Here is a 440,508-nt window from a genome sequence, read left to right as displayed (position 1 = left end):
TCAGGAACTGCACACCCAGTTTCTTGGCGGCGGCATCGCTGATCTCGACGATGATCGCCTCGACCAGGACCTGCTCCCGCCTCGTATCGAGTTGCCGGACGGTCTCACCAAGCATGCGCTGCACATCGCTATTGGCCGCTACGATGATCGCATTGGCCCCCTCATAGCGGGTAACGATTGCAGGCCCGCGCGTCGAAATGCCACCACCCGAAGAACCGGCCGAGTTCACCACCGCAGGCGCCGCCGCGACCGGAGCAGCGCCATTGGACGCCGGAACAGAGGACGTCACGGCAGAGCCGGTCGATTGCCCAACCAATTGCTGCAACACAGGCAGCAGCTTTTCGGCATCCGCATGTTCCAGCCAGTAGACGCGGATCTCCGTCCCGCTCGCCGCCTGCCGATCAAGATCGCGCGCCATCTGCGCCAGTCGCGTCACCGTCCCGGCATCTCCCCGGATCGCGACCGAATTGCTGCTGTCGATCGGCACGATAGTCGCCGCCCGCTGCGCGCCTTCGCCGCCGCTTTGCACCAGCGCCTGAAGCGACGTCGCGATTTCCCGCGCGCCAGCATTCCGCAGCATCACCGTCTGCGTCGCCGCCGTATCGCGATCGATTCGCGCAAGCACCTGGCGAATACGCCCGATATTGTCGGCATAGTCGGCAACAACCACGCTGTTCCCGGCGCGATTGGCGGTCACCGAACCGTCCTTGCTGACCAGCGGCCGCAAAGTCTCCAGCGCGCTCGCCGCATCGATCGAGCGCATGCGGAAGACCTCGGTCACGAACTGGTTGCGATTGCCCCCCCGTCCAACGACGCTAGGTTGCCCGGCCGCCCCGTCGGCAGGCTGAATGCGATAAGCACCGCCCGGCGCTGGCACGGCCACCAGCCCGTTCGCCCGCAAGGTCGACAGGAAAATCTCGAAATATTCCGACCGCGAGAGCGGCCGATCGGTCACAACCGAAACCTTACCCTGGACCCGATTATCGATGATGAAGGTCCGCCCCGTTACCCGCGCGGCGTCCTGTATAAAGGCGCGAATATCGGCGTCGCGCACATTCAGCGTCTGCTGTGCCATGACAGGCGACGTGACAGGCGTGGCCAGAGCGAGGGCGGTCGCGGCGGAAAGAAGGAATTTTCTGGTCATTGGCCTTGCAGAGTAAGGTTGATCGTCGAAAGGCTGGCGCCCCGCTCGACGGTCAGGGAAATGCGCGCGCCGGGCATGATTTTGCCTTGCAGCACCTGGAGATCGCTAGGCGAGCCGACCGGCTGCCCATCGACCTGGGTGACAATATCGCCGGGCTGAAACCCGGCATTCTGGAAAGTCGGCCCCTTGGCGGTCAGGATCAGTCCGGAGATGCGGCCATTCTGCATGCGCGGCGCGAAACCGATATCACGCTTCAGCCCGTCCGCCGTCGGATTGTCGATCCCGGCGACAGGGGCCGGAGCCGCTGCATCTCCCGGCGCGCCCGCAGGCGAGGCAGGCTGCGACTGGTCGAGGAATATCTGCTCTTCTGCCCCACCCCGGTCGATAGTGACATGATCGAACGCCACGCCCTTCAGCAGCACGCCCGGCAATATCTCATCACCCACGGCAAAGCTGTTCTGCACCCCATCGGGTCCAGCGATGATGGCCGATCCCAGCCCCGACCCTTCGTTCAACCGAATGCCGTAGACAGTCAGCGCCAGCGAAGTGACGACCCCACCGCCCGCCGCCTGCTGCGGCCCAGCCCGGTAAAAGGGGTCAAAACTGGAAAATAATGTCTGACGCGCCGCGAAATCCGGAAATTGCGCTTGCCGCCCTTCCCACGGTCCAAAGCTCCCGACCGGCGTCAGCACGGCCCAAACCAGCCTTGCACATTGCAGCGCCAGCAGGCCCAGCAACAGCTTCTCGGCAACCCGCGCCCAGTCGATCGGCGCGAGGCGGCTGCTAAGGTCCTGAAAGTTACTGCGAAACGCCACGCGCATGAACCTGGTAATCCCCCTTGATACCCGCGCTGCTAGGCAATTGTTTTTACTGCCGGATGACAGAAATGTGACCTATCCATGACAACGGCAATCCGCAAGCGATGACACTTGCATTTCGAGCGCCGAGCGATAGCAGAAAGGCTGCTTTCTCGCCCTAAAAGGCCGTCCATGCCTAACCAACCCATTGTGAAATCAGCCGATGCCGATCCGGCCTGGATCGCATCCCATCCACGCGTCCAGCGCGTGCCCAGCCGCGATCTGACGCTCTTCATCCAGCGCGATTTCCTGACAGCGGAAGAATGCGATGGCCTGATCACACGGATCGAGGCGCGCCGTCGCCCTTCCACCATCGCCGACGCCAATGGCGACACAGGCTTCCGCACCAGCGATACCTGCGATCTCGACAACACCGATCCCTTCATCGGGGCCATAGATGAAAAACTCGCCGCTTTCGCCGGGATCGACCCATGTTTCGGCGAACCGATACAGGGGCAACGTTACGCCGTGGGTCAGGAATTCAAGGCGCATACCGACTATTTCGATCCTGCTGGCCTCGACTTCGCCCGCTACTGCTCCGTCTCGGGCAACCGGACATGGACGCTGATGGTCTATCTCAACCAGCCCCCCGCAGGTGGCGCGACCCGCTTCGTGAAGATCGGTAAGACGGTCCAGCCCGAGCGCGGGAAGCTGCTCGCCTGGAACAATCGCCTTGAACCCGGACGCTATAATGGGGCCAGCCTGCACCACGGCATGAAGGTGCGCAGCGGCGTCAAACACATCATCACCAAATGGTATCGGGAAAAGCCCTGGACCTGAGCTTCAGCGCCAGAAACTCTTGGTATCCGCCAACTCATCATAGGCTTTGCCGGCCGCCGCCAGCAGCTTCTTCTTGCTCCGACCGCTCTTCACCAGATCGGCATCGACCGGCAGGCCATGCTGCGCCAACAAGGCGCGCACGTTGACCAGATCATTGAGCGCGCCCAGTTCGTCCTGCAACCCCTCCAGCGCATCGATGTAGCGCGCGTGCCGTCGCCGCTGTTTCTTGGCGTCGAATAGACCCCCGAAAAATTCGGCGGCGTAGCGCAGCTTCTTCGCCTTCTTGCGCACTTCGTGACGGTGCGCGTCATCCAGCTTCGCCAGATGCCGTGCATGCTTCATCTGCCAGCGATGAAAATGCTGCAAACGGCGTGCGGCAAACGCCTCCGCAGCCTCATCGCGCAACCTGCGGCCCTCAGCATCCGGCCCGCCCATGCCAAGCGTCAGCCATTCCACGATGTCGATCATCAAGCCCCGCGCCCGATCGGATTCCAGCGCATCGATCACCTTTGCATGGATCACCGAGCGAACAGCAGCTAGTTGCTCGTGCAGTTCGCCCGGCTTCATCCGTTCGATCAGCACATCCAGATCACGCGCCTCTCCCAGCAGCTGCGCCAGCCAGCGAAGCTCATCCTGAAATCGGGTCACGTCTTGCGCCGCCAGCATTGATATGAACAGCGTCAGCGCCGAACGCAGCCGCCGCACGGCTACGCGCGCCTGATGCACAGCCTGTGGATCATAATGGTCGAGTAGCAGATTTTCGTTCAGCCGGTATTGCCGCACACAGTTGCGCATAATGGCCTGAAACGCCGCCTGCGCACTGACATCGGGCTTCAGCGCCAGTCTCTCCGCCTTGAAACAGGCGGGCGCGGGAGCCAGCAGCCGATAGCCTCGTTCCGACTTTGCCGCGACGCCCAGCCGCACCGGCACCGCAGCCTCTATTCGCCTTGCGAGCGCAAACAGGGCGGCGGGCGCTCCTGCCTTCAGCTCCAGTTCGATTTCACAGATGGGCGACTGCCGCTCACTCGCGCGGACCCATCCCCTGTCGAGCACCAATTCGATCTCCGCCGCACCCTCGGCAATCTGCCATGTGCGCCGCTCGACCTCGACCTTGAACGCGGGTTCGATCATCTCCACTGCATCACCCAGAACGCCCGCAATGGGCGTGCGGCTGTCGATCACCGGCTCGTCCTGCCTGACCGGCATTTCCCATTCCGCCCGTGAGAACAGCGCTCCGCCCCGATCTTCACTACCGGCCTTGACGGTCTGGACGCGCTCCTCCCCTGATCGGCGGATGCGCAGCGTATATCCTCGCGCATCCAACTGCCTGTCGGGCGTATCGAAATAGACGGCCTGAAGTTGCGCCCGGCCTCCCTCAGCGGGCAGCAGCGCCAATTGCTCGAAGGCTTCCGCCGCCTGCTGCGACAGCTCCAGTTTCAGCTCGACTTCCTGCTTCACCGCCTGCCTCCGCTTCAGGCCAACCCCTAACACGGCGCAGGAAAAGGCGCGAATCACAGATGGCAAAACGGCCGATCCGCGCGAAGCGGATCGGCCGCCAAGCCTCATCAAAGAAAGTTAAATCAGAGCGCGACGGTCAGCGAAGCCGCGAAGGTCGTGCCGATCTTATAGCGATTGTAGAATACCTTGTTGCCGCCCAGTTCCTGGAACTCCTGGAACTTGCGCCCCGTGATGTTCCGCGCCTCGAACTTGAACTCGCTCTTCACCCCGCCCGGCAGGGTCACGCCCTGCCGCGCCACGAAGTCCAGAGTCAGGCCCGGCTTTTCCTTGATGTCGGGCTGAAGGTTGGGACCACGGCTCGTAACGCGCGGGCTGGCATAGGTCAGCAGCAGCGTCTGCTGCGACAGTCTGTCAGTGTCCTCAAGACCGAGTTGCAAATTGACCAGATGATCCGACTGGCCGGTCAGCGGCACGCCATCCTGGAAATAGTCGGACGCGGCGGGCAGCGGGCCAGCGGTATAGCTGTAGGGGATGGTCGTATCCCCTTCGCTCACTTTCAGCTTCGACTGGGTGTAGGTATAGTTGCCGATCAACACGATCCGCCGGGTCTGGAAGAACGGGCTGCTCATATTGTCGAGCGGCAGATATTTCTGCGCCTCGAACTCGACACCGTACAACGTTGCTTCGGGCGCATTGGCGAAGCTGGTCGTCACATCATATTTGTCGTTGATCGTCGTGTAGGTCTCGATCGGATTGTCGATCTTCTTCCAGAACGCCGCCGCCGTCAGCCGCTCGTCCCGGCCCATATACCATTCCGCGCGCAGGTCTGCGTTCCACAACTCGCTATCCTGCAGGAAGGGGTTGCCGCGATAGAAGCGGTTGGAATCGGTATCGATATAGGGCTGGGCGATCAGCTCGCGGAACTGCGGGCGTGCAATCGTCTTGGAACCGCTCATGCGGAACTGCAAACCCTTCGCCGCTTCGAAGGTGATGGTCGCGGCAGGCAGCCAATATTCCTTGTTGATGCCGTTCACCGGCTCAACGCCCGTATTATAGACGTCCACGCCGGTCACCGACTGGCGGCCCTTCTCATAGCGCACGCCCGCGTCCACGGTCACGCCCGCGAGAGGCTGCACCTTCAGCTGCGCATATCCGGCATGCGTGCGCAGCGCCGCATCATAGACCGGATAGTTGCCCGAAAAGTCCAGCAGCGACATGTCGAACAACTGGATCGACGCATCCGACAGCAGATAATCGGGCCGCAGCTGCTGCACGGCGATCGGCAGGTTGGTCGCGTCGAAATGCAGCTCATAGCGCGAAGACGTGCGCTTCGTATCGCTGAACGCATAGCCCACCGTCGCGGTCAGATCGGGCGAGAATTTGTAGCTCAAATCCCAACCCGCCGACCACAGGTCTTCGTTAAGGTCGCTGAAGGTGATCGACGCATCGCCCCGCTGGCGGTTCAGCGCGTTGACGAAACGGTCGCCGACCGGATCAACCGCCAGATCGCGATTAGTCCGCACATATTCAAACTCGCGCTCATAGGGTGCTTCCCGCTGCGAATTGGCATAGCCGCCGCGCAGGTCAAGGCTCAGGCTCTCCATCAGCTTGAACTCACCCACCATCTGAGTGTCGATCAGCTGCCGCTCATACCAGGCGGTATTCTGCTTCATATAATCCGCGCCCGCGATCGCGCCGTCATTCTGCCCCAGCGTCAGGGCACCGCGCTTCAGCGTGTCGCGAATATAGACGTTGGTCCAGCGGATCTTCTGATCGCCGAGTTCCAGGCCCAGCCCGAACAGGCTGTTGAACGTCACCTCATTATCCGTCGACACCTGAACGCCGTTCTTGCCCGGCGCCTGCTCAAGGTTGATCGACGCCTGCTGCAGCGAGGAGCGTGTCCGCCACTTATTGCTGTAGGATGCGGTAAACAGCACGCCCAACCGCCCATCACTACCCACGTCCATCGCCGTCCCGGCATTCAGCGATCCGGAAAAGTTGAAGGGCAGGCTGTTGGTCCGCTGGAGCACGGAAGTCTTCGCATTCAGGAACTGCATCGAAATCGCCTGCAGGTCGCCACGCGTCATGTTGGAGAATGGCACCCCGCTACCAAACGCCTGCGCCAGCAATGGCGGAACGTCGCGCGAACCATCGTCAAAGCCGGTCCAGTCAGACTTCGACCCATAATAGGTGTAGCCCATGTTACCCGACGTCTCGGTATTGGCGGAACTTCCGATCCCCAGCTCCAGATAGCTTTCCACCGGAATGGCCTTGGTCGTCAGGTTGATGACGCCGCCGCCAAACTCGCCAGGGAAGTTGGCCGAATAGCTTTTCTGCACCATCGTGGACGCGATGACGCTGGTCGGGAAGATGTCGAGCGGCACGACGCGCTTGAGCGGTTCCGGACTCGGCAAAGGCGATCCGTTGAGCAACGCCAGCGAATAGCGGTCGCCAAGGCCACGCACATAGACATATCCGCCCGATACGACCGAAAGGCCCGTCACGCGCTGGAGGGACCCGGCGATGTCGCCTTCGCCCGTGCGCTTGATGTCGGCGGCCGACAGGACAGTCACCACCTGCGGCGCTGCCTGCGACACATTGCTGGTGCGGCGGCCAGTCACGATGATGTCCGATCCGGGAACGGAAACGTCGACATTGCCGGTCTGCGCATCGGCCTCTTCGGATGCGCTCGGCACGCCTGACGTCGGCGCGCTATCGGTCGTGGTCTGCGCCATAGCCGCCGGAGCGGAAAGGGCGGTCGAAATCAGGAGCATGCGCGCCAGGCTGAGCGGCTTCGACATGGCTAGGAGTCCCCCTTGGGAAAATTCTTTGTAAAGAGGGCGGGGAAGCGGCTGATGCACGCTCCCCCGCCCCTGTTCAGGTGAGGTAGATCAGGTGGTCGGAATGGCGGTACAGTTGGTGCTGCTGCTGCCGAAGCTCGCCGTGACCGAGTTACAGGTCCAGCCCGCATACCAGGTGTCGTTGCTGTCCTTCACCGCGCCGATATAGTTGGTGGTGGTGAAGTTGCTGTCGATCGTCTTGGGGTCGATCGCGGTGCGGGCCGTTTCCGTCGCGCCGTTGATGAACAGGCTGGTCAACGACGGCGTATAGGCAAAGCTGCTGTTCGGATCGGTCGAGAAGATCGACTGGACCGTCGCCGCATCGACGCCGCCGGTGCCCTTGAACGGGGTAGCGTTGCACTGCATCACTACCGACAGGTAACGCGGCTTCCCCGCATCCTGCAGCCCCGCGTCAGCGTCACGTACCGTGGCGGCGCTGTTGATGCGCAGGCAGCTCTGATCAGGACTGACGATGATGCCGTTCACCATGGCAAGGTCAGCACCGCCCCGAAGCATCATGGTCGCGCCATCATCGCCGGTGTTCGACCGCTGGATGTGCGTGAAGTTCGCTACCTTCAGATATTGGCGAGGCAGCGCGTCTTCGGAGAAGCTCGTGCCGGTCGTCGAACCGTTCGAGTCCGTCTCGGTGAAGGTATCGCCGATATTGTTGTTCGCACGCTGCACCGAGATGACAAACTGGGCCGTGCCGCGGAAGCCGACGTCCGTATCCAAATTGTCGTCCTCGTTGCCGGTCAGCACCAGATATTTCATGTGGGTAGAACCACCGAAAGCCTCGATGCCGTCGTCCGAGCTGTTGTGAACCTGGATATGGTCGAGTTGCGTGCCGGTACCAACGCCCGAAGGGGTCAGGCCCTGTAGTTCCTTGCCATTCGCCAGCACGAAGCCGGAATAACGGATCTGGACATAGCTCATGCGGCCCGAATTGTCGGCGTCATTGTCGCCGCCATAGAGCGCGCCGGTCGTGCCTTCGGTGTCGCGCTGACACGCGGTGGTGCCCGGAGCCGCATTGGGCGCCTGATCGCAGTCGGTGATCTTGGCGCGGCCGAGCAACACGATGCCACCCCACTGGCCCGACGACTGATCGGTCGCCGACCCGGTGACATTCTCGCGGCTGGTGAAGACGATCGGCTGGGCCGCCGTACCCACGGCGTTGATCTTGTTGCCACGATTGACGGCCAGGAAGGCGCTACCGGTGCCGGCAAAGACCACCACACCCGGATCAATCGTTAGCGTCACATTGGAGCCAGTGCTTGCGGCACCCTGATCCGTGCCGACATCAACGCGGCCGGGCAGCGAATAGATGACGCCCGCCGTCTTGGCGATCGCGGTCGAGCTGTTGAAACGCGCGGGGAAGCCGCAATTACGCCATGTATTGGTGCCGTCGCTGATGGTGCCAAGGTTGGTCAGCTGGTCCGCACCCGAGATAGTCGGACAGTCGGCCGCAGCGGTCACATTGCCCGGCGTAGGAGTGGGCGTCGGCGTCGGACTCGGCGAAGGCGTCGGCGCGGGCAGGACGATCGTCCCCTCGCCTGGCGAAGCAATGTCATCGGCACCGCAGGCGCTCAGAGCAGCGCAAGCGCAACCCGCCATCAGGATGGTAGTGATACGATTAGTCTTGACCATGTCGTCTCCGCTCCGGCGATGCCGGTTTGTGTTAAGATGCGGAGCGAAGGGGATTCACGAATCGGACAACGCCCCCTGCCGCCCTCAGTCGCCGCAGCTAGGCGCGCCAGATGACAGAGACATTTTGCTTCCGTGACGGCAGAGTGACTTTAAAATGACAGTTCAGAGACTCTTGTTTCACTTTGATGATTGCGAAAGCCGTCCACGCAAAAAGAAAGGCGCCGTCCCACCGGACGACGCCCCACTGTTCAATGACTTAACGCGCCGAAGTCAGCGCATGGCGTAGCTCGCTTCAAGGCGGCCGAGCGCGCGGCGGGCAACATCCCGCGACGATGCTTCTTCGCCATTCGCGAGCAGCAATGTCGACTCCGGCGCGAAGCGGGCCGCGCCATAAGCCTCTCGCGCATCCTTCATCCTCCCCAGTCCCGCATAAGCGTTGCCAAGGTTGATCAACCGAGCCGGATCGTTCGCCCCGTCCGGCCACATAGGCGCAAGGCGGCGGGCGGCTCTTTCATAATCCTTCGCCACCAAGGCCGGAGCGGCCAATTGCCCATCGGGAACACCGACCACAACCACTTCATCGGATGCAGCCACGGCCGCGCCTGACATGCCCCCTGCCAGCATCAGCCCGACGATCGCCGCTACCTTCATCATCCAATTTCTCCCGAAAAAACTTTCTATAATAGCCGGGATTATTTCATCTTGATGACATCTAAACAAGCAGCGAACTGCACCCAAAAAAGGATTTTTACTTCCTATAATTCAATATGTTATAAATTTTTCTTCTAACTGTCATAAAACTGTAATTGAACCGTCTTGGTTCATGACATCCGATTCGCAGCTACAGATTCAGCCTGCCAGCCCATAGCAAGCGCCACCCGCCACGTAGGACGGCCCGCCAAAATCACTTAAATGAAGGAAGGTCCGGAGGATTCTGTTGCCCGGCTCCTCCGGAAGCCGCTGAATTCCCTTCTGTTGCCCGGTGGGTTCAACCGCGTTCTTTTTGGGTAATGTCAGGCCGTGAGGCCATCAATTACGCAGCAAGAGCAAGAGCCTCGTTATCGTTGGCACTTACGTGTTTTGAACATTTTTACGGCTTACTCAGGCCGGGTGAAGACATCGCCTTTCAACACACGTCGATCCTAGTTCGGCCCCGTCAGACACCCCGTACAAGCCGGGATATGTGGTGGAGCCGCCGGGTACTGCCCCCGGGTCCGCTGCGCCTATTACACGACACGATTTATCACCATAGCCGGGCGAACCCGGCAAAACCCATATGGGGCAGCGCTCCCCATTTATCAACCTTTTCGGTCAGGCCGGGAGCAGATGGACGGCCTTGGGCTTGGCGACCGGCAGTCCGCTGGCCTTCGCCTGCGCCATCAGCTCCTGCTTGCGCGCCATCATCCTGTCACGCAGCACGACCAGATCCACATCCGTCTTGCGGCACTGGGCGAACATGCCGTCAGACTGCCTTTCCTCTTCCTTCACATGATGCTTGATCTCTTCGGACAGCACCTTGACCTTGGCATCGTAGAAATCGTCGTCCGGCGATCCGGCCTCGATATCATTCACCAGCACCTTCGCGCCGTCATGCTCGACATAGGCTTCATCGAGCGTGTCGTCCTCAATCTTGCCACGAAAGGCGGGGTAGAAAATCTCCTCCTCGATCATCGTGTGGATCTTCAGCTCGGTGCAGATTTGATGCGCGATTTCCTGCTTCCGGTTCGCAGCCTTCGCCTTTTCGAACTGCTCGAACAGGTCCTCGACCTTGCGATGATCAGCTTTCAACAGGGCGATCGCATCGGTAAACTCAGCTTTGGCCATTTCCGTCCTCCTCACGAACACATATCGTCAAGAAGCGGCTGACAAGCCTCCGGGTTCCGTCCCGCTATCATTCATAGCCCAGATCATGGCCGTGCGGCTTCGCATGACCACCGGCGCGCAGATAACGGCTGTCTATTTCGTTGATCAACCGCTCGGCATCCTTGCCCCCCGCCATTTTCAGTAGTTCGTCGACCTTCACTTCCAACCGGTCGTCATTCTCCTTGGAGGCTGGAGATCCAACATAAAGAAAATATGCCAGGCCCACGACCTGCCAAATCAGCTGGAGAAATTCGGATTGCCAATTTTCGAACGTGTCCCGGCCCATTTCGATGGCATAGGCCGCCAGTTCAGGCACCTGCCCGTGCGTCTTTGCGTCATCCACATAGGCCCACCAGCCAAACACCCAATGACCCACGATCGACACCAGAAAGAACAGGGCCGTGATCCAACCATAGGCGTAGCGCTTCATACCATCCTCCCTCATGTCACTCCGGAAGGACAACGCAAAAGCATGTAGCCGGTTCAGCCAGCTACAAACGCCGATTCCGATTGGCCCGGCGCGCTTCGCTCTCTATAGCCATGGTCCCATGATCCTCGTCATCGACAATTATGACAGCTTCACCTGGAATCTGGTCCACTACCTCATGGAGTTGGGCGCAGAGGTGGAGGTTGTCCGCAACGATGCCATTTCGGCAGGCCAGGCCCTCTCCAGCGGCGCCAGCGCCTTCCTGCTTTCGCCCGGTCCCTGCACGCCCAATGAGGCGGGCGTCAGCCTTGACCTCGTCGCCGCCGCCGCTGACGCGGGCGCACCCTTGCTGGGCGTATGCCTCGGCCATCAGGCGATCGGCCAGCATTTCGGCGGGCAAGTCGTTCGGGGCGGCCTGATGCATGGCAAGACCTCCCCCGTCACTCATGACGGGACCGGCCTTTTTGCTGGCATTCCATCGCCCTTCACCGCGACCCGCTATCATTCGCTCATCGTCGATAACATTCCGCAGAGCCTCATCGTGAACGCGACCAGTGAGGACGGCTCAGTCATGGGCTTCCGCCATCAAAGCCTTCCGATCCACTCGGTCCAGTTCCATCCGGAAAGCATCGCGACCGAATACGGGCATGAGATGCTGGCGAACTTCATGCGGATCGCCGGGATTCCGGTAAAGGAGCGCGCAGCCGCCTGATTTCGGTTTCGCGGCCGGGCGAACGAAGCACAAGGCTTCGCCGTGCCATGTGCGAAAGACTTTCCCGCACCCTCCCCTCGACTCCGGCGCGGCGTCGTGATTAAGGCAAAGGCGATGACCCGCCTGCCCGATCCCGCAGCGCCATTGAGCGCAACCGAGGCCGCCGCCGCCTTCGACCTGTTGTTCGACGGCAACCTGCCAGAGGCAGAGATCGCCGCCTTCCTCGTCACCATGGCTCAGCGCGGCGAGTCTGCAACAGAGATCGCCGCCGCCGCCCGCGCCATGCGCGCGCGCATGATCCCCATCGCCGCCCCCGCAGGCGCAATCGACGTCTGCGGCACAGGCGGAGATGGCCACCACACGCTCAACGTCTCGACCGCCGTCAGCCTCGTGGTAGCCGCCGCCGGAGTGCCCGTCGCCAAGCATGGCAACCGCGCCGCTTCCTCCAAGGCCGGGGCCGCCGACACGCTCGAAGCGCTCGGCCTCGATCTTGATCGCGTCGCCGACACGGCAGAGGCAACGCTGGCCGATCTCGGCATCTGCTTCCTGTTCGCACAGAAACATCACCCCGCGCTCAAGCGCTTCGGCCCCATCCGCAAGGCTATCGGCCAGCGCACCATCTTCAACCTGATGGGTCCGCTCGCCAATCCGGCCGGTGTGCGCCGTCAGCTAGTCGGCATCGCCCGCCCCGCCTATGTTCCCATCTATGCCGAGGCGCTGGCGGAACTTGGCGTCGATCGCGCCATGATCGTGTCCGGGGATGAAGGCCTTGACGAACTGTCCCTCGCTGGCGGCAACGACGTCGCCGAAGTCACCGCACAGGGCATCGTCGCCATGCGCCGCCTCTCCCCTGCCGACGCCGGACTGCCTACGCACCCGGTTGAGGCGATACGCGGCGGTGACCCCGCTCATAACGCCGCCGCCCTGCGTGCCCTGCTTCAGGGTGAGCCGGGCGCCTATCGCGACGCCGTGCTGCTTAACGCAGCCGCTGCCCTTCTCGTAGCGGACGCCGTTACCGATCTGCGCGAAGGTGTCGAGGAAGCCGCCGAAACCATCGACCGTGGACTCGCCAACGCGCTGCTCAATTGCTGGATTGCCTATAAATGACGAACAAGCTGATCGAAATCTGCGACACGAAACGCGAGGAAGTGGCCCGCCGCAAGGCAGCGATCACCGTCTCGACGCTCCACGCCCGCGCCGCCGAGCAGACACCCCCGCGCGGTTTCCGCCAGGCGCTCGACAGTGCCGCCCGCTCGGGCTTTGGGCTCATAGCGGAAATCAAGAAGGCCAGCCCCTCCAAGGGCCTGATCCGCGAGAATTTCGACCCGCCCGCCCATGCGCAGGCCTATGCAGCCGCTGGCGCCGCCTGTCTCTCGGTCCTCACGGACGAACCCTATTTTCAAGGCCATGACGATTATCTCATGGCCGCCCGTTCCGCCTGCGCGTTGCCAGTCCTGCGCAAGGATTTCATGGTCGATCCCTGGCAGGTGCTGGAAAGCCGCTCGCTCGGAGCCGATGCCATCCTCATCATCGCTGCCGCGCTGGACGACAGCCAGATGGCCGAGATAGAAGACGCCGCCCTCGGCCTTGGCATGGATGCACTGATCGAAGTCCATGATGCTCATGAACTGGAACGCGCGCTCAAGCTCCGCTCGCGCCTCATCGGCGTCAACAACCGCGACCTGCGCGACTTCAGCGTCGATTTCGCCCGCACCTATGAATTGGTCGGCCAGGCCCCGGAAGGCTGCACCTTCGTCGCCGAGAGCGGCCTTGGCAGCCACGCCGACCTGATCACCATGTCCGAACATGGCGTCCGCTGCTTCCTGGTGGGCGAAAGCCTGATGCGTCAGCCCGATGTCGAAGCCGCTACCCACGCTCTACTGACCGGCGAATGAGCAAGCTCACCCATCTTGATGAGGATGGATCGGCCCATATGGTCGATGTTTCCGCCAAGACGGTGACCGCCCGTGAAGCCATCGCCACCGGCCACATCGGCATGAGCGCTGAAGCGGCGGCCGCCATCGCGCAAGGACTGGTGAAGAAAGGCGATGTCCTCGCGGTAGCGCGCGTGGCAGGCATCATGGCGGCAAAGCGTACCGCCGACCTCATCCCCCTCTGTCATCCCATCGCCCTGACCTCTGTTACGATCGACTTCGATCTGGAAACAGAGGGCGTCACCGTGACCGCTACCGCCAGAAGCGCGGGCCAAACCGGCGTTGAGATGGAAGCACTTACCGCGACCTCTGCCACGCTTCTGACCATCTACGACATGGCAAAGGCGCTCGATAAGGGCATGATCATCGGCAATGTCCGGTTGCTCGCAAAGTCGGGCGGCAAGTCGGGCGACTGGCGCGTCGCATGAGTTTGCTCCCGGTCGCGGAAGCCCAGGCGCGCCTGCTTGCGCTGGGTAGCCGCTTGCCGGAAGAGGATATCCCGGTTTCCAACTGTGCAGGCCGATGGCTCGCGCGCGACGTCGTCGCCCTCCGCGATCAGCCTTGGGCAGATCTATCGGCCATGGACGGTTACGCCATTTGTGCGGCAGAATGGCCTGGCCCTTGGCGCCTAACCGCTGAAAGCACGGCGGGCGGCTCCCTTCCCTCTGCTTTGGCTCCGGGGGAATGCTGCCGCATCTTCACCGGCGCTCCGCTGCCACCAGGCGCCGATACCGTCCTGATCCAGGAAGATGCGCAGCTGGACGGCCTGCTCGTGCATCCCCTTGGTTCTCCACTACCCACAGGACGAAATGTGCGCCCGGCGGCAAGCGACTTTGGCGCAAATCATCTATTGCTCTCTGCCGGTGCCGCATTGGGTCCCGCGCAGATTGCTCTCGCCGTTCTTGGGGGCCACGGAACCCTCCCGGTCGGTGCCCGTCCGCGCGTTGCCCTGATCTCTACCGGCAATGAACTCGTTCCCCCTGGAGCGCCCACGCCCTCTGGCCGCTTGCCATCCTCCAACGCGCCCATGCTGGCGGCCATGCTAGGTCAGGCAGGCGCGGAGGTGATCGACGTCGGCATCGTTCCCGACGATATGGACGCAATGGTCCGGTCGCTCAAAGAAGCCGCCGGGGCCGACATCATCGTCTCGACCGGAGGTGCCTCGGTCGGCGATCATGACTTGGTGAGGCCAGCTTTCCAGGCGGCAGGCGGCACTCTCGATTTCTGGAAAATTCGCATGCGCCCCGGTAAGCCGCTCATGGCAGGAAAGCTGGGCGACACCCTATTCCTCGGCCTCCCCGGCAACCCCGTGTCCGCCTTTGTGACAGCGACGCTGTTCCTGCTGCCGCTCGTCCGGCACATGGCCGGAGCCGCCAGCCCGCTCCCGCGTACAATGATCGCGGAACTCGCCGCCCCACTTCCTGCGACAGGAGAGCGCGACGACTATCTTCGCGCCTACCTCACTGGTGCTGGTTTGGTCTCCGTTACCTCGCAGGACAGCGCCGCTACCGCAGCCCTGGCTCAAGCGGAATGCCTGATCCTTCGACCGGCCGATTCACCCGCGGCTGCCGTAGGCGACAAAGTAATCATCGTTCCCCTCTGACAATGAGAAAGGGGCCGCAAAGCGGCCCCTCCCCGTGATCCAATCGAACGTAGATCAGCGCTGCTGCTTGCTGTGATCGCTCTTGTCCTTGCGGCTTTCGCCCATTTGACCCTGGCGATTTTCCTGCTGCTGCTGACGCCCGCCCTGGCTTGAGCGGTCACCACCTTGCTGGCGGCGCTGTTTGTCCTGATCGTTCTGGTTCGCCATCTTACTCTCCTATTCACCCTCTTTGGGAAGGCCGCTACTGAACGGCTGTGACGCAGGTCCGTTCCTTTCGTTACGCTTGGCGCAACCTGCTTGGTGATTATCCCCTTTGCATACGTAAGGAATTGCGCTATACAACGAGGCATGAGCAAGAAGCCCCAGACCATCGCGCAGTTCTTCAAGCAGTTTCCCGATGACGAAAGCTGCCTGAACCATCTGTTTGAAATCCGGTTTGGGCAGGGCTTCGAGTGTCCGTCCTGCGAGCGCCCCTCCAACTGGTATCGGATCAAAGCAGAGCGCGCCTATTCCTGCCAGTGGTGCGGCCACCATCTGCACCCGACCGTAGGCACTCCATTCGAGCAGACCCGGACGCCACTCCAGCTTTGGTTTTATGCCATCTATCTGTTCACCACGACCCGGAACGGCGTGGCAGCGAAGGAATTGGAGCGCCAGCTAGGCGTGACCTACAAGACGGCGTGGCGCATGGCGCACCTGATCCGCGAGCATATGGCAGCAGTGGACGGCGAAGACCCGATCGGCGGCGCGTTCAAGACCGTAGAGATTGACGAGACCTATATTGGCGGGGAAGCGACCGGCAAAGGCACCGGCTACAAGGGCAACAAGACCGCGATCATGGCGATGGTGGAGCGTGGCGGGGACGTTATCACGAAGGTTATCCCGAACCGCCGCAAGAGCACGATGGAAGGCCATATCTTCGCAAACGTGCGGCCCCATACGGAAATTCACACGGACGAATTTGCCAGCTACGGCGACATTGGGCATTTCAAGGGTTACTGGCACAAGACGATCAATCACTCGACCGGTGAATATGTGCGTGGCCATGTCACCACCAATGGCGTTGAAGGCTTCTGGTCGCAGCTAAAGCGGTCGATCAACGGCACCCACATTCACGTGAGCGGCAAGCACCTGTGGAAGTATGCCAAGGAAACGGAATACCGCTTCAATCGTCGGGATTGCTCTGAGGCGATGCTTTCGGAACTGCTTTCGACCTTCGGGCCATTGCCCGAACGGCGCGATTGAAGGCCTCCTGATCCCCTTGTGGGTCGGCCTCATGCTCCTTAATAAACTGGTCAATTTTGCCGCTTTCGCGAGCCTGTTTCAACGTTGCCATAACCGTAGACTCTTACAGCATTTTCAAGGAGAACCAAACCGGGGCAAATTTACAGCGGTGTTTCTAATACAATGTCTGGAATTAATCGGCACGTCATCCTTGCGCTTGTCGGATGGCTGATTCTAGCTGGCAGCAACCCAGTACATCAGCCCGACAAGAATACTCAGGCCAGCAATAAGGCTGAGGCGCCCTCGGAAAAGCCTTTTGTTCCGTATCCCATGCGTGATGCTGATGCCTGCTATAATGCCGCAGAACACGATCAGGCCGATTTGTGCGCCCAATGGCGCGCTGCTATCGCTTCGGAAAAAGCCGTTCGTGAGGCGAGTAGGGCTACGGATTGGGCTATCATCGCCACGTTGCTCAGCGCAATCGGTGTGGGCGGCCTGATCTACACGCTTTGGCAAACACATGGCGCGTTGAATGAGGCCCGGCGCGGCAATCGCATCGCTATGAAGGCCAATGCCCGCGCCACTCGCCAAGCTGTAGCTGCCGCTGAAGACACACGACTGGCCTTGCAAGCTGCCGAGAGGAATGCCGATGCCGCCGAACTGGCTGTTACTGAGACCGCCGCAATGGGGCGCGCTCAGGTCCGTGCCTACATAGCTATTTTGCCACCTACGATCACGATAGACGATGATGGAAATATTATAGTCCATGCTCGATGGGCGAATGCCGGAGCATCCCCCGCCCGACAAATTGTTGTCACGCTTGCTGCCTATTTGGATATATCTCCAAAGGTCGTTTCGTTTCAAAGCGTCCAAGCTTTCCCGCATGACACTGCGCCAAGCCAAGAGGTTTCCTGGCCGTTCGGGAGAAATTCGTGGAAAATAGACAGCGATCTTCTGCGGATCGTTACGACCGAAAACAGACACATTTTCCGGGTTCAGGGCGATTTGCGATATCAAGACGTTTTTGGGGAGCGGCAATCTGAGCCGATTGGGTATTTCTGCGCCCAAAAAATTCCAGTCGGCGAAGCTGTCGAATGCCCCCGCATTCCCTTCTTTGGGAACGGCTAAGCCAAATAACAGCGCCATAAGCGCGGGGAGGTGCCACATCATTTTAAGCCACCTCTCCAAGCCCCACCACGATTACGTATGCAAAGGGGATAATTACCACCTGCTTGACTTGCCTCCTTACGTTTCCTATGCGTTCTCCATCCGTTCCATGGAGGATAAGTCGGCATGCTGACGCCCAAGCAACAGGAATTGCTCAGCTTCATTCAAACTCGGCTCGAGGAAGGCGGGGTTTCGCCTTCGTTCGAGGAGATGAAAGAAGCGCTCGATCTGCGGTCGAAATCCGGGATTCACCGGTTGATTAATGCGCTGGAAGAACGCGGGTTCATCCGCCGCCTGCCGAACCGGGCGCGCGCGCTGGAGGTTTTGAAACTTCCTGAAGCGATGCATCGCGCACCCAAGGTTGCAGCGACACCCAAGCCGCAACTGTCGGCCAAGCCCCCGGTCGCAGCCAATGACGTTATAGACATCCCCCTTCACGGTCGGATTGCCGCAGGCGTTCCGATCGAAGCCATGGAAGGACAGAATATGCTGTCCGTTCCTGCGGCTCTATTGGGTGCCGGAGACCATTATGCTCTTGAGGTTTCGGGCGATTCGATGATCGATGCGGGCATCCTCGACGGCGACTTCGCACTGATCCAGCGCACTGAAGTCGCGCGCGAGGGGCAAATCGTGGTCGCACTGATCGAGGATAGCGAGGCGACACTGAAATATTATCATCGCCAGGGGCCTAAGGTCAGGCTCGATCCGGCCAACAATGCTTATGAGCCGCAAATCTACGATTCGCAGCAGGTGCGTATTCAAGGAAAGCTGGCTGGTCTGCTCCGGCGGTACAACTGATCGGATCGGCGGCGCGACGGTAAATAGAAAGGGCGGGCGACCCACGGATGTGCGTCGCCCGCTGTTTTCCCGGTTCGCACGGTTCCTCCATCAAGATCGATCGCCAGCCCGCCGGTATGTGCCAACAACCGGCGATCGGCTTTCAACCAGCGGGGCCGACACCATGACGGCAGGCGGCGGTCAGCGATAACGATGTCGGCGCGCGCGCAATCGCGTGCCAGGATGTCCTTGGGTACGACAACCCCGCTTCTCGTCACCAATAGCTGCCATATGCGCCCTCCTCCGGTTAGGGCCACCATGCAGAGGTCCATGGAACAACGCGCCTCGGGCAAGTCTGCAAGAGCGCCCAGCGGACCTCCATAGCCTGCACTCTCCGCGATCATATCGCGGACATAATCTCCGGCCCGTTCGCGCAGAATAGCCATGCCGCCGTCCTGCCCGCGAACGGCCACATGGCGCCCATCCGCCGTCACTAGAATGTCGGGGGACGAACTCATCATGATGATGGCCATCCCCAGCACCACGGGGGCCAGTCCCACCCAGCGCCAAGCGCTTCGCCACAGCAGGCACCAAAGGCCGCCTAGCACGATGATCCCGAAAATCGCGTTAGACACGGCAGGCGCGGTGACGATCGCCCATGGACTTGCCGCCACCCAATGCGCGATCAGCAGCAGCAGGTCGAGCGCGCGGGAGGTCAGCCACCAGGCAGGAGCCCCGAGACCGGCAACATCCAACATCAGGGCCAATGCCTCCAACGGCATGACGACAAAGGTCGTCAGGGGGATAGCGACGAGGTTTGCGAAAGCGCCAACCATCCCAGCCTTGTGAAAGTGGAACAACGCGATCGGCGCCAGAACCATTTCCACCGCAAAGCCGGAGAGAAGCAGGACGGCAAGGTGGCGACCCAGTCGCCGAAGCGCTGGCTCCTCACGGGATGCCGCGAACGCCCGAAAGCGGTGATGTTCGCCCAGGGCAACAAGGGCGATCACTGCGGCGAAGCTCATCTGGAAGCTTGGCCCCGACAGCGCCTCTGGCCATGCCAACAGGACCACCAGCGCCCCGGCGGCTATCAACCGCAAGGTGATGGCTTCGCGCCCAAGCGCAAGCCCGCCCAGCACCAGCAGTGCCGCGACGCAGGATCGAACCGTCGGCACTTCCGCGCCCGTCAGCAAAGTATATCCCAGGCCCGCCAGCGCACCACCGGCCGCAGCGATCAGCATCAATGGCCAGTCCAATGCCGCACGTCGGCTGAGTGCCATGATCCGCATCAGCAGGAAAATGACCGCGCCGATGAGGGCGGTGACGTGCAACCCGCTGATCGAGAGCAGATGGGCAAGACCGCTGCGGCGCATCGCGTCGGCGTCCGCCTCGCTGATCGCGCCCTGATCCCCCGTCGCCAGCGCTGCGGCGATCCCCGCTCCGTCGCCATTTGCATTCTTCAATATATGCGCGAAAAGACGATTGCGCAGAGGCGGCGCCTCCGTTGATGGTCGTAGCACGACGATGGGCTTGAGCGCGCGTCCTGTTGCCCCAATCCCCTGAAAATAAGCGCGACGCGAAAAATCATAGCTGCCGGGCAGGCTCGCTTCGGCAGGAGGCATCAACCGGGCGCGAAAGCGAATGATGGCACCTTTGCCAACCCCTTCGGGTAGGTCCGCCGCTGCTATGTTCACCCGGATCAGGGAAGGCAGCGCAGGCATGTCGATCGGACGGATCGATACGCGACTCATCTGCTGCGCGGGCACCGTGTCGGCTGACCTGACTTCGCCAGTCACTTCCACAAATGCGGCACGCGGCAATGGGGTCGTGCCGACAATCAGGGCTTTCCCCCATATCAACAGGCAACCTGACGCAGCAAGCAGACCGCCCAATATGATCGCATGGCGTATCCGGCCGCCCTCCGGCAACATCAGCCCGCCACTCGCAATCGCAATCGCGCAACAGCAAAAAGATAGCCATGTCAGCTGGTTAGGTAGAAAGAACCAAGCCGCTATGCCCAATCCAAGGCCCACCGGCACCCAAAGCGCAAGTTGCTCCCGCTCAGCCTCCAATGCCTGTTCCAAGCGCGCGAAAAGCTGATGGCCGCTGCGCCTTATTATCGGCGCAACGGACGTTTGTCGTGGCTCAAAAGCCATGCTAGGGGGCGTCGCGTTCATGAATGAGCAAGGCGGATGTCGAGGATTAAAGCGGTGAGTGCAACGGGTTTGAACAAGCAGGTGGTAACCCGTTTCGCGCCATCGCCCACGGGATTTCTTCACATCGGCGGCGCGCGCACCGCGTTGTTCAACTGGTTATTCGCCCGGCACCATGGCGGCAAGTTCCTGTTGCGCATTGAAGATACCGATCGCGCCCGTTCGACAGAGGAAGCTGTCGCCGCGATCTTCGACGGCCTTGAATGGCTCGGCCTTGCAGGCGACGAGCCCGCCGTCTTTCAGTTTGAGCGATCGCAGCGGCACGCAGAGGTCGCTAACCAGTTGCTCGCCGCTGGCCATGCGTATCGCTGCTACGCAACCCCCGAAGAACTGGCTGAACTGCGCGAACAGCAGCGCGCCGCAAAGCAGCCGATGCGTTATGATGGCCGCTGGCGGGACCGCGATCCTTCGGAAGCTCCGGCCGATGCCCCGTTCGTCATCCGGCTCAAGGCGCCACGCGAAGGCGAAACGGTCATCGACGACGCGGTCCAGGGCCGGGTAGTCGTGCAGAATGCGGAACTGGATGACATGATCCTGCTCCGCTCCGACGGAACGCCGACCTATATGCTCGCCGTGGTTGTCGATGATAACGACATGGGCGTCACACATGTGATCCGTGGCGACGATCATCTGAACAATGCGTTTCGCCAGCTCGGCATTATTAAGGCGATGGGCTGGGAAGAGCCAGTCTATGCCCATATTCCTTTGATCCACGGATCGGACGGCGCAAAGCTATCGAAGCGGCACGGAGCGCTGGGTGTCGATGCCTATCGCGACGAGATGGGCATGCTGCCCGAAGCCGTGCTCAATTATCTTCTGCGTCTCGGCTGGGGCTATGGCGACGAAGAAACCATCTCACGAGATCGCGCAATCGAGCTGTTCGACATAAGCGGCGTCGGCCGATCGCCCTCCCGCTTCGACATCAAGAAGCTTGAAAATCTCAATGCATTCTACCTGCGCGAGGCCGACGACCAGCGCCTGGCGGAACTGGTCATGCCGCGCGTGGCGCAACGGCTCGGCACGACCCCGTCGGTCGAGGCGATGGCGCTTCTTGCGCAAGCCATGCCTTCGCTCAAGCCACGCGCAAAGACACTTAACGAGATTGCCGAGGGCGCCGAGTTCCTGTTCAAGGCAAGCCCGCTGGATTTTGACGACAAGGCTATTGCTCTGCTAGACGACTCGGCGCGCGAGCTGCTTGGGAAGACCGCCGACGCTCTTGATTCCGTCCCATCCTGGACGGTCGAAGCGATCGAGGAAGCGATCCGCCGCGTGGCAGAGGAAGTCGGATTGGGGCTGGGCAAAGTCGCTCAACCTCTACGCGCGGCGCTAACCGGTCGCACGGTTTCGCCGGGGATATTTGATGTCCTTTTCCTTCTTGGAAAAGACAGGAGCTTGGAGCGGCTCGCGGATGCCAGGCAGGCATCGCGCGCTGTTGGCAATTAAGGAGAACGAGATGTCGGACAATAATGCCACTTTGACAGTCGGCGGCGATACCAAGGACTATGGTATCCTGAGCGGTTCCGTCGGCCCCAAGGTTATCGACGTTCGCAAGCTCTACGCCAACACCGGCATGTTCACCTATGATCCGGGCTTCACCTCTACGGCCAGCTGCGATTCCGGCCTGACCTATATCGATGGCGACGCCGGCATCCTGCTGCATCGCGGCTACCCCATCGATCAGCTGGCAGAACAATCCAGCTTTATGGAAGTCAGCTACCTCCTGCTGAATGGCGAACTGCCTTCGAAGGCGGATCTGGAAGATTTCACTCGCACGATCACGCGCCACACCATGGTGCACGAGCAGCTCACCACCTTCTATCGCGGTTTCCGCCGCGACGCGCACCCCATGGCCATCATGTGCGGCGTGGTCGGCGCTCTGTCCGCATTCTACCATGACTCGACGGACATCAATGATCCGGAACAGCGCAAGATCGCGAGCCACCGCCTGATCGCCAAGATGCCGACAATCGCGGCCATGGCGTACAAATATTCGGTGGGACAGCCTTTCGTCTATCCCCGCAACGACCTCAGCTACACCGCCAATTTCCTGCGGATGACCTTCTCGGTCCCCGCCGAGGAATATGAGCCCGATCCGGTCATCGTGGACGCGATGGACAAGATCTTCATCCTGCATGCTGACCATGAGCAGAACGCATCGACGTCGACCGTCCGTCTCGCTGGCTCGTCGGGCGCCAACCCCTTCGCTTGCATCGCCGCTGGCATCGCCTGCCTCTGGGGTCCGGCCCATGGCGGCGCGAACGAAGCCGCGCTCAACATGCTTCGCGAGATCGGCACGGTGGACCGCATTCCGGAATATATCGCCCGCGCCAAGAACAAGGATGATCCGTTCCGCCTGATGGGCTTTGGCCATCGCGTGTACAAGAACCACGATCCCCGCGCGACCGTCATGCAGAAGACGGCAAAGGACGTCCTGGCAAAGCTGGGCGTCAACGATCCCGTCTTTGACGTCGCCAAGGAACTGGAGCAGATCGCACTCAACGATCCTTACTTCATCGAAAAGAAGCTCTACCCGAATGTGGACTTCTATTCGGGCGTGATCCTGTCGGCGATCGGCTTCCCGACCGAGATGTTCACGGTGCTCTTCGCCCTCGCCCGCACGGTTGGCTGGGTCGCGCAGTGGAATGAAATGATTTCTGACCCAGCGCAGAAGATTGGCCGTCCCCGCCAGCTCTACACCGGCCCGGCAGAGCGCGACTATGTCCCGGTTAGCCAACGCTAATCGCGGTCGGCCGATAAAAAAGGAACGGCGCCAAATCGGCGCCGTTTTTTATTCTAGCTGCTTGCCGGTAGCGTCAGCGTAAATCGCGCACCCCCACCATGGGCATCGCCGATCTGAATGTCTCCACCCATGGCAAGCGCAAGGCGGCGAGAGATGTAGAGGCCAAGGCCGCTACCGCCAGGATCACTCCGGCCGAGCCGTTCGAACTTTTGGAAGATGCGCTCTCGACTATCTTCTGGGACACCTGCTCCTTGATCCATGACAGCGATCCAGGCTCGTCCGTCATCGACGCCAGTCTCTATCCGCACTTCGCTATCCTCAGGCGCGTAGCGCACGGCGTTGCCGACCAGGTTCATCAGGATTTGCAGTGCGCGCCGAAATTCTCCCGTCGCGACGGTCTTATGTTCCGATTCTGGTGGGAAAAGCTTGATCTTGCGGCTCATCGCCTTGACCACAAACAGCCCTGCGGCCCGTCGCCCAATATCGGCCAGGTCCACATCCTCGGTCGCAACGGTGAAGTCCAGCCTGTCGATCGCCTGCAAGTCCGCCAGATCATCGATCAACGCCATCAGATGACGTCCGGCTGCCGCGATGTCGGAAGCATAACCCGCATAGTCCGGGCGCAACGGCCCATCGAACTGCGCGTTGATCGAATCCGCATTGGCGATGATCCGGCCCAATGGCTGGCGCAGGGAACGATCGAGGCGCCGCCCGAACTCTGCAGGATATATGACAACGGCGGGCGCAGGCGGCACATGCGGGGCCAGAATGGCTCGGTCCAATGGAAATGCCTTGCCCCGGTAACCCAGGAGCTGCCCCGCCAGATCGAACATCGGGAAGCCCGAAAGCCGAAAACATTGCTCAGGTTCGGCAATCAAGGTCGCGATCTGGTCACGGAAGGCGCGACGCTGCGCAAATCCGCGCAGAATGGCGAGGTCACCCTCCTCATCCGGCCGCAATTCGAAATAGCTGGTCAGACGACTACCGGGTATCGGAGGCTGCTGGGGCAACGCACTTTCCGGCCCTGCTCCTTCCAAAACCATCTGGAACCGCAGTTGCGTGTCGATTTGCCAGGTCCAGCCTTCCGAGACGGCCGCAATGTCTGCTTCCCGACGCATCATGTCGACAGGAGCAGCCGTCGCTGGCCGCTCATTCCATTCGATCACGGATATCTGCACGCCGTCAGCTTCAGGCTTTGCCCGAACCCACATGTCGATATCGCCGCGCTCGGCCGCCGCTGTGACCGAGCGTGAAATGGTAACCGAAAGGCGCGACGCAAGCCGCGCTAGTGCTGCCAGTTGAGGGATAGCCAACACCGCGCCAAGATCGGAGCCCGCCTCACGCTGCAAGGCCAGCAAAGGCGCATCCGCGCTTAACAGCAATCCATTCGCCGCTACAGTCGCGCGGATAATGGCAGGATGCACCGGCATATTCATCAGACAGTGATCCGCCGCAGATGATCGATTTTCGCACGCAGTGCCCGAGGCGCGCGTAACGCGTTCACCAAACCGTCCGCCTGCGCCTCTGTCAACGCTTGATACCGCTCCGCCTCCACGATGATCGCAGCGTCCGTGAGCGAAGGCCGGACAGGCCGCAATGCCATCAGCAGATGACGATAGTCGGCATCCGATCCCCCTAACGATCGGCACAGCGCTGCCAGTTCAGAAACCGGCCCCATCACCAATATGTCGGCAACATGCGCGCTATCCATGCGCAATCGCCGAGCCGCGAGGGACGCAAATAGCAGGAATCGCCGCTGGCCCAGAGCAGCGCCCAGCAATTCGGGCATGTCGGCATGTTCGCCCAGGCGGCGCACCAACCTGTCTGCCGCTGCGATCGGACTCCGACTCTCGTCATGTTCAGCCAATAAGGCCCACCCAGCATTTTCGACCGCGGGCAGGATTTCTCCAGCATCCAATAACGACGTCCGCTGAACGACAGCCATCAGGCAAGCGGCGGCCGTCCATAGGAGTTCGGCATAATGTTCGGCAGGAATATCCGGCTGCATCGGCTCGTCTTCCCCGCCCAGCGTCAGCCAACGCCCCTCGGCCATGGCAAGGGCGGCAAGCGCTTCCGTCACGGCTGGATCATCGGTGGGAAAGATGATCTCTGCTTCCGTCTCGTCCAATCGATCATCGGGCTGACCAAATTGCCGCAGCAATAGCGTAACACCTGCACGCATCTGCATGTGAGAGAGCAACGCCGGGCCGAGCAATGTTGGCTGAGCGCAAATGGTCGGCCAGCAAATCGCTTCGGGCTGCTGCGCCAGCAGGCTCGTCACGTCTGGCCGGTCGAGAGCGAATCGCAGGGCATGTTCGATGCCAGCGACGCAGCCGCCCAGATGGCGCCGCGTTTCGGCCATCAGCGCATCGTGACGTTCCCGCCCTTCATTGGGAAAGAAAAATGCCAGATCAATGGCATGACCCACGGGCACGGCGGACATGCCGGCCAGGACGCGTGCCGCAGGCCAACTGTCCGCCGCCGTTGGTCCGGTAAGGAACGAAAAGGCACTCATGGCGGCCAACATAGCCGCACGTCCTTAAAATGCACTAAACCCTATGCGTGAAATATATCAGGCGGGTTTGCGCAGGATGATTGCACCTGCAGATGCTATGGCGGCCAGCATTGCGACTTGAAAACCCATCATCGCCGCGCCCAGCGAAGTCGTCAGTAACAGAAGGATCACCGCGCTTGCGGGCGTGAAGATCATCCAGGCCCTCGCTCCCCCCGTCCTGTTCCAGCGGTCAGCAAATTGAATGATGGCAAGCAGCAGCGCGAGGCATGTCGCAAGCACGCTCCCTCCTGCGAGGGATACACCGCCAACCGCGAAGAAGGGGACAACGAATGCGGTCCATCCAGCCGGTGGCGATCGGAGGGCCAGTTCATCCAGCCGATCCGCGATTTCCGCGAGCCCTAATGCCAGCAATAACAAAAGGAACCCCGTCGCGGGCCAAAGCAACTCTATCGGCACTAGGGCAATCGCACCCAAAGCCATGGCTGCAATGCGCACTTGTGCCGCCGGGACTTGGGTGCGCATCAGGGCGGGACTGAACAATCGAGCGGCCGGGCAAAGAATATAATGTTCAGCCAAGCCGCGCATTCTCTTCGCCGACGAACCGGCGGACATCACCGCTTGAGCGACCAGATCCGCCTGCGCCTGCCCATCGACCAGCGCTACGCGCCCCGTCAGCAGATCATCCTGCGGAACAGTGATTCGGCGAGCGCCATTTTGCACCGCCGCGCGAACAAGTGTCAGCGATAGGTCCCAGTCGCCGATCATGTCGAGCGTGCCGAAAAGCAGGTCTGGACTGATCCGAGCCAGGCCAGCCCATCGCTGACCTGCATCGATCCGTTCCAGCGGAGCGCTGGCATGACTGTCATCCGTGACCAGAAGGGCGTTGCCCTCGCGCTCGGCTATGGCATCGAAATGACCCTGTGCAATGACGACCCCGTCAGCAACCAGGACCACATCGGCATCACGCGGCGCGTCCCGGACCATGGACACCATATCGCGAACCAGGGCGACGGAAATCCCGTCGGCACTCAACCTGTCCACAGCCTGTGAAAGGGCGGGCGTTATGACACTCACGAGTATCATGATGCGATCCGCCCCAGCCCGGGCGGCCTGCCGCGCCTGATATTCAACCAGCGTCTGCCCCGCAAAATGCAGGCTGGCGCGGAGGGCCGCCGAAGAATCGCTGGACGCCCGGCTGGCGCTGAGAATGGCCGCAAAAGTCATGCTGAGATGGAACTGACCCGTTCTTGTGTGAACCTGCCTTTTCGCAAGGCTGCCGCCATCACGCAAGCATGCTGCGATTCAGGTCTGCTGAAGACGGTCAATCGCCATCCGCAATTGACGAAGAATGCGGGGATCGCCCCTTGCACAATCCGCTGCCTCATCAGCCAATGCCATGAGGTGCGTAACGCCAAAACTCGCCGCCAACCCCTTCAGCCGCCATGATGCGACTTCCCAGTTCGCGTCGGACTGCGCATTGCGGAGGAGGTCCAGCTGGCGTTCGGCGCTTTCCATGAAGGCCACACGAAGGTCCGCGATCAGCGTGAAATCTTCGCCGACAGCGGCAGCAAGAGCAGCATTCAGGGCACCAGGATCGTATGACATGGGCCGAACGCTATCGGGCTTGCGTTAAGTTTTGGTAACAGGGCATTTTGTTGCGCTGAAAAGATGGTAGGATGGGGTCATGACCGGGGGCAGCACCATCGTCGAATTTTGGCGAGACAAAAGCATCGCGACTTCTGACGAGTCGCGGAAGGACGATACACTGCTGTTGGAGCAGGTCGTCGATGACAGCGATGAAGACGTCGAGGCGGAGGAGCACGGCGATCCTTTCAGTCGCCGGACGCAGGCTATATTCGGCTTCGCAGCTTTGCTGTGGCTCGGCTTTGCTGGATGGGCGACAGTCTCGACGAACCAATGGCAGGCAGGCCCTGCTGCGTGGCCTGGCCTGATCACGACCATATTGCTGCCGGTCGTGGGGCTTGGCGTCTGCTATCTACTGCTCGCTCGCACCAGCCGAGCCGAGTCGCGCCGCTATCTCGACACGGCGCGCGCGCTACACGCGGAGGCGGAGCAGCTGGAAGCCCGGCTCAGCCGCATTAACAATCAGCTGGCTACCGCCCGCGAAGCCATGCAGGACCAGGCCGAACTGCTCGACAGCTATGGCGCGGCCGCCAGCAGCAATATGGAGGCCTCTGCCGAACTTATCGCCAGTCGCGCCCACAGCACGACCGAAAAGGCGGAAGCTGCCGAGCGCGCAGGAGCCGCCCTCGTTACGCGCATGGATGCCCTGATCTCTGCCATGCCGGAACTGGAGGATCGGGCCAGTCGCATGGCAGCGCAGATCATCGATAACGGCCATGCGCTGGCGGAACGGATCGACACGCTGGAGGCTCGGCTTCACGCTCTTGGCGAACTGTCCGACGATGCCCGCGCCCGCACACTGACCGCTACGAAGAGCCTGTCGAGCCAGCTCACCCAGTTGCAGGAGGCTACCCGCTCCGCGACCGAGGAAGTGAACGGCATGGCCGACATTGCGGCTGGGCGGATCGACGCCACAGCGCAAAGCGCCCGCCTGACGATGCAGGAAGGAGCAGCTGAACTGGATCGGCAGGCAAGCACCCTCGCCAGCCTGCTGGAACGCGCACGCGCTGGCATAACCAATAGTGCCGAAGCGACGATCGAATTGCTCACGCAAAACCTTGACCGGGTTGAAGGTGACGTTCGGCAGCGCCTTGAAACGACGGTGGCGCATGCACAGCAGAGCATGGCGGCGGCCGATCGTGATCTGGCAGCGCAAGCTGAGGCGCTCCGCGCCCTCGTTGAAACAGCACAGGCGGGCATTGCCGCAACGAGCCAGAACGCTCTCGCTGCTCTGTCACATGACTCCGAAGAGATCGAAACTCAACTTCGTGAACGCACTGAAGCCGCCTTCGCCCGCGCGAAGGAAGGCGTGACCTTCACTGAAGAGGGTCTGGCGCGACAGGCGGAGGCTCTCGACGCGCTGGTGACGCGCTCACGCGGCGATATCCAGAGCATCGGCGACGAAACCGTCTCGGCCATTTCCGATCACATGAGCGAGGTCGAAAGCCGCCTCCACCAGATCAATGATCTGGTCGAAGGGCAACGCGCACTCGTGTCCGGTCTGCATGACACGCTTGGCGAGGCCATCGAAAGCGCGCAGTCGCGATTTGCGGCGCTGGAAGAAAGCGCCTTGTCGCGCAACGATCGGCTTACCGAGGCACTTTCCCGCCTCACCGTTGAAACACAGCGGATCGATGACGCCCTCGCTGCCGGTGGGGTGACGGCGGAAAAGCTGATCAGCTGTGCGGAAACCCTACTTGTCGCCCTTGATTCTAGCGTCCGGGAGCTGGACGAAACCTTCCCCGCCGCATTGCAGCGCTTCGACACGCGTATTTCCACGAGCCGCGAACTGCTTGATAGCGCAGCACCGGAAATGGAACGGCTGGAGGCCATTTCCGAAGCGCTGGTCGGCCGCACCCAAGAGGCTGAGGAGCTGCTCCGCGGTCAGGGCCGCCGCCTTACCGAATGGCTGGAAAGCACGCAGAGCGGGGTGGAAGCCAACCGCGAACTGGTTGAGAAGCTGCGCACCGCACTTGATCACGCTCATCAGGACGCGACGCGGATCACCGAAGGCGCTGGCCCATTGCTGGTGACCGCATTGCTGCGCGTCAAGGATACCGCCGATCAAGCTGCCGAGCGCGCGCGCCAAGCACTAGGCCGTGCCATCCCGGACGCCGCGCAGTCTCTTGCTGAAGCCAGCGAGGCCGCCCTTCAGCAGGCAGTCGATGACAAGGTAACGGCGCAGATCGAAAAGCTCGCTCAGGTCGCGGAGGAGGCTGTTCGCGCTGCGCATCAGGCGTCCGATCGCCTTACGCGGCAGTTGCTGACGATTGCCGACACAAGTGCGAGCGTTCAATCCCGTATCGAGGAAGCGGAACGGGCCGCCGAAGACCGCGACCGCGATCATTTTGCGCGCCGATCGGCCCTGCTTATCGAATCGCTCAACAGCACCTCGATCGACGTCGCCAAAATTCTGTCAAACGACGTGACGGACTCCGCCTGGGCCTCCTATCTCAAGGGCGATCGCGGCGTCTTCACTCGCCGGGCGGTCAAGTTGCTGGATGCAGGGGAATCGCGTGAGATCGCCCTGCACTATGACAATGATGCCGAGTTCCAGGAGCATGTGAACCGCTACATCCACGACTTCGAATCGATGCTGCGGATCATCCTTTCCGCGCGGGACGGCAATGCGCTTGGGGTAGCGGTGCTATCTTCCGACATGGGCAAGCTTTATGTCGCACTTGCCCAGGCGATTGAACGGCTGCGTCAGTAAAATTCGCGGACAAAGACCGAGGAAGCCATCGCGAGGATGGAACCGGACCATGCCGGGCGTCAAAAGGGTGACGCCCTAGCTGCCATCGCAAGTCCGGCCCCTCACTCGATGAGGAGCGACGGAGGTCAAGAGCCCCTACCCGTTCCTATGATACTCATATTCAAACGCGCGGCCCTGTTGCTTGGTCAGCACGGCGCCAATGATGGCACCGCCCGCCCGACGCAAGCGGTCTACAGCCACTCTCAGGCCACCATGATGGTTGCGCCCCCACTCCACGATCAACACCGTCGCCTCCGCCTTAGACGCGAGTAGCGATGTATCCGGAACACCCAGGATCGGGGGCGCATCGATCAGCACCGTGTCATATCGGCCCTGAACGGCCGCGAGCAGCACGTCCAAAGCGGAAGTGGATAGCAGTTCAGCGGGATTGGGAGGAATCGCGCCGCTAGGCAGAAGGGATACGCCGGGAACCTCACTACCGACGATCACATCCTCCGCCGTCGCCTGTCCCGTCATGACTTCACTAAGGCCGCGTTCGGGCGTGACATGGAACAGGCCATGCTGTCGCGGCCGACGCATGTCAGCATCGATCACCAGCACCCGGCGATCCAGTTTCGCCAAGGCGAGAGCAAGTGCATGGACGGTCGAAGACTTCCCTTCGCCTTCCTGCGCACTGGTGATCAGGATGGAAGCAGGTAACCCCGCCGAAGATGCAAGCAACAGCGAGGATGCAATCGGCACATAGGTTTCCGCAGCCGGCTTGTCGGTAACCGGAACCGTCCCCAGCAGCGGCATGTTCGCACGCTCCGCCAGCGTATCGGCAGACGTCACGGCGTCATCGAACACATGGCGTCCCGCGACCATCAGCAAACCCAGCAACAGACCGCCAAGCGAAGCCATCAGCATCGTGATGCCGATATTCGGCGACGATGGCCGTGAAGGGACGGCGGCACGGTCCAACGGCTGTATGCGCCCCGCCTGAAAACCAGCTTGCGATGCCATGTCACGATAACGCTGAAGCAGGCTGTCATGCAGCAGCCGATATGTATCGACCGAGCGCTCCAGGATGCTCATCTGCACGCCCCGTCCACGCTCCGCCTGCGCCTGGCGCTCCACGCCTGCGATCTCAGCCTCGATCTGCTTCTCACCATGTACGGCAACTTCAAATTGCTCGCGCAACGAGGCGCGGATGCTGTTCGCCATCACAGTCGCCTGATCGTCCAGAGCAGCCAGCCGTGCCCGCGCCTCCCGCATTTCCGGATGGGCGTCCTTGCGAAACTGCCGCTCCTCCACCACCGCTGCCCGCGCTTGCGCCCGTTGCGTCATCAGCTGCTGCATCGCGCCGTTGTTCAGCACTTCGGGCAGCGTATCGACACTGGACAGGCGGGCGCTTTCCCAACGCTTCTGCGCTGCGATCCGATCTGCGGTCGCCTGAGCGCGAAAGGCATTCAACTGCGCAAGCCGCGTCGCGGTCGTACCGTTCGAGTCGGCGGACCTTTCGCCTCCATCCACATCCGTCGCTGAAGGCACCCCGGTCTGAGCGGCATAGGCGGCAAGGTCCCGTTCGGCGCGCTCCAGATCCCGTCTCGCACTGTCCAGCTCCCCCAACAGAAAACGTCGCGCCTGAACGCCGGATTCAAATCCGCGCTTCAGGTCCGCTCTGATCAGACTGTCGGCATAGCTGTTCGCGACCCGCGCCGATAATATGGGATCGGCACTTGTGAAGCTGATGCGGATGACGCGGCTCTTGCCGGGCAACTCCACTTCCAGGTTGTCGCGCAGAAGGCCGATAACGGCTTCAGTTTCGACCTGCCGCTGGCTGAGCGATCCGGACCCGCGCTCGGGGCGCCGCTCATCCATACCATCAAAAAAGGTTCGGCTGCCGACCAACGCCAACTCGCTAGCCACATCTTCGGCCAAGGCGCGGCTGCGCAGCACCTCCAACTCAGTCTGCATCAGCGCTTCATTGTCTGCTGGGGCGGCCGGTCGCTGGATTGCTCCCGCTCCCGCCGCGCCTGCGGGTACGTCCTCAACCTCGACCGAAGCTGTAGCGCGGTAATCAGGCGTCGAAAGAAGTATGAAGATGGTGCCCGCCAGGACGCAAAGCGCCATGGTGACCAAAAGAATGATACGATGACGCCATATCGCCGTCCAGGCAGCGCGGGCGGCCGTCACAGTGCGAGCGCTGCGTCCCTCTGATCCTAAAGGCGCATGGTCGTTATCGATGCGGATCGTACGACCTGCCATCAATGCTCTCCGTCGAGAGACACAAAAGCCGCCCCCAATAGAGGTAGCGCCAGCAACGTCCCGCCCAGGATGGCCTTCGCTCGTGATAGCCCAACTATGATCGTATCGCCCGGCAGAATTTCAGGGTCCAGCGCCTCGCCCCGGCGGATCGCGTTCAGGTCGAACATCGCTGCTTTCCGTTCGCCTTCCACCTGACGGACGACGACGATCTGCTTCAGGCTGGCTAGGCGGCTCGGCCCCCTCGCCAACGCGACAGCTTGCAGCAACCCGACGCGCCCTTCGACGGGATAAAGCCCTGGCTGCCTCACCTCGCCATCCACAGTGATGCGGCGACCGACGGCCTTTTTGACGAAGACGGTAACTTGAGGGGAAACCAGATAACGCTCGCCGAGCTTGCCAGCGATCACGTCTGAGGCCTCGCTGGCGGACAAGCCTGCGACCGGCACATCGCCAATCAACGGCAGACGCACCATACCTGCCGCCGTGACCGCCGCATCCTCCAGCGACAGGCCGGGTTCATGATATATCTGCACCCGCAGCACATCATCAGGAACGATGTGATAGTCCAGGCCGACAGCCTGCGGGGCGGGTATCACCGCATAGGCGGCCGCTTCTCGGGGGGCGTCTTCAACCGTTGCACAGCCGCCAAGCGAGGCAGAGGCCAGAATGATGGCCAGAGCCCGATGCTTCCTGTTGGTCGGCCAGCCCATTGGTGAAAATTCCCCACGCCTTTCAAACAGTCCGCCGAGGGGCGAAACGCTTGGGCGGGGTTAGCGAGGCTAAATGGCCATGGCAACTGCGGCCAAGGCACTCTGGGCCAAGCGGCTCTCGATCAACCCGCCATACGCCCCGGCTGATCGTGCGCTAGGCGGCGTGGCTGGTCCGGCCATACGCCGCGCGTATCGTAAACCGCCTTGCCGAAGCGCTCGTCCACCGGGACTGATTTGAACATATCATGATCAACCAGAATGACGAAAACGCCGCATTGTTCCAGGGCCGTATCGAGATCGATGAGTTCCGCCCCCGTGCCCGCAAACTCCATGGGCAAAGCCTGCGCGTAAGGCTCAACCAACTTGACACGGCGGCCGTAACGACGGGCCAGACGGCTCGCCACTTTCACGGCGGGACTTTCGCGGAAATCGTCGATATTTGCCTTGAAGGCCAGGCCGAGACAGGCGACATCCTCGCCCGGAAACTCGTCGATCAGGTCCGATACCTTGGCAACGACATGGTCGGTCTTAGCATCATTCACCTCGCGCGCGGCGCGTATCAGGCGGCTGTTCTCGGGATCGCCGTGAACGATGAACCAGGGGTCCACGGCGATGCAGTGCCCGCCTACACCTGGCCCTGGCTGAAGGATGTTCACGCGCGGATGACGGTTGGCGAGACGGATCACTTCCCACACGTCAATGTCCATGCCTTCTGCAATGACGGACAATTCGTTGGCGAAGGCGATATTGACGTCGCGGAAGCTGTTTTCGACGAGCTTCACCATCTCGGCGGCACGCGCGCTTGTCGTGATGCAGGCTCCCCGCACGAACTGACGATAAAAGGCCAACGCCTTGCGCGCGCATCGCGGCGTTATGCCGCCGATGCAACGGTCATTGTCGATCAATTCGACCAGAATGCGGCCCGGCAGAACGCGCTCCGGGCAATAAGCGATTGCGACGTCCCCGGCCGTGCCCGTCCCCGGCATTTTGAGGTCGGGACGAATCTTCGCGAAAAGGTCTCGCATCGCCTCGGTAGTGCCTACGGGCGATGTGGACTCCAATATTACCGTGTCGCCCGCTTTCAGTACCTCAGCAACGGTTCGCGCCGCGTTCAGCACATAGGAGATATCCGGCGCGCGATCTTCCGCTACCGGCGTGGGAACAGCGATGATGAAAACGTCGCTCGGTTCGACAGTCAGGCTAGCCCGCAGGTTCCCGCGCGCGACCACGCCCTGCACCAGGCCATCCAGATCGACTTCCTCTATATGCACTCGGCCCGAATTGACGGTTTCAACGACATGAGCGCTGACATCGACGCCCACGACATGCGCTCCGCCGCGGGCGATAAGGGCCGCAGTCGGCAGCCCGATATAACCCAGCCCGATGACGGAAACCTTCTGCTGCTTGTCGATAGGCATGCAATAATCCCGGAAAATCTATCAGTTGCCCCTGTTTTTGAAGGCAAATGCTGAAGATTCCGGTAACGAACGATCCCCGGACGATGAGGTCGAAAACTGTTGGCGAACGCAGGATCAGCAGACGGGCGCGGCCAAGCTATGCCGCCTCCTCCAGACCTTCCGCCTCGACGCTTCCCGACGCGATGACAGCCGCGATCCGCTGCGCCGCGCGGCCATCGCCGAAGGGATTATGCGCCCGTGCCATCGCCCGATAAGCCTCGTCATCGTCGAGCAACGCCAACACCTCACCAACAATGCGGGCACGGTCGGTGCCCACCAGCTTGGCCGTCCCGGCCTCCACGCCCTCAGGTCGCTCGGTTGTTCCGCGCATCACCAGCACCGGCTTGCCAAGCGAGGGCGCCTCCTCCTGCACGCCGCCGCTGTCGGTCAGGACCAGATGGCACATGTCGAGCAGACGCACGAAATGCGGATAGTCGAGCGGTTCGATCATCGCGACGTTCGGCAGCTTCCCAAGGACCGCCTCCATAATCGGGCGCACATTGGGATTGGGATGAACGGGGAAGATCACCGCCACATCCGGACGAGCCGCAATGTCGGCGATGGATCGGGCAATCGCTTCCATGCCCCCGCCGAAATTTTCCCGTCGATGGCTGGTGACGGCGATGATGCGCTTTCCTGAGAAGCGCGAAGCCAGTTCATCAAGGCCCGCCGCGAGGGCTGGCGTGCCCGCAATCCGCTCGCGCGTCGCAAGCAGCGCGTCGATCACCGTGTTGCCGGTGATGTGGATGCTGGCCGCATCGCGATTTTCCCGCATCAGGGCATCGGCCGCCGCGCCGGTGGGCGCAAAGTTCATGTCGGCCACGCAAGCGACGACGCGCCGGTTCACCTCTTCAGGCCAGGGATGATAAATATCCCCACTGCGCAATCCCGCTTCCACATGCGCGACCGGAATTTGCCGATAATATGCGGCAAGGCTCGCGACCATGGTCGTCAGCGTATCACCATGCACGACGATCCGATCCGGCTTCTCCGCATCGAACGCCTTGCCCAGATCGACGATCAGCTTCGCCGTAAGGCCATCCAGAGTCTGGTTCGGCGTCATCACGTCAAGGTCGATGTCCGGCTTGATACCCGCAATGTCGAGTACCTGATCCAGCAACCCTCTATGCTGCGCCGTGACGATCACGCGCACGTCGACATGATCCCGCGCGCGCAGCGCGTGAATGACGGGAAACAGCTTGATCGCTTCGGGGCGGGTCCCGAATACCACCGCAACTTTCATCTTTGCCCCCTGATGCAAGCCTTTAAGGCTACCCCCTGCCAGCAAATCGTAACCATCCCCTGAACAAGGGGTAATTCCGACGCGCGCTTTCGCAGGTGCGATGACCTATGCTAGGGCGCAGTCAATCCTTCATTTTTTCGGACGAGGCAGCGGGTAGTTTATGAAGATCACGATGATCGGCACGGGATATGTCGGCCTGGTATCGGGCGCCTGTTTCGCCGATTTCGGCCATGACGTCGTGTGCGTCGACAAGGACGCTGGCAAGATCGATGCGATCTTGTCCGGCCGTATGCCGATCTACGAACCCGGCCTTGATCAGCTCGTCGCCAACAATGCTGCGGCCGACCGACTGACCTTCACCACCGACCTCGCTGCGGGGGTCAAGGGCGCGGACGCGATCTTCATCGCCGTGGGTACGCCCTCACGCCGCGGCGATGGCCATGCGGACCTCAGCTACGTCTATGCCGCCGCACGCGAAATTGCCGAAGCCGTGGACGGCCCGACGGTCATCGTCACCAAATCGACCGTGCCAGTTGGCACGGGTGACGAGGTTGAGCGCATCGTCCAGGAAGTACGCCCGGACCTCGATATCCAGGTGGTCTCCAACCCGGAATTCCTTCGTGAAGGCGCCGCGATCAGCGATTTCAAGCGGCCGGATCGCGTCGTCGTGGGCACCACCGGCAACGAACGGGCCATGACCGTCATGGCGCAGATTTACCGGCCGCTGAACCTCAATCAGGCACCCGTCATGTTCACTGGACGGCGCACGGCAGAATTGATCAAATATGCCGCCAACGCCTTCCTCGCGACGAAGATCACCTTCATTAACGAGATGGCCGACTTGTGCGAAGCTGTCGGCGCCGAGGTGCAGGACGTATCGCGCGGCATTGGCCTCGACAACCGGATCGGCAGCAAATTCCTCCATGCAGGCCCCGGCTATGGCGGCTCCTGCTTCCCGAAGGACACGCTCGCGCTGGTGAAGACGGGGCAGGATTATGACACGCCGATCCGCATCGTGGAAACGGTGGTGCAGGTCAACGACCTGCGCAAGCGCGCGATGGGCCGCAAGATCGTGAAAGCGTTGGACGGCGAAGCGCGCGGCAAGACCGTTGCCCTGCTCGGCCTCACCTTCAAACCTAACACTGACGACATGCGCGATGCGCCCAGCCTCGCCATCGTACAGGCCCTGGAAGATGTGGGCGCCCGGATCGTCGCCTATGATCCCGAAGGCATGGATGTCGCCCGGCCAATGATGTCAGGCGTCACCATGGCGAAAGATGCCTACGAGGCCGCGACGGGCGCCGACGCGCTTGTGCTGGTCACGGAATGGGACATTTTCCGCGCGCTCGATCTCAAGCGTCTTGCCGCTTCGATGAACAAGCCTCTGCTCATCGACCTGCGCAACATCTATCCGCGCAGCGAAGCCGAAGCAGCAGGCTTTGCCCTCACCCGCGTGGGCGGCAAGGGCGTCATCTGATGAATGTTCAGCCGGAGGGGGGCCGGGATGACCTCGGCTTTCCCCGTCTCCATCATTGGCTGATCGCGGCAGGGGGCCTGTTCCTCATGACCCTGACCATTCCCGTGATAGCCGGGTTCATCTGATCCATTAACGCCGAGGCTAAATCAGGCTTTGAGCTTCCATCCACGCTTCAACAGCACATAGCACAGCAGTGCCAGAGCCACGTTGAGCACCAACAGCACGATGCTCCCCACGACAACATCCCCATCCGCCGCCGCGACGAAGCCATAACGAAAGCCCGATATCGCGTAGAAAAACGGATTTGCATGGCTGATTGCGCGGAACACGGGCGCCAGCCGGTCAATGGAATAGAAGGTGCCCGACAGCAGCGTCATCGGCCCAATCACGAAATTGGTGATCGCGGCGGCATGATCGAACTTTTCCGCCCAAATCGATGTCAGTACCCCGATAAACGCTGTCAATGCCGCCCCCATCAGCCCAAACCAGACGATCGCCCAGGGATGCGCCGGTGTTACATGGACGCCCGGCCACAGCGCCATCGCGCCCCATAACGCCAATCCCACACAAAACGCCCGCGTCACCGCCGCGCCTGCCAAAGCCAGCAGCAACTCGCTATTGGACAGCGGCGGCATCAGATAGTCGATCAGCGTACCCTGCATCTTGCCAGCGAGCAGCGAGAAGCTGCTGTTGGCAAAGGCATTATTCATCATGCCCATGATCATCAGCCCCGGCGCGATGAAGTCCGCGAAGGGGACGCCCAGCACCCGCCGGTTCGCCCCACCCAATGCGATCGAGAAAATGATGAGGAACATCAGGGTGGTAACAGCAGGCGCCCAGATAGTCTGGAGCTGCACCTTCATGAAGCGGCGCACCTCTTTCTGGTAGAGCGCTCGGGTGCCCGCCCAGTTGACGTTGCGAATGACAAGCTCACCCGGCTCATGAAAAGGAGGAGGCGAAGAGGCGGATACGGAAAATTGGGGCTGTTCGTTCATGCTTCGATCGACTATCGGCTGGTCTGTTGTGCCGCAAGGGCGTTGTGCATGGGCTTTAACCTGTGCAGGCGCGTCCCATATAGGGCGCTAGCCAGAGAATTTGAGGAGTCATTCATTGTCCTGGACCGACGAGCGTATCGACCAGCTCAAGGGAATGTGGGAAAAAGGCCTGACCGCCAGCCAGATCGCAGACGAACTGGGCGGTGTCAGCCGCAATGCCGTGATCGGCAAGGCGCATCGCCTTGGCCTGCAATCACGCCCTTCGCCCGTAAAGCCGAACGAGGCGCCCAAAAAGGCTGCCCCCGTCCGCAAGCCTGCACCTGAGGCCGAAGCGCCCAAACCTGCCGCGCCCGTGCAACATAGCGCGCCGGCGCCCGCACGCCCCGCGCCGTCGGTTGCGCCCGCGCCCGCACAGTCTGCCGCAGCTCCTGCCGCAGACGCTCCTGCACCCGCGCCGCAGCCACGCATCATATCGGTTGGTCCGGGCGGCTTCCTTCGCCAGGGTCCCGGCGACCAGCAGGCACCGATCCCACCTGCCCCTCCCCGCCGCCTGGTCCCTGCCAAGCCTAGCCCGGAAATCGCAGGCAAGACGTCGCTGCTCGATCTGACCGAACGTATCTGCAAGTGGCCGATGGGCCATCCGGGCGAACCGGACTTCCACTTCTGTGGTGAGACCGTGAACCCCGGCTTCCCTTATTGCGTGGAACATTGCGGCCGCGCCTATCAGGCTCAGCTGCCGCGCGGTACGCGCCGTCCGCCTCCGCCCCTGCCTTTCGGCGGTCCGCGCGTTCGCTGACCTGCATTCAGCTCTGAAATTTGAAGGGGCCGGTCGATGAGACCGGCCCCTTCTTCATAGCTCCTGCTTGCGCCCGCCGCCGACCCGCTTATAGCTTGTGCGCATGTCCGATCTGTTTGCGAGCCAGCCGCTTTCCTCCTCCGATTACGATGCATCCTCCATCGAAGTGCTCGAAGGCCTGGAGCCGGTTCGCCGCCGTCCGGGCATGTATATCGGCGGTACGGACGAGCGCGCGCTTCATCATCTCGCCAGCGAAGTGCTCGATAACAGCATGGACGAGGCGGTCGCGGGGCATGCCACCCGCATCGAGGTCACGCTGGAACCCGGCAATAAGCTGACCATCACCGACAATGGCCGCGGCATTCCCGTCGGCATGCACCCTAAATTTCCCGGCAAATCGGCGCTGGAGGTGATCCTCACCACGCTTCACTCCGGCGGCAAGTTCACCGACAAGGCTTATGCGACCTCCGGCGGCCTTCATGGCGTAGGCATCAGCGTGGTGAACGCGCTTTCGATCGTTACCGTGGTGGAAGTCGCGCTCAACAAGGAATTATTCCGCCAGAGCTTCGCGCAGGGCCTGCCCACCAGCGGCCTTCAGAAAGTCGGCGGCGCACCCAACCGGCGAGGCACATCGGTCAGCTTCATTCCCGATCAAGAGATTTTCGGCGAGCAGAAATTCAAGCCCGCCCGCCTTTACCGCCTCGCCCGTTCCAAGGCCTATCTGTTCGCAGGCGTCGAAATCCGCTGGAAATGCGCGCCCGAACTCATAAGCGACGACACGCCAGCCGAAGCCGTGTTCCAGTTCCCCGGTGGTCTTGCCGATCATCTGAAAGAACAGATCGGCTCGCGTGAATGCGCCACCAGCGCCTTCTTTTCAGGGAGCCAGGATTTTCCCGACACCGCAGGCCGCGTCGAATGGGCGATCGCCTGGCCGCTTTGGTCGGACGGCAGCTATAGCTGGTACTGCAACACCATCCCTACGCCCGACGGCGGCACGCACGAAACCGGGGTGCGCGCCGCGCTGGTCAAGGGTATCCGCGCCTTCGCCGAACTGATCGGCAACAAAAAGGCGAAGGACATTACCGCAGACGACATCGTGACCTCTTCGGAAATCATGCTGTCGGTCTTCATCCGCGATCCGCAATTCCAGAGCCAGACCAAGGATCGCCTCACCAGCCCGGAAGCCGCTCGCCTAGTCGAGAACGCGGTGCGCGATCATTTCGACCATTATCTGTCCGACCATATGGAGCGCGGCAAGGCGCTGCTCGCCTATGTCATCGATCGCATGGACGAGCGCCTGAAGCGCAAGGCGGAAAAGGAGGTCAAGCGCAAGACCGCGACCTCCGCCCGCAAGCTGCGATTGCCGGGCAAGCTTACCGATTGCTCGACCGACGATCCCGAAGGCACGGAAATCTTCCTGGTCGAAGGCGATTCGGCAGGCGGGTCGGCCAAACAGGCGCGCGACCGCAAGACGCAGGCGATCCTGCCCCTGCGCGGCAAGATCCTGAACGTCGCATCGGCCAACAATGCGAAGATCCTGGCGAACCAGGAAATCGCGGACATGATCCTGGCCTTCGGTTGCGGCACGCGGAAGGACTGCAATCCCGACAATCTGCGTTATGAGCGCGTCGTCATCATGACCGACGCTGACGTCGACGGCGCGCATATCGCGACGCTGCTCATGACCTTCTTCTTCCAGGAAATGCCGGAACTGGTGCGGCGCGGGCACCTCTATCTCGCCCAGCCGCCGCTTTATCGCCTCGTCGCCGGGGGCAAGAGCCTCTACGCTCGCGACGACGCCCATCGCGAAGAATTGCTGCGCACCGAGTTCAAGGGCAAGAAGGTCGAGGTCAGCCGCTTCAAGGGGCTTGGTGAAATGAATCCGGGCCAGCTGCGCGAAACCACCATGGATCCCAAGACCCGGAGCCTCATCCGCATCACCCTGCCCGATGACATCGAGGATCGCCAGCAGGTGCGCGAACTGGTCGAGCGCCTGATGGGAACCAACCCCGCCCACCGCTTCGCCTTTATCCAGGAAAATGCGGCGACGGTGGACGAAGAAGCAATCGACGCCTGACCCTCTCGCGGGCAAGCATCGCCGCGCGACAGTGCCCCCTCCGGATTTCGTGGCTACCGCAGCATTAACCACTGCGGGCGACGGGATGTTCAATCTTCCGCGCGATACGGGCAAGCATGTCAGGCTTCGCCCAGATCCTTCGCATCGCACCGCTTGCCGCACCGGCTCTGCTGCTGGCGGTTCAGAGCGGCACGGCGCTTGCGCAAACCCTTACGCCGACCGGCATCACCAGCGCCGCGTTGAAGGGCGCAGACTATGGACAGGCCGATCGCCTGTCGTCCACCCTGCTCGCAGGTGGCATGAGCCGCCTCGCCGCCATCAGCGCACAACAGGGCAGCACGTCATCCTTCAACTGGGCGCCCCCAGTCGCGGAACCGCAGGCTGTCATCAACGGCAGCCGCATTGACCGGACGCTTTCGCGAATGTCCGGATGGGAATTGCAAGGCATCCGTCTGACGCTCAACCAGCCTGCACTGAGCTATAAGCAACCCGACCTCGTGCCCACCTTCATGCGCGGCCTCATCACAGCGCCTGCGGCCACCTTCGCCATGCCCAAGCCCACCCCGCTGCCATCGGCTCCAGCGCGGCGCGCGGGACAGCCGGACATCTTTGGATCGGTGGCGATGGCAGTCAGCCGGACGCCGCTCGACGACAAATGGGCTGCCGCTGCCCGCTCGGCTCCGGCAACGGTCCTCTCGGCCAGCCTCTTGCGGTCGGCCCGCGCCGCCGCCGGACTACGGCAGGTGGAGATGGTGAATAGCTGGGTCAACAGCCGCCTACGCTTCGTTGACGATCGGCAGGGCCGCGACAGCTGGGCTTCAGCCAGCCAGTCGCTCCAACGCGGGGCTGGCGATTGCGAAGATTACGCCATCGCCAAGATGCAGCTTCTGGAAGCGGCTGGCTTCGACCGCCACGCCATGTTCCTCGTCATCGCACGCGATCTGGTGAGGCAGGCCGATCACGCGGTGCTGGCAGTGCGTGTCGGCAGCGACCTGATGGTCCTAGACAATATGACAGATCGGGTGCTGCCTTCTTCAGAGGTCAGCGACTATCGGCCTATCATGAGCTTCAACGCCTACGGCCGCTGGACCCACGGCTATCGCGTAACGAAGCCGCAGCCGGTCCAGTTCGCCGCTCGCTGAGCGCGCTCACTGTCTTACCGCTCCCGCAACGCCTCTGACCGCGCCTTCATGATGGGCTTGAGCAAATAGGCCAGGACCGACTTGCGGCCCGTCAATATCTCCACGTCGCACACCATGCCGGGCGTGATAGGCAGCTTGTGCGCGCCCGTGCCCAACCACGCGCGGTCGGTTTCCACGACCACCGTGAAATAGGCCTCCCGCGTCGCTTCATCATAAACGCTGTCGGCCGACACCTGCTGCACGGTGCCGCTCAGGCCCCCATAGATGGAAAAGTCATAGGCGGTGACCTTCACGACCGCGCGGTCGCCGGTCTTGATGAAGGCGATGTCGTTTGGCTTCACCCGCGCCTCCACCAGCAGCTTGTCGCCGATGGGGACGATCTGCATGATCTTCTGGCCCGCCGTCACGAAGCCGCCGATGGTCGTCACCTGCACATCGTTGACCACGCCATCGACGGGCGAACGAATTTCCGCGCGCTGTGCTCGGCCCTTCGCACCGCGCAGGGACTCGCTATTGACCGCAATCTTGGCCTCCAGCTGACTACGTTCGTTCAGCGCATCCTGCTTGAACTGAAAATTCGCCTCGGACAGTTGCGCCTGTGCCTCGCGAATCGCGGCCGATGCACGCGACGCCTGCTGCTGCGCCGCGTTGAGCCGCCCTTGCGCATCCACCAGCTCACGCCGGGCGTCGAGCAATTCGGTCTGCGGGACAATGGACTTGGCCGCAAGCGGCTCCAGCATCGCCACCCGCTGCCGCGCCAGCTGGACGCTGCCACCCAGGCTGTCGATCGTGGCCTGCGCCTCGCCCAGTTCGCGGCGGCGCTGCTCCACCTGGGCCGAAAGCCCATCCTGCTTGCTGCGAAGCGCCGATTGGCGGACTGCGGCTAGCGCCTGCTCCTGCTGACATTCGGGGCCGCCCGTGGCGCAGTTGGCGCCCGTACCGGTGCCTTCCTTCTCCAGCCGTCCCGCCCGCGCCGTCAGCGATCGCGTCTCCGCCTGCAACTGCCCCAGTTCGGACGCCAGCATCGCGTCGTCCAGACGCACCAGCAACTGGCCCTTGCTGACCTTCTGCCCCGACCGGACCAATATCTCCTCGATCGTGGTCGGCTCGGCGGACTGGATGACCTGCGCCTTGCTCGACGGGATCACCCGCCCCTGCCCGTGCGTCACCTCATCCACCGGAGCAAGACTGGCCCACAACAGGAACGCCAGCATGCCTCCGCCGCTATACAGGATGACCTGCTTGTTGCCCGGCTGCCCCCGCAGCCAGCTGATCCAGCGCCCCATCATGGTTTTGCCTCTCGCATTGCATGTTCATCGGCAGCGAGCGCCACCGCCTTCGCCTTTTCCTGCGCGGCCAACATGTTGGTGAGAGCGCCGCCCCCTTGCGAAGGATCAGGAATGGACAGCTTCCATCCCTTGGACGGGTCCATCCGCCCGCCCACATCATTGGCCGCCCGGCGTTCGGGCAGTGCCGCAACCGAAGGATAATCGATCTCCGGCTCTTTCATCCCCACCATCTGCGATGGATCGAAGGCAGGGATATATTCACCCCCGGCATAGCGCCCCGTAAAAGCACGCGGCAGCCCCCACGCGCCCGGCCAGCGATAAAAGATGTGGGCGCCAATCTTCACCAGCTTCGCCAGATGCGGCGCCCATCCAGGAAACACATAATCGGCATGATAATGGGTTGCCGTGCCAACGCTCGGTTCAACCTGTCCCGCCAGCGCCGCCGCCGCGATCCGCTGTGCCCTATTCCAGAGGACGGCCAAAGGCCGCCGCGCAAGTGACCCGTCACATACGAAACTGAACTGGCACACTGACGCGTTAAAGCGCTGATACACCACGCCGCACACCGTCTTGGCGAAGGCGGGATGACGTACACGGTTGAGAACGACCTGCGCCACCGCGCGCTGTCCGCTTTCCGGTTCGGCCGCTGCTTCATAATAGATCGCCTGTGTCAGGCATTGCAGCGCGCGGCTCCTGTCCTCGCCGGCGGATTGAAGCGCCCGGAAAGGCGATGCTGCGGCAATGGCTCCGGACGCAAACCGGAGCCTGCCATTCTGCACCGCCGCCTCCTGCCCAGTCGTCGAGGGCGTGGCTTCGCTCTCTGTGATCTCCACCAGCGCGCGATACTGACGGGGTATGGCGGGCGCACCGTCGATGATCCTCGTTTCGACCGCAGCCTTGGGAGCGTCGTTCCCGCGCCAGCCGACCGTTCCTGCTGCCAAGGCTACAACAAGCGCCCCCCCGAGGCCGAGCATGCAAGCCTCAGACGCTGGCAACCTCCATGTCCGCCCGATCATTGGACCGCTCCTTTTTGAAGCTGTCCGATAACCTCATCGCGCGGCCCGTCCGCCAGAACCACACCCTGGTCGATCACGATCAGCCGGTCCACGATCCGCAGCAAGGCATGGCGGTGCGTCGATACGATCAGCGTCTGTTCGGGCTCCAGCGCCTTTGCCAGATGGTCGACAAACAGATTTTCCGTCTGATTATCCATCGCGCCGGTCGGTTCATCGAGGAAGAGCAGCCTGGTCGGCTCCACTAACGCCCGCGCCAACACCAGGAAGCTCCGCTGCCCGCCCGACAGGCGACTGCCGCGCTCACCGATATGAAGGTCGAACCCGGCGGCATCCCGCCCGAAGAAGCGCGACGCGCCCGACCGCTCCAGCGCGTCCAACAACTTCTCATCGTCGGCGTCCCGCGCGCCCAGCAGCAGATTTTCCCGCACCGACCCGCTGAACAGCTCCGCATCCTGCCCGACATAACGGAAGGCAGCGCGCAGTTCGTGCGGATGATATTGGCGGCTATCCACATCATCGATGGTCAGCATGCCACCGCCTGGAGGATAAAGGCCGCACAGCACCCGCCCCAGCGTGGACTTGCCCGACGCCACGCGCCCAATGATACCGATCCGTTCGCCCGGTTCGATGCGCAGGTCGATGCCCTTCAGGCTTGGCTGCGACGCGCCCGGATAGCTGAACTCCAGCCCCTTGGCGACGATCGCGCCCTTGCGCACCTTCGGGATGATACCACGCGCTCCGTCCAGCCGCTCGTCCGGCTGATCGATTAGCGTCTGGAGGCTGCCTAAAGTCGTCATCGCCTGCCGTGCTCGCACGATGACGAAGGCCAGCTGTCCAACAGGCGCCAATGACCGGCCAGCCAGCATGACGATAGCGATGATCGCACCCATGGTGATCTCGCCCGCGGCGAACATGTAAAATCCGCCGATCACCAATGCGATGCTCGTGACCTGCTGGCATAGCGACGCGAGTGTCACGCTGGTCGAGCTTAGCCGCCGCAGTTTTTCCTGCGTGGATGCGCTCATCCTGGCGTAACGGCGCCACCGCTCCAGCATCCGCCCTTCGGCGCGGCATGCTTTCAGCGTTTCGATGCCCCCGATCGCTTCCACCAGCGCGGCGCTTTGCAGGCTCGAGTCCGCTTGCGCATCATGCGACAGGCTGGCCATGGAGCGCTGAAGGAAAAAGCCCGCTATGGCCATGATGCCGATCATGACGACGGGCACGACTGCCAGCCAACCGCCAAGCAGCGCGATGATGCCGACAAACAGAAAGAGGAAGCTGATATCCACTACCAGCACTACGGTGGTCGATGTGAAAAATTCCCGGACACTTTCGAATTCGGACACCCGCCGTGCCAGCGCCCCTGTGCTGCCCGCGCGGCTGGCGAGCGGCACGTTCATCACCTTCTCGAACAACCGCTGCGACAGCCGTTCGTCAATTTCCCGGCCAGCCTCGTCAACCAGCCGCGCCCGGGCGAGCCGCAAAGCAAAATCCAGCCCAAAGGCCAGCATGACGCCCGCGCCCAATACCCACAGGCTGGAAGCCGCCTTGTTCGGAATGATCCGGTCATAGACGTTCATCGTGAACAGCGGCAACGCGAAGGCGAGAAGGTTGATGATCCCCGCCGCCAGCATGACGTAGCCAAAGGACCCACGCGCCCGCCAGACTTCGCGCCAGAACCAATGCTGCCGCGCCCGCTCGTCCCACGGCCTTTCCTCGGCCCGTTCGCGGCCGTGATCGGCCATGACCGCCAGCGCCTCGCCGGTGAAATAGGATTCCAGGTCGGAAAGCCGCGCCCATACCGGCTCGCTCGCATGCGGCAATTGAACCAGTGCATCGCCCTGCTTGATGTCCAGCAGGAGGAGAAAGCGCTCGCCCCTTAGCGGCAGGATGGCTGGCAGGTTGGCGGGCCGCAATTTGTCCAGCCGCCCGCGGACATGGTCGCTCAGCAGGCCGATCTGATCCAGCGCGGATTCCGCCTGATGAAAGGGCAAACGCCCGGATTCATCAACGGCAAGACCCGCCCGCAGAGCCACGATCCCCGGCGATCGATCGAAATGCCGCGCCACATGGGCGATGCATTCGATCAGCTCGTCACCGGACGAACTCTGATGGTCCAGCCATTCGGCCAGACTTAATGTGCTTCGTTCCAACATTGTTTACCCCGCGCCACCCCGGCCGAAGCCGGGGTGACCCCAAAGATGGAAACTCAGCCCGGATAGCGCCGCCGCTGCAATTCGGCGGGCGGCAGATCCGGGACATCATATTTCTTGCGCGCATAGGGATTGGCGCCCGAAGGCTGGGCTATCCCCAGAGTGTCGAGCAACTGATTGGTCGCCGCCAAGATCTGATATTGCGCGAAGATTTCAGAGAAGCGGGCGGTTTCCGTCCGCACCTGCGTATTGAAGCGGGTATTCTGCGTATCCAGCACATCGAGCAGCGAACGGCGTCCGACGTTGAACTGCTCGCGATAGGACACCAGCAGGGAATCAGACACCGTGCCCTGACGCGACAAGTCGTTCAGCCGCTTCTTTTCGGTATCCCAACGGTTCCAGGCAGTACGGACATCATCTTCCGCCTCGCGCTGACGCTGGCTGAGCCGGAAACGCGCCTCGCTGGCGCGGCGGGTCATTTCCTGGACCTTCGCCCGGTTGATACCGCCATCGAACAGCTGCCAGCGCAGGACGACACGCCCCTGCACGTCATTGGTGCTGCCACGGAAGCCGTCCACATCCTCGCCGATGCGGCCACGCCCTTCCAGCACAACCTTGGGTCCAAGCTCGGACTCAGCCTCGTCGACGACTGCATGGGCAGCCTGGATGTCAGCCTCAGCTTCCCGGATCAGCGGGTTGTTGGCGCGCGCGCCCGCAATCGCTTCGTCCAGCGTCGGCGGTACAGCGCTCGTCACCGCATCGGGCATCGACACCTGATCGATCGAAAGACCGGTCAGCGTGCGAAAGCTGATCGCCGCGTTGGTCAGGTCCTGCTCAGCTTCGCTCTTGCGGACCAACGCGGATTGCAGCCGCTCTTCGGCCTGCTGCTGGTCGGCGATGCTGATCGATCCCTTCGACACGCCCTCGCCCAGATCGCCGAGCAGCTTGCGATGGAAAGCGATATTGTCCTCAGCCGCCGCGACGACCCGCTGTTGCAGCATATAATCCAGATACTGCCGCGTGACGTTCAGCGCGACGAACTGTGACCGTTCACCGACACGCAGCGCAGCTCCGTCGATCCGCGCGGCCTGACGCCGCTTTTCAGCACCGCGATACCCCGAATCGAACAGCGTTTCTTCGGCCAGCACACTTGCTTCCAGCGGGTAGAGCGTCTGGTCGCCAAGGCCAAGCGTCCGGCGCGTGTTATTCTCCAACCGACGAATGCCAGCCGATCCTTCCACGCTGACCCGGGGCAGATACAACCCCTTCGCCTGTTCGCGTTCGAACTCGATCGCTTCCTTGTTCTGGATCGCCTGGTTGATTTCCGGATGACTGTCGATCGCGGCCGCAATGGCGCTCTTCAGATCCGTGGTCTGTGCCCAACCGGTCGTTGCCATGGTCGCGGCGCACAGCGCCATCAGGCTGCCGCATGTCTTGCGCAGGATTGTCATGATTGCGCTCCCCTCAATTGGTGCTGGCAGTGACTTCGACCCGACGGTTCATCGGTTCGCGCACATTGTCGGCAGTTTCGATTTTCAGCTGGGTCTCGCCCAGCCCGCTGACGGTCATCGCGTCCATCGCGATGCCACCCTGGCTCATCAGCCCGGCGACATTTTGCGCCCGGCGCAGCGACAAGCCGTCATTATAGCCCTTGCCGCCCGACGTATCGGTGTAGCCGGTGACGCCGAACCGCGTCCAACCGCACTGGGCGGCCGATTGCGTGATCTGGTTGATCGTCGCCGCGCCCTCGGGCAGCGGCGTGTCCATGTTCCAGTCGAAGAAGATGGACACCGCCGGTGCCGTGCAGTCCAGCGCGGGTGGGGCTGAAGCTGCGGTCGGCACCGGCGGCGGTGGCGGCGCCGAAAGGCGTGCCACAAAGTCGTCGCACTTATTGATGCTGTCCGCATCCTTAGTGCCGGATTTCATGAAGCCCAGCGCAATGCCGCACTGGTTCTTGGCCTCTACGGCCCAAGTCCAGCGGCTGTCCTGCGCTGCCCGTAAGCTTGCGTCGCCCGCCGCCGCAACCGCCGTGTCATAACGGCTCTTGAGCGCGCCTTTGAGCTCCGAATTGCCCATCTGCATGAGGGGCGAAGCGGGTGCCGCCAAGGCCCCCGTCGACATCATCCCCGCCGCTAGGCCGAAGGAAGCGATGCTTCTCAACCTGTTCCGCATAATCATTCTCCCCCAATATTCCCGCGAGAAATCCAAACTATGGCGATCACCCGTGAGCGACCGCCATCGCTTCATGCGCGACCATCGCCGCATCGAAGACACTGGCCGCCATCGCCATCAGATGGCCTGCATCGGCAGCGTCGCCCGCAACAGAATTGAGCAGCACTGGCGCATGCTCGCCCCCCGGCAACGCGGCCAGCAGCGCATCGATGTTTGGCGTCCCCGCATGTCCCAAGGCCTCGGCTACCACCTGTGCTGCTTGAGCATTCGGAGCCGCCTCATGCGCCGCAACGAGCGCTGCCGCATTGCCGTCGAAGACCGGGAGATTGACCGCCTGGGCGAGCAAACCCTGATGATCGTCCAGCGCGGGCTGCGCTTGGCCATCATCATTGGCGGCATGAACCGGTGCATCATCGCCGCCCGAAAGCGTTGAATGATCTGGAGCCGAATCGTCGCTGCCGCTGTGGCTCGTCTGCTCGACCGGCTGATCCGCACCATGGCTATCCTGGCTTTCGCTCGACACCGATGTGCTTGCGTCGCCTTCGTTGGCAGGCTCGGACGCCGTGCTAGTTGTAGCCGTCGGTGCGGTATCCACCGTCGTCTCGGCCTGAGCGACGACCGGGGCAGGCGCCTGCTCCAACGTCTCGACAGTACCGGCCACCGCCACCAGGCTCGCCGCTATCAACGCCTGGTTGAAGCCGCTGGTGGTGCTTTCCGTCTTGGCGAGATCGACATCCTTGGAGGTGGCGAACACCACGTCACCGACAGTGCCCGTCGTGCCGTCAGTACGGTTGAAGGTCGCTTCCCCCAGCACTGTCACGTCGCCGCCAGCTGCCTGATAGCTCTGGCCATCAGAGGTCAGCTTGATCGATGCGATGCCCATATCGGCCAGCGACTTGAACTCACCGCCATCGACCACACTGTTGCTGTTCAGATCCTGCCAGACGCCGAATTCGGAGTAGGCGGCATCATGGGCGTCGAACACAGCGTCGCCATTGCCATCATAGGCAAGGCGCAGGCCCTCCAGATCGCTCTTCGCCCCCGGTGCATCGTCCGCAAAGACGATGTCGTAAGAACCGCCGATCGCATGAGCGAGCAGGCCGTCGTCGGACGAGACCCATGCCGTGCTGACCGTGCCGCTGCCATAATCGTGGGTGACACCCAGCGAACGATCGACAAATTCCAGACCGTCGCCGTCCAGATCTATCGCGACCGGCGGAACCGGCGCTCCGCCTTGGAACGTAACATCAATCGTGGTGGTGGGTGTCGTGCTGGTGACAATGTCGCCATCTGCGTCCTTCACCGTGACTGCGAACTGCAGCACCTGATCGTCAGGAATGACCTGCTGCGTTACGCTGAAATTTTCAACGCGCGCCGCTGGATTGCCGCTCTCGCTGTAATCGAAGCGGACAACCATGTGATCGAAATCGAGTGTCGGATCGATATCGACATGGGTGATCCCGTCAGCATCCTTCGTGACGAGGAAAGTCCCGGTTTGAAGTGGCAACGCACCAGCTGTCGGCGTGCCGCCCGCATAGGTCGCCCAGCTCACCGTCACCGTCGATGTGTTCGGCTGGAAATTAACGTCGAAGCTCAGGGACGAAGAGTCGTGATTACTGAACAGGAAGCCTTCATTGTCATTGATGAGGTTGTTCGCCACGCCAAAACCGTTGCCCGACGGATTGATCGTCGACCCATCGTTGGTGAAGGCTTGGGCGGTGGTCGTCCCGTTGGCGTAAGAAACGCCGTCGAACACCTGCCCGCCTGGCAGAGTAACCGTCGTGTAATTGCCAGGCGCGATGTTGCTGAAGCTGAGCGGCGTATCGACCACTGGTCGCGTAGTCAGCACGTCCACCGTATAATCGCCTGTCGCCTGATCAACGGATACCGTGAAATAGGGGTTGCCGTTCACGCTGGCCGTCAACGTTCCGGTGCCGTCGCCCGTGTAAACGATGCCCGCTATGTCAGTCAGGTGGGTGAGCGTGATGCTGCCCGCCTGATCGGCACCATAGGTGAAGCTGACGTCATTCCCGCTGTAGGTGTGAATGGAATTCGCCACCGACAAATCGGTAACGGAAGACAATGTCGGAACATCATCCACGATAGAGACGACGATGGATCCAGGCGTCGCATCGCTGTCGCCAGTGGCGTCGGTCACCGTCATGCTGATCGTGTCGGTCAGCGGGTTGATCTCGCCCTGGCCGCTGTGCGTCAACGCATGATCCAGCGTATAGCTGTAGCCATAGGTCACGACGCCGTTCACATCTGGCGCCGAGATCGAGGTGATCGTCAGCACGCCCTTGCTCGTGAACACCTGCTGCCCCACCGCCGTGATCGCCTGCGCTGGGTTGAGATCGCCATCGAGCGTCAGCGTGTAGCTCTCGCCATTGGCGTTGACCGTGAACTGGCCGGTCGTGTCGGTCTCGCTGGTCGCACCATGCTGCAAACCATCCGCCAAGCCATCCTCATAGACCGTGCTCGTGTCGCCCGTCACATCGGGCACGCGGCCATCCTGGTTCAGGCTGATCACCAGCTGGGCCAGGTCTGTGTCGCCGTCCCCATCCTTGATCTGGTAGGTGAAGGTCTCGCTCGTCACGCCCGCCGGGATCGACGCGGTCTTGAGCGTGTAGGTATAGCTGCCGTCCGACTTGATCAGCAGGTCGCCATAGGTGCCGCTGATCGTCGTGCCTGCCGCGCTCACCCCCGTCAACGCGCCGCCGCCTGCCTCCGTGCCGACCCGCGCCCCCGTCACCGCACCGCCAACCGCCGCGCCATCCGCGCCGATCGTGTCCGCCGTGCCATCGGTCGAATTAGCGTCCGTGCCGCCAACCCCAGTGAACACATTGCCGTCAGCCTTGTTGTCAAGACCCTCCGTCACGCTGTCGGCATCATTGACCGCATGCGGCGCATCATCGACGATCCGCACGACCAGCGTATCGCTGCCGCTGGTGCCGCTGACGCCGGTCACGCTCACCGTGACGCTGTCGTCAAACTCGGTGAGGGTCGCGCCCGTCTTGCTGTCATTGTCGATCGTCGCGAGCAGCGTGTAGCTGTAGCTTACCGCTCCGGTCGCCGCATTATAGCCGGTCAGCAGCAGCGTCCCCTCGCCCGTATTCACAACGCCATTGGTCGTGCCGAACGCCTGCATCTGCGCCAGGGTGAAGCTCGTGCCCCCCACCGTGATGCTCGCGATCCCGTCGGTCGCGCTCACCGTGAAGCTGCCGCTGGTCACATGGCTGCCGTCATGCGCCGTGCCGCTCGGCAGGCCCGCCTCATAGACGGTCGCGTCAGGGCCGTTCAGCGAGGCCGTCACCACGGTCGCGCTGTCGTCCGCGCCCTTCACCGTGATCGTCAGGGTCGCGGGCGACTGGTCGCCATCGGCATCCTGCATCGTGTAATGGAGCGTGAAGTCCTGGCTGAACCCGCTGCCCAGCGCCTGCGTCGCGGCCCGGCTGTTGTCCAGAACATAGCTCCAGCTGCCATCGCTGTTCTGTACCAGCGTGCCGTAGCTGTTGAGCTGCGCCACCACCGCTGCGTCCGCACCCCAGGCGACAAAGCTCTTGGGCGTGTCCGCGCCAGACACGTCGTTGGTCAGCACATTGCCAGACAGGCTCCCCGCCACATCCTCGGTCAGCGTGCCGCCCGCATCATTGACCGCATGCGGCGCATCATCGACGATCCGCACGATCAGCGTGTCGCTGCCGCTGGTGCCGCTGATGCCGGTCACGCTCACCGTGACGCTGTCGTCAAACTCGGTGAGGGTCGCGCCCGTCTTGCTGTCATTGTCGATCGTCGCGAGCAGCGTGTAGCTGTAGCTCACAGCCCCCGTCCCGGCATTGTAGCCGGTCAGCAGCAGCGTCCCCTCGCCCGTGTTCACAACGCCATTGGTCGCGGCGAACGCCTGCATCTGCGCCAGGGTGAAGCTCGTGCCCCCCACCGTGATGCTCGCGATCCCGTCGGTCGCAGACACCGTGAAGCTGCCGCTGGTCACATGGCTACCGTCATGCGCCGTGCCGCTCGGCAGGCCCGCCTCATAGACGGTCGCGTCAGGGCCGTTCAGCGAGGCCGTCACCACGGTCGCGCTGTCGTCCGCGCCCTTCACCGTGATCGTCAGGGTCGCGGGCGACTGGTCGCCGTCCGCGTCTTCCATGACGTAATTCAGCGTGAAGTCCTTGCTGAACCCGCTGCCCAGCGCCTGCGTCGCCGCCCGGCTGTTGTCCAGCACATAGCTCCAGCTGCCATCGCTGTTCTGCACCAGCGTGCCGTAGCTGTTGAGCTCCGCCACCGCCGCCGCGTCCGCGTCCCAGGCAACAAAGCTCTTGGGCGTGTCCGCGCCAGACACGTCGTTGGTCAGCACATTGCCAGACAGGCTACCCGCCACATCCTCGGTCAGCGTGCCGCCCGCGTCATTGACCGCAACCGGTGCATCATCGACGATCCGCACGACCAGCGTGTCGCTGCCGCTGGTGCCGCCGACGCCATGGACGTCGATCGTGACGCTGTCGTCAAACTCGGTGAGGGTCGCGCCCGTCTTGCTGTCATTGTCGATCGTCGCGAGCAGCGTGTAGCTGTAGCTTACCGCCCCGGTCGCGGCATCGTAGCCGGTCAGCAGCAGCGTCCCCTCGCCCGTATTCACAACGCCATTGGTCGTGCCGAACGCCTGCATCTGCGTCAGGGTGAAGCTCGTGCCCCCCACCGTGATGCTCGCGATCCCGTCGGTCGCGCTCACCGTGAAGCTGCCGCTCGTCACATGGCTGCCGTCATGCGCCGTCCCGCTCGGCAGGCCCGCCTCATAAACGGTCGCGTCAGGGCCGTTCAACGAAGCCGTCACCACGGTCGCGCTGTCGTCCGCGCCCTTCACCGTGATCGTCAGGGTCGCGGGCGACTGGTCGCCGTCCGCATCCTGCATCGTATAATGGAGCGTGAAGTCCTGGCTGAACCCGCTGCCCAGCGCCTGCGTCGCCGCCCGGCTGTTGTCGAGCACATAGCTCCAGCTGCCGTCGCTGTTCTGCACCAGCGTGCCGTAGCTGTTCAGCTCCGCCACCACCGCTGCATCCGCGCCCCAGGCAACAAAGCTCTTGGGCGTGTCCGCGCCAGACACATCGTTGCTCAGCACATTGCCCGACAGGCTGTTGGCAGCATCCTCGACGACAATATTGCCGACATCGTCAACCGCCTGCGGCTGATCATCGACGATGCCGATGGTCAGCGTCGTGCCTGCGGTGTCTCCATCGCTGTCGGTAATGGTGACGGCGAAGCTATCCTTGGTGTTGTCGCCCGAGGTGGCCGTTCCCAACGTGTAGCTATAGCTGTATCCGGACGCCGGGGACCCGGTCACGGTCAGGGTGCCGAAGCTGCCCTGGACGGTCCCGCCATTGGTCACATCCACATTATTGATGACCAGCGAGCCGACCGTGTCGTTTCCTGTCGTGACGATCAGAGTTCCGGCGGCGGTCTCCGCGGTGGAGTCAGCATTAGAACCATTGGGGTTGAGCGCAGACTCATCGACCAGCGTGTCCGATCCAGCCTGAACCTCAACGGTCGGCGTAGAATCGGGCTCCAGGGTGACAGTGACTGTCGCCTGTGAGGTATCGCCATCGCCATCCTGAATCTGGTAGACAAAGGTTGCCGTGCCTTCCTGCCCAGCCGCCGGAGTGAAGGTGAACAGCCCGGCCGCGGGGTCGTACGCCACCGCTCCTTCTGCTGGACCGCTGACAATCGTCACGCGCACGGCGGGATTATTGTCGATATCGACCCCATCTGCGCCGAACACATCGTTGGCAAAGGCGCTGATGACGACCGGCGCACCCTCTGTACCCTGGTGAGCCACGTCATCGTGCGCGGTAGGCACATCGTCGATAACGTTGACCACCAGCGTCTTGGTGACGCTGTCCCCGTCAGCATCGGTAACCGTTACCGTGAAATTGTCGGTCACGGTATCGCCCGAAGTATTGTCCGCTAATGTATAGCTGTATTCGATCGCACCTGGAGCAACACTGGTGATCGTCAGCGTGCCGTGGGCGCCGGTGATCGTTTGCCCCGGTCCAGTGACGACCTGGCCGTTGATGCTGATCGTTGCGGGTGTATCGACCGCGACATAGGTGATGGTGCCGGCTGTCGTCTCGACCGGGGCCGGTTCGTTCGAACCAGGAGATCCGCCGGGACGGTTTACCGTTCCCAGGCCGGACTCGTCCACGACCGTGCCAGGGCCGGAGGTGGGGACCTCCAGTTCAGGCACATGATCTTCCTCATTCGGCGCGATGGGGAGGATTTCACGCTGTTCAGGCTGCGTAAAGGCCAATTCGGTCGGCGGGAGCAGATCGCCCAGGCCGTGAGGATTTCCGACGTCGCCCTCGGCTGCCAGGAAATTGCCGCCAGAACTGCGAGCCGGACCAGCAGCGGGCTGCGGTTCCTCGCCGATCAACAGCGCCGCAAGGTTGACCGAAGGGATTTCCACGTCGCCGACAACGATGTGCGGCATTACGACCGCGCCGTCCAGGATCACCATCTGAGTGCCGTCCGGCAACGTGACGATCAGGTTGCGGCCATCGACCTCTATTTGATTGATGTCGGTTCCGGCAGGAAGGACGACAACGCCATCCGGGCCAGCGGCCACCGTGCGCATTGTGCCTGGCTGGATATGGTGCCCCTTCACCCGAGCAGCGAGTGCATCCAATACCGGGTCATGCGCTTGCTGACGGTCAGCGGCGGCATCGACATTCCATTCGCGCTCGAAATCCATCTTTCCATCCCACCTGTCATCATGGGACGGATCAAAGAAGTGCGCAGAAGATTGCTTCCTCAACGCGCATGCATCGAGAAATTCCATCTTCATCGACTCATGGCATTAGCGGATCAGCTATTGCCCATTGTCTGCGATCTTCCGTTGGCAAGGCCTTATTGGCCCTCCCCGCCCCGGATTAATACTATCGTCTTATGCTTCTGACCCGATGAGCGATCATATTAGGCGGGGATAAATAGAGTCACCTAAAATCAACTTTTGTTAACCATTTAAATACGATAGCGGCCGAAAAATAACCCATGCTCTATTACTACAGATATACGTATTTCACATGCAGTATATCGTTGGTCTTATACCCTGCATTTAATGCAGGCTAATGATCGGAGTGCTGTCCGGCAACGACTCGGAACGCACCGCTGAAGCTATAGAGCTACTTTCGGGTGTCCTGGTGGCCAGGGATGTCTCGGAAACGATAAGCGGACGGCCAGCCCTTCGGCCAGCCGCCCGCTCATTTTTGCGACCCAACGGAATTATGTTCGGTGCCAACGCCCACTCCCCCAACTCATGCCAATGCACGCACTGACCAGACATTTAGGGGGAAATGAACGTCGCCGTCCGATGGTGGAATGGGGATAGCAGCGGCGGATGGTTTAGCAATTCACCCTAAGGGCTATAATCATCGATATAGTCGGCGAATGGAGGCGGAAACGCGATCGTCAGTTCACCGGAATAACTGGATCGGGCTTGGGCATTTGCGCCGCTATTTTTTCCATACGCTGCGTGCGCTCGCTGGCGGTGCCTGTTGTCCGGCGAAAGAGATCCAATGCATAGCCCACCAACGGCCCAGCTGCGTCCATCCGTTTGCGCGCCAGATAGAAATCGATCAGGTTTTCCAGCGCCATCTGGCAATTGGGGTCATCTTCGCCCCGCGTGCGCAAATAGCTGTCGAATACTCGGCGGAGCAATTGTTCAGCCTCGCGATGATTGCCCATTCCTTCCAGTAATAGAGCCAGATCATTTGCGGAAATCAGCGTGCGCGGATCATCAGCCCCGAATAGTTCATCGGCCAGCGCCAACGCCTTGCGCGCAGCTTCTGTGCCTTCAGACAGTCGCCCGCCTGTGTAAGCGGTCTGCGCTTCCGCCACCAATGATCGCCATTGCTTCTCTCGCGCCTCGGTAACATCGGCAACATAGGGTGCTTGCCCCCATGCGGGAGGCGCCAGGCAAAGCAGCAGCAGCGCACATGCTCGCCCGCTATGGTTGAAGCCGCGAAAGGTCATCCTCCTACTCCTCGATGCGCACGACGGCCTCGCCCCAGCAAAAGGCCGGAAGCGAAAGCCTCGGTTCAGGAGAGAAGCGCCTCGATCAGCGCCTTCACCTTCTTCTGCCGCCATTGAGGCAGCGGCGCGATCAACCAATAGGCCAGCGTAGACGCCTCCGGCTCCCCCACTTGCCGCACCCTACCCGCCTCGATATCGGCTTGTGCGAGCAGCAGCGGCACGGTTGCTCGTCCAAAGCCGTTGATCGCGGCTTCGATGGCGAGCCCAGCGTCAGCAACCCGGATCGCCGCCGGTTCGCTTGCCGTGGGACAGCCCGGCCAATCGACGCGATGCGCCGGACTTCCCCCAGCCGCTTCGACCGTAACGAAACTCGCCTCGCCCAGCTTCACCCCTTCATGTTCGCCTGGCCCGTCGGCCAGCCGCAATGCGAGGTCCAGATTAGCCTCCGTGAAATCCAGCGTCTCGTCCGCTGCGACCAGAGCGAATTTGAGATCGGGCTGGCTCGCCGCATAGCTGGCGAGGCGCGGTTGCAGCCATTTTGCCGTGACGTCTCGCGGGGCTGCGATGGTCAGCGAAGAACTGGATTGTCCCGCCTGCATCGCTCGCACGGCTTCTTCAAACTCCAGAAAGCCCGCGCGCAAGGCTTCAAGGCCCGCTTCGGTTTCCGGGGTCAGTTCCAGACCCTTGGGCGTCCGGCGGAACAGGACAACGCCCAGCAAATCCTCCAGCGCCCGGATCTGCTGGCCAACGGCTGCCGGGGTCACCGCCAGCTCATCAGCAGCCCGAGTAAAGGAAAGGTGTCGCGCAGCCGCATCCAGCACGCGCAGACCGTTCAACGGCAAATGCGTACGCTTCATTCGGCAATCGCCGGAGCTACGAGCGCGAAATGAGGGATAGCGATGTCGAACGTCTCCCCGCTGGCGCCGATCATATGATAATGCCCGCGCATCGATCCTGTCGGCGTGTTGAGGGGGCAACCCGAAACATAGTCATAGCTTTTCCCCGGTTGCACCACCGGCTGCTCGCCCACGACGCCATCGCCATCCACCCGATGCTGTACGCCACGCCCGTCGGTGATCACCCAATGGCGCGTCAGCAATTGCACGGGCTGATCCCCGCTATTTTCGATACGGATATGGTAGGCCCAAAACCAGCGCCCCCGGTCAGGCTCTGACTGTTCCGGCAGGAACGTAACGGCAACATGCACGTTGATATCACGTGTGGTCGCATGAAAGGGAAAGAGCGCGTTCACGTTAAAAGAAATGCGCCTTTCCCCCTGCTTTCGTCAACGGCCTATCGACTTCAGAGCGCGATCAAGATCCTCGATCACATCATCCGCATCTTCAAGGCCGACATTCAGCCGCAGCATGTCTTCGGTGATGCCCACTTCCAGCCGCGCCTCTTCGGCCATGCCGAAATGCGTCGTCGAGGCGGGATGGGTCATCAGCGACCGGGAGTCCCCGATATTATTGCTGATATCGACCAGCTCCAGCCCGTTAAGCAGGCCATGGGCCTCTTTCCGTCCGCCACCGACATAGAGCGAGAAGATAGGCCCTGCCATCTCCATCTGCTTTGCCGCCAGAGCATATTGCGGATGGCTTTCCAGCCCCGGATAAAGGACCTTCGCCACCCGGCCCTCCAGAAACTTCGCTACCTTAAGGGCGTTCTCGCTCTGGCGGCGGATGCGCAGGTCCAGCGTCTCCAACCCCTTCAGCACCACCCAGGCGTTGAACGCGCTCAGCGTCGGCCCCGTATTGCGGTGGAACGGCAGCAGCGTATTGATGATGAAGTCTTCGGTGCCACAGATCGCACCGGCCAGGACACGGCCTTGCCCGTCCATCATCTTGGTCGCGCTATAGGCGACCACATCCGCCCCGAATTCCATCGGTCGCTGAAGCGCTGGCGTCGCGAAAGCATTGTCGACCACGCTGACGATGCCATGCTTCTTCGCGATGCCGCACACCGCCTCCAGGTCCACGACATCCATCGTGGGGTTGGCGGGCGTCTCGAAGAAGAACACCTTCGTGTTGGGCCGCACAGCCGCTTCCCAGGCAGCATTGTCCGTTGCATCGACGGTCGTCGTCTCTATCCCGAACTTCGGCAACAGCGTGTCCGTCAGCCAGCGGCATGACCCGAACAGCGCCTTGCCAGCAACCACATGGTCGCCCGCCGACAACTGACACAGCAGTGCCGCCGTCATCGCCGCCATGCCGGTGGCGGTAGCACGGCATGCTTCGGCGCCTTCCAGCAGCGCGATGCGCTTTTCCAGCATCTCGACCGTCGGGTTTTGCAGGCGGCTGTAGGTCATGCCCTGCTGCTCGCCCGCGAAGCGCGCCGCAGCGTCTTCGGCGCGATCGTAGCAATAGCCGCTGGTCAGAAATAGCGCTTCGGACGTTTCGCCCCATTCGCTGCGCGCGCTGCCGCCCCGCACCGCAAGCGTAGCGGGTCGCCAATTCTTGGTGATCGCCGGGTCCTGCCCGCTCCTGCGCTTCATCGCTTCTTCCTTACTTCAGAGCCGCCAGCACCGCGTCGCCCATCTCCACCGTAGTCATCTTTCCGCCAAGGTCAGGGCTGCGCGCGCCATTGGCAAGCGCCCTGGCAACCGCAGCCTCGATCCGGTCAGCCTGTTCCGGCATGCCCAGCGAGTAGCGCAGCATCATCCCCGCCGACAGGACCGTTGCCAGCGGATTGGCCTTGCCCTGCCCGGCGATGTCGGGAGCGGACCCATGGATCGGCTCGTACAGGCCCTGCTTGCTGTCGTTGAGGGTCGCTGATGCCAGCATGCCGATCGATCCGACGCACATGCTCGCCTGATCCGACAGGATATCGCCGAACATGTTGCCCGTAACGATCACATCGAATTGGCCCGGATCGCGCACCAGCTGCATCGCGGCATTATCGACATACATGTGGGACAGGGCAACGTCGGGATATTCAGCCGAAACCTCGATCATCACGTCACGCCACAGCTGGCTGGTTTCCAGAACATTGGCCTTGTCCACCGAGCAGAGCTTGCCCCGGCGTGCGCGCGCAGCCTGGAAGCCCTGATGCGCGATCTTGCGCACCTCCTCTTCATTATAGGACATGACGTCATAGCCTTCGCGCAAGCCGTTCGCGGTCTTGCGCATGCCCTTTTCACCGAAATAGACGTCGCCATTGGTTTCGCGCACGATCAACAGGTCGATGGCGCTCGCCACCTCCTTCTTCAGGGCAGACGCGTCCGCCAGTTCCGGAAAGACCTTCGCGGGCCGCAGGTTCGAAAACAGCCCCAGCGCCTTGCGCAGGCCAAGGATCGCCTGCTCGGGCCGCAAATGCCGCTCCAGCGAGTCGCAATCGGGATCGCCGACCGCGCCAAACAGGATGGCGTCCGCGCGGCGTGCGATATCCAGCGTCTCGGGCGGCAACGGGTGGCCCACGGCCTTGTAAGCAGCGCCGCCAACCAGCCCTTCCTCATAGGTCAGGCCATCAATCGCCAAGGCGTCGAGCACGCGCCGTGCCTGCGCAATGATCTCTGGGCCGATACCATCTCCGGGGAACAGGGCGATCAACATGGCGCGAAAACTCCTTCAATGTCGTGGCCGCCCCTTATGAAGCCGCCGCGCCTCACGCAACCGCTCTTTTCAACCTGTCGACCAGCCTTTCGCGCGCGGCCAGCGTGTCGGCCCTCCAATCGGTCAGTACCGACCGTTCCAGAAAGAAGCCGGTCAGCCGTAATCCGTCCAATATGCCAGGCCAGTCGCCGCTGCCTCCCTCCAGCAGAAAAGGCGGCAGCGGCAGCAACCGGCTCTCATATCCCTCAGCACCCGTCCTGCTGACCGCCGCCGCGCTGCGCGGGCTTACAAAGGCCAGATCTTCGGCACCACCTGTCGCTGCGCACCGGCCAAAATCGAGGCCAAAGCCCAGTTCTGCCAACAACAACAGTTCGTAGCGCACCAGAGCCGCCGCCCATCCCCGCGCGGCGGGCGCCGCGTCGATCGCGCCCAGCACGCCATCCAAAGCCTGATAGAGCATGGGATATGGCGTCCCTTCCGGCAGAGCCGCCGCCGTTAGCGCGCAGACCCAGTCGATCGCCGCGGCAGGCAAGGGCTCGGATAGCAAAGGTGCGCGGCTATGCTCCATTTCGACGGTCAGCCCGGCAAGCTGCTCTTCGGTCCGAGCCCGGAACTCCGCCTTCACGCTATTTCCCGGCAGCAGCACCGGCCGCAAGGCGCGAGATCGGCCTCCACGCACATAGCCCGCCAACAGTCCGTGATCCGGCGTCAGAAGGCGCGCAATGGCTCCATGTTCACCATGGGAACGGACCCCGCAAACCAGGGCAGGAGTGATCAGCACCGCCATGCGTCATCCTTAACCGTGCCGAGCCCTTGGCGCCACTGCTGGGCGCGCACCAGATGCCGGGGTCGATATAGGTTGTTTCTATTGCCTGCCTGTGGTGAAACATCCATGTGGGAGTCGGGGGACAAGCCACCATGTTGAATATGCCCAAGGCGTCATCTTCCGCGATGGATCGCCTGGTGCTCTGGTTGGGTCGATCACCGACGCTGGGTTTTGCCGTATCCCGCGTCGCTTTTGCCGTTGCCGCCACGTGGCAGATCGGCGCGATGTTCAACAACGAACCCGACTTCGCCCGCACCATCACACTTTTGCAGTGCGGCGTCTGGCTCTGGACCGTGTTCGGCATTGTGCAGCATATGCTGGCGCCGCCGCTTGGCTTGCTGCTCCGGCCCCTGTCACTGATCCTCGACGCGATCATCTTCCTGACGGTGATCGCCCTATGCCAGCCTTTGCAGATCGCAGCCCTCGCGTGCCTGTTTTTCGTTGCCTGGTCGGCGTCGGAGCGTTTCGGCCGTGGCTCGATAATCGTCCTTGCTCTTTGCCTCGTTCTCGCTTTCCTGGCGCGGGGTTCCTACGAAAGCTGGGCTGCCGAACGGCATGTGGCGGAGGTGGATCGAGCGATCGATGGGATCACGGTGATCATCGGCTGCACCATCGCCGCGGCGATGCTCAGCATGTCGATCCTGGAAAGGCGGCTTATCGATTGGTCGGAACGATTGCAGGCCGTCGGGCTGTCTTTCCAAAAATCTCTTCCGCGCTTCGTGGTGGAGCAGATATCGGAACTGATGGCGGCCCGCTATTGCGCTCTCGTCTGGCAGATGGACGATGGCCCCATCAACTGCGAGCTTATCAATGGCGACGGCGTCCATGCCATCAGCCTGCCGCAGCCGCAGGTAGAAGCATTGCTGGGCATCGCACCGCCGGAAGCGCCCTTTCTCTATTCCGGTCAATCAAGCCGCCTGTTGCTGCGCAACCGCCTCGGCATCACGCGCAATGAAAAGGCTTCTCACCTGACGGAAGCGATATCCGACCTGCTGGGCGCAGGGCAGGGTTTGAGCTTTCAGGTTCAGGCCGGTGAGCTGCGCGGCCGCATTTTCGTCGGCACGCGCCATGGCTGGTCGCCTGCCGCCCTGCTCCGCGCGCTCCGCATCCAGGAGGGGCTGGAACTCTTCCTCGAAAGGCATTTTTTCCTGCTCGCCTGGCGCGATCGAACCTTTGCCGAAGCGCGGCTCGCGCTGAGCCGCGATCTGCACGACAGCGTTCTTCAGACCCTTGCCGCCCTTCGCGTCCGCCTTGTGACCGCACAACATGGGCTTGCCGCTATCGAAGCCCCGCATCACCTGGCCGAATTACATGCGATGGAAGAACTCGTCACCGCCGAACAGGCTCATCTGCGCCGCCTGCTCAATGTGACCGGGAACAGCCCGGACGATGTCGATCTGGTCCGCGATGTCGAAAGCTGCTGCCGCTTCATTGCCCTGCAATGGGGAATTGAGTGTCGGCTGAACCCGGTAGACCATCCCATGATGGTCACATCTGAAACGGCAGCGGAAGTAGAGTTCCTACTCCGGGAGGCTACCGCCAACGCCGTAAAGCACGCCGCCGCCCAGCATATTACCGTCTCACTTGCTCAGGCCGATGATGAGATAATGATCGCGCTCAAGGACAATCCGGGCGACCGGGGGATCGAGCAGCAAAGCTATACTGGCGACTTCGAACTGCAATCGCAGTCCATCATGAAACGGTTGGGCAAGATCGGCGGCACCGCCTATTTCCACAACTTAAGCATGAATTCATTAATTTCGATTAGATTACCTTCATCCTTGCCGAGGTCCCCAATATGATGGCTCAGATTGCGATAGTCGACGACCACCCCATCTTCCTGGATGGCATGGCGCAGTTTCTGAGTTCGCACGGGCATAACGTCGTCTTCTGCGCGCGTTCTGTCAGTGAAGCCATCTCCCGCCTTCAGGATGATCAGCCGGACCTGCTGGTCCTGGATGTGAGCATGAAGGACGGTGGCGGCCTCGCGATCCTGTCTGCCATCCGCGACAGCGGTAGCAATGTTCCGGTTATCTTCATGACCGTCCACATCCGCCCTGATCAGACGCTGGAGGCGATTAAGCTCGGCGTGGATGGGGTGGTGTTGAAGGACAGCGATCCCAATGAACTGCTCTCCTGCATCACGCAGGTTCTGGGCGGCAACAAAAGCATTGCGCCCGCCGTGATGGAACAGGCGCTTGTGCACAGCATCTCGGCCCCGCCGAACGACAACAACGCGCTTTCCAGCCTAACCGACAGGGAAATGGAGATTGCCGGACTTATCCGGGCCGGCCTCCGCAATCGCGAAATCGCCGCTCGGTGCGGCCTGACCGAAGGAACGGTCAAGGTGCACCTGCACAGCATCTTTCAGAAGCTCGGCATCAAATCCCGGTCGGAATTGATCATCATGATGTTGTCGATGGACAGCGCTATACCGGCGGTCGGCCTGCACTGAACCGGTCAGCTACCGCCACCAGAGCATCAAGTGAGCTGTCCGGACAACTCATCCGTTCGGACTGCGCTTGCCAAAGCTCGCGACGGTCTCTGCACCAACGCTATCTTACGACCATCACGAAGGATGCGTCAGCCGCTCCAGCGTGACCCAGCCCTCGACATAATTGGCATAATATAGCCCGAACAACAGCGCCGACAGGGCCGTCGCACGTAACGCAACGACGCCCGGCCGGAAGTTGCTGGGCGCACTGTCAGCCTGCCCTTGCAGCATCACCTCACCCGTTTCGTCGGGCGTCCGGATGCCGAAAGGCAGAACGATGAACGCGCTGATCACCCAGAACAGCACATAAATAGCCAGGATTGCGTACCAGTTCATGATGCGGAGCCTTAGGCGCGAATGAGCAGGACGTCCACCACCGGCTTCTTGCCTGTCCAGCGCGTGGCCGTCCGCCGCACCGCCAGCCGTACCCGCTCGCGCAACGCCTCTTCCTCTAGCGGCCCCTTCGACACAGCCTGCGCCGCCTCGTCAGCCGCCTCCGCCAAGAACGCTGCCTTATCCTCTTCCACCGGCACGCCTTGGGTACGCAACGCGGGCTCACCCATCAGCTTGCCCTTACGGTCCAGCGCCACCGCCACGCTGATCTGCCCATGCAGCGCGACCTTGCGGCGCTCGTTCATCGTGGAACCGTCCGCGGGCAGGATCACATCGCCATCCAGAACGAGCCGCCCCGTGGCCTCATGCCCGATGATCTCGGGACCATTCGGCGCCAGCCTCAACATATCACCATTGGACTGCACGATGGCGCTGGGGACGCCACTTGTCAGACCAAGCCGCGCCTGCTCCGCCATGTGCCGCCGCTCGCCATGGACGGGCAGCAATATCTGCGGCCGGACCCAGCGATACATGGCTTCAAGTTCGGGTCGCCCCGGGTGGCCCGAAACATGGACCTCGGCCTGGCGATCCGTCACCATCAGCACGCCCTTGGTCGCCAAAGCATTTTGAATACGCCCAATCGCGATCTCGTTACCCGGTATCTGCTTGGACGAGAAAACAACGAGGTCCCCGGTGTCCAGCTTGATGGGATGACTGTCGAAAGCAACGCGAGACAGGGCCGCACGCGCTTCACCCTGCCCGCCCGTGGCGATGATCATCACCTCGTTACGGGGCAGCGCCATTGCGTCATCCCAATCGACCGTCGGCGGGAAATCCTTGAGATATCCTGCTGCCTTAGCGGTCGAGATGATCCGGTCCAGCGATCGCCCGGCGACGCACAGCTTGCGTCCGACTGCATTCGCCACTTCGCCAAGCGTCTGCAAACGCGCCGCGTTGGAGGCGAAAGTAGTAACCAGCACCCGCCCCTTCGCGCCGGTGATCGTCTGCATCAGCCCTTCGCGCACATCAGCTTCGGAGCCGCTCGCCTCGGAATTGAATACATTCGTACTGTCGCAAACAAGCGCCAGCACCCCCTCATCACCGATCGCGGTCAGCTCCTCGGGGGTCGAAGGCTGGCCCAGCAATGGCTTCTCGTCGATCTTCCAATCGCCCGTGTGGAAAACACGTCCGTGAGGCGTGTCGATCAGCACGGCATTACCCTCGGGGATTGAATGAGCCAGCGGCACATAGCGGAAGCCAAAAGGCCCCAGCGCGAAGCTGCCTTCATTGTCGATGACATTCAGCTTGACCTCTTTGGTCAGCCCTTCTTCCTCCAGCTTCAGCCTGATAAGGCCCGCCGTGAAGGGCGTCGCATAAAGCGGCACGCCAAGGTCAGCGGCCAGATAGGGGATGGCACCGATATGATCTTCATGCCCATGGGTGAGCACGATGCCGAGCAGGTCCTCACGCCGCTCCTCGATGAAGGACAGATCGGGCAGCACCAAATCAACGCCAGGATAAGCCGGGTCGGCGAAGGTCAGGCCAAGATCGACCATCACCCACTTGCCCTGGCAACCATATAGATTGACGTTCATGCCAATCTCTCCCGACCCGCCAAGGGCCAGGAAGAGCAGCTCGTCTTTAGGTATCATCAGTTCTTCAAACTCCGTTCGTGCAACAGCGCGAGACCCAAAATGGTCAGGTCCGGCGCGATTGCATCGAAAATTTCACTATTCTCATCAAACAGGACGGCCAGGCCGCCTGTCGAAATCACTTTGGCCGGGCGGCCAATCTCCGCCCGCGTCCGGGCTACTAGCCCTTCCATCATCGCGACATAGCCCCAGAAAACGCCGATATGCATCTGCGCTTCCGTCGTACGACCGATAACCGATCGGTTCTCCGGTGGCGCGATGGCAATCTTTGGAAGCTTGGCAGCGGCCGAGACCAATGCATCGAGCGACAGGTTGATCCCCGGCGCAATGATGCCGCCCTTGTAAGTCCCCTGATAATCGATGACGTCGAAGGTAGTCGCGGTTCCAAAATCGATGACGATCAAATCGCCTTCGTACAAATGGTGGGCGGCAATAGCGTTTACAACGCGGTCGGCACCCACGGACGCGGGCTCCGCCACGTCCAGTTCAATGCCCCACTCGACCGGCGCCTGCCCCGCAACCAGCGCGGCCGTCTTGAAATATTTCTCCGCCAGCACCTGAAGATTATGCAGCGCGCGTGGAACAACGGTGGCGATAATGACCGCATCGACATCCGCAAGGGCATAGCCTTCCAGCATCAGCAACTGGTTCAGCCACACGGCATATTCATCCGCCGTCCGTCGCGGGTCGGTCGCGATCCGCCAACGCGCGCGAATCTCCCGCCCGTCAAGCAGTGCGAAAACCACATTGGTATTGCCCGCGTCGATCGCGAGAAGCATGGCCCGTCCCCGGATATCAGATGAGAAGGATGTCGCCCGCATGAATGGCACGGGTATCGCCATTCGCCAAGCGGAGGATCAGCATCCCTTGCTGATCAAGCGTATCGAAACTGCCCTCGACGGTCTCGCCGTCAGGCTGAACGACCCGCATCGCCGTGCCGCTGGGATGCGCGTTCAGCAACCAATGCGCCCGCACCGGCTCCAGCCCTTGCGCGCGCCAGATGGCCAGCCAATGTTCGAATAATTCCGCCAATCTTTCCAGAAGCGGGCCAGCTTCTGCATCCTCGGCCCCCTGCGCCGCCAGACTGGTAACAGGCCGGTCCAGCCCAACCGGGTGGCCCACCACATTGATGCCGATCCCCACGACGATGGCATCTCCCGCACGTTCGAGCAGAATACCCGCGATCTTCGCGCCATCGACCAGAACGTCATTGGGCCATTTGATCCGCGCTTGCCCCTCGCACAATGGTGCAACCAGCGCATGCACCGCGTTTGCTGCGACCAGAGCCAGCAGATGGGCAGGCGGATCCCCCGCTCTCAGCCGAACCAGCGTGGAACAATAGAGATTGCCCGCAGGACTTTCCCAAGTCCGGCCCATGCGACCACGGCCACCCACTTGTCGTCCCGCGCGCAGCCACGTCCCTTCGGCCACGCCCTGCTCCGCCGACGCCAGCATGTCGGCGTTGGTGGAGCCAGTCTCTTCGACGAAGCGAATATCGCTCAGAATAGCGACGCCGCCGCTGCTGCGCTTGCCTTGTCCAGCACGGGGTTCAACAGATATCCGACCACGATCACAGCCGCGCAGGCAGTCAGGATGATATTCTCGACCGCCCCGCCCCGCGCTTCGTAAGCTGCGGCAGGCTCATCGAAATACATCGTCTTGATGATCTTCAGATAATAGAATGCGCCAATCACCGAAGCCGCGATGCCGAATGCGGCCAGCGCGGTCAGCCCCGCAGCCACCGCCGCATCGAACACCAGAAACTTCGCCCAGAAGCCGAACAGCGGCGGGATACCCGCCATGGAGAACATGAAGATCGCCAGCGCAGCAGCCAAGCCCTTACGCGACTGCGACAGACCCGCAAGGCTCGCGATGCTTTCCACCGGACGTCCTTCGGCGTCCCGCATCTGCAAGATACAGGCAAAGCCGCCGATCGTCATCACGACATAGATCGCCATATAGCTCATCGTCGCCGCCACGCCCGCAGGCGTCGCCGCGGCAAGGCCGATCAGCGCGAAGCCGACATTGTTGATCGACGAATAGGCCATCAGACGCTTGATGTTGGTCTGGCCGATGGCCGCCACCGCGCCGAAGATAATCGAAGCCAGCGCCACGAAGATCACGATCTGCTGCCAGTCGAGGCCGGCAGGACCAAGCGCCTCGATCGCAACACGTACCGTCAGCGCCATAGCAGCCACCTTGGGCGCGCTGCCGAAGAAGGTCGTAACCGGCGTCGGCGCACCTTCATAAACGTCGGGCGTCCACATATGGAACGGCACCGCGCTCATCTTGAAGGCAAGACCAGCCAGCAGGAACACCATGCCGAACAGCTCGCCCTTACCGACGCCATCGCCCAACGCGACGGCGATGCCATCAAAGCTCGTGCTGCCGGTAAAGCCATAAAGCAGCGCCGTGCCATAGAGCAGGATGCCACTCGCCAGCGACCCGAGCACGAAATATTTGAGACCCGCCTCAGAGGACCGCTCATCCTGACGCATGAAGCTCGCCAGCACATAGGCGGCCAGGCTCTGCATCTCCAACCCGACATATAGCGTCAGCAAATCACCGGCCGACACCATCATGCCCATGCCGATGCTGCTGAACAGGATCAGGACGGGATATTCCGGCCGCAACGCGCCATCGACGAGGAAGTAGCGCGGCGCCAACAAAATTGCGGCACCCGCCGAACCATAAATAAGTGCCTTGGCGAAAACCGAAAATGCATCGGCACGCACCAGCCCGTCAAAGGCGAGTGGCCCATGCGCCAGGGAAACCGGCAGCATCAAACCGGCGACGAGCAGCGTCAGCACCGACAGCCAGTTGACGGCGCGCGCCGTCCCGTCACCGCCAAAAGCGGCAATCAGCAGAAGGACCAGGCCACCCGCCGTAAGGACAAGCTCCGGCAAAACGGCAAGAAGGGAAGCGGAATCAATCATCAGTGCGCCTCCCCCGACGCTTTTTCATGGGACATTGCACTATGGTCTTCGCCCTGATGAGCCGCCGCCGGTGGGACAGCCGGACCCATCTTGATCCTGGAATCGCCCGCCGGAGCCGCAGAGGCAATGCGGGCTTCCAGCGCCCGAATGTCAGACCGCATCGGCGCCAGGAAGCTTTCGGGATAGATGCCCATCCACAGGACGGCAGCAGCGATCGGCGCCAGCAGCCACATTTCCCGCATCGACAGGTCGGGCATCGCTGCTGCATCGGCATTCTTCTGCTCGCCATAGGCAATGCGGCGGTAGAGATAGAGCATATAGGCCGCGCCCAGAATGATGCCTGTCGTGCAAACCAACGCGACCCAGCTCGAAGCCTGATAGATGCCCATCAGCGCCAGGAACTCACCCACGAAGTTGCTCGTACCCGGCAGGCCGACCGACGCCATGGTGAACAGCAGGAACAGCACCGCATATTTCGGCATGTTGATGCTAAGGCCGCCATAGCGCGAAATCTCGCGGGTATGCAGACGGTCATAGATGACGCCGACGCACAGGAACAGCGCGCCAGACACCAGGCCATGGCCCAGCATCACCATCATCGCGCCTTCGATGCCCGCCTGGTTGAAGGCGAACAGGCCGACCGTCACGATCGCCATATGCGCAACCGAGGAATAGGCGATCAGCTTCTTCATGTCGGTCTGCACCAGCGCGACGAGGCTGGTGTAAACCACCGCCACCATCGACAGGCCCCACACCAGCCACGCCAGCTGCGCCGAAGCTTCCGGGAACATGGGCAGCGAGAAGCGGATGAAGCCGTAGCCGCCCATCTTCAGCAGCACGCCCGCCAGAATGACCGAACCGGCCGTCGGCGCCTGAACGTGGGCGTCAGGCAGCCAGGTGTGGACCGGCCACATCGGCATCTTGACAGCAAAGCTCGCAAAGAAGGCCAAGAACAGCCAGACCTGCACATGCGGATCGAAATTATAGGCCATCAACGTCGGGATGTCGGTGGTGCCCGCGTCGTGGACCATCCACATCATCGCGATCAGCATCAGCACCGATCCGAGCAGCGTGTAGAGGAAGAATTTGTAGCTGGCGTAGATGCGATCCGCGCCGCCCCAGATGCCGATGATCAGATACATCGGGATCAGGCCGGCTTCAAACATTACGTAGAAGAGGTACAGGTCCTGCGCCGTGAAGACGCCGATCATCAGCACCTCCATGAACAGGAAGGCCGCCATATATTCGCCGACGCGCTTCTCGATCGCCTGCCAGCTCGCCCCGATGCAAATCGGCATCAGGAACACGGTCAGCATGATCAGCACCAACGCGATGCCGTCGATCCCCAGCGCCCAGGCAAAGCGGCCGAAAATCGGCGCATATTCCTGGAACTGCCACTGCGCCGCGCCGCCCGACTGGTCGAAATTCGCCCAGAGCAGGACGCCGAGCGCCAGATCGACCAGCGTCGCCAACAACGCGATCCAACGCGCCTGGTTCGCACCCGCATAGAGACAGGCGATGGCCCCCGCCATCGGCACTGCCATCATCAGGGAAAGGATGGGGAAGCCGTCCATTATCGTGTCATCGCCCAGGTTGCGGCCGCGGCGAGGCCGATCAGCATCACCAGCGCGTATGTGTAGAGGTAGCCGGACTGAAGCCGACGGGTGACTTTATTGCCCTGTACGACCAGCGCGGCGAGCCCGTTCGGCCCGAAGCGGTCGATGAAGCCGACGTCACCGAACTTCCAGAAGAAGCGGCCGATGGCAAAGGCAGGCTTGACGAACAGGAAGTGATACAGCTCGTCAAAATACCATTTGTTGAGCAGGAACTGGTACAGAACCCCGAACTCCGCCACGAAACGGCGCGGCCAATCGGTATTCTTGATGTAGCTGAGCCACGCGATGACGAAGCCGGTCAGCATCACCGTGAACGGCGCGAACTTGACCCAGTTGGGCACCTCATGGCTCGCATGCATCAGGTGACTGTCGAACGCCAGCGCCCCCTTCCAGAACTCGACGCCGCCTTCAGCCCCGATGAACTGGTCATGGAAGATGAAGCCCGCGAACACCGCGCCCAGGCTCAACAGCACCAGCGGCAGCAGCATGACCCAGGGGCTTTCATGCGGATGATAGCCCGCCGTGCCGGTCAACTCCGGCCCATGATGGCCATGATCGTCATGGGTTGTCTCTTCGTCCGGCGATTCATGGTGGCCCTGCACCGCATGCTGGATATGCTCTGAAGCGGCCCAGCGCGGCTTGCCGAAGAAGGTCAGGAACACCAGACGCCAGCTGTAGAAGCTGGTCAGCAGCGCCGCGAAGGTGCCGACAAGGAACGCCCCCACGCCATTGCCGCCCGCCGCGAAGGCCGATTCCAGAATCGCGTCCTTCGAATAGAAGCCTGCAAACCCATAACCAAGCAGCGGAATGCCCACACCCGTGATCGCCAGCGTACCCAATGTCATCGTCCAGAAGGTGATCGGGATCTCCTTCCTCAGGTTGCCATAATAACGCATGTCCTGCTCATGGTGCATCGCGTGGATGACTGAGCCCGCCCCCAGGAACAGCAGCGCCTTGAAGAAGGCGTGTGTGAACAGGTGGAACATCGCCGCGCCATAAGCGCCAACACCCGCCGCAAAGAACATGTAGCCCAGCTGCGAGCAGGTCGAATAGGCGATCACGCGCTTGATGTCATTCTGTACCGTGCCGACCGTCGCCGCGAACAAACAGGTCGCCGCGCCGATGAAGGTGACGAAGCCCAGCGCCGTCGGCGAGGTTTCGAACATCGGCGACAGGCGACACACCATGAACACGCCCGCCGTCACCATGGTCGCCGCGTGGATCAGCGCCGACACCGGCGTCGGGCCTTCCATCGCGTCCGGCAACCAGGTGTGGAGGCCAAGCTGCGCCGACTTGCCCATCGCGCCGATGAATAGCAGCAGGCAGAGCACGGTCATCGTGTCGAAGCGATATCCGAGGAACCCGATGGTCGAACCGGCCATGGACGGCGCGGCGGCGAGGATTTCCGGGATCGATATGGTGTTGAACACCAGATAGGTGCCGAAAATGCCCAGCATGAAGCCAAGGTCGCCGACGCGGTTGACGACGAATGCCTTGATCGCGGCAGCGTTCGCGCTCGGTTTACGGAACCAGAAGCCGATCAGCAGATAGGAGGCAAGGCCGACGCCTTCCCAGCCAAAAAACATCTGGAGCAGGTTGTTGGCCGTCACGAGCATCAGCATCGCGAAGGTGAAGAGCGACAGATAGGCGAAGAAGCGCGGCTGATCCGGCTCCTCCTCCATATAGCCCCAGCTATAGAGGTGGACGAGGCTCGACACGCTGGTGATCACCACCAGCATGACCGCCGTCATCGCGTCAACGCGCAGCGCCCATTGAGCATCAAAACTACCCGACTGAATCCAGGTAAAGGCAGGCGCCACATAAGGTTCCGCATGCCCGGTCAGGAAGGCGATGAAGATCGGCCAGCTAAGCGCGCAGGAAACGAACAGCGCGCCCGTAGTGATGATCTTCGCAGGCAGCTTGCCCAGCGCCTTGTTGCCAAGGCCCGCGATGACAGCCGCGATGAGCGGAAGAAGGACGATAAGCTGGATCATCGAGCTTTAGCCCTTCATCCGGTTGACATCATCGACGGCAATGGTGCCGCGACCACGGAAATAGATGACGAGGATGGCAAGACCGATGGCCGCCTCACCCGCCGCGACAGTCAGCACGAACATGCTGAACACCTGCCCCACCAGATCGCCCAGGAAGGCGCTAAAGGCGACGAGGTTGATGTTCACGCTCAGCAGGATCAGCTCGATCGCCATCAGGATGATGATGACATTCTTACGGTTGATGAAGATGCCCAGCACCCCCATCACGAACAGGATCGCGCTGACCACCATATAATGCTGAAGGCCGATCACAGCTTCACCCCCTGCCCCACGGGCTGATTGACGTTGCGCACGGCATCCTGCGGACGGCGGCGGTTCTGACGGGCGATATTCTGACCCTTCACGCCGCCGCGTGCACGATGGGTCAGCACGATCGCGCCGATCATCGCCACCAGCAGAACGATGCCCGCTGCTTCGAACAGGAAGATGTAGCGCGTGTAGAGCAGCGTCCCGATCGCCTGGATATTGGAAACCTCAGGGTTCATCGGGGCGGCGCGCTGCGCCAGCTCGATCGGCCCCGCGCTCCAGATGCCGATCCCCAGCACAATCTCGGCCAGCAAAACCAGGGCGACCAGCATGCCAAAGGGCAGATAATCGACGAACCCAGCCCGCAATTCCGCGAAGTCGATGTCGAGCATCATGACGACGAACAGGAACAACACGGCGACCGCTCCCACATAGACGATGATGAGCAGCATCGCGATGAACTCGGCACCCAGCAGCACCATCAGGCCCGCCGCGTTGAAGAACGCGAGGATCAGCCACAGCACCGAATGAACCGGATTGCGCGACAGGATCGTCAGCGCGCCGCTGCACACCACCAAAGTGGCGAACAGGTAAAAGGCAAGCACGTGAATCACAGGATCATATATCCTCTTCGATCGGGTCGCGGCTTAACGATAGGGTGCATCGGCGGCAAGGTTCGCGGCGAGTGCGCGTTCCCATTTGTCGCCATTTTCAAGAAGCTTCGCCTTGTCGTAGATGAGCTCCTCGCGCGTTTCCGTTGAAAACTCGAAGTTCGGACCTTCTACGATGGCATCTACCGGGCAGGCTTCCTGACAGAAGCCGCAATAGATGCACTTCGTCATGTCAATGTCGTAGCGCGTCGTGCGACGGCTGCCATCGTCACGTGGCTGCGCCTCGATCGTGATCGCCTGCGCCGGGCACACCGCCTCGCACAGCTTGCACGCGATGCAGCGCTCTTCACCATTGGGATAGCGGCGCAGCGCATGCTCCCCCCGGAACCGCGGCGAAATCGGGTTCTTTTCATAGGGGTAGTTGATCGTCGCCTTGGGCTTGAAGAAATATTTCAAGGTCAGGGCGTGCGCCTTCACAAACTCCCAGAGGGTGAAGGATTTGATATAGTAGCCAATCATTTTTGGGCACCATTCGTGAAAGCAGAAAGCGTCACATCGAGCATTACGTCACAGAGACCGCGGTAAGTTCTGACGGGAGTAATCTTACCCTCCTGCGAGCTTTGCGCTTTGGGATCGAAATGACTTATATCGGCGAGGACAAGCTTACCGTCGTTAGAACGACTAAAAATACTCAAGAGCGCCGCGGGAGCCCCACCTCTGCTGCTTGGTTCGAAATAATTAACAGTGAATCTATCGGGCCATTCATCTGACACCCAAAAGGTCATCCGATTGCCTTCTGCAATGCCACCCCGAACAAACAACTTAGCCGCATCAACGAACTGCGGCGTTTTGACGTTTGTCCGATCCAACTGCCCATACCACAACGTCAGCTTTTCAGAACTCGCTAAACCAGTTTGGAAGCTGCAGTTGAAACCCTGCCCAAGTTTTTCCGGCACGGCAGCGCCAAGCGGCTGAGCAATCAGAGCAAGCGTCAATGTCAGAAGCACACGACTATTCATCTCAGCCCCCATACCTCGTCAGCATGAGGAAGCCCGATACCAGGAAGACGAAGAAGAGCGACGTTGGCAGGAATACCTTCCAACCCAACCGCATCAGCTGATCATAGCGATAACGGGGCACCGTCGCCTTCACCCAGGAGAAGACGAAGAAGAAGAACAGGATCTTGGCAAACAGCCAGATGATCCCGGGTACATAGTAAAGCGGCGCCCAATCGATCGGGGGCAGATACCCGCCCCAGAACAGGATTGCGTTCAGCGCGCACATCAACAGCACGTTGGCATATTCGCCAAGCCAATAGAGCGCGAACGACATGGACGAATATTCGGTCTGATAACCGGCGACCAGCTCGCTTTCGGCTTCGGTCAGGTCGAACGGGGCACGGCCCGTTTCCGCCATCGCCGATATCAGGAACATGATCGCCATCGGGAACAGCAGCGGATTGAACGCATGGCCGTTGATGAAGCCATAATAGCCGCGCTGGCTTTCCACGATGGTCGTAAGGTTAAAGCTGCCCGCCCACAGCACGACGCAAACCAGGATGAAGCCGATCGATACTTCATAGCTGATCATCTGCGCGCTCGCGCGGATCGCGGAGTAGAAGGGATATTTGGAGTTTGACGCCCAGCCCGCGAGCACGATGCCATAGACGCCCAGCGAACTGATCGCGAGAATATAGAGCAGACCGACATTGATGTTGGCCAGCACCACGCCCGCCTGGAACGGGATCACCGCCCAGGCAATCAAGGCCACTGTGAACGTAATGATCGGCGCGATCAGGAACAGCGCACGGTTGGCGGCCGAAGGAATGATGGTTTCCTGCAGGAATACCTTCGCCCCGTCCGCAAAGGACTGGAGCAGGCCGAACGGACCTACAACGTTCGGCCCCCGGCGCAGCGCCATCGCCGCCCAGATCTTGCGATCGGCATAGATTATCATCGCCACCGCCAGCATCAGCGGCAGGGCAATCACCAAAATGCCGATGACCGTGGACAGCAGCCACGCGCCGTTGAAGGGCATGCCCATATTTTGGAAGAAAGCGGTCACTCTGCGGCCTCCGCGAAGCTCTCGCCGTGGATCAGCTCGGCCGAGCATTGCTGCATCGTCGGACTAGCGCGGCAGATGGCGTTGGTCAGATAGAAATCCTTGATCGGCGAACCGAACTCACCGCTGGCTCCGGTCGGCAGCGACGGTACAGACCAACCATAATCGGCGAGGCCTTCGACGCTCAGCGCCGGAACCGCCTTGGCCATTTCCGCCCGCAGCGCATCGAAGCTGTCGAACGGCAGAGTCGCGCCCAACACTTCGGACAAAGCACGCAGGATCGACCAATCCTCACGCGCATCGCCCGGTGCGAACACGGCCTTTTCGCCGCGCTGCACCCGACCTTCCAGATTGACGTAGGTGCCCGCCTTCTCGGCATAGCTCGCGCCCGGCAGGATCACGTCCGCCGCATGCGCACCCTTGTCGCCATGGTGGCCGACATAGACCTTGAAGCTGTCGTCAAAGGCCGAATAATCGACCTCGTCCGCACCCAGCGAGAAGAGCAGCTTCGGCTTGGCCGCAGCCACAGCCTTGATCCCGCCCTGCGTCGCATAGCCGAGCATCAGCCCGCCCATCCGCGCCGCCGCGAAGTGCAGGATATTATAGCCGTTCCAACCGTCCTTGATCAGACCCAGCATCTCGACCAGCGCCAGCGTGTCGCCATGCGCGCCGTCCTTCGCCAGCACGCCGCCGCCCACGATCATCGCCGGGCGCGCCGCCTTGCCGAACGCTTGCGTTACCGCTTCAGGCAGCTTTGCCAGCAACGACGCGTCATTGCCCAGCCACTCAACCTTATAGGTAAGATCGACCTGCGGGCCGAGCGCAAACACCTTCGCACCCCTCTTGATCGCCTTGCGAATGCGGGTGTTCACCAGCGGCGCTTCCCAGCGCAAATTGGTGCCGACCAGCAGGATCACGTCCGCCGTCTCAATGCCGTTCAACGTCGTGTTGAAGTTCACCGCCGACAGGCTCGACACGTCATAGGCGAGGCCGGTCTGACGCCCTTCCAGCATCGAGCCGCCGAGCTTCTCAACGAGCAGCTTGGCCGCAAACATGGTCTCGCAATCGAGCAGGTCGCCCGCCAACGCCGCGACCGATCCACCATGCTTCGCCGCCGCGATCGCTGCAAAAGCCTCATTCCAGGTCGCCGGAACCAGCTTGCCATCCTTGCGGACATAAGGCTTGTCGAGCCGCTTGCGCACCAGACCATCGACATTGTGCCGGGTCTTGTCGCTCGCCCACTCCTCGTTAACGTCATCGTTGATACGCGGTACGGCGCGCAGCACCTGACGGCCCCGGCTATCGAGGCGGATGTTGGTGCCGACCGCATCCATCACGTCGATCGCTGGAGTCTTGCGCAGCTCCCAGGGCCGCGCCTCGAACGCATAGGGCTTCGACGTCAGCGCGCCCACCGGGCAGAGATCGACCACATTGCCCGACAGCTCGCTTTTGGCGGCATGTTCGAGATAGGTGGTGATCTGCATATTCTCACCGCGATAAATGGCGCCGATTTCCGGCACACCCGCGACTTCCTCGGCAAAGCGCACGCAGCGGGTGCACTGGATGCAGCGGGTCATGACCGTCTTGACGATCGGACCCATATATTTCTCGGTGACCGCGCGCTTGTTTTCATCAAAGCGACTGCCGCCACGCCCGTAGGCGACCGACTGGTCCTGAAGGTCGCACTCACCGCCCTGGTCACAGATCGGGCAGTCGAGCGGATGGTTGATGAGGAGGAACTCCATCACCCCTTCCCGCGCCTTCTTGACCATCTCGGTCTGGGTGAAGATTTCCTGATTGTCCGCTGCCGGAAGCGCACAAGACGCCTGCGGCTTGGGCGGCCCGGGCTTCACCTCGACTAGGCACATGCGGCAATTGCCTGCAATGGACAGACGCTCATGATAGCAGAAACGCGGGATTTCCTTCCCCGCCATCTCGCACGCCTGCAGGACCGTCGCGCCCGCCGGAACTTCGAGTTCTACGCCGTCTACTTTGACCTTGGGCATGATTACTCCGCTGCCTCCATGACGGGGGCGCTACCCTTATTCTCATTGATCCGCCGCTCGATTTCGGGGCGGAAGTGGCGGATCAGGCCCTGGATCGGCCAAGCCGCCGCGTCGCCGAGCGCGCAGATGGTGTGGCCTTCGACCTGCTTGGTCACCTGCTGGAGCATGTCGATCTCGCCGATGTCCGCTTCGCCTGAACGCAGCCGTTCCATCACGCGCCACATCCAGCCGGTGCCTTCGCGGCAGGGCGTGCACTGACCGCAGCTCTCATGCTTGTAGAAGTAGGAGAGACGGCTGATCGCGCGTACGATGTCGGTCGACTTGTCCATGACGATGACCGCAGCGGTGCCAAGGCCGGAGCCCACCGCCTTGAGGCCATCAAAGTCCATCGGCGCGTCCATGATCTGCGCGGCGGGCACCAGCGGCACCGACGATCCGCCAGGAATCACAGCAAGCAGATTGTCCCAACCACCGCGAATGCCGCCGCAATGCCGGTCGATCAGCTCCTTGAAGCTGATGCCCATCGACTCTTCGACGACGCAGGGCTTGTTCACATGGCCGCTGATCTGGAACAGCTTGGTGCCCTTGTTCCCTTCGCGGCCGAAGCTGGAAAACCATTCGGACCCACGGCGCAGGATCGTCGGCGAAACCGCGATCGATTCCACATTGTTCACCGTTGTCGGGCAGCCATAAAGGCCCGCACCCGCCGGGAAAGGGGGCTTCAGGCGCGGCTGGCCCTTCTTGCCCTCCAGGCTCTCAATCTGCGCGGTTTCCTCACCGCAAATGTATGCGCCTGCGCCGCGATGGACAAAGACGTCGAAATCATAGCCCGACCCACAGGCATTTTTGCCAAGGAAGCCCTTTTCATAGGCCTGCTCAACGGCGGCAAAGAGAACCTTCGCCTCATAGATGAACTCGCCGCGAATATAGATGTATGCGGCGCGCGCCCGCATCGCGAAACCGGCGATCAGTGCGCCCTCGATCAGCTTGTGCGGATCGTGGCGAATGATCTCGCGGTCCTTGCACGATCCCGGCTCTGACTCATCCGCATTGATGACGAGGAAGCTCGGACGGCCATCCTTGCTTTCCTTGGGCATGAAGCTCCACTTCATGCCGGTCGGGAAGCCGGCGCCGCCACGACCGCGCAGACCGGACGCCTTGATCCGCTCGATGATCTCGTCCTGGCCGATCTCCAGCAGCTTCTTGGTATTATCCCAGTCGCCACGCTTCATCGCCGCGTCGATGCTCCAATCCTGGAAGCCATAGACGTTGGTGAAGATGCGATCCTTGTCGGCAAGGGGTGCGATGACGTCGCTCATGCGCGGCCTCCAGCATTCGTCATGCCAGCGAAAGCTGGCATCTCAGGCGTGCGCGCGCTGAGGATGGAGACCCCAGCTTCCGCTGGGGTGACGGAACAGGGATAAGCCATTACGCCCACTTCCCCCGATAATCGTGATTTTCCGAAACCATTTCCTTGAGCGTCGTCGGCCCGCCTTCGGGGCAGCTCGTCTGACGCTCAATCTGCGGCCCGATCTTGGGCTGCTTGCCAGCGGCGAGATCGTCAAGGATCGCGCTCATGCTGTCATAGGTCAGGTCTTCAAAATTATCGTCGTTGATCTGCACCATCGGCGCGTTGGCGCAGGCACCCAGACATTCGACTTCGCTCAGTGTGAACAGCCCGTCCGGCGTCGTCCCGCCCTTCACCAGACCCTTGTTCTTGCAGGCCGAAAACACATCGTCGGAACCGCGCAACATGCAGGGCGTCGTGCCGCAAACCTGCACATGATAGCGGCCGACCGGAGCCAGGTTGTACATGGTGTAGAAGGTCGCGACCTCGTAAACCCGCATGTACGGCATTTCCAGCTGATCGGCGATATATTCCATCACCGGCACCGGCAGCCAGCCATTGGTCTGTGTCTCCGCACCGACCTGCCGCTGGGCGAGATCGAGCAGCGGCATCACCGCCGACTGCTGACGACCGGCAGGATAGCGCGCGATGACCTTCTTCGCCTGCTCGGCATTCTCAGCGGTCCAGGCGAACGCGCCCCAGCGCGCGCGCGTTTCCGCTTCGTCAGGGATATGAACTGCGTCAGCCATTAGCGGTCACATTCTCCGAACACGATGTCCATCGCGCCAAGGACGGCGGTGGTGTCGGCCAGCATGTGGCCCTTCATCATGAAATCCATCGCCTGCAGGTGCGAGAAAGCCGTCGGGCGGATCTTGCAGCGATAGGGCGAGTTCGTCCCGTCGCTCACCAGATAGACGCCAAACTCACCCTTGGGGCTCTCGGTCGCCACATAGACCTCGCCCGCCGGAACGTGGAAGCCCTCAGTGTACAGCTTGAAGTGGTGGATCAGCGCTTCCATCGAGCGCTTCATCTCGCCCCGGCGCGGCGGCGCCACCTTGCGATCAAACGATATCACAGGGCCTTCCGGCATCTCATTCAGGCACTGCTTCATGATGCGTGCCGACTGGCGCACTTCCTCGACACGGACCATGAAACGGTCATAGCAGTCGAAATTGGTGCCGACCGGAATATCGAAGTCCATCCGGTCATAAACGTCATAAGGCTGCGACTTGCGCAAATCCCAGGGGATGCCTGAACCGCGCAGCATCGGGCCGGAAAAGCCCCATTTCAGCGCGTCTTCCTTGCTCACCACGGCAATATCGACGTTGCGCTGCTTGAAGATGCGGTTGTCCGCGACCAGCGAAATCGCGTCCTCGAACAGGCGCGGCAGGCGCGTGTCGAGCCAATCGGCGATGTCCGTCAGCAGCTTCAGCGGCACATCCTGATGGACCCCGCCCGGCCGGAAATAGGCCGCATGCATACGCGCGCCCGACGCCCGCTCATAGAAATTCATGCAATCTTCGCGCAGTTCGAACAGCCACAGGTTCGGCGTCATCGCGCCGACGTCCATGACGTGCGAACCTAGGTTCAGCATGTGGTTCTTGATGCGCGTCAGTTCCGCGAAGAACACACGCAGATATTGCGCGCGCAGCGGTACTTCCAGGTTCAGCAGCTTCTCGATCCCCAGCACATAGCTGTGCTCCATCCCCATCGGCGAGCAATAGTCCAGCCGGTCGAAATAGGGCAGAGCCTGAAGATAGGTCTTATATTCGATCAGCTTCTCGGTGCCGCGATGGAGCAGCCCGACATGCGGATCGCAGCGCTCCACGATTTCGCCGTCCAGTTCCATGACCAGGCGAAGCACGCCGTGCGCTGCCGGATGCTGGGGACCGAAGTTGATCGTGTAATTCTGGATCTCGGTATCGCCCAGCGTCGGATCGTCCGCACTGGTCTTATGGTCGAGTTCTTCGAGATAGGTGGACATCAGGCGTCACCCCCCTCATCCTTGGCGGGAGTTTTCGGCTTGCGCGGGCGCTTCGGCTTGGCGGTGTCCGCTTCCCCGGTTTCGGCCTTCGCGGCACGGGACCGGCGCACCGGCGTCGTCTGCGCGTCGTTGGCAAGCGACTTCTCATCGGTCGCCTTGGCGGCTTCCGTGTTCGCAGCTTCGCCCGCGCCGGTATGCTCCTTCTTTTCCGTCACCTTGGGCGTCTCGCTAGCAGGCGCCCCTTTGGGCGCTGCGGCGGGTGGCGGCGGAGCGGTGGCAGGCGTGGGCGCACCTGGAGCCTGCGGCGCCTTCTCATCGCCCGGCAGCACATATTGCGCGCCTTCCCATGGGCTCATGAAATCGAACTGGCGGAAATCCTGGGCCAGCTGCACCGGCTTGTAGACGACGCGCTTGTCTTCCTCGGAATACCACATCTCGACATAGCCGGTCAGCGGGAAGTCCTTGCGCAGCGGATGACCCTTGAAGCCGTAATCCGTCAGGATGCGACGCAGGTCGGCATTGCCCTCGAAGATCACGCCGTACATGTCGAACACCTCACGCTCCAGCCAGCCTGCGACAGGCCAGATGTGCGTGACGGTAGGAACCGGCTTATCCTCGTTGGTCGATACCTTGACGCGGATGCGATGGTTCTGCGTGACGGACAGCAGATGATAGCAGACTTCGAAGCGCTCGGCCCGCTCCGGATAATCGACGCCCGCAATCTCCATCAGCTGCTGATATTCGCCCTGTACGCGCAGCGCATCCAGCGCCTCGGCCAGCCGATCGCGCACGACGGTGAAGCTCAGCTCATCCGCGTGATCGACCGCTTCGATCAGCATCGGACCTAACAGCCCGGCAATCTTCTCCGCGAGCCCTTCCGGGTTCACGATCTTCGGTGCAGAATGACCCATATCAGCGCTCAATCGTCCCGATGCGGCGGATCTTCCGCTGCAACTGCATCACGCCATAAAGCAGCGCTTCGGCAGTCGGCGGACAGCCCGGCACATAGATGTCGACCGGCACGATCCGGTCACAGCCGCGCACGACCGAATAACTGTAATGATAATAGCCGCCGCCGTTCGCGCAGCTGCCCATCGAAATCACATATTTCGGATTGGACATCTGGTCGTAAACCTTGCGCAACGCCGGAGCCATCTTGTTACACAGCGTTCCCGCGACGATCATCACGTCCGACTGGCGCGGTGAGGCGCGCGGCGCAGCCCCGAAACGCTCCATGTCATAACGTGGCATGTTGACGTGGATCATCTCCACCGCGCAGCAGGCAAGGCCAAAGGTCATCCACCACAGCGAACCCGTGCGAGCCCATTGGAACAGCTCTTCGGTCGACGTGACGAGGAACCCCTTGTCACTGACCTCACTGTTCAGTGCGTTGAAGAAATTCTGGTCGGGCTGCGTCCCCGCGGGCAACATCGTGCCGGGCGCGGGACTGGTCAGTTCTACTCCCAATCTAGGGCTCCCTTCTTCCACGCATAAACGAGGCCCAGCACCAGCTCCGCTATGAAGATCATCATCGTCGCCCAGCCGGCCCAGCCGATCTGATCCAGGCTGACCGCCCAGGGATAGAGGAAGGCGGCTTCCAGATCGAAGATGATGAAGAGGATCGCGACCAGGTAGAAGCGCACGTCGAACTGACTGCGCGGTTCTTCGAACGCTGGAAAACCGCACTCATATTCCGACAGCTTCGCCGGATCGGGCTGATGCGCGCCGGTCAGGCGGCCGACAAGCATCGGCAGGAACACGAATGCCCCGGAAAGCAGCAACGCGATCCCGAGAAAGATAAGGATCGGCAGATATTGGGCTAGATCGACCAACGGAATCCCCTGGGCGAAAATGACTATGGGCGCGCTTTAGGCCTGCCGCATAAGCGAAGCAAGGCCCCGAGGCATGAGAATGATTCGCAACAGTCTGCTTCTCTTACGCAGAAACAAATGCCTGCCTCAGCGCAGCGCGCCCGCTACAAGCTTGTGCAATTTGCTGTGGATGGCATCATTGCCCGCGATCACTTCGCGGCGCTCGATCGGCTGATCGCCGCCTCTGAAATCGGTGGCGAACCCGCCCGCCTCACGTACCAGCAGCAATCCGGCCGCGACGTCCCAGGGCTGAAGCCCGCTTTCCCAGAAACCGTCATAACGACCGGACGCCACATGCGCCAAATCGAGCGAAGCCGCACCGAAGCGACGAATCCCCGCGACGGAGGGCGCGACCGCGCCGAAGATGCGAGTCCACTGCGCCATGTCGCCATGGCCCATGAAGGGAATGCCGGTCGCGATCAGGCAGTCGCCCAGGTCGCGGCGGGCCGATACCCGCAAACGCTGGTCATGCCGCCACGCGCCCCGGCTTTTTTCCGCCCAATAGCTTTCGTCAGTCGCCGGCTGGTAGATAAGGCCGGTCGTCACTTCCCGCTTGTTGCCGCCATAAAGCGGCTCTTCGACGGCGATGGAGATCGCGAAATGCGGGATGCCGTGGAGGAAGTTGCTGGTGCCGTCGAGCGGATCGATGATCCAGCGCGGCTTGCTGGGATCACCCTCGATCACCCCGCCCTCTTCCAGCAGGAAGCCCCAGTCCGGCCGTGCTTTTTGCAGCTCTTCGACCAAAGTGCGCTCGGCTTGCTGATCGGCCTTGGACACAAAGTCCGCCGGTCCCTTGCGCGACACTTGCAGATGCTCGACTTCACCAAAGTCACGACGCAGCTTCGCGCCAGCCTTGCGCGCGGCGCGTTCCATGACGGTGAGAAGGCCGGAATGGGATACCATTTACTCAATCTCCCCCCTCCCGCAAGCGGGAGGGGCCGGGGGTGGGCACGATTGCGCAGCAATCGCATGCAACGCTTTGAATGAGGCAAGGGCTCGCTGACGCTCGCGCCCACCCCTAATCCCTCCCGCCTGCGGGAGGGAACAATTAGCAGTTCATTCCGCCCGCTTCACATATTCCCGCTCATACACATCGACGATGATGCGTGTTCCGGTAACGATATGCGGCGGCACCATGACGCGCACGCCATTGTCCAGGATCGCGGGCTTGTAGCTCGCCGAAGCCGTCTGCCCCTTCACCACGGCGTCGGCCTCGACCACGGTCGCTTCGACCGTTTCGGGTAGCTGCACGGAAATCGGACGTTCCTCATACATTTCCAGCATAACCATCATGCCATCCTGCAGGAAGGCAGACGCCTCACCCACCAGATCCTGCGGCAAGTTGATCTGCTCATAGGTCTCTGTATCCATGAAGACGAGCATGTCGCCCTCGGCATAGAGATACTGGAAATCCTTGGTGTCGAGCCGGATGCGCTCAACCGTCTCGGCCGATCGGAAGCGGACGTTATTCTTGCGTCCGTCGATCAGGTTTTTGAGTTCCACCTGCATATAGGCGCCGCCCTTGCCGGGCTGCGTGTGCTGGATCTTGACGGCCCGCCACAGGCTTCCGTCATATTCGATATTGTTGCCGGGACGAATCTCGACGCCGCTGATCTTCATGGGAAGAGCCTGCCTATATGTCTGAAGGTGAAAAGAGCCGACCTGTTTAAAAGGCTGGGCGCGCCTCTACATCGTGCCGCCGCGAAGGGCAAGTAGGCTCATCGGATCGGCCGCGCCAGCAAGGGGTAGGGATTGATCGCTCGGCCCCCGTACCATGGCTCGCCCGGCGCAATCTCGTTCACGGCAAAATGCAGATGCGGCGCTGCCGGATCGGCATTGCCGGTGCTGCCGACCGTGGCGATCTTCTGGCCCCGCCGCACGCTCTGCCCCTCCGCCAGTCCTGCGGCATAGCGATCCAGATGCGCATAATAATAGATGCGCCGACCGTCGGGCGATCGCTCATAGATGGTGAGTCCGCCATCCGCGCTCGAGAACAGCTTCTCGATACGCCCGTCCGCAGCCGCCAGCACAGCCCGCCCCCGCGCCGCCATGATGTCGATCGCATCATGCGGCCGCGCGCCGCCTGCCCTCGCCTGCGTGAAAGTGTCGGTCAACGCGGTCGGTGGAACACCCTCTACCGGGATCAACAGCGACCCAGCCTCCGCCGCAGCCGGACGCTGAGGCGGCAAAGCCGTCCTTTCCGGGCCACCCGGAACGATCCGCACGCACATTTTCAGGAACAGGAGCAGCAGCAGGACGGCGACTATGATTCCCACCCATCCTCGCCGCCCTGGCCTCCTCATGCCTGGAATACCGCCTTGACCCCGCTCTTCACCATCTGCGCCAGCCTTGCTGCATCCCAGTTGGTCAGGCGGATGCAGCCATGGCTTTCGGTGCGCCCGATGGTCTGCGGTTCAGGCGTGCCATGAATACCATAATGCTGCTTGGACAGATCAATCCAAACGACGCCCACCGGACCATTAGGCCCCCGCTTCAACACCGCCTTCTCATCCTTGGCATCGGCATCCCAGAACAGGTCGGGATTATAATGGAAATCGGGATTCCGGCTGATGCCCTTGATCTCCCAATTGCCAAGCGGCAGCGGATCATGTTCCGATCCCATGGTCGCCGGGAATTGCGCGATCAGCTTGTTGGCCTTGTCAAAAACGCGCAGCACGCCTTCGGACTTGTCGACCACGATATGATCGGCCTGCGGCTGATCCTTGGCGACCGCCAGGCTGGCTAGCGTATTGCCCCAGCCGCGCTCATCGCCCTCAATCTGCGCCACCGGCTGATTGCCCACGGCTGGCACTCGCACCGTAGCCCCCGGCCCAAGCTTTGTATTGGGCGCATTCAACGCCACCAGCACTTCGGGCTTGGTATGGAACCGCTCGGCCAGCTTCTCGATCAAATTGCGATAGCCAAGCGCAGGCAGCTTCGCCTGATCAGCATATTCCTTGGGGATTGTAGTGAACGGACCACGGGCAAAGCCCTCAGGGATCGTCACCAGCCATGTCGCTGGCGGTGGCTTGTCGCCCAGCAGCGCCTTCGCAGTCGCCTCATCATATTTGCCGGTCTCCGGCAGCCCCTTAGCAGCCTGAAAACCCGTTAGTGCGGCGGTGAAGGACATGCCCTCCTTCCCGTCCAGCACGCCAGGAGAAAATCCCGCCCGGTCAAGCGCCACCTGCGCCTGCAAGATGGAGTCCGCGCGAGCAGGCGCACCGCCCGGCTCGGGCACTATGGAGAAGGCATAAGGATCGCCGACCGGCTTAACCGCCGCGCCCTGCGCTGCCTCCTTCTGATCCCCGGGAACCGTTGTCCCGCTTTCATTGGCGTCGGTGACGGCAACCTTGCAAGCCGAGCAGAGCAGCGTGAGCGCGAGCAGATATGTCTTCAAGGCGATACTCTCCCGTTATTCGGGAAGAGGAACGCGCAAAGCTCAGGAAAGCTGCCTCCCGCCATTAACTAGCATCCGGCGAGACCTATTTAGAGCACAATATGTTCGATCTAAATCACTACGTCCGTTCGGGCGAACGGCATCAGGAAGTGGCGCTGATCCATAAAGCCACGCTTCTCTAAGCCCCTCCCAGCACAGCCGAAAATGCCGCAACGCCCGCGCGCGGCCCGTCCGGATGCGCCCACACCGCGCTGCTCACCGCCAGAAAGTCCGCACCCGCCTCGACCAGCGGCGCGGCATTATCCGCCGTAATCCCCCCGATCGCCACGCAAGGCAGCTCGAACAGGGTCGTCCACCAGCCAAGGATCGACGGCTCCGGCCGGTGATGCGTTTCCTTGGTCGTCGTGGGATAGAAGGCCCCGAACGCGACATAGTCCGCCCCCGCCTCACCCGCTTCCATCGCAAGGTGACGGCTGTCATGGCAGGTCACGCCAATCTGCACCTTCGGCCCCAATATCTTGCGCGCCTCTCGCGGGTCGCCATCCCCCTGCCCCAAATGCACGCCATCCGCGCCCAGCCGCTTGGCCAGCGCTACGCTGTCGTTGATAATAAAGGCGACCTCCCGCTCCGCGCACAGCTTCTGCAACGGCTCGGCCGCTAGGGCGATCGCGTCCTCGTCCAGGTCCTTCAGCCGCAACTGGAAAGCCGCAACCTTGCCGCCATCCAGAGCCTCGGCCAACTGCGCCCCGAAACCCTCGTCGATCGCGGGCGGCGATATGAGGTAAAGCTGGCAGGCCGGGCGGAAGCCCTTGTCGAACTGGTCGGCAAAATGCGGATCGAGCGCCAGCTCTTCATCGGTAAAGTCGGTCATGCGCAGCCCTTAGCGCGTTTCGCCGCCCAAGGAAAAGAATGGAACTGCGTTCAGGCCCGGCCGACTTGTCCTGCCATGATTGGGAACCACTACTCGGGATGGGAGTATCGCCACTGGCAGGGTCGCCACTATCCGGATGTCGGAAGACGCTAGATTGGCGACCGTCCGGGATAAGCAGACGGTCGGACGCCGACCATTTTTAGCCGATCAAGTGGGTATTTGAGTTCTCAATGCCAGTCGCATGAAACGGTGCTGGTGAGTTAGTTACGCCACTTCGCATACGGCGCTTACAATCGGCCTTGAAGATAGTGATCGCTCGCGGTTTCGATTTTGACCCATTTGTGCATCGTTTGCTCCCAAACGGAGCGTACTGGTGGTGGAAAGTTGGGATCGGCGATGGCTCCCACGGGTATGCCTACCATGCCTGCATTTTTGTCGCCGTCCATATGCACTGTCGAACCGCAGTGAGGGCAGAAGTAGGTTCGAAATTGGCCTCCAGCCGCCGTCTGGCGAGCATACTGTTTCGAGATCCCGCTGATCTTGAGCATTTCGGCGGGATAATAAACGGCAGCCCCAAAGGGAGAGCCTGACCGTCGCTGACAATCGATGCAGTGGCATGCAACGATCGCAGGGCTGGGGCCTGGAAATTCAACTTTCAGTTGGCCGCATTGACATTGAGCTTCCATGTGACACCTCCCGATTTGCCAGATCATAGGGCGTCACCAGATGATCGCAATCATCTGCCATCGCTAAGACGGTCATGATCTCGATTTGGCGCTTGGTTTCGGAACTTCCGTTTACCACCCCGCGTCGCTGCTCCCGGGCCGTCAGTCGCGGTCCATGCCGATAAGCCGCTGTTCCAATTCAAGGCCGAGAAACTGCCCAGCGATAGACCATCAAAAGCCGTCTACCGGGAATTCTGCTTCGGAGAGCCTGTCATTCAGATCGCGCTCAACCTACGGATTGAGTTAAGAGCCCTTCGCTATTAGCACCATTGCGATGAGCCATTTTTGGAGCCAGTTTGTTCACGATCTCCAGCCGTATGTGCCGGGAGAGCAGCCTCCTATTCCGGGCTTGGTGAAGCTTAACACTAATGAATTGCCAATGGGACCGGCCCCTTCTTTACTGACGGCGATCAGGCAAGAAGCAACCTCTGCCCTCAGATTGTATCCTGACCCTCAATCATCAGCCTTGCGGGATGCGATTGCCGCCTATCATGATGTGGATGGTGACCAGGTTTTTGTAGGCAATGGCTCTGATGAGGTGCTGGCCCACACCTTTGCTGGCTTGCTCAAGCATGATGCGCCGATATTGTTCCCGGACATCACTTACAGCTTCTATCCCGTCTACTGTCGCCTGTACGGGATCGAGTATGAGACGGTGCCGCTGGACGTGAAATTCCACCTGCGCGTTGATGAGTATCGCTCCGGCAACGGCGGGATCATATTCCCCAATCCTAACGCGCCTACGGGCATCGCCGTCAGCCTTGCGGAGATTGCTCGTCTCCTGGAACGACATCCGAACGTGCCGGTGGTTATTGACGAGGCCTATGTCGATTTTGGCGGAGAGACGGCGATCCCGCTCATCGCCGATCATCCTAATCTTTTGGTCGTTCGCACCATGTCCAAGTCGCGTGGACTGGCTGGGCTTCGTGTCGGCTATGCGGTTGGCGATCGCGCCTTGATCGATGCGCTTGTGCGAGTGAAGGATAGCTTTAACTCATACCCGATCGATCGTTTGGCTCAAGTCGGCGCCATCGCCTCGCTGCGCGACGAAGCCTATTTCCAACTCTGCCGAAAGCAAATCATGCAGGCGCGCAATGTAATGGTCGATGGCCTCGAAGCGCTCGGATTTGAGGTGCTGCCATCGGCCGCCAATTGTATATTAGCATGCCATCCCCGGCACGATGGAGCTACGCTCGCGGGGCGGCTCCGCGAAGCGGCTATACTTGTGCGGCATTTCAATTTGCCTCGCATCAGCAACTATCTCCGCATTACGGTAGGAACCCGCGAGGAAATTCGTCTGCTGCTCGATTGTTTAGAACGACTAACGCTCCATCGTGACTAACCAATCAAGACATTCAACTCCGGCGCGGGAGGGGGTAGAGGCGGGCGCGAACGTAGCGAACTTCTGTGTTAGCCCTGACACATCGCGCTGACCTAACGCCCGCCCGTCAAACGAGCCACATGCCTCGTTTGAGCACCTGCGGGAGGTGAGGATGACAGCCCCCCACCTCATCCCGAACCTTTCCGCCTATATCCGCGTCCATGGCGGACAGGGCAACGAGGCCGCTATTTCAAAGCGCCGTACCTCAAATGACCCGACTTGATGCATCGAGGTCATCTCCGGCCACCTCCAAAAACAGGCGGCGCATCGCCAAAACTATGGGCAGACGCTCTCCGCTACAGCCCTCGCTGCTCTGTGTCCTCTTGGGTGGGTGGCCCATCCTTCGGTAGTGTCGCGAATGAGGGCTGCCCGGCGCATATCGCCAGCAGCCCTCATCTCACATCACGCCGCCTTCTTGGTCGAAGCGGTGTAGATTTCGTCGATCGCCTGACCCAGCGACCCGTTGAACTCATCCTCGCTCATCTGGTGGCGCAGGTCGTTCAGCAGCGCGCGGCTGAAGCTGGCGATGATGCCGCGATTCTTCGCCAGTTCGGCGCAAGCCTCGGCGCGCGAGAAGCCGCCCGACAGCGCGACGACGCGCAGCACCTTGGGATGGTCGACCAGCGCGTCGAACAGGCCAGCCTTTGCCGGGAGCGACAGCTTCAGCATCACCTTCTGGCCTTCCGGCAGCGCGTCCAGGCCCTTGAGCAATTCCTCAAGCAGAATCTGGTCGGCGTCGGCGCGTTCGGGGCTCTTGATGTTGATCTCGGGCTCCAGCATCGGCATCAGGCCGGCGGCGAGAACCTGCGCGCCTACCTCGAACTGCTGTTTGACGATCGCGGCAATGCCCTCGCGGTTGGCGAGGTTGATAACCGAACGCTCCTTGGTGCCGAACACGCCGAGCGACTTGGCCCGCTTCAGCAGCGCGTCGAGTTCCGGCATCGGCTTCATCATCTGAACGCCGTTCGCCTCGTCTTCCAGGCCCTTGTCGATCTTGATGAAAGGCACCACGCCACGCTCGATCAGCGCCTGCGGCACGGACTTGCCACCCGCCTGGCCATCCATCGTCCGCTCGAACAGGATCGCGCCGATCACCTTTTCGCCGCTGAAGCAGGGCGAGGTGATGATGCGGCTGCGCATGTCGTGGATGAGGCCGAACATTTCCTCATCATTGTTCCAGGCACCGTCTTCGATGCCATAGCCTTTGAGCGCCTTGGGCGTCGATCCACCGCTCTGGTCGAGCGCGGCAATAAAGCCGTTGCCGCCCGCAATCTTGTTCATCATATCCTGATCCAGCATCTGCACATACCTTCTCTGTTGGGTTTGCGCCGCCCATCGGCGGCTTCGAAATTTGAAAAAGGTCGCCATTTTTGGGGATGACGGCCACAAGTTCACACCATCAATGCGCTGACGCCCGGCAGGTCCTTGCCTTCCATCCATTCGAGGAAAGCGCCCCCTGCCGTGGAGACGAACGTAAAGTCGCTCGCCACGCCCGCATGGTTGAGCGCCGCGACGGTGTCGCCGCCGCCGGCCACGGACGTCAAGCCGCCTTCCTTGGTCAGCGCCGCCGCCGTCTTGGCGAGCGCCACGGTAGCCTTGTCGAACGGCGCGATTTCGAACGCGCCCAGCGGGCCATTCCATACTAGCGTGCGGCAATTTTTGAGTGCGTCACCCAGCGCCTCGACAGCGGCTGGGCCGACGTCCAGGATCATCTCGTCCGCCGCGACTTCATGCACGTTGCATGTGCGGACTGAGGGAGGATTCGCCGCAAACTCCTTCGCCACCACCACGTCATAGGGCAGGTGGATTGTGCAACCGGCGGCTTCCGCCTTGTCGAAGATCGCCTCGGCTGTCTCGGCAAGATCCTTCTCGCACAGCGACTTGCCGACATCGACGCCACGCGCGTGGAGGAAGGTGTTGGCCATGCCGCCGCCGATGATCAGATGATCGACCTTGGCGACGAGGTTGTTCAGCACATCGAGCTTGGTCGAAACCTTGGCCCCGCCGACGACCGCCGCGACAGGTTTTACCGGCTCGCCCAGCGCAGCCTGCAGCGCGTCCAGTTCCTTTTCCATGGAACGGCCCGCAAAGGCAGGCAGCTTGTGCGCCAGCCCTTCGGTCGAGGCATGGGCGCGATGCGCGGCAGAGAAAGCGTCGTTTACATAAAGGTCGCCGATTGCGGCCATGGCTTCCGCCAGCGCCGGATCATTTTTTTCCTCGCCGGGGTGGAAGCGGGTATTTTCCAGGATGGAAATGTCGCCGGGACGCATCACGGCGATGCCATCGACCGCTGCTTCGCCGCAGCAATCGGGAATGAACTGCACATCGCGGCCCAGCACTTGTGTCAGCGGACGGGTAATTTTGGAGAGCGAATATTCGGGGTTCTTTTGACCCTTGGGCCGTCCGAAATGCGCCAGGATCAATACCTTCGCGCCGCGATCCGCCAGTTCCAGAATCGTCGGCATCGCCGCCCGCAGGCGGGTGTCATCACTCACCGATCCGTCCTGCATCGGCACGTTCAGATCCTCACGCACCAGCACCACCTTGCCGGTGATGTCCCCCATGTCGTCGAGTGTCTTGAACGGCTTTGCCATGATGGGTCCCTGTCGCGCGCTGATTGGGTCAGTGAATGAAAACCCCGCCGGATGGTCCGGCGGGGCATGCGGGTCTTAGAGGAACTTCGCCACGACACCCGTTGTGTCGATCATGCGGTTCGAGAAGCCCCATTCATTGTCGTACCAGCTGAGCACGCGCACCAGATTACCGTCGATAACGGCGGTTTCCAGGCTGTCGACAGTCGAGCTGCGCGCATCGCCATTATAGTCGATCGACACCAGCGGCTCGTCCGAATAGCCCAGCACGCCCTTCAGCGGACCAGCTTCCGAAGCAGCCTTCAGCAGTTCGTTCACTTCATCCTTGGTCGTCCCACGCTTGGCGATGAACTTCAGGTCCACGACGGAGACGTTCGGGGTCGGCACGCGCACCGACGAACCGTCCAGCTTGCCCTTCAGCTCAGGCAGAACTTCACCCACTGCACGAGCAGCGCCCGTGGTGGTCGGGATCATCGACAGTGCAGCGGCGCGGGCGCGGCGCATGTCGCTGTGCAGCTGATCCAGCGTGTTCTGGTCATTGGTATAGCTGTGGATCGTCGTCATGAAGCCCTTTTCGATGCCGATGGCGTCGTGCAGGACCTTGGCGAGCGGCGCCAGGCAGTTGGTGGTGCAGCTGGCGTTCGAAATGACGATATCGTCAGCACCCAGCGCATCGTGGTTCACGCCGAACACGATGGTCTTGTCGACGCCGGTCGCGGGGGCGGAAATGATGACACGCTTGGCACCAGCGGTCAGATGCGCGCTCGCCTTTTCCTTGGACGCGAAGATGCCGGTGCATTCCAGGGCGATTTCGACACCCTGCGCCGCGTGCGGCAGCTTGGCGGGGTCGCGCTCGGCGGTGACGGCAATGCGCTTGCCGTTGATGATCAGCGCGTCGCCATCGACACTGACGTCGCCAGCCCAGTTGCCATGAACCGAGTCCCGCTTGAACAGCAGGGCGTTCGCCTTCGCATCGCCCAGATCGTTGATGCTGACCAGTTCCAGATCATGGTCGGTGCGCGACAATATGGCGCGCGCCACCAGGCGGCCGATACGTCCGAAACCGTTGATTGCTACCTTCGTTGCCACTGCACTAGCCTCCTGATTGGTAAATTATTCTCAATGATCGAGAGCGGCCGCAACCTGCGGCGCGATCTTGGCGGCCGTCAGGCCGAAATGGTCGTAAAGCGCGTCTGCTGGAGCCGAAGCGCCGAATGTGTCAATGCCGAACCGCAGGCCCGCGATGCCGACATAGCGTTCCCAGCCAAAGGTCGTCCCTGCCTCAATCGAGCAACGCAGCACATGGTGCGGAAGGAGATCATCCTTATACGCCTGCGGCTGCGCATCGAAATGCGCCCAGCTCGGCATGGACACGACGTCCGCGCCAATGCCCTGCGCTTCCAGCAGGTCGGCGGTCGCAACGGCGATCTCAACCTCGGAACCGGTAGCGATCAGCACCACCTTGCGGCTGCCGGTCGCGGCGCGCAGACGATAGGCGCCCTTCGCCGACAGATTTTCGCTCTTTTCCGTCCGCAGTTGCGGCAGGTTCTGGCGGGTCAGCGCCAGTACCGAAGGACCCTGTTGGTCCTTCAGCGCCAATTCCCAGCATTCCGCCGTCTCGACAATGTCCGCCGGGCGATAGACATCCAGATTGGGGATCATGCGCAGCGTCATGACATGTTCGATCGGCTGGTGGGTCGGACCATCCTCGCCAAGGCCAATGGAGTCATGGGTCAGCACATGGATAACGCGCTGCTCCTGAAGCGCGGCCAGACGGATGCCGCCACGCATATAGTCGGAGAAGACAAGGAAAGTGCCGCCATAGGGAATGACGCCGCCATGCAGCGCCATGCCGTTCATCGCACAGGCCATGCCGAACTCGCGAATGCCGTAATAGACATAGCGGCCGGAATAGTCGTCCTTCGTCAGCGGCCCCGTCGACTTGGTCTTGGTGTTGTTCGACCCGGTCAAATCCGCCGAACCACCCAGCGTCTCGGGCAGCAGATCATTGATCGCGCCCAGCGCCAGCTCGCTTGCCCGGCGGGTCGCGACCTTCTGCGGATTGGCGATCAACGTGTCGATATAGCTATTGAGCGAGAAGTCGGCGGGCAGTTCGCCTGCCATCCGGCGTTCAAATTCCACCTTCTGGCCATTGTCAGCCAGACGGCCTTCCCAGGCCGCGCGCACTTCGGCACCTTGCAAACCAATGCGACGCCACTCGGCGGCAATATCGTCAGGGATGACGAAGGGCTCGGTCGTCCAGCCCAGAAACTCGCGGGCCGCCGCGACTTCCGCTTCACCGAGTGCCGAACCGTGAACGCCCGACGTGCCTGCCTTGTTCGGCGCGCCATAGCCGATCTTTGTGGCGCAGGCGACCAGCGACGGGCGCGGATCAGCCAGAGCCTCGTCGATGGCGCGGCGCACATCGGCGACGTCATGGCCGTCGCAGGACACGACATGCCAGCCGGTTGCGACATAGCGCGCCCGCACATCCTCGCTGCTCGACAGGTCCACCGCGCCGTCGATGGTGATCTTGTTATCGTCCCATAGCACGATCAGACGGCTCAGGTTCAGATGCCCTGCAAGGCCGATCGCCTCATGGTTGATGCCTTCCATCAGGCACCCGTCGCCCGCGATCACCCAAGTGCGGTGATCGACCAGATCGTCGCCGAACTGCGCATTGAGGTGCCGCTCAGCAATCGCCATGCCGACTGCGGTGGCCAGGCCCGAACCCAGCGGCCCGGTGGTCGCCTCAACGCCCGCCAACTCGAAATTCTCGGGATGCCCCGCGCACGGGCTGCCCAACTGACGGAAATTGCGAATGTCCTCCATCGTCGGACGCGCATAGCCAGTGAGGTGCAGCAGCGAGTAGATCAGCATCGATCCATGGCCCGCCGACAGCACGAAGCGGTCGCGGTCGGCCCATTTGGGCTGGGTCGGATCGAACTTGATATAGTCCTTGAACAGCACCGTTGCGACGTCCGCCATGCCCATCGGCATGCCCGGATGGCCGCTGTTCGCCGCCTGCACTGCGTCCATGGAAAGCGCCCGGATGGCGCTGGCGAGCGACTTTTCGGATACGGTCATCTAGGCTGGCTTCTTTCCTGCTTGACTAAGCGGCCCCCTGCTGAGCCGACGAATCGAAATCCGGTCCCCTTTGTCGCGTTGCACCCAAAGCGTCAACCGTGGCAGGACCTCGGGACACGCCAAGCCGTCCAATCACGGCTTTTGCAAGGCGAAAACTTTGTTTATGCGTGGGTCATGGCAAGCGATCGCATGATGCAGGCTATCGGCGCATTGGAGCGCGCGGTAAGTCGGCTGGAACAGGATGTGCAGGATCTCGCGGTGGCGGGTCCGGCCTCTTCCGTCTCCCCCGGCATGGACCCGGCCGCCGCGCGCGCGGCGCTCCGCTCGCTCGATGAACTGATCGCCGATCTTAAAGGGGATTCGCGTGGCTGAAACGAACCTTCAGATCGCCGGGCGTCATTATGCGATCCGATGCCGCGATGGTGAGGAAGCCCATCTTGCCCATCTCGCCAGCCTGATCGAACGCAAGGCGCGCCTTGCGCAGCAGAACACGCCGGGCCTTACCGAAGTGCGCACCCTGCTGTTCGCGGCGCTCTTCCTCGCCGATGAACTCAACGACCTGAAGCGGGAAGCGATCGGCCGCCAGCAGAGCCTCGCTCTTGATGACGACGATGACGCGGCTGCCCGCGCGATCGAGGCGCTCGCTGCCCGGATAGAAAAGCTGAGCGACAGGCTTGCCGCACCGCTGCCGGACGCCTAGATAAGGGACGACGGGTACTGCCTCGTACGAGCTTTAGCGAACATCCCTGAGGCGATAATCACATCCAAGGGGGCTGTCCCTGGGCGGGTCCAGGCCCGATCTACATGGTCCCCACCTGACGTTGAGGCGTCAGAGGATATTCCAGCAAACGGCCAAGGCGGTCCCGTCACCCTCCTCGTTCCCTAAGCTCCGTTCGTTTCGAGCGCGGTCGAGAAACCGGTTTCCAGCCCCCTCCTGCGGGTCTAAACGCGGCCCCATGAGCGAAGACCTCGACAAGACCGCCCTGCGCACCCTCGCCCGGACACACCGCCGCGCCTTCGTGCAATCGCTCGATCCGCTGGCGCACCGGCTCGCCTTCAAGGCGCTCCCCTCGCCGCTCGCCCGCAGGCTGGATAATGTGCAGACGGTTGCGCTCTACATGGGCCTGGACGACGAAGCGCCCGCCCAGCGCCTCGCCCCGCAACTCGCAAGTCTGGGCAAGACCCTCGCCCTCCCCCGCGTCATCGACCGGCTCGGCAGCATGGAATTCCTCGCCTGGACGCCCGAGGATCAGCTTCATCCCGGCCTCTACGGCACGCACCATCCCGAACCCAGCGGCCCGCCCGTCGCGCCGGATGTCATCATCGCCCCGCTGCTCGGCTTCGACCGTGCGATGAACCGGCTGGGCCAGGGCGGCGGCTATTATGACCGCGCCTTCGCCCGCTACCCCGATGCGCTGCGGATCGGCCTCGCCTGGTCGGTGCAGGAACAGGACGCCCTGCCTGCCGACCCGTGGGACCTGCCGCTCCACATCATCCTCACCGAAGTCGAATTGATCGAAGGACCCGACGCGTGAACCGCCAGCCTGCACCCTACGAACCCAGCTGGCGCAAGCCCGTCGGCATGCTCGCCATCGTCGGGCTCATCACGCTTTGGGCAGTCCTCGTCGGCAGCCTGTCGGGGCTCATCGGTAGCCTGCCGATGATCGTGCAGGTGCCGGTTTATGTCTTCCTCGGCATCATCTGGATCTGGGTCCTGCCGCTGAAGCGCCTGCTCGCCTGGATGGAAACGGGCCGCTGGCGGCGCGGCTGACGCGCCATATTTTCGGCGCGGCCAAGGCATCCAACTCCGTCGTTAGTAGCGCCCACTTCGTCATCCCAGCGCAGGCTGGGATTTCGTGGGACGAGACCGCACGTAAAGACCTGAGATGCCAGCTTCCGCTAGCATGACGCTCATCAAATTATTGTGAAATCCCGGCCCTTAAGGACCATCCACTCTTCCAAAAGAGTGGCGCGAGTGACGGGGCTCGAACCCGCGACCTCCGGCGTGACAGGCCGGCGCTCTAACCAACTGAGCTACACCCGCGTTCGGTGTGGGCGGGCATCTATGCGGGACCGCCGGACCTGTCAACCGGCTCTTTCGCCACTTTCTTCTTTCTCGTCATTTTCTTCGCGCAGCGCCACCGTCAGCGTCCCCCGCTCAAACAGGAAACCCGCGATATCCGGGGTCCCAGCAGCCGCCACCACGGTCTGGATGATGATCAGCAAAGGCACGCCCAGCAGCGCGCCCGGCGTACCCCACACCCATCCCCAAAAGGTCAGTGACACCAGAATCAGCAGCGGGTTCATCGTCAACCGCCGCCCCAGCACCATCGGCGTGATCACATTCGCCTCCACCAGGTGAAAGCCGATCTGCGTGACCGCAGGCGCCAGCGCCCGCCACACATCGTCAAACACCATGAGGCCGCCCAGCGCCAACAAGGCCGCAGCCAGCATCGGCCCGAAATAGGGCACGAAATTCAGCAGCGCCACGATCCCGCCCCACATCAGCGGCGACGGCATGCCGATCAGCCACAGCGCAAACGCGACCGCCAGCCCAAGGCACAGGTTGATCGTCGCGATCGTCAGCACATAGGCGGATGTCGCATCGACCACATTCTGGATCACCCGCGCCACCGCCATCGCGCCGTCGAAGCTGCCCCGGCTGTTGATCGTCCGCCGCCGCAGCCGCGTCCAACCGGCGAGGAAAAAATAGATGATGAGCAGCGCGAACACCATCTGGATGATCGCGGAAGGCGCGGAGGTCGCGGCAAACTGCAACAGCGATCGCGGCGCATCCACCGCCGCCGTCTGGGCCGCAGCAACAGGCCCCGTCGCCAACATCTGCACCGTCTCGTCCACGAAATGCTGCAACTGGGAATAAAAGTCGATCAGCGGCGCCAGATTGTCCTGAATCTTGGGCAACCGCTGCGGCAGCAGCCTGAACCAGTCGGTCGCCGGCACCACGATCAGCACCAGCGCCGTATTCGCCACCACCAGAAACGCAATCACCGCCGCCAGCGCCGCCACGGCTGAAGGCACACCCCGCCGCTCCATCCACTCCAGGAACGGCACCAGCGCAATGGCGATCACGATCGCCGCCGTCAGTGGCAGGAAAAACTCCGCCCCCTCGCGCAAGGCAAAGGGCAAGGCAAGGAGCAGCCCAACGCCCGTCGTCAGCGCGATGGACGCCAGCAGCCGATCCCGCCGCCGGTTGATTTCCAGCTGTTCATGAGGTGTCACTGAATGATCGATCCTGCCCGCATGTCGACAATGTGTACCGGCCCGCCACAGCCCGTCAATTTCATTCATCGGCCCTGACATGACTAAGGCCCATTAACCAAATTTTCGCTCCCCTGTCCTAAGCAATAGCGAAACGGGGATCGGGGCTTTGAACGGATGATGCGTAAACTGGCGCTGCTGGGCATGGCTGGATGGGCGATGCTGCCCGCCACATCACTGGCCCGTACGGACCTGCGCATGGAAACCCAGATGTTTGTGGAGCGCGTCCATACCGACATCAACGGCCGCGCCCGCCGCACCCTCGCCAGCGCCACGCGCGCGGCGCCCGGCGACCAGCTGCTCTTCGTCGTCAACTGTCGAAACGAAGGGCGCGGACCAGTTCAGGGCATAGCCCTCACCAACGCCGTTCCCCGTGGCACCCTCCTCACGGCGCCCGATCCATCGATGCAAGTATCGGTGGACGGCGGCCAACGCTGGGGCCGCCTAGACGAGCTTTGGCTACCGACTCCACTAGGCGGCGTTCGCAGGGCCGTTCCCGCCGATATCACCCATATCCGCTGGATCAGCCCCACCCGCCTGTCGCCGGGCGAGACGGCGCGGCTGAGTTATAGGGCGACGATGCGGTGAACCAAAAAAAGCCCCTCCCTTTCAAGGGAGGGGACGGGGGTGGGTCGCCGCGCCAGCGGCGTTCTGCCTTTTCGATCGGTTGCTGGCTCGCTTCGCTCGCACCCACCCCAACCCCTCCCTTGAAAGGGAGGGGCATATATTCACTCACTCCGCAAACAACAAAACCGGCGTCTCCAGCAACCGCTTCACCGCCTGCACGAAATTCGCCGCATCCCATCCATCTACCACCCGATGATCGCAACTGATCGACAGGTTCATCAGCTTCGCCGCCACAACCTCCCGCCCACGAAACACCGGCCGCTCGATCACCCGATTTGGGCCAATAATCGCCACCTCCGGCCGATTGATCACCGGCGTCGTCGCTACCCCGCCCAGCGCACCCAACGACGTCAGCGTCAGAGTCGATCCGGAAAGCTCCTCTGCCTTCGCCTTGCCGGACCGCGCGGCCTCTGCCAGCCGCCCGATCTCGCTCGCCAATTGCCAGATATTCCGATCCTGCGCGTCCCGGATCACCGGCACCATCAATCCCGCGTCCGTCTGCGTCGCGATCCCCATATGCACCGCGCCAAAACGCGTCACGACACCCGCTTCGTCATCATAGCGGGCGTTCAGCATCGGAAAGTCCGGCAGCGCCCGGCAAATCGCCACGATCAACAACGGTAGCATGGTCAGCTTCGGCCGATCCCCACGCTCGTCATTCAACTGCGCGCGCATCCGCTCCAGCTCGGTGACGTCGATTTCCTCGACATAGGAAAAGTGCGGAATATGCCGCTTCGACGCAGCCATATTCTCCGCGATGCGACGGCGCAGGCCGATGACCTTCACCACCTCATCCCCCCGCCGCGCGCGCTGCCCGGCAGGCCGATAGCCCTGCCCCGCGCCGTAAAGGAGGAAAGCGTCGAGGTCCGAGTGGCGGATATGATCGCCGGTAGGCTTCACTTGGGACAGGTCTATCCCGAGTTCCTTGGCGCGAGCACGGACGGCGGGCGAGGCGAGCACCTTCTCCCTCTCCCCTTCCGGGACCGTTGGGAGGCATGGACCGCCCTGCTCCCTCTCCCCTTCAGGGGAGAGGGTTGGGGAGAGGGGGCTGCCCTGCGAACTGGGCAAATCCCTCTGATCCCCCACCCCAACCCCTCCCCTGAAGGGGAGGGGCTTTTCAGCTTTATCCTGCGAAGAGGATCCTTCCCCCGCAGCTTCAACCCGCTCAACCGACGAAACAATCCCGTTCACCGACGAACCCGCTACCTCACGTCCTCCCGGTGTCTCGGCTTCAATCACCTCTTCCGAAGGCATGGGAGCCTCCGCCCCGGAAGCGACCTCCCCCTCCCCCTCAACCTCAATCTCCACCAGCATGGCCCCGATCGCGACCTGCTCACCCGCCTCCCCGGCCAACCGCGTCACCACCCCCGCGACGGGGCTCTCCATCTCGACCGTAGCCTTGTCAGTCATCATGTCGGCGATAGGCTGGTCTTCCTCCACCCGGTCGCCGACCTTCACATGCCAGCCAACAATCTCCGCCTCGGAAATGCCTTCGCCAATGTCGGGTAGCCTGAACGTGAACAGGGGCATCGCTCAATCCCTCATGATCTTGTTGATCGCTTCCCTGATCCGCACCGGCCCAGGAAAATAGGCCCATTCCAAACTATGCGGATAGGGCGTGTCGAAACCCGTCACTCGTTCGATCGGCGCCTCCAGATGATAGAAGCACCGCTCCTGCACCAGTGCGCTCAACTCCGCGCCAAAGCCGCTGGTCCGCGTCGCCTCATGCACGATGAGGCAGCGGCCGGTCTTCTTCACCGACTGTTCGATCGCCTCGATATCCAGCGGCACCAGCGTACGCAGATCGATGATCTCCGCGTCCACGCCCATCTCCGTGACGGTGCTTTCGATCACATGCTCCATCGTACCATAGCAGAGGATGGTCAGCGCCTCGCCTGCCCGCACCGTGCGCGCCTGCCCCAGCGGCACCCGATAATAGCCCTCCGGCACCATCGCGCCGGGGTGCCCGGCCCAGCTTTTCGCAGGCCGGTCATAATGGCCATCGAACGGCCCATTATAGATGCGCTTAGGCTCAAAGAAGATCACCGGATCATTATCCTCGATCGCGGCGATCAGCAGCCCCTTGGCGTCATAGGGGGTCGACGGGATGACAGTCTTGATCCCCGACACATGGGTAAAGATGCCTTCGGGCGACTGACTATGCGTCTGCCCCCCGAAAATCCCCCCGCCAAAGGGCGACCGCACCGTCATCGGGGCGATAAACTCCCCCGCCGACCGATAACGCAGCCGCGCCGCCTCGCTCACCAACTGGTCGAGCGCGGGGTAGATATAGTCGGCGAACTGGATTTCCGGCACCGGCCGCAACCCATAGGCCCCCATCCCCACTGCGACGCCGATGATCCCGGTCTCAGTGATCGGCGTGTCGAACACCCGATTCTTGCCAAATTTCTTCTGCAACCCCGCCGTCGCCCGGAAAACGCCGCCAAAATAGCCGACATCCTCCCCCATGACGACGACATCGGGATCACGCTCCATCATCACGTCCAAGGCGCTGTTGATCGCCTGGATCATGCTCATCTGGCGGGTGTCAGTCATTCCCCTCGCCCCTTCAGGGGAGAGGGATGCGCAGACTTGGCGGCTCTGCCGCCTAGTCGAAGCTGGGAGAGGGGGAGAGCGACGCATCCCCCTCTCCAACCTCCGCTAGCTGGCAAGCCAGCAAGCTCCGTTATCTCGGCCAGAGTTACGTGCCTCTGGCCGACCCCTAAAGGGGCGAGGAAAAAGGACCATACCCCCCTCACAACCCAGCCGCCTTCGCTTCATCCAGCATCTGCCGCTGCTGCTCCCGCAAATGCCAGGGCATCTCCTCGAACACGTCTTCAAACATGCTCTCCATCGGCTGATGGAGCCCATGCCCCAAAATCCCGTTCTTCTCCGCTTCCTTCGCAGCCTCACGCACCTGCTCGGCCAGTTCCTTGTCCATCGCCGCCTGCCGTTCCTCGTCCCAGATGCCGATCGCGATGCAATGCTGCTTCAGCCGCGCGATCGGGTCGCCCAGCGGCCAGTGGCTCCCTTCGTCGGCCGACCGATATGCGCTCGGATCATCGGACGTGCTGTGCCCCTCGGTGCGATAGGTGAAATGCTCGATCAGCGTCGGCCCATGATTGGCCCGCGCCCGGTCCGCTGCCCAACGCGTCGCGGCATAGACCGCCAGCGCGTCATTGCCGTCGATCCGCAGGCCCGCAATGCCATAGCCGATCGCCCGCGCAGCAAAGGTCGTCGCCTCCGCCCCCGCAAAACCGGAAAAGCTGCTGATCGCCCACTGGTTGTTGACGACATTCAATATGACCGGCGCACGATACACGCTGGCAAAGGTGCAGGCGGAATGAAAATCCCCCTCCGCCGTCGATCCTTCCCCGCACCATGTCGCCGCGATCCGCGTGTCACCGCGCGCCGCGCTCGCCATGGCCCAGCCCACCGCCTGCGGATATTGGGTGGCAAGGTTGCCGGATATCGAGAAGAACCCCGCTTCCCGCGCTGAATACATGATCGGCAGCTGCCGCCCTTTCAGCCGGTCGCCCTTGTTCGAATAAATCTGGTTCATCATGTCGACCAGCGGCCAGCCGCGCGCGATCAATATCCCCTGCTGGCGATAGCTGGGGAAGCACATGTCATCGCTCGCCAGCGCCGCCGCCGCGCCGATCGACACCGCCTCCTCTCCAGTCGACTTCATGTAAAAACTGGTCTTGCCCTGCCGCTGCGCGCGGAACATGCGCCCATCGAAAGCGCGGGTCAGCGCCATACCGCGCAGCATGCGGAGCAGCATCTCGGGTGGCAGCTTCGGGTCCCACGGCCCCACCGCGCGCCCTTCCTCATCCAGCACGCGGACAAGGTCATAGGCCATTTCCCGCATCGTACCCGCGTCCGCGGCCTCATCGGGCCTGCGCGAGGTTCCGGCGGAGGGAATGTCGAAATGACTGAAATCTGCTTCATCGCCTGGCCGAAATTGAGGTTCCGGCACATGCAACCGCAACGGTGGCAGGTTTCGGCCGCCCGCCGAAAGCTGCTCTCCGGCATTCTTGCCGCCCTGAGTCCCGGCCTTTCCAGCGCCCGAACCGTTCCGGTCGCCCATCCTGCCTCCTACTCGCATTTGCAATATTATTGCTTGTAGCAATTATTATATTACAACGCTTGCGGAAAGCAAGAGTTCCGTTTTCCCGCTATTTCCTTCTTGAATTCAAACCGCCACCGGCGCTGCAATGTGACTCTGCGGCGCATAATCCACCACTTCGAAATCCTCGATCCGATAATCGAAAATGCTCTCCGGCCGCCTCTTTATCTTCAGCTTCGGGGCGCCTTCCGGCATACGGCTGATCTGCTCCTCAACCAGTTCGGCATGATTGAGGTAAAGATGCACGTCACCACCGTGCCAGACGACTTCCCCCGGCTCCAGATCACATTGCTGCGCCAACATCCGCGTGATCATCGACAGCCCGAAGATGTTGAACGCAAATCCAAGGCCAAGGTCACAACTGCGCTGGAACAGCAATCCATTCAGCCGCCCATTCGACACCTGGAACTGATAGGTCATATGACAAGGCGGCAGAGCCATCTGCGCCACTTCCGCAACATTCCACCCCGTAAAAAGCAAGCGCCGCGATCCCGGGTTGTTCCTGATCCCCTCGACCAGTTCAGCAATCTGGTTATGCCCCTTCTCCGCTCGCCGGAAGAGCCCGTCACCAACCGCTTCATAGCGCGGCCAGTTCACCCACTGCGCCCCATAGACCGGCCCCAGATCGCCCCACCGTCCCGCAAAGGCCGCATCCTCGATAATCCGCGCTTCAAAATCGTCCCGGCTAATGTCCTCGCCTGTAGCCTTGCGATAGGCATCCAGCGGCCAGTCCGTCCAGATATGCACCCCTTGACGCACAAGCTCACGGATATTGGTGTCGCCCGTCAGGAACCACAGCATCTCCCGCGCGGCCACTTTCCAGTAAACGCGCTTGGTCGTCAGCAACGGCACCGCATCATCAGCCAGCGAAAAACGCATGCTCGCGCCCAGCAGAGATCGCGTGCCCACTCCCGTCCGGTCGATCCGCTCGTCCCCCTCCGTCCAGATACGGCGCATCAGGTCCAGATATTGCTGTTCGTAATGCGCTTCGGCCGGAGTGACGGTACTGGTCAACGGGGGTTCTTTCCTGCTGCGACGATTCCAAACTCGCCGCCCCCGCTTTAGCCGAGCGAACAGCCGCTAGCCAATCTTGCTTTCGCTTCGGATCATTCTACCCGCCTTCCCCTCCACAGTGGAGACAGTTGGCAGTGATCACTGATCGGCCCGGCCGCATCCTGTCGTAATGACTATAACCGCAAGCATGCAATTCCTGGTCCTCGACGATGATTGGCGCCCCGTGCACCGCGTGGATAGCAATGAAGATTGGCGTTGTATCGTGCAGGAACTGTTGCTGCGCGGTAGCCACTGGCTGGCAATCGAACAGCATCGCCCCGACCAATGCTCCCCCTATCCATGTTGGAGCGACATTCGCCTGTCACGAACCATTGCTCGCCGCTTCCGGCCCATGGAGGTCAAGCTTGCCGATCATATAATCCGGGGCACCGCGAACCAGTTCAGCTTTCGCGCGGCAGGCCTATTATGACCATGTCAAAAAAAGCACCCCCAGCCGCTTGCCAGCCCGAAAAGCCCCCTCTATAGACCCCGCCTGCCCAGCGGCGTTGCAAGCAATGCCGCTATCGGTCGGGGAGTAGCTCAGCCTGGTAGAGCACTGTCTTCGGGAGGCAGGGGCCGGAGGTTCGAATCCTCTCTCCCCGACCATTTTCCTCAACAATAAAGCGTGGAATTCCTTGGGTTTCAAGGATTATCAGCTGCTGGGGAAGACAGGGCCTGAAGGTTCTGTTTGAACCTTCACTCGTTTTTTCGGCGCTGAGCAACCTTTTCTCCAACATGCGCGAGGAAGCCAGGCGAGAACCGGGCATAGTGCTTCTGTGTCGTCCGGTCGTCGTCGTGTCCCATGAACTGAGCCAGCTCAGCCATTGAGACTCCTGCTTCCGCAGCCCAGACTGCCCCTGTGTGCCGGAGCGTGTATGGCGTCGCTTTCACCCCGCTGCGCTCGCTGGCGGCCTGGAACGCTTTCTTGATGCTCTGTATCGGCTGAGCGCCCCGTTCGATGATCGCCGTCCCCTGCCGAGCAGCGTAGGCCGGTACTAAGGCGTCGTAGAGATCGGCGTTCATCGTGACGACAGGGCGTTTCTTCGAAGTCTGCTTCCGACCGGGTGGATTGAGCTGAATCTGACGTCGTTCAAAGTCAACCTGACGCCACTCGAGCTCAAGGATCGCACTCGGCCTGGCCATGGTGTAAAGGCCAAGAAGCACATATAGACGGGCATGGGGAGCTTTGACAGCTGCGAAGAACCTCTCGAACTGGTCACGCTCAAGATAGCGGATCTGGTATTCGTCCTTCCCCGGCAGCCAGATCTTAGGCTTCCTTGCGATGTAGCCCTTTGCGTCAGCCCAGTTTAGTGCCGTCGACAGCATCAGGAGTTCATACCTTGCCGTAGCGTCGGCGACCGGTCGTTCATCCCGATAATCCTGGCACATTTGGCGATCTATCAACGACGGATCGACGTTTTCCCAAAACGGTCTCATCGCCTTCCATGCATCTTTGCGACGCTGCAGCGAGGGTGGCTCGCTCAGTGCCAAATCCGCGATGTAGCCCTCGATGATCCGCCCGGTCGTCCATGGCGTGTCATTCGCCTGCTCCCACAGCTGTCGAGCCTCCGCCTCAGCGGTTGGGCGATCGGCAGAAGATAATTGGCGGCGATGACGCTTCTCGCCTTCATACCAGATGATAGCGTATCCGCCCCGAAATCTTTGGACCGTGTATGGTGTCAGCTGCGACATTCGAACCTCGCAACTTCTTCTGCGGGGATGCGGATGAGGTCGCCGATACGGAAATGGCTCAGCGTCCCATTTCGGATGAGGTTGCGCACAGCACCATCGGAGCACCCCCATCGGGCCGCAAGCGAGCGCACGGAGAACGGCGGTGCGCCGACCGGCAAGGCGGTATCGTCACCATATGTTTGGGCCTGCTCCGATCCAATCCTGCCGAGCGCTTCAACTCTGATGCCTGGAAGAAGATCTGCGGCTTCGGATGCTACAGCGCCGGCGGCAGCGGCTCGCTTGAGGTCATCCAGGGTTGCCTGCTTGGACTGACTGGGCGAAGCGGCTTTGATGCGCCCCTTCCTGCTTAATAACTTGTCGTGATAACTCAAATTTTCCTCCCTGGAGTGTCTTCACGACACCCCAGGAATTATTCCTCATCCCTCTTTTTGGCGTGTGGAGGCGCTCTCCACCGATCGGCATAGCGGGAGGTGTTGATCACCTCGGCGGTCGAAGTCCGATCGGGTCACTTCAGGCAGCCAACGCCAACGACGGAAGATTTATAACGGAGATTTTTCCGGTTCGTTGGACCTTGAGCGCTTGAGTTTTGGTGAGCGAGCCAATGGCGTGTGCGAGAGTCCCGCGTGTTGTGCGCTTTTTTTTAGACGCGTCGCCAATCATGCTCGCCAGTGCGGGAATTGAGGAAGATTTCTCTCGGAACTCGGCTTCGATTTGTTCGCGAGTGAAGGTCTCGCCGGTCTTGCCCCCATCGGTGATATTGCGGATGAGTTCCACAACGGCGTCCAGTTGGTCTCCATGTTCCGCCACCGTAGCAACGGGGGCCGTCGGATCCCAAGCAGCACAGACCCCCGGAACTTTTGTAGTCAGGTCTTCGAAAGCTCCCTCCGCCAGCCGCCGCAGTACCCTCGGCTTGAAGTCAGCGCTTTTGGAATTCGCCTTTACGACGTTCGCGATGACAATGTCGCGGCGCCGCAACTCTGGATATGCTCGGTGAACTTCGGAGAGATCTTCGGTGTCGCCTGCGAGCCGAAGCTCCACTGCCGTTCGAGGAGTGGTCGACCACATGGCCGAGCCCCGAAGTCGGTCCACGGCGCCATCGAGCGGATCGCCATCCTTGATCGCCGCACCCTTAGGTGTGTGCCCCACGATCGCCCAAAAAACACCTTGGCGGTGCGAGGTCCGATTCACGCGGAACAGGAAGTCCGTCGTCGCCTCGCTGTTGGCGAGTTCGAAACCGGCCATCGAAACAGCAGAATCCATAATGACGCCGACGATGCGATCATCATCTCCGACAGAGTCATTCCATTTTTGAATGAATTCTTCGATGCCTTCCAGGGTCGGAGAAGCATGAAGCCTGCTTCTGCGACCCTTGAATAGACTGGGGTTTGGCGCGGTGAATTCGTCCTCGTCGAGGCTCAGGAAGGGGATCACATGGATCCTGTTACAGAGCTCCTCACAATCGATGTTCGGATACTCAGCCTTCAGTGCCTTGGCGATACCGCTAAGACGAAGGAAGATGTGTTCGCGCAGATCCTCGGCAGATAAAACGAGAATTTGACCGCGCTTGTGGATTTTTGCGTCCAGCCAATGCGATGGCCCGCTGTCCTGCCGTGCAGCTATGTGCGCCGCCATCCAGAGAAGCAACTGGGTTTTCCCGGTCGATCCCGGACCGAACCATATGGATGCTCCGGTTTTAGGAAGAAGGCCCTCTATAGCATATTCCATGAAATGCGGCATGGTCGCAGCGGCGCCGGCTTTAAATGAGCCTGCGACAGCATTAGCGGTCCATGTTCCCGGGAATTTTTCCTTTTTCATCAATCACCTCCGCCGCGCGCAGTAGCGAGGGGGCATTAATGATTCCCTTAAGGTGCTGAAAAACCCAGCAAATCGCTACAGCTGATTTTATACACGGTTTGTCTAATTTATATTGCAAATCTGCTGAAGTTCTGAAGTGAGTGATTGCAATGCCTTTGGGCTGCTATGGGCTGCTAACGATAGCCTTGTTGGCGGTAACTGGCGTTTTTCTGGAATCAAACGACAGGACCGACAACAGGGTATCGGAGCGATGCAACCTCGATGGCTGCAGGACGATGCTCTGATGGAGCCTATGTGCGTGGTCCGACCTGACCGACATTATGGCATTGCCGCCCGCTACTCCGCTCTGATCCGAATACCAACTTAGGGCTCAGCGGGCGCCATTCACGACGCGGAATTCATCCAAATACAGGTCAACAAGTTGAACCAGAAACGTCTGCGGTCCAAAACTTCCAAGTTTTCGCCCGGTAATGAAATACGGCAAGCTGCGGGCCGAAAGATACCGAAAATGACAAAGGACTAAGCTCAAGAAGTTCAGGGTAGGAATTGACCCTGGAGGAAAAAGAATTGAGCCGAATTGCATATTTTCGCGTATCGACTGCCGATCAGTCGGTCGAAGCACAGCGCACCGCAATGCATGGTACTTTCGATCGGGAGTTTATAGACGTAGCGGTGAGCGGTGCCATCATGGCGCAAGATCGTCCCGGTTTTGCCGAAATGCTTCGGTACGTCCGTGAGGGCGACACACTGCACGTGTACGCGGTGGACAGACTCGGGCGTGACGCGATCGACGTGCAGGCCAATGTGCGCGCGCTCATCGACAAGGGCGTGACTGTCGATATCCATGGCCTCGGTCCGGTCCAGGGAACTGTAGGCCAACTGATAGTCGCTGTCTTGGCGCAGGTGGCTGCGATGGAGCGGGCGCGAATTCTGGACCGATGCAATGCCGGCAGGGCTGCAGCCAAAATCTCGCTCGCGGAGACTGGCTCTACACACCGCGGCAAACCCAGCCTCGGCCGCCTGCCAGTTCAGGATGCCGTCGTCGTCCGTAAATGGCGGACAGAAAACAAGGCGAGCATCAATGGAACAGCGAGGCAATTTGGCATTTCACCCTCTACGGTCAAACGCTATTGCCGCCACAATACTGATCGCGGTCAAACTACCGCAGATCGGCCGGAGAATTGAGCCGATGCCGCCCCCTTCAGGGACGACCATGACCAGGCGCCGCTCGCCAAGCGACCGGCTTCTCCTAGTCGGCAGGCGACTGTCCGGTCCGCAGCCAAGTCGCGGGAATAGCTGACGCTCGTTCGGAGTCGGCTGTCGACCACACTACGCAAGCGCCCGAAACCCTTCACAGAGCCGGTCGTCCCCCGCTTAAGGTTTGAACGGCAGTTTCGGACAGGACTTGCCAGTCGACGAACGCGGCGCCGCCTCGCAGCAACGCGCCCAAATAACAGGCGTTCGATACGCGATCGAAGCTTTCTGAAACCCGCCCTTCGTTCCGGAGAGGACAACAGGATGGGATCGAGTAGGAAGCAGTCTTTGACGCGTCACTCTGAGGTGCGCTCTGTCAAATGGTGTATCGTCGCCCAGAGGTTTGACGTCCATGCTGGCGAGAATGGCCCGATAGCCTCTCGAGCTCAGCTGTGAGCCGCGCATATCAGCTGGCGTTACCACCAGGAAAACAGGCTCGATTGCGGGTCGTAACCGCGTTAGACCACTGTAACTATTGAGACGAGAGGAGGGTCGGGGTCGTGGAACTTGCGGCTCCGAGAGTGAGGCTACTTGATGACGTTCGACGAGGCGATCGGGGACAGCAAGCAGTTCAGCAAGCGACACCTGCTGCTGGGCAATGGCTTTAGCATCGCCTGTCGGGCCGACATCTTCCACTACGGGTCACTATATGATCAGGCCGACTTCTCTGCGGCTCCCGAACTAGAGCAGGTGTTCGGGGCCTTGGGTACCAAGGACTTCGAGGCGGTGATCCGCACGCTGGAGAGCGCGGCGACCATCCTGCCGGCCTACGTGGCGGACGGCGGAGCGGCCCCGCAGAAGATGCTCGACCACGCGGCCATGCTGAAGGAGATTTTGGTCCAGACGATCGCCGGCAACCACCCGCATGTTCCGTCCGAGATCCCCGACGACAAGTTCGACGCCTGCCGCCGTTTCCTCTCCCACTTCCTGTCGGGCGACAGGGCAGGCTGCGTCTTCACTCTGAACTACGACCTGCTGCTGTACTGGACGCTGATGCACGACGATCCGTTCTTCGGAAACACCGCCGATCTCGCAAAGAACGACGGCTTCGGGAACGACGAAGACGAGCCTGATGCTGAATATGTCGTATGGCAGGGCGAGACGAACGCGCACAGCGCCAGCGTCATGTTCCTCCACGGCGCGCTGCACCTGTTCGATTCCGGCAAGGATCTGCTCAAGTACACATGGGTGCGCAGGGGTGTGCCCCTGATCGACCAAGCCCGCACTGCGCTGGCCGGAAACAAGTTCCCGTTGTTCGTGGCCGAGGGCACCAGCGCCCAAAAGAAGGCCAAGATCCGGCACAACGCCTATCTCTATCAGGGACTGAAGCAGTTCACCGCCAATGTGACCAAGGGAACGCATTGCTGGTTCATCTTCGGTCATTCGCTGGCGTCGAACGACGATCACATACTCACCCGCATTGGACGCGGCAGGTTCAAGAAGCTGTATGTCGGCCTCTATGGCGATCAGTTGGAACCGTGGAACCAGGACATCATCGCGCGCGCGAACTGGCTAAAGGGCCTGCGCCACGACAAGTGGCCGCTGGAGGTCGAGTTCTACGACGCCGAGTCTGCGCACGTATGGGGCTGATCGGGCCGCATATTTGCAGAGCGCGGCGGCGGCCGCATACGGGATCAGATCCATCGCTAGCGCAGCAGGCAGGCCGAGCGCGGACGCTTCCCGGCTGTGGCACGATCTCCATGCCTATCGTCGACTACCCCATGCCGAGTTTATTGGCGCGTGCAGGGCCTAGGCGTTCAATGTTGCATCGGGCCGGCGCGCGGTTGCGGCCTAAGCTTACACCTATCTGCTCCGGCAGCTAAAATATGATGATACGGACAAGGATCGCAATGTGGCGTCATTGGTCGGAGCCCGTGCCATGATGGCAACGACCTGACCAACGCTGCCGTCCATCGTCACGCGACTTCGCCCCGCTCTGCCTTGATCCTCTCAATATGATCGAGCGTCTCGTCCACCGCCAGGACGGCGCGGATTTTTGCTGCTTCCAAGCTGCTGCGCCAATGGGGAATGGAAGGGCTGTAGCCGTCCGGCCCCTCGGCCACATGGCGCGCATGGATTGACCAGCGGCCACGAGACTGAGGGTGAAGCGTCAGTAGTACACCCTGAATTTCCGCGGTCAGGCCCCCATTGTCGCGTTCGGTCCATTGTGTCGCCTGAGCGATGCGGCGCGCACGCGACTCATCGCGCTGGAGCAGGGTCAGGATGACATGCATCTCACCCGAGACCCGCGCATCGGCACTTGCCATCCGCTGGATGCTGCGCAGGATGGTCTTCAACTCACGCTTGTCGCCCAATTCGGACAACAAACCTGCGAAACTGCTCTGATTGAGTTCGAGGCCCTCGATCGCGGAGCGCAGCGCCTCGGCCTCGAGACCTGACGGGTCACAAGCTTCCATAGTTCATCCTTGAGATTTGTTGCCTGTTCCATATACGACAAAACGTCGGAATTTTCAAGTCCTAAGAACTTGCTTTACGGCCAAGGTGATCGGGCCGAGCTCGGATCGGTAGCCGTGGCAAGGTGAGCGCTGGCGGCCAATCCGCAGAGATGTCCACCCTAATTGGCATTTCTCCTGCCGACCAACTTACGTCATCCGGTAGAGAGTTTCTGAAGGACAGATTCAATACTGAAACCTGCCGCTCGCCTTCTAAGAGGTGGACAGTTCGCTGCGCGTCAATATGGCCCGTCCAGCCGACAAGGATTTCAGCCCGGCACCTGTTGTTCGTTCATTTATTTGACCGAAGCAGCGGCGAAAACATACGATCGAGTTCACTTACCGAACATATTCATGCAAATGTCGTCATCGAAGAAGCTACCTCGCCGCCACGAAGAGATGAGGCCCAGATCCTTTAACCATATTACGAATGTGACGTTAACTTTGCTGCCCTCGATCTTCAGCCTCGCGAAACCTGGCCTGATGTTGGAAAGAGAATCCGGCAGGGCGTGCAGAAGCGGAACTGGATAGACGGAGTCACCTGTCGCGAGGCTGGCCCCACCGTCTCGTAAAAATACTCGCTATCCGCTCTGCGGCCTTTCGATGAGGCTCGACATTCGTCCCGTCAAAGGCCTGAAGCTTGGTGTGACCCACTATGCATTCGATAACCGTCCGCGCAATGTCACCCGCCTCCTGTTCAGAGAGATCGCAATCGCCACAGGACTGAATGGATTCCGGCAAACCATAATGGCCTGCCGTTGTGACGACCTCATGATAAATAAGCGCGAGTTCGGGAAAGCGCCCTGCCTCCATAGCAAGAAGAAGGCCAATAGCGCTGATGTCATCGCGATCCATCGCTTCCAACATTGCGATTATGGCGACCTTCAGCACATCATATAGGGTTGATCCTGGAGGGGCGAAGCGCGGCGGATTGGTGACCTTCCAGAGAGCAGCCTTCCATTCGATGATCGCCCTGAAAAGATCTGCCTTGTCGGGATAGCGAGCATATAGCGTATTGGGCGCGACGCCCGCGACCTCGCCGATCCGCTTCATGGATGTCGCCCCGTACCCAAACTCAAGAAACAGCTGGAGTGCCGCGTCGAGGATCGAGACGGTTATCGCGCGTTCTCCGTCGCGAGACGGCCTTCCCCGCTTACCGGTCGGTCGAGCTACGATGGGCAATGCGACCAATTATCAACTCCTATCTGCCGCCTACTTCGGCCGTTTGCTCAGGCATGTAGTCGCGTACATGCTTTTTGCGACCGCCGCATAAATCAATGCCATGCCGTCTCGCGCAACACAACGCTTGCAATTTATAAAATAGAGAATACTAATCATTTTATCATGCAAAACTGTCCTTTAAGTGGCCGTTGGCGGGCATTTTTTGATCAGGGACGGGCGTTCAATACAGCGGCAAAAGCCGGCGATATGATTTTCAGGAGGGGCGCAGTGAGATATTCGGCGTGGCGCAACAATTATCTCATAAGCTTCGCTACCTCAGGGCTGCTGCTTGGCGGATGTCATATGTCGCCTGCGGAGGTCAGCGCAGGGGAGTGGTCCGATTATCTTGGGGGCCCTGACTCTGCGCAATATTCCCCTCTTGCCGATATCACCGTGGGCAATGTTTCCAGCCTGAAAGTGGCATGGACCTATCCCTTGCCCGGCAATGGCCAGTCGAATGGAAACCCCCTTATAGTCGACGGCCGGTTGTACGTGCCATGGAGTGGCGGCCTTTTGGCGCTTGACCCCAGCAGCGGGAAGGAAATCTGGCGCGTCGAAGCGCCGGGCGTACGGATGCGGGGGCTGAGTAGCTGGACGGACGGACGTGGTCGGCGGATCTTCTACAACTGCAACGATCGCATGTTCGCAATCGATGCAGTGACCGGCAAGCCGGTGGAAGACTTTGGCGAGAAGGGATCGATCGATCTCAAGCAGGGGCTCGATCGCGATCCGGCAGCGATCAAGCGCATTGAATCGCAATCTCCGGGCCGAATATTCAACGATCTTATCATCGTGGGAACCACTGGCGGGGACGAATGGAATGGTCCTCCAGGACATATCCGGGCGTTCGATGTCCGGACTGGCAAGCTTAGATGGACGTTCCATACCATTCCGCATCCCGGTGAGCCGGGGTATGAATCTTGGCCCAAGCAGGCATGGAAAGAGGTCGGTGGCGTCAACAACTGGAGCGAGATGACACTGGATATGGCCAACGGCATCTTGTTCGTGCCGCTCGCCTCGGCCGATTACAATTTTTACGGGGTCAACCGCGGCGGGGACAATCTCTACGCCAATTCGCTCGTGGCGCTCGATGTGCGGACGGGGCGACGGCTTTGGCATTTCCAGACTGTGCACCATGATCTGTGGGACTATGACCTTCCCCAAGCTCCAAAGCTGCTGACGCTCAACCGCAACGGTAAGCGAGTGGATGCCGTCGCAATCGCCACGAAGACAGGCTATATCTTCACCTTCGAACGACGCACGGGCCGTCCTGTTTTCCCGATCGAGGAACGGCCTGTTCCCAAAAGCGACATTCCGGGTGAGCAGGCGTCCCCCACACAGCCTTTTCCGACGGCGCCGGAGCCGTTCGCCCGCCAGCGGATGACCACCGTCGATCTTGCAGCCTATCTCGATCCGTCCGAACGGCAGCGGATCAAAGGCACGATCGCAGGACTGCGTAACGAGGGCATATTCACCCCACCCAGTGTGCAGGGCACGTTGCAGATGCCGGGCAGCTCTGGCGGCACCAACTGGGGTAACGGCGCGGTCGATCCGCGTACAGGTCGGTTCTTCGTCGTCTCCATCGAGGTGCCGGCCATTCTGCGCATGGAGCCGCCATCGGATAAGCCGCGCTCTTTCTTCACCGGCGCGGAGGCGGACAACCCTGGGGCGGCCGTCTACGCACAAAATTGTGCCGCCTGCCACAAGGATGACCGTGCAGGCCAGCCACCCGCCATCCCTGCACTGAAGGGCATCGCTTCCCGCCTGCCAGCCGCTGCGGTTCGGAACGTCATCAGCCGGGGGCGAGCAACGATGCCCAGCTTCATTCTGAAGCCGCAGGATATGAAGGATTTGCTCGCATTTCTGGGCTTCGCCAAGCTGGATGTGGATCGTGCGACCGCGTCTGCTCCGGCAGCCGGACCTGATGGCGCAGCTACGCCCGGTGCCCTCGCCAAAAGTGGACCGATCAAGCTCAAGACCGGCTATAATTTTCTGTTCAGCAAGCAGATGCTGCCGGCAAACGCCGCGCCTTGGTCGACCATGACGGCCTACGACATGAACACTGGCCGCAAGCTGTGGCAGGTACCCTTTGGCGAACTGCCCGGATTGCCCAATTCGGGAACCCTGTTCCCGCGTGGGACGCTGGCGGCGACTGGTGGTGGCCTGTTGTTTGCCGGGACGCAGGACCGGAAGCTGCGTGCCTGGGACATGAAGGACGGCAGGCTCCTGTGGCAGGGGCCTTTGCCCTCCGTGCCCGGCGGTGTTCCGGCCATCTATCGAGCGCATGGACGGCAATTCATCGCGCTTGCTGCGGCATCCTACGATCCCGCCATCGCCAAGATGACATCGGGTTCCATGATGGCCGAAGGACGCAACAGCATCGTGGCCTTTGCATTGCCAGAGAAGAAATGACGAGGGAGAGAAGCATATGACATTCAAGACAGCGTGGCTTGCCGCTACCATTTCCGTGACTGCCATAGCCTATGGCTCGAGCGCCATGTCCGCGCCCACGCAACAGACCGATCCGGCGCAAGCTGCCCGGCAAGTGACGATTGAGGGGCCGGTGACAGGCGGGACGAAGGGCTTCCCTTATGCCCAGTCGATCGTCGATCTGGCACCTTATGGCTATACCGAGGCGGAGTATTTCGTGTCGGGCATGGCGCATCCTTTCAAGCCAACCACGCCTGTGCTGAGCGATAACGGCCGCTGGCAGGTCACCCCGGGGGACGATCTATCCTACAAGACCCGCATTCTGGTGCGCAGGCCGCCCGCCGCCAAGTTCAATGGCACCATCGTCGTCGAATATATGCAGGAATATTTCGGCACCGAACGCGACACCAATTACCGGTGGAATGCGGAAACCCTTCTTCGCAGCGGCTTCGGCTGGGTCGGCATCTCCATGCATCATGAGGGGATTGACGACGCCAATCAGCCGACTTCGATTACCTATGCGGGTCGGACCTTCCCGATGGTGACGACGCTCGCACGGTGGGACGCGGCGCGTTACGGCACCCTGTCGGTGCCGTCGACCGACATGTCCTACGACATACTGACGCAGGTCGCACGGGCCCTCAAGACGCAGACATTTGAGGGGGGCGCAGACCCGTTCGCGGGGCTGAAGGTGCAGCGGATCATGGCCGCCGGGAACACCGTCGCGGGCGAACGGTTGGCGATCTACATAAATGCCGTCCAGCCCACCGCCAAAGTGTTCGATGGCTTCTTTCTCCAGGACCTGCACACGGGTGCGCATCTGAAGCTCTCGGGCGTCGCGACGCCGCCGCCGGTCGTGAGGACCGACGTTGCGGTGCCGGTCATCGTTCTCAATACCACTACAGCATCTGCCGAGCGGGGGGCGCGACCGGAGGGCAAGATGCTGCGTTTCTGGGCACCTGCAGGCAGTACCCATACGACCGGCCCTTATGCCATTCGCGTCGCCGCGGCCAGTCAACGGGATTTCGGCATGGCAACCGCCACTTGTCCGCCCGACTTCGCCAACAACCTGCCGGTGCAATATGTGTCCGGCGCTGCAATCGTCGCGATCGACAAATGGATCAGGACCGGCAAGGCCGCCCCAAGCTTCGCGCAGCTACCCGCCTTTACGGGACCAAAGACATTCGCGCTCGAACCGGCAGACTTTTTCGACGCCAACGGCAACGTGAAGGGGGGCCTGCGCACACCTTGGGTCGATGTTCCGGTTGCGCGTTATGACTGGCGCGGCGATTGTTTCGGCGGTTCTGGACGCACCTTCCCCTTCACGACCGAGCGGCTGAAACAACTCTACGGCACGCCCGAAGTCTATCATCAGCGTTTCGCGAAGTCGGCGCGCGATGCGGAAAAGCGGGGTGTCCTGCTCACCGCAGACGTGGACGCCGCCATCGAGACGGCTAACAAGGTGACATGGTAATTCCAGTCCTGACAAAAGGCATACCCACCATGACAGATGCAGAGAAGATCGCCGCTATTTTTGAGATTCACGCGCTCAAGGCGCGCTATTTCCGGACCATGGACAATAAGGATTGGGCGGGGCTGGAGGCAACTTTCGCACCCGATCTGATCGCAGATTTTCGGGATTCGACCAACCATCGGGATGAAAGTCTGCTGACGCATGGCGCCGCCGCCTATGTGTCTAAGCTCGCACCCATATTGCAGCATATCCAAACCGTCCATCACGGCCATATGCCCGAGATCATAATCGAGACCCCTGACAGCGCTACAGGCATCTGGGCGATGGAAGACAAGCTTTGGGTGCAGGAAGGCTCGGAACTGCCGTTCAAATGGTTGCACGGCTATGGCCACTATCACGAACGTTATGTCCGTATTGACGGCGCATGGCGCATCGCTGAAATCCGGCTGTCCCGCCTGCGTGTGGATGCGGGCTGACAGGGCGCTCCTGACGATTGCACCATGGGCAATACCAAGTCATTGCCCATGGTGCAGCGACCTATTTATCGCTTGCCTCGATCAACGAAACAGGTCCGATCAGGCCTGAGGATAGCAGCGGCGCGCGCGGGGAGTATGTTGGCGTCACGGTCCAACCGACCTTCGTCGCACCAGGTTGGGCATCACCGATCAGGCGATTGACCCACCGATTGGCAACCTTTACCTCGATCATATTGTTGCCGGCTTTCAATGCGTCAGTGACATCGACACGGTAAGGCGCCTTCCAGACAGTGCGGATGTTGCGGCCATTCACCCACACTTCGGCGACGTCATTGACCTCACCAAGGGACAAAAGTATCCGGCTGCCCCGCCCCGCGCGCGGGGCGCGGATCGTCTTGGCATAAGTCGCGACGCCCGAAAAATACCGAATGCCCGGATCGTCGCTCTGCGTCCATGATCCAGTGGACATGGGGACAGCGCCAGCAGGCGCGCCGCGATCCGGCTGGAACGACACGGACCAGTCACCCTCTACCGGTGCCAGCACGCGTTCTACCGGCGGTGCTACAGTGCGAGACAGGATAGTCGTGGGCTTGCGGAACAGGACCAGCGCCGATCCGCTGCCGTCCAGTTTTATGGGCACGATCGTGCGTCCCTGCTCGACGCGATAGGAGAGCGGACGGCTCGTTCCGGTATCGGCATCCCACAATTCAGGCTCCCGTCCCGTCACCCGAAAGGCGACATCAGCCGCGAAGGCCCCGGCTTTGGGATTGGCAACGAACCAGAGGTCGCCGTCATCCAATATGCGATGCAGAAAACGAACGGACGTATTCGCGACGCCCAACACTTCCTGATCTGGAGCGACGCCGATTCGGGCCAGCGCCGTTTCCGCCGATATACCCGCCATTACCCGACCTGCGCCGACGGGCGTATCTCCTGATCCTGCCCAAAGTCGATCCGCCAGCGCTTTGAAGGCTACGGGGTCGTCGGCCAGGCTGGGCGAGGACAACGGCTTGTCGCCCAGGATCGTCGCGCCCGCTTCTGCCAGTTCCGCGATGCGACGCAGTGTCGGCAGGGTCATGCGCTGTGATGATCCGCCCAGTTGCAGCAGGCGATAGCGCATGCCCGAAGGCGTCACGATTGCGCCGTCTTGCACCGACGTCAGCGACTGGAGCGCATCTGCGTTCACGAAGTCATAGCCATAATGGACCGGGAGGCTCTGCAGCTTGCCCTGCTCCGCCAGCGTCACGATGGGCGCTTCCTCGCCGTAGAAATAGGCGACATCCGCGCCATAGCGCCCTTGCGACAGCATCCAGGAGGTACGGGCGAGATAGTCGACCCAGGGACGAGCCTGCCCTGCCCAGCTTTCATGACGGTTGAACTGCTGGCCGAAGATCCAGAGGGTTATGCCCGGTGCCTTGTCGATCAGCGGCTGATGCACCGAACTGTGGATCGACAGGAGATTCACCCCCAGCGCGAATTCGGTATCAGCGACATGCTTGAGATCGCGTGGGCTGTAGGACCAATATTGGAACATGGACGACAGGGATTCCGCGCCGACATGCGGACGTCCGTAAAGATGTGCGGCCGACGCAGCGCCCTTGATATCGGCGACATGGGCGGGGTTCGGCTCCTTGTCGGCCCGGAACATCCACATCGCGCCCATCGGAATGTCGGCGTGCGCGCGCATGGCGAGATCGTCTCCCAATGACGGCCGGTTGCCCGCCTCCAGCGCCTCGCCATAAGCAATGAGGCCACGTTCCTTCACGACACCTGCGATCGTGCCATAATGCGCTTCGGCGAGCAGATCCATGAGCGTCCGGCGGAAATCATAAAGGAACGCGTCACTGGCTGCCGCGCTTTCGACTACCCGCCCGGTCAGCACCGGCAGCCAAGCCGCCGCGTCATAGCCGCGCCGCTTTGCGAACTGCTCCAATATGTCATCCGTCCAGTTCTGGTAGCCGGACTCGATGCTGTCGTTCACGGTCGCTTGCAGGCCGCGTTTGCCGAACAGGTCCGCGCCTAACACAGAACGATATTCATCCAGATACTGGTTCATATAGCTGCGCACGCGCGGCGCACTGAGTTTGTCGACCTCCAGGCCCGTGGCCTCGGCAGTGGTTGGGCTATTCATATGCCCGGTCAGCGAATAGCCGAGGCGTACCACGCGCCAACGGCCCTGCGGCGGCGTCCAGTCCAGCGTGCCATCGGCATGCATTCGGCCTGTCAGATCCAGGATGTCGGCTTTCTTAATGACAAGTTTCGGCGCCACATCGGGTGTCGGCACCGCATAATAGTCCGCCACCGAAGCAAAACCTGCCTTTTCCTCGAAACGATCAATCCGCGCTTCTGCGCCAAGCGCCATCTCGGAAATCGTCAGCTTGGGCGATGGGGCGCCCATTGGCAGCCCCGGCATGAAAAGCGCGCCCGGTGCCATGTCGATTGCGGGGAAGCCACCCGGAGGCGCGTTGAGGACCACGCGAAAGATACGGCCGGTAACAGGGGTGAAGCTGTTCGTATTCTGGGTAAAAGCGCCCGCGACTATATCGGCGACTTTGCGGAAAGTGACGCCGTCGTCGCTGGCCTCAAGCTGCGCGGGCAATTGGGTCGAGACGGCAATCTCCGGCTTCTTACCGGCCAGAACGATCGTCAGGGACCTGACCGTGACGGGCGAAGGATAGTCGAAGCGAATCCATGCCGGCTTGGCCTTGGTCGGACGGTCGATGTCGATCGCCTTGACCGGCTGGCCATCGAACAGGGCGGCTACCGCAACCGCGCCCTGCGCGGTCGTGACCTTTGGCAGCGGCATCCTATTCTCGCCCGCAGGCACCCGATAGGCAAAAACGCGGCTGTCCACATAGAGGCGCGGCGGGGTGGGACCGACCTCGCCGTTCAACAGGATGTTTTCGCCAAAATCCACCGAGCCGATAGGGCCGGGAACGTCGGATGGACGAGGCAGAGCGCCGAGGAACCTTCGCCCGCCAGCCATATCGGTCTCGCTCCAGACGAATTTCTTCATACCATCTGCCGGTTTGACGAACGGCGCACCGGTTTCGCTCCACCCCGCTGAGGTCGGGACGGATACCTCCATATCCTGATCCGTAGCCTGCCGAACCGCACCCCGCATGGCATTCTTCCATTCGGGAGACATGTACCGGACGGGCGGCGTGACGATGCCATTATTGTTCGGCATGCCACCGTAAAAGATCTGCACGCCGCCAATCCCCGACTGCTTCATCCAGTCGAGATCGCGCTTGATGCCCTCTTCGGAGATAGCACCGTTCAACCAGTGCCACCACACACGCGGTCGAACCTGTGCCGGCGGATCGCGAAAGCCGGTGAGGAGAGCATCTTGGGACATGGCCGATGAAGCGGTGAATGCCGCTCCGGCGAGCAGCAGCGACTTGCAGATGCGTTTCATAAATTTCCTCCCCGACAGCAGATCGCCCCGGCCCGCATTTAAGGGATAGCGCCTTGCCAATAATGACAATATGATATTATTTTCTTGGCTATAAGGTCAATCACGATAATCGCGCCACCTGCCTCGAAAACCGACCGGACCCAGACGTTGAATTGCCAAATTGATCGCTGGCGAGGTCGCGCGGCAGAAACACGCGCTGCGATCGCAGAGTCGAGAAAGATATCAATGAATGATCAGTTTTATGCCGACACAGGCAAATATTAGGAGAAAAACATGAATCTGGGGCAGGAATTGAATCGGCGGCGTCTCCTGGTTGGCGCAAGCGCCACGGCTGCAGGTCTGGTCGCGGCTAATAGCGCCAGTGCGGCGCCGCGTGGGTCAAAAGCGGGCGACCAATTCCCGGAAGGTTTTTTGTGGGGCGCGTCCAGCGCCGGCTATCAGACCGAGGGCAATAATGTCGCGGCGGACCTGTGGGTCGTCGAAAACATGAAACCGTCACCGTTCGCCGAAAGGTCGGGTGACGCCTGTGACAGCTATCACCGCTGGAACGAGGATGTGGCGATCCTCAAAGCGCTTGGCCTCAACGCCTACCGCTTCTCGATCGAATGGTCGCGGGTCGAACCGGAGGAAGGGCATTTCTCGCTGGCCGAACTCGACCATTATCGGCGTTGCATCGCCGCCTGCCGTGATGCAGGCATTGTCTCCAACGTCACGCTCAACCATTTCTCCGCGCCACGCTGGTTCGCCGCCAGGGGAGCATGGAACAAGCCAGATGCGCCAGACCTGTTCGCACGTTATGCCGAGCGCGTGGGCAAGCATATGGGCGACCTGATCGGCATGGCCGTACCTTTTAACGAGCCTAATGCGCCGTTGGTGGTCAAATGGTCGCCCGACATGATGAGCGCCACGGGCCAGCCCATGGACATGGCATCGATGTCTGCGCCACTGATGAAGCTTGCCGCCAAGAAGGTTGGCAGCGACGAATTTTCGTCCTTTCTGTTCAGCGATCCCGCCGTGGCCGTGCCCGCGATGATCAAGGCCCATGAACTTTCCATGGCAGCGATGAAGGCAGGGCCAGGCACATTCCCCGTCGGCGCGATCGTATCGATCGGCGACGATCAAGCCGTCGATGGCGGGGAAGCGAAGGTCGCGGAGAAGCGCAAAGACGTCTATTCGCAATGGCTGGCGGCCGCCGGGCGCAGCGACTTCCTCGGCGTGCAGGGCTATACGCGCTACCTCATCGGGCCGAAGGGACCGCGCAAGGCGGATGCGGGCGCCGAATTCACCAAGAGCAAATGGGAATATTATCCCCCCGCCATCGGCAATATCGTTCGCTACGCCGCCAGTCAGGTCAAGGTGCCAATCTACGTCACGGAGAACGGCATCTCTACCGACGATGATCCACGGCGCATCGACTATATCAATGGCGCGCTCACCGGCCTGAAGGCTGCCATCGACGCCGGGGCCGACGTGCGCGGCTATTTCCACTGGACCCTGCTCGACAATTGGGAGTGGAATGAAGGCTTCAAGCAGCGCTTCGGCCTGGTCGATGTCGATCGCACCACGTTCAAGCGTACGCCCAAGCCGAGCGCCAGCCATCTGGGCGCCATCGCCCGGCGCAACGCTCTCTAACGCGCGCGTGATGCGGGCCGGTAGTCGCCGGTCCGCATAACGAACCGCTTGCCTCGCTGCCACGGTCCGGTCAGCCCTGAATAGGCCTCTCGGCGTCGATGCCCCAAAGCTGGGCCGACATGCGCGAAGCGTTGGCGGTGTTTGCAGTCCGCCTATTCCCCCGCATCGCATCTGCCGCCGCTTCGCCCACGGCGTACCATATCGGCGCTGAACCCAGCGCATCGAGTGCGCCGCCGGCAAACGCATCTGCCTCCATCGGCACCAGCCCGTCGATCTCGACCATGCCCGATCGCCGCATCGCAGGCGTGTCGGTCAATGTTGCGACGGCGCACATCACATCCACCCCCTCACGGGCCATTTCCCAATGCAACCCCTCCGCCAGGACGATCTCAAAGCACTTGGAAGCGGCATAAGCGGCGACATAGCCGCTACCGGCCATACCGGACATGGAGGATATGAGGATCAGTCCTCCACGCCCACGCCGCCGCATCGCAGACAATGCCGGATGGGCAAAGGCAAGGGGCGTAGCGCAGTTCAGCCGGACGAGATTGAGCGCGCGGTCGGCGGGCTGTTCCAGAAACAGACCAACCCGGTGAGTCGCCCCGGCATTGTAGATGACCAGACCATAATCCTGCGCGGCGACGATCTCCGCGGCGCGTTCTTCAACATCCCTTCCAGTAAGGTCCAACACAAGTGTCTGGACGTCAATAGCATGGCTGGCCGTGATGCTGTTCGCAGCGGCCTCCAGCTTTTCCCCCGATCGTGCAATCAGTGTCAGGTCCAGACCAGCGGCTGCCAGGCGCTCAGCAAAGGCAAGGCCGATACCCTCCGAACCGCCCAATATGAGTGCGCGCGGTCCGTAGCGTCGCGCAAAATCTGGGGCCAGGGACCGCGGGTCGGTCATCCCAGATCACCATCCTTGACGGCCAATATCATGGGATCGCCCGAATGGAGGAACCATATCGCGTCACGTCGGACGATCCGCCAGCCTTCTGGCCGCCGTTCCCAACGATCGCGATATTCACCGGTGGAGTCGAAGATCGCGCCCACTGGATCATCACGCCGCTGATGGCGGGCCTGCACATAGGCGCGGCTCGTCCCCTGGTCGCCATCGACATCGATTAGCAGGCTGCCTATCAGATGCTGGGTCGGCCCGCAGACATCGAGGAACTGGCGCATTTGCTCTTCGAGCGCAGCCATGCCCTGCTTTTCGCCGCCACCATATTCGAAGCTCAGATCGGTCGCGAACACATCGGGCAGGTCGTCCCACCGCTTTTCGTCAAGAATGCGGGCGAAACGGCTGAGCGCGCGGCTGATCTCGCGTTCGTCCAGCAGAGCCTGTAGTTCGGTCATGCTCCTAAACCTTCCTTGGCGCGCAGCCCGTTGTCGAGAAAGTCGTTCGTACCATGCGCCGTCGTGCGCGACCCATATTCCACATCATCCGGTGCGCCAGAGAGCATCATATTATAGAAGCCGGCACCCCAGCCCCCATCGACCGCCAACTCCGCCCCCATGATGTAGGAGGCTTCGTCGCTGGCAAGGAAAAGGCTTGCCGCCGCGATCTCATGCGCCTGCCCGATACGTTGGGCAGGCACCATGCCGAACCCCTTGTCTATGTCGGCGATCGGCGTGTCCACCGGATTGCCCATGACGGTGTAGACGCCGCCGGGATGAACGGAATTCACTCGGACACCGCGCGGCCCGAATTCCAATGCTGCCACTTTGGTCAGGCCGCGTACACCCCACTTGCTGGTCGAATAAGCAGCATAGCCATTGGCCCCGCGCATGCCGTCCACGGACGAAATATTGATGATCGATCCGCGCCGTTGCCGCACCATTGCCCCACCGACGATTTTGAGGCCTAAAAAGGTGCCGATCAGGTTGACGTCGAGCACTTGGCGAAAATCCTCGATATCGCACTCCAGGATCGACCGGAAACGCTGCATGGCAGCATTGTTGACGAGAATGTCGGGCGTGCCAAAGGCCTTCTCGCTCGCCGATAGGAGGCGTTGCCAGTCCTCTTCACGGGATATATCCGCCCGTTCGAAAATAGCGGCATCGCCGAGTTCTTTGGCCAGCGCCTCGCCATCCGGCAGCAGGTCGGCAATCACGACCCTGGCGCCCTCCCGAACGAACTGACGCACCGTCGCTTCACCCATGCCACGGGCGCCTCCAGTAACGATCGCTATCTTATTTGCCAGACGTGCCACGACGCTCTCCTTTCATTATGTTGATCGATCGCCGACTGAGGTTTCTGGGATAGAAAGCTTCCTCGTCGGCACGGTTCTGAAAAAGTTTCCTCTGCGAAGCGAAAAAAATGCCGGGCCCAAACGGGACCCGGCAGGGAGGATAGTGTTGCGATCAGGCCGTCATCCAGCCGCTATTCCATTCCTTATTGGTAGCGAAATCAGCCGCCGCCGAAGGCGAAGCGAGCGGTCAGGCCGACTTCCCGAGGCGCAGTGTAATTCACCGAGGAATAGCCCGTAGGCAATTCGCCAAAATTGATCGGCGCCCCGAGGAAAGTCCGCTTACGCGTATCGAAGAGGTTCCGTGCAAATACCGTGATGTCGAGGCCCGGTATCCATTCCCGAACGCCCACATACAGGTTCATAATCGGTTCGGCAGCATAGCTGTTTGCCCCCGACACATCCGCGCGCTTACCCTTGTACGTGAACAGCCCACGGACATAGGCTTGGGCTTCGTTTCCGATCGGATGGTTATATTCCGACTGAACCGTGAAATTCCATTTGGGGACATCCGAAATGGGACCGTTGGAGCGCGCGAAGTAGATGGATTCGGTCGCACCGGCACCGAATTCGGCGTTAGTGTCAGGAATGCCATCGCCGTTCAGATCCGGTCGATAGGGTACCAGCGCATTTTTGAACTTCGCATTGGCATAGCTCACATTACCAGAAAGCGTCCAACGATCGCTGATATTGGCGGACAGTTCCGCTTCAAATCCACGAACACGGGCATCACCGCCAAATACGATCTGGCCAGACTGCGCCAACCCAAATTGGCAGATGACCTGTGGCGGTGCGTAGAAAGGACAATAAGGTACATCACCCGCGACAGCGTTGAAGCCTTTGAAATCCTGCTGGAACACATCAAAATTGAACCGCACCCGACGATCGAAGAAGTCGCCCTTGAAGCCGACTTCGTAGGCATTGCTCTTTTCGGCCGGCAACGTCTGCAAGGCCGCGATCAATGGAATAGGAACGGCACGATTGGCGCCGGGACCACGGAAACCACGACCGTAGGAGAAATACACCATCTTGTCGTCGTCGAGATGCTGGACCACTCTGGCGTCAAATACCCATTCATTGAATTTTCTGCTGGATGACTCATTCAACAAAGGCGTCGGCGTATTGGGGATACCGTTCGTCGTCTGTGTCAGAATAAAGCCCTGGTCTCGCTTGAACTGGAGACGGCGGGCGCCAACGGTTATGTCCGTGCGTGTGGGCAGATGGATGGTCGCGCTGGCAAAGGCTGACTTTTCGACGCGGGTTTCAGGGAGCAGGATGTCGTTGCCAAGCAACGTTGCAGGACCGGTCGGAGGGTTCAGACTGGCATAGCCAATCGCGCCGCCGTTCGCCCCCACGTTCGTGACCTGATCGGGCGAGCCTTTCTGATAGAAAACGCCGAACGCATAATCCAGGAAACGACCCGGCCCGGACGAGTCCACGCGCAGTTCATGGCTCCAGGAATGGGTGTCTACAGAAAAAAGCTGCGGCGCCGAATAATTCAGGACGGCGTTGCCGACATCCGTGTCACCTTCCTGCAAACGGGTCAGCGACTTGAACTGCGTGTATCCGCCAACATAATTAATCGCCGCTTCATCTCCAAGTTCCAGCCGCGCGTTAACCGACGCGACGTGGGAGGTGAATTCGCGCGGGGTCGCTCGTTCTTGAACGGCGATATCCTTTCGACCGCTGGAAATGACGGGTCCGTTATATCCGAGGCCCGGACCTTCCACGCGCTCCAGCGTGTCCGACTCGTTATGTAGATATTGGTAGGACGCGAAGATGCTCAGCGTCTCGATCGGCTTGAACAGCAGCGAGGCGCGCATGCTCATCGTATCAATGCGCGATTCCGCGCCGGTACGCTTGTTTTTCAGATAACCGTTCGTGTTCTGATCCATTAGCCCGGCGAAGCGGACAGCAAGCTTGTCATTGACGATCGGGAAGTTGACGGCGAATTGGCCGTTGTAATTCGGCTGATCAGTGACCGTTCCGATCACCGTACCGCCAATTTCGTTGAGGTCAGGTCGACGCGTGCCGATGGTGATGGAACCGACAGGTGCTGCCACGCCGCGCAACGTGCCCTGCGGTCCGCGCAAAACCTCGATCTGGCCCACGTCGTAGATGCTTTGGAAAGCAACGAAATCGTTCACCGGAACTTCATTGAAATAGATCACGACCGCCGCCGGGGCTGATGTCGTGACCGTGCTGCTGATACCGCGCATCGACGTCACATTGCCCTGAGCACCGCGATTCTCAAAGGAGAGACCAGGCGACAAAATCTGAATATCGGAAAACTGCTTGATCTGTAGATTTTCGAGCTGCGCGCCGGAAATTGCCGTTACCGTGACAGGAATGTCTTGGACATTCTCGCTACGACGGGTCGCAGTGACCACAATATCGGAAACGCCCGGGCCCTCAGCGCCGGCTGTTCCGCTTGTATTGTCCGTCTGCGCCGCTGCGGCGGTTGCCAGCGCCCATAGCGCCGCGCCCGACAACGTCACCGCAATCTTGCTTGCCTGAAATTTCATCATACCTCCCCTTTTTACGATCATTATCGACCTCGGACTGCCGACCGATTACCGGCCCATCCCTATAGGGATTTAGGCAAGTTCGCTGAAAACTATATACAGGGCTTCATTTTATATTGCCATATGTTTTGATGGGGGAGGGGAAAATAAAATGACATGCTTGCATCATATTCGGTGCATCGAGCATAGCGAACTTCAGATATTCGGTGAATCCACGCCCAAAGCATAGCTTCGCGTAGCTTGAGCCGCCCCGCGTCTCGGGCAACTCACAGCCCCATGGAGGCAAGAATTAGGGCCTTCAACTCTCTTTCGATAAAGATATATCGACCTCTTTTTACGGTTTGCGGAACCGCTGATGCGGGTCGTCATTTTGCTACCACTTTTCATGGACCCAATCCCGTCTCAAAGCCGACCACAGGCCAACAACACATCGACGCTCCAACAATTTGACGCACTGAAGTGAGATGACATGCTCAAGGGCGTACATCCTGATCCTGCCCGATATGTTATGTGTAAAATAGGCAGGGGTCATAGTTTTAAGTCGAGGTTGAAGCCACGATTTTAGGATTTCGGTGCTCGCCATCTCATCGAGGCAGGTTTCCCGCTCAGCATTGCTGACTATGCCTCTTAACCTGTTTGCATAGCCGGCAGCAGGGAAGCGGCTGTTGGTCTTGGCCCGGCCCGGCTCGGCATGGAGATAATGAATATCCAATTTGATCGCGGAAAAGCCGCTTTCGCATGCAGGCTTGATCTATAGAATGCGGGTTACATGGGGTCCGACTTACTGTGGGTTTGCCGCGGGATGTGTTCGTGCGCGCAAGCTACGTCGGGATCACCGGCATTGCTATCGAGCTTTGCAGCCGCACCGCGATGACTTCGGTTCACACCGCGCTCGCTCAGCTTCAGGCCCGGTATCCGACCTGACGTGCTGCCAGTCAGATTCGATCCCACCTCCACTGCAAATAACGATTGCTGCCAATAGTTCAGGCGGATGGACCCGAAGTCTCTTCACGCTTTCATCAGCGCCGGGGCCTCCACAGCACTTGGACGTGCGCTTTTGGCAAGACCTGTCGTTCGCGGTCACACCGGCTAACGGCGGCTTCGTCCCAACCCCGGTCATAAATTGAGTGGTCGCTTTCAGGCGCAGGTAAATCGCAATGGAACGGCGATAAGTGGCGCGGAGCCGCCACGATGCATTCTCTCACGGTCCGAGCTTTCTCGATGCGAGCCATGGACGGGAAGGCCAGATGCCCATAATCGGTGCGCCATGAGTATCGTAGCAACCATCATGAATTCCGCCACGGGCCAGCCCATCCAGAAAATGAGCTTCGGTCGCATGCCCAAGCCCTGGGCGAGCTTCAATCTGGAGACTGGTGAGCTAGTCACCGCCGATCGCGTCCATGTCGGCAAACCTGCGCCCGGGAAATTCGTGGCACCGGTCGAAGTCTGGGTTACTCCCAAGGGCTGAAACGCAGGCAGCGGTGGGTAGCGATCAATTCCTCTCTGGACCGTTCGGTGATCCGGCGGTTTATCATCGGTCATGACCACCAGACGGTCAGCAGATCGCTGCCACTACGTCACAGGCGCCTGTCAGTTGCCGTAATAGGGTTCGCAGGCAATCCCATCACTATCGCCATCCATCTCGCTGCGATAACCAGGCTCTCCGGAATAGATCGGGGCGGTTCCCACCGCGCGCGCAGCATTGCACCCCGCCCAGTAATCACCTTGCTGCGGTGCCCGCGCGCGCATCAAGCCAAAGCGAACCATCACTGGCTTAACGGCTTGAGTAATGGTCGCCCGACCATCTGCAGTCACAGCGAGGCTCCCGGCCCCCGCCACTGCACCTACCATTGCGCCGATCGCGAGTATACGCAGCGCACTAGATCGGTTAGCGGCGCGGCGCGTGCGTTGATAGTGGGGCGACGGCTTAACAGGGACAGCCTTGAACGGTTTCCGGAAAGACATTTTCCCCGATTATCTCGCAGAGGTTAAAATCATCAACCACCGCGCGGCCGATCCTCAATCCCCCGGTGAGCACGGCGATATGGTCTGTTTCAGGTAACCGTCATTGGCGCCTAAGTGACCGACTTTGTGGTGCCTTAGAGGTGACGAATGTCAGGGCGGACCTTAAGGACTGACTAATTCAGCTTCGTCCGGGTCACGCCGAGCATCTCCATGAGTTGGCTGCCCGTGGTGTCATCCCCATTCTGCAGGATCGCAGCAAAGCCGCCGATGAGCTTGCCGAAATGCTCGCCAGCCAACCTCATGTCCCGCGGCGTACGCTTCGTCTCATCGGCTGTGATCAGCATCGCGATACCCATAGCCAGCGCCTCTGACAGCATCGGCATGGCTATTGATGCGTGACCTTCCTTCACCTCCCGTGATCCCATGGCGTGGGTCACAGCCTGTATCGCTATTTGCGCACAGACGTGGCGGTACTCCCCCGGCGACAGATTGTCGGGAATATCGAACATTTCTTCCGGGACCATCTTGATGCTCATCGGCTTATCCTCTGAAGCGGCTCACCGCTTTCTTCCATTCGCGCTCATCCGGTAGCGGAAAGTGATGACGCGGCGGTTTGTTGCTCGTCTCCATGACCAGCGGCCGCACCTTTCGCCCATACCGCTGGGAGCAGGTCTTGCAGTAGAAACGCCGCTTCGCCTCTCTGAAATCGTCGCTCCAGCCTTTCCGCTGGAATTTCCACCACAGCCCGTGCGCCTCAAACAACGCTTCATGCCGGCAGCGACATTCAACCCTGACGGAATAGTGCCATGCCGCGGCTTCGAAGATGCAGGTCGCCACTTTGAGACCGTCTCGATACCGCGCCACATTATTCCTGGACCAGATCCGGCGACGGCATCGAAGCGATGAGATCGCCGGAACTGATCTCCCACGCCCGAGCTAGAGCGTCCACCTCCGCCCGCGAAACCCGATCGCCGCGGCTGATCGTCATGAGGCGCGGAACGCTGATACCCGTTTGTCGGGCGAGGCGTTCCATCGGCGTCGCTCGCTGACGCTGCCAGGCGTAGAACCAGGGATCACCTTCCCGAATGCATCGGGCGACAGGATGATCATGCGACCAGCCATCGAGCGGCCGCACAATCGGTCGTTCGCCTTTCCGGCGGCTCACAGCAGTGCACCCTGCTCGATGGGTTGGAAGAACCGGGCAGCCGTGACGGCGTTCCGGTAATGGACCGTTTCAAGCCGTTCAGCCTCATCAAACTTGATCGGCGTCCATTCTTCCGAGGGGTAAACGGTGTCGTAGATGACGCGCGCTGCCTCCCGCAGCGTGTCTCCTGGTTGCGACATGATATCCTCCTGAGTCGGAGGGCATCATAGAACATATAGAGAACATATGGGAGGGGGTTTAGCTGTGGTGATCACCAGCCGGTGCCCAAGTTGATCATCCCGAGCTGGCTGAGCACGATGACTGTAATCACGGCGGAGATGTGAAGGGAGCCGAAGCAACCCAGCTGATTGGAGAAGAGCAGGAACATCAGAACCTCCCGGGTGAGCTGCGCATAGACGCCGCGCGGTCTGATTGTTCCCTGGCCGATTAGCGTTGACTCTCGCCGACCCAATTTCCACCTTGCCAGGATGTGCAACCGGGCTGAACGCGGCGACACGCAGAAGGTGCTGAACCTGTTCGGCGCGAAAAAGGGCGCGCGGTTTAACGAGGGGCCGATCCAGATTCACCCGGCACAGCCGGGATCCGTCATTCGTATGGAAAATGGTGAAAGGGTGCTGGAGCAGATGACCTGGGGTTTTCCACTCGCCCAGAAGAGCAAGAGGACCGGGAAACCTCCCAAGCCCAAGCCGGTCAACAACGCCCGGTTCGATAAGCTGCACACCTATTTCTGGAAGTGGGCGGCCTCGAAGCCGGAGCATCGCTGCCTTATTCCGACGGCGCGGTACTGCGAAGCTTGCGGGGAACCGGGCTGCATGACGGAGACCTGGCTGTCTGTGAGGGATCAGCCGATCTTTGCATGGGCAGGCCTTTGGGCGAACAGCAATGAATGGGGCTCGGTCTTCACCGGCGTGATGACCGACAATGCGCCCGATCTGATCGACATTCACGACCGCTCACCGGTCGTCATCGATCCGGCTGATTGGGACTTCTGGCTGACGGCGCCGCTTGAGGACCTGTATCGGTTCGATCGGCCCTATCCGGCGGATCGGCTGACGGTGGAGCATACGTCAACACCCTGGTTCCAACGGAAAGCGGCGCCTGCGGAGGGTCCTGCGCTGCTCTAATACTCGATGTGTCGCCGGTCGATCTCGTCGATGATCGCCTGGTCGGCGGGTGAAAGATTGTCGTGATCATTCACCTCCTCCCAGGCGCGACACAGTTCCTCATTGGTCATCTCGCGGGGATCAGGCTTGAGTGACTCTTTCTGCATGACGGCTCTCCATCATGGGGGGCAACACATTCTCTCACGCGCCACCTCTAGGAGCAATGCTTGCCCGTGAAGAGGTCACCAGCGCCGAACGGCTCAGTGCTATTCTGAACGGCGACGAAGAACGGCGCGGCCGAACATCGCGAAGGCGGCGATGAACATCCAGCGGAAGCCGAAGGTCAGTATCTCCGTGGGCCAGAGCGGATGACCTGCATAGCGGAATATAGATAGTACAAGAGCAGCGGTCGTGACGAGCAGCAGGAGTGGCCAGATCGGGCGAGAATGCATGCTCCGCCCGTGGCACGCCCAGCGCTAAAACTCCAGATCGCGTCGTTCCATCTCATCGACCAGCGCCTGGCTTTCGGGCGTGAGATGTTCATGATCATCGCAGGAGCACCAAGCCCGGATGAGCTCGTCATCGCGCAGCTGGGCAAGCTGCTGGGTGTCGTGAGGATCGTCCATGGCTCGGCCCCTTGCTTGGTCGACCACCAAGGTGGTGGTTACCGCTACGGCGAGCGAATTTAAACGCGATCTGATCCAGGTTGTTCCGATAAGCCTAGAAGCCTGCCTGCCGCTCCGGGTTCAGTACCTCCGCCACTGCGTCATAGCTTTCCTGAAGCTCAAGCTGTCGGCCATCGGCGAACACCACGAGCGTGCCGTCATGACACGGCTGAAAAAAGTCGATTTGCGCCATGTTGATCGTGACCGGGTTACCATCGGTAGCGGCTGTCCACCAGCTTTGAGACAATCCCCTCGAGGCCCATTTCCTCAGCCTGTTGGAAGACCGCCGGCCCATGCCCAACGATGTCATCGCTGAACTGGACCGGGAATGTCGCGTCATGCTCCCCGACCAGATCACAAAGCCGGTGTCGCCGATCGATTAGCGGCTCGTGGCGAATGTCGTGTCCATCGACCATGAGCAGGTCGAAGGCATAAAAGATGAGGTTGTGCGGGGCGGAGGTAATCGCACGTCTGAGCGCGTGGAAGTCTGAATGACCTTCCTCGCCCTGTACGATGATCTCGCCATCCAAGAGCGCAGGTCCCTCGGTGAGGCCGCGCGCAACATCCAGGATCAGCCGATACTTTTCGGACCAGTCGTGCCCGTTCCGGGTGAAGGCCCGGCTCTCGCCCCCGGTCAGCAGCAACTCGGTGCGATAGCCATCATATTTGATCTCGTGGAGCCACTGGTCGCCCTCCGGCGCGTCGGCAACGAGGGTCGGTTGCATGGTGGGCACAAAACCCGGAGGAGGGATCGACTGCGCCAGCATGAGTCCGCGACTCCTGCAGATCGAGTCGGGTTCCCGACGTGCACTTTCGCCAACAGGGTGTCAGCAGTACCGGAGTTAATCCAGTTGCCTATCATCGAGAGATGCCCCGCCGTTCCATCTCACGCAACACAATTGCGAGTTCAGGATCATGCTGCGGTTCACGCGATGGAGCGCGAGACTGGCGCCCCTGATCAAGTCTATGCCGTTCCCCTATAGGATCACGTGTCGCATTGAGGTCTCGCTGTGCAGAAATATATTCCAGTTCGCTCCAGTGAGCGTCAACGGCCGAGAGGACGCGACCGAGTGTCTCATATCCCAGCCAACGCCTCATCAACTCCGTGTTTTCGGGATCAAGGACATTGTCGCGAATTTCCCATCGGTTCTCCTGCCGAACCCGCGTGACCGGTCGGCGATCCGCCTGCCTCAGCGCTATTTCGAAGTCGTGGAGGAGGTTCGTCCGTTCGTCCTCCGTCAAATCCAACCAGGGCGACGCCGCACGCTCCTTCATCGCTTCCAGGATTTCAGGTTCTTCGGAAAAGGCCCGAACAGAATTGTGCCAGCCTTCGCACGAAGGGCGGATGACCAGACCCTGCTCAGTCTGGCAGACCCGAACGAGAGGGTCGGTTAGAAGGGCATTACGGAGGTTCATAACCGCGTCTGCTCGAGTGGGGTCGAACGTCGGCGCGCCTCCCGATGCGAGACTGGGCTCCGGCGCCGTCACCGGTTCAGCATGGTGAACAAGAGCGCCGGTGCCAATCTCAGGCGACGCACAATCCGTCGCGTCGAAGTCGCGTTCCCGGAACGTCTCCCGCACTGTGTTCGGTCCAATCAGACGCCGCCGGACCTCGGCCACTACTGCAGGATCGACGGGCTTCGCCTTCGGCCGCTTCGCCGCGGTTAGCGGTGACGCGGGCAAATCGCCGCCCGGCAAGGACGTTACTGCCGGGGACGCCTCGTTCTGGATCTCGGGAACCACAGCTTCTGAAATCGGATTGCCTGCGGTTGCGCCTACCAATCCAATCGCTTCACCGACGCGGTCCGCTCTGCCAGCGGGTGTCGGCGGGATCGCACCCGCTTGAGTGTCGATGCACATTTCGGCTTCGAGCGACCGTCGGTCATCAGACCCCTCGTTCCCTCTGTCACTCGCGTCAACGGTGGCGGCTCTCAGCGTCGCCAGCCAGTCGCGCACATCGGGGCGCTCTCCATACCTTTCCAAAAGCTGGCGCGCCGTTGCAAGATTCCCGATCCCGCTTTCGACCCGACTGAGACCACGCGCTTCGACCGCAGATCGGAGGCGATCCACCTCCCGATCCTGGATTTCAAGCTGGGCAAGCATGAACGGACGAATACGATGGGCCAAGATCGGAGATGACAGCAACGCGCGATCGGAATCCGCCGCTGATGGGACGTCAAAGCCCTCCCCTGAGCGCACAATGACGGGTTTCGATCGGACGATGTAGTTACGCAGTTTATCCCATTTTTTCTCCATCTCTGCAGCCGGTGACCTGATGGCACCGTCCAGCTCCAGCGAGCGCTCACGTTTCAGTTCCGCATGGAAGATATCTGCGAGGCGTTCGATCTCCTGCACCGCCTCATCGGCGCTGAGCTCAGCGGCTCTTCGATCGGCTTGGAATGGAAGCAGAGCTTCGTCGATGCTGGCGAGATGTGCCTTCGCCTCGCGACCGCGACGCTCGATATCTTCCCGATGCCGCACCATCTGTCGCTTCGCCTTGCCGGCAGCGACGTAGGACATCATCCGATCACAATTTTGAGCGACATGTTCGGCTCGTGACCTTGCGAGCTGTTCAAAAAGGTCCAATTTCTCGATAGCCGCTTCTGCGGCATTGACCTCCACAACCAAATGGACATACCGATGCCAGTGCGCCTCAAGCTGCCGGCCACGGGCCTCGTCACGGTCCGATGCCTTCAATCTTTCCGCCAGGCCCTGGACTCTCTTCGCGAGATCACGGCGCTGGGAAAAGCGCCGTTCCGCGCCATTCTCGATCGCGGCGAGGGCTCCAGCGACCGAACGGTACATGTTCTCGGTCTCAACGGCTGTTGCCACTCCAAACTTGGAAAGTCGCGCTGCCGCCGGGTTCATATGCAACTGGGGCAGTTGATCAAAACCCATGAGCGAATATGAGCGCGGGTCCAGATGGCGGTCGGCCGAAATTCCTTCCAGTTCATCATTACATAGATCTGCGAAAAATAAGCGGATCTCGGTGGCGTCGCGACTTCCCGCTTTCCAGTACGCCCCATTTTCAGCGGCCAAGCGCAATTTGTTCGCGAGCTTGACGCCATGTTCTTTGCGTTCAGCCGCAGACATCGCGATATCCCATTTGCCGGCGTCGGCAATAAATCGACATTTCCGGTTATAGGTAATGACATGGATGTGGAAATTCCGCCGGTCATTGTCGCCGTCAGGCTCGTGCAACACGATCGTGTACATCACTCCCCGGCTTTCGAAGAAGGCGGCTAGGCGTCGGAGCAGCCGCCGCAGGGCAGCGGGGTTTGCCGCAATTTCATGAGGAACTTCGAACTCCCACCGATCCTGAACTCGCCCCGCGCGCGGCTTGGGGATGGTGACTGCAGGTCGCGAAACGTCCCATCCGGGGATCTCAGCCAAGCGGCGAACGATTTCCAGCGCAAGCTCCGGCGGGCAGGCAACGCGTATCGGCTTTCGGTCCCGCTGTCGCCCTGATCGCGCAACCCCCCGTTTGAGCAATTTTATGATCCTGCGGAATGCCCGATCAATAGTAGGATCGCCATGATGCTGATCCGCCGCTTGCTGCCACCAGAGTTCGGAACAGCGATCTGGATATAGTGCCACGCCCGGTTCAGATGCACGTCGCTCGCCAGCCTCGACACTGTCCCAAAATTCGGTTCGGCCGCGCGGATGATCCGAGATGTTGGAAAGCACCTCTGCGACCCGGGTATGCCCCCCAAGAGCGAGCTGCTCCTGTGGTGGCAGCCCGATATAGGACTCGAACGAGCCACCAACGATGGTTTGGACGTCTGAGGGGGCGATGACATCATCGCCGATATATGCCTCGAACCCTGCCGCATCCTTCTTCCGCTCGCGTGCTATCTGTGCATCATCACGAGTTTTTGAACCCCGCGACACCCCGCCGCGGCCAACGGTCGTAAAGCCGATATGAAACGAAGTTCCGCCTGCCAGTGTTCTGAGCCTGCCAGAAAGCGGTCGGGGCCGCCGGAAATCGATCGGCGTGCCAAACAGAGTTCGCCTGGTCGGCGTGTTGCCGCCGTCGGGCTCGATGGGCCTTCGCACCTTGCCAAAGGGGATGGACCCCAGGAGCTCCTCCCGCTCCTTGATCGCGAGGAAGGCAAGGATCTTATCCGTGACAATTTCGATGATCGCAGGAACTGCCATGCGAAAATTTTGCGCTAATGATTACAACAAATCCATCACCCCCTCTGAATAAAAATTCCTTCCGGCGCGCGTCAGTCGCAAAGGATCAAAAGTTATTCTGCTGCCAATGGACCAACCGTCAGCACATGCTAACCCACATTCTCCAGAATGGGGTTAGCGTTTTTGCGCATATTTCCTCAACTTAGGAAACTTATCATGAAGATAATGGTCCATCCTTTTGCTGAGGATGGACCATTACTTACGGGTAGGTCAGTGAAGAGGATGAGACCCGCAGCAGGTCAGGCCGGCTTCCATGGACATGTGTTGGCGGTGTTGGGTTTGTGCGCCGAGCACGCGAGATCGTCAGGAGAGCTCCGCCAAGGCCCTGCTGCGGGAGCCGGACAGCGTCCCGAGGGCGGGGCTCGGAGCGGGCACATCCTATGCGGTTGCTCCCTTCATCGCTCTAAACGCAGTCCAGTTAGCCAGGGCATCTTTGTGCCCCTCATCCGAGCAGGTCGCTCGGGCATGAAAGGCAAATCCGTTCGGTCCAAGGCGCCTGGCAGGCAGCAGTATGTGGACATGACTGTGATTTCCGGAGCCGGCCAGAAATGGCATATGCAAGACCAGCACGGCGGCCAGTTGATGCTGCTGGACGAAATAGGTCATGACCCACGACCGTGCTTGCTCCCAACCCACATGAATCGGAACATCGGCATCGATATCCAGTGTGAACTGCGCATACGCGTTCCGTTCGATCAACGGCTGGGTCGCGTCATATCGGGCAAGTAGATGACTCAACTGCGCATATTCGCCTGGAGCTGAAGCTGGAACCAGCACATCATGGCGAGCAGCCTCATGGCCTGCGGGGTTGAGCTTGGCAGACACGGCGGCCGCAATCCCGCATTTCGGTCCGTTGGCCTTCCAGAAATACCTGATATATCGGAAACCCGGATCGTCGACGGCGTCCGCCACGAAACAGGATAAAGCTTCCGGCTCGCCTTTTACCTTGGCTTTCGCGCTCATACCCGACTCCCCTGCCCTGCCACCGCCGCACCGGCTGGTGCAAGGCCGACTTCCCGCTGAATCGCATTGGCGTACGGAGGGTGATCAAGGAGCAGGAGACCGTACCGGCTCGCCTTAATGTAGGCGGATCCGTCGTCTTCCATAGGGGTGAACCAGAGTTCTCCATCGACCGACCACCGTCGATAGTGCGTGAGCCACTCATTCCGGCTGCTTAGGCGGACGTCGAATGAAACCTGAAACGCATCAAACCGCAGCAACAATATGTCCAACCCATGACGGGCGGACAGGTCCTCGGCGAGATCCCAGCCAAGCGGCCTGAATTGGGATGTGCCCATGATGAGTAGTCCGGCCTCCTGGAGGAGGAGCGCGCCTTCTGCACCGGGCATGCGGCGGTGCGGCTCGATATCGATCAACCCTTCAATTTCCAGAGCAATCTTCATCATTGGCCGCCTCACGGCCTCGCGAACGAACACAGCGGGCTGCGCGTCCCACGAGGGACGCGACATGGGCGAAATATACATGCGAATTTCCTTGATCTTGCGGGGCGCATGGCGGCCGAGCACGCCATGCTTTCCCCTGATTTTCATTAATCTGCGCTCAGCAGCTTCACCTTCAAGTCACTTCCCTCTGAAGATCAGAGGTGCACGGGGCTTCGCTGTGCGCGCGCTGTGTGTGGGGGAATTGAGATCCTTCCGTCCCACATAATGACCATCCGCCGACGAATCTGGTTAAGCCAAAATTCGATGTTCGCGGCTCAAATCAGATGACCGCCCAAGACGCCCTTCCACCGGATCCTTCCCACCAGCAAGCCATCGCTCGCGGGTGCGCGGCCAAAGGGCGCCAGATCAGTGGGCGCTAAACGCTTTTGGCTGAGATCAAAGCAGCGCTGATCCAGATCGCGGTCGGCTGGATCAGGTACAAGCCAGGCAGGGCCTTCAACGTCATTGGCCCAGAGACGTAGTCCCCGGTAGACGTTAGTCTCACCCTCGCGACATAGAATAAGGGTTACGCCGAAAGCGGGGCCTCCCGTGGCGATCCATGCAGGTTCGACGAGCATGATATCCATTCGGGTTTCCCGCGCCGCCGCGAAAAGTCGACCGATCGAGACGTTCCTGCGCCAGTGGGCAAGGATAAGGTCGTTGGCGGAACTAAAGAGGAAGCCAGCGAGCGCCGGCGGAAGCGTCACCGGGCATGGCTGTGTCTGCCATCCGGCGATGGTGGCGAGCGCACGCACGCCTTCCATCGCCAGCGCTTCGCGCTGACGGTCCTCGTTGTTCAGATAAATCATTGAGCCTGTACTCTTTGCTTGACCTCAGGGCCGGCTGCGGTCCCTGAGGCGCGAAATATTTCACTTTCCAGCGACAGCCACCTGCCCTCTTCAAGCTTCCGAACCAGCGCTGCTCATCGTTGATGGCAGCCATCAAATTCCGCCACGGGCCATCCCATTAGATGCTTCATCAGAACATCAAGCCTTCGGTAACACTTTGCGGCCTAGATGGTCTAAATCAATGTTTTGAAAGCCTTACGATGACATACCCCATTCTTCGCGTTGATCGCGCACGGGCTATCATTAAGCAGATTGTTGCGCGCGGTTACGATACCGTCCAATGGCGCGAGCTTGCCCCTGGCGGGCGAAAGACATGGGAGATGAAGGTCGAACCGCTGTGGACCGCGTTCATGCATTCGCCAAATTCCGATCCGCAAGTGCTAGAGGTAACCCACCCGCTGCAATGCAAGGTCCCCTTCACGTTCGATTTGTGGCTGGATCGCGTTAACGCAAAGGTGCTGTCCGTTCGCATGTCGCCCGGAGGAGAGCTCAAGTTGATCTCGATGCGGCCCGGCCCGTGGGAAGCATGGTTCGGTCTTATGGAGCAGAGCTGGAACCGCTCAGATCCCCTTAGGCTCCGCGAAGATGCTTTCGATTATCGACAGGCTCGGGCTCAGTCCTGACGCCTTCCCCCATTCAGCGGCAAGGATCAGTGTAACAGCTTTCCGCGAGACGCGATTCGCCCTACACATCGCTACGGAAGCGTTATAGAATCCGCTCATGGGGCGGAAATCAGCAGGTGCATTCGTAATCGGAATCTTTGCTGTAGGCGCGTTCGCGGCCGGCAGCTGGGTCCAAAAGAACACCGGTTTATCCAGCGGCTTCGTTATCATCCCTTCGCTGATCCTTTTGATTGCACTCAGTTTAGGGAATTACCATCGGCCTATGAGCCGACGCAGGAAATGGCGTCCGCGCATAGTCACCCAACAGCGGCGATCGTACGATAGGCGCTCGCGAACAAACGGCTGGAACCAGCCGCAGGAACGCCAATATCCCGCGTGGGCTGTTTACGTGGCTGCCGCCATCATTATGGCTGGCACCTTTTCCGCTGTGTTCTTCTGGCCTACCAACCCGCCGAGCGAGGCGGCTTCATATGCACCTTCAGCACCACTGTTAGCCTCCCCGAAAAATGCAGCCGCAGGAAACAATGGGAGCGAAGCAAAATCGTCCCCTGCTGCGGTGAGGCCCGCGCCATTCGCCAGTTCGGCGCAAATTCCGCACCGCCTCATGCAGATTCCATCTAACCGGTTCCTTTGCAACGTCAGCAGTATCACCGACGGCGACACTCTCCGTTGTTCAGATGGAAGGAAGATCAGGCTACATGCCGTGGCTGCCCGCGAAAGTGACGAAATCTGCAAGACTGGTCACCCGTGCCCCTCTGCATCTGCTGCCTCTGCAACCGCTATGCTCTCCCAACTGGCGTCGGGGCAAACGCTGCAATGCGAGCCGACTGGAACCAGCTATGGGCGGGTGACGGCAATATGCTGGAACCAGGAGAGTACCGAAATCAACTGCGCGATGGTCAACAGCGGCACAGCCCTCCTCTGGCCGAAGTTCAACAAGCAACGCGCCATCTGCAATTGAGGCCGAGCAGGTACTGCCCTCAACTCTGTATCGAAGGGTCGACAAGTCTAGTTCGTCCGCTGCCGCCGACAGAGCGGACGTTCGAGCCGGCAATCAACTTTCCTGCAAGCGGCCGTTCATTCAGATGATCAAGTGAAGACGGGGTTCACGTTCGCTTCCAGCGCGCCTTCGCCCGCGCCGCTCTGCGATCCGACTTGTTTCCGGGGTAAATCCCGCCACGGTCGCGGAATATGTTTTATCGGATACGAGATACGCGTTGCACCCCTATTGGATTGCTCATGAGGCGTTGTAGGACGCCTCAAGCAGGGGCTTGGCCTTCTCGAAGTCGGCAAGATTGGTGATCGTGATTTCCAGGTCGCCGGTTCCGAAGTGCCCGATCGATTTCACGTTGCGGGTGAAGCCCTCCTCCAACTAGATTGAGGCAGGATCGACCTTGACGTAGACAAGGAGCTTGCGCGCCTGATTGCGCAGTTCGACGCTCGCGAAGTTCTTAATGCGGCGAAAGGCAATGTAGTAGGCGGTCGTCTTCGCTTCGACATCGTCGCCCAGCGCCAGCATGAAATCGGAAATCAGTTGATAGAGGTCCAGAAGCTCCTGCGGAGCTTCGGAAAGGTGTTCGGAAATCGTCTTGTAGTTCGGCTTGGCGCCGGAGCCGGCGGCGGGCGCCGCTGGCGCGTTAGGCTGCTTGGCACTGGCTGAGGTCAACTGCTCAAGCAGTAGAAGATCGCCCTCGAACCGCCGATACCGGATATCCGTCCATCGCTTCCTCGCTCCGACAGATTATGCTTGCAAAGGCTCCCGGCAACTTCGTGTTTTTCCTTGTTGAGCATCAACCCTGACGATGGCACTAGAAACAGATGACGTCGGGGTATAAAAAGCCAGGAATTCTGCGCGCAAGTTTCGATTATCAGGACTTTGCAGCAATTCAGCTTCTGATTGATTTTTATCGCCAGCCAGACCTGTATTCTTGGATTGAGCTCGACAGCGACGACGCGAGCTATGCTTCAATCGACGACCTCGTAGCCTGCCGGAGCGACGGTCGTTTCGAGATCACCCAGGTAAAGTTCACCGTCGACCCATCCGATCCGGCGAACGAGCTCAGCTGGGACTGGCTCCTCAAAAAGACAAAGAAGGGGCGGTCGCTCCTGGAAAAATGGTCGGGAACCGTGCTGAAGCACGTTGAGGCCGACAGTCTCGAACGCGCCGAGCTCTTTACCGACCGTCTCCCCGAGGCGAGCTTTGCTCAAGCTCTTGATGGCCTCCGCATCTCGCCAAGGAAGGTTACTCCAGCAGTTTGGAAAAAGCTGATGGCACAGCTCGGATCAGCAGAGAAAATCGAGCGCTTTTTCGAGCACTTTCACTTTCGACACAGTCAGCCGCACTTCGACGACTTCGAATATCAACTGCAAGCTCGTCTGATCCCCTCAGACACCGACTACGCTGGCTGGATCGCGTTGGTCCGAATGGTCAAGGAGTGGGCGACCTTCAAGCAGCGTCCCGAGCCGGACGGACGAGTCCGGCATAGCCACATCCGCGCCGTCATATCGCGAGACCGTGCAAAACCGCTTCAGCAGAACTTCGAAATCCCTCATGGCTATCGGCCGCCAGACGAGGCGTTCGATGCTCTATTTTGCGGACGCGTCCTCAACCAGGATGGCGTCAGCGTGTTATGGGGCACGCCTGGTCGCGGAAAGAGCACTTATCTCAGCCACTGCTTCACGCGAATGGTGGACGCGAAGCAGATTTGCATCCGGCACCACTATTTTCTTAGTCTCACCGAGCGCGGCACTGCTAGGTTTTTCTTCCAAGACATTGAGCGCTCACTCATTCGACAGATCGAAGAGCATTTCCCCAATCTCGACGTTAAAGGTCAGACACTCGCCCATTGGCTCGACGCGGGCGCGAAGCGGGCCGGCGAAAAGGGCCGCAGGCTCGTCGTCATGATCGATGGCCTTGATCACGTTTGGCGCGAAGGTCGCTCACTTGACCACATGCAGCAGGTCTTTGCGCATCTCTTGCCGCCTCGCGCCTATATGCATTTGGTCGTTGGTACGCAGAAGATTGCAGCCAAGCACTTGCCGCACCGCTTGATCCAATACTGCCCGGAGGAAGAGTGGTATGCTCTTCCCGTCATGACGCCGACCGCGATCCAGCATTGGCTCTCGGTTCAACACGCCGCCGGCCGGTTGACACTCGATCCGCAAGCCATAGTCCCCAAGGCGCTGCTCTCCCTGGCAGCGGCCCTCCACAAGGTCACCGGCGGTCTGCCGCTGCAGCTGATTTACGCTTTCGAAACGCTGACCCGGCCTGGCGGTGCCATAGAAGAAGCGGCAGTCTATGCCCTGCCTTCCCAGCCCACCGGCGACATTCGGGACTACTACGCCTCGCTTTGGAAGCGCATTTCGGCAAGCGCCCGCGCCATCCTCCACGCGCTGGCCCACATCGACTTTGCGATGCCGCCAGGCAGCCTGCATCAGTGTTTCCACAATGTCGCTGGTGTCGCGGAATCGATCGAGGAAATCGATCACCTTCTCGACCACAAAGAGATAGGCATCTATCCGTTTCACGGTTCCATATTCGTGTTCGTGCGCGATCAGCCTGATCACGTCGTCGCGGCCACAATTCATGCCAAGACCATTCTCGATTGGCTGGACCACCAAGCTCCCGAATACTGGAAGTGGGCTTGGACTTGGATAACCAAAGCCCGCTTCGGCGACCCGGCAGACTTGCGCGCTGGGCCCACGCGCGCCTGGGCACTCGAAGCTCTTCGAGCCGGCCAGCCTCCTGAGCAAATCGAGCACATCCTTCGAGAATCCGAGGCGCTAGCATTCGAAGTCTTGGATTTTGGACGTACTAGCGAATTGCGATCACTGTGGATTCGCCTCTCCAATGCGCCCGAGTTTCAGACGAATAGATTCGCCGAATTCGTTGAAAGCACGATCCGCAGCTGCGACAACGATTATCGGCTCCTCCAGCTGCGCAACAGCCTCACCGAGCAGGCGCCGGACGTGATGATCGCGCTCCTTCGCTCATTGGCGCCCGAGGCGGCGAAAGTTGCAGCGAACCACGCATTAAACGAACTCAATCGACGCGCGCGCGATTCCCGGTACGACGACCATTCGCGGGTTGATTGGGCCGTGCATTTGGTGCGGGTGCTGCCATATCTCGAAGACTTCGATCCCCAGCGCCTCAAGAGCTTCGCAAAGCGGGCGAAACGTCTCGACAATCTCATTGGGATCGCGGCGGAAGAGGCGATCCTCGCCGAACGCTACACTGCGGCGCTTGGATTTGCCGCTCTGCATCGCGGGCCCATGTGTGACACAGCACTCTTCAACGCTCTGTGCATCGACGGCGCCGATCCTCGCGCCCATCCTGAATTGAAAGGCCATGCGTCACTGCCCAAGATGCATGCCTTGTACGCGGTGCGCGGTTGGTCCTTGCCGGCACGGCGGCCACTCAAAATCGACGTCGGCTCATACGCTCCGCCTGTGAAGGATCCGGTCCTTGCGCCCGAAACGCCGCCTCGCCTGCAAGGCTTCTTTTTCCGAGTGCTTTCCGCATCGTTGGGCGGACGGGCGGCACGTGTTCAACTGACGGGCCTTGACGACTTAAATGACGAATGGGTTCGTGGCGTGATGTTCGCGACCGCCGCCGCAGCCTACCAAGTCGCAGCTCGTCTCGACGCAGGGGATTTGGCGCCAAGCATCGATGAATTCTTTGCCATGTTGCCTCTCACGCCTCGGCAGAGCCAGAACTACGATGCTCAGCGTGTCCAAAACGGGGTTCGCCTCGGCCTGCGGGATATCGCCATCGATCTGCAACTTTTGCGCCGCGCAAAGGATCCGGACGCGTGCATCGAACCGCGCCACTTGCTCGAAGAAGACGCTTTGCGATGGCACGACGAGATTTGGTTGGAATACTTCGTGACCAAACGCCTCCCACTTCACAGCCTGGAAGCGGCAGAGGCGATTATCGAGCGTATCGCAGGCCAACTCGAGGGCGCGGTCAGCGAGTTTATGGAACGCAGCGATCTGTGCATCCAGACCGCGCTTTTCGCACTCGACCATGGTTTGGCAAATCACGCGACAGCATTTCTCAAGCGCGCTGCGCGCTGTCTGCTCGGCTATGGCTGGCGCAAGGATCCAGCTTGTTTCGAGCTACTGGAAGCGCTCGAGTTGATGGCAACAGTCGACGAACCATGGACCCAAGGTCAATTAAGACGCCTCGCGCCCGCTTTTGCTGCGATCACCGACTTCACCGACGGTGATGAGACCAACCACGCAAAGTCCGATTTTTATGCGGCATTTGCCCGGCTAATGCCGGAGCGGGCAGGCGCGCTCTACGGCTTTCTCGTGCGCTCTGATGAATGGTATTATGCCGACAGCTTAATCAAGCGGCTAGTCAAACAGATGAGTCCGAAGAACGCGCACGATCGTGCGCTTTTGATGACCCTGATTCAGCCCGATGAGATCGCGGCCGTCAAACAACTCGCGAAGACCACGAAGACTGGCGCGTCGGTCGTAGCGAAGCTTGATCGCCTGGTGGGCTACAGCAAGCGGGACGCACCCAAGAAAGACGACAATGGTGATCGGTTTCTCGATCGGGCCCCACGAACGGCACCTAAGCCGGCCGAATTTCCGCCACCCCGGCTCGAAGAGTTCCAGCAGGCCCTTCGGAAAGCCTCGGGCTATGGATGGAAAGATCGCGCGATGGAGAGGTGGCTCGATCATTGGTACAAGCAGGGTCAAGGCCGTGAAGCGCTCGCGGCAATGCGCCACATCGCCAAGGACGAGGATGCCTTCGTCGGCGTTGAAAAGATCTATGACGCCGCCTTCGCCATCAGTCTCGAATTGGAAGGTCGCCAAGCCGCTTTCTCATGGCTCATTGCCGCGCAGCGCTTTCGCCACGGATGGGGCCGTTGGTATTCGAGTTCGCATGAGGCAGGGCAACGCCTCAGCTTGGCTGCCACGCATTACCGAGAACGCTGGCCCGAATTCGTTACGCAATCGGCGGTACCTGTCATGACGCGCGCAGGCGAACGCAGCGCCCTCGTCCTCGGCCAGAGCCGACTCGTGGACTTCCTCCTACGCGTCGGAGAGCTCGAACGCGCACGCGAGTTGACCACCTCTCTTGCCGATACGATGATTGCCGAAGTCGAAGATCAGCCGCTCTCGATCCCGGAGTGGTTATGACGCAGATCCGATCCAGTCTCGGTTTGCTCATCGAGCGCCTTCACTGGCCGGTGCCGCGTGTACGCTGGGAAGCCGCCCGCCAGCTTGCTCAGCTCATACGTCAAGGCGACGATGAAGTGCGTTTGGCGTTGCTGGCTTGGTGCGCTGGTCAACGGCTCGAAAGCGATGTCGCGATCCTTCCTTCTCTCATTCACGCTTTCAAGCTCGAACACCATTTTGAGTTCGCCGAGCTTCATCAGGCGATTAAGGCTCCCTCGGTCCTATCCGATGCATTGCTACGCGCCTTGTATTCTACTGACGCCTCGAAACTGTTTTCGTTTAGGCTCGGCTATACCCAGGACGCTGATCTGAAGGCCCATGACGCACTTTTCGAAGAGGGCATCGGAACGCTCGTCCCGCCCGTATTCCGCAGCGTCCTGGCCAGCGAGGAGGCTCGCACAGGACTGCCCTTTTTGGCTCAGTGGCGTGGTGAATGGCTCGAACTGCACAAAAGGTATCGGGAAGCCTATACGCGACATCCCAGCTATTTTTTTGCTGGCGATCGCGGAAGCACGGGCTCGCTCGACGTTCGTCAGCGCGCAGTTTATGTAAGCGCGTTCCTGCGAACCTTGGCCTGGGCCGAGTTGGAGTTGGGGATGCCGCGCACCTATGCGGAAGATCTCGCGGAATTTGCCGTACCTTTCGACCGTGGTCTCGCAGACTTCGAGGGAAGCGAAGCGCCCGCTTGGAGCAAGAACTTTCTCGAAAGGTTTGAATCGATGGGGGAGGTCGACTTCGCCCGGACGACTTGGCGGGATGCGGCCGAGATGGTCACGACAGGTTTCGAGCCTTTGGCTCTAACTATGACGGATCAAAGTGAGCTTCTGTCTGTCAGTGTGCAAGTGTACCGGGTAGTCAACGGAACTCAGGACGAAGGCCAGCCTGCTAACTTGGCGGACCTCAAGTGGATTTCAACAAGAGGAGAGCCTTGGTCGATGGAGGGAAGGCTTCCCTTGTTGGACGGTCGCAAAGACAATCCGGGTTTGGTTCCCCTGGTCGTCGCTGCGATGCCGAGTGCATTAGGGCGCGCCCATATCGATCTGCTGCTTGGAAAGTTGCTTCTGGCCGATCCCGTTTTAGCGACGGGCCAAGCAAAACTGACCTGTGCGGCAGACCGTCTCAGACTTAGTGACGACCATGGTCTGATCTCTGAGCTCTTCCTTTGGTACGCTAACTGGACTCCGACACATCCGCCCGACGTTATACCAATCGGGTCGTTGACGACCTGCCGTAGCGATGCGCTGCGTTCATTTCGGAAAAGTCGCAACGTAAAGGTACGTCGTATGGTGCGCGTACAAATCGCGCGGCGCAAGCACAGCTACGAACCGTTCGAATTATCAACAAAAGAGTTTTGTATCAGTTAAATATGTATTCGTTCAAGATTAGGTCCGATAGGTTCGACTCTGTCGAAATTTAAAAGGGCCACGTCGGTCTGTTGGCCCGACAGCAATCGATCGCGTCCTAATGAACGAAAGGCAAATTACTCCGGTTCGTCGACCAACAGCAGACTTTCCGGAACGTCCAACAAAGCCGACTGATGACCGGCCCGAGCGCGCGAACGAAACGTCCGTTAGCCTGACCATCATCTATAAACTTTCAAGCACCCGGCGAACCAGAGCCCATGCCCCGTTACGACGGGGATGCCCTTGTACTAACACGGTCTTCTCCAAAGCGTTCACGTTCAGCGAAAACGTGGCGCGCTGAACTATGTGGGCATGATAATCGCTAACTTCGGCCAAACCGCTGATGTTGCTTACCTCCATCCGGCCTACTTCGAAGCTGTCAGACTCATCGCCACCAGGCCAAATTTCGATCCTTACGACCATCATGAGCCCGTTGCTGCTCCATGCCTCGAAGCGTGTGGATCACCACTCATTTCGAATTTGCTCCTCTTCTACTTTTCATTCCTAAATGGTGCGATCTGAAGGATGCTCGCGCTCCTCCAGCGCATCGAAAAGGATCCCGGGAATCGCGGCACGGCAAAGAAGGGTCATTCAGCCGCGCCAGATCTCCTCGCTAGACTAGCTGCGACTCGAGATATTGGCGCACCGCGATGATATCTGCGATATCTCCGCTCATCATATGCTCGATCGCGGTGCCGCCGCGGAACAAGGCCCCCTCATTCGACACGCGCATCCATGCCGCAGCGCGATCCGCATCCGGCAGGAGGACGTTGATAGCCTTAAATATGGCCAAGACGTGGCTAATCCGCGTGAGCGTCGCGTTGGAAAGCGGAGACTCATCCCCAGACAGTTTCCAACTTGGGCAGGATAAGCCCAGCAGCGCCAATTCCTCACGTTCGCTGAGCCTCCAGAACTCTGAGATTTTGATGAAGGCCCGCTTAGCTGCGCCGCTCAGCCTGTCTCCATTTTCGGTCATAGGTGGGTTTCGCTACCATTTTGATTTCGGTTCAAGAAGACAGGGGTCGAAAGTTCACCATGAACCTTTCATCGAAACTAAAGGGGAACAAACGCGATTTTGAAGTTCGATCATGGTTGCCAAAATAACAGAAATCCGCCATTTACGACTGAGTGCCATGTCTTCGGGAGGCAGGGGCCGGAGGTTCGAATCCTCTCTCCCCGACCAATTTCTTTTTTTCGTTTAATATCAACACATTAAGCGGCAGAGCTGAATTGCGACGTAGCACCAGAACGTAGCAGTTCCACTCAGCGCGCTCTACGACGAACCGTGCCGCGTCTGCGACGAAATGACAACTGCACCGGCTGAGATTGGCGGCAATGAGCGAGAACAAACAGTCTCGTCGCCGTGGGCGTCTCTACACTCCCTCCACCTGCTTCTGTTGCGATAAGCGACCGGCTATTTGCCTATCTAGCAGGCGCTGTAGGGCTGCACTTCTGGCACGATGACGCTCGTTCCTTAGCTCAAATAGCCGTTTAAGTTGACGATTAGGCAACTTCACCTGATCCCCAACAATGATAACGCCTGTTATATCAGCAGGAGCGCCTATTAAGCTAACTTCTTTCTCTCTCTTTATCTTATGACCATGCTTATAAATTATCTGTTTTATGGTCCATATCACGGATTTTGAGACTACATTTCCCGAAATTGTCAGATCATCCGCATATAAGCTGTGTTTAAGATTAGCTTCTTTTACAATCTTTTCTATGCTTAACCACATTCCGAGGTTCGAATAATAGGCTAAAATTGGGCTGCACGGCGACCCTTGCGGCAGGCATTGTGACCAAGTGCAAACACGGACTAGGATCGCCGTGACGTCAGGAGAGCATTCCATCACTGCGCGAAAAAAATGAGCCACGTTATTCGCTGTGCAGCTTGGAAAATAGTTTTCGATATCTAGGAGCCAAAAGGCATTCGCGCCTTTGTGACGTGCCGCATTATCTACATATGACCTGCCCTTTACAGGGCTAAACAGCCAGTCTGGCGGCTCGATCCGACCAAGTAGGACGGCGATCCGGGATTGCAGCTTCTTTAAAGTTTCGTCGGGAATATCAATGGGGCGATACAGGTGAGCCAAGTCATCAGAAGGCTTTTCGTTGCACCAGTGATCGAGCCTCTTGTGCTTCCATCGACGCCGATACAGATCGGTGCGACGCGTTAACCGAAGGAGGGTCGTTTCGGAAATATGTAGAAGATCAGCCAATTTCCTCCTTGTTCGCAATCGGAAAAAAGGGCTGTCCTTGATGCTATAATTCGTTTTCCCTCTTGTCTTCGGCATGAGCTTTCTTTTCTATAAAGCTGAGTATATCTATTATTTTAGCCGCGACTTTATTACGAACGCCACCACCTTTTTGAGCGTTCGGAAGCTCTTCCGCAAAGAACATGATTGCAGATATAGGGATATTAAAAACTTCGCTATACTTCTGCAATATATCTAGAGAAGGGTTCTTATTTTTATTCTCTATTTCAGAAATATAAGATTTCGATACTCCAATCTTCTCAGCAAGTTCTACCTGCTTTAAATCATGAAATACACGGATGAGTCGTAATGCCTCATTTAGCATATCTAATTCCAATTTATCTAATTAGATATTGGGTTAGCGTTACTTAAAGAGTTCATATACTCTCAGGCCCAACCGCAAAATGCGGTATAGGCTAAGGCCCGTTGTAAGAACGAACCTCAAAGTGCCGGGATTAAGGAGTTTACTCCATGCCCGACTACGCATTGGGACGGCTTCCGCCCTCCGCCTACGCAAACGCCGCCGTCGGTATGTGTCAAAAGAATCAGCCATGGCTGCTTCCTTCCCTCGTTCGCTTTGGCGACAAATCCACCATGGACCTGCCTCACCAAAGGTTCTCACCGAACAAGAGAGCTGGACCCGACAACTACACCCTTATCTAAGCGCGATAGTAGTTCTTACTATCGCGCTGCTTCGCCCTCCGCCGTCCACGCCGCCCCTCGCGGGGCCTCGGGGGCCAGTGGGGATGAAATGACAGGGAACTTCCATTCCCCACGCTATGGCAAGCCATAACTGAATATGAGAACTTCTTCACAGACGATCACACCCGATTCGTATAAGCGGGAACCCCTCCATGATCAAGAACAAAGTTCACCGTTAGAGAACCGGCGTTCTCTACTGACTCGTCAGCCGCCGACCAGACCATGTCGTATTTTAAACGACCGGTTCCGATACATGGGCACAGATTGTATCGAAAATTAGACTCCACATATCTAAAATACACTTCTAATATCGTTACACCGATTCGATACAGGAAGTGACGAAATGAGCCGCACCTTTGCCTACTGCCGGGTTTCGACCAGCGACCAGACCACCGACAACCAGATTCAGGAAATTGCATCGGCGGGCTTCACGGTCGATCCCAAGCGGGTTGTTACAGAGACGGTATCAGGTTCCGTTGCCGCCATGGAGCGCAAGGGCTTTGCCAAGCTGGTAGATCGCCTTGAAGCATCCGACATTCTCATTGTCACAAAGCTGGACCGCCTAGGCCGCAATGCAATGGATTTAAGATCGACGGTCGAACGGCTAGCGGCAGAAGGGGTGAAGGTTCATTGCCTTGCCCTAGGCGGCGTGGACCTCACCAGCGCGGCGGGGAAGATGACCATGGCGGTTATCGCCGCCGTAGCAGAGTTTGAACGCGACCTACTGATAGAACGGACACAGGCGGGGCTTGCTAGAGCAAAGGCGTCGGGCAAGGCTCTAGGACGCCCGCAGACCCTTACAGACGATCAGCAGCGCACCATCATAGAGAAGCGGCGGCAGGGCGTTTCTTTGGGAGTGTTGGCGAAGGAATATGATGTGTCGCGGGCTGCTATCCAAAGGGTGGAAAAGCGGGCTGTATAGATGCACTATGTTCAGGAGGGGGCCACATGGCAGACATTCTTCCATTCCGCCGCGAATGGCGTCTAAAGTCGCTGGATGAATGCGAAGGCCCGCGCTTGCGGTTCAATCCGATAACAACGCCAACCATCAGCGCTGCCATCGTCATTCCCTTGGGGATCGTGATAGGCGTTGGCTTAGGCTATCTGCTCCTTTTCTGATGAACGAGCGGCGACCTCCTAACCTATGGGGGCGGGAGGAAGCTGCCTATCGGCTAACGACCAATCTTGAGACATTGCGCGAGGAAACTCCCTTCTCCGCAAGCCGACCCGAGCAAGCCTACTTCTCTCTACACGGATGGCGCGATGCAATAGATCGCAGGCCGTATTGCTCCACCGTTTCTCGATCCATGCACAGGCCGTTTCTCGCCGATCCGATCCACTCTATCTCAGGCTTTTCAGAGCCTATTGAAATCACAAGATAATAAGCAAGCCCCACACGCGGTTGTGCAGATGCCTGAACTCTGGAAATAGTTGAGGGAGTATCCGGGCCAGTCAGTTTACGGGTCACGGTAAAAGTCGTTCGGAAAGAACCATCGAGAGTGACCTGGCAATCTGTATCGATGCAAATGCGCGGCGCGCCCGGCTCGCCAGAGATATCATCGACCTTTGTCAGCCTCGCTTCCACCAATGAGAACATTGGAGCAGCAATTGCGGGCGTTGCTCCTAGCGAAGCGAATGTAAGGCCGCAGAGATAGGCGAAGTTCATAGGCGTCACAACTCTCTCCCTTGAGGCGAAGCGATCTTAACGTCCGCTTTTCGGCGCGTCGGAGCAATAGCCGACTTACCCCTACCCACCCGGCATCGTCGTAGCCGACTTCGAAATCTCCCGATGCGCCCCGATAGCGGTCAGTCGCTCACGCCTCGGATTTCGTATGCCTCAAGGAGCGGCCATAAAATCTCGGCATTTGCTCCTTCCTGTTCGATGGCGTTGCGAAGAGTGTAAAACTCTTCGTCGCTCTTAATCCTGCCTCGACGAATTACTCGCTGCACCACCTTGGAAAAGCGTGCCCGCACTTCCGTCAGCGTTGGCAAACCGTTCTCCGAAAGCTCGCTGTTGCATCTCACCACATCAGTAGGGGGCCAGCCACTCGTAAACTCTACCACATCCCCAATTGCCATGCTTAGACCGCTTCTCGCTTTGGCGGGTGACTTCGACGCAACCCGATCGAGCGCGACTATGGGATCGGTCTCAGGGGTGATTAGGTCCGAGGAGAATACCTTCGGGGCCATGTAGGCCAACCAAGATCGCAAGCGATCGTATTCGACAGGTTCAATCCGCATCGAAGCATGCTGGCAGGGTTCAGCTATCAAGGCAACGGCAGCTATCTCAGCACCAGCGTTCGACATCGGACAGTCGCCTAGCCACCCATCCGAACCATAAAACAGCGCCCCCCTCGATAGCAAAAGGCCAATGGACCTTACCTGTCGATTTGAAACGGGCCTACAAGCCTCTCAGAAGCCCGCCAGGCATCGAAATGAACCTTTAGGCTACTACCCTACCTCTCGCGCACCAAAGAGCCTGAATGGCCTTTAGAAGTAAATGTAGATAAGTATAAGAAAAATTCTCTAAACTAAATCTTCCAAATACCAAAGCCAGTTATATAATTTAATGCATCATTTCCTCTAAATCTGGAAACAAAGGCATTGGCTTTGGGTCAAGCAGTTCTACCATTGTTGCGTTGTATGCGGACACAGTAGCCCATTCCACCTTCCAATTTACTACTGCTGCACCATCATCAAACTGGATGATGCCCGCACCATCACGCGCCACATCAAACTTGCACCGCAAGTTGTCATCATAGCTGCCGACTAGAAGCGTTCCGTCGCTCAGGCCTACAAGAAACCTATCGTCATCTTCATAGGGGACGGACAGCACGGTTTCGATATCGCCGGTGATTCTAACCCGAACCGTTTCAGGGATTGGCTCGATGCGAACGCCCATGAGAATCACCCTTTCCCATTTAAGAACAAAAAGAGAACATATGCCGCAGGAAAGGAGTCGGCAATGGGCAATATCGACGGTTTATTTTTGATGGGCGTGGCGGCGATCCTTACAAGCCTTGCCGCGTTGGTGAGGGCATTTCGCGTTCGAAACAGATAGTCGGAACCAAGGGGTTTACGGCAACACCCTGTTTTGCCATCAGGAACATGCAGTCTGGTGAGTCCCAGATTGTGGGGCGTCAGAACCCCAACAGCACACAGGCCGGTCAAGAGTTTCTTGGCCGGGTGGTCGTCACGCATGTCCAAGGTTCGCCTAAAGGTGGCGACGCCTTGTGCTGTGTGCAGGGTTCTGAACACCCGGCTTCGGTCGGGTTGCGCCTCCAACATTAGACGGGGGCATCATGCATCACATTCGAAAAGCCTTTTTCATAGCGTTCGGGCTATGCTTGGCACCTGCTACTTCACATGCACAATCAGGCTCGTCCGGGAGTTTTCCCTGCCTCAATGATACCTTGGCGGCATGTAAAAGCCTTGTTGCAGCACACTACTCCATTGTGGGCGGCAACTTGGATGAGGTTATGGCCTCATGGAAGAAGGTCGATGTTTCTGGCAATAGAGTCACAGGCCAAATGAAGGCATATGTTATGGTCGCCTCGAAAGGCCAAAAAGGTAACATTTCTTACCATACATATGATTTCAACCTAAACAGCTTTGGATTGGTTGATAACATCGGCATAGACCTTAAACTCAATCCGGCTTCCGCTTTCACAAAGGAGGAATACGATAAGACTCAAATATTTGATCTCATTAGAGTGTTCATACCTGAGTTCGGTTGTGAATATTATAATAGAATGAACTTCTATAGATTTTTTAATGACAATGTTAAGCCGACTATCAAAGGCCCGATAAGGGACGGATACGTTGGCGTCGGTTCTGCAACGGATGAATACCAATATCGCAGCCAGCGCATTTCGATGTGCGATGCTTATATTGAATACCGGCGAGACTATGGGATTAGCACGGTATACATGGATTCAGACAATCCGTCAGGCCGTTTTAACAACATTAGCATTGGCCTGTGGACTAGCCCTAGCCGGTTTTAGGTAAATGCCTGAGCGTGAGGTGCCGCAACGTCGGTGAACAGGGGGAAGTCCTAATAAATAGACCCCCCACCCCCATACCAATCGATTCACAGTGCCGACCCCGATTTTAGGTAAGCTCATATGACCTATTGCCAGCAACCTTCTTATGGGTGCTGATCGTAATGTGCGGCGCTATCCCGACATGCCTATAAAAGCTTTCAAAGAGGCATTGGGCGGCGATCTCCGCCTTTGATTCCGGGACCATCAGCGCGTCGTGCAGGGGCAACGCGGGAATATCGTGTTCGAACGCCAACGTCTTCACAGCAGCGATGACAGCGGTGCTTTCGATAAACTGCAAGCTCCCCCAGCCTATCGGGTTCTTGGCCCATTCCTCCAAAAGCGGAAGGTGTTCCAATATCTTTCGCTGGGTCTTACCGAACGGGAAATCCGCCTGTAGATCGCGGCCCTTAGTTTCTTCATCGTCTGCGTAGCGGCTTTTAGATTCCGGCGGCCAACGCTTGTGGAAGCCGCCATTTCCAAGGGTAACAGACACCCACGTTTTGACAATGCCACGCGGAACGCCCGGCATGTCATAGGGGTCAGTGGCAGGTAATGGCACTCCCATGCGCTGGTGTAAGATCGTAAGATAGCTGGCCCGTAGATCGACCTCCGCAATGGCTTCGCCGCTGATCGTCATCATCCGGCGAATATGCTTCCTGACATTCTGATAGCCCTTGCCTATGCCATGGCTGTAAAGGCGTCCGCCCTTGCTGAAATCCGCACCATCCTTGTCACCCTCACCGAACACCCGGACGAAGCGATGATGTAGATGGGCAGGCTGAATGTCCTGTGCAGCCATATAGGCGGATATGTCGTTGACCTCTTCTGCATAGGCCGCGACATGCGGTAGGCAGTAATCGACCGGCAGGGCTTCACCCTTCTGCTTCTTACCCTCTTGGTCCTTCCAACTCGCCGCCTTCAATATGATCGGATCGGCAACCCGCACCGGCCTTGGCGCCGGTGCAAAGTGATATGACCATAATTCCGGGATGATATTATGGCTTTTCGCTCGGTCGATCAGCTTAGGAGTAGCCCGGAATCGTGTGGCTATTCCGTTGCTGAAAGCCGATGCCGTGCATTCCTTGTGGCCGGTGATGACTTCCAGGAATCCTTCACGCACCAGACCGTCTACAACGTTTTTGAAGGCTCGATGCCCTACCGTCGCCCCCGATGCCGTTTCATTTCCAAACGCCCCTGCCTTGAAGCTCTTGGTAGCCATGGACCGGTATAGAAAGCCCCCTTCTTCCTCACCTGCCGCCTTAATCAACATGGGAATCGTCAATTCCATGGCGTTGATAAATTCATCAGGAAGCTTTTTCCGTCTTCTCATATCCGGTTTGACCAATTCAATGAGAGTTTCGATAAAAGCCTTTGATTCAAGGGTAACCGGACTTAATAAGAAAGATAGATGGGAAGCCTTATCTGTGGCTTCATCTATGGATAGATTCTTAGGTGAATAAATCTTGAATGATTTATAGGATAGATAATTTCTATAATTATGTTGTAGTATTGCCATATTCAAATCAGTTTAACTTTATATATACATACGTGAAGCGCTTTCGATGAACGTAGTTGCCCGATGATCGAAAGGTTGACCCTCGTCACGAAGAGGGGGTTTTCTCCGGTGCAGGAAAGATCAGCAAAACAGCAGACTCCCCTTGCTCGTCATCGGATGGCGTTACATTGACAGGAGGGTTGTCGTTGGACGACACGGGGCACGGTTCGCCATCGTCCATAAAATTAAAACATAGTTGCGTAGGTTTCATAATCATTCCTTGCTCTTGAAGTTGAGTGCAAGGTGATAACGGAACAGCACAGGACAGCAACAGCTCGTCCTTTTACTATTACGTGAAGACCTAATCGTCTTATCAAGGGCATTATTATTCGTGCCGCTGATGGCAGATAGCTCATACGTAAGTTTAAATAACTTATAGAGAAATTTAGAGGAAAGGCCGATTGCGGGTTAAATTTGGCTCTATCTACGTTTATGTGTAGTAGGCAATTAACACAGTGGTATATCGCCCATGACGGAAATGCTGGGCGGAGAAAGCGAACAAGGCGGTTGGTTAGGCTGGTGGATCAGAATTGGCGACAGGAATGCCGAAGCTCACGCGGAGGACAGGGCAACGCGGGATAGCATCAGCTACCCCGCATAACAGCGATCACCCGTTCGCCATGATCCGCTTGCCCATCAGATATGGCAATACCCCAGCTTCAATGACGGCATCGCTGCCGACCAATTTGGTAGCAGTAATGGCAGGTCGCGAGATCAGGTAAAGCGAGCCATGCACCTTGACTTCGACCCCCTTAAGTCTTGCAACACCTGCCAGCACGGCTTGGGTGATGAAGCGAGGAACAGCGCTAATCTTTCTGACCACGGTGCCACCGGGTTCCGCAAGAGCGGGATGGCAGAAGGTCTTGTCTAGCCAGCGGATGCAGGCGGCGGATAATGGGTAAACAATATTCATGTATTTCAATCCTAGTTCGCGGCAGGGACCATTCCTCGCCGACGAATCACAGGATAGCGGCGGCTGGCGGCAGGTAAACGCCTAGGGCAATGAGTATTGAGTTAGGACTGATCTTAGTGTTTACCGTCCTGATAAGCGTCTAATCTACCAAGTTCCAAATTACCGGGTTATTGCCGACCACTCTACCAAACTTAAACAGGACTGCATTAAGCAGCTTGAATATGCTCTATTTTGCCCTCAGAAGGCCGCAGGACGCGATTTGGAGAGGTCAGCTACCGACATAGCCAAAATGACGAATGGCGCCCTGAGCAGCTTTAGAACTAAATTTAAGCATAAAGGTGCGTAAAGTCGACACCCTCAAACCGAGCATGTTCAATAATCTCCGATAATCGTCCAATAGTTCCTTGCCGTAACTTGCCATAGCCTGACGTAACTGTCTTTTGGCTATGCCCGAGAACGACAGCTATATCCTGATCGAAATAACCGGCAAGGCGCAACTGATCGGTTAAGCCGTGACGGAAAGAGTGCGATCCGAAACCATCACCTGCTTCTTTAAGCCCGATACGTTCCAAATACACGCGCCAGAAGCGGGATGCCTTGCCGCTCTGATCGCGTTCATTTTTTTGCAGTTCCGGGAACAAGCGGTGGTCGCCATCTTGTTCGGCCCGCTCCCTTTGTGAGCGCACATATTCAACGAAACCGATGGCAGCGAGGGTAGAATGCAGAGGCGCAATACGGTTTTTGCCGTTCTTGGTAGCCTGCCCTGTTTTCTCCTCATGCTTGATTTCGATGTGGTGAACGTCGCCATCCTGCCGAACGTCTTCAATTCGCAGTTGCGCGATTTCGCCTAGCCGTGCGCCTGTGAACAAGCAGACCAGCGGTAGCCAGAAGCGCCAATCCCTTGTCTGGACGTTTCCTTTTTTGAACTCTTTTCCATCCCGCAGAAATCCGGTGAAAAGCGGGGACCGCAAAATGATGTTCAATTGCTCGACCGTGAACGGCGGACGCGCGTTCTTCTGCTTATCGACCTGATAAAACAAACCTGTGACCGGGTTATCTTCTACATACCCCTCACGCTTGGCCCACGAAAATAGGGCCGACACAGCGGACAGCTTTTTGTTGACCGTAACGAGGTCGAGGGTCTTCATCCCCCTCTCCTTGGCGATGGCGGCTATTTGCCGCAGGGGCATCCCTTTGAACTCATTTCGCTTCCCATAGGTAATAGGAAGAGAGGTTTGGAGGTTGCGCCATTCCCGCACGTCTGACGGCTGGATTGACCGCAAGCTACGATCTACCCCTACGAACGATGCGAACTCATCAACGGGCTTCCGATCCTGCCGCAAGGTATCGGCCCGCTTTTTGCCCTCCGCTAGGCGCTGGTCACGATAAACATCATATAGCTCTGCGATCCGTTCACCGTCACGCGCGCGCTGATCTTTCCTCTTCATCGCGGCCTGAACAGGTGCCGATGGAACGAACGTATGTTCGCCATCGTCAATGACCGCTACCGCCCTTGCAAATGTATCGGTGCCTGCCCGTGCCAATTGATGAACAAACTCATCGAATTGGAGGCTGCCATGAGGCAAGTCCCATCCGCGCTTCTGAATCTGTCGCACAGCATGACCGCGCCAGTAGGTGTAGTCCTCCCCTTTCAACCGGCGAACAGAATCAATGTGCCGACGCTCGAACTCGGCACGTAGGGCTTGGTAGCTCGCCTCACCAAGGCGCGCCTTCACCTTTATCAACTGATCCACACGTTCGCTGGCACGTTCATAGCCAACGACCAGCGCTGCCTCCTCCAACTCCACCTCTGTAGGGCGGATGGGAATAAGCGAAGCCTTCTCGGCCTTTTTAGATAGCAAGGCAGCTTCCACCCTAGACTTCCATGCCATCAGGGTCGGCAAGGCTAATGTCTCAGCGCGCGCCTTCTCAGTTACACCGAGAGACTTGGTAAATTCACGCTTGCCAATGATCGGGCGGGCAGCAGCAGGAATCATCATGCGAAGCTGCCAATACTGGGATTGAGGACGTTTACAGAGGTAATTGTTCAACACAAAAGTTCATTCCATATGAGAAACGATGTAGCACATGCGCGTAGCACTGCCAGAGTCGGACCCATTGGAAAAGCGTCAGTCCTAGGACTTCTAGGGGTCAACTTACCTCACTTGACCGGCAACTTAGACCTCCTCTCTCCCCGACCACATTCTTTCATATCACGAAGCCATAGAGGCGTCAGCCGCGCAACATGCTCGGTTGCCAATCGCCTGTAGCCTTCTACCGTATCCTCACATCACATAAAAAAGGGCGCGTTCCCGCGCCCTTTTTATCATATGAGCTTTTAAAGGCCTATCAGGCCTCTCCAAACACTCGGCGGAAGATCGTGTCCACCTGTTTGAAGTGATAGCCGAGATCGAATTTCTCTTCGATCTGCTCAGCGGTAAGGGCCGTGGACACGTCCGGATCGGCCTTCAGCAGTTCGAGAAGCGAAAGCTGGCCATCCGATTCCCAGACCTTCATCGCGTTGCGCTGGACATAGCGATAGCTGTCCTCGCGCGAAACGCCCGCCTGCGTCAGGGCCAGCAACACCCGCTGCGAATGAACAAGACCGCCCATCTTGTCGAGGTTCTTCATCATGCGTTCGGGATAGACGAGCAGCTTGTCGATGACGCCGGTCATACGGCCCAGGGCAAAGTCGAGCGTGATGGTAGCATCAGGACCGATGTAGCGTTCAACCGACGAATGGCTGATGTCGCGCTCATGCCACAGGGCGACATTTTCCATCGCGGGCAGCGCATAGCTGCGCACCATGCGCGCAAGGCCCGTCAGATTTTCAGTCAGAACCGGATTGCGCTTGTGCGGCATTGCCGAACTGCCCTTCTGGCCGGGGGAAAAATACTCCTCCGCCTCCAGCACTTCGGTGCGTTGCAGATGCCGGACCTCGACGGCCAGCCGTTCGATCGAGCTTGCGATAACGCCCAGGGTGGCAAAGAACATCGCGTGGCGATCACGGGGAATGACTTGGGTCGAAACAGGTTCGACCGCCAGCCCCAACTTGGCCGCGACATGTTCTTCGACACGCGGATCGATATTCGCGAACGTGCCTACCGCGCCGGAAACAGCACAGGTCGCGATTTCCTCACGCGCCGCGACAAGGCGGGTCCGGCACCGGCTGAACTCGGCATAGGCCTCGGCCATCTTGAGACCGAAGGTGACTGGCTCGGCATGGATGCCGTGACTGCGTCCGATCGTCGGCGTCAATTTATGTTCAAACGCCCGACGCTTGATGACGTCGAGCAGCTGATCCAGATCCTCGATCAGGATGTCGGCCGCACGGGAAAGCTGCACAGCAAGACAGGTGTCCAGCACGTCGGAAGAGGTCATGCCTTGATGCATGAAGCGCGCTTCGTCGCCGACCTGTTCAGCAACCCAGGTCAGGAAGGCGATGACGTCATGCTTGGTGACGGCCTCGATGGCGTCGATCGCTGGCACATCTATGGTCGGGTTGGTCGCCCACCAGTCCCACAGCGCCTTAGCAGCTGATTTGGGCACCACGCCCAATTCACCGAGCGCTTCGGTGGCGTGCGCCTCGATCTCGAACCAAATGCGAAATCGAGCCTCGGGCTCCCAGAGAGCTGTCATTTTCGGGCGGGCGTAGCGCGGGACCATCGAACGAATCCTGATTGCTGATAAAAGTTCGCGCGCCGCCTAGCAGTCCAGCCATTCAAGGGCAAATCGCGCCCTCATTTGGGTTCGCGCGTCTGTACCAGCAACTTTTTACCCCGAATATCGCAGCGTTCAAGGACGGGATGAGCCGGTTTCGCAGGCGAATTGCCGACTCTGAATGGATATTCAGGAAACACAGTCGTCACTCATGTATTCATGGGTCAAGCTATCGAGCAACTGACCTGCTCGACCGCTGCCGAGGGAGAAAGTGATGTTACGCGGCCTTATATTGTCTGTTGCGCTGACTGCCGCCGTTCCGGCCATCGGACAGGTTGGCTCTGTGCCCGGTAGCCCACAGGCAGGTGCGAGCACATCTCCTCAAAGCCCGGCGGCGACACCGGCCGATACCGTCGCATCCATCGTCGATAGCGAATTCCCGGCCTATGATGCCAATGGAGACGGTCAACTCGACAAAGCCGAGTTTTCACGCTGGATGGTTGCGCTCAAGGATCAGGAGATGAAAAGCAGCGGTGAAAAACTATCCGCCGCTGACGTCACAACTTGGGCTGATGGCGCATTCAAGACAGCTGATGCGGACAAAAGCACATCAGTGAGCAAGCCCGAACTCATCACCTATCTGAGCCGCGGCGCCGCTTAATCACCGCGCCACTATTATCGAAGCTGACAAGAACCCGGTCTATGGGTCACAGCATGAGGCGGCGTGGAGCGAAGGCCATGCCGCCTCCCTTTTAGCCAATCAATCAGCCGCGTTTTTTATTCGTATACAGAAGCGCTGCAACGATGGCGGCCGATCCTATGCCGACTGCGGTGCCCATCCATACGCCTCGGCCCGCTGTCTTTCGGGCAGCCGTTGCGAGATCGGGCTTTGCTTCTGTTGCCTGTTTGGGGGCGCCTGCATCGGGCGCGTCTTTGTCGGACTTGGTCATGGTGAATCGGCTTATGCAACAAGGTCGCGCCAGAGAAAAGATAGCTGTCAGATATCAGTTCAATAATCGGGCAGCGTCTGCCGCGCTTCTCCCCATCCCCGCATCTCTCGTGATGCCGCGCGGGTGATCAATTCATCCACGTCCGCGATAGTGAAAGCCCCCGGCCGATCAATATCCTCCAGTTCGTTCCAGTTGATGGGCACCGCCACCGGAGCATTCTCGCGCGCCCTGACGACATAGGGAAGCACCGCCGTAGCCCCCCGCTGATTGCGCAGCCAATCGATGAAGATCCGGCCCTTCCTCTTGGCCTTGCTCATCGTTGCCGTGAAACGATCGGGTTCGGCGGCGGCAAGTGCCCTCGCGAAGCGGTCTGCGAAATCCTTGATCTGCGGCCATTCGGCTTCGGGCGTAAGCGGGACAACCACATGCACGCCCTTCCCACCGGATAACATGGGAAAGCTGGTGAGCCCTATGTCCTCAAGCGTGCGGCGAATGTCGCGGGCGGCCTTCTTCACATCCTCAAAGTCGAGACCTTCGTCCGGATCGAGGTCAAAGATCAGCCGGTCAGGCTTTTCGACATCCTCCACCCGGGAACCCCAGCCATGGAATTCAATCGTGCCCATTTGAACGCAAGCTATTAGCCCATCGATATCGTCCACATAAAGATAGTCCTGCTCATCACCGTCCTTCTCGCGAATGGGGACGTGCTTCACATGGTCACCAAAACTGCCGCTGTCATGCTTTTGAAAAAAGCATTTCTTCGCCCTTCCCTGTGGGCAGCGCACCAGGCTGATCGGGCGATGCGCAATCCAGGGCAGCATGATCGCCCCGGCTGCTTCATAATAGTCAGCCAACTGCCCCTTGGTCACCTTCGCCTCCGGAAAGATCAGCCGGTCACGATTTGAGACATGAACGTCGCTTTCCTGTTCGGGCACAGCGATCACCTTCTCCCGAGCTACTTCGCCCGCCTCCTTGTCCTCGCGAAGCCCAAGGAAACTGCCGTGGCGCACGACATTGTCGCTAGTAAACTCGGCGAAGGCGATTTCAGCGACCAGGTCGGGACGCACCCATTTGGCGCCCCGCGTTTCGCTGCGTGGTACAGTCAAGTCAGGGGATTGGCGGGCTCGTGCCTTCAGTTGGCGAAGCAGTTGATCACTGTTCCGCGCATTGAAACCCGTGCCGACCTTGCCCGCGTAAACGAGTCCCTGATCATCATTCTGCGCCAGGAGGATATTGCGGATCGCGCGCCCGCTTGCGGAACTGGGAGTCCATCCGACAATCACAAATTCCTGCCGACGGGTGCATTTGACCTTGAGCCAGTTCTTCGTTCGGGCACCCCGATAAGGAGCATCCGCTCGTTTGCAGATTATGCCTTCCTGTCCAGCCTCGCACATCGTCCGGAACAGCTTTTCGCCAGCGCCGATAATATGATCGGAAAAATGCACATGTGCGCTCCCCTGACCTAGCAGTGCCGCTAGCTCTTCCTTACGGGCGATGTTGGGCTGCCATGTCAGATCCTCTCCCTCCAGTGAAAGAAGATCGAAGGCGAAGAGGTGGAGGGCGCCTTTACCCTCGCCCTTCAACACCTGCTGCAATGTGGAAAAGTCCGGATTTCCGTCCGCCCCCAGTGCGACGACTTCTCCATCTATCAGCATGGGCGGAAGGTTCATGCCGCCTATTTCCATCGCGAGTGGCGCGAAGCGGTCAGTCCAGTCGAGACCGGTGCGCGTGAACAGCTGAACACGACTGCCGGAAACACTGATCAGGCTGCGATAACCGTCATATTTGATTTCATGCAGCCAACCATTGCCCGTGGGGACGGCATCGACCAGCGTAGCGAGCTGCGGCGCCTGAAATGGTGGTGCTTTTTCCTGTCGGCGGCGCTTGGCGGAAGGCTGAACCGGCGTCGCCCTCTTCGCTTGGTCCATGGCGGCATCAAAAGCTTTTCCGCGCTTGCCCTTTAGCGAGATCGCTGGCGCGTTGGCGGCAATCTCACCCATGGTCCTGCCACTCGTGATGCTGGTCAGTTCACGCCCGACCAGATCCTCGGCGGGGCCAGTATAGGCATCGTCGATCTTGCGAAGCAGCCAATTCTCCCTTTTGCCTTCGCCCGGTCGGGGTTTCAGGCGGATCAGAAGCCACTCGCCCTTCATCCGCTTGCCATGAAGAATGAAGTGAAGATGGCCTTTCGCCAGATCCTTCGCGCTTTTCCCGGGGACTGGTTCCCAGGTGCCCTCATCCCACAGCATCACGGTGCCGCCGCCATATTCGCCTTTTGGAATTGTGCCTTCAAAGCTCGCATAGGATAACGGATGATCTTCCGTGCGAACGGCAAGCCGCTTGTCGGCGGGATCGAGGCTAGGGCCGCGTGTCACCGCCCAGCTTTTCAGGACACCATCCACTTCCAGCCGGAAATCATAATGTAAACGCGTGGCGTCATGCTTCTGCACGATGAAGCTGTTGCCGCTCGTGCGCGTCCGTTTTCCCGCCGGTTCCTTCGTTCGGGTGAAATTGCGCTTGCGATTATATTCCTTGAGGGGGTCGGCTTCGGCCATATGTCACGCCCGCTTACGCGTTGTAGCCTTGGTGCTGGCGGCGCGGCGCGCGGCCGGTTTCTTGGCGGGCGCGCGTTTCGCCCCGGTATCGACGGATTTTTTCAGCGCTGCCATCAAATCGATGACGTTGCCGCTGCGCTTGACCGGAGCCTCATCCTCGTCCTCGATGATGCGGCGGCCCTTGGCCTTCTTCTTCTTTTCGATCAGCCGCTCAAGCGCATCGACATAACGATCATGGAAGCTGTCGGGTTTGAACGGCGCAGTCTTCTTTTCGATGAGTGCTTCGGCAAGGTCGAGCAGTTCCGGATCGGGCTTCATATCCTCAATTTCGCGGAAGTAGGACTGGGCACGGTTGACCTCATCGGCATAGCGAAGCGTCTCCAGCACCATGCCCCGCCCGCAAGGCTTTAGCGAAACGATATATTCCCGGCCGCGCATGGCGAGTTGGCCCAATCCAACCTTCTTCGCGCGCCGCAATGCCTCGCGCAGGACGATAAACGCTTCTTCGGCAAGATCATCCGCGGGCACGACATAATAGGGCCGCTCATAATAGAGGACGTCGATCTCGTCAGCGTCCACAAATTGCGTGAGTTCGAGCGTTTTTTTGCTCTCCAGCTTGACCGCATCAATCTCCTCGGGCTGAAGCAAGACATAGTCACCCTTGCTGACTTCATACCCCTTCACGATGTCCTCGGGCTTGACCGGACCAAGGCCGGGAACGGTCTTTTCGTAGCGCACGCGCTTGCCGCTGGGTTCGTGAATCTGATGGAAGGCTATCTGGGCGCCTGATTTGGTGGCCGCGTAGATTTCGACGGGAATGGACACGAGCGCCAGCCTGATTTGTCCCTGCCAATATGCGCGCGCCGCCATGTCCTGAACCTCCTTGCCGCAAGGAAAATGCGCAGGCGGGCACAAGGGTTCCGGCATGCAATCGGGCGACTTTCTGTCCTCCCAACACCAGCAAATCCGACGAGGCGCTTCCGAACTACGCCGAAATGGCCTAAGCTGGTTCGATTATCAGCTAGAGGACATGCCGAATGCAATTCCTGCGGACTGCCTTCTGGGTTGTCTTGGCCGTCGCGATTGCCTTGTTCTGCAAGGCGAACAACCGGCCTACCGAAATCAAGATATGGGGCGACATCGTGTGGGAGACCCGTATCTGGTTCCCCATACTCATCGCGTTTCTGGTGGGCGCCGTTCCCTTCTGGATCATGGCCCGCACCACGCGTTGGCGGATGAAGAGAAAGCTGGAAAGCACGGAGCGTGCGTTGATCGCGGCAACCGCCACGGCTGCTCCCACCTTACCGTCTGCCAGCATCGCCGACGACCTTTCCATTTCTTCTCCTTCCCTTCCCGCTACAGGAACAGCATGAGCAGCCCAATTTACGTCGCGATTGATACGCCCGACCTCACCAAAGCCCAGGATCTGGCCCGGCGTGTGCGCGGACATGTAGGCGGGTTGAAACTGGGGCTCGAATTCTTCTGTGCACATGGCCACCACGGCGTGCGGGAAATGATGAAATTCGATCTGCCGATCTTTCTCGACCTGAAGCTGCACGATATCCCGAATACGGTCGCAAAGGCCGTTCAGGCGCTCCATGGCCTCGAGCCAGCGATCCTGACCGTGCATGCGGCGGGCGGGCGCGCCATGTTGGAGGATGCAAAAGCAGCGGCGGGCGTCAATACAAAGGTCGTCGCGGTAACCGTGCTCACCAGCCTGGATAATAGCGACCTTGTGGATATCGGGGTGGGTGGCAAGGCTGAGGATCAGGTGACACGGCTTGCCGACCTGGCGCGGAGTGCTGGACTGGACGGCATCGTCTGTTCCGGGGAAGAAGTCGCGCTAGCCAAACGTGCCTGGCCCGATGGCTTTTTCGTTGTGCCTGGCGTCCGGCCACAAGGCGGCGCCCTGGGTGATCAGAAGCGCGCGGTCACACCTCGGGAAGCATTGGACCGGGGCGCATCCATCCTTGTCGTGGGACGGCCGATTAGCCTCGCGGAAAACCCTGATATGGCCGCACGGGAAATCGAAGCGACTTTATAGAGGGAAAGGCGTGATGGGAGGATCAGCAAAGCCGATCCCCCCGTCCCGTCAGAAGCGCCAGCCTACGCTGGCCACGACCTGATGACGATCGGTATCGATGTCGAATTCGCTGCTCGTCGCGCCATTCATGAAATCGATGTGCGCGCTGTCATATTTTGAGTAGCGATACTCCAGCTTTCCAAACATATTCTGGTTGAAGGCGCGTTCAACGCCGCCACCGATCCTCCAGCCGTCGAGCTTGAAGGAGGTATCGGTCGTTTCGTCGGTGTCGCCCGCAAGCACGTTCAGCTTGGTGTTGGTGTAGCCACCCTTCACATAGACAAGGGTGTTGGGGCTGGCGAGTATGCCAGCACGGGCGCCGACGTAGAGGTCACGGCCCTGGCTGACACGGCCGAAACCGAACTGGCTGGTGAAGGGGTTTCTGCTGCTCTTGGCGGTCGAATCCGTGAATTCGCCCTCGACGCCCACGACAGCGCTGCCGAGATTGACATCGTAGCCCGCGCCTACGCCATATAGCAGCCCGTCGATCGACTGATCATCTCTGCTATTGTCATTGTCTACGCTGCTGCCCGCGCCGGTATGATCATAGCCCAAAATGGCTTCGACCCTTGGCCCGGTGAAAGTGGCGCCGGCATCCTGTGCCAGTGCGGGAGAGGCGACGGCCGATCCAGCCAACAGGGTTGCGACCATTATTTTCCGCATAGGATACTCCATTGTCACTCACCTCCTTGAGGAGGAAGTGGTGGAAGTCCCACGGCAGGCAATGGTTTCATGAACCTGAGATAAACAGCTGAAATTGTGGTATTTCGGCAACGAACAGGAACGCAGGCAAGGTCAGTAATCTTTGGATATGCGGACGTTTGCGCTTTCCCGGCCGAGAGTGGAAATCGACGCCAGCAGAGAAAGCCAACGGGTGATCTGATATTCCATGCGCGTCGCGGAATAGCCTTGGCCATCGGTTATGAGTTCAACATAGGTCTTGCGCGTCAGATATTTTCCGGCCGCAACTGAGGTCCCCTGCCCCTGCGTAGGATCGGCGGCGATGATGCGCAGCCGATCAAGTCCGGCAGCCTTGCGCACTGCGTTGATCGGATCAAGCCCTCCGCCACCCTGGAGCGATCCGACGGCCGAGGCGAGTTGCAACGCCTCGGGCGCGGAAAGACTGGTTATCGATGTTCCGAACAATATGCGGGAAAGCAGTTCATCCTGCGGCAGGGCGGGCACGCTGGTGAAGCTGATGTCGGGCCTGAGACCTGTACCACCCACATGGATCATCGCGGTGAGGTCGTTGACGTTGGCTTCCGCATCGATGTCGAGCGTGGGATTCGTTGGCGTGCGGCCATCAAACTGAATCTTGCCCTCACGCAGTTCGAAACGGCGCCCGGCGAAGGTGTAGCCTCCACGAACGAGCTCTGCCGTTCCGGAGATTGCAGGGCTGGTCACGGTGCCACCGATATCCAGATTGGCACGCCACTCGCTATCAAGGCCCAAACCTGTGACCGTCAGGCGATTACGCGCCCGCGTCTTGATGGCAAGAGCCCACGGCCGATTTGTGCGGGGCCGTTCGATCTCTTCACCGTTACGGTTGACCTCTGTGACGCGAAGCTCCGGAATCTGGGCGATTGCGGCTGCACGGCCCAAGGTGAAACGGCTGCGATTGAGCAGCAGGTCGCCACCAATGGTTCCGTTGACGCCGTCCGAACGCAAGGTGATCGGGCCGGTGACCGTAGCGGCTATGTCGTCGCGGTCCAGCAGGGCAGCGTCATCTGCCTGCAAACGCAAGTCCATGCCGACCCCGGCAATTCCGGCGAAGGTGAAGCTGCCCGTCCCGCTGACCGTTCCGCCATTCTTTGCATTGGCGGTGAAACTCGACATGACCAATTGTGCGCCGGAAAACCGTCCACGCGCCTTCACATTGTGCAGCCGCATACCGGTCACGGCGCTGTTGATTGATGCCGTGTCAGTCGCGAGCGCACCGGAAATCAAGGGATTACCAAGCGTACCGCGCGCGTCGGCGGAGACACTCACGGGGCCGGAGATATCGACTATCTCCACCCCGGTCAGGCGCCAGAGCGTATCCGCAGTCCCTCGGAATCGCAGCTGACCGAATAGAGGCGCCCGGTTCAGCCGCTCGATCAGGCTCCCTTGCGTGCCAAGCGGCGTCAGCAAGATCTGCGCCCGCCCAATAGTCTGGCCATCGGCGGCGAATAGCATGCGCGAAGCAAGCCGGTCATTGGTGAGAACCGCGTTCACCCCCGCATCGACGGGCCGGGAACTGAGCGATAATCCCGAACGCGACAGGCCGCGCACGCGTAGTTCCGCCTTCCCGGTGGGCATGCCGCCCCGGCTATGCACATAGCTGAGCGATCCCGTGGCGGTGCCGCCCAGACCCAGATTATCATAAGCAATATCCAGCAGGGAAAGCGGCAGCTTCTGCACGCGACCTTCGATGCGCGTCGTCTGGCCGCTTAGCTCTCCACCCAATTGCAGGGAGCCGCCAGCATAGCTGATGGTCGCCGGGGACAATCGCCAACCGTCAGCACTGCGGGTCAAAAGCGCAGGCCGCGTCAGCCGGATCGCTCGCTTGTCCACCGTACCTCGCGCTGCAATGCGGATGCGATCGGGTTCGACCTGCGCTTCACCTTGCAAGTCGAAAAGACGGCCGCGCTGGCCCGAAAGGCTGGCCTTCACCGTTCCGCGACCGCCGGTCAGATCAGCATTGGCCGCCAGTCTGCCGATCAGGATGCCCCCTACCCGCAAGCCTCTGGCCTGCGTCACGGCATTGATCGACGTCCCGGCGGGATCGAGCAGAACCGTCGCATCCAGCTTGCCGCGACGCACCGCGATTGCCGTGGGGCCATCGAAGCTGGCGTCCGTGGCGTCGAGCTTCAGGACCAGTTGCTGAATGTCATTCACGGGGACAAAGCCGATGCTTCCATTGACGGGGCCAGCAACATTCAGCTGCCCTTCAAGGCCGCCCGTCACAGGACGCAGATCACCGCTGGCGGTTATTCCTGACACGGCGAGCTTCGCCACCCTCACCACCGCCTGAGCGCCGCGCGGCAACAGGATTTGGCCCTCGCCATTGAAGGCGCCCAGCGTCGATCCGCCTAGAGCTGTGAATTGATACCCGGCGTCGTCCGGGACCAGATGCACACGCATGTCGGCGACGCCCAATGCGTCAAGGGGTCGCTGAAGCAACAGGTCGATCGTCGGCTGCTCAATCCTGCCGTCAAGCGTCAGGCGTACCGGTCCATATCGCTTATGCGTGCCGCTGCCTTCAAAATGGAAACTTCGGTCGGGCCGACGGTAACCATCAGCCGAAAGATTGAGCAGCGGCGCTTCAAGGCGCAGACCCGTGAACATCAGGCGTTTGTCGGCGCCAAGCGAAAGATTGCTCTTCACCACCGGCAGGCCACCGCCCAACCCCCGCAGGAAACTATTATCCAACCGGCGCATGCGCGCCATTGCCGTGCCGCTGAGGCTGAACGCGCCGCTTTTTCCCGGCACTGCCCGCAGCTTGGACGTCAGATCCACGATGCCGAGACCACGAATGGCAAGGCCGCGTATCTGTCCATCCAGACCGAAATCATAACGACCGGTCCTGAGATCGGCGAGCATGACCAGTTTGCCGCTCAGCTTGTCCGACCGGATCGGCATGGGATTGGTAAGGAGCTGCTGTCCCTTGATCTGCAACACGCCATCCAGCACGAAATTGCGGATGATGCCCTCGACAAGGTCGCCCTGCCCATCCAACCGCCGCGCACGCAGGCGCAGGGGGATCAGCAACGGCCCATTACCGACCTTGCGTCCTTTACCCTCTGCGCGCACATCGCTGATCACGGTACGGTCGAACGCAAGCTGCCTGGCTCTCAGCAAATATTCGTAGCCGACGCTGGAGAAGGCGCCATCCAGCCGCACCCGCGCGGTGACGTCGCGTCCTCGCATCGACTTGAGCAAGGCTTGCGGCCGCGCAAGCTTCACATCGATCAGCAGATTATCAAATGCGGAGTTACGCAGATCGAGGGCGCCATCAGCACTCAGCGCGATGGCTTCCGAACGCAGGGACAGTTTGCCGTCCAGCACACGATCCTTCAGCTCTCCGTGCGCTTCCAGCGAAAGGCGCGGCGAAGCTAGACGCTGTACCAACCCTTTTCCTGCTATGGCCGATGCTTCGACCGATCCGGTCGCGGAATAGGTGCCACTGCGGGCTGCAAGCGCCAAGTCGATCGCAGGATCACTGTCCAGCGTACCAGCCAGCCTGCCGTCCCAGCGTGTCCAGCTGCCCTCCCCCCGAATCCGCAGGTTGCCGTCCTGCCGCAACCCCACCATGGTCGCCAGGACGCTGCCAGCGGGCGCATTGACGGTTACATCCAGGTCGAACTGATCGTCATCCGGGCGACTGTCGAGCGCGAGGTTGATCGCATCCTCCTGCCCCAGAACCCGCGCGGAAAGGTCGATGACTGCTCTTCGGTCACGTATGTCGGCGTCACCGGAAATCGTCGCCTGCTGCACACGTCCGCTGATATTTTTGGCTATGACCAGTCGGCCTACCGAAAACTGCATCAAGCGGATGTCAAAGCCGGGAAGGATAGGCCCCTTCTGCTTGCTGGGGTTAAGGCGTGGCAGCTTGTGCAGCGTCGCCACAGGAATGTTCAGCCGGTCGATGTCCAGACGATTTGAAAGCCAGGCCAGCGGCCACCAATCCAGTTGTACACGCTGAGCCGTTAGAAAGGCGCCTTTGGGATCGGACAAGGTCACGCCATGAAGGATGGCGCGGCGGTAAATGCTGCCTTCGATCCTATCGACATGGATACGTAGGCCGGACGGCGGGCTGATCCTTTCAACACGCGCAACCAGAAAGCGGTGCCCGGCCGACGTATCGAGCCACACCAGCGCCGCCGCCGCTGCAACCAGGAGCAGGGCAAGCATACCGACTATCCACCGCTGCCATCGCCCGTCCCAGGCCCGATGACGCCGCTGCGGCCGCTGTACCTCATCCTCGGCCATCAGAAGGCCTGCCCGAGAGAAACATAGACGGCAACCCGCGGATCGCCTTTCTGCGGGTTCAGTGGTGTGCCGACGTCGATCCGGATCGGGCCGAAGCTGCTATAGTAGCGCAGCCCCATGCCCGCGCCGATGCGCATGTCTTTAAAACGTGGCAGGAAGCTGGTGGAGATATTGCCTGCATCCACAAATGGCACGACACCGAAGTTCCCGAAACGAACGCGGCTTTCCAGTGAGAATTCAGCAAGGCTTTTGCCGCCGATCGGATCATTGTTCGCGTCGCGCGGGCCGATGTCCTGATAGCCATAGCCCCTGACCGAAGCGCCGCCACCGGCATAGAAGCGCCGCGACGGCGCGATCTGATCCACCGTCGAGCCCAGGATCGTACCGAAGCGGGCGCGCGCCGCCAGCACGATCCGGTCGGTCACGGGCTGATAAACGCTGCCGTCCAACTGCACGCGGGAATAGCCGAAGGTCCCATTCTGGAAGGACAGTTCGGGACTGAAACGACCGCCCAGCCGGAAGCCCCGGCTCGGGTTCAAAAGGTCGTCGCTGCCATCATAAGTGAGGCTGAGCGGCACCGCGCCGATCAGGAAGGTTCGTCTGTTGCCGCCGCTGAAAGCATCCTTTTCATCCGACGCGATGAACTCCGTCCCAACCCGCCAGACCCATTTTTTCTGAAACAATATGTTCGTTTGTCGTTCCAGCGCCCCCGAAAGGGTAATCGTACGCGCGTCATAGGCATCGCGCTTGATATTGCTGATCGACACGAGCCCGGTCAGCACATGATCACGCTCCCGGAAATTGTTGCGCCGGTAGGTGAAGGACGCGGTTTGTTCCTGCGTTCCAAGCACCCCGCGCAATGTGACGGCGCCTTCTGGCGGAAACAGGTTGCGGTGCTGCCAGCTTACGGCGGCGCGATAGCCTTCGCCGGTGCCATAGCCCAACTCGCCAGCAATGGTCCGCAGTGGCGCGGGCCGGACATCGACGGCCAGATCGACATGCTTCCCGTCACCAGCATCCTTGGGTGTCAGCGTGACCGACGATACCAGACCGGTGGCAACGATCGCGCTTCGCAGGTCCTCGACATCCGACGCCTTGTAAGGATCGTCACGCTCGAAGCGGGCGATGCTCTCAACATGGCGAGCGTTGAACAGCTTGTTGTCCTTAAGGATGACCGATCCGAACGTGCGGTAGGCACCCGGCGTCACGATGATATCCAGATCGCCCTTGCGTTCTTCATGGTCGATCCGCACCTCCGGCTCGCCAACCTTTGCGAACGGGAAGCCATTTTCACTCATGGCAAGCGAAAGAGAAGCCTGCCCCGCCAGAATCGCGTCGGCATCGATGGGATCGCCCGCATGGAGAGGGAAAGCTTCACGCAGCGTCGTCTGCTGTTCGCCCGCTTCGGCCAAGCCCTGGAGATCGACCGAGGAAAGCAGATAGCGCGTCCCCGGCACTATCTCGAACCGCACGGCCAGCCTGCCTTCCTTTTCAGGCGAGACGGAAATGGCGCTACGAACGCGGGCCGCATAATAGCCCTTCGCACGCAGCAACCGGTCGAGCAGCTCGCTATCTTCCTTGATCCGTCGGTTTATCTGCGCGAGATTTGCGGGCTTCCCTTCTCCTTCACGCAACACGGATAATTGTTTGAAGCGACTATCGAACTGTGTGTCCGCTATCCCGTCCAAACCATTGAGCTGAACGGAATAACGCTTTTCCTCACCCGAATCCGCGAAGGCCGCAGCTTCATCAGGCAAATCGACATCGGAATCCTGAAGCGCGGGGCTTGTGGCATACTCAGCAAGGTCGGGCGTATCGGCCGGATCGGGAGGCAGTGAGGCAACCGCGTCGGGCTGCCCCAGGTCAGGCCATGCCACGCCCAGGTCAGGCATGGGGTCCAGGGGAAGCTCCTGGTCAGCCACATCCGCCGGCGGCTCCACGATTTGCGCATGCACGGCGGGAGCCGCCAAAAGCAGAGGCAGGATCAAAAGCCGGGAGGCTTGCGACATGGCTGATACGCGGCGAAAAGTCCGCAAGCCCGTGTTCATATCAACGGTCTAGCCCATTTGGGAAAGGAAGCGCCAGCCCGTACGATGATCCTCCGCACGAAGAAGCGACGAAACGCCTTTCACAAGCCGACGTCAGAAGGCGGTGTTCAGGCGATCCATCAAGGCCCGAGCGGGGCTGCTGTCCACACGGCCGTGCGGACGAGCCATATGATCCATCCTGTCCTGCAGGCGCGCGACGCGCCCGTACAGTTCCTGACTGGCCTCGATCAAGGCGCGGGCCGCGAAGGGAAAAGCTGCGGCAATATCCGGATCGGTTTCCGTCGCGCGACCCAGACGGTATTTCTCGTCCATCAGATCAGCGTCCGATAATTCGCCCCGCTGCCACGCCCGCTGGCTCAATAGCCAGGCGATGATGTGCATGAGCCGGGTCGTCACCTTGAGGGATTCGCAGGCGAACGAGACGCGGCGGAGGGGGTCTTCGATCTCAGCTTCCGTCATATCGCGGCGGTCGAAATAGGCGCGCGCCTCATCGGCCATGACCATGGCTTCAAGATAGAGGCCATCGACAAGACGCCGATGCAAGCCACGGTCCAGAGTGACGGCAGGAGACATAGGCCGAATCACTGACATAAAAGCGGCTGCTTGTCAGTCCCGATGCAGGCATCGGAGGGCAGATTGTACCATTCAGGGCCGTTGTTAACCAACAATCGCCACGCAGGGGCGGTCAGGCGATGATGTCCGGCACCAACGCATCCTCCAAAAGCGCGATCTCGTCGCGGAGTCGGAGCTTGCGTTTCTTGAGGCGGGCGATCTGCATCTGGTCACGCCCTCCCGCGTCCACGAGCGCCTCGATGGCGCCATCAAGATCACGATGTTCGATTCGCAGCAGTTCCAGCCGTCGCATGATGTCTTCCCGGCTCACCCACTACCCACTTTCTCGGCCATGTTGCGGACAGGCTCCTGATAACTCCCCGGACACTATCGGACCATCGCAAATTTGCACGCGCCCCATCGCAAAGCACCGATTCCGGAAAGACAGGCGGGGCGAATCATGATCTACTCGTTCGTCCATCACCCTCATCAGGAGAATGTCATGGAAAACAGCCACGTTTCAGCTCTTTCAGCCAAACATGCCGGGCTTGAGGCACGGATCAAGGCAGAGACGAGTCGGCCCATGCCCGACGCGATCCTGGTTGCCTCGCTCAAGAAGCAGAAGTTGCGGGTGAAAGAGGAAATGTCGCGAAATTGATCCGGCATTGAGATTGAGGGCACGGGGCCGCGGGGAAACGCGGCTCCGCCCTTACTTCCCGGAGGATCGGGATTGGCGCGGCGCTGGGAGGCGGCGCGTTTTTTCGTGAAGGAAATGGCGAGAAGAACGCGTTTTGGTCAGCGGCCTATCTGGTGGAGGCGCAGATAGGAGGGGGCACGGTGAGCGGCTCCGGAGGCTATGGGTTTGCGGGCGAGCTGGGGATCGATCTCATGATCGAATGCAATACCGATCTTGCCATCCTTGGCCCAGACGACCCGGCCGCTGACCCGCCCGACTCCGCGCAGTTCAAGGACGATCGCGGCATCGGCAGGCACCGGCCGTTCGCAGTCGGCCATGAGGCCGGTAGCCGACAGGTTGCGCACGCGGGCACGGCCGAGGGGCGTGCCTTCGCTGCAAGTCAGGTTGGTAAGCAGGAACAGGCTGTCCCGCGGGCCTGACCGAGCAGGTCCCCGTTCCGCCATTTCCTGATCGCTATCCATGCCCAATCCCTTGCAATGACCCGTTTATTTGGCGGGACATTGCCAGCGACCAGTGGATAAAGCGTTAATCAATCGTCTCGCGATACCTTTTCCTGCCGCTCATGACGCTCCTGCGCCTCGACAGTCATGGTCGCGATCGGGCGGGCTTCGAGGCGGCCGAGCGAAATAGGTTCGCCCGTCACTTCGCAATAGCCATATTCGCCATCGTCGATGCGGCGGAGCGCGGCGTCGATCTTGGAGATGAGCTTGCGCTGGCGGTCGCGGGTGCGCAGTTCGATCGACCAGTCCGTCTCGCTCGACGCGCGGTCGTTGAGATCGGGTTCGCGCAAGGGTTCATTTTGCAGCACCGCCAGCGTGCCTTCCGCCTCCGTCAGGATCTGCTTTTTCCAGTCCCAGAGCCGCTGGCGGAAATATTCAAGCTGGAGGGGATTCATAAACTCTTCGTCGGGCGAAGGACGATAGTCGGGGGGAAGTGTAACAGCCGATTTCGGCGGATTATGGCCGTCTTTATCGGAATTCAGGACCGATGCCATCTGGCTCTCCGACTCGAGGGCTCCGGTTCAAAAGGTCCGGTAGCCCGTGACTTATGATTGACGGCGCCTAATAACGAGCGGCGCGGGGCGACACAAGCGCGCATTCAAGAGAGCGAGCCGGGCGGCGAGAATTTGCAACGGCTGACAGTGCCACGTCCCGACGATTTGCGCGCGCGATCGACGGCATCGACCACAAAGAATAACTCAAGCCCCGCCGTTAACTCCCTTTGTATCAAAACGAGACGTTAACCATGAAGATTGGCGCTGTTCTATATTCGCCACCAACTTATAGCCTATATTCAAGGTTAATGGCGTTGAAGTTTAGCGGTTATCTTGTCTTGTTACAGGGCAGGAAACAGCTTCCGGTCTCAGAAGGCAACTGACGCGGCCAGAAGCTTGAAGACGAACAAGAGTGGATAGCTATGTCGGTACGGATGGCACTGGCCAAATTATGCGCCTGCACATGCGGTGGCGCGATCATCGGCGGAGGCGCCGTCCATGTCGCCGAGACCGCCCGGCCGGCAGGGGTCCACAGCAACAAGAGCGTGAAGGCCGCGCCCAAGCGCTATGCCGTTCGCCCGGTCAAGCGCAAGGTGGTGAAGACGGTATCCTGCGCGCCGCAGACCGTGTCGGTGACGACGCATGCGGCGCCCATCCCCCTGCCCGCGCCGCTGGCTGCCGCTGAAATGCCGATCATGTCGGGCGGTGGCGGCGTTCCTGTGGTGATGGCGGGCGGCGGCGGCTTTGGCGGCGGCGGGTTCATCGGCGGCTTCTTCGGCGGCAGCGGTGGTGGCAGCAGCGGCGGCTCGGTGGTCATCTCATCGACCAGCAGCTCAACCGGGGGCATCAGCAGCTCGACCAGCTCCACGACGGGCGGCGTTTCGACTTCGACCGGCGGGGTATCGACCTCCACGGGCGGCGTGTCCACGTCCAGCGGGAATGTCTCTACCTCCAGCGGCAACGTGTCCACTTCGAGCGGGAATGTATCGACGTCGAGCGGCAACGTGACGAGCAGCTCGTCATCATCGACGTCCAGCTCAACCTCCTCTTCCACATCGTCCAGCACGTCCTCGTCCAGTTCGACGTCATCGAGCACTTCCTCGTCGACGTCGTCGAGCAGCTCGGGCGGTTCCACCAGCAGTGGCGGCCATGATGTGCCCGCGCCGCCGATGGTCCTGCTGTTCGGCGCGGGAGCGGTGGCGCTGATGGCGCGGCGGCGTTTTGCGGAGCGCAAGGCCAAGGTGGCTTGAAGGCTTTAGGGCTGGGATTTGGCCCGGCCTGAATGATGGCGCATCAGGTAGCCCGATAGACCGACGGGCCGATGCAGCCTTTCACGCGGGGGCGTGAGAAGGGGCGGCTCGTGGGGGAGCCGCCCCTTTTTTTTGCGGTCGATCGCGTCAGGCCTGCGCGATGATCTTCTCGATCTCCGGCACGGGGTGATTGGCGAGATCCTTGGCAATCTCGCCCACCAGGCGGCTTTGCACTTCCTTGTGATAATGTTTGCGCATGTGGCCGAGCGCGGTCGGCGGGGCGACGACGATGAGTTTTTCAAAGTCGTTGGCGAGCGCGCGCCGCCTGAGCAGGTCGGCTGCCTCCACGGCGAAGCGCGCCTCTTCCTGTTCATGATAATCGGTGTTGCCCATGGTGGCCTGCGCGCCCATTATATAGGGCGCACGGCCCGATAGGTCGGTGGATTGATCCCGATCCGCGGGATTTTCCTGCACCTTCACCGTTTCTGCTTCCAGATTGGGCGCCATGCGGTCGCCCTTGTTTCGGAAGAACAGCATCTTGCGACCGTCGGCAACCAGCACCATCGCGTCATGATCGATCCACATTCCCGGCTCCTTTCCTGTGACTTGCAGTCCCTAACGGACAGGGGCGCATAGGGTTGCGCGGCTGGTCGCGGAACGGCATAGGGCGGACCCATGCATGATATCCGTTTTATCCGCGAAAATCCCGCAGCTTTCGACGCTGGCCTTGCCCGCAGGGGCTTTGCGTCCTCGAGTGCGGACATATTGGCGCTGGATGAGCGAAGCCGGGCGATCAAGACGGAGTTGCAGCAGGGTCAGGCCCGCCGCAATGAAGCGAGCAAGGCGATCGGCGCGGCCATGGCGGCCAAGGACATGGAAAAGGCCGAGACGCTGAAGGCCGAAGTCGCGGCGCTCAAGGAAAGCATGCCCGCGCGGGAGGAGGAAGACCGGGAGGTGAGCGAGAAGCTGCACGCCCTGCTGTCCGCCATTCCCAACCTGCCCGCCGCCGATGTGCCCGAGGGTGCCGACGAAGCGGACAATGTCGAGGTGAGCCGGTGGGGCGAGCCCCGCGAATTTGGCTTCACGCCGCAGGATCATGCCGATTTCGGCCCGGCGCTGGGGCTGGACTTTGAGGGCGGCGCGGCTTTGTCGGGCGCGCGCTTTACGGCACTGCGTGGGCAGATGGCGCGGCTGCACCGGGCGCTGGCGCAGTTCATGCTGAATCGCCAGTCGGGCGAAAATGGCTATGAGGAAGTGAACCCACCGCTGCTGGTGCGGGACGAGGCGCTGTTCGGGACCGGGCAATTGCCGAAATTCGCCGAAGACCTGTTCCGAACCACGGACGGGCGCTGGCTGATCCCCACCGCCGAAGTCTCCCTCACCAATCTGGTGCGCGAGCAGATTGTCGACGTGGCGAGCCTACCGATGCGGTTGACGGCGCTGACCCCCTGTTTCCGGTCTGAGGCGGGATCGGCGGGGCGCGACACGCGCGGCTTCATTCGCCAGCATCAGTTCGAGAAAGTGGAGCTGATCGCGATCTGCAAGCCGGAAGAATCGGAGGCCGAGCATGAGCGCATGTGCGCGGCGGCCGAGGGCGTGTTGCAGGCGCTGGGGCTGCCCTATCGCAAGGTGCTGCTGTGTACCGGCGACATGGGCTTTGCGGCGGCGAAGACATTCGACCTGGAAGTGTGGTTGCCGAGCCAGCAGACCTATCGCGAGATCAGCTCCATTTCCAACTGCGGCGATTTTCAGGCGCGGCGGATGAATGCGCGGTTCAAGCCGGAGGGCGAGAAGCAGACGCGGTTCTTGCATACGCTGAACGGGTCCGGGCTGGCCGTGGGACGGACGCTGGTGGCGGTGCTGGAAAATTACCAGCAGGAGGATGGCAGCGTGATCGTGCCTGAGGCGTTGGCGCCTTATATGGGTGGGGTGACGCGGTTGGAGCCTCGGTGATTGTCGAGCGCTAGCCTTGTATCTCGTCACCCCAGCGAACGCTGGGGTCTCGGGCGAGGTTGTGCGACATCTCCTGAGATCCCAGCGTTGGCGGACGCCGCCCTACGGGTCGCTGGGATGACGGTGATGGGTTGGGATTTGGAGGGCTAAACGCGCACCCCATGAGGATCAATCCTGCCCGCCTTCCCCTGGCGCAAACCGGATTTCTGCGGCGGCGATCGTCCATGCCGATTTGGGCCGATCTGGTCTGGCGGGTGGGGCTGGTTTTTGGGCTGATCGCGCTGGTGCTGCTGATCCACTGGGTCGGGCGCGATGGGCTGAAGGACAATCTGGACGACCAGATCAGTTTCGTCGACGTGCTGTATTTCACGACCGTCACGGTAACGACGGTAGGCTATGGCGATATTGTGCCGGTCAGCCCGGAAGCGCGGCTGTTCGAAGCGCTGCTGGTGACGCCGATCCGGCTGTTCGTATGGCTGATCTTTCTGGGGACGGCCTATAATCTGTTTTTCCGCAACATCTTCTACAGGTGGCGCATGGCACGCATTCAGGCCGATCTGCATAATCATATCATCGTCACCGGATTTGGCACCAGCGGCGGCGAGGCGGTGCGGGAGCTGCTGGCGCGGGGTGTCGACCCGCGCGAGATCGTTGTGGTCGATCCGCAGGACAAGCCGCTGGTGGAGGCGGAAGATCTGGGCTGCAACGTGATGTGCGGCGATTCGACGCGGGACAAGACGCTGAAAGATGTGGCGATCAGCCGTGCGCGGGCGATGATCGTGTCGGCTGGGCGGGACGATACGTCGATTTTGATAACGCTGACGGCGCGGCATCTGGCCCCTCGCCTGCCGATCAGCATCGTCGTGCGGAACGAGGATAATGAGCTGCCCGCGCGGCAGGCGGGGGCGACGACGGTGATCAATCCGGTGAGCTTCGCCGGGCTGCTGCTGGCGGGGAGCACGAGCGGGCGGCATATCGCCGATTATATGGCGGACCTTGCCGCGTCAGGTGGCGCGGTGAAGCTGCATGAGCGGGCGGTGCTGGCGGAGGAGATTGGCGGGCCTTTGTCGGCGATCGGGACCGGGCTTGGCGTGCGAATCTATCGGGGTGAGCGGGTCATCGGCTTTTGGGAAGAAGGCGCGCAGAGACTCGAGCCGGGCGACCTTATCATCGAGATTGTTCAGGGGGATGGCGCAGGCGAGACGCGCTAATCGGGCTGATCTTTTGGGCGGGCGTGACATTTGGCGCGAAAATCCCTATGAGCGCGCCGATCATGGCAACCAAAATTCCTGAAGCGCCGAAGGTCGGCATGGTGTCGCTCGGCTGTCCCAAGAACCTGGTCGACAGCGAACGCATCCTGACCAAGCTGCGCTCCGACGGCTATCTGATGTCCGCCGACTATGCGGGCGCGGACGTGGTGCTGGTGAATACCTGCGGCTTCCTCGATTCGGCGAAGGAGGAATCGCTGGAGGCGATAGGCGAGGCGATCGCGGAAAATGGCCGGGTCATCGTCACGGGCTGCATGGGCGACGAGGCGGACGTGATCCGCGCCAAGTTCCCGCAGGTGCTGGCCGTTACGGGTGCGCATCAATATGAGCAGGTGGTGAATGCGGTGCATGACGCTTCGCCGCCGGTGCCCAATGCGTTCGTTGATCTGGTGCCTGAGGGTGGCCTGAAGCTGACGCCGCGGCATTATAGCTATTTGAAGATTTCGGAGGGCTGCAACCATCGCTGCTCCTTCTGCATCATTCCGTCGATCCGGGGCGATCTGGTATCGCGCAGGATCGATGCGGTGCTGCGCGAGGCGGAGAAGCTGGTGCATGCGGGCACGAAAGAACTGCTGGTGATCAGCCAGGATACGTCGGCCTATGGCGTCGATACCCGGCACGATCCGCGCCAGTGGAAGGGGCGCGAGGTGCGGGCGCATATGACCGACCTGGCGCGTGAGCTGGGGCAGTTGCGGACCAGCGAGGGCGTCGCGCCGTGGGTGCGGCTGCACTATGTCTATCCCTATCCGCATGTGGATCATGTCATTCCGCTGATGGCGGAAAAGCTGCTCACGCCCTATCTCGACATTCCGTTCCAGCATGCCTCGCCCACTGTGCTGAAGGCGATGAAGCGGCCCGCGAACGAGGCGAAGGTGCTGGATCGCATCCGCAAGTGGCGGAGCATCTGCCCGGATATCGCGATCCGCTCATCCTTCGTCGTGGGCTTCCCCGGCGAGACGGAGGCGGATTTCCAGTATCTGCTGGATTGGTTGGACGAGGCGCAGCTCGATCGCGTGGGCGCGTTCCGGTTCGAGCCCGTGGAGGGCGCGGCGGCGAATGAGCTGCCCGGCGCGGTGCCGGAAGAGGTCAAGGAAGAACGCTACCAGCGGATCATGGAGAAGACGGCTGCGATCAGCGCCGCCAAGTTGCAGGCGAAGGTCGGGCGCGTGCTGCCGGTGATCATCGATGAGGTTGGCGAACCCGACGAGGACGGATCGGTCGGCGCGACGGCGCGGAGTCAGGCTGATGCGCCGGAGATCGACGGGAATGTGTTCCTGCGTGACGTGGGCGAAGGGCGGAAGGCTGGCGACATCCTCGACGTGGTGATCGAGGATGCCGACGAGCATGATCTTTATGGCGCGCCCGCAAACGCGTCCTGATATTCGGTCTTGATCGTTTTCAGCATAGCGGCATCGACGGGCAGCGGGACTTCATAGGTCCCTTCCGAATAAGGCCCGGCGCTGTACGGCCCGACGACCACGACGATCCGGTCGATCAGCTTGCCGCCGCGTGAGGTGGGGACGAGGACTTCCTTCATCGGGTCGATGCATTGGGTGAAAAGATCGTCGCCGCGCATGATCGGCCCGCCCCGCTTTTTCGCGCGGGCCTTGTCGAGACCGTCGCAGAAGGAATCGTGGATCGCGGCGGCGAAGGTGGCGGGTGAGGTCATGAGGGCCTGGACGCTGGTTTCGCGCTTGCGCGGCTTGTCCCATAGTAGAACGTCATAGCCGGTCATGCCATGCGCGCCGCCGGTGTAAGTGTAGCGGCTGGAGCGGAGCGAGAGGAAGCGTGGCGTGTCGGCGGCTACGGTCCAGCGGGTCTCAAGACTGTGGGCGTGGAAGGGAAAGCCGGACTGCTGCGCCGATTTGCGGTCGTCCGCCGCCATCTTGAGCGCGTCGGCCTTTCCGCTTTCCATGTCCTTGCGCAATTTTTCGGCGATCTGCGGCACGGCGGAGGCTTGCGCAGGCCAGGCGTAGAGGAATTCCAGCAGGTCGGTCTTTTCAGCCTGTTGGAAAGGCTGGGACGGCAGCTTTGGCTGTTCCGCGCCCGCCATCCGGTTGACGAAATTGGCCGTGGCGACATCATTGCCGGTGTCAGCGACATTATCCGTTGCCTGGTCGCCAGCCGAGGGAGAACAGGCACAGAGAAAGAGGGCCAGTCCTGCGACCGGCCCTGCCTTCATTCGCATCGGTAAGCGCTGCATCAGTGCGGCTTGGCCGCCAGACAACGCTCGCTGATCGCCTTGCGGGCATAGCTGCTCTGAAGGACGGCGGCGGCGTTGGGCCAGCCTTCCGCGATCAGGGCTTGTTCGACTTGGTGCGCGCCATCGAACCGCCCGGTTTCGGCGAGTTGATAGGCACGCGCACGGAGCGCCTGCTGCCGCGCATTGTCGCCATGCATTACCATGTCTCTCTCCTTGCCAGTTTGCGTTGACATCAATCTAGACCCTTTGCCGGTCAGGGGCAAATGCGGGATGGCCGGGTCGAGGGGGCGACATCGCAAAAATGGGGCTTTCCAACCCCATCATCCTTGTCCAGAATCCTGCCCATGACCGATTATTCCGACCTGCTGAAAGCAGATAACAATCAGCCCGCTCATATGATCCAGATCGTCGACGCGGAAAGCTTCGAAAACTGGCTTTCCGCGCAGCCGCAGCGCGTCCGGACGATCGTCGCGGCGCAGAAGTTTGCGGGCAAGGGATATGAGCATGCGATCATTCCGGGAGATGATCCGTCGGACTGGTCGGTGGTCGCGGGGGTGGCGAATAAAGCGAAGTTCAGCAGCTGGTGCCTCGCCAAGCTGGCCGAGATATTGCCCGAGGGTCAATATCGGCTGGCGGAGGGGACGGCCGGGCCAGCCATGCTCGGCTGGCTGACGGCGCAATATCGGTTCGACCGCTATCGCCGCGATGAAAATAGCGCAGGGCCGCGCGTGCTGCTGACCAGCGAGGTTGCGCAGATCGACCCGGCGGTCAGGCTGGCGGAAGCGGTGGCGCTGGTGCGCGACCTCATCAACATTCCCGCTGGCGACATGGGGCCTCAACAGTTGGAGGAGGAAGCGGCGAAGGTCGCCGAAGCCTTTGGCGCGCGCTTCACGGTGACGAAGGGCGATCCGCTGGAGCAGGGTTTCCCGATGATCCATGCCGTGGGCCGAGCAGCGGGCAAGGACTTTGCCCCGCGCCTGATCGAATTGCGGTGGGGCGATGCCAAGCATCCGCGCGTCGCCATCATCGGCAAGGGCATCTGTTTCGACAGCGGCGGGTTGGACATCAAGCCATCGTCGGCCATGCGCCTGATGAAGAAGGATATGGGCGGCGCGGCCCATGCGATCGCGCTCGCTCGGTTGATCATGGGCGCGCGCCTGCCGGTACAACTGCACCTGCTGATCCCGGCGGCAGAAAATGCGGTGGGGGGCAATGCCTTCCGCCCCGGCGACATATTGCGCAGCCGCAAGGGGCTGACGGTGGAGATTGGCAATACCGATGCGGAAGGTCGGCTGGTGCTGGCCGATGCCTTGGCGCTGGCGGGCGAGGATGAGCCTGAACTCGTCATCGACTATGCGACGTTGACCGGCGCGGCGCGGGTGGCGGTGGGTCCCGACCTCCCTGCCCTCTTCACCAATGATGACGCATTGGCCGCCGAGATGGATGTAGCGGGCAGCGAAGTGGACGACCCGAGTTGGCGCCTGCCATTATGGGATGGCTATGCAGACATGCTGAAGTCGGACATCGCCGATATCAATAATGCGGGCGAAGGCGGCTTTGCGGGTGCGATCACCGCCGCGCTGTTCCTGAAGCGGTTCGTGCCGGACAAGGCGAAGTGGCTGCATCTCGACACCTTCGCCTGGCGGCCGTCGCCAAAGCCGGGGCGGCCAAAGGGCGGCGAGGCATTGGGCCTCCGCGCCGTTTTCCGCATGCTGGAACAACGTTATGAAAAATCAGGGCACAAATGACCTTTGGTACGGGGCCGTTACGCAACCGGATCGTGCATCGTGCGTTACGGGGGCATGGATGCCGCTTCTGCACAGGAACAGACGACTGAGCTGAACCGCCCAGGTCTGAAACAACTTGCCCAATGGATGCGCACGCTGGTCGATTATGTGCGATCCGGCAGGCCCGATCTTACCAACCGGCAAATGGCGTTGATGATGACCGTTTACATCAGCGCGGGGCCGCATACCGTGCGGGGACTCGCCGAGGCGCTGCATGTGTCGAAGCCGGTGATTACCCGCGCGCTGAACAAGCTTTCGGCGCTCGGATATCTTCGCCGGGAGCGGGATGCGGCCGATCGGCGTAATATTTTCATCACTCGCACCCCCAAAGGGGCGGAATTCCTTGACGCGTTTCACCATTTCATCGCAGGAACCGGCCGCGATGAACGCCACGACTTCAACTCCGCGGAACGCACCGCCTGAACGTATCCGGTTCAAACTAGACGGCCGCTCCGTCAAGCTGGACAGCCGCATCCACGCCGCACGCGGAGACCTGGCTGACCTGTCGCTGGCAGGGGTGCTGTTTTCCGCGCATTATGCCCGTTCGATTGAACTGACCTGCGTTGCGGCGGGCACGCCGCTGCTGTCCTCACCCGCCGTCACGGCTACGGCCGTCAGCGAATTGCTGCGCGGCGAAAGCTTCCATGCGCTGGACATGACCACGGACTGGGCCTGGGGCTTTTGCGGGCATGACGGCTATGTCGGCTATGTGCGGCGCGAGGCGCTGGACACGCATGAACAGACTAACCACCGGATTTTTGCTGGCACCGCGCCGCTATTCAGCGCGGCCGACATCAAGTCGCCCATTCGCGATTACTGGCCCGGCGGCGCGCTGTTCACCGGGCAGGCGGCGGACGGATTCGTCGCTTGTGCCGAAGGGTATGTGCATGAACGGCATGCCGTCAGCGCCGATGCGACGGAAAGCGATTGGGTCGCCGTGGCGCTGCGCTACCTTGGCCAGCCCTATGTGTGGGGCGGACGGGGCCATCGCGGTATCGACTGTTCGGGACTTGTGCAGGTCGCGCTGGGTCAGTGCGGGATCAAGGCACCGCGCGATACGGACTTGCAGCGGGAAGGCATCGGCAACCCCTTGCCCTCCGACGAGCCGTTGAAGCGCGGCGACTTCGTCTTTTTCCCCGGCCATGTCGGCATCATGACGGACGGCGAAAATCTGCTGCATGCCAATGCGCATTGGATGGCCGTGGTTGTTGAACCATTGGCGGATGTGGTCGCCCGGCTGACGGCGGACCATGCGGAACCGATAATTTCGCGGCGGAGGATCGGCGCGTGACCCACAAGATTTTCATCGACGGCGGCGTCGGCACCACGGGGCTGGAGATTGTCGAGCGGTTGGCCGGAAGGCCCGAGCTGTCCTTCATCACGCTGGACGAGGACAAGCGGAAGGATGCGGCGGCGCGGCGGGAGGCGTTGAACGCTGCCGACATCGTGATCCTGTGCCTGCCCGACGATGCCGCGCGGGAAGCGGTGGCGTTGATCGACAATGAGCGCACCCGCGTGATCGATGCGTCGACCGCGCATCGGGTTGCGGATGGATGGACCTATGGCTTTGCGGAGCTGGAGCCGGGGCACCGGAAAAAGCTGGCGAACGCGCGGTTCGTGTCCAATCCGGGGTGCTGGCCGACCGGCTTCCTGGCGCTGGTGCGGCCATTGGTGCTGGGCGGGTTGCTGCCTGCCGACTGGCCGGTGACGGTGTCGGGTGCGTCGGGCTATTCCGGCGGCGGCAAGGCGATGATCGCCGAGTTTGAGGGCGAAGGCGGCGCGCCGAGCGCTTTCCGGCCCTATGGGCTCAGCATGACGCACAAGCATATTCCGGAGATGCTGCGTTATTCGGGGCTGTCGCATCCGCCGATCTTTGCGCCTGCGGTGGCCAATGCCTATCGCGGCATGATCGTCGAAGTGCCGTTGCAGCTGCGCGCGATGGCGGAGGCGCCGAAGGTTGCGGACATTCATGCGGCGCTGGCTGAGGCTTATGCGGGATCGCCGATCGTGAGCGTTGCTTCGCTGGAGGACAGCGCGGCGATGGGTCAGGTCGCGATCGAGCATGTCGGCGCGACGGATCGGCTGGCGCTGTTCGTGTTCGGCAATGAGGATGCTGGTCAGGTGCGGCTGGTGGCGGCGCTCGACAATCTGGGCAAGGGCGCGGCCGGGGCCGCAGTGCAGAACCTCAACATATTGGCCGGGTTGCCCGAGACGGCTGGGTTGCGGCTTTAGGGCGCGCTCGCTGATAGTTTAAGCGCATCGTCCTGCACCCAAGCATCCGCATCTAGGCTCCTTTTCCGTCACCCCGGGCTTGACCCGGGGTCCCGCTGCCTGGGCGGTTTCAGATAAGAAGCGGGACCCCGGATCAAGTCCGGGGTGACGATCATTCTAGGATGATCAGGCTCTAATGAACCGTGCCGAGTGGCGCGTCGTAGGTAAGCAGCACGATCAGCCGCTCGATCTGACGCCAGTGGCAGAAATGGATATAGTTGCCGAGGTCGCGGCTGCGGTCGGCGCGCGCGGCGGCTTCATAGCCCGCATTGTCACCGAAGGCCGCCATCAGCTCCGCCGCGTCGTCATAGCTTTTGCGGTCGGAAAGATATGGCAACTGCATGTGAACCCCCGAAATTTCTCGCCGCGATGGAAACCAAGGGTTCAATTGCCGTGCCAGTTTCCCGCTTCCACGGGTAGCGGCGGCTTTCGAGGGTGAATGGCGCGTTAGCCAAGTCCCGTTGCGGTACAGTCGTCCTGCAACGGGACTGGGCTGTCTCTCGACGGGACTGGGCTGTCCCGCGACGGGGCGATCCGCAAAGGCTCTGGCCTTGGCGGGCGGGCCGTGGCAAGGGCGGTGCTGATGACCAATGGCAAGAAGAATCCGACCGGCGCGGGCGCCATCATCGCGCTGCTGATCCTGGGCGGCGCGATCATCGGCGGCATGATGGGCCAGCCGAGCGCGGGCCTGCTGACCGGCGCGGCGCTGGGGGGCATAATCGCGCTGCTGCTGTGGTTGCGCGAACGGGGCTGACGGCGCGCCTTGCCGCGCGAGAATTCGCAGCATAGACAGGCGGCATGAAGAAGCATCTGATCGCCATCACCCTTATCCTCCTGCTGATCGCCGGGGGCGTCATTTTCTATCTGGCGCAAGGGAATACGGCGCAGTTGGCGGCGGGTGAGGATGTGGGGAAAGAGCCGGTTTTCACTGCGCCCCGTAGCGAGCTGATCCCTACCATCAACGTGGCCGAAGTGAAGGTCTGGACGGCGGGCGAGAAGCCGGTGGCGGCGAAGGGCCTTGCCGTCGCGCGCTTTGCCGAGGGGCTGGCACATCCGCGATCGATGCTGGTTCTGCCCAATGGCGACATATTGGTGGCTGAGACGAACAGCCCGCCCCGCCCCTCCGGTGGGATCGTCGATCGGGTGATGACCTATTTGATGGACAAGGCTGGCGCGGGGGTGCCTTCGGCCAATCGCATCACCTTGCTGCGCGATGCGGATGGCGACGGGCGCGCGGAGGTGAAGACGGCATTCCTGACCGAGCTTAACTCGCCCTATGGCATGGCGCTGATCGATGGCACGCTCTACGTCGCCAATACCGACGCGCTGATGGCTTTCCCCTATAAGGAGGGCGAGACGCGGATCACCGCCAAGGGGCGCAAGATCCTGAACCTGCCCGCGAACGCGCCCAACATGCACTGGACCAAGAGCCTGGTGGCTGGCCCCACGGGGCTGCTCTATGTGGGTGTCGGGTCGAACAGCAATATCGCCGAAGACGGCCTGGATGGGGAGGCGAACCGCGCGGCGGTGCTGGAGGTCAATCCCAGGACCGGCGATTATCGCATTTACGCTTCGGGGCTGCGCAATCCGGTGGGGCTGGCTTTCGAGCCCAATAGCGGCGCTTTGTGGGGCGTGGTGAATGAGCGCGACATGCTGGGCAGCGATCTGGTGCCCGACTATCTGACGCGGGTGGAGTTTGGCGGCTTCTACGGCTGGCCGTGGAACTATTGGGGCGGTTATGAGGACCGCCGCGTCCAGCCGCAACGGCCGGAAGTGCGCGAATATACCAAGCGGCCGGACTATGCGCTGGGCAACCATGTCGCGCCGCTGGGGTTGGCCTTCGCCGACAAGGTGAAGATTGGCGGGGCGTTTACGAACGGCGCCTTTGTCGGACTGCATGGCAGCTGGAACCGCAAGCCTGCCGCCGGTTACAAGGTGGTGTTCGTGCCCTTCGAGGCGAATGGCGAGGTGGGCAAGGCCAAGCCTGTCGATGTGCTGACCGGCTTTCTGGATGCGAAGGGCGACGCGCGGGGGCGGCCTGTCGATGTGGCAGGCGACGCGAAGGGCGCGCTGCTGGTCAGCGACGATGTCGGCGGCGTCATCTGGCGGGTGACTGGCGCGAAGTGATTGAGAGCGTGATCGCATTACGCGGGCGCATCCGCATCAAGGCTCCTTTTCCGTCACCCCGGGCTTGACCCGGGGTCCCGCTGGCTGGGCGGCGTAAGATAAAAAGCGGGACCCCGGATCAAGTCCGGGGTGACGACAACTCTAACATGATCATGCTCATGAGCGATTTCCAAGCGCTCGGAACCGAGTGCTGGTCGAAATCGCGGCAAACAAAGGATCAGAGCGAACGGCCGTTGCGGCCCGCCAGTTCAACCACATATTGCCAGGCGACGCGGCCTGAACGGCTGCCGCGCTGGGTTGCCCACTGGATGGCCTCTAGCGGGTCGAAGCTGAGGCCGAGGCTGTTCGCATAGCCGGTGACGATGTCGACATAGGCCTGCTGGTCGATGGCGTGGAAGCCGAGGCTGAGGCCGAAGCGGTCGGACAGCGCCATCTTGTCATCGATCACGTCGCGCGGATTGACCGGGTCATCCTGCTCCGACAGGTGGCGCGGGACGATGTGGCGGCGGTTAGAGGTGACATAGAGGCGGACGTTGGCGGGTCGGGCCGCCGTGCCGCCCTGAAGCAATGAGCGCAGCGCGCGCGCGTCACCGACGCCATTTTCGTCGAACCCGAGATCGTCGAGGAAAAGGATGAAGGGGCGCTGCGTCGTGCGCAAAATGGAGAAGAGGCGCGGCAGGCTGTTCAGTTCATCGATCGCGCATTGCAGCAACGCGATGTCAGCGCCCTCCCGCTGGAGCCGGTCGATTACGGCGGCGACGACCGCGGACTTGCCCGTTCCGCGCGCGCCCCAAAGCAGCGCGTCATGCGCAGCGTGCCCTGCGGCGTGGCGGCGGGTGTTTTCGAGCAACGTCGCCTTTTGCGCGTCGATGCCGGTCAGAAGGTCGTAATTTACCGGAATGAAGGCATCCACGGCCTGAATCGCGGCGCCGTCCCAGACATAAGCGGGCGCGGCGGCGAGGTCGGCGGAAATGGCCGGTGGCGGCGCGATCCGTTCCAGCGCTTCGGCAATGCGGCTGAGAGTTTCCTTGTTCATGCGCCGGGCTTAATCCGCCTCCCCCGCCCCGGCAAGCCGCGTGGCCCTGTCATTCTTCTGTCGTAATGGACTTTTACTCTGCGGCGCTGGAGCTTATATCGCGGGGCCGTGACCATCCCAAATCCTGCCTATTCCACCCGGATCAGCCGCTATGGCGCCGAAGCCCTGCGCGAGGCCGCGCTGCTGATCCGCGCGGGTGAGCCGGTCGCGGTGCCGACAGAAACGGTCTATGGGCTGGCCGCCGACGCGACGGACGAAAGCGCGGTCGCGGCGATCTACAGCGCCAAGGGGCGGCCGAGCTTCAACCCGCTGATCGTGCATATTTCGGACAAGGAGATGGCAGAGCGGCTGGCGGTCTTTTCGCCCGTGGCGGACAAGCTGGCGGCGCGATTTTGGCCGGGCGCGCTGACCATGGTGCTGCCGGTGCGCGAAGACAGCGGCCTGTCATCGCTGGTGACGGCGGGCTTGCCGACGGTCGCCCTGCGCCTGCCCGCCCACCCAGCGATGCGCGCACTGATCCGGGAAAGCGGGCGACCACTCGCCGCGCCATCGGCCAATCGCAGCGGCGCGATCAGTCCGACGCGGGCGGAGCATGTGCTGGCCAGCCTGAATGGCAAGGTGCGGCTGATCCTGGATGAGGGGCCGACAAGCGAGGGGCTGGAGTCGACGATCGTCGCGCCTGAGGATGGCCGTATCCGACTGTTGCGACCGGGTCCGGTGACGGCGGCGATGCTGGAGCAGGCGACGGGCCTTCCGGTCGTGACGGGCGCGGCCGATGCGAAGATCGAGGCGCCGGGTCAGTTGGAAAGCCATTATGCGCCATCCAAGCCGGTGCGACTGAACGCGCTGCGGGCGGAGAAGGACGAATATCTGATCGGCTTTGGCCTGATGCCGTGCAATATCAATTTGAGTCCGGATGCCGATGTGCAGGAGGCTGCGGCCAATCTGTTCGCGGCGCTGCATGTCGCGGATGCGAGCGCGGCGACGCATATTGCGGTGGCGCCAATCCCGGATGTGGGGATTGGGGTGGCGATCAATGACCGGTTGCGGCGGGCGGCGGCTTAATTCGCGAAGCTGGAGTTTGGGTTAGCGCAGAGGCGCAGAGAGCGCAGAGATTTTTCTGGGGCCATTTGGCCCGTTCTCCAATCTCTGCGAATTGTGCGCCTCTGCGCGAAATCATTATGGCTGAGTATCTAGAGCCGAGTGCCTTTAATCTGAATCACTTAACCCGTTCGGGCTGAGCTTGTCGAAGCCCCTTACTTCTTAAAGAAAGAAGAGAAGCCCTTCGACAAGCTCAGGGCGAACGGAACTTAGGGTGTTGATACAAGGGCAGCGGAGTACCGCGCTTCCTCAATTACAATCCCGATAGCCAGCCCGTTTGCATTCGCGGCGGCGCTGTTCTTCGGCTTTCTTGCGGTCGCGCGCTTCCCTGGCCTCCTGCTTGCGCATGCGGCGGCCATAGTTGCGGTCGGATTCTTCCTGGCTGGTGGTGGCCCAATCTGCGGCCTGCGATCCGGCGCGCACCGGCAGGGTGGCTACGTCCAGCGCCGTCTTTGCGATGCAGCCCGGGAGGGTCAGCATTATTCCGGCGGCGGCGATCGTCGTGAATGGGCGCATGGATATTCCCCTGTGAACTGCTGGCGTGCTTGGCATGGTCAGGATTAACCTTAGCCTAAGCGGTATTGGTGGGTTGGGGGGAGGTGTGAGGTTTCTAGTGTTTGAAGGCCACCCCCTCCCCGTTCGGGCTGAGCTTGTCGAAGCCTCTTTCCCTTAAAAAAGAAGAGAAGCCCTTCGACAGGCTCAGGGCGAACGGAGGAGAGGATGGGATCAGCCCTCGATCCGCTCCGCAAATCCCTTGCGCAGTTTGGCGAGCTTGGGCGGGATGACCGCCATGCAATAGGGGTTACGGTCGCCGACGCGGTCCCAATATTTCTGGTGGTAATCCTCGGCGGGATACCAGGGGGCGTCCGGTTCGATCGTGGTGACGATCGGGTTGCCATGATCCAGTTGCGCGCGGGCGATGGCGGCTTTGGCTTCCGCTTCCTGCTCCCGCGAATGGGGGAAGATGGCGGAACGATATTGGCTGCCGATGTCGTTGCCCTGCCGGTTGAGCGTCGTGGGATCATGTGTCGCGAAGAAGATGTCGAGCAGGTCGCCATAGGAGATCACCTCCGGGTCAAAGGCGATGCGGATCGCTTCGGCATGGCCGGTCGCGCCGGAGCAGACCTGCTCATAGCTGGGATTGGGCAACTGACCGCCTAGATAGCCGCTTTCGACCGACCGGACGCCTTTCAAATTTTGATACACCGCCTCGGTGCACCAGAAGCAGCCACCTGCCAGCGTCGCGATTTGTTCGGCCATTCGCCTGTTCCTTATCCTGTGTGGGGAACAAGATAGTTATGTTCAGGCGGCCGTTCCAGCCTGCCCCGCGGCTGCCTCTGCCTTGGCGCGTTCTTCGGCGACCAGTTCCTTGCGCGACAGCTTGCCAACCAGCGTCTTGGGAAGGTTCAACCTGACCTCGACTTCGCAGACTTTTTCATGCTTTCCGAGTTGGGGGTTAAGCCATGCCTTCAGTGCCTCGCCATCTGTCTTCGCGCCTTCCTGAAGCGTGACGAACGCTTTGGGGGACTCGCCGCGATAGGGGTCGGGGATGCCGATAACGAGCGCCTCTTTCACGTCGGGGTGGTGGTAGAGCACCTCTTCCACCTGGCTGGGGAAAACCTTGAAGCCGCCGACCGCGATCATGTCCTTGAGCCGGTCGACGATCTTCACATAGCCGTCCGCGTCGATCAGGCCGACGTCGCCGGTGCGCAGCCAGCCATCGACGAAGACTTCCTTGTCCGCGTCGGGACGTTGCCAATAGCCCTTCATGATCTGGGGGCCGGCAAAGACCAGTTCGCCGGGCTCTCCGGGGGGCGGCGGCCGTGTCGGGTCCTCCCGATCCACGAGCTTTACGTGCGTTCCCGGGACGGGTTGACCCACGGTGCCGGGCTTGTTCAGTCCTTCATAGGGGTTGGAGCAGACGACCGGGCTGCTTTCGGTAAGGCCATAGCCTTCGCACAGCTTGGCGCCGGTGACGGCTTCGAACCGTTTCTTGAGTTCCAGCGGCAGCGGCGCGCCGCCCGAAATGCACAGGCGCAGCGAGGAGAAATCGATGTTCGGCGTCGCCGGATGATCGAGCAGCGCCTGGAACATGGTCGGGACGCCGGGCATTGACGTGGGGCTGGTTCGCTGAATGGCGGCGAGTACCTGTACGGCTTCGAACCGGGGCAGCATCACCATTTCGCCGCCGTTGAGGACCGTACGGTTAAGGACGCAGGTGTTGGCGAAGACATGGAAGAAGGGCAGGACCGCGAGGATGCGGTCGATGGCTTCGGGATGCGGATCGATGAGGCGTATCTGACGGGCATTGGCTGTCAGATTTTGATGGGTGAGCATTGCGCCCTTTGGCCGCCCGGTGGTGCCGCCGGTATATTGCAGCAGGGCGACGTCGTTGACCGGATCGATGGCAACTGGCGCGGGGTCTTCGCCGTGGCGCAGCAGGTCGGCATAGTTAGTGATGCGCGGGTCATGCGGGACCGGCGCGGTTTCCTTACGCTTGAAGAGGCGGAACAGCAGCGATTTCGCGGGTGGCAGCACCTCCGCGACGCAGCCGACGATCAGCCGTTCGAGGCTGCTATTGTCCAGCACTTCCTGCGCGGTGGGCAGCAACGCTTTGGCCGACAGGGTGAAGAGAATCTTGGTGCCGCTGTCCTCGACCTGATGTTCCAGTTCGGCAGCGGTGTAGAGGGGGGAGAAATTGACGACTGTCGCACCCGCCATCATCGCTCCATAATAGGCCGCGACATAATGGGGGACGTTGGGAAGGTAGAGGCCGACCCGGTCACCTTTTCGCACGCCCAGGTCCTGCAGCCCCTTCGCGACCCGGCGGATGACATGGAGCATGTCGCCATAGGTCGTCTTGCGGCCGAGGAAGTCGATCATCACGGCATCGGGATTGGTCGTCGCGCTGTCCACGACCATGTCCACCATCGACATGGGAGGGAAGGACTGATCCCAGGGGAAAGGATGATTATAATGGTCTTTCCAGACCGTCTCGATGCTCTCCATTAACGGAGATGTATGTCAGGCCCCTGCTTTACGCAAGCGTAAAGCAGGGCGCGTCAGGGCAAAATCAGACCTGGCCCTGATTGTTGCTGAACGGGTCGAGGATCGTGGCAACGCCCGAGATCAGCTCCGCCTCGCTCTTCAACGCTTGCTCGGCCCGGCGGGCAGCGTCGTCGCGCTCGCGGCGCAATTCCTCGATCAGTGCTTCGCGATCGCCGTCCAGGCGGGAGTCCGTCGGGGCTTCGATGCCGAGCTTCTTCGCAGCCTTCGTCACCAGCGCGTCCAGTTCCCGCTGCGAGCAGAGGCCCAGCGTCACCGGGTCCTTGGGCACGATGTTGGAGATGTTCCAGTGCGTGCGGTCACGGATGGCGGCGATGGTGGTGCGGGTGGTGCCGATCAGCTTGCCGATCGCGCCGTCCGAGATTTCCGGATGGTTGCGCAGGATCCAGGCGATGCCATCGGGCTTGTCCTGACGCTTGGAAACCGGCGTGTAGCGCGGGCCTTTCGTACGGCGGACGGGTTCAGGGCCTTTCAGCATCTTCAGCCGATAGTCGGGGTTGGATTCACCCTTGTGGATTTCCTCCATCGTGATTTCATGCGCGCGGACGGGGTCGCGGCCGGTATATTTGGTGCCCGCCGTGTCATCGGCGATCGCCTGCACTTCCAGGATATGCAGCCCGCAAAATTCCGCGATCTGATCAAAGCTGAGCGCGGTATTGTCGACCAGCCAGCTGGCTGTCGCATGGGGCATGAGAGGCTGGGACACGAGGATTCTCCGGCACTAAAAACAACAAGGGCCGCCCAAGCAGGGCGGCCACGCCCGTCCTGAGATAGTGCAAGAAGCCCCATGGAGCAAGGAAAAGCGTCAGGCCGCGCTGTCTCTGACGACGGGATCGATGCAGTGGAGGCCGGTCAGGAATTCGTCGGCGCTGCGTTCCCAGCTGAAGCTGCGGCCATGGGCGGCGCAGGCGGCACGATCGCAACGCAGCGCGGCAGCGATGGCGTCCTCCAGCCGTTCGGATAGCGCGCCGGTTTCGGGCGTCACGATGTCCACCGGCCCGCTGACCGGATAAGCGGCGACGGGGGCGCCGCATGCCAGCGCTTCGATCATGACGAGGCCGAATGTGTCGGTGCGACTGGGGAAGACAAACACATCGGCGCCGACATAGGCACCCGCCAGTTCCTGACCGAAAAGCGGGCCTAGGAAATGCGCGTCGGGATAGTCGCGTTCCAACTGGGTCCGCGCCGGGCCATCGCCGACGACCACCTTGCTGCCGGGGTGATCATTGGCAAGGAATGCCTCGAGATTCTTCTCGATAGCGACCCGGCCGACATAGAGCTGGATCGGGCGCGGGAGATTGGCGAATATCGCTGGCGGCCTTGCCTCGGCTGTGAAGGCGGAGAGGTCCACTCCCCTGCCCCATGGCCGCACCTGCGCCAATCCATGGGCGCGCAGTTGCTGCCGCACCGATCGGGTGGAGACCAGCACCGCCCGCGCCGGGCCATGAAACCAGCGAATGTAGGACCAGAACCAGCGCGCGGGCAGTCCTGTCCGGCGCGAGACATAGTCGGGAAAATGCGTGTGATAAGCAGTGGTGAATGGCACCCCGCCCCGCAGGCACCAGCGCCGCGCGGCAAGACAGAGCGGCCCTTCGGTCGCAAGATGGACGGCATCCGGTTCAAAGGCCGCGATCGCATCACCCACCACGCCGGATCGCACGAAGGCCAGGCGGATTTCGGGATAGGTCGGACAGGGGAAGGAGCCATAGAGATCGGGCGAGATGACCTTGACGGCGTGCCCCCGCGCCTCCAGCTCCGCCTGGATGGTCTGGAGCGTTCGGACGACGCCATTCACTTGAGGCGACCAGGCGTCGGTCACGATGACGATGCGCATCAGGCGGCTATCCTCACCTGATCGCCCACGGCGCGTGCCGCGACTTCATCAGCCCAATGCAGCACCTCCATACGGCCGTCAAAATGCTCGACAAGCGCGGTGCATCCCTCGACCCAATCGCCGTCATTATAATATTGGATGCCGCCGATCTCACGCATTTCGGCATTGTGGATGTGTCCGCAGACTACGCCATCGACGCCGCGTGCGCCCGCCTCATGCGAAACCACTTCTTCAAATCGGGAGATGAACTCGACGGCGTTCTTGACCTTGTGCTTGGCCATTTTGCTGAGCGACCAATAGGGCAGACCCATGCGCTGGCGCACCGCGTTCACCACGACGTTGAGCCGCATCAGCAAGCCGTAGGCGGCGTCTCCCACGAAGGCGAGCCAGCGATGGGCCAGCATGATCGTGTCGAACTCATCGCCGTGCAGGACAAGGAGCTTGCGGCCGTCCGCAGTCTCATGGATCGCCTTGCGCCTGATCTCGACCCCACCGAAGCTGAGGCCCGTGAACTGGCGGAACATCTCATCATGATTGCCGGGGATATAGACGACGCGAGTGCCGCGCTTGGCACGCTTCATGATGCGCCAGACCACGTCATTATGCGCGGCGGGCCAGTAGAAGCGCCTTTTGAGCCGCCAGCCGTCAATGATGTCGCCGACCAGATACATGGTCTCGCTGTCGACGCTGTCGAGAAAGTCGATCAGCAGCTTCGCATTGCAGCCGCGCGTGCCGAGATGGATGTCCGAAATCCAGACCGTGCGGTAACGGCGGCGCTTGCCGCCCTGTTCCGGCGTGTCGAAATGTTGAGCGCCTTCGTGCATGTCCGCCAGGAAAGGCAGGCGTGTGATGGCATTCATGATGCAACCCCTGGAGCTATTGTCCTCGGGACCGAATCCTTAGCGGCGCAATGTTACAATCCCGCAGCGAATGTGACGGAAATGCTACGGTTTACGGGGTTTTACGGCATCGCGAAATAGAAGTGATCGGCTGTTTTATAGCCATTGGCGGACATTCCAAATCATCCCTGCGCGAAGCGTGGGGAGGGGGACCAGCCGCAGGCTGGTGGAGGGGAAAATGGCACGACCTGTGAGATTTCCCCTCCACCATTCGCTTCGCGAACGGTCCCCCTCCCCATCTCACGATGGGGAGGATTAGCTATGACCGCAATCCACCCAAACAGGCCCTCAAACCGTCAGGACAATCTTGCCGAAATGCTCCCCCGCATCCATGCGCGCCTGTGCCCGCGCCGCTTCGGCCAAGGGGAAGCGCTGGTCCATCGCCGGACGGAGCCTGCCTTCCTCCACGAAGCTCCAGACCTCACGGATGATTTCGTCGGCCACCAGACTCTTGAAAGCGGAGGAGCGGGGCCGCAGCGTCGATCCGGTCAGCGTCAGCCGCCGTGTCATCACCGTGGGCAAGAAGATTTCCGCCTTCGCGCCACCCAGTACCGCGATCGACACATGGCGGCCATCTTCGGCAAGGCACTGCAAGTTTCGGGGCACATAGTCGCCGCCGACCATATCCAGAACCGCCTGCACGCCTTGACCAGCGGTAATGCGCTTCACCTCTTCGACAAAATCCTGGCCGCGATAATTGATGGCATGATGAGCGCCCCAAGCCTTCGCCTGCTCGCATTTCGCATCGCTGCCGCAGGTGACGATGATGGTGATATCAAAGAGGCGGCAGAGTGAAATCGCCATCGTGCCGATGCCGCTGGTCCCACCATGCACCAGCACCGTGTCGCCTCCGACGACATAGGCACGCTCGAACAGGTTGGTCCAGACGGTGAAGAGCGTTTCGGGCAATGCCGCCGCCTCGACAATGTCATAGCTGTCCGGCACGGGAAGGCATTGCCCCGCTGGCGCAACCGCATATTCGGCATAGCCGCCGCCGGTGAGCAAGGCGCATACGCGCTGCCCGATCAGTTGTTCCGCGCTGCCGCCGGCCGCAACGATCGTGCCGGAAACCTCCAGCCCCGGAATGTCGGACGCTCCAGGGGGCGGCGGATATTTGCCCTGCCGCTGCAACACATCGGGCCGGTTCACGCCTGCGGCGGCGACCCGGATCAACACTTCATCCGCTGCGGGGGCAGGAACCGGACGACGCTCAACCACCAGAGCTTCGGGGCCGCCGGGCGATGGAATGGCAATCGCCATCATTTCATCAGGCAGTGCCGCTTCAAACCCCATGATGGCCAATCCCCCGCAATAATCTGGCACCGCGGCTGAAAATCACAAGCGGCTTAAGGGCCTTATTGACAGAGGCGCCCCGGCGGTCAACATTGGCATTCATGGACATGGACGACGATCTGCCTCGCAAGATTGATGATCCGCTGGCCCAACTGCTTCGACAGGATTTGGGTCCCTTATCCCTTGCCGATCTGGAAGAGCGCATCACGGCGCTGGAGGGTGAAATCGCCCGAACCAGATCAAAGATTGAAAGCGCCGTTAACCACAAATCAAGTGCTGAGGCGTTATTCAAGCGATGAACCCGCGCCCCGCCCCCTGCGGCCCTGAAATGGGCTTCACCGGGTACGGGCAGTCTCGCAATTCCGGCGATCAGGGACCCCTCCTTGATCCGCCGTCGAGCAATGCCGACATATGGTTCAAGTCAGCCCCTCTTTGGGGCCAGGAGTAGAATAGAAATGCCATCTTTCGCACCCGCCCTTGAAACCACGTTGCACAACGCGCTGACCCATGCGTCGGAACGCCGCCATGAATATGCGACGCTGGAGCATCTGCTCCTCGCGCTGATTGATGACGAGCATGCTTCGAAGGTGATGCAGGCGTGCGGTGTAGAGCTTGGCGAGCTTGGCGACGCCGTCACCCAATATCTCGACAGTGAACTCGACAGCCTGAAGGTGGAAGGGTCCAGCGACCCCTCGCCAACCAGCGGCTTCCAGCGCGTCGTCCAACGCGCCATCCTGCACGTGCAATCTTCCGGCAAGGATGAAGTGACGGGAGCCAATGTGCTCGTCGCGCTTTTTTCCGAGCGGGAGAGCTACGCCGTCTATTTCCTACAGCAACAGGATATGAGCCGACTGGATGCCGTAAGCTACATCAGCCACGGCGTCGGCAAGGGTACTGCCGTTCCGGAGCAAGGCGCCGCAAAGGGCGCTCCGGAAGAGGAAAAGAAGGCGCAGGACAGCAAGGGCAAGAAGGACAGTGCCTTGGAGCAGTTCACGGTCAACCTCAATGAGAAGGCGATGCGGGGCAAGGTTGACCCGCTGATCGGCCGCAGCGCCGAAGTCGACCGGACGATCCAGATCCTGTGCCGCAGGTCGAAGAACAACCCGCTCTATGTGGGCGATCCGGGCGTGGGCAAGACCGCGATTGCGGAAGGGCTTGCGCGCAAGATCGTCGAGGGCGATGTTCCAGACGTACTCAAGGAAGCGGTGATCTACTCGCTCGACATGGGCGCGCTGCTGGCTGGCACCCGTTATCGCGGCGATTTCGAAGAACGGCTGAAGGCGGTCGTCACCGAGCTGGAGAAGATGCCGCATGCGGTTCTCTTCATCGACGAAATCCACACCGTGATCGGCGCTGGCGCAACCAGCGGCGGGGCGATGGATGCGTCCAATCTGCTCAAGCCTGCTCTGTCAGGCGGCACGATCCGCTGCATCGGTTCGACCACCTACAAGGAGTTCCGCAACCATTTCGAGAAGGACCGCGCCCTGCTGCGCCGGTTCCAGAAGATCGACGTCAACGAACCGACCATCGAGGACACGATCAAGATTCTCGCCGGGCTGCGCAGCGCCTTCGAAGAGCATCACAACGTCAAATACACCCCCGACGCGATCAAGGCGGCGGTGGAGCTGTCGGCGCGCTACATCAACGACCGCAAGCTGCCGGACAAGGCGATCGACGTGATCGACGAAGTCGGCGCGATGCAGATGCTGGTGGTGCCCAGCAAGCGCAAGAAGACGATCACGCCCAAGGAGATCGAGCAGGTCATCGCGACCATGGCGCGCATTCCTCCCAAGACCGTCTCGGCCGACGACAAGTCGGTGCTGGGTTCGCTCGACACCGATCTCAAGCGCGTCGTCTTCGGCCAGAACCGGGCGATCGAGATATTGTCCTCCGCGATAAAGCTGTCGCGGGCGGGCCTGCGCGATCCGGAAAAGCCGATCGGCAGCTATCTCTTCTCCGGCCCCACGGGCGTCGGCAAGACGGAGGTGGCCCGCCAGCTCGCCAATCTGCTCGGCATCCCGCTCCAGCGGTTCGACATGTCGGAATATATGGAGCGGCACTCGGTCAGCCGCCTGATCGGTGCGCCTCCGGGCTATGTCGGCTATGACCAGGGCGGTCTGTTGACCGATGCGGTCGATCAGAATCCGCACAGCGTCCTGCTGCTGGACGAGATCGAAAAAGCGCATCCCGACCTGTTCAACATCCTGTTGCAGGTCATGGATAATGGCCGCCTGACCGATCACCACGGCAAGACGGTGGATTTCCGCAATACCATCCTCATCATGACCACCAATGCCGGTGCGTCGGACATGGCAAAGGAAAGCATCGGCTTTGGCGAACTGACCCGCGACGATGTGCAGGAGGATGCGGTGAAGAAGCTCTTCACCCCCGAATTCCGTAACCGTCTCGATGCCATCGTCCCCTTCGGCTATCTGCCGCCGGAGATCGTGGCGCGGGTCATCGACAAGTTCGTGCTCCAGCTCGAACTGCAACTGGCCGACCGCGACGTCCACATCACGCTGGACGACGATGCCAAGGGCTGGTTGACCAAGAAGGGCTATGACAAGCTCTACGGTGCCCGTCCGATGGGCCGCCTGATGCAGGAAAAGATCAAGCAGCCGCTGGCGGAGGAACTGCTGTTCGGAAAGCTCGTCCATGGCGGCGAGGTTCACGTCCGACTGAAGGACGAGGCGCTGGCTTTTGAAATCACCCCGGCCGCTCCGAAAAAGGGCAAGAAGGGTGGCAAGGCGAAGCCTGCGGAATCGGCCAAGTAAGCAGGCCGAGGCACGAGATATGAAAGGGCGGCTCCCACGGCCGCCCTTTGTTTTTGGGCAAAGCCTGCGAGCGTCAGGAGGATCGCATCCCCCCTCCCGCAAGCGGGAGGGGTTAGGGGGTGGGCAAGCGCAACATCAAAGGCGATCTGAACGGCCACCCACAATCAAAATTCCAATGGCCGACACCACCAGCATTTGCCAATCTGGCGCCCGCGAATTCCAACCACGTCTTCACGAGGGAAGAGTCACATGGCCACAGACATCGCCTTCTACACCAACCCCATGTCGCGCGGGCAGATCGCACGCTGGATGCTGGAAGAAGTTGGCCAGCCCTATGACATGATCATCCTGGACTATGGCACCACCATGAAGGCGGCCGATTATCTCGCCATCAATCCGATGGGCAAGGTTCCCGCCATCGTCCATCAGGGCAAGGTCGTGACAGAGGCCGCTGCGATCTGCGCCTATCTGGCCGATACTTTCCCAGACGCGGGCCTCGCCCCGCCCCTGGATCAGCGGGCGGATTATTATCGCTGGCTGTTCTTCGCGGCTGGCCCGGTCGAAGCGGCTGTTTCCAACAAGGCGATGGGCCTCACTGTTCCTGAAGACCGCGAACGCTCCATGGGCTACGGCAACTATGGCCAGACGCTCGCAACGCTGGAGAAGGCCGTGTCAGGCGATCAATGGATTTGCGGCGGCCAGTTCACCGCGGCCGATGTCTATGTCGGCTCCCAGATCGACTGGGGATTGAGCTTCGGCACGATGGACAGCCGCCCAGCCTTCGAAACCTACGCCGCCCGCCTCCGTGAGCGCCCCGCCTACAGGCGGCAGAAGGAACTCGACGGCGCCCTCATCGCGCAGATGCAGAAGCCGGCATAAGAAAAAAGGCCCGGTGGCGCATGCCATCGGGCCTTTTTCATGTTCGGCACCGCCGCCGGAAGATCAGCGGCGATCACCCATGAAACGCAGCAGGAACAGAAACATGTTGATGAAGTCGAGATAGAGGTTCAGCGCCCCCATCACCACCGACTTGCCCATCATGTCCGTGCCAGCGACATGCGCATAGATGCTCTTGATCTTCTGCGTGTCATAAGCGGTCAGGCCCGCGAACAGCAGCACGCCGATAAAGCTGACCACCATGTCCATCGCGCTCGACCGCAAGAACAGGTTGATGAGCGACGCGACCAGCAGGCCGACCACGCCCATGATCAGGAAGGTGCCAAAGCCCGAAAGATCCTTCTTCGTCGTATAGCCCCACAGGCTAAGGCCCGCGAAAGCCGCCGCCGTCGCGAAGAAGGTCTGCGCCACCGACGTGCCGGTATAAACCAGCAGGACCGAGGAAAGCGACAGCCCCATCATCGCGGCATAGGCCCAGAACATGGCCTGCATCGCAACCGTCGACAGACGGTTCATGCCAAAGCTCATGATCATCACGAACGCCAGCGGCGCAAGCATGATGACATATTTGAGAATGCCGGGGCCAGCCAGGATCTGATAAGCCAGCCCGCTCGAGGCAAACAGCATGGCAACGACGCCCGTCAGCAGCACGCCGCTCGCCATATAATTGTAAACCGACAGCATATAGCTGCGCAGGCCAGCGTCGAAAGCCTCGCCGCGCGCAACCGTCGTCCCGCCGAAACCGGCAATGTTCGAGCGGGGGTCAGACCAATTGGCCATGAGATAATCTCCTTCACCGGCGCACTCCGCCGACATTGCTATTATCGCCATATCTGGCCGCTAATTCAAGGGAAGAGCGACTGGAACGCTCTAACGACATAGGATGGTTTCCTGCCTTCTCTTCCAGCGCACCCACTCCACCCTTCCTCCGCTTCCGCTGACACAATTCCCCAGGCTCGCTATAATGGCCTCATGCACCGCCTCTTCGTCGCCATTCGCCCGCCGGAGCCAATCCGGGCGCGCTTATTGTCATTGATGAGCGGCATCGCTGGCGCGCGATGGCAGAGCGAGGGTCAACTGCACCTGACCTTACGCTTTGTAGGAAACGCCGACCGGCACCAGGCCAACGATCTGGCCGAGGCGCTGGCAGCCGTGCGCTTCGCTCCTTTCGCGATCTCCTTGTCCGGCCTCGGACAGTTCGAGCGCAAAGGGCGAACCGACACATTATGGGCAGCCGTTCAACCTCGCGATGCGCTCGACCAGCTTCATCAGAAGATCGACCGCTCCTGTGTTGCGGCGGGCTTTCCGGCTGAGCAACGCGCCTATCTGCCCCACATCACTCTCGCCCGCTTCGGCCGTAACGGGGGCAGCACGAACGGGTTCCTAACCTATCACGCCGGACTTTCCAGTCCTCCATTTCTGGTGGACGAATTTGCCCTTTTCGAAAGCCACCTCACGCAGAATGGAGCGCATTATGAGATGGCGGCGGTATATCCTGCCGACCCGTCCGCTCTCTAAAATACGTGCCCGCGGGCGTCTTCAACCGGCGGACAATATACCACAGGCAATGCGCCCGCCTGCGTTACCCGCAGGATCGGTCTTGTTGTCATCCGCCTGAGCATGGATCACGATGGCGGCGCCATCTGCGTCTAGGACCGCATTGGCCCCACTGCGCAAGGTCACGCCGGGGACCACGAACTCCATTCGCCCAGTCCCATCCGGTCCAACGGTCAGGTTTGGCATGTCTCCCATATGCATGCCCGCCGGGTTATCCCGGCCATGTTGGCGCGCGGTTGGATTCCAATGGCCGCCCGCGCTGGTGAAGTCGGGCGGCGTGCATGTTCCGGTCATGTGGATATGGACCGCATGAACACCAGGCGTGAGTCCGCTTGCCCGCACATCGACATGCAGGCCGTCCGTCGCTTCCGTCACCTTGGCTTCGCCCCGAGCCAACCCGTCCGCAGCCAACAAGACAGCGCGTGCATTTGGCATCCCAGCCGACGCGGAATTCACAGCCCCGCTCGTGCAGGCGGTAAGGCAAAGTGCTAGGGGCGCAAAGACAATTAGGGCGTTTTTCATGATCAATGCACTCCCGGTGAAGAATCAAAACATCGTGCGCAAAAGCGGGAAACTGTATTCGGCAAAGCCAACGTGGCAACTATTAACCAAGTGCGCATCCCACGTTCGATCTGACGCGGCGCACTCTAGCTGGCGAACGCAACAAGTCGCCATTTGTTGCGCATATAGTCCACAATGCCAAGCGATCTCCCCAACGCTGACGGCCAGACGGTGGCAATGAAACCACTCGCTGGTCGATGCGCCTGATCACCGCAAAGGAAAAGGGGCCGGTCTTTCGACCAGCCCCTCAACCTTGTTCCATCCGCGAAGATGGAAATCTTGCTTACTGACCCGAACCCGGACCGTAAGTGATTTCCACGCGACGGTTCTGCAGTTCGCGAACACCGTCGGCGGTTTCGACGCGGGGGTTCGATTCACCGAACGCCTGGGTCGTGATCACGCCGTCAGGGATACCCTTCGACGAGATGTAGGCCTTGACCGCGTCAGCACGGCGCTGCGACAGGCCGACGTTGTACGATGCCGAACCCGAACGGTCCGCATAACCTGCCAGCATGACCTGGGCGCTGCCGCAGTTGCTGTAGGCCGAAACGGCGTTGTCCAGAATGGTCGCGGCGTCAGGCGTGACGTCCGACTTGTCCCATTCGAAGAACACGATGTACGGCCCGGGGCTGCACTCAGCGACCGGCGGAGGCGGCGGAGGCGGCGGCGGAGGCGGCGGAGGCGGCGGCGGGGGCGGCGGAGGAGCAGCCGGTTCACCACCGAAGTTGTAGGTCAGGCCCAGCAGAAGGCTGTGCGTACGCAGCTTGGTGCTGACATCGCCACCGGCAACGCCCACCGCAGTGGTGTAGGCCGGAACCAGATCAATGTTGTCCTGGTTGAAGAAGCGATACTTCAGCGACACGTCAACATTGTTGGTCAGCGGATAGCGAACGCCCGCAATCGCCTGCCAGGCGAAGCCGGTGTCGCTGTCGTTGACCAGGTCATTGGCCAGCTTGGCGCGCGAAACGCCGACACCGCCACCGACGAAGCCCTGCAGGCCGTCGTCCGAACCGAAGTCAAGCAGACCGTTCAGCATGAACGAAAGGGCCGACGCGGAACCGCCGAAACCGCTATTGTCCAGGTCAACCTTGGCACGCTTGTAACCAGCTTCGGCTTCAAGACGGAAACCGCCGAAGTCGTAACCGATGACCGCATCACCGTCCCAACCCTTGTGGTAGTCGACATTTTCCAGCGTGGTGCTGGCAGTGCCAAGACCAGTCGTCGGATCGATACCGGGCGTGAAGGTGATGTCCTGATCTTCAACAATGGTAACACCGGAATCGATTCCGATATACCAGCTGTTATCACGCGCCAGGGCCGGGGTGGCCAGGGCGGAGGAGGCAAGCACAGCCGCGAGGGCAAGCTTCCGCATTTGAATTCCCCTTTCAAAAGTGTCACGAAGGACTGCTGAAACCATGTATCGGCAAGAAAGTTTCATGGCAAGTCCACAATTGGTGAAACTGTTGCTCAAATACATCACACGGCTCGAGAAGCCCGGTAGCACAAGCATTTCCGCGAGCCTCTATTGTAAAAGATGGACACCCCTCAAGTCATGGTTCGATCAGTCCGTGACTGCGCATCGCATTTAAAATCGCGACCAGGGAACTTCTCGCCTCACTGTCGACGGAGCTTCCCCCCACGGGGTTGGCTATGGCCGGTTGCCGCGCCCCCGCAATCCGCTCGCCCTCGACATAGAAGCCGTCGCTGCGAGCCGCTGCATCCTGCCAATCGCTGCCGTCGAAATACATCGAGTGCCCCCGGTCCACGACCCGCAGCCTCAAGCCCGCACGCGGCGCGACAAACCGCCATCCGCCTCCAGTCCAACAGGCGACCGACCCATCCTGCCCCGACCAGCTTTCTGAAGCGCCTTCCGCCACGATCCAACACTGGCCCTCATCGGGCGAAGTTGGCGGCACATCCTCGTCAGCGCTTTCCACCGCGCCATGCAGCAGCATGTCGATCCGCGCCAGCGCCTCGTTGTGAAAGACTTCCTTCTGCGCCTGCCCGGCGAAAAGCTGGGGCAATGCCCAGCGGGGCGTCGCATCGCTCGTCATGATCGAACTTCCTTTTTCCAATTGTCGGTTATCAAAGCGGCAAGACGATCCGCGCTGCCCGTCCCAGGGCGAAAGAGCCGATCTGCCGCACCTCGATCGTCAATGCGCCGCCGCCATCCGCGTCGAATGCGTCCGCGTCATATGCCCATGACGGCGATGTGGTTTCGATCCGGCGCATCAGGGCGCCATCCGCCAGCACGCGCAGTTCGTAACGCTCGCTCTCCTCGCCCAGCGGCACATCCGCCCCGCTGATCCAGCGCCAGCCATTCCTGCTCCGCCGGACCCAGCTCAGATTCCATCCGCCCGCCCCGTCGGCAACGGCGCGAAGGTGAACGGGCGCCACCGGCGTCACCGCTTCCCCGCTGACGGTCAGCTCTGCCTCCACCGGCTCCGCATCGCCAATCCCCACCGCCGAAAGCCGCAACGTGCTGCCGATCTCGCCATTGCCCAGGGCTGCAAAAGGTTCGGCAAGCCGCTCCTCCTCGATCAGCAGAAACGGCTCGCCAGCGACATGCGCATCCATAGCCCATTCGGTCCCGAACAATCCCCGCCGCAGCCCTTCCAGCCGGAAGCTCGCCGCGCCCGTCTGCACCGCGCGGGAAAATTGCAGAAGCTCCCGTCCAACCATGCAAAGATTGCGTCCCTGCGCCAAAGCCGCCTCATCCGCGTCGCCAAGCTCCATGTCCGCCGCCAGCAGCGTCACATGCAGGCTGTTGACCAGATCGATCAGCGCCCAGCTCCCCTGCCCCAACGCGTCGTCAGCCTCTCCCATCACGGCGCGCGGCGCAGTGCGGCCGACCGGATTGGCTTCCCCCGTATCGCTCATCACGAACAGGGCCGCGTTCCTCCACCCTTCCCCGCCACTGGCCGCCGCAGCGATCAAGGGCGCTGTGGCCGCCGCCTCCCGCAACGGCGGAAGGTCGGTCAGCATCAATGTGGTAGGTCCATGCGGCGCATCCGCCTGCCGCACGATCGCGCCGGAGGACGCTCCCGCAGGCAAGACGCCTCCCGCCCCCGGCACCCGCCGCAGCGCCAACCGAACGGCCATGGCTTCCCATTCCCGTTCCTCCACCCGCCAGCGGCCCGGCATGGCCTCGACCGTCACCAGATCACCGGGCTCATGGCGCAGGGCGTCCCACCCGCACCGCAGCGTCATGGCGGATCGGCCCGTCCAGTCATGACCAAGATGACGGGCCGCCAGACGACGCGCGGCATCGCCAGACATGGTGACCGGCAGATCGATCCCGCGCTCGACCCGCCCCGTCCCCGGCCGACTGACGCGCTGCACCCCCGCCTGATAGTCACGCGCCGCATCATAATGGCGCAGCGACAGGGCCAGCGGTACCGCATCGGCGCTTTCCCCCGACTGTTCGACGGCATCGATGGCCCGCCCATTGATACGCTTGCACAAAGTGCCCGCGCCGATCTCACCACCCGTCTCATCGCCCCCTGTGCCGGTCAGCCGCAGTCCGTCTTCAGCAGCAACAAGGGCAAGATCCCATGCCTCCACCAGTGGGCCGATCGCATCGATCACATCAGCTCCGCCCGCCGCAAAGCCATCGACGGCCCCGTCTGCGGCAGCAGCAAGCGCGCCACCACTCAGGTCCACGGCCACCGTCGCGATGGTTACCACCCCCTCATCCGCTTCCACCTCGAAGGTCAGCGACGGAATGCGGTTGCCATAATCGGCAAGCTGCAAATCCTCGAACACCGCATAGGCGATGCCCCGATGCCCCGGCGTCCGGTCAACGCCCTCCGCCGAAGCGATGAGCGGATCGGCAGCCTGATCCTCACTCCCCAAATGCAGACGGAACGCACCCAACCCCGACTTGAAATCCCCCGCAGCCCCGCGCAGCAGATTGCCGTCCGCCCATATGCGCCGCACCGCCCGCACCCGCCGCGCCGACAACGCAACCGCGAAACTCGCGGAATAGCTGTAGCTTGTGACGCTCGGCCGCCCCTTGCCACCGCCACTCTTGTTGCGCTTTTCCTTAAGGTCGGTCGCCCAGATGACCGATCCGGCGGCACGCATCGTACCAAACAGCTTCGGGATCTGCGCGCCATAGCTCGACGTCTGCAACTGCAATTCGGTCAGCCGCCTGCCCTCGCGACCCTTGGGCTTGAACAGCACCGCCTGATCCAGGCTGCCGCCGATCAATCCGCCGATCGCACCGCCCAGCGGCCCACCGATCGCCGTGCCCAGCGCCGTCAGCACTAAAGTCGCCATGTCTGCTCCTATATCGCCCGCCAATGGCCGATGACGGGCCAGGGCGAAGGCCCCGGCGTCTCGACCACGCGCCCCAGCCCGGCATGCGCATGCACATGCCCGCCGGGGACCAAAATCATCAGATGCAATTGCAACGGCCCCGGCCGCACCAGCGCCAGGTCGCCCGCCTGCCCCCGCTCAACCGCCTGCAAGCCCGCCCGCTCCAGCCAGTCGCGCGCCAGAGCCGCATCGCCCGACCGCAGCCCGTAGCCTCGCGGCGCGGTACCTCGATGCCCCGCCTCCCTCAGCGCCAGAGCCGCCAGCCCAACGCAATCGATGCCGCTCGTCCTGCTGCGTCCCTGCAGCCGGAAAGGCACCCCCACCAGATCGCGCGCCGCCGCCACGATCCGGTCCCCCATTACGCCACTCACGCGCCCGGATAGCGCGTCAGAAGGTCCGTCCCCGGCAAATAAGGCTCCCCCCTGAAATTCACGACATTGGCAAAGCGCGTCCGACACGTATCCAACTGCCGGTCACAACCTTCTGTCAGCAGCGCCAGCGTCCCTGCCGCCACCGCAAAACATGGCGGATCGGCCAGCGTCACCCCACTAGCCCCATTATCCACGACAGCCTGCACCGCTCCGGCATTGGCGCCCGTCAGCCACCGCAATGTGCCAAAGGCATAGACAGCCGCAGCCAACCCTGCCGCACTCACCTCCACATCATCGACAGCCGACACCGCCACGACCTTACGCCGCCCCGCCAGATCGACACGACACTGCCGGTCCCCCAGCCACGCCCGGCAATCGGGCGATGTAGAGGGCGCAACCGGAGCCTTCAGCGCCGCCATCGCCCCCACCAGCTCCGCCGTGAAAGCCCCGCCCTTGCGCGCCACGCTCCCAATCTCGCCGTTCGCGAGCATCAGCCACATCTCGCCCGGCGCGTCCCACTCGGTCAGCCGCAACTCCAGCGCAGCCCCGTCCCAGCGACCCGCCATCAAATCCGCCTCATTGATCGCATCCGCAATCAGCGCGCCCTGCAAGTCGGTATCCCCCGCCTCCGCACTAATCCCGCTGCGAACGGCCGAAGGCGTCATCCCCGGCGCGGCGCGATAGCGCACATGCCCGATCTCCAGATCACGGTCATGGCTCGTCAGCCCGATCGTCACCCCATCCCGCCGCTCCAGCCGCCAGCAAAAAGCGAGCGTGGCCAGCGGCCTATCCAAAGCCTCCAACCCGCTCATTCCCGTATCTCCACCAGCGGCACCGAAGGTGCCTCACCCGCCGCAAAGGTCGCGCGGTTGACGTCCAGCCTGTCCTCGGCAAAGCGCACCGGCACGTCGAAACGGAACCCCGCCGTCAGCAACGCGCCCACCGCCGGAGCCTCGTCGAACGCGATGACGCCCAGTCCCGCATGGCTCCACCCGCTGCTCAGCTCGACGCCATCCACCGCCACGCGAATGCTGCCCGCCACCGGCCGGGTGATGCGCCGCACCTGCGCCTCCTCACCGTCGCCATAATAGCGCTGCAACGGAAACTCCGTCCGCACGCCATCCCCGGTTCCCAGACGCTGATCCAACGAACCCGGCACCATCCCCGGCGCACAGCTGCGATCATCATAAGGATCGGTAAAACGGAACCCCCGCCCCGCCCCACGTCGCGCCCGGAAGAAGGCAATCAGCTCGACAATATCCGCCTCCGATCGCACCCCCGGCCCCGCATCGAAGGACAGCCGCGCATCCGCCCAGTCGCTGCTCCGCCGCTCATGCCCGGACGGGCTCTCCACCACCTGCGTCGAAAAAGCAGGCGACAGGCTCGCGTCCCGCCCAATGGCGATCGGAAACGCCACATCGTCAAAGGCTTGCATCTCATCATCCCCCTGAAGTCTGAAGCAGGTGAAGCCATCCCGCGCCACCTGCGGCAGCGCCCACACGAATGTCGCCGCCGTCCCCCGCCGCACCGCCGCCTCCGCCGCGTCAGCGATCTGCCGCCACTGCGCCGCCTGCTCAGCCAGCAGCACGAAGCCCGAAAAATAATGCTGCTCCTCCACCGGATAGCCGAGCCTAGCCGTCGCCACCTCGACCCCCCGAGACGTGCGCGTGGGCCGCCCCTCCGTCACCCAATCATAATCTTCCAGCTGCAACACATCGAAGGCAGGCGCAGCCCATCCCACCGGCATGTTCGCCCGCTTGGCCTCCGGCGCGAGCGGGTCGAGTACCGTCGGCAGATAGGCGAGCAAATGCGTCACCGCCCCCGGCGCCACCCCCTTCACCCACGCACACAGCGCCGCCGTAGACGCCGCCAGCAGCGCCCCCGCCTGATCCAGCAGAGCCTTTTGCGGCCCGCTCAACACACCCCGCACGTCGCTGATCGAAACCGGGCTCCCACCAAAGGCAGCCCGCGCCGCCGCGTCATAAATGCAGATCCGCCCATCGGCGGGCATCACCCACCACCATGGCTCACCGACCTGAAACTTGATCGGAATACCGGCACTCAACCCAATGGAAACAAAGGCCCCAGCCACGAGCCGCAAATAGCTCATCGCCCCATCATGCGCAGGCGACAGCAAAGTCGAGGGCGGCGACCAACCCGTCAGCGCCGCATCACCATTCTCCGCGCGTTGCTTCCAATCATTCCAGCAATGCGCGTCCAGCAACTCGTAGGAAAGCGACCAGATCACCCCTAGCCCCAGAGCCTTTGCCCGCCCCGCAAAGTCAGCATGCCAAGCCGCACAAGGCGCGTTCAACACGCCTCCCGCCAGGCTCACATAAAAACCCCCACCCAGCGGTTCGAGCCGGAAATAATGGCTCATCCCAACATAATGATTGATGTCGCCGCGATAGCCCAGCGCATGGATCGCCTCGACAATCCGCTCAGGCGTCTGGTTGAAACAATCATCATAGCCTGTCGCCATCGACAGCCCATGTTCCGGCACCATCACATCGCCAACACTCAGCACCGACCCCGCGCCGTCGCAGCGCATCGCCGACAGCTCGGCCCAGCCCTCAACCCCCGCCGCGAAAGCCGTAACCCCAGCATCATAGCCCGGCGGCGCAAGAGAAATGAACATCCGGTCCACATCGCCCGCCCAAACCGGGTCAGCCTCTCCCGGCAGCAGGAAGCCGCCATCCAGATCAGCGAAATTCAAAACAACTTCAGCGTCTTCCGCCGATCCGTTCGCATAGTTCCAAAGCCGCACATACCAGGACCTCGGAGTGCCCGCCGCATCCCGCCCCTCGATAGTCAGCGTCGGCCCATGCACCTCGTCCAGCCGCTTCAGCCCCCCGCTCCGCCAACGGAACCGCAGCACGCAATCCCGAAAATCGCGAGCCGTCTCATAGGCAAGCAGCGGATGGCTCCACTTGTCCTCCGCCTCCCAGATCAACCCCGCCAGATCGCCGGACCCATAAAAGACCGCATCCACCCGCAAAGCATCAGGCGCCGTCGTGACGACGCTCGCCATCATCGGCCGCGGAAAGTTCACCGTCCAATGCGTTGGCGCAAAACGCTTCATGAAGCGCTCTTCCTGCCCCCGACGCGCGTCCGCCAACCAATAGCCCAGCCCACTCATCCGTTCAGCGCCCCCCTGACCGCCCGCGCCACCTGCCGCGCGCTCCGCGCCAGCATCCGCGCATTGTCGAACCCTTCGCCACGCCCCTGCACGGCGATGTTCACCCGCACATCGCGCCCACCCGCGCCGCCATTCGCCATCACCTGTCCGCTAGCCGTAGGCACGAACAGTTCCGGGCCCCGCTCACCCACGACATAGGCGCGCCCTGGCGACACCGGCCCGCCAGTAGCCCGCCCCGGCAAGCCCAGCGCCGCCCCCGCCAACGTCAGCAAGGAACCACCCACGCCGCCAACACTCCCGGCACCAGACCGCACCGCCCCCGCCGCAATCTCCTCCAGCACCGACAGCGCAACCTGCTTTAGCTCCTCAAACCCAAAGCGCCCGCTGCGCACCGCCCGCAACAACCCCTGCTCAATCCGCCGCCCCGCCCGCTCCGCGCCCGAAGCCAACGGCCCTTCCAACGCCCCCCGCATCGCTTCCACATCCCGCGAAAGCCCCTGCGTATCCGCCCGAACCCGCACCACCAGCGTCTCGATTTCCTCGTCCATCCCCTGCCTCCAAGAGCCACCAAAATAAGCCCCTCCCCTTCAGGGGAGGGGTTGGGGTGGGGGCGGCCCCCACGCGACCACTCTAATTCTGTCCGGAGATCGCTGCCTCAATCCGGCATAACCCCCAGCAACCGCTCCAACTCCCCCTTATCCACCCCAACCTCCGGCTCCTCCTCACCCCGAGCCGCCCGCAACACCGCCTCCAACTCCACCGGAGTAGATCGCCAGAACTCATCCGGCCGCCACCCCAGCAACCATCCCGCGACGCCAGCCAAGCGCGCCGCCGCTTTGAAGAAGCTCATCGTCCCCCCAATATCTGCCTGATGATGCCGCCCAGCACCGGCGACAGCTTCGCCAGCCCCGCCTCGACGATCGCCTCGCCCAGCCTCTCACGCGTCATCCCCTCGGGCGCATCAGAAAGGCAGTGCCAGAACAGCCCCGCCATATCGGACAGCGACAGCTTGCCCGCAGCCGCCCGGTCGACCAGCTCAAACAGTGGCCCCAACTCCTGCTCCGCCGCCACCAGAGCCGCAAAGCTCGGCCGCAGCCGCAAAGCCTCGCCAGCCACTTCCAATGCAGCCTCGCCCCTTGCGCTATTGGGCGCCTCATTCACCGCGCTCACTCCGACACCACCGGGCCGGAGCTTTCCAGGCTAAGCGCATAATTACGCTCACCATTATAATCGCCCGCATAATCGAGCCGCGTGACCAGGAAGCGCCCACGCATCCGCTCGCCACTTTCAAAGCTCAATTCAAACTGCTCGATCGTCCCGGCCAGCGCATGATTACGCACGCGCACCTCGGCCGCCGATCCGGTGAATATCCCCGCCGCCGACACGCTGACCGACCGCACGCCCGCGCCCGACAGCAGCTCGCGCCACCCACCGGAATCCTTGGACGTGACGTTGACGCCCTCGCCGTTCACCGACAGCTGCGTAGTCCGCATCCCGGCCACCGTCGCATAGGCGACAGGCGACCCGCCATCGCCCACTTTCAATAGAAACGCGCTTCCTTTTTCCACTGCCATGGAGCATTCTCCTGTAAGATAAACCGTGCCTGAATTGCGATTGGAGAGGTTCGAATGCTGTTCGCTGCTCCCCTCATGATGATGCTGGCCGCCTCGGCGCAAAACGGCGATGCCGTCGGCGCTGGCCGCAAGGCGTATTCCGAGTGCCTGTCGAAAGAGATCAGTCCCGCGCTCGACAAAAAGCTGTCGCTCGGCGACTTCCAGTCCACGCTGAAATCAAAATGCAGCGCCAAGGAAGCCGCCTTCCGCGCCGCCATCGTCGCTGACGACAGATCCACCGGCATGTCCGACAAGGACGCCCAAGCCGACGCCGACGACCAGATCGCCGAATATGTCGACAAGATCACCGGCGAGTTCGAGGATTATTCCAAACCGGGCGGTTGAAGCGTGGCACCACGACTAGCGCTATGATGCCGAACGCATATGGGTGAGTTGACACCACCCAAAAAACACCGTTCGCCCTGAGCTTGTCGAAGGGCTTCCCTTCTTCTTCGCCCTACTCAGCCCGAACCACCCGCACCCGATAATCCACCACCGCCTGCCAAGCGTCCTTCTCGCGCCCCTTCACGACGCGCGACCGGATCAACCGCACCCCGACGATCCGCCACCCCTCGGCAAACTCCAAAACGTCCATCACGCCATCAACCCGCTCCAACAGCAGCGAAAGCCGCCCCGGCGTCTCCCCCGCATCATGCAGCCCGATCGTCAGCCGCAGCTCCCGCCCGTCCACATCCTTCGCGCCCCACTCGCTGGCGATACATTCACCCACCACCGCATAGGGCACGCTCGCTCGCACAGGTTGACCATCGAACAGGCCATTCAGCCCGCCCATCAACGCCGCATCACCGCCCAAAGCCGCGATCACCGCCGCCCGCACCGTAACTTCCGCACTCATCGCCCGCCCCTCACCCTCTCGCGCAGATCAAGGTCGCCCAGCCACCGCCGCAGCAACCCCCGCCCCGACAACAGCACCGCCTCCCCCTCGACCCGCGCATCCTCCACGCCCGCCGCCAGCATCGCCTCAGCCACTTGCCCACGCCGCCGCGCCGCCCGCGCCTCGACCAACCGCGCCAGCGCCGCCACCTTCATGCCAGCCGCATCCGCCGCCACGGCCGCCACAGCGCGCTCACCACCGCAGGCGGCGTCGCCACATCACCGCCACGCGCGGAGAAATGCTCCGCTGCCAGCCGCACGATCCCCTGCCGGATCGGCTCGGGCAGCCCATCCGCATCGTCGGCCACCCCCGCCCGATAATGCACCGCCAGCACCCGCTGGCCAGCCAAATGCCGCGCCCGCACCCAACCATCCCCCGCCGCATCAATATCCACCGAATAGGCATCGATAGCCAACGCTTGCCCCACACCATCAGGCCCCACCGCATCGACCCCCAGGATCGCCACCACCGGTGTAGCGGACAGCCGCTGCCATCCCCCATCAGCCCGCACCGTCTCCCGCGCCTCACCAATGATCAGCCACTGCCCGACAAACTGCTCGCACAACGCCGTCGCACTTCTAAGCAGCCCCTCCAGCAACCCATCCTCGCCACTGCCACTAATCCGCAGATAATCCTTCAATTCCGCCAGCGACGCCCCCGCCACCCCAGCCTCTTCCCGCACCAGCACCAACCGCCCCTCCCTAAAAAAAGACCCTTCTCCCCCTGAGGGGGGAGAAGGATACGAAGCCTTGGCCCGAACGGGCCTAGGCGAAGTTGGATGAGGGGGTTTGTTACGAAGCCGCGAACTTCATCAGCTTGATCGCCTCCGAATTGGAAACCGCGCCGCCAATCCGCTTCACCGCATAGAAATGCACGAACGGCTTGTTGCTGAACGGATCGCGCAGGATGCTCGTCTCGCTACGCTCCGAAATCACATAGCCCGCCTGGAAATTACCAAAGGCGATCGACAGCGAACCCGCAGCAAGATCCGGCATATCCTCGGCCTCCACCACCGGATAACCCAGCAGCGTCGCAGGCTGCCCAGCGCTCAGCGAAGGCTGCCAGATAAACGCCCCATCACTCGTCTTCATCTTGCGGATCACCGCCAGCGTCGCCGAATTCATCACGAAGCACGCCCCCTGACGATAAGGCGCCCGCAGGCTCTGCACCAGATCGATCAGCTTGTTCTCGGGGTTGGTCGCAGCAAAAGCACCCGCGCCGCCGGAAGCCACATATTGCAGCGAACCAAAAGCACGCACGCTGTCTGCCTCATTGGTCGTCGTATAGGTCAGGAACCCCTTGGGCTTGTTCGTGCCATTGCCATTGACGAACGCCGCACCCTCCGCCGCCGCAAACTCGCGCGCAATCTCGCCCGCCAGCCATCCTTCGACATCGAACTGCGCATCGTCCAGCATCGCCTGGCTCGCCGCCGGATTGGCATAAAGCTCGCCATAAGGCGGCACGATCTCGTTGAAGCTCGGCGTCGCCGTCTCCGCCCGAGCACCCGTCTCACTCGCCCAGCCCGACACGATGCCGCCCGACGTCACCAGCTTGCGATAGCCAGCGCTGCCGGTACGCACCACATTCGCAATCGAACGAATGGGCGAAATCGCCTTCAACGTAGCATCAATAATCTGGTCGATCTCACGCGGCACCGCATAGCCACCCGCCGCACCACTCGCGCCGGAAAAGCTCTTCAGCTCCACACCCGCTTCAAGCCCCTGCCGCACATAGCGCTCGACAAAAGCCGCCCGCTTGGGATCGAACGTCCCACCCTTCACCCCATCCAGCGCAGGCCGCTGCTGCTGCACCAGCGCGCCTTTAAGCGCCGCAACCTCACCCTCCAGCGCCTCGATACGCTCACCCTGCACCACCGCATCAAAGCTCGCTTCCAACTGATCCGTCATCAACCACTCCCACAAAAAAAGCGGCCCCAAAGGACCGCTCATCAAAACCTTCTCCCCCCGGGGGAGAAGGATACGAAGCCTTAGCGGCAGAGCCGCTTAGGCGAAGTTGGATGAGGGGGGAGAAGCGCTACCCCTCCACCGCAATCACCCGCGCCAAAGGCTGCATCGGGTGCGTCACCACGCTCACCTCCACCAGCTCCAGCGCCAGCAGTTCGCGCGGCCCAGCCCCCCGCGCCTCCCGCACCCGATAGCCAAAGGACAACCCATCCACCGCGCGCTCCTTCAAAGCCCGCGCCGCCGCCCTCCCGGCAGAAGTCCTACCCGACACCCGCCCAATTACCCGCAGCCCGCGCGCGTCCTCCTCCACCCGCTCAACCGTCCCGATCGCCTCACCCGGCAGATGCTGCCAGAGCAGCGGCACCCCCGCCGCCACGCCCGCAAAAGCCCCCGGCCGCACCACATCACCGCCATGATCCACCCGATCGAACACCGCCGCATACCCCGCGAACCGCACGTCGCACTCACCGCTCGGGCCACTCATCCCCGCACCATGCCGACCAGCCCAGCCTTCACCGCTACACCCAGCAGCACCAGCGCCATCACGATCCGCACCGCCCAGCCGACCACCGCCCCGCGCGCCGCCTTCTTCGCGTCGCGCCAGGCGGACAGCAGCTCACGCAACTCCCGCACATCATCCTCCGCGCGCCGATCGCTCAAGCCGAGCCGCTCCAGCGCCCGCCCGGCGCCCAACTCGCTCGCCTCCTCGATCAGCGCGCGGATCATCACCATGTCCATCTGCCCCGGCGCCGCGTCAGCCTGCGCCACCAGCCGCGCCAGCATCTCGCCATCATATTTCATAAGAATTACCCTCCTCTCCCTCTCCCCTTCAGGGGAGAGGGCAGCGAGACTTGGCGGCGATGCCGCCTAGTCGCAGCGGGAGAGGGGAACCGCCCTCTCCTCAACATCCCAACCAACCCTCTTCATCAGCCCCCGCTGCCGATTATCGCGCAGAGCACGCAAAGGCCGCAGAGCAACAAAAAAGCCGCCCAAAGGCAGCCCTGCAAAATCCTCCGCGCCCTCTGCGCTTCTGCGCGCCCCTCAAACCCCCAACATCACCCTCTTCTCATCCGCCGTCAGAAAATCCGCCGCAGCCACCCGCTCCCACAAAGCCGCCCGCTCGTCCGACAAGGCAGGCACCGCATCCAGATCCGCCGCCAACGACAAACCCGGCCACCACCCCTGCAACCCCTGCGCCAGCCCACCGCAGATCTTCGCCACCAACGGCAATATCGTCTGCCGCCACAACGCCTTGTTCGCCTCACGATAATTGGCGTAACTATTATCCCCCGGCAGCCCCATCAGCATCGGCGGCACCCCGAAAGCCAGGGCAATCTCCCGCGCCGCCGCCGCCTTCAGCCCCACAAAGTCCATTTCCGCAGGCGTCAGGCTCATCGCCTTCCAGTCGAGCCCGCCCTCCAGCAACATCGGCCGCCCGGCGTTGGCCGCACCGGAAAAGGCGACCTCCATCTCCCGCTTTACCCGCTCGAACTGCTCCGGGCTCATCACCGACCCGTCGCCCGGATCATAAACCATAGCCCCCGAAGGCCGCGCCGCATTGTCCAGCAGCGCCTTGTTCCACACCGTCGCCGCATTGTGGATCGCCACCGCGCCCGCCGCCGCGCCCACGCATCCCAGCCCATAATGATCATCCAAAGGATGCAGCGCCTTCAAATGCAGGATCGAAGCCCGTCCCGCCGCATCCTCGGGCAGCAGCCGCGTCACGCTGTCTCCGACCCGATAGAGATAAGCCGCAGGCCACCCCCGCGCATCCGCCTCCACGCTGACCCGCTCCGGCCGCAGCGCATATAGCTCGACCGGCGTCCCATCCGCCCCCATCATCACCTGCACATAGCCATTGCCATGCAACAGCAAATGGCTCGCCAATGTCTCCACCAACCCCTGCCCCGCAGAGCAGCGCGTCAGCAGCGAAAGCACCGGCCCACGCTCCTCCTCCTCGACCCCGCTCGCCAGCAAAGCCATAGCCCCCGCGCCCTCCGACACCAGCCGCAAAGCCCGCTGCGCCACCGGATTACCAATCACGCCACTGCGCACCTGCGCCTCATAGGAAGCAGGCCATTCCCCCAAAGCCACCGCGCCCGAACCCCAGGCACGCGCCAACACCGGCCGCGCGCCCCCGCGCGCCGCCCTAGCCCCAAAGAATTTCATCGAAAGCCCCACAAACAAAAATCCTCTCCCCTTCAGGGGAGAGGATGGTGAAGGTTGGCGGCCTGCCGCCTACCGTAACCTGGAGAGGGGAAAGCCCCCTCACCCGTCAATTCAAGGATTACGCCGCAAAACCCGATCGCATTCCGCGTTAGTCCCCTCACTCTTCCCAATAACACGCCCAGCCACAGCCCCAGCCGCGCCCGCCAGCAAGGACTCACCCAAGCTCCCGCCAGCCAAAGCACCCACGCCAGCACCACCCGCCGCGCCAATCACCGTCCCGCGATCACGCCCCTTCTTCGCTTGTAACAGGCAGTAACGCACATCATCCCGATCACGCGGAGCCGCCCGCGCCACCCGAGCCCGCTCCTTACCGTTAAGCGAAGCCGCCATAACCGGCGTCGCAGCCAAAGTCGCGGCAGCCGCTACGATCATCATCCTGGCCAATTTCATCAGCCTCACTCCCTTTAAAAATTGACTTAGGATAATACGCCGCGCTTGGGCGCCCGGTTCCTCAAACCGCCCGCACCCGCGCATCCCCCCGCCGTCCCAGCATCAATTCCGTCAAAGCCCAGACCAGCGCATCCGCCCGATCCGGCGACCGCCCCGGCCCGACATAGCCACCCCCGGCGATCAGCCCGCACATCTCATCCTCCAGCGCCCAAAACGCCCCGCGATGCCGCACCCGCCCGGCTTCATACAGCGCCGCCACCGGCTCGGCCCGCGCCGCCTTCCCCCGGCTCGCATGCACCAACCGCACCGGCAGCGCCGCTTCCGCCGCGCGCAGCACGCTTTCCACCATCGCTCCGCCATTATTCGCCTCGGCAATCACCCGATCCGCGCCATGCACCGCCGCCGCGTCAGCCACCGCCCGCGCCCAGCCTTCCGGGCTCGCTTTCTCAACACTGGCATCGGCAATCACATAAGCCCGCCCATCGCCGCCAATCCCCGCCACCACAATGCCGCAAGCATCTCCATGCGCCGAAGCCGGAGGATCGACCCCGATCACCACCCGCGACAGCAGCGCCCCACCACCATCGCCGCCCGGCACATGCGCCACCCGGCACCGCTCCAGCAGCGCCCGGTTCCACAGCGCGCCCTCAACCTCCTCGATCAGCTCGCCGTCCAATTCCTGCCGCCCCAGCCGCGTCGCGCCATAGCTCTGCTCCATCGCCGCCACGAAGCCATCGGCCAGGTTCACTACATTGTCCGCCGTCCGCCCCCGCGTCACCGCGACATCAGCGCCATCCCGCGCCACCAGCCCGCGCACCAGCGCCACCGGCCGCGGCGTCGTCGTCGCCATCACTTGTGGAGCGCCCCCCAGCCGCATCCCCATCATCATATTGTCCCAGGCCGCTTGCGCCTGCGGCCATTTCGCAATCTCGTCCGCCCAGCCATGGCTGAACTGCGGCCCGCGCAGCGATTCCGGGTCAGCCGCCCCAAACAGCAGCGCCATCGCCCCATTGGGCCACACCAACCGCCGCAGCGCAGGCGAAAAGACCGGTCGGTTCCACCAGGGCGCGATCGACAGCAGCCCGGAAGGCCCCTCCACCATCACGCTCCGCGCCTCGCCCAAAGTCGCGCCGACCAGCGCAATCCGCGCCTGACCGTCACTCTCCGCAACCCGCCGCACCCATTCCGCCCCGGCCCGCGTCTTGCCGAACCCGCGCCCGGCCATCATCAACCAGACACGCCAGTTTCCCCCCGGCGCCAGCTGTTCCGGCCGGGCGAGCCATTCCCAATCATGTTCCAAAGCCTGCGCCGCCGCGCCATTCAGCCCCGCCAGCACCCGCTCCCGCGCCGCGTCGGGCAGGACCGCCAACCTCTCGAAATCCGACATGCCACCCATCGGCCCGCGCTCTCCTCGCCCCGCTTCAACTCTTTCCAACTCCGCGCCTCTTCGCCTGGGCCACCTCATCTCTATATGTGAGGCCATGACATCGATCCGCCCCGCCCGCGCCGCCGACGGCGCCCGCCTGCTCGACATCTGGCGCTCCGCCATCGACGCCACCCATGATTTCCTCGATCCAGCCGATCGCCGATCGCTCGATAAAGAAGTGTCCCGCTTCCTGCCCCACGCCCCCGCATGGCTGGCGACCGACGCCGATGACCGGGCGGTCGGCTTCATGCTGATAGAAGGCACGCATATGGAGGCCCTCTTCATCGACCCCGCCTGGCACGGCAAAGACGTCGGCCGCGCGCTCGTAAGCCACGGCCTCGCCCTCCACCCGGCTATGACCACCGACGTCAACGAACAGAATGAAGGTGCTCTCACCTTCTACGAACGCATGGGCTTCGCCCGCACCGGCCGTTCGGAAAAGGACGGCCAAGGCCGCCCCTACCCCCTGCTCCACCTGAGACATGCGCCCGAAGCAGTGCGGTGAACCTTCCACCTCCACGTCATCCCAGCAAAAGCTGGGATCTCATGAGGCCAGACCGAACGCTATCGCCAGAGATGCCAGCCTCCGCTGGCATGACGGAATGAAAGAGTCAGCGACAATTCCTCTCCCTTAAAGGAGAGAGGGAGAAGCTTTGCTCACCCCCCAAATCACCCCTCCCCCCGCCTCTCCCGCACCCTCTCCAACGCCTCCCGCAACCGCTCGACCGCATCCTCCCCATCAGGCCTATCAACCGCATCCGCCGCCAGTCTCTCCCCCGCCTCGCGCCGGTGCTGCACCAGCAATCGCACACCCACCGCGTTGGGATGCCCGCGCTTCACCTTCCGGCTCTTCACCATACCCTCTCCGTCCAGCACCACCTCTTCCTCTTCCGTGCCGAACAGCGCCTGCCGCAGCAGCAGCGCCTCCAGTTCGGCATAGCCGACGCCCAGCGCCTGCGCCCATTCCCGCGCAAAGCCGGGATCACGCCTCTTTTGATAATAGGCGCTCGACAGGTTCTTCCCCGCCACCCGCGCTGCCTCGCTGACATTGCAAGTCGCCGCCAGCGTTTCCATGAACACCTTGCGCCGCTCGACAGTCCAGCCGTCCCGGCGCACCGCGCGCATCTGCGCCCCGCTACCGGCCGCGCCGCGCTGGCTCCGCTGCACGATCAATTCCCTGTCGGGCGCATCGCTGGCCTTGCCGGAAAAACGCCGCACCACCTTCGCGCCGTCCTCTTGCCCCATCCCCTCGCCCCCCACTATCCCAACGAAAAAGGGCCAGTCCTTCCGGACCAGCCCTTGCCGCGTCACCATCCCGGCGACTCACAATTCCCAATATCGACATAACTGCCAGAACAGCGTGACGATGTCAAGCATAATGTTCCATATAGGTTCGTTCAAGATGCCCGCATGGCTTCAATGCCCTTCATTTCCGCCGCCAGCGCATCGGCAAAACTCGGCCGCGCGCAGATTTTCTCCAACCATTGCTCCAGCCGCGGCCAGCGCCCGCCTTTCAAGCTCGAACTGCAATAGCCGACGTTGATCAGCGGACAGGCAACCGCAATATCGGCCAGAGTAAAGCGATCCTCCACCAGAAAGCCGCTCTCCGGAAGGATCTTCTCAATATAATCGCCAATCTTCGGAAGCTGCTCCGCCTCCGCCCGGTCTGCCGCCACTAAATCCTGCGGCATTCCCAGCAACGGAGCAACCATGCGATTGAAGAAGATCGCGGCCCCGGCGGATTGCACGATGGTATCGCCAAACTCCTCATACCAGATCGTCCGCGCACGCGCTTTCGGCTCTGTCGAGATCAACGCAGGATCGGGCTTGATGGCATCCATATAGGTTATGATCGCGCTGCTGTCGCTGATCAGGAAATCACCATCCTGAAACGCGGGCATCTTTCCGAAAGGCGACGCCCGCTCGAAAATCTCGCCGCCCTGGCCAAAGCCGCCGGGCTTCACTTCCACCGCCAGCCCCTTCTCGGCGGCAAAGACGATAACTTTGCGGACGAAGGGCGATGGACGCGCGCCATAAATGATCATGAGAGTCTCCCTACTAATCGACGGGACACCTCATCTCATATAGGTATCGAAATGCAACCTAAATTCACATGCCCGCCCCACCGCTGTTGGCAGGTGCTCGGCTATAGTCGATCCTGATCCGCACCCAGCTCCCGACCATCGCCTTCCCATTGACGCGCGGCGGGCGCACCAGGAACTGCCATGCCGCCAGCCGAACGGCCCGCGCAAAGCCCGACCCCTGCGGCGATTCCCCCAGCGCCTGACAATTTTCGACCCGGAAATTCTCCACCGTCTTGCACGCCACCAGCCCCCATCCACCGGCGGGCGCATTGGCGGGCATATAGCCGCCCAGTTCCGCAGGCGTTGGCCGCCGATACCATTCCGCCTCGAACAGCTGGACGCCGCCTGGCCCTTCGCCCGGCCCCGCCGCCATGCGGCTATTCCCTTGCCCAGCCGTGCCCGCGCTCTGGCTGTCATCCGTCTTGGGCATCTTGCCGATGTCCGCCACCGCCATCTGCGCGCTGTCCAGTTGCAGGAACGGCTGCTTGGTCGGCGGCAAAGTCACGATCGGCTTTTCGACCGGCGTCACGACGGGTTTCTCGACCGGCTTGCGCGGCTTGTCGGGTTCCTTTTCCTTCTTTTCCGGCGCCGCCGCTTTTTCTTTCTTTTCAGCCCGCTCGGGGCTTTTCTCGGCTTGAGGTTCAGGCGCAGCGGCCATGTCGAACGTCACCGGATTGCGCGGATCAACCTTCTGGGGATCAAGACCCGGCGCCAATGTCAGCAGCGCCAGCACCAGCAGCGCGTTCAGCCCCAGCGCAAAGATCAATCCCCCACCACGCTCGCGCACTTTCGACCATGATGGGTTGGAAATCGTCACAAAAAACCGGCCGGGCTGCTGATGCGGAGAAGAGGGGTGATGCCGAGCCGTTCTCACCGCGTCAACGCCTTCACGATGTTGCAACTCCGTAATGGGATGAAAGCGCTGGCCGTCCCCGGTAATCTCCGCTAGGCCCGCCCCCGATGCTCACCAAGCTTTATCAATGGACGCTGGCCAAAGCCGCCCACGCCCATGCCGAACGCTGGCTCTTCGTCATCTCCTTCATGGAGAGCAGCTTCTTCCCAATCCCCCCGCACCCGCTGCTTGGCCTCATGTGCCTTGCCCGGCCGGAACGGGCGATCCGCTTCGGCATCATCTGCACCGTCGCCTCGGTATTGGGCGGCATGCTCGGCTATGCGATCGGCCATTTCCTCTATGAGGCCGTCGGACAACAAATCCTCCACGCTCTTGGCCTTGCCGCCAAATTCCCCGTCGCCGCCTGCTATCTGCGCGACTATGGCGCTGAAATCATATTGGTGAAGGGCGCAACGCCCATTCCCTTCAAGCTCATCACCATCACGGCAGGCTTCATCGGCCTGTCGCTCTTCACCTTCCTCTGGGCCAGCATCCTGTCCCGCGCCTTTCAGTTCATGCTGGTCGGCTTCCTCTTCTGGAAATTCGGCCGCCCGATAAAGGCGTTCATCGAGAAATATCTGGGCCTCCTCTCCGCCGCTTTCCTCGTCCTCGTGGTGGGCGGCTTCATCGCGGCATCGATGCTGTCGGGCGGCGGGCACAAGAACGACAAGTGCAGCCACGCCACCATGGCCACCATCCGCTGATCCCTGTTCGATGATGCAACTGCCCGCCCGTTTCCCCAGGCTCACGGCCCTGCTCGCCGGTTTCGTCGCCGCCACCGGATTTGAGCCGCTCAAGCTATGGCCCGTCACCCTCGCCTGCTTCGCGCTGCTCCTCTGGCTCATCGAAACCGCCCCCACCCGCCGCGCCGCCTTCACGCGCGGCTGGCTGTTCGGCCTCGGCCACTTCACCCTAGGTCTCAACTGGATCGCCCACGCCTTCTCCTTCCAGGACGCCATGCCCCACTGGTTCGGCTATGGCGCTGTCGTTCTCCTGTCCCTTTACCTCGCGGTTTATCCCGGCTTGGCAACGCTCGGCACATGGTGGCTCGCCCATAACTTCCCCTCCCGCAAGCGGGAGGGGCAGCGAGACTTGGCGGCTCTGCCGCCTAGTCGCAGCGGGGTGGGCGGTAGCACCCCCTTCACCCTCATCTTCGCCGCCTGCTGGATAGCCAGCGAATATCTCCGCGCGACCGCCTTCACCGGCTTCGCCTGGAACCCCCTCGGCGTCACCCTACTCCCCACCGGCATCACTATCGCGGCAACGGTGATCGGCACCTATGGCGTAGGCGGCCTCACCATCCTCGCCGCCGGAGCCATCCTCCTCACCGCCAAACGTCAATTCCGCCCCGCCGCCGCCATCGCCGCACCCCTCACCGCCCTAGCCCTCTGGAGCCTCCTCACACCCACCCCGCAAACCCCCGCAGGCGCCCCACGCATTCGCGTAGTCCAACCCAACATAGGCCAGGACGAAAAATACTCGCCAGCACTGGAAGAAGCCCACTTCCGCACCCTGGCCACCCTCTCCGGCACACCCCGCCCCGCCCCGCGCCTCATCTTCTGGCCCGAAGCCGCCATCCCCGCCTATCTCGACATGGAACCGCAATGGCGCGCGCGCCTCGCCGCGCTGCTCGGCCCCGGCGACTTGCTGATGACCGGCGCAACCAAAGTCTATTTCAAGCAGGTTCAGAAAGAAGGCGTCACCACCGACGCCCTCGCCGGAGCGAACAACAGCCTCTTCATCGTCTCCCCTCAGGCGCAACTACTCGGTCGCTATGACAAAGCGCATCTCGTCCCCTATGGCGAATATCTCCCCATGCGCGCGCTCCTCCAGCCGATCGGCCTCTCCCGCCTCGTCCCCGGCGACGCCGACTTCTGGCCCGGCCCCGGCCCGCAAAGCCTCACCCTCCCCGCCACCCTCGGCCGCCCGGAGCTGAAGATGGGCGTCCAGATCTGCTACGAAATCATCTTCTCCGGCCATGTGATCGACGCGAAGAACCGCCCCGCCTTCCTCTTCAACCCCTCCAACGACGCCTGGTTCGGCAGCTGGGGGCCGGTCCAGCATCTCGCACAAGCCCGCCTGCGCGCGATCGAGGAAGGCATCCCCATCATCCGCTCCACCCCCACCGGCGTGTCAGCGGTGATCGATGCGCGCGGCCACGTTCTGCGCGCCCTCGGCCTCCACCGCGCCGGCTATCTCGACGGCGCGCTGCCCCCCGCGCTGCCGCCCACGCTCTTTGCCCATTTGGGTAATTGGGCGCCCCTCCTGTTCATGGCTCTGCTGGCCGGACTGGCCATTGCCATCCGTAGGGTGAAGGGCTAATAGGGGCACATAAACTTTTCTTTATGTCGCTTTCACGCCAGCTTGGCTTACGGGAGTCCCATGCGCAGCAACTATCTCTTCACCTCGGAATCCGTGTCCGAAGGCCATCCCGACAAGGTCGCGGACCAGATTTCCGACGCCATCGTCGATCTGTTCCTGTCGAAGGACCCGGAAGCCCGCATCGCCTGCGAAACGCTGACCACGACGCAACTCGTGGTGCTGGCTGGCGAGATTCGCTGCAAGGGCGTCTATGAAAATGACCAGTGGGCTCCGGGCGCACAGGAAGAGATCGAACGCGCCGTCCGCGAAACCGTAAAGCGCATCGGCTATGAGCAGGAAGGCTTCCACTGGGAAAGCTTCCGCTTCGAAAACAATCTCCACGCCCAATCCGCGCACATCGCGCAGGGCGTCGACGCCGCCGGTAACAAGGACGAAGGCGCTGGCGACCAGGGCATCATGTTCGGCTTCGCCTGCGACGAAACGCCCGACCTCATGCCCGCCACGCTGGACTACAGCCACAAGATCCTCGCCAAGATGGCCGCAGACCGCCACTCCGGCCGCGCACCCTTCCTTGAACCGGACGCCAAGAGCCAGGTCACGCTGCGCTTCGAAAATGGCAAGCCCGCCGCCGCGACCGCCATCGTCGTCTCGACCCAGCATGCCAAGGGCTATGACGAAGGCGCCAACGAAGCGGAACTGAAGGAATATGTGAAGGGCGTCATCGCCGAAGTCCTTCCCGGCGATCTGCTCTCCGACGAGACCGTCTATCACATCAATCCCACCGGCAGCTTCGAAATCGGCGGCCCTGACGGCGACGCGGGCCTCACCGGCCGCAAGATCATCGTCGACACCTATGGCGGCGCATCGCCCCATGGCGGCGGCGCCTTCTCGGGCAAGGACCCGACCAAGGTTGACCGTTCGGCCGCCTACATCACCCGCTATCTCGCCAAGAACATCGTCGCCGCTGGCCTCGCCCGCCGCTGTACGATCCAGCTCGCTTACGCCATCGGCGTGTCGGAACCGCTGTCGCTCTATGTCGACACCCACGGCACCGGCAGCGTCGATGATGCAAAGATCGAGGAAGCGATCAAGTCGATCAAGGAACTGGGCGGCCTCACCCCGCGCGGCATCCGCACCCATCTCGGCCTCAACAAGCCCATCTATCGCCCGACGGCCGCCTATGGCCATTTCGGCCGCAAGGCGGAAGGAGACTTCTTCCCCTGGGAACGCACCGATCTGGTCGAAAAGCTGAAGGCCGCGCTCTAAGCGCTTTACCCCGCCACAGATGAAAGAGCGGCGCGCGGGCAATGGCCTTGCGCGCCGCTTTTTCATGGGCGCAACATGACGAAAAGTTCACTAGGTTTCCGCCCAATCCCGGCACATACATGGCTTGCCGGACTTGGCCCCCTGTCGGGTCCGGCAACCCCTCCTCTCAAGGAGAACAGGCGATGACCCGGTTTTTGACCTCCGCTCTTGCCTGCCTCGCGCTCCTGGGCGCCAGCGCCACCCCCGCGCTCGCCGCCCCCTGCAAGGACGCGAAAGGCAAATTCATCAAATGCCCGCCCAAGCCGGTCGCCAAAAAAGGCCCGTGCAAGGACGCCAAGGGCCGCTTCATGAAATGCCACTGAGCTGAAGGACCGGCTTCCGGTCTTTTCTCCTCTTTCTCCCGGCAAGCTAAAGGCCGGCCGCAGGACCCGGCCGTGGCCTAGGGTGTGTGGGGATTCAGTTCAGGACGCGGCGAAAATGGTGAATTTCGAGAACTGGCGCGCAGCGTACTTCAGTACGTGAGCACCGGAAGCGCAGAAAGTCGCCATTTGCAGCCCGTCATGGGCTGAACCCCCACACACCCTACTGTGCCTCCCGCCCCGTACCGCTCCTCACCACGGGTGCGGGAGGCACAACAGCTACCCGCTTGCCCCCGCTGCGCCACGCGGCTAAGCGCGCGCCCATGACCGCGCACAAATCCGGCGACCCCACCACGCTCAACCGCCTCTATGGCCGTCAGTCGGGCCACAAGCTCCGCGCCGGTCAGCAGGAGCTGGTCGATACGCTGCTCCCCGCTCTCTCCATCCCGGAAGAAGGGGAGATCACCGCCGCCAACCTCTTCGGTTACGACCGCCCCCTGCATTTCGAAATCGGCTTTGGCGGCGGCGAACATCTCGCCTATCGCGCCGATATGCTGCCCGACCATGGCTTCATCGGCTGCGAGCCTTTCCTGAACGGCGTCGTCACCGCGCTCGGCCATGTCCGCGATCAGGCGCTCGGCAACATTCGCCTCCATATGGGCGACGCGCTCCAGGTCCTCGCCCGCATCCCCGACGGAGCCTTGAGCTTCGTCTACCTCCTCCATCCCGACCCTTGGCCCAAGGCCCGCCACGCCAAGCGCCGCATGATGAACCCCGGCCCGGTCGAAATGATCGCCCGCACGCTGAAGCCCGGCGGCGAGTTTCGCTTCGGCACCGATCACCCCGTCTATCTCCGCTGGGCGATGATGGTGATGAACGGCCACCCCGACTTCGATTGGCTGGCCAGCGAACCCAAGGACTTCCTCACCCGCCCCGGCGGCTGGCCCGAAACCCGCTATGAGGCAAAGGCCCGCCGCCTCGGCCATGAAGTGTGGTATTTCCGTTACAGGCGCAAGTGAATGAACGATCATCCGACATCCGCAATCCCCTGGGATCAGCCCGCTACCCTGATCGACCTTGAAGGCCGCGCCCCGGTCATCGGCACGATCCGTGACTGCGCCCAACATTTCGCGGTCTTCAAGCCGCACGCCCGCGAACAGGCGCGCGTCCTCCTGACGCAACCCATTCACCGGGCGGGGCGCAAGACCCGCACCTGGATTCTCGAACCCTTCGAAATCGAGCAACTCGCCGACCGGCTCCGCATGGAAACGCACTGATCCACCGACCGGAAGCAGTGGCCCTGCGCCGAATTGGCCGTTAGAACAGCGGGATGAGCGTTTCTCCCCTGATCACCCGCCCCGTCTCGATGATGCGCGCCTTCCTCGCGGCGGAAGCGGCAGGCGGCATCATCCTGATCGCGGCTGCGGCTCTGGGGATGCTCGTCGCCAACTCCGCCCTGTCGGCCGACTATTTCCACACGCTCCACATCGACCTGGCGGGGCTCAGCCTGCTCCACTGGATCAACGACGGCCTGATGGCGCTGTTCTTCCTGATCGTGGGCCTCGAAATCAAGCGGGAGGTGCTGGACGGGCAACTCGCCCGATGGCCCGACCGCCTGCTGCCCGGCCTGGCAGCAGCCGCAGGCGTGGTCATGCCCGCCCTCATCTATGTCGCCATCAACCGGGGGGACGCCACCGGCCTTCGCGGCTGGGCGATCCCCGCCGCCACCGACATCGCCTTTGCCCTCGGCGTGCTCGCCCTCCTCGGCCCACGCGTACCGGGATCGCTCAAGATATTCCTCGCGGCCGTGGCGATCATCGACGATCTGATCGCCGTTCTCATCATCGCCCTCTTCTACAGCGGACAGCTCAACCTGCTGCCCCTCGCGCTGGCCGTCGCAGGTCTGGCCTGCCTCGCGCTCTGCAATCGGGCGGGGGTAAACAGCCTGTGGCCCTATGTACTCATCGGCGTCTTCGTCTGGTTCTGCGTGCTGCAATCCGGCATCCACGCCACTCTGGCCGGCGTCGCCGTGGCGATGACCATCCCCTTGCGAAAAACCCCAGCCGCCCCCGACGACCAGCATTCGCCGCTGTCCCGCCTCGAACATGGCCTCCACCCTTGGGTCGCCTATGCCATCGTGCCGCTGTTCGGTTTCGCCAATGCGGGCGTGTCCTTAAGCGGGGTCGCGCTATCCGACCTGGCTCAGCCCGTACCGCTCGGCATCGCGCTCGGCCTTTTCGCAGGCAAGCAACTTGGCATATTCGGCACCGTCTGGCTCCTGTCCCGCCTCGGCTGGGCCAGCCGCCCGGCCCATTCCACATGGGCGCAGGTCTATGGCGTTGCGCTGCTCTGCGGCATCGGCTTCACCATGAGCCTCTTCATCGGCGGCCTCGCCTTCGCGCCCCATCCGGATACAGGCGATGCGGCAAAGCTCGGCATCCTGCTCGGCTCACTCGCCTCCGCCACCGCCGGTTTCCTTATCCTGCGGCTCGCGCCCGGCCTGATCAGAACGGAAAGAACATACTGATCGCCGCGACCGCGACCACGCAGGTGATCAGGTTCAAAGGCAACCCCACCCGCACGAAATCCATGTAGCGATAGCCGCCCATCTGATAGACGATGACATTGGTCTGATAGCCAAAGGGCGTCGCAAAGGCCGCGCTCGCCGCCATCATCACCGCGACCAGAAACGGCCGTGGACTGACCGCCAGACTATCGGCCAGCGCGACCGCAACCGGCGTCACCAGCACTGCAACCGTCGCGTTCGACAGCAGCTCCGTCAGCACCATCGTCACCAGATACAGCACCACCAGCGCGATCAGCGGGCTCAGCCCATGCACGCTGCCGATCAGCATCCGCGAAGCATCCGCCGCGAGGCCACTCTGCTCCATCGCGATGCCGATCACCACCATGCCCGCGATCAGAATCAATATCTGCGGCCGCAACCCACTATAGGCTTCATCCGCGCTGATCACCCGCAACAGGATCAGCACCACTGCTCCTGCAAAGGCGCTCGCCGCGATCGGCGCGACGTCGATCGCCGCCAGCCCCACCGCCGCCGCAAACACACCTAGCGCGATCGCCGCCTTGGCGGGCTTCAGCGGCCGTGGCTCGGCAAACACCGCCGGATCACCCACCTGCGCGCTGTACACATGCATGGTATCGATCGGCTGCGCTTCCCCCTCCCGCTCGTCCGCCTCATGACGGCCGCCCAGCAGCTTCTTGCTGAACAGGAACAGGTACAGCCCACCCGCAAACGCCATCGGCAACCCCACCGGCGTAATCTCGAAAATGCCAAAGCGCGGCTGCCCCGCCACGCTCGCCATGTCGTCCACCAGCAGATTGGTCGATGTGCCGATCAACGTGCAGCAGCCGGTCAGGATGGTGATATAGGACAACGGCATCAAAAACCGCTTGGGCGACAGGCCCAACGCATTGGCGACGTCGCGCACGACCGGCGCGCCCAGCACCACGATCGGCGTCGAATTGAGGAAGCAGGACGCCGCGCCGATCATCGACAGCAGCAGCCACATGCCGGTCGCGCCCATCCGCCTGCACATCGCCACCGCCATCGCGATCGCCCGGTCAAGCAGGCCCGACAGCTCCAGCGCATAGGCAATGACGAACAGCGACGCGAGCGCGATGATCGCGGGACTTGCAAAGGCGCCCTGCACATCGACCGGCCGCACAACGCCCGTCATCAACAGCACCGCCGCCCCGGACAGCGCGACGACATCGGCGCGCACCTTGTCCCAGATCAGCGCGGCGACGACAGCGGCCAGCACCAGCAGCGTCAGAACTTGGTCAATCGTCATGCGCCCCCTGCCTCGTGCCTGCTGCCGCCCCTGTCAACGCAGCAAGGCGGAAAAAAGATGATTATCTTCTGGAGGATGATGCTCGATTTGCTATCAATGGCTTATGCGTGAACCCAGTGCCAGGACCAGTCGGCTCGCCATAGCCGCAGGGCTTGCAGCTTTTATCGCGGTCGGGGCGGGCGGTTTCCTTCTTGGACGCGGCACAGCGCCCAAGGCTCCGCCGCCCGCGCCTGCCCCCGTCACCGTCATCCCCCCGCCCATCCCGGTACAGCCGCAATTGCCGCGCCTCTGGGGCCGCGCGGAGATGGCCGACCTCGCCCGCCGTGCCGCCGACGTCCTGTCATCGGGCAAGCCGTTGCCGGACGACATCGCAGGGGCCGTGGGCCAGCGGTTCGATCTCTCCCTCCCCTTCGGTTGCTCGGGCGCTGCGGATAAGGACAGTGGCGCCCCCATGCGCTGGCGCTATGATGAAGCGGCCGGCGTGCTCCGCGTCCATGTCAGGCCGATTTCGTGGAAAGCCGCCGATCTCGGACTCCCCACGCAAGGGGACGGCTATGATGCCGAGGGCTTCTGGATGCTGCGCCCCTGGTCGACCAGCGACGAATGTCCGGCCCCTGCAACAGCCAACGCGCCCGAACCGGACGGAACCGCGCCCACGCCCGACCAAAGCCTGGCCCTCGCCCAATTCGGCCAGAATGACGGCAACGACCTGTGGCGCCACGGCCGTCCCTTCGAAAAGGTGCTGCGCCTTGCCCCTGAAGATTTCACCCCCTCACGCGGGCTGAGGCTCAGGCTTATCGGCCGCATTGAACGCGTGCCCGGAAACGGCCCGGTCCACTGCGCCCAGCCGCTCGGGATCGAACAGCGGCCCGCCTGCGTCCTCGCCGTCACCCTGCGTGAAGTCCGCATGGAAATGCCGGGCGCGGACGCCCCTATCGCCATCTGGGAAAATCGCAGCACGGGCGGCTAGGCGACCCGCCCTGCCGCAAGCGCATGAACCATCCCCCAACCCAAGTGTTGGCCGAGGAAAGGAGATGCGCCATGTCCGACACCCAATCCGACAATCATGAAGAGATGATCCACGAAGACGGCTTGCCCGGCCACGAAAGCAAGCTGGAGCCCAAGCCCGAATGGGAACCCCGCTATCCCGGCTCCGGCCGCCTCGCAGGAAAAGTCGCTCTCATCACCGGCGCGGACAGTGGCATCGGCCGCGCCGTCGCCGTACTCTATGCCCGCGAAGGCGCCGACGTTGCCATCCTCTACCTCTGCGAACATGACGACGCGAAGAAAACCGCCCAGATCGTCGAAGCCGAAGGGCAACAGGCCCTCACCATCGCCGGGGACATTGGCGAAAAATCCTTCTGCGACGACGCCGTCAAACAGGTAATCGACCGCTTCGGCCGCCTCGACATCCTAGTCAATAACGCGGGCGAACAACATCCCGATCAGGACATCACCGACATCACCGAAGAACAGCTGCGCCGCACTTTCCAGACCAACATCTTCGGCATGTTCTTCCTGACGCAAGCAGCACGCCCGTACCTCCAAAAAGGCGCCGCCATCGTCAACTGCACCAGCGTCACCATGTATCAGGGCTCGTCGGAACTGCTCGACTATTCCAGCACGAAAGGCGCCATCACCGCCTTCACCCGTAGCCTGTCGGAAAATCTCGTAAAAGACGGCATCCGCGTCAACGCCGTAGCCCCCGGCCCGATCTGGACCCCGCTCAACCCCTCGGGCGGCGCGAGCCCGGAAAAGCTCGAACATTTCGGCGAGTCAGTCCCCATGGGCCGCCCCGGCCAACCCAACGAAGTAGCCCCCGCATTCCTCTTCCTGGCGTGCGAGGACGGCAGCTACATGTCCGGCCAGGTCCTCCACCCTAACGGCGGTACGATCGTGAATGGATAACTGGTCCAGAATCCGTCGAGAGTCGGCTGAACCGCCAGAGGAACCGCTTCTGCTACGCGGGCAAAGCTTTATGGCGCTCCATATGCGGCAGAAAATCCATCTTGCCGATGTCCAATCCCGCGTTGCGCAGCAATGCATATGCCATTGTTACGTGAAAGTAGAAGTTCGGCATGATCCAGTCGCGAATATCCTCCTCCGACGACATAAGGAAGCGGATGCCATTGGGCAATGTGAGATCGACGACTGTGTCGGCGTCTGCCCAACCAGCGGGGACTGCTCGATCGTTTAGCGATCGAACCATCGCAATGCGTTCGGCAACCTCCGCGAGTGATTTATACGATACAACTTCGAGTGGGACGCTCTGCCGGGCGACTTGATTCAGTGCCAGCAATACTTGGTTCAGAGCCACGCGAAACTGCATCTCCAGCGGAAACATGTCGTCGGTCAGTCTCTCCGCGAGCACATCATCCGTCATCCCAGAATCGATAGCTTTCCCGACAAGGTGATCGAGGCTGCCGAGCATGTTGTCGAAGGTCATCCGGGCGGACAGAGCGTAGGACATCGCAGACCCTCAAAAAAAGCCGGTGCAAAGCTATGGCATTCGCCTCTGCGGTCAAGCGGCGATCGAAGCATAACATTTCAAAGGTGCGGCAATCCTCACGGCCGCCACCGCCTCGCTTCAATTATATCGCCCCTCCCCCGGAGGAACGCCAGCAAAAGCTCAATTCGCCTTGCTCATATCCACCTTCTCCACCCACTCCGGATAGAAGGTCGGCTCCCGGTTAGACCACCCCACCGCCGTCGCCGCCGCCTCGCTGATCGACTGCAACAGCGCCCGCCGCTTCTCAGGATGCAGATGCGGCAAGCTCGCCGCCGCGCAGAACGCGCCCGGCAACCACGGCCTGGCCCCCGCCCCCAACAGCCGTTCATACAAAAACCGGTAGGCCGAAAAGCTGCTCAGCCTGTCCTGCCCCAAATCGAAAGCCGAAATCGTCACCAAAGGCGCCATGAACGGCTCCATCTGGTCCAGCCCGCTGTCGTCGGGCACCCGCGCCTTGATCTCATCCAGCCGCCCGTAAATGCGGGCCTGCGCGCGGATGCTCGCTTCCTCCACCATGTCGCGCGACCATAGCTTCATGGCGTCGCGGCGGTGGAGGCCGATGTCCAGCGACCGGCGGATATAGCGCTGCGTGGCAGACGGGAAACTGGCGAATTCGCGCAATTCAGCCAGGGTGATTGCCCCGTCAGCCGGTCTTGCATTGGTGCCCATGCTCTTGCCCTCCGACTTCAAGTCGATCAGCAGAACATGCGCCCAACATGGTTACTGTAAGCTTAAGCGCCGGTTCTGCCGACAACTACAGGGAATCACTTTTCCTTGTGCGTCGCAACATGTAATTTTTGTGAAAGCGATAAAAGGAGGCAGCAAAGCCCGCTTACCAAAGAGCATCTGGTCCTCAAGCAACGGCAAGCCGCAAACCCTCCCTCTGCGCCTTCTGCGTTCTCCGCGCGAAAATATATCACGCGGAACGGCAGCGATACGGAAGCACAATCAGAAGGCGAAGCGAGCGCCCCAGACTTAACCTCTATCCAGCTCCCAAGCCTCGCCTCAAGGACAAAGCTGACGCCTGACCCCTCCGCGCCTCCGCGTGAACCAAAATAGGGCGCGGCCACCAGCCACGCCCCAAAACGCAAAACCCTAAGCAACATCCCGTTGAGAACCCGCGAAACCACGCCACATCCGGCATCCTACGCGATGCCCAAGTGCCGACGCATCCTCCTCACCCGTCCGCCTGAACCGGCAACGGCTCGCCCCGCAACTCGCCTGCAAGGTCGGGCCAATGCGACCGCCCCGCCGCACTCGCGGCCGCCTTCTGCAACCCGCGATATTGGGCAAGCACGCCAAGCCCCAGCTCCGTTAGCACCGCGCCCTCACTCGACGTCGCCACCAGCGGCGCAGACCAGCATCGGTTCATCACATCCACCAGCATCCAGCAGCGCCGATAGCTCATCTTCAGCTTCCGCCCAGCCGCCGAGATCGACCCCTCGCTGGCGATCGCGTCCAGCAGGTCGGCCTTGCCCGGCCCCATGGCGATCTGGTCGCCACAATAAAGCTGTATCTTGATCTTCAGTGCAGGGCCGCTCATCCGCCCATTATGGCATGGGCAGGCCGCCCCGCCAATCGCTGCGTCAGGCTCGCCGCTCCAACACAGCGCCAATCATGCTGCGCCACACCGCGACATCCCCCGCCTGCGCCATCTGCTCATCAGGCTCCCGCAGCGTGTGCAGGATAGCATAAGCATCATCCAGATAGTTTTGCCAGCTCGCATCCACCGCGCCCGCCGCATGGGGATCATCGCCCTCGCCATTCAGGCTCAGCTGGCGTCCGGCCAGCACCCGGGCAATGCGTTCGATCGCGGGAGTAGCGGAAGTCGGCATCAATAAGGCTCCTCTCACCTTGCAGCGTCGTGCGCTTGGCGAACCGCCCGGCCACCGCCGATCCGGTTCGCCTCGCCCATGGATCATATCACCAATATCGCCGCCGTCTATCGCCCAGCCTTCTCATCCTCGTCTTCTTCTTCGTGAAATCCTGACGAAGGAACCGGGTCGCCATGGTCGCCCGGCTTGGTGGCCGACGGCGGATCGGACGCATCCATACTGTCCATCAACCCTTCCTCTAGCTGCTCCTCGGGGGTGACGGCATGGTCCTGCGCATCCGTGGGACGCTCATCATGCGCTTCTTCACGGCTGTTGGGACGAATATCGGTCTTGTCGCTCATCTTGCTCTCCTCGGCGCAGCGGCCTTCGCGCGCCACGCAGGATCAACGGCCAGTCCCGATGGCCGGTTCCCAGAGCATCCTCCAGCGCTCAATGTCCCCCCTCCCGCAAGCGTTCAAACGAGGCACGTGACTCGTTTGAAGGGTTAGGGGGTGGGCCAGCGCAACGCCAGCGATGAAGAGCCGATTACCCCTCCCCCCTCAAAAGCAAATCCTCAATTCCCCGCGCCAGGCACCTTATCCTTGCCCACCTCGGCAAAGCGGCTCGCATCCTGACCCTGCGCCTTGGCGATCGCGATGGCGACGGGCTCACGGACATGATCCACCGCCGCGATCTGGCAGGACCGCAAATCCTGCATGGTCCGGCCCGGACACACCTTCACCGCAGCACGGCGGATGCGGGCATTCAATTCCTGCTGACCCGACTTCTTGGAAAGGTCCAGATCGTCATAGCGCACGTCGATCGTACGACCGTTGGATTCAAACGGAATAACGCTCGCCTGCGCCGCCGCGCCCATCAGCACGGTGGCAGACAGAGCCGCCAGCATGGCGCCGCCGGTGCGATTGATAAAAAATGTCATGATGGTCCCCCTTCGATTGAACTGCTTGGGACTCGTCGCTCTTCAGGCAACCTCGTCCGCGATAAAGCCGCGAAGACTGGGACCCGTCAGTCCTTCCGGCAGGGCGCAGATTTAAACAGGCCAGCGGCCTCTGTCGATTCCAAAAAGCCTTGTTGTCGTAGCGTAAAACACCACTCGTCGAAAATGGCCGAACAAGAAAACGCCCCCGGCGCAAGGGACGGCCGGGGGCGTATCCGGGATGCTGTCGGGCTATCCGGGATCTCTCATATCTACAGAAGTCGAGACGCCACCGCCGCAGCTTTCCCGTCGCGGCCCTTATACACCTGATCGGTTAATATCGCTCTACCTTTCGGTGACCCGCCGCCTGCTCGCGCTGGAAAGCATGGGCCGCTTGCGAGCCGCCGCCTGCTATCCCATATCCGCGCCCATAGCCCGGCAACGGCCTTGCTCCCAAAGAACAAATCTGGAACAACACGCCCCATGAGTCTGACCACAATTTCCGTACGCGGCGCGCGTGAGCACAACCTCAAGGGTGTGGACGTCGATCTCCCCCGCGACAGCCTGATCGTCATCACCGGCCTGTCGGGGTCGGGCAAGTCCTCCCTCGCCTTCGACACCATCTATGCCGAGGGTCAGCGCCGCTATGTGGAGAGCCTCTCCGCCTACGCCCGCCAGTTCCTTGAGATGATGCAGAAGCCCGATGTCGAGCATATCGACGGCCTCTCCCCCGCCATCTCGATCGAACAGAAGACGACCAGCCGCAACCCGCGCTCCACCGTCGCCACCGTCACCGAAATCTACGACTATATGCGCCTCCTCTGGGCGCGCGTCGGCGTCCCCTACTCCCCCGCGACCGGCGAACCCATCAGCGCCCAGACCGTCAGCCAGATGGTCGACCGCGTGATGCAATTGCCGGAGGGCACCCGCTTCTACCTCCTCGCCCCCGTCGTGCGCGGCCGCAAAGGCGAGTATAAGAAGGAGCTGATGGAGTGGCAGAAGGCCGGCTACACCCGCGTCCGCATCGACGGCGAAATGTACCTGATCGAAGACGCCCCCGCCCTCGACAAGAAATACAAGCATGACATCGAAGTGGTGGTGGACCGCCTCGCCGTAGACGCCGAAATGTCCACCCGCCTCGCCGACAGCTTCGAACAAGCCCTAAAGCTCGCGGATGGCCTCGCCTATGTGGATTTGGCTGACGGCACCCTTAACTCCCTCTCCCCTTCAGGGGAGAGGGCCGGGGAGAGGGGAGCAACACCCGGAAAAATGAAAAACGCAGGCATCCCGGACAACCGCATAGTCTTCAGCGAAAAATTCGCCTGCCCCGTCAGCGGCTTCACCATCCCCGATATCGAACCCCGCCTCTTCTCCTTCAACGCCCCCCAAGGCGCATGCCCCGCCTGCGACGGCCTCGGAGAACGCCAAGAGTTCGACCCCGAACTCGTCGTCCCCAACGAAGCCCTAACCCTCAAAAAGGGCGCCATAGTCCCCTGGGCCAAGTCCAACCCGCCCAGCCCCTACTACATGCAAGTCCTGGGCAGCCTCGCGAAAGAATTCGGCTTCAACCTCGAAACCCCGTGGCAAGACCTACCCCCCGAGGTCAAAATCATCATCCTCCACGGCACCGCAGGCAAACCCGTCACGCTAAAGTTCGTCGATGGCAAAAAATCCTACGAGGTCAAGAAACCCTTCGAAGGCGTCATCGGCAACTTGAACCGCCGCCTCCTCCAGACCGACTCCGCCTGGATGCGCGAGGAACTCAGCAAATACCAAACCGCCATGCCGTGCGAGACCTGCCACGGCGCCCGCCTCAAACCCGAAGCCCGCGCCGTCAAGATCGCGGGCGAGGACATCTCCATGTCCACCCGCCGCTCGGTGGTGGACGCGCTCGGCTTCTTCTCCACCCTCCCCGCGCACCTCACCGACCAGCAGAACCAGATCGCCAAGGCCATCCTCAAGGAAATTGTCGAGCGCCTCGGCTTCCTCAACAATGTCGGCCTCGACTATCTGAACCTCGACCGCACCAGCGGCACCCTGTCGGGCGGCGAGTCCCAGCGCATCCGCCTCGCGTCCCAGATCGGCAGCGGCCTCTCGGGCGTCCTCTACGTCCTCGACGAACCCAGCATCGGCCTGCACCAGCGCGATAATGACCGCCTGCTCGTCACCTTGAAGCGCCTGCGCGACCTCGGCAACACCGTCATCGTCGTGGAGCATGACGAGGACGCGATCCGCATGGCCGACTATATCGTCGACATGGGACCGGGCGCGGGCGTGCACGGCGGCACCATCGTCGCGCAGGGCACCCTCAACGAACTGCTCGCCCACCGCGACAGCCTGACCGCCGACTATCTCAACGGCACCCGCCGCATCGAAGTCCCCACAAAGCGCCGCAAGGGCAATGGCAAGAAGCTCACCGTCCACAACGCCCGCGCCAACAACCTGCAAAACGTCACCGCGTCGATCCCCCTAGGCACCTTCACCTGCATCACCGGCGTCTCCGGCTCGGGCAAGTCCAGCTTCACCATCGACACCCTCTACGCCGCGTCCGCCCGCACCCTGAACGGCGCGCGCATCGTCGCTGGCCCGCATGACAAAGTCACCGGCCTTGAACATTGCGACAAGGTGATCGACATCGACCAGTCGCCCATCGGCCGCACCCCCCGCTCCAACCCGGCGACCTACACGGGAGCCTTCACCAACATCCGCGACTGGTTCGCGGGCCTCCCCGAAGCACAGGCGCGCGGCTACAAGCCCGGCCGCTTCAGCTTCAATGTGAAGGGCGGCCGCTGCGAAGCCTGCACCGGCGACGGCCTGCTCAAGATAGAGATGCACTTCCTCCCCGACGTCTATGTCACCTGCGACGTCTGCCACGGCGCCCGCTACAATCGCGAGACGCTGGAGGTGAAGTTCAAGGGCCACAGCATCGCCGACGTGCTCGACATGACCGTCGAGGACGCGGTGGAATTCTTCAAGGCCGTCCCGCCGATCCGCGACAAGATGGCCATGCTCGCCGAAGTCGGCCTCGGCTACATAAAGGTCGGCCAGCAGGCCACCACCCTCTCCGGCGGCGAAGCCCAGCGCGTCAAGCTCGCCAAGGAACTCTCCCGCAGAGCCACCGGCCAGACCCTCTACATATTGGACGAGCCCACCACCGGCCTCCACTTCGAAGACGTCCGCAAACTCCTCGAAGTCCTCCACGCCCTGGTCGAACAGGGCAACAGCGTGGTCGTGATCGAGCACAACCTGGACGTCATCAAGACCGCCGACTGGATCATCGACATGGGTCCGGAAGGCGGCGTCAAGGGCGGCGAAGTCGTAGCCGAAGGAACGCCCGAGAAGGTCGCGAAGAACGCCCGGAGCTTTACCGGGCGCTATCTCGCGCCATTGTTGGGGATGGAGGCCGTGGCGGCGGAGTGAATTTCGTCGTTACGACTGTGTTTTTTCGCTTATTGTGCACGGCAAACGAAATGTTTAGGACACTCCTCCATGATTGAAGCTGCTCGGCCTCGTGCGCCGTCAAAAAAGGTCCTACGCATAGCGCATGCTTAAATCTTTAAAAATCATTGGCTTCAAATCAGTGCGCTCCGCCGAGTTAAACTTCGGCAGGGCGAATATTTTTATAGGCGCAAATGGTGCTGGGAAGTCGAATGTCCTGGAAGCTCTCGGCATTCTGTCATCGGCTCTATCTAGAGGGTTAGATCCCTCTGTTCTGGCAGAGCGTGGAGTTCGCCTATCGTTACCGCGCCTTTTCAAATCAGCTTTCAGAGGCAAGGTTCTCTCACCGCATCTCAGGCTGGAAGCTCAATTTGAGCACGGGCATTATGAGTGCTCAATCAGAGCTGGCATTTCAAGTAGAAGATTAGAATTTCACTCCGAAACGTTATTCGATGGTACCAAGAAAGTGTTCGGACGTGGGCCTAACGGCACCAAGGTTAACTCTCGTTTCATCGACATCGAAAACGGTGAGCTATCGCGTGTTTCGCCCGTTCGAAGTATATGGGACACCGTTTCCCCTTTCGCTAAAATATCGGAAGGCTTGCGTTCCGAACTAGAAGAATTTTCTCGGTTTGCGATATTTGCTCCACAAACTGCGGTAATGCGGGGACTTGCTACAGAGGGCCGCATTATCCAACCTCTTGGCCTCGCTGGTTCGGGGATCGCTTCCGCATTTAGAGATGTGCTGAAAGATCGAATGAGGTCGAACCGCGAGATGCGGAAGCAATATAACGAAATTATAGCTCTCATACTAAGTCCCGGCTGGCTCAACCAAGTGAAAGTCGGGGGGTACGATCCTTCAGTCGTACCATCAGAGGTTGTTAGCGATGGGATGCTGCTATATTTCCAAGATAGATTCATGACGGAGAAGAGAAATCTGCTCAGCGCGTATGATGCTAGCGAAGGTACGCTTTATCTTGCGTTCGTGGCGACCCTGCTCCTTCATCAAGATGCACCCCGAGTTTTTGCGCTTGATAATGTTGACGGCACATTAAATCCGGACCTTGTGCGACAACTCACTGATACAGTTGTGAAGGTTAGTTCGCAGGGATCAGGCATCGGAAACCTTACGCACCAGAGCTTTATGACTTCTCATCATCCTTCGTCTGTGGACAGTTTTGACATCTTTGATGACAATCACAAAGTATATACGACTCGCCGCAACCTAGAGAATGAAGGCTCCACGGAATTTATTCCTATTGTTCCACCCAAAGGAATAAATAAAGCGCAGTGGATTGAGGAAAGTAGAGGCAAGAATCTTTCCCAACTTTGGCTTGAGCATAAGATTCCCGGAGCTTTGAAATGAAGTTTGGGGTAGTATGCGAAGGTTCAAATGACTTCCTTGCACTACAAGAAATTATAGGGAAAATAGCAGCCGGACGCGGTATCGAGATAACTGCGTTCGATGCCATTCAACCTCAAGTAGATGCGACGTCGGCTAAGCAAATCGGCGGTGGGGGATGGCATCGGGTAAAGGTTTGGCTCGAAGACAACTCTTCTGCCGAGTTGAAGAAAGTTCTGACGCCGCAGCTTTTTTCTAGATCGCAGACGTATGACGTACTAGTGATCCACCTTGACGGTGACGTTGTCTGGCTTTCTGATGCATTTAACACTCAGGAGAGAGCAGCCTGCTTCCAACGACCTGACAATGTCGTAGCGCTTGTCGAAAAGTTCATCGAGAACACGCTTAGTCCGCCCGACGATTTGGACGATCATATTTTGTATGCGGTTCCAGTGATGCATACGGAGTCATGGCTCGTTGCCGCAAGTTTATCCAAGCCCTCGCGAAGAAATTTAGAGCACGCCAAGATAAAGAAAACAGCGCAGAGGTATTTGAGCAGAAAATATGGGCTGCCCTTGAGGGAGGCGTCGCTGCACGCCGCTTCAAAGGTGGCAGAGAATTTGGCCACCTTAAAATCTTCATTTCATAGCCTTGATCATTTTGCGAGCAAGGTCTCTTCTATAGTTGGTTAGGCGCGCTGGCGGGGCCAGGCGCCCGTGCGGCACCGCCGTTCCCATTTTGTTCTGTCCTACAGCCCCCAACCTGTTATACCGTCCCGGCAAACCCTCCCATAAAAAGGAGCTTTGCCATGTCCTACCACTTCCCCTCCCTCCCCACCCCCGCGCAGCAAAGCCGCGTCGACGGCTGGAGCCCCGCGCGGCAGCGGCATTTCCTTGAAACCCTCGCCGCCACCGGCGTCATCACCACGGCCTGCGACGCCGTCCACATCTCGCCCCGCGCCGCCTATGCCTTGCGCATCCGCCGCGACGGCGCGGCCTTTCGCCTCGGCTGGGACGCGGCCATCCTCATCGCCCGCGCGCGCCTAGCCGATGATCTGCTCGCCCGCGCCCTCAACGGCCATGAGGAAGTGATCCGCAAAGACGCCGACGCAGGCGAAATCACCCGCCACCGCCACGACAACCGCCTCGCCATGTCGATGCTCTCCCGCCTCGACCGCATGGCCGACAACCCGCCGGAGGGCTCCGACGCCGCCCTCGCCCGCGTCGTCGCGCAGGATTTCGCCGCCTATCTCGACATGCTCTGCCCGCAGGAACAAGCGCCAGAGGAAGCCGCACCCGCCCAAGCCCCAACAGCGGAAAACGAAGCCACCCTGCCCGACGCAGACCCATCCGATCCCACCCTCCCCGCCAGCATCGAAGCCACCGCCACCGCCCTCTCCCCCGGAGCCTCCGCCGCGCTCTTCATCGCCGCCCGCATGGCGCTGCACGAAGGCAAAAAGGCCGACACCGACCCCTTCCATGAACGGTGTGAACTTCGCCCCCCGCTGGTCGATCGCGCCACCCTTCCGCCCGACGAAGCCGCCGCCCGCCTGCGCGGCGCATGGTGGGATGAGGAGCGCGAAGCCTGGCGCACCGACTATCCCGCCCCGCCCGGCTTTAACGGCGAAGAGAGCGGCGACATCTACGACATAGACGCCTATGAGCGCGACCTGACCCCACAGGAAAGCGAAGCCTTGGCCGCGCTAGAGGAAGCCCAGCGCCGCCCCTACGAAGCCGCCGCCGCATTGGCGCGGGACGCATTTTTCGGCTTCGCGGCGCTGGAAAAGGCGGGGTGATGACGGCCTCATTTGGGCGGCCGATTTGCTATTTCTGCCCCCGTCCCCTATATAGGGCAGGCTACAGTCGCAAATCGACGGTCTTTCGGCGCTTTGCGGCACCAAACTTCCTTCTTTCCCTGCCCCTCTAGCGACCGGTCCGTCCACGCTGGACAGACCGTACGAACGAAGGAACTACCATGAGCATCACCGGAACCGTCAAATTCTTCAACGCCGACAAGGGCTATGGCTTCATCGCCCCTGACGACGGCACCCCCGACGCGTTCGTCCACATCACCGCTGTCGAGCGCGCTGGCCTGGCCACGCTGCGCGAAAAGGACCGCGTGACCTATGATCTGGAACAGGATCGTCGCGGCAAGATGGCGGCCGTAAATCTTCAGCACGCTGAATAAGCCATGCTGACCGTCCGGGCGCCGTTTCCATGGCGCCCGGGCACTATCTGACAAAGGAGCGCATATGACGCACCCCGACTATCGCGCCCTCGCCGCCCAGGCTCGCAACGAAGCCCAGGCCGCCACCCTCACCAACGTCCGCGACCGCTGCCTCCGTTCGGAAGCGACCTTCCTCGCCATGGCCGAACGCCAGGACCTCGCCGACCGCAACCGCGCCCGCCGCGAAGCTGCCTCAGCCGCCGCGCTCGCACAAAGCAGCGCCGTCAACGCCTGACGCATTGCTGGCCGGGAATGCCCGGTCATGCCCCCCGCCGAGGCGATCGATCGACCAGGCAGGGAAATGCGCACCGAGAAAAAGCGCGCCGCTTCCTGCGGCTCTGCGCTGTAACGACACCTCCCCGACGGCCCGCCGCTCCGGCACATCGCCACAGCCGCTCATCTTGTCGAATACTCCAAAGCGTCCGGAACCCGACGCCTCCTGACCGGTTATCTCCGCGACCCTGACAGGAACACCCGGTAAGGAGCTAGACGCAATGATCCGCACTCTGATTTTCGGCGCCATCGCAGGTTATGTCGGCAAGAAACTGTACGACGAAGGCAAGCTGACCGAGTTCAAGGAAGACCTCGTCACCCGCTACAACAAGGCTCGCGACGACATCTCGAACCGCACGGGCAACTCCGCCAGCAGTACCTTGGGCGGCAGCAACATGTCCCCGGCGATCACGCCCACACAACCGCGCCATACGGCGCCGGGTTCAACCCTCGCCAGCTGACACGCGGCTGACACTTTAAAAATACTCATTCCGGCGGCTTATCCCTCTGGCCGCTGGCCACCGCCCGCCCGGCCCGCGTTTCCCCCCTTTCGCGGCGCCGTGGCGGGTGGACTATTTCCGCCTCTCCCTCTCTAAAAAGCCGTTCCGCTCACGCAACTTACCCGGATTTGAAGGGTTGTTACGCAGCCGGGGGCCAAAGAAAGATAGGAGAGTGACTGATGCGCACCCCGATAATCGCCGCCGCGTTGCTGGCCCTGCCGCTGGCGGCCTGCACCACGGATCGCTACGCCGACCGCTATGGCTACAATCACCACGCAGGAAGCTATTCCGGCCGAGTGATTACCGACGATGACTATATCTACCGCGACAATGACGGCCGCTATTATTGCAAGCGCAACGACGGCACCACTGGCACGATAGTCGGCGCGATCGCGGGCGGCGTGCTGGGCAACATCATCGCCCCCGGCGGCTCAAAGACGCTCGGCACCATCCTCGGCGCAGGCGGCGGCGCAATCGCCGGCAACGCGATCGATCGCAGCAGCGTCCGCTGCGAATAAGAAAAAAGGGCGCGACCCCCGGCCGCGCCCTCTTCACTACCCTTACGGGATAAGGAAGTTACTTACAGCTTGCCAGTAAGCTCCGGCACAACCTTGAACAGGTCGCCCACCAGGCCGATGTCCGCGACCTGGAAGATCGGCGCATCCTCATCCTTGTTGATGGCGATGATGGTCTTGCTGTCCTTCATCCCCGCCAGATGCTGGATCGCGCCGGAGATACCGACGGCGATATAGACTTCCGGCGCCACGATCTTACCGGTCTGCCCGACCTGATAGTCATTGGGCACATAGCCAGCGTCAACAGCCGCACGCGAAGCACCAACCGCCGCGCCCAGCTTGTCGGCCAGCGGATAGATAACCTCTTCAAAGGTCGGACCATCCTTCAGCGCACGGCCACCCGACACGATGATCTTGGCCGAAGTCAGTTCCGGACGCTCCTGCTTGGCGATTTCGGCACCAACGAAGCTCGACAGCCCCTTGTCGCCCGTCGAAGCCACGGCCTCCACCGCGCCCGAACCACCCTCGCGAGCCGCCTTCTCAAAAGCGGTGCCACGAACGGTGATGACCTTCTTCGCATCCTTCGACTTGACGGTCGCGATCGCATTGCCCGCGTAGATGGGCCGCGTGAACGTGTCTTCGCTCTCGACCGACAGGATGTCGCTGATCTGCATCACGTCCAGCAGAGCCGCGACGCGCGGCGCGATATTCTTGCCGTTGCTGGTGGCGGGCGCGACGAAGGCGTCATGGCTGCCCATCAGCTCGACGACCAGCGGCGCGACATTCTCTGCCAACGCATGACCGAAAGCCGCGTCATCGGCGACATGGACCTTGCCCACGCCCGCGATCTTCGCGGCAGCTTCACCAACGCCGCCAACGCCAGCGCCAGCGACCAGCAGATGCACTTCACCCAGCTTCGCAGCAGCGGTGACGGCGGAAAGGGTCGCGTCCTTGACGGCGCCGCCCTCATGTTCAACCCATACCAGAGTCTTCATAATCTCGATCCTCTATCCCCGTTCGCCCTGAGCCTGTCGAAGGGCCTTTCTTCTCTTCAAAGAAGGAAGCAGGCTTCGACAAGCTCAGCCCGAACGGGCTTGGAATGATGGTCAGGCAGCGACGCCCAAAGCTTTCAGCTTCGCGACCAGTTCATCGACATCGGCAACCTTGACGCCAGCCGAACGCTTGGCGGGTTCGGTGACCTTCAGCGTCTCCAGACGGGCGCTGATGTCCACGCCATAATCAGCGGGCGTCTTGTTCGCGAGCGGCTTGCTCTTCGCCTTCATGATGTTGGGCAGCGACGCATAGCGCGGCTCGTTCAAACGCAGGTCGGTGGTGACGATCGCGGGCACGCTCAGCTTCACCGTTTCCAGGCCGCCATCGACTTCGCGGGTCACGCTGACCTTGTCGCCCTCAACTTCGACCTTCGACGCGAAAGTGCCCTGCGGCAGGTTCAGCAGAGCCGCCAGCATCTGGCCGGTCTGGTTGCTGTCATCGTCGATCGCCTGCTTGCCCAGGATGATCAGGCCAGCGCCTTCCTCTTCCTGCACCTTGGCGAGCAGCTTGGCGACGCCCAGAGGTTCGACTTCGTCATCCGTCTGGATCAGGATCGCACGATCCGCGCCCATCGCCAAGGCAGTGCGCAGCGTTTCCTGCGCCTTGGCAACGCCGATCGACACCGCCACGACCTCGGTCGCCACGCCCTTTTCCTTTAGGCGAATGGCTTCCTCAACCGCGATCTCGTCGAACGGATTCATGCTCATCTTGACGTTCGCCAGATCAACGCCCGTCCCATCCGCCTTCACACGCGGCTTCACATTATAGTCAATGACCCGCTTCACGGGCACAAGGATCTTCATCGCAACATCCTTTCGTTTCACGCCACAGCCCGCATATGCGGACAAGGACGCAGGCGGCCTTTAAAAGACCGCCTGCGCCCCATGGTGTCTGTTCAAATGGCTGGAAAGTGCCTCAGGCTGCCTTCCTCACTTCCGCCACGATCTTCTTGGCCGCGTCGCCCAGGTCGTCCGCAGGGACGATAGCCAGGCCCGACGAGGCCAGAATGTCCTTGCCCTGCTGGACGTTCGTGCCTTCCAGGCGAACGACCAGAGGAACCGACAGGTCAACTTCCTTGGCGGCGGCGACGATGCCCTCGGCAATGATGTCGCACTTCATGATGCCACCGAAGATGTTGACGAGAATGCCCTTCACCGCCGGGTCCTTCAGAATGATCTTGAAGGCCGCGGTCACCTTTTCCTTGTTGGCGCCGCCACCGACGTCCAGGAAGTTGGCGGGGAATTCGCCGTTCAGCTTGATGATGTCCATCGTCGCCATGGCCAGGCCCGCGCCGTTCACCATGCAGCCGATATTGCCGTCCAGCTTGATGTAGGCGAGATCATATTCGCTCGCTTCGACTTCCGCCGGGTCTTCCTCGGTCAGGTCGCGCAGTTCCGCGATGTCCTTGTGACGGAACATGGCGTTGCCGTCGAAACCGACCTTGGCGTCCAGCACCAGCAGGTTGCCCTGCTCGGTCAGCGCCAGCGGGTTGACTTCGATCTGCTCGGCGTCGGTGTCGAGGAACGCGGCGTAGAGCGAGGAGGCGACCTTGGCGGCCTGCTTCGCCTGATCGCCGGTCAGGCCCAGAGCGGCAGCGATGGAACGGCCGTGGTGCGGCTGGAAACCGGCTGCGGGATCAACGGTGAAGGTGTGGATCTTTTCGGGGGTCGAATGGGCGACCTCTTCAATGTCCATGCCGCCTTCAGTCGATACGACGAACGCGATTCGGCTGCTGCCACGATCGACCAGCAGCGCGAGGTAGAATTCCTTCGCGATGTCGGCGCCGTCGGTGATGTAGAGGCGGTTGACCTGCTTGCCCGCTTCGCCGGTCTGGATGGTGACCAGCGTGTTGCCCAGCATGTCGGTGGCGTGGGCCTTAACCTCATCCAGGTTGAACGCCAACCGGACGCCACCCTTCGCTTCGGGGGCCAGCTCCTTGAACTTACCCTTGCCACGGCCACCAGCGTGGATCTGCGACTTCACGACATAGAGCGGCCCGGGCAGCTTCTTGGCGGCTTCGACGGCTTCTTCAACGGAAAAAGCGGCGTAACCGGCGGCGATCGGCGCGCCATATTTCGCCAGCAGTTCCTTCGCCTGATATTCGTGAATGTTCATGGGCCTGGCCCGTCCTTTCGCCTGAAAAGCTGTTGACGGGGCTAAAGCACAGGGACGCGGGGGACGCCAGTCTCGTTTCGCAAATCAACTTTGCAAAATTGCAAAATCATTTCCCGGAATCGCGTTCAATTCACCACTTCCTTCATTCAATCGCGCAGACGATCGCCGCCTTGCTCGTCACCATGAATATCTCCGGATCCTCCAGCGCCCGCACCTTGTAGAGGAATCGATCCACCGTCATCTCCCCCATGTGCGACTTGCGGAGCGACGCCAACGACTGGAGCCGCCGCAGCTGGATCAGGCTCAGCCGATCCACCATCCGCTCCGCCATGCACCCCGCCATCCGCGGCGAAAGCCCCGCTTCAATCAGCCCCGCCCGCACTTTCGATTCGGGCGACACCGTCGCGCAGGAAGACAGCAGCAAAGCAGCGGCAGGCAAAGCGAGCGCAAAGGCGCGAATGGATATGGTCGTCATGCGCGCTTCATGGCAATCAGAGCCTGAACACAGGGTAAATGGGCCGCCACGAGGACAAGACATGGACAAAATTTTCGGAGCCTTCGCGCATCGCGTCGCCAGCTGGTCCGGGCAGCCCCTGGCGTTCATATTGGCGTCGGCCACGATCATCGGCTGGATATTGACCGGGCCGATCTTCCATTATTCCGACACCTGGCAGCTCATCATCAACACGGGCACGACGATCGTGACCTTTCTCATGGTCTTCCTGATCCAGAACGCTCAGAATCGCGACGGGTCAGCGATCCAGGCAAAGCTTGACGAACTCATCCGCGCCGTCACCGATGCCCGAAACGAATTCATCGGCATTGAACATCTGACCGAAACCGATCTTGAACGTCTGAAAGCTATGCTGGAAAGGGAATATGACAGCGAGGAAAGTCACCACCGATCAATAGAGCGGTTGATCCAGCGGCGGTGACGGACGCCCACCATCAGTGTGCGGAATTCACTAACCGCACATTTTCCTCACGATATGCATCGATCTGATCACCATATCCACGAGCCAACCCCTCATAAGCAGCACGCCCTTTTTTGGAATGGCTCATCTGCGCTCGTATCAACGACACCTGCTGCCTGTGCAGTAGGTAATTGACATCCATCTCTCCGGTCATTCACGCCCTCCTACCTATCGCTGATGAGACTGGTTGGGGTGCCGCGACTCTTTAGACGAGTCGTCTTTCCGGCAGTGGAGACGTTAGCACCGCCGCGTCAGCGAGGCCATTCCATCCAACGCGCCGTTGGAGCAACTTGACGGAAATCGCGCCCGGTCGGAGCCTTCAGTGAAATAATCAAAGCTTTTCGCCCTGTGCAAAAAATATGCGCGAGGACTATGAAATCCCAAAGTAATTTGCCAATGCGCCTCGGCTTGCAGGGGGCATTTCAACATGGCGCAATCGCTGACGGCGGTTCTGGCGATCATTTATCATGAGATTTTGTTGTTCGCCGTGGTGGGACTGGCCATTGGGGGGATCGACGATTTTCTCGTGGATGTCATGTTCCTGGGCCGCCGCTGGTGGCGAAACATCGCGGTCTATTCTCGCCATAGGCGCATGACGACGGCGACGCTGCCCGCCTCTTCAAAGCCCGGCAAGATAGGCGTCTTCGTTCCCGCCTGGGGTGAAGCCGATGTGATCGGCCCGATGTTGCGCAATGCACTCAACCAATGGTCCGTCGGCAACTATCGCATTTTCGTCGGCGTCTATCCCAATGACCTTGCCACTTTGGCGGCCGTCAACCCGATCGCGGATCAGGACGACCGTCTCGTCGTCTGTATCAATGACCGGCCGGGTCCCACGACCAAGGCGGACTGTCTTAACCTCCTCTGGCGCGCGATGCAGGAAGAGGAGGCGCGCACCGGCAGAATGTTCAAGGCGGTGGTTTTGCACGACGCCGAAGATGTCGTCCACGCCGACGAAGTCCGGCTATTCGATGTGATGATCGATCGCTTCCAACTGGTTCAGCTGCCGGTTCTTCCACTCACGGGAGAAGGCGGCTGGTGGGCACGCTCCATCGCCAATCATTATTGCGACGAATTTGCCGAGAGCCATGGGAAATATTTGACGATCCGCGAAGCTATGGGTGCGTCGGTTCCGTCCGCCGGAGTTGCCTGCGCATTCGAACGACTGACACTCGAACGACTCGTCAATCCGGCGAACGGGGGTCCGTTCGACCCTGCTTCCCTGACCGAAGATTATGAAGTGGGCCTCCGGATCAAGAATATGGGCGGGCGCGGCGTTTTCGTGCGGATGCGCGACGCCGCAGGCGAGCTTGTCGCCACGCGTGAATATTTTCCGGACAGTCTGGATGGCGCCGTCCGCCAGAAAGCACGCTGGATGGTCGGAATCTCGCTTGCCGGTTGGGACCGCATGGGCTGGCAGGGCGGCCCCACCGAATGGTGGATGCGTATCCGTGATCGGCGCGCGGCGATCGCCGCCTTCGTTCTCTTCGCTGCTTACGTCGCCTTTCTGCTTTGGGGCCTGCTGCTCATGGCAAGCTGGTTCGGCATCAAAACCGCTTACCAGCCTTCTCCATTCGTCGAACTGCTGCTCTGGCTGAACTTTGCCTTCATGACCTGGCGCGCCGCGATGCGGGCCATTTTTGTCGGCCGCAGCTACGGATGGATTTATGGGATCGGCGCGATCCCCCGTTCCATTCTCGCCAATCTGATCGCGATGCTTGCGGCCCGCCGCGCGGTCTTCCTCTACCTTCACTCCTTGTTCGGAAAGCCGCTGGTCTGGGACAAGACACAGCATCGCTTCCCCCAGCTTTAAAGATCAACATGACCAACAGCGCCAGCGGACGGCCTCTCCGCTTTTTCCTTGTGCTTATGACCGGCTGGGTGATCATTCGGGTCGCGAGCGCCATGTTTGGAGGTACCGTCGCGCCCTTGCTGCCACGACCGATCCCGGTTGCGGCAGCACGCCTGACGGGGTCTTCTACGCAACAGGTTGTGCCGATTTCGGCCACGCCAACCCCATTGCTTGTCACCAATTGGCCGATGAACAAGATACGCGCTGCGGGGCCGAGAAGGGGCGTTAGCCCAGCCTCTATCCCTTCGTTTCAAGGTGCCATGGGCAAGTCCGAGGACGGACAGGCGTCCTTCGATCCGGACATCGAAAATGCCGATCAGGCCAGCAGGCCATCCGCCTTTGCCCAGCCCGCCCCGCCCGCTTGGCCGCCAACGCCCTCAGACGGCGCCAAAGTACGCCGCTGGCGCGGCAGCGCGTGGCTCCTCTGGCGCGACGGCAGCGCAAATCCGCAGGATCTTGTCACAGGCGGCAGGCTCGGCGGGTCGCAAGCGGGACTCCGGCTCGATTATGATCTGACGCCAGCCAGCACCGGCCGCGCCGCCCTCTATGGCCGCGTGAGCCGCGCCTTCAATCGCCCCGCTTCACCTGAGGCTGCCGCCGGGATAGCCTGGCAACCTGCCCGATCAATTCCGATCTCCATCGCGGCGGAGCGCCGGATCTCTCTGGGAAATGGCGCACGCAATGCCAACGCGCTGTTTGCCGTGGGCGGCTTCGGCCCCACTCCAGTTCTGGGCAAATTGGAAGCGGAGGCTTATGGACAGGCGGGCCTGGTCGGGTTCAACCGGCACGACCTGTTCGCTGACGGCAAGCTTTCCCTGCTCACGCCCATATCGGGGACGCCTGTACGCACCGGCTTCAGCGTATCGGGAGGCGCGCAACCGCAGGTGGAGCGCGTTGACATCGGGCCGGAGGTTCAGGTCCGCCTGCCACTCCCCCGCGTCGCATCGCGGCTCAGCATCGAATGGCGGCAGCGCATAGCGGGAGAGGCATCGCCCTCATCCGGCCTCACTCTTACCCTCGGCGCGGATTTTTAACGCGGGGCGGACGCGCAGCGCCTTTATCTTGCCATCCATTCGGCCTAACCCTGTACGCACATGGATCTCTACCTGCCCATCGCCAATCTGTCGGTGAACGCGCTGGTGATCATTGCCCTGGGCGGTGTGGTCGGCCTGCTCTCCGGCATGTTCGGCGTCGGCGGCGGCTTCCTGACCACACCCCTGCTGATCTTCTACGGCATTCCGCCAACCGTGGCGGCCGCGTCCGCCGCGTCCCAGGTCACGGGCGCCAGCGTATCGGGGGTCGTCACCCACATGGCGAGGGGCACCGTCGATTTCCGGATGGGCGGCGTCCTGATCGGCGGCGGCATCATTGGGGCAGGCATCGGCGTGCTGTTGTTCCGGCTGCTCCAATCCATAGGGCAGATCGATACAGCTATCGGCATCCTTTACGTCCTGATGCTCGGCGGCATCGGCATGTTGATGGCGAAGGAGTCCGTCCAGGCGCTGATCCTGTTGAAGACGGGCAAACGCATGCAGGCCCGCAAGCGCCGCCATCACCCCCTGGTCGCTGCGCTGCCGATGCGGTGGCGCTTCTATCGCTCGGGGCTCTATATCTCTCCCCTCGCACCGTTGCTGCTCGGTGTTGCGACGGGAATACTGACAACCCTGCTGGGCGTCGGCGGCGGCTTCATCCTTGTGCCCGCCATGCTTTACCTGCTTGGCATGACCACCCAGTCGGTGGTGGGCACTTCGCTGTTTCAGATATTGTTCGTCACCATGGCAACGACGATGATGCACGCCATGACTACAAAGGCGGTCGATCTCGTCCTCGCGATGCTGCTTCTGATCGGCAGCGTGACGGGGGCACAGATCGGCACCCGAATCTCGATGACCGTTCGCCCGGAATATCTGCGCATATTATTGGCGGTAATCGTACTGCTGGTCGCCGCGCGCATGGCGTTGGGTCTCGGTTTCCGCCCGGATGAGATTTACACGGTGGAAGTGCGTTGAACCTGCGCGCCCGTCTCGCACTGCTCCTCCCCCTCTCGACACTGCTCGGCGCGGCAGGAGAGCCGATGCTCGTCCCCGACGTCTCGCAACGGGAAGTGGAAATCCAGTACAGCTTCACCGGCGCCGACCTCCTGCTGTTTGGAGCGATCGTCTATCCCGACGGCCGACGGCCCAGCAAACCCGCGGACATATTGGTCGTGCTGAAAGGCCCCGACCAATCCATCACCATGCGCGAGAAACAAAAGGTCGCTGGCATCTGGGTCAATGCGGACAGCGCCCGCTTCCGCTCCGCACCCAGCTTTTATGCGGTCGCCTCTTCCCGTCCGATCGCCAACGTAGTCGATGAACGAACGGCCGCGATTTACGAGCTGGGCGTGGACAAGCTGCAACTGTCCCCATCCTCTCTCAATGACAGCGCAGAGCTTGATCGTTTCCAGGCCGGGTTGATCGATCTGCGCGAACGATCGGGATTGTTCGCCGAACGGCCCGGCTCCGTGGAAATCACCGACGGGGTGTTATACCGAGCACGCATCCCGCTGCCCGCGCGCGTCATCGTCGGCGATTATACAGCGGAAACCTTCCTCGTGCAGGATGGGCGGGTCGTTGCCGCCGCCGTCCGCGACATCACCATCCGCAAGTCGGGGTTCGAACGCTTCATGGCGGTCGCCGCCGAACGATGGTCCTTCTTATACGGCCTTACCGCCATTTTGCTGGCGGTGGGTATGGGCTGGACCGCCGGAGCCGTCGCGCGGCGCTTCTAACGGTTCAGGGCTTCAGGTCCACACGCTCGTCGTCTGGGAAAAGATACTCCAGCAATAAGGAGCGATGGCATCCGTCCGCCTCCCGCTCAAAGCACAGCAAAGCCGTGGGCCGCTCTCGCGCCAAGTCGCGCAACTGTTCCGCCTGGACGATCGCTTCCGGCAGGTCGAGTTGGCCCGAATAAATCTCCCGAAGTTTCGCATGATTGCCCTTGCGAGCCGCCTCCCGGCCCTCGGCGGGCGTACCCAGCGCCTTCAGCCCGACATAGTCGATCCCGGCCTCCTTCAGCCCCGCCGCCAGAATGTTCTTGGAAAATCCCGGCCGCCGCGAAAGCGGAACCGCCCTGATGTCCGCCAGCAGCTTGACGCCTGCCTTCTGCAACGCCGCTATCAGCTCGCCCTGCGTAGCCCCTTCATACCCGATCGTGAAAATCCGCATCCCATGCAGATAGGAAAGCGGACGGAACTTCCAAGCATCCCGTCTTGCCCTCTTTCCTGCCCTCGCCTAAAGGGTCCGTTCATGCCCGACATAACCGTTCCCCCCACCTCGTCCGACCTGACCGGCCGGGCGTTGTTCCCGCATCGGCATCTTCTCTCCATCGCCGACCTGAAGCCTTGGGAAATCCGTTTCCTGCTGGATGAGGCAGAACATTGGGCGCGGACCAACCGGGACAATGCGCGCAAGCATGACGACCGCCTAGCCGGTATGACGCAAATCAATGCCTTCTTCGAAAACAGCACCCGCACCCTGCTGTCGTTCGAAATCGCGGGCAAACGTCTGGGCGCCGACGTCGTGAACATGCACGCGGGGCAGTCGAGCGTGAAGAAGGGGGAGACCCTGATCGACACCGCCATGACCCTCAACGCGATGGCCGCCGACGTGATCGTCATTCGTCATGCGAGTTCGGGCGCCGTTGCCCTGATTTCGGACATGGTGGACTGCCCGGTCCTCAATGCTGGGGACGGCTGGCACCAGCATCCAACGCAAGCCCTGCTCGACGCCCTCACCATCCGCCGCCGCAAGGGAGGTTTTGAGGGCCTTATCGTCGCGATTTGCGGGGATGTGCTGCATAGCCGCGTCGCGCGGTCGAACATGCTCTGCCTCGCGGCTCTGGGCGCGCAGGTTCGCGCCGTCGCGCCGCCGACCTTGATGCCACCCGAGGTGGAGATGCTGGGCGCCACGCCCTATAATCGGATGGACGAGGGGTTGGATGGCGCCGATGTCGTGATGATGCTGCGCCTTCAGAATGAACGGATGGACGGCGCCTTCATCCCCTCGCCTCGCGAATATCACATGCTTTACGGCCTGACGCCCGAACGGCTTGCCATTGCCAAGCCCGACGCATTGGTCATGCACCCTGGCCCCATGAACCGCGGCGTCGAGATATCGAGCGTGGTGGCGGATGATCCGGATCGCTCCGCCATCACTGAACAGGTGGAAATGGGCGTCGCAATCCGCATGGCCTGTCTGGATGTGCTGACCCGTGGCGCGCGCGGCGTGGAGGGTTGGGCATGAGCAAGCTTGCCATCATCAACGCGAAGCTGGCCGACCCCGCTGCCCGCGACGTCCGCACTGGCGCGATCCTGATCGAAGGCGATCAGATCATCGCCTCGGGCAATGTCGATGTGCCGGACGACGCCGAAACGATCGACGCCGCCGGGCTGGTGGTGGCTCCGGGCCTCATCGATCTGGGCGTGTTCGCTACCGACAAGCCTGCCTTCCACTTCGGCGGGATCACGCGGGCCGCCCTGATGCCCGACCAGTCCTCCCCGCTGGATGAGGCTGGCCTCATCCGTCAGGCCGCGCGCGCGGGTAAGCCCGATTTCTGGGTGCATCCAATCGCTGCCGCCACACGGGGCCTCAAAGGGGGCGAGCTGGCGGAAATCGGCATGATGCAGGCAGCGGGCGCCAAGGCGGTGGCTACTGGTCGGCAATGGATCGCGGATTCAGGCGTGATGATGCGGGTACTCGCCTATGCGTCGGGCCTTGGCCTGACAGTCATCACGCATGCCGAAGACAGCGGCCTCGCGGGCAAGGCAGTCGCAACCAGCGGTGAAACGGCGACCCGGTTGGGCCTGCCCCACGCACCTGCATGCGCCGAAGCAATCGCGATCGCGCGCGACCTCATGCTGGCGAAGGAAACGGGCGCCGCCATCCACTTCCGGCTCGTGACGACAAAGGCGGGCTTTGACCTCATACGCGCGGCAAAGGCCGAAGGCGTAAAGGTCACCTGCGGGATCAGCCCGGCCTATCTTTACCTTGCCGACAATGCCGTCACCAACTTCCGCACCTTCGCGCGCCTGTCGCCTCCGCTAAGGTCGGAGGATGACCGCAGGGCCTCGATCGTCGCGGTCGCCGACGGGACGGTGGATGTGATCACCTCCAGTCATGATCCCCGTGGCCCCGAGGATAAGAGGTTACCCTTCGCCGACGCTTCTCCCGGCATGGCTGGAGCCGAGACGTTGCTAGCCCTGTCGCTGAATCTCGTGCGCGAAGGCCATCTGTCGATGACGCGCCTGATGATGCTGCTCAGCGCCAATCCGGCCCGCATATTGGGGGTCGATGCAGGAAGCTTCGCCGCCGGTAGCGCCGCCGACCTCATCTTCATCGATCCCGATGCGCCATGGATCATAGATTCCACGAAAATGGCAGCGCAGGCGGGCAACACGCCCTTCGATCGGATGCCGGTACAGGGCCGCACCCGTCGCGTGATGAAAGGCGGCATTTTCCTCTAAAGTTTCCTGCTTGCTCTCCCCCGCAGGCCACGCTAAAGCGCCCTCCTTCGCCGGTACAGGAGTGTAGCTCAGCTGGTAGAGCGTCGGTCTCCAAAACCGAATGCCGGGGGTTCGAGTCCCTCCACTCCTGCCAGGTCGCTGAGCGCTGATCCTTGATTTTTCAAAGGTTCGCGGTTAGTTGCCCCAGCGAAGATGGGTCGCGGAGCCAGCGGCCGCACCCCGGGACGCCGACATGGCGGGGTCCGGAGGGCGGACTGTTGCTTCGCGCTTTGGTGTTTGTTCGAAAGTTGTTGAGGCAGTGATGGCGAAGGTTTCTCCGGGCGAATTCGTCAATCAGGTGAAGACCGAAGCGTCGAAGATCGTGTGGCCCACGGGCCGTGAAACGGTCATGACTGCGGTGATGGTCGGTATCATGACCACGCTGCTCGGCCTCTTCTTCTTCGGCATCGACACCTTTTTCGGGGCGATCGTTCGCTGGCTGCTGGCGTTCGCCGCCGGACAGGCTTGAAGTTTTGGATTACCGCGATTTCCCAGTAAATCGCCTGGTAGGAGTTTGAGACGGTAACATGGCGCGCTGGTACATCATCCACGCCTATTCGGGCTTCGAAAACAAGGTCAAGGAATCGATCCTGTCCGAAGCCGAGCGCATGGGCCTCTCCCAGCTGGTCGAACAGGTGGAAGTGCCCACCGAGACCGTGACCGAAGTGAAACGCGGCAAGAAGGTGCAGGTCGAACGCAAGTTCATGCCGGGCTACGTCCTTGCGAAGCTGGCGATGAACGACGACATCTACCACCTCGTCAAGAACACGCCGAAGGTCACCGGCTTCCTCGGTTCGTCGGGTAAGCCCCAGGCGATCAGCGAAGGCGAAGCCGCCCGCTATTTCGGCGCGCAGAAGGCCGCCGAAGCCGCGCCCAAGCACAAGGTCAGTGTCGATTACGAAATCGGCGACAGCGTCAAGGTGCTGGACGGCCCCTTCGCGAGCTTCAACGGCACCGTCGAGGAACTCGATTTCGAAAAGAACCGGGTCAAGGTGTCCGTGTCGATCTTCGGCCGCGCCACGCCGGTCGAACTGGACTTCGAACAGGTCGAACTGTCGAAGTAAGAATTATGCTCGTCACCCGGACGGGTCCGGAGCGACGACAAAAGAGATTACGTCATCCCAGCGAAAGCTGGGATCTCGTGTTTCAGGCTGTTCCCTTGCGGCCTGAGATGCCAGCTTCCGCTGGCATGACGACAGGGGAAGCTAGTGCGGGAGGCGGATGTTAAGTCCGCTGTCTGACCGCTAAACTTGAAAGAGAGTGAAAATGGCCAAGAAGATTACGGGCTATATCAAGCTCCAGGTGCCCGCTGGAGCCGCCAACCCCTCGCCGCCGATCGGTCCGGCGCTGGGTCAGCGCGGTGTGAACATCATGGAATTCTGCAAGGCGTTCAACGCCTCGACGGAAAAGATGGACAAGGGCACGCCGCTGCCGACCATCATCACCGTCTATGCGGACCGTTCGTTCAGCTTCGTCACGAAGCAGCCGCCCGCCACCTATCTGATCAAGAAGGCCGTCAACCTGAAGTCGGGTTCCAAGGAACCGGGCAAGGTTGTTGCTGGCAAGATCACCCGCGCCCAGCTCGCTGAAATCGCCCAGGCCAAGATGGTTGACCTGAACGCGAACGACATCGACGCAGCGACGAAGATCATCGAAGGCTCCGCTCGCGCGATGGGCCTCGAAGTGGTGGAGGGCTAAGACCATGGCAAAGCTGACGAAGAAGGCGAAGGCTCTCGCCACTGCGGTTGACCGCGAAAAGCTGCACGGCGTTGACGAGGCGCTGGGCCTCATCAAGACCCACGCGACCGCCAAGTTCGACGAAAGCGTCGAAATCGCGATCAACCTGGGCGTCGATCCGCGTCACGCCGACCAGATGGTCCGTGGCGTCGTCACCCTGCCCGCAGGCACCGGCAAGGACGTTCGCGTCGCCGTGTTCGCCCGTGGCGACAAGGCTGAAGCCGCTACCGCCGCTGGCGCCGACATCGTGGGCGCCGAGGATCTGCTGGACAGCATCCAGGCTGGCAACATCGACTTCCAGCGCGTCATCGCCACGCCCGACATGATGGGCCTGGTCGGTCGCCTTGGTAAGGTTCTGGGTCCCAAGGGCCTGATGCCGAACCCGAAGCTCGGCACCGTCACTCCGAACGTCGCTGAAGCCGTGAAGGCCGCCAAGGGTGGTCAGATCGAATTCCGCGTCGAAAAGGCTGGCATCATCCACGCCGGTCTCGGCAAGGCCAGCTTCTCGGCCGAAGACCTGCGCAAGAATTTCGACGCCTTCGTTGACGCAATCGTCAAGGCGAAGCCGTCGGGTTCGAAGGGCAAATATGTCCGCAAGATTGCCCTGTCGTCCTCGATGGGTCCGGGCGTGAAGGTCGATGTGGCGGAAGTCGCTTCGGTCTGATCCCTCGCAATAGTTAATATAGGGGCCGCCTTCCCTCTTTGCGGGGGAAGGCGGCCTTCTTATTTGGGTGCCCTCCGGCACCCATTTCTGCCTAGAGCAGAAGTCCCTCAGGGACGGTGTGAACTTCGGGGTGTGTGACCTTGCATCCCGGGCTCCAGCAACAGCCGGAGCACATCAGGTCATCATGTATCCGTCGGGAATGGCGGGTCGCTTTACCGACGGAAAATATAATGTCTTTTGAACATCTCCCGCCCCTCCTCTCGGACGCCCTGACGCGAAAAGGCTATGAAAGCCTGACCCCCGTCCAAGCCGAAGTCACCCAGCCCGAAGCGGAAGGCCGCGACCTCATCGTCTCGGCGCAGACCGGCTCAGGCAAGACGGTCGCTTTTGGCCTTGCCATGGCGGGCGAACTGCTGGGTGAAGAAATGCGCCTGCCCGTGGCAGGAAAGCCGCTCGCGCTCGCCATCGCCCCCACCCGCGAACTGGCGCTGCAAGTCAGCCGTGAGCTGGAATGGCTCTATGGCGAAGCCCGCGCCCGCATCGCTACCTGCGTCGGCGGCATGGACGCCTCTAAGGAACGCCGCGCCCTTTCCCACGGCGCGCACATCGTCGTCGGCACCCCCGGCCGCCTTCGCGACCATCTCGAACGCGGCGCACTGGACCTGTCGGGGCTCAAGACCGTCGTCCTTGATGAAGCTGACGAAATGCTCGACATGGGCTTCCGCGAAGATCTGGAAGAGATCCTCGACGGCACGCCCGAAGGTCGCCGCACCCTCCTCTTCTCCGCCACCATGCCGAAGCCGATTGTTGCGCTCGCCAAGCGCTACCAGAAAGACGCGCTGCGCATCTCCACTGTCAGCGACGAACGCGGCCATGGCGATATCACCTATCAGGCCGTGACGGTCGCCCCCGCCGACATCGAGAACGCGGTGGTCAATCTGCTGCGCTATCATGAGGCAGAAACCGCGATCCTCTTCTGCGCCACCCGCGACAATGTCCGCCACCTCCATGCCAGCCTCACTGAACGCGGTTTCGCCGCCGTGGCGCTGTCGGGTGAGCATAGCCAGAATGAGCGCAACCATGCGCTGCAAGCCCTCCGCGACCGCCGCGCGCGCGTCTGTGTCGCCACCGACGTCGCAGCGCGCGGCATCGACCTTCCCAACCTCAGCCTCGTCGTGCACGTCGAAATCCCGCGCGATGCAGAAACGATGCAGCACCGTTCCGGCCGCACCGGGCGCGCAGGCAAGAAGGGCACTGCGGTCCTCATCGTCCCCTACCCCCGCCGCCGCCGTGTCGAATCCATGCTGCGTGGCGCCAAAATCCCGGTCGAATGGGGCACTCCGCCGAGCAAGGAAGCGATCCAGGAGCAGGACAATTCTCGCCTGCGCGAAAAGCTGATGGAGCGCGCCGAGCTGGACGAGCTGGATTGGACACTGGGCGCCGAGTTGCTGGAAACCAAGTCCGCCAAGGAGATCGCGGCGATGCTGGTGAAAAGCGCCCGCGCCGCCCTCCCCGCGCCCGAAGAACTGCTCGACGCCAGCGAAGCTCCGCCGCGCCGCGATGGGCCTCGTCCGGGCTTTGAGGATACCGTCTGGTTCCGCATGGACATCGGCCGCCGTCACAATGCCGACCCGCGCTGGATCCTGCCGCTGATCTGCCGCCGAGGCCATGTGTCACGCCAGGACATCGGCGCGATCCGGATCGCCGCAAACGAAACGCTGTTCGAAATCCCCAGCGCCATCGTATCCCGCTTCGTCGGCTCGGTGAAGCGCACGGGCGAGGCGAGCGACGAGGGCGCTGAAGTCCAGTTCGAACAGATTGAGGGAACACCTCGGGACACGGCGCGCGAGAACCGCCGCGAAGGGCCGCCACGTGGCAAGGGCCGCCCGAATGAAGGTCGTGGTCCGAAGCCAGCTTATGGCGCCCGGCCTTTCAAGGGCGGCCCCCGCAAAGGCCCGCCTCGCAAGCCACGCGGATAAGACACCGCTCCCAAAACAATGTGCTCCTGGCTTTACAGGAACACATTGTTGACTGAGACAGCCTCAACCGACGTTCAGCCCGCGCCGGATAACTGAAGCATCCGCGCTGCCAGCTCACGCTCTCCCATGACTACATGGGGCACGCCAATCCCTTCCAGATGCGCGACCTCTGCATCACTATGCGCTCGCGCAATCACCTGCAGGTTGGGATTGAGGTGGCGCGCATGTTCATGGATTGCGCCGCCTTCAAACCCTTCCGGAACCGCGATCAGCAACCGCCGAGCCTCGCATATGCCCGCAGCCATCAAATAACGGTCCTCTAGTGCACTTCCCCGCACTACCGGATGGCCCGCCTCCGCGGCCTCCTCTGCCCGTTCCGGGTCCGTCTCCAGCACAACGAAATGGGCATTGCGTTCGGACAGGCGCTCCGCGATCATCTTGCCGACCCGGCCATATCCGACCAGGATCACATGGCCGATGTGCGGACGCTGGCGCGCCTTTTCCGCTTCCGCTTCTTCCTCAATCTCCTCCTTCTTGTGCGCCCGCACGATCATCGAGAAGATGAACGGATTCAAAAAGATCGACACAATCGCCCCCGCAAGGATCAAGTCGCGTCCTTCCGCAGGCAACACGCCCAAGCCAGTGCCCAATGTGGCAAGGATGAAGGAAAACTCGCCGATCTGTGCCAGGCTCGCCGCGATCGTCAGCGCCGTATCCCCCGGATGGCCGAAGGCGCGCACGATCGCGAACGCGGCGATAGACTTGCCGACGATGATGATCGCTACGGTGGCCAGCAATGGTAACGGCTGTTCGACGAGCACTGACGGATTGAACAACATGCCCACCGACACGAAGAACAACACTGCGAATGCGTCGCGCAGCGGCAGCGTTTCCTCCGTCGCGCGGCGGCTGAGCGGCGTCTCGCCCAGGATCATGCCCGCGAAGAAGGCGCCCAAGGCAAATGACACATCGAACGCCACGGCCGCGCCGAAAGCCACGCCAAGGGCGATTGCCAGCACAGCCAGGCGAAACAACTCCCGCGATCCGGTGTGAACTACCCAGTGCAACGCCCAAGGAATGACCCGTCGGCCCACCACGAGCATCAGGGCTACAAAACCGGCGACCTTCAGCAGGGTGCTGAGCAGCGGTGCCAGCAGGTCACCCATCCCGGCCGATGCGTCTGCATTGTTCATAACCTTCGCCAGCGCGGGTAACAGTACCAACGCCAGCACCATCACCAAATCCTCGACGATCAGCCAGCCAACAGCTATGCGCCCCCGCCGCGTCTCCACAAGATCGGCCCCCTGCAAGGCGCGCAGCAAAACGACCGTACTCGCGACCGAAAGAGCGAGGCCGAACACAATGCCGCCCATCACTGGCCAGCCCATATAGTGCGACAGTCCCATGCCGAGCAGCGTTGCCACCGCGATCTGCCCGATGGCGCCGGGTACGGCGATATTCTTCACCGACAGCAAGTCACGCAGCGAAAAATGAAGTCCCACCCCGAACATCAGCAGAATGACACCGATTTCGGCCAATTCGTTGGCCAGACTGGTGTTGGCGACAAAGCCTGGGGTGAAAGGACCAACCATGATCCCCGCGATAAGATAACCGACAAGCGGCGAAAGTTTGAGACGATGGGCAATGGCACCCATTATGAAAGCAACAACGAGGCCCGCGACGATTGTTCCGATCAGGGGCGTGTGATGAGGCATGGACGTCCTTCCCTGTCTGCCGGTGCGGCCCTCTGAACCTTCACCGCCAGCCTATCATATTTTCATTCTGCGACCGCTAGCATAGCGGCTGACGGCAGCACCCAGCCCAGTGAACACGGCGGGTATGAAGCACCATGGCGGCCGTCGGTTGCTGCGGCGTGACCGTCTGCAGGTCATGGATCTCTCCTGCCTGACGATTAACGGAGTGGGCGTTAAGTCAGGGCAGGCGGAGCGCGAGCGTGAAAGGCGTGTGAAATACCCCCGCGCAAGAGCGAGGGGCGGGTGCGGACATATAAGGGATTTGATCGCGACCACCCCACGACGGCCAACAGGCCCGCTACAGATACCAACCATGGCATCAATGACGATAACAAGGGGGTGTCGCCCGAACCATCGGGCTGGGTCAGGCGGTAGTCGGCCGGTGCCGATTGGGTCCGGGCCTTCAGCACCACGCCTGTGGTGGCAGGATTGAACGCCGAGCCCGTTGCTATGCTGGACGGCGGCCCCAATGGCGTCAGGGCACTTAATAACGCAACACCGATCGCCATCCACAGGGTCAGCATGAAGAGAAGCCTGCCTCTCATGCTGCCAGTACTATACGATGTCGGCATCATGCGCGTCGGGTTCCCTTCGAGACGGGAAGATAGGCACTGACCTGCGCAAAAACCACCCCTAAGAAGGGGGCTTCCCGGTTGACATAAGCGAGTCAGTCCACTACCGGGCCACATTCCCGCGCGGGTCAACAGGATGTCATGTCCTCGGCGATTTGCGTAAAGCAGATTTGAACAAGAAGAGAAGAGCCATGTTCGCAGTCGTGCGCACGGGCGGCAAGCAGTATCGCGTCGCCGCCGGAGACAAGATCGTCGTCGAGAAGCTGGCCGGTGAGGCTGGTGACAAGGTGACGCTGGATGACGTCCTGTTCGCCGGCGAAGGCAGCGACGTGAAGGACGCCAGCAAGCTGACCGTCGCCGCCGAAATCATCGCGCAGGCGAAGGGCGAAAAGGTTATCGTTTTCAAGAAGCGCCGTCGTCACAATTACCGTCGCAAGAACGGCCATCGCCAGAACCACACGATCCTCAAGATCGTGTCGATCGCCTGAGCCGCAGTCCAGTTTCGAGGAGTTTGAGTCATGGCACATAAGAAAGCTGGCGGTTCATCGCGTAACGGTCGCGATTCGGAATCGAAGCGCCTTGGCGTGAAGAAGTTCGGCGGTCAGGAAGTGATCGGCGGCAACATCATCATTCGCCAGCGCGGCACGCGCGTATATCCCGGCCGCAATGTTGGCATGGGCAAGGATCACACCCTCTTCGCCCTGGGCGAAGGTCGTGTGGTATTCCATACTGGCAAGCTCGGCCGTAAATATGTGTCGGTCGATGCCATGGCTGAAGCAGCCGAATAACGGACGATCAATGACGGATCGTCCCTCATCATTGGGGCGATCCTTCCGGAAGATGGTCTTGGACCATCTCTGATAATCCGAGGGAAAAAGGGGCGCCCCATCCGGGAGCGCCCCTTTTTCCGTTCGGCGACACCTCCCCTCATTTTCCCTCAAACCTCTGGAACCCTGAGCCTTCTCACGCGTCATGCGGGCGGGGCACAGCCAGAGGAAAGAAGTCGTCAAGCCGTAACTTTTTACGGCCATTGGCGTGTCGATCAGAGGAGAGATTTTCAAATGTTCGCCCGTACCCCCCGCCTGCTTCTGAGACCCGGCTGGATGGAAGACGCATCCGCGCTGGCCGAAGCGATTGGCGATCCGGCGGTCCTGCGCAACCTTGTCCGCGTGCCTGCGCCCTATGGCATTGATGACGCGCGCAGCTTCCTTGCCCTTCCGCAGGACACACGCCTGCCGCGTCTTCTGGCTTTTTCCCGCACTCGCGGTGCCCCACGTCTGGTCGGCGGGTGCGGCATCCATTTGACCGAGGATGGCACGCCTGAACTCGGCTATTGGATAGCGCGTCCCTATTGGGGGCTGGGCTTTGCGACGGAGGCCGCCAGCGCGGTGTACGGCATGGCCCGAGCAGCGGGCGTCAGCGGGATTCGCGCGGCGCATTTCGCTGACAATCCGGCATCAGGCAATGTGCTTCGGAAAATCGGCTTTCGTTACACCGGCCGGGCGGAGCAACGTTACAGTCCGGCCCGTGGAAATGCGGCTGAATGCCTGATTTTTGAAGAAGGCGTGCCCGGGCGCATGATGATTGATCCTGCAATGGACCTTTATCACGACGCCATGCCCGCACTCGCGGCCTGAACGAAAAGGGACTGCGCCAGCAGACGCCGTCCCGCATGGAAAAGGTGAGTTTCGAGCGATAGCAGACGGCAAGGTTTAATTCCGCTTCATAAGCGGCTATGGGCCAGCCCATGCATTTTCTGGATCAGGCGAAGATATACATAAAGTCCGGCTGGGGCGGCCCCGGCGCGGTCAGTTTCCGGCGTGAAAAATATGTCGAATATGGCGGCCCTGATGGCGGCAATGGCGGCAAGGGCGGAGATATCATCTTCGAAGCCGTAGCTGGCCTCAATACCCTCATCGACTTCCGCTACACCCAGCATTTCAAGGCGCAGCGTGGGATGCCGGGTGCGGGAAAGAATCGTTACGGCGCAGGCGGAAACGACCTCGTCGTCAAGGTGCCCGTGGGAACGCAGATCCTGTCCGATCCCCAGCCTATCGAGGGCACCGAGGACGAGGATGGTTATCCCGACTATGAAGATCAGGAGCTTCTCGCCGACTTCACAGAGGTAGGGCAACGCTTGGTCCTGTTGCGCGGCGGCGATGGCGGCCGGGGCAACCTGTCTTACAAGACGAGCACCAATCGTGCGCCGCGACAGCATGGAACAGGCTGGCCGGGACAGGAAATGTGGGTCTGGCTGCGGCTGAAATTGCTCGCCGACGTCGGTTTGGTCGGTATGCCGAACGCGGGCAAGTCGACCTTCATCAATCAGGTGACCAATACCAAGGCCAAGGTGGGGGCCTATGCCTTTACTACCACCAAACCGCAGCTCGGCGTCGTCACGCACCGTGACAAGGAATTCGTCCTGGCAGACATTCCCGGCTTGATCGAGGGTGCAGCCGAAGGTGCTGGCATCGGCGACCGATTCCTTGGCCATATCGAGCGCTGCCGCTTGCTGCTGCACCTCGTTGATGCCACTGGGGACGATCCGGTCGAACAGTTCCGGATCGTGCAGGATGAATTGGAAGCCTATGGCGAGGGGCTAGCCGACAAGCCGCAGATCGTCGCCCTTAACAAGGGCGACCTGCTCGGGCCGGAATTGATGGAGGACATCGCCGCCCAAATCCGGCGCGAGGCCGGCGTGGAGAAGATATTCATCATTTCGGGCGCGACTGGCGAAGGTGTGCAACCGCTGCTGGATGCTGTCCTGCCATTGCTTGCAGACGGCAGACCGATGGAGGAAGAGGCCAGTGACGAAGGCGACGCTTCATGGTCGCCGATCTGAACACTCCTCACTCTCCACTTATTCTTCACGTTCCAGGCGAACGGAACTGATCCCGTGACTTCCTCTCTTTCAGGCTTCCCCCCCTCTCAAGTTCGGCGATTGGTCATCAAGATCGGCTCAGCCCTGCTGGTCGATGGGAATGGCGAGGTTCGCGAAGCGTGGCTCCGAACCTTGGTCGAAGATGTCGCTGACCGCAAAGCAGCCGGGCAGCAGATCATTATCGTTTCGTCAGGCGCAATCGCTCTGGGCGCACGGCGATTGAAGCTGCCAAAGGGCGGGCGTGGCAATCTGGAAGACGCTCAAGCCTCAGCGGCAACAGGACAAATCGCACTGTCGCAATGCTGGGCTCGTTTGTTGCAGGACAAGGGGATCACCGCCGCGCAGATGCTGGTGACGCTGGACGATCTTGAGCATCGGCGGCGCTATCTGAATGCGTCTGCGACTTTGGAACGCCTGATCACACTCAATGTGGTGCCGGTGGTAAATGAGAATGACAGCGTCGCCACAGCGGAGATCCGTTTTGGCGATAACGATCGGCTGGCGGCACGTATCGGACAGGCAGCACGGGCCGACGCGGTCGTGCTGCTTTCCGACGTCGATGGGCTTTACACCGCCAATCCGCATGTCGATGCGAGCGCCATGTTGATAGACACAATCGAGCGCATTGACGCGCGGATCGCAAATATGGCGGACAGCGGATCCGCGTCTGGAATGGGATCGGGAGGCATGACCTCCAAGATCGAGGCGGCGCGGATCGCGACGGGGGCCGGAGCGCATCTCGCCATCATTTCCGGCAAGGTCGATGCTCCGCTGTCGCATTGGATCAATGGTGGCAAGGGATCGATCTTCCTCGCGGCCCCTGCCAAGCGGGCGCGTAAGGGATGGCTCGCGGGGCGTTTGACCGTTCGCGGGCGCATCATCGTCGATGCCGGTGCGGAAAAAGCGTTAGGACGCGGGAACAGCTTGCTGCCTGCGGGTGTGGCGAAGATAGAAGGCGCATTCGTGCGAGGTGATGTCGTTGATATCGTCGCGCCGGATGGCCGAGTGATCGCGCGTGGGCTAAGCGAGTATGACAGCGAGGAAGCGGCGAGGGTCGCAGGCAAACGCAGTGAGGATATTGCGGCTTTGCTGGGCCACCTGCCCCGATCCGTACTCGTTCATCGCGACCAGATGGCCATGGTCTGATCCCCATGAAATTACGCATTGCCATGACCGGCGCGACAGGTTTTGTCGGCGCCGAAACGCTCAATCAGGCTTTGGACGCTGGGCATCATGTGACAGCCATCACCCGAAAGGCGCAGCCGCCTCGCGCCCGGCTAAAGTGGGTGCCCGGATCGCTTGAGGACCGTGCGGCGCTGAACACACTGATACGCGACGCCGACGTGGTGGTCCATATTGCAGGCGTCGTAAACGCGGCCGATCGCGACGGGTTCGAGGCCGGGAACGCGCGTGGGACGATGGCGGTCATCGATGCCATGCGGCAGCGTGGCGTCCGGCGATTGGTCCATGTGTCATCGCTGGCTGCGCGGGAACCGAAACTTTCCGACTATGGCTGGTCCAAAGCGCTCGCCGAACGTCACGTCAAGGCGAGCGGACTGGATTGGACGATCGTGCGCCCGCCTGCGATCTATGGGCCGGGTGATCGGGAGATGCTGGAGCTGTTCCGGATGGCCAAGCGAGGCATTATGCTACTGCCCCCGAGTGGGCGGCTGTCCCTGATCGAGGTAAGCGACCTTGGCCGGTTGCTCCTGCAGCTTGCTGGCGAAACGGAAATGAGCCTTGCTCGCAGTTATGAGGCGGACGACGGCACGCCGGGCGGATGGGACCATCTGGACTTTGGACAGGCGATCGGACGAGCGGTCGGAAGGCCCGTGCGGACTTTTGCCACGCCCAACTGGGCACTGGGCCTCGGCGCGCGGCTGGATCGCATGCTGCGGGGCAAAGGCGCAAAACTCACGCAGGATCGAGTCAGCTATTTCTGCCATCCCGATTGGGTGGTCACAAAGCGCAAGCAGCCTCCCAAAAAATTGTGGGTGCCTGAAGTTGCTACCGAAGAGGGATTGAAAGCAACAGCGGACGCTTACCGCGCAAAGGGCTGGCTATAGCGATCAATCGCTTTCGGCGTCCGGCTTTCTGGCGCGGCGTTCGGCCACGAATTCGCTGATGGCTTGGCCGCTGGCGTTGAGCAGCGGATAGGTGCGGGCGTCGGAAAGCCAATCGGGGCGGCGCTCTCCGCTGCCATAGAAGGTGTCGTAGGTCAGGCTGAATGCGAGGAAGACCAGCGTTGCGCCGATCAATCCCTTGATGGCGCCGAAGCCGCCGCCGAGGACGCGGTCGATTGGGCCAAGAATCGACTGACGGGTGCGGCGGCCGATGGCGTGGGCGAGGAGCTTTCCTGCGCCGAAGGTGATGCCGAAAACAAGAAGGAATGCGAGAATTGACGCGCCTCCGGTGGTTCCGACCAGGGGGGTGAGGAGTTCGGTGGCGGAGGGGTGGAAGAGGCGGATGGCGAAGATGCCGAGGACCCAGGCGATCAGCGAAAGGGTTTCAAGAACGAAACCACGAAGCAAGCCCAAGACTGTGCACCCGCCGATGGCGAGAAGGACGAGGATATCGACGGCGTTCATGAGCGCCGGGCTATCCGCGGCCGAGCATCTGGTCAACCAGTTGGCTTAACGCGCGGTAGCCGCTGACCGCTATTCCCTTCACCCCGTCAGCGACTGCTGAGGGAACATAGGCGCGTTCAAAGCCAAGCTTGGCCGATTCGCGCAGGCGCAGCGGGGCATGAGCGACGGGGCGTATTTCCCCCGAAAGCGCGATTTCGCCGAAGAGGACCAGATCGGCAGGCACCGGCCGTTCCGCGAGCGCCGATATGAGCGCGGCGGCAACCGCCAAGTCGGCGGCGGGATCGGACAGGCGGTAGCCGCCAGCGACGTTCAGATAGACTTCGCAGGTGGAGAAGCTGAGGCCGCAGCGCGCTTCCAGTACGGCGAGGACCATGGCGAGGCGGCCGCTGTCCCAGCCCACCACCGCGCGCCGTGGTGTGGCGCCGCTGGAAAGGCGGACGACAAGCGCCTGTATCTCCACCAGCACGGGCCGCGTGCCCTCCAAGGCAGGGAAGACGGTCGCGCCGGTCACTGTTTCGTCGCGATGGGTGAGGAACAGAGCGGAGGGATTGGAAACTTCCTCCAGCCCCTCCGCGACCATCGCGAATACGCCGATCTCGTCGGTGCCGCCGAAGCGGTTCTTGATCGCGCGCAGGATGCGATATTGATGACTGCGCTCGCCCTCGAAGCTCAGCACCGTGTCGACCATATGCTCAAGGACGCGTGGCCCGGCGATGCTGCCATCCTTGGTGACATGGCCGACGAGGATGACAGCGGTGCCGCGCTGCTTGGCGAAGCGGATGAGTTCCTGGCTGGACGCGCGAACCTGGCTGACGGTGCCCGGCGCGCCTTCGATAAGGTCGCTGTGCATCGTCTGGATGGAGTCGATGACGAGCAGCGCGGGCGGCTCCCCCTCCCCCAGGGTCGTCAGGATGTCGCGAACGGAGGTCGCGCTGGCGAGTTGCACGGGCGCGTTGCCAAGGCCGAGGCGCTGCGCCCGCAGGCGCACCTGATCCGCCGCTTCTTCACCGCTGATGTAAGCAACGGAAAGGCCGCGCGCGGCGATGCGGGCGGCCGCCTGAAGCAACAGGGTGGACTTGCCGATCCCCGGATCGCCGCCGATCAACGTGGCGGAACCCGGAACGATGCCGCCTCCCAAGGCGCGGTCGAACTCCGCGATGCCGGTGCTGGTGCGCTGGGGCAGTTCAACCTGACTGTTCAGGCCTACGAGGGTCAGGGCGCGCCCGCCGCTTTGCAAATCATGGCGCGCGGAAAAGATGGTCTCGGACGCTTCCTCGACAATGCTGTTCCATTCGCCGCAGTCATCGCATTGCCCCTGCCAGCGGGAGGAGAGCGTGCCGCACTGCTGACAGACGAATTTGCGCTTTGCCTTAGCCATGGGGGAGCTATGACTTGCCATGGTGAACGTTTCAAGAACAAAGAACGGATGGACCACCCCCCTCGCCCCGCCCGCCTTATGACGAAGAAGTTTGGAGACCGTCCAAGAGCGCTGGAAACTCATGCGGATGTGGCGCATTGTCTCGCCATGAAGTCGTTACGCGTTGCCAGCTATAATATCCGCAAAGCCATTGGCACCGACCGCCGCCGCAGCCCCGAACGAGTGCTGGAGGTGCTGGGAGAGTTGGACGCGGACATCATTGCGCTGCAGGAAGCGGATCGCCGATTTGGCGTTCGATCGGCCGCAATTCCGCCGTGGCTGCTGGAATCGATGAGCCAGTACAAGCCGGTTCCATTGAACGTGCATGTCGATTCGATGGGCTGGCATGGCAACGCGATATTGGTGCGGAAGGAGGCGGAGATTCGCACCCATGATGTGCTGCATCTGCCCTGCCTGGAACCGCGTGGCGCGACGATGGCGGAGGTTGAACTGGGCAAGTCGAAGCTGCGCGTATTTGGCATGCATCTCGACCTGTCGGGGCTGTGGCGACGCAAGCAGGCGGCGGCGGTCATCCATGCGGCGGCGCAACGCGACGCAATGCCGACCGTGCTGATGGGCGATCTCAACGAATGGAGCGCCAATCGGGGGTGTCTGGCAGACTTTGCGCGCCATTATAGTTTCGCGCCTTGCGGACGGAGCTTTCATGCGCGGCGGCCCGTGGCGCATCTCGACCGGATCATGCATTGCGGGCAATTGAAGCTGGTGGACAGCGGCGTGCATGACAGTGCGGCGTCGCGCAAGGCTTCGGATCATTTGCCAATCTGGGCGGAGTTTCGGTTGTGAGTTCGGTGTTTTCGTTCGGACTGGACCTGACGAAGCCTTTGCCTGTGGTATCAAGGACAAGTGAAGCCCCCTTCGACTGCCTGCTTGCAGCAGGCGCTCAGGACAGGCTTCGACAGGCTCAAGGCGAACGGGGAAGAGGTTTGGGGCTGATCGGGGCAGATTATAGTCCAGCGACTGGGAGTCGCGCCGCATGAAAGAGCGGGAACTTCGACTGGCGCTGGTCTGCTATGGGGGGATCAGTCTGGCCGTCTATATGCACGGCATCACCAAGGAAATCTGGCGGTTGGCGCGGGCAAGCCGGGGTTTCCATGACGGCACCCCGAGCAGCAAGGGCAGCGAAGCGGTTTACAGGAAGCTGCTGGAAGACCTGGAAGCGGCAAGCGGCATCCGGTTGCGCGTAATGCCCGACATCATCGCCGGGGCGAGCGCGGGCGGCATCAACGGCATATTTCTGGCGCAGGCGATCGAAACCGGGCAGTCGCTGGAGCCGCTCACCGACCTGTGGCTGGAAAATGCCGATGTGGAGCAGTTGCTGGACCCGGATGCGCGTCCAGCGCGGCGGATCAGCAAATTCTGGGCAACGCCGCTGGTGTGGATGGCCGCGCGGCGGCCCGGCGACACAGTGGAGAGAACCGTCGCACCCGATACGCGCGAGGAGGTGCGGCACAAGCTGTCGAATTTCATCCGGTCCAGATGGTTCGAACCGCCCTTTGGCGGTGAAATCTTCACGGCGATGATGCTTGACGCCTTCGATGCGATGGAAGCGGCCGAGCGCGGGCCGCCGCTCCTGCCCGAGGGGCACCCGTTGGACCTGTTCGTCACGGTCACGGATTTCGAAGGCCATCCGCAAAGCCTGAACCTCAACAGCCCGCCCCAGGTGGTGGAAACCGAACATCGTCTTTCCATCGGCTTCCACGCGCGGGGGCGTGGCGACCGCCTGTTCGCCGATCCGGCTGAGCTGGTATTCGCCGCACGGGCGACGGCGAGCTTCCCCGGCGCATTCCCCCCCTTCACGGTGCGCGAACTGGATCGGGTGCTGAAACAGCGGCACCGCGCATGGCCGACCCGGGATGCATTTTTGGCCCATGCCCTGCCGCGCCATTGGGCGCGCGGCAACGCGGAGGACGCGATACTGATCGACGGATCGGTGCTGGCGAACGCTCCCTTCGCACAGGCGATCGGCGCTCTCCGCAACCGTCCGTCGCGGCGCGAGGTCGATCGACGTTTCGTCTATATTGATCCGAAGCCGGGCCGTCGATCGATCCGGCTGAACCGGGAGGGCGAGCAGGAAGACGCGACGCCCGAGGACAAGGCTCAACTGCCCGGTTTCTTCCGCACGATTTTCGGCGCGCTCAGCGACATTCCGCGCGAGCAACCGATCCGCGACAATCTGGAGGCGATCGATCGCCATTCTTCGCGCATTCGCCGGATGGTACGCATTCTGAATGCCTTAAGGCCGGGGATTGAGGCGGAGGTCAAGAACACGATTGGCGGCATGCTGTTCCTGGACCGTCCGACGCCCGCGCGGCTGTCCGCCTGGCGTGCGAAGGCGCAGCTGCGGGCCGCGAACTCGGCAGGCTTCGCCTTTCCGGCCTATGGTCATTTGAAGCTGTCGGGCATCGTCGAGGATCTGGCCGGTTTGCTGTTCCGCCTGAGTGATGAGGACAGCCCGCTGATGCGGGAAAATTTCCGGCAGGCGCTGTGGTCGCATGTCCGGACGATCGGCGCGGACAAGCTGATCGAGGATGTCGGGCCGGGATCGCCGCCGGTCGCCTTCTTCCGCACCCATGACCTGAGTTTTCGCATCCGCCGCCTGCGCTTTCTGGCCCGGCGGCTGGCAGACACGCTGGAGATCGATTCTGAGGCCGGCAACGGCGCGATCCAGAAGATGCACGACGCCATCTATGAATCGATGGCGCATTATACCGAATGCGAAGGCACGGATTTCTACAATGGCGCGATCCGGGCCGCTGCCAGAGAAGTGCCGTCCGACCCGGCGGCGGCGCTGGACGCGATCGCACAGGCACGCGACCTGAAGGCGCGGGATGATGTGGCGGAGATGATGCTGGCCGACGCGCTCGCGGGACTTCCCAAGGCGGAGCGGCGGATCATGCTGCTCTCCTATCTCGGCTTCCCCTTTTACGACATCGCCACCCTACCGTTGCTCCAGGGCCACGCCATGGAAGAATATGATCCGGTGAAGGTGGACCGGATTTCCCCGGAGGATTGCAGCGCTATTCGGTCAGGCGGGGCCGAAGCCACGTTAAAAGGTATTGAATTCAATAATTTCGGTGCATTTTTCAGCAGAGCCTATCGGGAGAATGACTATTTGTGGGGACGCCTTCATGGTGTCGAACGGCTGCTGGATATCGTAATTTCCGCATTACCCGCGGCAAGCCGCCTTTCGGAAGAACGCGTGCGCGATTATAGGCAAGCCGCATTCATGGCGATTCTCGATGAGGAGGAACAGCGGCTGCCGCATGTCGCTGATCTCATTGCCATTTTGCGGGAGGAAATCGGTGGGCGCACGGGTGGGGCTGGTTCCATTGGTGATGATTCTGGCGCTGACCGCGGCTTGCCGTGACGCGTCTGGCGATGCCGCGTCTGCGGACAATGTGACTGCCCCAGAGCCCGTGCTTTCCGCCAACGCTATCGAGGGTGAGCCGATCGAGGTGGTCGCGGCGCCGCAGCGCCCGTCGGCCGAGGTAACCGTGCAGGCGCAGCCCGCACCGCGCGGATCGCTGGACCTGCCTCCCTCTCCCGACGCTGCGCTGGCGACGCCCTTCCCGCAGGAAGTCACCAGCTTCATGGTCGATCGGGACAGTTGCGACCATTTCCGGGGCGAGAAACCCTATGATGGGGAAAGGCGCGTGTTCCTGATGGAAAGCATCGCCGAATTATGCACCGGCACCGACGCGAAACTCGCCATGCTGCGCCGCCGCTATGCTGGTGACCCGGCAGTGACCGCTGCGCTGCATGGTTATGAGGATCGCATCGAAGGGCAACCCTGATCGAACCGTCGGCTCAGGCGGGGAGCAGTGCGTCGATCGCCTTTGCAAGATCTATGTCACGGCGCGACAGGCCGTCGGCGTCATGCGTCGTCAAGGTGATGTCCACGCGGTTATAGACGTTGAACCATTCGGGATGGTGGTTTGCCTGCTCAGCCAGAAGCGCGACGCGGGTCATGAATCCGAACGCGGCATTGAAGTCGGCAAAGGTGAAGCGCCGCTTGATGCCTTCGGGGTTGTTCACCAGCGTCCAATCGGCAAGAGAAGCAAGCCCCTGCGCCCGTTCGTCGCCGGACAGTTTACCAATCATGGCTCTATCCTCATAATATTGTTTCGCCTATGTCGCAGCCATGTCAGACGCCGGTCAACCCCCTCTTTTCGCGCCAACCGTCGCGCAGATCGAACGACTGGCGCTTGAGGCGCTGGGGCGCTTGCCCGATCCTTTCCGGTCCCATCTGTCCAACGTGGTCCTGTTCGTCGAGGATTTTGCCGACGAACGGATATTGAAGGAGATGGAGATTGACGATCCATTCGGGCTGACGGGGCTTTATACCGGGCGGCCGGTGGGGGAGCCCGAGCAGACGGGAGACGGCCCGCCCATGGTGCATCTTTTCCGGCGGCCGTTGCTGGATGAATGGGTGGAAACGGGTGTGCCGCTCGACGCGCTGATCACCCATGTGGTGGTGCATGAGATCGGCCATCATTTCGGCCTTTCCGATATCGATATGCACGTGTTGGAGGACATGGTCGCGCCATGAGCGACGCGGCGCTGCGGCTGTCGGGCATCGCCTGCGCGCGTGGCGGGCGGCTGCTGTTCCGGGGCGTTGACCTGGCGTTGGAGCCGGGGGGCAGCGCCCTGCTGCGTGGGCCGAACGGGATCGGCAAGTCGAGCCTGATGCGCATTTGCGCGGGGCTGCTGCGGCCGATGGCAGGGACGATCGAGCGGCGGGGCAGGATCGCGCTGGACGATGAGCGGCTGGCGCTGGATCTGGAAGAGCCTTTGCGCGAGGCGCTGGGCTTTTGGGCGCGGCTGGATGGAACGGATGCGCGTGCGCTGGATGGGGCGCTGGAGGCGATGGCGCTGGGGCCGCTTGGCGGGATTCCGGTGCGGATGCTCTCGACCGGGCAGCGCAAACGGGCGGCGCTGGCGCGGGTGATTGCTAGTGGTGCTAGGCTGTGGCTGCTGGATGAACCGGGCAATGGGCTGGACGATGCGTCGCTCGGGCTGCTTGGCGCGGCAGTGGCGGCTCATCTGGCGGGAGGCGGGATCGTGGTTGCGGCGTCGCACCAGCCGTTGCCGATGGCTTCGCCCGTGGTGATCGACCTTAGCGCTTATGTCGCGGAGGAGGCGGCGTGAGGGTGGTGGCGCTGCTGGTCGCGCGGGACTTGAGGCAGGCGTGGCAGTCGGCGGGACTGTGGCTGCCGGTGGCTTTCCTGCTGCTGGTGGCGAGCCTTTATCCTTTTGCAGTGGGGCCGGACGCTGCGCTGCTGCGGCGGTCGGGTGGCGGGATGTTGTGGATCGCGGCGCTGCTAGCGAGCCTGCTGCCGGTGGACCGGCTGGTCGCGCCTGATCGGGATGCGGGGGTGCTTGACCAGATCGCCTTGCGCGGCGTTGGCGATGAAATGGTGATGCTGGCGCGGCTGATCGCGCATTGGCTTGGCTTTGGCCCTGCGCTGATGATCGCGACGTTGCCCGCTAGCGCGCTGCTGAAGCTGGATGGCGCGACGGTCGGGATGCTGGAACTGGGGCTGCTGATCGGCACGCCAGCGCTGGCGGCGCTGGGGCTGCTGGTGGCGAGTTTGACGGCGGGGCTGCGGTCGAGCGGGGCGCTGGCCGGATTGCTGGCGCTGCCGTTGGCGGTGCCGTTGCTGATATTTGGCGCGGGGACGCTGGGCGATGGGAGCGGAGCGGCGCTGAAGTTCCTGGGCGCTGCGTCGCTGCTGCTCGTCGCGATCACGCCCTTTGCAGCGGGGGCGGCGATACGGGCCGGGCGCGAGTGATCGGTTTCGGCGCTTCGCTGCTGTTCGTCCTGATCTGGTCGACAGGGTTCATCGTCGCGCGTGGGACGGTGCCCCATGGTGCGCCGGAACTGATCCTGAGCGTGCGCATGACGCTGACGGCGCTGTTGTTGGGCTTCGTTGCCTGGCGGGCGGGTCAGAGGTTGCCACGGGGCAAGCGGCTGATGCTGCATCTGGCGGCGGGCGCGATGCTGCATGGCGTTTACCTGACCGTCAGTTGGTGGGCGGTGTATAACGGCATGCCTGCTGGCATCATGTCGCTGCTCGGCGCGCTGCAACCATTGATGGTGGCGGTGGCGGGCGCGTTCCTGCTGGGCGATCGGCTGCTGGCGCGCGGATGGGCGGGGCTGGCGATCGCAATCGCGGGCGTGGTTTGCGTATTGCTGCCTGCCATCGAGAAGTCGGGCGCGGGGGCGGTGCCGATTCTGCCTGCGATCGCTGGATTGCTTGCGGTGGTCGCCATGGCTGCGGGCACGCTGGTGCAACGGGGCTCCATAGCGGGTGACGGCATCTGGATTTCCGGCGCGGTGCAGAATGCAGGCGGCGCGATTATCGCGATCGCGGCGGCGCTGGTTGCGGGAGAGTCACGTTGGGATGGCGCGCCCCTGTTATGGCTGGGCCTGGCCTGGTCAGTGCTGGGCCTGTCGGCGGGCGGCCTTTCGCTGCTGGTTTGGCTGGTGCGGACGCAGGGACCGACGCGGATGTCGATGCTGTTGCTGCTGGTCCCGCCGCTTGCCGCGGTGGAAGCCTGGCTGCTGTTCGGCGAAAGGCTGGCGCCGGTTCAGTTGGCAGGCTTTGCGCTGGCGCTGACGGGCGTGCTGCTGGGGCGATCGCAAGGGAAGCGGGAAACGGTCAGCGAACCGGCTTGAGGCACGGCGCCTTTCGGGCGTGGGATCAACAGTGAGGTTCCAACAGAGCTCCTTGCATTCGGCATGAGGGCCTTACTTGCTCCCGAAGAGAAGTAAGACCGTTGGCTTCGCCGGCCTCCGGCTCGACAAGCTCAGGGCGAACGGGGAGCAAAAAATTCCCTTAGGCGTCCCGCAACCGTTCGTGATGGCGGATCACCTCATCGATGATGAAGCGCAGAAATTTCTCGGTAAAGTCGGGATCGAGATTGGCGTCCGTCGCGAGCTGGCGCAGGCGGCTGATCTGTCGTTCTTCCCGGCCCGGATCGGCGGGTGGCAGTGCGTGCGTCGCCTTATATTCGCCGACAGCCTGCGTGATCTTGAAGCGCTCGGCGAGCATGAACACGAGGGCAGCGTCGATGTTGTCGATGCTCTCGCGATACCGCTTCAAAGTGTCGTCCACGCTCATCCTCCAAATATCCGCGCGCTTTTTGCTCCATCCGTCGCTCCGTGCAAGCTATTCCCGCTTGCCAACTGCATTTTGCACCGCCACATGGGCCGGGTCATGACCGCACCCGCCTCCGGCCCCATCTCCGGGAACGTCCACCCCATCGGCCGCGCCAACGGCGCGCCGTCGCTCACCCCCATGATGACGCTGGTTGCCGACGGCATGAACCAGGTCAATGCGGTGATTCTGGACCGGATGCAGTCGCGCATTCCGCTGATCCCGGAATTGGCAGGCCATCTGATCGCGGGCGGCGGCAAGCGGATGCGGCCGATGCTGACCCTCGCCTGCGCGCAGCTGGTCGGCTATGCGGGCAGCCGCCATTACAAGCTGGCGGCGGCGGTTGAGTTCATTCACACCGCGACCCTGCTGCATGATGATGTGGTCGATGGGTCTGGTCTGCGCCGGGGCCGCAAGACAGCGAACATCATCTGGGGCAACAGCGCCAGCGTATTGGTGGGCGACTTCCTCTTCTCCCGAGCTTTTGAGCTGATGGTCGAGGCCGAGTCGCTCAAGATCCTGAAGATCCTGTCCAACGCTTCGGCGGTGATCGCCGAGGGCGAGGTCAATCAGTTGACCGCCCAGCGCCGTATCGACACGAGCGAAGAGCAATATCTGGACATTATCGGCGCCAAGACTGCCGCCCTGTTCGCCGCCGCCTGCCGCATATCCGCCGTGGTCGCGGATCGAGACGAGGCCGAGGAAAAGGCGCTAGACGTCTATGGCCGGAACCTGGGCATCGCATTCCAGCTGATCGATGACGCCATCGATTATGAATCGGACGGCGCGACCATGGGTAAGGATGCAGGCGACGACTTCCGCGACGGCAAGGTGACGCTGCCGGTGATCCTGGCCTATGCGCGCGGATCGGAAGAGGATCGCGCTTTCTGGAAGCAGGCGATCGCAGGCAACCGGGTGAGCGACGAGGATCTGGCGCATGCGACGCAGCTGCTTCGCAAAACCGGCGCGATTGACGATACGCTCGCACGGGCGCGCCTCTATGGCCAGCGCGCCATCGATGCTTTGGGCCGGTTCGATACGGGCAAGGCGAAGGCAGCGCTGACCGAAGCCGTTGAGTTCGCTATCGCCCGCGCTTATTGAGCCACACCGCCTCCTGCTCCAGCGGCGGCAGGCTCGACGCGCATCGACGCCAAGTGGCGCGGCGGATAGCTGAAGTGGGACGCCGTTGGACCTAATCCTTTCTCCCGAGACGCTGGCCTTCCTGATGGCTGCGGCTTTGATATCCGGGTGCATCGACGCCATGGCGGGAGGCGGCGGGCTGATCTCCCTGCCCGCATTGCTGGCGGCGGGCGTCCCGCCGGTTGCGGCGGTGGGCACCAACAAGCTGCAATCGTCACTGGGCACCTTTGGCGCCTGCGTCGCTTATGCACGCGCCGGGCACATGGACTTGAGAGCCTATCGCTGGCCCATTGTTGCGGCATTTATAGGATCAGTGGGGGGCGCCTGGCTGATCCAGCGGGTGGACCCGGCCATTTTGGCGGGATTGATGCCCGCGTTGCTGATAGCGCTGGCGGGCTATTTCACCTTCTCCCCCCGAATCAGCGAAATGGATCGGCACAGCCGGGTGGGATTGGCGGGACTAAGCCTTCTCATCGGCGCTATCGGCTTTTACGATGGCTTCTTCGGCCCTGGTGCCGGAGCATTTTACGCAACCATTTTCCTGGCGCTGGGGGGCCTCGGCCTCGTCCGCGCGACGGCTCAGACAAAGGCCGCCAATTTGGCTAGCAATGTGGCGGGCCTGTTGACGATGATGCTGGGCGGCCATGTCATGTGGATTGCGGGACTGACCATGGCCGTCGGCAGCATCACGGGCAGCCAGATCGGATCGCGGCTGGCCATGCGGTTCGGCAGCAAGCTGATACGGCCCTTGCTGATCATCATGTCGCTGGGGCTGACGGCGAAGATGCTGCTCGATCCGGGAAACCCGATGCATAAGCTGCTATTCGGATAAGCTCATTCTTTTGAGGGCGACCTTTCGCCTCGCATAGTGGGATTGCACCGGATGCCGATTGGCGCGAGAGGGACGGACATGAGTGCCGCGCTGCCGATCCACGATGTTCTTCCCCGGCTGCTGGACGCCTTGCGGCGGGGGAATAGTGCCGTTCTGGTCGCGCCGCCGGGAGCAGGCAAGACGACGGCGGTGGCGCCCGCGCTGCTGGATGAGCCATGGTGCACGGGGCAGGTGCTGCTGCTGTCCCCCCGCAGGCTGGCGGCTCGCGCGGCGGCAGAGCGCATTGCCGAACTGATGGGCAGCGTTCCGGGCGGGATCGTCGGTTATGCGACGCGGATGGACAGCAGGCAGTCGGCCGCCACGCGCCTGCTGGTCCTGACGGAGGGTATTTTCGTCCGTCGCATTCAGGATGATCCGGAGCTTGCGGGCGTATCGGCGGTCCTGTTCGACGAAGTGCATGAGCGGAGTTTGGACAGCGACTTTGGGCTGGCACTGGCGCTGGATGCACAGGCGGCATTGCGGCCGGACCTGCGCATCGTGCCGATGTCGGCGACGCTGGATGGGGCGCGCTTTGCGGCGTTGCTGGACGATGCGCCGGTGCTGGAAAGCGAAGGGCGGATACAGCCGCTGGAGTTGCGGCATATCGCCCGGGCGGCGGAAAAGCGGATCGAGGATGAGATGGCCGGGGCCGTGCGACGGGCGCTGGCGGAAGAGGCGGAGGGCGACCTGCTCGCCTTCCTGCCCGGCGTGGCGGAGATTGAGCGGACGGCGGAGCGGCTGGAGGAGCTTGGCGTGGAGGTGCATCGGCTGCACGGCAGTCTGGACCCGGCGGCGCAGCGGGCCGCTATCCGTCCTTCGCGGGAGGGACGGCGGAAGGTGATCCTTGCGACCTCTATCGCGGAGACCAGCCTTACGATTGATGGGGTGCGGATCGTGATCGACTCCGGGCTGGCGCGGCGGCCGCGTTATGACCGGGCGGCGGGGGTGACGCGGCTTGTCACGGAGCGGGGGAGCCAGGCGGCTGCGACCCAGCGCGCGGGGCGTGCAGCGCGGCAGCGGCCGGGCGTCGCCTATCGGCTGTGGGAGGCGGCGGCGACTGCGGGCATGCCGCCCTTCGATCCGCCCGAGATATTGGAGAGCGACCTTTCCAGCCTGCTGCTCGATTGCGCGCTTTGGGGGGTGAACGATCCGGCGAGCTTGCGCTGGCTCGATCCGCCGCCGCCCGCTGCGCTGGATGAGGCGCGCAAGCGGCTGACGGTGCTGGAGGCGCTGGACGATGACGGGCGGATCACGGCGCATGGCAAAGCGCTGGCGCGATTGCCGGTGGAGCCGCGGATCGGACATATGCTGGCGCGCGCGGGCGAGCTGGGGCTGGCGGAAGTCGCGGCAGAGGTGGCCGTGCTGCTGGGAGAGCGCGGGGTTGGCGGGCAGGATGTCGATCTGTCGCAACGGCGGACGCGCTGGCGGCGAGAAAGCGGGAAGCGGGCTGATGCCGCGCGCGCGATGGCGAGGCGCTGGGCGAAGCTGGTCGGCTCCGGGCAGAAGGCAGCGTCGGGCGAGCATGATGCGGGGCTATGTCTTGCGCTGGCCTTTCCTGATCGGGTAGCCAAGCGGCGCTCCGCCGATGGTGCGGAATGGGCCAGCGTTGGCGGGCGCGGGTTCCGGCTTGATCCGTTAAGCCCGCTGGCGCGTGAGGAATGGCTCGCGGTGGGGGAAGTACAGGGAAGCGCGGCTGGGGCGCGTATCCTCTCCGCCGCGCCGATCAGCGAGGTCGAAGTGCTGCGCCTGTTCGGCGGGCGGGTGAAGGAACATCGGACGGTGCGGTTCCGGGCGGAAACCGGAAGGATAGAGGCTCTGCGGGAAAGGCGGCTGGGCGCGGTACGGTTGTCGTCGGGATCAGACGACAGGCCGGACCCAGATGCTGTCGTCTCGGCTCTGCTGGACGGCATCAAACAGGGCGGGCTCGACCTGCTGCCTTGGTCTGATGCCGCGCGGTCTCTGCGGATTCGGGGGGCTTTTGCAGGGATAGAGGCGCTGTCGGATGCTTCGCTGCTGGCAACGCTCGACGATTGGCTCGCGCCCCTGCTTGCGGGCAAGCGGCGACTGTCCGACATTGACCGATCGCAATTGTCCGGCGTTCTGGAGGGAATTATCGGCTGGGATGGCAAACAGCAGCTCGACAGGCTGGCTCCTCCGGCATTTCAATCGCCCGCCGGGAGCAGCCATGAGATCGACTATGCAGCCGAGGGTGGGCCGCGCGTGGAGCTTCGCGTGCAAGCGCTGTTTGGGCTTGCCGAGCATCCCGTTGTCGGCAGCGAGCGTATCTCGCTGGTCCTGTCCCTCACATCCCCGGCGGGGCGGCCGATCCAGACGACGCGGGACTTGCCGGGTTTCTGGGCGGGAAGCTGGAGCGCGGTCGCAAAGGAGATGCGTGGCCGCTATCCCCGGCATCCCTGGCCCGACGACCCGGCTGGCGCCGCCGCGACGCTGCGCACGAAACGCGCCGACGCCCGTGGCAAGCCTTGACTTCCGCCCGTCCGCTGGTGCAACGGACGCATCGCCCTTCCCAGGAGTTTGACGCCACGATGGCTGCGCGCATCTATCAGATTCAGAAGAACGCCCTTCAGTCCGGCAAGGCACGGACCGACAAATGGGTTCTGGAATTTGCGCCGAGCGAGGCGAAGAAGCCGGACCCGCTGACCGGTTGGGCCGGATCGGGTGATACGCAGAGCCAGGTCAAGCTGACCTTCCCCTCGCTGGACGCGGCGCGCGCCTATGCCGACAAGTATGAGATCGGCTACGCTTTCATCCCGACGCCGCCCAAGACGCTGAAGATCCAGGCCTACGCCGACAATTTCCGCTAAAGGCGAGCACGGGGCGGCTCATAATCGGGCGCGATGCTGCCCGATTGCCGCCTTATTCCCTTGCCAAAAGGCGGGACTTGGGGGCAAAAGTCGCCCTTTCATGGGAAAGCTTTGAACAGATAATGACGGATCGCCAGCAGATTTTCGACAGCATCGCCGCGCAGATCGCCCCTTTCAACAAGAAGGGCGTCGAATTGAGCGAGGCAACCAGCTTTGCGGGCGACCTGGAGTGGGACAGCCTGACCGTCATGGACTTCGTCGCGGCGATCGAGGATGAGTTCGATATCATCATCACGATGAACATGCAGGCTGAGATCGAGAATATCGGCCAGCTTGTGGACGCTGTAGCAAAGTTGAAGGGCTAATCTAGCCTTCCCCGTTCGCATCGAACCGGTTCGCCTTTGCCGAGGACCGATGGTCGAGATGACGGGAAAACTTCTCGCCTGACGCATCTCGACATGCTCGATGCTGCTCGAACCGAACGGATATATGCGATGACCGACGCTGCTGAAACCGCCACCGACGCCCACACGCCCGCCGAAGTGGTTGACGCGCGCGACCTCTTCTCCAAATTCGATCCGCTGATCGCCGAGCGCGAGGCGCTGCTGGCGACGGGTGTGCGCGATCCGTTCGCGATCGTCATGGACGAGGTGAAGTCCCCCACCCAGGCGGTGATCAAGGGCAAGGACACGATCCTGCTGGGCACCTATAACTATATGGGCATGACTTTCGACCCGGATGTCGTCGCGGCGGGCAAGAAGGCGTTGGACGAGTTCGGAGCAGGCACAACCGGCAGCCGCGTGCTCAACGGCACCTATCAGGGCCATAAGGAAGTCGAAGACGCGCTGATGGAGTTCTATGGCACGTCGGGTGCCATGGTGTTTTCGACGGGCTATCAGGCTAACCTCGGCATGATTTCCACGCTGGCTGGCCGGGGCGACTATGTCGTGCTGGATGCCGACAGCCATGCGTCCATCTATGACGGCTGTTTCCTGGGCGATGCGGAAATCGTCCGCTTCCGCCACAACAGCGTCGAGGATCTGGACAAGCGCCTTGGCCGCCTGCCCGCCGACGCACAGAAGCTGGTCGTGCTGGAAGGCGTCTATTCGATGTTGGGCGACGTCGCCCCCCTGCCCGAGATGGTGGCGGCGGTGCGCAAGCATCCCAATTGCATGATCCTGGTCGATGAAGCCCACGGCATGGGCTTTTTCGGCGCCAATGGCCGCGGCGTCTATGAGGAGCAGGGCGTCGAGAAGGATGTGGACTTCGTCGTCGGCACCTTCTCCAAGTCGGTCGGCACGGTTGGCGGCTTCTGCGTATCGAACCACCCCAAGTTCGAGGTACTGCGCCTTGTCTGCCGCCCCTATGTCTTCACCGCTTCGCTGCCGCCGAGCGTCGTCGCGACAGCCGCAACGTCCATCCGCAAGCTGATGCACGCGGGCGAAAAGCGCGCGCATCTGTGGAAGAACAGCCAGCGGCTGCACAAGGGCCTCACCGATCTTGGCTTCAAGCTGGGGACGGAAACGCCGCAGTCAGCGATCATTGCCGTGATCCTGACGGATCAGGCGCAGGCGGTCGCAATGTGGCAAGCGCTGCTGGAGCGGGGGCTCTACGTAAATATGGCGCGCCCGCCCGCCACACCGGCGGGGACTTTCCTGCTGCGTTGCTCGCTTTGCGCCGAGCATAGCGACGAACAGGTTGGCCAGATTATCGGTATGTTCGAAACCGCAGGGAAGGCGACCGGCGCAATCGGTTCATCGCGCGGATAACCATCGCCGCGATGCAAGGAGATAGGGGGCAGATGAAGCGTGACTGCCCTTTGGAACCTTTTATTCCTTGATATTTCGCCTGTAATGCTGTTCGACTAAGATCTGGGGTTGATGGCAGACAGCTATTACATGGACGACCAGGATTCTGGCTGGCGGGCTGCGGTACGACGCTTTCTTCCGCTGGTCCTCGTGATACTGCTGGTGGGGGCGCTGGGCACCCTGCTTTACAGCGCCAGCAACGCATCCCGCGACCATGAACGGGCGTTGCAGGAACAACGCCGCAGCTTCGAAATTATCGCCCTTGCAAGAGCTTTCGAAGCCAAGACGGCGCGCGCGGAAGTTACGCTGGCGCGATATGTGATCAGCCTAGACCCCGATGTCGGCCGTCTTTTCCAGGATCAGTGGCGCACCGCGTCCAGCCAGCTCAAGCTGCTGAACTACGCCACCCGTCGATCAGGATGGCAGCGCGCCAATGTCCGGGAGTTGCAGGAAGCATTCATCCAACGCGGCAAGACGCTAAACGAAATAGGGCTGCGCACGACCTATGACCAGAAGATGGCAGCGCTCGCTCAATTCCACAAAGCGGGGCGGTCGGAAGACCTGAAACACATCACCGCGTTGCTCGACCGCGTCATACAGGCGGAAAATGCCCGCCTGCGCGAGCGTAGCCTTGCGGTGAGTCTGGCAGGCAACCGCACGCAATTTGTGGACCGCACATCGAGGCTGTTCGGGCTGGTGCTGTTCGTATGCGTCCTGTTTGCCCTGTGGGTCGCCAATGCCGCCTATACCGAGCGGCGAAACGCGCGGCGCATGGCCGAGATGGAGGCCGAACGCGCAGATCGGCTGGAGGAAGCGGTAACGGCGCGCACGGCCGAACTGTCCGATGCCTATGAACAGTTGAAGAAGGAAACGTCCGAGCGCGCGGCGGCCGAAGAAACGCTGCGCCAGATGCAGAAGATGGATGCCGTCGGCCAGCTGACCGGCGGCATTGCCCATGACTTCAACAATATGCTGGCGGTGGTCGTCGGCGGGCTGGAACTGGCCAAGCGCAGACTGCGGCTGAAGCCGCAGGAGGCTGCGCGGCACCTGGACAATGCGATGGAAGGCGCCAATCGGGCCGCCGCCCTGACCCGCCGCCTGCTCGCCTTTGCGCGGTCAGAACCGCTGCTGCCCAGTGCCGTGGACCCCGACGCTCTGGTCAGCGGCATGGTGGAGTTGATTGACCGGTCGATCGGTGATCAGATCACCGTTTCGATAGAGAACCAGTCCAAGGGCTGGCGCATCTTCGTCGATCAGCATCAGATGGAAAATGCCATTCTGAACCTGTGCGTCAATGCGCGGGACGCTATGGATGGACGCGGGCGGCTGGTGATCGGCACCGGCCAGGTGCATCTGGCGGATCATGAAATCGGCGAATGTGCCGAGGGGGATTATGTCACGCTGAGCGTCAAGGACGATGGCTGTGGCATGACGCCCGATGTGTTGGCCCGCGTGTTCGAGCCTTTCTTCACCACCAAGCCGGTGGGCAAGGGAACAGGCCTGGGTCTCAGCCAGATTTTCGGCTTCGTCCGACAGAGCCAGGGTGAAATCCGTATCGAATCCCAGGTCGGTGAAGGCACCTGCGTTTCCCTATATCTGCCGCGCAAGGCAGTCACGGACAGCGCGCTACAAACGGACCCGTCGCTGCCCAAACGCGAGCCGGTACTGCATCCGCCGACACGCATATTGGTGGTGGAGGATGATCCCCGCGTGCTGAACCAGACGATGGCAGCGCTCGCGGAACTGGGCCATTTGCCCGTCGCCTGCGATCATCCGTCGAAAGCGGCGAAGCTGCTGACCAGCCATCGCGACATCGGGTTGATCATAAGCGACGTGCTGATGCCGGAAATGACCGGCCCGGAAATGGTCCGCACCCTACCCGCCGCCTATGCCAGCCTGCCGGTGTTGTTCGTCACCGGTTATGCGGGGGACATTGCGGAGGGCGCTGACTTTGGCGGGCATGAGGTGCTGCGCAAGCCTTACACACTAAAGGGTCTGTCACACGCGCTGTCCAACGCGCTTAGCGGATCGCACCACCCCGGAACAGCCGCGGCAGCAGAGTAAGCGCGCCGATCAGGGGCCAACGACGCTGCCAGGGCCTTATCTGGATCGCGGTTCCGGCATGGCGGTTTATCTTCCACGCCAGATAATCGATGCCGCCCGCATAGGTGAAGCTGGCCTTGGCAAGGCGGATGACGGACAGATATTTACCGCGTCGTTGCAGCGCGCGCCAATGCTTGGCGGGTTCCGGCGGCGATGGCGGCAGGCCCTGTGCCAAGGCGGCTTCTCCGAAACGGCGATAGCGATCGGGGTCGGCATCGACGATCGAAACCGAACGTCCCTTTTTCTCCGCCCGTAATTCGGCATTATAGGTAAGCGTGAAGCCAGCTTTCCAGAGCGATAGCGCGTCCTGCGCATCCGTCATGGGAAGGGCGAGCGACAACAAGGTGGGCGCGGCGCCCGCCACTGCGCTGATCGCTCGCTGACGGGCGAGGTCGTCCGCTGCCCACAGCAGCCGGGAAGGTTGGGCAAAGCGCGCCCACACAGAGACATTGTCAGCGGCTGGGCTGTTGAGGCGCGCGAAGTCCGCTTCCGACAGCACGGCATATTTCGCCATCAGGCCATTATGTTCGAACGGAAAGACGTTGGGCGGGATCAGGCGGTTGGCCGTGGCGAGCCAGCGCTTTCCATAAGCCGTGCAATAATCCGACACGATGAGATAGAAATCGAGCATCAACCCATCGAGATTCTGCTCCCGCAGGCAGGAGCCGTAAAAGAGCACGGCGCGGGCAGCATGCGGATATTGCGCCGCCAACGCACCGCCCATCGCCGCCGCGCGCGGATCGGCGGGCGCGGTGAGTTCGGCGGTCACAAGGGGCAGGAATTGATTGGGCATTGCGCTTCCCATATCCGTTCGGCCTCAGCTTGTCGAAGGGTCAGCGCGGGCCGGCTTTCAGGAAGATGCCCTTCGGAACAGTAGCGACAGATTATTGGCGGGCATCTCCACAAGCCGGTCCAACGCCAGCCCGCTCGCCGCTGCGGCGGCGACAACATCCTCGACGCGGCGCAATCCCCATTGCGGATCGCGCGCCTTTAGCGAAGCGTCGAAGGCAAGATTGCTGGGCGCGGTTTCGACATCATCGCGGATGAATGGCCCATAGAGGTAGAGCAATCCACCCGGCGGCAGCGCCCTCCCCGCCCCCCCCATCAGGCCAAGGGTCGCCGCCCATGGGCTAATATGGGTCATGTTGATGCAAAGGATCGCGTCAGCTTTTGTGACCGGCCATGCGGCGGCGGCATCAAGTCTGATGGGCACGCGAAGATTCGGTAGCAGTGCCTCGGCGCGCCATGCTTCGATCGATGCCAGCGCAACGGGATCGGGGTCGCTTGGCTGCCATTCCAGGGTGGGCAGCGCCGCCGCGAAATAGCGGACATGTTCGCCGCTGCCGCTCGCCACCTCCAGAACCAGGCCGAGAGGCGGGAGCGCCTCACGCAATATCGCCAGGATGGCGTCGCGGTTACGCTGCGTCGCGGGCGCATGGCGCTTGCCCGACGCCACGGGACCGGAGCCGGGTTCCCACGGCTCCGGTCTGTCCGTCATTCGGCCACTTCCGCGAGAGCTGGATCGCTCCAGCTTAGGACTGGCTTGCGCGCAGCAAGCGTTTCATCAAGGCGGCGGCGGGGCGCGAAATAGGGCGCGCCCTTCAGCGCTTCGTCACCCGCCTTCGCGCGTTCGGCGAGGCTGCGCAGCGCTAGGATGAACTGGTCGAGCGCAGCCTTGCTTTCGGTCTCCGTCGGTTCAACCAGCATCGCGCCGTGGACTACCAACGGGAAATACATGGTCATCGGGTGGAAGCCTTCGTCGATCAGGCCCTTGGCGATGTCGAGCGTGGTGAAGCCTTCTGCCAGGCCCTTGTCGCTGAACAGCGCCTCATGCATGCAGGGGCCACTCTGCCCGAAGGGTGCGTCCAGCACATCGTTCAGGCTGCGCAGGATGTAGTTGGCGTTCAGCACCGCGTCACTCGCGACCTGACGCAGGCCATCGGCGCCGTGGCTGAGGATATAGGTCAGCGCGCGGGTGAACATGCCCATCTGGCCATGGAAGGCGACCATGCGGCCGAAGCTGCTGGCATGATGTTCGTCCGCCGTCTCTTCCTCGATCAGCACGAATTTGTCGCCCTGCTTCTCGACGAACGGCAGCGGCGCGAAGGGGGTGAGCGCCTGGCTGAGCACCACCGGGCCAGAGCCGGGACCGCCGCCACCATGGGGGGTGGAGAAAGTCTTGTGCAGGTTGATGTGCATCGCATCGACGCCCAGATCACCGGGGCGAACCCGGCCAACGATGGCGTTGAAGTTCGCGCCATCGCAATAGACGAAGGCCCCGGCGGCGTGAACCGCGTCAGAGATGGTCTTCATCTCGCGTTCGAACAGGCCGCAGGTGTTGGGGTTGGTAATCATCACGGCCGCGACGTCCGGGCCGAGGCGCGCCTTGAGAGCCGCCAGATCGACGCGGCCATCGGGGGTCGCGGGAATATCCTCGACCTTGTAACCGCAAAAGGCCGCGGTCGCCGGGTTGGTGCCGTGGGCGCTTTCCGGGACGAGGATGACACTGCGCGCGTCGCCACGGGCTCCGAGCGCGGCGCGGATTGCCAGCAGGCCGCACAGTTCGCCATGCGCCCCCGCCTTGGGGCTCATCGCTACCGAGTGCATGCCGGTCAGCTTGATCAACCATTCGGCAAGTTCGTGGATCACGGCCAGCGCGCCCTGCACCGTCGATTGGGGGCTAAGCGGGTGTAGGTCCGCGAAACCGGGCATCCGCGCGACTTTTTCATTGAGGCGCGGGTTGTGCTTCATCGTGCAGCTGCCGAGCGGGAACAGGCCAAGGTCGATGGCGTAATTCTGGCGGCTGAGGCGGGTATAGTGGCGCACCGTCTCCTGCTCCGACAGGCCGGGCAAGCCGATGCCGTCGGTGCGAGCGAGATTGCCGAGGCGGCTGGCGACCTTGGGCGCCTCGGCGAAGTCAACGCCGGTGGTTTCGATCGATCCAATCTCGAAGATCAGCGCTTCTTCCAGCATCAGCGCGCGGTTGCCCGTGGCGGTTACGGGGGCGCTATCGACTCCGGTAATGGCCTGGGGCGCGGTGGGGCGGCCTTCCTTGAGCATGGTCATGCCAGTTCCTCCTCAAGCGCCTTGGCAAAGGCTTCGATATCCTCGCCCGTCACGGTTTCTGTGACGGCGACGACCAGACCGTTGCCGATCTCCGCCGCATCCGGGAACAGGCGGCCAAGCGACACGCCGCCAAGAACGCCCTTGTCGGCGAGGTTGCGGACGACATCACGGGCATCCTTCGACAGGACCAGCGTGAACTCATTGAAGAAGCTGTCGTTGAGCAGCTTGACGCCCGGCACCTGGGCCAGACGCTCGGCTGCCTGAACGGCGAGACCATGGTTCAGCGTCGCGAGGTCCCGCAAACCCCTTTCGCCTAGCAACGTCATGTGGATGCTGAACGCCAGCGCGCAGAGGCCCGAATTGGTGCAGATGTTCGATGTCGCCTTCTCACGGCGGATATGCTGCTCGCGGGTGGAGAGGGTCAGCACGAAGCCGCGCTTGCCCGCCGCATCCACCGTCTCGCCACAGAGGCGACCGGGCATCTGGCGGACATATTTCTGCTTGCACGCGAAGAGGCCGAGATAAGGACCGCCGAACTGGAGGCCGACGCCGATCGACTGGCCTTCGCCCACGACGATGTCCGCGCCCATATGACCCGGCGCCTTGATCGCTCCCAGAGCCACTGGCTCTGTCACGACCGCGACCAGCAGCGCGCCTGCTTCATGAGCGGCATCGGCGAGCGGGGTCAGGTCAGTGATGCGGCCGAGAATGTCAGGATACTGGACGACGACGCAGCTCGTATCCTTGTCGATGCTAGCGATCAGCGCGTCGATGTCAGTCGGGGCATCAAGCTTCGGCGCTTCATGTACCAGCGCGTCGCCGGTGAACCTCGCCATGGTGTTCGCGACCGAGACATAATGCGGGTGCAGGCCAGAGGACAGGATCGCCTTGCCGCGCTTGGTGATGCGGCGGGCCATGCCGATCGCTTCCCAGCAGGCGGTCGAGCCGTCATACATGGACGCGTTGGCGACGTCGCAGCCAAGCAGACGCGCCACCTGCGTCTGGAATTCGAACAGCACCTGCAATGTGCCCTGCGCGATTTCGGGCTGGTAAGGCGTGTAGGCGGTAAGGAACTCGCCGCGCTGGATCAGATGATCCACGCTGGCGGGAACATGATGCCGATATGCGCCCGCGCCGAGGAAGAAAGGCGCCTCCCCTGCCGACAGATTCTTCCGCGCGAGAGCCGCCATGTGGCGCTCCACCGCCAGTTCGCTGGCATGATCGGGCAATCCCGCGATCTTGCCGGAAAGGCGGGCCTCGGCGGGCACGTCGACGAACAGGTCATCGACCGAAGACGCGCCGATGACGGACAGCATGTCCTGCCTGTCTGTTTCGGTAAGGGGTAGGTAGCGCATTTCACTTATCTCCCCCCTCCCGCAGGCGGGAGGGGTCGGGGGTGGGTCGCGAGCGCAGCGAGCGCTGCTCCGTGACGTGAGGGCGGACGCTCCCTTCGGTCGCGACCCACCCCTTCCCCCTCCCTTGAAAGGGAGGGGCTTAATTTTAAAGCGAGGCCACGAACTTCTTGTAAGCGGCTTCGTTCATCAGCCCTTCCAGCTCGCTCGCGTCGGCGATGCGCAGCTTGAAGAACCAGCCATCCTCTTCGGCATCGCTGTTCACAAGGGCGGGCTCTTCCTCCAGCGCGCCATTTGCTTCGACGACCTCGCCGGAAATCGGCGCATAGACGTCCGAAGCCGCCTTGACGGATTCAACGACGGCGGCGTCATCCCCCTTTTCGAAGCTAACGCCCTCGGCAGGCAATTCGACGAACACGATGTCGCCCAACTGCTCCTGCGCATAATCGGTGATGCCGACAGTGGCGATCTCGCCCTCTACGTCGATCCATTCATGTTCGTCGGTGAAATAACGGCTCATTTTACTGCTCCCCTCGGAGTGATTTAGTTGAAAATCACGACCAACAAAAAATCAGGAAATTCAGGCCTTGCGGCGGTAACGATGCGGCACAAACGGCATAGGCGCCACGGTGGCGGCGATGCGCTTGCCGCGCACTTCGATTTCGAGCGCGGTGTCGATGGCGCTGTGCGGCAGGCTGACCCAGCCCATGGCGATAGGAGCGCCCACGGTGGGCGCAAAGCCGCCCGATGTCACCTCTCCCACCTTGATACCATCGGCGAAGATGGGCGCCCCTTCGCGAGCGGGCAGGCGGCCTTCGATCTTCAGGCCCACGCGCTTGGCCCCCGGTCCATCCGCCAGTTCCTTCATAACCCGCGCATGACCGATAAAGCCGCCTTCTTCCCGACGGCGCTTCTGGATGGCAAAGCCAAGATCCGCGCCGATGGTGCTGACAGCGGGCGTCAGGTCGTGGCCGTAAAGAGGAAGCCCCGCCTCAAGCCGAAGCGAATCGCGCGCGCCCAGCCCGATCGGCTTTACCTGGGGCAAGGCGCATAGCGCATCGGCCAGCAGCGCGACGTCAGCGGCGGATATGCTGATCTCGAACCCGTCTTCGCCGGTATAACCGGAACGGCTCACCCACAGCGGAACGCCGCGCCAGGTGAAAAGGCCGGACTGCATGAAAAGGAGGTCGGCGGTGTCAGGGATCAGGCTGGCCAGCGCCTCGCCCGCTTCAGGACCCTGCAGGGCGAGCAGCGCCTGCTCGTCCATATGGTTCATGACGACCTCATCAGGCAGATGTTCGATCATCCAGCCTATATCGTCATATTTGGTCGCGCCATTGACGACCATATAGATGTCCGCGCCGTCAAACGCCCCCGCGCCCAGGCGCGAGACCATGAGGTCGTCGAGGATGCCGCCCTCTTGATCAAGCAGCATCGAGTAACGCTGGCGAAAGGGCTTCAGCCCCTTGATGTCGCTGGGCAGTAAATGTTCAAGCGCCTCGTCAACGCCTTCACCGGAAAAGGTGAGCTGACCCATATGGCTGACGTCGAACAGCCCGGCGTGCTCGCGGGTCCAGGCATGTTCGGCCATGATGCCTTCATATTGGATGGGCATATGGTAGCCCGCAAAGCCGACCATGCGCGCGCCCTTGGCGCGATGCCAGGCGTCGAGCGGCAGGTCCTGCAGCGGCAATTCTTCTTCGATATGGGCGATGTCGTCATTGCCGGACATGAGAGCGGCCTTTCGTGGCAAGGGTCATGGCGACAGACATAATGATCCGGAGTCGGAATCCCGGCGTCTGCCACCCCCTCTGTCACGGAACCTGAGAGCTTTGACCACCGGCCCAGCGACCGGATGGCTTACCCCTTCGGTGGGACGGAATGACCCGTCCGCTTTCCAGAGTGCCTGCCCATGATGCGGTCCTTTAGCCTGAGAGATTCCGGGGCGGTTGCTCCTTCGGCGACGGGGCGGCCTGAAAGGCTTCCCATGCTCTCCCGCATCATGTCCGGTGCCGAATCTATCGAGCGCCGGGGACCCTCTCGCATTGCGGGAAATGGGAGGCGGCGTCAATTGCTCAATCGGTTGCCCGTTCTTCCCTCACCAACCGATCGGCGAGGGTGCGCGTCATCTTGCGCAGTTCATCCAGCCGGGCATCGGCCGCAGGATCCCCCAGAATGAGCTGGCCAAGACTCTCCTCCCCCTCGAACAGGCGCAGGAAATGCTCGACCCCGGTGAAGTTGGAATCAGCCACGAGATGGGCGCATAGCTCCACCCGGCCCGACCATTTGCGATCACCCCGGCTGCGCAGGAATCCGGCGAGGTCTTCCAACCCGGCAGCGAGCGCGGCGATTTGTGGGTGAAGGGCCATGTTGGGCGAAGGCTAGGGCGCGTTCAGGGCGAGCGCAACCGTCGCTTCAGGCGAGAGCCATCTCTCCGAAGATTTCCGCGTGGCGCTTTTCCGCATAGCGATCGGTCATACCCGCGATGAAGTCGCCGATATGCCTGCTGCGGCCCGGCTCGTTCAGCAGGCGATCGTCCTGCCATTCAGACGGCATGAGTTCAGGCTGCTGCTGATAGGCCCGGAACAGGTCGCGCACGATGATCCGCGCACGGTTGGCGGCGGCGAGTTGCGATGGATGGTGATAGAGCGACGCGTACATGAAGCGCTTCAGGTCGCGTTCCTGCGCCGCGAGTTCAGGCGAGAAGCAGACCAGCGGGCGTCCGGCGGATCGCACATCTTCGACCGTTTCGACGCGGGCCTCAGCGATGTTCCGCCGGGTGGAAGCGATGAGATCGTTCGCCATAAGGCCAATCTGTTCCCGCACCAGTTCGCGAAGCAGGCGATCCTGCGGGATGTCCGGATAGCGAGCGCGCACCCGGTCCCAGCAATGTTTGACGACGGGCACGGCAAGCAGTTGATCCAGTGTCAGCAACCCAGCGCGCAGGCCATCGTCAATGTCGTGATTGTCATAGGCTATATCGTCGGCGATCGCCGCCAGCTGCGCCTCCAGCGAGGCATGAGAGGACAGCTCCAGCGGAAAGAGCGCATCGACTTCCCGCATCGCCCAGCCGGGATGATCGACGGGACCATTATGCTTGGCAAGGCCCTCCAGCATTTCCCAGCTGAGATTAAGCCCCTGGAAACAGGGATAAGGCGATTCAAGCAGCATGAGCGTGCGCAGGGTGTGCGCGTTGTGATCGAAGCCGCCATGATCATCCAGCGCCGCTTCCAGCGCGTCTTCGCCCGCATGGCCAAAGGGCGGATGGCCGATGTCGTGAGCGAGACAGAGTGCCTCGGTCAGATCTTCATTGAGGCCCAGAGTGCGCGCTGTCGTCCGGCCTATCTGCGCCACCTCCAGACTGTGGGTCAGGCGGACACGGAAATGATCGCCATCGGGGGACACAAATACCTGGGTTTTGTGCCGCAACCTGCGGAAGGCGATGGAATGGATGATGCGATCGCGGTCGCGCTGGAAGATGTCACGGGGACCACGCGTCTCGCCTCCCGCTTCGGGATGCAGGCGGCCACGGCTTCGGGCAGGGTGCGAGGCATAGGGGGCGAGCGTCGTCATCTGGACGCCCTTACTTGCCTCCGAGCTGTTCGACCACCTCGCCCGCGTCGCTTTGCCAGGCGAAGGCATCGGCACCGGCGGACTTCAGCTTCGCTTCCACCGTCTTGGCGCGCGTGAAGCTGGCGAAGGGACCGATCAGCAGACGGTTGGTACGACCCCAGCTGGCGACCCAGCCGTCCTGCGGCGCAACAGCGTCATATTTCCGGCGAAGAGCTTTGAGCGTGAAGCCCAGTGCATTGCGGTTGGCACCCGTGCCGATCTGCACCCAGTTGCGCGACGGATTGGCGGCGAGCCGCGCCTTTTCCTCGGCGGCCTTCTTCGCCTTGGCGTCAGCTTCGGCTTTCGCTTTGGCCTTGGCTGCTGCGTCGGCCTTTTCCTTGGCCGTCGTGGCCGCCTTTTTCGCCTTGTCCGCGGCGGCTTGGCGTTCGGCGCGGCGGGCGGCCTGAAGCGCTTCGATCTCGGACAGATCGACAGCGGCTACGCTCGGCTGGCGTTCGGATTCGGGGACGTCGATGGCGTGGATGATGTCGGCCAACGTCCGGGTCGCTTGCGGATCGGGCTGCTGACGCTGGACGGGGGGGGCAGCGGCCTGCTGCGAAGCTGGAACGGTCGCTTGCGCTGGGGCGCTAGGCTGGCTGTGAGACGCGGGTGACGGAGCTGCCGGGCGCGGGGCGGGATCCGGGATGGGCGCGGGCGGACCCTGTACCTGCGCGGCGCGTGTTTCAGTTGAGGTCTGCGCGAACGTAGAGGGCGCGGGGCTGGCAGGAACTGGACGGGCGGATGGCGCTGGCGTGGCTGCTATCGAAGGTCGGCTTGGCTGTGGCAGTTGCGGGCGCGCCGCCGGGATGGCGGGCTGCGCGGGGGCCGGGGGTGCTACCTGAGCTGGAGCCGGGGCCACCGTCGGCGCGGAAGGCCGGGGCGTCGCAGCCGCTAGCGACGTCCCCACATTGGTCGGGAAGTGACCGAAATGCACCGCCGCCGCTTTCTGCGCCGGGGTGAGATAGGGCATCTTCTCCATATAGGGCGCCAAGGCTGCGGCAAGTTGCGCGGGCAGCGTCTGGCTGGCGATCTTTCGCGCCTCGGCCTGCTTGTTGTTCATCGCCAGGATGAACGCGCGGTATCGCCACGCGGCGCGATCACTCTTGTACAGGAGGGGCTGGAGCGCCTTTTCGGCCGCATCGACCTGACCCGAAATCCCCAGCGACGCGGCATAGCGATAGGTTAGTTCGGCATCATCCGGCGCGCGCTTGAGGGCCGCTTGATAATCCCGCTGCGCACCGGCCTGATCTCCGGTCATGTCCCGCGCAAGGCCACGGTCCGCCAACAGCGTTGCCTCGCCGTAGCCGAGACGGGTAGCCTGATCGAACAAGCGCAAGGCCTCGGCAGGATTTTGCGCCTTGAGCGCGACCCGGCCAAGCCCGGCCTTCACTCGCCCATTGTTGGGCTGGATCGCATCGGCACGCGAGAAGAAGCCAGCCGCCGCCCGCATGTCATCCATCTCGATCGCAGCATCACCCGCTCCGACCAGCGCATCGACGTCGCGCGGATTGGACGCGAGGCGAGACAGGTTCCGGCTGAGATTTTCAGCGCCTGACGGCCTGATCGACTGGATCTGAGCGGGCTGTGCCTGGGCGGTTCCTGTCAGGAGCAGGCCACCAAGGATCCATAAAGCTGAGCGTTTCACACTAGCCCTTTACCGGATCGATGCGTGAATGGGAAATTTACCGCAAAATAAAGCGCGCCCGGCCGCCCGATGCAGTCGATGGCGCGCTCTAAAACATAAAACAGCCTGTGGATCGCCGTCTTATTGATTGCTTTGACGGTTGAGGAACCGCGGTATGTCGGGCGTCGATCCGGCATCGTCGCTCACTCCGGCATTCTTGTCGGAACCTCGCGTGAGACCGGCCATACGTTCAAACAGGGTCCCACCAGAAGCGGCGCGCGGCGCAGCCTGAGGCGCGGGAGCGGGAGCCGGTGCAGGCTGTGCTTCAACTTCCTCTGCGCCGAGCAGCAGTTCATCCTGCGTCGGGTCCTCATCCGAAAACACGGCAGCAGGACGCGCGGAGGCAGCCGCCGGGGTGGGCCGGGGCGCTGCGGCGGCCCGTTCCTCGACCGGGGCTACAATCGGCGCGGGTTCGGGGGCGGCAGGCACATCGAGTTCGAGCGTTTCGGGCTCGGATTCGGGGGCTGAAGCCGGAGCAGGCTGCGGGGCCGGACGCGATGCTGCGGCGGGAACCGCAACGGCGGGGCGGCTGGCAAAGCTGAACGGCTGGGTCAGCGGCGCCGCGCCACCAGTAGCCTCGCTATCGATGCCGGTGGCGACAACCGAAACGCGGATCTTGCCATTGAGGCCGTCATTGAAGGCCGAACCCCAGATGATGTTCGCATCCGGATCAACCAGTTCGCGAATATGGTTCGCGGCTTCGTCAACTTCCATCAGACGCATGTCGTCGCCGCCTACGATGGAAACGATGACCCCCTTCGCGCCGCGCATCGACACGCCGTCGAGTAGCGGGTTGGCGATCGCCTTTTCCGCCGCCTGAAGTGCACGGCCGTCGCCTTCGGCTTCGCCAGTACCCATCATCGCCTTGCCCATCTCGCCCATCACCGAACGGACGTCGGCAAAGTCGAGGTTGATGAGGCCCGGCATGACCATGAGGTCGGTGATGCCACGAACGCCCTGCTGCAACACCTCGTCAGCCATCTGGAAGGCTTCCTTGAAGGTGGTGTTCGGGTTCGCGATCAAGAACAGGTTCTGGTTCGGGATGACGATGAGGGTATCGACATGCTTTTGCAGTTCCTCGATGCCACTCTCAGCCGACTTCATGCGGCGATTGCCCTCGAAGGTGAAGGGCTTGGTCACCACGCCGACGGTCAGGATGCCCTTGTCGCGCGCCGCCTTGGCGATGACGGGCGCAGCGCCGGTTCCGGTGCCGCCGCCCATGCCAGCGGCGATAAAGCACATATGCGCGCCGTTCAGCGCCTCTTCGACCGAGACAATGGTTTCCTCAGCCGCCGCTTTGCCGATTTCCGGACGCGAACCTGCGCCCAGACCCTCGGTGATCTGCGGGCCAAGCTGAATGCGGCGCTCGGCGGGCGAGGCGTTCAGCGCCTGCGCGTCGGTGTTGGCGACGATGAAATCCACGCCCTCAACCGACGCGGCGATCATGTTCGCGATGGCGTTGCCGCCCGCGCCGCCTACGCCGATCACCGCGATGCGAGGCTTCAACTCGTCCACATGCGGTGGGCTGATCTCAATGCTCATAAATTCTAGCTCCCTCCAGCTTCGGCGACATGAGCGAAACTGTCATCGAAAGTTAATGCAACAGAAAACAGCGTATTTCACTAGCAAAGTTCGTCTGGCTTTAGATTTATTCAATAGTTTGTCTTCATCGCCCGCACCATCCGCTGCCACCATAGCGGCGCGTTGATACGATGAACGGTCTGGGGCGCAGGCGCTATCGTTCTAAGATCAACCGGGTTCGATGCGCCGTAAAGCGCCAGACCGGCCAGCGTTGCGAAGGCAGGACCGCTATGTGCTTCGGGCAGCGCAGCCAATCCACGCGGCCTGCCGATCCGGACAGCCCGGCCGAGCGCACCCTGCGCATAGTCGGCGATGCCCTTCATTTCCGCGCCGCCGCCGGTCAACACGACCTGACGCCCTGTCGGCGTATTGAAGCCCATGCCCGCGAGCGCGGCGTTGACCTCCGTCATCAACTGGTTCAGCCGTTCGCAGATGACGGCGACCAGCGCGGCGCGGGTGATCTTGCCGCCGTCCGCATTGGGACCAGCGCTCTGCCCCGGCACGGCGACATCACCGTGGGGCGCCGCGATCTCAATCATCTCGCGGAAATCACGGCGGTTCTGCATCGCCGAACCGTAGAAACATTTGATCCGCTCGGCCTGGCTGCGGCGGATGCCAAAGGCTGAGGCGATGTCGTCGGTAATGTCTGAGGCGCCAATTGGGATGCTGTGCAGCCCAACCAGCATGCCGCCCGCATAAAGCGAGACATTGGTCACGCCCGCGCCCAGTTCCACCAGCGCGACGCCCAGGTCTCTTTCCTCCTCGGAAAGGCAGGCAAGGCCGGTCGCGATTGGCGAAGCGACAATCGAATTGACGTTGAGATAGGCCCCACGCACGCACAGGTCGAGATTGGCGAGCGGCGCGCCGTCCGCCAGCACGACATGGATATCAACGCCCAACAGGTCCGCATGCATGCCGAGCGGCTTTTTCACGGGCACCTTGCCATTGATCGTGAAGCATGTGGGCTGGGCATGAAGGACGACCCGCCCATCGGGATCGATACCCTGCTGGCCCGTCGCAAGCAGATCATCGATGTCGGGCTGCTCGACGCGATAGCCGCCCATGTCGCGCTCGACAGTGACAACGTCGCTGACGAGGCTCCCGCCAGAGAAGCTGACCCACACATCCTCGATATTGGTGCCGGCGACGCGCTCTGCCTGCTCGACCGTTTCACGCACTGCCAGTTCGGTGCGCTCCATGTCGGCTATAAAGCCCCGGCGGACGCCACGGCTTTCCCGTTGGCCCGTGCCCAAAATGGCCAATTCACCCGTTTCGGTCCGGCCAGCGATGAGCGCAGAAACCTTCCACGATCCAATGTCGATCGCGGTGACGAGTTTGTCGACCTTGGGCTGGGCCATGCGCGTCAGCCTTCCTCGCCCTGAGGCGCGGCGGGAGCATTGACTTCGGCTTTATCGCTCACCTGGTTCTGCGGCAGACGCAGGATGAAGCGATCCGGGTCGCGCATGTCGAACTTCACGATGCCTCGACCCAGCAGGCGGTTAACGCCGTCCATGCGCGCGAAATTGACGAGCGCGGTCGCAGAGGCCCTGTCTCCTTCCGGCAGCGAAAGGGTTTCGCCGGACTGAAAACGCAAATCCCAGCGGCGGTTCCCGACCCAGGTCGCACCGGCCAGCATGGGCTTCAGCGCGGGCGCATTTTCCATAAGCTTGTTGAGGCCCGCAGTCTGGCGATTGGCATCGGGGCCGACGACCAGCGGCAAGTCGGGCATCGCATCCGTAGACACCGATTGAAGCACCACGCCCTGGACGTCGATCAGGTGCAACTGCCCATCATGCTGCCACACAGCGACCGGATCGCGCTCCACGATATCGACCACCAGCGTGTCCGGCAGGCGCCGCGAAATGCGCGCGTCCTTGACCCAGCCGAGCTTCAGCATTTCGTCACGGACCTTGGGCAGGTCGAGCGACAGCATGGAGCGGTCCACCTGGCCCAGCGCGATATTATAGACCGGCAGCTCGTCCATTCGTTCGACGCCGCGCACTTCGACCTTCTGAACCTCAAAACCGGCATTGGCTGCAACCTCCGCCGCCTTCTGTCCGGCCATCGCTGGCACGCCCAGCAGCATGGCGATGCCACCGACGGCGGCGACGACGATGCCAACTATGGTCCAGCTCGCTATGCGTTGCAGCGTGTCTTCGCTGACTGGAAGTGCATGAAGCATGCGACCAAACCAGGAACGGCGTTTGCCCGGCTTGCCCCGGCCCGATCCATTACGGCCGCGAGGTCCACCCGCACCCGTCAGACGCGCCGTGCCTCCCCGCCGGATGCGTGCTTCAGCCATGCCCTGCCCCCTTAGCGCCCTGTTTCTGCATCAGCGCATCCTCGACAATACGCTCGACCAGCTCGGCATAGTCAATGCCCAGTTTCGCCGCCTGCTCCGGCACGAGGCTGAGCGGCGTCATGCCGGGCTGGGTGTTCACCTCCAGAAGGTAGAGCCCCTCTACCCCTTGTGTATCGTCCCAGCGGAAATCGGATCGCGAAGCGCCCTTGCAGCCCAGCAGTTGATGCGCGCGCAGGGCGATGGCCTTGCACGCTTCGCCGATGTCATTCGGAATTTCGGCCGGGCATACATGCTCGGTCATGCCGTCGGTATATTTGGCGTCGAAATCATAAAAGCCGCTCTTTGGACGGAGTTCCGTCACGAGCAGCGCTTCATCGCCCAGAACGGCGGTGGTTAGTTCCCGGCCCCGGATATAGGGTTCCGCAAGGAGCTGGTCGAAATGCTGCCAGGGGCCTTCCACATCACGGCCGATGGGCGATCCGTAATTGCCGTCCTGCGTCACGATGGCGACACCGACGGAGCTGCCTTCGTTGACGGGCTTCACCACATAGGGGCGCGGCAGGGGATCGGCTTCGAACAGGCTGGCACTGTCGACGATGTGACCGCCGGGCATGGGGATGCCTTGGGGGACCAGTGCCTGCTTGGTCAGTTGCTTGTCGATCGCGATGACCGAAGTGGCGAGACCCGAATGGGTGTAGGTCAGGCCCATCAGGTCCATCATGCCCTGCACCGTGCCATCCTCGCCCGGCACGCCATGAAGCGCGTTGAACACCACGTCCGCCTTGGTTTCGGCGAGACGGGCGGCGACATTGTGGTCCATGTCGATCCGCGTGACCTGATGCCCGCGCGATTCCAGCGCCTTTGCAACACCCTCGCCGCTCATCAGCGACACTGGGCGCTCGGCGGACCAGCCTCCCATCAGGACGGCGACATGCCAGGGGCCACGGGTCATTTGTAGAACTCCAGAACAGAAATATTCGTCATCTCAGCGAAAGCTGGGATCTCATGATGCGTGCCAGTGCAGGGAGATCCCAGCGTTGGCTGGCGCCGCCCTTCGGGTCGCTGGGATGACGGCAGGGTGAAGAGGATCACTTCTTCACCCCCACCCGCTGGATTTCCCATTCAAGCTCGACGCCGCTCTTTGCCTTCACCCGGCGGCGCACTTCCTCCCCCAGCGCCTCGATCTCCGCGCTGGTGGCATCGCCAAGGTTGAGGAGGAAGTTGGTATGCTTTTCCGAAACCTGCGCGCCACCCAATTGCAGTCCCCGGCAACCCGCCTCATCGACCAGAGCCCAGGCCTTGTGACCGTCCGGATTCTTGAAGGTCGATCCGCCGGTCTTGCTGCGGAGCGGCTGGCTTTCTTCGCGCGCTGCGGCGATGCGGTCCATTTCGGTCTGGATCGCGGCGGTTTCGCCAGGAACACCCCGGAACACGGCGCTTACCACCACCGCGCCTTCAGGCAGGCTACTGTGACGATAGGTATAGCCCAAGGCGTCAAGCGGCAGCGTCACCCGATCGCCGGAACGCAGCACTACGTCGCACTCGACCAGAATGTCGCAAGTCTCGCGCCCATAGGCGCCGCCATTCATTCGCACGAAACCGCCCACCGTGCCGGGGATCGAGCGCAGGAACTCAAGCCCCGCAATGCCCGCATCCCGCGCGGTCGAGGATACGAGGATGCCGGACGCCCCTCCCCCACAGCGGAGCGAGGTGGCGTCGATCTGCTCAACCTTCGCGAAGGGTTTGCCCAGACGCACGACGACGCCCGGAACGCCTCCGTCACGCACGATCAGGTTGGAGCCGAGGCCAAGCGCCATCACCGGGACGGCCGGATCGAGACCGGCAAGGAAGTCCGACAAATCATCGACATCCTTGGGCTCGAACAGCCACTGCGCCACGCCGCCCGCCTTGAACCAGACGAGCGGAGCCAACGGGGCATCAGCCTTCAGCGACCCGCGAACCGGAGGAAGGGGCGCCACTGTCGTGGTCAACCCAATGCCCCCAGAAGGAAGGTTTGAACTCGCATCAGGCAGCTTCTTTCGCCGCGACGGCTGCGGCCAAACCGGCCGCCCATTTGGTGATGTCACCCGCGCCAAGGCAGATGACCATGTCGTCAGCCTGAAGATCGTCAGCGATTACGCGGGCCAGATCGTCCGCGCCCTCGACCGTCGCAGCGTGGCGATGCCCCCGACGCTTCAGACCCGCGACCAACTCAGCGCTATCCACGCCTTGGATCGGCTGCTCGCCCGCCGGATAGACCGGGGCCGCATAGACGATGTCGGCGTCGTTGAACGCCTGCTGAAATTCATCCATCAGGTCGCGAAGGCGGGTATAGCGGTGCGGCTGTACCACCGCGATAACGCGGCCCTTGGCACCCTCGCGCGCGGCGGCCAGCACGGCCTTGATCTCGACCGGGTGGTGCCCATAATCGTCGATGACAGTCGCAACGCCCTGACCAGCCGGAATCTCGCCGACCTTGGTGAAGCGGCGCTTCACTCCGCCGAATTTGGCGAAACCCGTCTGGATCGTCGCGTCGTCGATGCCCATTTGCAGCGCCACGCCGATCGCCGCCATGGCGTTCAGCACATTATGGCGGCCGGGCATCGGCATTTCGATCCCTTCGATTCGGCGGAGCGAACCGTCACGTTCGCGGATCTGCACATCGAAGCGGTTGCCGCCGGGGATCGGCTGCACATTCTCGCCGCGAATATCGGCCTGCGCCGAGAAACCATAGGTGACGATGCGCCGGTCCTGCACGCGCGGCAGGATCGCCTGCACCTCCGGATGGTCGAGGCAGAGCATCGCCGCGCCGTAAAAGGGCACATTTTCGACAAACTCGACGAAGGCGTCCTTCACCTTGTCGAAGCTGCCATAATGGTCGAGATGCTCGGGATCGATGTTGGTGACGACCGCCAGCGTGCCGTCGAGGCGCAGGAAGCTGCCGTCGCTTTCGTCGGCCTCGACCACCATCCAGTCGCTCTTGCCGAGGCGAGCGTTGGAGCCATAGCTGTTGATGATGCCCCCGTTGATGACGGTCGGGTCCACCCCGCCAGCGTCGAGCAGTGCCGCGACCATTGAGGTGGTCGTGGTCTTGCCATGCGTGCCCGCGACCGCGACGGTGGATTTGAGCCGCATCAGCTCCGCCAGCATTTCCGCGCGGCGGATGACGGGGACGCGCTTTTCCAGCGCCAGATCGACTTCAGGATTGCCCTTCTTGATCGCGGTGGAGGTCACGACAACGGCGGCATCGCCCAGATTTTCGGCCTTGTGACCGATCATCACGTCGATGCCCTTCTTGCGCAGCCCTTCGACGACATAGCCTTCCGCTACGTCGGACCCTTGAACCTTGTAACCCAGATTGTGCATCACCTCGGCGATACCGGACATGCCGATGCCGCCAATGCCGATGAAATGGATCGTGCCGATGTCGGTGCCGACACCCTTCATGCGCGGGATTCCTTGTACAAACATCCGTTCGCCCTGAGCTTGTCGAAGGCCTTCACTTCTTCCTTAAAGGAAGAAAAGGGGTTCGACAGGCTCAGCCCGAACGGGAAGAGGTGGGTACTCGTCATGCAGGGACGCCCTGCAAATTCAGGCTGGTCGGGACGGGACCGACCTTCAGGGGATCGTTCATGATCGGCGCGGGGCCGATGCTTTCCAGCAGGTCGGCCATGTCACGCGCCGCATGGGGACGGCCGCAGGCACGAGCGCGCTTGGCTGCGTTCTGAAGCGCGCCGGGCTCCATCGCCATCTTTTGCATCTGCTTGGCGAGCTCCACGGCGGTGAAGCGCGACTGCGGGATAGTCCGCGCGCCACCCGCCTCGGTCATCTCGCGTGCATTGACCGTCTGATGATCATCCATCGCACTCGGCAGCGGGACAAGGATCGCGGGACGCCCCGCGCAGGTCAATTCCGCCAGCGTCGAAGCGCCTGCGCGCGCGATTACCAGATGCGACCAGCTGAGCTTTTCCGGCACATCGTTGAAATAGGTCGCGAGGTCCGCCGGTATCTCAAGGTCGGCATAGAAGCGCCGAACCCGCTCGATATCCTCGGCCCGGCATTGCTGCGTCACCTGCAAACGACGGCGCAGGCTGAGCGGCAACATGCCAAGGCCGTCCGGCACAACCGACGAAAGGATGCTGGCGCCCTGACTGCCGCCAATCACGAGCACGCGGAATACGCTCTCGTCCGTCAGCGCCGGAAACTCCTCGTCCCGCAGTGCCTTCACTTCCTCGCGGACCGGATTTCCGACCAAATGGACCTTGCCCGCATATTTGTCGCGCAGGCGCTCGACCTTCGGGTAAGCCGTAGCAATCGCATCGACGCGGCGGGCGAGGAAACGGTTTACGCGGCCTAGCACGGCATTCTGTTCGTGGATGGCGGTCGGGATGCCATCCGCCAGCGCGCCCAACAGCGCAGGCATGGCGGGATAGCCGCCAAACCCGACGACAGCGGTGGGGCGGAAGGTCTCGTTGAGGCGGCGGGCCATGGCGCGGCCTGCAAGGATGGCCTTAAGCGCGCCCAGCCAGCTTTTCGGGTTTTTGGTCATGCGCCCGGCGGGCAGAACATGAACCTGCGCACGATCGAAGATCCCCGGGATCTTGGCGCCGCGCTCATCCGTGACCAACGCGACATGGTGGCCCCGCGCCATCAACTCTTCGGCCACAGCATGCGCCGGAATCATGTGACCGCCCGTCCCACCCGCGGCGAGGACGAAGTGACGGGAAATGCTCATCGACCACTCCATTTGACGACGGTATGCCGCCCCATGAAGGGATTGCGCCGTGTGAACGCAAGCAGCAGGCCGACCCCGATACAAAGGGCCAGCATAGAGGAGCCGCCATAGCTGATAAAGGGCAGCGTCATGCCCTTCGAAGGAAATATCTGGGCATTGACGCCCATGTTGATGATCGCCTGCAACCCGAACTGCGTTGTAAGTCCCGCTGCCGCCAGGATCGTGAAATTATCATCCTCGTCCAGCATGCGCAGCAGCACGCGGACAACGATCGCCAGGTAAACGCAGGCGATGCCGATGCAGGCGAGCAGTCCGAACTCTTCACCGATCACGGAAAAGATATAGTCGGTGTGCGCTTCGGGCAGGCGGAATTTCTCCTGGCCGCCCCCCGGCCCCACCCCTGTAAAACCGCCATGGGTGATCGTGCGAAACGCCAGCTCGGTCTGGTCCGGCCCCGTATCCTGCGCGACGCCGATGCCAAGGAAGTCATTGATGCGCTGACGGCCATTTTCGTAGAACATGTACATGGCGATCAGGCCAGCCAGCGCCACGCCAACCATCATGCCGATGAACCGCATCGACACACCGGACAGCAGCAACAGGCATCCCCAGCAGGCAAGGAAGATGACCGTCTGGCCAAAGTCCGGCTGCTTCATCAGGATCGCCGCGATCAACAGCGTCAACACGCCGGTCAGCGGAATGACCGGCAGCGACATGTCCTTGCCCCGCAGCGAAAGCAGCCAGGCCATGGAGACGACATAGACAGGCTTCAGGAATTCCGAGGGCTGGAAACGGAATCCGGGCAGGTCGATCCAGCGCCGCGCGCCGTTAACGGTTGATCCGAGGACCGGCACGCACAGCAGCATCACGATGAAGAAGGCCGTCATGAACATGGCCAACCGCCGGGCCTGCTGACGGGGCAACATCGATATGACCAGCATGATCGGCAGGCCGATGAAGACCCACATAAGCTGGCGATAGAAATAGATGAGCGGCGTGACGGATACGCTGCTGGTCGAACGGTCGATCGCCGCCACGGGCGAAGCAGCCGCGACGGCAACCAGACCGATCGCCATCAGCGCAACGATGAGCGAGAGGAGAACGCGATCGATCTCCCAGAACCAGATGGCCAGGGCCGTGCGCTCGCGCGGAACGGTGCGGTTCTTGAATCCCTTCACCAGTTCGCCTGCCCTGAACATTATAATCGCCCCTTCTGCGCCCCTGCGCCGCCCTTAGCCGTCCAGGCCCCCTTCTTCCAGCGCCGCGACGGCCGCGACGAAGGCATCGCCTCGCGCCTCGAAATCCCGGAATTGGTCGAAACTGGCACAGGCTGGCGAAAGCAGCACGACATCGCCCGGCTGTGCTACACGCGCCGCGCGGCGAACGGCGGCCGATAGCATCTCGCTATCATCCACCGCCATATGATCTTTGAGCAGATCGGCGAACATATGACCCGCTTCGCCGATCGTGTAAGCGGCAGCGACATTGCCGAACCATGGCGCGCATTCGTCCAGATTGTCTGTCTTTGCCAGACCTCCGACAATCCAGTGCAGCCGCGGGCGGCCATCGAGGGGCGGATAGGCTGCGAGCGCGGGCGCCGTCGAGGCGGGGTTGGTCGCCTTGCTGTCGTTGACGTAGAGTACGCCGTTCAGTTCCTTCACGCGCTGCATCCGGTGGGGCAGGCTGGCATAGCTTTGCAGCGCGGCCTCGATCGTCGCTTCATCGATGCCCAGCGCGCGCCCGACGGCGAGGGCTATCGCTGCGTTCTGCGCGTTGTGCGGCCCCTGAAGCGACGGCCAGTTCGCCTGGGCGGCGGGATCGATGTCCCCAGCCTTCACCTCTACCCGCCGAGCGCCCGGCTGAGCCGCGATGGATCGGCTCGGTTCATCCTCCGTCGCGATCACCGCGACATGGTCGGGCGACTGCATGCCGAACAACCGCGCCTTGGACGCGACATAGCCTTCAAAGCCATTATAGCGATCGAGATGATCCGGCGTGATATTGAGTAGCACGGCAACATCGCAGTCCAGGCTCTGCGTCAGGTCAATCTGATAGCTCGACAGTTCCAGCACATAGATGCCGCCTTCGGGGAGCGGCTCCTGCCCCAAAATGGGCAGGCCGATATTCCCGCCCATCCGGGTCGGAATGCCTGCTGCTTCTATGATGTGGTGAACGAGCGCCGTCGTGGTCGACTTGCCGTTGGTGCCGGTAATGCCGACCACCCGGTGGGCGGGCAGGGTCGGCCGAGCAAGCGCGAAAAGTTCGATGTCGCCGATGACGGGCACGCCCGCGAGCTTGGCATGCATGGCGATCGGATGCTTGTTGATCGGCACGCCGGGAGAAACGACAACGCCGTCAAAGCCAGCCAGATCAATTTCCAGCGGGTCGGCCAGTTCGGCCTTGTCCGCGACGGCCGCGCGCGCTTCGTCCCGATTGTCCCAGGCGACGACGCGCGCACCGCTGGCCACAAGCGCCTCTACAGTTGCCAGTCCAGACCGGGCCAGGCCAAGAACCGCATAGGTTTTGCCAGCAAAGGCGGAGGAGGTAAGGGTCATCGCGCTCACCGCAGCTTCAGCGTGGCGAGACCGGCAAGGGCCAGCACAAAGGAGATGATCCAGAAGCGGATCACGACCGTCGGTTCGGCCCAGCCCAACTGCTCGAAATGATGGTGGATCGGCGCCATCTTGAACACACGCTTGCCCGTGCGCTTGTAGAAGAAGACCTGGATGATCACGCTCATCGCCTCGATCACAAACAGTCCGCCGATAACGCCCAGCACGATTTCATGATGCGCGGTCACCGCGATCACGCCGATGGTGCCGCCCAGCGCGAGGCTGCCGGTATCGCCCATAAAGACGGCGGCGGGAGGGGCGTTGAACCAGAGGAAGGCTAGGCCCGCGCCAATGATCGCACCGCACAATATGGTGAGATTGCCCGCGCCCGGCACATGCGGGATGCCAAGATAGGCCGCAAAGTCCGCGCGGCCGACCAGATAGACGATCGCCATGAACGCCATGCAGGCGATGATCACCGGCATGGTCGCAAGGCCATCGAGACCATCGGTCAGGTTCACAGCGTTGCCGAACGCCACGATCACGAAGGCGGCGAAGAGGAAGTAGAAGGGGCCAAGCTCGATCGCCGGGCCATTGTAGAAAGGCAGATAGAGCGCCGTATTGCCATGCTGGTTGACGATCAACCAGGCCGCTATGCCAGCAATCAGGAATTCGAACGCCAGACGCATCTTGCCCGACAGCCCCTTGTGGCTGGCCTTCGTCACCTTGTCATAATCGTCCAGAAAACCGATCGCGCCAAAACCCAGCGTTACGAACAGGCATGCCCAGACGTAGATGGACGACAGATCCATCCAGAGCAGCACCGATGTGATCATGGAGGTGAGGATCATCAGTCCGCCCATGGTCGGCGTGCCGCGCTTTGCCAGATGAGTCTGCGGACCATCATCACGGATCGGCTGACCCTTGCCCTGCCGCACCCGAAGCCAACCGATGAAGCGCGGACCCAGCACAAGGCCGATGACGAAGGCCGTCGCGATCGTCGCGCCCGCGCGGAAGCTAAGATAGCGGATGAGGTTGAAGACCCCCGCGAAATCCATGGTCTGGGCGAGCCAGTAGAGCATCAGTTCCTATGTTCCCCAAGCGCGGCGACCAGGTGCGACAGGCCGATGCCGTTCGAGCCCTTGACCAATATGGCGTCGCCAGCGCGCATTTCCGTCCGAATAAGATTGGTGGCGGCCGCCGTATCCGGCACATGATCAAAGGCCAACTGCTGACCGTGCAGCGCCTCGGCCAGCGGTTTCATTTCATCGCCCACCAGAATGGCGTAGTCGACCTGACCGGCGGCAAGGGACTCGGCAAGTCCGGCATGGAGTTCGTGGCTGCGATCGCCCAATTCCCGCATGCCGCCCAACACGGCGATGCGGCGGCTCGCATTTTCCCTGCCCAACTGCTTGAGCGTGGCGGCCATGCTCAGCGGATTGGCATTGTAGCTTTCATCGATCAGCAGCGCTTCGCCGCCAGCGACCGCGACAGACCGCCGCTCGCCACGGCCCGGCAGGCCCGGCATTTCAGCGAGCGCCAGACCCGCAGCAGCCAGATCGCCGCCCAATGCTTCGACCGCCGCCAGCACGGCCAGCGCGTTGGAAACCCAATGTTCGCCGGGTGCGCCCACCGTGAAGCAAAGTTCGGCGCTGGGCAGCGTAGCCGTCACCAATGTGCCACCGTTCGCCGCTGGCACCATGTCGCGGGCTCGCACATCGGCCTCTTCGTCGAAACCGAAGGTCAGGATCCGCGCAGCATGCTGTTCTGCCTTTGCGTAGAGCGTCGCGACATGCGGGCTGTCATAGGGGATGACCGCCGTGCCGTCGGGCTCAAGCCCTTCGAATATCTCCGCCTTGGCCTGCGCGATCTTCTCTTCGGTGCCGAAAAATTCGATGTGCGCCGGGGCGATTGCGGTCACGATGGCGACATGCGGCCGCACCTGCCGCGTCAGCTGCGCCAGTTCACCGGCATGGTTCATGCCCATTTCGAACACGCCAAAGGCCGACGCACGGGGCATGCGCGACAGGCTGAGCGGCACGCCGACATGATTATTGTAACTCTTGACCGACCGATGCACCTGACCCGGGCAGATGCGGTCCAGAGCCTGAAACAAGGCTTCCTTGGTGCCCGTCTTGCCGACTGACCCCGTGACCCCGATCACCTTGCCCTGCATGCGCGCGCGGGAAGCGCGGCCCAGCGCTTCCAGCGCAGCAGCACTGTCGGGAACCAATATATGAGGTTGAGGAACAGGTTCGCTGACGATCGCGCCAGCGGCGCCCTGACCGAAAGCTTTGTCGATGAAATGATGGCCGTCCGTCGTCTCGCCCTTCATCGCGACAAACAGGTCACCGTTGGTCACCTCGCGGCTATCGAAGGCGACGCCCGAAACGGCGAAGGGTGCCGAAGCGGCACCCCCTGTAGCCTGCGCTATTTCCTCGGAAGTCCAAAGCTCGCTCACCCAGCGCACTCCCGGGCAACAGTGACATCGTCGAACGGCAACACCCGATCGCCGATGATCTGCCCCTGTTCATGCCCCTTGCCCGCGAGCAGCACGATATCATCCCCACCGGCCCGCGCAATGGCTGCGGCGATCGCGGCGCGGCGACCACCGATCTCCTCCGCGCCCGACGCCCCCGCCATGACGGCGGCGCGAATTGCGGACGGGTCCTCTGATCGGGGATTATCGTCCGTGACGATGACATGATCCGCCAACTCTGCGGCGACTTTGCCCATCTGCGGACGCTTGCCAGCATCGCGATCGCCGCCAGCGCCGAACAGCGCGATCAGCTTACCGCGCGTATGGGGGCGCAGCGCTTCGATCGCGGCGCGCAGTCCATCGGGCGTATGCGCATAATCGACATATACGGGGGCGCCCGCCTTGGTGATCACCGCCCGCTCCAGGCGACCGCGCACCGGCTGAACCCGGCTCAACAGTTCCAGAACCTTCGCCACATCCTCGCCGCCTGCGATGACGAGCCCAGCGGCAGTCAAGGCGTTCGCGGCCTGATAGGCGCCGATCAGCGGCAGATTGATCTTGTAGAGCTTACCCTTGGCCTCGACCTCCAGCGTCTGGCCCAACTGGGTCGGGGTGCGGTTGGCAAGGCGCAAAGCCTGCCCCTGCACCCCGACGCTCAGCACACGAAGCCCCCGCTTCGTAGCTCGCTGGATAACCTTGTCGGACCATGCGTCATCGGCCCAGACTACGGCCGCGCCGTCGGGCGCGACCACCTCATCGAACAGCCGCATCTTGGCGTCGAAATAGCTGTCCATGTCGCCATGATAATCGAGATGGTCGCGCGACAGGTTGGTGAAGGCGGCGGCCGACACCGGCAGTCCTTCCGTCCGATATTGCGCAAGGCCATGGCTCGACGCTTCGAACGCTGCGTGGGTAATGCCCTCGCGCTTCAGGCCCGACATGTTGGATAGAAAGGTGACGATGTCCGGCGTCGTCAGCCCCGTCGACACCTGATCGACGGAAGTGGTGACGCCCAGTGTGCCGATCGAAGCGGAATGATGGCCCAGCATCCGCCATAGCTGGCGGGCCAGTTCCACGGTCGACGTCTTTCCGTTGGTGCCGGTGACAGCAACGGTCACTTCGGGGAACGGCGCGAAATATCGGGCGGCGAGCAAGGCGAAAAGACGGCGGGGATTGTCATGGGCGATATGGACCGCCCCCTCCACCTTCGCCTCCGGCCGCGCGACGACCGCAACAGCGCCCGCGCGCACGGCGTCGGCAATAAAATCCTCGCCATTCACCCGCAGTCCCTGGAAGGCGCCAAAGACCGTGCCCGGCGCAACCTTCCGGTTATCGATCGCGAAGCCCGACACCGAGGCGTCCAGCGGCGCCCCCGTGTCGAGCTTCACATCCAGCCCCTCGATAAGCGACCCGAGGCGCATCTCAATCCTTGTCCTTGTCCTGCCCCAGCAGGGGCATGAGGTCGGAAATATCGACGTCCCGCCGTTCGTCGGGCAGCACACCCAGCATCGGGGCGGTACGTTCGATCACGCGCTTGACCACCGGCGCGGCCGTCCAGGCAGCCGTGCGCAGGCCGAAAGTCTGCGCGTTGCCCTTGGGCTCGTCCATCATCGTCAGCACGACGTAGCGGGGATTATCCATCGGAAATGCGGACGCGAAAGTCGTCACCAGTGAACTCTTATTGTACCGGCCTTCTTCAGGCTTCTCGGCGGAACCCGTCTTGCCGCCCACCCGGAATCCCTTGGCGTCGGCGCTGCGACCTGTACCTGCCGCGACGATCATCCGCAACAGCTGCCGCATCCGCGCGCTGGTGGCGGCGGAAAAGACGCGATGGCCTTCGGGCACTTCATTGGCGTGCAGCTTACGCAAGGTGGCGGGCCGCCAGATGCCGCCATTGACCAATGCCGCATAGGCGGCGGCAAGGTGCAGCGGCGTCACCGCGATACCATGACCATAGGACACGGTCATCGTCGTTATGCGGCCCCAATTATAAGGCCAGATGCTCTTGGCGCGTTCTTTCAGCTCGATGGGCGCCCGCTGGTCGAATTGCAGATTGCGGAACAGCTGCTGCATCGGCGCGGCGCCCATTTCATCGGCGATCCGTGCCGTTCCGATGTTGGAGCTGTGCACCAATATTTCCGGCACATTGATCCAACGGCCGAGCGCGTGGTCGTCCTTGATCTTGAACCCGGCCACCGCGAGCGGGGCGGTTGCGTCGTAGCGCTTCGCCATCGAAGTGACGACGCCGCGATCCATCGCCTCGCCGATCGACAACGGCTTGAAGGTCGAACCCAGTTCGTAGCGCGCCTGGACCATATGGTTGCAGAGCGGCGATTCGCTGCACTTCTTACCCGCGTAATTTTGCAGCTTATTGGGGTCGAACACAGGAATCGACGCCATCGCAATCACTTCCCCGGTGTTCGCATCCATGATGATGCCGCCTGCGCCCTTGGCATTTTGCGCTACCATCTGGGCGTAAAGCTCGCTCTCCAGCGCGCCCTGCACCCGGCTGTCGATCGAAATGGCAAAAGGCTGACCACGCAGCGCCGGATCGGTCAGCCGGTCATTGAACGCCGCCTCGACCCCCATGCCACCCTGCCCGTCGGCATTGGGCGCAAAGCCGAGGACATGCGCCGCCAGGCTGCGCTGGGGATACAGGCGTTCCTTCTCACGGGGAAATTCGATGCCGATCTCGCCCAGCGCATTCACCGCCGCAACTTCTTCCGGCAGCGCGCGGCGGCGCAGATAGGCCCAGCCCTTGCCGGTCAGCTTCTTGTAGAAAGCCGCTTCGGGCTCGTCGGGGAAAATTTCGTGCAGCTTGCGCGCAAGCTCGGCAGGCTCACCAATCAGCTTCGACGGGCGCACGGCAATCGAATAGGCATCCATCGTCCGGGCAAGGGGCACGCCATTACGATCGACAATGTCAGCGCGGGCGGGAAGCAGGCCCGAAACGGCGCCATCGCCGCTTGGGCCATGCGCGAAGATGCCCACCCAGGTGAGCCGCAAAATCACCACCGCCGTGATCGCCATGAACAGGATCAGCAGCAACATCAGCCGGTTGTGCGCAACCGCAGTCAGATCAACCCGCTGCTTGCCCGCCCTGGCGCCGCCCGGCTGAACGATGATCGTCGCCATCAGCGCGCGCCTTTCTTGCGTTCGCGCGCTGCCTTGGCGCTGATGTCGCCGATGGTGCTGTCGTCAAGCAGCTTGGCATCCAACATCGCCATCCGTTCCGCATGGCGAGCCACCGGATTGGGCTTCGACACGTCCGCATCGTCCTTCGCCTTTTCGGCAGCGGTCTTGGCGGTGGGCTTAGCAATCTTTTCGACATTGTCAGCCGCATGCGCTTCACGGATCACGGCGATATCGCTGCGGATTTGGGTGGCTGCGGGACTCGCCGGGGCGGCCTGCGGCGCAGATGGCAAGTCGGCAGGGCTTTCGACCATCGCCACCATCACCGGCGGCGCGACATAGTCGGGGCCGTTAGGCTGGATGCCATCCAGGTTCGCCAGCGCCCGCTCACCGCCCAGATATTGCTGCGCGGTCGGCGTCGCGTACATGAAATCATCCTGATTCCAGCGCTCCAGCTGCCGCATGCTCGCCCGCGCGCTGAATTCCGTTTCCAGATAACGGATGTCCGCTCGCGCCCGCGCGATCTGCATCTGCACCTTCATCAGCTCGTTGCGCTCGGTCGCGACTTTCAGCGATACGAGATAAGCACCAAGCGCACCAAGCGCGACGAGCAGGATCCAGATCAGGCTCTGCAACCTCTTCACCGCGATCATGGGCGGGCGCTCCTGGAAGAACTTGGCTGAGAAATGGACGCTGATGTACGAACGGCGCTGCGCAGGGTCGCGGAGCGCGCGCGCGGGTTGCGGGCTAACTCCGCCTCGCCGGGACGAATCGCTTTGGCCGGTTTGTGAAAGGTGGACTCAGCGACGGCCTTGCGTTCCGGCAGGTGGCGCGACCCCGCGCCTTCTCCGCCACTACGCTGGCGCAAGAACTGCTTGACGATACGGTCTTCCAGGCTGTGGAAAGTCACCACGGCCAATCGACCACCCTCTTCCAGCATCGCTTCCGCCGCTTCCAGCCCACGCTCCAATTCTTCCAGCTCGCGATTCACATGAATGCGGATCGCCTGGAAGGTGCGGGTTGCCGGGTCCTTCTTGTCGTGTGGCTTGTGGCCCAGCGCCCGGCGAACGACGCTGGCGAGTTGACCGGTGCGCTCCAACGGGCGAGCCTCCACGATCGCGCGGGCCACCCGGCGCGAACGCGGCTCTTCGCCATAGCGATAGAGGACGTCGGCAATCTCCTGCTCAGGGGCGTTGTTCAGGAAATCGGCGGCGCTCATCCCGTTCTGGCTCATCGTCATGGTGAGGGGGCCGTCCGCCTGAAAGGAAAAGCCGCGCTCCGGCCGGTCGAGCTGCATCGAAGACACGCCGATGTCGAGCGTCACGCCCGACACCGAACTAATGCCCCGATCGCCCAGCAACTGCTCCATGCGGGAAAATTCCCCGGCGATCAGGGTGATGCCCTTCTCCTTCGCCAGCGCCTCGCCTTCCCGGATGGCATCGGGATCGCGGTCGAAGGCAAAAACCTTCGCGCCCTGTGCCGCCATCGCACTGGAATAACCGCCCGCGCCGAACGTGCCATCAACATGAATCTCGCCGGGGTTGATGGCGAGGGCATGCAGCACTTCATTGAGCAGAACCGGGATGTGACGATCCAGATCGGCAGGAGAGATCACTTGCCGTCCCCCGCCGTCCGCTGGTCCAGCCAGCGGCGCACCTTGTTGCGGATCAATTCCGGACGATCCTTGCTGTCGACCAGCGTTTCCGGCTTCCAGATCTGGATGTAACGGCCCACGCCATAGAAGAAGACAGCATCGGTGATGCCATATTCATCCTTGATGTCCGGATGCATGGCGAAGCGGCCGCCGTCGTCGAAATTCACCTCCTCGATCGTGCCGAGTCGGCGTTCAAGTTCCAGGTCGGCATTATAGTCGCGGCCATGCGCCCGTGCTTCGCGAGCCAGTTCCTCGACTTCGGTGAACAGGAAGCGGCGATGCGATTCTCCAAAGCCCGTGGCGCAGGGGTTGTCGCCATGGACGGAGAGATAAAGCCGCGTTTCGCCAGCACTGGACAGCTTGACCTGCCGACGCATCTCCAGAGGCAGCACGAAACGGCCCTTGCCGTCCGCTACGCTGAACGCGTTGCCTGTAAAGAGAATGATTTCCGGCACGTGCGGACTGCTGCCCCTCTGTTCGCAAGGGCGCAGGCAGCCGCTCACCAACCCGCGTCATTGCGGCCCGGTGCGCAGGACTAGCAAAGCCTGACAAACCCCTATGCGAATTAGATACCAAGGGCCGGGGCACAAGAAAAGGGAAAAGTCGGGAGATTTTGGGAAATCCCGTTTTGTTCTGGTTCTATATCAATTTTCGCGCTCCTTGAGACGAGTTTGGCAAGGCAACAACTCCCCGCGCCAACAGCTTAACCGCGCCAAAATCGCTAATCCCAACATTGCCCAGAAAATCCCGCCGATCAGTGTCCTCGGCCCATACCGCGCGAAGCCACCCAGCCTCCAGCCCAGCATGACAGCGATTGGAACCGGGATCAGCGGAGGCCACCAAGCAGGACCTGGTCGGTCCCAGCAAAGCATCACGAATGTGCGTAGCGCCCCTTCAGGCAATGCGCGGCTCAGCCTGGACCTTCAGCGGCCGGATGGCTGTGGGTCGCGATCCATCGGCTTGCTCAGATTAGGGTCCGGCTGAAGATCCGGGACGATCGGCTGCTGTTCCGGCGCGGGCTGCACGCCCAGCTCCGCCAAAGGTTCCTTGGGCGCGACTGCATTGACGTCCAGGGTCGGCACGGTCGGCGGTGGCACCGCCGGATCATCGATCCGCGCCTTGTCGATCACGATATTCGCCAAACCTACGAGGAGCACCACGCCCGCCAGCCCCGTCAGGCCGATCTGGACACGCTGCAACCCTTCCTGTCGGCGGGGATGTTCAGCCATTAAGCGCTCTTTATCTTGTCGCCGCGACCCTTGTCGACGATCAGCGATTGTGCGCGAGCCAGGGGAAGACCGTCAAGCCCTTCGCTTCCAGCCACTCACGATTGTAGAGGGTGGACAGATAACGGAAGCCTGTGTCGCACAGGATGGTGACGATCCGCTTGCCCGGCCCCAGCTCTCTCGCCAGCGCGACCGCGCCTGCGACGTTGATCCCTGAGGACAGGCCAAGACAAAGCCCTTCCTCCGCCAGCAATCGCTCGACCCAGTGCAGCCCTTCCTCATCGGAAATGCGGAACTGCGTGTCGATCGGCGCGCCTTCCAGATTGGCGGTAATACGGCCCTGCCCGATGCCCTCGGCCACCGACGACCCTTCCGCCTTCAACTCGCCATGGGCATAATAATTATAGAGCGCCGCGCCATAGGGATCGGTCAGCGCGATGGTGATATTCTCGTCATGCGCCTTGAGGCCGAGCCCGACACCAGCGATCGTGCCACCAGTGCCCGCTGCACAAGTGAAGCCGTCGATCTGCCCCTCCAGCTGTTGCCAGATTTCCTCGGCCGTACCGACGATATGCGCCTTGCGATTCGCGATATTGTCGAACTGATTGGCCCAGACCGCATTCTCCGTCTCTTCGGCGATCCGGCGCGACGTGTGGACGAAATGGCCGGGGTTGGAATAGGCCGCCGCAGGCACGGTCACCAGTTCCGCGCCCAGTGCGCGCAGCGTGTCCATCTTCTCCCGGCTCTGGGTCTCGGGCATGACGATGATCGTCTTATAGCCCTTCGCATTGGCTACCAGCGCAAGCCCGATGCCGGTATTGCCCGCTGTCCCTTCGACAATGGTGCCGCCCGGCTGCAACAGCCCCTTTTCCTCCGCATCATTGACGATGAAGAGCGCTGCGCGGTCCTTTACCGACGCGCCGGGGTTGGCGAATTCGCACTTGGCGAAGATGTCGCAGCCCGTCTCTTCCGATGGGCCGGTAAGGCGTACCAGCGGCGTGTTGCCAATCAGGGCGAGGCTATCATTCTGAACCAGCATGTTCCCCGCATAGCGGAGCGGATGCACGCTTGCCAAGCAAGGGAATGCTCATCCACCCAAAGAGCCGTTTTCATTGCCGCGCAAAGATCGCATCGGGCGGGAAGAAAGTGGCAAGGCTTTTGCGCTAAGGACGGGTCGTGCGGCACACCGCCGCGATGAATTTGTGAAAGCAGACGGCTTCGACATGGCGCGCGCGCGATTATGGCATATGGCATTAGCCGCGCTGGCGGTGATCGCGCTTGCCTTGCCGCGCCTGATCACGGCCGCTCCGCTCGACATGCTTGCCGACGCGGCGGCGCGTGACGCTGTCGCGGAGAGGCCGGGCGAAAATTTCCCCGGTTCCGCCTACTTCTTCGTTGACGGCGTCTTTCAGGATCTGCCCGCTTCTCCTGGCAACAGCCAGCATGTCCTGAAGCTCGACACGGTCGATGCCGCTCCGGCCGCCGCCTTTCGCGGGCAAACACCACTGGACAGCTACCGGGCGATCAACTGCCTGACCTCCGCCATCTATTATGAGGCTGGCAACGAACCCGAAGAAGGCCAGCGCGCCGTCGCTCAGGTTGTTCTCAACCGTCTTCGTAACCCCCTCTGGCCCCATAGCGTATGCGGCGTCGTGTATCAGGGGTCGGAGCGCGCCGATTCCCTTTGCCAATTCACCTTCAGTTGCGACGGGTCCATGGGTCGGGCGAACCATGCGCCAAGCTGGGCGCGCGCCCGCCGCATAGCGGAACAGGCGCTTGCGGGTCGTGTCTATGCCCCGGTGGGGCTCGCGACCTTCTACCACACGCTGGCAGTCCGCCCAGGATGGGCTGCGTCGAAGCGCGCCGTTGCTGTGATCGGCGCGCACATCTTCTATCAGATGCCCGGGTTTCACGGTACGGAGGCGGCGTTTCGCATTCCCTACCCCGGCCGGGAATGGCAGTCAGGCCCCTCACTTCGCGCTTGGCCGAGCAGTCCGCGCGCCGCTGAGCGCTACGCCGAACCCGTCGGTGCCGATGTTATTGCGCCTATTATCGTTCCGCCCCCAGCGCCTCAAGACACACTTCCGCCGTCCACCATCCGGCCCGAATATAGAAACAGCGGACGGCCGCTCATCTGAAGGAGTCAGCGTGAGATATTTTCCCATGCAGTCTCCAAATAGCTGATTTTGCTAGAAAATAAAAAATAGAGCTGAATTCAAAAACAGCGGAACCAAATGTCGCGATGGAGGGTTCTGCATACCGGATAGCAAATCTTTTGCCCCCCGCTCTTGCTATCCAAAAAAACATGAGCCCGGAACGCATCTCCCCCCCCGACGCGTTCCGGGCTCTGATTTTTTGGGCCTTTTCTGTTCAAAACCAGATATTTCCGGATGCGGAACGTATTTCGTGGCCGTGGGTTCTCCTCCTCAGCCGCTGGATAGCGAGGCTGTCCGGCTCGAGTTTTTCCTAGGAGACGACCATGACCAAGAAGATCCTTGCCGCTCTGCTGCTTACCGGTTCGCTGATGGTGGCTGCATGCAACACCGTCGAAGGCGCTGGCAAAGACGTGCAGAGCGCTGGCGCGGCCGTGGAAGACGCGGCGAAGTAAGCAGCGTAAACAGGCTCCCACCCTTGCGGCCCGCCCAATGGCGGGCCTTTTTTTTAGCTGGTGGAAGCGTCGGCTCCGTCCGCGGCTGCGACGGCAGCTTCCCGGGCCTGCTTGCGATCGGTGAACCAGATCGCGACGATCGTGATTTCGTAAAGCAGCAATAGGGGAATGGCGAGCATCAGCTGCGACACGACGTCGGGCGGCGTCAGTACGGCGGCGAGAATGAAGGCGCCGACGATCATGTAGCGGCGCAGGCCAATCAACTGGGCGCGGGTGACGAAACCGGCGCGATTGAGCAGCATCAGCAGGACGGGCATCAGGAAGCTAATTCCGAATGCAAGGATGAACTGCATAACTAACGTAAGGTAGGCATCGGCGCTGGGGAGCGCCTCTACCTGGAGACCGCTGCTTTTTCCTTGGAATCCAAGGAAAAAATGGAACGCGGTCGGCATGACGATATAATAAGCGAGGCTGGCGCCCATCAGGAACAGGACCGGGGTCATCACCAGGAATGGCAGTAACGCCTTCTTTTCCTTGGCATAAAGGCCCGGAGCGATGAAGGCCCAGAGCTGGTTCGCGATGATCGGGAAGGAGATGCAGAAAGCCCCGAAGATCGCCACCTTCACCTGCACGAAAAAGGCCTCGTACAGCTTGGTATAGACCAGTCGCCCGCCCGCGTCGCCAAAGGCTTCCTTCAAAGGATGCACCAGAAAGGCGAATAGCTTGTCTGAAAAATAGAAGCAGACCGCGCCGGTGATGAACAACGCCCATACGCATTTCAGCAGGCGCCCGCGTAGTTCGATCAGATGGTCGAGCAGCGGCGCCTTGGAATCATCGATGTCCTTCATGCCTGCGCGTCGCCCTTACCGGCCGGAGCGGACTGCGCCGCGATATAGGGTGGGCCGTCGGCAGCAGGAGCCGGAACAACGGGCGCCGATTCCGCCACGAAGGGCGGCGGAGGCGTGGTGGCGGCGGGTGCGGGATTGTCCACAGAGCCCGGCAATGGCTCGATCGCGGGAACTGCTGAAGCGTCGGCCGGATGTTCCTGCATGATCCGCCGGTTCTGATCGGCCCACTTCTTTTCCAGTTCTTCCATCTCGACTTCCCGCACCATGGCATCGATGCCGGTGCGGAAATGGCGCGCCATTCCGCGCGCCTTGCCGACGATCTGGCCCACCTTGTACAGGGCACGCGGCAAATCCTTTGGACCGATCACGACCACCGCGACGATCACGATCAGCAGAAGTTCGGTCGAACCGATATCGAACATGCGCGCCTACCGCTTGGGCGTGAAATGAAAATCAGGCCTTGGTCTTTTCTTCGGACGTGGCGGTCGGTGCGTCCTGTTCAGGAACACGATGTCCTTCGATCCGCGTAGCGGGCTTGGCGGGCGCGATGTCGTCGTCATCGTCGGCCATACCCTTCTTGAAGCTCTTGATGCCCTTGGCAACGTCACCCATCAACCCGGAGATACGGCCGCCGCCAAACAACAGCATGACCACCAGGAGAACGATGACCCAGTGCATCAACGAAAAGGAACCCATTTTAACTTTCTCCTGACAGTAAGCCCTTTCTAGGCTTCTTCCTCATCATTTTCCAGAACGGATTGAGCCCCCAGGCCCTCCAGCGCGAGATCGACGGGATCGAGCAATCCGGCAGCGCGCAGATCGTCCATGCCCGGCAGATCCCGGCGGCTGCTAAGACCGAAATGTGACAGAAATTCGTGCGTGGTGGCGTAAATCAGTGGACGGCCCGGCACTTCCCGCCTGCCCGCTGGCCGGACCCAGCCTGCTTCCATCAGCACGTCCAGCGTTCCCTTGGCCACCTGCACGCCGCGAATGGCCTCGACCTCCGCGCGGCTGACAGGTTCATGATAGGCGATGATGGCCAGCGTCTCCATCGCGGCGCGGGACAGTTTGCGAGTCTCATCCTTTTCCCGCCGCAATATATGGGCAAGATCCGCCGCCGTCTGAAAATGCCAGCGCCCGCCCCGTTCGACCAGATTGATGCCACGCCCGGCATAATGATCCGACAGCGCGGCAAGCACGGCGGCGATGTCCCCGGCCTCCCCCACATGCTGCCGCAATTCGACGGTGGTCAACGGATGTTCGGCAACGAACAGGGCGGCCTCCACCGCGCGCATGAAATCGTCCGGTTCCTGCATTACAACAAACGTCCCCCACTTTGTTCCGGCAGCGCGGCGCGCAGGTAAATGGGCTCGAAAATGCCGTCCTGCTGGATTTCCAGCCGCCCCTGCCGCGCCAGTTCCAGCGCGGCGACAAAGCTGCTGGCGAGCGCCGAACGCGCCATTGGCCCGTCCTGACCATCGGGCAGGAAGGATTCGAGCACCGTCCAGTCGATCGCCGACCCGACCAGCGCGCTGACACGCTGGATGGCTTCGTCGAGTGTCATCACCGGCCGGGCGACGACCATGTGGACGACGGGCTGCGTCCGCGCGCGCACCTGCCCATAGCATTGCAATAGATCGTAGAGGCTGGCGGCCCATTTCGCCTTGCGCACGAGGCGTAGTCCCTCCGGACGGGGGCGAACGAACACGTCCCGGCCGACACGGTCGCGCGCCATCAGGCGGGCACCGGCTTCCCGCATGGCCTGCAACCGCTGGAGCCGCAATTGCAGGCGCAGCGCCAGTTCGTCGGGGTTGGGATCAGGCTGGGCTTGCTTGGGCAACAGAAGCGAGGATTTGAGGTAGGCGAGCCACGCCGCCATCACCAGATAATCGGCCGCCAGCTCCAGCTTCAGCTTCCGCGCGCCCTCAATATGGGCCAGATATTGTTCGACCAGCGCGAGGATGGAGATTTCCCGCAGATCGACCTTTTGCGAGCGGGCGAGCGCGAGAAGAAGATCGAGCGGCCCTTCCCAGCTTTCGAAGCTGACGTTCAGCATGTCTTCGCGCGGCTGCGGCGGAGGGATGAAGAGGTCGTCCATGGTTCAGGCGGCTCTCTGGCGCGTGGGCTGCGCGAAGAGTGATTTTTCACGCGGAGGCGCGGAAAGATGGCGGATGGCGCTCGCCCTCATGCAGCCACTACGGAGAGCAGGCTGTCGCGCGTGGCGAGAAGCTGCTCGAGGGGCGGGCTGGCCTGATCGAGTTGCGCCGACGCCATGGCGCGGTCGAGCCGGGCCTTCGACTGCGTGCTGATATCGGGAAGACTATTGGCGATGCCGATCATGTCGTCCATCCGCGCCCAGCAGTTGAGCGCGAGGTCACACCCCGCCGCGACGACGCCCGCCGCCAATTCGGGGATGCTGCCGTTCAGAGCCTTCATGTCGAGGTCGTCCGACATGAGAAGGCCGTCAAAGCCGATCCGCTGACGAATGATCGTTTCGATCACCGAGGGGGAAAGGCTGGCGGGCAGGTTCGGGTCCCAATTGGTATAGATGACATGGGCGGTCATGCCGATCGGTGCGGCCTTCAATGTCTGGAAGGGCGCGAGGTCGGTGGCGAGTTCTTCCTCGCTCGCGGTCACGATCGGCAATTCATGATGGCTGTCCACCATCGCCCGGCCATGGCCCGGCATATGTTTGATGATGCCGACGACCCCGCCCTTAGCCAATCCTTCGAGAGTGGCGCGCCCAAGCGCGGCGACCCGCATCGGCTCGGCGCCCAAGGTGCGGTCGCCCATGATGTCGCTGGCCCCGTCCTGCCGGACGTCGAGCAGGGGGAGCGCATCGACATTGATACCCACTTCGGCCAGCGTCACCGCGATGGCATGGGCATTGGCGCGGGCGGCTGCGATCGCGCTGGACGGAGCGATGTCATACAGCCGGTCGAACACAGCGCCGGGCGGGAAGCTGGGCCAGACGGGCGCCTGCATGCGGGCGACGCGGCCGCCTTCCTGATCGATCATGATCAGCAGGTCGTCGCGGCCGTGGAGAGCGCGCAGGTCGTCCGTCAGCGCGCGTAATTGGGCGCGGTCGGCGATGTTGCGGCGGAAGAGGATGTAGCCCGCAGGCTGCGCATCGGCGAAGAAGGCGCGTTCGTCAGAGGTGAGCGTCTCGCCGGAGAGGCCGAAAATTACCGGTTTCATGAGGGCGGATGGTAGCGGCGAAGGAGCGTCGTGTCGAAGGGGTTGTTGGGGGTGGGAGTAGTAGAGAGCGAGAGAGAGTGAGAACTTACTCCCTCTCCCCTTTAGGGGAGAGGGTCGGGGAGAGGGGAAGGCGCTGCGCTATCATGGACAGGACGGCCTCGATATTCTGCATAACGTCTGTGTTGGTGAAGCGAATGACGCTCCAGCCTTGCTCGCTTAGATAGGCAGTGCGATCTGCGTCGTACTCAGTAGTTGAACCGTGCGTATCGCCGTCAATCTCGATGATCAGCATCGCCGCCCGACAGGTGAAATCGGCGATGAATGGCCCAATCACACTTTGGCGGCGGAACTTGACACCAGCGAAGCGCTTCGCGCGCAGGTGATACCAGAGGCAAGCTTCGGCGGGCGTTATGCTGGATCGCAGTTGCTTTGCAAAACCTAGCGATTTTCGGTCGCGCAACGGCGTTCCCCTCTCCCGCCTTCGCTACGCTCGGCACCCTCTCCCCTGAAGGGGAGAGGGAGTTAGGGGCAGCTTAGTTCACAACTATGCAACTCTCACCAGCAACCTTCAGCTTGCCGCACAGCGTGTTCGCCTGAGCGCCCGCCGTCGCACGGAGGCGGTAGAGGGTGCTGCCGCCGACTTCCGTAGGCTCGACCGACATGGTGAGCGGGGCGAGATAGGCGAAGCGTTTGGAGAGGCGGGTCCAGGCATCGCGCGCGCCGGACTGGCTGCCATAGGCGCCGAGCTGGATCACGGCCCCGCCCTTGTGCACGGGCTGCGCGGCGGCGGGGCGGACGTTGGTTTCGTCGGCGACGCGCGCGGTCACGCTCTGCGATGGTTTGCCGGGCACGGCCTGGCGCGTCTTTGCAGGGGCCGTGGCGGTCACGGGCGCTTCGGGCACACGGCTGGGATCGATGCGGCCGTCGCGCACGACGCCTTCGCTGGCGGCGAAGCTGGCGTCGCCCTCGCCCTCGAACTTCTTCGCATCGGCCTCGCGGGCGGGGACCTTGTAATCGCCCGCAGGCGCGGCGATCAGCTTGCCTTCGCCGCCGCCTGCCGAACGATTCTTGAGCAGCCAGACGCCAGCGACCACGCCGCCGAGCAAGACGAGCGCAACCAGGATGAAGCCGAGCAGGCGGACGGGGGACAGGCCCTCATCCTCCTCATCCTCGATACCAGGCTCCAGCCAGGGCAGACGCTCGTCGTCGTCCAGATCGAGCCGCCCCCTCGCAAAGTCGCCCATTTATCCGTGCCTCCGCCTGGCTATTGCATTTCCGTCAACGCAGCCACGCCCATCAGGGCAAGGCCATTACGGATGATTTGCCCGATTCCACGGCTTAAGAAAAGGCGCGCAGAAGTTACGTCCGGATCGTCCGTCAGGATGACGCGGGCGCGCGGATTGTCGTTCCCCAAATTCCACCAGCTGTGGAATTCAGAAGCCAAGTCGTTGAGATAAAAAGCAATTCTATGCGGCTCACGGGCCGATGCAGCCCCTTCCACCACCCGTGGGAACTGCGCCGCTAACTTAACAAGGTTAAGTTCTTCAGTCCCAAGGCGGGACAGGTCGGGCGCGGGAAGTGCGATTTGTGCCTCTTCGGCGCGGCGGCCGAGCGAGGAAATGCGAGCGTGGGCATATTGGACGTAGAAGACAGGATTGTCCTTCGACGCCTCCACCACCTTGGCGAAATCGAAGTCCATCTGGGCATCGGCCTTGCGCGTCAGCATGGTGAAGCGGACGACGTCCTTGCCGACTTCGCGGACGACATCGGCCAGCGTCACGAAATTGCCCGCGCGCTTGGACATCTTCACCGGCTCGCCCTCGCGCAGCAGGCGGACCATCTGGATGAGCTTGACGTCGAAGCGCGCCTTGCCTTCGGTCAGCGCGGCGACGGCGGCCTGGATGCGCTTCACCGTACCGGCATGGTCCGCGCCCCAGATGTCGATCAGCTGGTCGGCGGTCTGCGCCTTCTGGAAATGGTACGCCATGTCGGCACCGAAATAGGTCCAGGCGCCGTTCGACTTCTTGATCGGGCGGTCCTGATCGTCGCCGAATTTGGTGGAGCGGAACAGGGGAAGCTCGACCGGCTCCCAATCTTCGGGCGTTTCGCCCTTGGGCGCTTCGAGAACGCCGTCATAGACGAGGTCATGATCGCGCAGCCATTTCTCGGCGGCTTCGGGCTTTCCGGCGGCTTGCAGTTCGGCTTCGGACGCGAAGATGTCGTGGTGGATGCCAAGCAATGCGAGGTCGCTGCGGATCATCACCATCATTGCGGCGACGGCTTTGGTGCGGAAGGGGACGAGCCATTCGCTTTCGGGTGCGCTTACAAATTTGTCGCCATATTCGGCGGCGAGCGCCTGGCCGACCGGGACGAGATAATCGCCGGGATAGAGGCCTTCCGGGATCGCGCCCACATCTTCGCCCAGCGCTTCGCGATAGCGGACATGGGCCGAGCGGGCGAGCACATCGACCTGGCCGCCTGCGTCATTGATATAATATTCGCGGATGACCTTGTGCCCGGCATATTCGAGCAGGGTCGCGAGCGCATCGCCGACGACCGCGCCCCGGCAATGGCCCATATGCATGGGGCCGGTGGGGTTGGCGGAGACATATTCGACGTTGACGGTGACGCCCTTGCCCGTGTCGGATCGGCCATAATCCGCGCCTTCGGCATCGATGGCGGCGAGTTCGGCGCGCCAGGTGGCGTCGGTCAGCGTCAGGTTGATGAAGCCGGGGCCAGCGATGGTGGCGCTTTCCACCTCGTCCAGCTTTTCAAGGCCAGCGACGATCTTTTCCGCCAGTGCGCGCGGGTTGGTGCCTGCGGGCTTGGCGAGGACCATGGCCGCGTTGGTGGCGAGGTCCCCATGGCTGGGATCGCGGGGCGGCTCGACCGTGACGGGCTTGCGATTGAGGCCCGCGGGCAGCGTGCCGTCCGCCTCCAGCGCGTCCAGCACGGCATTCAGATGGGCAGTGAAACGAATGTAGAGAGACAAGGGTGTTTCCTCGAAAAGCACAAGACCCGTCCGGGCTGGGCTAAAATCGAAGCCTCATCCTTCCCTGCAAGAAGTAGAGCCCTTCGACAAGCTCAGGGCGAACGGAAGATTGGGTTCGCTCTTAACGTGTCGCGTTATATCGGAGCTGGTCCTGGGTCAGGTTGAAGCCCACGAGCAGCTCGAAACTGGTTCGTTGCAGCGCCGCGCGGACGTCGGGCTGGGCGAAGGGATCGATGGCCGCGTCGGCATCGCCCGCCTTGCGCTTCTGCGTGATCTTCGCCTGAATGTCGGCGGGCAGCGTCGCTGCGGCCTTATCGACGTAGGAGCCAGCCTTCGCGGTCGCGGTGGCCCGATACTGGCCCGCGGGGAAGTCCAGCACGACCTGGCCGACGCGCTTGGCGACGACAGCATTGCCGCCACGCACCACGGCGGAGAAGAAGGGCAGCGTCACCTGCCGCGCGGCGGTGGCGTCGGAACGGCGGGCGTTCACGGTGAAGCTCGCCTCGCTGTAGAATTGCGCCCCTTCCGAGCAGGTGGCGCGCAGGTCGGTGATGTTCGCCACCACGTCGATCGCGCGGGCGTCGGTGCTGCCAGCAGGATTGAACAGCGTCACGTCACCCGTATAGGCGGGGATCGCGGCGGTCGGGCAGGCCGAGCGGACGGCGACGACGCCACCCGTGGCATCGATTTCTCCCCGGCGCGAGCAGCCCGCAAGGGCAAGGGCGAGCATTCCGGTCAGCGCAAGTCGAGAAAAGGTCACGAGGCAATCCCTTGGGAACAGGCTGGGGCTTCTTATCCGCACCCCGCCGCTCACGCAACCGAAAGGAACGCGCCTCCCCTCACCCCTTCCTTCCGGCGCGACATTGGCCTAAGCGGCTGGCATGACCGCCCGTCTTCCCCTGAAGCTATTGATCGCCGCCCCGCGTGGCTTTTGCGCTGGCGTGGACCGCGCCATCATCATCGTCGAAAAGGCGATCGAGAAATATGGCGCGCCCGTCTATGTCCGACACGAGATCGTCCATAATAAATATGTCGTGGACAATCTGCGGGCGCAGGGCGCGATTTTCGTCGAGGAACTGGATCAGGTGCCCGACGGCGTGCCCGTGGTCTTTTCCGCCCATGGCGTGCCCAAGGCGGTGCCCGCAAAGGCGGAAGAACGCGGCCTTGATTATCTGGACGCCACCTGCCCATTGGTCAGCAAGGTGCACCGGCAGGCCGAACGGCAGGTCGAGGCAGGGCGCCATATCCTGTTCATTGGTCACAAGGGACATCCCGAGGTCGTCGGCACCTTCGGGCAGGTCGATGCAGGCAACATGACATTGATCGAAACGGTCGAGGATGCGGAGAGCTTCATCCCCGAAAATCCCGACAATCTTGCTTTCCTGACCCAGACCACCCTGTCGGTGGACGATACGGCCGCGATTGTCGAAGCGCTTCAGCGCCGATTCCCGTCGATCCACGCGCCCAAGGGCGAGGACATCTGCTACGCAACGTCGAACCGACAGGCGGCCGTGAAGGCCATCGCCGCGGCCTGCGACGCGGTCTATGTGATCGGCGCGCCCAACAGCTCCAACTCGCTGCGTCTGGTCGAGGTCGCCGAACGCGAGGGCACGCCAGCCCGGCTGATCCAGCGCGCGGACGACATCGATTTTGCGTGGCTGGAGAATGTAGCGACCCTCGGCCTGACCGCAGGCGCCTCCGCCCCCGAAATATTGGTGCGCGAAGTCGTGGACCGGCTCGCCGCCCGATTCGACGTGACGGAGGAGCAGGTGGAGACGGCGCGCGAAACCATCTCGTTCAAGCTTCCCCGCGAATTGGGAGCGGCGTAAGACTATGGCGGTCTATACCCATGTCCCGGCCGAGGAAATCGACGCCTTCCTGACTCGCTATGACGCGGGACGGCTGGTCTCCGCCAAGGGGATCGCCGAGGGGGTGGAAAACAGCAACTATCTGCTGGAAACCACCGGCGCGGACGGCAATGGCCACCGCTATATCCTAACTCTCTACGAGAAGCGGGTGGATGAAGCGGATCTGCCCTTCTTCATGGACCTGCTCGATCATCTCGGCGCGCGCGGCTGTCTGGTGCCGCGCTTTATCGCGGACCGAGAGGGCAAGCGCCTGCAACAGCTCGGCGGACGACCCGCCTGCCTGATCGAGTTCCTCACCGGCATATCCGTCACCGAGCCTACCGCCGGACAGGCGAAAGCCGCGGGCGCGGCGCTGGGCCAGCTGCATCGCGCGGCGGAAGGCTTTGCGGGCGAACGCCGCAACGCGCTCGACATCGCTGGCTGGCACGATCTGGCGGCAAAGTGCGGCGACCATTTCGATGATATCGCGCCCGGCCTGGGCCAGCGGGTCACGGATGAACTTGCCTATCTCGACGCGCACTGGCCCGCCGAGCTGCCGCGCGCCGTCATTCACGCGGACCTTTTCCCCGACAATGTGCTGATGCTGGGCGATGAGGTGACGGGCCTCATCGACTTTTACTTCAGCTGCACCGATATCCGCGCCTATGACCTGGCCGTCACGCACAGCGCATGGGTGTTCAGCAATGATGGCGCGCACTTCTTTGCCGATCGGTCGGCCGCAATGCTCGCTGGCTATCAGGCGGCGCACGGGCTTTCGGATGCCGAGCAGGCCGCCTTCCCGATCCTGTGCCGTGGCGCGGCGCTCCGCTTCCTGCTGACGCGGGCCTATGACTGGATCAACACGCCCGCCGACGCGCTGGTGACGCGCAAGGACCCGCTGGCCTATCTGCGGCGGCTGGATTTTTACGCGCAGACCGCCCCGGCCGAGTTGCTGCGAGCGTGAGCGCACTGTCGCAGGTCGAAATCTTCACCGACGGCGCGTGCAAGGGCAATCCCGGCCCTGGCGGCTGGGGCGCGGTGATGCGCTCTGGGACCACGGAAAAAGAAATCTCCGGCGGAGAGGCACAGACCACCAATAACCGCATGGAAATGACGGCCGCCATCGAAGCACTGAATGCGCTCAAGCGGCCCTGTCAGGTGACGCTCTACACCGACAGCAAATATGTGATGGACGGCATCACCAAATGGGTGTTCGGCTGGCAGAAGAATGGTTGGAAGACCGCCGATCGCAAGCCGGTCAAGAATGCCGAGCTATGGCAGGCGCTGCTGGCAGCAGCCGCGCCGCACAAGGTCAGTTGGCAGTGGGTGAAGGGCCATGCCGGTCACCCTGAAAATGAGCGCGCCGATCAACTCGCCTGCGCGGCCGCCGAACTCTTCCGCATATGAACGGGGGAGCGAAACGCCGCTCCCCCGACAGGGCTCAGGGATATTTTGCTGTCCAGTCCGCAGGATAAGGCGGTTGCCAGCGCGTACCGGCGACCCATGTCGTCCCACGCGGCGCAAAGCCCTCTTCGACCGTGCCGACCCGTCCCATCGCGTCCTTCACCGCGGCATCCCGACAACTGGGCACGACGGCTGACGAGGAACCCGATTCGCCCAGCTTGTCGCACAGATAGCGGGCGGTCAGCGCGACACGGTGGCGCAGTTCGTCCTTCCCGGCCTTTGTGCTGAGGTCGAGATCGGCATAACTGACATTCTGTGAAAGGGATTGGGCGTCGCTATAGCGACCCGTCACGATAATTTCCTCTGTTGGCTGGGCAAAGCTGGTGCTGCTACTTGCCATAAACAGTCCTGACAGGATCAGGACCGACCCTGATAATATCGACTTTCTCATCACGGCATTCTCCTACTCCTAGAGCATGAGCCGATCAGACTGAATTGGATCATGCTCTAATTGTCTTTTGTTTTCCGCATTTTCTTACCCAGCAGATGATACCATCCGCTTCGAAAATGCTTTAGGATCGGCCGCATCTTTATTGTATCCCATCTATATGGGCGCGGCCATTGACCCAACGTGATGGCCGCCTCTTCGTTCCGAATAGCCGTACCCCGGCCTTAGTTTACTTGAAACGGGCGGGAGAATAAGCGGCGGGATCGATCCCGCTCACCGCTTCGGACATCGATCCGCCGGTCACCAGCGCCGATCCCAGCAACGCTGCTGCGGGTGCGGTCTGGATGCCGAAACCGCCCTGCCCCGCGAACCAGAAGAAACCCGCTGCGTCGGCGTCAAAGCCATAGACGGGCGCACGATCCGGCGCGAAGCTGCGCAGCCCTGCCCATTTGCGTTCGACCGCCTCGACCGGCCAGTCCACGACATCTTCGAAACGGGCGATCGCCTGCGCCACCGCCAGTTCTTCGGGCGCGGCGTCGCAGGGTGGCGAAGGTTCTTCATCATGCGGGGTCAACCAGATGCGCCCCTCCCCCTCCGGCTTGAAATAGAAGCTGGAGCCAAGGTCCATGACCAGCGGCAGGTCGGGTGACGGCATCGCGGGCACGCGCAATTGCACGACGGTGCGCCGCAGTGGGGCTATGCCGATAGGCGCGACGCCGCTGCGCCGTGCGACATCATCGGCCCATGCGCCAGCAGCGTTCACGATGATGCCGCAATCGATGACGCCGCCGTTCGTCTGAATGCGCCAGCCGCCCGGCGTTGGGGTCGCCTGATCGAAAACAGTGCCCAGCCGCAATTTGCCACCCTTCGCGTGGAAGCGCCGCAGATACGCCTGGTGCAGCGCGGCGACGTCGATGTCGCACACGCCCGGTTCCAGCAGGCCGATCGTCCAATGGGGTCGCAGCCCCGTTACCAGCGCGGCAGGATCAATAGGGCGCAGTTCGACACAGCCCGAAAATTCCCGCATCAATTGGTCGCGCTCTGCCCTATCGGACTCCCGCCCGACGAACAGCGTCTGCCGGGGCGTTAGGAAGGATCGGCTTGCGAAGGCCGGATCGGGCGAGTGCAACAGCGGCCCGGAAGCCGTGGTGAGCGGCTGCACCTGCCGCCCGCCATAGGTTTCCTCCCAGAAAGCGACGGAGCGGCCGGTGGCGTGATAGCCCGCGCTTTCCTCCTGTTCCAGGATCAGCACGGATGGCTGACCCGCCAGTTCCGCGCCCAGGCTGGCGCCTGCTATGCCGCCGCCGACGATCACGATGTCGAAACGGCTCATGCTGGCGCGTTCTCATCCAGAAAGGCATCGATCCGCCGCAGGGCATCCAGCCGTACCGGGTCGATTTCGCGCAAGATCTCATGCGCCGCCTCTGGCCCATAGACATGCATGCGCGCGCCCCGAATGCGCGCGGCGATGCGGCGGATGGCGGGCGTGGACACCAGCCGGTCAGCACTGGTGGCAAGGATCAGCAGCGGCACGGCGATGCGCTCCAGCTTGCCGCCCTTCTCCAGCGCGAAGGTCGATTGCAGCGCCTCCACTACCCAGCGCCAGCTTGGCGAACCCAGCGCCACGTCCCGGCTATGATCGCGCCACCAGAGTTCGTCGGCATAGCGTTCCGGATCATGCGTCAGCCGCTTCTGCCGCATTGCCCGCTGCCGCTGCGAATCTTCCTTCTGGGTCCAGGCCTGCCGGTGGGAAAAGCCGAGCGCGCACATGGTCCGGGCGATGAGCACCGCCAGCCAGCGGGGCAGCGGGGCGGTATGGACGCCCATCATTGGCGCGACGGCGACCGCAGCGTCAGGCGGGGCCATGCCCTCGGCCAGCGCGCGTAGCAGCAGATGCCCGCCCATGCTGTGCGCTACGATCACGCAGGGTCCTGCCCCCTGCGCCCGCCAATCGGTGACGAAAGCCCCCAGGTCCGCAACCCATAGCGCGAAATCGTCGATATGGCCGCAGAGCGGATCGCTGCTCAGCCTGCCCGAGCCGCCCTGCCCGCGCCAGTCGAAGGCGGAGACGGCCCAGCCCTTACCCGCCCAATGATGGATGACTTCGAGATATTTCTCGATCATGTCGCCGCGCCCGCCGAGCATCAGCAATCGACCGCGCTGTCCCTCGCCCAGCCGATAGCGGCGCAACGGCCAGCCATCGGGCGCGGTCCAGTAATCGAGCCGCCCATCCATCGGCCATGCGCGACGGTCAAAGGCCGGGGGAACAGACACGGGCGAATCCATGGGGCGCATGGTTACGGTTTGGTAAGCCATTCGGTCTAGGGTTTAGATTCATGACGGGGGAATATTTCACGACGGCGCTGCTGTGCGCCCTTGGCGTGCTGCTGGTCATCGCATCGGTGACGGATTTGCGGTCCCGGATCATATCCAACCGGCTGAACCTGGTCATCGCTGCGCTCGCTCCGCTGTGGTGGATCGCCAATGGCATGCCGGTCTGGCCGGGCATGCTGTTGCAGGTCGCACTGGCGCTCGCCGTATTCGCGCTTTTCGCCGCGCTCTTCGCCATGGGATGCATGGGCGGGGGCGATGTCAAACTGCTGGGCGCGCTGGCGCTGTGGTTCCCGTGGGAAGCCGTGCTGTCGATGTTGATGGTCATGGCCATGGTCGGGGGCGTGGTGACGATCGTCACCGTGGTCCACCACCGGACGACCCGACGGCTGGGCCAGCCCCAGATTCCTTACGGTATCGCAATATCGGTCGCAGCCCTTTGGTTGATTGGCGAACGATATCTTAACCATTTTGCGTAAAATTCGGGGCTCGGGCGACACTTGCCTGACTGAGGGAGGCGAATTTCATCATGGACGGCAAGAAAATCGTGCTGCTGGCGGGGGCGCTTATCATAGCGGTCACAACAGCTCTTCTCGCGCGCAACATGCTGAGTTCGTCTAGCGCGCCCCAGGCTAGTGCTTCATCCATGCCGGTGGAAGCGGATCAGCCTCATGTGCTGGTCGCGACCAAGGCGCTCCCAGTGGGCACCATCCTCGACGCGGAAAGCTTCCGCTTCCAGCCATGGCCGAAAGATCTGGTCGAGCAGGCCTATTACATTCAGGGCCAGACCGATCCCGCCAAGCTGGCGGGCAGCGTCGTGCGCACCGCCATCTCGGCCGGTCAGCCGATGACCGTGGGTTCGGTGATCAAGCCGGGTGAGCGCGGTTTCCTTGCCGCAGCGCTCGGGCCGGGCATGCGTGCTGTCACCGTGCCGGTGTCGGCGCAGAATTCGGTCGCGGGCTTCGTCTTTCCGGGCGACCGCGTCGACCTGATGCTGACGCAGAGCGTGGCGGGCGGCGGCGACGGTGACCCGCTGAAGGTTTCCGAGACTATCCTGCGTAACCTCCGCGTGCTCGCCACCGACCAGCGCATGGACGCGCTGGGCGCGGACGGCAAGCCGGTCGTGCAGACCTATTCCAACGTCACCATCGAAGTGACGCCCAAGATCGCCGAAAAGATCGCGGTGGCGCAGACCATCGGGTCGCTCTCGCTCACGCTGCGCTCGATCGCCGACAACGCGTCGGACCTCGACGCCGCCATCGCTGGCGCCGACGTCGATCTGCCCGATAGCGCCAATCCGAACGCGGAAAAGAAGATCATAGCCAAGCTTGCGGCCCGTCCGGTCGACAAGGGCGGCACCTATTCCACCGGCGCCGACGTGTCTCGCTACCAGCGCAGTTCCGTCCCCGCCAAGCCAGTGCAGACCGCCGGTGTCGAAGTGCCCGCAGGGGGCGGCGCACCGGCCAGCGCGGGCGGCATCAGCGGACCTGTGATCCGCATCGCTCGCGGCACCAATGTGACCGTCGTTCCGGTCGGGGGGAAATAAGATGAAGCGTATCAACATTGATGCGGGCAAAAAGGCGGTCAAACCGCTCATCGGCCCCGCCATCGCTCTCGGCCTCGCCGCCGCCATGGCCGCCACGCCAACCACCGCACTCAACGCCGCACCTTCATCGATGCAGGACAATGCGATCCTGATGTCGGTCGGCGGCAGCAAAGTCATCAACCTCGGCGCGAAGATGTCGGACGTGGTGATCGGCGACCCCAATGTGGTCGACGTCCATGTCCGTGCCCAGAACCAGCTTTACCTGATCGCGAAGGCAGCCGGTGAAACCACCGTCTTCGCCACCGCGACCAACGGCAAGGTGCTGTTTTCCGGCACCGTCCGGGTCGGCAACAACCTGTCGAACATCGACGACATGCTGAAGCTCGCGATGCCCGAGGCCGCCATCGCCGTGAACAAGATGAACGGCATGGTCCTGCTGACCGGCACAGTCGCCGCGCCAGAAGATGCAGCGGAGGCCGAACGGCTGACGCAGGCCTTTGTGGGCAAGGAAGTGACCGTTGTCAGCCGCCTGCGCACCGCGACGCCGCTTCAGGTCAATCTTCAGGTCAAGATCGCGGAAGTCAGCCGCGACATAGGGCATCAGATCGGCGTAAATCTGAGGGGTCTGGGGACGGGATCAGGCAACTTCAGCGGCTACATGAACCGATCCGATCGTGGCTTCGCGACTTCAGGCAGTTTCGTGCCGGGCCTTCCCAATGGCGATATCACTCGTCAATGGACGTTCAACAGCCCGATTGACGGGACCACGTCGCTCGGCTTCGTAGCCAAATTGCTTGGCATGGATGTCGCGGGCGCGCTGGACCTTGCCGAATCGAGCGGCCTTGCCACCGCGCTGGCCCAGCCGAACCTGACCGCGCTGTCGGGTGAGACGGCGAGCTTCCTGGCGGGCGGCGAATATCCCTACACGGTCAGCAACGGCACGCAGGGCAACAGCATCGAGTTCAAGCAATATGGCGTGCAGCTTGCCTTCACGCCCACCGTGCTGGCCGATGGCCGCATCTCGCTGCGCGTACGCCCCACCGTGTCGAGCCTCGACTTCTCGGTGAACACCACCGTCCCGGCGCTCAAGAGCCGCACGGCTGAAACGACGGTCGAACTGGGTTCGGGTCAGGCCTTCATGATCGCTGGCCTGCTCAACAACGACACCGCCAATTCGATCAGCAAGACGCCGGGCTTCGGTGAAATCCCGATCCTTGGCAGCCTGTTCAAGTCACGCCGGTTCCAGCGTCATGAGACCGAACTGGTCATCGTCGTCACCCCTTATCTGGTGAAGCCGATGAACGCGTCGGACGTGCACTTGCCGACCGATGGCTTCCGCAATGCCAATATCGCCCAGGGCCTTCTGCTCCAGCAGGGGAATGACGGGGTGAGCGGCGCGCGCGCGCCCTTGCCACGCCGCGAACCCGGTCCGGCGCCGACGTCCGACCCGCGGGCGGCAGCTCCCCGCGACACAGGCAAGCGTTCGGCGAAAGCCGCCGCCGCGCCTGGCTTCAGCTTCTGATCGGAAGGACGACAGTCATGACTTCCCTGTCCGCCACAAATATCCTCCGCTTCGGCGCGCTCGCCATGTTGGCGCTGCCGCTTGCCGCCTGCAATTCCAGCGTCAATCGCGGGGTCGAATCGGTGCATCAGCCGGTCGTCAGCCACGATGCCTACACTTTCGACGTTCAGGCTGGCCCTGACGGCGCCCTTGCCCCTTCGGAAGCGCGGCGCCTGGACGACTGGTTCGCTTCCATCGGCCTTGGCTATGGCGATCAGGTCGCGATTGTTACCGATGCCTATTACAGTCCTGAATTGCGCGAAAGCATCGCCGATGTCGTCGCCCGCCACGGCATGCTGGTGGGTGAGGACAGCTCCGCTGCGGCAGGCTCCGCGCCTGCTGGCAGCGTCCGGCTGGTGGTGCGCCGTGCAACGGCACGCGTGCCCGGCTGCCCCGATTGGTCGAGCAAGAAGGAAACCGAATCCCAGCTCGGCGCCACCTCCAACTACGGTTGCGCCGTGAACAGCAATCTTGCCGCGATGGTCGCCAATCCTGAAGATCTGGTGCGCGGCCAGAGCAGCGAAAGCGACCTGCGCACAGCGACATCCAACCGGGCCATTTCGACCTACCGTGAAAAGACGCCGACCGGTTCGGGCGATCTCAAGAACTTAGGACGCTGATCATGAACGCACCCTGGAAACCTGCCATGTCTGGACAGCGCGATCCCTTCCACGCCTTCGTTTGCGACGATCATAGCCACGATCTGCTGGCGATGGTCGCGGCCGAGATGGGCTGGGCACCGGAAAAGGTGAACAAGGGCGGCATGCGCAATGCCGTGCAGAGCCTGTCGGTCAGCGCCAGCCCGCAAATCCTGTTCGTCGATATGTCCGAAAGCGGCGACCCGCTGAACGACATCAACAGCCTTGCCGAAGTGTGCGAACCCGGCACGGTCGTGATCGCCGCCGGTCAGGTCAATGACGTCCGGCTCTACCGTGACCTCGTCGCCAGCGGCATTCAGGATTATCTGCTGAAGCCCTTTGGCGCGGACCAGCTTCGCGACGCACTGGCTCAGGCGCAGGCGGTGTTCTTCGCCCCGCGCGACGCGGCGCCTGAACGGCCGCATCTGACCACCGCCGTCATCGGCACGCGCGGCGGCGTGGGCGCTTCCAGCATCGCCACCTCGCTCGCCTGGCTACTTAGCGACAAGCAGAAGCGGCCTACCGCGCTGCTCGACCTCGACGTTCATTTCGGCACCAACGCACTGGCGATGGACCTGGAGCCGGGCCGTGGCCTGACCGACGCGATCGATAACCCCAGCCGCATCGATGGTCTTTTCATCGAGCGCGCAATGGTACGGGCGAGCGACACGCTGGCGATCCTGTCGGCCGAAGCACCGATCAGCCAGCCGATGCTGACCGATGGTGGCGCCTTCTACCAGCTGCTGGAGGAGTTCCGCGCCGCTTTCGAATGCAGCGTCGTAGATCTGCCGCGCCATATGCTGATCCAGCATCCGCACCTGATGAGCGACGTCAATGTCGCCGTGGTGGTCACGGAACTGACGCTGGCGGCGGCGCGCGATTCGATTCGCATCCTGTCCTGGCTGAAGAGCAACGCCCCCCAAACGCGTGTGATCGTGGTTGCCAACCGCGTCCATGCAGGCGCGCAGGAAATCAGCCGCAAGGATTTCGAAACCTCGATCGAACGCAAGGTCGACATTTTGATCCCCTTCGACCTGCGGGTCGCGGCACAGGCCGCCAAGCTGGGCAAGACATTGGCCGAGGCGGCCAAGGGCAGCAAGGTCGGCGCCGCGTGCGTCAGCCTGCTCGACGCCACCATGGGGGCCGCCGAGGAGAGCGAAGCCGTCGATGGCAAGCCCGCGAAGAAAAAGGGCGACTCCCTGCTCGGCAAGATCGGCGACCTCCGGGGGCTGATCCCGGCGCGCAAGGACAAGGCCAAGGCCTAGATTTGGTTCTGGCATGCCGTCATCTGGCGGCATGCCCCTTTACGGAACGGGCGATACCATGAGCAATTCGATATTGCTGATCATGCTGCTGGCGGCCTTCCTGGGTCTGGTAGCGATGGCCTTTGCTGGCCCCTCGGCTGAAAAGGCCAGCAAGCGCCGTGTCGCCCTGATCCGCGAACGTCACAGCGGATCGACCGACGCGCTGATGGAAGCGCGCATGCGCAAGGCCATTTCCAATCGACAGCCGGGCAACGAGATGAAGATGCTCGTTTCGCTGGTTCCGAACCCGGAAAATCTGGCCAAGCGCATCCGCATGACCGGCAAGAAATGGACGGTCAGCCAATATATGACCTCCTGCGCCTTCATTGCTCTGGGCATCTGCGCCTTTCTGTTCGTGCGCGGCTTCGCACCGCTGCTCGCCATCATGGTCAGCCTGGCCGCAGGGCTCGCCCTGCCCCACATGTGGGTCGGCCGCCTGATCAAGAAGCGGGTGATGCAGTTCACGATGAAATTCCCCGACGCGCTCGAACTGCTGACACGCGGTCTGCGATCGGGCCTGCCCATCACCGAAACGCTGGGCGTCGTGGCAAACGAAGTGCCTGGGCCAGTGGGTGAGGAATTCAAGCTGATCACCGAGCGCATCAAGATCGGCAAGACGATGGATCAGGCGTTGCAGGAAACGGCCGATCGCCTCGGCACGCCGGAATTCCAGTTCTTCGTCATCAGCCTCGCGATCCAGCGGGAAACGGGCGGCAACCTTGCCGAAACCCTCTCCAACCTCGCGACCGTGCTGCGTCAGCGTGCGCAGATGAAGCTGAAAATCCGCGCCATGTCGTCGGAATCCAAGGCGTCGGCCTACATCATCGGCGCGTTGCCGTTCCTGGTGTTCGGCATGATCTGTTACATTAACTTCAGTTACATGCACCCCTTCTTCACGCCCGATCCGGCCGGCCTGTTTGGGATGTCGACGATGCAGGTCATCGGTCTGGGCGGCATGTGCTGGATGAGCATAGGCGTCTTCATCATGGCGCAGATGATCAACTTCGAAATCTGACGGGGGATAGAACGACATGGAAACCGCTTCCCCCGCCGGCACTCTTTTCGGCATGAACGCCACGGATTTCGGCACCTTGCTTGCCGCCATGGCGACGCTCGCCATGCTGTTCGTGCTGTATACGGTGATGACCGTGCGCGACCCGATGGCAAAGCGGGTCAAGGCGCTCAACGAACGGCGCGAACAGCTAAAGGCGGGGATCACCGCGTCCACCGCGCGCCGCCGCGCCAAGCTGGTCAAGAAGAGTCAGACGACCGACCAGATGCGGTCCTTCCTGTCGAGCCTGAAGGTGTTGCAGGACGACCAGCTGAAGGAAGCACAGCTGAAGCTCGCGCAGGCGGGCATCCGGTCGAAGGATTTGGCGGTCGCCGTCATCTTCGGTCGCATGGTGCTGCCGATCGTCATCGGCGGTCTGGCCGCGCTGCTGCTCTATGGTGTCGGCATCTATCCCGATTGGGGCGGCGCGAAGCGTTTCATGGCCTTCGCCGTGGCGCTGCTGCTGGCCTACAAGGCGCCCGACATCTTCATCGACAACAAGATCCAAAAGCGCTCCGCCGCGATCCGCAAGGGGTTGCCCGACGCGCTCGACCTGCTCGTCATCTGCGCCGAGGCTGGCCTGACGGTCGATGCCGCCTTCAGCCGCGTCGCCAAGGAATTGGGCAAGGCCTATCCCGAGCTGGGTGACGAGTTCCAGCTGACAGCGATCGAACTCAGCTTTCTGACCGAACGGCGTATGGCCTTCGAAAATCTCGCCAACCGCGTGAAGCTGGATGCGATCAAGGGCGTGGTCACGACCATGATCCAGACCGAGAAATACGGCACACCGCTCGCTTCGGCCCTGCGCGTGCTGTCCGCTGAATTCCGCCATGAACGCATGATGCGCGCCGAGGAAAAGGCCGCGCGTCTGCCCGCCATCATGACGGTGCCGCTCATCCTTTTCATTCTGCCGACGCTGTTCGTCGTGATCCTTGGCCCTGCGGCCTGCTCGATCAGCACGGCTTTCTGAGACAGGCTAAAAAGGGGAGGAGGGGGATGTCCGACAGGGCGTCCCCTTTTCTTGTCCGGTCTATTCGTTTCTCGACTGCGCTCGAAACGAACGGAGTGCCGGGTTAGTCGCCCAGGATAACATCCACCCCGGCCCGCGCGTGGATCGCCGTGCCGTCATAGATAGGCAGCACGTTCGCCTTCACATCCACGATCATTTCCAGTTCGGTGCAGGCAAGGATCGCCGCCTGCACATTCTCCTTGGCGATGTCCGTCAGTTCCGACCGCATATAGCGTTCGGATTCGCGGCTGACCTTGCCGATCGTCAGTTCCTCATAAACAATGCGGTCGATCCGCTCGGCGAGTTCCAGGTCCGCAGGCAGCAGCGAAATGCCATGGCCAACCAGCCGCTGGCGGTAGAATTTCTCGGTCATGACGTTGCGGGTGCCGATCAGCGCGGCCCTTTGCACGCCGTCCGCCTTCATCTTGCGGCCGACCGCATCGGCGATGTTGATGATCGGCGTGTCCACCCCGCCCTGCACTTCGTCATAGACGCGATGCATGCTGTTGGCGCAGATCAACAGCGCCTTTGCCCCCGCCTGCTCCAGCCGTCGGGCGGACGCGGTCAGCACCTGCGCGGCATGCGCCCACTCCTCCTCAGTGGTGGAGCGGCCGATGTCGGCGAAGTCGAGACTTTCGATCAGCAGGGGGGCGCTATGCTGCCCGCCCTTCGCGCGGTACACCGCCTGATTGATGATCTGATAATAACGTGCCGTCGATGTCCAGCTGAGACCGCCGATCAGGCCGAGCTTCTGCATGGTGCGCCTTACCCCAATTGCCGTCCGGGAGTGCCCCGGCGTCTGTCCGCTTCAGCGTTACGGACGGGCCTCCGCGTCGGCAAGCCCCTTCCCGCGCGCGCCACCGCATAAGCGCAACACGATTCCCGTTCCCGCCGCTCCGCCAAGCCCGCCGACAACGGCCAGGCCCATATTTTCCAGCAGGAAAGCGAAGGCTGCGGTGGCCCAACCGACCATTCCGATGCTGATAGCGAGCAATGCCATATTTCCGCCCCCACGCCTCAACAGCGCGAAGGCTGCGGCGGCACAGGCGCCACTTCCCGCCAGCGCCACCGCGCCGAGAGCCAGCAAATGGCGCATCGCGATATCGGCGCTCCCCTCATCAACCAGTCCGAAAGCGAAGGGATTGAGCCAAGCCGCAGCGGCGGCGGAAATCATCGCCGCTCCCGCGAACCCGGCAAATATCGTCAGCAGCACCGTCAACCGGCTTTCCGGCCATTCCCGTCCGAGCAACAGGCCAACCGCCCCGCCGATCAGCAGCGCGCCGATAATTTCCGGCGCGTTGAGCACATCCATGTCGTAGACGGCGGCCGCGGACAGGATGACCGTCCCTGCCAGAGCGGCTTGGCGCCGTCTCCCGCATGCCACGGTCCCCAGCGGCCATAGCGCGAAAACGAACAGCGCCGCCGCCACGGTTTGAGCAAGGATGATCGCGTCAAAGCTCGGGCTCACGGGCGTTTCGCTGCCCGTTGCGATTTTTCAGCCCGGCGCGTCGCGACATAGCCGCCGCAAAAGGAAGCGCTGGCAAGAATGAGGGCGATCAGGCTCAGATAGCGCGCCCAACTGCTGCTCACTTCCGCCGCAACCACCAGAGTTCCGGCAATGCCAGCAGGGGTGAGCAGGAATAGCGGGACGACTCGGCCGCTCAGCTCGTCCATCGACAGGCGCCATGCGGCAATCGCACCAATCGTGCAGGCAAGAAGGAAATAGAAGAGGAGAAGCCCGCTCATTCCCGCCTTTTGAAGGTCATGTTGAGGCCGATCGAAACGGCGTTCCGCACAGCAGGGCCGCCGCTACTGCTCGTCCCCAAAACGAAGACCTCCTCCCCCGCGCAACGCACGGGAGAGGAACAGCCCTTTACTGCAATCGGTCGCTGACGACCTTGCCGCCCTGCGTCAGGCGGATGGCGTTGCCGATTTCCTCGTCCAGCACCGGCGCATTCTGGTCCTTGTTCCAGAAGGCCGAGAGGAAATTATAGAGGTTGCGCGCGAACAGGGCCGAAGCATCGGCGGCCAGCCGCGATGGCACATTCTTGTGCCCGACGATCTTGACGCCATGACGCTCGACCACCTGGCCCAGCACCGCGCCTTCGACATTGCCGCCCTGCTCGACGGCGAGGTCGACGATCACGCTGCCCGGCTTCATCGTCGCGATCTGCGCATCGGTGATGAGGCGCGGGGCGGGCTTGCCCGGGATCAGCGCCGTCGTGATGACGATGTCCTGCTTGGCGATGTGGCTGGACACCAGTTCGGCCTGCGCTTTCTGGTAATCCTCGGACATTTCGGTGGCATAGCCGCCCTTGCCCTCGCCCTCGATACCCGCGACGCTTTCGACGAAAACCGCCTTCGCGCCCAGGCTTTCGATCTGCTCCTTGGTGGCGGAGCGCACGTCGGTCGCCGACACCTGCGCGCCCAGCCGCTTGGCCGTGGCAATCGCCTGAAGCCCGGCGACGCCCACGCCCATGACGAACCCCTTGGCCGGGGAGATCGTGCCCGCCGCCGTCATCATCATCGGGAAAGCGCGGCCATATTCGGCCGCAGCGTCCAGCACCGCCTTGTAGCCAGCGAGGTTCGATTGCGAGGAAAGTATGTCCATCGACTGCGCGCGGGTGATGCGCGGCATGAATTCCATCGCCAGCGCTTCATAGCCCGCCGCTGCATAGGCATCGACACGCGCGCGCTCCACGAAGGGATTGAGACCCGCGACGATCCACGCGCCGGGCTTCGCGCCTGTAATGGTCGCGACGTCCGGCCCCTGAACGCCCAGGATAATGTCCGCGCCCGCCACCGTCGCGGCGCGATCGGCAATCGTTGCGCCCATCGCGGCATAGTCGGCGTCAGCGATGGCGGCGGTCAGGCCCGCGCCTGCTTCCACCGCGACATCGGCGCCCAGCGCCTTGAACTTCTTGACGGTTTCCGGCGTACCGGCCACGCGGCGCTCACCTTCGGCAAGCTCCTTGATGATTGCGATCTTCATCGACATCCCCCTCGCCGCTCCAGTCTTAGCTGGAGATCAGCAGGACGACGATCGCAGCCAGCACCACGCATGCGGTGGTGCCCCACTTCACGAGGGACACGAACCCCGAATAGGTCTGGGTCGCGCTCTCCATATTTCCTTCTGACGCCATTTCCATTCCCTTAGTCGCCTGTGTTTTTAAGCGCGCCCCTCTTATCGACAAGGTTCTCCCCCCTCAACCTCGAAACAACGCAAGAAAAACTTTCCGGTTAAGGGCGCCTTTACCCCCTTGGGCTAGGCTGCTGCCACGGAACAAGAAGAGGGGTAAGATGGCGCGCGACGGCGTTCCCATGCTGATGCTGATCGATGAAGAGCCTGCCCAGCGCAGGCTTGTGTCGGCGCTCGCCGCACGCGCCGGGTGGCGCACGATCTTCGCCAGCGACGGTGACATGGCGATCGCCATGCTCGGCACGCAGGACGGCATGCGGCTCGACGCGGTGCTGCTCGACCAATGGATTCCGGGTCCGGAAGCCACTGGCCTCGTCCGCGAATTGCGCAGCCGCCGCCCTGCCCTGCCCATATTGATCCTGACCGCGCATAACAGTGTAGCGGTTGCCGTCGATGCAATGCGCGCTGGTGCGACGGACTATCTGGCCAAGCCGGTCGCGCCCGAAAGGCTGCTCGCCGCGCTCAACGCCACCCTGTCGCAGGAGCATGGCAAGGGCGAGCTGCGCCCGCTCACCGAAAAAATCTCCGCCGCCCTGTCGTTCGAGGACGTGGTCGGCGCTGCCCCCCAATTCCGCGCTGCCCTCGCCATTGCGGCAAAGGCGGCACGCGCCCGCGTGCCCGTCCTGATCGAAGGCGAAAGCGGCGTCGGCAAGGACGTCATCGCCCGCGCCATTCACGCGGCCTCGCCCCGCCACAAGCAGGCGATGGTCACGGTCAATTGCGGAGCCATCCCGGCCAACCTGGTCGAATCCGACCTTTTCGGCCACGAACGCGGCGCCTTCACCGGCGCCTTCGAGCGTCAGGTCGGCAAGTTCGTCGCCGCCGACATGGGCACGATTTTCCTCGATGAAGTCAGCGAAATGCCGCTCGACGCTCAGGTGAAGCTGCTGCGCGTCCTTCAAGATGGCGAAGTGCAACCCCTGGGCGCGCGGCGGCCGGTCCATGTCGATGTGCGGATCATCGCCGCGACCAATAAGCGGCTGGTCGATGAAATCGAAGCGGGCCGCTTCCGCGAGGACCTCTATTATCGCCTGAACGTCGTGCAGTTGACCATCCCGCCACTGCGGGAGCGGATCGGCGACGTGCCCGCGCTCTGCCGCCATTTGCTGGCCCGCATCGCCACCCAGCCGGGGCTGCGTGGCCTGGGCCTGACCGACGATGCGCTCGCGCTGCTGATGCAGCATGAATGGCCGGGCAATGTGCGCCAGCTGCAAAACGCCCTCTTCCGCGCCGCCGTCCTGTGCGAAGGGGACGCCTTGACGCCGCAGGATTTTCCACAGATCGCCGCCCACATCCGGACGCGCGCCAGTGGCGAGCCGCTCCATCCCCGCCTGCGCACCGTGCCGCAGACGCACCGGGAAGCGGCCGGCATCACCCTGTTCGAAGGCGACGGCCATGTCCGCCAGCTTGCGGAGATCGAAGCGGATGTCATCCGCCTCGCCATCGGCCATTATCGCGGCCGCATGACGGAGGTCGCCCGCCGCCTCGGCATCGGCCGTTCGACCCTTTACCGCAAGCTCGCCGAACTCGGGATCGACAGCGCCGCCTGAACCGCGCCCGTCGCGGCGCAGCGCTCATCCGCCGCTCGGCATCGTTGCGACGTTGAAATGTCGGGCCGCCTATGCTTTGGACAGGGCATGAAAAAGCTCAGCCAAGCCGCCCTCCTCTCCGTCCTCCTGCTGGCCGCCTGCGGACGCGCCGAGCCGGTGTCGGATATGCCGAGCCAGGAGGAACTGGCCGCCGCAGCCAATGCCGCCACGGCAAAGGCACTCGCGGAAAGCAAGGCGGAAGCCGCCGAGAACCGCAACTATGTGAATGAGGATCGCGGCTTTTCGGTCAGCTTCCCCGAAGGCTGGGAGCAGGATGCCGCCGCGAGCACCCCCGATGGCACGGTCTTTCAAGACCCCGGCGCAGGCGCCGACGTCCGCGTCTTCTGGCAGCGCAATGGCGAGCAGCAGACGCTCCAGCAGGTCGTCCAGTCGATGAGCAGCGGTTCAGAAGGCGTCGATGGCGACTTTATCGGCGACAATGAATATCGCGGTACGGCCAATGATGGCGAAGGCAATAACGTCGCCGTCCGCCTGCTCCGCCAGCCGGACGGGGGGATCGTTACCGCCACCTTCGTATATCCGGAGATGCTGAGCGAACAATATCAGCCGATCGCGAAGAAGGTGCTCGATAGCTTGCGTGTTTTTGCGGCGAAGGGGGCGGTGCCTTCAGAGGCGGGGAATGCGGCCAACGCTACGGAGCGATAGAGGCCATATCCGCCCTCCCGCAAGCGGGAGGGGTCGGGGGTGGGCCTGCGCAACGCTGGAGCTTATTCTTCACGGCCAGCCCCCAAGCTCGCTACGCTCGCGCCCACCCCTAACCCTTCAAACGAGTCGCGCGCCTCGTGTGAACGCCTGCGGGAGGGGAAAATGTTGAAGTTGCTCGCAAACTATTCCGTCATGCCAGCGCAGGCTGGCATCTCCCTCGATAGCCCTCAACCCAGCCTAACGAGATCCCAGCTTCCGCTGGGATGACGAGCCACGCGAGATAATCACACTCCACCCATCAACCCACCACCGCCTCAGCCCGAGCAACAAGCGCCCGGGCCTCCTCAACATGCATCCCCTCGATCATGCGCCCCTCGAACCGCTCAGCCCCGCCCGTCGCCGCCTCGATCAGCCGCCGGGCATCAGCCACCGCCTGCGCGTCCGGCCCGAACACCTGGTTGGCGACGGGCACCTGGCTCGGGTGGATCAACGTCTTGCCGTCGAAACCAAGGGCGTGCCCGGCGGCGCATTCCGCTTCGAACCCCGCTTCATCGTCCAGCCGGTTGAACACGCCATCGAATACCGCAATCCGCGCCGCCCGCGCGCTCAGGATCACGGACTGCAAGGCGAAGCTCAGCCCTTCCCGACCCGCCGAAGGAGGAATGCCAAGGTCCTGTCGCAGGTCATTGGTGCCCATGAACAGTCCAGCCGTGCCCTCTTCCGCCGCGATCGACGTGGCGGCAAGAACGCCAGCCGCGCTCTCGATCATGGCGATGACCGGCTTCTGGCAGACGCTGAACACGTCGCGCACCTGCTTGCCGCTTTCGACCTTGGGCAAGATGACATAGCTGGCCGCGGAACGCTTGACCGCGATCATTTCCGGGCCGTGCCACGGCGTCCCTTCAGCATTGATCCGCACGGCGCACAGCCGTTTGCCAAAGCCTTCGGCGGCGGCTTCGACCGCGTTGGCGCGCGCCTCTTCCTTTCGGTCGTCAGCCACCGCATCTTCCAGGTCCAGCATGACCATGTCGCAGGAAAGCGTGCGCGCCTTGGCGATGGCGCGCTTGTTCGACGCCGGCAGGAACAGCAACGATCGGGCGTGGCGCAGCAACATGGCAGTCTCCTGTATGGCCCAACCGCCTTCGTGACGGTTTGACTTTCCCCGTTAACGAATCCGCGTCATAGTCAAGCGCTTCTTAAGGGGGAAAAAGATGCTGACGACCTTCGCGCTAACGGTGACTTTCCTGGTGCTCTTCTATCTGGCCGTGAGCGTCAAGGTGGTGCGTCAGGGCTATCAATATACCATAGAACGCTTCGGCCGTTTCACCGAAGTCGCGCGCCCCGGCCTCAATTTCTACCCCGCCTTCTTCTACGCCGTCGGGCGCAAGATCAACATGATGGAGCAGGTCGTCGATATTCCGGGGCAGGAGATCATCACCAAGGATAACGCCATGGTGTCGGTCGACGGCGTCGTCTTCTTCCAGGTGCTGGACGCCGCAAAGGCCGCCTATGAAGTCTCCGAACTGTATGTCGCGATCATGCAGCTGGCGACGACCAACCTGCGCACCGTGATGGGGTCGATGGACCTTGATGAAACCCTATCGAAGCGCGACGAAATCAACGCGCGCCTGCTGTCGGTCGTCGATCATGCCACCAACGCCTGGGGCATCAAGATCACGCGCGTGGAACTGAAGGACATCCGCCCGCCAGCCGACATCGTCAACGCCATGGGCCGCCAGATGAAGGCCGAACGCGAAAAGCGCGCGCTGATCCTTGAATCGGAAGGTCTGCGCGCTTCTGAAATCCTGAAAGCCGAAGGGCAGAAGCAAAGCCAGATCCTAGAAGCCGAAGGCCGCCGCGAAGCTGCCTTCCGCGACGCCGAAGCCCGTGAACGCGAGGCCGAGGCGGAGGCCAAGGCGACGCAGATGGTGTCGGAAGCGATCGCGAACGGCAACGCACAGGCGATCAACTATTTCGTCGCCCAGAAATATGTCGATGCGGTGAGCCAATTCGCCACCTCGCCCAATGCCAAGACCATCCTGTTCCCGGTAGAGGCAACGCAGCTGATCGGCACGCTGGGCGGCATCGGCGCGCTCGCGAAGGAAGCGCTGGGCGGTGACGGCGCACCGACCTCGCCCCCCGCTCCGCCCCGCCGCGGCCCCTTCGCGCAGGGTCAGAGCTGATGGACTGGCTCGGCATGCTGGACGATCATTGGGGCTGGCTGGTCTTCGCCGCCCTGCTCGGCGTCGCCGAAGTGATGATCCCCGGCGTGTTCCTGATCTGGGTCGCGCTGGCGGCGGCGGTGACGGGGCTGATCGCGCTGCTGTTGCCGGTGTCCGTGCCGGTGCAATTGCTGATATTCGCCTTGCTTTGCCTGGTGTCGGTCTGGGGCGGCCGCCGCTGGTATGTCGCCAATCCTGTGAACTCGCAGGACCCATTGCTCAATGACCGCACCGCCCGCCTGATCGGCGAGATCGTGCTGGTGGTCGAACCCATCGAAGCAGGCCACGGCCGCGTGAAGGTGGGCGACAGCGTCTGGTCCTGCCGAGGCCCCGACGCGCCAGCGGGAAGCCGGGTACGCGTGGTTGGAGCGGAGGCATCAGTGCTACAGGTGGAATTGGTTTGAGGCTGGTGGCGGCCATTCCCCCTCCCGCAAGCGGGAGGGGTTAGGGGGTGGGCTGGCGCAACATCTGCCTTGTTTTGTGGGATAACCCAGAAGCTCGCTCCGCTCGCGCCCAGCCCTAGCCCCTCCCATAATCGGGCGGATGATGACTTGAACGGGTGGAAAGTGGAAGGACTGCTTTCAAACAAGGATGGAGCCATACCGGAAATTGCTATGCCGCTGTAAGCAGGTATATTCGTATGCAGGCAATCTGAGAGGATTGATTGACAATGGTGTGGTGGAAGAAGGCGCTTCTAACACTCGGGCTTATAGCGATCTGGTTGTGCGGCCTTATCCTCGTCGGCAGCTATGGCTACGAAGGTCAGTATTTTTGGTTCTCGTTCAATGCTCTCGCGATCAGCTTTGCAGTGGCCCCGTTTTGGCGTCTTCGATCCTCAAATTGGTATTGGCCGACCATCGCAGCCCTCGGACTTGTCCATATCGCTACGCTATATTTCGAACGGACTTTTGTTGGGCATCGTGAGTTGCCGTCTAAGGGCCTGGTCCAAGGTATGCTCGTGATCGACTGCATGGCAAGCTGGAGCATTATGGTCGGCGTTTGCTGGATAATCACTCGACGCTTTCCTTGGCAGTTGTCCGACCAGTGACGTTCCGATGCCAGTCCGAGCGCCTTATGGGGACGAGCGGCTCGCGCAATGGCAGGTTTCGGGACGAGGTAAAGCGCGAGGCAAAGACTACAAATGGTCGTTAGCCGACACTCCCATCCCGTCATGCCAGCGCAAGCTGGCATCTCAGTCGATGGCGCTCGGCCTAGCCTCACGAGATCCCAGCTTTCGCTGGGATAACGGAAGTGCAGTGATTACAAATGGTCCTGCGCAGAGGTGAGCCCATCCCCAAACAAAAAGGGCCAGCGTCACCGCCAGCCCCTCTCGTACCACTGATCTCCGCCCGCTTACCCGACGAAAGCACGCTCGATCACGAAAGCGCCCGGCGCCGCGTTGGAGCCCTCGACAAAGCCTTCGCCCTCGAAGAAGGCAGCGAACTGCTTGATCATCTCCATGCTGCCGCACATCATCACGCGGTCAGTCTCCGGGTTGAACTTCTTGTCGCCCGAGATGCCTTCGAACAGCGCCCCGCTCTCGACCAGCTTGTCGATCCGCACATTGTTGCGGAACGGTTCGCGCGTGACGGTCGGCACATAATGGAACTGGTTCGCGGCCTGTTCGGAGACAAGCGGATCTTCCGCCAGCTTGCCGGTCATCTCGTCATGGAAGGCAAGGTCGCTGACCCGGCGGACGGAGTGGACCACGACGACCTCTTCATAAAAGTCGTACACGTCCGGATCGCGCGCCAGGCTGAGGAAGGGCGCCAGGCCGGTGCCGGTCGACAGCATGAACAAGCGCTTGCCCGGCAGCAGCGCGTCGGTCACCAGCGTGCCGGTCGGCTTGCGGCCAAGATAGATCTGGTCGCCCGGCTGGATCAGCTGGAGCTTGGACGTCAGCGGCCCGTCCTGCACCTTAATCGACAGGAACTCCAGTTCCTCGTCCCAGGCGGGGCTGGCCACGGAATAGGCGCGCAGCAGCGGCTTGCCATTGTCGCCCTGCAACCCGATCATCACGAACTCGCCCGAACGGAAGCGGAAGCTTGCCGGGCGGCTGATGCGGAAGCTGAACAGATGTTCGTTCCAATGCCGCACCGACAGCACGGTTTCGACAGTCAGGGCGCCGGTCGGCTCCAGTACCGGCTTTTCGATCGTCACGTCGCTCAAAACCTTGTCTCCTGCCAAATCCACTTGGCCAACGCCCGGTCAGGACGCCAGTTGCGTGGCTTTCGCAATAAGTGATGGCGGCGCGAATGCCTTTTCGGCCCCGCTAAGGCAAGGTGAAAAAACTTTCACGGCCGATAGCTGACGATCATGCCCCGCCAGCTTCAACCGGATTTTCAGCCGAACAGCCCCTTTGCCAGCCTGCTGAGTTCGCCGATCGGGCTGCCGTCGCCGTCACTGTCGAACAGGCCACCAAGCTTGCCCAGAATCGCCTCGGGGCCGCCAAACTGCGCGAACAGTTCCTGCAACTTGTCCGCCGACACGCCATGCTCAGCCGCCGTGGTGGCGAGCGCCGCGACATCGGTTTCGCCAGACGCGATCTTGCCGCCAATCTCCGCCATTAGCGCCTGCATCTGCTCGGCCGAAAGCCCCAGCTTCACCGCCACTGCTTCCAATCCGCCCACGCTGTTTATCAGTTGGTCAAACATCGCCATAATCCCGTTGAATTGGGCACCAGAATAGCACCGCAAGCCGCCGCCCGAAAGCAAAAGAGCCGGAAGCACCGCTCCCGGCTCTTTTTCAACCTTTGGAAGCGGGCAGCCCCGCTTGTCAGGCCGCCGTCAGCGCAGCCTGCCGCACCGAAGCATCGACATGCTCTTCAAACTGGGCGAAATTGTCCACGAACTGCTTGACCAGCTTGCCGGCCGTCTCGTCATAGGCCGCCTGATCGGCCCAGGTCGCACGCGGATCAAGGATGGTCGCATCAACGCCCGGCACCGCGACCGGCACCTCAAACCCGAAATTGGGATCGATCCGGAACTCGACATCATTGAGGCTGCCGTCCAGTGCCGCGTTCAGCAGGGCGCGCGTCACCTTGATCGGCATGCGCTTGCCAACGCCATATTTGCCGCCGGTCCAGCCGGTGTTGACCAGCCAGCAGGTCACGCCGCCCTTGTTGATCCGGTCCTTGAGCAGATTGCCGTAGACCGACGGGTGACGCGGCATGAACGGCGCGCCGAAGCAGGTGGAGAAGGTCGCCGAAGGCTCGGTAACGCCGATTTCCGTACCCGCCACGCGCGCGGTGTAGCCCGACAGGAAGTGATACATCGCCTGATCCGGGGTCAACCGCGCGATCGGCGGCAGAACGCCATAGGCGTCGGCGGTCAGGAAGATGATGTTCTTGGGCACCGGCCCCAGATTCTTCTCCGACGCATTCGGGATGAAGTCGATCGGGTAGGAACCACGGCTGTTTTCAGCCAGGCTGTTGTCGTCGAGGTCAATCTCGCGCGTATGCTCGTGAATGACGACATTTTCCAGCACCGTGCCGAACCGCTTGGTGGTCGCGAAGATTTCCGGCTCGGCCTCGGCCGACAGGTTGATCATCTTGGCATAGCAGCCGCCTTCAAAGTTGAAGACCGCCGTGTCCGACCAGCCATGTTCATCGTCGCCGATCAGCGTGCGGCTGGCATCGGCCGAAAGCGTCGTCTTGCCGGTGCCCGACAGGCCGAAGAATACCGCCGTATCGCCATTCGAACCGATATTGGCCGAACAGTGCATCGGCATCACGCCCTTGGTCGGCAGCAGATAATTGAGGATACCGAATACCGACTTCTTCATTTCGCCGGCATATTTGGTGCCGCCGATCAGGATCAGCTTTTCACTGAAATTGACCGCGATCACCGTTTCGCTGCGCGATCCGTGACGCGCCGGGTCAGCTTGGAAGGTCGGCAGGTCGATGATGGTATATTCAGGGGCAAAGCCGCTCAGTTCTTCCGCCCTGGGCCGGACCAGCAGCGTGCGGATGAACAGGTTGTGCCAGGCCAGTTCGTTGATGACACGGACATTCACGCGATGTTCGGGCTGCGAACCGCCGAACAAATCGGCGACGTAGAGCTTGTCCTTCTCGCCCAGCGCTTTGAAAAAATCTTCCTTCAGCGCGGCGAAATGCTCCGGCGTCATGGGAACGTTCGTCTTGCCCCACCACACGGTGGCTTCGGTCTCGGCGTCCTTGACGATAAACTTGTCGTTGGCCGAACGGCCAGTGTGCTTGCCTGTCTTCACGACCAGTGGGCCATCCTTCGACAGGATGCCCTCACCATTTGCGATGGCAGCTTCGACAAGCGGCGCGGTGCCGAGATTCCAATGTTGTTCAGCGGTCGTGGAAATGCCCTGCTGATCCAGGGTAATTGAGGATTTGGCCTGCACGCCTTAGCTCCTGATGTGATTACTCCGGCTCGCCAACAACGAACGCTTGCGACCGATCCGCTCCCAGCGCCGCTCTCCCTTGTGGGCGGCGACATTCCTGCAGACGGGAGGCCCAATAAGCCTTTGCACCCCCAGCGTCAAATCCCGCCAGCAAGCCATTTGTCCCAGATTAAGTGGCGCAAACCGCATAATTGCCGTCCTACCCCTTTCTTGCGAGCAGGGCAGCCATCGTCTAACGCTGGACAGGAAGGCCTGAGCAGGGCGACCAAGATCATTGGGAAGAAGCATGACTCCAACCATCGCCCTTGTGGATGATGACAAGAATATCCTGACTTCCGTGTCCATCGCGCTACAGGCCGAGGGCTTCATGACGCGCCTCTATTCGGACCCGGAGGCAGCACTGAAGGCGTTGCTCGACAACCCGGCCGATCTTGCCGTGTTCGACATCAAGATGCCGGGCATGGATGGCCTGGAACTGCTCCGGCGCCTGCGCGAAAAAAGCCAGATGCCGGTGATCTTCCTCACATCCAAGACCGATGAGCTGGACGAAGCGCTGGGCCTTGCCATGGGTGCCGACGATTATATCGCCAAGCCCTTTTCCCAACGCCTGCTGATCGCCCGCATCCGCGCCATCCTGCGCCGGGCGGAGGTGGGCCGGTTGGCCGACGCCAGTGACGAGCCCGCCGCCGACCCGATCATACGCGGACGGCTTGAAATGGACCCCGCCCGCCATCGCGTCAAATGGATGGGCCAGGATGTCACGCTGACCGTTACCGAATTCCTGATCCTAGAAACACTTGCGGCGCGCCCCGGCGTCGTCAAGAATCGCAACCAGTTGATGGATGCGGCGTATCAGGATGACGTCTATGTCGATGACCGCACCATCGACAGCCACATCAAGCGGCTCCGCCGCAAATTCCGTGAGGCCGATCCTGAATTCAACGCAATCGATACGCTCTATGGCGCCGGATACCGATTCTCCGAAGAGTGATCCGCGGGACGGCGGGTTGCGCTGGTCGGGCCGGATCAGCCTGACGCCGCGCATCCTGGCGGTCAACGTGTTCGCGCTGGCCCTGCTGGCGGGCGGCTTCTTCTATCTGGACAGCTATCGCACCCGGATCGTGGACGCGCGCCTCGACCAGTCCGCGCGCGAATTGAAGCTGCTGGCGATCGGCCTGGAGACAGCACCGGCCGAACGGCACAATGCCCTGATCGCCGCCTATGCCAGGCAGACGCGTGATCGCGTTCGCCGCTATGGCCCGGACGGACGGCTGATCGCCGACAGCTTTGCGATGGATGCTCCTCGTTACCGGCTGACCCTGCCGTCGGAAGAAGGGTGGCGCCGCCATGTCGCGCGTTTTCTGGACAAGGCGGTGGACCGCGTCGTCTTTGCCGACCGACCGCCCAATTTCGAAGAACCTGCCATCGATCGCGCCAATGCCTGGCCAGAGCTGCTGCTCGCCCGCAAGACCGGCCAGCCGCAGGCGATGAACCGCTATGCGCCCGACCGCACCTTCATGATCTCCGCCGCTACAGGCATGAAGGACGGCGGCAGCCTCCTCGCGACCGAAAATGCCCGCGACATCACCCGGACGGTGCGCGCCGAACGTCTGAGGCTCGGCATCGTGATCGCCACGGCCGTGCTGGCGTCGGTGCTGCTGTCGCTTTTCCTCGCCCGGACCATTGTACAGCCGCTGCAGCGCCTCGCCCGCGCAGCGGTACGCGTCCGCCTTGGCCGCGCGCGGGAGGTCACAGTGCCCCGCCTGCCGGAGCGGCGCGACGAAATCGGCATGCTCGCCCGCGCGCTGTCGGACATGAGCCACGCGCTGCGACAGCGGATCGACGCCACCGACGCCTTTGCCGCCGATGTCAGCCATGAGCTTAAAAACCCCATCGCCTCGCTCCGCTCCGCCCTCGACGCGCTGGAACGGATCGACAAGCCGGAACTGCGCGATCAGTTGATGGCGATTGCCCAGGATGACGTGCGGCGGCTGGACCGGCTCGTCACCGACATTGCCGAAGCCTCCCGCATCGACGCGCAGCTCTCCCGCACGCGGTTCGAGCCGATCGACCTTGGCCTGCTGATCGAGCGCATGGTGGTGGCGCGCGAGGCACGGGGCGTTCCGCGCGGCGTCCGCCTTGCCTTCGCTCGCCCGCGCAAGGATGTCGCCGTCGTGCTGGGCGAAGAGCAACGCCTGCTCCGCGTGCTCGACAATCTGATCGACAACGCCATCTCCTTCTCACCCGATGGCGGGCTGGTGCAGATCGTCGCGACCGTGGCCGATCATGAAGTCCTCGTCAGCGTCGAGGATGAAGGCCCCGGCGTACCCGAGTCCCAGCGCGAGCATGTCTTCCGCCGCTTTCATAGTGTCCGCCCGGAAATGGAGAGCTTCGGCAAGCATTCAGGTCTCGGCCTCGCCATCGCCCGGTCGATCGTCGAAGGGCATCAGGGCAAGATCAGCATTGCCGACCGTGAGGATAATCAGCAGGGCGCCTGTTTCATGCTGCGCCTTCCCATGGGGGTTGAACGCGACCCCGGTATTGTCTCGGAATAGGACGGCTGCTCGAAGTTTTTGACCTTTGCGTGAATTCTTTGCGTCAATTCGATTCACACGCACCGTCTCTAGGTCTAGGATGCGTTCAGGGACATGGCGGCGCAAGACTCAACCGAAACAATGCATGCGACAAGCGTCGCGATAGATGGGCGGGCCGTGCTGATCTGCGGCGCGAGCGGCGCGGGCAAATCGGATCTCGCCCTGCGCCTGATCGACCGTGGCGCCACGCTCATCAGCGACGATTACACCATCGTGCGATCCAGCGGGGGGCAGCTGGAGGCGTCCGCGCCAGCCACGATCGCCGGAAAGATGGAGGTGCGCGGCGTCGGAGTCGTAGACTTGCCGTCGATCGACGGGGCGCGGCTGGCGTTGATCATCGACCTTTCGCAGGACATTGATCGCATGCCGGGCGACCCAGAAGAATGGCTCGTCGCCGGTGCCCCCCTGCCGGTGGTCAAGGTTTCACCCTTTGAAGCATCGGCGCCGATCAAGGTCGAACTCGCGCTAAAAACGATGGGGCTGGCGTGACCGCACGGACGCCCAAGACCATCCTGCTGGTGTCCGGCCTTTCCGGCGCGGGCAAGACGACGGCGCTCAAGACGCTGGAGGATATGGGCTGGGAAGTCGTGGACAACCTTCCCCTCCTCCTGCTGGAGCGGCTGCTCGACACGCCCGTGCCAGCTGGTCACGAGGAACTGGATGACCGTCCGCTGGCGCTCGGCATCGACGCGCGCACACGTGGGTTCGACGCGCAGACGATCGTTCAGCGCATAAAGGCCCTGCGAACGCGCCGGGGCCATGACGTCGAGACGCTCTTCCTCGATTGTTCCGACATGGAACTGGAGCGCCGCTTCGCCGAAACACGGCGCCGTCACCCGTTGGCATCGGATCGCCCCGCGACTCACGGGCTCGCACGCGAACGGGAACTGACCGACCCGCTGCGCCGCTGGGCGACGCATGTCATCGACACGACCAGCCTGACCAGCAACGCGCTGCAACAGGAAATCCGCAACCGCTTTTCGCGCGAGGGGCTGTCTGCCCCGGTGCTGACGATCATATCTTTCGGCTTTTCGCGGGGCGTGCCCCTGAACGCGGATCTGGTCTTCGACATGCGCTTTCTGCGCAATCCGCATTGGGAAGCGGAACTGCGGCCCCGGACCGGACTGGACCCCGATGTCGCCGCCTATATCATCGAAGACCCCGCCTATGAGGAAGCAGTGCACCGGATGGAGGAACTGCTGGCCCTGCTCATTCCCCGCTATCAGGACAGCGGCAAATCCTATGTGACCGTCGCGTTCGGCTGCACCGGCGGACGGCACCGTTCGGTCCATGTCGCCGAACGGGTCGCCAAATACTTGCAAGAGGCGGGCTTTTCGCCCACGGTCTCGCACCGCAATATGGAATCAGCGCCCCAGGATAGTCTGGAGAAGCGCGAGCCGGGAGGCCCGAAAGCTTAAATCATGAAACAATGTGGGCCGGTAAGTAGATGATAGGACTTGTTCTCGTCACTCATGGGTCGCTGGCGACGGAATTCGTCGTCGCGATGGAGCATGTGGTCGGCCCGCAACAGCAGATCGCGACCATCTGCATCGGCCCGGAAGACGATATGGAGGTGCGCCGCGCCGACATCGCATCAGCGGTGGAGCGGGTGAATGACGGTTCGGGCGTCATCCTGCTCACCGACCTGTTCGGCGGCACCCCGTCCAACCTTGCCATATCGCTGCTGAAGGCGGGCGAGATCGAGGTTATCGCGGGCATCAACCTGCCCATGCTCATCCGCCTGGAAAGCGCGCGCAAGGTCATGGACGTGCGCCAGGCCGTCGCCGCCGCGCGTGAAGCCGGCCAAAAATATATCAGCGTCGCATCCGAATTGTTGGGCAGCACTACATGAGCGAAATCAGTCAGGAAGTCCTGATCAGCAACAAGCGCGGCCTCCACGCGCGCGCCAGCGCCAAGTTCGTGACGCTGGCCAGCGGCCTTCCCGCCCAGATCACCGTGCGCAAGGATGGCAGCGAAGTGACCGGCACATCGATCATGGGCCTCATGATGCTGGGCGCGGCGCTGGGCGATTCGATCATCATCAGCGCCACCGGCCCCAGCGCGGAAGAATCGCTGGGAAAGCTAGTCACGCTGGTCGAAGACAAGTTCGGCGAAGAATAGCTCTTCCGCGCTCCGCCCCGGCCCGATAGAGAGGCCGCCTCATTCCAAGGAGGAAAGCAGGCGCAGTGGCACGCGAGATCACCGGATTTTCCAACCCGCTGGTGAAGCGTGTCCGCAGCTTGCGTGAAAAGAAGTTCCGCAAGGCCGAAGGGCTTTTCCTGGCCGAGGGCTTACGCATCCTCACCGAAGCGCGCGAGGAAGGCGTGCTGCCGGAAATGCTCTTCCACGCCGGGTCGACCCATCCCCTCGCCGCCGACTTGATCGCGGCGATGGAGGCGTCGGGCGGCGATGTCATCGAAACCACGCCGGACATTCTTTCCAAGATTTCCGGCAAGGATAATGCGCAAGCCGTCGTCGGCGTCTATAGCGACCGGCTGACCCCGCTGGCCAAGCTCGACCGAAGCAAGGCCGACATCTGGATCGTCGCCCAGTCGCTCCGCGATCCCGGCAACCTCGGCACCATATTGCGCACCGGCGACGCGGTGGGCGCTGGCGGCCTCATCCTGATCGACGATTGCGTCGACCCCTTCTCGGTAGAGTCCGTCCGCGCAAGCATGGGCGCGCTTTTCACCCAATCGATCACCCAGGCGCGCTGGGGCGAATTCTTGGCGTGGCTGCGGCAGGGTCCGGGCGAACTCATCGGCACCAGTCTCAAGGCCACGCAGGATTATCAGGAGCCGCGCTATGCCAGCCCCTCTTTCCTGCTCGTCGGCAACGAGGCGCAGGGCCTGCCCGAATCCTACGAGGCCGAGTGTGACCAGCTGGTGAAAATGCCGATGCTGGGCAAAGCGGACAGCCTGAACGCGGCCGTCGCCTGCGCGGTGATGGCCTATGAACTGCTGAACCAGAAACGAGCGAAGAAGACTTAAGACATGGCAAGGGGCGGGGAAGACATGGCTGCGGACGGAATAGGTGCAATGCTGCGCCACAAGCGGGTGCTGGCAGCCAGCCTGATCGGCACGGCGGTCGAGTTTTACGACTTCTACATCTACGCCACCGCCGCCAGCCTCGTGTTCGGCCCCCTCTTCTTTCCCGCCTCCTCCCCTTCGGCGCAGCTTCTCGCCGCCTACGGCTCCCTCGCCCTCGCCTTCTTCGCGCGGCCCCTGGGCGCGGCGGTGTTCGGCCATTATGGCGACCGCATCGGCCGCAAGGCGACGCTCGTCACCTCGCTCATGCTGATGGGCGGATCGACGCTCGCCATCGGCTTCCTGCCCACCTACCAGATGATCGGCTGGTGGGCGCCGCTGATCCTGTGCATCCTGCGCTTCGGTCAGGGCTTCGGCCTTGGCGGCGAATGGGGCGGCGCTGCGCTGCTGGCGGTAGAGAACGCCCCGCCCGGATGGCGCGCCCGCTTCGGCATGTTCCCCCAGCTCGGCGCGCCAGTCGGCTTCCTCGCCGCCAACGGCCTGTTCCTGATCCTGGGCATGTTCCTGACGGACAAGGATTTCTTCGCCTGGGGCTGGCGCCTTCCCTTCCTCGGTAGCGCCGTGCTGGTGTTCCTCGGCCTCTGGGTCCGCCTGAAACTCACCGAAACCCCCGAGTTCGCCGCCGCCCAAGCCGAAGCGCCGCCGCCCGCACTCCCCCTCGCGACGCTCCTCTCGAACCACTTGGGCGCAGCGATCGCGGGCACCTTCGCCGTCGTCGCCTGCTTCGCCGTCTATTATATCGCGACCGCCTTCGCGCTCGGCTACGGCACCACGACCCTCAAGATCGATCGCGAGACCTTCCTGGCGATCCAGCTCGGCGCGATCCTTTTCATGGCTCTCAGCATCATCATCGCCGGATGGTGGGCGGACAAGACCAGCCCCACCCGCGTGCTGGTCGCAGGCTGCATCGGCACCGTCCTGATGGGCGTCATCTTCGGCCCCGCCATGGGCACCGGACAATTGCTGCCGATCTTCCTGATCCTCAGCCTCGCCCTGTTCCTAATGGGCTTCGTCTATGGACCATTGGGGGCCTATCTGCCCCACCTCTTCCCGGTCCAACTGCGCTACACAGGCGCCTCCTTCTCCTTCAACCTCGGCGGCATCATCGGCGGTGCGCTCGCCCCTATCGTTGCAACATGGCTGATCCAGGTGCAGGGCGTGGCGCTCGTCGGCCTCTATATGTCAGCGGCAGCGGCGATCAGCTTGGGCGGGCTGTGGTTCACAAGCCGACAACCGGCCTAGCGCTAGGTCGCCCGCCGGACTTGCGCCCCGCGCGGGAACCGGTTATTCCAATCTCTGCGGACCGGGCCCCTCTGGCGCTGCTTCTCCCTAGAAGCGACGTGATGTCGGACCGCATCGGGTGACACCGGTGCAGGCTCCTTACCCTTCCCTGTCATCCGATCGAGCGAAACGCACGAAAGAGGATGGCACATATGAAGCCTTTTACCTTTATTCTCATGCTTCTGGCGCAGCGCGTCGATGACCGGCTGCGGATGGAGCGACTGCGCTCAGCGCCTGATCCCCGCCGCATCGAAAGGCTGTTGCAGCGCAGGGATCAACTGAACGCCCGCCTGCGCCGGTCGATGGCGCGCCCCGCCTGGAACGGGAGCTGACGCCATGGATTTCCTATGGCTGGTCTGGCTCGGTACGCCGCTCTGGATGTGGCTATCCTTTTTTAGCATCGTGATCGCGCTGCTGGCGCTGGACCTCGGCGTCCTGCACCGACGCGAACGCGAGATTGGCGTGCGCGAGAGCCTTACCCTTTCCGCTTTCTACATCCTTCTCGGCCTTGGGTTCGGTGCCTGGATATGGTGGCAAATGGGCGCGACGGCGGGCCTCAACTATGTCACCGGCTTTGTCGTCGAAAAAAGCCTGGCGATGGACAATGTCTTCGTCATCGCGATGATATTCACCTATTTCGGCATACCGCGTCTCTATCAGCATCGGGTGCTCTTCTGGGGCATATTGGGCGTCATCCTGTTGCGCGCGGTGATGATCGGCTTCGGCGCGGCGGCGGTGCAGCAATGGGGTTGGCTGCTCTATTTCTTCGCCGCCTTCCTGATCGCGACCGGCATCAAGATGTGGATGACCGCAGAGAAGGACTATGACGTCGGCGCGTCGCCCCTGCTGCGCTGGGTGAAGCGCCGCATGAGGGTGACCGACACTCTGCATGGTCGGCATTTCTGGGTGAGGCAGACCGATCCCCGGACTGGACGGGGAGCTCTGTTCTTCACGCCGCTGTTCCTGGCGCTGGTCATGATCGAATTTGTCGATGTGGTGTTCGCGGTCGATTCGGTGCCAGCGATCTTCGCGATCACCACGGACCCGTTCATCGTCTATACGTCGAACATCTTCGCGATCCTTGGCCTGCGCGCGCTCTATTTCGCCCTGGCCGCGATGGTGGAGCGTTTCCACTACCTCAAATATGCGCTCAGCCTGCTGCTGATCTTCATTGGATCGAAGATATTTGTCGCCGACGCGTTGGGCCTGGCCAAAATCCCGCCGCCGGTCTCGCTGGCCGTCACCTTCGCCATTTTGGCAGGCGGCGTGGGCTGGTCATTGTGGAAGACGCGACCAGAAAAGGCGACGCGTCCTGCCGAAGTCCAGTAGGATCTGATCGGGGCAATCGGCCCCAAAAGCAAACAGGCGGCGCTCTTGCGAGCGCCGCCTGTTCAACTTAGCGACCGTAAAGCCGCGAGGAGGATCAATCCTCGGTGCGGACGTCGCGGCGCTCGGCGATGCGAGCGCGCTTGCCGGTACGGCCACGCAGATAATAGAGCTTCGCACGACGCACGACGCCACGGCGGACGACGGTGATCGAATCGAGGTTCGGCGAGTAGAGCGGGAACACGCGCTCCACGCCTTCACCGAACGAAATCTTGCGCACGGTGAAGTTGCTGCCCATGCCCTTGTTCGAGCGGGCGATGCACACGCCTTCATAATTCTGGACGCGGCTGCGGTCACCTTCGATGACCTTCACGCCGACGCGCAGCGTGTCACCGGGGCGGAATTCCGGGATATCCTTGGCGAGAGCCGCGATGTTTTCGGCCTCGATCTGCTGGATCAAGTTCATAACTCAAGTCCTACTTTTCGCGTTGCGCACCAGAGGGCGACTGGTCCCGAACGCCGATATGACGTTCCCAAAGGTCCGGCCGCCTTAGCCGTGTGTCATCCTCCGCCCTTTGTTTCCGCCAGGCGGCGATTTTCGCATGATCCCCCGATCGCAACACTTCAGGGATCGCGCGCCCTTCCCACAGAGCGGGCCGGGTATAGTGCGGATATTCGAGAAGGCCGCTTTCGAAGCTCTCTTCATCCCCACTGGAAGCCGCGCCCATTACTCCGGGAAGCAGCCGAATGCAAGCATCGAGCAGCATCAGCGCGCCCATCTCGCCGCCGGACAAAATGATGTCGCCCATGCTGATCTGCTCAACCGGGCGGGCATCGAAAATTCGCTCGTCAAAGCCCTCGAACCGCCCGCACAATATCGTCGCGCCCGGACCCGCCGCCAGTTCGCGCACGCGGGTCTGGGTGATCGGCTTGCCGCGCGGCGTCATGGCGATCACCGGCAGGTCCGGCCCCTGCTCCAGCGCATGATCGATGGCCAGCCCCAATATGTCAGCGCGCAGCACCATCCCCGCGCCACCGCCCGCAGGCGTGTCGTCAACGGTGCGGTGCTTGTCGGTCGCAAAATCGCGGATATGGATCGGATCGCACACCCATTTTCCTTCCGCCAGAGCGCGCCCTGCCAGCGACACGCCCAGCGGTCCCGGAAACATCTCCGGATAAAGCGTCAATATTTGCGTCCGAAAACTCACGCCTTGCGCTTGCGCAGCCACGCCGCGGACATGCCCCCCAGCAACGACACGGAACCGCCTGCCATCAGGGCAATACCGATAGCACGCAGCAGATCGGCAAAGGGCCGCTCCGGGTTCATCAGGGCGGGCAAAAGAAACAGCAAGGGAATAGGGATGACCAGCGCCACCGCCGCGCCAATCTTCGACGCGCGCTTCCATGGCATGGTGAACAGGCGCCACCCTGCGGCGATCATCATCAGCAGATAGAGGGCGGTAAGGATTTGGGGCATCAGCGACCGCCGATCAAACCGCAAATGCCGCTTCGATCACGGCCCGTCCGTCCGAGATCGTGACCGCATGCATGGGCGCCATGAAGCGTTTGCCGTTGGGCCGTTCGACCTCGATGATATCGCCAGCGCCGAAATTCTCGACCGCGACGACATTGCCCAGCCCTTCACCCTCGCTGGAGAAACAGGGCAGGCCGATGAGGTCGGCATGATAATATTCGCCCTCCTCCAGCGGAGGCAGGGCAGAACGCGGAACGGTCAGTTCCGTCCCGCGCAGGGCTTCGGCCGCGCTTCGGTCATTGACCTCGGCGAAACGCGCAACCGCGCCATTGGGACCGGCACGTACCGACTTCAACGTCAGCGCGCCGCCCGCAGCGTCGAAGCTCTTGTAGGATTTGAGCGTTTCCACCCCTTCCCCAAAGAGCTTCAGACGAACCTCGCCCGCCACCCCATGCGCGCCAATGATGACGGCGAGAGTGAGGGCGCGCGAAGAGGCTAGCCCCTCCCCTTCAGGGGAGGGGTTGGGGTGGGGGGTTCCGGGCGCGGAGCCATTGCCAGCCCCCACCCCCGGCCCCTCCCCTGAAGGGGAGGGGTGATTACCCATTTAGCCTTCAGCCTGTTCTTCAGAAGCGGCTTCGGGAGCAGCTTCCTCAGCGGCAGGCGCTTCTTCGACAGCCGGAGCTTCTTCAACCGCAGGAGCAGCAGCGGCTTCAGCGGCGGCAGCCTTGGCGGCTTCGGCAGCTTCAGCGGCTTCCGCAGCCTTGGTCGCGCGGTCTTCAGCGCGATCCTTGGCCTTCTGGCCCGGCTCAGCCTTCTTCGGGTTGTTGCGGACAGCGCGTTCCTTCACGCCAGCGGCGTCCAGGAAGCGGGCAACGCGGTCGGTCGGCTGCGCGCCAGCGGCAACCCAGTGCTTCGCACGCTCAACGTCGATCACAACGCGCTTCTCGTCGCCCTTGGGCAGGACGGGGTTGTAGCTGCCGATGCGCTCGATGAACTTGCCGTCGCGCGGGGCGCGGCTGTCAGCCACGACGATGCGGTAATAAGGGCGCTTCTTGGAACCACCGCGCGAAAGACGAATGGACGTTGCCATGTTGTTTTTAACCTTTCCGTACTGAACTACTTGTTTCTCAATTCATCATCCCAGCGGAAGCTGGGATCTCTCTGCCCTTGGAGAGAAGTGAGATCCCAGCTTGCGCTGGGATGACGCGCTACTTCACTTCTTCATGAAATTCTGAAAGCCCGGCGGCAGGTTCGGCATATTGCCGCCACCGCCAAGGCCACCCAATCCACCAAGCCCACCAAGGTCCGGCGCGCCACCCGCGCCGCCCATCAGCTTGTCCATGCCGCCACCGGTGAACATCTTGGCGAGGCCCTTCAATCCGCCCATCTTGCGGATCTTCTTCATCGCGCTTTCCATCTCCTGATGCATTTTCAGGAGCTTGTTGACTTCCTGCACCGTCCGGCCGGAGCCCTTGGCGATACGGATCTTGCGCTTGGCGTTGATCAGGGCGGGCTTCTCCCGCTCCTTGGGCGTCATCGACCCGATCATCGCGTCCAGATGGATCAGCGTCTTGTCGTTGGCGCCGCTTGCCGCCATCGCCGCCTGCGCCTTCTTCAGGCCCGGCAACATACCCGCCAGCGCGCCAAGGCCACCCATGCGACGCATCTGGTTGAGTTGAGCACGCAGGTCGTTCATGTCGAACTGACCCTTGGCCATCTTCTTGGCGAGCTTGTCGGCTTCCTCGGCGTCGATGCTCTCAGCCGCGCGCTCGACCAGCGACACGACGTCGCCCATGCCAAGAATGCGCTGCGCCACGCGCGCCGGGTGGAAAGGCTCGATCGCGTCCAGCTTTTCGCCCGTACCCGCAAACTTGATCGGACGGCCCGTAACCGCGCGCATCGACAGCGCCGCACCTCCGCGCGCATCTCCGTCCATACGGGTCAGCACAACGCCAGTCAGCGGGACCTGCGCGGTAAAGCTGGTCGCGACATTGACCGCATCCTGCCCGGTCAGCGAATCGACCACGAGCAGGATTTCCGCCGGGTTCGAGACCTCGGCCACCGCCTTCATCTCTTCCATCAGCGCCTGATCGACGTGGAGACGGCCCGCCGTGTCGAGCATCACCACGTCGAAGCCTTGAAGCTTCGCCGCCTGCAACGCCCGCTTGGCGATCTCCACCGGCTGCTGGCCGGGCACGATCGGGAGCGTCGCGACATCGGTCTGCGTGCCCAGCACCGCCAACTGTTCCTGCGCTGCCGGACGCTGGACGTCGAGCGACGCCATCAGCACCTTCTTACGCTCTTTTTCCTTCAGACGCTTGGCGATCTTGGCGGTCGAGGTGGTCTTGCCCGAACCCTGCAGGCCGACCATCATGATGACGGCGGGCGGGCTGACATCGATCAGCAGGTCGGACGTTTCGGAGCCCAGCGTTTCGGTCAGCGTGTCGGAGACGATCTTGACGACCATCTGCCCCGGCGTAACCGACCGCAGCACGTCGCTGCCCACGGCCCGCTCGGTCGCCTGATCGACGAATTGGCGCACCACCGGCAGCGCGACGTCGGCTTCCAGCAGCGCGATTCGCACCTCGCGCATCGCGGCGCGGACATCGTCCTCCGTCAGCGCACCGCGCCCACGCAGCTTGTCGAATACCCCGCTCAGACGATCGCTTAGCGAATCGAACATCATCACCTCATTTGGGCCGAAAAGCCCGGAAAATTGCGCCACCCCGCCAAACGACAAAACCGCCGGCGGGCGAAAACTCGCCGGCCAGCGTCCATCCGGTGCTCCCTTGTGAGCGCCATGGATCTGTCAGGGTATCAGACGGCGAACCGCCCGATTGCGATGTGGCCCTTAGCGGAATGGGGTGGGGGATGCAATGACGCGAACCACATTCTCTACCCGTCACCCCGGACTTGATCCGGGGTCCCGCTTGGTCCCGCGCAAGTAAGCGGGATCCCGGGTCAAGCCCGGGATGACGGATGAAGGGCAACTCTGGCCTTTTCCCCCCACACCCCCTACATGCGCGACCATTATGGGCCGTTTTTCGAAAATGCATGGACTGGGCAACGACTTTGTCGTGATCGACGCGCGCGAGGGGGCGGTCGAAATGACCCCCACCCGCGCCCAAGCCATAGCCGACCGCCACGCAGGCATAGGCTGCGACCAACTCATCCTCATCGGCCAGTCCGATCGCGCGGACGTATCCATGCGCATCTTCAACAGCGACGGCAGCGAAGTCGAAGCCTGCGGCAACGCTACCCGCTGCGTGCCCCTGTTCGTCGGCCGGGACGTGCTGATCGAAACCAAGGCGGGACTGCTGGAAGCCAAGGCGATCGATGGCGGCGCAACCGTAGACATGGGCGCGCCCCGGCTGGACTGGGACGCGATACCGCTCGCCTACGCTATGGACACGCTGACCATGCCGGTCAGCTGGGAAGACCTTCCCGCCCCCGCCGCTGTCAATGTCGGCAACCCGCATGTCGTCTTCTTCGTGGACGATCTGGACGGTGTGAACTTTGAGCGTCTTGGCCCGCTGATAGAGAGTGATCCGCTCTTCCCCGCCCGCGTCAACGTCAACTTCGCACAGATCATTGGCAACAATCATATCCGCCTCGTTGTGTGGGAACGCGGCGCCGGTCTCACCCGCGCATGCGGCACCGGCGCCTGCGCAACAGCCGTCGCAGCCGCGCGCCGCAAGCTAGTCAGCGGCCCCACCCGCGTGACCCTGCCCGGCGGGGACCTCGTCATCGATTGGCAGCCCGGCGGCCACATCATGATGACCGGCCCCGCCACCCACGTCTTCGACGGCGAGGCCGACTGGACCCGCTTTTAGAGCATGAGCGGCCCGCAGATCATCACGCTCGGCTGCCGCCTCAACATCGCGGAAAGCGAAGCCATCCGCGAGATGGCAGGCGGGCAGGATGACCTCATCGTCGTCAACAGCTGCGCGGTAACCGCCGAAGCGGTGCGCCAAACCCGCCAGGCCATCCGCCGCGCCCGCCGCGAACGGCCAGAGGCAAGGATCATGGTCACCGGCTGCGCCGCACAGACCGAGCCGGAAACCTTTGCGCGGATGGCGGAAGTCGATGCGGTGATTGGCAACCGCGAGAAACTCGACCCCACCCACTACCCGTCATCCCAGCGGAAGCTGGGATCTCAGGCCATAGGGCACGGCGTTGGGCATGAGACCCCAGCCTTCGCTGGGGTGACGTGTGAGGCGGAGGCGGTCGTGAACGTCTCCGACATCATGGCCGTCCGCGACACAACCCCGCACATGGCCAGCGCCTTCGCCGAACATGCCCGCGCCTTCCTCGAAGTGCAAAATGGCTGCGACCATCGCTGCACCTTCTGCATCATCCCCTATGGCCGGGGGAAAAGCCGCTCCGTCCCCGCAGGCGCCGTCATCGACAAGGCGCGCGAGCTTGTGGACGCAGGCTATCAGGAAATCGTGCTGACCGGCGTGGATGTCACCAGCTACGGCCCCGACCTTCCCGGATCGCCCTCGCTTGGCCTGCTGGTCGAACGCATATTGAAGGCCGTGCCCGCCCTGCCCCGCCTACGCCTCTCCTCCATCGACAGCGTGGAGATTGACGACCGCCTCTTCGACCTCATCGCGCATGAGCCGCGCATGATGCCGCACCTCCATCTCTCGCTCCAGGCTGGCGACGACATGATCCTCAAGCGCATGAAGCGCCGCCACAGTCACGCCGACGCCGTCCGCATCGTGGAGCGCCTCAAAACCGCCCGCCCCGCCATCAGTATCGGCGCGGACATCATCGCCGGTTTCCCGACCGAGGACGATGCGATGTTCGAAAACAGCCTGAAGCTGGTCGAGCAATGCTCGATCGTCCACGGCCACATCTTCCCCTACTCCCCGCGCGCAGGCACCCCCGCCGCCCGCATGCCGCAGGTCGATCGTGCCACTATCAAGGCCCGCGCCGCCCGCCTCCGCGCGGCCTGCGAAGCGCAGCGCCAGCAATGGCTGCAAAGCCTCATCGGCAGCCCCCAGTCTGTGCTGGTCGAGCGCAACGGCCTCACCGGCCACGCGGAAAATTTCGCCCCGGTGCACTTCGAAACGCCTCAAGCCCCCTCCTCCATCACGCCCGCGACCATCACGGCCCTTGAGAATGGCGTGCTGATCGCGCAAGAGGCTCGGCAATGACTGAACCCGGCACCAGCTGGCGCGACCGCCTCTTCGGCGGCTTGAAGCGCACCTCCGACAAGCTCGGCGAAAACCTCACCGGCCTCTTCACCAAGGCCGCGCTGGACGACCAGACGCTCGACGAGATCGAGGAAGCGCTGATCGTCAGCGACCTTGGCCCCGCCATGGCCGCCCGCGTGCGCGACCGTCTGTCCGAAGGCCGCTACAACCGCGAACTCACCGAAGATTATCTGCGCGAAATCATCGCGGAGGAGATCGAGAAGGTCCTCGCCCCGGTCGCGCGTCCGCTGGAGATCGAAGCCTTCCCCCGACCGCAGGTGATCCTGGTCATCGGCGTCAATGGCTCCGGCAAGACCACCACCATCGCCAAGCTCGCCAATAATTTCCTGGAGCAGGATTATGGCGTGATGCTGGCGGCGGGCGACACGTTCCGCGCCGCCGCGATCGGGCAGCTCAGGGTCTGGGCCGACCGCCTCGGCATCCCCATCGTCGCGGGCAAGGAAGGCGGCGACGCGGCGGGCATCGTCTTCGACGCAGTCAAGCAGGCCACCGCCACCGGCATCGACGTGCTGATCGTCGATACGGCAGGCCGCCTCCAGAACAAGACCGAGCTGATGGACGAGCTGGCCAAGATTCGCCGCGTCCTCGGCCGGTTGAACCCGGCCGCACCCCATGACGTTGTGCTGGTGCTGGATGCGACCACGGGACAAAATGCATTGAACCAGATCGAGGTCTTCAAGGAAGTCGCGCAGGTGACCGGCCTCGTCATGACGAAGCTGGACGGCACCGCGCGCGGCGGCGTGCTGGTCGCGGCGGCGGAGAAATATCGCCTGCCCATCCACGCGATCGGCGTCGGTGAAAAGATCGAGGATCTGCGCCCCTTCGACGCAGGCGACATGGCGCGCGCGATCGCGGGAACAGCCTATGCGCGGTAAGCTCCCAACCTCCGTCATCCCAGCGAACGCTGGGATCTCGGGCCGCTACGGCCCAACCCAGCCTCATAAGATCCCGGTTGAAATGAGTCACGCGCCTCATTTCAACGCTGGGAGGACGGAAATGCACAATGACTGAAACAAAACCCACCCACGGCGGCAATCTGAGCCTTGCGCTCGACTTCGGCCCCCTGCTCGTCTTCTTCCTGAGCTACAAGGGCGCGGGCTGGATCTGGGGTCCCGGCAATCCGATTACCGCGATGACCCTCAGCACGGCCGCATTCATGGCCGCGATCGTCATCGCCGTGATCATTTCGAAGATAAAGCTCGGCCGCGTGTCGCCGATGCTGTGGTTGTCAGCGATGCTCGTCCTCTTTTTCGGCGGCCTCACCATCTATTTCCAGGATCAGAGCTTCATTCAGATCAAGCCGACGATCATCTACAGCTTCTTCGCCCTGATGCTGTTCGGCGGGCTGCTCCGCGGCAAGGCACTGCTCAAATATCTGCTGCAAGCCGCCTATGACGGCCTTACCGACGAAGGCTGGCGCAAGCTGTCGCGCAACTGGGGCTTCTTCTTTGTCGCCATGGCGGTCGCCAATGAAGTGATGCGCCACTCGATGACCTTCGACGCATGGTTGTCGGTGAAGGTCTGGGGCGTCACCGTCGTCTCGCTGCTCTTCGCCCTTGCCAATATCCCGATGCTTACGCGCCATGGGCTGACGTTGGGTAATAATATAGACAGCGAGGAAATCGGCGAAACCACCCCGCCGCAGGGGTGAGGTAGAACCCGCGAAGGCAGGAGCACATCATATAAGTGCAGGGCGGAGCCAGCCTCAACCAGCCCCGCCCGCGCATTCATCATCAACCGCCGTTGAAGTTCACCATGCAGTAAAGCATCGGCAACGACAGCAAGGTGTTCATGCGCGAAAACATCATCGCCGTGGTCGCTGCCTTGGCCTTCACCGCATCCTCGGCAGGGACGATACCCAGCGCCTTCTTCTGGTTCGGCCAGATAATGAACCACACATTGAACGCCATCACCAGCGCCAGCCACATACCCACGCCGATCAGCACGAAACCCGGCTGAAGCGTCAGCGCTTCCACCAGATAGGCGCTGCGCCAGGCGATGGTTGCCCCGGTCAACACGGTCAGCGCCGCGCCCCAGCGGAAGAAGAACAGGGCCGAAGGCGCGATGAACTTCGACACGCCCGGCTTCAGTTCGGCCGGAACCTTGGGCATGGTCGGGATCTGGACGAAGTTGAAATAATAAAGAAGGCCGATCCACACGATGCCGAAAAACAGGTGGAGCCAGCGCAGGATCGCCTGCTCGGGAATCGTGTTCGCCGGAACCGAGAAAATCACCACAAGCGCAAACGCCAGCCCCACGGCGAGCACGAGATGCAAATTACCGAAGAATTTTGCCATTGATCCGTCCCCTATTATCCGGCCGCTATTTGTGAACGGCCTGACCGATGATTCTATGTCATCGTTACGCTGCTGTCACATGGATATTTCCATGCAGCTAAACGAAAATATCCTGTTTTCCGCAGTGCAATAAGGCTGCTACGGGGCCGGGACCCTTTCGGTGGCATACCCGTTATGCCGCCATCCATCCCAAGAACCCGAGGAGTTCCGACATGGCCTTTGTGCTGCCCAATCTGCCTTACCCCAAGGATGCCTTTGGCGACATTCTTTCGGTTGAAACCTTCGACTATCACCATGGCAAGCATCACAATGCCTATGTCGTGAAGGCGAATGAACTGGTCGCCGCAGACCCCGCCCTGCAGGGCAAGTCGCTGGTCGAACTGATCAAGAGCAGCAAGGGCGCGCTGTTCAACCAGGTCGGACAGATCTGGAATCACACATTCTATTGGCTGTCGCTGTCGCCGGAAAAGAAGCAGCCGACCGGCACGCTGCTCGCCCTCATCAACGAAGGCTTCGGCTCGGTCGATGCCTTGATCGAAAAGCTGAAGGCCGAGGCCGTGGGCCATTTCGCCAGCGGCTGGGCAGCGCTGATCCTGAAGGACGGCAAGCTGGAAGTCACCAGCTACCACGACGCCGACACCCCTGTCGCGCATGGTCACACGCCGCTGCTGATCCTCGATGTGTGGGAACATGCCTATTATATCGACTATCGCAACCTGCGTCCCAACTATGCCGAGCGCCTGCTGAAGGACGCGATCGACTGGGATTTCGTCGCGCTGAACCTGGACGGCGAAGGCGCGAGCCGCGCCGATCAGCCGGGCTGATGCTTGTCACGCCGTCCGTTGCCCGAAAGGCGCGGCGGACGGCGCCTCCCTCGGTCAATAACCGCCGGAAAGAACGGATTATTAACGGCGCCGTGCGAAAAGCATCTTATCCTATGTTTGGAAACGGCCGATGGACCTGCAGCAATTACAAAGCCAGCATGACGCGCTTGACATAGCCGCTGATGGATTTTTGCAGCTGATTTCCGACAACGCCACGCCTCGCCAGCTTGGCACCTTCCGCTGGCAGTTTGCCCGGCAATTAATGTCCCATCTCGCCCTGGAAGACCATATCTTCTATCCCGCGATGCAGCGGCAGGCACATGCACCCCTGCGGGAAACAGCGGCGAAGCTGCAAGCGGAAATGGCGCCGCTGGCGCTGGACTTCACCCACTATATGTCCCGATGGAGCGATGATCGCATTGCGCGCGAATGGCCCGAATTTTGCCGCGAAAGCCGCCAGATCATCGATGCCTTGCTCAACCGGATGCGCAAGGAAGAGAAACTGCTGATGCCCCTGCTCGCCCAAGCAGGGCTGGAGCCGCCGCTCAAACAGGCTAGCTGACCCCGCCATCGGTCGGGGCAAGACCCAAGCTTCGCGCGACTTTGTCCAGATCAGCGCCCGGCCGGACCAGCAGCCATTCCCGCGCCTGCGCGCCATTGACCACGGTCACCGCCGCCTTGGGACAAACGCCGAGGCAGTTTACCTCGATAATTCCCGCCGCCGCTTTGCGCCCTTTCTTCAGCGACAACCGCTTCCGTAGCGCCTTGGCGAGCCGCTCGTCCCCATCGGGACCAAAGCCCCCATCCAGCTTCTTCGAACATTTGCGGCAGACCAGGACCGCATTCTGCCAGTTGGACCGGACCTGATCCTTCAATCCACGGTCTCCCGCGGCTTCCACGTCCGCCGTTCCTCTGCCGACCGCAGCACTTCATAGGCGGCCTGGATCGTCTGGAAACGGACGGCGGCGTCCGCGTCGCCCGGCTTCACGTCGGGGTGATATTCCTTGGCCAAACGCCGCCAGCTCTTTTTCACCGCCTCGAAATCGGCATCGTCCTCCAGTTCCAGCGCCTTCAAAGCGTGAAGCTCGTCCCGCGACCGGCTACCGTCACCCGGCCCGCCCCAGCCATGATAGGCGCTGCCCTGATAGCCGCCCGCATCGCGACGTTCGGCGCGCTCGCGCTGCTCCCGCTCTTCCTTGTCCAGCCCCTGAAAATAGTCCCAGTTGCGGTTATATTCGCCCGCATGATCGGAACAGAAATACCAGCGTTCCGGGCTGTTGGGTGACTTGGGCGCGGGGCAGTTGCCCGGCTGGTCACAGCCATACCGATCGCACATGCGCACCTGTTGCGCCTCACGCGATGCGCCGTAGCTGCGCCAGCGGGGAAATCCCCAGTCATTTGATCGGCTGCTTCGTGCCATCGGTCTCAATTAGGTAAGCCGCAGGCAGAACGCCACCCCGGCGGTTCAAATAACATCCTCTCGCGCTCAGTGCGGGAGGGATCCTCTACCAGGACCGGCCGTCATTTGGCTCAGGCAGAGGCGAGAATGCCGCTGTTCGAGAACCGGCGCGCAGCGTACTACAGTACGTGAGCACCGGAAGCGCAGAACAGTGGTGTTCGCAGCCCGGCATCAGCCAAATGTCGGCCGGTCCTGTGCCAGAGGGCCTGTAAGCCGGGTCCTGTCCACCATGTCGCCATGGATGGGCGGCCATTCCTCTAGGAGACGGATTGCTCCGTCCCTCAAGCAACCAACCCGGGCGGTCTCAGCCGAAACTGGCCTAGCAGTCGAAGCCGCGCGCCGCCCCTATTCGGTCTTGCTCCCGGTGGGGTTTACCGTGCCGCCTTCCGTTGCCGGAGACGCGGTGCGCTCTTACCGCACCCTTTCAATTTCGCTGCGCCGAAGCGTTAGCGACCTGCTTTCTGTTGCACTGTCCCTTGGATCACTCCAGCCGGCCGTTAGCCGGCACCGTCATTTCGTGGAGCCCGGACTTTCCTCGCCGTGGAAGTTACCCGCCACGCCGCGGCCGCCCGGCCCTCTGGCACGGCGCGCTATACACGCACTGCGCGCGCCCGTCATCCCCGCTTATTCATCGCCCCTCGGCTTTGGCAGCAACAAGGCGAGCAGGATCGCACGGCATTCGCCATCGATCACGCCGTCGATCAATTCCGGCCGGAAGCGCCGCTGGAACGCGACCACCGCCGCATCAGGCTCGGCAATGTCATAGCCAAAGCGCTCCAGCGCCAGCAGGAAAGCACTGTCCGACCAAAGCGGATCCATCAGATTACGGGTGGGACGCGGCAGCGCCAGACGCAGCCGGGCCAGTCGCCACCAGGGGAAAAGCTCGCCTGGGTCCTGCTTGCGCGCCGGGGCGACGTCGCTATGCCCGACGATATTGCCACGCGTGATGCCGTGACGTTGCACGATGTCATGCATCAGCGGGATGAGTGCCTCAATCTGCGCGTCGGCAAAGGGCCGATACCCCCATTCATGGCCAGGATTGACGATTTCGATCCCGATACTCGCCGAATTGACGTCATCCGTGCCGCGCCAGTGGGACCGGCCCGCATGCCAGGCCCGTCTGGCTTCATCGACCATGCGGACGATCTTCCCCTCTTCGGTCACGACATAATGGGCGGAAACCTTGGATTCCGGACTGGCCATCCAGTTGATCGCGCTCTGGACGTCCGGCATCCCGGTATAATGCAGCACCAGCATGGATATGGGCAGCTTGCGGTCGTCGAAATTGGGCGACGGCGTTTCGATCATTGGAATGTCGCTCATCGGAAACCCGTAACCATCATCTGTCCTCGCCGCGCGCCATCAGAACGGGCAACTGCCGCAGACAATGGCCGAGAGCGAATGGCCGATCAAGCGCAAGCACTCCCCTGAACCAGTGTCGGGGACAGGATGTGCGCGAAACGCTGGTCAGATGGCGCGGCGAAGCGCCTCGTCGCTGTTCCGCGCCGTTTCCAGCCGCCGCGCATATCCGCCGCGGAATTCCGGATGGGGAATGAAATCCTCGCTATGGCCGATCACGGTCTCGCCCGCCCCCAGCAACAGCACCGACTTTTCCTGGCTGTGCCGCTTCAGAAGGCGGAATACCTCCTGCCGCCGTTCCGGCGTGAAATAAAGCAGCACATTGCGGCAAAGAAGCAGGTCATATTCACCCGATGGGGCCTTCGGATCGAACAGATTGTCCGTCCGGAAATCGATCATCCGGCGCAGTTCCGGACTGGCGCGCCAATTGTCTCCAGCGGGTTCGAACCATTTGATCAGGTCGCCAACGGCAAGACCGCGCTGAACGTCCATCTGCGAAAAAACGCCGCTGCGCGCCTGATCTATGGCGGCGGTCGAAATGTCCGTCGCCAGTATTTCGATGCGCCAGCCACGCCAGCGCGCGATGTCGTTGCGCAATTGAATCGCGAGGGAATAGACTTCCTGACCCGTGGAACAGCCCGCACTCCAGATCCGCAGCACCCGGTCGCGCCGATCCGCATAAAAGGACGGCAGGATATGCCGGTGGATCATGTCGAAGATCTGGAGATCGCGGAAGAAGCTGCTTTCGTTGTTGAGCAGCGCGTTGATCACCTCATCTTCCAGACGCGGATCACGATTGCCCAGGAGGCGGGCGGCCAGTTCATCCATGTCCGCAAGGCCATGGGTGCGCATGACCGGCTTCAGCGCCGTTTCCATCCGCCATGCGCGGCTTTCCGACAATATCTGCCCGGTGCGCGCCTCCAGCAGAGCCGAAAAGATGCGGGCGGCGCCGCTCGAGGATGAATCGGTCGAAAGGGTCAATGTGTCAAACCTCTGCTCTTTCCGCGCCGCGCGACGAAATCCATGATGGCATAGGGGTCCAGCAACGCACAGCTAAGCCCAGCCGCTGTCACCGATCCCGGCATGCCCCAAACGACGCTGCTCGTTTCATTCTGCGCCACGATCCAACCGCCTGCGTCAACGATGTCATGTCCGCCGACCGTGCCGTCACGGCCCATCCCGGTCAGGACGACGCCTGCTGCGCCTGGCCCATAGGCTTCGGCCATGGTGGTGAACATCGGATCGACGCCGGGCAGATTTCCCGCGGGCGTGCGCTGGGGATTCAACGTAACCATCACCCGCCCATAAAGGCCCCGGCGAACCTGCAAATTGGCGTCGCCGGGCGCGACATAGATGGTATCTGGCACCAGCATTTCGCCCTGTTCGCCAACCTTCACGCGCAGGCTGGTCATCCGGGCGAGTTGCTGGACGAAATAGGATGTGAAGCTGACCGGCAGATGCTGGGTCAGTAGGATCGGCACGCCCAGCGGCTCGGTCATGCCGGCAAACAACTGACTCAGCGCGTGGATACCGCCTGTCGAAGCACCGATGCCGAGGCAGGCGAGCGGAGCGGTGGGCTTGCTCGCCGCCATGACGACCGGCTGCGCCTCAGCCGCCTGTGCCAGATTGGCGCCGAACAGGCGCGACAGCCGATCGACCAGCACCTGGGGAAACTGTTCGCCGAAGCAACCGCTGCCGGGCTTCGTGAAAATGTCGCTCGCTCCCAGCGCCAGTGCCTCGATCGCGGCTCCGCTGCCTTCCTCGCAATTTCCGGAAAGGATGACCACCTTGCCGCCGGGATTCGCGCGAAGAAGGGCGGGAAGCGCCGACAATCCGCTCTGCCCTGGCAACTCGATGTCCAACAGGACCAGATCGACCTCATGCGCGGCCAGATAGCCCAATGCATGTTCGGCGCTGTTGGTCTTGTGAACCACCGAAAACGCCGGATCGCTATCCAGGATACGCGCGATCATTGTCCGCACGACGACGGAATCGTCGACAACCATCGCGCGGACTTGCGGTCTGCTCTGGCTGGCCAGGATAGGCGTGACGGCGGACATTGATGGGCTTTCTGGCGTCAGGAATGGACTGGGGCGAATGAACGGTTCAGATGACGCCCACGATCGACAGCTTGCTTTCAAGCGTTTCGCGATCGAACGGCTTCATCACATATTCGTCGGCGCCTGCCTCCACGGCTGCCTTGATATGACTGATGCCGTTTTCAGTGGTGCAGAATATGATCTTCGGCCGAGCGGTTACCTTCGCGGTGGAAAGCGCCTGAAGAAATTCCATTCCGCTCATGACCGGCATGTTCCAGTCCAGCAGGACCACGTCCGGCGCTGCGGCTTCGCATTGGGTCAGGGCATCCTGCCCATCCACCGCTTCACTTACCGACAAATCAAGTGATTCCAGGATATGCCGTGCAACTTTGCGGATGACTTTCGAATCATCGACTACCAGACAGTTTTTCATGAAGCGTCCCTTGGATTTTTCCCCGTGCAGGAAAGATTAGCCACCAAAGCCGAGTAATTCGTAAACGAGCCAGGAATTTATGCGGCCTGCGCCAGCGGGCCGGTTTCGATGAAGCTCGCCAGCGAAACCAACAGGTGCGGATGCCCATCCTGTTCGACGATCGCCCGCGCATACGGTGCCCAGGCACTGTGCAACTGCCCACGCAGCGGCAGATCGCCTTCGGGCACCTGGCAAATATCATGCACCGCATCCACCATCAGGCCATAGCTGTGCCCGCTGATGTCGGCGATGATCGCCAGGCCCCGCCGATCCGTCGGCGTGGGCACGCCATGGATCAGGGCGGGCACGTCGATGATCGTCAGCACACGGCTGCGCAGGGCGGACAGTCCGGCAACATGTCCCAGCATGCCGGGCACCGGCGAGATGTCGGCCAGCTTCACGACCGCCTCGACCTCATTCGCCTCCACGGCGACGCGGGTGTCGGCCAATGTCGCCAGAAGGTAAAGCTGCTCCATAAATACCTCCTTAGCGCCGGGTGCCAGTGATGGCCGCCATCAGGGCGTCCTGATCATAGCGATAAATACTGCCATCCTCTGGCCCTGCCGGTTTTGGTGACGCGCGCAGCTGAACGATGCGGCATCCCAATATCTCGGCCGCCTGCGTCAGGTCACGGTCAGAACAAAGAACCACGTCCGCCGGATCGACGGTCTCATCCTGGGGCAGGCCCAAAAGGACTTCATGGCCCGCCTGACGCAGCAAGGGCGCCAATATCTCACGCGTCCAGCCATCCTCACTGTCAGCAAGGACGCACCGTCCCCGAACGCGTCTTGCTAAGCTACTATCTGGCAGGGAGGCAAACAGCGCGAAGGGATTAAGGACCTCAAGATGTTCGCCATCGACCATGGCGACGCCGCTCAGCACGCCTTGCAGGGCGACCATGTCGGGCACGGCAGGCATTTCCACGATGTCGAGAACAGCGGCGACCGGATAACAGGCTTCCTGATTGCCATCCCGAAGCCGCAGCGCCGAAACATGATCGGCAGCAAATTTATGCGCGCCGTTGGCCACCGGCACCAGCCGTCCATCCAACCGCACAAAGGCATGAGCGCCCGAACGACCAAAGAGCGACGCGTCAACGTCCTCCACCCGCTCAACCAGCGACAGCTTGATCAGCCGTCGTTCGCCCGACAGCTCCTCAAAACGCAGGGCCGACACCATCTCGACCCGGACAGCGCCATCGTCATTGTCATCCGCCTGATCATTGGCCCGTTCATCCGCAACATTCGGCAGGCGCGCGGCATTGGCGAGGCCCGCCGCGTCGAGCAGCAGCATCGGCTTGCCATTGTCGGGCAGCGTCATGCCCGCATAGACGCCGGTCGCCATGACCAGCGGAGAGGCAGGACGAATAACCAGTTCCTCATGGTTATCGACAGCGGCGACACCCAGAGCGAAGGGAACGCCGGTCGCGGATCGCACCACCATGATCGCGCGCGGACCCGGCTGAGCGGACTTCTCCATTCCCAGAACATCTTCCAGATCGATCATCGAATGGCGCACCGAACGGATCGTCGCGATCTTAGCGCCACCGACTTCGGCGACGTGCAGCGTCTCGTTATTATCGTGCAGTATCTCGACCACCGCCGCGCGCGGAATGGCGAAGTGCAGCCCCCCAGACCGAATGATGAGGCCCGGAATGATCGTCAGCGTCAACGGAACGCGCAGCACGATCCGCAATCCCCGCCCCAGCTCATTGTGCAGCGCGATGACGCCGCCGATCCGCTCCACATTGGCGCGAACCACGTCCATCCCGACCCCCCGGCCCGATATCGCGGTCACATGGCTGGCGGTCGACAGCCCGGCCTGAAAGATCAGCTCCAGCTTTTCAGCCTCGCTCATTCTGGCGGCGGCATCGCGGGTCAGCTTGCCTGCTGAGACTGCCTTTTCCACCAGCCGCCCGGTGTCGATACCCTGCCCGTCGTCGCTGACCTCGATCACGATCTGGTTGCCCGACTGGCGTGCCTGCAACTTCAGCGCCCCGGCTTCTGGCTTGCCCAGCGCCTTGCGCTGCTCGGGCATTTCGATGCCATGATCGATGCTGTTGCGCACGATGTGGGTCAGCGGATCGACCACCATCTCCACCATCTCGCGGTCCATTTCGACGTCGCCGCCCTCAAGGACCAGGTCGATCCTCTTGCCCAGTTCGCGGCCCAGATCACGCACCATGCGCGGAATGGCGGTAAACAGCCGCTCCACGCGCTGCATCCGTGTCTTGGAAATGGCGTCCCGCATGTCGGCAACGCAGGTAGAAAGCCGTTCGAAGCTGCTTTCCAGCTCAGGGTCGCTCGACCGTTCGCGCAGCTTGCGAGACAGCTCGTTGCGCGCCAGCACCATGTCCGACACGCCGTTCATCAACTGATCGATCAGCGATAGCGGCAACCGGATCGTCCGGGGCACCGCCTGCGCGCCGCCCTGACGCACAGCCTCGATCGCGGGCGCAACGTCCGTCGCCGCCGCCGGTCCTTCCTCGCGTGCGGCTAGGGCGCCAATCAGATAGTCGTCATTTTCATCCGGCAGCGCAGCGCCGATCGCCACCGCCTCGGCAAGTTCGGCGATCCGGTCCATAATGCCCAGCACGGCACTGACCGTCGCCGGATCGGCGGTACGGTTTCCAGCGCGGATTTCCGACAGCACATCCTCGGCCGCATGGCTCAGCCGTTCAAAACGCGGCAGGTTGAGGAAGCCGCAGCTGCCCTTTACCGTATGGAAGAAGCGGAAAATGGCGTCCAGCCGGTCGCGATCGCTGGGATCGGCCTCCCAGGCAACGACCTCGCCCGCCAGGGCTTCCAGCGTTTCCTGTGTCTCGGCAATGAATTCCTGAAGTAGTTCGTCCATTCCCTTGGCCTTCACGGATGCGCGCGACGGCACCATGGGGAAGGCGTGGTTAAAGGCTCGTTAAAGACGTTGAACAGCCAGCAAAAAGGGCGCCGCGATCATCATCGCGACGCCCTTTCCGGCTTGGGAAAGCGAAAGCTTAGCGCTCCGTCTTCTCTTCGACGGCATCGGCAGCGCGTTCACCCGCTTCGCGAGTGGCCTCGGCCTTGTTCTCCAAAGCGTCGGCGGCGTTCTCAGCGGCTCTCTCGGCATTGCCGGACAGGTTATCGGCCATCGCTTCCATGTTGCTGGCCTGGTTGTCGATGGCGTCCGCCTGATTCTCGTATGCGTTCTCGACCTTGTTTTCCTGCTTGGAATCGCACGCAGCAAGCGCGATCAAGCTGGCAAGGCCGAGGACTGAGACGATGGTTTTCACGGCGTGTTCTCCTGTTGCGCCCCCCTGGGGCTGACGTCATTCGGCAAGAATTCCGGCCGCGCAAAGCACCCAGAACTCTGACCGCGATCAACTGGTCGCACGGCAGATGGTTCCCGCCGCAGGCTCCTTTCGTCGCAGAAACGAATTATTTTTTGAGGTTATCGCGAATTTCACGGAGCAGCAGCACCTCCTCCGGGGTTGCAGCAGGCGCCTCATCGGGCTTGGGCATCAGCCTGTTCACTGCCCTCACCAGCAGGAAGATGATGAAGGCGAGGATGAGGAAATTGACCAGCACGGTCAGGAATTGGCCCCACCCCAACATGGCGACCCCTGCGCTCTTGAGGTCGGCATAGCTTTCCGGATTGCCCTTGAACCCAGCCGGTATGTCGCCGAGCCGGATGAAATAGCGGGAAAAGTCCGCCCCACCGAACAGATAGCCCACCACCGGCATGATCAGGTCATCGGTCAAGGACTTGGTGATGGTGGCGAAGGCGCCGCCAATGATGACGCCCACAGCCAGGTCGATCACGCTGCCCCGGTTGATGAATGTCTTGAATTCGGAAATCAGTCCCATGTGAGAACCCCTTGCACTGATTGCGTGTTTAACAGGATGAGCCGTTGCACCCGCTTCGACAACCACCTATTTCCGACATCGTAACAATGCCGAGGATGTTCCATGACGATCCTGCGCCGATTTTCCCCTGCTTTCCTCCTGCCTTTGCTGACCGCCTTTGCGCTGTCCGCCTGCGGCATCAACAGCGTCCCCACTGCGGAGGAAGCGGCCAAAGCCAAATGGGCCGACGTTCAGGCGCAATATCAGCGCCGCTCCAACCTGATCGGCAATCTGGTCGCCACCGTGAAGGCGGCCGGCAAGCAGGAACAGGACACGCTGGTGAAGGTCACGGAGGCGCGCGCCAAGGCGACATCGGTACAGGTCAACGCCGAGGATCTCTCCGACCCCGCCAAGGTCCAACAATTCCAGCAAGCGCAGGCGCAACTGAGCCAGGGCCTCGGGCGGCTTCTTGCATCGGTGGAGGCTTACCCCGACCTCAAGACCAACCAGAATTTCCTCGACCTCCAGTCACAGCTGGAAGGCACCGAGAACCGCATCGCCGTCGCCATTCGGGACTATAATGAAGCAGTGCGCGCCTATAATACGCGCATCCGCACCTTCCCTGACGCGATCGGTGCCAAGATCATCTATGGCGCCAAGCCGATGACCCCCTTCCAGGCAACCACGCCGGGAGCCGAAGAAGCGCCCAAGGTCGACTTCAGCAATTAAGCGCCAGCGATGCTCCGCCGCCTGCTCCTGATCTTCGCGCTCCTGTCAGCGATGCTTGGCATGGCTCCGTCCGCCGGAGCCCAGAGCTTTCCGAAGTTCGACGACAAGGGCGTGGTGGATGCCGCGAACATCCTTGACCCCGCGCAGGAACAGGCGCTCAGCCAGAAGCTGATCGCGCAGAAGCAGGCGAGCGGGCGGTCGCTGGTGGTGGCCACCATTCCAGACCTGCAAGGCTATGACATATCGGACTATGGCTACCGCCTCGGCCGCGCCTGGGGGATTGGCGACAAGAATAACCAGGGCGTTTTGCTGATCATCGCACCCAATGAACGCAAGGTGCGGATCGAGGTCGGCTATGGCGTCGAAGGCATACTGACGGACGCGCTGTCGTCGCAGATTATCCGCAACGCGATCACGCCCCGCTTCAAGGCTGGCGACATGGCGGGCGGGATCGACGCGGGCGTCGATCAGATCACGTCGCTGCTCGCCCTGCCCCCGGACCAGGCGCGAGCACGTGCCGTGCAGGCGGAGGCCGAAGCCCGCCAGCAGGATAGCGGAGGCGGCGGCATCCTCGGCTTCTGGATCATCATGTTCTTTATCTTCTTCGTCCTGCTGCCACTGCTGTCACGAGCGCGCGGCGGCAAGCGCTATCGCCGTGGTGGCGGCGCGCCTGTCATTATCTGGGGTCCCGGCATGGGCTCTGGATGGGGCTCTGGCGGCGGGGGCGGATCAAGCTGGGGCGGTGGCGGAGGCGGCTTTTCAGGTGGCGGCAGTTTCGGCGGCGGCGGCGCCTCGGGGGGCTGGTGATGCAAGTCCTTCTCAATCAGGCCGACCACAACGTTGTCACCACCGCCGTCAAGGAAGCAGAGGCACAAACATCCGGCGAGATCGTGACGATCGTCACGCGCCGTTCCGACAGCTATCATGACGTCGGCCTCAGCTGGGCGGTGGTGGCCATATTCCTCGCTTTGTCTTCCATGGCCGCGTTCCCGGCGCAGCTGCGCGCCTTTCTGTCCACTCTGCTGCTGGATTGGGAACATGAGCTTGCCGACTGGAAGCTCATCCTAAGCCTGACCGGCCTTCTCATCCTGACGTTTCTCGTGGTCCGCTATCTGCTCGCCATCATGCCGCTGCGGATGCTGATGACGCCGCGTGCTACCAAGGCCCGCCGGGTACGCCGCCGCGCGATCCTTCTCTTCCGCACCGCCGCCGAAGCCCGCACGCGCGGGCGCACCGGCGTCCTCATCTATCTCTCGCTTGACGAGCATCGAGCCGAGATCGTCGCCGACCGCGCGATCAACGAAAAAGTCGCGCCCGAAGCGTGGGGCGATGCCATGGCGGCGCTGATCGATGCGATCCGGGCAGGCCAGCCAGGTGAAGGGCTAGCACAGGCCGTGCGTCAGGTCGGCGCCGTCCTCGCGACGCATTTCCCGCGCGAGCATGATGACATCAATGAACTGCCCGACAGGCTGATCGAATTATGAGTGAACAGGATATGGCCGCCCCGGAAGAAATCATGTGGGCTGGCCGTTTCATCACCGCCAAGCGTCGCGGCAGATGGGAATATGTGGGGCGAGCGCGCGGCATCCATGCTGCCGTCATCCTCGCCATAGACGAGGATGCGGACGGGCGGCGGCATGTGCTGCTCGTCGACCAATTCCGGGTGCCGCTTGGCCGCCGCTGCATCGAACTGCCCGCCGGCCTCGTCGGCGACGATGAGGAAGGCGAGGCATCCGAACGCGCGGCGATCCGCGAACTGGAAGAGGAAACCGGATACCGCGCAGGTCGCATGGAGGCCGCTGGCGACTTCTACAGTTCGCCCGGCATGGTGTCCGAAAGCTTCTGCCTTTTCCGCGCCCATGACCTGCGGAAAACGGGAAATGGTGGAGGCGTGGACGGGGAGGATATCCGCGTCCACCGCATTCCATTGGATCAATTGGCGGCGCAGATCGCCGTCTGGCGGGCCGAAGGTTTTGCCATCGACGTCAAACTGCTGCTGCTCCTCGGTGCCGAGCTGAGCCGTTAAACGTCACGACACCCGATACCAGGCCGCCACCCTCTCCAGCGCCAGCGTCAGGACCAGCTTGCCCGCCCTGCTCGGCCATCCGAGCGCCCGCTCCGCCGCGACCAGTCCCTCGCCAGCGCAGGCAACCCGCCATAATATGTCGCTAAGCCCCGGCCCGGCGGCGGCGATGGCGGCATGGAAACGCTCCCGCGCAGACAGTTGAGCCATGCTGGGATCGGGTGCTTCCGAGCCACGCCTTGGGCCACCGATCGAAGGCGCCGCGTCCCATCGCATGGTGACACGCGGACCAAGCCCCGCCTTCTCCCAGTCAGCGCGCAACAACTCCCCCGCCCTGAAATAGCGCTCGCTCAGGTGACCACGTGCATGCAGCCATGCCAGCGGCGATTCGCCCATATTCACCGCCACCGTCTGGACATGTCCTGCGGGGTCCTCGATCTTCTGCTCCACATATTGGCTTCGCATCGGCTTCCTCCTTATGCATGAATGATGCGAAGGGGCTTGCCACGACGAACCATTTGTAGGAAAGACGAAAAACCAAATAGGTGAAAAATCGGGAATAGGCATGATCACCCGGATTAGAGAAGTTCGAAAAGCCAAGGGTTTGACGCTGGAGCAAGTCGCGGCGCTCTGCCGCCCTGCAACCACGGCGCAGACGATAGGCAGGCTGGAAACCGGCACGCGAACCGTATCGGTCAACTGGCTGAACCGCATCGCCGACGCTCTGGGCGTTGGTTCGTCCGAGCTGGTAGCGCTGCCGGGCCAAAGCGTGGTGCCGGTCGCGGCGCTGCTGGGTCCCGAAGGCGCCCGCGCGCCCACGCGGAGCCTGTCCTTCCCCCCACCCGTACCCGCCGACGCGATGATCGGCGTTCAGGTATCCGCCAGCATCGGTGATTATCGCAGCGGGGATGAAATCTGGTGCCGCCGCATCGGCCCGGACGAATTTGCAAGCGCGCTGAACCGCGACATATTGCTGCCACGCCATGCCGGACGCTTCGTCTTCGGCAGACTGATCGGGCGAGAGGGTGACAAGTTGCAAATATTGCCGCTCGGCAGTGGCAGCCGTCAGCAGGTGATCAGCGACCCACCCTGGGGCGCCGTGGCGGTTCAATTGGTGAGACAATTGTAGCCAAAGCCGCGCTTCAGCCCTAACTCTCGATTAACCGCGATGCCTTAAGGGGGACAGCATGACGCTGAATGTCCTTACGCTCTCGACCCTGTTCCCGGACATGAGCCGTCCGAATTTCGGGGTGTTCGTCGAACGGCAGGCGCGGGAACTCGCCAGCCGCCCCGATGTCAATGTCACGGTGATCGCGCCGCTCGGGGTTCCGATCTGGCCGATCGGCCTTGGCAATCAATATGCGCCGCTCCGCGCCCTGCCGCGCAAGGAACGGTGGCAGAACCTCACCGTCTACCGCCCGATTTTTTCGACGATCCCGAAGATCGGCGCGCGCTACAATGTCGGCAGCATGACGCGCGCGATCCTGCCGCTGGTACGCCATCTGCATGAACAGCAGCCCTTCGACGTCATCGACGCCAGCTTCTTCTTCCCCGATGGCCCGGTGGCGCAGCGCCTGTCACGCGCGCTCGGCATCCCCTATTCGGTCAAGGCACGCGGCGCCGACATCCATTATTGGGGCAAACGGCGCGACACGCGCGGCATGGTAAAACGCGCCGGGGCGGAAGCTGCGGGCCTGCTCGCCGTGTCCAGCGCAATGCGCCGGTCGATGGTCAAGCTCGGCATGGACGCGGAAAAGATCCGCGTTCACTATACCGGCGTCGATCTTGATCGCTTTGAACTGGCCGATCGCGCCGCCGCCAAGGAAGCATTGGGCTTTGAAGGGCCGGTAGTCCTGTGCGTCGGCGCGCTCATTCCGCGCAAGGGGCAGGAACTGCTGGTGCAGGCGCTTCCGCGTCTGCCCGGCATCACCCTGCTCTTCGCTGGTCAAGGTCAGTATCGCCGGGCGCTGGAAAAGCAGGCGGAGGAACTGGCCGTTGACCGGCGCATCGGCTTCCTCGGCTCGGTCCCGCATGACCGTCTGCCGCGCATCTATGCCGCGGCCGATGTGATGGCGCTGCCCTCCTCATCCGAGGGGCTCGCCAACGCCTGGGTCGAATCGCTCGCCTGCGGCACGCCGATCGTCATCACCGATGTCGGCGGAGCGCGCGAACTACTCGACCGTCCGGAAGCGGGCCAGATCGTTGACCGCGACCCTGAAGCTATCGCGGCCGCCATCGGAGAGATTCTCTACAACCCGCCCGAGCGCGAAGCGGTGCGCGATGCGGCACTGCGCTTTACGTGGGAGGCCAATGCCGACCTTCTGCTCCATCATCTGAAGGGCATCGCCCGCAACGGCTAGGCCGGGTGGAGGGGTTTGCCTGTGAAGCACACCCCCGCCCCTCTCAGATCATGGGCCGCACGCCGCAACCGACGCCGCTCTGCATCAGTGCAAATCGGTCACTTCTGGCAGGAAACGATCGCGGCGATCACGGACAGCGTTTCCTCCGGGTCACGCACGCGCACCGTGTCCAGCCCCAATTCCTTGGCCGGATAATCATTGCCGCCCGGAAAGATCGCGTCGCCAATAAACATCATCGCATCCAGAGCGATGCCGCTCGCGTCGCGCAACTTTTTGAGGCCATAGGCCTTGTCCACACCCTCGCGCGTGATGTCGATCGATGTCGCGCCGCCCATGTTGATCGACAGGCCGGGCAGCCGCTCCCGCAAGTCGGCCTGAATGATACGGCGCTTGGCAAAGTCGGGGTCCCATCCCTCCTTCGCATAGATAGGAGCCTGCTGGCCCAGCGCGGAAAAGGTGATCTGGCTGCCCCGATCCTCGATCCGTTCGCCCCATGTTTCTTCCGGCACGAAACCGGTCGCTTCCAGCGCCTGATCGAAGGCGGCGAAGATGTTCTGCTTCTGCGCCTCGTCAAATAACTCGGCATAGACTGGCGTCCATGCGCCTGCCTGATGCGTGAAAAGCTTGGTGCCGGTCGTCGGCATCAGCCACAGGCGCGACAGGTCCGCGCGGCCAGGCAGGCGGCTCGCTACCTGCTTGTCGAACTGCGGCCAGTCGCCCCCGGAAATCACGGCAACATGCGCGACCATCATCAGGTCAGCCAGCGCCTCCCCCATCTCCTCGCCCAAAGGTTGCTTGCTTTCCGCCAGCGTTCCGTCGAGATCAAAGGCGATCAACTCTTTCATTTGGGCAAGCTCCTGGACTCCATGTCGGCGCAGCTATCATCAATTGAGCGATCGGCAAATGCACGGAAGTGAGGAAATGATGCAGCACATGTCGTTGGAAATGGGAAGCGATTGGCTGCTGCTCGACCGTGGCCAGAGCTCGGAGGTTTTTCATATTGGCGACGGAAAAGTCATCAAGATCTTCCATCCCGCCGTGTCCGAAGAAATGATCGAGCGCGAAAGGGCGGCTGCCACACTGGCCGATTCCCTCGGCCTCCCCACCGCCGCACCCCGCGCGCGCGTCGAGGTCGATGACAAACGCGCCCTCATCTATCCAAAGATAGACGGCCCATCCGTCGCCAGAGCCATTCGCAAGAAGCCCTTCTCGGCGGCCTCCCTCCTCCGGGACATGGCTCGCCTCTTCCATAAGATGCACGGTCGCTCGGCATCCGGACTGCGCACGGTGAAGTCCGTGCTTAAAACCGATATCGAATATGGCCCGGCGCCCGATCGGCTCAAGCGCGCCGCCACCGATTACCTCGCTCGCCTCCCGGAGGGCAATCAGCTCCTCCACGGCGACTTCCACATCGACAATATTCTGGTCAATGATAACGGGCTGGTCGTCCTCGACTGGGCGAAGGCCGCGATCGGCGCGCCTGCCGCCGATGCCGTCAGGAGCGAGATGCTGATGCGGTTCGGCGAAGGCCCTGCCGACCCCGTCACCAACATCTGGCGCGACTGGGCCGCCCGTCAGCTTGGCCTCGCCTATCGCAGGCAAAGTGGTATCACGCCTGATCAGCTTTCCCTATGGCGTCCCATCGTCGCACTAGCATGGCTCCGCGCACGCCCTCCCGTCCGCAAGGCAGCCTTCACTCGCTATGTCAACAAAGCCCTGCGCAGCGCCGGACTTCCTGTCCTCAGCTGACCCGCGCCAGATTGATCCGCCGCACTGGCGCATCCGAACTGCGCTCTCCCTGCTGGCGCTGGCCGCAAAGCCGTTCCACCGCGTTGCTGACCAGCATGTCCAGACCCTGATCGCTCATCAGGCCGCCCCGGATCAGGCAGCGATCGATCAGCACCCGGCGGAACGCCGCATAAAGCGTCTGATCCGGCGCGCCTGGATCCAACCAGAACTCGTCCAGCGTCCCCCTATAAACGACGCCGGGCACCTTGTAGACCGCATGTCCCAGCACCAGCACCGGCTTGCCCTTGTTCAGCGCCAGCGTGCCCACCGTGCTATTCACCGTCACCACGCCCAGCGACCGGCCGACCACCTGCGCGATATCGAGGTCGGCGAGATAGTAGACGCGATCCGTCACCCCATAGCGAGCCGCCAACCGCCGCGTCAGCCGCTCCCAGGCGACCAATCCCGAATCCAGCGGATGCCGCTTCACCAACAGGTTAGTGCCCTCGGGCGCATAGCGGGCAAAGCTCTTGATCACGAACCGCAAGGCCGCGCGCATATTGCCAAACGGCGAATGGACGCGAATTTGATAGTCCGAATCCAGCTGCAACGGCAGAGCGAAATAGGGCTTGTCCCGTATCGTCTCCCATTGGGTCCGCGACAAACGCACGTCACGCTTTCGCAGCATCAGCTTCTTGAACCATCCCGCCGCCTCCAGCAGGAAGCTTTGCGGCCGATGCGTCCGGTAAAAGGGAAAGACCGGCCACATCATCGCCGACGCCAGCCCGTTGCGCGTCGTATTCACCGCGCGCCTGCGAAAGGTCGAAGGAATTTGCGGCTCCCGCCCGCCCTCCGGCGGCAGGCCCAGCGCCTGATCCAGATACCATTGCGGGTCGAGCGGCAGCGTTGAATTGCCGTTCACCCCGTCCTCTTGCAACGTCATGAAATCCGGCCGGATATAGCCTTCCTCCAGAACATGGACGCGCAGGCCGCGCAGCCGCGCCATCTTGTGCGCGGACGCATGATAGGGGCGGCAATCGCCATAGAGGATCAGGTCGGTTATGCCATGTTGGACGATATAATCGTCAAAGAAGAGCGGCCAGTTGCGGAAGGAACCACGATAATCGGTCGCTTCGCCCGGCCAATCGACCTTGTCGCCGCCGTTGATGTTGATCCGCAGCGCGCAATGCCCCCGCGCCCGCAAGGCGTCCGCCAACATCGCGAAAAAGGGTCCATGCGGTCCCTGAAGAAAAAGGAAGGTCTTGGCTTGGCCGTCAGCCATGGAGATGCTCGGCAGACAAAGTCATAAATCTTCTAATTTTCCCCTGTAGCGTCCGCATTCGGATCAGCCATGAAATTGATGACGTCGATCCACTACCCAAACGCTCCACCATGATTTCGGGGCCGCAGGGCAGCCCTGTTACCGGGTCGAGGTAACGTGGATAGAGAATCAGGGCGGCCGCCACAAGCTGGTCGATCGTCAGCTTGCGCCCTCGACGCGGATTGGGCTCGGCCAGGTCTCGCGTCAGGCCCCATCCGGCGTAGAATGGCATGCCATGCACCGTGACAGGCCGGTCTCGCAGCAGTGCCTCGAACCCGGTGAGCGATGACAGCACATGCACTTCGTCCACCGCCTGCACCAATGTCATCAGCGGTGCGCCACAATCGAGCGCGTCGGCATGTTCATGCACGACGGCGTCGCTCAAATGCCCGCGCCGCAGCCCGGCTTGCACATCGGGATGGGGCCGGTAGATGATATGGGCATCCGGCTCAGCCCGCCGCGCCCGCTTCAACAGGCCCAGATTGCCCTCGACCCCAGCGCCACCAAGCTGGACCGACAGATCATCCTCCACCTGCCCAACGACCAGCACCGTGCGCTTGGCCGTTGGAAGGCTGGGCATCGACCCGCCATCCTGTCCGTATTTGGTGACGCCAGACGCCCGGATCATCGCACGGAGCCGAGCGGCGCGCTCCACTAGCGCCGGTGAAAAAGCATGTGTTGCAAGCAACGTCTCAAGATCGCTCGGCCCGCCCGCATCATAATAGATACCAGACCGGTCGATGACGACCGACCCCGGCGGCGTCAGCGCGGCCCCCAGCCCCTTCGACCGCAAGAAGCCATCCTCCACCCGCGCAACCGCAACGTCCGGCGCGTCCGCCTGCAAGGTCGATGGCACCCGCGACGGCCAGACCGCCAGCGCCCCACCCTCGCGCCTTGCGCGCCGCACCCCGGCGCGTGGGGAAAGGAAGGGCGGCGAACGCACCCCATCCCATAGGAACCGCCGCATCGCTTCGCGCTTCCAGAAGGCCATGCCGCTGGCGGCGGCGATATGCCGGTTGCCTTGCAGATGGCGGCCCCACTCCGCCAGTTGCGCGACGGCTTGCTCGACGCCCACCACCTGGCCGCTGAAACAATCCCGGTAGCTGGCCGCCGCGACCGCTCGCTTTGCCGCCAGCCGAAGCCGTTCAGGCGCGATCACTTCCCCATCAGGGTCACGCACGGCAACGCCCAGCATCCCCGCAATGATCGCCAGCTCATCGTCGGCCGCCGCATGGACGGAGCGCGCCTGCGCCACCAGCGCCCAGGGATCATATTGTTTGCCGGAAGGCCGCGCAGGCAGAATGACGATCTCATCGCGCTCCAAGCCCTCGCGGGGGAAACGGCACCCCGCTCGCGCCACAAGCCTCACGCCCTCGCGCTGGCGACCCCAAAAGGCCCCTCCAACCCGCGCCGCCGCGATCTGGTCGATAACGCTGTCCGGAATCTCATCCAGCTCACCCTCCTGCTCCCGCAGAACACTCACCGCCGCCACGCGTGGAGCAATTCCGGGAAAGGGCGGCGATCGCAGGAAGGGCAGCGGCGTCACTTCGTCAAATCCCGTCCGCACCCGGCAGAAAAGCAATTGTCCACAAAACTTTCATGCGCACCCCCGGCAGGGACGTCAAGCGGGCGCGGTAGCCGTCACATCGTCCAGCAATTGCATGATGATGTCGAAATAGTCTCGCCACTGCGGCGCGCGCCACGCCTTGATACGCGCCATCTGCGCCTCGCGCTCGGGCGAATCCGGCAGCGCATAGGCTTCGATCAAACGCATCCAGCCCAGCCCGTCCAATGGATCGAGATAGTCCGGCGCCTCTCCCCCAACTTCCCGATGCGCGACGATGTCGCTGCAAATCACCGGCACGCCCACCGACAGCGCCTCGATCACCGGAATGCCGAACCCCTCCTCAAACGAAGGCATCAGCATCGCCCGCGCGCCCGCGACCAGCGCGTGCATTTCCGTGTCCGGCACGCTGCCCGCTTCGATGACATGGCCCCGCAGGATTTCCGCGCGTTCCAGCATGTCGACGACATTCTCATTTTCCCAGCCCCGGCGGCCGATCAGCACCAGCACCGGAGCCTGATCGCCCAACCGCTCTACCAGACGCCGCCACAGATTGAGCAGCAGCAGGTGGTTCTTTCGCGGCTCGATGGTCGAGATGTAAACGAAATAAGGCCGCGACGGCACCTCATGCCTATCGCCCCCGAATATATCGGGCGGGTCAGAGCCAAAATGGGCGACACAGAGGCTGCGCCCTTCCAGGCTCCGCGTCATGAAGGGGCCAAGCGCATCAATCGTCGCCTGGCTGTTGCCGATGATGCCATCGGCATAGCGGTCGATCGTGCGGATCCGCCGCCGATGTTCCTCCGCCCCCTGCGGCCGCGCGAACTCCGGATGAGTGAGCGGGATGACATCATGCACCAGCGTCACGAAACGCGCGCCTTCCGCCCGCAGGATCGCGCCCACCTGATCCGGGTCGTCCAGATGGTGGGGCGACACTTGCAGATAGACGCGCGGGCTACGGGCGCGAGGCACCGGGCGGGGCCGCAGCGCGATCAGGTGCCGGATCACCGCGGCCCGTCCCGCCGCCTCATCCTTGGCGCTGCTGTTGCGCCAGCGCGCCGCCGTAAACGCCAGAAACTGCCGCACAGCCGCATTGTTCAGCCGCCCATAATAGCCGCCCGCCGGATGCACGGCGGCAAAGGCCAGCCGCTCCGGTATCCGCTCCAGCAATTCACGCGCGTAGACATATTCGACCCGGTCGATGCCGGTCGGCGCCGCATGGAAGCTGCGCGACAATAGCCGCGAGATGTCGAGGATGACCTCCGCCTTGCCATCGGCCGCCGCTACATAGCTTCTCGCCGGTTTCGATCGCAGCGCCAGCCGGGCGCCGGGCGCCTTGAACGGTTTCAGCGCCATGTCAGCGCTTCTCCATCGGCTGGGTCATGTAACTCGCACGCGGCTTAGAACTGGGCACGTATCTCTTCCGCCAGCGCTTCAAGGGCAGCGGGATCAGCGAAATTGCCTTGGGCATGGGCGGAAAAGCCCATCGGCCCGCCCTGCCAGCGCGGCACGATATGGAAATGCAGGTGAAACACGGTCTGCCCGGCAGGCGCGCCGTTGAACTGGGCGACATGGATGCCGTCGGGATCGAGCGCCTTGGCCGTCGCCTTGGCGACTTTCCTCACCGTCGCCATCACCTGCGCCAGTGCATCCTCCTCGATCTCAAGGATGTTGCGCGCCTTCGACCATTTGGAAATGACCAGGCTGTGCCCCTTCGACTGCGGCTGGATGTCCAGGAAGGCATATGTATGCGCATCCTCATACAGCTTGGTCGAAGGGATCTTGCCCTGAAGGATCAATGCAAAGACATTGCCTTCGTCATAGGTGCCCTCAAGGCTCATGCCGCGTTCCTCAGCTCAGATAATGAGCCGTGGTCTTAGCGGCGACTTCCTCCGCCGTCACGCCCGGCGCGAGTTCGACGAGCTTGAACGGGCTGTCATGGTCGGGCCGCTGGAATACGCAGAGGTCAGTGACGATCATGTCGACCACATTCTTGCCGGTCAGCGGCAGGGTGCAGGCCGGGATGAACTTCGGGCTGCCGTCCTTGGACGTATGTTCCATGACGACAATGATCTTCTTGACGCCCGCGACCAAATCCATCGCGCCGCCCATGCCCTTGATCATCTTGCCGGGGATCATCCAATTGGCAATGTCGCCATTTTCCGCGACTTCCATCGCACCCAGCACAGTCAGGTCGATATGCCCGCCCCGGATCATGGCGAAGCTGTCGGCGCTGGAGAAATAGACGCTGTTCGGCAGTTCGCTGATCGTCTGCTTACCCGCATTGATCAGGTCCGCATCCTCCTCGCCCTCATAAGGGAAAGGCCCGATGCCCAGCATGCCGTTTTCCGACTGGAGCGTCACTTCCACGCCCGCCGGAATATGGTTCGCCACCAGCGTCGGGATACCGATGCCAAGGTTGACGTAGAAACCGTCCTTCAGTTCCTTCGCCGCCCGCGCGGCCATCTCGTCACGGCTCCAGGCCATTATGCGGTCTCCCTCTGGCGAACGGTGCGGAATTCGATCTTCTTCTCGTAAGGCGCGCCGACGATCATGCGCTTCACATAAATGCCGGGCAGGTGGATCGCGTCGGGATCAAGGCTGCCGACCGGCACCACTTCCTCGACTTCAGCGACACAGATCTTGGCGGCGGTCGCCATCGGCGCGTTGAAGTTGCGCGAGGTCTTGCGGAAGATGAGGTTGCCGCTTTCGTCCGCCTTCCATCCCTTGATGATGGCGACATCGGCAAAGATTCCGCGTTCCAGGATATAGTCCTGCCCGTCGAAATTCTTGACTTCCTTGCCCTCGGCAACCGCCGTGCCGACGCCCGTCTTGGTATAGAAGCCCGGAATGCCAGCGCCGCCAGCGCGGCAGCGCTCCGCCAGCGTGCCCTGGGGGCAGAACTCCACCTCCAGCTCGCCTGCCAGATATTGCCGCTCGAACTCCTTGTTCTCGCCGACATAGGAGGAGATCATCTTCTTGACCTGCCGGGTCCGCAGCAGCTTGCCGAGCCCCTCGCCGTCAATCCCGGCGTTGTTGGAGGCGATGGTGAGGTCCTTGACCCCCGAATCACGGATCGCGTCGATCAGACGCTCGGGAATTCCGCAAAGTCCAAAGCCGCCTGCACAAAGATGCATGCCATCGAAGAGAAGGCCCTCCAACGCAGACGCAGCATCGGGGTATAGCTTCTTCACCATCGCTTTTCCTCCTCCTGAATGCGTTTCGCCCATAGGAGGAAGCGGGCAGCCGGTCAATTTGCTGCAATGGCGAAAGTAGCGCTCCGGTGTTCCTGCGAAGGCAGGAACCCAATCCCGCCCTAACTTGGTCACTCCTGCCCGCGCAGGAGCACAAAGCGCTTAAATCAACCCGGCCAACGGGCTCGACGGGTCAGCATACATGCGCTTCCCCATCCGCCCGGCGCGATAGGCCATGCGCCCGGCTTCGACGCCAGCCTTCATAGCCGCCGCCATCAACACCGGGTCCTTCGCCTCCGCAATAGCCGTGTTCATCAGCACCCCGGTGCAACCCAACTCCATCGCCTCGGCCGCCTCCGAAGCCGTGCCGACACCTGCATCCACCAGCACCGGCAGCTTCGTGCCCTCAACGATCAGGCGGATCGTCACCCGGTTCTGGATGCCCAGCCCAGACCCGATCGGCGCGCCCAGCGGCATGATCGCCACCGCGCCCACATCCTCCAGCCGCTTGGCCGCGATCGGATCGTCAACGCAGTAGACCATCGGCTTGAAGCCTTCCTTGGCCAGCACCTCGGTCGCGCGCAAAGTCTCCACCATGTCGGGGTAAAGCGTCCGCGCCTCCCCCAGCACCTCCAGCTTCACGAGGTCCCAGCCGCCCGCCTCACGCGCCAGCCGTAGCGTGCGGATCGCCTCCTCGCCAGTGAAGCAGCCTGCCGTATTGGGCAGATACGTAATCTTCTTAGGATCGATGAAGTCGGTCAGCATCGGCGCCTTGGGGTCCGACACATTGACGCGCCGCACCGCCACGGTGACGATCTCCGCCCCCGAAGCCGCAACCGCCGCCGCATTCTGCTCGAAATTCTTGTACTTGCCCGTGCCCACGATCAGCCGCGACCGGAAAGTCTTGCCCGCGACCGTCCAGCTGTCGTCATCCACCGCCGACACATCGCCGCCGCCAACAAAATGCACGATCTCCAGATCGTCGCCATCCTCGACGCACACCTGCGCCAGGGTCGAGCGCGGCACGACCTCCAGGTTGCGCTCCACCGCGACCTTTTCCGGCACGAAGCCGAGTTCGCTCGCCAGTTCCGCCAGCGTCATGCCCGCGCGCACGCGGCGATGCTCGCCATTGATGGAGATCGATACTGTTCCGTCAACGTGCAATGCTCTGTCCTGTCTCTTACGAAAGAAGGTGTCTCGACTTGGCGGGACACGAAAGGCTAAGGATTACGGCGCATATAGGGGCCACGACGCCCCTGCCGCAACATGCTAAGGGGGAATGCCATGGCCGACGCGCGGAAAATCTTTGTGTTGAACGGCCCCAACCTCAACATGCTGGGCACGCGGGAGCCGGAAATCTACGGCTATGACACGCTGGACGACATTGCCGAACGGATGGAGGATGCCGCCACCCGCGCCCATGTCGAAATCGATTTCCGCCAGTCCAATCATGAAGGCCACCTGATCGACTGGTTGCAGGAAGCGCATGAGGAAGGCGCGCATGCCGTCATCCTCAATCCCGGGGGCCTTACCCACACCTCCATCGCGCTCCACGACGCGATCAAAGGCATCAGCGTGCCCGTCATAGAGGTGCATCTGTCCAATCCACACAAGCGCGAGCCGTTCCGCCACAAAAGCTATGTAGGCATGGCTGCAAAGGGCACGATCGCGGGCTTTGGCGCCATGTCGTACATGCTGGCGCTGGAAGCCGCGCTGGAACTTTAACTCGTCGCTCAAAAGTTGCGCTTTGCCCCAAATGCGCATAGGCGCGGGCATCGCATAAGAGATTTTACGGTCCAGGGACTTCAAATGAACGATAAGGCTGAAAAGGGCGCAATGCAGGTCGACGTGCAGCTGGTGCGGGATCTCGCCGCCCTGCTCGACGACACCAACCTGACGGAAATCGAGGTGGAGGACGGCGATCGCAAGATCCGCGTCGCTCGCAAGGCCGCAAACGCCGCCGCCGTCGCCTATGCGCCCGCTCCTTTGGCAGCCCCGGTCGCTGCCGCGCCTGTGGCCGCGCCCGTCGCAGCCCCTGCCGAAGCCGCAGCTGCTGTTGCCGCCAACGCCGTCCGCTCGCCGATCGTGGGCACCGCCTATCTGTCGGCAGAACCCGGCGCCGCACCCTTCGCCGCCGTCGGCTCGACCGTGAAGGCGGGCGACACCGTCCTGATCGTCGAAGCGATGAAAGTCATGAACGCCATCACCGCGCCCAATGCTGGCACGGTCAAGGCTGTCCTGGTCGATAACGGCCAGCCGGTCGAATATGACCAGCCGCTGATCGTCATCGAATAAGGCGCGCCCATGGCCATCGAAAAGCTGCTGATCGCGAACCGCGGCGAAATCGCGCTCCGCATCCACCGCGCCTGCCATGAAATGGGCATCAAGACGGTGGCGGTCCACTCCACCGCCGACGCTGACGCCATGCATGTGCGCCTTGCCGACGAAGCGATCTGCATCGGGCCGCCCGCCGCCAAGGACAGCTATCTGAACGTCGCAGCGATCATCTCCGCTGCTGAAATCTCCGGCGCGGACGCCATCCATCCGGGCTATGGCTTCCTGTCGGAAAACGCCCAGTTCGCGGAAATCGTGGAAGCGCATGGATTGGCCTTCGTCGGCCCCAAGCCCGAACATATCCGCATCATGGGCGACAAGGTCGAAGCGAAGCGCACCGCTGGCGCGCTCGGCCTGCCGCTGGTCCCCGGCTCCGACGGCGCGCTCTCCAGCGTTGAGGAAGCAAAAGCGGTCGCCGCAAAGATCGGCTATCCCGTCCTCATCAAGGCGGCATCAGGCGGCGGCGGACGCGGCATGAAGGTCGTACCGTCTGAAGACCTGCTCGAAACCTCGATGAAGCAGGCGGGCAGCGAAGCCAAGGCGGCGTTCGGCGACGACACCGTCTATATGGAAAAATATCTGGGCAACCCCCGGCATATCGAATTTCAGGTGTTCGGCGACGGCAACGGCAACGCCATCCACTTGGGCGAGCGCGACTGCTCGCTCCAGCGCCGCCACCAGAAGGTACTGGAGGAAGCCCCCTCCCCCGTTCTCTCCGCCGCCGAGCGCGACCGGATGGGCGAAGTGGTGCGCAAGGCGATGGCCGACATGGGCTATCGCGGCGCGGGCACGATCGAATTCCTGTGGGAAGACGGCGAATTCTACTTCATCGAGATGAACACCCGGCTGCAGGTGGAACATCCGGTGACGGAGATGATCACCGGCCTGGACCTCGTCCGCGAACAGATCCGCGTCGCCGAAGGCAAGCCGCTTTCGGTCGAGCAGGCGGATATCGAGTTCAAAGGCCACGCCATCGAATGCCGCATCAATGCGGAGGACCCCAAGACCTTCGCGCCATCGCCCGGCACCGTCACCAGCTATCACGTTCCGGGCGGCATGCACGTCCGCGTCGATAGCGGCCTGTACCAGGGCTACCGCGTGCCGCCCTATTACGACAGCATGATCGGCAAGCTGATCGTCTATGGCCGCACCCGCGAAGGCTGCATCATGCGCCTGAAACGCGCGCTGGAGGAATATGTGATCGAGGGCATGAAGACCACGATTCCGCTCCACCAGAAGCTGCTCAAGGACCCCGAATTCCTGAACGGCGACTACACGATCAAGTGGCTGGAAGAGTGGTTGGCCCGAGAGGAATGATATATGTGCGCGGAAGGGGGGGCTTTCCGCGCCATCTACAGACGGTTCATAAAAAGGGGGAATGGACATGCAAAAGGGAAAGATCGTTTTTACCGGGCATTTCATGGAATATTTTATCATGTCGCTCGGGCTTCTTCTTCTCTGCGTGGTCACCTTCGGCCTTGCCCTCCCCTATTATGCTTATTGGAACTTCAAATACTTCTTTTCCAATATGGAAGTTGAACTCTACCAGTCGGGCAATCCGATCGAGCAAGGGCGATAAAGGAAGTCGAAGCGATGATAGCGACCATCTGGCACAACCCCCGCTGTTCCAAATCGCGCGCCGCGCTCGCGATCCTGGAGGGGACGTCGGGGGTTGAGGTCGAGATAGTAGAGTATCTAAAAACCCCGCCCAGCCGCTCCGAAATCGAAGCGGTTCTGGCCAAGGCGGGCGTCCGCCCTTCCGAGGCGCTCCGCAAGGGCGAGCGGATCGTCAAGGAAATCGGCCTCGACGTGACGGACGACAAGGCCGTCCTCGACGCCATGGCGCAACACCCGATCCTGATCGAACGCGCCATCGTCATCACGGAAAAAGACGCCGTCATCGCCCGCCCACCCGAACGCGCAACCGAAGTCCTCTAACCCCACCCAATCCTCATCGTCACCCCGGGCTTGACCCGGGGTCCCGCTTCTTCTTCAAGAGCGCACCGCATGGATCGCGAAAGAAAAGGCGGCTGGGTCTACATCATGTCCAACCGCTATCGCGGCACACTCTATGTCGGCGTGACTTCGGACCTCCCTTCCCGCATCCACCAGCGCCGCTCGGGCACCGGCTCCGACTTCTGCGCCCGCTATGGCCTCACCCGCCTCATCTGGGCCGAACGCAGCGATGACATCGCCGCCTGCATCGAACATGAAAAGCGCCTCAAACGCTGGCGGCGAGAATGGAAATACGACCTGATCGAGCGCGCCAATCCTGACTGGCGGGACCTATTCAACCTGCTGGCATGAAAAGGCAGCGGGACCCCGGGTCAAGCCCGGGGTGACGAGATGGGTGGATTGCGGACTGGCCGGTTTAGGTCATAAAGGTCACGTTACCGACCGCCGGAGAGAGCGTGGAATGATCGAATGGATTAAGCCAACGTTCGGCGCGCTCTGCTTCGGTATTCTAATGTATATTTCGATGCTGCCTTCGATGGGGAAGCAATCACCTTGGCTCGTTGGCGGATTTTTCGTGGCCTTAGCGTTAGCTACGGCTGTTGTGACTTTTCGAGCAATCAAGCCCTACGGCATGGCCGCATTCGCGGCTTACATATTCTGCGTAGCTTCTTTCGTTTACGGCGTGGCCTTCGCCATGAGGTGAAAATGTCGGCTTTTTTGCTGTCGGCGGCAATGTCACTGTCTGGATATGGTCGTTTGACGACGTTCGCTCCAGTCGTCACCCCGGACGTGACCCTGGGTCCCGCTTCCTCCTCCCGATCGGCACCAGAGAAAAAAAGAGACCTGGGTCAGGGCCGGGGTGACGAATAACGACGCGAAAATATCGACCGTTACCCAACGACCACAGTAATCTCAAAAACCATCCTATTTCTCCAACACCGCGCGATTTCACCCTGTCCTATCCCGCATCGGCGCGCTTATCCTCGATCCCTCTTTGAAACGTCCGGCACATGCGCCCTCGCGCACACGCGCGCTCAGGCTCGCGCGCGCATATGGTGTGAACTTCGACGGAAAACCGCCATTTTTTGCCGCTGCGTTCGCCAGTCCGCAAAAGCAGCTCCTATTTTCATCTGTCCCTCCGGACAGCGTGTCCAATCACGGGGACGGCCATCTCAACCAACCCCACTGGAGCCACCCAGCATTACCCGCTATCCCCTGCGCCCATGGCCCAGAATCATCTCTACCTCGTCGACGGCAGCGGCTACATCTTCCGCGCCTATCACCAGCTTCCGCCGCTCACCAACAAGCATGGTCAGCCCGTCGGCGCGGTCTATGGCTACACCACGATGCTCTGGAAGCTGGCCGAGGAACTGGGCAAGGCGGAAGGCCCTACCCATCTCGCGGTAGTGCTGGACAAGGGCAGCCACACCTTCCGCAACGACATGTACGATCAGTATAAGGCGAACCGTCCGCCCGCGCCGGAGGATCTGGTCCCGCAATTCCCGATGATCCGCGACGCGACCCGCGCCTTCTCCCTCCCCTGCATCGAGGAAGCGGGTTTCGAGGCCGACGACATCATCGCCAGCTACACCAAAGCCGCCGTCGCAGCGGGCTGGCACGTCACCATCGTCAGTTCCGACAAGGACCTGATGCAGCTCATCCAGCCCGGCGTCGACATGTACGACACGATGAAGAATGAGCGGCGCGGCGCGGACTATGTGATGACGAAGTTCGGCGTCCAGCCGGAGCAGCTGGGCGATGTCCTCGCGTTGATGGGCGACAGCGTCGACAATGTCCCCGGCATCCCCGGCATCGGCCCCAAGACCGCCGCCAAGCTGATCAGCGAATATGGCGGGTTGGAAGCCGCGCTTGAGGCCGCGCCTTCGATGAAGAAGTCGAAGATGCAGGAAAACCTCATCGCCCATGCGGACATGGCACGCCTGTCGCGCAGGCTGGTCGCGTTGCATGATGCGATGGACCTGCCTGAACCGCTGGAAGAGCTGACTCTTAAGGGCATTCCGCCCGAACCGCTCCAGAATTTCCTCGAGCATCACGGCTTCAAGTCGCTCCTGACCCGCCTTGGCGCGCCCGCCGCAGCCGTCGCGGTCGCGACCGCCGCGCTCGCCGTCACGGAAAGCACGCCCCCGTCCGCCCCGGTCCTCGATGAAGAGCCGCCGATCGACCGCAGCCTCTACGAAACAGTGGTGACGGAAGACGCGCTCGATCGCTGGATCGCCGCCGCCCATGCCGAGGGTTTTGTCGCCGTCGATACCGAAACGGACATGCTCGACTGCGTATCCTGCGCGCTCGTCGGGGTGAGCCTTGCGGTCGGGCCGAACTCGGCCTGCTACATTCCGGTGGGTCATGGCGGGAAGGATATGTTCGCGGAGAAGCCAGATCAGCTTCCCCTCGCCCTCGTCCTTGCGAAGCTCAAGCCGCTGCTCGAAGACGACAGCGTCCTCAAGATCGGTCAGAACCTCAAATATGACCTGACCGTCATGCGCCGCCACGGCATCGAAATCGCGCCCTATGACGACACCATCGTCATGAGCTTCGACCTCGACGCCGGACAAAGTCTCGCAGGCCACGGCATGGACGAAGCGGCCAAGGTCCACCTCAATCACATCTGCATCAGCTTCAAGGACGTGTGCGGCACCGGCAAGAGCCAGATCAGCTTCGCCGAAGTCCCGCTCGACAAGGCGACCGAATATGCCGCCGAGGACGCGGACGTCACGCTGCGCCTGTGGAAGATCTACAAGAACCGCGTCGCCAACGAAGGCGCGACCCGCGTCTATGAACTTGTGGACCGCCCGCTTGTCTCGGTCATCGCGAAGATGGAGCATGAAGGCATCAAGGTCGATCGCGAAGCCCTGTCCCGCCTCTCCGCCGAATTCACCGCCGAAATCGCCAAGCTGGAAGGCGAAATCCACGCCATTGCGGGCCAGCCTTTCGCCATCGGATCGACCCAGCAACTGGGCGCAATCCTGTTCGACAAGATGGGCTACAAGGGCGGCAAGAAGGGCAAGTCCGGCGCCTATTCCACCGACGTCACCATCCTTGAGCAATTGAAGGCCCAAGGCGCGGAAATCGCCGGAAAGATTTTGGACTGGCGCCAACTGTCCAAGCTCAAATCGACCTACACCGACGCGCTCCAGGCCCAGATCAACAGGGACAGCGCCCGCGTCCACACCAGCTATTCACTGTCCGGCGCGCAGACAGGCCGCCTGTCCTCGACCGACCCCAACCTGCAAAACATCCCGATCCGCACCGAAGTCGGCCGCCAGATCCGCCACGCCTTCGTCGCCGAGCCGGGCAACGTCATCCTCGCGGCAGACTACAGCCAGATCGAACTGCGCCTCGCCGCGCATATCGCCGATGTCCCGGCGCTCCGAGAAGCCTTCCTTGCAGGCGAAGACATTCACGCCGCCACGGCCCAGCAGCTGTTCGGTGAAGTGAACCGCGACACGCGCGGTCGAGCCAAGACGATCAACTTCGCCATCCTCTACGGCATTTCCCGCTGGGGCCTCGCCGGACGGCTGGAGATCAGCGCCGACGAAGCGCAGGACATGATCAGCCGCTATTATGAGCGCTTCCCCGGGATCAGCCTCTACATTACCGAAACGCTCGAAAAAGCCCGCGCGCGCGGCTATACCGAGACGCTCTTTGGCCGCAAAACCTGGTTTCCGCGCATCAAGGCACCGATCCAGCACGAGCGCCAGGGCGCCGAACGCGCCGCCATCAACGCGCCCATTCAGGGCACCAGCGCCGACATCATCAAGCGCGCCATGGCCCGCATGGGACCGGCGCTAGCGGCCGAAGGGCTGCACAATGTGAAGATGCTGCTCCAGGTCCATGACGAACTGGTCTTTGAACTGCCCGAAGCGGATGTGGAGCCAGCCAGCGCCGTCATCCGCCAAGTCATGGAAACTGCCGCCGAACCGATCGTGAAGCTCAGCGTGCCGCTAGGCGTGGAAATCGGTCACGGCCCAAGCTGGGGAGCGGCGCACTGAAGTTTCACCTCAACCCAAAACCGTCATCCCAGCGGAGGCTGGGATCTCAAGCGATGGGGCAGGGCATAGCCTCAAGCGATCCCAGTCTCCGCTGGGATGACGGTCTGGGTCCGCATCAATTCCGCGCGTATCGGTCCTCATACCGCACGATGTCATCTTCGCCCACATAGGACCCGGTCTGCACCTCGATAAACACCATCGGGATGCGGCCCGGATTTTCGATCCGGTGAACGGCGCCCACCGGCACATATACGGACTGGTTCTCCGACAGCAGCTGAACGTCTTCGCCCACCGTCACCTTGGCCGTCCCCTCGACGACGATCCAATGTTCCGATCGATGGAAATGGCTTTGCAGGCTGAGCGAGGCGCCAGGCAGAACTGTAATGCGCTTCACTTGGAAGCGCGAGCCGACGACCAGGCTCTCATACCAGCCCCACGGCCTATGATCCTTCGGGAAAGCCTCCGCCTGCGGCGCGCCCTTGCGCTGCAACGCTTCGACCACCAGCTTCACATCTTGCGTGCGCGATTTGTCGGCGATCAGCACCGCGTCATTCATCGCCACCGCCACGATATTGTTGAGACCGAGCCCGACCAGTTCCAACCCCTCGCTCTCCGACCGCAGCAATGTGTCGCGGCAATCCAGCGCCGTCGCAGCACCCGATAGCGCCACGCCATTCTCATCCGGCTGCGAATGGCTCCACACCGCATCCCAGCCGCCAAGGTCGGACCATTCCGCATCGAACGGCACGACCGAGAGATTGTCGGCCCGCTCCATGATCGCATAGTCGATGGCGACGCTTTCCGCCTGCCCCCAAGGCTCTGCAGCCAATCGAAGGAAGCCGAGATCGCTCTCCGCCTGCTCAACGGCAGCTCGCACAGCCGACAGGATCGCAGGCGCATGTTGCTCGAAAGCGGCGATCAGGTCCTTTGCGGCAAAGAGGAAGATGCCCGCATTCCACAGATAATCGCCCGTCGCCAGCATCTCTTCAGCCCGCGCCGCATTGGGCTTTTCGACGAAACTGGCGAGCTTGATCGGCGCACCCGAACCATCCGGCTTGTTCTGTGCCTGAAGATAGCCATAGCCCGTCTCGGGCCGCGTCGGGCTGATCCCGAAGGTGACAAGGTCGCCACCCTGCGCTGCGCCCAGCCCCTTGCCCACGGCTGCATGAAACGCCTCAACATCGGGCGCGACATGGTCGGAAGGCGCGACAAGCATGATCGCGTCGGGCTTGCGCGCCACCAGATACAGCGCAGCGGCCAATATGGCGGGCGCGGTATTGCGACCTTCCGGCTCGATCAGGATAGCCTGCGGGTCAATATTTTCCTTCGCCAGTTGCTCGGCGATGATGAAGCGGAAGAGTGAGTTGGTAAGGACCAGCGGCCGGTCAAAGGAAAATCGCTCGGCCTTGCCAGAAAGACGCCGCGCGACCGACTGGAACAATGTCGTCTCGCCCAGCAGCGGCACGAATTGCTTGGGATAGGATTTGCGCGACAGCGGCCAGAGCCGAGTACCGGACCCTCCCGCAAGAATGACGGGCGTGACCTCATGAGGTGCATTGCTTGTCGACATGAAATCCTGGCCGCGAAGTGGAACTGAGGGAAAGCTCTAAAGGATCAGCGGCCAGAGGCAAGCGCTTCAAAAAAGGACGGCACGATGGCCGTCCTAATCAAACAATTCTTCCAGGAAGCTCTTCTTGCGCTTCTTCTGATAATATCGGCCATCGTCGCGATATTCGCGATCCGGCCGATAGGGAACCTGCTGCGGCGCCGGAGTTGCGGCAGAGCCTGACCGCTCGATGATCTTGTCGAGTTCGCCCCGGTCCAGCCACACGCCGCGGCATTGTGGGCAATAATCAATCTCTACCCCCTGCCGATCCGTCATCGAAAGTCCGACATGACAGACCGGGCAGAGCATGGCCGACACGGCTTCGGGAGTGCGCATCATTATTCCCGTTCGCCGGTCAGGCTGAGCAGCATCTGGAACAGGTTCACGAAGTTCAGGTACAGCGACAGCGCACCCATGACCTGCATCTTCTGCGCCACTTCATGGCCGGCATAGGCGAAATATTCGGACTTGATCCGCTGCACGTCCCACGCCGTCAGACCGGTGAAGACAACTACGCCGATGATCGAGATCACCATCTGCATGGCCGATGAGCCAATGAAGATGTTGATGAGGCTCGCGACCAATATGCCGATCAGGCCCATGATCAGGAATGAGCCCATTTTCGACAAGTCACGCCCGGTGGTATAACCCCACAACGCCATGGCAAGGAACATCACCGCCGCCGAGAAGAAGGCTTGTGCGATGCTCGCCCCGGTGAAGACCAGGAAGATGCTGGCCAGCGACACGCCCATGACGGCGGAAAAGGCCCAGAAGGCCATCCGCGCGCCAGCCGTCGTCATCTTTTCAATGCGGAAGCTGAAGAAGAACACGAACGCCAGCGGCGCGAAGATAGCCACCCATTTGAGCGGCGTGTTGAAAATCGCGGCGGCCAACGCGGGCGTATTGCCTATGAAGGCAGCGACCAGGCCAGTGATGACCAGGCCGATCCCCATGTTACGGAAAACGCCCAGCATGTGACTGCGCAGCCCGGCGTCATGTTGCGCCGCCTGCGTCGTCCCATAATTCGGTGTACGAACGGGATTGTTCACGGCGTTAAAACTCCATCCTTCAACAACAAACATCATGTGGATCGAGTGGCCCGGCGCGGTCTTCGCGAGGCTAGAAGGGGGGACAGCCCTACGAACCTGCACCGAGCGCACTCGATGCGGTCCGACATCACAGCTGGATCAACTCCAGCCGCCAGAGGGGCCCGGCCCGCATCAGCAATATCGGTAAGGAAACGCCTTAGTGCAAGGCATCGGCCCGTTAGCAACAATTTGTTACAATGAACGCGATGGTTGATTCCTGCGGTGAAGCGCCGCATGGCACTCACCATGAGCGACCAGTTCACCCCTGCCGAGCAGCATGCCGACGCGCCCTTGCGCCTGTTCAACAGCCTGACCCGTACGGTCGAACCTTTCGCTCCGATCGACGGGAACCACGCGCGCGTCTACAGCTGCGGTCCTACCGTCTATAATTATGCCCATCTCGGCAATCTGCGCGCCTATGTCTTCACGGACACGCTGCGCCGCACGCTGCTGTGGAAGGGCCTGGACGTCACTCACATCATCAACATCACCGACGTCGGCCACCTGACCAGCGACGCCGACGCGGGTGATGACAAGATGGAGGCCGCCGCCCGTGCCCAGGCGAAGAGCATCTGGGACATAGCGGCCCATTATACCGACGCCTTCAAGCAAAATATCGCGGACCTCAACATCATGGCACCCAGCGAATGGACTGTCGCGACCGACTATGTCCCGCAGATGATCGAGTTCGCGAAGAAGATCGCGCCAGCGCACTGCTACGAGCTGGAAAGCGGCCTCTATTTCGACAGCAGCACCGTTCCCGACTATGGCGCACTGGCGGGCGGGCGGGACGATGCTGCCCACGCCCGCATCGATCCGGTAGCGGGCAAGCGCAACCCGTCGGACTTCGCCATCTGGCGTAAGTCCCCACCGGGCGACCAGCGCCAGATGGAATGGGATTCCCCTTGGGGCAAGGGCGCGCCAGGATGGCATCTCGAATGCTCGGTCATGAGCGAGGCGCGCCTTGGTCATCCGTTCGACATTCACACCGGCGGCATTGACCATCGGGAAATTCACCATCCCAACGAGATCGCGCAGAATCAGGCTTATTGCGGCTGCAGCGATGCGCAACCCGGCTTCACCGGTGCGCGCTGGTGGATGCACAACAATTTTCTCGTCGATCGCCAGGGCAAGATGAGCAAGTCGAAGGGCGGCTTCACCACCCTCTTCTCGCTGATCGACGCGGGCGTGCATCCGCTCGCCTACCGCCTGCTGTGCCTCGGCGCCCATTATCGCAGCGAGCTGGAGTTCAGCGCCGAAAGCGTCGGCGCGGCGCTGACCCGGCTCAAACGTCTGATCATGGGCGTAGAGGGGCTGAAAAGCCGCGCCGAAGGCGTAACCTGGCAGTCACCGCGCCTCGATTACCTTCGCGCCAACCTTCACCCCAAGCTCGCGCCGCTGCTCGAACAGTTCGACGCCGCGATCAGCGACGATCTCATGACCCCGCGCGCTCTACCACTGCTGGAAGAGGCGATTGCCATCAAGAAGGTGCCGGTCGATGAGAAGCTGTGCCTGATCGCCGCGTTCGATCAGGCGTTGGGGCTCAACCTCCTTCAACTGAGCCGCGCGGACCTTCGGATCACGCCCAAGGACGCGCAAACGACGCCCGCCGAGGTGGAGGCGGAACTCGATCGCCGCCAGAATGCTCGCGCGGAAAAGGATTTCGCCCTGTCGGACCAAATCAGGGATGCTCTCATCGAACGTGGCATCGACGTCATGGACGGTGACCCGCAGCGCTGGGAATGGCGGCCAAGGCTAGGGTAAATCCTTTATTTACCCTATGTTACGGTTTCGTAATAATGCGCCAGTCCGTGTCGCGCGCGCGCCTGCCCGGCTGGACAGACCAGTGCAGGAAGCGCACCATCCGCTCATGAAATGGCACATTCTGACAGCTCTGCTCCTGTTCGGGAGCCCGGTGGCCACTCCGCCTGCCGTCGCCCAGCATTTCATGTTCGAAACCGGCACCACGCTGCGCGCAAAGTGCCGCAACAAGGCGCCGGAATATGCGCTGGCCTGCACCGCGTACATCGTCGGCGCGGTGGACGGCATCAAGAAGGACGTGTTCATTGGTCGCGCCCAGCCAAATTGCTGGCCTGACCGGATGCAGGCGGAAGAAGTGCGGCGCATCGTCATCGCCTATCTTGAACGCTATCCCGACCAGCGCAACGCCCCGGCCTCGGTCATAGTCAGTATCGCGCTGAACGAGCATTATCCTTGCAAGAAATGAAGCGGCGGAACTTGGTTCGCGCAGCACGTGGACAATCCGCTGCACCTGAAACCCGCCTTCTCCGCGCCGCATCCTGGATGGGGATGGTATAAACTTGCTTTGATTCCCACATGGGCGTAGGGGCGGCCACTATTTTTAGCATGAGGAGACATGACGTGACGGCGAAGTGGACGCCGGAAAGCTGGCGGGAGCATAAGGGCATTCAGATGCCCTTCTATCGTGACGCACAGGCGCTGGCCGCCGTGGAAGGTCAGCTCAGCCAATTTCCCCCGCTCGTCTTTGCCGGCGAAGCGCGAAACCTAAAGGCTGAACTCGCCAAGGTCACGACCGGCGAGGCATTCCTGCTGCAAGGCGGCGACTGCGCCGAAAGCTTCGCGGAGTTCCACCCGAACAACATCCGCGACACGTTCCGGGTGCTGTTGCAGATGGCCGTGGTGCTGACCTTTGCGTCCAAGCTGCCGGTGGTGAAGGTCGGCCGCATGGCGGGCCAGTTCGCCAAGCCGCGCTCGGCCGATACCGAGACGATCGGCGGCGTGGAATTGCCCAGCTATCGCGGCGACAATGTCAATGACATCGCCTTCACGCCGGAATCGCGCGAACCCGACGCGCAGCGGATGGTGCGCGCCTACAACCAGTCGGCCGCGACGCTCAATCTGCTGCGCGCCTTCTCGACCGGCGGCTATGCCAGTTTGGATCGTGTTCATGGCTGGATGCTGGATTTCATGGGCCGCAGCCCGCTCGCGGCGAAGTTCGACGCTGTGGCCGACCAGATCGGCGCGGCGCTCGACTTCATGCGCGCCTGCGGCCTGTCGCCGGATACTGTGCCGCAGCTTGGCGGAACCAGCTTCTACACCAGCCATGAAGCACTGCTCCTCCCCTATGAAGAGGCACTGACCCGTCAGGATTCGCTGACCGGCGATTGGTACGACACGTCGGCGCACATGCTCTGGATCGGCGACCGCACGCGGTTCGAAGGTTCAGCGCATGTCGAATATCTGCGCGGCATCGGCAATCCGATCGGCATGAAATGCGGCCCGAGCCTTGAGCCCGACGCGCTGATCCGCCTTCTCGACGTGCTGAACCCGACGCGGGAAGCCGGGCGCATCACGCTCATCACGCGCTATGGTCATGACAAGATCGAGGCGGGCCTGCCCAAGCTGGTCCGCGCGGTGATGCGCGAAGGCCATCCGGTCGTCTGGTCCTGCGACCCGATGCACGGCAACGTGATCAAGGCGGCCAATGGTTACAAGACGCGGCCGTTCGACCGCATCCTTGCCGAGGTGCGCGGCTTCTTCGCCGTGCACCGGGCCGAGGGCAGCTTCGGCGGCGGCATCCATGCCGAAATGACCGGGCAGAATGTGACGGAGTGCACCGGCGGCGCCATCGCCATCACGGACGAGGGCCTTGCCGATCGCTACCACACCCATTGCGACCCGCGCCTCAACGCAGCACAGAGCCTGGAACTAGCCTTCCTGCTCGCGGAGATGCTGAACGAGGAACTGAAGGAACGCCGCGCGGCGGCTTGATCCTTCAGAACGATCGAAGAGAATCCCGCCGGATATTTCCGGCGGGATTTTTCATGGGCCTTCCCCGCCGAGGACACGGGAAAACCAATCCTGTCACGACAGCGTCATTAACTTATGATTGTCCGCTTGCTTTGGCGGGTCAAAGCCGTAGCTTTCACCCCATGGCAAAGGAACCGGCATTGGCGACCATCGCCGTCTACAGCCTCAAAGGTGGCGTTGGCAAAACCACCTTCGCGATCAATCTGGCTTGGGCATCTGCATCCATCTCTCGGCGGCGGACGTTGCTGTGGGACCTTGATCCGCAGGCTGCGGCCAGCTGGCTCATCTCCACTGACAAGCAGAGCCGCGACGCGGCGCAGGCGATCTTCAGCAAGGATGTGGAGGTGCGTAAGCTCATCCAGCCTTCGACCGTGCCCGGCCTCGACCTGATCGCCGCCGACACCTCTCTGCGCAGCCTCGACCATCTCTTTCGCGAGATGGACAAGAAGAAGCGGCTCGCCAAGCTGATCGAGAATCTGGGCAAGGATTATGACCGCATCATCCTGGATTGCCCGCCCGGCCTCACCGAAACCAGCGAGCAGGTACTGCGTGCCGCCGACATGATCGTGATCCCGGTCATCCCCTCGCCCCTATCGCAACGAGCGATGGGCGAAGTGGCGCGCTACCTCGTCCAGCGCGGCGGATCGCATCCACCGATCCTGCCCGTCTATTCCATGGTGGATCGGCGCCGCGCCCTGCACCGCAAGGCGTTGGAGGAACAGCCCGGCTGGCCCGCTGTCCCGATGGCCAGCATGGTCGAACAGATGACGGTGAAGAGGAAGCCGCTGGGTGCCTTCGCGGCGTCTTCACCCCCGGCGCAGGCTTTCGCGAGCCTGTGGACCACGATCGAACGGCAGGTTCTGAAGGCGAGCTAAAAACGCTACTGAACCGCCGTTCGCCCTGAGCTTGTCGAAGGGCTTTACTTCGCTGAAGCAAGTGAAGGGCTTCGACAAGCTCAGCCCGAACGGAGGTTAGTTATCCTATTATGCCTCAGTGCGTTCCGGAGCGGACGCACCAATCAAGCAGCAATGTCATAAGGCCTGATCTCACCCGTCAGATACAGGTTCCGCGCCTTCGACCGGCTCAATTTACCCGAACTCGTGCGTGGCAAGGTACGCGGCGGAACCAGCTCCACGACGCAATTCATACCGGTGATCGCCCGCACCCGCTCGCGAATCTGGTCGCGCAGCCGCGTACGCTCGTCATTGTCGGACGTCCGGCAATGCACCAGCACGGCAGGCGCTTCCTCGCCGCCCGGCGTGGTGATCGCGAAGGCCGCGATGTCGCCCTGCTTGAAGCCCGGCAGTTGCTCAACGGCCCACTCAATATCCTGCGGCCAGTGATTCTTGCCATTGATGATGATCATGTCCTTGGCGCGGCCGACAATGTAGAGATAGCCATCGCTGAGATATCCCATGTCGCCCGTGTCCAGCCAACCATCCGCCATGCAGGCGTCGGTAGCCTCCTGATCGCGGAAATAGCCGACCATCAGCGACGGGCCAGTGGTCCAGACCTTGCCGATCTGCCGCTCGTTCAGCAGTCCGCCGTCCTCGTCACGAATTTCCACAATCATGTCGCGCGCGGGCTTGCCGCAATTGACGATCGAACGAAAGCGTTGCGGGCGTCCCTCGGTCGCGTCGCCGCCAGAGAGGTCCGTTTCCTCGACCAGCTCGACGATGATGCCCTCGCCCGGTGGCATGATCGTGACCGCCAAGGTCGCTTCGGCCAAACCATAGCTTGGCAGGAACGCCTTGGGCGAGAACCCAGCATCTGCAAAGGCATCGACAAAGCTCTGCATCACGTCAGGCCGGATCATGTCCGCGCCGTTCCCCGCAAGCCGCCAGCGCGACAGGTCGAACCGATCCTGAGCCTTCGTCTGGCTCGACATGCGCCGTGCGCAAATGTCGTAGCCGAATGTCGGCGAATAGCTGATCGAGGTGCCTTCATTGCGGCTGATGAGGTCCAGCCACGCGAGCGGACGACGGGCAAAATCCTCGGTCTTCATATAATCGGTCGACACCTGGTTAGCGACGACCGACAGGAAGCAGCCGACCAGACCCATGTCATGATACCAGGGCAGCCAGCTGATGCAGCGGTCGCTATCCTGCACCTGCATGCCATGGCTGTGCGCGGCGAGGTTGCTGAGCAGCGCATGGTGCGTCACCGCGACGCCATGCGGGAAGCGGGTCGAACCGCTGGAATATTGCAGATAGGCGATTTCCTCGCCCTTCGCCTGCGGCAGATCGCAGGTCACGGCCTCGCGCGCGATGAAGTCCTCGAACGCAATACTCTCGACATTTTTCTGGCGGCCAGACTCTCCCGCCATCTCTTCCAGTTCCTTGGGGAAGAGGAACAGCATCGGGTCGCAGCTGTCCAACTGGACATTCAGCTGGTCGATATAGCTTTCCTTGCCGCCAAAGCTGGTGGGCAGCGGCAGCGGCACCGGCCAGGCACCCGCATAGATGATGCCGAAGAACAGTTGCGCGAAGTCGGTGCCCGTTTCGGCCACCAGAGCCACGCGATCCTCTGGCTGCACACCATGGGCGATCAGGCGGTGGGCGCATGCGATGGCATCAGCGCGCAGTTCGGCAAAGGGGTAGGGTTGCGCCAGATTGCCACGCGCATCATGGAAATTCAGCCCGCGCTGCCCCTGCGCCGCGTAGTCGAGCGCCTCGCCCAGCGTCTCGAAATCCGAGAAGCGCCGGGGAAGGACGTCATTGGTCGGCGTAGGAGCCATCATGCTTTGCGAACCCGTCATATTGGTTTCACCCAATTTCAATCTTGTCATCCGGGCGCGCCGCTATCATCTTTGAAGCGGCAATGCACCGGATAGTTGCATTCCAGCTTGGCCTTCTACAGCATGAGGCGCGGTAAAATTCCGGCCCCACTGTGGCATAATCAAGGCGCCCGTCGCATAAACCATTGCCATGAAGGCGCTCATATGACCGGCAAACGCCCCCGACCGCCGCTGGATGGCGACAGCCTGCGCGATCTGGCCCTGCGTTACGTCGGCCGTTTCGCGACGAGCCGGGCGAAGCTGCTCGCCTATCTCAACCGCAAACTGCAGGAACGCGGATGGGCTGGCGAAGGTCCGCCCGCGCCGGAACGGCTGGTCGAGCGACTGGCCGAACTGCGCTATGTCGATGATCGCAGCTTTGCCGTCATGAAAAGCGCGGCGCTTACCCGTCGCGGCTATGGCGCACGCCGCGTTGCACAGACCCTGCGCGCCGATGGCATAGCGGACACTGATCGGGAAGAAGCGGATGCTCAGGTCGATAACGATAGCTGGGCTGCGGCCGATCGTTTCGCCCGCCGCAAACGCCTCGGCCCCTATGCCACGACGGCGACAGATCCAAAACAGCGTGAAAAGGCCATCGCCGCTTTCCTGCGCGCAGGCCACAGTTTCGACACCGCCCGTCGCTGGACGGACGCTGCCCCCGGTGAGCCGCCAGAACCCGACCAGTGACGGCGCGCCATGGAGCCTCGCAAAATCTGTGGCGCCACTACTCCCGGATAGGCTAGCACAACAGGATGCGGATCGCCTTTCCCTTCCTGGTCGCGGTTTTAGCCGCCTGTTCTCCCACTCAGCCCAAGGCGGAAAAGACCGCCAGCCCTACAAACCAGCAGACCAATCTGCTCCCCCTTGAAATCCGTACGGACTCGGGAAGGCATCGTTTTGCGGTGGAAACCGCCATCTCCGAAAAGGAGCAGGAAAAGGGCCTGATGTTCCGCAAGTCCCTGGATTCAAATAGCGGCATGCTCTTTCCCATGTCGCCTCCCCGCACCGCCAGCTTCTGGATGAAGGACACGCTGATCCCGCTCGACATGATCTTCATCCGCACCGACGGGGTGATTACCTTCATCGCCGCCAATGCCGCACCCTATTCACGCGTGCCGGTTTCTGCTGGGGTTCCCGTGGCGGCCGTCCTTGAGCTGCGAGGCGGGCGGGCGGCTGAACTCGGCATCGCCGAGGGCGACGGTGTATCTTGGGGCAGCTGCGTCGATCCTGCGGTCAAAAGTCCCCCCAACCTCGATTTCTGCCCGCCGCGCACCCGCTGACGCCATATCCGCCTTGCCAATCCCCCACGGCAGGCGCTAAGCGCTTGCCCCATGGGAATCCTGGCCAAGATCTTCACCTGGTGGAATGGCGCGACCATCGGCACCGCACTTTATACCTCCCGCAAGGGCAAGAAAGTGGGCGAGGACCATCAGGGCAATGTCTATTATGAAGGCGGCACGGACGTGCACGGCCACACCCGCCGCTGGGTAATCTACAACGGCAATAACGACGCTAGCCGCGTGCCTGCGGAATGGCATGGGTGGCTGCATCACACGATCGAAGGAACGCCGGAAAGCTTCCTCCCCCCGCCCCGTATCTGGGAACGGGATTTCACGCCCAACGCGACTGGCACTCCCAATGCTTACCGGCCCACGGGTGCGCTGGAAAAAGGTGCGCAGCGCCAGCGCGCGACCGGCGATTATGAAGCGTGGAGCCCCGACGCATCATGACCCTGCGCCCGGCGGGGACGGTCCTGCCGATCCTGCCCCTCGCCCTGCTGTTGTCGCTTGCGGCCTGCGGCGGCGATGAACTCCCCACTGCGAACCAGACCGGCCCCGTGAAGATCGAGGGGCAGAAGATTCGCAATGGCGATTCTTCTGCCCTGCCTGGCACGCCCATGGCGGATCGCGTCGCGGTGATCGGCCTGCTCAACAAGCGCAACGGCATCACCACCGACCTCACGATGAAGCCCGGCGACGCCTTACGCGTAGGCGACGCAATCGTCCGCCTGCAGGCGTGTGAGACGACCGCCCCCTGGGAAAATGTTCACGAAACCGGGGCTTTCGTTCAACTCGATGTGCGCAGCACCGCCGACAATAAGTGGCGCCGCAACTTTTCGGGCTGGCTGTTCAAGGAACGGCCCGACCGCAACGTGGTGCAGCATCCTATCTACGATGTATGGGTAAGAAGCTGCACGATGTCCTGGCCGGAAAGCGGCCCCGACACGGTCAAGCTTGGCGGCAAAGGCGAACCCCCATCGGACGCGTCTCCGCCGAGCGGCGCAAATGCCAGTTCGGCCCAGCCCCCCGAACCCCCGGCCAATGCCGAAGAACGGCCCGCGCCTAGCGGCACATCGCCCAGCGCACCTGCCAACAACCCCAGATAATCCTTCTGGCTGATTTCTATCGCGCCCAATGACCGAAGATGGTCGGTCATGAATTGGCAATCGAGCAAGGTGAAGCCTGAAAAGAGCATGCGGGCGGTGAGCCAGGCCAGAGCGACCTTTGAAGCATCGGTTTTTCGAGACACCATGCTTTCGCCAAAAAAGGCTTGGCCCAAAGCGACGCCATAGAGGCCCCCCGCCAGCTCCTCGCCATCCCAAACCTCGATCGAATGCGCAAAGCCGATCTCGTGCAGATGCCGGTATGTCTGCTCGATCTCCTTGTTGATCCAGGTCGACGGCCGATCCTCCGCCGCCTGCGCGCATAGCGAGACAATACCGCCAAAATCGCGGTTGGCAGTCACGCGGAAACGCTCCTGCCGGATCGTCTTGGCCAGCGAATGGGACATGCGAAAGCCATGGAGCGGCATGATCGCTCGCCGCTTGGGCTCAATCCAATAAACCTCCTCCGCATCCCGGTCATCCGACATGGGAAACACGCCGATGGAATAGGCCTGCAGCAGGACCAGAGGATCTATCGTCATTGGATGAAGGCTTAGCGAGACGATGGCACGGGCGCCAGAGGGGCTTTGCCGCAATTCTAAAACGTGACATCGAGGGGTGGATTGCAGTCATAGCCCCTCCCTTGAAAGGGAGGGGAGATAAAAAGAGTCGGATTTTGGTCGTCAGCCGACAAGTCGGCCTGTCCCAACCCGTTCGGCGACCTACCTCTCACCCCTCACTTTCAGCGCGAATAAACCGCAGCACTCCTGCCATCCGCGCAAGCCCGCCATTGTCACTCGGATGGTTCTTGCCATCCAGCACGGGCACCTCATCGAAATCAAAGGGGCTCATTCCCTCAAGGCATGCCACATTCACCCCATATTCGTTTGCATTGGAGCGGCGCTGGTGGTGCGTGTAGATGCCGCACCGCGAGCAGAAGAAATGCTCCGCCGCTCCCGTATTGAAGCGATAGCTCGTCAGCATATCGGCGCCCCGAACGACATGAAGCCCGTCCAACTTCGCCGTGACAGCTACGGCGCCCCGCATCCGGCAAAATGAGCAGGTGCATCGGCGGGCGCTGTCGAGGCCATTGCTCAGCTCAACCTCGAACCGGACGGCGCCGCAATGACACTGGCCGCCATGTCTGCTTGCATCCGCCATCGCCTGACCTCCCTCGACTTGAACTGAACCATAAACAAAAAGGGCGAGCTTTGCAGCCCGCCCTCTTACCTATCCCACTGGACGGCGCGCCTTAGTAAACGCGCGCCTTGGGCTTGATATATTCGGCCTCATCGGTGAGCGTGTAGTCATGCACCGGGCGGTAATCGAGCGACACCTTGCCGCCCTTGCCGCCCCAGCCTTCGAACCAGCTAACGGTGTGCTTCATCCATTCGGCGTCGTCGCGGTTCGGGAAATCCTCATGCGCATGAGCGCCACGGCTTTCCTTGCGATTTTCCGCGCTGACCATGGTGCAGACGGCCTGGCTCATCAGGTTGTCCAGCTCCAGCGTCTCGATGAGGTCGGTGTTCCAGATCAGCGAACGGTCGGAAACGCCAACGTCTTGCATGCTCGCATTGACCTGCGCCATCTTGGTGACGCCTTCGGACAGCAGCGCGCTGTCGCGGAACACGGCGGCATGCTTCTGCATGGTGTGCTGCATTTCGAGGCGAATCTTCGCCGTCGGCGAACCACCCTTGGCGTTGCGGTAGTGATCCAGACGCGACAGCGCCAGATCGGCCGCATCGGCGGGAAGCGGACGATGCGAGCCATTGGGCTTGATCGTTTCCTTGAGGTGCAGGCCGGTAGCGCGGCCGAACACGACAAGGTCGATCAACGAGTTGGAGCCCAGGCGGTTCGCGCCATGCACCGACACGCAGGCAGCTTCGCCGACCGCATAGAGGCCCGGCACCACGACTTCCGGATCGTCGCCGACCTTGGTCACCACCTGGCCATGATAGTTACAGGGGATGCCGCCCATATTGTAATGGACGGTCGGCGTGACGGGCAACGGCTGACGGGTCAGATCGACGCCCGCGAAAATCTTGCCGCTTTCGGTGATGCCTGGCAGACGCTCCGCCAGCACCTTGGGATCGATATGGTCGAGGTGCAGGAAGATGTGATCCTTGTTCGGACCCACGCCCCGCCCTTCGCGCATTTCCATCGCCATCGAGCGCGATACGACGTCGCGCGATGCCAAGTCCTTCGCGGAAGGCGCATAGCGCTCCATGAAGCGCTCGCCCTCGGAGTTGGTCAGATAACCGCCCTCGCCACGCGCGCCTTCGGTGATCAGCACGCCCGCGCCATAGATGCCGGTCGGGTGGAACTGCACGAATTCCAGGTCTTGCAAAGGCAGACCAGCGCGCAGCACCATGCCGCCGCCGTCGCCGGTGCAGCTGTGTGCCGAAGTGGCGGAGAAATAGGCGCGGCCATAGCCGCCCGTCGCCAGCACGACCGCCTTGCTGCGGAAACGATGGATCGAACCATCCTCCATGCAGATGGCGATGACGCCCCGGCATTCCTTGCCATTCGGGCCGTCTTCCATGATCAGGTCAATAGCGAAATATTCGATGTAGAAGTCCGCGTCATACTTCAGGCTCTGCTGATAGAGCGCATGAAGCATGGCATGGCCGGTACGGTCGGCGGCGGCGCAGGTGCGCTGCACCGGCGGGCCGGCGCCCATATTCTGCATGTGACCGCCGAAGGGACGCTGATAGATCGTGCCATTCTCGTTGCGGCTGAACGGCACGCCGGCATGTTCCAGCTCGATCACGGCCGCAGGCGCTTCGCGCACCATATATTCGATCGCGTCCTGGTCGCCCAGCCAGTCCGACCCCTTGACGGTGTCGTACATGTGCCAGGTCCAGTGGTCGGGCGAGTTGTTGCCGAGCGAAGCGGCGATTCCACCCTGCGCCGCGACGGTGTGCGAGCGAGTCGGGAACAGCTTCGTGATGCAGGCGGTCTTCAGGCCCGCTTCGGCGCTGCCCATGGTCGCGCGAAGGCCCGAACCGCCAGCGCCCACCACGACCGTGTCGTAAGTGTGATCGATGATCTTGTAGGCTTCGCTCATTACTTGACGATCCCCGTGAAGGCGATCTTGGCGATCGCGAAGATGCCAGCGGCGGCGCCAGCGATGGTGTAGAAGTTCAGCAGCAGGATGCAGAAGAAGTTCAGCCCCTTGTCGTGAACATAATCCTCCAGCATCACCTGCATGCCCAGGCGCAGATGATAGAAGATGCTGACCAGCATCAGCACCAGCGGCACTGCTACCAGCGGATTGGCGATCCAGTTGCGGACGCTCTCATAATCCAGCCCCGGCAGGCTCACGAGGCTGAAGATCAGCCACAGAACGAGCAGCAGGTTGCCGACAGCCGTGTAACGCTGCGCCAGCCAGTGGTGCGCGCCATGCCTGGCCGAACCAAGGCCACGAACGCGGCCGATTCCGGTTCCCGTACCCATCAGATTTTCCCCGAAAAGATAGTGGCCCACAACGCAACGGTGGCCAGCGTAGACAGCACCGGGATCACCAGCGACCAGGTCTTGTTGGTGTTGAGCTCATAGCCCGCACCCATATCCAGTACGAAGTGGCGCAGGCCCGACATCAGATGCTGGAAGAAGAACCAGCTGATGCCGATCATCACCAGATAACCAAGCGGCGAAGTGGCGCATTTGATGAAGGTGGCATAGGCTTCGGGACCGATCGCAGCGGCCATCAACCACCAAACCACGCCCAGAATCCCGACCGTGGCCAGACCGTTGCCGGTCACGCGGTGCAGGATGGAGATGGCCATAGCAGGCCCCCATTTCCAGATCGTCAAATGCGGCGAGAGCGGCCGGCTCGTGGTTCGCGCCATATCTACCTACGTCCCTGATGCTTGTCCCTGATTCCCGTCCCCTTAAGAGCGAACGGTCAAGAGGGCAAGCCGCGCTGGCAGAGGGACCGGGCGATCACGGCTAAGAACTGATTAACCAGATCGCGCTATGACCCGACGGACAAACAAGAGAATTGAGGTTTGCCGCATATGACGTCCGTCGCACCAGCGAAGAGCGCAATGATCGCCAGCATGGCGGAAATAGATCCCACCGGCGAATTGGCGGCGGGGCTTCGCGAGATTCGGGACATGATAGGCGACGGCGCGTCGATCGCGGCCCGTACCTTCTTCGACAGCTACATGGATCAATCTCATCTGCGCAGCGTCTTGGCCGCCTCCACGATCGCCAAGATCGAAACCGAAGCACATGAATATGTGCGGCAGAAGCTCAGCTTCTATGAGGCAGGCAGTTGGGCGGGCAGCTCCATCGCCTGTGTCCGGTTGGCCCGCAAACGCGGCTTGCCCCTGGGCCTCGTCCTGACGGCGGTATCGGAAGCCAACAAGCAGTTGACCAACCTCGTCTGGCAAAAGGCGGCGGATGATGCCACCCGCCAGCGCCTTGTAAACATCATCACCATGGTCAGCATGGTCGACGCCAGCATGATGACCAACGCCTTCGCGGGCGACGAGGCAGAAGCGCAGCGCAACGAACGGCAACGCATCGGCACCCTGTTCGAGCAGCGGATCATGGGTGAGATCGACGGCGCTTCCCAGCTCGGCGAATCGCTGCGTGAACAGGCGAAGGATGCCTCTGCCGCCACACGCGGCATGTTGGGCAAGGCTTCGGAAGTCGCCGCCGCCGCCGAACAATCGGCAATCGCGATGCGCGAAGCAGCCCGCACCTCTGCGGGGCTGATCCGGGCAATCGAGGATGCTCGCACGGAAGTCGAAAGCGCCGCAGACGTTGCGCAGCGTGCCGCCCGGCAGTCGGGCGATGCGGTGACGATGTCGGCAACTCTGACTGAGCATGCGAAATCGATCGAGTCGATCCTGGGCCTGATCCGCGACATCGCGGGCCAGACGAACCTGCTCGCTCTCAACGCCACCATCGAAGCGGCGCGCGCGGGCGACGCGGGGCGCGGCTTTGCCGTCGTGGCGCAGGAAGTGAAGAGCCTTGCCAACCAGACGGCGCGTGCGACCGATGAAATCGCGGGCAAGATCGCGGATATTCAGGCTTCGACGCGGCAGTCGGTGGAAACCAATGAACGAATCCGCGATACGGTTGGGGAAGTGCAATCGAGCGCCGATCGCATCCGTCATGCCATGGACGCTCAAGCCCAGACGGTTACCATGATCACCGCCGCTGTCGATGAGACGGCGCTGGCGGCCGACTCCATGTCCAGCACCATTTCCGCCATCCGTCAGGATACGGAAGTCGTTGCTTCCGAAATCGACCAGCTGGAGCGCGGCTTCATGAGCGTGGAGGGCAAGCTTGCCAGCCTGCGTGCCGCATCATCCGATTTTGGACGACAGGTGGCCTGAATTTCACGGAAAAGGCAGCCGGAGAGCGACTGAAGCCCTCACGACTTCCCCTTCCCGCTTGAAGCTTCTAAAGGGCGCGGCATGACTGATGCCGCGCCCTCTTCCGTCCAAAGCTGGAAAGTCACCTTGCCCTGCACCCGTGCCGAGGCGGAGGCGTTGGACGGTGACATCGCGGGCTTCGCGCTCATGGACAAGCCGCCGGTGCTGATGACCAGCGAGGCCGCGCCGGATGATGAAAATGCCTGGCAGCTTGATGCCTATTTTGAAGGCAAACCCAGCCCCGCCGCGATCAAACTGCTCCGTACCCTGATCCCCAGCGCGGGCGGCACCAAGCCGCTGATCGAACAGTTGCCTGATGAGGATTGGGTAACCCTGAGCCAGCAAGGACTAGAGCCAGTCACGGCCGGACGCTTCCACATCCGCAATCTTGCCAGCAACGCGGAGCAGCCGGGCCACGTCAATTTCCTGATCGAAGCGAGCCGCGCCTTTGGCACCGGGCAGCATGAAACCACCGCAGGCTGCCTTCTGATGCTGGACCGCATGCGGCAGGTTGGCATGCGCTTTGGCAATGTGGCGGAGATTGGCACGGGCACCGGATTGCTCGCCTTTGCAGCGCTCCATTTGTGGCCCCATGCCTATACCACCGCTTCCGACATCGACCCGATCGCCGTCGACATCAGCGCGGAAAATGCCGCAGCCAACAACATCGCGGTCGGCAAGGGTCAAGGCCAACTGGCGCTGTATGTCGCGGCGGGCGTTGATCACCCTGCAATCGCGACGCGCGCGCCCTATGATCTGCTGATCGCGAACATACTCGCTGGCCCGTTGATCGAACTCGCCCCCTCGCTTTGCGCGCTCGTGGAGGAAGGGGGCACGATCCTGCTCGCTGGACTGCTGAAGGAACAGGCGGAGGCCGTTCTGTCAGCCTATCGGACTCAGGGCATGCGCCTTGCCGAGCGTGTGGACAATGGGGACTGGCCCACCTTGCGGCTGCGCAAGCGTCCCCGTATCGGCTGGAAACGCCCAACCCGGCTGGACAGGCAGGCGCGCGGTGAGGCGCCGGGGTTCGGCAGCCTCTAAAGCCGCACGAGCAATGGATGGCCCTTGCTCACTCATCCGGCTGACTAGGGCGCCGCGAACCCATTTCAAGACGTGATGCAACATTGCCACAGTTCGTTGTGCAATGCGGTATGTCGTTGTTTGTGATGCTTTACTCTTCCCGCTTAGGCTCCCTAAAGCGCGCTCAGACAACATCCGGTTACCCAGAAAAGGAGCCCCCCATGAAAAAACTGATCGCTTCGGCGTTGCTGCTTGCCAGCGTTTCCGCACCGGCCTTCGCTCAGGACGCCGTGCCCTTTTCCGGTCCCTATGTCGGCGCAGTCGTCGGTGTGGACCATGTCGATTTCAACTCGGTCGACCATGACAGCGGCCTGCTGTATGGCGGCGTGATCGGCTATGACGTCAACGTCAACGGCGCCGTGTTCGGCATCGAAGGCGAATATGCCGATTCCGACGTTAAGAAGTTCGGCGTTCGCACCGATCGCGACCTCTATGCCGGCGTCCGCATCGGCGGCGAAGTGGTGCCGAACGTCCTCGCCTATGCCAAGGGCGGCTACACCAATGCCCGCCTGGAAGACGCGCTGAACAACAACGTCAAGCTGGACGGCTACCGTCTGGGCGCCGGTCTGGAAACGACGGTTCAGGGCTTCATCGTTCGCGCTGAATATCGCTATTCGCGTTACGAGCAGATCGGTGGCGTGAACCCCGAGCGTCACCAGGGCGCGCTGATCCTCGGCTACCGTTTCTAAGACACGGCTATAGCAGAAAAAGAAGGGCGTCCCTCTCATGAGGGCGCCCTTTTCTTATACGCTCGAAAGTGACCGGCACCGCGACGCTTGCCACGCACTACCAGCGGCCTAATGTCGCCTTGCCATTCTCATCAGCGAGGCTTGCCATGACTATCTCTCGCCGCGTTACGGTTCATGAAGGCCCCGGTGGAACCTTCGAGAGCATGGCCGTCTTCGACGAAGACGCAGGCGCACCCCGGCCCGGCATCCTGCTTTTCCCTAATGCGCTGGGCACCAAGGAAGCGGACTTCGCCTACGCCGAAAAGGTCGTGGAACTGGGATACACGCTATTGGTCGCGGATATCTATGGTCAGGGCAAGCGAGCCAGCCGGGATGACCCCGACATGGCGCGCTACATGAACGAGGTGAATGCCGACCGCGCCCTGCTGCGTGACCGGCTCAATGCGGCTCATTCCGTCCTCAAATCACTTCCCGAAGCGGACGCGAGCCGGACGGCCGCGATCGGCTTCTGCTTCGGCGGCAAATGCGTGCTCGATCTGGCGCGCAGCGGCGCCGACATCGCGGGCGGCGTCAGCTTCCATGGGATTTATGACGCGCCAGCTTTTCCCAACGCCGCCATCAGGGCGAAGCTGTTGGTGTGTCACGGTTGGGACGATCCCTTGGCTCCCCCAGCGGCTACGGTGGCATTGGCCGACGAACTGACGAAAGCGGGATGCGATTGGCAGATCCATGCTTATGGGAACACCGGACACGCATTCACCGATAAGGCGGTGAACATGCCGGAAAAGGGCCTCGCCTACAGCCCCGACGCGGACCACCGCAGCTTCCGATCGATGAGGGACTTTCTCGCCGACCTGTTTAACTAGGTTGGCTGCTGTCAGGGCGTATCATCCAGCTCAAAGCTCCCCGATCATCTCCGCCAAAACCGCAAGGCAGTCCTTGGCAAGCTGCTTCGACCGTGCCGGGGACCAGCCAAATTCCGGATCGGGCAAATCATCATTGTCCTTGAAGGGCATCTCCAGCGTCATGGCGACCGCGCCGAAACGCTCGGCGACCTGATTGGTCGACATGGTCAGGTTGCCCTTGCCCGGCGCCGATGAGGGGTATCCGCGCGCCGTCTGGAAATCAGGCGTCCGGGCCGCGAGCGTATCCCGAAAGCGATTATAGAGGGCGAGTTGCCGGTCGCCGAGCGAAGGGATGCCTTCAAATCCCGCCAGGAACACTGCGGCGATAGCTTCGTCGCCATGCACGTCCATGGCGAAATCGACCCCCGTCCGGTCCATCTCCTGCCGGACAAGGAAGACTTCCGGGCTGCGGTCCATCGATGGCTCGTGCCATTCACGGTTGAGGTTCACGCCCGCCGCGTTAGTCCGCAGATGTCCCCGGCGGCTGCCATCAGGGTTCATGTTCGGCGCGATATGGAATGTCGCCTTGGTGCGGAGCAGCCGGGCGACGGCATCCTCCTCGTCGCAGAGCCGTTCCAGCGCGCCTTCCATCCACCACTGCGCCATCGTCTCGCCGGGATGCTGGCGGGCGTAGAGCCAGACCTGCTTAGGCCCGTCGCCCAGCGTCAGAAGGTCGAGGGGCTGCTTGTCGAGCGTCAGGCCCAATTCCCGATGCTCGACCCCCGGTTGGCAACCAGCCCAGGCAATCAGGTCGTGGTGCCGCTCCATCGAATAAGGCGCAAAATAGGCAACCCACAGCGCGTTGCGATCCGGCGAGAGGCTGATGGTGAGGACGCCATCGGCATAGCTGGTATCCGCCTGGGTCCAGACTTCCCGATCCTCGCTGATGCGCGCCTTATAGCCCGGCCAGCCATCCGGATAGGCGGAGGTCCCGCCATTGACGATAGCCAATTCCACTTCGCGCCCGGCAACGCCCGCGATGCGGAAGTGGAACCATTGGTAGAAGTCGCTTTGCCTGTCCTTGACGATCTCCAGCTCGGCCCGGACCCTGTCGCCAGTATCGATAATGGAAAGAACGCGAATATTGCCGCTGTCGAAGGCATTGCTGATCGAGATGGTCATTTCACGGTTATAGTGCGCCCCGATTCCCCCGGATAGCCCCCGATCAACGCACTGGCGAGCTTTTGCGCGGCGATACCGGGCTGAGCGGCGGGCGTACCCTCGCGCGCCTGGGTCAATGCCCGGCCTTCCCAGATCGTCGTCGAATCGGATCGCCTGCGGATCTGCACCTGCAACTCCGTCGTCACCATATCCTTCGGCCGTCCCGACAGGTTGATGCCGATACCCAAGCCCAGCCCTGAATAGCCGCCGCTGCCGACTGCTCCGCCAACGCCTACACTCACGGGCCTGCCATCATTGCCGTAGCCAGTCGGACGGAAAGATCGGCGGAAACCGACCGATGCCACATAGTCGCTGCGCGCTCCGGCAGGTGCGGCGATGAAACCCACACGCTGCAACTCCTGCTCGACAGCAGCGGCATAGGTCCGGAATTCGAGCCCTGCATCGGGATTCGCAGCCATTTCTTCCACCGCCAACGTTCCGCTTTGCGCCGGATTTCCGACATGGAAGCGGGTTACCTCGACGGGTGGCACCGCCGTCGCACATCCGGCGAGTGACAGGGCAAGGAATGAGGGAAGGAGTATCTGCTTGATCATGCTAATCTCCGACAAAGATGCGGCAGTCGATAGACGATGCCGAACCGGATATCCCTTCAACAGTTGAAGCCATGTCTTTGCTGCATATGGCATGAACGGGGCAAAAGTGCGGCCAGCCGCCCTTGACTTTCAGCCGCCCCACCCATAGGGGCTGCGCTTCGATTTTCCGATCACGCAAGATTCTTAGAAGGCTGACTTCCATGAAGATCCGCAACTCGCTCAAGTCGCTCAAGGGCCGTCACCGGGACAACCGCGTGATCCGCCGTCGCGGCCGTACCTATGTTATCAACAAGACCAATCGCCGCTTCAAGGCCCGCCAGGGCTAATTGAGCGAGCCGATCTCCGCCGTCATATTCGACGTCGGACAGGTTCTGTACCATTGGGAGCCTCGGCTCCTCTACGAGCGCCTGATCGATGATGATCGGGCGCTCGACGCGTTTCTGCGCGATGTCGTGTCGATGGAGTGGCATTGCCAGCACGACATGGGCCGTCCGTTCTCGGAAACCAGCGCTGAACTGATCGCCCGCCATCCAGAACATGAAGCGCTGATTCGGATATGGGGCGAGCGTTTCATCGACAGCGTACGGCCCGCCGTTGCAGGCATGGCGCAATTGGTCGGCGAATTGCGTGACCGGAGCGTCGCTCTCTATGGCCTCACCAATTTCAGCGCCGAATTCTGGCAGCCCTTTCACGCGCGGGAGGCGGATTTCTTCGCTAACTTTCGCGACATTCTGGTGTCTGGTGCCGAAGGGTTGGTCAAACCTGACCTCGCCATCTACCGCCTGGCGCTTAGCCGGTTTGGCCTGCGCGCCGACAAAACATTCTTCATCGATGATCGGGAAGAAAATGTCGCGGCGGCGGAAGCGCTGGGCATTCGCAGCCACCTCTTCCGGGACGCAGAGACCTTGCGCCGCGATCTTGCAGCGCAAGGCCTGCTACAGCTTAATCCCGCCCTGTAAGCTCATCGCCGCGAATGGCGGTGACATGCAGCACGTTGGTCGACCCCGGAGTGCCGAAGGGGACGCCTGCCAGCACCACGATCTTGCTGCCCTTCTGCGTCATATTATGCCGCAGCGCCATGCGCCGGGCCTTGCCCACCATTTCCTCGAACGTGTCGATATCCTTGGTGCGCACCGCATGCACGCCCCAGGTCAGACCCAGCTTGCGCGCCGTGTCGAGCCGGGGGGTGAGCGCCAGGATCGGCGTCAACGGACGCTCACGCGCCACCCGGCGAACCGTGCTGCCTGATGAGGTGAAGCAGGTGATCGCGCTGGCCCCAACGACCGAGACGATGCCCGCCGCCCCTTCCGCCAGCGCGTCGGCGGTGGTCGCGTCGGGCTTGGTTTCGGTGAAATGCAGCCGGGCGAAATAGCCGGGGTCACGCTCTACGCTGTGGGCGATGCTATCCATCATCGCGACCGCCTCTTCGGGCCAGTCACCCGCCGCCGTTTCCGCCGACAACATGATCGCGTCGGCGCCATCATAGACGGCGGTGGCGACGTCCGACACTTCGGCGCGCGTGGGCGTCGGCGCCTTGATCATCGATTCGAGCATCTGCGTCGCGACCACCACCGGGCGTCCCATGCGCCGTGCCGTCGCGACGATCTGCTTCTGAAGCGGCGGCACGGCCTGGGGCGGCAGTTCGACGCCCAGGTCGCCGCGCGCGACCATCACGCCATCGGCCAGCTCCAATATCTCCTCCAGCCGCTGGACCGCGGCGGGCTTCTCGATCTTCGCCATCAGCGCGCCATGGCCGCCCATCAGCTTGCGCGCTTCAGCGAGATCCTCGGGGCGCTGCACGAAACTCAAGGCAATCCAATCGCAGCCCTGCTCCACCGCAAAGCTCAGGTCGCGCCGGTCCTTCTCCGTCAAGGCGGGTACGGGAACGACCACATCGGGCACGTTGACGCCCTTGCGGTTCGACAGGGTGCCACCGACCTCGACCACCGTTTCGATCCGGTCATCGGACACATTCTTCACCCGCAGCACCAGCTTGCCGTCGTCCAGTAGCAGCCGGGTTTCAGGGACCAGCGCCGCGTAGATTTCCGGGTGTGGCAGGTTCACACGCCGTGCGTCGCCCGGCGTTTCGTCGCGGTCGAGTATGAAGGATGCACCCACCTCCAGAACGGCAAGGCCGCTCTTGAACGTACCGACGCGCAGCTTGGGCCCCTGCAAGTCGCCCAATATGGTCGTCGGCCGCCCGAATTCCTTTTCCAGCGCCCGGATGGACGCGATACGCGACGCATGATCCTCATGCGCTCCATGGCTCATGTTGATGCGGAAAGCGTCTGCCCCGGCGATGAACAGCGCGCGGATCACTTCCGGCGTGTCGCTCGCGGGGCCAAGGGTCGCCAAAATCCGGACCTTGCGCGAACGGGGCGGCAGTTTCGTCATTCTCAAAAAGCTCCTGGCCGTCATGGTCGCGCCCTGGCTTGCCAGAGCGCCGTTTTCGATTATCCCTACTGCACGACAGGATGATGTAGATCAGCGAAAGGATCGCCTTGGCCGACAATATGCTCAACGATGCGGTTGCCGCAACCGCCTTCCGCCGCCTGATTGCGCATTTGCAGCACAGGACCGACGTCCAGAACATCGATCTGATGGGAACGGCGGGCTTTTGCCGCAATTGCCTCGCCGATTGGATCGCGGAAGCCGACGGCAATTTGAGCAAGGACGAGGCGCGCGAAATCATCCACGGCATGCCCTTTTCGGAGTGGAAACAACGCCATCAGAGCGAGGCGACGCCGGAACAGATCGCAAAGATGCAGGAGAGTGTGGCGAAGAACGCTGACAATCATTAGGAGCGTGCGCCAACCCGATTCACATTCTATCCGGAGATACATTATATGAGCGAGGGCAACGTCGCCGCCGATCAGCTACGCCTTCTTATCGAACGCATCGAGCGGCTCGAGGAAGAGAAGAAAGGCATCGGCGACGATATCAAGGATGTGTATCTGGAGGCCAAGGCGACCGGCTATGATCCGAAGATCATGCGCCAGATCGTCCGCCTGCGCAAAATGCCGCAGCATGACCGGCAGGAAATGGAAGCTATTCTCCAAACCTATCTGTCCGCGCTCGGGATGGAATAATCCATCCCTCCCCGTTCGCCCTGAGCTTGTCGAAGGGCCTTTCTTCCTACAAGACAGGCCCCTCGACCGCATCAAGACGCAGGGAGACACGTCATGTCCGAGATAATCGTCAGCACCACCAGCCGCCTCGAAGGGCGTCCGGCAAAGGAATATCTCGGCATCGTCACCGGCGAGGTGATCGTGGGCGCCAACCTCTTCCGTGACCTGTTCGCTAGTGTGCGGGACATCGTCGGGGGCCGTTCGGGCGCTTATGAGGATGTCCTCCAGCGCGCCCGTGAACAGGCGATCGGCGAGATGCGGATGCGCGCGGCGACGCTGGGCGCCAATGCCGTGGTCGGGGTCGACCTCGATTATGAAGTGCTGGGGTCCAACGGGTCGATGCTGATGGTGTCGGCATCCGGCACCGCGATCCTCGTCTAGTTGCGCTTGGGCGGGACGCCCGCTAGAGAGCGCGCTTCGGATCAGACAAGTTTAGGAGCAGGCCGTGGCCGGCCATAGCAAATTCAAGAACATCATGCATCGCAAGGGCGCGCAGGACAAAAAGCGTTCCTCGATGTTCTCCAAGCTCAGCCGCGAAATCACCGTGGCGGCGAAGATGGGCATGCCCGACCCGGACATGAACCCGCGCCTCCGCCTTGCGATCAACGCGGCCAAGGCGCAGTCCATGCCCAAGGACAATATCCAGCGCGCCATCGACAAGGCGATCGGCGGCGACACGGAGAACTACGAGGAAATCCGCTACGAGGGCTACGGCCCCGGCGGCGTCGCCATCATCGTCGAGGCGCTGACCGACAACCGCAACCGTACCGCGACCAACGTCCGCACCGCCTTTTCCAAAAATGGCGGCAATCTGGGCGCGTCTGGCGCGGTCAGCCATGGCTTCGACCGCATGGGCCTGATCACCTATCCGGCAAGCGCTGGCGATGCCGATGCGATCTTCGAGGCTGCTCTGGAAGCGGGCGCGGACGATGTGTCGTCGAACGAAGACGAACATGAAATCTGGACCGCCATGGACGCGCTGCACGAAGTCGCCAAGGCGCTGGAAGGCAAGCTCGGCCCGGCCGAAGGCGCGAAGCTCGCCTGGAAGCCACAGACGACCGTCGAAGTCGATGAAGGCAGCGCCGCGACCCTGATGAAGCTGGTCGACACGCTGGAAGACGATGACGACGTCCAGACCGTGTGGGGCAATTATGAAGTGTCCGACGAGGTCATGGAGAAGCTGGGTTGATAAACACCCTCCCCTCTCCCCGGCGGGGAGAGGGTTGCCCGGCGTCGAGAATCCGGCTGCTACCTTCCCCTCTCCAAGTGCGGCTAACCGGCAAGCCGATAAGCCTCCCAATCCTCTCCCCTGAAGGGGCGAGGAAAAATCCATGATTATCCTTGGACTCGACCCCGGGCTTGGCACCACTGGCTGGGGCTTGATCGCGGCTGACGGCAATCGCCTCACGCACATCGCCAACGGGCAGATCAAGACCGACGCCGACATGGCGCTGGCGACGCGGCTGTTGGCGCTTGATCTCGCGCTCACTGACCTGATCCTTGAACATCAGCCCAATGGCGCGGCGGTCGAGGAAGTGTTCGTCAATGTGAACCCGCAATCAACGCTGAAGCTGGGGCAGGCACGCGGCGTCGTGCTACTTGCGGCATCCCGGTCGGGGATGGAGGTTGGCGAATATGCGGCGCGGCTTGTCAAAAAATCCGTCGTCGGCGTTGGCAACGCGTCGAAAGATCAGGTCCACGCCATGGTTTCGCGGCTGTTGCCGGGAGCCAAGGTTGCGGGACCGGATGCGTCCGATGCGCTCGCCGTGGCGATAACGCATGCCCATCACCTTGCCAGCGCGCGCCGTATTCCGCTCCGATGAGAGCGCAGACAAGCTTGGAAGCAAGATACCGGATCAAGTCCGGGATGACGGATGTGTTCTAAGGCGGTCACTGCCAATCGAAGCTTAGCGGGGCTTCCCGAAAGGCAAAGCGGTCGAGATGGTCGGCCACGACTTGCTGGAAACGTTCGACGTCAGCACCCTCCACCGGGTCGATAGCCACCGTCAGCGTGTCTTCGTCGGCAGCCATGCGGATCGGCCCCATAGGAAAGGCGATCACGCCCTGCTGCGCATCGAAGTCGGTTTCAAACTTGTGGCTCCAATGCTTGCACAGCTGCTGGAGATAGCGGCTGCCGTTTTTAGTCGGCACATTGGCGGTCAGGATCATGGGTCGAGCCTTTCGATCTGGCTGGCCGCTTCGTCGATCCGGGCGGCGACGTCGAACATGCTTTGGGAATCGGCGCCTTCCCTTTCAAGCCGCCCACGCACGGCCACGGAAAGATTGTGCATCACCCTTAGCACGGCCTTCTGCCGTCACGCGTATGAAAAACCCGCCAGATCAAGCCCGGCGGGTTTTTGGATTAGCTAGCGAATGGTCGTCAGTCGGGTTTCTTGGCAACACTCACCAAGGCCGGGCGCAGCAGGCGATCGCGGATCGTGTATCCCGCCTGCATCTCCACCAGCACTGTCCCCGGCTCGACATCATCCGACGGCACTTCCATCATCGCCTGATGCTTGTTGGGATCAAGCGGCTGTCCAACCGACACCAGCTTTTCGATGCCATTGCGGCCAAAGACGCCTTCCAGTTCCCGGCCCGTCGCTTCGAGGCCAGCGACCAGCCCCTTGAACTTTTCATCCTCGCGCAGTTCCGCCGGGATGGTTTGCAGCGCGCGCCCCAGATTGTCCGCCACCGAGAGCATGTCCCGCGCGAACGACGTCGTCGCATAGGCGCGCGTGTCGGCCAGTTCCTTTTCAAGCCGCCGACGGACATTCTGCGTTTCGGCATGGGCGTAGAGCGCGTCCTGCTTCGCCGCCGCCAGCTCACCCTCCAGCGCTGCAAGGCGTTCAGCAGCCGCATCGCCCACAGGCGCTGCGTCCTCGGGCAGTTCGTCAACGACTTCAGTATTTTCGATATTCAGCTTGTCTTCGCTCATCTCATCAATCTCGATAACGTCTGCGCAGTGAAATCCACCATGGGGATCACTCGCGCGTAGTTCAAGCGCGTCGGGCCAATGACGCCGACCACGCCGACAACACGGCCATCGCCGCCACGGTAAGGCGCGGCTATGACCGAAGAACCGGAGAGGGAAAAGAGCTTGTTTTCCGACCCGATGAAGATTTTCGTCGCGCTGCCCGCCAGCGCGCCTTCCAGCAGGCGCGAAATCTCCTGCTTGCCTTCCAGTTGTTCGAGCAACTGGCGCACCCGTTCCAGGTCGGCGGCGGTGCCATCATCCAGCAGATGCGCCTGACCGCGCACGATCAACACCGGACGGTCATCCGCATCCTGCGACCAGACAGCGATGCCGCGCGCCACCAGTTCCCGCGCCGCGCCCTGAAGCGCGGTTCGCTCGCCCTCCATCTCGCGACGCAGGGCTTCGCCCGCCTCCCTGAGCGTCATTCCGGCAAAGCGCGCGGACATGAAGTTCGCCGCTTCGTTCAGCATGCTGGGCGTCACGCCTGCGGGCATGTCGAGCACGCGGTTTTCTACAGAGCCGTCCTGTCCCACCAACACGGCCAGCGCCTGACGATCATTGAGCGGCACAAAGCCGAACTGGCGCATCACCGGCTCGCGCTTGGGCACCATGACGATTCCCGCGCAGGCAGAGAGGCCCGATAGCGCGGCAGTCGCTGCGGACAATGCTTCCTCGATCGGGCCACCCTCGGCAATGCCTGCCTCGATCGCGCGGCGTTCCTCGACCGAAGGCTCGGCAGCCTGCATCATGCCATCGACAAAAAGGCGCAATCCGGTTTCGGTCGGCATGCGCCCTGCCGAAGTGTGCGGGGCAGCCAGCAGTCCCAGTTCCTCCAGATCCTGCATGACGTTGCGGATCGATGCGGGCGACAGGCTGAGCGAGGCGATCTTGCTGATGGTGCGCGAACCCACGGGCAGGCCGGTTCCGAGATAGCTTTCGACCACCACCCGGAAAACGTCGCGCGCCCGCTCATTGAGTTCGGTAACCGGTGTGACCGCCATGCGCCCCTATCTAGGCGAGCGAAGGGCCGTACTCAAGCCGGGGCTATCTTACGGCGGACGGCTTCACCATCGCGTCGATGTCCAGCATCCGGGGAACGGCCGCAATGGTGGCACGCAGCTTTCCATAACCGGCGTCCATGCATCCCGACTGAAACTCCAGCCGGGTGGTCGGCTGCTGATCCCTGGTCCATTCGATGGTGTAGCCGGGCATGTCGGTCGCGAAGCGGGTGCAGTTCTCCCCATGGGTGATGCGCCGAACTGTTCCTGCAGGAGGCCGGAATTGCGCCAGCGCGGCGCGGAAACGGCGATATTGCGCTGGCGTGACGGTGAAGCGCGTCGCGCCCGGAACGGACGTGAACCGCTCAGGCTCCAGCAGGCCCGAGCCGTCAGGCGTCACCTGCAGGCTGTAACTGGGGCAAACGCCGAAACAGGGACCCGCCGAAAAGCGGATCGTGTCACCGCGGGCAGCGGGCTTTTCAAGTTCAACCCGCTCTGCCGCACAACCGGCTGTCAGGGCGGCGACCGCGAAAATCATCATCCGACGCAACTGCATGGGCGCTTCCTACCATCTTTCGCACGTATCGCCACTGGCAAGACGACGCTCCCAGCGCTAAGCCGCACCGACTGAACCCTTCGGAGAAAATTTTATGCGTCCTTCCGGCCGCGCGCCCGACCAGATGCGCGACATCACCATGGAGCCCGGCTTCACCATCCATGCCGAGGGCAGCTGCCTGGTCAGCTTCGGCGATACGCGGGTGCTGTGCACCGCTTCGGTGGAGGAAAAGGTGCCGCCCTTCCTGCGCGGCAAGGGGTCAGGCTGGGTGACGGCGGAATATGGCATGCTGCCCCGCGCCACCCATACGCGCGGCAGCCGTGAGGCGGCCAAGGGCAAGCAGTCGGGCCGCACGCAGGAAATTCAGCGTTTGATCGGCCGGTCGCTGCGCACCGTCGTTGATATGAAAAAGCTGGGCGAGCGGCAGATTGTTATCGATTGCGACGTGATCCAGGCCGATGGCGGCACCCGCACGGCGGCGATTTCCGGCAGCTGGGTCGCGCTGCGCATTGCCATCGACAAGCTGATCGCTTCAGGCGCGCTGGCCGAAGACCCGATCATCCAGAAGGTCGCGGCGATCAGCTGCGGAATCTATAATGGCACGCCGGTGCTGGACCTCGATTATGCCGAGGACAGCAATGCCGAAACTGACGCCAACCTGATCCTGACCGGCGATGGCAAGTTCGCCGAAGTGCAGGCGACGGCCGAGGGCGCCGCCTATGACGAGGAAGAATTGCTGCGCCTGCTGCGTTTGGCGCGCATCGGTTGCTCGCAAATCTTTGCTGCTCAGGACAAGGCGACAGGCCGCTAAGCGCGTTCATCCGTTCGTTTTGAGCGTTTCGAGAAATGCTATCTATGCACTGCGCGCTTCTCGACTATGCTCGAAGCGAATGGGGAGAATGACATAATCATGAGCGACGATTTCGGACAGGAACAGGCGATCCGCAAGCTGGGGCCGGGCAAGCTGGTGATCGCCAGCCATAATCCCGGCAAGGTTCGGGAAATCGGCGAACTGCTGGCGCCCTACGGGATCGAGACTGTGTCAGCGGCGGCGCTGGACCTGCCTGAGCCGGAGGAGACGGGCACGACCTTCATCGCCAATGCAGAGCTGAAGGCGATGCAGGCGGCCGATCTGTCGGGGCTTCCCGCGCTGGCGGATGATAGCGGGCTGTGCGTTGAGGCACTGAATGGTGATCCGGGCATCTTCTCCGCTCGCTGGGCGGGTGAAACCAAGGATTTCAGCATCGCGATGCAGCGCGTATGGGATGCGATCGAAGCCAAGGGGCCTGACGCCGGGCATGGTGCGCATTTCATCTGCGCGTTGGCGGTGGCGTGGCCTGACGGGCATGTCGAGGTGTTTGAGGGTCGGGTTGACGGCATCCTCATCTGGCCGCCGCGCGGGGACAAGGGCTTTGGCTATGACCCGATGTTCCAGCCGTTGGGCCACACGATCAGCTTTGGCGAGATGGAACCGGAAAAGAAGCATGCGATGAGCCATCGTGCGGATGCCTTCACGCAGCTAGTCGCGACGGTTTTCTAGAAAAGCAACGCGGGCTTATTCGCCCATGCTGGCCAGACGGGAGCCGAAGGGGCTGTCGTCTGCGTCCAGCGGGCCTTTGCCAAAGGCGTTGCCCGCTGGGAAATAGCGGCAGACGAGATAATCATAATTCTGCCCTTCGGCGAGGGCGCAGCCGACCTTTTGAGTGCCGCGCCAGATCATCTGCGTGTAATGGCCGACATCTTCCCAGCGGCCTGACATGCTGATGTCCGGCAGCTTGCCTCCGCGCCGGAACAGGCGCTTCTCGTCGAGGAAAGCACCGATCATCGTCTCATATCCGTAGAGACGCCGCGGACCCATCCAAAGATTTTCACCGCTGGGAACGGCGCGGGATGCGCGCGGGGAATGTTGGAAGCGGTTGGTCACGGCCATCTGCCGGGCATATTGGGCAGCATCCTGAGCGAGGGCGCTATCCCATGCCAACGGCGTGAGGCCCAGAGATTGGCGCTCGTCATTGTGCATGCCCAGTACGACGTCGCGCAGCAATAGGTTGCCGCGTTCCGCCTCTTCCATACCGTAATAGGCGGCGGGCATGACCGTCTGGGTCGGCGCCGCCCGGCCCAACGGGGAGGCTTTCGTGGGCTGATCAGCAATGATCCCTGTCATCGCGAGCGCTGCCATTGCTAGCCGTGCGGCCCAAAGCCGTCTAAGGACGCCCCCACTCATGCCCCTGCCCCCGATCGATTCCCCGGCCCCCGCGCCTGACCCTATGGCCTTATATGTGCACTGGCCATTTTGCGTTTCCAAATGTCCTTATTGCGATTTTAACAGCCATGTTCGCGCGGACATCGATACCGACGCCTGGCGGGCGGCGCTGCTGGAGGATCTGGCTCATGAAGCGGGGCTGACTGGCGGGCGGCCGCTCTCATCCATCTTTTTCGGCGGCGGAACGCCGTCGCTGATGCCGCCGGAAATCGTCTCGAACATCATCGACGCGGCCGCCAGCTACTGGCGGCCAACGGCAGACATGGAAATCACGCTGGAGGCTAATCCAAGTTCGGTGGAAGCAGCGCGCTTCGCCGATCTGGCGCGTGCGGGGGTGAACCGCGTGTCACTCGGGGTGCAGGCGCTGAATAATCAGGCGCTGCATTTTCTCGGCCGGGCGCATGATGTGGACGAGGCGCTGGCTGCGCTGGATGTCGCGCAGTCCGAATTCGACCGGGTGAACATGGACCTGATCTATGCTCGGCCTGAGCAGAGCGAGACGGATTGGGAGGCGGAGCTGGCGCGCGGCCTGTCCTTTGGCACCGATCACCTATCGCTTTATCAGTTGACGATCGAGCCGGGCACGCGGTTCGCCACGCTCGTTGCTCAGGGGAAGCTGACGCCTGCTGACCCGGACCATGCCGCAACCCTGTATGAACAGACACAGGACATGACCGCTGCCGCCGGTTTGCCCGCTTATGAAATCAGCAATCATGCGAAGCCCGGTCAGGAAAGCCGCCACAACCTCACCTATTGGCGATATGGCACCTATGCCGGGATCGGTCCCGGCGCGCATGGACGGCGCGAGGGGATGGCGACGCTTCGCCACAAGAAGCCGGAAAACTGGATGGGCGCGGTGGGCCGGAATGGCCACGGGCTGCAAAGCGAGGAAGTGCTGACGCCAGAAGATCGCGGGCGTGAAGCGCTGCTGATGGGATTGCGGCTTGCGGAGGGCGTCGATCTTGATCGCATCTCGGCGCTATCCGGTATCCCCGTCAGACAGTTGATCGATGAAGCTGCCATTGCGCGGCTCGCCCAGCTGGACCTGATCGAGCGCAAAGGGCAGCATCTGAAGATTACGCCAGCAGCCATGCTGCTACTGGACGCTATCCTTCCAGAGATCATTAAGGTCTGACTGCTGCGATTCAGTTAGCCGCTGCGACGCCTTCGTCGGTCATCAGCTGCTGAAGCTCACCAGCTTCATACATTTCCATCATGATGTCGCTGCCGCCGACAAATTCGCCCTTCACATAGAGCTGGGGGATGGTCGGCCAATCCGAAAAAGCCTTAATGCCCTGCCGAACCAGCTGGTCCTGCAGCACATCTACGGATTCATAGGCGACGCCCAGATGATCGAGGATGGCAATTGCACGACTGGAAAAACCACATTGCGGGAACAGAGGGGTGCCCTTCATGAAGAGCACGACGTCATTGCTATTCACAATATCGGCGATCCGTTGATGCACGGCGTCGGTCATGGTCGGTCCAGTCCTGTCGGGCGCTGAAAAATTGCAGGCAGCGCGCATGAAAAATGATAGCGGTTAGTTGGGAACGGCAGTGGTCAGTTGCAAGGCATGGAGCACGCCGCCCATGCGACCGCCAAGCGCAGCATAGACGGCGCGCTGTTGCGCGACCCGGCTCATGCCCCGGAAGCTTTCGGCTACGACGCGCGCCGCATAATGATCGCCATCACCGGCGAGGTCGGTAATTTCGACCTCCGCGTCCGGAATAGCCGCCCGGATCATGTCCGCAATATCGTCGGCAGCCATTGGCATGGGGCGTGTCCGTCCTGCTTACTGGGCTTCGATGAACTGGCGGCGCGCGATCACCTGCTGCTCTTCCAGAGCCGCTCGCACGCCTGGCTCGTCAATGTCTACGCCCGCCTGGGTCATGTCGCCCACCAGCTTGCGAATGACATCCTCATCACCGGCTTCCTCGAAATCGGCCTGCACTACGGATTTGGCGTAGGCGTCGGTCTCTTCCGGCGTCAGCCCCATTTTGACCGCCGCCCATTCGCCGAGCAGCCGATTCCGCCGCGCCTGAATGCGGAACTGCATTTCCTGGTCATGGGCGAACATATTTTCAAAGGCCTTTTCGCGATCATCGAAAGTCGTCATGCCTGTGCCTTGTCAAAAAGAAGCTGAAGTCTGGGATGAGATAGGAAGATCGGGACGGTTACGCAACGGCAGGAACAAGCCAGGGCCGCAGCCCGGCGTCCTTCGCCTCGAACTGGCTGATCGTGTCAGCCTGCCCCAGCGTCAACCCGATCTCGTCCAGCCCGCCAAGCAGGCAATGCTTGCGGAACGGGTCGATTTCGAACTGGAATCGATCCTGAAACTGCGTCGTGACCGTCTGATGTTCCAGATCGACATGGATGGGATCGGTCTTCGCGACCTCCATCAGCCGGTCGATCGCTTCCTGCGGCAGAACCACGGTAAGGATGCCGTTCTTGAAAGCGTTGCCGGAGAAAATGTCGGAAAAGCTGGGCGCGATCACCACCTTGATGCCAAGGTCAGCGAGCGCCCAAGCGGCATGTTCGCGGCTGGACCCGCAACCGAAATTGTCGCCCGCGATCAGGATCGGGCTGCCAGCAAATTCCGGATCGTCAAAGACGTTGCCCGGTTCCTTGCGCAGCACTTCGAACGCGCCCTTGCCAAGGCCCGAGCGCGAAATGGTCTTCAACCAATGCGCCGGAATGACGATGTCGGTATCGACATTCTTCATCCCGAACGGATAGGCCTTGCCCTCAACGATATTCAGCTTGTCCATCAATGCGCCCGCTTGGTCTCCAGGCGGCGGCTGTCTTCCGCACGCCCGAGGGTCGCCGCCATGGCGGCACTGGCCAGCGCGCCGAGCGCCAGCACCCAGAATACCTTCTTCATGCGACCACCTCTCCCTGTTTTTCGTTCAGCAATTCTCGCACGTCGGTCAGATGCCCGGTGATGGCGGCAGCGGCTGCCATGGCGGGGGATACGAGATGGGTGCGCGAACCGGGGCCTTGGCGGCCCATGAAGTTGCGGTTGCTGGTGGAAGCGCAGCGCTCTCCGGCAGGCACCTTGTCGGGATTCATGCCCAGACACGCAGAGCAACCGGGTTCGCGCCATTCGAACCCGGCATCGGTGAAGATGCGGTCGAGCCCTTCGGCTTCGGCTTGCTGCTTCACCAGACCCGATCCGGGAACGACCAGCGCCTGCTTGATGCCGCTGGCGATATGCTTGTCCTTCAGCAGGGCGGCGGCGGCGCGCAAATCTTCTATGCGGCTGTTGGTGCAGCTGCCGATGAAGATATGTTCGACGACCACGTCCTCCATCCGCTGTCCGGCGGTGAGGCCCATATAGTCGAGGGACTTCTGCGCGGCGGCGCGCTTGGACGCGTCGGCGAAGCTTTCCGGATCGGGAACGACGCCGGTCACGGGCACGACGTCCTCGGGGCTGGTGCCCCAGGTGACGTTGGGCACGATGTCGGCGGCCTCGATCACGATCGTCTTGTCGAACTGCGCGCCTTCATCGGTCGCCAGCGTCTTCCAATAGGCGACGGCGGCATCCCAATCGGCGCCCTTGGGCGCCATGGGGCGGCCCTTCAGATAGGCAACGGTCTTCTCATCCGGGGCGAACAGGCCCGAACGCGCGCCTGCCTCGATCGACATGTTGGCGACGGTCAGGCGGCCTTCGATCGACATGTCGCGGAAGACAGAGCCGCGATATTCCATGACGTAGCCGGTGCCGCCCGCCGTGCCGATACGGCCGCAGATGGCCAGCGCCACATCCTTGGGCGTAACGCCGAAGCCCAGTTCGCCTTCGACGACGACTTCCATGGTCTTCGATTGCTTGAGCAGCAGGGTCTGCGTGGCGAGCACATGCTCAACCTCGGAGGTGCCGATGCCGAAGGCCAGCGCGCCTAGCGCCCCGTGCGAGCTGGTGTGGCTGTCGCCACAGACCAGCGTCGTGCCCGGCAGGGTGAAGCCCTGCTCCGGCCCCACTACGTGAACAATCCCCTGTTCAAGATCCGCATCGCCGATCAGGCGAACGCCGAACTCCGGCGCATTTCTTTCCAGCGCGGCAAGCTGCTGCGCGCTTTCTGGATCGGCGATGGGGATGCGGTTGCCCTGCGCATCGCGGCGGGGCGTCGTGGGCAGATTGTGATCCGGAACAGCGAGCGTCAGATCGGGGCGGCGCACCGGGCGGCCCGCTATCCTTAGACCCTCGAAGGCCTGGGGACTCGTCACCTCATGTACGAGGTGGCGGTCGATATAGATGAGGCAGGTTCCATCGGGACGGCGTTCAACGACATGCGCGTCCCAAATCTTCTCGTACAGCGTGCGGGGCTTGACCATAACCCTTTCCCCCTAGACCCAGAGCGGGCGCGGCGAAAGGGGGCATGGGACCAATATTTGCTGTTCCCGGGGATAGCAGGCTTGCAAGGGGCGAGTCAGGACGCGCGGTAATCCTGCATGATGCGGCCAGCGGCGCCCACATCCGCCTCATGGCTTTCCTCCCGCCAGGTTTCGGCGAGAGCAGCGGCCTCCCATTCCCGCATTGCGGGGTGGGCCAGCATGTGATCGACCCATCCGTGTGCCACTGGCCCGACATTCAGGTCATAGGTCCGCACCCGGAAGGCGACGGGCGCGTAGAAGGCGTCGATCGCGGTGAAGGCTGGCCCGGCGAGGAAGGGGCCGCCAAAGCGCTTCAGCCCCTCCCCCCACAATTCCGAAAGCCGCGCTATGTCGCGGTTCAGCTGTGGCGAGGGCAGGTCGCGTTCGACTCGCACGCCGACATTCATGGGGCATTCGTTGCGCAGGGTCGCAAAGCCGCTGTGCATTTCCGCAACGGCGCTTTGGGCGAAGGCGCGGGCGGATTCCTCCTGTGGCCATACGGCAGGGTGGCGATCGGCAAGATAGAGGGTGATGCCGAGGGAATCCCACACCGTCCGATCGCCATCGATCAAGGCTGGCACCTGCCCGGTTGGTGAAAAGTTGCGGAAGGCAGAGTAATTTATGCTCTGCACAAAGGGCTCAAGCCGATCCGCGAAGGGAATGCCGAGCGCCTTCATCAGCACCCAGGGACGCAGTGACCAGCTGGAATAATTCCGGTTCGCGCTAATGAGCGTGTAGGGCATGGAGGCTCTCCCGTCGGGTCTGACACCTTCAGGATAAGCGTCCGGCCGTTCGGGCGAAAGCGCAAAGCGGGCTTGACGGTGATTAGAAAAGCCTGCCGCCGGGATCACCGGAGGCAGGCTTTCTCTCATCGACAGCGGGCGATTATCGTAGGCGACCGAGCCGGTGATAAAGGTTAGCGAACTTCACCGAATCCGGCGTGTCTTTCACCTTCTGCAGATAATCAGCCACCGCCGTCCTGAGCAGCGAGAAATCCTCGGTCGAGAAAACCGCGCGGGACCTCGTGGGTTCATTCATTTCGTCCTCCTTTCCTTGGTTCTTCAAGCTGCAAACTGGTTCATCGTATTGTGGCTGCCGCCAGCCTTCAGTGCTGCCTCACCGGCGAAATATTCCTTGTGATCATCGCCAATGTCGCTGCCCGCCATATTCTGGTGCTTCACGCAGGCGATGCCCTCGCGGATTTCGCGGCGCTGGACGCCCTCAACATAGCCGAGCATCCCGGCGTCCCCGAAATATTCCCGCGCCAGATTGTCGGTCGACAGCGCAGCCGTGTGATAGGTCGGCAGGGTGATGAGGTGATGGAAGATGCCCGCCCGCGCTGCGGCATCCTTCTGGAAGGTGCGGATCTTTTCATCAGCCTCGCGGCCGAGGTCAGTCGCATCATAGTCCGCGCTCATCAACCGGGCGCGATCATAGGCGGAAACGTCCCTGCCCTCGGCCTGCCAGCTGTCGAATACCTGCTGACGGAAGTTCAGCGTCCAGTTGAAGCTCGGCGAGTTATTGTAAACCAGCTTGGCGTTCGGAATGACCTCGCGGACGCGGTCCACCATGCCCGCAATCTGTTCGACATGGGGCTTTTCGGTTTCGATCCACAGCAGATCGGCGCCGTTCTGAAGCGAGGTGATGCAGTCCAGGACGACCCGGTCCTCGCCCGTGCCGGGGCGGAACTGGAAGAGGTTGGACGCCAGGCGCTTGGGACGCAGCAGCTTGCCGTCGCGGGCGATGACGACATCGCCGCGCAGGGTCGATGGATCGGCGACCTCTTCGACATCGAGGAAGCTGTTATACTGGTCGCCAAGGTCGCCCGGCTCGCGGCTGAAGGCGATCTGCTTGGTGAGACCGGCGCCGAGCGAATCGGTACGCGCGACGATAATGCCGTCATCGATGCCGAGTTCGAGGAAGGCATAACGGCAGGCGCGGATCTTCGCGAGGAAGTCCTCGTGCGGAACGGTGACCTTGCCGTCCTGATGGCCGCACTGCTTTTCGTCCGAGACCTGATTCTCGATCTGGAGCGCGCAGGCGCCCGCCTCGATCATCTTCTTGGCGAGCAGATAGGTCGCTTCGGCGTTGCCGAAACCTGCGTCGATGTCGGCGATGATCGGGACGATGTGGGTTTCGTGATTGTCGATCGCGTTGGTGAGGCGATGGACCTCAACTTCATTGCCCGTCTCGCGGGCCTTGTCGAGGTCGCGGAACAGCATGCCGAGTTCGCGGGCGTCCGCCTGGCGCAGGAAGGTGTAGAGTTCCTCGATCAGCGCTGGGACGCTGGTCTTTTCGTGCATCGACTGGTCGGGCAGCGGGCCGAATTCGGAGCGCAGCGCCGCGATCATCCAGCCGGAGAGGTAGAGATATTTGCCCTTGGTCGTGCCGAAATGCTTTTTGATGCTGATCATCTTCTGCTGGCCGATGAAGCCATGCCAGCAACCCAGCGACTGGGTGTAGTTCGCCGGGTCGGCATCATAGGCGGCCATGTCGCGGCGCATGATCGCGGCGGTGTAGCGGGCGATGTCGAGGCCGGTGGGGAAACGGTTCTGGAGACGCATTCTGGCGACCGAATCGGCGGCGATGCCATTCCAGTTGGGCTCTTCGCCCAGCAGGGAGGAGGCGCGGGTGATTTGTTGGGCGTAGGTCATGGGAATCCCCTGAATGAATTGGCGAATTAAACGCGTTTTGGGGGAGGATGACCTGTGGCGGGAGGGGGTGTAAAGTTCAGTTGTCGATCTTTACAAACTTTCTCTGTATAGTTGTAATGTCTGCACAGGAGCGCAAGCGACATGGCCAAGGATCGTCCCGTCTATATGGGCCCGCGCTTGCGGCGGTTGCGGCGGGAGCTGGGGCTGACGCAGTCCGATATGGCGGCGGACCTCGAAATCTCCGCTTCCTATGTCGCGCTGCTGGAGCGGAACCAGCGGCCTCTGACCGCCGATATGCTGCTGCGGCTGGCGCGCACATACCGGATGGACATGAGCGAGCTGGCGGGCGACGGCGGCGCGGAGCAGACGGCACGGTTGCAGGCGGCGCTGAAGGACCCGATGTTCGCGGACATCGACCTTCCCACGCTGGCAATGCAGGATGTCGCGGTCAACTATCCGGGGTTCAGCGAAGCGTTATTGCGGCTGCATACAGCCTATCGCGAGGAGCAGATGGCGCTGGCGGATCGGAGCGGCGATCGCGCCGACGCTCCCGATGAAGCGCCGGACCCGGCGGCCGAGGCGCGCCGGTTCCTGGGCGCGCGGCGCAACAGTTTTCCGCCGCTGGACGATGCGGGGGAAAGGATCGCCGCGCAGATCGAACAAGCAGGCGGCACGGCAGCATGGCTGAAAAGCAAGCATGGCCTGCGCGTCCGGCGCCTGCCGCCCGATGTCATGGCGGGGTCGATGCGGCGGCTGGACCGGCATCGGGACGCGGTGCTGATCGACGATGCGCTGGACGGCGCGAGCACCGCCTTTCAGCTGGCGATACAGATCGCCTATCTGGAGATGCGCAGGGACATGGAGTCCCTGCTGAAGGACGGGCAGTTTTCCAGCGCGAGCGGACGGCAGCTGGCCCGCCAAGGCATCGCCAATTATGGCGCCGCCGCCATATTGATGCCCTATGCGGCCTTCGCCAAGGCGGTGGAGGCGCGGCGCTATGATGTCGAAGCGTTAGCCCGGCAGTTCGGAACGAGCTTTGAACAGACGGCGCACCGGCTGACCACGCTACAAAAGCCGGGGCACGAGCGAGTGCCTTTCTTCTTCCTGCGCGTCGATAGGGCGGGCAATGTCAGCAAGCGGCTGGACGGCGCAGGCTTTCCCTTTGCGCGGCATGGCGGATCATGCCCGCTCTGGTCGATCCATCATGTGTTCGAGCGGCCCGGCGAAGTGGTGACGCAATGGCTGGAACTGCCCGACGGACAACGGTTTTTCTCGATCGCGCGGAGGGTGACGGCGGGCGGCGGCGGCTGGGGGGCGCCGCGTGTGGAGCGGGCGATCGCGCTCGCCTGCGCGGCGGACCATGCCCATCGGCTGATATATACGCAGGGACTTGGAGCGTCCGAGCCGACACCGATCGGACTGACATGCCGCCTGTGCCACCGGAGCCAGTGCATGGCGCGATCCGCACCGCCCATCGGGCGTGAAATGCTGCCGGAGGACTATCGGCGGGGCTACGCGCCTTTCGGCTTTGCCGACGGTTGAGCAGCGCCGCAACCGCCGCACGAGCGATCCCGGTCGCTTCAGCCAGCGGCGCGCGTCTGCGGCGCCGACGAATCAGCAGGAGTCGCGAGCCAGTCGAGAGCCTCCTGCTCGGTTTCGAAATAGCCGTAGGTTGTGTTCATATTTTGCAGCCGTCTCGTCTGCATGCGCAGGAGCACCGAAGGCGAGACTACGGCGATGCGGCCGGTATCCGAATCCTTGTGCGTGTAGGAGAGGCGACCGAGCGCTTCGCTGACTTCGGGGGTATGGATTTCCGTGCGGCAGGTATTGACCAGAACGTCGCACGACGGATCCGCCGCGCGGACTTCTTCCTCGAGCGCGCGGCCGAACTGATCGACCGCATCCAGATTCCAGAAGCCGTAAGTGGTGATATGTAGCAGCTTGCGATCGCGGTCATAATCGACCTCGAAAAAGCCTTCCAACTTCTGCACAAGCCCTCCTAATCCAGAAGGACTGCGTTCAGTCCTCCTGCAAATCCAGCCAGGCAACCACATCATTGTCGGTCGCGATGAACAGCCCGTCCTGGATTTCCTGAGGCTGTTGCTGCGCTATATGCACGGCTTCGCTTAACGGGCCGTAAAAGAGGGTGGTCGCAGCGCCGCCTTCTTCGCTGTCGCTCAGATGATAAAGGCGGACGGTGGCGGAATCATAGGTGCTGCGCATGACGCCATTATCGGGCGGCGCAACCGAGGGCGCAAGCCGGACCGTCAGCGGCGATCGGTTACCTTGATGCCGGTCCCCAGGCGATTCGCGCCGATCTTCACCGCGTCGCCGGTGAAATTGGCGACGAAGCTGCTGCTGCGTTGCAGGCCGGGCACGAAAGACGCGCTGTTGCCAGCGATCGACAGGCCGCCGCTGTCATGTTCGCGCCCTTCCGGAGCGACGGTGATGAAGGCGCTGTAATTATCCTTGTCCCGGCCCTGCACCATTTCATTGCCGCTGATCTCACCACTCGCCCCGTTGGACAGGTCGATCATATAGTTGGTGAGGCGGCCGTGGCTGTCGTCGAAACTGTTGCCGGTGATGGTGACGCGGGGCGTGCGGGTTTTCAGATAATGGCCGCCATCGCCCTGATCGAATCGCGACCGCGTGACGGTAAGTTTGCCATATCGACCGATATAGATGCCATGGGCGCAATCCAGGTCGCGGTCGCACCGGCCAAGATGGCGGAAGGTGGATTTGTCGATCGTGACGCTGTTGCCCGGCGAGTCGCCGCTCAATATCCCTTCCTCGCTGTTGCGGAACAGGCTGTTGGTGACGGTGAGATTGCCGCCTTCCAGTCGGATGCCCGCGCCATTGCCGTCGGGCACGCGCAGATTCTGGAACACGATGCCGTCCACGCTGCTGGACCGGCCGCGCAAGACCAGTGCCGCCTTGCCTTCACATGGCATGCCGTCGAGGATGACGCTGCCCGCCGTCTGGGCGCGGAAGGCGACGTCCCCGCCCTGCTGCACCGCGCATTGCGCATAGGTGCCGGGCGCGATCAGGACCGTGCCCTTGCCATTGCCGATCGCCGCCACCGCATCCTTGAGCGAGGTGTAGCCGCGTCCGCTTTCGACCACAGTGAAGGGCGTCGGCATCCCCTGTGCCAGGGCAGCGGCGCCAGCGGCGGCGGAAACGAGCAGGATCGTCGAAAGGATACGCATAACTAAAGACATAGACGGTTGGGAAAGGGCGGCCAATGCGGAGTCGTGGTTAATGAAATCCTGTTCCGGGACAGGGGGGCTTTTTTGCTGGGTGTAGGTGCATCGGAGTCACCCGTTCGGGCTGAGCTTGTCGAAGCCCTTCCCTTCCTTCTGACGCATTGTGCTTGAAAAAGTAGAGCCCCCTTCGACTGCCCGCCTGCGGCAGGCGCTCAGGACAGGCTTCGACAAGCTCAGGGCGAACGGGGGAAAGTGATTTTGATTGAACGATCGTCGCTCTAAACGCTTCAACTTGAGCCTGATAAACCCTAAGCCTGTCATACACATGACCGTGGCTGCTCCCCTGCTTCGATCGATGGCTGTCCTTCTGGGCGCGGCCGCGATGATCGCGGGCTGTTCGCAGGAGGCAAGCGGGCCGGTGGTGGTGAGCGTGATCGGATCACCCACGGATTTCGCCAAACCAATCGAGAACCTGCCCAATCCGGGTGCCAAGCTGATCCTGGAGGCGACGGCGCAGGGGCTGGTCGCCTTTGACGCCAGCGGCGAGATATTGCCCGCGCTGGCCCAGCGCTGGATCGTCGAGGAGGATGGGCGCAGCTATATCTTTCGCCTGCGGCGCGCGCTATGGGCCGATGGGACGAAGGTGACGGCGAAGACTGTCGCGCAGCTGTTGATGGCGCGGATCGAGACGTTGCGTCGGCTGGACCCGGACGGGCCGCTGGACGCGGTGGAGGCGGTCGTGCCGATGACCGGCGAGGTGATCGAGATCCGCCTGTCCCAGCCCCGCCCCTATTTGTTGCAGATGCTGGCGCAACCGCAAATGGCGCTGTTGTCGCGGCAGGGCGGCACCGGGCCTTACCGGCGCGAACCATGGGGCAAGGCGTTGACGCTGACGCCGATCGACAAGGCGCCCCGCGACGACGATGGGGAGGAGGCGAAGGCGGCGGCGTGGGAGACACGCATATTGCGCGCGGACAGAGCCGCGCTGGCCATCATTCGTTTTCGTGAGGGCAAGGCGGCGGCGGTGCTGGGCGGGCGGTTCGCCGACCTGCCGCTGCTGGTGCCAGCCGGGGTTGATCGCGATGCGGTGCGGATCGACCCGGTGCAAGGGCTGTTGGGATTTGCCGTGACCGGCAAGGGCAAGCTGCTGGACGATGACGGCGTGCGGCGGGCGATCAACATGGCGATCGATCGCAGCCAGTTGCCCATCCTGTTTCCGCTGGGCGGGTGGGCCATTACCGACAAGATCGTGCCTACGCAGCTTGATCTGCCTCGGCCCCCGACTGCGCCGGATTGGACAGCGATGCCGTTGGGGGACCGGCGAGCGGCGGCCAGTGCGGTCATCACGCGATGGCGCCGCGACAATGGCGACGCTCCGGTGCTGCGAGTGGCTTTGCCGCAAGGGCCGGGGGCGACGAGCCTGTTCGCGCTCGTCCGCCATGACCTGGCGATGATCGGGTTGGGCGTCGAGCGGGTGGGCATGAAGGATGATGCCGACCTGCGGTTGATCGATGAAGTCGCCGCCTATGACAGCGTGCTCTGGTATCTCGGCCGCGCCGGATGCGCGCGCAAGGTGCATTGCTCGGTGGAGGCCGACGCCCAATTGCGGGCGGCGAGCATGGCGGGCAGCGCGGCCGAGCGCATGGCGCGGGTGGCGCAGGCCGAGGCGCTGATGCAGGCGCATAACGGCTATATTGCCTTGGGCGCGCCGGTGCGCTGGTCGCTGGTGTCGCGGCGGCTGACCGGATTCATGCCTTCGCCCCGCGCGCGGCATCCATTGAACCATCTGTTCCGCGCCACCAATTAGGGGGCAGGAGGAACATGATGGCGTTATCGCAAGACCAGTTTGACCGCGTGGTGCGTGACATGCCGGGCTTTGGCCGCGACCCCGCTTCGGTGCGGCGGCGGATCGAAGCGATGGAAGCGATGCTGGAAGGATTGTTCGTCATTCCCGGTACGAACCGGCGCGTCGGGCTGGACAGCCTGGTCGGGTTGATCCCGGTGGTGGGTGATTTGGCGACTGCGGCCATGGGCGCTTGGATCGTGTGGGAAGCGCGGAACCTGGGCATGCCGAAATGGCAGCTGGCACGCATGGCGGCCAATGTGGGGTTCGACACGCTCGTCGGCGCGATCCCGTTCGCGGGCGATGTGTTCGACTTTTTGTTCAAGTCCAACACGAAGAACCTGCGGATCATCCGCAGGCATTTGGACAAGCATCATCCCTCGACGGTGACGATCGAGGGTTAAGAGGCTTTACGCGAAGGCGAAGTCCAGGCCGATGTCGGCAGCGGGGGCGGATTGGGTGAGTCGGCCGACGCTGATGTAGGTGACGCCGGTTTCAGCCTTGGCACGGATGGTCTGGAGCGTGACACCGCCTGAGGCTTCGGTGGGCACGCGGCCGCCGACCAATGTCACCGCGCCGCGCAGGGTGGGCGCGTCCATGTTGTCGAGTAGCAGGTGGGTGGCTCCGGCGGCGAGCGCGGGTTCGATCTGGTCGATGCGGTCGACCTCTACGATGATGCTTTTGATCCCAGCGGCGGCGGCGCGGCGGACGGCTTCCTCGACCGATCCTGCGACCGCAACATGATTGTCCTTGATCATCGCCGCGTCCCACAGGCCCATGCGGTGATTGGTCGCACCGCCCTGCCGCGTCGCATATTTTTCGAGGACGCGGAGGCCCGGAATGGTCTTGCGCGTGTCGAGCAGGGTCGCGCCGGTGCCCA

455 protein-coding genes, 3 tRNA genes, 3 other RNA genes, 1 pseudogene and 1 riboswitch (2 of these 463 running past the window's edge) are annotated in these 440,508 nt (G+C 62.0%); of the genes and pseudogenes, 185 read left to right on the top strand and 277 right to left on the bottom strand.

Features of this window, described 5'->3' with window-relative positions; translation table 11 throughout:
* On the bottom strand, nt 1-1,144 hold the 5' portion of the coding sequence (gene gspD / locus ACZ5TH_RS02865; RefSeq protein WP_464794550.1) for a type II secretion system secretin GspD. Its footprint begins 1,040 nt before the window's first position; 1,144 of the gene's 2,184 nt are visible here — the first part of the coding sequence; it begins with the start codon at nt 1,142-1,144; the stop codon falls past the left edge of the window.
* Nucleotides 1,141-1,965, bottom strand: a complete 825-nt coding sequence (locus ACZ5TH_RS02860) for a type II secretion system protein N (RefSeq protein ID WP_464794549.1) — start codon at nt 1,963-1,965, stop codon at nt 1,141-1,143. The genes gspD and ACZ5TH_RS02860 overlap by 4 nt, the downstream gene beginning before the upstream one ends.
* A 168-nt stretch (nt 1,966-2,133) precedes the next feature.
* Here ACZ5TH_RS02860 and ACZ5TH_RS02855 point away from each other — a divergent pair, with 168 nt between their 5' ends.
* Nucleotides 2,134-2,781, top strand: coding sequence for a prolyl hydroxylase family protein (locus tag ACZ5TH_RS02855; RefSeq protein WP_464794548.1), 648 nt, complete (start codon nt 2,134-2,136; stop codon nt 2,779-2,781).
* Nucleotides 2,782-2,784: 3 nt separating this feature from the next.
* Here the strand turns inward: ACZ5TH_RS02855 and ACZ5TH_RS02850 are convergent, their stop codons facing one another.
* The 7 genes from ACZ5TH_RS02850 to ACZ5TH_RS02820 form a co-directional block, all read right to left on the bottom strand.
* On the bottom strand, nt 2,785-4,272 hold the full coding sequence (locus tag ACZ5TH_RS02850; protein ID WP_464794547.1) for a CYTH and CHAD domain-containing protein: 1,488 nt from the start codon (nt 4,270-4,272) through the stop codon (nt 2,785-2,787).
* A gap of 89 nt (nt 4,273-4,361) precedes the next feature.
* Entirely contained in the window at nt 4,362-7,040 is a 2,679-nt protein-coding gene (locus tag ACZ5TH_RS02845; protein ID WP_464794546.1) for a TonB-dependent receptor domain-containing protein, read from the bottom strand.
* A gap of 90 nt (nt 7,041-7,130) precedes the next feature.
* Complete coding sequence (locus ACZ5TH_RS02840) at nt 7,131-8,723, bottom strand: hypothetical protein (protein WP_464794545.1); 1,593 nt, start codon at nt 8,721-8,723, stop codon at nt 7,131-7,133.
* Nucleotides 8,724-8,993: 270 nt separating this feature from the next.
* Nucleotides 8,994-9,377, bottom strand: a complete 384-nt coding sequence (locus tag ACZ5TH_RS02835) for a tetratricopeptide repeat protein (RefSeq protein WP_449471698.1) — start codon at nt 9,375-9,377, stop codon at nt 8,994-8,996.
* A 307-nt stretch (nt 9,378-9,684) separates the two neighbouring features.
* Nucleotides 9,685-10,029: a transfer-messenger RNA gene (gene ssrA / locus ACZ5TH_RS02830) on the bottom strand.
* A 5-nt stretch (nt 10,030-10,034) separates the two neighbouring features.
* On the bottom strand, nt 10,035-10,547 hold the full coding sequence (locus ACZ5TH_RS02825; protein WP_464794544.1) for a hemerythrin domain-containing protein: 513 nt from the start codon (nt 10,545-10,547) through the stop codon (nt 10,035-10,037).
* A gap of 67 nt (nt 10,548-10,614) precedes the next feature.
* On the bottom strand, nt 10,615-11,016 hold the full coding sequence (locus tag ACZ5TH_RS02820; protein WP_464772076.1) for a DUF6766 family protein: 402 nt from the start codon (nt 11,014-11,016) through the stop codon (nt 10,615-10,617).
* A gap of 118 nt (nt 11,017-11,134) precedes the next feature.
* Here ACZ5TH_RS02820 and ACZ5TH_RS02815 point away from each other — a divergent pair, with 118 nt between their 5' ends.
* From ACZ5TH_RS02815 to ACZ5TH_RS02795, 5 genes are all read left to right on the top strand, one after another.
* A complete protein-coding gene (locus tag ACZ5TH_RS02815; RefSeq protein WP_464794543.1) occupies nt 11,135-11,725 on the top strand; it encodes an anthranilate synthase component II in 591 nt (196 codons plus the stop codon).
* Between the two features lie 114 nt (nt 11,726-11,839).
* Nucleotides 11,840-12,832 carry an anthranilate phosphoribosyltransferase gene (gene trpD, locus ACZ5TH_RS02810; protein ID WP_464795040.1) on the top strand — a complete coding sequence of 331 codons (993 nt, stop codon included), beginning with the start codon at nt 11,840-11,842 and terminating at the stop codon, nt 12,830-12,832.
* Entirely contained in the window at nt 12,829-13,620 is a 792-nt protein-coding gene (gene trpC / locus ACZ5TH_RS02805) for an indole-3-glycerol phosphate synthase TrpC (protein WP_464794542.1), read from the top strand. The genes trpD and trpC overlap by 4 nt, the downstream gene beginning before the upstream one ends.
* Complete coding sequence (gene moaC / locus ACZ5TH_RS02800) at nt 13,617-14,087, top strand: cyclic pyranopterin monophosphate synthase MoaC (RefSeq protein WP_464794541.1); 471 nt, start codon at nt 13,617-13,619, stop codon at nt 14,085-14,087. Before trpC ends, moaC begins: the two co-directional genes overlap by 4 nt.
* Nucleotides 14,084-15,262 carry a molybdopterin molybdotransferase MoeA gene (locus tag ACZ5TH_RS02795; protein WP_464794540.1) on the top strand — a complete coding sequence of 393 codons (1,179 nt, stop codon included), beginning with the start codon at nt 14,084-14,086 and terminating at the stop codon, nt 15,260-15,262. Before moaC ends, ACZ5TH_RS02795 begins: the two co-directional genes overlap by 4 nt.
* Before the next feature lie 54 nt (nt 15,263-15,316).
* Here ACZ5TH_RS02795 and ACZ5TH_RS02790 read toward each other — a convergent pair whose 3' ends face one another.
* Entirely contained in the window at nt 15,317-15,469 is a 153-nt protein-coding gene (locus ACZ5TH_RS02790; RefSeq protein WP_196225777.1) for a hypothetical protein, read from the bottom strand.
* Nucleotides 15,470-15,610: 141 nt separating this feature from the next.
* Between ACZ5TH_RS02790 and ACZ5TH_RS02785 the strand changes: the two genes are divergently transcribed.
* Complete coding sequence (locus tag ACZ5TH_RS02785) at nt 15,611-16,507, top strand: IS1595 family transposase (RefSeq protein WP_464794539.1); 897 nt, start codon at nt 15,611-15,613, stop codon at nt 16,505-16,507.
* A gap of 213 nt (nt 16,508-16,720) precedes the next feature.
* Here the strand turns inward: ACZ5TH_RS02785 and ACZ5TH_RS02780 are convergent, their stop codons facing one another.
* A complete protein-coding gene (locus ACZ5TH_RS02780) occupies nt 16,721-17,656 on the bottom strand; it encodes a hypothetical protein (RefSeq protein WP_464794538.1) in 936 nt (311 codons plus the stop codon).
* Nucleotides 17,657-17,779: 123 nt separating this feature from the next.
* On the opposite strand from ACZ5TH_RS02780, the gene lexA reads away from it, so the two are divergent.
* A complete protein-coding gene (gene lexA, locus ACZ5TH_RS02775) occupies nt 17,780-18,451 on the top strand; it encodes a transcriptional repressor LexA (RefSeq protein WP_460987733.1) in 672 nt (223 codons plus the stop codon).
* Here lexA and ACZ5TH_RS02770 read toward each other — a convergent pair.
* Nucleotides 18,412-20,586, bottom strand: a complete 2,175-nt coding sequence (locus ACZ5TH_RS02770) for a ComEC/Rec2 family competence protein (protein ID WP_464794537.1) — start codon at nt 20,584-20,586, stop codon at nt 18,412-18,414. The two genes, lexA and ACZ5TH_RS02770, sit on opposite strands and share 40 nt — an antisense overlap.
* A 36-nt stretch (nt 20,587-20,622) precedes the next feature.
* Here ACZ5TH_RS02770 and gltX point away from each other — a divergent pair, with 36 nt between their 5' ends.
* Together gltX and ACZ5TH_RS02760 are read left to right on the top strand one after the other, a co-directional pair.
* The gene (gene gltX / locus ACZ5TH_RS02765) at nt 20,623-22,086 is read left to right on the top strand and encodes a glutamate--tRNA ligase (protein WP_464794536.1); all 1,464 of its coding nucleotides are present in this window, start codon (nt 20,623-20,625) and stop codon (nt 22,084-22,086) included.
* 10 nt (nt 22,087-22,096) lie between these two features.
* Complete coding sequence (locus tag ACZ5TH_RS02760; protein WP_464794535.1) at nt 22,097-23,383, top strand: citrate synthase; 1,287 nt, start codon at nt 22,097-22,099, stop codon at nt 23,381-23,383.
* 53 nt (nt 23,384-23,436) lie between these two features.
* On the opposite strand, the gene ACZ5TH_RS02755 is transcribed toward ACZ5TH_RS02760, so the two are convergent.
* The 4 genes from ACZ5TH_RS02755 to ACZ5TH_RS02740 form a co-directional block, all read right to left on the bottom strand.
* Nucleotides 23,437-24,819, bottom strand: coding sequence for a sensor histidine kinase (locus ACZ5TH_RS02755; protein WP_464794534.1), 1,383 nt, complete (start codon nt 24,817-24,819; stop codon nt 23,437-23,439).
* Nucleotides 24,819-25,898 carry a DUF2336 domain-containing protein gene (locus ACZ5TH_RS02750; RefSeq protein WP_464794533.1) on the bottom strand — a complete coding sequence of 360 codons (1,080 nt, stop codon included), beginning with the start codon at nt 25,896-25,898 and terminating at the stop codon, nt 24,819-24,821. The genes ACZ5TH_RS02755 and ACZ5TH_RS02750 overlap by 1 nt, the downstream gene beginning before the upstream one ends.
* 57 nt (nt 25,899-25,955) lie before the next feature.
* On the bottom strand, nt 25,956-27,122 hold the full coding sequence (locus tag ACZ5TH_RS02745; protein ID WP_464794532.1) for a hypothetical protein: 1,167 nt from the start codon (nt 27,120-27,122) through the stop codon (nt 25,956-25,958).
* Between the two features lie 78 nt (nt 27,123-27,200).
* Nucleotides 27,201-27,503, bottom strand: a complete 303-nt coding sequence (locus ACZ5TH_RS02740) for an Hpt domain-containing protein (protein WP_464794531.1) — start codon at nt 27,501-27,503, stop codon at nt 27,201-27,203.
* 79 nt (nt 27,504-27,582) lie between these two features.
* Here ACZ5TH_RS02740 and ACZ5TH_RS02735 point away from each other — a divergent pair, with 79 nt between their 5' ends.
* Nucleotides 27,583-30,255, top strand: coding sequence for a coiled-coil domain-containing protein (locus ACZ5TH_RS02735; RefSeq protein WP_464794530.1), 2,673 nt, complete (start codon nt 27,583-27,585; stop codon nt 30,253-30,255).
* A 135-nt stretch (nt 30,256-30,390) separates the two neighbouring features.
* Here the strand turns inward: ACZ5TH_RS02735 and ACZ5TH_RS02730 are convergent, their stop codons facing one another.
* The 4 genes from ACZ5TH_RS02730 to wecB form a co-directional block, all read right to left on the bottom strand.
* Nucleotides 30,391-32,502: a GumC family protein gene (locus ACZ5TH_RS02730; RefSeq protein WP_464794529.1), complete on the bottom strand. Its 2,112-nt coding sequence runs from the start codon at nt 32,500-32,502 to the stop codon at nt 30,391-30,393.
* A complete protein-coding gene (locus ACZ5TH_RS02725) occupies nt 32,502-33,212 on the bottom strand; it encodes a polysaccharide biosynthesis/export family protein (RefSeq protein WP_464794528.1) in 711 nt (236 codons plus the stop codon). Before ACZ5TH_RS02725 ends, ACZ5TH_RS02730 begins: the two co-directional genes overlap by 1 nt.
* Before the next feature lie 122 nt (nt 33,213-33,334).
* Nucleotides 33,335-34,630 carry a UDP-N-acetyl-D-mannosamine dehydrogenase gene (gene wecC, locus ACZ5TH_RS02720; RefSeq protein WP_464794527.1) on the bottom strand — a complete coding sequence of 432 codons (1,296 nt, stop codon included), beginning with the start codon at nt 34,628-34,630 and terminating at the stop codon, nt 33,335-33,337.
* Nucleotides 34,631-34,766: 136 nt separating this feature from the next.
* Nucleotides 34,767-35,912, bottom strand: coding sequence for a non-hydrolyzing UDP-N-acetylglucosamine 2-epimerase (gene wecB, locus ACZ5TH_RS02715; RefSeq protein WP_464794526.1), 1,146 nt, complete (start codon nt 35,910-35,912; stop codon nt 34,767-34,769).
* Between the two features lie 160 nt (nt 35,913-36,072).
* Here wecB and ACZ5TH_RS02710 point away from each other — a divergent pair, with 160 nt between their 5' ends.
* Both ACZ5TH_RS02710 and ACZ5TH_RS02705 read left to right on the top strand, forming a co-directional pair.
* The gene (locus ACZ5TH_RS02710; RefSeq protein WP_464794525.1) at nt 36,073-37,389 is read left to right on the top strand and encodes a UDP-glucose dehydrogenase family protein; all 1,317 of its coding nucleotides are present in this window, start codon (nt 36,073-36,075) and stop codon (nt 37,387-37,389) included.
* Nucleotides 37,389-37,514 carry a hypothetical protein gene (locus ACZ5TH_RS02705; protein WP_464794524.1) on the top strand — a complete coding sequence of 42 codons (126 nt, stop codon included), beginning with the start codon at nt 37,389-37,391 and terminating at the stop codon, nt 37,512-37,514. The genes ACZ5TH_RS02710 and ACZ5TH_RS02705 overlap by 1 nt, the downstream gene beginning before the upstream one ends.
* Before the next feature lie 21 nt (nt 37,515-37,535).
* Here ACZ5TH_RS02705 and ACZ5TH_RS02700 read toward each other — a convergent pair whose 3' ends face one another.
* Nucleotides 37,536-38,384, bottom strand: a complete 849-nt coding sequence (locus ACZ5TH_RS02700) for an ABC transporter permease (RefSeq protein ID WP_464794523.1) — start codon at nt 38,382-38,384, stop codon at nt 37,536-37,538.
* A gap of 115 nt (nt 38,385-38,499) precedes the next feature.
* Here ACZ5TH_RS02700 and ACZ5TH_RS02695 point away from each other — a divergent pair, with 115 nt between their 5' ends.
* From ACZ5TH_RS02695 to ACZ5TH_RS02685, 3 genes are all read left to right on the top strand, one after another.
* Nucleotides 38,500-39,180: a GcrA family cell cycle regulator gene (locus tag ACZ5TH_RS02695; RefSeq protein ID WP_449471591.1), complete on the top strand. Its 681-nt coding sequence runs from the start codon at nt 38,500-38,502 to the stop codon at nt 39,178-39,180.
* 103 nt (nt 39,181-39,283) lie between these two features.
* Nucleotides 39,284-41,257 carry a DNA topoisomerase IV subunit B gene (parE, locus tag ACZ5TH_RS02690; RefSeq protein ID WP_464794522.1) on the top strand — a complete coding sequence of 658 codons (1,974 nt, stop codon included), beginning with the start codon at nt 39,284-39,286 and terminating at the stop codon, nt 41,255-41,257.
* Between the two features lie 116 nt (nt 41,258-41,373).
* The gene (locus ACZ5TH_RS02685) at nt 41,374-42,399 is read left to right on the top strand and encodes a transglutaminase-like cysteine peptidase (protein WP_464794521.1); all 1,026 of its coding nucleotides are present in this window, start codon (nt 41,374-41,376) and stop codon (nt 42,397-42,399) included.
* Nucleotides 42,400-42,413: 14 nt separating this feature from the next.
* On the opposite strand, the gene ACZ5TH_RS02680 is transcribed toward ACZ5TH_RS02685, so the two are convergent.
* The 12 genes from ACZ5TH_RS02680 to recO form a co-directional block, all read right to left on the bottom strand.
* A complete protein-coding gene (locus tag ACZ5TH_RS02680) occupies nt 42,414-43,688 on the bottom strand; it encodes an HlyD family type I secretion periplasmic adaptor subunit (RefSeq protein ID WP_196225756.1) in 1,275 nt (424 codons plus the stop codon).
* Nucleotides 43,685-44,629: a cell wall hydrolase gene (locus ACZ5TH_RS02675; RefSeq protein ID WP_464794520.1), complete on the bottom strand. Its 945-nt coding sequence runs from the start codon at nt 44,627-44,629 to the stop codon at nt 43,685-43,687. The genes ACZ5TH_RS02680 and ACZ5TH_RS02675 overlap by 4 nt, the downstream gene beginning before the upstream one ends.
* A gap of 71 nt (nt 44,630-44,700) precedes the next feature.
* Nucleotides 44,701-46,860: a type I secretion system permease/ATPase gene (locus tag ACZ5TH_RS02670; protein ID WP_464794519.1), complete on the bottom strand. Its 2,160-nt coding sequence runs from the start codon at nt 46,858-46,860 to the stop codon at nt 44,701-44,703.
* A 53-nt stretch (nt 46,861-46,913) separates the two neighbouring features.
* Nucleotides 46,914-48,308, bottom strand: coding sequence for a TolC family protein (locus tag ACZ5TH_RS02665; protein WP_464794518.1), 1,395 nt, complete (start codon nt 48,306-48,308; stop codon nt 46,914-46,916).
* Nucleotides 48,309-48,321: 13 nt separating this feature from the next.
* A complete protein-coding gene (locus ACZ5TH_RS02660) occupies nt 48,322-49,029 on the bottom strand; it encodes an OmpA family protein (RefSeq protein ID WP_460987714.1) in 708 nt (235 codons plus the stop codon).
* Between the two features lie 46 nt (nt 49,030-49,075).
* A complete protein-coding gene (locus ACZ5TH_RS02655; protein ID WP_464794517.1) occupies nt 49,076-55,771 on the bottom strand; it encodes a beta strand repeat-containing protein in 6,696 nt (2,231 codons plus the stop codon).
* A 716-nt stretch (nt 55,772-56,487) separates the two neighbouring features.
* Nucleotides 56,488-57,051, bottom strand: coding sequence for a tetratricopeptide repeat protein (locus ACZ5TH_RS02650; RefSeq protein WP_464794516.1), 564 nt, complete (start codon nt 57,049-57,051; stop codon nt 56,488-56,490).
* 65 nt (nt 57,052-57,116) lie between these two features.
* Complete coding sequence (locus ACZ5TH_RS02645) at nt 57,117-57,908, bottom strand: LysR family transcriptional regulator (RefSeq protein WP_464794515.1); 792 nt, start codon at nt 57,906-57,908, stop codon at nt 57,117-57,119.
* Nucleotides 57,905-58,303, bottom strand: coding sequence for a Co2+/Mg2+ efflux protein ApaG (gene apaG, locus ACZ5TH_RS02640; RefSeq protein WP_449471576.1), 399 nt, complete (start codon nt 58,301-58,303; stop codon nt 57,905-57,907). Before apaG ends, ACZ5TH_RS02645 begins: the two co-directional genes overlap by 4 nt.
* Before the next feature lie 33 nt (nt 58,304-58,336).
* Entirely contained in the window at nt 58,337-59,545 is a 1,209-nt protein-coding gene (gene metZ / locus ACZ5TH_RS02635; RefSeq protein WP_460987710.1) for an O-succinylhomoserine sulfhydrylase, read from the bottom strand.
* Nucleotides 59,546-59,555: 10 nt separating this feature from the next.
* On the bottom strand, nt 59,556-60,602 hold the full coding sequence (gene leuB, locus ACZ5TH_RS02630) for a 3-isopropylmalate dehydrogenase (RefSeq protein ID WP_464794514.1): 1,047 nt from the start codon (nt 60,600-60,602) through the stop codon (nt 59,556-59,558).
* A gap of 52 nt (nt 60,603-60,654) precedes the next feature.
* The gene (gene recO / locus ACZ5TH_RS02625; protein WP_464794513.1) at nt 60,655-61,389 is read right to left on the bottom strand and encodes a DNA repair protein RecO; all 735 of its coding nucleotides are present in this window, start codon (nt 61,387-61,389) and stop codon (nt 60,655-60,657) included.
* Nucleotides 61,390-61,553: 164 nt separating this feature from the next.
* Here recO and ACZ5TH_RS02620 point away from each other — a divergent pair, with 164 nt between their 5' ends.
* Both ACZ5TH_RS02620 and ACZ5TH_RS02615 read left to right on the top strand, forming a co-directional pair.
* On the top strand, nt 61,554-63,230 hold the full coding sequence (locus ACZ5TH_RS02620) for a sensor histidine kinase (protein WP_464794512.1): 1,677 nt from the start codon (nt 61,554-61,556) through the stop codon (nt 63,228-63,230).
* A complete protein-coding gene (locus tag ACZ5TH_RS02615) occupies nt 63,230-63,883 on the top strand; it encodes a response regulator (RefSeq protein WP_464794511.1) in 654 nt (217 codons plus the stop codon). Before ACZ5TH_RS02620 ends, ACZ5TH_RS02615 begins: the two co-directional genes overlap by 1 nt.
* A 114-nt stretch (nt 63,884-63,997) precedes the next feature.
* Here ACZ5TH_RS02615 and ACZ5TH_RS02610 read toward each other — a convergent pair whose 3' ends face one another.
* The 25 genes from ACZ5TH_RS02610 to ACZ5TH_RS02490 all read right to left on the bottom strand — a co-directional run bounded on the left by ACZ5TH_RS02610 (nt 63,998) and on the right by ACZ5TH_RS02490 (nt 87,594).
* Nucleotides 63,998-64,258 carry a DUF1467 family protein gene (locus tag ACZ5TH_RS02610; RefSeq protein ID WP_464794510.1) on the bottom strand — a complete coding sequence of 87 codons (261 nt, stop codon included), beginning with the start codon at nt 64,256-64,258 and terminating at the stop codon, nt 63,998-64,000.
* Between the two features lie 11 nt (nt 64,259-64,269).
* Nucleotides 64,270-65,907: a ribonuclease J gene (locus tag ACZ5TH_RS02605; protein WP_464794509.1), complete on the bottom strand. Its 1,638-nt coding sequence runs from the start codon at nt 65,905-65,907 to the stop codon at nt 64,270-64,272.
* On the bottom strand, nt 65,907-66,686 hold the full coding sequence (locus ACZ5TH_RS02600) for a type III pantothenate kinase (RefSeq protein WP_464794508.1): 780 nt from the start codon (nt 66,684-66,686) through the stop codon (nt 65,907-65,909). The genes ACZ5TH_RS02605 and ACZ5TH_RS02600 overlap by 1 nt, the downstream gene beginning before the upstream one ends.
* 16 nt (nt 66,687-66,702) lie before the next feature.
* On the bottom strand, nt 66,703-67,362 hold the full coding sequence (locus ACZ5TH_RS02595; RefSeq protein ID WP_464794507.1) for a biotin--[acetyl-CoA-carboxylase] ligase: 660 nt from the start codon (nt 67,360-67,362) through the stop codon (nt 66,703-66,705).
* Between the two features lie 44 nt (nt 67,363-67,406).
* Nucleotides 67,407-68,843, bottom strand: coding sequence for an NADH-quinone oxidoreductase subunit NuoN (nuoN, locus tag ACZ5TH_RS02590; protein WP_464794506.1), 1,437 nt, complete (start codon nt 68,841-68,843; stop codon nt 67,407-67,409).
* On the bottom strand, nt 68,843-70,417 hold the full coding sequence (locus ACZ5TH_RS02585) for an NADH-quinone oxidoreductase subunit M (RefSeq protein ID WP_464794505.1): 1,575 nt from the start codon (nt 70,415-70,417) through the stop codon (nt 68,843-68,845). The genes nuoN and ACZ5TH_RS02585 overlap by 1 nt, the downstream gene beginning before the upstream one ends.
* On the bottom strand, nt 70,417-72,453 hold the full coding sequence (gene nuoL, locus ACZ5TH_RS02580) for an NADH-quinone oxidoreductase subunit L (protein WP_464794504.1): 2,037 nt from the start codon (nt 72,451-72,453) through the stop codon (nt 70,417-70,419). The genes ACZ5TH_RS02585 and nuoL overlap by 1 nt, the downstream gene beginning before the upstream one ends.
* Nucleotides 72,454-72,459: 6 nt before the next feature.
* Nucleotides 72,460-72,744: an NADH-quinone oxidoreductase subunit NuoK gene (gene nuoK / locus ACZ5TH_RS02575; protein ID WP_019053664.1), complete on the bottom strand. Its 285-nt coding sequence runs from the start codon at nt 72,742-72,744 to the stop codon at nt 72,460-72,462.
* Nucleotides 72,745-72,761: 17 nt separating this feature from the next.
* Nucleotides 72,762-73,373 carry an NADH-quinone oxidoreductase subunit J gene (locus ACZ5TH_RS02570; RefSeq protein ID WP_464794503.1) on the bottom strand — a complete coding sequence of 204 codons (612 nt, stop codon included), beginning with the start codon at nt 73,371-73,373 and terminating at the stop codon, nt 72,762-72,764.
* A 33-nt stretch (nt 73,374-73,406) separates the two neighbouring features.
* Nucleotides 73,407-73,889: an NADH-quinone oxidoreductase subunit NuoI gene (nuoI, locus tag ACZ5TH_RS02565; protein WP_464794502.1), complete on the bottom strand. Its 483-nt coding sequence runs from the start codon at nt 73,887-73,889 to the stop codon at nt 73,407-73,409.
* Nucleotides 73,886-74,389, bottom strand: coding sequence for a hypothetical protein (locus tag ACZ5TH_RS02560; protein WP_464794501.1), 504 nt, complete (start codon nt 74,387-74,389; stop codon nt 73,886-73,888). Before ACZ5TH_RS02560 ends, nuoI begins: the two co-directional genes overlap by 4 nt.
* 1 nt (nt 74,390) lies before the next feature.
* The gene (gene nuoH, locus ACZ5TH_RS02555) at nt 74,391-75,434 is read right to left on the bottom strand and encodes an NADH-quinone oxidoreductase subunit NuoH (protein WP_464794500.1); all 1,044 of its coding nucleotides are present in this window, start codon (nt 75,432-75,434) and stop codon (nt 74,391-74,393) included.
* A complete protein-coding gene (nuoG, locus tag ACZ5TH_RS02550; protein WP_464794499.1) occupies nt 75,431-77,437 on the bottom strand; it encodes an NADH-quinone oxidoreductase subunit NuoG in 2,007 nt (668 codons plus the stop codon). The genes nuoH and nuoG overlap by 4 nt, the downstream gene beginning before the upstream one ends.
* A 2-nt stretch (nt 77,438-77,439) precedes the next feature.
* Nucleotides 77,440-78,756, bottom strand: coding sequence for an NADH-quinone oxidoreductase subunit NuoF (gene nuoF / locus ACZ5TH_RS02545; RefSeq protein WP_464794498.1), 1,317 nt, complete (start codon nt 78,754-78,756; stop codon nt 77,440-77,442).
* A gap of 109 nt (nt 78,757-78,865) precedes the next feature.
* Nucleotides 78,866-79,534, bottom strand: a complete 669-nt coding sequence (nuoE, locus tag ACZ5TH_RS02540; protein ID WP_464794497.1) for an NADH-quinone oxidoreductase subunit NuoE — start codon at nt 79,532-79,534, stop codon at nt 78,866-78,868.
* Nucleotides 79,534-80,769, bottom strand: coding sequence for an NADH-quinone oxidoreductase subunit D (locus ACZ5TH_RS02535; protein WP_464794496.1), 1,236 nt, complete (start codon nt 80,767-80,769; stop codon nt 79,534-79,536). Before ACZ5TH_RS02535 ends, nuoE begins: the two co-directional genes overlap by 1 nt.
* Entirely contained in the window at nt 80,769-81,680 is a 912-nt protein-coding gene (locus ACZ5TH_RS02530; RefSeq protein WP_464794495.1) for an NADH-quinone oxidoreductase subunit C, read from the bottom strand. Before ACZ5TH_RS02530 ends, ACZ5TH_RS02535 begins: the two co-directional genes overlap by 1 nt.
* Nucleotide 81,681: 1 nt before the next feature.
* On the bottom strand, nt 81,682-82,236 hold the full coding sequence (locus tag ACZ5TH_RS02525; protein ID WP_380800685.1) for a NuoB/complex I 20 kDa subunit family protein: 555 nt from the start codon (nt 82,234-82,236) through the stop codon (nt 81,682-81,684).
* Entirely contained in the window at nt 82,227-82,601 is a 375-nt protein-coding gene (locus tag ACZ5TH_RS02520) for an NADH-quinone oxidoreductase subunit A (protein ID WP_097091191.1), read from the bottom strand. The genes ACZ5TH_RS02525 and ACZ5TH_RS02520 overlap by 10 nt, the downstream gene beginning before the upstream one ends.
* A gap of 126 nt (nt 82,602-82,727) precedes the next feature.
* Nucleotides 82,728-83,543 (bottom strand): inositol monophosphatase family protein, encoded by an 816-nt coding sequence (locus ACZ5TH_RS02515; protein WP_464794494.1) that lies wholly within the window; start codon nt 83,541-83,543, stop codon nt 82,728-82,730.
* A gap of 153 nt (nt 83,544-83,696) precedes the next feature.
* On the bottom strand, nt 83,697-84,260 hold the full coding sequence (gene efp, locus ACZ5TH_RS02510) for an elongation factor P (protein ID WP_449471547.1): 564 nt from the start codon (nt 84,258-84,260) through the stop codon (nt 83,697-83,699).
* 98 nt (nt 84,261-84,358) lie between these two features.
* Nucleotides 84,359-84,943, bottom strand: a complete 585-nt coding sequence (locus tag ACZ5TH_RS02505; protein ID WP_464794493.1) for a M23 family metallopeptidase — start codon at nt 84,941-84,943, stop codon at nt 84,359-84,361.
* A complete protein-coding gene (locus tag ACZ5TH_RS02500; protein ID WP_464794492.1) occupies nt 84,940-86,037 on the bottom strand; it encodes a L,D-transpeptidase family protein in 1,098 nt (365 codons plus the stop codon). The genes ACZ5TH_RS02505 and ACZ5TH_RS02500 overlap by 4 nt, the downstream gene beginning before the upstream one ends.
* Nucleotides 86,038-86,215: 178 nt before the next feature.
* On the bottom strand, nt 86,216-86,908 hold the full coding sequence (gene thiE, locus ACZ5TH_RS02495; RefSeq protein WP_464794491.1) for a thiamine phosphate synthase: 693 nt from the start codon (nt 86,906-86,908) through the stop codon (nt 86,216-86,218).
* A gap of 287 nt (nt 86,909-87,195) precedes the next feature.
* Complete coding sequence (locus ACZ5TH_RS02490) at nt 87,196-87,594, bottom strand: GFA family protein (RefSeq protein WP_464794490.1); 399 nt, start codon at nt 87,592-87,594, stop codon at nt 87,196-87,198.
* 313 nt (nt 87,595-87,907) lie between these two features.
* Between ACZ5TH_RS02490 and hisC the strand changes: the two genes are divergently transcribed.
* Nucleotides 87,908-88,975: a histidinol-phosphate transaminase gene (hisC, locus tag ACZ5TH_RS02485; RefSeq protein ID WP_464794489.1), complete on the top strand. Its 1,068-nt coding sequence runs from the start codon at nt 87,908-87,910 to the stop codon at nt 88,973-88,975.
* Nucleotides 88,976-89,416: 441 nt separating this feature from the next.
* Here the strand turns inward: hisC and ACZ5TH_RS02480 are convergent, their stop codons facing one another.
* The 4 genes from ACZ5TH_RS02480 to tkt all read right to left on the bottom strand — a co-directional run bounded on the left by ACZ5TH_RS02480 (nt 89,417) and on the right by tkt (nt 94,692).
* On the bottom strand, nt 89,417-90,313 hold the full coding sequence (locus tag ACZ5TH_RS02480) for a fructose bisphosphate aldolase (RefSeq protein WP_464794488.1): 897 nt from the start codon (nt 90,311-90,313) through the stop codon (nt 89,417-89,419).
* A 92-nt stretch (nt 90,314-90,405) separates the two neighbouring features.
* The gene (locus ACZ5TH_RS02475; protein WP_464794487.1) at nt 90,406-91,608 is read right to left on the bottom strand and encodes a phosphoglycerate kinase; all 1,203 of its coding nucleotides are present in this window, start codon (nt 91,606-91,608) and stop codon (nt 90,406-90,408) included.
* Between the two features lie 75 nt (nt 91,609-91,683).
* The gene (gene gap, locus ACZ5TH_RS02470) at nt 91,684-92,694 is read right to left on the bottom strand and encodes a type I glyceraldehyde-3-phosphate dehydrogenase (protein ID WP_464794486.1); all 1,011 of its coding nucleotides are present in this window, start codon (nt 92,692-92,694) and stop codon (nt 91,684-91,686) included.
* Nucleotides 92,695-92,724: 30 nt separating this feature from the next.
* Nucleotides 92,725-94,692 (bottom strand): transketolase, encoded by a 1,968-nt coding sequence (tkt, locus tag ACZ5TH_RS02465; RefSeq protein ID WP_464794485.1) that lies wholly within the window; start codon nt 94,690-94,692, stop codon nt 92,725-92,727.
* Between the two features lie 174 nt (nt 94,693-94,866).
* Here tkt and ACZ5TH_RS02460 point away from each other — a divergent pair, with 174 nt between their 5' ends.
* The 5 genes from ACZ5TH_RS02460 (at nt 94,867) to ACZ5TH_RS02440 (ending at nt 96,463) form a co-directional block, all read left to right on the top strand.
* Complete coding sequence (locus ACZ5TH_RS02460) at nt 94,867-95,064, top strand: hypothetical protein (RefSeq protein WP_464794484.1); 198 nt, start codon at nt 94,867-94,869, stop codon at nt 95,062-95,064.
* Nucleotides 95,057-95,392 carry a cell division protein ZapA gene (locus ACZ5TH_RS02455; protein ID WP_464794483.1) on the top strand — a complete coding sequence of 112 codons (336 nt, stop codon included), beginning with the start codon at nt 95,057-95,059 and terminating at the stop codon, nt 95,390-95,392. Before ACZ5TH_RS02460 ends, ACZ5TH_RS02455 begins: the two co-directional genes overlap by 8 nt.
* An 11-nt stretch (nt 95,393-95,403) precedes the next feature.
* Nucleotides 95,404-95,560, top strand: a non-coding RNA gene (ssrS, locus tag ACZ5TH_RS02450) — 6S RNA.
* A gap of 88 nt (nt 95,561-95,648) precedes the next feature.
* Complete coding sequence (locus ACZ5TH_RS02445) at nt 95,649-96,227, top strand: 5-formyltetrahydrofolate cyclo-ligase (protein ID WP_464794482.1); 579 nt, start codon at nt 95,649-95,651, stop codon at nt 96,225-96,227.
* Nucleotides 96,228-96,274: 47 nt separating this feature from the next.
* Complete coding sequence (locus tag ACZ5TH_RS02440) at nt 96,275-96,463, top strand: DUF2842 domain-containing protein (RefSeq protein ID WP_464795039.1); 189 nt, start codon at nt 96,275-96,277, stop codon at nt 96,461-96,463.
* 196 nt (nt 96,464-96,659) lie between these two features.
* Here the strand turns inward: ACZ5TH_RS02440 and ACZ5TH_RS02435 are convergent.
* Nucleotides 96,660-96,736 (bottom strand) — tRNA-Asp (locus tag ACZ5TH_RS02435).
* 41 nt (nt 96,737-96,777) lie between these two features.
* On the bottom strand, nt 96,778-97,932 hold the full coding sequence (locus ACZ5TH_RS02430; RefSeq protein ID WP_449471531.1) for an AI-2E family transporter: 1,155 nt from the start codon (nt 97,930-97,932) through the stop codon (nt 96,778-96,780).
* 159 nt (nt 97,933-98,091) lie between these two features.
* Here ACZ5TH_RS02430 and ACZ5TH_RS02425 point away from each other — a divergent pair, with 159 nt between their 5' ends.
* Nucleotides 98,092-98,559 carry a hypothetical protein gene (locus ACZ5TH_RS02425; protein WP_464795038.1) on the top strand — a complete coding sequence of 156 codons (468 nt, stop codon included), beginning with the start codon at nt 98,092-98,094 and terminating at the stop codon, nt 98,557-98,559.
* 144 nt (nt 98,560-98,703) lie between these two features.
* Here ACZ5TH_RS02425 and ACZ5TH_RS02420 read toward each other — a convergent pair whose 3' ends face one another.
* The 4 genes from ACZ5TH_RS02420 to thyA all read right to left on the bottom strand — a co-directional run bounded on the left by ACZ5TH_RS02420 (nt 98,704) and on the right by thyA (nt 103,684).
* Entirely contained in the window at nt 98,704-100,128 is a 1,425-nt protein-coding gene (locus ACZ5TH_RS02420; protein ID WP_464794481.1) for a dihydrolipoamide acetyltransferase family protein, read from the bottom strand.
* Nucleotides 100,129-100,131: 3 nt separating this feature from the next.
* Nucleotides 100,132-101,136, bottom strand: coding sequence for an alpha-ketoacid dehydrogenase subunit beta (locus tag ACZ5TH_RS02415; RefSeq protein ID WP_449474599.1), 1,005 nt, complete (start codon nt 101,134-101,136; stop codon nt 100,132-100,134).
* Nucleotides 101,137-101,353: 217 nt separating this feature from the next.
* Nucleotides 101,354-102,688: a thiamine pyrophosphate-dependent enzyme gene (locus ACZ5TH_RS02410; RefSeq protein ID WP_464794480.1), complete on the bottom strand. Its 1,335-nt coding sequence runs from the start codon at nt 102,686-102,688 to the stop codon at nt 101,354-101,356.
* 105 nt (nt 102,689-102,793) lie between these two features.
* Nucleotides 102,794-103,684: a thymidylate synthase gene (gene thyA, locus ACZ5TH_RS02405; RefSeq protein WP_464795037.1), complete on the bottom strand. Its 891-nt coding sequence runs from the start codon at nt 103,682-103,684 to the stop codon at nt 102,794-102,796.
* Nucleotides 103,685-103,928: 244 nt separating this feature from the next.
* Between thyA and ACZ5TH_RS02400 the strand changes: the two genes are divergently transcribed.
* A complete protein-coding gene (locus ACZ5TH_RS02400) occupies nt 103,929-104,210 on the top strand; it encodes a JAB domain-containing protein (RefSeq protein ID WP_464794479.1) in 282 nt (93 codons plus the stop codon).
* 99 nt (nt 104,211-104,309) lie between these two features.
* Nucleotides 104,310-104,386, top strand: a tRNA-Pro gene (locus tag ACZ5TH_RS02395).
* A 90-nt stretch (nt 104,387-104,476) separates the two neighbouring features.
* Here ACZ5TH_RS02395 and ACZ5TH_RS02390 read toward each other — a convergent pair.
* The 3 genes from ACZ5TH_RS02390 to ACZ5TH_RS02380 form a co-directional block, all read right to left on the bottom strand.
* Nucleotides 104,477-105,472, bottom strand: coding sequence for a tyrosine-type recombinase/integrase (locus ACZ5TH_RS02390; RefSeq protein WP_464794478.1), 996 nt, complete (start codon nt 105,470-105,472; stop codon nt 104,477-104,479).
* Nucleotides 105,460-105,843 (bottom strand): helix-turn-helix domain-containing protein, encoded by a 384-nt coding sequence (locus ACZ5TH_RS02385; protein ID WP_464794477.1) that lies wholly within the window; start codon nt 105,841-105,843, stop codon nt 105,460-105,462. Before ACZ5TH_RS02385 ends, ACZ5TH_RS02390 begins: the two co-directional genes overlap by 13 nt.
* A gap of 139 nt (nt 105,844-105,982) precedes the next feature.
* Nucleotides 105,983-107,287, bottom strand: a complete 1,305-nt coding sequence (locus tag ACZ5TH_RS02380; RefSeq protein ID WP_464794476.1) for an AAA family ATPase — start codon at nt 107,285-107,287, stop codon at nt 105,983-105,985.
* A gap of 546 nt (nt 107,288-107,833) precedes the next feature.
* Between ACZ5TH_RS02380 and ACZ5TH_RS02375 the strand changes: the two genes are divergently transcribed.
* Both ACZ5TH_RS02375 and ACZ5TH_RS02370 read left to right on the top strand, forming a co-directional pair.
* A complete protein-coding gene (locus ACZ5TH_RS02375; RefSeq protein ID WP_464794475.1) occupies nt 107,834-108,472 on the top strand; it encodes a recombinase family protein in 639 nt (212 codons plus the stop codon).
* A gap of 603 nt (nt 108,473-109,075) precedes the next feature.
* A complete protein-coding gene (locus ACZ5TH_RS02370) occupies nt 109,076-110,131 on the top strand; it encodes a DUF4917 family protein (RefSeq protein WP_464794474.1) in 1,056 nt (351 codons plus the stop codon).
* A gap of 326 nt (nt 110,132-110,457) precedes the next feature.
* Here ACZ5TH_RS02370 and ACZ5TH_RS02365 read toward each other — a convergent pair whose 3' ends face one another.
* Both ACZ5TH_RS02365 and ACZ5TH_RS02360 read right to left on the bottom strand, forming a co-directional pair.
* Complete coding sequence (locus tag ACZ5TH_RS02365) at nt 110,458-110,958, bottom strand: hypothetical protein (protein ID WP_464794473.1); 501 nt, start codon at nt 110,956-110,958, stop codon at nt 110,458-110,460.
* A 573-nt stretch (nt 110,959-111,531) separates the two neighbouring features.
* Nucleotides 111,532-112,047 carry a TetR/AcrR family transcriptional regulator gene (locus tag ACZ5TH_RS02360; RefSeq protein WP_464794472.1) on the bottom strand — a complete coding sequence of 172 codons (516 nt, stop codon included), beginning with the start codon at nt 112,045-112,047 and terminating at the stop codon, nt 111,532-111,534.
* Nucleotides 112,048-112,608: 561 nt separating this feature from the next.
* Here ACZ5TH_RS02360 and ACZ5TH_RS02355 point away from each other — a divergent pair.
* Genes ACZ5TH_RS02355 through ACZ5TH_RS02345 form a run of 3 tightly spaced genes read left to right on the top strand, consistent with a single transcriptional unit; the run spans nt 112,609 to nt 116,595 of the window.
* The gene (locus tag ACZ5TH_RS02355) at nt 112,609-114,627 is read left to right on the top strand and encodes an outer membrane protein assembly factor BamB family protein (RefSeq protein ID WP_464794471.1); all 2,019 of its coding nucleotides are present in this window, start codon (nt 112,609-112,611) and stop codon (nt 114,625-114,627) included.
* A gap of 16 nt (nt 114,628-114,643) precedes the next feature.
* Complete coding sequence (locus ACZ5TH_RS02350) at nt 114,644-116,119, top strand: alpha/beta hydrolase domain-containing protein (protein ID WP_464794470.1); 1,476 nt, start codon at nt 114,644-114,646, stop codon at nt 116,117-116,119.
* Nucleotides 116,120-116,148: 29 nt separating this feature from the next.
* Nucleotides 116,149-116,595 carry a nuclear transport factor 2 family protein gene (locus tag ACZ5TH_RS02345; RefSeq protein ID WP_404958494.1) on the top strand — a complete coding sequence of 149 codons (447 nt, stop codon included), beginning with the start codon at nt 116,149-116,151 and terminating at the stop codon, nt 116,593-116,595.
* 61 nt (nt 116,596-116,656) lie between these two features.
* Here ACZ5TH_RS02345 and ACZ5TH_RS02340 read toward each other — a convergent pair whose 3' ends face one another.
* Nucleotides 116,657-120,013, bottom strand: a complete 3,357-nt coding sequence (locus ACZ5TH_RS02340; RefSeq protein ID WP_464794469.1) for a glycosyl hydrolase — start codon at nt 120,011-120,013, stop codon at nt 116,657-116,659.
* A gap of 273 nt (nt 120,014-120,286) precedes the next feature.
* On the opposite strand from ACZ5TH_RS02340, the gene ACZ5TH_RS02335 reads away from it, so the two are divergent.
* Nucleotides 120,287-121,645, top strand: a complete 1,359-nt coding sequence (locus tag ACZ5TH_RS02335; protein WP_404958490.1) for a glycoside hydrolase family 1 protein — start codon at nt 120,287-120,289, stop codon at nt 121,643-121,645.
* Between the two features lie 70 nt (nt 121,646-121,715).
* On the opposite strand, the gene ACZ5TH_RS02330 is transcribed toward ACZ5TH_RS02335, so the two are convergent.
* The 4 genes from ACZ5TH_RS02330 to ACZ5TH_RS02315 form a co-directional block, all read right to left on the bottom strand.
* Nucleotides 121,716-122,549: an SDR family NAD(P)-dependent oxidoreductase gene (locus ACZ5TH_RS02330; protein ID WP_464794468.1), complete on the bottom strand. Its 834-nt coding sequence runs from the start codon at nt 122,547-122,549 to the stop codon at nt 121,716-121,718.
* The gene (locus ACZ5TH_RS02325; protein ID WP_464794467.1) at nt 122,546-122,998 is read right to left on the bottom strand and encodes a nuclear transport factor 2 family protein; all 453 of its coding nucleotides are present in this window, start codon (nt 122,996-122,998) and stop codon (nt 122,546-122,548) included. The genes ACZ5TH_RS02330 and ACZ5TH_RS02325 overlap by 4 nt, the downstream gene beginning before the upstream one ends.
* A complete protein-coding gene (locus ACZ5TH_RS02320) occupies nt 122,995-123,855 on the bottom strand; it encodes an SDR family NAD(P)-dependent oxidoreductase (protein WP_404958484.1) in 861 nt (286 codons plus the stop codon). The genes ACZ5TH_RS02325 and ACZ5TH_RS02320 overlap by 4 nt, the downstream gene beginning before the upstream one ends.
* Nucleotides 123,856-124,052: 197 nt before the next feature.
* Nucleotides 124,053-126,416, bottom strand: a complete 2,364-nt coding sequence (locus ACZ5TH_RS02315) for a TonB-dependent receptor (protein WP_464794466.1) — start codon at nt 126,414-126,416, stop codon at nt 124,053-124,055.
* 1,267 nt (nt 126,417-127,683) lie between these two features.
* Between ACZ5TH_RS02315 and ACZ5TH_RS02310 the strand changes: the two genes are divergently transcribed.
* The gene (locus ACZ5TH_RS02310) at nt 127,684-127,884 is read left to right on the top strand and encodes a hypothetical protein (protein ID WP_464794465.1); all 201 of its coding nucleotides are present in this window, start codon (nt 127,684-127,686) and stop codon (nt 127,882-127,884) included.
* 122 nt (nt 127,885-128,006) lie between these two features.
* Here the strand turns inward: ACZ5TH_RS02310 and ACZ5TH_RS02305 are convergent, their stop codons facing one another.
* From ACZ5TH_RS02305 to ACZ5TH_RS02285, 5 genes are all read right to left on the bottom strand, one after another.
* Nucleotides 128,007-128,231 carry an excalibur calcium-binding domain-containing protein gene (locus ACZ5TH_RS02305; RefSeq protein ID WP_464794464.1) on the bottom strand — a complete coding sequence of 75 codons (225 nt, stop codon included), beginning with the start codon at nt 128,229-128,231 and terminating at the stop codon, nt 128,007-128,009.
* A 323-nt stretch (nt 128,232-128,554) separates the two neighbouring features.
* Nucleotides 128,555-128,917 (bottom strand): hypothetical protein, encoded by a 363-nt coding sequence (locus ACZ5TH_RS02300; RefSeq protein WP_464794463.1) that lies wholly within the window; start codon nt 128,915-128,917, stop codon nt 128,555-128,557.
* A gap of 4 nt (nt 128,918-128,921) precedes the next feature.
* Entirely contained in the window at nt 128,922-129,218 is a 297-nt protein-coding gene (locus tag ACZ5TH_RS02295) for a hypothetical protein (RefSeq protein ID WP_464794462.1), read from the bottom strand.
* Nucleotides 129,219-129,246: 28 nt separating this feature from the next.
* Entirely contained in the window at nt 129,247-129,546 is a 300-nt protein-coding gene (locus ACZ5TH_RS02290; RefSeq protein ID WP_464794461.1) for a helix-turn-helix domain-containing protein, read from the bottom strand.
* Nucleotides 129,543-129,725 carry a hypothetical protein gene (locus ACZ5TH_RS02285; RefSeq protein ID WP_464794460.1) on the bottom strand — a complete coding sequence of 61 codons (183 nt, stop codon included), beginning with the start codon at nt 129,723-129,725 and terminating at the stop codon, nt 129,543-129,545. Before ACZ5TH_RS02285 ends, ACZ5TH_RS02290 begins: the two co-directional genes overlap by 4 nt.
* A 288-nt stretch (nt 129,726-130,013) precedes the next feature.
* On the opposite strand from ACZ5TH_RS02285, the gene ACZ5TH_RS02280 reads away from it, so the two are divergent.
* Complete coding sequence (locus tag ACZ5TH_RS02280) at nt 130,014-130,670, top strand: SOS response-associated peptidase family protein (protein WP_464794459.1); 657 nt, start codon at nt 130,014-130,016, stop codon at nt 130,668-130,670.
* Here the strand turns inward: ACZ5TH_RS02280 and ACZ5TH_RS02275 are convergent.
* The 9 genes from ACZ5TH_RS02275 to ACZ5TH_RS02235 all read right to left on the bottom strand — a co-directional run bounded on the left by ACZ5TH_RS02275 (nt 130,667) and on the right by ACZ5TH_RS02235 (nt 137,762).
* Nucleotides 130,667-130,816 (bottom strand): hypothetical protein, encoded by a 150-nt coding sequence (locus tag ACZ5TH_RS02275; RefSeq protein ID WP_464794458.1) that lies wholly within the window; start codon nt 130,814-130,816, stop codon nt 130,667-130,669. The genes ACZ5TH_RS02280 and ACZ5TH_RS02275 overlap by 4 nt on opposite strands.
* Before the next feature lie 99 nt (nt 130,817-130,915).
* Nucleotides 130,916-131,101 (bottom strand): hypothetical protein, encoded by a 186-nt coding sequence (locus ACZ5TH_RS02270; RefSeq protein WP_464794457.1) that lies wholly within the window; start codon nt 131,099-131,101, stop codon nt 130,916-130,918.
* 24 nt (nt 131,102-131,125) lie between these two features.
* Entirely contained in the window at nt 131,126-131,275 is a 150-nt protein-coding gene (locus ACZ5TH_RS02265; protein WP_464794456.1) for a hypothetical protein, read from the bottom strand.
* A gap of 94 nt (nt 131,276-131,369) precedes the next feature.
* Entirely contained in the window at nt 131,370-131,507 is a 138-nt protein-coding gene (locus ACZ5TH_RS02260; protein ID WP_464794455.1) for a hypothetical protein, read from the bottom strand.
* A 16-nt stretch (nt 131,508-131,523) separates the two neighbouring features.
* Complete coding sequence (locus ACZ5TH_RS02255) at nt 131,524-132,081, bottom strand: ATP-dependent DNA ligase (protein WP_464794454.1); 558 nt, start codon at nt 132,079-132,081, stop codon at nt 131,524-131,526.
* A gap of 91 nt (nt 132,082-132,172) precedes the next feature.
* A complete protein-coding gene (locus ACZ5TH_RS02250) occupies nt 132,173-135,472 on the bottom strand; it encodes a MobA/MobL family protein (RefSeq protein WP_464794453.1) in 3,300 nt (1,099 codons plus the stop codon).
* A 417-nt stretch (nt 135,473-135,889) separates the two neighbouring features.
* Nucleotides 135,890-136,474, bottom strand: coding sequence for a hypothetical protein (locus ACZ5TH_RS02245; RefSeq protein ID WP_464794452.1), 585 nt, complete (start codon nt 136,472-136,474; stop codon nt 135,890-135,892).
* Nucleotides 136,471-137,061, bottom strand: coding sequence for a hypothetical protein (locus tag ACZ5TH_RS02240; protein ID WP_464794451.1), 591 nt, complete (start codon nt 137,059-137,061; stop codon nt 136,471-136,473). Before ACZ5TH_RS02240 ends, ACZ5TH_RS02245 begins: the two co-directional genes overlap by 4 nt.
* A gap of 167 nt (nt 137,062-137,228) precedes the next feature.
* Nucleotides 137,229-137,762, bottom strand: a complete 534-nt coding sequence (locus ACZ5TH_RS02235) for a hypothetical protein (protein ID WP_464794450.1) — start codon at nt 137,760-137,762, stop codon at nt 137,229-137,231.
* A 359-nt stretch (nt 137,763-138,121) separates the two neighbouring features.
* On the opposite strand from ACZ5TH_RS02235, the gene ACZ5TH_RS02230 reads away from it, so the two are divergent.
* Together ACZ5TH_RS02230 and ACZ5TH_RS02225 are read left to right on the top strand one after the other, a co-directional pair.
* Nucleotides 138,122-138,424: a hypothetical protein gene (locus ACZ5TH_RS02230; RefSeq protein WP_464794449.1), complete on the top strand. Its 303-nt coding sequence runs from the start codon at nt 138,122-138,124 to the stop codon at nt 138,422-138,424.
* A gap of 388 nt (nt 138,425-138,812) precedes the next feature.
* Nucleotides 138,813-139,385 carry a thermonuclease family protein gene (locus tag ACZ5TH_RS02225; RefSeq protein WP_464794448.1) on the top strand — a complete coding sequence of 191 codons (573 nt, stop codon included), beginning with the start codon at nt 138,813-138,815 and terminating at the stop codon, nt 139,383-139,385.
* 276 nt (nt 139,386-139,661) lie between these two features.
* Here ACZ5TH_RS02225 and ACZ5TH_RS02220 read toward each other — a convergent pair whose 3' ends face one another.
* Nucleotides 139,662-139,796, bottom strand: a complete 135-nt coding sequence (locus ACZ5TH_RS02220) for a hypothetical protein (protein ID WP_464794447.1) — start codon at nt 139,794-139,796, stop codon at nt 139,662-139,664.
* Nucleotides 139,797-140,090, bottom strand: a complete 294-nt coding sequence (locus ACZ5TH_RS02215; protein ID WP_464794446.1) for a DUF5655 domain-containing protein — start codon at nt 140,088-140,090, stop codon at nt 139,797-139,799. It lies immediately after the preceding gene.
* A 152-nt stretch (nt 140,091-140,242) separates the two neighbouring features.
* Between ACZ5TH_RS02215 and ACZ5TH_RS02210 the strand changes: the two genes are divergently transcribed.
* Nucleotides 140,243-144,577, top strand: a complete 4,335-nt coding sequence (locus ACZ5TH_RS02210) for a hypothetical protein (RefSeq protein WP_464794445.1) — start codon at nt 140,243-140,245, stop codon at nt 144,575-144,577.
* Complete coding sequence (locus tag ACZ5TH_RS02205; protein WP_464794444.1) at nt 144,574-145,980, top strand: hypothetical protein; 1,407 nt, start codon at nt 144,574-144,576, stop codon at nt 145,978-145,980. Before ACZ5TH_RS02210 ends, ACZ5TH_RS02205 begins: the two co-directional genes overlap by 4 nt.
* Nucleotides 145,981-146,632: 652 nt before the next feature.
* Here the strand turns inward: ACZ5TH_RS02205 and ACZ5TH_RS02200 are convergent.
* The 3 genes from ACZ5TH_RS02200 to ACZ5TH_RS02190 all read right to left on the bottom strand — a co-directional run bounded on the left by ACZ5TH_RS02200 (nt 146,633) and on the right by ACZ5TH_RS02190 (nt 148,611).
* Nucleotides 146,633-146,995: an antitoxin Xre/MbcA/ParS toxin-binding domain-containing protein gene (locus ACZ5TH_RS02200; RefSeq protein WP_464794443.1), complete on the bottom strand. Its 363-nt coding sequence runs from the start codon at nt 146,993-146,995 to the stop codon at nt 146,633-146,635.
* 397 nt (nt 146,996-147,392) lie between these two features.
* The gene (locus ACZ5TH_RS02195; RefSeq protein ID WP_464794442.1) at nt 147,393-148,112 is read right to left on the bottom strand and encodes a reverse transcriptase family protein; all 720 of its coding nucleotides are present in this window, start codon (nt 148,110-148,112) and stop codon (nt 147,393-147,395) included.
* A 169-nt stretch (nt 148,113-148,281) separates the two neighbouring features.
* Nucleotides 148,282-148,611 carry a helix-turn-helix transcriptional regulator gene (locus ACZ5TH_RS02190; protein ID WP_464794441.1) on the bottom strand — a complete coding sequence of 110 codons (330 nt, stop codon included), beginning with the start codon at nt 148,609-148,611 and terminating at the stop codon, nt 148,282-148,284.
* Nucleotides 148,612-149,319: 708 nt separating this feature from the next.
* On the opposite strand from ACZ5TH_RS02190, the gene ACZ5TH_RS02185 reads away from it, so the two are divergent.
* Nucleotides 149,320-149,898 (top strand): recombinase family protein, encoded by a 579-nt coding sequence (locus ACZ5TH_RS02185; RefSeq protein WP_464794440.1) that lies wholly within the window; start codon nt 149,320-149,322, stop codon nt 149,896-149,898.
* Between the two features lie 26 nt (nt 149,899-149,924).
* A complete protein-coding gene (locus tag ACZ5TH_RS02180) occupies nt 149,925-150,095 on the top strand; it encodes a hypothetical protein (protein WP_464794439.1) in 171 nt (56 codons plus the stop codon).
* Between the two features lie 118 nt (nt 150,096-150,213).
* Here the strand turns inward: ACZ5TH_RS02180 and ACZ5TH_RS02175 are convergent, their stop codons facing one another.
* The 4 genes from ACZ5TH_RS02175 to ACZ5TH_RS02160 all read right to left on the bottom strand — a co-directional run bounded on the left by ACZ5TH_RS02175 (nt 150,214) and on the right by ACZ5TH_RS02160 (nt 152,177).
* The gene (locus tag ACZ5TH_RS02175) at nt 150,214-150,642 is read right to left on the bottom strand and encodes a hypothetical protein (protein WP_464794438.1); all 429 of its coding nucleotides are present in this window, start codon (nt 150,640-150,642) and stop codon (nt 150,214-150,216) included.
* A 140-nt stretch (nt 150,643-150,782) separates the two neighbouring features.
* Nucleotides 150,783-151,283 carry a hypothetical protein gene (locus tag ACZ5TH_RS02170; RefSeq protein WP_464794437.1) on the bottom strand — a complete coding sequence of 167 codons (501 nt, stop codon included), beginning with the start codon at nt 151,281-151,283 and terminating at the stop codon, nt 150,783-150,785.
* 259 nt (nt 151,284-151,542) lie between these two features.
* Nucleotides 151,543-151,878 (bottom strand): hypothetical protein, encoded by a 336-nt coding sequence (locus ACZ5TH_RS02165; RefSeq protein ID WP_464794436.1) that lies wholly within the window; start codon nt 151,876-151,878, stop codon nt 151,543-151,545.
* Nucleotides 151,879-151,883: 5 nt separating this feature from the next.
* Nucleotides 151,884-152,177, bottom strand: coding sequence for a hypothetical protein (locus tag ACZ5TH_RS02160; protein WP_464794435.1), 294 nt, complete (start codon nt 152,175-152,177; stop codon nt 151,884-151,886).
* A gap of 146 nt (nt 152,178-152,323) precedes the next feature.
* Between ACZ5TH_RS02160 and ACZ5TH_RS02155 the strand changes: the two genes are divergently transcribed.
* Nucleotides 152,324-152,980 carry a hypothetical protein gene (locus ACZ5TH_RS02155; RefSeq protein ID WP_464794434.1) on the top strand — a complete coding sequence of 219 codons (657 nt, stop codon included), beginning with the start codon at nt 152,324-152,326 and terminating at the stop codon, nt 152,978-152,980.
* A gap of 106 nt (nt 152,981-153,086) precedes the next feature.
* On the opposite strand, the gene ACZ5TH_RS02150 is transcribed toward ACZ5TH_RS02155, so the two are convergent.
* The 4 genes from ACZ5TH_RS02150 to purB form a co-directional block, all read right to left on the bottom strand.
* A complete protein-coding gene (locus ACZ5TH_RS02150) occupies nt 153,087-154,535 on the bottom strand; it encodes a hypothetical protein (protein ID WP_464794433.1) in 1,449 nt (482 codons plus the stop codon).
* Between the two features lie 646 nt (nt 154,536-155,181).
* The gene (locus ACZ5TH_RS02145) at nt 155,182-155,487 is read right to left on the bottom strand and encodes a hypothetical protein (RefSeq protein ID WP_464794432.1); all 306 of its coding nucleotides are present in this window, start codon (nt 155,485-155,487) and stop codon (nt 155,182-155,184) included.
* A gap of 326 nt (nt 155,488-155,813) precedes the next feature.
* Nucleotides 155,814-157,487 carry a tyrosine-type recombinase/integrase gene (locus ACZ5TH_RS02140; protein WP_464794431.1) on the bottom strand — a complete coding sequence of 558 codons (1,674 nt, stop codon included), beginning with the start codon at nt 157,485-157,487 and terminating at the stop codon, nt 155,814-155,816.
* A 349-nt stretch (nt 157,488-157,836) separates the two neighbouring features.
* Entirely contained in the window at nt 157,837-159,153 is a 1,317-nt protein-coding gene (purB, locus tag ACZ5TH_RS02135) for an adenylosuccinate lyase (RefSeq protein WP_464794430.1), read from the bottom strand.
* A 268-nt stretch (nt 159,154-159,421) separates the two neighbouring features.
* Between purB and ACZ5TH_RS02130 the strand changes: the two genes are divergently transcribed.
* Nucleotides 159,422-159,808 carry an EF-hand domain-containing protein gene (locus ACZ5TH_RS02130; RefSeq protein ID WP_464794429.1) on the top strand — a complete coding sequence of 129 codons (387 nt, stop codon included), beginning with the start codon at nt 159,422-159,424 and terminating at the stop codon, nt 159,806-159,808.
* A gap of 103 nt (nt 159,809-159,911) precedes the next feature.
* Here the strand turns inward: ACZ5TH_RS02130 and ACZ5TH_RS02125 are convergent, their stop codons facing one another.
* From ACZ5TH_RS02125 to ku, 3 genes are read right to left on the bottom strand one after another with little or no spacing between them, the layout of a single operon-like run.
* A complete protein-coding gene (locus ACZ5TH_RS02125; RefSeq protein ID WP_464794428.1) occupies nt 159,912-160,097 on the bottom strand; it encodes a hypothetical protein in 186 nt (61 codons plus the stop codon).
* A gap of 59 nt (nt 160,098-160,156) precedes the next feature.
* Nucleotides 160,157-162,652, bottom strand: coding sequence for a DNA ligase D (gene ligD / locus ACZ5TH_RS02120; RefSeq protein WP_464794427.1), 2,496 nt, complete (start codon nt 162,650-162,652; stop codon nt 160,157-160,159).
* A gap of 3 nt (nt 162,653-162,655) precedes the next feature.
* The gene (ku, locus tag ACZ5TH_RS02115; RefSeq protein WP_464794426.1) at nt 162,656-163,522 is read right to left on the bottom strand and encodes a non-homologous end joining protein Ku; all 867 of its coding nucleotides are present in this window, start codon (nt 163,520-163,522) and stop codon (nt 162,656-162,658) included.
* 167 nt (nt 163,523-163,689) lie between these two features.
* Here ku and ACZ5TH_RS02110 point away from each other — a divergent pair, with 167 nt between their 5' ends.
* Together ACZ5TH_RS02110 and pyrF are read left to right on the top strand one after the other, a co-directional pair.
* A complete protein-coding gene (locus tag ACZ5TH_RS02110) occupies nt 163,690-164,025 on the top strand; it encodes a hypothetical protein (RefSeq protein ID WP_464794425.1) in 336 nt (111 codons plus the stop codon).
* Nucleotides 164,022-164,696, top strand: a complete 675-nt coding sequence (gene pyrF / locus ACZ5TH_RS02105; protein ID WP_196225707.1) for an orotidine-5'-phosphate decarboxylase — start codon at nt 164,022-164,024, stop codon at nt 164,694-164,696. The genes ACZ5TH_RS02110 and pyrF overlap by 4 nt, the downstream gene beginning before the upstream one ends.
* 48 nt (nt 164,697-164,744) lie before the next feature.
* Here pyrF and ACZ5TH_RS02100 read toward each other — a convergent pair whose 3' ends face one another.
* The 5 genes from ACZ5TH_RS02100 to ACZ5TH_RS02080 form a co-directional block, all read right to left on the bottom strand.
* Nucleotides 164,745-165,398, bottom strand: a complete 654-nt coding sequence (locus tag ACZ5TH_RS02100) for an outer membrane protein (RefSeq protein ID WP_460987673.1) — start codon at nt 165,396-165,398, stop codon at nt 164,745-164,747.
* A gap of 132 nt (nt 165,399-165,530) precedes the next feature.
* Entirely contained in the window at nt 165,531-169,706 is a 4,176-nt protein-coding gene (locus tag ACZ5TH_RS02095; protein WP_464794424.1) for a translocation/assembly module TamB domain-containing protein, read from the bottom strand.
* Nucleotides 169,706-171,754 carry an autotransporter assembly complex protein TamA gene (locus tag ACZ5TH_RS02090; protein ID WP_464794423.1) on the bottom strand — a complete coding sequence of 683 codons (2,049 nt, stop codon included), beginning with the start codon at nt 171,752-171,754 and terminating at the stop codon, nt 169,706-169,708. The genes ACZ5TH_RS02095 and ACZ5TH_RS02090 overlap by 1 nt, the downstream gene beginning before the upstream one ends.
* A gap of 93 nt (nt 171,755-171,847) precedes the next feature.
* Nucleotides 171,848-172,327 carry a DUF1465 family protein gene (locus ACZ5TH_RS02085; protein WP_449471512.1) on the bottom strand — a complete coding sequence of 160 codons (480 nt, stop codon included), beginning with the start codon at nt 172,325-172,327 and terminating at the stop codon, nt 171,848-171,850.
* A 112-nt stretch (nt 172,328-172,439) separates the two neighbouring features.
* A complete protein-coding gene (locus ACZ5TH_RS02080) occupies nt 172,440-172,619 on the bottom strand; it encodes a YdcH family protein (RefSeq protein ID WP_449471510.1) in 180 nt (59 codons plus the stop codon).
* Nucleotides 172,620-172,808: 189 nt separating this feature from the next.
* Here ACZ5TH_RS02080 and ACZ5TH_RS02075 point away from each other — a divergent pair, with 189 nt between their 5' ends.
* Nucleotides 172,809-172,964 carry a YdcH family protein gene (locus ACZ5TH_RS02075; protein WP_196225701.1) on the top strand — a complete coding sequence of 52 codons (156 nt, stop codon included), beginning with the start codon at nt 172,809-172,811 and terminating at the stop codon, nt 172,962-172,964.
* 137 nt (nt 172,965-173,101) lie between these two features.
* Here the strand turns inward: ACZ5TH_RS02075 and ACZ5TH_RS02070 are convergent, their stop codons facing one another.
* From ACZ5TH_RS02070 to ACZ5TH_RS02055, 4 genes are all read right to left on the bottom strand, one after another.
* Complete coding sequence (locus ACZ5TH_RS02070; RefSeq protein ID WP_464794422.1) at nt 173,102-173,464, bottom strand: PilZ domain-containing protein; 363 nt, start codon at nt 173,462-173,464, stop codon at nt 173,102-173,104.
* 68 nt (nt 173,465-173,532) lie between these two features.
* Entirely contained in the window at nt 173,533-173,997 is a 465-nt protein-coding gene (gene dksA / locus ACZ5TH_RS02065) for an RNA polymerase-binding protein DksA (protein WP_449471508.1), read from the bottom strand.
* Nucleotides 173,998-174,562: 565 nt separating this feature from the next.
* Nucleotides 174,563-175,237: a hypothetical protein gene (locus tag ACZ5TH_RS02060; protein ID WP_449471507.1), complete on the bottom strand. Its 675-nt coding sequence runs from the start codon at nt 175,235-175,237 to the stop codon at nt 174,563-174,565.
* 157 nt (nt 175,238-175,394) lie between these two features.
* Nucleotides 175,395-175,832 (bottom strand): host attachment family protein, encoded by a 438-nt coding sequence (locus ACZ5TH_RS02055; protein ID WP_460987669.1) that lies wholly within the window; start codon nt 175,830-175,832, stop codon nt 175,395-175,397.
* 90 nt (nt 175,833-175,922) lie between these two features.
* On the opposite strand from ACZ5TH_RS02055, the gene serS reads away from it, so the two are divergent.
* From serS to rimO, 3 genes are all read left to right on the top strand, one after another.
* Nucleotides 175,923-177,200 carry a serine--tRNA ligase gene (gene serS, locus ACZ5TH_RS02050; protein WP_449471504.1) on the top strand — a complete coding sequence of 426 codons (1,278 nt, stop codon included), beginning with the start codon at nt 175,923-175,925 and terminating at the stop codon, nt 177,198-177,200.
* A gap of 161 nt (nt 177,201-177,361) precedes the next feature.
* Entirely contained in the window at nt 177,362-178,411 is a 1,050-nt protein-coding gene (locus tag ACZ5TH_RS02045) for a potassium channel family protein (protein WP_464794421.1), read from the top strand.
* A 47-nt stretch (nt 178,412-178,458) separates the two neighbouring features.
* Complete coding sequence (gene rimO, locus ACZ5TH_RS02040) at nt 178,459-179,847, top strand: 30S ribosomal protein S12 methylthiotransferase RimO (protein WP_464794420.1); 1,389 nt, start codon at nt 178,459-178,461, stop codon at nt 179,845-179,847.
* Here rimO and ACZ5TH_RS02035 read toward each other — a convergent pair.
* Together ACZ5TH_RS02035 and ACZ5TH_RS02030 are read right to left on the bottom strand one after the other, a co-directional pair.
* Nucleotides 179,820-180,671, bottom strand: coding sequence for a DUF4163 domain-containing protein (locus ACZ5TH_RS02035; protein WP_464794419.1), 852 nt, complete (start codon nt 180,669-180,671; stop codon nt 179,820-179,822). The genes rimO and ACZ5TH_RS02035 overlap by 28 nt on opposite strands.
* Nucleotides 180,671-180,874 carry a hypothetical protein gene (locus tag ACZ5TH_RS02030; protein ID WP_460987665.1) on the bottom strand — a complete coding sequence of 68 codons (204 nt, stop codon included), beginning with the start codon at nt 180,872-180,874 and terminating at the stop codon, nt 180,671-180,673. The genes ACZ5TH_RS02035 and ACZ5TH_RS02030 overlap by 1 nt, the downstream gene beginning before the upstream one ends.
* A 141-nt stretch (nt 180,875-181,015) precedes the next feature.
* Here ACZ5TH_RS02030 and ACZ5TH_RS02025 point away from each other — a divergent pair, with 141 nt between their 5' ends.
* Genes ACZ5TH_RS02025 through argC form a run of 4 tightly spaced genes read left to right on the top strand, consistent with a single transcriptional unit; the run spans nt 181,016 to nt 184,690 of the window.
* Entirely contained in the window at nt 181,016-182,419 is a 1,404-nt protein-coding gene (locus tag ACZ5TH_RS02025) for a leucyl aminopeptidase family protein (RefSeq protein ID WP_464794418.1), read from the top strand.
* A gap of 54 nt (nt 182,420-182,473) precedes the next feature.
* Entirely contained in the window at nt 182,474-182,881 is a 408-nt protein-coding gene (locus ACZ5TH_RS02020; RefSeq protein ID WP_196225691.1) for a MarR family winged helix-turn-helix transcriptional regulator, read from the top strand.
* A complete protein-coding gene (locus tag ACZ5TH_RS02015; protein WP_464794417.1) occupies nt 182,841-183,749 on the top strand; it encodes a C40 family peptidase in 909 nt (302 codons plus the stop codon). The genes ACZ5TH_RS02020 and ACZ5TH_RS02015 overlap by 41 nt, the downstream gene beginning before the upstream one ends.
* Entirely contained in the window at nt 183,746-184,690 is a 945-nt protein-coding gene (gene argC, locus ACZ5TH_RS02010) for an N-acetyl-gamma-glutamyl-phosphate reductase (RefSeq protein WP_464794416.1), read from the top strand. The genes ACZ5TH_RS02015 and argC overlap by 4 nt, the downstream gene beginning before the upstream one ends.
* Nucleotides 184,691-184,862: 172 nt before the next feature.
* Here argC and ACZ5TH_RS02005 read toward each other — a convergent pair whose 3' ends face one another.
* Nucleotides 184,863-185,072, bottom strand: a complete 210-nt coding sequence (locus tag ACZ5TH_RS02005) for a hypothetical protein (RefSeq protein ID WP_196225688.1) — start codon at nt 185,070-185,072, stop codon at nt 184,863-184,865.
* Between the two features lie 240 nt (nt 185,073-185,312).
* Between ACZ5TH_RS02005 and ACZ5TH_RS02000 the strand changes: the two genes are divergently transcribed.
* Both ACZ5TH_RS02000 and ACZ5TH_RS01995 read left to right on the top strand, forming a co-directional pair.
* Complete coding sequence (locus ACZ5TH_RS02000; protein WP_449471494.1) at nt 185,313-185,483, top strand: hypothetical protein; 171 nt, start codon at nt 185,313-185,315, stop codon at nt 185,481-185,483.
* A gap of 44 nt (nt 185,484-185,527) precedes the next feature.
* Nucleotides 185,528-186,856 carry a PQQ-dependent sugar dehydrogenase gene (locus tag ACZ5TH_RS01995; RefSeq protein WP_464794415.1) on the top strand — a complete coding sequence of 443 codons (1,329 nt, stop codon included), beginning with the start codon at nt 185,528-185,530 and terminating at the stop codon, nt 186,854-186,856.
* A 217-nt stretch (nt 186,857-187,073) separates the two neighbouring features.
* Here ACZ5TH_RS01995 and ACZ5TH_RS01990 read toward each other — a convergent pair whose 3' ends face one another.
* On the bottom strand, nt 187,074-187,892 hold the full coding sequence (locus ACZ5TH_RS01990) for an ATP-binding protein (protein ID WP_464772016.1): 819 nt from the start codon (nt 187,890-187,892) through the stop codon (nt 187,074-187,076).
* Nucleotides 187,893-188,000: 108 nt separating this feature from the next.
* On the opposite strand from ACZ5TH_RS01990, the gene ACZ5TH_RS01985 reads away from it, so the two are divergent.
* Nucleotides 188,001-188,957 (top strand): L-threonylcarbamoyladenylate synthase, encoded by a 957-nt coding sequence (locus ACZ5TH_RS01985; RefSeq protein ID WP_464794414.1) that lies wholly within the window; start codon nt 188,001-188,003, stop codon nt 188,955-188,957.
* Between the two features lie 285 nt (nt 188,958-189,242).
* Here ACZ5TH_RS01985 and ACZ5TH_RS01980 read toward each other — a convergent pair whose 3' ends face one another.
* The 7 genes from ACZ5TH_RS01980 to ACZ5TH_RS01950 all read right to left on the bottom strand — a co-directional run bounded on the left by ACZ5TH_RS01980 (nt 189,243) and on the right by ACZ5TH_RS01950 (nt 196,085).
* Complete coding sequence (locus ACZ5TH_RS01980; RefSeq protein ID WP_464794413.1) at nt 189,243-189,509, bottom strand: hypothetical protein; 267 nt, start codon at nt 189,507-189,509, stop codon at nt 189,243-189,245.
* Between the two features lie 210 nt (nt 189,510-189,719).
* A complete protein-coding gene (gene msrA, locus ACZ5TH_RS01975; protein ID WP_464794412.1) occupies nt 189,720-190,253 on the bottom strand; it encodes a peptide-methionine (S)-S-oxide reductase MsrA in 534 nt (177 codons plus the stop codon).
* Between the two features lie 42 nt (nt 190,254-190,295).
* Nucleotides 190,296-192,002 (bottom strand): long-chain-fatty-acid--CoA ligase, encoded by a 1,707-nt coding sequence (locus ACZ5TH_RS01970; protein ID WP_464794411.1) that lies wholly within the window; start codon nt 192,000-192,002, stop codon nt 190,296-190,298.
* Between the two features lie 64 nt (nt 192,003-192,066).
* Complete coding sequence (locus tag ACZ5TH_RS01965) at nt 192,067-192,750, bottom strand: DUF1013 domain-containing protein (RefSeq protein WP_460988174.1); 684 nt, start codon at nt 192,748-192,750, stop codon at nt 192,067-192,069.
* 114 nt (nt 192,751-192,864) lie between these two features.
* Nucleotides 192,865-193,893, bottom strand: a complete 1,029-nt coding sequence (locus ACZ5TH_RS01960; protein WP_464794410.1) for a glycosyltransferase family 4 protein — start codon at nt 193,891-193,893, stop codon at nt 192,865-192,867.
* Nucleotides 193,893-194,753 carry a UDP-2,3-diacylglucosamine diphosphatase gene (locus ACZ5TH_RS01955; RefSeq protein WP_464794409.1) on the bottom strand — a complete coding sequence of 287 codons (861 nt, stop codon included), beginning with the start codon at nt 194,751-194,753 and terminating at the stop codon, nt 193,893-193,895. The genes ACZ5TH_RS01960 and ACZ5TH_RS01955 overlap by 1 nt, the downstream gene beginning before the upstream one ends.
* Nucleotides 194,754-195,080: 327 nt before the next feature.
* Nucleotides 195,081-196,085, bottom strand: coding sequence for an NAD(P)H-quinone oxidoreductase (locus ACZ5TH_RS01950; protein WP_464794408.1), 1,005 nt, complete (start codon nt 196,083-196,085; stop codon nt 195,081-195,083).
* 101 nt (nt 196,086-196,186) lie between these two features.
* Here ACZ5TH_RS01950 and ACZ5TH_RS01945 point away from each other — a divergent pair, with 101 nt between their 5' ends.
* From ACZ5TH_RS01945 to ACZ5TH_RS01935, 3 genes are all read left to right on the top strand, one after another.
* Nucleotides 196,187-196,384: a DUF1192 domain-containing protein gene (locus tag ACZ5TH_RS01945; RefSeq protein ID WP_464794407.1), complete on the top strand. Its 198-nt coding sequence runs from the start codon at nt 196,187-196,189 to the stop codon at nt 196,382-196,384.
* A gap of 156 nt (nt 196,385-196,540) precedes the next feature.
* A complete protein-coding gene (gene clpA, locus ACZ5TH_RS01940; protein ID WP_464794406.1) occupies nt 196,541-198,859 on the top strand; it encodes an ATP-dependent Clp protease ATP-binding subunit ClpA in 2,319 nt (772 codons plus the stop codon).
* Nucleotides 198,860-199,108: 249 nt separating this feature from the next.
* A complete protein-coding gene (locus ACZ5TH_RS01935) occupies nt 199,109-199,738 on the top strand; it encodes a glutathione S-transferase family protein (RefSeq protein ID WP_464794405.1) in 630 nt (209 codons plus the stop codon).
* A 63-nt stretch (nt 199,739-199,801) separates the two neighbouring features.
* Here the strand turns inward: ACZ5TH_RS01935 and ACZ5TH_RS01930 are convergent, their stop codons facing one another.
* On the bottom strand, nt 199,802-200,536 hold the full coding sequence (locus ACZ5TH_RS01930) for a Bax inhibitor-1/YccA family protein (RefSeq protein ID WP_464794404.1): 735 nt from the start codon (nt 200,534-200,536) through the stop codon (nt 199,802-199,804).
* A gap of 192 nt (nt 200,537-200,728) precedes the next feature.
* On the opposite strand from ACZ5TH_RS01930, the gene thpR reads away from it, so the two are divergent.
* Nucleotides 200,729-201,274, top strand: coding sequence for an RNA 2',3'-cyclic phosphodiesterase (thpR, locus tag ACZ5TH_RS01925; protein ID WP_464794403.1), 546 nt, complete (start codon nt 200,729-200,731; stop codon nt 201,272-201,274).
* Between the two features lie 21 nt (nt 201,275-201,295).
* Here thpR and ACZ5TH_RS01920 read toward each other — a convergent pair whose 3' ends face one another.
* The 11 genes from ACZ5TH_RS01920 to ACZ5TH_RS01870 form a co-directional block, all read right to left on the bottom strand.
* The gene (locus ACZ5TH_RS01920; RefSeq protein WP_464794402.1) at nt 201,296-201,835 is read right to left on the bottom strand and encodes a superoxide dismutase family protein; all 540 of its coding nucleotides are present in this window, start codon (nt 201,833-201,835) and stop codon (nt 201,296-201,298) included.
* A gap of 322 nt (nt 201,836-202,157) precedes the next feature.
* Complete coding sequence (locus tag ACZ5TH_RS01915) at nt 202,158-203,246, bottom strand: OmpA family protein (RefSeq protein WP_464772004.1); 1,089 nt, start codon at nt 203,244-203,246, stop codon at nt 202,158-202,160.
* Nucleotides 203,247-203,424: 178 nt separating this feature from the next.
* Entirely contained in the window at nt 203,425-203,928 is a 504-nt protein-coding gene (locus ACZ5TH_RS01910; protein ID WP_464772003.1) for a DUF2793 domain-containing protein, read from the bottom strand.
* A 31-nt stretch (nt 203,929-203,959) separates the two neighbouring features.
* Nucleotides 203,960-206,155, bottom strand: coding sequence for a phage tail protein (locus ACZ5TH_RS01905; RefSeq protein WP_464794401.1), 2,196 nt, complete (start codon nt 206,153-206,155; stop codon nt 203,960-203,962).
* A gap of 8 nt (nt 206,156-206,163) precedes the next feature.
* The gene (locus tag ACZ5TH_RS01900; protein ID WP_464794400.1) at nt 206,164-206,553 is read right to left on the bottom strand and encodes a peptidoglycan endopeptidase; all 390 of its coding nucleotides are present in this window, start codon (nt 206,551-206,553) and stop codon (nt 206,164-206,166) included.
* 8 nt (nt 206,554-206,561) lie between these two features.
* Nucleotides 206,562-207,377 (bottom strand): DUF2163 domain-containing protein, encoded by an 816-nt coding sequence (locus tag ACZ5TH_RS01895; protein ID WP_464794399.1) that lies wholly within the window; start codon nt 207,375-207,377, stop codon nt 206,562-206,564.
* On the bottom strand, nt 207,374-209,704 hold the full coding sequence (locus ACZ5TH_RS01890) for a DUF2460 domain-containing protein (protein WP_464794398.1): 2,331 nt from the start codon (nt 209,702-209,704) through the stop codon (nt 207,374-207,376). The genes ACZ5TH_RS01895 and ACZ5TH_RS01890 overlap by 4 nt, the downstream gene beginning before the upstream one ends.
* Nucleotides 209,701-210,252, bottom strand: coding sequence for a tail tape measure protein (locus ACZ5TH_RS01885; RefSeq protein ID WP_464794397.1), 552 nt, complete (start codon nt 210,250-210,252; stop codon nt 209,701-209,703). The genes ACZ5TH_RS01890 and ACZ5TH_RS01885 overlap by 4 nt, the downstream gene beginning before the upstream one ends.
* A 107-nt stretch (nt 210,253-210,359) precedes the next feature.
* Complete coding sequence (locus ACZ5TH_RS01880; protein ID WP_464794396.1) at nt 210,360-210,554, bottom strand: phage tail assembly chaperone; 195 nt, start codon at nt 210,552-210,554, stop codon at nt 210,360-210,362.
* Entirely contained in the window at nt 210,551-210,865 is a 315-nt protein-coding gene (locus tag ACZ5TH_RS01875) for a gene transfer agent family protein (protein WP_464795036.1), read from the bottom strand. Before ACZ5TH_RS01875 ends, ACZ5TH_RS01880 begins: the two co-directional genes overlap by 4 nt.
* Nucleotides 210,866-210,870: 5 nt before the next feature.
* Nucleotides 210,871-211,278 (bottom strand): phage tail tube protein, encoded by a 408-nt coding sequence (locus ACZ5TH_RS01870; protein ID WP_464794395.1) that lies wholly within the window; start codon nt 211,276-211,278, stop codon nt 210,871-210,873.
* Nucleotides 211,279-211,332: 54 nt separating this feature from the next.
* Between ACZ5TH_RS01870 and ACZ5TH_RS01865 the strand changes: the two genes are divergently transcribed.
* On the top strand, nt 211,333-211,662 hold the full coding sequence (locus ACZ5TH_RS01865; protein WP_464794394.1) for a hypothetical protein: 330 nt from the start codon (nt 211,333-211,335) through the stop codon (nt 211,660-211,662).
* 112 nt (nt 211,663-211,774) lie between these two features.
* Here the strand turns inward: ACZ5TH_RS01865 and ACZ5TH_RS01860 are convergent, their stop codons facing one another.
* The 9 genes from ACZ5TH_RS01860 to ACZ5TH_RS01820 form a co-directional block, all read right to left on the bottom strand.
* Entirely contained in the window at nt 211,775-212,173 is a 399-nt protein-coding gene (locus tag ACZ5TH_RS01860; RefSeq protein ID WP_464794393.1) for a DUF3168 domain-containing protein, read from the bottom strand.
* Entirely contained in the window at nt 212,170-212,397 is a 228-nt protein-coding gene (locus ACZ5TH_RS01855) for a hypothetical protein (protein WP_460987638.1), read from the bottom strand. The genes ACZ5TH_RS01860 and ACZ5TH_RS01855 overlap by 4 nt, the downstream gene beginning before the upstream one ends.
* Complete coding sequence (locus ACZ5TH_RS01850) at nt 212,364-212,900, bottom strand: head-tail connector protein (protein ID WP_464794392.1); 537 nt, start codon at nt 212,898-212,900, stop codon at nt 212,364-212,366. Before ACZ5TH_RS01850 ends, ACZ5TH_RS01855 begins: the two co-directional genes overlap by 34 nt.
* Nucleotides 212,901-213,003: 103 nt before the next feature.
* Nucleotides 213,004-214,119: a phage major capsid protein gene (locus tag ACZ5TH_RS01845; RefSeq protein WP_464794391.1), complete on the bottom strand. Its 1,116-nt coding sequence runs from the start codon at nt 214,117-214,119 to the stop codon at nt 213,004-213,006.
* 127 nt (nt 214,120-214,246) lie between these two features.
* Complete coding sequence (locus ACZ5TH_RS01840) at nt 214,247-214,660, bottom strand: HK97 family phage prohead protease (RefSeq protein WP_464771996.1); 414 nt, start codon at nt 214,658-214,660, stop codon at nt 214,247-214,249.
* Nucleotides 214,657-214,977: a DUF6127 family protein gene (locus tag ACZ5TH_RS01835; protein ID WP_464771995.1), complete on the bottom strand. Its 321-nt coding sequence runs from the start codon at nt 214,975-214,977 to the stop codon at nt 214,657-214,659. Before ACZ5TH_RS01835 ends, ACZ5TH_RS01840 begins: the two co-directional genes overlap by 4 nt.
* A 240-nt stretch (nt 214,978-215,217) precedes the next feature.
* Nucleotides 215,218-216,345: a phage portal protein gene (locus ACZ5TH_RS01830; RefSeq protein WP_464794390.1), complete on the bottom strand. Its 1,128-nt coding sequence runs from the start codon at nt 216,343-216,345 to the stop codon at nt 215,218-215,220.
* A 111-nt stretch (nt 216,346-216,456) separates the two neighbouring features.
* Nucleotides 216,457-216,795, bottom strand: coding sequence for a hypothetical protein (locus ACZ5TH_RS01825; RefSeq protein WP_464794389.1), 339 nt, complete (start codon nt 216,793-216,795; stop codon nt 216,457-216,459).
* Nucleotides 216,796-216,856: 61 nt separating this feature from the next.
* The gene (locus tag ACZ5TH_RS01820; protein WP_464794388.1) at nt 216,857-218,191 is read right to left on the bottom strand and encodes a DNA-packaging protein; all 1,335 of its coding nucleotides are present in this window, start codon (nt 218,189-218,191) and stop codon (nt 216,857-216,859) included.
* Between the two features lie 85 nt (nt 218,192-218,276).
* Between ACZ5TH_RS01820 and ACZ5TH_RS01815 the strand changes: the two genes are divergently transcribed.
* A complete protein-coding gene (locus tag ACZ5TH_RS01815; RefSeq protein WP_464794387.1) occupies nt 218,277-218,726 on the top strand; it encodes an acetyltransferase in 450 nt (149 codons plus the stop codon).
* Between the two features lie 164 nt (nt 218,727-218,890).
* Here ACZ5TH_RS01815 and ACZ5TH_RS01810 read toward each other — a convergent pair whose 3' ends face one another.
* The 3 genes from ACZ5TH_RS01810 to ACZ5TH_RS01800 all read right to left on the bottom strand — a co-directional run bounded on the left by ACZ5TH_RS01810 (nt 218,891) and on the right by ACZ5TH_RS01800 (nt 221,122).
* Nucleotides 218,891-219,466 carry a hypothetical protein gene (locus ACZ5TH_RS01810; protein WP_464794386.1) on the bottom strand — a complete coding sequence of 192 codons (576 nt, stop codon included), beginning with the start codon at nt 219,464-219,466 and terminating at the stop codon, nt 218,891-218,893.
* 152 nt (nt 219,467-219,618) lie between these two features.
* A complete protein-coding gene (locus ACZ5TH_RS01805; RefSeq protein ID WP_464794385.1) occupies nt 219,619-220,266 on the bottom strand; it encodes a glutathione S-transferase family protein in 648 nt (215 codons plus the stop codon).
* A gap of 64 nt (nt 220,267-220,330) precedes the next feature.
* Complete coding sequence (locus tag ACZ5TH_RS01800) at nt 220,331-221,122, bottom strand: hypothetical protein (protein WP_464794384.1); 792 nt, start codon at nt 221,120-221,122, stop codon at nt 220,331-220,333.
* 143 nt (nt 221,123-221,265) lie between these two features.
* Here ACZ5TH_RS01800 and ACZ5TH_RS01795 point away from each other — a divergent pair, with 143 nt between their 5' ends.
* The 7 genes from ACZ5TH_RS01795 to nhaA all read left to right on the top strand — a co-directional run bounded on the left by ACZ5TH_RS01795 (nt 221,266) and on the right by nhaA (nt 227,671).
* A complete protein-coding gene (locus tag ACZ5TH_RS01795; protein WP_464794383.1) occupies nt 221,266-221,901 on the top strand; it encodes a YqaA family protein in 636 nt (211 codons plus the stop codon).
* A 10-nt stretch (nt 221,902-221,911) separates the two neighbouring features.
* A complete protein-coding gene (gene lnt, locus ACZ5TH_RS01790; protein WP_464794382.1) occupies nt 221,912-223,519 on the top strand; it encodes an apolipoprotein N-acyltransferase in 1,608 nt (535 codons plus the stop codon).
* Nucleotides 223,520-223,579: 60 nt separating this feature from the next.
* Nucleotides 223,580-224,785 carry a methionine adenosyltransferase gene (gene metK, locus ACZ5TH_RS01785; protein WP_449471441.1) on the top strand — a complete coding sequence of 402 codons (1,206 nt, stop codon included), beginning with the start codon at nt 223,580-223,582 and terminating at the stop codon, nt 224,783-224,785.
* 182 nt (nt 224,786-224,967) lie between these two features.
* Nucleotides 224,968-225,147 (top strand): hypothetical protein, encoded by a 180-nt coding sequence (locus tag ACZ5TH_RS01780; protein WP_449471440.1) that lies wholly within the window; start codon nt 224,968-224,970, stop codon nt 225,145-225,147.
* Nucleotides 225,148-225,467: 320 nt separating this feature from the next.
* A complete protein-coding gene (trmB, locus tag ACZ5TH_RS01775) occupies nt 225,468-226,163 on the top strand; it encodes a tRNA (guanine(46)-N(7))-methyltransferase TrmB (protein WP_464794381.1) in 696 nt (231 codons plus the stop codon).
* The gene (locus ACZ5TH_RS01770; protein ID WP_449471437.1) at nt 226,164-226,421 is read left to right on the top strand and encodes a hypothetical protein; all 258 of its coding nucleotides are present in this window, start codon (nt 226,164-226,166) and stop codon (nt 226,419-226,421) included.
* Between the two features lie 53 nt (nt 226,422-226,474).
* Nucleotides 226,475-227,671 (top strand): Na+/H+ antiporter NhaA, encoded by a 1,197-nt coding sequence (gene nhaA / locus ACZ5TH_RS01765; RefSeq protein ID WP_464794380.1) that lies wholly within the window; start codon nt 226,475-226,477, stop codon nt 227,669-227,671.
* On the opposite strand, the gene ACZ5TH_RS01760 is transcribed toward nhaA, so the two are convergent.
* Nucleotides 227,649-228,959, bottom strand: a complete 1,311-nt coding sequence (locus ACZ5TH_RS01760; protein ID WP_464794379.1) for an SLC13 family permease — start codon at nt 228,957-228,959, stop codon at nt 227,649-227,651. The two genes, nhaA and ACZ5TH_RS01760, sit on opposite strands and share 23 nt — an antisense overlap.
* 103 nt (nt 228,960-229,062) lie before the next feature.
* Here ACZ5TH_RS01760 and ACZ5TH_RS01755 point away from each other — a divergent pair, with 103 nt between their 5' ends.
* Together ACZ5TH_RS01755 and ACZ5TH_RS01750 are read left to right on the top strand one after the other, a co-directional pair.
* A complete protein-coding gene (locus ACZ5TH_RS01755) occupies nt 229,063-229,929 on the top strand; it encodes a hypothetical protein (protein ID WP_464794378.1) in 867 nt (288 codons plus the stop codon).
* Between the two features lie 71 nt (nt 229,930-230,000).
* Nucleotides 230,001-230,867 (top strand): SDR family oxidoreductase, encoded by an 867-nt coding sequence (locus ACZ5TH_RS01750; protein ID WP_464794377.1) that lies wholly within the window; start codon nt 230,001-230,003, stop codon nt 230,865-230,867.
* A 52-nt stretch (nt 230,868-230,919) separates the two neighbouring features.
* Here the strand turns inward: ACZ5TH_RS01750 and ACZ5TH_RS01745 are convergent, their stop codons facing one another.
* The 6 genes from ACZ5TH_RS01745 to ACZ5TH_RS01720 form a co-directional block, all read right to left on the bottom strand.
* On the bottom strand, nt 230,920-231,405 hold the full coding sequence (locus ACZ5TH_RS01745; RefSeq protein ID WP_464794376.1) for a DUF1993 family protein: 486 nt from the start codon (nt 231,403-231,405) through the stop codon (nt 230,920-230,922).
* A gap of 183 nt (nt 231,406-231,588) precedes the next feature.
* Nucleotides 231,589-232,137, bottom strand: coding sequence for a hypothetical protein (locus ACZ5TH_RS01740; protein ID WP_449471430.1), 549 nt, complete (start codon nt 232,135-232,137; stop codon nt 231,589-231,591).
* A gap of 508 nt (nt 232,138-232,645) precedes the next feature.
* Nucleotides 232,646-233,011, bottom strand: coding sequence for a winged helix-turn-helix domain-containing protein (locus ACZ5TH_RS01735; protein ID WP_464794375.1), 366 nt, complete (start codon nt 233,009-233,011; stop codon nt 232,646-232,648).
* A 43-nt stretch (nt 233,012-233,054) separates the two neighbouring features.
* Entirely contained in the window at nt 233,055-233,303 is a 249-nt protein-coding gene (locus ACZ5TH_RS01730) for a hypothetical protein (RefSeq protein WP_196225513.1), read from the bottom strand.
* 107 nt (nt 233,304-233,410) lie between these two features.
* Nucleotides 233,411-233,644: a hypothetical protein gene (locus ACZ5TH_RS01725; protein ID WP_449471427.1), complete on the bottom strand. Its 234-nt coding sequence runs from the start codon at nt 233,642-233,644 to the stop codon at nt 233,411-233,413.
* 212 nt (nt 233,645-233,856) lie between these two features.
* Nucleotides 233,857-234,222, bottom strand: coding sequence for a UrcA family protein (locus ACZ5TH_RS01720; protein ID WP_460987616.1), 366 nt, complete (start codon nt 234,220-234,222; stop codon nt 233,857-233,859).
* Between the two features lie 480 nt (nt 234,223-234,702).
* Between ACZ5TH_RS01720 and uvrA the strand changes: the two genes are divergently transcribed.
* From uvrA to ACZ5TH_RS01680, 8 genes are all read left to right on the top strand, one after another.
* On the top strand, nt 234,703-237,639 hold the full coding sequence (gene uvrA, locus ACZ5TH_RS01715) for an excinuclease ABC subunit UvrA (protein WP_464794374.1): 2,937 nt from the start codon (nt 234,703-234,705) through the stop codon (nt 237,637-237,639).
* Between the two features lie 124 nt (nt 237,640-237,763).
* A complete protein-coding gene (locus ACZ5TH_RS01710; protein ID WP_464794373.1) occupies nt 237,764-239,023 on the top strand; it encodes an AAA family ATPase in 1,260 nt (419 codons plus the stop codon).
* A complete protein-coding gene (locus ACZ5TH_RS01705) occupies nt 239,020-239,691 on the top strand; it encodes a hypothetical protein (protein WP_464794372.1) in 672 nt (223 codons plus the stop codon). Before ACZ5TH_RS01710 ends, ACZ5TH_RS01705 begins: the two co-directional genes overlap by 4 nt.
* Before the next feature lie 116 nt (nt 239,692-239,807).
* On the top strand, nt 239,808-240,794 hold the full coding sequence (locus ACZ5TH_RS01700) for a hypothetical protein (protein WP_464794371.1): 987 nt from the start codon (nt 239,808-239,810) through the stop codon (nt 240,792-240,794).
* Nucleotides 240,795-240,973: 179 nt separating this feature from the next.
* Nucleotides 240,974-241,186: a cold-shock protein gene (locus tag ACZ5TH_RS01695; RefSeq protein WP_449471421.1), complete on the top strand. Its 213-nt coding sequence runs from the start codon at nt 240,974-240,976 to the stop codon at nt 241,184-241,186.
* A gap of 64 nt (nt 241,187-241,250) precedes the next feature.
* Nucleotides 241,251-241,460, top strand: coding sequence for a hypothetical protein (locus ACZ5TH_RS01690; RefSeq protein WP_449471420.1), 210 nt, complete (start codon nt 241,251-241,253; stop codon nt 241,458-241,460).
* A gap of 259 nt (nt 241,461-241,719) precedes the next feature.
* Nucleotides 241,720-241,959 carry a hypothetical protein gene (locus tag ACZ5TH_RS01685; RefSeq protein WP_464794370.1) on the top strand — a complete coding sequence of 80 codons (240 nt, stop codon included), beginning with the start codon at nt 241,720-241,722 and terminating at the stop codon, nt 241,957-241,959.
* Nucleotides 241,960-242,177: 218 nt separating this feature from the next.
* On the top strand, nt 242,178-242,516 hold the full coding sequence (locus ACZ5TH_RS01680; RefSeq protein ID WP_464794369.1) for a glycine zipper 2TM domain-containing protein: 339 nt from the start codon (nt 242,178-242,180) through the stop codon (nt 242,514-242,516).
* Between the two features lie 62 nt (nt 242,517-242,578).
* Here ACZ5TH_RS01680 and ACZ5TH_RS01675 read toward each other — a convergent pair whose 3' ends face one another.
* The 4 genes from ACZ5TH_RS01675 to ACZ5TH_RS01660 all read right to left on the bottom strand — a co-directional run bounded on the left by ACZ5TH_RS01675 (nt 242,579) and on the right by ACZ5TH_RS01660 (nt 246,156).
* Nucleotides 242,579-243,508, bottom strand: coding sequence for an electron transfer flavoprotein subunit alpha/FixB family protein (locus tag ACZ5TH_RS01675; RefSeq protein ID WP_464791772.1), 930 nt, complete (start codon nt 243,506-243,508; stop codon nt 242,579-242,581).
* Between the two features lie 111 nt (nt 243,509-243,619).
* The gene (locus ACZ5TH_RS01670) at nt 243,620-244,369 is read right to left on the bottom strand and encodes an electron transfer flavoprotein subunit beta/FixA family protein (RefSeq protein WP_464794368.1); all 750 of its coding nucleotides are present in this window, start codon (nt 244,367-244,369) and stop codon (nt 243,620-243,622) included.
* Nucleotides 244,370-244,481: 112 nt separating this feature from the next.
* Nucleotides 244,482-245,681, bottom strand: coding sequence for an ADP-forming succinate--CoA ligase subunit beta (gene sucC, locus ACZ5TH_RS01665; protein WP_449471414.1), 1,200 nt, complete (start codon nt 245,679-245,681; stop codon nt 244,482-244,484).
* Nucleotides 245,682-245,823: 142 nt separating this feature from the next.
* A complete protein-coding gene (locus ACZ5TH_RS01660) occupies nt 245,824-246,156 on the bottom strand; it encodes a hypothetical protein (protein WP_464794367.1) in 333 nt (110 codons plus the stop codon).
* Between the two features lie 61 nt (nt 246,157-246,217).
* On the opposite strand from ACZ5TH_RS01660, the gene ACZ5TH_RS01655 reads away from it, so the two are divergent.
* Nucleotides 246,218-246,616, top strand: a complete 399-nt coding sequence (locus ACZ5TH_RS01655; protein WP_449471410.1) for a low affinity iron permease family protein — start codon at nt 246,218-246,220, stop codon at nt 246,614-246,616.
* A 13-nt stretch (nt 246,617-246,629) separates the two neighbouring features.
* Here the strand turns inward: ACZ5TH_RS01655 and ACZ5TH_RS01650 are convergent, their stop codons facing one another.
* A complete protein-coding gene (locus ACZ5TH_RS01650) occupies nt 246,630-246,809 on the bottom strand; it encodes a hypothetical protein (RefSeq protein WP_196225497.1) in 180 nt (59 codons plus the stop codon).
* A gap of 273 nt (nt 246,810-247,082) precedes the next feature.
* Between ACZ5TH_RS01650 and ACZ5TH_RS01645 the strand changes: the two genes are divergently transcribed.
* The 4 genes from ACZ5TH_RS01645 to ACZ5TH_RS01630 all read left to right on the top strand — a co-directional run bounded on the left by ACZ5TH_RS01645 (nt 247,083) and on the right by ACZ5TH_RS01630 (nt 251,277).
* Nucleotides 247,083-248,468, top strand: a complete 1,386-nt coding sequence (locus ACZ5TH_RS01645; protein ID WP_464794366.1) for a glycosyl transferase family protein — start codon at nt 247,083-247,085, stop codon at nt 248,466-248,468.
* A 299-nt stretch (nt 248,469-248,767) separates the two neighbouring features.
* On the top strand, nt 248,768-249,541 hold the full coding sequence (locus tag ACZ5TH_RS01640; RefSeq protein ID WP_464794365.1) for a hypothetical protein: 774 nt from the start codon (nt 248,768-248,770) through the stop codon (nt 249,539-249,541).
* A gap of 60 nt (nt 249,542-249,601) precedes the next feature.
* Nucleotides 249,602-250,516 carry a sulfite exporter TauE/SafE family protein gene (locus ACZ5TH_RS01635; protein ID WP_464794364.1) on the top strand — a complete coding sequence of 305 codons (915 nt, stop codon included), beginning with the start codon at nt 249,602-249,604 and terminating at the stop codon, nt 250,514-250,516.
* A 2-nt stretch (nt 250,517-250,518) separates the two neighbouring features.
* Nucleotides 250,519-251,277 (top strand): TIGR02186 family protein, encoded by a 759-nt coding sequence (locus ACZ5TH_RS01630; RefSeq protein WP_464795035.1) that lies wholly within the window; start codon nt 250,519-250,521, stop codon nt 251,275-251,277.
* 4 nt (nt 251,278-251,281) lie between these two features.
* Here ACZ5TH_RS01630 and ACZ5TH_RS01625 read toward each other — a convergent pair whose 3' ends face one another.
* Nucleotides 251,282-251,713: a DUF488 domain-containing protein gene (locus ACZ5TH_RS01625; protein WP_464794363.1), complete on the bottom strand. Its 432-nt coding sequence runs from the start codon at nt 251,711-251,713 to the stop codon at nt 251,282-251,284.
* Between the two features lie 81 nt (nt 251,714-251,794).
* Here ACZ5TH_RS01625 and ACZ5TH_RS01620 point away from each other — a divergent pair, with 81 nt between their 5' ends.
* The 8 genes from ACZ5TH_RS01620 to ACZ5TH_RS01585 all read left to right on the top strand — a co-directional run bounded on the left by ACZ5TH_RS01620 (nt 251,795) and on the right by ACZ5TH_RS01585 (nt 258,429).
* Nucleotides 251,795-252,790, top strand: a complete 996-nt coding sequence (locus ACZ5TH_RS01620; RefSeq protein WP_449471404.1) for an aspartate carbamoyltransferase catalytic subunit — start codon at nt 251,795-251,797, stop codon at nt 252,788-252,790.
* On the top strand, nt 252,787-254,010 hold the full coding sequence (locus ACZ5TH_RS01615; protein ID WP_464771966.1) for a dihydroorotase: 1,224 nt from the start codon (nt 252,787-252,789) through the stop codon (nt 254,008-254,010). Before ACZ5TH_RS01620 ends, ACZ5TH_RS01615 begins: the two co-directional genes overlap by 4 nt.
* A gap of 57 nt (nt 254,011-254,067) precedes the next feature.
* Nucleotides 254,068-254,143: transfer RNA gene (locus ACZ5TH_RS01610), tRNA-Trp, on the top strand.
* Between the two features lie 168 nt (nt 254,144-254,311).
* Nucleotides 254,312-254,518 (top strand): preprotein translocase subunit SecE, encoded by a 207-nt coding sequence (gene secE / locus ACZ5TH_RS01605; protein WP_449471402.1) that lies wholly within the window; start codon nt 254,312-254,314, stop codon nt 254,516-254,518.
* 58 nt (nt 254,519-254,576) lie between these two features.
* Nucleotides 254,577-255,113: a transcription termination/antitermination protein NusG gene (gene nusG / locus ACZ5TH_RS01600; protein WP_449471400.1), complete on the top strand. Its 537-nt coding sequence runs from the start codon at nt 254,577-254,579 to the stop codon at nt 255,111-255,113.
* A 202-nt stretch (nt 255,114-255,315) separates the two neighbouring features.
* Nucleotides 255,316-255,747, top strand: a complete 432-nt coding sequence (gene rplK / locus ACZ5TH_RS01595) for a 50S ribosomal protein L11 (protein WP_037464038.1) — start codon at nt 255,316-255,318, stop codon at nt 255,745-255,747.
* A gap of 4 nt (nt 255,748-255,751) precedes the next feature.
* A complete protein-coding gene (gene rplA / locus ACZ5TH_RS01590) occupies nt 255,752-256,450 on the top strand; it encodes a 50S ribosomal protein L1 (protein ID WP_196225489.1) in 699 nt (232 codons plus the stop codon).
* A 230-nt stretch (nt 256,451-256,680) separates the two neighbouring features.
* On the top strand, nt 256,681-258,429 hold the full coding sequence (locus tag ACZ5TH_RS01585) for a DEAD/DEAH box helicase (RefSeq protein ID WP_464794362.1): 1,749 nt from the start codon (nt 256,681-256,683) through the stop codon (nt 258,427-258,429).
* Between the two features lie 74 nt (nt 258,430-258,503).
* Here the strand turns inward: ACZ5TH_RS01585 and ybaL are convergent, their stop codons facing one another.
* Nucleotides 258,504-260,144 carry a YbaL family putative K(+) efflux transporter gene (gene ybaL / locus ACZ5TH_RS01580; protein ID WP_460987598.1) on the bottom strand — a complete coding sequence of 547 codons (1,641 nt, stop codon included), beginning with the start codon at nt 260,142-260,144 and terminating at the stop codon, nt 258,504-258,506.
* A gap of 212 nt (nt 260,145-260,356) precedes the next feature.
* Nucleotides 260,357-260,707 (bottom strand): hypothetical protein, encoded by a 351-nt coding sequence (locus ACZ5TH_RS01575; protein ID WP_464794361.1) that lies wholly within the window; start codon nt 260,705-260,707, stop codon nt 260,357-260,359.
* A gap of 239 nt (nt 260,708-260,946) precedes the next feature.
* On the opposite strand from ACZ5TH_RS01575, the gene rplU reads away from it, so the two are divergent.
* From rplU to ACZ5TH_RS01545, 6 genes are all read left to right on the top strand, one after another.
* A complete protein-coding gene (gene rplU / locus ACZ5TH_RS01570; protein ID WP_340265563.1) occupies nt 260,947-261,243 on the top strand; it encodes a 50S ribosomal protein L21 in 297 nt (98 codons plus the stop codon).
* A 30-nt stretch (nt 261,244-261,273) separates the two neighbouring features.
* Nucleotides 261,274-261,543: a 50S ribosomal protein L27 gene (gene rpmA / locus ACZ5TH_RS01565; protein WP_007683600.1), complete on the top strand. Its 270-nt coding sequence runs from the start codon at nt 261,274-261,276 to the stop codon at nt 261,541-261,543.
* Between the two features lie 273 nt (nt 261,544-261,816).
* On the top strand, nt 261,817-262,392 hold the full coding sequence (locus tag ACZ5TH_RS01560) for a GNAT family N-acetyltransferase (protein ID WP_464794360.1): 576 nt from the start codon (nt 261,817-261,819) through the stop codon (nt 262,390-262,392).
* A gap of 110 nt (nt 262,393-262,502) precedes the next feature.
* Nucleotides 262,503-263,597 (top strand): GTPase ObgE, encoded by a 1,095-nt coding sequence (gene obgE / locus ACZ5TH_RS01555; RefSeq protein WP_464794359.1) that lies wholly within the window; start codon nt 262,503-262,505, stop codon nt 263,595-263,597.
* Nucleotides 263,598-263,651: 54 nt separating this feature from the next.
* Nucleotides 263,652-264,782: a glutamate 5-kinase gene (proB, locus tag ACZ5TH_RS01550; protein WP_464794358.1), complete on the top strand. Its 1,131-nt coding sequence runs from the start codon at nt 263,652-263,654 to the stop codon at nt 264,780-264,782.
* A gap of 23 nt (nt 264,783-264,805) precedes the next feature.
* A complete protein-coding gene (locus ACZ5TH_RS01545; RefSeq protein WP_464794357.1) occupies nt 264,806-265,702 on the top strand; it encodes an NAD-dependent epimerase/dehydratase family protein in 897 nt (298 codons plus the stop codon).
* Nucleotides 265,703-265,705: 3 nt separating this feature from the next.
* On the opposite strand, the gene ACZ5TH_RS01540 is transcribed toward ACZ5TH_RS01545, so the two are convergent.
* Nucleotides 265,706-266,224, bottom strand: a complete 519-nt coding sequence (locus tag ACZ5TH_RS01540) for a CvpA family protein (protein ID WP_464794356.1) — start codon at nt 266,222-266,224, stop codon at nt 265,706-265,708.
* A gap of 10 nt (nt 266,225-266,234) precedes the next feature.
* A complete protein-coding gene (radA, locus tag ACZ5TH_RS01535) occupies nt 266,235-267,602 on the bottom strand; it encodes a DNA repair protein RadA (protein ID WP_196225480.1) in 1,368 nt (455 codons plus the stop codon).
* A 147-nt stretch (nt 267,603-267,749) separates the two neighbouring features.
* Here radA and ACZ5TH_RS01530 point away from each other — a divergent pair, with 147 nt between their 5' ends.
* The 3 genes from ACZ5TH_RS01530 (at nt 267,750) to ACZ5TH_RS01520 (ending at nt 271,456) form a co-directional block, all read left to right on the top strand.
* Nucleotides 267,750-268,445, top strand: coding sequence for an endonuclease/exonuclease/phosphatase family protein (locus ACZ5TH_RS01530; protein ID WP_464794355.1), 696 nt, complete (start codon nt 267,750-267,752; stop codon nt 268,443-268,445).
* 190 nt (nt 268,446-268,635) lie between these two features.
* Nucleotides 268,636-271,029, top strand: coding sequence for a patatin-like protein (locus ACZ5TH_RS01525; RefSeq protein ID WP_464794354.1), 2,394 nt, complete (start codon nt 268,636-268,638; stop codon nt 271,027-271,029).
* Nucleotides 270,998-271,456 (top strand): hypothetical protein, encoded by a 459-nt coding sequence (locus ACZ5TH_RS01520; protein WP_464795034.1) that lies wholly within the window; start codon nt 270,998-271,000, stop codon nt 271,454-271,456. Before ACZ5TH_RS01525 ends, ACZ5TH_RS01520 begins: the two co-directional genes overlap by 32 nt.
* Before the next feature lie 13 nt (nt 271,457-271,469).
* Here the strand turns inward: ACZ5TH_RS01520 and ACZ5TH_RS01515 are convergent, their stop codons facing one another.
* Nucleotides 271,470-271,763, bottom strand: a complete 294-nt coding sequence (locus ACZ5TH_RS01515; RefSeq protein ID WP_464771959.1) for a 4a-hydroxytetrahydrobiopterin dehydratase — start codon at nt 271,761-271,763, stop codon at nt 271,470-271,472.
* A gap of 40 nt (nt 271,764-271,803) precedes the next feature.
* On the opposite strand from ACZ5TH_RS01515, the gene ACZ5TH_RS01510 reads away from it, so the two are divergent.
* From ACZ5TH_RS01510 to ACZ5TH_RS01495, 4 genes are read left to right on the top strand one after another with little or no spacing between them, the layout of a single operon-like run.
* The gene (locus tag ACZ5TH_RS01510) at nt 271,804-272,211 is read left to right on the top strand and encodes a metallopeptidase family protein (protein ID WP_464771958.1); all 408 of its coding nucleotides are present in this window, start codon (nt 271,804-271,806) and stop codon (nt 272,209-272,211) included.
* Entirely contained in the window at nt 272,208-272,810 is a 603-nt protein-coding gene (ccmA, locus tag ACZ5TH_RS01505) for a heme ABC exporter ATP-binding protein CcmA (RefSeq protein ID WP_464794353.1), read from the top strand. The genes ACZ5TH_RS01510 and ccmA overlap by 4 nt, the downstream gene beginning before the upstream one ends.
* Nucleotides 272,807-273,454 carry a heme exporter protein CcmB gene (locus tag ACZ5TH_RS01500; protein ID WP_464771956.1) on the top strand — a complete coding sequence of 216 codons (648 nt, stop codon included), beginning with the start codon at nt 272,807-272,809 and terminating at the stop codon, nt 273,452-273,454. Before ccmA ends, ACZ5TH_RS01500 begins: the two co-directional genes overlap by 4 nt.
* Entirely contained in the window at nt 273,451-274,341 is an 891-nt protein-coding gene (locus tag ACZ5TH_RS01495) for a DMT family transporter (RefSeq protein WP_449471379.1), read from the top strand. The genes ACZ5TH_RS01500 and ACZ5TH_RS01495 overlap by 4 nt, the downstream gene beginning before the upstream one ends.
* Before the next feature lie 160 nt (nt 274,342-274,501).
* Here the strand turns inward: ACZ5TH_RS01495 and ACZ5TH_RS01490 are convergent, their stop codons facing one another.
* The gene (locus ACZ5TH_RS01490) at nt 274,502-274,786 is read right to left on the bottom strand and encodes a chorismate mutase (protein WP_196225472.1); all 285 of its coding nucleotides are present in this window, start codon (nt 274,784-274,786) and stop codon (nt 274,502-274,504) included.
* 96 nt (nt 274,787-274,882) lie between these two features.
* Between ACZ5TH_RS01490 and ACZ5TH_RS01485 the strand changes: the two genes are divergently transcribed.
* The 7 genes from ACZ5TH_RS01485 (at nt 274,883) to ACZ5TH_RS01455 (ending at nt 283,530) form a co-directional block, all read left to right on the top strand.
* Nucleotides 274,883-275,923, top strand: a complete 1,041-nt coding sequence (locus ACZ5TH_RS01485; protein WP_449471377.1) for a polyprenyl synthetase family protein — start codon at nt 274,883-274,885, stop codon at nt 275,921-275,923.
* A gap of 124 nt (nt 275,924-276,047) precedes the next feature.
* On the top strand, nt 276,048-276,794 hold the full coding sequence (locus ACZ5TH_RS01480) for a TSUP family transporter (protein ID WP_464771953.1): 747 nt from the start codon (nt 276,048-276,050) through the stop codon (nt 276,792-276,794).
* Between the two features lie 78 nt (nt 276,795-276,872).
* Nucleotides 276,873-279,320: an ATP-dependent helicase HrpB gene (gene hrpB, locus ACZ5TH_RS01475; protein ID WP_464794352.1), complete on the top strand. Its 2,448-nt coding sequence runs from the start codon at nt 276,873-276,875 to the stop codon at nt 279,318-279,320.
* Nucleotides 279,321-279,379: 59 nt separating this feature from the next.
* A complete protein-coding gene (locus tag ACZ5TH_RS01470; RefSeq protein WP_460987583.1) occupies nt 279,380-279,658 on the top strand; it encodes an ETC complex I subunit in 279 nt (92 codons plus the stop codon).
* A gap of 122 nt (nt 279,659-279,780) precedes the next feature.
* Nucleotides 279,781-280,023: an acyl carrier protein gene (locus ACZ5TH_RS01465; RefSeq protein WP_449471372.1), complete on the top strand. Its 243-nt coding sequence runs from the start codon at nt 279,781-279,783 to the stop codon at nt 280,021-280,023.
* 129 nt (nt 280,024-280,152) lie between these two features.
* Nucleotides 280,153-281,427 (top strand): serine palmitoyltransferase, encoded by a 1,275-nt coding sequence (gene spt, locus ACZ5TH_RS01460; protein WP_464794351.1) that lies wholly within the window; start codon nt 280,153-280,155, stop codon nt 281,425-281,427.
* 129 nt (nt 281,428-281,556) lie between these two features.
* Complete coding sequence (locus ACZ5TH_RS01455; RefSeq protein WP_464795033.1) at nt 281,557-283,530, top strand: ATP-binding protein; 1,974 nt, start codon at nt 281,557-281,559, stop codon at nt 283,528-283,530.
* On the opposite strand, the gene ACZ5TH_RS01450 is transcribed toward ACZ5TH_RS01455, so the two are convergent.
* From ACZ5TH_RS01450 to ACZ5TH_RS01320, 27 genes are all read right to left on the bottom strand, one after another.
* The gene (locus ACZ5TH_RS01450) at nt 283,487-284,362 is read right to left on the bottom strand and encodes a hypothetical protein (protein WP_464794350.1); all 876 of its coding nucleotides are present in this window, start codon (nt 284,360-284,362) and stop codon (nt 283,487-283,489) included. The genes ACZ5TH_RS01455 and ACZ5TH_RS01450 overlap by 44 nt on opposite strands.
* A 57-nt stretch (nt 284,363-284,419) precedes the next feature.
* On the bottom strand, nt 284,420-285,067 hold the full coding sequence (locus tag ACZ5TH_RS01445) for a DUF938 domain-containing protein (RefSeq protein ID WP_464794349.1): 648 nt from the start codon (nt 285,065-285,067) through the stop codon (nt 284,420-284,422).
* Nucleotides 285,064-286,635, bottom strand: coding sequence for an aminomethyl-transferring glycine dehydrogenase subunit GcvPB (gene gcvPB, locus ACZ5TH_RS01440; RefSeq protein ID WP_464794348.1), 1,572 nt, complete (start codon nt 286,633-286,635; stop codon nt 285,064-285,066). Before gcvPB ends, ACZ5TH_RS01445 begins: the two co-directional genes overlap by 4 nt.
* Nucleotides 286,632-287,990, bottom strand: a complete 1,359-nt coding sequence (gene gcvPA / locus ACZ5TH_RS01435; RefSeq protein WP_464794347.1) for an aminomethyl-transferring glycine dehydrogenase subunit GcvPA — start codon at nt 287,988-287,990, stop codon at nt 286,632-286,634. Before gcvPA ends, gcvPB begins: the two co-directional genes overlap by 4 nt.
* A gap of 145 nt (nt 287,991-288,135) precedes the next feature.
* Entirely contained in the window at nt 288,136-288,507 is a 372-nt protein-coding gene (gene gcvH, locus ACZ5TH_RS01430; RefSeq protein WP_449471362.1) for a glycine cleavage system protein GcvH, read from the bottom strand.
* A 60-nt stretch (nt 288,508-288,567) separates the two neighbouring features.
* Nucleotides 288,568-289,719, bottom strand: a complete 1,152-nt coding sequence (gene gcvT, locus ACZ5TH_RS01425) for a glycine cleavage system aminomethyltransferase GcvT (RefSeq protein ID WP_464794346.1) — start codon at nt 289,717-289,719, stop codon at nt 288,568-288,570.
* Nucleotides 289,720-289,895: 176 nt separating this feature from the next.
* Nucleotides 289,896-289,995: riboswitch (glycine riboswitch) on the bottom strand.
* Nucleotides 289,996-290,062: 67 nt separating this feature from the next.
* Entirely contained in the window at nt 290,063-290,356 is a 294-nt protein-coding gene (locus ACZ5TH_RS01420) for a hypothetical protein (RefSeq protein WP_464794345.1), read from the bottom strand.
* Between the two features lie 46 nt (nt 290,357-290,402).
* Complete coding sequence (locus ACZ5TH_RS01415) at nt 290,403-291,560, bottom strand: deoxyguanosinetriphosphate triphosphohydrolase (RefSeq protein WP_464771944.1); 1,158 nt, start codon at nt 291,558-291,560, stop codon at nt 290,403-290,405.
* A gap of 10 nt (nt 291,561-291,570) precedes the next feature.
* Nucleotides 291,571-293,244 (bottom strand): tetratricopeptide repeat protein, encoded by a 1,674-nt coding sequence (locus ACZ5TH_RS01410; protein WP_464794344.1) that lies wholly within the window; start codon nt 293,242-293,244, stop codon nt 291,571-291,573.
* 120 nt (nt 293,245-293,364) lie between these two features.
* A complete protein-coding gene (gene ftsZ, locus ACZ5TH_RS01405) occupies nt 293,365-294,825 on the bottom strand; it encodes a cell division protein FtsZ (protein WP_460987573.1) in 1,461 nt (486 codons plus the stop codon).
* Nucleotides 294,826-294,935: 110 nt separating this feature from the next.
* The gene (gene ftsA, locus ACZ5TH_RS01400) at nt 294,936-296,222 is read right to left on the bottom strand and encodes a cell division protein FtsA (protein ID WP_464794343.1); all 1,287 of its coding nucleotides are present in this window, start codon (nt 296,220-296,222) and stop codon (nt 294,936-294,938) included.
* Between the two features lie 5 nt (nt 296,223-296,227).
* Nucleotides 296,228-297,166 (bottom strand): cell division protein FtsQ/DivIB, encoded by a 939-nt coding sequence (locus ACZ5TH_RS01395; protein WP_460987571.1) that lies wholly within the window; start codon nt 297,164-297,166, stop codon nt 296,228-296,230.
* A complete protein-coding gene (locus ACZ5TH_RS01390) occupies nt 297,159-298,118 on the bottom strand; it encodes a D-alanine--D-alanine ligase (RefSeq protein WP_196225454.1) in 960 nt (319 codons plus the stop codon). Before ACZ5TH_RS01390 ends, ACZ5TH_RS01395 begins: the two co-directional genes overlap by 8 nt.
* A gap of 136 nt (nt 298,119-298,254) precedes the next feature.
* Nucleotides 298,255-299,145 (bottom strand): UDP-N-acetylmuramate dehydrogenase, encoded by an 891-nt coding sequence (gene murB, locus ACZ5TH_RS01385; RefSeq protein WP_464795032.1) that lies wholly within the window; start codon nt 299,143-299,145, stop codon nt 298,255-298,257.
* 46 nt (nt 299,146-299,191) lie between these two features.
* Complete coding sequence (gene murC / locus ACZ5TH_RS01380) at nt 299,192-300,613, bottom strand: UDP-N-acetylmuramate--L-alanine ligase (protein ID WP_464794342.1); 1,422 nt, start codon at nt 300,611-300,613, stop codon at nt 299,192-299,194.
* A 121-nt stretch (nt 300,614-300,734) separates the two neighbouring features.
* On the bottom strand, nt 300,735-301,901 hold the full coding sequence (murG, locus tag ACZ5TH_RS01375) for an undecaprenyldiphospho-muramoylpentapeptide beta-N-acetylglucosaminyltransferase (protein ID WP_464794341.1): 1,167 nt from the start codon (nt 301,899-301,901) through the stop codon (nt 300,735-300,737).
* Nucleotides 301,898-303,100 (bottom strand): putative lipid II flippase FtsW, encoded by a 1,203-nt coding sequence (gene ftsW, locus ACZ5TH_RS01370; protein WP_464771937.1) that lies wholly within the window; start codon nt 303,098-303,100, stop codon nt 301,898-301,900. Before ftsW ends, murG begins: the two co-directional genes overlap by 4 nt.
* Before the next feature lie 33 nt (nt 303,101-303,133).
* On the bottom strand, nt 303,134-304,456 hold the full coding sequence (gene murD / locus ACZ5TH_RS01365; protein ID WP_464794340.1) for a UDP-N-acetylmuramoyl-L-alanine--D-glutamate ligase: 1,323 nt from the start codon (nt 304,454-304,456) through the stop codon (nt 303,134-303,136).
* A gap of 5 nt (nt 304,457-304,461) precedes the next feature.
* Nucleotides 304,462-305,535 carry a phospho-N-acetylmuramoyl-pentapeptide-transferase gene (gene mraY / locus ACZ5TH_RS01360; RefSeq protein ID WP_464794339.1) on the bottom strand — a complete coding sequence of 358 codons (1,074 nt, stop codon included), beginning with the start codon at nt 305,533-305,535 and terminating at the stop codon, nt 304,462-304,464.
* Nucleotides 305,535-306,914 (bottom strand): UDP-N-acetylmuramoyl-tripeptide--D-alanyl-D-alanine ligase, encoded by a 1,380-nt coding sequence (locus tag ACZ5TH_RS01355; RefSeq protein ID WP_464794338.1) that lies wholly within the window; start codon nt 306,912-306,914, stop codon nt 305,535-305,537. The genes mraY and ACZ5TH_RS01355 overlap by 1 nt, the downstream gene beginning before the upstream one ends.
* The gene (locus ACZ5TH_RS01350; protein ID WP_464794337.1) at nt 306,911-308,353 is read right to left on the bottom strand and encodes a UDP-N-acetylmuramoyl-L-alanyl-D-glutamate--2,6-diaminopimelate ligase; all 1,443 of its coding nucleotides are present in this window, start codon (nt 308,351-308,353) and stop codon (nt 306,911-306,913) included. The genes ACZ5TH_RS01355 and ACZ5TH_RS01350 overlap by 4 nt, the downstream gene beginning before the upstream one ends.
* 1 nt (nt 308,354) lies before the next feature.
* Entirely contained in the window at nt 308,355-310,067 is a 1,713-nt protein-coding gene (locus ACZ5TH_RS01345) for a peptidoglycan D,D-transpeptidase FtsI family protein (protein WP_464794336.1), read from the bottom strand.
* Complete coding sequence (locus ACZ5TH_RS01340) at nt 310,067-310,717, bottom strand: colicin transporter (RefSeq protein WP_464794335.1); 651 nt, start codon at nt 310,715-310,717, stop codon at nt 310,067-310,069. The genes ACZ5TH_RS01345 and ACZ5TH_RS01340 overlap by 1 nt, the downstream gene beginning before the upstream one ends.
* Nucleotides 310,714-311,679: a 16S rRNA (cytosine(1402)-N(4))-methyltransferase RsmH gene (rsmH, locus tag ACZ5TH_RS01335; protein ID WP_464794334.1), complete on the bottom strand. Its 966-nt coding sequence runs from the start codon at nt 311,677-311,679 to the stop codon at nt 310,714-310,716. The genes ACZ5TH_RS01340 and rsmH overlap by 4 nt, the downstream gene beginning before the upstream one ends.
* Entirely contained in the window at nt 311,676-312,173 is a 498-nt protein-coding gene (locus ACZ5TH_RS01330; protein ID WP_460987560.1) for a division/cell wall cluster transcriptional repressor MraZ, read from the bottom strand. Before ACZ5TH_RS01330 ends, rsmH begins: the two co-directional genes overlap by 4 nt.
* A 468-nt stretch (nt 312,174-312,641) precedes the next feature.
* The gene (locus ACZ5TH_RS01325; protein ID WP_449471330.1) at nt 312,642-312,947 is read right to left on the bottom strand and encodes a hypothetical protein; all 306 of its coding nucleotides are present in this window, start codon (nt 312,945-312,947) and stop codon (nt 312,642-312,644) included.
* Between the two features lie 40 nt (nt 312,948-312,987).
* On the bottom strand, nt 312,988-313,983 hold the full coding sequence (locus ACZ5TH_RS01320) for a cysteine synthase A (protein WP_464771930.1): 996 nt from the start codon (nt 313,981-313,983) through the stop codon (nt 312,988-312,990).
* 184 nt (nt 313,984-314,167) lie between these two features.
* Here ACZ5TH_RS01320 and ACZ5TH_RS01315 point away from each other — a divergent pair, with 184 nt between their 5' ends.
* Complete coding sequence (locus ACZ5TH_RS01315) at nt 314,168-315,082, top strand: cell wall hydrolase (RefSeq protein WP_464795031.1); 915 nt, start codon at nt 314,168-314,170, stop codon at nt 315,080-315,082.
* A gap of 341 nt (nt 315,083-315,423) precedes the next feature.
* A complete protein-coding gene (locus ACZ5TH_RS01310) occupies nt 315,424-315,552 on the top strand; it encodes an entericidin A/B family lipoprotein (protein ID WP_196225439.1) in 129 nt (42 codons plus the stop codon).
* A 53-nt stretch (nt 315,553-315,605) separates the two neighbouring features.
* Here the strand turns inward: ACZ5TH_RS01310 and tatC are convergent, their stop codons facing one another.
* From tatC to ACZ5TH_RS01260, 10 genes are all read right to left on the bottom strand, one after another.
* Nucleotides 315,606-316,400 carry a twin-arginine translocase subunit TatC gene (gene tatC / locus ACZ5TH_RS01305; RefSeq protein WP_449471326.1) on the bottom strand — a complete coding sequence of 265 codons (795 nt, stop codon included), beginning with the start codon at nt 316,398-316,400 and terminating at the stop codon, nt 315,606-315,608.
* The gene (tatB, locus tag ACZ5TH_RS01300; RefSeq protein ID WP_464794333.1) at nt 316,397-316,822 is read right to left on the bottom strand and encodes a Sec-independent protein translocase protein TatB; all 426 of its coding nucleotides are present in this window, start codon (nt 316,820-316,822) and stop codon (nt 316,397-316,399) included. Before tatB ends, tatC begins: the two co-directional genes overlap by 4 nt.
* 31 nt (nt 316,823-316,853) lie before the next feature.
* Nucleotides 316,854-317,096 carry a twin-arginine translocase TatA/TatE family subunit gene (locus ACZ5TH_RS01295; RefSeq protein WP_196225436.1) on the bottom strand — a complete coding sequence of 81 codons (243 nt, stop codon included), beginning with the start codon at nt 317,094-317,096 and terminating at the stop codon, nt 316,854-316,856.
* Between the two features lie 29 nt (nt 317,097-317,125).
* Nucleotides 317,126-317,716: an SMC-Scp complex subunit ScpB gene (gene scpB / locus ACZ5TH_RS01290; RefSeq protein WP_464794332.1), complete on the bottom strand. Its 591-nt coding sequence runs from the start codon at nt 317,714-317,716 to the stop codon at nt 317,126-317,128.
* Complete coding sequence (locus ACZ5TH_RS01285) at nt 317,716-318,498, bottom strand: segregation and condensation protein A (protein ID WP_449471321.1); 783 nt, start codon at nt 318,496-318,498, stop codon at nt 317,716-317,718. The genes scpB and ACZ5TH_RS01285 overlap by 1 nt, the downstream gene beginning before the upstream one ends.
* Nucleotides 318,499-318,584: 86 nt before the next feature.
* Nucleotides 318,585-319,598, bottom strand: coding sequence for a beta-N-acetylhexosaminidase (nagZ, locus tag ACZ5TH_RS01280; protein ID WP_464794331.1), 1,014 nt, complete (start codon nt 319,596-319,598; stop codon nt 318,585-318,587).
* 85 nt (nt 319,599-319,683) lie between these two features.
* Complete coding sequence (locus ACZ5TH_RS01275) at nt 319,684-320,058, bottom strand: endonuclease domain-containing protein (protein WP_464794330.1); 375 nt, start codon at nt 320,056-320,058, stop codon at nt 319,684-319,686.
* A gap of 73 nt (nt 320,059-320,131) precedes the next feature.
* Nucleotides 320,132-320,842, bottom strand: coding sequence for an SPOR domain-containing protein (locus ACZ5TH_RS01270; protein WP_464794329.1), 711 nt, complete (start codon nt 320,840-320,842; stop codon nt 320,132-320,134).
* 20 nt (nt 320,843-320,862) lie between these two features.
* Complete coding sequence (argS, locus tag ACZ5TH_RS01265; protein WP_464794328.1) at nt 320,863-322,590, bottom strand: arginine--tRNA ligase; 1,728 nt, start codon at nt 322,588-322,590, stop codon at nt 320,863-320,865.
* 121 nt (nt 322,591-322,711) lie between these two features.
* The gene (locus ACZ5TH_RS01260; protein WP_464795030.1) at nt 322,712-323,320 is read right to left on the bottom strand and encodes a hypothetical protein; all 609 of its coding nucleotides are present in this window, start codon (nt 323,318-323,320) and stop codon (nt 322,712-322,714) included.
* Between the two features lie 151 nt (nt 323,321-323,471).
* On the opposite strand from ACZ5TH_RS01260, the gene ispH reads away from it, so the two are divergent.
* The 3 genes from ispH to rnhA are packed head-to-tail and all read left to right on the top strand — an operon-like array spanning nt 323,472 to nt 325,844.
* Entirely contained in the window at nt 323,472-324,419 is a 948-nt protein-coding gene (gene ispH, locus ACZ5TH_RS01255; RefSeq protein WP_464771922.1) for a 4-hydroxy-3-methylbut-2-enyl diphosphate reductase, read from the top strand.
* Between the two features lie 4 nt (nt 324,420-324,423).
* Nucleotides 324,424-325,401 (top strand): homoserine kinase, encoded by a 978-nt coding sequence (thrB, locus tag ACZ5TH_RS01250; RefSeq protein WP_460987548.1) that lies wholly within the window; start codon nt 324,424-324,426, stop codon nt 325,399-325,401.
* Nucleotides 325,398-325,844, top strand: a complete 447-nt coding sequence (gene rnhA / locus ACZ5TH_RS01245) for a ribonuclease HI (protein ID WP_464771920.1) — start codon at nt 325,398-325,400, stop codon at nt 325,842-325,844. The genes thrB and rnhA overlap by 4 nt, the downstream gene beginning before the upstream one ends.
* A gap of 34 nt (nt 325,845-325,878) precedes the next feature.
* On the opposite strand, the gene ACZ5TH_RS01240 is transcribed toward rnhA, so the two are convergent.
* From ACZ5TH_RS01240 to ACZ5TH_RS01230, 3 genes are all read right to left on the bottom strand, one after another.
* Complete coding sequence (locus tag ACZ5TH_RS01240) at nt 325,879-326,241, bottom strand: UrcA family protein (protein WP_449471309.1); 363 nt, start codon at nt 326,239-326,241, stop codon at nt 325,879-325,881.
* Nucleotides 326,242-326,518: 277 nt separating this feature from the next.
* Nucleotides 326,519-327,622 (bottom strand): NAD(P)/FAD-dependent oxidoreductase, encoded by a 1,104-nt coding sequence (locus ACZ5TH_RS01235; protein ID WP_464794327.1) that lies wholly within the window; start codon nt 327,620-327,622, stop codon nt 326,519-326,521.
* Nucleotides 327,619-328,584, bottom strand: coding sequence for an alpha/beta hydrolase (locus ACZ5TH_RS01230; RefSeq protein ID WP_464795029.1), 966 nt, complete (start codon nt 328,582-328,584; stop codon nt 327,619-327,621). Before ACZ5TH_RS01230 ends, ACZ5TH_RS01235 begins: the two co-directional genes overlap by 4 nt.
* Before the next feature lie 41 nt (nt 328,585-328,625).
* On the opposite strand from ACZ5TH_RS01230, the gene ACZ5TH_RS01225 reads away from it, so the two are divergent.
* From ACZ5TH_RS01225 to ACZ5TH_RS01195, 7 genes are read left to right on the top strand one after another with little or no spacing between them, the layout of a single operon-like run.
* Entirely contained in the window at nt 328,626-329,099 is a 474-nt protein-coding gene (locus ACZ5TH_RS01225) for an A24 family peptidase (protein ID WP_464794326.1), read from the top strand.
* Between the two features lie 50 nt (nt 329,100-329,149).
* Nucleotides 329,150-330,166 (top strand): Flp pilus assembly protein CpaB, encoded by a 1,017-nt coding sequence (gene cpaB, locus ACZ5TH_RS01220; protein WP_464794325.1) that lies wholly within the window; start codon nt 329,150-329,152, stop codon nt 330,164-330,166.
* A gap of 1 nt (nt 330,167) precedes the next feature.
* A complete protein-coding gene (locus tag ACZ5TH_RS01215) occupies nt 330,168-331,688 on the top strand; it encodes a type II and III secretion system protein family protein (protein WP_464794324.1) in 1,521 nt (506 codons plus the stop codon).
* A 17-nt stretch (nt 331,689-331,705) separates the two neighbouring features.
* A complete protein-coding gene (locus ACZ5TH_RS01210) occupies nt 331,706-332,347 on the top strand; it encodes a CpaD family pilus assembly protein (protein ID WP_464794323.1) in 642 nt (213 codons plus the stop codon).
* 2 nt (nt 332,348-332,349) lie between these two features.
* The gene (locus ACZ5TH_RS01205) at nt 332,350-333,630 is read left to right on the top strand and encodes an AAA family ATPase (protein ID WP_464794322.1); all 1,281 of its coding nucleotides are present in this window, start codon (nt 332,350-332,352) and stop codon (nt 333,628-333,630) included.
* Between the two features lie 58 nt (nt 333,631-333,688).
* On the top strand, nt 333,689-334,684 hold the full coding sequence (locus ACZ5TH_RS01200) for a type II secretion system F family protein (protein WP_449471295.1): 996 nt from the start codon (nt 333,689-333,691) through the stop codon (nt 334,682-334,684).
* A gap of 16 nt (nt 334,685-334,700) precedes the next feature.
* A complete protein-coding gene (locus tag ACZ5TH_RS01195) occupies nt 334,701-335,690 on the top strand; it encodes a type II secretion system F family protein (protein WP_196225418.1) in 990 nt (329 codons plus the stop codon).
* 103 nt (nt 335,691-335,793) lie between these two features.
* On the opposite strand, the gene ACZ5TH_RS01190 is transcribed toward ACZ5TH_RS01195, so the two are convergent.
* The 5 genes from ACZ5TH_RS01190 to ACZ5TH_RS01170 all read right to left on the bottom strand — a co-directional run bounded on the left by ACZ5TH_RS01190 (nt 335,794) and on the right by ACZ5TH_RS01170 (nt 338,872).
* Nucleotides 335,794-336,486, bottom strand: coding sequence for an aspartate/glutamate racemase family protein (locus ACZ5TH_RS01190; RefSeq protein ID WP_449471293.1), 693 nt, complete (start codon nt 336,484-336,486; stop codon nt 335,794-335,796).
* 57 nt (nt 336,487-336,543) lie between these two features.
* On the bottom strand, nt 336,544-337,197 hold the full coding sequence (locus ACZ5TH_RS01185; RefSeq protein ID WP_464794321.1) for an NAD(P)(+) transhydrogenase (Re/Si-specific) subunit beta: 654 nt from the start codon (nt 337,195-337,197) through the stop codon (nt 336,544-336,546).
* On the bottom strand, nt 337,194-337,475 hold the full coding sequence (locus tag ACZ5TH_RS01180) for an NAD(P) transhydrogenase subunit alpha part 2 (protein ID WP_464794320.1): 282 nt from the start codon (nt 337,473-337,475) through the stop codon (nt 337,194-337,196). The genes ACZ5TH_RS01185 and ACZ5TH_RS01180 overlap by 4 nt, the downstream gene beginning before the upstream one ends.
* 127 nt (nt 337,476-337,602) lie before the next feature.
* Nucleotides 337,603-338,721 (bottom strand): NAD(P) transhydrogenase subunit alpha, encoded by a 1,119-nt coding sequence (locus ACZ5TH_RS01175; RefSeq protein ID WP_464794319.1) that lies wholly within the window; start codon nt 338,719-338,721, stop codon nt 337,603-337,605.
* A gap of 25 nt (nt 338,722-338,746) precedes the next feature.
* Nucleotides 338,747-338,872, bottom strand: coding sequence for an aa3-type cytochrome c oxidase subunit IV (locus ACZ5TH_RS01170; protein WP_449471288.1), 126 nt, complete (start codon nt 338,870-338,872; stop codon nt 338,747-338,749).
* 157 nt (nt 338,873-339,029) lie between these two features.
* Between ACZ5TH_RS01170 and ACZ5TH_RS01165 the strand changes: the two genes are divergently transcribed.
* On the top strand, nt 339,030-340,478 hold the full coding sequence (locus ACZ5TH_RS01165) for a sigma-54-dependent transcriptional regulator (protein ID WP_464794318.1): 1,449 nt from the start codon (nt 339,030-339,032) through the stop codon (nt 340,476-340,478).
* A gap of 87 nt (nt 340,479-340,565) precedes the next feature.
* Complete coding sequence (locus ACZ5TH_RS01160; protein WP_464794317.1) at nt 340,566-341,183, top strand: hypothetical protein; 618 nt, start codon at nt 340,566-340,568, stop codon at nt 341,181-341,183.
* A 298-nt stretch (nt 341,184-341,481) separates the two neighbouring features.
* Here ACZ5TH_RS01160 and ACZ5TH_RS01155 read toward each other — a convergent pair whose 3' ends face one another.
* Complete coding sequence (locus ACZ5TH_RS01155; protein WP_464794316.1) at nt 341,482-342,297, bottom strand: HpcH/HpaI aldolase/citrate lyase family protein; 816 nt, start codon at nt 342,295-342,297, stop codon at nt 341,482-341,484.
* 97 nt (nt 342,298-342,394) lie between these two features.
* Here ACZ5TH_RS01155 and ACZ5TH_RS01150 point away from each other — a divergent pair, with 97 nt between their 5' ends.
* The 3 genes from ACZ5TH_RS01150 to ACZ5TH_RS01140 all read left to right on the top strand — a co-directional run bounded on the left by ACZ5TH_RS01150 (nt 342,395) and on the right by ACZ5TH_RS01140 (nt 344,453).
* Nucleotides 342,395-343,366 (top strand): SPFH domain-containing protein, encoded by a 972-nt coding sequence (locus ACZ5TH_RS01150; RefSeq protein WP_464794315.1) that lies wholly within the window; start codon nt 342,395-342,397, stop codon nt 343,364-343,366.
* Nucleotides 343,366-343,809: an NfeD family protein gene (locus ACZ5TH_RS01145; protein ID WP_464794314.1), complete on the top strand. Its 444-nt coding sequence runs from the start codon at nt 343,366-343,368 to the stop codon at nt 343,807-343,809. Before ACZ5TH_RS01150 ends, ACZ5TH_RS01145 begins: the two co-directional genes overlap by 1 nt.
* Nucleotides 343,810-344,075: 266 nt before the next feature.
* A complete protein-coding gene (locus tag ACZ5TH_RS01140; RefSeq protein ID WP_464794313.1) occupies nt 344,076-344,453 on the top strand; it encodes a hypothetical protein in 378 nt (125 codons plus the stop codon).
* Nucleotides 344,454-344,758: 305 nt separating this feature from the next.
* On the opposite strand, the gene ACZ5TH_RS01135 is transcribed toward ACZ5TH_RS01140, so the two are convergent.
* The 3 genes from ACZ5TH_RS01135 to ACZ5TH_RS01125 form a co-directional block, all read right to left on the bottom strand.
* On the bottom strand, nt 344,759-345,574 hold the full coding sequence (locus ACZ5TH_RS01135; protein ID WP_449471277.1) for a ferredoxin--NADP reductase: 816 nt from the start codon (nt 345,572-345,574) through the stop codon (nt 344,759-344,761).
* A gap of 173 nt (nt 345,575-345,747) precedes the next feature.
* The gene (locus tag ACZ5TH_RS01130) at nt 345,748-346,065 is read right to left on the bottom strand and encodes a hypothetical protein (protein ID WP_464794312.1); all 318 of its coding nucleotides are present in this window, start codon (nt 346,063-346,065) and stop codon (nt 345,748-345,750) included.
* Nucleotides 346,066-346,180: 115 nt separating this feature from the next.
* On the bottom strand, nt 346,181-347,776 hold the full coding sequence (locus ACZ5TH_RS01125; protein ID WP_464794311.1) for a phosphoenolpyruvate carboxykinase: 1,596 nt from the start codon (nt 347,774-347,776) through the stop codon (nt 346,181-346,183).
* A 286-nt stretch (nt 347,777-348,062) separates the two neighbouring features.
* Between ACZ5TH_RS01125 and ACZ5TH_RS01120 the strand changes: the two genes are divergently transcribed.
* The 10 genes from ACZ5TH_RS01120 (at nt 348,063) to ACZ5TH_RS01075 (ending at nt 356,027) form a co-directional block, all read left to right on the top strand.
* A complete protein-coding gene (locus ACZ5TH_RS01120) occupies nt 348,063-348,767 on the top strand; it encodes a response regulator (protein WP_464779005.1) in 705 nt (234 codons plus the stop codon).
* Complete coding sequence (locus ACZ5TH_RS01115) at nt 348,736-350,331, top strand: sensor histidine kinase (RefSeq protein ID WP_464794310.1); 1,596 nt, start codon at nt 348,736-348,738, stop codon at nt 350,329-350,331. Before ACZ5TH_RS01120 ends, ACZ5TH_RS01115 begins: the two co-directional genes overlap by 32 nt.
* A 93-nt stretch (nt 350,332-350,424) precedes the next feature.
* The gene (locus tag ACZ5TH_RS01110) at nt 350,425-350,859 is read left to right on the top strand and encodes an HPr kinase/phosphorylase (protein WP_449471270.1); all 435 of its coding nucleotides are present in this window, start codon (nt 350,425-350,427) and stop codon (nt 350,857-350,859) included.
* Nucleotides 350,856-351,788: an RNase adapter RapZ gene (gene rapZ / locus ACZ5TH_RS01105; RefSeq protein WP_464794309.1), complete on the top strand. Its 933-nt coding sequence runs from the start codon at nt 350,856-350,858 to the stop codon at nt 351,786-351,788. The genes ACZ5TH_RS01110 and rapZ overlap by 4 nt, the downstream gene beginning before the upstream one ends.
* 29 nt (nt 351,789-351,817) lie before the next feature.
* Nucleotides 351,818-352,222: a PTS sugar transporter subunit IIA gene (locus tag ACZ5TH_RS01100; protein WP_097091003.1), complete on the top strand. Its 405-nt coding sequence runs from the start codon at nt 351,818-351,820 to the stop codon at nt 352,220-352,222.
* The gene (locus ACZ5TH_RS01095; protein WP_464771901.1) at nt 352,219-352,491 is read left to right on the top strand and encodes an HPr family phosphocarrier protein; all 273 of its coding nucleotides are present in this window, start codon (nt 352,219-352,221) and stop codon (nt 352,489-352,491) included. Before ACZ5TH_RS01100 ends, ACZ5TH_RS01095 begins: the two co-directional genes overlap by 4 nt.
* 65 nt (nt 352,492-352,556) lie before the next feature.
* The gene (locus ACZ5TH_RS01090; RefSeq protein ID WP_449471265.1) at nt 352,557-353,360 is read left to right on the top strand and encodes a TrmH family RNA methyltransferase; all 804 of its coding nucleotides are present in this window, start codon (nt 352,557-352,559) and stop codon (nt 353,358-353,360) included.
* Between the two features lie 24 nt (nt 353,361-353,384).
* Nucleotides 353,385-354,659, top strand: coding sequence for an MFS transporter (locus ACZ5TH_RS01085; RefSeq protein ID WP_449471264.1), 1,275 nt, complete (start codon nt 353,385-353,387; stop codon nt 354,657-354,659).
* 191 nt (nt 354,660-354,850) lie between these two features.
* Nucleotides 354,851-355,030, top strand: a complete 180-nt coding sequence (locus ACZ5TH_RS01080) for a hypothetical protein (RefSeq protein WP_449471262.1) — start codon at nt 354,851-354,853, stop codon at nt 355,028-355,030.
* 4 nt (nt 355,031-355,034) lie between these two features.
* Nucleotides 355,035-356,027 carry a TerC family protein gene (locus tag ACZ5TH_RS01075; RefSeq protein WP_464794308.1) on the top strand — a complete coding sequence of 331 codons (993 nt, stop codon included), beginning with the start codon at nt 355,035-355,037 and terminating at the stop codon, nt 356,025-356,027.
* A gap of 94 nt (nt 356,028-356,121) precedes the next feature.
* On the opposite strand, the gene rplS is transcribed toward ACZ5TH_RS01075, so the two are convergent.
* The 6 genes from rplS to ffh all read right to left on the bottom strand — a co-directional run bounded on the left by rplS (nt 356,122) and on the right by ffh (nt 360,184).
* Nucleotides 356,122-356,490, bottom strand: coding sequence for a 50S ribosomal protein L19 (gene rplS, locus ACZ5TH_RS01070; RefSeq protein WP_449471260.1), 369 nt, complete (start codon nt 356,488-356,490; stop codon nt 356,122-356,124).
* A 10-nt stretch (nt 356,491-356,500) separates the two neighbouring features.
* Nucleotides 356,501-357,232, bottom strand: coding sequence for a tRNA (guanosine(37)-N1)-methyltransferase TrmD (gene trmD / locus ACZ5TH_RS01065; RefSeq protein WP_464794307.1), 732 nt, complete (start codon nt 357,230-357,232; stop codon nt 356,501-356,503).
* Nucleotides 357,229-357,501 carry a hypothetical protein gene (locus ACZ5TH_RS01060; protein ID WP_464794306.1) on the bottom strand — a complete coding sequence of 91 codons (273 nt, stop codon included), beginning with the start codon at nt 357,499-357,501 and terminating at the stop codon, nt 357,229-357,231. The genes trmD and ACZ5TH_RS01060 overlap by 4 nt, the downstream gene beginning before the upstream one ends.
* Before the next feature lie 13 nt (nt 357,502-357,514).
* Nucleotides 357,515-358,102, bottom strand: a complete 588-nt coding sequence (gene rimM / locus ACZ5TH_RS01055) for a ribosome maturation factor RimM (RefSeq protein WP_464794305.1) — start codon at nt 358,100-358,102, stop codon at nt 357,515-357,517.
* Nucleotides 358,103-358,588 carry a 30S ribosomal protein S16 gene (gene rpsP, locus ACZ5TH_RS01050; protein WP_464771894.1) on the bottom strand — a complete coding sequence of 162 codons (486 nt, stop codon included), beginning with the start codon at nt 358,586-358,588 and terminating at the stop codon, nt 358,103-358,105.
* A 123-nt stretch (nt 358,589-358,711) separates the two neighbouring features.
* Nucleotides 358,712-360,184: a signal recognition particle protein gene (gene ffh, locus ACZ5TH_RS01045; protein WP_464794304.1), complete on the bottom strand. Its 1,473-nt coding sequence runs from the start codon at nt 360,182-360,184 to the stop codon at nt 358,712-358,714.
* A gap of 346 nt (nt 360,185-360,530) precedes the next feature.
* Here ffh and dapF point away from each other — a divergent pair, with 346 nt between their 5' ends.
* The 4 genes from dapF to ispZ all read left to right on the top strand — a co-directional run bounded on the left by dapF (nt 360,531) and on the right by ispZ (nt 364,371).
* Nucleotides 360,531-361,331 carry a diaminopimelate epimerase gene (gene dapF / locus ACZ5TH_RS01040; protein ID WP_464794303.1) on the top strand — a complete coding sequence of 267 codons (801 nt, stop codon included), beginning with the start codon at nt 360,531-360,533 and terminating at the stop codon, nt 361,329-361,331.
* Nucleotides 361,332-361,334: 3 nt separating this feature from the next.
* Complete coding sequence (gene mtaB, locus ACZ5TH_RS01035) at nt 361,335-362,660, top strand: tRNA (N(6)-L-threonylcarbamoyladenosine(37)-C(2))-methylthiotransferase MtaB (RefSeq protein WP_464794302.1); 1,326 nt, start codon at nt 361,335-361,337, stop codon at nt 362,658-362,660.
* A complete protein-coding gene (ftsY, locus tag ACZ5TH_RS01030) occupies nt 362,657-363,595 on the top strand; it encodes a signal recognition particle-docking protein FtsY (RefSeq protein ID WP_449471245.1) in 939 nt (312 codons plus the stop codon). Before mtaB ends, ftsY begins: the two co-directional genes overlap by 4 nt.
* Before the next feature lie 128 nt (nt 363,596-363,723).
* Complete coding sequence (ispZ, locus tag ACZ5TH_RS01025) at nt 363,724-364,371, top strand: septation protein IspZ (protein ID WP_464794301.1); 648 nt, start codon at nt 363,724-363,726, stop codon at nt 364,369-364,371.
* An 82-nt stretch (nt 364,372-364,453) separates the two neighbouring features.
* Here the strand turns inward: ispZ and ACZ5TH_RS01020 are convergent, their stop codons facing one another.
* Nucleotides 364,454-365,017, bottom strand: a complete 564-nt coding sequence (locus ACZ5TH_RS01020) for a urate hydroxylase PuuD (RefSeq protein ID WP_464794300.1) — start codon at nt 365,015-365,017, stop codon at nt 364,454-364,456.
* 212 nt (nt 365,018-365,229) lie between these two features.
* Here ACZ5TH_RS01020 and ACZ5TH_RS01015 point away from each other — a divergent pair, with 212 nt between their 5' ends.
* Both ACZ5TH_RS01015 and ACZ5TH_RS01010 read left to right on the top strand, forming a co-directional pair.
* Nucleotides 365,230-365,841: a superoxide dismutase gene (locus tag ACZ5TH_RS01015; protein ID WP_449471240.1), complete on the top strand. Its 612-nt coding sequence runs from the start codon at nt 365,230-365,232 to the stop codon at nt 365,839-365,841.
* 130 nt (nt 365,842-365,971) lie between these two features.
* Nucleotides 365,972-366,403, top strand: coding sequence for a hemerythrin domain-containing protein (locus tag ACZ5TH_RS01010; protein ID WP_464794299.1), 432 nt, complete (start codon nt 365,972-365,974; stop codon nt 366,401-366,403).
* Here ACZ5TH_RS01010 and ACZ5TH_RS01005 read toward each other — a convergent pair.
* The 11 genes from ACZ5TH_RS01005 to mscL all read right to left on the bottom strand — a co-directional run bounded on the left by ACZ5TH_RS01005 (nt 366,396) and on the right by mscL (nt 375,012).
* Nucleotides 366,396-366,740 (bottom strand): (2Fe-2S) ferredoxin domain-containing protein, encoded by a 345-nt coding sequence (locus ACZ5TH_RS01005; RefSeq protein WP_464794298.1) that lies wholly within the window; start codon nt 366,738-366,740, stop codon nt 366,396-366,398. The two genes, ACZ5TH_RS01010 and ACZ5TH_RS01005, sit on opposite strands and share 8 nt — an antisense overlap.
* Nucleotides 366,713-367,261 carry a J domain-containing protein gene (locus tag ACZ5TH_RS01000; RefSeq protein WP_460987511.1) on the bottom strand — a complete coding sequence of 183 codons (549 nt, stop codon included), beginning with the start codon at nt 367,259-367,261 and terminating at the stop codon, nt 366,713-366,715. Before ACZ5TH_RS01000 ends, ACZ5TH_RS01005 begins: the two co-directional genes overlap by 28 nt.
* A 232-nt stretch (nt 367,262-367,493) precedes the next feature.
* Nucleotides 367,494-367,881, bottom strand: an RNA gene (gene rnpB, locus ACZ5TH_RS00995) — RNase P RNA component class A.
* A gap of 43 nt (nt 367,882-367,924) precedes the next feature.
* Nucleotides 367,925-368,623, bottom strand: a complete 699-nt coding sequence (locus tag ACZ5TH_RS00990; RefSeq protein WP_464794297.1) for an N-acetylmuramoyl-L-alanine amidase — start codon at nt 368,621-368,623, stop codon at nt 367,925-367,927.
* 144 nt (nt 368,624-368,767) lie between these two features.
* A complete protein-coding gene (locus ACZ5TH_RS00985) occupies nt 368,768-369,640 on the bottom strand; it encodes a CheR family methyltransferase (RefSeq protein ID WP_464771887.1) in 873 nt (290 codons plus the stop codon).
* Nucleotides 369,637-370,719 (bottom strand): chemotaxis protein CheB, encoded by a 1,083-nt coding sequence (locus tag ACZ5TH_RS00980; RefSeq protein WP_464794296.1) that lies wholly within the window; start codon nt 370,717-370,719, stop codon nt 369,637-369,639. Before ACZ5TH_RS00980 ends, ACZ5TH_RS00985 begins: the two co-directional genes overlap by 4 nt.
* A 46-nt stretch (nt 370,720-370,765) precedes the next feature.
* Nucleotides 370,766-371,131, bottom strand: a complete 366-nt coding sequence (locus ACZ5TH_RS00975) for a response regulator (RefSeq protein WP_196225378.1) — start codon at nt 371,129-371,131, stop codon at nt 370,766-370,768.
* Nucleotides 371,132-371,208: 77 nt separating this feature from the next.
* A complete protein-coding gene (locus tag ACZ5TH_RS00970) occupies nt 371,209-371,646 on the bottom strand; it encodes a chemotaxis protein CheW (RefSeq protein WP_464794295.1) in 438 nt (145 codons plus the stop codon).
* 10 nt (nt 371,647-371,656) lie between these two features.
* Nucleotides 371,657-374,023: a chemotaxis protein CheA gene (locus ACZ5TH_RS00965; RefSeq protein ID WP_464794294.1), complete on the bottom strand. Its 2,367-nt coding sequence runs from the start codon at nt 374,021-374,023 to the stop codon at nt 371,657-371,659.
* A gap of 139 nt (nt 374,024-374,162) precedes the next feature.
* On the bottom strand, nt 374,163-374,438 hold the full coding sequence (locus ACZ5TH_RS00960) for a hypothetical protein (RefSeq protein ID WP_449471228.1): 276 nt from the start codon (nt 374,436-374,438) through the stop codon (nt 374,163-374,165).
* A gap of 145 nt (nt 374,439-374,583) precedes the next feature.
* On the bottom strand, nt 374,584-375,012 hold the full coding sequence (gene mscL / locus ACZ5TH_RS00955) for a large conductance mechanosensitive channel protein MscL (RefSeq protein ID WP_464794293.1): 429 nt from the start codon (nt 375,010-375,012) through the stop codon (nt 374,584-374,586).
* A gap of 102 nt (nt 375,013-375,114) precedes the next feature.
* Between mscL and ACZ5TH_RS00950 the strand changes: the two genes are divergently transcribed.
* From ACZ5TH_RS00950 to ACZ5TH_RS00935, 4 genes are read left to right on the top strand one after another with little or no spacing between them, the layout of a single operon-like run.
* The gene (locus ACZ5TH_RS00950) at nt 375,115-375,720 is read left to right on the top strand and encodes a LemA family protein (RefSeq protein ID WP_464794292.1); all 606 of its coding nucleotides are present in this window, start codon (nt 375,115-375,117) and stop codon (nt 375,718-375,720) included.
* A gap of 9 nt (nt 375,721-375,729) precedes the next feature.
* On the top strand, nt 375,730-376,527 hold the full coding sequence (locus ACZ5TH_RS00945) for a TPM domain-containing protein (RefSeq protein ID WP_460987505.1): 798 nt from the start codon (nt 375,730-375,732) through the stop codon (nt 376,525-376,527).
* Entirely contained in the window at nt 376,527-377,204 is a 678-nt protein-coding gene (locus ACZ5TH_RS00940) for a TPM domain-containing protein (RefSeq protein ID WP_464794291.1), read from the top strand. Before ACZ5TH_RS00945 ends, ACZ5TH_RS00940 begins: the two co-directional genes overlap by 1 nt.
* The gene (locus ACZ5TH_RS00935) at nt 377,201-377,746 is read left to right on the top strand and encodes an NUDIX hydrolase (RefSeq protein WP_464794290.1); all 546 of its coding nucleotides are present in this window, start codon (nt 377,201-377,203) and stop codon (nt 377,744-377,746) included. Before ACZ5TH_RS00940 ends, ACZ5TH_RS00935 begins: the two co-directional genes overlap by 4 nt.
* A 3-nt stretch (nt 377,747-377,749) precedes the next feature.
* On the opposite strand, the gene ACZ5TH_RS00930 is transcribed toward ACZ5TH_RS00935, so the two are convergent.
* On the bottom strand, nt 377,750-378,208 hold the full coding sequence (locus ACZ5TH_RS00930) for a DUF6456 domain-containing protein (RefSeq protein ID WP_449471218.1): 459 nt from the start codon (nt 378,206-378,208) through the stop codon (nt 377,750-377,752).
* Nucleotides 378,209-378,308: 100 nt separating this feature from the next.
* Here ACZ5TH_RS00930 and ACZ5TH_RS00925 point away from each other — a divergent pair, with 100 nt between their 5' ends.
* Together ACZ5TH_RS00925 and ACZ5TH_RS00920 are read left to right on the top strand one after the other, a co-directional pair.
* Nucleotides 378,309-378,872: a helix-turn-helix domain-containing protein gene (locus ACZ5TH_RS00925; RefSeq protein WP_449471217.1), complete on the top strand. Its 564-nt coding sequence runs from the start codon at nt 378,309-378,311 to the stop codon at nt 378,870-378,872.
* A 58-nt stretch (nt 378,873-378,930) separates the two neighbouring features.
* Nucleotides 378,931-380,103, top strand: coding sequence for a glycosyltransferase (locus ACZ5TH_RS00920; RefSeq protein ID WP_460987502.1), 1,173 nt, complete (start codon nt 378,931-378,933; stop codon nt 380,101-380,103).
* Nucleotides 380,104-380,201: 98 nt separating this feature from the next.
* On the opposite strand, the gene ACZ5TH_RS00915 is transcribed toward ACZ5TH_RS00920, so the two are convergent.
* Entirely contained in the window at nt 380,202-380,948 is a 747-nt protein-coding gene (locus tag ACZ5TH_RS00915) for an HAD-IIB family hydrolase (protein WP_464794289.1), read from the bottom strand.
* A 76-nt stretch (nt 380,949-381,024) separates the two neighbouring features.
* Here ACZ5TH_RS00915 and ACZ5TH_RS00910 point away from each other — a divergent pair, with 76 nt between their 5' ends.
* Nucleotides 381,025-381,852 (top strand): phosphotransferase family protein, encoded by an 828-nt coding sequence (locus ACZ5TH_RS00910; RefSeq protein ID WP_464794288.1) that lies wholly within the window; start codon nt 381,025-381,027, stop codon nt 381,850-381,852.
* On the opposite strand, the gene ACZ5TH_RS00905 is transcribed toward ACZ5TH_RS00910, so the two are convergent.
* From ACZ5TH_RS00905 to thiS, 7 genes are all read right to left on the bottom strand, one after another.
* A complete protein-coding gene (locus tag ACZ5TH_RS00905) occupies nt 381,845-383,113 on the bottom strand; it encodes a capsule biosynthesis protein (protein ID WP_464794287.1) in 1,269 nt (422 codons plus the stop codon). The two genes, ACZ5TH_RS00910 and ACZ5TH_RS00905, sit on opposite strands and share 8 nt — an antisense overlap.
* Nucleotides 383,106-384,698 carry a capsular polysaccharide export protein, LipB/KpsS family gene (locus ACZ5TH_RS00900; RefSeq protein WP_464795028.1) on the bottom strand — a complete coding sequence of 531 codons (1,593 nt, stop codon included), beginning with the start codon at nt 384,696-384,698 and terminating at the stop codon, nt 383,106-383,108. Before ACZ5TH_RS00900 ends, ACZ5TH_RS00905 begins: the two co-directional genes overlap by 8 nt.
* Before the next feature lie 75 nt (nt 384,699-384,773).
* Complete coding sequence (locus ACZ5TH_RS00895; protein WP_464794286.1) at nt 384,774-386,072, bottom strand: glycosyltransferase family 4 protein; 1,299 nt, start codon at nt 386,070-386,072, stop codon at nt 384,774-384,776.
* 44 nt (nt 386,073-386,116) lie between these two features.
* A complete protein-coding gene (locus ACZ5TH_RS00890) occupies nt 386,117-386,557 on the bottom strand; it encodes an HIT family protein (protein WP_464794285.1) in 441 nt (146 codons plus the stop codon).
* A gap of 10 nt (nt 386,558-386,567) precedes the next feature.
* On the bottom strand, nt 386,568-387,203 hold the full coding sequence (locus ACZ5TH_RS00885; RefSeq protein WP_464794284.1) for a CoA transferase subunit B: 636 nt from the start codon (nt 387,201-387,203) through the stop codon (nt 386,568-386,570).
* Nucleotides 387,203-387,913 carry a CoA transferase subunit A gene (locus tag ACZ5TH_RS00880; protein ID WP_464794283.1) on the bottom strand — a complete coding sequence of 237 codons (711 nt, stop codon included), beginning with the start codon at nt 387,911-387,913 and terminating at the stop codon, nt 387,203-387,205. The genes ACZ5TH_RS00885 and ACZ5TH_RS00880 overlap by 1 nt, the downstream gene beginning before the upstream one ends.
* 159 nt (nt 387,914-388,072) lie before the next feature.
* The gene (thiS, locus tag ACZ5TH_RS00875; protein WP_464794282.1) at nt 388,073-389,074 is read right to left on the bottom strand and encodes a sulfur carrier protein ThiS; all 1,002 of its coding nucleotides are present in this window, start codon (nt 389,072-389,074) and stop codon (nt 388,073-388,075) included.
* A gap of 120 nt (nt 389,075-389,194) precedes the next feature.
* On the opposite strand from thiS, the gene aroQ reads away from it, so the two are divergent.
* The 8 genes from aroQ to polA all read left to right on the top strand — a co-directional run bounded on the left by aroQ (nt 389,195) and on the right by polA (nt 396,210).
* Entirely contained in the window at nt 389,195-389,635 is a 441-nt protein-coding gene (gene aroQ, locus ACZ5TH_RS00870; protein WP_464794281.1) for a type II 3-dehydroquinate dehydratase, read from the top strand.
* An 84-nt stretch (nt 389,636-389,719) separates the two neighbouring features.
* Complete coding sequence (gene accB / locus ACZ5TH_RS00865; RefSeq protein WP_464794280.1) at nt 389,720-390,205, top strand: acetyl-CoA carboxylase biotin carboxyl carrier protein; 486 nt, start codon at nt 389,720-389,722, stop codon at nt 390,203-390,205.
* Between the two features lie 9 nt (nt 390,206-390,214).
* Entirely contained in the window at nt 390,215-391,561 is a 1,347-nt protein-coding gene (accC, locus tag ACZ5TH_RS00860; protein WP_464794279.1) for an acetyl-CoA carboxylase biotin carboxylase subunit, read from the top strand.
* 67 nt (nt 391,562-391,628) lie between these two features.
* Complete coding sequence (locus ACZ5TH_RS00855) at nt 391,629-391,823, top strand: hypothetical protein (RefSeq protein ID WP_464771871.1); 195 nt, start codon at nt 391,629-391,631, stop codon at nt 391,821-391,823.
* A gap of 14 nt (nt 391,824-391,837) precedes the next feature.
* Nucleotides 391,838-392,182 carry an arsenate reductase (glutaredoxin) gene (gene arsC, locus ACZ5TH_RS00850; protein WP_464771870.1) on the top strand — a complete coding sequence of 115 codons (345 nt, stop codon included), beginning with the start codon at nt 391,838-391,840 and terminating at the stop codon, nt 392,180-392,182.
* A 69-nt stretch (nt 392,183-392,251) separates the two neighbouring features.
* Complete coding sequence (locus ACZ5TH_RS00845) at nt 392,252-392,551, top strand: GIY-YIG nuclease family protein (protein WP_464771869.1); 300 nt, start codon at nt 392,252-392,254, stop codon at nt 392,549-392,551.
* Nucleotides 392,552-392,660: 109 nt separating this feature from the next.
* On the top strand, nt 392,661-392,903 hold the full coding sequence (locus ACZ5TH_RS00840) for a hypothetical protein (RefSeq protein ID WP_449471279.1): 243 nt from the start codon (nt 392,661-392,663) through the stop codon (nt 392,901-392,903).
* A 520-nt stretch (nt 392,904-393,423) separates the two neighbouring features.
* Nucleotides 393,424-396,210, top strand: a complete 2,787-nt coding sequence (gene polA / locus ACZ5TH_RS00835; protein WP_464794278.1) for a DNA polymerase I — start codon at nt 393,424-393,426, stop codon at nt 396,208-396,210.
* A 115-nt stretch (nt 396,211-396,325) separates the two neighbouring features.
* Here polA and ACZ5TH_RS00830 read toward each other — a convergent pair whose 3' ends face one another.
* From ACZ5TH_RS00830 to ACZ5TH_RS00820, 3 genes are all read right to left on the bottom strand, one after another.
* Nucleotides 396,326-397,780 carry a mannose-1-phosphate guanylyltransferase/mannose-6-phosphate isomerase gene (locus ACZ5TH_RS00830; RefSeq protein ID WP_464794277.1) on the bottom strand — a complete coding sequence of 485 codons (1,455 nt, stop codon included), beginning with the start codon at nt 397,778-397,780 and terminating at the stop codon, nt 396,326-396,328.
* Between the two features lie 93 nt (nt 397,781-397,873).
* A complete protein-coding gene (locus ACZ5TH_RS00825; RefSeq protein WP_460987486.1) occupies nt 397,874-398,152 on the bottom strand; it encodes a TFIIB-type zinc ribbon-containing protein in 279 nt (92 codons plus the stop codon).
* Between the two features lie 2 nt (nt 398,153-398,154).
* Nucleotides 398,155-398,865, bottom strand: coding sequence for a Bax inhibitor-1/YccA family protein (locus tag ACZ5TH_RS00820; protein ID WP_196225352.1), 711 nt, complete (start codon nt 398,863-398,865; stop codon nt 398,155-398,157).
* Nucleotides 398,866-399,150: 285 nt separating this feature from the next.
* Between ACZ5TH_RS00820 and cysS the strand changes: the two genes are divergently transcribed.
* The 4 genes from cysS (at nt 399,151) to ACZ5TH_RS00800 (ending at nt 403,571) form a co-directional block, all read left to right on the top strand.
* Nucleotides 399,151-400,668 (top strand): cysteine--tRNA ligase, encoded by a 1,518-nt coding sequence (gene cysS, locus ACZ5TH_RS00815; protein ID WP_464795027.1) that lies wholly within the window; start codon nt 399,151-399,153, stop codon nt 400,666-400,668.
* Between the two features lie 184 nt (nt 400,669-400,852).
* The gene (locus ACZ5TH_RS00810; RefSeq protein WP_196226439.1) at nt 400,853-401,131 is read left to right on the top strand and encodes a Rap1a/Tai family immunity protein; all 279 of its coding nucleotides are present in this window, start codon (nt 400,853-400,855) and stop codon (nt 401,129-401,131) included.
* 155 nt (nt 401,132-401,286) lie between these two features.
* Nucleotides 401,287-402,657 (top strand): class II 3-deoxy-7-phosphoheptulonate synthase, encoded by a 1,371-nt coding sequence (locus tag ACZ5TH_RS00805; RefSeq protein ID WP_464794276.1) that lies wholly within the window; start codon nt 401,287-401,289, stop codon nt 402,655-402,657.
* 161 nt (nt 402,658-402,818) lie between these two features.
* A complete protein-coding gene (locus ACZ5TH_RS00800) occupies nt 402,819-403,571 on the top strand; it encodes a ParA family protein (RefSeq protein WP_464794275.1) in 753 nt (250 codons plus the stop codon).
* Nucleotides 403,572-403,714: 143 nt separating this feature from the next.
* On the opposite strand, the gene ACZ5TH_RS00795 is transcribed toward ACZ5TH_RS00800, so the two are convergent.
* On the bottom strand, nt 403,715-405,436 hold the full coding sequence (locus tag ACZ5TH_RS00795) for a fatty acyl-AMP ligase (protein WP_464795026.1): 1,722 nt from the start codon (nt 405,434-405,436) through the stop codon (nt 403,715-403,717).
* A 201-nt stretch (nt 405,437-405,637) separates the two neighbouring features.
* On the opposite strand from ACZ5TH_RS00795, the gene ACZ5TH_RS00790 reads away from it, so the two are divergent.
* The 4 genes and pseudogenes from ACZ5TH_RS00790 to ACZ5TH_RS00775 form a co-directional block, all read left to right on the top strand.
* Nucleotides 405,638-406,162, top strand: a complete 525-nt coding sequence (locus tag ACZ5TH_RS00790; RefSeq protein ID WP_464794274.1) for a regulatory protein RecX — start codon at nt 405,638-405,640, stop codon at nt 406,160-406,162.
* 65 nt (nt 406,163-406,227) lie between these two features.
* A complete protein-coding gene (locus tag ACZ5TH_RS00785) occupies nt 406,228-406,755 on the top strand; it encodes a DUF192 domain-containing protein (RefSeq protein ID WP_464794273.1) in 528 nt (175 codons plus the stop codon).
* Nucleotides 406,756-406,806: 51 nt separating this feature from the next.
* Nucleotides 406,807-407,205 (top strand): NADH:ubiquinone oxidoreductase subunit NDUFA12, encoded by a 399-nt coding sequence (locus tag ACZ5TH_RS00780; protein WP_460987480.1) that lies wholly within the window; start codon nt 406,807-406,809, stop codon nt 407,203-407,205.
* A pseudogene (locus ACZ5TH_RS00775) lies at nt 407,202-407,609 on the top strand (DUF2155 domain-containing protein); the annotation flags it as partial. The gene ACZ5TH_RS00780 and the pseudogene ACZ5TH_RS00775, both read left to right, overlap by 4 nt.
* A 35-nt stretch (nt 407,610-407,644) precedes the next feature.
* Here ACZ5TH_RS00775 and aat read toward each other — a convergent pair.
* The 5 genes from aat to sdhC form a co-directional block, all read right to left on the bottom strand.
* The gene (gene aat / locus ACZ5TH_RS00770; protein ID WP_464794272.1) at nt 407,645-408,400 is read right to left on the bottom strand and encodes a leucyl/phenylalanyl-tRNA--protein transferase; all 756 of its coding nucleotides are present in this window, start codon (nt 408,398-408,400) and stop codon (nt 407,645-407,647) included.
* A 187-nt stretch (nt 408,401-408,587) separates the two neighbouring features.
* The gene (locus tag ACZ5TH_RS00765) at nt 408,588-409,019 is read right to left on the bottom strand and encodes a GFA family protein (RefSeq protein ID WP_460987478.1); all 432 of its coding nucleotides are present in this window, start codon (nt 409,017-409,019) and stop codon (nt 408,588-408,590) included.
* A gap of 91 nt (nt 409,020-409,110) precedes the next feature.
* Entirely contained in the window at nt 409,111-410,925 is a 1,815-nt protein-coding gene (gene sdhA / locus ACZ5TH_RS00760; protein WP_464794271.1) for a succinate dehydrogenase flavoprotein subunit, read from the bottom strand.
* Nucleotides 410,925-411,314, bottom strand: coding sequence for a succinate dehydrogenase, hydrophobic membrane anchor protein (gene sdhD, locus ACZ5TH_RS00755; RefSeq protein WP_460987476.1), 390 nt, complete (start codon nt 411,312-411,314; stop codon nt 410,925-410,927). Before sdhD ends, sdhA begins: the two co-directional genes overlap by 1 nt.
* Nucleotides 411,314-411,709, bottom strand: a complete 396-nt coding sequence (gene sdhC, locus ACZ5TH_RS00750) for a succinate dehydrogenase, cytochrome b556 subunit (protein WP_460987475.1) — start codon at nt 411,707-411,709, stop codon at nt 411,314-411,316. The genes sdhD and sdhC overlap by 1 nt, the downstream gene beginning before the upstream one ends.
* Nucleotides 411,710-411,877: 168 nt before the next feature.
* Between sdhC and ACZ5TH_RS00745 the strand changes: the two genes are divergently transcribed.
* From ACZ5TH_RS00745 to ACZ5TH_RS00730, 4 genes are all read left to right on the top strand, one after another.
* Nucleotides 411,878-413,209 carry a methyl-accepting chemotaxis protein gene (locus ACZ5TH_RS00745; RefSeq protein WP_196225339.1) on the top strand — a complete coding sequence of 444 codons (1,332 nt, stop codon included), beginning with the start codon at nt 411,878-411,880 and terminating at the stop codon, nt 413,207-413,209.
* Nucleotides 413,210-413,290: 81 nt separating this feature from the next.
* The gene (locus ACZ5TH_RS00740) at nt 413,291-414,289 is read left to right on the top strand and encodes a 50S ribosomal protein L11 methyltransferase (RefSeq protein ID WP_464794270.1); all 999 of its coding nucleotides are present in this window, start codon (nt 413,291-413,293) and stop codon (nt 414,287-414,289) included.
* A gap of 200 nt (nt 414,290-414,489) precedes the next feature.
* The gene (locus ACZ5TH_RS00735; protein ID WP_460987473.1) at nt 414,490-415,017 is read left to right on the top strand and encodes a porin family protein; all 528 of its coding nucleotides are present in this window, start codon (nt 414,490-414,492) and stop codon (nt 415,015-415,017) included.
* 146 nt (nt 415,018-415,163) lie between these two features.
* A complete protein-coding gene (locus ACZ5TH_RS00730; protein ID WP_464794269.1) occupies nt 415,164-415,883 on the top strand; it encodes a dienelactone hydrolase family protein in 720 nt (239 codons plus the stop codon).
* 30 nt (nt 415,884-415,913) lie between these two features.
* On the opposite strand, the gene ACZ5TH_RS00725 is transcribed toward ACZ5TH_RS00730, so the two are convergent.
* Both ACZ5TH_RS00725 and ACZ5TH_RS00720 read right to left on the bottom strand, forming a co-directional pair.
* Nucleotides 415,914-417,044: a M14 family metallopeptidase gene (locus ACZ5TH_RS00725; RefSeq protein ID WP_464794268.1), complete on the bottom strand. Its 1,131-nt coding sequence runs from the start codon at nt 417,042-417,044 to the stop codon at nt 415,914-415,916.
* Entirely contained in the window at nt 417,041-417,637 is a 597-nt protein-coding gene (locus ACZ5TH_RS00720) for a hypothetical protein (protein WP_464794267.1), read from the bottom strand. The genes ACZ5TH_RS00725 and ACZ5TH_RS00720 overlap by 4 nt, the downstream gene beginning before the upstream one ends.
* 200 nt (nt 417,638-417,837) lie before the next feature.
* Here ACZ5TH_RS00720 and ykgO point away from each other — a divergent pair, with 200 nt between their 5' ends.
* Together ykgO and ACZ5TH_RS00710 are read left to right on the top strand one after the other, a co-directional pair.
* Nucleotides 417,838-417,963, top strand: coding sequence for a type B 50S ribosomal protein L36 (gene ykgO, locus ACZ5TH_RS00715; RefSeq protein WP_004210176.1), 126 nt, complete (start codon nt 417,838-417,840; stop codon nt 417,961-417,963).
* Nucleotides 417,964-418,596: an HAD family hydrolase gene (locus ACZ5TH_RS00710; RefSeq protein WP_464794266.1), complete on the top strand. Its 633-nt coding sequence runs from the start codon at nt 417,964-417,966 to the stop codon at nt 418,594-418,596.
* Here ACZ5TH_RS00710 and pyk read toward each other — a convergent pair.
* Nucleotides 418,580-420,031, bottom strand: a complete 1,452-nt coding sequence (gene pyk, locus ACZ5TH_RS00705) for a pyruvate kinase (RefSeq protein WP_449471167.1) — start codon at nt 420,029-420,031, stop codon at nt 418,580-418,582. The two genes, ACZ5TH_RS00710 and pyk, sit on opposite strands and share 17 nt — an antisense overlap.
* Before the next feature lie 119 nt (nt 420,032-420,150).
* On the opposite strand from pyk, the gene ACZ5TH_RS00700 reads away from it, so the two are divergent.
* The 5 genes from ACZ5TH_RS00700 to ruvC all read left to right on the top strand — a co-directional run bounded on the left by ACZ5TH_RS00700 (nt 420,151) and on the right by ruvC (nt 422,588).
* Complete coding sequence (locus ACZ5TH_RS00700; RefSeq protein WP_449474587.1) at nt 420,151-420,438, top strand: DUF1244 domain-containing protein; 288 nt, start codon at nt 420,151-420,153, stop codon at nt 420,436-420,438.
* 45 nt (nt 420,439-420,483) lie between these two features.
* Nucleotides 420,484-420,726 (top strand): DUF2312 domain-containing protein, encoded by a 243-nt coding sequence (locus tag ACZ5TH_RS00695; RefSeq protein WP_449471166.1) that lies wholly within the window; start codon nt 420,484-420,486, stop codon nt 420,724-420,726.
* A gap of 93 nt (nt 420,727-420,819) precedes the next feature.
* Nucleotides 420,820-421,146 carry a heavy metal-binding domain-containing protein gene (locus tag ACZ5TH_RS00690; protein WP_174525906.1) on the top strand — a complete coding sequence of 109 codons (327 nt, stop codon included), beginning with the start codon at nt 420,820-420,822 and terminating at the stop codon, nt 421,144-421,146.
* A gap of 64 nt (nt 421,147-421,210) precedes the next feature.
* Entirely contained in the window at nt 421,211-421,954 is a 744-nt protein-coding gene (locus ACZ5TH_RS00685) for a YebC/PmpR family DNA-binding transcriptional regulator (RefSeq protein ID WP_449471164.1), read from the top strand.
* 142 nt (nt 421,955-422,096) lie between these two features.
* Complete coding sequence (gene ruvC, locus ACZ5TH_RS00680) at nt 422,097-422,588, top strand: crossover junction endodeoxyribonuclease RuvC (protein ID WP_464778938.1); 492 nt, start codon at nt 422,097-422,099, stop codon at nt 422,586-422,588.
* Nucleotides 422,589-422,655: 67 nt separating this feature from the next.
* Here ruvC and ACZ5TH_RS00675 read toward each other — a convergent pair whose 3' ends face one another.
* The 5 genes from ACZ5TH_RS00675 to ACZ5TH_RS00655 form a co-directional block, all read right to left on the bottom strand.
* Nucleotides 422,656-422,934: a DUF2218 domain-containing protein gene (locus ACZ5TH_RS00675; protein ID WP_464794265.1), complete on the bottom strand. Its 279-nt coding sequence runs from the start codon at nt 422,932-422,934 to the stop codon at nt 422,656-422,658.
* Nucleotides 422,931-423,056, bottom strand: coding sequence for a hypothetical protein (locus tag ACZ5TH_RS00670; RefSeq protein ID WP_464771852.1), 126 nt, complete (start codon nt 423,054-423,056; stop codon nt 422,931-422,933). Before ACZ5TH_RS00670 ends, ACZ5TH_RS00675 begins: the two co-directional genes overlap by 4 nt.
* 89 nt (nt 423,057-423,145) lie before the next feature.
* Complete coding sequence (locus ACZ5TH_RS00665) at nt 423,146-423,700, bottom strand: nucleotide exchange factor GrpE (RefSeq protein WP_449471158.1); 555 nt, start codon at nt 423,698-423,700, stop codon at nt 423,146-423,148.
* Nucleotides 423,697-424,740 (bottom strand): heat-inducible transcriptional repressor HrcA, encoded by a 1,044-nt coding sequence (hrcA, locus tag ACZ5TH_RS00660; protein ID WP_449471157.1) that lies wholly within the window; start codon nt 424,738-424,740, stop codon nt 423,697-423,699. The genes ACZ5TH_RS00665 and hrcA overlap by 4 nt, the downstream gene beginning before the upstream one ends.
* Nucleotides 424,741-424,783: 43 nt before the next feature.
* Complete coding sequence (locus tag ACZ5TH_RS00655; protein ID WP_464794264.1) at nt 424,784-425,293, bottom strand: DUF6438 domain-containing protein; 510 nt, start codon at nt 425,291-425,293, stop codon at nt 424,784-424,786.
* A gap of 94 nt (nt 425,294-425,387) precedes the next feature.
* Between ACZ5TH_RS00655 and rph the strand changes: the two genes are divergently transcribed.
* Both rph and rdgB read left to right on the top strand, forming a co-directional pair.
* Nucleotides 425,388-426,104, top strand: a complete 717-nt coding sequence (gene rph / locus ACZ5TH_RS00650; protein ID WP_464771848.1) for a ribonuclease PH — start codon at nt 425,388-425,390, stop codon at nt 426,102-426,104.
* 99 nt (nt 426,105-426,203) lie between these two features.
* Entirely contained in the window at nt 426,204-426,833 is a 630-nt protein-coding gene (gene rdgB / locus ACZ5TH_RS00645; protein WP_464794263.1) for an RdgB/HAM1 family non-canonical purine NTP pyrophosphatase, read from the top strand.
* A gap of 15 nt (nt 426,834-426,848) precedes the next feature.
* Here the strand turns inward: rdgB and ACZ5TH_RS00640 are convergent, their stop codons facing one another.
* Nucleotides 426,849-427,457: a CAP domain-containing protein gene (locus tag ACZ5TH_RS00640; RefSeq protein ID WP_464794262.1), complete on the bottom strand. Its 609-nt coding sequence runs from the start codon at nt 427,455-427,457 to the stop codon at nt 426,849-426,851.
* Between the two features lie 103 nt (nt 427,458-427,560).
* Here ACZ5TH_RS00640 and hemW point away from each other — a divergent pair, with 103 nt between their 5' ends.
* A complete protein-coding gene (gene hemW, locus ACZ5TH_RS00635; protein WP_464794261.1) occupies nt 427,561-428,691 on the top strand; it encodes a radical SAM family heme chaperone HemW in 1,131 nt (376 codons plus the stop codon).
* Nucleotides 428,692-428,701: 10 nt separating this feature from the next.
* Here hemW and grxD read toward each other — a convergent pair whose 3' ends face one another.
* The 8 genes from grxD to ACZ5TH_RS00595 form a co-directional block, all read right to left on the bottom strand.
* Nucleotides 428,702-429,034, bottom strand: a complete 333-nt coding sequence (gene grxD, locus ACZ5TH_RS00630) for a Grx4 family monothiol glutaredoxin (protein WP_449471149.1) — start codon at nt 429,032-429,034, stop codon at nt 428,702-428,704.
* A gap of 63 nt (nt 429,035-429,097) precedes the next feature.
* The gene (locus tag ACZ5TH_RS00625) at nt 429,098-429,331 is read right to left on the bottom strand and encodes a BolA/IbaG family iron-sulfur metabolism protein (protein WP_176591755.1); all 234 of its coding nucleotides are present in this window, start codon (nt 429,329-429,331) and stop codon (nt 429,098-429,100) included.
* An 18-nt stretch (nt 429,332-429,349) separates the two neighbouring features.
* Nucleotides 429,350-429,673 carry a DUF1476 domain-containing protein gene (locus ACZ5TH_RS00620; protein ID WP_196225322.1) on the bottom strand — a complete coding sequence of 108 codons (324 nt, stop codon included), beginning with the start codon at nt 429,671-429,673 and terminating at the stop codon, nt 429,350-429,352.
* Between the two features lie 58 nt (nt 429,674-429,731).
* Nucleotides 429,732-430,325, bottom strand: coding sequence for a 3-isopropylmalate dehydratase small subunit (leuD, locus tag ACZ5TH_RS00615; protein ID WP_464794260.1), 594 nt, complete (start codon nt 430,323-430,325; stop codon nt 429,732-429,734).
* 109 nt (nt 430,326-430,434) lie between these two features.
* The gene (gene leuC, locus ACZ5TH_RS00610; protein ID WP_464794259.1) at nt 430,435-431,889 is read right to left on the bottom strand and encodes a 3-isopropylmalate dehydratase large subunit; all 1,455 of its coding nucleotides are present in this window, start codon (nt 431,887-431,889) and stop codon (nt 430,435-430,437) included.
* 95 nt (nt 431,890-431,984) lie between these two features.
* Entirely contained in the window at nt 431,985-432,671 is a 687-nt protein-coding gene (locus tag ACZ5TH_RS00605; protein WP_464794258.1) for a glutathione S-transferase family protein, read from the bottom strand.
* A gap of 142 nt (nt 432,672-432,813) precedes the next feature.
* Nucleotides 432,814-432,966 (bottom strand): hypothetical protein, encoded by a 153-nt coding sequence (locus ACZ5TH_RS00600; RefSeq protein WP_464794257.1) that lies wholly within the window; start codon nt 432,964-432,966, stop codon nt 432,814-432,816.
* Between the two features lie 23 nt (nt 432,967-432,989).
* A complete protein-coding gene (locus ACZ5TH_RS00595; RefSeq protein ID WP_464794256.1) occupies nt 432,990-434,582 on the bottom strand; it encodes an isocitrate lyase in 1,593 nt (530 codons plus the stop codon).
* Between the two features lie 141 nt (nt 434,583-434,723).
* Here ACZ5TH_RS00595 and ACZ5TH_RS00590 point away from each other — a divergent pair, with 141 nt between their 5' ends.
* Nucleotides 434,724-436,124 carry a helix-turn-helix domain-containing protein gene (locus ACZ5TH_RS00590; protein WP_464794255.1) on the top strand — a complete coding sequence of 467 codons (1,401 nt, stop codon included), beginning with the start codon at nt 434,724-434,726 and terminating at the stop codon, nt 436,122-436,124.
* Nucleotides 436,125-436,162: 38 nt separating this feature from the next.
* Here ACZ5TH_RS00590 and ACZ5TH_RS00585 read toward each other — a convergent pair whose 3' ends face one another.
* The 3 genes from ACZ5TH_RS00585 to ACZ5TH_RS00575 are packed head-to-tail and all read right to left on the bottom strand — an operon-like array spanning nt 436,163 to nt 437,788.
* The gene (locus ACZ5TH_RS00585) at nt 436,163-436,573 is read right to left on the bottom strand and encodes an STAS/SEC14 domain-containing protein (protein WP_449471140.1); all 411 of its coding nucleotides are present in this window, start codon (nt 436,571-436,573) and stop codon (nt 436,163-436,165) included.
* Nucleotides 436,574-436,601: 28 nt separating this feature from the next.
* Nucleotides 436,602-436,805 carry a hypothetical protein gene (locus ACZ5TH_RS00580; RefSeq protein WP_196225314.1) on the bottom strand — a complete coding sequence of 68 codons (204 nt, stop codon included), beginning with the start codon at nt 436,803-436,805 and terminating at the stop codon, nt 436,602-436,604.
* A gap of 44 nt (nt 436,806-436,849) precedes the next feature.
* Nucleotides 436,850-437,788, bottom strand: a complete 939-nt coding sequence (locus ACZ5TH_RS00575; RefSeq protein ID WP_464794254.1) for a right-handed parallel beta-helix repeat-containing protein — start codon at nt 437,786-437,788, stop codon at nt 436,850-436,852.
* A gap of 352 nt (nt 437,789-438,140) precedes the next feature.
* On the opposite strand from ACZ5TH_RS00575, the gene ACZ5TH_RS00570 reads away from it, so the two are divergent.
* Nucleotides 438,141-439,592: an ABC transporter substrate-binding protein gene (locus tag ACZ5TH_RS00570; protein ID WP_464794253.1), complete on the top strand. Its 1,452-nt coding sequence runs from the start codon at nt 438,141-438,143 to the stop codon at nt 439,590-439,592.
* A gap of 17 nt (nt 439,593-439,609) precedes the next feature.
* Nucleotides 439,610-440,032 carry a DUF4112 domain-containing protein gene (locus tag ACZ5TH_RS00565; protein ID WP_464794252.1) on the top strand — a complete coding sequence of 141 codons (423 nt, stop codon included), beginning with the start codon at nt 439,610-439,612 and terminating at the stop codon, nt 440,030-440,032.
* Nucleotides 440,033-440,038: 6 nt separating this feature from the next.
* Here the strand turns inward: ACZ5TH_RS00565 and nadC are convergent, their stop codons facing one another.
* On the bottom strand, nt 440,039-440,508 hold the 3' portion of the coding sequence (nadC, locus tag ACZ5TH_RS00560; protein ID WP_464794251.1) for a carboxylating nicotinate-nucleotide diphosphorylase. The gene runs 379 nt beyond the window's last position; only the last 470 of its 849 coding nucleotides appear in the window; its start codon lies beyond the right edge, outside the window — the gene reads right to left on this strand; it ends in the stop codon at nt 440,039-440,041.

This window comes from Sphingobium sp. TomTYG73, assembly GCF_055394245.1.
The sequence above is the reverse complement of the archived record's forward strand: the minus strand, read 5'-3'. Positions and strand labels throughout refer to the sequence as shown.

What these genes read in the sequence shown, in the direction of transcription:
- ACZ5TH_RS02860 (WP_464794549.1), bottom strand. Translation starts at nt 1,965, where the DNA reads ATGCGCGTGGCGTTTCGCAGTAACTTTCAGGACCTTAGCAGCCGCCTC.
- ACZ5TH_RS02855 (WP_464794548.1), top strand. Translation starts at nt 2,134, where the DNA reads ATGCCTAACCAACCCATTGTGAAATCAGCCGATGCCGATCCGGCCTGG.
- ACZ5TH_RS02845 (WP_464794546.1), bottom strand. Translation starts at nt 7,040, where the DNA reads ATGTCGAAGCCGCTCAGCCTGGCGCGCATGCTCCTGATTTCGACCGCC.
- ACZ5TH_RS02840 (WP_464794545.1), bottom strand. Translation starts at nt 8,723, where the DNA reads ATGGTCAAGACTAATCGTATCACTACCATCCTGATGGCGGGTTGCGCT.
- ACZ5TH_RS02835 (WP_449471698.1), bottom strand. Translation starts at nt 9,377, where the DNA reads ATGATGAAGGTAGCGGCGATCGTCGGGCTGATGCTGGCAGGGGGCATG.
- ACZ5TH_RS02825 (WP_464794544.1), bottom strand. Translation starts at nt 10,547, where the DNA reads ATGGCCAAAGCTGAGTTTACCGATGCGATCGCCCTGTTGAAAGCTGAT.
- ACZ5TH_RS02820 (WP_464772076.1), bottom strand. Translation starts at nt 11,016, where the DNA reads ATGAAGCGCTACGCCTATGGTTGGATCACGGCCCTGTTCTTTCTGGTG.
- ACZ5TH_RS02815 (WP_464794543.1), top strand. Translation starts at nt 11,135, where the DNA reads ATGATCCTCGTCATCGACAATTATGACAGCTTCACCTGGAATCTGGTC.
- trpD (WP_464795040.1), top strand. Translation starts at nt 11,840, where the DNA reads ATGACCCGCCTGCCCGATCCCGCAGCGCCATTGAGCGCAACCGAGGCC.
- trpC (WP_464794542.1), top strand. Translation starts at nt 12,829, where the DNA reads ATGACGAACAAGCTGATCGAAATCTGCGACACGAAACGCGAGGAAGTG.
- moaC (WP_464794541.1), top strand. Translation starts at nt 13,617, where the DNA reads ATGAGCAAGCTCACCCATCTTGATGAGGATGGATCGGCCCATATGGTC.
- ACZ5TH_RS02795 (WP_464794540.1), top strand. Translation starts at nt 14,084, where the DNA reads ATGAGTTTGCTCCCGGTCGCGGAAGCCCAGGCGCGCCTGCTTGCGCTG.
- ACZ5TH_RS02790 (WP_196225777.1), bottom strand. Translation starts at nt 15,469, where the DNA reads ATGGCGAACCAGAACGATCAGGACAAACAGCGCCGCCAGCAAGGTGGT.
- ACZ5TH_RS02785 (WP_464794539.1), top strand. Translation starts at nt 15,611, where the DNA reads ATGAGCAAGAAGCCCCAGACCATCGCGCAGTTCTTCAAGCAGTTTCCC.
- ACZ5TH_RS02780 (WP_464794538.1), bottom strand. Translation starts at nt 17,656, where the DNA reads ATGATGTGGCACCTCCCCGCGCTTATGGCGCTGTTATTTGGCTTAGCC.
- lexA (WP_460987733.1), top strand. Translation starts at nt 17,780, where the DNA reads ATGCTGACGCCCAAGCAACAGGAATTGCTCAGCTTCATTCAAACTCGG.
- ACZ5TH_RS02770 (WP_464794537.1), bottom strand. Translation starts at nt 20,586, where the DNA reads ATGGCTTTTGAGCCACGACAAACGTCCGTTGCGCCGATAATAAGGCGC.
- gltX (WP_464794536.1), top strand. Translation starts at nt 20,623, where the DNA reads ATGTCGAGGATTAAAGCGGTGAGTGCAACGGGTTTGAACAAGCAGGTG.
- ACZ5TH_RS02760 (WP_464794535.1), top strand. Translation starts at nt 22,097, where the DNA reads ATGTCGGACAATAATGCCACTTTGACAGTCGGCGGCGATACCAAGGAC.
- ACZ5TH_RS02755 (WP_464794534.1), bottom strand. Translation starts at nt 24,819, where the DNA reads ATGAATATGCCGGTGCATCCTGCCATTATCCGCGCGACTGTAGCGGCG.
- ACZ5TH_RS02750 (WP_464794533.1), bottom strand. Translation starts at nt 25,898, where the DNA reads ATGAGTGCCTTTTCGTTCCTTACCGGACCAACGGCGGCGGACAGTTGG.
- ACZ5TH_RS02745 (WP_464794532.1), bottom strand. Translation starts at nt 27,122, where the DNA reads ATGACTTTTGCGGCCATTCTCAGCGCCAGCCGGGCGTCCAGCGATTCT.
- ACZ5TH_RS02740 (WP_464794531.1), bottom strand. Translation starts at nt 27,503, where the DNA reads ATGTCATACGATCCTGGTGCCCTGAATGCTGCTCTTGCTGCCGCTGTC.
- ACZ5TH_RS02735 (WP_464794530.1), top strand. Translation starts at nt 27,583, where the DNA reads ATGACCGGGGGCAGCACCATCGTCGAATTTTGGCGAGACAAAAGCATC.
- ACZ5TH_RS02730 (WP_464794529.1), bottom strand. Translation starts at nt 32,502, where the DNA reads ATGGCAGGTCGTACGATCCGCATCGATAACGACCATGCGCCTTTAGGA.
- ACZ5TH_RS02725 (WP_464794528.1), bottom strand. Translation starts at nt 33,212, where the DNA reads ATGGGCTGGCCGACCAACAGGAAGCATCGGGCTCTGGCCATCATTCTG.
- wecC (WP_464794527.1), bottom strand. Translation starts at nt 34,630, where the DNA reads ATGCCTATCGACAAGCAGCAGAAGGTTTCCGTCATCGGGCTGGGTTAT.
- wecB (WP_464794526.1), bottom strand. Translation starts at nt 35,912, where the DNA reads ATGAAAGTTGCGGTGGTATTCGGGACCCGCCCCGAAGCGATCAAGCTG.
- ACZ5TH_RS02710 (WP_464794525.1), top strand. Translation starts at nt 36,073, where the DNA reads ATGAAGATCACGATGATCGGCACGGGATATGTCGGCCTGGTATCGGGC.
- ACZ5TH_RS02705 (WP_464794524.1), top strand. Translation starts at nt 37,389, where the DNA reads ATGAATGTTCAGCCGGAGGGGGGCCGGGATGACCTCGGCTTTCCCCGT.
- ACZ5TH_RS02700 (WP_464794523.1), bottom strand. Translation starts at nt 38,384, where the DNA reads ATGAACGAACAGCCCCAATTTTCCGTATCCGCCTCTTCGCCTCCTCCT.
- parE (WP_464794522.1), top strand. Translation starts at nt 39,284, where the DNA reads ATGTCCGATCTGTTTGCGAGCCAGCCGCTTTCCTCCTCCGATTACGAT.
- ACZ5TH_RS02685 (WP_464794521.1), top strand. Translation starts at nt 41,374, where the DNA reads ATGTCAGGCTTCGCCCAGATCCTTCGCATCGCACCGCTTGCCGCACCG.
- ACZ5TH_RS02680 (WP_196225756.1), bottom strand. Translation starts at nt 43,688, where the DNA reads ATGATGGGGCGCTGGATCAGCTGGCTGCGGGGGCAGCCGGGCAACAAG.
- ACZ5TH_RS02670 (WP_464794519.1), bottom strand. Translation starts at nt 46,860, where the DNA reads ATGTTGGAACGAAGCACATTAAGTCTGGCCGAATGGCTGGACCATCAG.
- ACZ5TH_RS02665 (WP_464794518.1), bottom strand. Translation starts at nt 48,308, where the DNA reads ATGACAATCCTGCGCAAGACATGCGGCAGCCTGATGGCGCTGTGCGCC.
- ACZ5TH_RS02660 (WP_460987714.1), bottom strand. Translation starts at nt 49,029, where the DNA reads ATGCGGAACAGGTTGAGAAGCATCGCTTCCTTCGGCCTAGCGGCGGGG.
- ACZ5TH_RS02655 (WP_464794517.1), bottom strand. Translation starts at nt 55,771, where the DNA reads ATGGATTTCGAGCGCGAATGGAATGTCGATGCCGCCGCTGACCGTCAG.
- ACZ5TH_RS02650 (WP_464794516.1), bottom strand. Translation starts at nt 57,051, where the DNA reads ATGACCTTTCGCGGCTTCAACCATAGCGGGCGAGCATGTGCGCTGCTG.
- ACZ5TH_RS02645 (WP_464794515.1), bottom strand. Translation starts at nt 57,908, where the DNA reads ATGAAGCGTACGCATTTGCCGTTGAACGGTCTGCGCGTGCTGGATGCG.
- metZ (WP_460987710.1), bottom strand. Translation starts at nt 59,545, where the DNA reads ATGAAGCGCAGGAGCGGGCAGGACCCGGCGATCACCAAGAATTGGCGA.
- leuB (WP_464794514.1), bottom strand. Translation starts at nt 60,602, where the DNA reads ATGTTGATCGCCCTGTTCCCCGGAGATGGTATCGGCCCAGAGATCATT.
- recO (WP_464794513.1), bottom strand. Translation starts at nt 61,389, where the DNA reads ATGGCGGTGCTGATCACTCCTGCCCTGGTTTGCGGGGTCCGTTCCCAT.
- ACZ5TH_RS02620 (WP_464794512.1), top strand. Translation starts at nt 61,554, where the DNA reads ATGGATCGCCTGGTGCTCTGGTTGGGTCGATCACCGACGCTGGGTTTT.
- ACZ5TH_RS02615 (WP_464794511.1), top strand. Translation starts at nt 63,230, where the DNA reads ATGGCTCAGATTGCGATAGTCGACGACCACCCCATCTTCCTGGATGGC.
- ACZ5TH_RS02610 (WP_464794510.1), bottom strand. Translation starts at nt 64,258, where the DNA reads ATGAACTGGTACGCAATCCTGGCTATTTATGTGCTGTTCTGGGTGATC.
- ACZ5TH_RS02605 (WP_464794509.1), bottom strand. Translation starts at nt 65,907, where the DNA reads ATGATACCTAAAGACGAGCTGCTCTTCCTGGCCCTTGGCGGGTCGGGA.
- ACZ5TH_RS02600 (WP_464794508.1), bottom strand. Translation starts at nt 66,686, where the DNA reads ATGCTTCTCGCGATCGACGCGGGCAATACCAATGTGGTTTTCGCACTG.
- ACZ5TH_RS02595 (WP_464794507.1), bottom strand. Translation starts at nt 67,362, where the DNA reads ATGCTGGCGTCGGCGGAGCAGGGCGTGGCCGAAGGGACGTGGCTGCGC.
- nuoN (WP_464794506.1), bottom strand. Translation starts at nt 68,843, where the DNA reads ATGATTGATTCCGCTTCCCTTCTTGCCGTTTTGCCGGAGCTTGTCCTT.
- ACZ5TH_RS02585 (WP_464794505.1), bottom strand. Translation starts at nt 70,417, where the DNA reads ATGGACGGCTTCCCCATCCTTTCCCTGATGATGGCAGTGCCGATGGCG.
- nuoL (WP_464794504.1), bottom strand. Translation starts at nt 72,453, where the DNA reads ATGATCCAGCTTATCGTCCTTCTTCCGCTCATCGCGGCTGTCATCGCG.
- nuoK (WP_019053664.1), bottom strand. Translation starts at nt 72,744, where the DNA reads ATGGTGGTCAGCGCGATCCTGTTCGTGATGGGGGTGCTGGGCATCTTC.
- nuoI (WP_464794502.1), bottom strand. Translation starts at nt 73,889, where the DNA reads ATGATTGGCTACTATATCAAATCCTTCACCCTCTGGGAGTTTGTGAAG.
- ACZ5TH_RS02560 (WP_464794501.1), bottom strand. Translation starts at nt 74,389, where the DNA reads ATGAATAGTCGTGTGCTTCTGACATTGACGCTTGCTCTGATTGCTCAG.
- nuoG (WP_464794499.1), bottom strand. Translation starts at nt 77,437, where the DNA reads ATGCCCAAGGTCAAAGTAGACGGCGTAGAACTCGAAGTTCCGGCGGGC.
- nuoF (WP_464794498.1), bottom strand. Translation starts at nt 78,756, where the DNA reads ATGAGCGACGTCATCGCACCCCTTGCCGACAAGGATCGCATCTTCACC.
- nuoE (WP_464794497.1), bottom strand. Translation starts at nt 79,534, where the DNA reads ATGGCTGACGCAGTTCATATCCCTGACGAAGCGGAAACGCGCGCGCGC.
- ACZ5TH_RS02535 (WP_464794496.1), bottom strand. Translation starts at nt 80,769, where the DNA reads ATGTCCACCTATCTCGAAGAACTCGACCATAAGACCAGTGCGGACGAT.
- ACZ5TH_RS02530 (WP_464794495.1), bottom strand. Translation starts at nt 81,680, where the DNA reads ATGGGTCATTCTGCACCGAAGATCGTGAACCCGGAAGGGCTCGCGGAG.
- ACZ5TH_RS02515 (WP_464794494.1), bottom strand. Translation starts at nt 83,543, where the DNA reads ATGGTATCCCATTCCGGCCTTCTCACCGTCATGGAACGCGCCGCGCGC.
- efp (WP_449471547.1), bottom strand. Translation starts at nt 84,260, where the DNA reads ATGAAGATCAGCGGCGTCGAGATTCGTCCCGGCAACAATATCGAATAT.
- ACZ5TH_RS02505 (WP_464794493.1), bottom strand. Translation starts at nt 84,943, where the DNA reads ATGAGGAGGCCAGGGCGGCGAGGATGGGTGGGAATCATAGTCGCCGTC.
- thiE (WP_464794491.1), bottom strand. Translation starts at nt 86,908, where the DNA reads ATGACCGACTTTACCGATGAAGAGCTGGCGCTCGATCCGCATTTTGCC.
- ACZ5TH_RS02490 (WP_464794490.1), bottom strand. Translation starts at nt 87,594, where the DNA reads ATGGAAGCTCAATGTCAATGCGGCCAACTGAAAGTTGAATTTCCAGGC.
- hisC (WP_464794489.1), top strand. Translation starts at nt 87,908, where the DNA reads ATGAGCCATTTTTGGAGCCAGTTTGTTCACGATCTCCAGCCGTATGTG.
- ACZ5TH_RS02480 (WP_464794488.1), bottom strand. Translation starts at nt 90,313, where the DNA reads ATGCTGGATCAGGATATGATGAACAAGATTGCGGGCGGCAACGGCTTT.
- ACZ5TH_RS02475 (WP_464794487.1), bottom strand. Translation starts at nt 91,608, where the DNA reads ATGGCAAAGCCGTTCAAGACACTCGACGACATGGGGGACATCACCGGC.
- tkt (WP_464794485.1), bottom strand. Translation starts at nt 94,692, where the DNA reads ATGACCGTATCCGAAAAGTCGCTCGCCAGCGCCATCCGGGCGCTTTCC.
- ACZ5TH_RS02460 (WP_464794484.1), top strand. Translation starts at nt 94,867, where the DNA reads ATGGCAAGCGATCGCATGATGCAGGCTATCGGCGCATTGGAGCGCGCG.
- ACZ5TH_RS02445 (WP_464794482.1), top strand. Translation starts at nt 95,649, where the DNA reads ATGAGCGAAGACCTCGACAAGACCGCCCTGCGCACCCTCGCCCGGACA.
- ACZ5TH_RS02440 (WP_464795039.1), top strand. Translation starts at nt 96,275, where the DNA reads ATGCTCGCCATCGTCGGGCTCATCACGCTTTGGGCAGTCCTCGTCGGC.
- ACZ5TH_RS02425 (WP_464795038.1), top strand. Translation starts at nt 98,092, where the DNA reads ATGCGTAAACTGGCGCTGCTGGGCATGGCTGGATGGGCGATGCTGCCC.
- ACZ5TH_RS02420 (WP_464794481.1), bottom strand. Translation starts at nt 100,128, where the DNA reads ATGCCCCTGTTCACGTTCAGGCTACCCGACATTGGCGAAGGCATTTCC.
- ACZ5TH_RS02415 (WP_449474599.1), bottom strand. Translation starts at nt 101,136, where the DNA reads ATGAGCATGATCCAGGCGATCAACAGCGCCTTGGACGTGATGATGGAG.
- ACZ5TH_RS02410 (WP_464794480.1), bottom strand. Translation starts at nt 102,688, where the DNA reads ATGGGCGACCGGAACGGTTCGGGCGCTGGAAAGGCCGGGACTCAGGGC.
- thyA (WP_464795037.1), bottom strand. Translation starts at nt 103,684, where the DNA reads ATGCGCCGTATCTGGACGGAGGGGGACGAGCGGATCGACCGGACGGGA.
- ACZ5TH_RS02400 (WP_464794479.1), top strand. Translation starts at nt 103,929, where the DNA reads ATGCAATTCCTGGTCCTCGACGATGATTGGCGCCCCGTGCACCGCGTG.
- ACZ5TH_RS02390 (WP_464794478.1), bottom strand. Translation starts at nt 105,472, where the DNA reads ATGTCGCAGCTGACACCATACACGGTCCAAAGATTTCGGGGCGGATAC.
- ACZ5TH_RS02380 (WP_464794476.1), bottom strand. Translation starts at nt 107,287, where the DNA reads ATGAAAAAGGAAAAATTCCCGGGAACATGGACCGCTAATGCTGTCGCA.
- ACZ5TH_RS02370 (WP_464794474.1), top strand. Translation starts at nt 109,076, where the DNA reads ATGACGTTCGACGAGGCGATCGGGGACAGCAAGCAGTTCAGCAAGCGA.
- ACZ5TH_RS02365 (WP_464794473.1), bottom strand. Translation starts at nt 110,958, where the DNA reads ATGGAAGCTTGTGACCCGTCAGGTCTCGAGGCCGAGGCGCTGCGCTCC.
- ACZ5TH_RS02360 (WP_464794472.1), bottom strand. Translation starts at nt 112,047, where the DNA reads ATGAAGCGGATCGGCGAGGTCGCGGGCGTCGCGCCCAATACGCTATAT.
- ACZ5TH_RS02350 (WP_464794470.1), top strand. Translation starts at nt 114,644, where the DNA reads ATGACATTCAAGACAGCGTGGCTTGCCGCTACCATTTCCGTGACTGCC.
- ACZ5TH_RS02345 (WP_404958494.1), top strand. Translation starts at nt 116,149, where the DNA reads ATGACAGATGCAGAGAAGATCGCCGCTATTTTTGAGATTCACGCGCTC.
- ACZ5TH_RS02340 (WP_464794469.1), bottom strand. Translation starts at nt 120,013, where the DNA reads ATGAAACGCATCTGCAAGTCGCTGCTGCTCGCCGGAGCGGCATTCACC.
- ACZ5TH_RS02335 (WP_404958490.1), top strand. Translation starts at nt 120,287, where the DNA reads ATGAATCTGGGGCAGGAATTGAATCGGCGGCGTCTCCTGGTTGGCGCA.
- ACZ5TH_RS02330 (WP_464794468.1), bottom strand. Translation starts at nt 122,549, where the DNA reads ATGACCGACCCGCGGTCCCTGGCCCCAGATTTTGCGCGACGCTACGGA.
- ACZ5TH_RS02325 (WP_464794467.1), bottom strand. Translation starts at nt 122,998, where the DNA reads ATGACCGAACTACAGGCTCTGCTGGACGAACGCGAGATCAGCCGCGCG.
- ACZ5TH_RS02315 (WP_464794466.1), bottom strand. Translation starts at nt 126,416, where the DNA reads ATGAAATTTCAGGCAAGCAAGATTGCGGTGACGTTGTCGGGCGCGGCG.
- ACZ5TH_RS02310 (WP_464794465.1), top strand. Translation starts at nt 127,684, where the DNA reads ATGAGTATCGTAGCAACCATCATGAATTCCGCCACGGGCCAGCCCATC.
- ACZ5TH_RS02300 (WP_464794463.1), bottom strand. Translation starts at nt 128,917, where the DNA reads ATGAGCATCAAGATGGTCCCGGAAGAAATGTTCGATATTCCCGACAAT.
- ACZ5TH_RS02285 (WP_464794460.1), bottom strand. Translation starts at nt 129,725, where the DNA reads ATGTCGCAACCAGGAGACACGCTGCGGGAGGCAGCGCGCGTCATCTAC.
- ACZ5TH_RS02280 (WP_464794459.1), top strand. Translation starts at nt 130,014, where the DNA reads ATGTGCAACCGGGCTGAACGCGGCGACACGCAGAAGGTGCTGAACCTG.
- ACZ5TH_RS02275 (WP_464794458.1), bottom strand. Translation starts at nt 130,816, where the DNA reads ATGCAGAAAGAGTCACTCAAGCCTGATCCCCGCGAGATGACCAATGAG.
- ACZ5TH_RS02270 (WP_464794457.1), bottom strand. Translation starts at nt 131,101, where the DNA reads ATGCATTCTCGCCCGATCTGGCCACTCCTGCTGCTCGTCACGACCGCT.
- ACZ5TH_RS02265 (WP_464794456.1), bottom strand. Translation starts at nt 131,275, where the DNA reads ATGGACGATCCTCACGACACCCAGCAGCTTGCCCAGCTGCGCGATGAC.
- ACZ5TH_RS02260 (WP_464794455.1), bottom strand. Translation starts at nt 131,507, where the DNA reads ATGGCGCAAATCGACTTTTTTCAGCCGTGTCATGACGGCACGCTCGTG.
- ACZ5TH_RS02255 (WP_464794454.1), bottom strand. Translation starts at nt 132,081, where the DNA reads ATGCTGGCGCAGTCGATCCCTCCTCCGGGTTTTGTGCCCACCATGCAA.
- ACZ5TH_RS02250 (WP_464794453.1), bottom strand. Translation starts at nt 135,472, where the DNA reads ATGGCAGTTCCTGCGATCATCGAAATTGTCACGGATAAGATCCTTGCC.
- ACZ5TH_RS02245 (WP_464794452.1), bottom strand. Translation starts at nt 136,474, where the DNA reads ATGAGCGCGAAAGCCAAGGTAAAAGGCGAGCCGGAAGCTTTATCCTGT.
- ACZ5TH_RS02240 (WP_464794451.1), bottom strand. Translation starts at nt 137,061, where the DNA reads ATGAAAATCAGGGGAAAGCATGGCGTGCTCGGCCGCCATGCGCCCCGC.
- ACZ5TH_RS02235 (WP_464794450.1), bottom strand. Translation starts at nt 137,762, where the DNA reads ATGATTTATCTGAACAACGAGGACCGTCAGCGCGAAGCGCTGGCGATG.
- ACZ5TH_RS02230 (WP_464794449.1), top strand. Translation starts at nt 138,122, where the DNA reads ATGAAGGTCGAACCGCTGTGGACCGCGTTCATGCATTCGCCAAATTCC.
- ACZ5TH_RS02210 (WP_464794445.1), top strand. Translation starts at nt 140,243, where the DNA reads ATGACGTCGGGGTATAAAAAGCCAGGAATTCTGCGCGCAAGTTTCGAT.
- ACZ5TH_RS02205 (WP_464794444.1), top strand. Translation starts at nt 144,574, where the DNA reads ATGACGCAGATCCGATCCAGTCTCGGTTTGCTCATCGAGCGCCTTCAC.
- ACZ5TH_RS02200 (WP_464794443.1), bottom strand. Translation starts at nt 146,995, where the DNA reads ATGACCGAAAATGGAGACAGGCTGAGCGGCGCAGCTAAGCGGGCCTTC.
- ACZ5TH_RS02185 (WP_464794440.1), top strand. Translation starts at nt 149,320, where the DNA reads ATGAGCCGCACCTTTGCCTACTGCCGGGTTTCGACCAGCGACCAGACC.
- ACZ5TH_RS02180 (WP_464794439.1), top strand. Translation starts at nt 149,925, where the DNA reads ATGGCAGACATTCTTCCATTCCGCCGCGAATGGCGTCTAAAGTCGCTG.
- ACZ5TH_RS02175 (WP_464794438.1), bottom strand. Translation starts at nt 150,642, where the DNA reads ATGAACTTCGCCTATCTCTGCGGCCTTACATTCGCTTCGCTAGGAGCA.
- ACZ5TH_RS02170 (WP_464794437.1), bottom strand. Translation starts at nt 151,283, where the DNA reads ATGTCGAACGCTGGTGCTGAGATAGCTGCCGTTGCCTTGATAGCTGAA.
- ACZ5TH_RS02165 (WP_464794436.1), bottom strand. Translation starts at nt 151,878, where the DNA reads ATGGGCGTTCGCATCGAGCCAATCCCTGAAACGGTTCGGGTTAGAATC.
- ACZ5TH_RS02160 (WP_464794435.1), bottom strand. Translation starts at nt 152,177, where the DNA reads ATGCGTGACGACCACCCGGCCAAGAAACTCTTGACCGGCCTGTGTGCT.
- ACZ5TH_RS02150 (WP_464794433.1), bottom strand. Translation starts at nt 154,535, where the DNA reads ATGGCAATACTACAACATAATTATAGAAATTATCTATCCTATAAATCA.
- ACZ5TH_RS02145 (WP_464794432.1), bottom strand. Translation starts at nt 155,487, where the DNA reads ATGAATATTGTTTACCCATTATCCGCCGCCTGCATCCGCTGGCTAGAC.
- ACZ5TH_RS02140 (WP_464794431.1), bottom strand. Translation starts at nt 157,487, where the DNA reads ATGATGATTCCTGCTGCTGCCCGCCCGATCATTGGCAAGCGTGAATTT.
- purB (WP_464794430.1), bottom strand. Translation starts at nt 159,153, where the DNA reads ATGGTCCCGCGCTACGCCCGCCCGAAAATGACAGCTCTCTGGGAGCCC.
- ACZ5TH_RS02130 (WP_464794429.1), top strand. Translation starts at nt 159,422, where the DNA reads ATGTTACGCGGCCTTATATTGTCTGTTGCGCTGACTGCCGCCGTTCCG.
- ACZ5TH_RS02125 (WP_464794428.1), bottom strand. Translation starts at nt 160,097, where the DNA reads ATGACCAAGTCCGACAAAGACGCGCCCGATGCAGGCGCCCCCAAACAG.
- ligD (WP_464794427.1), bottom strand. Translation starts at nt 162,652, where the DNA reads ATGGCCGAAGCCGACCCCCTCAAGGAATATAATCGCAAGCGCAATTTC.
- ku (WP_464794426.1), bottom strand. Translation starts at nt 163,522, where the DNA reads ATGGCGGCGCGCGCATATTGGCAGGGACAAATCAGGCTGGCGCTCGTG.
- ACZ5TH_RS02110 (WP_464794425.1), top strand. Translation starts at nt 163,690, where the DNA reads ATGCAATTCCTGCGGACTGCCTTCTGGGTTGTCTTGGCCGTCGCGATT.
- pyrF (WP_196225707.1), top strand. Translation starts at nt 164,022, where the DNA reads ATGAGCAGCCCAATTTACGTCGCGATTGATACGCCCGACCTCACCAAA.
- ACZ5TH_RS02100 (WP_460987673.1), bottom strand. Translation starts at nt 165,398, where the DNA reads ATGCGGAAAATAATGGTCGCAACCCTGTTGGCTGGATCGGCCGTCGCC.
- ACZ5TH_RS02095 (WP_464794424.1), bottom strand. Translation starts at nt 169,706, where the DNA reads ATGGCCGAGGATGAGGTACAGCGGCCGCAGCGGCGTCATCGGGCCTGG.
- ACZ5TH_RS02090 (WP_464794423.1), bottom strand. Translation starts at nt 171,754, where the DNA reads ATGAACACGGGCTTGCGGACTTTTCGCCGCGTATCAGCCATGTCGCAA.
- ACZ5TH_RS02085 (WP_449471512.1), bottom strand. Translation starts at nt 172,327, where the DNA reads ATGTCTCCTGCCGTCACTCTGGACCGTGGCTTGCATCGGCGTCTTGTC.
- ACZ5TH_RS02080 (WP_449471510.1), bottom strand. Translation starts at nt 172,619, where the DNA reads ATGCGACGGCTGGAACTGCTGCGAATCGAACATCGTGATCTTGATGGC.
- ACZ5TH_RS02075 (WP_196225701.1), top strand. Translation starts at nt 172,809, where the DNA reads ATGGAAAACAGCCACGTTTCAGCTCTTTCAGCCAAACATGCCGGGCTT.
- ACZ5TH_RS02070 (WP_464794422.1), bottom strand. Translation starts at nt 173,464, where the DNA reads ATGGATAGCGATCAGGAAATGGCGGAACGGGGACCTGCTCGGTCAGGC.
- dksA (WP_449471508.1), bottom strand. Translation starts at nt 173,997, where the DNA reads ATGGCATCGGTCCTGAATTCCGATAAAGACGGCCATAATCCGCCGAAA.
- ACZ5TH_RS02055 (WP_460987669.1), bottom strand. Translation starts at nt 175,832, where the DNA reads ATGTGGATCGATCATGACGCGATGGTGCTGGTTGCCGACGGTCGCAAG.
- serS (WP_449471504.1), top strand. Translation starts at nt 175,923, where the DNA reads ATGCATGATATCCGTTTTATCCGCGAAAATCCCGCAGCTTTCGACGCT.
- ACZ5TH_RS02045 (WP_464794421.1), top strand. Translation starts at nt 177,362, where the DNA reads ATGAGGATCAATCCTGCCCGCCTTCCCCTGGCGCAAACCGGATTTCTG.
- rimO (WP_464794420.1), top strand. Translation starts at nt 178,459, where the DNA reads ATGAGCGCGCCGATCATGGCAACCAAAATTCCTGAAGCGCCGAAGGTC.
- ACZ5TH_RS02035 (WP_464794419.1), bottom strand. Translation starts at nt 180,671, where the DNA reads ATGCAGCGCTTACCGATGCGAATGAAGGCAGGGCCGGTCGCAGGACTG.
- ACZ5TH_RS02030 (WP_460987665.1), bottom strand. Translation starts at nt 180,874, where the DNA reads ATGGTAATGCATGGCGACAATGCGCGGCAGCAGGCGCTCCGTGCGCGT.
- ACZ5TH_RS02025 (WP_464794418.1), top strand. Translation starts at nt 181,016, where the DNA reads ATGACCGATTATTCCGACCTGCTGAAAGCAGATAACAATCAGCCCGCT.
- ACZ5TH_RS02020 (WP_196225691.1), top strand. Translation starts at nt 182,474, where the DNA reads ATGGATGCCGCTTCTGCACAGGAACAGACGACTGAGCTGAACCGCCCA.
- ACZ5TH_RS02015 (WP_464794417.1), top strand. Translation starts at nt 182,841, where the DNA reads ATGAACGCCACGACTTCAACTCCGCGGAACGCACCGCCTGAACGTATC.
- ACZ5TH_RS02005 (WP_196225688.1), bottom strand. Translation starts at nt 185,072, where the DNA reads ATGCAGTTGCCATATCTTTCCGACCGCAAAAGCTATGACGACGCGGCG.
- ACZ5TH_RS02000 (WP_449471494.1), top strand. Translation starts at nt 185,313, where the DNA reads ATGACCAATGGCAAGAAGAATCCGACCGGCGCGGGCGCCATCATCGCG.
- ACZ5TH_RS01995 (WP_464794415.1), top strand. Translation starts at nt 185,528, where the DNA reads ATGAAGAAGCATCTGATCGCCATCACCCTTATCCTCCTGCTGATCGCC.
- ACZ5TH_RS01990 (WP_464772016.1), bottom strand. Translation starts at nt 187,892, where the DNA reads ATGAACAAGGAAACTCTCAGCCGCATTGCCGAAGCGCTGGAACGGATC.
- ACZ5TH_RS01980 (WP_464794413.1), bottom strand. Translation starts at nt 189,509, where the DNA reads ATGCGCCCATTCACGACGATCGCCGCCGCCGGAATAATGCTGACCCTC.
- msrA (WP_464794412.1), bottom strand. Translation starts at nt 190,253, where the DNA reads ATGGCCGAACAAATCGCGACGCTGGCAGGTGGCTGCTTCTGGTGCACC.
- ACZ5TH_RS01970 (WP_464794411.1), bottom strand. Translation starts at nt 192,002, where the DNA reads ATGGAGAGCATCGAGACGGTCTGGAAAGACCATTATAATCATCCTTTC.
- ACZ5TH_RS01965 (WP_460988174.1), bottom strand. Translation starts at nt 192,750, where the DNA reads ATGCCCCATGCGACAGCCAGCTGGCTGGTCGACAATACCGCGCTCAGC.
- ACZ5TH_RS01960 (WP_464794410.1), bottom strand. Translation starts at nt 193,893, where the DNA reads ATGCGCATCGTCATCGTGACCGACGCCTGGTCGCCTCAAGTGAATGGC.
- ACZ5TH_RS01955 (WP_464794409.1), bottom strand. Translation starts at nt 194,753, where the DNA reads ATGAATGCCATCACACGCCTGCCTTTCCTGGCGGACATGCACGAAGGC.
- ACZ5TH_RS01950 (WP_464794408.1), bottom strand. Translation starts at nt 196,085, where the DNA reads ATGGGGTTTGAAGCGGCACTGCCTGATGAAATGATGGCGATTGCCATT.
- ACZ5TH_RS01945 (WP_464794407.1), top strand. Translation starts at nt 196,187, where the DNA reads ATGGACATGGACGACGATCTGCCTCGCAAGATTGATGATCCGCTGGCC.
- clpA (WP_464794406.1), top strand. Translation starts at nt 196,541, where the DNA reads ATGCCATCTTTCGCACCCGCCCTTGAAACCACGTTGCACAACGCGCTG.
- ACZ5TH_RS01935 (WP_464794405.1), top strand. Translation starts at nt 199,109, where the DNA reads ATGGCCACAGACATCGCCTTCTACACCAACCCCATGTCGCGCGGGCAG.
- ACZ5TH_RS01930 (WP_464794404.1), bottom strand. Translation starts at nt 200,536, where the DNA reads ATGGCCAATTGGTCTGACCCCCGCTCGAACATTGCCGGTTTCGGCGGG.
- thpR (WP_464794403.1), top strand. Translation starts at nt 200,729, where the DNA reads ATGCACCGCCTCTTCGTCGCCATTCGCCCGCCGGAGCCAATCCGGGCG.
- ACZ5TH_RS01920 (WP_464794402.1), bottom strand. Translation starts at nt 201,835, where the DNA reads ATGAAAAACGCCCTAATTGTCTTTGCGCCCCTAGCACTTTGCCTTACC.
- ACZ5TH_RS01915 (WP_464772004.1), bottom strand. Translation starts at nt 203,246, where the DNA reads ATGCGGAAGCTTGCCCTCGCGGCTGTGCTTGCCTCCTCCGCCCTGGCC.
- ACZ5TH_RS01910 (WP_464772003.1), bottom strand. Translation starts at nt 203,928, where the DNA reads ATGACGAGCGATGCGACGCCCCGCTGGGCATTGCCCCAGCTTTTCGCC.
- ACZ5TH_RS01905 (WP_464794401.1), bottom strand. Translation starts at nt 206,155, where the DNA reads ATGGCGACTTTAGTGCTGACGGCGCTGGGCACGGCGATCGGTGGGCCG.
- ACZ5TH_RS01900 (WP_464794400.1), bottom strand. Translation starts at nt 206,553, where the DNA reads ATGGGGGACCGGATCGTGGCGGCGGCGCGCGATCTGGTGGGGGTGCCT.
- ACZ5TH_RS01895 (WP_464794399.1), bottom strand. Translation starts at nt 207,377, where the DNA reads ATGAGCGGGTTGGAGGCTTTGGATAGGCCGCTGGCCACGCTCGCTTTT.
- ACZ5TH_RS01890 (WP_464794398.1), bottom strand. Translation starts at nt 209,704, where the DNA reads ATGAGTGGGCTGGGCTATTGGTTGGCGGACGCGCGTCGGGGGCAGGAA.
- ACZ5TH_RS01885 (WP_464794397.1), bottom strand. Translation starts at nt 210,252, where the DNA reads ATGGACGAGGAAATCGAGACGCTGGTGGTGCGGGTTCGGGCGGATACG.
- ACZ5TH_RS01880 (WP_464794396.1), bottom strand. Translation starts at nt 210,554, where the DNA reads ATGAGCTTCTTCAAAGCGGCGGCGCGCTTGGCTGGCGTCGCGGGATGG.
- ACZ5TH_RS01870 (WP_464794395.1), bottom strand. Translation starts at nt 211,278, where the DNA reads ATGGCAGTGGAAAAAGGAAGCGCGTTTCTATTGAAAGTGGGCGATGGC.
- ACZ5TH_RS01865 (WP_464794394.1), top strand. Translation starts at nt 211,333, where the DNA reads ATGCTGTTCGCTGCTCCCCTCATGATGATGCTGGCCGCCTCGGCGCAA.
- ACZ5TH_RS01860 (WP_464794393.1), bottom strand. Translation starts at nt 212,173, where the DNA reads ATGAGTGCGGAAGTTACGGTGCGGGCGGCGGTGATCGCGGCTTTGGGC.
- ACZ5TH_RS01845 (WP_464794391.1), bottom strand. Translation starts at nt 214,119, where the DNA reads ATGACGGATCAGTTGGAAGCGAGCTTTGATGCGGTGGTGCAGGGTGAG.
- ACZ5TH_RS01840 (WP_464771996.1), bottom strand. Translation starts at nt 214,660, where the DNA reads ATGAGTGGCCCGAGCGGTGAGTGCGACGTGCGGTTCGCGGGGTATGCG.
- ACZ5TH_RS01835 (WP_464771995.1), bottom strand. Translation starts at nt 214,977, where the DNA reads ATGAAATATGATGGCGAGATGCTGGCGCGGCTGGTGGCGCAGGCTGAC.
- ACZ5TH_RS01830 (WP_464794390.1), bottom strand. Translation starts at nt 216,345, where the DNA reads ATGAAATTCTTTGGGGCTAGGGCGGCGCGCGGGGGCGCGCGGCCGGTG.
- ACZ5TH_RS01825 (WP_464794389.1), bottom strand. Translation starts at nt 216,795, where the DNA reads ATGAAATTGGCCAGGATGATGATCGTAGCGGCTGCCGCGACTTTGGCT.
- ACZ5TH_RS01820 (WP_464794388.1), bottom strand. Translation starts at nt 218,191, where the DNA reads ATGGGTGGCATGTCGGATTTCGAGAGGTTGGCGGTCCTGCCCGACGCG.
- ACZ5TH_RS01815 (WP_464794387.1), top strand. Translation starts at nt 218,277, where the DNA reads ATGACATCGATCCGCCCCGCCCGCGCCGCCGACGGCGCCCGCCTGCTC.
- ACZ5TH_RS01810 (WP_464794386.1), bottom strand. Translation starts at nt 219,466, where the DNA reads ATGGGGCAAGAGGACGGCGCGAAGGTGGTGCGGCGTTTTTCCGGCAAG.
- ACZ5TH_RS01805 (WP_464794385.1), bottom strand. Translation starts at nt 220,266, where the DNA reads ATGATCATTTATGGCGCGCGTCCATCGCCCTTCGTCCGCAAAGTTATC.
- ACZ5TH_RS01795 (WP_464794383.1), top strand. Translation starts at nt 221,266, where the DNA reads ATGCTCACCAAGCTTTATCAATGGACGCTGGCCAAAGCCGCCCACGCC.
- lnt (WP_464794382.1), top strand. Translation starts at nt 221,912, where the DNA reads ATGATGCAACTGCCCGCCCGTTTCCCCAGGCTCACGGCCCTGCTCGCC.
- metK (WP_449471441.1), top strand. Translation starts at nt 223,580, where the DNA reads ATGCGCAGCAACTATCTCTTCACCTCGGAATCCGTGTCCGAAGGCCAT.
- ACZ5TH_RS01780 (WP_449471440.1), top strand. Translation starts at nt 224,968, where the DNA reads ATGACCCGGTTTTTGACCTCCGCTCTTGCCTGCCTCGCGCTCCTGGGC.
- trmB (WP_464794381.1), top strand. Translation starts at nt 225,468, where the DNA reads ATGACCGCGCACAAATCCGGCGACCCCACCACGCTCAACCGCCTCTAT.
- ACZ5TH_RS01770 (WP_449471437.1), top strand. Translation starts at nt 226,164, where the DNA reads ATGAACGATCATCCGACATCCGCAATCCCCTGGGATCAGCCCGCTACC.
- nhaA (WP_464794380.1), top strand. Translation starts at nt 226,475, where the DNA reads ATGAGCGTTTCTCCCCTGATCACCCGCCCCGTCTCGATGATGCGCGCC.
- ACZ5TH_RS01760 (WP_464794379.1), bottom strand. Translation starts at nt 228,959, where the DNA reads ATGACGATTGACCAAGTTCTGACGCTGCTGGTGCTGGCCGCTGTCGTC.
- ACZ5TH_RS01755 (WP_464794378.1), top strand. Translation starts at nt 229,063, where the DNA reads ATGCGTGAACCCAGTGCCAGGACCAGTCGGCTCGCCATAGCCGCAGGG.
- ACZ5TH_RS01750 (WP_464794377.1), top strand. Translation starts at nt 230,001, where the DNA reads ATGTCCGACACCCAATCCGACAATCATGAAGAGATGATCCACGAAGAC.
- ACZ5TH_RS01745 (WP_464794376.1), bottom strand. Translation starts at nt 231,405, where the DNA reads ATGACCTTCGACAACATGCTCGGCAGCCTCGATCACCTTGTCGGGAAA.
- ACZ5TH_RS01740 (WP_449471430.1), bottom strand. Translation starts at nt 232,137, where the DNA reads ATGGGCACCAATGCAAGACCGGCTGACGGGGCAATCACCCTGGCTGAA.
- ACZ5TH_RS01735 (WP_464794375.1), bottom strand. Translation starts at nt 233,011, where the DNA reads ATGAGCGGCCCTGCACTGAAGATCAAGATACAGCTTTATTGTGGCGAC.
- ACZ5TH_RS01730 (WP_196225513.1), bottom strand. Translation starts at nt 233,303, where the DNA reads ATGCCGACTTCCGCTACTCCCGCGATCGAACGCATTGCCCGGGTGCTG.
- ACZ5TH_RS01725 (WP_449471427.1), bottom strand. Translation starts at nt 233,644, where the DNA reads ATGAGCGACAAGACCGATATTCGTCCCAACAGCCGTGAAGAAGCGCAT.
- ACZ5TH_RS01720 (WP_460987616.1), bottom strand. Translation starts at nt 234,222, where the DNA reads ATGACATTTTTTATCAATCGCACCGGCGGCGCCATGCTGGCGGCTCTG.
- uvrA (WP_464794374.1), top strand. Translation starts at nt 234,703, where the DNA reads ATGAGTCTGACCACAATTTCCGTACGCGGCGCGCGTGAGCACAACCTC.
- ACZ5TH_RS01710 (WP_464794373.1), top strand. Translation starts at nt 237,764, where the DNA reads ATGCTTAAATCTTTAAAAATCATTGGCTTCAAATCAGTGCGCTCCGCC.
- ACZ5TH_RS01705 (WP_464794372.1), top strand. Translation starts at nt 239,020, where the DNA reads ATGAAGTTTGGGGTAGTATGCGAAGGTTCAAATGACTTCCTTGCACTA.
- ACZ5TH_RS01700 (WP_464794371.1), top strand. Translation starts at nt 239,808, where the DNA reads ATGTCCTACCACTTCCCCTCCCTCCCCACCCCCGCGCAGCAAAGCCGC.
- ACZ5TH_RS01695 (WP_449471421.1), top strand. Translation starts at nt 240,974, where the DNA reads ATGAGCATCACCGGAACCGTCAAATTCTTCAACGCCGACAAGGGCTAT.
- ACZ5TH_RS01690 (WP_449471420.1), top strand. Translation starts at nt 241,251, where the DNA reads ATGACGCACCCCGACTATCGCGCCCTCGCCGCCCAGGCTCGCAACGAA.
- ACZ5TH_RS01685 (WP_464794370.1), top strand. Translation starts at nt 241,720, where the DNA reads ATGATCCGCACTCTGATTTTCGGCGCCATCGCAGGTTATGTCGGCAAG.
- ACZ5TH_RS01680 (WP_464794369.1), top strand. Translation starts at nt 242,178, where the DNA reads ATGCGCACCCCGATAATCGCCGCCGCGTTGCTGGCCCTGCCGCTGGCG.
- ACZ5TH_RS01675 (WP_464791772.1), bottom strand. Translation starts at nt 243,508, where the DNA reads ATGAAGACTCTGGTATGGGTTGAACATGAGGGCGGCGCCGTCAAGGAC.
- ACZ5TH_RS01670 (WP_464794368.1), bottom strand. Translation starts at nt 244,369, where the DNA reads ATGAAGATCCTTGTGCCCGTGAAGCGGGTCATTGACTATAATGTGAAG.
- sucC (WP_449471414.1), bottom strand. Translation starts at nt 245,681, where the DNA reads ATGAACATTCACGAATATCAGGCGAAGGAACTGCTGGCGAAATATGGC.
- ACZ5TH_RS01660 (WP_464794367.1), bottom strand. Translation starts at nt 246,156, where the DNA reads ATGACGACCATATCCATTCGCGCCTTTGCGCTCGCTTTGCCTGCCGCT.
- ACZ5TH_RS01655 (WP_449471410.1), top strand. Translation starts at nt 246,218, where the DNA reads ATGGACAAAATTTTCGGAGCCTTCGCGCATCGCGTCGCCAGCTGGTCC.
- ACZ5TH_RS01650 (WP_196225497.1), bottom strand. Translation starts at nt 246,809, where the DNA reads ATGACCGGAGAGATGGATGTCAATTACCTACTGCACAGGCAGCAGGTG.
- ACZ5TH_RS01645 (WP_464794366.1), top strand. Translation starts at nt 247,083, where the DNA reads ATGGCGCAATCGCTGACGGCGGTTCTGGCGATCATTTATCATGAGATT.
- ACZ5TH_RS01640 (WP_464794365.1), top strand. Translation starts at nt 248,768, where the DNA reads ATGGGCAAGTCCGAGGACGGACAGGCGTCCTTCGATCCGGACATCGAA.
- ACZ5TH_RS01635 (WP_464794364.1), top strand. Translation starts at nt 249,602, where the DNA reads ATGGATCTCTACCTGCCCATCGCCAATCTGTCGGTGAACGCGCTGGTG.
- ACZ5TH_RS01625 (WP_464794363.1), bottom strand. Translation starts at nt 251,713, where the DNA reads ATGCGGATTTTCACGATCGGGTATGAAGGGGCTACGCAGGGCGAGCTG.
- ACZ5TH_RS01620 (WP_449471404.1), top strand. Translation starts at nt 251,795, where the DNA reads ATGCCCGACATAACCGTTCCCCCCACCTCGTCCGACCTGACCGGCCGG.
- ACZ5TH_RS01615 (WP_464771966.1), top strand. Translation starts at nt 252,787, where the DNA reads ATGAGCAAGCTTGCCATCATCAACGCGAAGCTGGCCGACCCCGCTGCC.
- secE (WP_449471402.1), top strand. Translation starts at nt 254,312, where the DNA reads ATGGCGAAGGTTTCTCCGGGCGAATTCGTCAATCAGGTGAAGACCGAA.
- nusG (WP_449471400.1), top strand. Translation starts at nt 254,577, where the DNA reads ATGGCGCGCTGGTACATCATCCACGCCTATTCGGGCTTCGAAAACAAG.
- rplK (WP_037464038.1), top strand. Translation starts at nt 255,316, where the DNA reads ATGGCCAAGAAGATTACGGGCTATATCAAGCTCCAGGTGCCCGCTGGA.
- rplA (WP_196225489.1), top strand. Translation starts at nt 255,752, where the DNA reads ATGGCAAAGCTGACGAAGAAGGCGAAGGCTCTCGCCACTGCGGTTGAC.
- ACZ5TH_RS01585 (WP_464794362.1), top strand. Translation starts at nt 256,681, where the DNA reads ATGTCTTTTGAACATCTCCCGCCCCTCCTCTCGGACGCCCTGACGCGA.
- ybaL (WP_460987598.1), bottom strand. Translation starts at nt 260,144, where the DNA reads ATGCCTCATCACACGCCCCTGATCGGAACAATCGTCGCGGGCCTCGTT.
- ACZ5TH_RS01575 (WP_464794361.1), bottom strand. Translation starts at nt 260,707, where the DNA reads ATGCTGACCCTGTGGATGGCGATCGGTGTTGCGTTATTAAGTGCCCTG.
- rplU (WP_340265563.1), top strand. Translation starts at nt 260,947, where the DNA reads ATGTTCGCAGTCGTGCGCACGGGCGGCAAGCAGTATCGCGTCGCCGCC.
- rpmA (WP_007683600.1), top strand. Translation starts at nt 261,274, where the DNA reads ATGGCACATAAGAAAGCTGGCGGTTCATCGCGTAACGGTCGCGATTCG.
- ACZ5TH_RS01560 (WP_464794360.1), top strand. Translation starts at nt 261,817, where the DNA reads ATGTTCGCCCGTACCCCCCGCCTGCTTCTGAGACCCGGCTGGATGGAA.
- obgE (WP_464794359.1), top strand. Translation starts at nt 262,503, where the DNA reads ATGCATTTTCTGGATCAGGCGAAGATATACATAAAGTCCGGCTGGGGC.
- ACZ5TH_RS01545 (WP_464794357.1), top strand. Translation starts at nt 264,806, where the DNA reads ATGACCGGCGCGACAGGTTTTGTCGGCGCCGAAACGCTCAATCAGGCT.
- ACZ5TH_RS01540 (WP_464794356.1), bottom strand. Translation starts at nt 266,224, where the DNA reads ATGAACGCCGTCGATATCCTCGTCCTTCTCGCCATCGGCGGGTGCACA.
- radA (WP_196225480.1), bottom strand. Translation starts at nt 267,602, where the DNA reads ATGGCTAAGGCAAAGCGCAAATTCGTCTGTCAGCAGTGCGGCACGCTC.
- ACZ5TH_RS01530 (WP_464794355.1), top strand. Translation starts at nt 267,750, where the DNA reads ATGAAGTCGTTACGCGTTGCCAGCTATAATATCCGCAAAGCCATTGGC.
- ACZ5TH_RS01525 (WP_464794354.1), top strand. Translation starts at nt 268,636, where the DNA reads ATGAAAGAGCGGGAACTTCGACTGGCGCTGGTCTGCTATGGGGGGATC.
- ACZ5TH_RS01520 (WP_464795034.1), top strand. Translation starts at nt 270,998, where the DNA reads ATGATTCTGGCGCTGACCGCGGCTTGCCGTGACGCGTCTGGCGATGCC.
- ACZ5TH_RS01515 (WP_464771959.1), bottom strand. Translation starts at nt 271,763, where the DNA reads ATGATTGGTAAACTGTCCGGCGACGAACGGGCGCAGGGGCTTGCTTCT.
- ACZ5TH_RS01510 (WP_464771958.1), top strand. Translation starts at nt 271,804, where the DNA reads ATGTCAGACGCCGGTCAACCCCCTCTTTTCGCGCCAACCGTCGCGCAG.
- ccmA (WP_464794353.1), top strand. Translation starts at nt 272,208, where the DNA reads ATGAGCGACGCGGCGCTGCGGCTGTCGGGCATCGCCTGCGCGCGTGGC.
- ACZ5TH_RS01490 (WP_196225472.1), bottom strand. Translation starts at nt 274,786, where the DNA reads ATGAGCGTGGACGACACTTTGAAGCGGTATCGCGAGAGCATCGACAAC.
- ACZ5TH_RS01485 (WP_449471377.1), top strand. Translation starts at nt 274,883, where the DNA reads ATGACCGCACCCGCCTCCGGCCCCATCTCCGGGAACGTCCACCCCATC.
- ACZ5TH_RS01480 (WP_464771953.1), top strand. Translation starts at nt 276,048, where the DNA reads ATGGCTGCGGCTTTGATATCCGGGTGCATCGACGCCATGGCGGGAGGC.
- hrpB (WP_464794352.1), top strand. Translation starts at nt 276,873, where the DNA reads ATGAGTGCCGCGCTGCCGATCCACGATGTTCTTCCCCGGCTGCTGGAC.
- ACZ5TH_RS01470 (WP_460987583.1), top strand. Translation starts at nt 279,380, where the DNA reads ATGGCTGCGCGCATCTATCAGATTCAGAAGAACGCCCTTCAGTCCGGC.
- ACZ5TH_RS01465 (WP_449471372.1), top strand. Translation starts at nt 279,781, where the DNA reads ATGACGGATCGCCAGCAGATTTTCGACAGCATCGCCGCGCAGATCGCC.
- spt (WP_464794351.1), top strand. Translation starts at nt 280,153, where the DNA reads ATGACCGACGCTGCTGAAACCGCCACCGACGCCCACACGCCCGCCGAA.
- ACZ5TH_RS01455 (WP_464795033.1), top strand. Translation starts at nt 281,557, where the DNA reads ATGGACGACCAGGATTCTGGCTGGCGGGCTGCGGTACGACGCTTTCTT.
- ACZ5TH_RS01450 (WP_464794350.1), bottom strand. Translation starts at nt 284,362, where the DNA reads ATGCCCAATCAATTCCTGCCCCTTGTGACCGCCGAACTCACCGCGCCC.
- ACZ5TH_RS01445 (WP_464794349.1), bottom strand. Translation starts at nt 285,067, where the DNA reads ATGACGGACAGACCGGAGCCGTGGGAACCCGGCTCCGGTCCCGTGGCG.
- gcvPB (WP_464794348.1), bottom strand. Translation starts at nt 286,635, where the DNA reads ATGACCATGCTCAAGGAAGGCCGCCCCACCGCGCCCCAGGCCATTACC.
- gcvPA (WP_464794347.1), bottom strand. Translation starts at nt 287,990, where the DNA reads ATGCGCTACCTACCCCTTACCGAAACAGACAGGCAGGACATGCTGTCC.
- gcvH (WP_449471362.1), bottom strand. Translation starts at nt 288,507, where the DNA reads ATGAGCCGTTATTTCACCGACGAACATGAATGGATCGACGTAGAGGGC.
- gcvT (WP_464794346.1), bottom strand. Translation starts at nt 289,719, where the DNA reads ATGTCCGGCAATGACGACATCGCCCATATCGAAGAAGAATTGCCGCTG.
- ACZ5TH_RS01420 (WP_464794345.1), bottom strand. Translation starts at nt 290,356, where the DNA reads ATGGCCCTTCACCCACAAATCGCCGCGCTCGCTGCCGGGTTGGAAGAC.
- ACZ5TH_RS01415 (WP_464771944.1), bottom strand. Translation starts at nt 291,560, where the DNA reads ATGACGACGCTCGCCCCCTATGCCTCGCACCCTGCCCGAAGCCGTGGC.
- ftsZ (WP_460987573.1), bottom strand. Translation starts at nt 294,825, where the DNA reads ATGAGCATTGAGATCAGCCCACCGCATGTGGACGAGTTGAAGCCTCGC.
- ftsA (WP_464794343.1), bottom strand. Translation starts at nt 296,222, where the DNA reads ATGGCCCAGCCCAAGGTCGACAAACTCGTCACCGCGATCGACATTGGA.
- ACZ5TH_RS01395 (WP_460987571.1), bottom strand. Translation starts at nt 297,166, where the DNA reads ATGGCTGAAGCACGCATCCGGCGGGGAGGCACGGCGCGTCTGACGGGT.
- ACZ5TH_RS01390 (WP_196225454.1), bottom strand. Translation starts at nt 298,118, where the DNA reads ATGACCCGTGGCCCCTGGCATGTCGCCGTCCTGATGGGAGGCTGGTCC.
- murC (WP_464794342.1), bottom strand. Translation starts at nt 300,613, where the DNA reads ATGAAGGGTGTCGGCACCGACATCGGCACGATCCATTTCATCGGCATT.
- murG (WP_464794341.1), bottom strand. Translation starts at nt 301,901, where the DNA reads ATGAGCATTTCCCGTCACTTCGTCCTCGCCGCGGGTGGGACGGGCGGT.
- ftsW (WP_464771937.1), bottom strand. Translation starts at nt 303,100, where the DNA reads ATGTTCAGGGCAGGCGAACTGGTGAAGGGATTCAAGAACCGCACCGTT.
- murD (WP_464794340.1), bottom strand. Translation starts at nt 304,456, where the DNA reads ATGACCCTTACCTCCTCCGCCTTTGCTGGCAAAACCTATGCGGTTCTT.
- mraY (WP_464794339.1), bottom strand. Translation starts at nt 305,535, where the DNA reads ATGCTCTACTGGCTCGCCCAGACCATGGATTTCGCGGGGGTCTTCAAC.
- ACZ5TH_RS01350 (WP_464794337.1), bottom strand. Translation starts at nt 308,353, where the DNA reads ATGCGCCTCGGGTCGCTTATCGAGGGGCTGGATGTGAAGCTCGACACG.
- ACZ5TH_RS01345 (WP_464794336.1), bottom strand. Translation starts at nt 310,067, where the DNA reads ATGGCGACGATCATCGTTCAGCCGGGCGGCGCCAGGGCGGGCAAGCAG.
- ACZ5TH_RS01340 (WP_464794335.1), bottom strand. Translation starts at nt 310,717, where the DNA reads ATGATCGCGGTGAAGAGGTTGCAGAGCCTGATCTGGATCCTGCTCGTC.
- ACZ5TH_RS01325 (WP_449471330.1), bottom strand. Translation starts at nt 312,947, where the DNA reads ATGGCTGAACATCCCCGCCGACAGGAAGGGTTGCAGCGTGTCCAGATC.
- ACZ5TH_RS01320 (WP_464771930.1), bottom strand. Translation starts at nt 313,983, where the DNA reads ATGCTGGTTCAGAATGATAGCCTCGCCCTGATTGGCAACACGCCGCTG.
- ACZ5TH_RS01315 (WP_464795031.1), top strand. Translation starts at nt 314,168, where the DNA reads ATGGCGCGCGCGCGATTATGGCATATGGCATTAGCCGCGCTGGCGGTG.
- ACZ5TH_RS01310 (WP_196225439.1), top strand. Translation starts at nt 315,424, where the DNA reads ATGACCAAGAAGATCCTTGCCGCTCTGCTGCTTACCGGTTCGCTGATG.
- tatC (WP_449471326.1), bottom strand. Translation starts at nt 316,400, where the DNA reads ATGAAGGACATCGATGATTCCAAGGCGCCGCTGCTCGACCATCTGATC.
- tatB (WP_464794333.1), bottom strand. Translation starts at nt 316,822, where the DNA reads ATGTTCGATATCGGTTCGACCGAACTTCTGCTGATCGTGATCGTCGCG.
- ACZ5TH_RS01295 (WP_196225436.1), bottom strand. Translation starts at nt 317,096, where the DNA reads ATGGGTTCCTTTTCGTTGATGCACTGGGTCATCGTTCTCCTGGTGGTC.
- scpB (WP_464794332.1), bottom strand. Translation starts at nt 317,716, where the DNA reads ATGCAGGAACCGGACGATTTCATGCGCGCGGTGGAGGCCGCCCTGTTC.
- ACZ5TH_RS01285 (WP_449471321.1), bottom strand. Translation starts at nt 318,498, where the DNA reads ATGGACGACCTCTTCATCCCTCCGCCGCAGCCGCGCGAAGACATGCTG.
- nagZ (WP_464794331.1), bottom strand. Translation starts at nt 319,598, where the DNA reads ATGAAACCGGTAATTTTCGGCCTCTCCGGCGAGACGCTCACCTCTGAC.
- ACZ5TH_RS01270 (WP_464794329.1), bottom strand. Translation starts at nt 320,842, where the DNA reads ATGGGCGACTTTGCGAGGGGGCGGCTCGATCTGGACGACGACGAGCGT.
- ACZ5TH_RS01260 (WP_464795030.1), bottom strand. Translation starts at nt 323,320, where the DNA reads ATGCTCGCCCTTGCCCTTGCGGGCTGCTCGCGCCGGGGAGAAATCGAT.
- ispH (WP_464771922.1), top strand. Translation starts at nt 323,472, where the DNA reads ATGACCGCCCGTCTTCCCCTGAAGCTATTGATCGCCGCCCCGCGTGGC.
- thrB (WP_460987548.1), top strand. Translation starts at nt 324,424, where the DNA reads ATGGCGGTCTATACCCATGTCCCGGCCGAGGAAATCGACGCCTTCCTG.
- ACZ5TH_RS01240 (WP_449471309.1), bottom strand. Translation starts at nt 326,241, where the DNA reads ATGGCAAGTAGCAGCACCAGCTTTGCCCAGCCAACAGAGGAAATTATC.
- ACZ5TH_RS01235 (WP_464794327.1), bottom strand. Translation starts at nt 327,622, where the DNA reads ATGAGCCGTTTCGACATCGTGATCGTCGGCGGCGGCATAGCAGGCGCC.
- ACZ5TH_RS01230 (WP_464795029.1), bottom strand. Translation starts at nt 328,584, where the DNA reads ATGCGCCCCATGGATTCGCCCGTGTCTGTTCCCCCGGCCTTTGACCGT.
- ACZ5TH_RS01225 (WP_464794326.1), top strand. Translation starts at nt 328,626, where the DNA reads ATGACGGGGGAATATTTCACGACGGCGCTGCTGTGCGCCCTTGGCGTG.
- cpaB (WP_464794325.1), top strand. Translation starts at nt 329,150, where the DNA reads ATGGACGGCAAGAAAATCGTGCTGCTGGCGGGGGCGCTTATCATAGCG.
- ACZ5TH_RS01215 (WP_464794324.1), top strand. Translation starts at nt 330,168, where the DNA reads ATGAAGCGTATCAACATTGATGCGGGCAAAAAGGCGGTCAAACCGCTC.
- ACZ5TH_RS01210 (WP_464794323.1), top strand. Translation starts at nt 331,706, where the DNA reads ATGACTTCCCTGTCCGCCACAAATATCCTCCGCTTCGGCGCGCTCGCC.
- ACZ5TH_RS01205 (WP_464794322.1), top strand. Translation starts at nt 332,350, where the DNA reads ATGAACGCACCCTGGAAACCTGCCATGTCTGGACAGCGCGATCCCTTC.
- ACZ5TH_RS01200 (WP_449471295.1), top strand. Translation starts at nt 333,689, where the DNA reads ATGAGCAATTCGATATTGCTGATCATGCTGCTGGCGGCCTTCCTGGGT.
- ACZ5TH_RS01195 (WP_196225418.1), top strand. Translation starts at nt 334,701, where the DNA reads ATGGAAACCGCTTCCCCCGCCGGCACTCTTTTCGGCATGAACGCCACG.
- ACZ5TH_RS01190 (WP_449471293.1), bottom strand. Translation starts at nt 336,486, where the DNA reads ATGCAGAAGCTCGGCCTGATCGGCGGTCTCAGCTGGACATCGACGGCA.
- ACZ5TH_RS01180 (WP_464794320.1), bottom strand. Translation starts at nt 337,475, where the DNA reads ATGAGCGGGCTTCTCCTCTTCTATTTCCTTCTTGCCTGCACGATTGGT.
- ACZ5TH_RS01175 (WP_464794319.1), bottom strand. Translation starts at nt 338,721, where the DNA reads ATGAAGATCGCAATCATCAAGGAGCTTGCCGAAGGTGAGCGCCGCGTG.
- ACZ5TH_RS01170 (WP_449471288.1), bottom strand. Translation starts at nt 338,872, where the DNA reads ATGGCGTCAGAAGGAAATATGGAGAGCGCGACCCAGACCTATTCGGGG.
- ACZ5TH_RS01165 (WP_464794318.1), top strand. Translation starts at nt 339,030, where the DNA reads ATGGCGCGCGACGGCGTTCCCATGCTGATGCTGATCGATGAAGAGCCT.
- ACZ5TH_RS01160 (WP_464794317.1), top strand. Translation starts at nt 340,566, where the DNA reads ATGAAAAAGCTCAGCCAAGCCGCCCTCCTCTCCGTCCTCCTGCTGGCC.
- ACZ5TH_RS01155 (WP_464794316.1), bottom strand. Translation starts at nt 342,297, where the DNA reads ATGTTGCTGCGCCACGCCCGATCGTTGCTGTTCCTGCCGGCGTCGAAC.
- ACZ5TH_RS01150 (WP_464794315.1), top strand. Translation starts at nt 342,395, where the DNA reads ATGCTGACGACCTTCGCGCTAACGGTGACTTTCCTGGTGCTCTTCTAT.
- ACZ5TH_RS01145 (WP_464794314.1), top strand. Translation starts at nt 343,366, where the DNA reads ATGGACTGGCTCGGCATGCTGGACGATCATTGGGGCTGGCTGGTCTTC.
- ACZ5TH_RS01140 (WP_464794313.1), top strand. Translation starts at nt 344,076, where the DNA reads ATGGTGTGGTGGAAGAAGGCGCTTCTAACACTCGGGCTTATAGCGATC.
- ACZ5TH_RS01130 (WP_464794312.1), bottom strand. Translation starts at nt 346,065, where the DNA reads ATGGCGATGTTTGACCAACTGATAAACAGCGTGGGCGGATTGGAAGCA.
- ACZ5TH_RS01120 (WP_464779005.1), top strand. Translation starts at nt 348,063, where the DNA reads ATGACTCCAACCATCGCCCTTGTGGATGATGACAAGAATATCCTGACT.
- ACZ5TH_RS01115 (WP_464794310.1), top strand. Translation starts at nt 348,736, where the DNA reads ATGGCGCCGGATACCGATTCTCCGAAGAGTGATCCGCGGGACGGCGGG.
- ACZ5TH_RS01110 (WP_449471270.1), top strand. Translation starts at nt 350,425, where the DNA reads ATGGCGGCGCAAGACTCAACCGAAACAATGCATGCGACAAGCGTCGCG.
- ACZ5TH_RS01100 (WP_097091003.1), top strand. Translation starts at nt 351,818, where the DNA reads ATGATAGGACTTGTTCTCGTCACTCATGGGTCGCTGGCGACGGAATTC.
- ACZ5TH_RS01095 (WP_464771901.1), top strand. Translation starts at nt 352,219, where the DNA reads ATGAGCGAAATCAGTCAGGAAGTCCTGATCAGCAACAAGCGCGGCCTC.
- ACZ5TH_RS01085 (WP_449471264.1), top strand. Translation starts at nt 353,385, where the DNA reads ATGGCTGCGGACGGAATAGGTGCAATGCTGCGCCACAAGCGGGTGCTG.
- ACZ5TH_RS01080 (WP_449471262.1), top strand. Translation starts at nt 354,851, where the DNA reads ATGAAGCCTTTTACCTTTATTCTCATGCTTCTGGCGCAGCGCGTCGAT.
- ACZ5TH_RS01075 (WP_464794308.1), top strand. Translation starts at nt 355,035, where the DNA reads ATGGATTTCCTATGGCTGGTCTGGCTCGGTACGCCGCTCTGGATGTGG.
- rplS (WP_449471260.1), bottom strand. Translation starts at nt 356,490, where the DNA reads ATGAACTTGATCCAGCAGATCGAGGCCGAAAACATCGCGGCTCTCGCC.
- ACZ5TH_RS01060 (WP_464794306.1), bottom strand. Translation starts at nt 357,501, where the DNA reads ATGCCCCAAATCCTTACCGCCCTCTATCTGCTGATGATGATCGCCGCA.
- rimM (WP_464794305.1), bottom strand. Translation starts at nt 358,102, where the DNA reads ATGGGTAATCACCCCTCCCCTTCAGGGGAGGGGCCGGGGGTGGGGGCT.
- rpsP (WP_464771894.1), bottom strand. Translation starts at nt 358,588, where the DNA reads ATGGCAACGTCCATTCGTCTTTCGCGCGGTGGTTCCAAGAAGCGCCCT.
- ffh (WP_464794304.1), bottom strand. Translation starts at nt 360,184, where the DNA reads ATGATGTTCGATTCGCTAAGCGATCGTCTGAGCGGGGTATTCGACAAG.
- dapF (WP_464794303.1), top strand. Translation starts at nt 360,531, where the DNA reads ATGGGCCGTTTTTCGAAAATGCATGGACTGGGCAACGACTTTGTCGTG.
- mtaB (WP_464794302.1), top strand. Translation starts at nt 361,335, where the DNA reads ATGAGCGGCCCGCAGATCATCACGCTCGGCTGCCGCCTCAACATCGCG.
- ftsY (WP_449471245.1), top strand. Translation starts at nt 362,657, where the DNA reads ATGACTGAACCCGGCACCAGCTGGCGCGACCGCCTCTTCGGCGGCTTG.
- ispZ (WP_464794301.1), top strand. Translation starts at nt 363,724, where the DNA reads ATGACTGAAACAAAACCCACCCACGGCGGCAATCTGAGCCTTGCGCTC.
- ACZ5TH_RS01020 (WP_464794300.1), bottom strand. Translation starts at nt 365,017, where the DNA reads ATGGCAAAATTCTTCGGTAATTTGCATCTCGTGCTCGCCGTGGGGCTG.
- ACZ5TH_RS01015 (WP_449471240.1), top strand. Translation starts at nt 365,230, where the DNA reads ATGGCCTTTGTGCTGCCCAATCTGCCTTACCCCAAGGATGCCTTTGGC.
- ACZ5TH_RS01010 (WP_464794299.1), top strand. Translation starts at nt 365,972, where the DNA reads ATGGACCTGCAGCAATTACAAAGCCAGCATGACGCGCTTGACATAGCC.
- ACZ5TH_RS01000 (WP_460987511.1), bottom strand. Translation starts at nt 367,261, where the DNA reads ATGGCACGAAGCAGCCGATCAAATGACTGGGGATTTCCCCGCTGGCGC.
- ACZ5TH_RS00990 (WP_464794297.1), bottom strand. Translation starts at nt 368,623, where the DNA reads ATGAGCGACATTCCAATGATCGAAACGCCGTCGCCCAATTTCGACGAC.
- ACZ5TH_RS00980 (WP_464794296.1), bottom strand. Translation starts at nt 370,719, where the DNA reads ATGTCCGCCGTCACGCCTATCCTGGCCAGCCAGAGCAGACCGCAAGTC.
- ACZ5TH_RS00975 (WP_196225378.1), bottom strand. Translation starts at nt 371,131, where the DNA reads ATGAAAAACTGTCTGGTAGTCGATGATTCGAAAGTCATCCGCAAAGTT.
- ACZ5TH_RS00970 (WP_464794295.1), bottom strand. Translation starts at nt 371,646, where the DNA reads ATGGAGCAGCTTTACCTTCTGGCGACATTGGCCGACACCCGCGTCGCC.
- ACZ5TH_RS00965 (WP_464794294.1), bottom strand. Translation starts at nt 374,023, where the DNA reads ATGGACGAACTACTTCAGGAATTCATTGCCGAGACACAGGAAACGCTG.
- mscL (WP_464794293.1), bottom strand. Translation starts at nt 375,012, where the DNA reads ATGGGACTGATTTCCGAATTCAAGACATTCATCAACCGGGGCAGCGTG.
- ACZ5TH_RS00950 (WP_464794292.1), top strand. Translation starts at nt 375,115, where the DNA reads ATGACGATCCTGCGCCGATTTTCCCCTGCTTTCCTCCTGCCTTTGCTG.
- ACZ5TH_RS00945 (WP_460987505.1), top strand. Translation starts at nt 375,730, where the DNA reads ATGCTCCGCCGCCTGCTCCTGATCTTCGCGCTCCTGTCAGCGATGCTT.
- ACZ5TH_RS00940 (WP_464794291.1), top strand. Translation starts at nt 376,527, where the DNA reads ATGCAAGTCCTTCTCAATCAGGCCGACCACAACGTTGTCACCACCGCC.
- ACZ5TH_RS00935 (WP_464794290.1), top strand. Translation starts at nt 377,201, where the DNA reads ATGAGTGAACAGGATATGGCCGCCCCGGAAGAAATCATGTGGGCTGGC.
- ACZ5TH_RS00930 (WP_449471218.1), bottom strand. Translation starts at nt 378,208, where the DNA reads ATGCGAAGCCAATATGTGGAGCAGAAGATCGAGGACCCCGCAGGACAT.
- ACZ5TH_RS00925 (WP_449471217.1), top strand. Translation starts at nt 378,309, where the DNA reads ATGATCACCCGGATTAGAGAAGTTCGAAAAGCCAAGGGTTTGACGCTG.
- ACZ5TH_RS00920 (WP_460987502.1), top strand. Translation starts at nt 378,931, where the DNA reads ATGACGCTGAATGTCCTTACGCTCTCGACCCTGTTCCCGGACATGAGC.
- ACZ5TH_RS00915 (WP_464794289.1), bottom strand. Translation starts at nt 380,948, where the DNA reads ATGAAAGAGTTGATCGCCTTTGATCTCGACGGAACGCTGGCGGAAAGC.
- ACZ5TH_RS00910 (WP_464794288.1), top strand. Translation starts at nt 381,025, where the DNA reads ATGATGCAGCACATGTCGTTGGAAATGGGAAGCGATTGGCTGCTGCTC.
- ACZ5TH_RS00905 (WP_464794287.1), bottom strand. Translation starts at nt 383,113, where the DNA reads ATGGCTGACGGCCAAGCCAAGACCTTCCTTTTTCTTCAGGGACCGCAT.
- ACZ5TH_RS00895 (WP_464794286.1), bottom strand. Translation starts at nt 386,072, where the DNA reads ATGGCGCTGAAACCGTTCAAGGCGCCCGGCGCCCGGCTGGCGCTGCGA.
- ACZ5TH_RS00890 (WP_464794285.1), bottom strand. Translation starts at nt 386,557, where the DNA reads ATGAGCCTTGAGGGCACCTATGACGAAGGCAATGTCTTTGCATTGATC.
- ACZ5TH_RS00885 (WP_464794284.1), bottom strand. Translation starts at nt 387,203, where the DNA reads ATGGCCTGGAGCCGTGACGAGATGGCCGCGCGGGCGGCGAAGGAACTG.
- ACZ5TH_RS00880 (WP_464794283.1), bottom strand. Translation starts at nt 387,913, where the DNA reads ATGGTGAAGAAGCTATACCCCGATGCTGCGTCTGCGTTGGAGGGCCTT.
- aroQ (WP_464794281.1), top strand. Translation starts at nt 389,195, where the DNA reads ATGGCCGACGCGCGGAAAATCTTTGTGTTGAACGGCCCCAACCTCAAC.
- accB (WP_464794280.1), top strand. Translation starts at nt 389,720, where the DNA reads ATGAACGATAAGGCTGAAAAGGGCGCAATGCAGGTCGACGTGCAGCTG.
- accC (WP_464794279.1), top strand. Translation starts at nt 390,215, where the DNA reads ATGGCCATCGAAAAGCTGCTGATCGCGAACCGCGGCGAAATCGCGCTC.
- ACZ5TH_RS00855 (WP_464771871.1), top strand. Translation starts at nt 391,629, where the DNA reads ATGCAAAAGGGAAAGATCGTTTTTACCGGGCATTTCATGGAATATTTT.
- arsC (WP_464771870.1), top strand. Translation starts at nt 391,838, where the DNA reads ATGATAGCGACCATCTGGCACAACCCCCGCTGTTCCAAATCGCGCGCC.
- ACZ5TH_RS00845 (WP_464771869.1), top strand. Translation starts at nt 392,252, where the DNA reads ATGGATCGCGAAAGAAAAGGCGGCTGGGTCTACATCATGTCCAACCGC.
- ACZ5TH_RS00840 (WP_449471279.1), top strand. Translation starts at nt 392,661, where the DNA reads ATGATCGAATGGATTAAGCCAACGTTCGGCGCGCTCTGCTTCGGTATT.
- polA (WP_464794278.1), top strand. Translation starts at nt 393,424, where the DNA reads ATGGCCCAGAATCATCTCTACCTCGTCGACGGCAGCGGCTACATCTTC.
- ACZ5TH_RS00830 (WP_464794277.1), bottom strand. Translation starts at nt 397,780, where the DNA reads ATGTCGACAAGCAATGCACCTCATGAGGTCACGCCCGTCATTCTTGCG.
- ACZ5TH_RS00825 (WP_460987486.1), bottom strand. Translation starts at nt 398,152, where the DNA reads ATGCGCACTCCCGAAGCCGTGTCGGCCATGCTCTGCCCGGTCTGTCAT.
- cysS (WP_464795027.1), top strand. Translation starts at nt 399,151, where the DNA reads ATGAGCGACCAGTTCACCCCTGCCGAGCAGCATGCCGACGCGCCCTTG.
- ACZ5TH_RS00810 (WP_196226439.1), top strand. Translation starts at nt 400,853, where the DNA reads ATGTTCGAAACCGGCACCACGCTGCGCGCAAAGTGCCGCAACAAGGCG.
- ACZ5TH_RS00800 (WP_464794275.1), top strand. Translation starts at nt 402,819, where the DNA reads ATGGCAAAGGAACCGGCATTGGCGACCATCGCCGTCTACAGCCTCAAA.
- ACZ5TH_RS00795 (WP_464795026.1), bottom strand. Translation starts at nt 405,436, where the DNA reads ATGATGGCTCCTACGCCGACCAATGACGTCCTTCCCCGGCGCTTCTCG.
- ACZ5TH_RS00790 (WP_464794274.1), top strand. Translation starts at nt 405,638, where the DNA reads ATGACCGGCAAACGCCCCCGACCGCCGCTGGATGGCGACAGCCTGCGC.
- ACZ5TH_RS00785 (WP_464794273.1), top strand. Translation starts at nt 406,228, where the DNA reads ATGCGGATCGCCTTTCCCTTCCTGGTCGCGGTTTTAGCCGCCTGTTCT.
- ACZ5TH_RS00780 (WP_460987480.1), top strand. Translation starts at nt 406,807, where the DNA reads ATGGGAATCCTGGCCAAGATCTTCACCTGGTGGAATGGCGCGACCATC.
- aat (WP_464794272.1), bottom strand. Translation starts at nt 408,400, where the DNA reads ATGACGATAGATCCTCTGGTCCTGCTGCAGGCCTATTCCATCGGCGTG.
- ACZ5TH_RS00765 (WP_460987478.1), bottom strand. Translation starts at nt 409,019, where the DNA reads ATGGCGGATGCAAGCAGACATGGCGGCCAGTGTCATTGCGGCGCCGTC.
- sdhA (WP_464794271.1), bottom strand. Translation starts at nt 410,925, where the DNA reads ATGAGCGAAGCCTACAAGATCATCGATCACACTTACGACACGGTCGTG.
- sdhD (WP_460987476.1), bottom strand. Translation starts at nt 411,314, where the DNA reads ATGGGTACGGGAACCGGAATCGGCCGCGTTCGTGGCCTTGGTTCGGCC.
- sdhC (WP_460987475.1), bottom strand. Translation starts at nt 411,709, where the DNA reads ATGGCGCGAACCACGAGCCGGCCGCTCTCGCCGCATTTGACGATCTGG.
- ACZ5TH_RS00745 (WP_196225339.1), top strand. Translation starts at nt 411,878, where the DNA reads ATGACGTCCGTCGCACCAGCGAAGAGCGCAATGATCGCCAGCATGGCG.
- ACZ5TH_RS00740 (WP_464794270.1), top strand. Translation starts at nt 413,291, where the DNA reads ATGACTGATGCCGCGCCCTCTTCCGTCCAAAGCTGGAAAGTCACCTTG.
- ACZ5TH_RS00735 (WP_460987473.1), top strand. Translation starts at nt 414,490, where the DNA reads ATGAAAAAACTGATCGCTTCGGCGTTGCTGCTTGCCAGCGTTTCCGCA.
- ACZ5TH_RS00730 (WP_464794269.1), top strand. Translation starts at nt 415,164, where the DNA reads ATGACTATCTCTCGCCGCGTTACGGTTCATGAAGGCCCCGGTGGAACC.
- ACZ5TH_RS00725 (WP_464794268.1), bottom strand. Translation starts at nt 417,044, where the DNA reads ATGACCATCTCGATCAGCAATGCCTTCGACAGCGGCAATATTCGCGTT.
- ACZ5TH_RS00720 (WP_464794267.1), bottom strand. Translation starts at nt 417,637, where the DNA reads ATGATCAAGCAGATACTCCTTCCCTCATTCCTTGCCCTGTCACTCGCC.
- ykgO (WP_004210176.1), top strand. Translation starts at nt 417,838, where the DNA reads ATGAAGATCCGCAACTCGCTCAAGTCGCTCAAGGGCCGTCACCGGGAC.
- pyk (WP_449471167.1), bottom strand. Translation starts at nt 420,031, where the DNA reads ATGACGAAACTGCCGCCCCGTTCGCGCAAGGTCCGGATTTTGGCGACC.
- ACZ5TH_RS00700 (WP_449474587.1), top strand. Translation starts at nt 420,151, where the DNA reads ATGCTCAACGATGCGGTTGCCGCAACCGCCTTCCGCCGCCTGATTGCG.
- ACZ5TH_RS00695 (WP_449471166.1), top strand. Translation starts at nt 420,484, where the DNA reads ATGAGCGAGGGCAACGTCGCCGCCGATCAGCTACGCCTTCTTATCGAA.
- ACZ5TH_RS00690 (WP_174525906.1), top strand. Translation starts at nt 420,820, where the DNA reads ATGTCCGAGATAATCGTCAGCACCACCAGCCGCCTCGAAGGGCGTCCG.
- ruvC (WP_464778938.1), top strand. Translation starts at nt 422,097, where the DNA reads ATGATTATCCTTGGACTCGACCCCGGGCTTGGCACCACTGGCTGGGGC.
- ACZ5TH_RS00675 (WP_464794265.1), bottom strand. Translation starts at nt 422,934, where the DNA reads ATGATCCTGACCGCCAATGTGCCGACTAAAAACGGCAGCCGCTATCTC.
- ACZ5TH_RS00670 (WP_464771852.1), bottom strand. Translation starts at nt 423,056, where the DNA reads ATGCACAATCTTTCCGTGGCCGTGCGTGGGCGGCTTGAAAGGGAAGGC.
- ACZ5TH_RS00665 (WP_449471158.1), bottom strand. Translation starts at nt 423,700, where the DNA reads ATGAGCGAAGACAAGCTGAATATCGAAAATACTGAAGTCGTTGACGAA.
- hrcA (WP_449471157.1), bottom strand. Translation starts at nt 424,740, where the DNA reads ATGGCGGTCACACCGGTTACCGAACTCAATGAGCGGGCGCGCGACGTT.
- ACZ5TH_RS00655 (WP_464794264.1), bottom strand. Translation starts at nt 425,293, where the DNA reads ATGCAGTTGCGTCGGATGATGATTTTCGCGGTCGCCGCCCTGACAGCC.
- rph (WP_464771848.1), top strand. Translation starts at nt 425,388, where the DNA reads ATGCGTCCTTCCGGCCGCGCGCCCGACCAGATGCGCGACATCACCATG.
- rdgB (WP_464794263.1), top strand. Translation starts at nt 426,204, where the DNA reads ATGAGCGACGATTTCGGACAGGAACAGGCGATCCGCAAGCTGGGGCCG.
- ACZ5TH_RS00640 (WP_464794262.1), bottom strand. Translation starts at nt 427,457, where the DNA reads ATGACAGGGATCATTGCTGATCAGCCCACGAAAGCCTCCCCGTTGGGC.
- hemW (WP_464794261.1), top strand. Translation starts at nt 427,561, where the DNA reads ATGGCCTTATATGTGCACTGGCCATTTTGCGTTTCCAAATGTCCTTAT.
- grxD (WP_449471149.1), bottom strand. Translation starts at nt 429,034, where the DNA reads ATGACCGACGCCGTGCATCAACGGATCGCCGATATTGTGAATAGCAAT.
- ACZ5TH_RS00625 (WP_176591755.1), bottom strand. Translation starts at nt 429,331, where the DNA reads ATGCCAATGGCTGCCGACGATATTGCGGACATGATCCGGGCGGCTATT.
- ACZ5TH_RS00620 (WP_196225322.1), bottom strand. Translation starts at nt 429,673, where the DNA reads ATGACGACTTTCGATGATCGCGAAAAGGCCTTTGAAAATATGTTCGCC.
- leuD (WP_464794260.1), bottom strand. Translation starts at nt 430,325, where the DNA reads ATGGACAAGCTGAATATCGTTGAGGGCAAGGCCTATCCGTTCGGGATG.
- leuC (WP_464794259.1), bottom strand. Translation starts at nt 431,889, where the DNA reads ATGGTCAAGCCCCGCACGCTGTACGAGAAGATTTGGGACGCGCATGTC.
- ACZ5TH_RS00605 (WP_464794258.1), bottom strand. Translation starts at nt 432,671, where the DNA reads ATGCCCTACACGCTCATTAGCGCGAACCGGAATTATTCCAGCTGGTCA.
- ACZ5TH_RS00600 (WP_464794257.1), bottom strand. Translation starts at nt 432,966, where the DNA reads ATGAATGAACCCACGAGGTCCCGCGCGGTTTTCTCGACCGAGGATTTC.
- ACZ5TH_RS00595 (WP_464794256.1), bottom strand. Translation starts at nt 434,582, where the DNA reads ATGACCTACGCCCAACAAATCACCCGCGCCTCCTCCCTGCTGGGCGAA.
- ACZ5TH_RS00590 (WP_464794255.1), top strand. Translation starts at nt 434,724, where the DNA reads ATGGCCAAGGATCGTCCCGTCTATATGGGCCCGCGCTTGCGGCGGTTG.
- ACZ5TH_RS00580 (WP_196225314.1), bottom strand. Translation starts at nt 436,805, where the DNA reads ATGCGCAGCACCTATGATTCCGCCACCGTCCGCCTTTATCATCTGAGC.
- ACZ5TH_RS00575 (WP_464794254.1), bottom strand. Translation starts at nt 437,788, where the DNA reads ATGCGTATCCTTTCGACGATCCTGCTCGTTTCCGCCGCCGCTGGCGCC.
- ACZ5TH_RS00570 (WP_464794253.1), top strand. Translation starts at nt 438,141, where the DNA reads ATGGCTGTCCTTCTGGGCGCGGCCGCGATGATCGCGGGCTGTTCGCAG.
- ACZ5TH_RS00565 (WP_464794252.1), top strand. Translation starts at nt 439,610, where the DNA reads ATGGCGTTATCGCAAGACCAGTTTGACCGCGTGGTGCGTGACATGCCG.